The sequence below is a fragment of the Nitratidesulfovibrio sp. SRB-5 genome, from assembly GCF_019931275.1.
In the GTDB taxonomy this organism is placed as follows: domain Bacteria; phylum Desulfobacterota; class Desulfovibrionia; order Desulfovibrionales; family Desulfovibrionaceae; genus Cupidesulfovibrio.
Window position 1 is genome coordinate 288,358 of record NZ_JAIOTY010000002.1, and the last position, 351,685, is coordinate 640,042.

The following is a 351,685-nucleotide window of genomic DNA, read 5'->3' on the forward strand; positions in this document are numbered from 1 at the left end:
GCGTGCAGATCGCCGTGGGGTACGGCCTGTGGACGGCGGGGGCCGGGTTCCAGCTGGGGTCCGAGAAGTTCGGCGCGCTCACCGTGCCGGTGGGGCCGGGCAACCTGGAAATGCAGTTGCAGCTGCTGGTGGACATGGGCGTGACCTGCCTGGGGTCCACGGCCTCCATGGCCCTGCTGATGGCCGAGGAAGTGGAACGCAACGGCCTGCTGGACAAGGTGAAGCTGCGCAAGGTGATATTCGGCGCAGAAACGCACAGCCCGCGCATGCGCGCCACCTTCGAGCAGAAGCTGGGCCTGACGGGCAGCTACGACATCGCGGGCATGACCGAAATGTACGGCCCCGGCACCGGGCTGGAATGCGACGCCCGAGAGGGCCTGCACTACTGGGCCGACCTGTTCATCATCGAAATCCTGGACCCGGCCACCCTGCAACCGGTGGCCCCCGGCGAGGTGGGCGAGATGGTGGTCACCTCGCTGCGCAAGGAAGCATCCCCGCTGGTGCGCTACCGCACCCGCGACCTGACGCGCATGCTGCCCGGCCAGTGTTCGTGCGGACGGTGCATCCCCCGGCACGACCACATCCTGGGCCGCTCGGACGACATGATCATCTTCCGGGGTGTGAACATCTACCCCGGCCAGATAGCGGACGTGCTGCACGAATTTCCGGCGCTGGGGTCCGAGTACCACATCCAGCTCACCCGCACCGATGGCCGCGACGCCATGCTGTTGCAGGTGGAACGGCAGGAAGGCACCACGGCGGACGCCGACGCGGGTCTGGCGCGCGAGGTGGGCGACCGCCTGCACAGGAAGCTGATGGCCCGCGTGGCCGTGCAGATGGTGGACCCCGGCGTGCTGCCGCGTTCGTTCGGCAAGTCCAAGCGGGTGACCGATCTGCGCATGGCTGACGGGTAGGGCTTGTTACGCTGTGGTCCTTTTGTCCTCTGCCTGACCGACCCGAAGGGCGCGCTGCGGTCGCCATCCGTAATGCTCACAAGTTCGCATGACGGTTGCCGCATCCTCCCGTCATAAAAATCATTCTTCCTTGGCAGAGGGCAAAAACCCTCTCAGCGTGAACAGGCCCTTTTGGAGTGGCCGACACTAACACACCGTCTTGCAAAGGCATTGAATGCACAAGGGCACACCGATGGTGTGCCCTTTTTGCTTTTCCTGCGTTCCAGCACGCGCTCACGGGCCTGTGGTCCGGGCCGCCTGCCGGTACCCGCTAGCTCAACATCCGGCTGGCCCACACCTGGGCGTCGATGCTGCTGCGGGCCACGTCCATGGGAGAAAAGCCCAGCTTCGCCATCAGCGGCAGGGCCTCGTCCCAGGCGCCGCGTTCCAGCAGCACGGCCAGGTGCAGTTCGTCGTGCATGGGCGAAGGCTCGCCGGAAAGGGCGGCCCGGAAGTCCGCGTCCAGCGGCAGGTGGGCCAGCAGCACGGGCATGGGAATGCCCAGCAGCGCGTCCAGTTGCGACAGCAGCCCCAGCAGGAACATGGATTCCGGCGCATGGGTGCAGGTGCGCACAAGGCCGCACAACAGTTCCAGAAAGCGCGCGCGGGTCACGGCCAGTCGCATGACTTCGGGCGGGGCGGCGCTGCCCGCCGTGTCGGCCAGGGTGATCACCAGCAGCCACTTGCGCAGCGTCTCGAAGCCCAGCAGCGATGCCGCGTGCTGGACCGAGGTTACTTCCTTCAGCAGGGCGAACCACGCCGAATTGATGTACCGCAGCAGGCGGTAGGTCAGGCCGGGGTCCACGGTCACGGCGCGCACCAGCTTGTGCGGGTCGGCTTCACCGGTCAGCGACTGCATCAGGTGCAGGCGCGAGGTCTGGGCCGACGACAGGGTGCGCCCCGGCACGATGACCGGCCTGGCGAAGTGGTAACCTTGGAACAGGGTGTACCCCAGCATGCGGCACTGGCCGAACATGGTCGCGGTTTCCACCTTTTCCGCCAGCAGCACGGCGTGGTGGCGTTTGCGCAGGCTGGCCGTGAGCGCGGGCAGTTCCGCCGGGGGCACGCCCAGCACGTCCACCTTGATGATGTCCGCCAGCCCCAGCAGCGGCAGGGCCTGGTCCTGTCCCACGAAGTCGTCCACGGCCAGCCGGTAGCCCGCCCGTTTCAGGGTGTGCAGCGCATCCACAAGTTCCGGCGTGGGGTGCACCGTTTCGAGGATTTCGGGGATGCACCGGTCCGGCGGCAGCACTTCCGCCGCGCCGGACAGCAGCAACCCTTCGGGAAAGTTGATCAGGAAGGGGGTAGTGCCAGGTATGGTCTCGCTGGCGATGGCGTAGCCGTCGGCGATGACCGAGGCGGTGGCCGCATCCGGGTCGTCGATGCGCGCGGGCCCGCTGGGGCTGTTGCGGAACAGCAGTTCGTGCCCCCACAGCGTTCCCGTTGCATCGAAGATGGGCTGCCGGGCGATGAAGATGGTGGGCTGCTGTGCGGAATTCTGGGGCTGCATGGGGTGCGGGCTCCGCCCCGCGTGCGCGTTGAGCAAGGACGGTGGCGCACCTGCGGCCCGTCCCGTGTGGTCCAGAGACGGTGGCGCACCTGCGGCCCGTCCCGTGTGGTCCAGAGACGGTGGCGCACCTGCGGCCCGTCCCGTGTGGTCCAGAGACGGTGGCGCACCTGCGGCCCGTCCCGTGTGGTCCAGAGACGGTGGCGCACCTGCGGCCCGTCCCGTGTGGTCCAGAGACGGTGGCGCACCTGCGGCCCGTCCCGTGTGGTCCAGAGACGGCGACGCACCTGCGGCCCGTCCCGTGTGGTCCAGAGACGGCGACGCATTCGCGGACCGTCCGGTGTGGTCCAGGGACGGTGGCGCACCTGTGGCCCGTCCCGTGGGCTATGGACGGCGACGCATCTGCGGCCCGTCCCGTGGTCAATGGACAGTGGCGCACCTGCCGGTCCGTCCGGTGGTCTGGTGCGAGCACTTCAGTATGGCAGGCGCGGCGGTCCCGGGCAAGGTGGTGATACCCCCAGAGCCGGAGGATGGGAGTATCGGCACATGGGGGTGAGCCAGCATTGCGCCGAAGGGGGGGCGGTGGCACTGCATCCGTACGCCCTTCCGATACCGCAAAGTCGTGCGAATGGTTGTTTTTTGCAGCGAATATACGTAGATGCAAAGGGTCGCCGTACCGGCGGCAGCAAGGGAAAGCGAGGAGGGACCGGTGCTCAAGAAGATCTCCACGCGGGATCTCAGACCCGGCATGTACGTGGTGGACATGGGCCTTTCGTGGCTCGAAAACCCGTACCTGTACAGCCAGGTTGGGGTCGTCGGCTCCGAGGGCGACGTGCTGCGCATCCAGCGCGAGGGCTTCATGGAAGTCTTCGTGGATACGCGCCGTTCGCTGGGGGGCGACGGCACCGACGGCCTGAGCGATGAAGAGGCCATTTCCGCCGAACTGGCCCGCGACCTGGGCGACGAAGACCCGCTGGCGCCCACCGTGTCCCTGACGGAAGAAATGCCCCAGGCCCGCGCCCTGTACGACGATTCCGTGGGCTTCGCGCGCAAGGCCATGGACATCATGCGCAAGGACGGCTTCGTGGACGTGCAGGCCGCCCAGCCCATGGTCGAGGGCATCCTTACCAGCGTCACCCGCAATGCCAATGCGCTGCTGGGCCTTTCCAAGCTGCGCTCGGTGGACGAATACACCTACACCCACTGCATCAACGTGGCCGTGCTGGCCGTGGTTTTCGGGCGGCATCTGGGCTTTGGCGACATCACCCTGAGCCGGGTGGGCCTGGCCGGGCTGTTCCATGACCTTGGCAAGGCCCGCGTGCCCGATATCATTCTGAACAGCCCGCGCCGTCTCACGCCCGCCGAGTTCGGCGTCATGAAGCGCCACCCCGAACTGGGGTGGGAACAGGTGCGCGACAATCCCATGATCTACGACGAGGTGCTGGCGGGCATGCTGGAGCACCACGAGAAGTACAACGGCCTCGGCTACCCGCGCGGCCTCAAGGGCGAGGAAATCAGCATCATCGCCCGCATCCTGGCCGTGGTGGACGTGTACGACGCCCTTACCAGCCGCCGTGTGTACAAGGCCGCCATGCTGCCCCACAAGGCGCTGGGCCTGATGTACGGCATGCGCGGGCAGGATTTTCATCCCGGCTTCGTGGAGCGGTTCATCCGGTGCCTCGGGATATACCCCGTGGGCAGCGTGGTGGAACTGAACACCGGCCAGCGCGGCGTGGTCAGCCAGGCCAACGCCCGCGAACCGCTGCTGCCGGAAGTGATCGTGGTGCGCGACCCCAAGGGCCGCCCGGCCCAGCATCGCAGGCTGGACCTTTCCGGCCAGACCGCCGTGAAGGTGGTGGCCTGTCTGGACCCGCGCGACTCGGGCATAGACCCCGGCCAGGTGCTGGGCACCTCCTGACCTGCGGGCCGCTGACGTGGCAGCGCCAGAGCCTGCCCGCCACCGTCCCGTGCATTCCGCTTTTCGTTACCGACGCCATGCCGTGAACAACGCCGGGGCACTCCGTTGGGGTGCCCCGGCTCCGTTTGTTGCAAGGCCCGTTTGTTGCGGGGTCCGGGTGCCGCAAGGGGCGGGGGTCAGGCGGTTATCTGCACGATGAGCGCCTGCAACCGGTCGGCCTGCTGCCGCAGCCCGTCCACGGCGCTGGCCGCCTCGTGCATGCCATCGGCCATGGCCTCTGCCACCTCGCGGATGACGTCGATGGCCATGGCCGCCCGCGCCGCCTGGTCGGCCTGCAGGCCCGCCCGGTCGGCAATGGAGCCCACCTCGTCGGTGGTGGCCCCCACCAGATGCACGATGCGCTCCAGCGCCTCGCTGGATTCACCGGCCAGTTGCGCGGTCTCGTCGATGGCCCCGCCCGAGGCGTCCACCCGGTTCATGCTGTCGCGCACCCCGTGCTGGATGGCGGTGATGGCCGTGTGCACCTCGCTGGTGGCCTGCATGGTCTTTTCGGCCAGCTTGCGCACCTCGTCGGCCACCACGGCGAATCCCCGCCCGGCATCACCGGCGCGCGCCGCCTCGATGGCCGCGTTCAGGGCCAGCAGGTTGGTCTGGTCGGCAATGTCGGCGATGACGGCCATCACCCGTCCGATGGACTCCGCCTGTCCACCCAGTTCGCGCATGCCGCCGCGCAGTTCCTCCGACCGCTCCACCACGCCGCGCATGGCCTCGCGCATGCGGCGCACCTTGTCGGAACCTGCCCGCGCCTCGTCCACGGCGCGTTCCGCCGCATCCGCTGCGCGCCCGGCAAGGCGGGTGGCGTCCACGGCGGCGGCGTTGACGTCCTGCATGACCGAAACGGTCTCGTCCACCCGGTCGCGCTGGGTTTGAGCGCCCATGGCCGCATCGCGCACCCGTTCGGCCAGCGATTCGGAACCGTCCACCACCTGGCGCGAGATGCCGTCGGCCTCGCGGGCGGCCTGGGCCAGCCGTTCGGTGCGGGCCTCGGCGTCGGCCTCTGCCTGGCGCAATTCGGTAAGGTCGGTGTACAGGCAGATGCCGCCCACCAGCGAATCGTCCATGGCATTGCGCATTTGCGCGGCGGCAATGTTCACCCGCCGCACCCCGCCGCGCCGCCCGGTCATTTCCACCTCGCGCACCACCGGCACGCCTTCGCGCATCACCTTGCCCACCACGGTCTGGCGGCCCGGGTCGCCGTAGAAGAATTCCGAGGCGCCCATGCCGTGGTACTGTTCCGGCGTTCCCTCGCGTTCGATGAGCGTCAGCAGGGCAGCGTTGCAGCGCAGCACTTTTTCCTGGGTGTCCACCACGAGGTAGGGCGTCTCTATGCTGCGCAGGATGCCCTCGGAGAAGCCCAGCGCGCCGGTGAGGTTGCCGGTCATGGCGCACAGTGCGTCGGCCACCTCGCGCAGTTCGCGGTGGAAGTTGCCCGCAAGGTCCATGCACCGGGGGCTTTGGGCCTGATCCCGCGCGAAGTCGCGGATGGCGTACAACGGTTTGATGACCTGGCGGTGCAGCACCAGCACCGCCACCGCGCCAAGGGCAAGGGCCAGGCACAACCCGATGATCTGGCTGACCAGCAGCGCGGAGACCCGGCTCTCCGATTCGCCCTGCATCAGGGTGACGGCCTTGTTCATGGCGTCCAGCACCCCGTCGCTGGCGTCCAGCAGGGCGGGGGCGGTGTCTGGCGCGGCCACGGCCCCTTCGGGCAGGGCGGCCTCCACCAGGCCGCGCAGGCGCAGCCATTCGCCGCGCACGGTCAGCAACTGGCCGCGCACGGCGGGGCTGGGCGTGGGCAACCGGCCCGTGGGGCCGTCGGCCTTCAGGGAGAGCGGGGCCTGCCCGCCGTCGATGAAGGCCGCCAGCGTTACGTCGAACACGCGGATCTGGTTGGCGATGGACTGGCGCAGTGCGGCCGGGCCGCCGTGCAGCAGGGCCAGCGCCTCCTTGGTCATCTTCTGGCTGAGCATGCGTTGCCGCCCGGCCAGGTTGACCGCCATGCCATCGGTGGTCTGGCGATTGGAAATGACGATGACCGCCATGCAGAGAGCGACGGCCAACAGGGCCTGCCCGAGAACCGCGAGAAGGATGCGCAGCCGGATGCTCATGCGGAGTACCCCCTATGGGCCCGTGTATGGCAGGGCGGGGGATGCTGGCCCATGATTATCATGCGCGCGGGTTGCGGGCTGCGCGAGAAGGCGCGCCGGGGGCAATGGGGCATGGGGCGGCATGGGGCGGCGGGGGGGGGGCGGCAGTGGCGCAGCCCGGCAGGCGGCGCGACGGGCTGGTTGCCGGGTGTTCACGCGCGCGCTGTGCCAGCGCCCACGAAAAAAGGGGACGCCCCTTGCGGAGCGTCCCCTTGCATCAACGATGGGTGCCGCGCGAGCGCTACGGCATCAGCGGGGCCAGCATCAGCCCGGTTTCCACGGGCAGGCCGAACATCAGGTTGGCGTTGGCCACGGCCTGACCGGAAGCGCCCCGGCACAGGTTGTCGATGGCCGAAAGAATGACAAGGCGGTTCGTGCGCTGGTCCGTCACCACGCCCACGTCGCAGAACATGGTGCCGCGCACGTGGCGGGTTTCCGGCAGCTGCCCGGCGGGCAGCACGCGCACCCAGCGCGACCCCTGCCAGGTCTGCTCGAAGGCCGCCTGCACGTCCTGCGGGCTGACGGGCTTTGCCAGCTTTGCATAGATGGTGGCCAGGATGCCCCGGTTGATGGGCAACAGGTGCGGGTTGAACGACACCACCATGGACGTGCCCGCGATGGCCGACAGCTCCTGCTCGATTTCCGGGGTGTGGCGATGCTTGCCGATGTTGTACGCCCGGAAGGTGTCGGACACCTCGCAGAACAGCGTGCCCACGGCGGCCTTGCGCCCCGCGCCGGTGGCGCCGGATTTGGCGTCCACCACGATGCCGTCGGTTTCCACCAGCCCGTGCTTCAGCGCAGCGTACAGGCCGAGGATGGTGGCCGTGGGGTAGCAGCCGGGGTTGGCCACCAGGCCTGCCTTCTTCACCGCATCGCCGTACAGTTCCGGCAGGCCGTACACCGCCTGGGGCAGTTCGGCCCGGCGGGTGTGGGGCACCTTGTACCAGGCCTCGTACACGTCGGGGTCGCGCAGGCGGAAGTCCGCCGAAAGGTCCACCACGCGCAGGCCGCGCTGGCGCAGGGTGGCCCCCATTTCCATGGCGGCCCCGTGGGGCACGGCCAGGAAGGCCACGTCGCAGTTGTCGGCCAGGTCGTCCGGGTCGGGCGCGGTCATGACCACGTCGCCGCCGGGCAGCCCGCGCAAGAAGGGATAGATGTCGGAAAGGGGGCGGCCCGCCTCTGTGCGCGAGGTGGCGCGCACAAGGCGCATGTTCGGGTGGCCCGCCAGCAGGCGGGTAAGTTCCATGCCCGTGTAGCCGGTAACGCCCACGAGCCCGGCGCGGATGATGGTCATGCCGTGGTCCTTGCGCTGTTTGATCTGTTAGGTCCGTGTGGTCCGTGTGATTTGGGGAGTCGTCGGGATCCGGCGGTTACTTCCTGTGCACCACGTACTTCATGCGCAGTTCGTACAGCACGCCCTCCAGCAGGCGCGCCTCGTCCGCGTCGGCGCAGCCGCGCGTCTTCTCTTGCAGCATGGTCAGCACGTCGATGGTGTGCTTGGCCATCAGCAGGTTCTCGCTGGTGCGCCCGGTGTCCGGGTCGGGCACTTCGCCCAGTTGCACCAGCGCCGACGAGGCCAGCGACAGGATGAAGGTGGAAAAGGTCACCTGCGGCATCTGTGCCGCACCATGGGGCGCGCCATCCTGCGCGCCGCCCTTGCCGCCGTCCTTGGCCCCGCCAGCCGCGCAGCCGCAGCCGGTACGTTCGTTGTCGGTCATGGTCACATCCTCGCGTTTGGGGCCGGGCAGGCGTTCTATTGCTCCGGCGCTCCTCGGACCCTCGTACCACCGAGGGGCTGTTGCAAAATTAGGGTTTTCGTCCGTTGGCAAGGAAAACGAGCCTGCCATGAGGGAGTATACTCTTATCGTATTCGACCGACATGGCAGGCGAAGTTTGACGCAGCCAACGGGCGAAGGGACAATTTTGCAGCAGCCCCTAAATCTCTGTTCCCGGCGTTACCGCCAGCCCGGCCTGGTACGCTGCCAGGGCCTGCTCCAGCACGTCGCGCGTGCCGATGTACCCGCCGCAGGCCCGGAAGCCTTCGGCCAGGGCGTGCAGCCCGGCGGCCAGGTCGGCCCAGTCCAGCCAGCCCATGTGGCCGATGCGGATGATGCGTTCCTTCATGTGGTCCTGCCCGGCGGCCATGATGACGCCAAAGCGCTCTGCGGCCACGCGCAGCACGCCGGTGGCGGGCACGCCTTCGGGCAGCAGCACGCTGGTCAGGCCCCATGTGTAGCCTTCCTTCACCAGCGGCTCAAGGCCCATGGCCGTCACCCCGCGCCGGGCCATCTGCGTCAGCGCCCACTGCTTGCGGTACACGGTTTCCAGCCCCACCTCGCGGAACATGTCCAGGCTTTCGTTAAGCCCTATGATAAGGCTGACCGGCGTGGTGAACAGGGTCTGCTGCTTTTCAAGGTTGGCCAGTTCGCCCCGGAAGTTGAAATAGAAGCACGAGGGCGGCACGGTGTCCGCCTTGCGCCAGGCCCGCTCGGACAGCGCGATGAGGCCGAGGCCCGGCGGCAGCATCAGCCCCTTCTGCGAACCGGTGAGCAGGCAGTCGATGCCCCATTCGTCCATGGGGCAGGGCGAGATGCTCACGGCGGAGATGCCGTCCACCACCAGCAGGGTGTCGCGTCCGGCGGTGAGCCTGGCGATCTCGCGCACCGGGTGCAGGGTGCCGGTGGACGTTTCCGACAGCTGCACCAGCACGCCTGCGGCGTCGGGGTGTTCGTTGAGGGCGGCTTCCACTTCCGCCGGGGTGACCGGGCGGCCCCAGTCCACCACCACGGAGACCACGTTCAGGCCGCGCACGGCGGCGATTTCGCGCCAGCGCTGGCCGAACTTGCCGCCTTCGACCACGATGACCTTCTCGCCCGGCCTGAACAGGCCGTGCACGGCGGCGGTCATGACGCCCGAGCCGGAACAGGCCATGGGCAGCACCGGCTGGGCCGTGCCGAACAGTTCACGCAGCTTGGGCTGCACCGCCGCCATGATGGCCTTGAAGGCGGGCTTGCGGTGGTGGATCATGTCATGGGCCATGGCCAGCCGCACCCGTTCGGGCGTGGGCGTGGGGCCGGGGGTGAGCAGGCGGGGCTTGTCGAGCATGCCGCAATGTCTCCGGTTCAGGCGCGGAATATCCGCGCGGTGAAGGATTTCAGGTAGTCGGTCTCGGCCATGGCCGGGTGTACCGGATGGTCCGCGCCCTGATGCCCCTGTGCGATGATCTGGGCCTGCATCTTTCGTTTCGCCGCGGCATGGGTGAGCACGCGGCGCAGTTCTTCCCTGTCGAGGTGCTGCGAGCAGGAACAGGTGACGAATACACCCCCATCGGCCACCAGGTCGAGTGCCAGTTCGTTGGCCCGCTGGTAGGCCGTCAGGCCCTGCTTGGCGTCCTTCCTGCGCTTGATGAACGCGGGCGGGTCCAGGCAGACCAGGCCGAACCTGCGGCCCTCGCGCCGCAGTTCCGTCATGGCCTCGAAGGCGTCGCCTTCTATGCCGTCGGCGTCGTCCACACCGCCCACGCCGTTAATCCCGTACGCGCGGCCATTGGCCTTGACGTTTTCCACCGCCAGCTCGACGGCAGGCAGGGACGCATCCACCAGCGTTACCGAGGCCGCGCCCGCGCGCGCCGCCGTGGCGCCAAAGCTGCCCACGTAGCAGAACACGTCCAGCACGTCCTGCCCCTTGGCAAAGCGGGCGGCAAAGGCGCGGTTGTCGCGCTGGTCGTAGAACCACCCGGTCTTCTGCCCGGCGGTGAGCGGCACGGTGAAGGTGCAGCCGTTCTCGGAAATCTCCGTCGTCTCGGGCACGGAGCCGTAGGCCACGCGCACTTCGCGGGTCAGCCCTTCCAACTCGCGCGAGGCCGTGTCGTTGCGCAGCAGCACCCCGGTGGCCCCGGTGGCCTCCACCAGCGCGGCCACCGCCGCGTCGGTCTGCGCGTCCATGCCCGCCGTGGTGATCTGGGCCACCAGCGTGTCGCCGTAACGGTCCACCACAAGGCCGGGCAGCATGTCGCCCTCGCCGAAGCACAGCCGATAGTGCGGCGTGTCGAACAGCGCCTGCCGCAAGGCCAGCGCGCGTTCCACCCGCTTTTTGAGCAGGTCCGCATTCAGCGGGTCGTTCTCGCGGCGGCTCACCATGCGGGCGCAGATCAGCGAGGCCGGGTTCACGTAGGCCGTGCCCAGGCAGCGGCCCCCGTCGTCCATGACCATGGCGGCCTCGCCCGGCGCAAAGTCCTTGAGCGGCGTGCGCTGCACGTCCACTTCGTTGCTGAACACCCACAGGTGCCCCACGCGCAGTCGGCGCTCTTCTCCGCGTTTCAGGATCAGTGTCTTCATGCGGTCCTTGTATGGCTATTATGGCGGAACGAGCCGGGGGAAGGGGAAAACCCCCTTTTCCAAAAGGGGGTTTTCCCCTTCCCCCGGACCCCCATCCCTTTTCCCCCAAAACGTTTTAATTGGGTTTGCACAGCCTACTGTGCCAGCCCCAAAATGAAAAGTTTTGAAGGATAGGGAGGGGGTGCGGGGGAGGGAAAGGAAACTTTTTCAAAAGTTTCCTTTCCCTCCCCCGCGTGAATTTACTCAGTGAGCCAAGCCCCAGTTCTCCCCTTGCCCCCAATCGACGGCAAGGGGGACGTCGAGGGTGACGCCGCCGGGTCGCACGCCGGACATGAGCGCGGCCAGGCGCTCGCCGGCGGCGGGGGCGTTGTCGGCGGGCACTTCCAGCAGCAGTTCGTCGTGCACTTGCAGGATGAGCCGGGCGTTCAGGGCGCGCAGTTCCGGGTCGGCGTGGGCGGCCAGCATGGCCAGCTTGATGATGTCGGCGGCGCTGCCCTGGATCAGGGTGTTGATGGCCTGGCGGCGGGCCTGCGACTTCAGCTGGGTGTTTTCGGAATGGATTTCCGGCAGCAGGCGGCGGCGGCCCGCCATGGTGGTCACGTAGCCCAGTTCGCGGGCGGTGGTTTCCGCCTCGTCGTAGAATTCGCGCAGCTTTTGCAGCTTGCTGAAGTACCGTTCGATGAACGCCTTGGCCTCGGTGAGCGGGATGCGCAGTTCCTGCGCCAGCTTCTGCGGCCCCATGCCGTAGATGAGCCCGAAGTTGATGGTCTTGGCGTTGCGGCGCTGGTCGGTGGAAACCTGATCCTGCGCCACGTCGTACAACAGGCTGGCGGTACGGCTGTGGATGTCCGCCCCCTCGCGGAAGGCGGCCAGCAGCGTGGGGTCTTGCGACATGTGGGCCAGCACGCGCAGTTCCACCTGCGAATAGTCGGCGGACACCAGACGCAGGCCCGGCGCGGCGGTGAAGCAGGTGCGCATGCGGCGGCCAAGGTCGCCCCGCACGGGAATGTTCTGCAGGTTGGGGTTGCTGGACGACAGGCGTCCGGTGGCCGTGGCCAGTTGGTTGAAGGTGGTGTGGATGCGCCCGGCGCCGTCCACCAGGCGGGGCAGCGGTTCCAGATACGTGGAACGCAGCTTCTCCAGCTTGCGGAATTCCAGGATGGCGTCCACCACCGGGTGGCGACCGGACAGCTTTTCCAGCACGTCCTGCGCGGTGGAGGTCTGGCCGCCCTTGGTCTTGCCGCCCGTGGGCAGGCCCAGCGTGCCGAACAGCAATTCGGCCAGTTGCTGCGAGGAGCGGATGTTGAATTCGCCCCCGGCGGCCTTGTAGACGTCGCGCGTCAGGCGGTCCAGTTCGTCTTGCACCTCGCGCAGGAAGGCGGCAAAGGCGTTCAGGTCCACGGCGATGCCCGCCGCCTCCATGTCGGCCAGCACGGGGATCAGCGGCATTTCCAGCGTGCGCATCAGGCGCGACAGTTGCGCCCCGGCCAGACGGCCCGACAGCGCGCCCGCCATTTCCAGCGCCAGCAGGCCGGGGTTGCCGGACGAGCGCTCCAGTTCGTCGCCCCAGCGGGCGGCCAGACGCGGCCAGCCGTAGTCGCGCTCTTCCGGGTTCAGCAGGTAGGCGGCAAGGCCCAGGTCGAACCAGCGGGCCGGGTCGATGCCGCCCCAGGCCGGGTCGGTGCGCAAGAGATGCTTCACGTCGGGCGCGGCCACCTGCGCGGCCTTGGAAAGGTGGCGGGCCAGCGCGTCCACCGGGCCGGAGTAGCGGCTTTCGCAATCCCCGGCGGCCACGGCGTAGGCAGTGATGGCGCCGTTGTCGAACACGGGCACCACGGCGGCGGCCACGCCTTCGCAGTCGGGCAGCTTGCCGGGGTCGGCGCAGGTGTTCACCGGGTCGGCCCGGCGGCCCTCGTCGCCGAACAGGCTGGCCTGCACCTGACCGCTGGAGCGCGGGGCAGAGGTGACGCTGCCGTTCTCGATCATGCCGGAGAGTTCGCGGGTAAGCTGACGCAATTCGAATTCGCGCAGCATGGCACCGGCCTCCGCCGGGTCCAGCGGGCGCACGGCCAGGTCGGGCAGGGTCACTTCCGGGCAGGCGTCGGTGGTCAGGGTGGTCAGCTGGCGGTACAGGAACATGGTTTCAAGGTGTGGCTCGAACTTGGCGCGCAGCTTTTCGGGCAGTTCGCCCACGCGGTCGCGGATTTCTTCCAGCGAGCCGAAGTCCTTGAATATCTTTTCCGCCGTCTTGGGGCCAACGCCGGGGATGCCGGGAATGTTGTCCGACGAATCGCCGATGACCGCCTGAAAGTCGGGCCAGCGGGCGGGCGCAAGGCCCGTTTCCGCCGTGAAGTCAGCCAGCGTGACCAGCTTTTCTTCCTTGGCAGCCGGGTCCCACAGCACCACGTTGTCGTGCAGGCACTGTTTCAGGTCCTTGTCCGTGCCCACGATGACCACGGGGCGCTCGGCGCGGTGGCGCGCCGCCAGCGAGGCGATGCAGTCGTCGGCCTCGCACCCGTCGGACACGACCAGCGGGAGGCCGAGCGCCCTTACCATGCGCTTGATGGGGTCCAGCTGTTGCACCAGCGGTTCCGGCGTGACCGCGCGCTGCATCTTGTACGGCGGGAACAGCTCGTGCCGGAAGGTCGGTCCCTTGCCGTCCAGCACGAAGCAGAAATTGGTGGGGCGCTCCTCGCGCAGAAGGCGCAGCAGGATGCGGGTGACGATGAACAGCGCGTTGGTGGGAAATCCGTCCGAACGCTGCATGCTCTGGTAGGCGTAGAAGCCCCGGAAGATGAAGGCCGAGCCGTCCATGAGCCACAAAGGCTCGCCGCGAAGGCCGAGGCGTTGGGTGAGCGACATGCTGGTTCCGGTTGGCGGTTTGGATGTGAGGGGATGGCGCGGGCCCCGTGCGAAGCGGGCGCGACCAGACGTGACCGGGCGCAACAGGGAGCAACGGGTGCGCCGGATGTGACGGGCACGCCGGACACGCCGGGGCTGCGCGGGAATGCGCAGCGGCTGCGCGCCCTGGCCGGGCCGCCTGCGCAAAGGGTATACGTCACGCCGCGCCCGAAGCAAAGCCGTTCGCACGGGCCCGGGCCGGTACGGACAGGTACGGGCTGGACCAGACTGGCCGGACTGGCGGGGCTGGCCGGAACAGGATGACGGAATCAGGCCGCCGGGCCGCGTGCCCGCCCGCATGCGGGAAGGAGGGCGGGGGCCCCCGTCACAGCGGCTTCACCCGCTCCCGCACATCCTTGCGCCAGCGGTTCAGCGGACGGCAGCAGCCCTGCCCCACCTGCAACACGGCGGCAACCTGGGCGTCGGACATGACCAGACGGCAGCGGTAGCGCGCCCCGTCCCAGAACAGGCCGGGGCAGCGGCGGTGGTAGCCGTAGGCCTCGCGGCCCGGCGGGCATTGGGCCTTGGCGCAGCAGAAGCCGCAGCCCACGCAGTCGCGTTGCAGAAACAGCAGGGCGAACACGGCGCATCCTCCTTCCCCGTGTGGCGCCGCATGTCCGTGGCGTGTGCCCGGTCTGATCCGTACGTGTGTCCCCATGCGCGGGGGGCGGGCGGCAGGGGCGGGGATGCTTCACCCATACCCCGGCACGCGCGGGTTGTCAGCAGGCGGGGCGGAATGCGTGTGGTCCGCTCCGTTTTTTTCTTGTCGGTTCGTAACATGCTGTAAGCGCACGGTTTCATTTCTCATGCCTCCCGCCATTCCGCCTTTTTTCACCCCCGTTTCGTCACGTTTCCTCCGTTTATCGTCCCCGCGATAGAACCCGCTGCCCCCTTCGCGCTACTCCCGTGGCTCACGATGCACGCCCCGCGCCCGGCTGTCCGGTTCCGGATGCCCCGGCGAGGCGGGCACACTCACCACCACAATCACTTCAACCAGCAAGGGAGGCGGGAATGGCGGATACGAACAAGACGGGCGCAGCGGCGGGCGCGGCCCCGGCAAACGGAGCGGCGGACGCCGACGTGACATGCTCCCCGTTCCTCACGGGCATCCGGGCGGTGCTGGGCGAACGCACCCCCGGCAACATGGCCCTGTGGGCGCTGACCGCCGTGCTGCTGCTGGCGCTGGTCAAGGAATCGGTTGCGCCCTCGTGGACCGTGGCCTGGAGCCACCCCAACTGGGGCACCGTCAACGTGGTGCCGGTGCTGGGCATCGGCGTGGGCATGGTGGCCGGGTTCCTGGGCGGCATGGTGGGGGCGTTCATCAGCCTGTTCTCCGTGCCCCTGTACACCCTGTGGCTGGGCCTGCCGGTCAAGGTGGCCCTGGGCACCAACAGCCTTGCCTCCGCCGTCATCGGCCTGATGGCGGCCATGGTGCACCTGTCCAAGAAGACTCCCAACATGAAGATCGCCTTCCCCATGATGGCCACCGGCTTTCTGGGCGCTGGCGCTGGCGCGTACCTTTCGCTGGGCATGACCCCGGAACAGCTGAAGATGTACTTCTCCGTGCTGGTGTTCGGCGCGGCGTTCTGGATGCTGTGGCGCGGCATTCGCCCCGCCCCGGCCAAGAGCGGCGGCTTCGTGGCCACCGAAAGGCAGGGCCTGCTGTACGCGGGTGGTGAATGGGGCGGCGTGCCCTACCGCACCAACATCCTGTACCCGGCCTTCGGCAACTTCTTCATCGCCGTGCTGACCGGCATCATCGGCGTGGGCGGCGGTTTCCTGTTCACCCCCATGCTGCACGCGGCCTTCGGCCTGCCCATGATGGTGGCCGTGGGCACCGGCAACTTCGTCAAGGTGGCCAACATCGGCTCGCAGTTCATCGTGCGCGGCGTGGCCGACACCGTCATCTACCAGCTGGCCGTGTTCGCCATGCTGGGCGGCTACTGCGGGGCCAACTTCGGGCGGCGTCTGGGCTGCGTGGTGGATACCCGCTACCTGCGCCTGCTGTTCGGCATCCTGCTGATCTTCGTGGGGTTGCAGTACATGGGGATCAAGCTGGGACTCGGCAGCGCCTAGGCTGCGGCTTGGTCTTTTGCGCGCTGACTGCGTCGAACTTCGTCCGGCATGTCGTCGAATACGAGAAGAGTATACTCCTCCCTGCCGGACTCGTTCTCCTTGTCAGCGCACAAAATCCCTGCGCCGCAGCAATGCAGCAGGCAGTCTCAGGAATGCTTATGCGCCCTGCGTCGCGAAAAGATAGCCCGAATCAGGGCAGAGAAGATTCATGAGCCCCTGTGCTGCAAGCCTTGGGCCACGTGAACGACAGAAAGAATGATGCGGTGGCCCCTGCGGCGCATCCGTAACGTATCCAATCAACGTCGGGAGAAACGACATGGCGAACAGAAAGGCCAGCAGGGCCGTGGACATCGCGCCGCGCAGCCTTGCGGAGGTGCGCACGGAAACGGTGGAGTGCGACCTGTTGATCATCGGCGGCGGCAACGCCGGGTGTTTCGTGGCCACCGAGGCCAGGCGGCTTGATCCGTCGCTGCGCGTGGTGATCATGGAAAAGGCCGAGATCATGCGTTCCGGCGCGTGTTCGGCGGGCATGGACGCCCTGAACACCTACATTCCCGAAGGCAAGACCCCCGAGGATCTGGTGCGCTGGAGCCGCGCCCAGGTGGGCGGCGGCCCCCTGCGCGAGGACCTGGCCCTGAGCAATGCCGAGGAACTCAACGAGGCCATCGACGACCTGGAGCGCTGGGGCCTGCCCATCCTGCGCGACGAAAACGGCAAGATCCGCTATCGCGGCAAGTGGGACATTTCCATCCACGGTGAACAGCTGAAGCCCATCATGGCCGAAAAGGCCATCGAGGCCGGGGCCGAGGTGTACAACCGCGTGGTGGGCACCGGCCTGCTCATGGACGATGGCCGCTGCGTGGGGGCCACGGGCCTTGGCGTGCGTGACGGTGCGTTCTACGTGTTCCGCGCCAAATCCGTGGTGGTTTCCACCGGCGGCGCGGGCACCCTGTACAAGTCGTACACCGCCGACTCCACCGACAGCGGCGCGCAGATCTGGATGTGCCCCTACTGCGTGGGGTCCGGCTACGCCATGGGCTTCCGCCAGGGCGCGGAGCTGTCGTCGCTGGAGCAGCGCTGGGTGGCCACCCGCACCAAGGACTTCTGCGGCCCCGTGGACACCATCTCGGTGGGCTACAAGGCCCCCATCATCAACTGCAAGGACGAGCGGGTCATGAGCCGCTACGCCCACCTCGGCGGCGACGCGGCCCCGCGCTTCATCCGGGCCAACGCCCCCATGGAGGAATGGCTGGCCGGGCGCGGCCCCTGCTACTGCGACACCCGCAACATGGCCCCCGAACTGGTGCAGGCCATGATGACCGACTACCTCAACGAGCGTCCGTCGTTCGTGCTGTTCCTGGCCAGCCGCGGGCAGGACGTGACCAAGGAGGCCATCGAGATCTACGGGTCCGACCCGTACATCATGGGCGGCCACACCATGGGCGGCTTCTGGGTGGACATGCAGCGCATGACCACCGTGCCCGGCCTGTTCGCGGCGGGCGAGACGGCGGGCGGCAACCCCAACAAGTTCGTGGGCGGCTGCGCGGCGGAAGGCAAGCTGGCCGCGCGCGGCGCCATTGCCTACATGGCGGCGGGCCTTGAAACGCCCGACGAAGCCGCCGTCAGCGCGCAGGTGGAGTCGGAAAAGGGCCGCGTGTTCGCGCCGCTGCTGCGCGGCAAGGACTACGACGGCGTGACCCCCACAGAGATGAAGGAACGCCTCCAGCGCCTGATGGACGAGTACGCGGGCGGCAGCTCGCAGTTCTACCGCACCAACGAGGAGCGTCTGGACTACGCCCTGCGCCACATCAAGATGCTGCAATCGCAGTTCGCCTACCTGAAGGCCGCCGACCTGCACGACCTGATGCAGGCCAACGAGACCATGGACCGCGTGGACGTGGCCGAGGCCGTGGTGCACCACCTTAAGGCCCGGCGCGAAACCCGCTGGGCCGGGTGGCAGACCCGCAGCGACTACCCCGGTCGTGACGACGCCAACTTCGACTGCTTCGTGGAAACCCGGCGCGACCCGGCCACCGGCGAGGTGACCGCCTTCACCCGGCCCTACGAGCAGCTGGTCCCCGGCGACCGGTTCAAGGCTTAACCGCATTTCATCCGGACGGAGGAACACATGCCGCCGAGAATACTGACCGAAAAGTGCAACGGTTGCGAAGGGCTGCCCGAATCGCGCTGCGAAGAAGCCTGCCCCGGCAACCTGATGGTGGTGGACGCAGCCACGGGCAAGGCCCGTTGCCGCTGCACGCGCGACTGCTGGGACTGCATGTCCTGCACCAAGGCCTGTCCCCGCGCCGCCATAGAGACGCGCATCCCCTACCAGCTGGGGTACCACAAGGCGTCCCTGCGGCCCATCATGGGCAAGGACCACATCACCTGGAAGTGCGTGGACATCCACGGCGTGGAAACCACCTACAAGTACCGCAACCGTCTGGCCGTGGACCCGGCCATCCGGACCGACAAGGACGCGTAATCACACTCCGGGGGGGCGGGGCGGCACGGACATCCGGTGTCCGATACCGCCTTTGCCCCCTTGCAATATGCCGCAGGAGCACTACGCTCTCCGCCAGGGGGGCTCATGGAACGCAACTGGCATCTCTGGACCGAGGATTTTTTCGCCGACCTGCCGGACGAGCGGGCGGCGTTTCTGGCGTTGTCGCGCCGGAGGGAATTTTCGAAGAACGACATGGTGTTTTTCGAGGAGGACTCCGGCGATTCGTGCTTCTACGTGGAGCAGGGCATCGTGCGCATCTTCCGCATCGCGCCGTCGGGCAAGGAGCCCATCTTCTTTCTGCGCAGGCGGGGCGAGATGTTCGGGCTGGCAGAGGTGCTGGATTCGGTGCCGCGCAAGGCCAATGCACAGGCCCTGACCCCGTGCGTGCTGCGCGAGGCGGGGCGGGACGAGTTCGAGAAGTTCCTGTCCGACAACTTCGGCGCGGCGCGCAGGGTTATTGCCACGCTGGGGGGGCGGGTGCGCTACCTGGGCGAGCAGGTGGGCAACCTGATGACCTGCGACGTGGGCACCCGGCTGGCCAAGCTGCTGGTGTACATGGCCTACGAGGTGCTGGGCGACGAGGCGGCATGGCACGAGCCCGCCGTGATTCCCGTGCGCCTGACGCAGGAGCAGATGGCCGCCATGACCGGCTCGTGCCAGCAGACCGTCAGCGACTTTCTGCGCGAGATGCAGGACGAGGGGCTGGTGCGGGTGACCCGCCGCGAGGTGGTGGTGCTGCATCCGTTGCGCCTGCTGGAACGCGCGGAACTGTAGAGGGGCGGAACAGGGCGGCGGTGCTGTTGCTTCGGCGCGCACCGCGTGCTAGCACCGCGACATGAGTACTCCTGCCCGTTCCCCGCGCCGTAATGCCCGGCCCGTGCTGCGCCGTGCGGCCACGCGCCTTTCCCCGTCCTGCGGCGGCTGCCCCGGCGCTTCCGATGCGCTGCGCGAGGCTGATGGCTCCGGCTCCCCCGTTCCCATCGACCCCTTTGCCCCATCGGCGTGCGCCGGGTGCCCTTCGGCCCGTGCCGAATCCGCGCATGACGCCCCCGCCGGGCAGCCGGGGGGGGCGGCCACTGCCGCATCTGCGGCGGCGGGCGTCCCGTCCGCAGTGCCCGGACCATCCGCCCCGTCCGCTCCATCCGCATCATCCGTACCATCGGTGCCCGGCCATGCCGCGCCCACGCGGGTCTGGCTGGCCCTGCTGGCCGTAGTGGCCGTGGGCATCGGCTGGCTGCTGGCCCGTCCGTTCATCCATACGCTGGCCGTGGCCATCGTGGTGGCCGCGCTGGCCGCGCCCCTGCAAGAACGCATCGCCCGCCGGGTGCGCCAGCCAGACCTGGCCGCGGCGTCAACCATCCTCACCCTGCTGCTGGGCGTGGCCGCGCCACTGGCCGTGTTCGTGGCCGCGCTGATTCCCCAGGCCCGCGCGCTGGCCCGCGCGGCCATGGCCTTTTACGCCGCGTCGGGTAACGGCGGGTCTGACACCGCCGCCGGGGCCGCCGCAGGCGTAGCCACGGGCGCCGCGCCCGCAGCCGCCGTTGCTGCGGGTTCCCTGCCCGCGCCGGTGGAACTGGGCCTGGCCCGGCTGCACGAGCTTTCGGTGTGGGTCACCCGGACCCTGGCCGATTTCGGCATCGACGCCCCGGACCTGGCCGACTTCGATCCGGCCAGCCTGCGCGGCACCCTGCTGGGCGCGGCCCGCCAGGCCGGAGAGACCGTGCTGCACGGCATTACCGCCGGGGTGGGCAATGCCGTGTACCTGTTCGGCCATTTTCTGCTGATGCTGTTCATCCTGTATTTTCTGCTGCGCGACGGACGGCAGATGATGGCCTTCGTCAAGCGCGTCTCGCCGCTGGCTCACGCGCAGGAGGACCGCCTGCTGACGGCCCTGCGCGGGGTGGCCCGCTCCGTGTTCATGGGCGGGGTGCTGGTGGCCGTGTTCCAGGGTGTCATCGGCGCGGTGGGCTTTGCCCTGGTGGGCCTGCCCGCGCTGTTCTGGGGCTTCGCCATGTCCTTCGCGGCCATGATTCCCGTGGTGGGCACCGCGCTGATCTGGGCCCCGGCCACGGCCTACCTGTACCTTTCGGGCGAGACGTGGCGGGCGGTGTTTCTGCTGGGGTGGTGCGCGGTGCTGGTCTCCAGTTCCGACGGCCTGCTGCGCGCGTGGTTCATGAAGGAAGGCGCGGGCATCCCCATGCTCTACCTGTTCCTGGCCATTCTGGGCGGGCTGAACATGTTCGGCATTCTGGGGCTGCTGTACGGGCCGCTGCTGCTTACCTTCGCCATGGTGGCCCTGACCATGTACGCAGAGGTGGCGGCGGAAATAGCGCCCAAGGACGGCGGGCCGATCCGCTGATGCGATCATGGCTTTCAGTCTCGTGAAATGACGAAAGGCCCCCGCCGCACGGGGGCCTTTTTCGTTCGGGGGAAGACGACGGGCGGGTGCACACCCATTGCTTCCCGAGCGGGGATGGCCCGCGAAAGATCAGTGCAGCAGCAGGGCCAGCGCCGGGGCGGCCAGCACGTTGACCAGCCCGGCCAGAATCATCACCAGACTGGCGATTGCGCCTTCCTCCTCCCCAACCCTGCGGGCCTGCGCCACGCCCGCGCCGTGCGCGCCCATGCCCAGCAGCGCCCCGCGAGCAAGACTGGTGCGCAAGGGCAACCACGCCAGCAGCAATTGGCCCAGGGCCGCGCCGAATACTCCCGTAAGCACCACGAACACCGCCGTCAGGTCCGGCACGCCGCCAAGGCTTCCGGAAACGGTCATGGCGAAGGGCGTGCTGATGGAGCGCGGCAGCAGGCTTTGCCGCATGTCGCCCGAAACACCGAGCAGGGTGGCCAGCCCCCAGGCCGAAAGCATGGCCAGACTGCTGCCCGTGGCCACCCCGGCCAGCAGGACCGGCCAGTGGCGGCGGATCAGGGCACGTTGCTCGAAGATGGGCAGGGCGAAGGCCACGGTCACCGGACCCAGCATGACCATCAGCCAGTGGGTGCCCCGGATGTAGTCGCTGTAGCCGACGCGCAGGGCCAGGGCCAGGGCCAGCAGCAGCAATGGCGCCAGGCACAGTGGCGACGTCCACCAGCGGCCCATGCGGGCATGCACCCAGCGGGCCGCGAGGTACAGGACGATGGTGGACGCCGACCAGAACAGGCCGGAAAGCAGGGGCAGGGCGGCAGGGTAAAGGTTCATGGCGTAGCTTACGAAGGATGACGGGGCGAACCGGACGGAGTCATGCCGGCATGGCTGGGATCGGAATTGCCCGGGCCGGCAAGGGCGTGGGCGGGGCCACGGAAGTGCATCCGGCAGCAGACATCCACCACCAGCGCCGTGCCGCCCATGACCGTCAGCGTGCCCAGCAGCACCACGGCCAGCAGCTTCAGCCCCAGCAGGCTCAGGAATTCCCGGTGGTCCAGCACCGCCAGCACGGCGGGCACGAAGAACAGCAGCATTTCGGCCATCAGCCAGCGGGCGCCGCGTTGCAGGTCCACCGCATTCACCGTGCCCGTGGACAGCAGCAGCAACACCAGCAGCAGCCCCACCACCCCGCCAGGCACGGGCAGATGGGCGTATCTGGCCACGGCTTCGCCTGCCAGCCACAGGGCGGCGAGGAACAGGCTCTGGATCAGGCGGCTGCGGCGGGCGGCCAACCGCAGGGAAAGGGAAATCTTGCGAACGGACATGTGATGCTCCTTGGCGCTGCTTGGCGTCGGTATCTACGTATGCCCGGCACATCTGGTCGTAAAATGAATTGACAGCATGGAAGATATTCCTGTTAGGAATAGAATATGGAGTTCAGAACGTTGCAAGCTTTTGTGGAAGTGGTGCGCCACGGGGGATTTTCCGCCGCGGCAAAGGCGCTGTTCACCACCCAGTCCAACGTGAGCAAGGCCGTGCGCCAGTTGGAGAGCGAACTGGGCGTGGTGCTGCTGGACCGCATGGGCAGCAGAAGCCAGCTTACGGATGCTGGCGAGGTGGTGTTTCGCCGGGCACGGGGCATCATGGCCGCCACGGAGGACATCCAGGGCGAACTGGACGACCTGCGGGGGCTGCGGCGCGGAACGTTGCGGCTGGGCGTGCCGCTGTTCGGCAGCCGCGTCCTGTTTGCGCCGGTGTTTGCGCTGTTCCGCACCCGCTACCCCGGCGTGGACGTGGGCATGGTGGAGGACGGCAGCAGGCGGTTGGGTGAATTGCTGCACGCGGGCGAGGTGGATCTTGCGGCGTCGCTGACGCCCATATCCGGGGAATTCGAGTGGCAGCACGTGCGCGCGGAGCCGCTGGTGGCACTGCTGCCGCCGGGGCATGCCCTGGCTGGCAAGCCCCGGCTGCGCCTGCGCGAGCTTGCGAACGAGCCGTTCATCCTGTTCGGCGAGGCGTTCCAACTGAACCAGATCATCCTCGATGGGTGCGAACGCAACGGTTTTCGCCCCAGGGTGGCGGCGCGCAGCGGCCAGATGGACTTCATCATCGGGCTGGTGGAAGCGGGGTTGGGGGTGGCGCTGCTGCCCCGGCTGATGGTGGCGGACCATACCACCACGGCGGCGCGGGTGTTGCTGGATGAACCGGACATGTGGTGGCGCATGGCGCTCATCTGGCGACGCGGCGGTTACCTGTCGCATGCGGCGCGCGCCTGGCTGGACCTTGCGCGCGAAGTGCATGGCATCGTGCAGGATGCCCCGGCCAACAGCGGGTGAGCGGATGGCGCGTGGCCGGAAACAATGCGTCCCCGCTCCATGGACATGGAGCGGGGACGGGGTGTTTTCGTGTGGCAGGGCGCGCGGCTATTCCACCGTCACGCTCTTGGCGAGGTTGCGCGGCTGGTCCACGTCCTTGCCGAGGTAATCGGCAGCCTCGTAGCTGAACAGTTGCAGGGCGGGCAGCACAAGGAAGGCGGCCATGGGGCCCCACGCGTCGGGGATGGACCAGGGGTGGTCCACCTTCAGCTCCACGCCGGGGTTGGTCAGGGCAATGATCTTGCCGCGCCGGGCCTGCACTTCTTCGATGTTGGACTTCACCTTGGGGAACAGGTCGTCGTTGAGCGCAAGCGCAAAGGTGGGGAAGTCCGGGTCGATGAGCGCGATGGGGCCGTGCTTCATCTCGCCGGAGGCGTAGCCCTCCGCGTGGATGTACGAGATTTCCTTCAGCTTCAGGGCGCCTTCCAGCGCCAGCGGGAAGCAATGGCCGCGCCCCAGGTAGAAGAAGCTCTTGGCCTTGGAGTAGGTGCGGGCCAGCACCTGCGCCTCGTCGCGCATGGCGGGCAGCACGGTTTCCAGCTGACCGGGCAGTTTCCTGAGGGTTTGCAGCACGTTGGCGCGTACCGTTTCGGAAAGGGCGCCGGTGTTGCGGCCCCAGTGCAGGGCCATCAGGGTCAGCAGCACCATCTGGCTGCACATGGCCTTGGTGGAGGCCACGCTGATTTCCGGCCCGGCCTGCGTGTAGATGACCGCGTCCGCCTCGCGCGCGATGGACGAACCCACCACGTTGCACAGGCCCGCCACCTTCACTCCGTGCTCCCGCGCTATGCGCAGGGCGGCAAGGGTATCCGCCGTTTCGCCCGACTGGCTGATGACCAGCACCATGTCCGCCGGGTCCAGGATGATGTCGCGGTAGCGGAATTCCGAGGCGATTTCCACGTTCACCGGCACGCGGGCCCAGCTTTCCAGCAGGTGCTTGCCCCACATGCCCGCATGGTACGAGGTGCCGCAGGCCACGATGTGCAGCCGCTTGGGCACCGGCAGCGCGGCCAGTTCCGGCAGGGTCACTTCCATGCGGTTCCAGTCCACGCGGCCTGCCAGACAGTCGGTGATGACCTTGGGCTGCTCGAAGATTTCCTTGAGCATGAAGTGCTTGTAGCCGCCCTTCTGGGCCGCCTGCATGTCCCACTGGATATGGTTGACGGCCTTTTCCACGGGCGAAAGGTCGGCGATGCGCATGACCTTCCATGAATTGGCGTCGATGCGCACCAGCTCGCCGTCTTCCAGGAACACCACGTCCCGGGTGTAGGGCAGGAAGGCGGGAATGTCCGACGCCACGAAGTTCTCGCCGGTGCCCACGCCCAGGATCAGCGGGGCGGACAGGCGCGCGGCGTAGAGCACTTCCGGCTCTTCGGGGGTGGTCAGGGCCACGGCGTAGGCGCCGTGCGCCTGGCGCAGCGCCCAGGCAAAGGCGTCGAGCATGGTGGCGTTGTGCTTGCGGCCCTCGGAAATGAGGTTGGCCAGCACTTCGGTGTCGGTCTCGGAATGGAAGACGTAGCCCTTGGCGGCAAGGTCGGCCTTCAGTTCCGCGTAGTTCTCGATGATGCCGTTGTGCACGATGGCGAGGCCGCCGTCGTTGGACTTGTGCGGGTGGGCGTTGCGTTCCACGGGAATGCCGTGGGTGGCCCAGCGGGTGTGCCCCATGCCCGTGGTGGCCACGGTGTTGGGGCAGGACGCCAGCTTTTCGTCAAGGGCGGAAAGCTTGCCCTCGGCGCGCACGGTGATGAGTTCGCGGTTCTGGACGAAGGCGACCCCCGCCGAGTCGTAGCCCCGGTATTCGAGGCGGCGCAGGCCTTCTATGATGAGGGGAACGGCGGGACGATGACCGGCGTATCCGATGATGCCGCACATAGGTGTGTGCTCCTTGGCAGAGGCGCGGCGGACGCCGCGCGGCGACGGCCTGGGTGGCCGCCGGAAGGTGTGGGCGAGGGCCGTAGGCTTTCGGAAAAAGCGGCGGCCGGTGCGGAAATCTTCCCGGTCGGCGCATGCCGCCCGAACGATTCCTCGCGGTGTGGCATGTATCAGGTTTGCGGCACGGTTCGCAACTGGTGCGGGGGCACGCGGCGGTGCGGAAAATGCGGTGCGCGCCCGGATGCGGCCTGCGGTGCGGTCTGCTTGCGGGGTGCGCGCCCGGCTTGCATGTGCCGTGAGCGCGGCCTGCGCGCGGCTCGCGACCGGGCCCTTGCACCTCGCGGCGTTCTGCAAGGCGCGGCGCGTGCCGCGCTACCTGCCGAAGAGGCGCGTCAGCCGCGCCAGTTCCGCGTACAGTCCGGGTTCCATCTGTTCCGGCGTCATTCGCCAGGCCCAGTTGCCCGCCGCCACGGAAGGCGTGTTCATGCGCGCTTCCGCCCCCAGGCCCAGCACGTCCTGCACCGGGGCCACGGCCAGTTCGGCCACGCTGCCCATGGCCAGGCGCAGCAGCACGCCGGGGGCCTCGTGCGGGGCAATGGCGTGCCCCACGTATTCTTCCACCCGGGCCCGTTCGTGCGCCGGGGCCGCTTCAAACCATGCCCGGGTGGGCGCGTTGTCGTGGGTGCCGGTGTAGACCACGCTGCGCAGCTCGTGCCGGAAGGGGACATCGGGGTTGTCGGCGGGGTCGCCGCCAAAGCCGAACTGCAACACCTTCATGCCCGGCAGGCCGAAGGTCGCCTTCAGTTCGCGCACGTCGGCGGTTATCACGCCCAGGTCCTCGGCAATGAGCGGCAGCGCCGTGAACCGCCGGGCCAGTGTGCCGAACAGTTCCATGCCCGGCGCATCCACCCAGCGGCCATTGATGGCCGTTTCTTCCGCCGCCGGAATTTCCCAGTACCCGGCAAACCCCCGGAAGTGGTCCAGCCGCACGATGTCGGCCATGCGCAGGTTGTGCGCCACGCGACGCACCCACCAGGCAAAGCCGTCGCGCCGCAGGGCGTCCCAGTCGTACACCGGGTTGCCCCAGCGCTGGCCCGTGGCGCTGAAATAGTCCGGCGGCACCCCGGCCACGTGGGTGGGGGCGAACTGCGCGTCCAGCCGGAAATAGCAGGGGTTGGCCCACACGTCGGCGCTGTCGTGGGTGACGTAGATGGGTACGTCGCCCACCAGCCGCACGCCAAGGTCGGTGCAGGCGGCCCGCAGGTCGTACCACTGGCGGAAGAACAGGTACTGGCAGAAGCGCACGTGGTCCAGCGCGGCGGCCTCCTGTGCGTCCAGCAGGGCCAGGGCGTCCGGGTGGCGGCGGGCGAAGGGCTCGTCCCAGGTGGTCCAGGCCGCCCCGCCGAAGCGTTCCTTCAGCACCGTGAACCGGGCGTAGTCGTCCAGCCAGTGGGCGTTGCCCCGGCAGAAGCGCAGGTAGGCGGTGTCCATGGCCAACTGGTGGCGGTTGCGTTCCCATGCGGCGCGCAACAGGACGCGGCGGTGGGCCTCCACGGCCTCGAACCGGACCGGGCGGCCAGAACCGTGTGGTCCACCCGATTCATGCGTCGCCTCGCGGAATTGTTCCGCCCCGGCGTCCACGTCTGCCCACGAGACAAAGCCTTCTTCGGCCAGCCGTTCGGGGCTGATGAGCAGGGTATTGCCCGCGAAGGCCGAGGGGCTGGAATAGGGCGAATTGCCGATGAACGTGGAGGTGGGCGCAAGGGGCAGGAACTGCCACACCGTCTGCCCGGCCCCGGCCAGCAGCCGCGCGAAGGCGTGCGCCGCCGGTCCCATGTCGCCGATGCCGAAGGCCGAGGGCAGCGAGGTGATGTGCAGCAGGATGCCGCTGGCGCGGACCGGTCGGGTCATGGCGTGCTCCTTGAAACATGTGCGGCTGCGGGGGGCGCGTCCGGATCATGCATGATGGACGAACCCGACTGCAAGGCTAGCATGAACGGCAACCGGGCGCCATGCGCGTGGATGGCGCGCTGCCGGGCAAGGGGTGCAGGGGCGGTGGGAAGCGGGGGCGAGCCGGATGGGGCTGGGCCGGGCCGGTGAAGCCGAACAGGGCCGGGATACGCCAAACGACAGCGCACGCAACCGTCCCCGCCCGCACGGCAAGGACATCATTGCCGCACGCGGTACCAGTACCCGTAACTGGTGGCAAAGCCCAATCCCTCGTACAGCGCGCGGGCGGGCGCATTGCCCTGCCCCACCTGCAACCATGCGGTGCGTGCGCCGTCCCGCCGGGCGGCTGACAACATGGCCGTGACCAGTGCACGCCCGTGTCCCTGTCGCCGCAGGTCGGGGCGGGCCGCCACGGCGAAGATGCCGTACGCATCGCCCGTGCGCACCCCAAGGCCGCACACGGCGGGCTGGCCGTCCACGTGCAGCAGCCAAGTCTGCCCGACGGAACCAAGGGTGTCCAGCAGACCGCGCAGGACGGGATTTTCCGTGGCGCTGCCGGTGCGGCCACGCACTGCGCCTTCCGCCGCCAGCCACGCCGAGTGGGGCACCATGGCGCAGCGGCGCGGCGCGGAGGAGGGGGCACCGGAGCGGGGTGGGGTGGCATGGGGGGCGGCATGCGCATTCGCGGCCCATCCTGTCAGGTCCAGCTCCTGCACCAGCGTGGGGTCGGTGGCGGTGTAGCCCAGGGCTGCCAGCACGGGGTCGAGTCCGCACCCCACGGCGCAATGGGGAGCCTCCATCGCATTCTGCCCGGAGTTTCCGTCAGCACAATCCGTTGCCTCGTTTCCGCCTTCCAGCGGCTCCGGCAGCCGGAACTGCGGAGGCAGGCCGCGCGCGGCAAACCAGGCCTCGGCATCGCGCACGTGGCCTTCGTCCCACGTCACGCCCGCGCCCGCAGGCAGCAGCGGCACCCCGCTGTTGATGCGCATGGAATAGCCCCCAGCCGCGCGCAACAGCAGGTTGCCCCGCCGTTCCTCTTCCTGCGCGGGCCATGCGGCAAGGCAGGCAGCCTCCAGCCGCAGGCAGCGGGCCAGGCGTTGCTGGTGGATGGCACATGCCGGGGCCACCTTGAAGGTGAAGGGCGGGCGGTATGCAACGTCTTGCGCAATCACGGAAGGTCTCCCGGTTTCCGAATCCATGGCCGCCTCCCTTGCTCCGCAAACCGTGCATGACGGGCTGCCACAAAACGGAAGCCCCTGCGGCGTGGGCGGCAGGGGCTGCATGTACGGAGGATGCCGGGCATCACTCAATACACGTACAGGAAACCGGGCGCAGCCACCCGCGACGCCGGTTGCAGGTCCAGCACCGTTTCCAGCGCATCGCGCAGCCACGACGAGGGCTTGGGCTGTTCCACCAGCACGGGCCGTTCGGCAATGCCGCACAACTGCTGCAAATCGGTCAGGGCCATGTCCATGCCGCCCAGTGCGTCCACCAGGCCCAGTTCATGGGCCTGCCGCCCGGTCAGCGCGCGGCCGTCGGCCACGGCGCGCACCTTTTCCACCGGCAGGTTGCGCGAGTTGGCCACCTCGGTCACGAACTGGTCGTACATGTCCATGACCAGCGCTTGCAGGTACTCGCGTTCCTGCGGGGTCATGGCCCGGAACGGCGAGCCCGCGTCCTTCATGTCGCCGGAAACCAGCGTCTGCCGGGCCAGGCCCAGCTTGTCCATCAGGCCCTGCACGTTGGGCAGTTCCATCTTCACGCCGATGGAACCGGTGAGCGTGGCGGGGTTGGCGATGACGCGCGTGGCCCCCAGCGAGATGTAGTACCCGCCGGACGCGGCCACGGTGCCCATGGACACCACCACCGGCTTCACGCGGGCCATGCGGCGCACGGCGTCCAGCAGTTCCTGCGATGCGGCAACGCCGCCGCCGGGCGAATCCACCCGCAGCAGCACGCCGCGCACCGAAGGATCGTCGCGCAGCGTGTCCATCCACGCGGTGGTCTTGGAAATGTCGGCAATCATGCCTTCAACCCGCACCACCCCGACGCGCGGGCCCGCGAACGGGCCCGTGCCGCCGGTCAAATGGCGCAAGGCGGCCGAAGCCCCCATGAAGAGGGCAACGGCCGCCAGAATGAGCAGGAATCCGAAGATGAACGGATGCCGCTGGCTGAAGGAAGGTCTAGCTGTCGGAAGCATCCTCTTCCAGCTTCTGCTTCAGCAGGTCACCAAGGTTCTGGCCACCCGTATCGGCGGGACCGGCGCGGAATTCCTTGGGCTTGCGACGTTCTTCCTCGTCCTTGAGCTGCTTGATGGACAGCCCGAGGCGACGTTCTTCGGCGGAGACGTGGATGACCTTGGCCTGAATGACCACGCCTTCCTTGAACATCTCGGAGGGAGACTTGATCTTCTTCTGGCTGATTTCGGAGACGTGGACCAGGCCTTCGATGCCTTCTTCCACTTCAACGAACAGGCCGAAGTCGGTGATGTTGGTCACCGTGCCTTCGATCAGGCCGCCCACCGGGTAGCGCGAGGGCACGTGGGTCCACGGGTCTTCGGTCAGCTGCTTGATGCCGAGGGTGAACTTTTCGTTCTCCTGATCGACGGTCAGCACCTTGGCCTGCACCACGTCGCCGGTCTTGAACACTTCGTTGGGATGGCGGATCTTCTTGGTCCAGCTGATGTCGGACACGTGGATCAGGCCGTCGATGCCGTCCTCGATGCCGATGAACATGCCGAATTCGGTGATGTTCTTGATCACGCCTTCAAGGATGGTGCCTTCGGGGTACTTTTCGGCCACAACTTCCCACGGGTTCGGCTTGACCTGCTTCATGCCGAGGGAGATGCGCTTCTTGTCCTGATCGACGCCGAGGATGACCACTTCCACTTCGTCGCCCACGCGCACCATCTGGGAAGGATGGCGCAGCTTGCGGGTCCACGACATTTCGGAAATGTGCACCAGACCTTCCACGCCGGGCTCCAGCTCGACGAACGCGCCGTAGTCCACCAGGTTGGTCACGCGGCCCTGAAGCTTGGCGCCTTCGGGGTACTTGGCGGTGATGTCCTGCCAGGGGTCGGCCACCAGCTGCTTCATGCCCAGCGACACCTTCTGGTTGTCGCGGTCGAAGGAGAGCACCTTCAGCTGAAGTTCCTGGCCAAGGGTGACCAGTTCCTTCGGGTGACGGATGCGCTTCCAGGACATGTCGGTGATGTGCAGCAGGCCGTCCAGCCCGCCAAGGTCCACGAACACGCCGTATTCGGTGATGTTCTTGGCCTTGCCGACGACGATCTGGTTCTCTTCGAGAGTGCGCAGCAGATCCTGACGCTTGGAATCGCGTTCCTCTTCAAGCAGGACGCGGCGGGAAACGATGACGTTGCTGCGCCGACGGTTGATCTTGAGAACACGGAATTCGTATTCCTGGTTGACCAGCGCGTCCATGTCGGGGACGGGGCGCAGGTCCACGTGCGAACCGGGCAGGAAGGCTTCGACGCCGCCGAGATCGACGGTGTAGCCGCCCTTGATGCGACGCACGATGCGGCCGGTGATGACCCCGTTGTTTTCCTGAATCTCTTCGAGCTTGTCGAAGAGCTGCATGCGCTTGGCCTTCTCGAAGGACAGGGTGATGGTGCCTTCCATCTCGTTCTTGCGAACGACGAAGACGTCCACCTTGTCGCCCACGGCGATGTTGACCTTGCCGGTGCTGTCCCTGAACTCGGAAGCGGAAATCTGCCCTTCGGACTTGAAGTTCACGTCGACGAGGACGCTGTCCTCATCCACGCGAACCACCTCGCCCTTGATGATCGACCCTTCTTCGAGGTCGCCGAAATCGGAGCTGAGGTAATTCTCGAGGGCGCTCTCGAAACTCAGATCCATTTCAAGAGCGGCGTTTTCCATGTTTTCGGGGGTTGCTGTCATACGTTTCCTCCAACCGACGCAAATTTTCCCGCCCTGATGCGCGGGATTGGTCTGCATAGCAGAATGCCCGGGGAATGACAACCGCGCGAGGCGCGGCGGATGGTGAAGTACGGCAAGGGCCGCCCGGAAACCGGTCGGGACCGGTCGGGACCGGTCGGGACCGGCAGGGAACCAGTCGGCGGACCGGGCAGAGGAGGCGGGGGCGGCGTGCGGTGCGGGGGCGGCCTTTCCGCTGCCGGTCCCGTCCTTGCCCTGTCCCGCTTTGCCCGGGTTCCGTTCGGCCTTCGGCCCGGTTCCCGCCAGCTTCCGCGCCCCTACTCCTCCGGCTCGGCCAGGGCCACCAGGTCGTAGGTCCGGGCCTCCACGATGTCGGCCTCCACCAGCGCGCCGGGAACCACACCGGCCCCGCTCACGTAGGTAACCCCGTCTATCTCCGGGGCCTGGAACCAGGTGCGGCCCGTGTGCAGGCCGGGCCATTCGTCGTGGGGGGCGTCCACCAGCACGGGCATGCGCTGGCCCACGTAAGATTCCATGATCTCCTCGCTGATTTCGGCCTGTACCTCCATCAGCGCATCGCGCCGCCATTCCTTCACCTTGTCGTCCACCTGCCCGGGCATGGCGGCGGCGGGGGTGCCTTCCTCCGCCCGGTAGGCGAACACGCCAAGGTGGTGAAAGCGCGTTTCCGCCACGAAGTCGGTGAGCGCGGCGTAGTGTTCCTCCGTCTCGCCGGGAAAGCCGACGATGATGGAGGTGCGCAGGGCCGCGTCCGGAAAGTGTTTGCGGATGCGGTCCACCACCACGCGGGGGTTGCGGGCGAACGGGCGCCCCATGCGGCCCAGCACGTCGGGGTGGGCGTGCTGCAGGGGCACGTCGAAATAGGGAACGAAGGGCGCGCCCGCCGCCGCAAGGTACGCCAGCAGGTCGTCGTTGAGCCCGGCGGGATACAGGTACATCAGGCGCAGCCGGTCCAGCCCCGGCAGGGGCAGCAACCGGTCCAGCAAGGGGCGCAGGTCGCCCTTGCCCGTGGAGCCGCCGGGGCCGCTTTCCAGATCCCCGCCCCAGGCGGTGACGTCCTGCGCCACCAGAATCAGTTCCCGCACGCCCATGTCCAGCAGCTGTCGCGCCTCGCGTTCCAGTTCCGCCGCCGGGGTGGAGCGGTGCGCGCCGCGAATGGAGGGGATGGTGCAGAACGAACAGTTGTGGCGGCACCCGTCGCTGATCTTCAGCCAGGCGTACGACGGCCCGGTGGACAGAAGCCGCGTGCCCCCCGCGTAGCCGGGCGCGAGGGCTCCGGATGCCAGCGTTCCGCCCCCGGCAAGCCCGTCCCCCATGGCCACCCTGGCCCCCACGGCGCGTGCCAGCAGGTCCGGCCATGTCTCGATGGACTGGTTGGGCAGCCACAGGTCCACTTCCGGCAGTTCGGCGGCGAGGTCGCGTTCGCCATAGCGGCCCACCAGGCACCCGGCCACGGCCAGCAGGGGCCGCCGGGCCAGCCCGGAAATCTCGTCCACGGCCTCCACCACGGTGCGCACCGATTCTTCCACGGCGGGCAGGATGAAGCCGCAGGTGTTCACGAGCACCACGTCGGCCTCGGCCATGCGGGCCACGGGGCGCACGGGGGCCCCCAGCGCGCCCAGCAGGCGTTCGGTGTCCACGCGGTTCTTGGGGCAACCAAGGCTGACGGAATAAACACTTATCATTGGATGACGTTCCGGGTATGGAAAGGATGGAGGGTGCCGCACGCCCCCGTGGCGGCACATGCCCGTGCCACGGAAGCCCATGCGCCCCGAAAGCCCCGGCGCAAGCGCAGGGTGTCCGTGGGCGTGGTGCTGGGTGCCGCGTACCCGCAATGCGCGCCGGGCGCAAGCCCCCGCGTCCGGCAGCCGGGCAAGGGGCATGCCCCCCACCGGCACCCATGCCCGGCACCCGCGACCGGCAGCCATGCCAGGCCCTCGCGACCGGCATTCGCGACCAGCACTCGCGCAGGACGCCCGTCGCCATCACCCACCGGCCAAGGAGCCCCGCATGACCACGCAGCCCCCTTCCGGCCCTTCCGTCCCACCTGCCACCACGCCGGAGTCCGGCGACGCATCGCCCCGCAGGTCTGCGGGCTGTCCCGCATGCACTCCGGTGCATGCGCCGGGACGCAATCCGGCTCACGATCCGGCTCACGATCCGGGGCACGCAGGGCAGGCCCTGACGGATGCCTCCGCCGCGCCGCGCCGCCCCTTTCCCGTGGCGTTGGCCGGAGTGGGGCGGGCCCTGCGCCCGGTGGCTGGCCTGCTGCAACGCCCCGATTTTCTGCTGGGCTTTCCGTGGGTGCATCTGACGGGCATGCTGCTGACCCCGCAGGACCATGATGATCTGGCGCAGCACGCCTGCCAGCCGCTGAGCGCTCCAGGCGGCCCGCCGCCCCCGGACCCAGCCGCCCTGGAGGCCCGCGCGGGCCTGCCCCCGGCCCCGCCCGCGCCGGGCGGCGTGCCCCGCTTCGCCGCCGCCGCAGACCTGTTCGCGGCCCAGCCCGGCCTGCGCATGGTCATCGACCTGACCGACGATGGCCGCCACATGGCCGAGTTGCGCGTGGCGGCCCCCGCCGGGGTTTCGCTGCTGGATGCGGGCGGCGCGCTGTGGGTGTGGGAGATGCTGGCCTCGGAAAAGCTGTGCTCCACCTGCAACCTGCACCTGCGCGAGGCGCGCGACCTGTTCGCCACGCTCATCGACCAGGTGGACGAGGACATCCTGCTACTGGACACCGAAGGCCGCATCGTGGACCTGAACCGCAACATCCTGCAGCGCAAGGGCGGCACCAAGGACGACTGGATCGGCACCTGCTGCTGGCAACTGGATGGCGCCTCGTTCTGCTGCCCGCCGGAGCACGGCGGCTGCACCTTCCGCGAAACCGTCAGCACCGGCCACAAGGCGGAGCGCATCCATACCAGGGTCAACGACGATGGCCGGGTACAGTACTTCCGGGTGTACACCTATCCGGTCACCGACGACGCGGGGCGGCTGACGCGGGTCATCGAGATGCGGCGCGACATCACCAACCGCACCAACATGGAAATCCGCCTGCAACAGGCCGAAAAGATGGCCGCCATCGGCGAGCTTTCCACCTACGTGGCGCACGAGATCCGCAACCCGCTGTTCGCCATCGGCGGCTTTGCCAATTCGCTGCTGCGCTCGCCCTCGCTGGACGAGGCCGCGCGCGGCAAGGTGCAGGTGATCCTGGAAGAATCGCGGCGGCTGGACACCATCCTCAAGTCCATCCTCAACTTTGCCCGGCCCACCTCGCCCCGCACGGGCGAAGTGGACCTGAACCTGCTGGCCCGCCAGACCATGGAGCTGATGAGCCTGGGCTTCGACCAGCGGCGCATCACCGTGGACATGCAGCTTGCGCCGGATATCCCCAAGGCCCACGGCGACGGCGAGATGCTCAAGCAGTGCCTGATCAACCTGGTGAAGAACGCGCAGGAGGCCATGCCCGAAGGGGGCCGCCTGACCGTGCGCACCGGCATGAACCAGCAGCATGTGCACATTGCGGTGGCGGACACGGGCGTGGGCATTCCGCCGGAACTGCACGACAAGATATTCAGCCCGTTCTTTTCCACCAAGGAAAAGGGCGCGGGCATCGGCCTGGCCATGAGCCGCAAGATCATCGAGGAAATGGGAGGCCGGGTGGACCTGCAAAGCCAGGTGGGCAAGGGCACCACCATCACCCTGCACCTGCTGCCCCTGCTGGCCGTGCCCCGGACGACGGAACCCGCACGGGACGACCCGGCAGGCGATGGCATGAAGGGATGACCATGCGCCGGGCGCGAAGGCCGTCCGGCGCGCCCTTGCCTCCGGCCCGTTTCTTCCGCACAATGCGCGGCGCGCGGTCTCCGTGCCTCCGGCGCCTGCCGGTTGCCTTTCGCGAGGCCCGTGCCGTGGGGCGGCGCCCTCCGCCGCCATCATCGTCGGCAGCACAACCCCGAACACGACCCCAACCAGACACGACCATACGACACACCATGACCACCGTTACGAACACCACCCCCGCGACCACCACCGGCACCACCGCCGTCATCGTGCTGGCCACCCGCAACGCGGGCAAGATCCGTGAACTCAACGACATGCTGCACGGCACCGGGGTCACCGTGGTCGGCCTCGACGCCTACCCCGAGATCGGCGAAATCGAGGAGACCGGCACCACCTTCGAGGAAAACGCCCTGCTGAAAGCGCGCACCGTGGCCGAACTGACGGGCCGCATCGCCGTGGCCGACGATTCCGGGCTGGAGGTGGACGCCCTGGGCGGTGCGCCCGGCGTGTATTCCGCCCGCTATTCCGCTGAAGACGGCGTGCCCGCCACCGACGCCCGCAACAACGAAAAGCTGCTGGCCGCCCTGGCCAACGTGCCCGATGCGCAGCGCACGGCGCGGTTCCGCTCGGTCATTGCCGCCTGCGCCCCCGATGGCCGCCACATCACCGCCGCCGGGGCCTGGGAAGGCCGCGTGGCCACCGCCCCGCAGGGCGACAACGGCTTCGGGTACGATCCGCTGTTCTTCGACCCGGAACTGGGCCGCACGGCGGCCACCCTTACCCGCGACGAAAAGAACGCCCGCAGCCACCGGGGCAAGGCCCTGCGCCGCCTGCTGGAAATGTGGCCCGGTTTCGCGGGCGGCAAGGGCTAGCCCGCGCCGCGATCATCCGCCTGAACGCGCCCCGCGCCGTCCCGGTCCGTCTCGGTCCGTCTCGGTCCGTCCCGGTCCGTCCGGCGGGCGCGGGGCGTCTGCCGTTGCGGAACCGCCCGTGACTGCCGCCGCGCATCCGTTGCGCTTGCCGCGTGGCGAGAGCCGGGCGTTGCCGCCCTTCACGTCCACTCCCCGCCGCGCGCCCTCCCATCCCGAGGCCCGCCTGCCGCAGCCCAGAATTATCACGCGCCGCCCCGGCTAATCATTGCCCGTCCGCCTCCTTTCGCCGTTACACTGGCAGGGCGGAGGCCCCGTCTCCGCCGCCAACATCGGAACGACGAGGGGACGGCATGACGCTGCGCATGAAATTGCTTGCGGGATTCATCGGCACCCAGGTGCTTACCTGTCTGCTTACCGCCGGGCTGCTGTGGCATTTCGGGGTGGACGGCATGCGCCATGTGGGCGATGCCGCCTCCATCGCCATGCAGGACAGGGCGCGGGACCAGCTGACCAGCATTCGCAGTTCCAAGGCCCTGCACGTGGAAGACATCTTCCGGCGCATGCGCAACCAACTGCTGACCCTGGCCGGTGAACTGACCGCGCGCGAGGCGGCCCAGGCCCTGCCCGCCGCCTGGCTCGGCGTGCAGGGCGAGGTGGCCGGCCATATGGACGCCAAGGCCGTGGCCCGCCAGTTGCTGGACGTCTATGCGGGGCCCGCCTACCTGCGCTCGCCGGAGTTCACGGCCAACGCGCCCTCCGCCCCCGGCTACGTCCCCCGCGCGCCGGAAGCGTACCTGCCCGCGGACGCCAACGGCGTGCTGTTGCAGGGCATGTACCTGTTGCCCGCGCTGGCGGCGGGGCAACGGGGGGCATCCGCCACGCCAGCCAGGCACCCCCTGCCCACTGCCTACAACACATTGCACGCCCGCTGCCATCCGGTGCTGCTGCACTTTGCCGACACCTTCGGCTACCGGGACATCCTGCTGCTGGACCCCAATACCGGCGCGGTGACCTACAGCGTGCGCAAGCTGCCGGATTTCGGCACGTCGCTCGTCACGGGCCCGTACAAGGATACCGGCCTGGCCACGGTGTTCCGCAAGGCCGTGGCCGCCGGAAGGGCTGGCGAGCGCAATGCCGCCGCCATGACGGACTTCGCCCCGTACGAGCCGGGCCGCAACGCCCCGGCCGCGTTCATCGCCACCCCGGTGTACGACGCATCCGGCGCATTCCTGGCCGTAATGGCCCTGCACGTCACGGAGACGGGTATCAACCGCGTCATGACGTCGGAAGGCCGCTGGAAGGACGTGGGCCTTGGCGAATCGGGCGATGCCTATCTGGTGGGCCCCGACCTGCGGGTGCGCTCGCTGCCGCGCGGCTCCACCAACCGGCACATCCTTGCGGACATCATGGACACCGAGGCTGCCCGCAAGGCCGTGGCGGGCGAGACCGGCTGCGGCGCCGTGCGCGACCACGATGGCAGGCCCGTGCTGGCCGCATGGCAGCCCCTGCGCATAGAGGGACTGACCATGGGGCTGGTGGCCGAAATCGACATGGACGAGGCCCTGGCCGCCACGAGGGACATCGCCGCTGCCAGCGGCAAGGCCGAACGCAGCATGCTGACCGGGGCGCTGGTGGTGCTGCTGCTGGGCGCGGCGCTGGGATCGGGCGTGGCCGTGGCGCTGGTGGCGTCCATCTCGCGGCCCTTGCGCCGGTTGCAGGCCTATGCGGGCGAGGTGGCGGAAGGGCACCTGGAAGCCCGGCCCGAGGGCGCGTACCCGCCGGAACTGGACGCCATGCGCCATTCCATAGAACGCATGGTGCAGAACCTGCGCCAGCGCATCGAAGAAGCCGACGGCCAGAGGCAGGAGGCCGCGCGCATGGCCCGCGAGGCCCAGGACGCCATGCGGAACGCCACCGCGTCGGAGTCGCGCATCAAGCGGCTGATGGACCGCATGACCGGCGCCGCGGGCAAGACGCGCAACGTGTCGGAGCATGTCTCGCACTCCATAGCCGATCTGACCGGGCAGGTGAGCACCGTCACCGGCGGGGTGGAAACCCAGCGCCGCCGCATGGACGAAACGGCGGAGGCCGTGGCCGACATGCGCGTGACCGTGGCCAACGTCACCGACAATGCCCGCCGGGCCGCCGAGCAGGCCGACCTTTCACGCGGCAACGCCGACGAGGGCGCGCGGGGAATGCGCGAGACCGTGGCGGCCATCAACGGCATTCGCGAACGCATCCAGCGGCTGAACGAGGCCATGGGCCGCCTTGGCGTGGAGGCCGAGAACATCGGGCAGGTCATGTCGCTGATCTCGGACATCGCCGACCAGACCAACCTGCTGGCGCTGAACGCGGCCATCGAGGCGGCCCGCGCCGGGGATGCCGGGCGCGGATTTGCCGTGGTGGCCGACGAGGTGCGCAAGCTGGCCGAAAAGACCATGGCCGCCACCCGCGACGTGGGCGAGGCCGTGGCGCGCATCCAGGGCCACACGCGTGAGAACATCGCCGCCGTGGAACAGGCCGCGCGTGATGCCACGGCGTCTGCCGCGTCGGCAGAGGCAGCCGGGCAGGCCATGACCCGCATCGTCTCGCAGGTGGACGAAACGGCGGGCATGGTCCAGTCCATCGCTGCCGCCAACGGCCAGCAGGCGGCGGCCAGCGAGGTGGTGGGGCGCAGTGTGGACGAGGTGAACCGCATCGCCGGGCAGACTGCCGAGGCCATGGGCCGCTTTACCGGCACGCTCAACGACATCTTTGCCCAGGTGCAGGAGATGTTTTCCATGGTCGAGGTCATCTGCGCCGGGGAAGACGGCGTGGCCCTGATGTCCGACGCCAGCGATGAAACCCTGATCCGCTGGACGGACGAGCTGTCCAACCTGCCCAGCATCGACGCGCAGCACAAGAAGCTGGTGGACTACATCAACGCCGTGCATCGCGCCGCGCGCTCCAACGACATGGCCGCCGTGCTCGAGGTGTTCGGGCAGTTGAAGACCTACACCGTGGAGCACTTCGGGTACGAGGAACGGCTGTTCGACGTGCACGGCTACCCGGAAGGGGCGCAGCACAAGGACGTGCACCACCGCTTCGTGCAGCGGGTGCTGGAGTGGGAAAAGCAGGCGGCGGGCGGCAACCCCACGGTGGTCATGGAGATACTGCGCGGGCTGGTGGACTGGCTGGTGTCGCACATCATGAAGGTGGATAAGCGGTACGAGGCCTTCATGCGCGAGCGCGGCGTGGCGTAGGCGCGCGGGCAAGAGGAAGGGAAAAGGCGGCCCGGCATGTCGGGCCGCCTTGCGCGTCTGGCGAATTATTTGGCGGGCTGGTCGGGCTGCGCGGGGGCGGCAGGCGTCTGGGGTTCGGCCTGCGGGCTGGCCTGGGGCACCGGTTGCGCGGCGGATTGGGGTTCCACCTGCTGCGACTGGGTCACGGGCGCGGTGGCGTTCACCGGTTGCACCACCTTGTTTTCGATGGGCGACACCAGATTGCCGAACACCAGCAGCATGGCCCCGCCCACGGCAAGGCTGCGTGCGCGGATGCCCGCCGCCCGGTTGCCCGCGCGCCAGCGCAGCCAGTTGAAGGCGGCCCCGGCCAGCATGGCCATGCCGCACAGGTTCAGCAGATAATTGATGGCATACATGGTCGGCCTCCTGCCGGATGAACGGCGGATGTCGGGGATGTCGGGGGTGGAGCGGGTGGTTGTGCCCCGTGGTGGAGAGGGGGCAGGGCGAACCCCGCCGTGAAATTCAGTTGGCATGCCGGGCGGGTGGCGTCAAGAGGGGGTAAGGGTGGCCTGCGGCGGCAACCGTTTGCGCATGCAGGGCGCAAGCCGTGCGGATGGTGGTCGTGGCTCCGTGCCTCCCTGTCAGTCAGGGGCCCGGCGCAAACGCGAAGCCTCGCGCGCCCGAAAACGCTGGTGTGTCTGCGCGGAAGCCGTTACCGATGGGGCAGGCCCAAACAGGCCCAAGCAGGTCCGGACAGGCCCGGACAGGCCCAGACAGGTTCGGTCAGGTTCGGACAGGACAGGCCCGGAGGACAGCGGGGGACGCCGCTCCGCCCCGCGAGTGCACAACGCCCTTCACAGGATTCCGCATGAACAAGCTCTATGTCGTCATGGTCGGCCTGCCCGCGCGGGGCAAATCCACCATGGCCCGCCGCATCCGCGAGGGCCTCGAGGCAGAGGACTTCCGCGTCGAGGTGTTCAACAACGGCGAAATCCGCCGTTCCATGCTGGGCATGAATTCCGCGAGGCCGGAGTTCTACGACCCGGACAACGCGGAAGGCCGCGCCCAGCGCGAGGAAATCGCCCGGCTGAACATAGCCGCCGCACGCGACTATCTTGCGGGCGACGGGCACGTGGCCATCCTGGACGCCACCAACGCCAGCCGTGCCCGGCGGGCCACCATAGAGGCCATGCTCACCGACCATCCGCTGCTGTTCGTGGAATGCGTCAACGACGACCCTGTGGCGCTGGGCGCGGCCATCCGGCGCAAGACGCAGATGCCGGAGTTCGCGCGCGATACCACGCAGGCGGCCATGGACAGCTTTACCAAGCGCATCCGGTACTACGAGCGCATGTATGCCCCGTGCGCCGACGAGTCGTGCTGGGTGCGGGTGGACACGCTGGAAAACCGCGTGGTGGGCGAGCAGATAGGCGGGCGGGTGCCGTACTACCATCGCATCCGGGACATTCTGGTGTCCGCGTGGGTGCGCAACCTGTACCTGGTCCGGCACGGCGAGACCTACTACAACGTGGAAGGGCGCATCGGCGGCGATTCGGACCTGACCCTGCGCGGGCAGGCCCAAGCCAGGGAACTGGCCGCGCATTTCGCGGACATCGAGGTGCCGTACATCTTCACCTCCACCCGCAGGCGGTCGGCGCAGACGGCGGCCCCCATGCGCGAGGCGAGGCCGCAGGCCACGGTGATGGCCCTGCCGGAGTTCGACGAGATAGACGCGGGCGAGTGCGAGGGCCTGCGCTACGACGACATTCGCCGCAGTTTTCCGGATGCCTTTGCCGCCCGCCAGCGCGACAAGTTCCACTACGTGTATCCGGGCGGCGAGGGGTACGTGACCCTGCGCGAACGGGTGGAGCGTGGTGTGCGCCGGGCGCTGTTTCTGGCCGGGGGCGCGCCGGGGGTGATGATCATCGGGCATCAGGCCATCAACCGGATGATCCTGTCGCACTTTCTGTACCGGCGGACGGAGGATGTACCCTACATCTTCATTCCGCAGACGCAGTACTACCACATAGTGGCCACGCAGCGGAAAAAGCTGTTCGAGCTGGTGCGCTTCATGTGAGGCGCAGTGGTACGGGAGTGGGATGATATCTGTGTTGGGTTTGGGGGGACGCGGGCATGCTTGCGTCAAAATCCGTCTTTTACCCCCGGGCTGCGTTGAATCGGTGTTTTTGATGCTCACGTACAAAAGTACAGCGTTGCTTTCGCCATCCGTAAGGCTCGCGCACACGCTCGCCTAACGGCTGCCGATCTGCGCTCAAAAACGCCGATTCGCCTTGTCCGGCGGCAAAACTCGTAATTTCTCGCATCCTGCCCGCCCTGCCAGCCGCGCCGTAAGGCCGGCGCGGCGTATAAGGAAGAAAGGCAGTTTCAGGACGGATAGGTAGGAGGGGGGATAGTCGTGTATTCGCATAGCGATCTATCCCCAATTGAAAAGTTTGGAAGGGTGGAGGGGGTGTGGGGGAGGAGGGAAACTTTTCAAAGTTTCCCTCCTCCCCCACATTTTCTTCAACGGATTTCTTCCGGTCCCCCTGCTACGCCTCCGGCTTCACGCCATTGCGGGGCACGTCCTCGTAGCCGGTGAACATGGCGGCGATGTGCGCGGTGAGGGTGTGGCCGGTGGTGGTCATGTAGACGTGCACGATGACGAAGGCCAGGAAGGCGAAGGCGCCCAGGGTGTGCAGGATGGCCACGGCCTTCAGGGTCAGGCTGCCCGCAAAGCCGAGCTGCGGCCACTGGTTGTAGGTGTAGTAGAGGAACCCGGTAATCATCTGGAACGGCACGAGGAACGAGACGATGCCGAGATAGGTCAGCCGTTGCAGGGGGTTGTGCTTGGCGCGTTCGTTCTTGGGCACGGGGTGGGGTTCGCCCTTGAAGATGCCGGAAAGGTAGTAGCGCACCACGTCCATCAGCTTCAGGAAGGTGGGCACGTAGTGCTTCCACTCGTCGGTGACGGCCATCCAGAACACGATGAAGGCGTACAGCACCAGCCACGACCATGCGCAGAAGTTGTGCACGGCGAAGGCGCGGGCAAAGCCCAGCAGGGTGAAGGTGCCGTGGATTTCGAAGCCGGTGACCAGCAGCGCCAGGATGAGCAGGGTCTGCGCCCAGTGCCAGAACCGTTCGAACCGGCTGTACAGGTAGAGTCGTTCGGTGGCGTGCATGGCTAGTCCTCCTTGCGGTTGTTGCGGCCACGCGCGGCCAGGCGCAGGAACCCGTGCACGCCCACGGCCAGCACGGACCCGGCAACGGCGATCCACCCGGCGGCGTCCACGCCCGCGTTGCGGTCGCGCCCCGGCATCCACACCCCGCCCACGGAGGCAAGGCGGCTGCCAGCGGGCTTGTGGCATTCGCCGCAGGCCACGGACCGTTCCTTGGGGGCCACCTGGTGGGTGATGGGGTAGTAGTAGACGGTGTCCACGAATTCCAGCTTGCCGCTGAAGGGCAGGTTCAGCGACTTCTGCCCGGCTTCCACGGCCTTCATCCAGTCATAGGTCTTCCAGTAGGCGTCGTCGTCCTTGCCGAACAGGTGCGGGGCCACGAAGGTGCGGTTGCCCGCGTCAAAGGGCTGGCGGCCCCGGTGCGCCTTGAAGGGCATGATGCGCGACCTGGGGTCTGCCGGGTCGCCGTCGATGCGGTTGATTTCCACGGGCTTCGCGGTGTCGTCGACCTTGTCGGTCAGCAGCAGGAATTCCATGCGTCCGTTGGACCAGTGGTATTCGGGGGTGACGTCCTTTTCCCACCGGAAGTCGCCCTTCTTGCTGTCGTAGCTGGGCTTGCCGAAGGGCCCCTTTTCCGCAAAGGGCTTGCCGTCCTTCTTCTTGCCCGCGGTGGACCAGTCCCACCACATCTTGGTGGCCATCTCGCGCGCAAAGGCGGGAATGTGGCAGGTCTGGCAGGCCAGCTTGTCGGTGTGGTCGTTGGCCTTGTGCCCGGCCTTGTGCGGGGTGGCGGTATGGCACGATTCGCAGGCGATGCGGTGCACCCGGTCGTCGTCGAGCACGCTCTTGCGTTCGGTGAAGGCGGGCTGCTTGTAGGTGCGCCCGGCGATGACGTGGGCCTCGGTGGTGTGGCAGCGCTGGCAGGTGAAGTTGGCCCCCTTCACGTCCATGTGCACGTCCAGTTCGCGGCCGGGCTTGAACATGGTGGAGTCGAGGTCGCCGTGCTTCACCGCGTCGCCCCCGCCGCCGTAGAAGTGGCAGGTGCCGCAGTTGTCGCGGGTGGGACGGCCCACAGAGGCGGCAATGGCGTTGTAGTCGGGCGGGTTGAACGTCTTGCCCTCGAACTCGGTGGGTTCGCTGACCGGCAGCCCGGCCATGGTGGGGAACTTCTTGTAGGTGCCGGTGTGGTCGTGACAGACCATGCAGTCCACGTTTTCCTGCGACGAGAAGTCGAACTGCGCGTTCTTCCAGCCGAAGCCCGCGTGGCACGAGGTGCAGCGCGGTTCGTTGGACGGGATGGCGATGCAGAAGTTGTTGAAGGTGATGCCGCCCTTGCCCATCTTGCGTTCCGGGTCGGCGGGGTCCAGCCAGGTCCAGTGGATGGTCTTGTGCACCTGCTGCGCGGCGGCGTTGTGGCACGACAGGCAGGCCCTGGTGACTTCCTGCGGCGTGGCGAAGGGCTGTTGCAGGGCCGGGTGGCGGGAGTGGTCGGCGGTGATGGCGTGGGCCTCCGGCTTCTTCACCGCGCCGGTGGCCCCGGCGGGCACCCCGGTGGCCAGTTGGGCCGAGTGGGCCGGGGGGGCTGGCGCAAGCAGCGGGGCAAGGCCCGGCAGCAGGAGCAACAGCAGGAGCAGCAGGAACAGCAGGGCTGGGGGCGAACCGCCGTGTGCCCGACGGGCGGAAACGTGTGGCGACGACATGTGGACTCCTCCTTGGGCTTCAGGCGTCAACGGTAAACCCTGCGCTACGCGCGGGGCGGATGTTCGGGATGGTGATGGTCCGGGGGCGCGGGCCGGGCTGCGGACCGGGACGCCGGGACGGGGGCGGTCCAGGCGGAGCGGCCCGTCAGGGCCAGCGCCAGCGAGGCCATGCCCAGCAGCCCGGCAAGACCCAGATGCGTCCAGTCCAGGTACATGGTCAGGGTGGGGCCCCAGTCGAAGCCGGGCAGGTTCTTGGCCACCCGCATGCCCCCGGTGACGATGAGGGCCGCCACCAGCCACAGGCGCAGCGTGCCGCCGCCCGTCAGGTGATACGGGGCGGGGTGGCGATACGGGGTGGGGTGGCGGTGCGGGGCGAACAGGCGGGGGATGCGCGGCCCGGCAAGGGCCCGCACGGCCAGCCATGCGGAAAGGGCCAGCAGCACGGCGGCGGCCCCGTAGTGCAGCAGATGGGTGAAATGGAAGTCGGCGGTCCAGGCCAGACCGGGCACCGCGGCAATGCCGTAGCGCGCGGCAATGGGCATCTGGGCCATGCCGGTGACGCCGAGCACCGTGGCGCAGGCGATCCACAGCCAGCGGGCCACGGGCCGGAGATGGGCCGGGGATGCGGCGTCAGGGATACCCATGGTGCCCGGCGCGCCTGCCGTGGTGGACGCATTCGGCGCGCCCGCATCGTTGGCGTCCGCACGGGCCATGTCGCCGATGCCGCGCGCCACGCGCAGCAGGGCGGCCCCGGCACCGGCCAGCGGCGCGGTGACCAGCGCGGCGGCCAGCATGGTCTCGCCCCGCATGGCATCGCCCACGGCACGGAAGTGCGGCCTGCCGGGGCCCAGCGTGGCGGCGGGCTGTGCCGGAGCCTTTCCGGTGTCCTGCCCGCCGTCTTGCTTGCCATCCTGCATGGAAACGGGCTTCGCCGCCGTTGTGGCGGCCTCCAGCGCCGCCTGAATGTCCGTGAAGGGCACGGGTGAAAGATAGATGGTCGATGTGCCGCCGTTCTCGTCCAGCCCGTACAGATGCCCGCCGCGTTCGGCGGCCAGGCGGCGGGCCTGTGCAATGACGGCGTCGCGCGGGCCGATGGACTGCACCGCGTTGGGGCAGGCTTCGATGCAGGCCGGGGTGCTGCCCCGCGCCACCACGTCGGCGCAGCGGTCGCACTTGTACATCACGCCGTTGCCCGCGTAGCGGGGCAGCAGGTCCAGGTACAGGCCCACGCCGGTCTGGCGCTGGGGAATCTGCCACGGGCACACCGTGCGGCACTTGGCCCCGCCCAGGCAGATGTCCGCGTCGATGGACACGGTGCCGCTGGCCTCGCGCCGGGCCGCGCCCCACGGGCACAGGTTGGCGCAGGGCGGGTTGTCGCAGTGCAGGCAGCGGCGGGGGATGTTCAGTTCCACCTGCTGCCCGCCGTGCTGCACTGTCACGTTCTGGATGTACAGCCAGTTGTAGGGGGTCAGGCGGTCGTCCGTGTCGCGCCGGGCGGACCAGTCCTCGGCCTTTACCGAGGCCGGGAACATGGGCGGAAAGGGTTTTCGGGGTTCCGGATACCGGGCCGCGTTGCGTTCGCGGCAGGCCTGCACGCAGGCTCCGCAGCCCACGCAGGCGGAAATGTCGATGAGCGTGGCCAGCGGGCCGTCGTTTCCGGATGCTCCCCGTCCGGAGGGCACGGATGTGTTGCCACCCACACCCGCACCCTCCGCCGTGGAGGGGAACATGCCGGTTGCGAGGGAGGCGGACCCGGCGAGCCCGGTGCCCGCAAGGCCCTTGAGGAAACCGCGCCGCGAAAGGCGGCGGGGGGATGCTGTGTCGATGGTGCGTGCGATCATCATGTCGTCCATGTGCGGGTGGAGATATGGCGCGGTGCGCCAGCGTGGCGCATCGTCCGCTTGTCACTTGCTTTTGAGCAGGAAGCATGCCCGAGCGTTAGAATTTCGGCTTGTCGTTTTCTGGCAGGGCGTTGCGTGAGTGATGGCAGTGAGAAAGCCTGCTTGCGCGGTGTGGAATATTCGGCATATGATGCGACATATGGCGAAAAATTAATCACATGCCGCGCCATGCTCCATGGCTGGCATGGGGCTGTCCGGTGACGCACGCCATCCGCCCATGGGGGTGCGTGTGCGGATTGTCATGCGGGGCAGGATGTTGCGCGACGGCGTGCGCATCCGGCGCATGGCCTGCCCGGTGGCCGCAACAGGTGCGGCAACGGCCCCGAAGCTGCATGGTGATGGACGCGCCCACGGCACGGCAGCGCACCCGGTACCGCTCCGGCATCCAGCCGTCCCCCAGTTTCGCCATTTCGCCGTCCCCCCATCCCGCCGTCCCGGCAATCCGGTAATCCGGCAACCCGGCCCCCGCCACCCGAAGGAGAACGCCCATGGACGCCCTTGAATCAGGCCGCTTCCTGCGCGAGGTCATCAACACCATCAACGACGGCTTTTTCCTGGTGGGGCCGGACGGGCGCATCCTGATGGCCAATCCGGCCCTGGAGCGGCTGACCGGCTACGAGGCGGGCGAACTGGTGGGCCAGACCTGCGCGGTGCTCAACTGCGACGCCTGCGTGCGCTCGCGCTCGCTGGGCGGCGGCCACTGGTGCCGCCTGTTCGACCGCAAGGACGAGCACCGCAAGCGCTGCACCCTGGTGCGGCGCGACGGCACCTCCATCACCGTGCTCAAGAACGCCAAGGTGCTGAAGGAGGATGGCCGGGTCATCGCGGCGGTGGAGACCATCACCGACATTTCCGCCGTGGTGGAAAAGGACCGCCGCATCGAGGAGCTTTCGCGCCTGCTGGGTTCGGACGAGGGGTTCGCGGGCATGGTGGGCACCTCGCCCGCCATGCAGCGGGTGTTCAAGATCATCGAGCGGGCGGCGGAAAGCGACGCCCCGGTGCTGGTGCTGGGGGCGTCGGGCACGGGCAAGGAACTGGCGGCGCGGGCCATCCACGAACTGGGCCGCCGCAAGAACGGGGCCTATGTGCAGCTGAACTGCGCGGCCCTGAACGAGGCGCTGCTGGAAAGCGAACTGTTCGGCCACGTGCGCGGGGCGTTCACCGGGGCCATCCGTGACCGGCAGGGCCGGTTCGAGGCGGCCCACGGCGGCGACATCTTTCTGGACGAGATCGGCGACATCCCCCTGCCCATCCAGGTAAAGCTGCTGCGCGTGCTGGAGACCAAGCGCATCGAGCGGGTGGGCGACAACGCCTCGCGCGAGGTGGACGTGCGCATCATTGCCGCCACCAACCGAGACCTGGGGCGGCTGGTGCGGGCGGGCAGGTTCCGCGAGGACCTGCTGTTCCGCATCAACGTCATCCCCATCCACCTGCCGCCGCTGGCCGACCGGCGAGAGGACATTCCCCTGCTGGCCGCCCATTTCCTGAAGGGCATCCGCGAGCGTGACGGACGCGACGTGACCGGCCTGACACCGGAGGCCCTGCGCCTGCTCACGGCGTACGGCTGGCCCGGCAACGTGCGCGAACTGCGCAGCGCGCTGGAATATGCCTGCGTCATCGCCGAAGGCGGGCGGCTGGGCGTGGAGCACCTGCCGCAGCATATCGCCGGGGCGGGCTGGCACCCGGAATGCGCCGGGTCGGGCGGGACGGGCGGCGTTGCGGGGAACGCCAGTCACGCCGATCACGCCAATCATCCGGGAGCAGGCGACAGGCATCCGGACCTGCACCCGGCGCAAGTGGGGCACGGACCGCACGGAAGCGGAGAGGGCACCGCCCGGCGGGGTGGTGATGCTGGGGGCATGCCCGCCGGGGCGTTTGTCTACGGGGGGCGTCCCGCCCGACACGAGCGCGAACGGGCCGAACTGGTGGAGGCGTTGCGCGCCGCCGGAGGCAATGTGTCCGAGGCTGCACGGCTGCTGGGGGTGCACCGGGGCACGGTGCGCAACCGCATGCTGCGCTTCGGGATAGATGTGCACAAGGCGGTGGCCGGGTAGCCCGCCGATCCTCATGCGGCGCTGCGGGAAAGGGGGGCGGGGCGCTTCGGCACCTTGCCCCCGGCTGTGTCCTTCTTATTGTAAAGCCGTTGCGCGCCAGCGGCCAGACGCCCCCGCGCCAGTGGACAGCCGCCCGTTGCCGGGAGTATAGAAGGCGGCATCCGCACGGACGCGCTCCGTGTCCGCCCGACACGCCCGACACGCAGGACACGCCGGACACGCCGGACACACCGGCCCCCCCGGCACGCCGGGCCCGCCACACCGACACATTCCCCACGCACCAGAGGTCTACTTCATGTTCGCCATTCGCCGCTTCCGTCCCGCCGCCGTGCTGGCCCTGTGCGCCCTGAGCGTGCTGCCCGTCCTGCTCGCCGCCTGCGGGGGGCGTCAGCAGCCCGCGCCGCAGGTTCGGGAACAGGCCCTGCCCGCCAGGCCCATTCTGGAATTCATGACCGGCAATCCGGCAGGGGCTTCCGCCGTGCTGGACGACCCGGAATTCGGCACCGGCATCCGGGTGGTGGTGGAGGGGCTGTTCACCTCGGCCACCGGAGAGGAATGCCGCCGCGCCACCCTGCTTTCGCAGCATGGCGAGGCAGAAGTGGTCATCGCCTGCCGTCCGGCGGGCAGCGGCGACGACGTCGCGTGGCAGATGGCCCCCCGCATCTGGGGGCAGGGGATAGCCCGGCCCGCGCAATAGGAATTTTTCATGCCGCCGGGGTGGCCAAACGGGGCCAACCGTTCGGAATGGCCCGACCCGCCGGACTGGTCAGTCGGACTGGCCGAATTGGCCGAATTGGCCGAATTGGCCGGACAGGCCTGACTGGCCTGACTGGTCGAATTGGCCTGACTGGCCTGACTGGCCGGACGGGCCTGCCCCGGCATGCCCGGCGCCAGCGCCGGAGGGCCCTCCGCTTCGGGCGGTGCGCGCCGCTTGCGCCGCAACCATCACCACGAATACACACGCTTTCATCCGCCGGGTGCGCACCGCGCCCGGCGTAGCCAATTACGGATACCTGCCATGGATACCGCACCGCTTTTCCGTCACGCCGCGCCCCGTCACGTCGCACCCTGCCGCGCGGGGGCTGCCGCATGGCTGCCCGCCCTTTTCCTGCTGCTTGTACTGGCCGCGCTGCTTGGCCCGGCCCGCACCATTGCGCTTGCCGCGCCGTCCGAGGCCAAGTCGCCCGCATCTTCCGGAGCCGCCCCTGTTCCCGGTGCAGATTTGCCGCCCTTTGCCGCCAACCTGTTCCAGGGCAACTTCGGGCAGGCCCGCAGCGCCGAGGCGCGCGAACTGACCCCCGGCGACCGGCTGGTGCTGCGCCTGTGGGGCGACCGCAATTTCGACGGCGTGGTCACGGTGAACGACGCGGGCGAGATAGACCTGCAAGACCTGGGAGCCCTGCCCGTGGCGGGCCTTGCCCAGGCCCAGGTGACCGAGGCCATCCGCAGCAAGCTCAGCGCGTCCGGCGTGGAGAACGTGCAGGTTTACGTCAGCCCGCTGGACGGGCGGCCCGTGTCGGTCTTCGTCACCGGGTTCGTCATGAAGCCGGGCCGCTACAACGGCGCGCCGTCCGATTCGGTGCTGGCCTTCCTGGACCGGGCGGGCGGCATCGATCCCCGGCGCGGCAGCTACCGCACCATCCGCCTGCTGCGCGGCGGGGCGGAACTGGGCAGCTTCGACCTGTATCCCTTCGCGCTGAAGGGCGCGCTGCCGCTGGTGCGCCTGCTGGATGGCGACACCATCGTGGTGGGCGAAAAGGGCCCCGCCGTATCCGCCAGCGGCGAAATACGCAACGCCGCGCGTTTCGAATTCCGCAAGGGCGAGGCCACCGGGGCCAGGCTGGCCGAAATGGCCGACCCGCTGGCCACGGCCTCGCACGCCAGCATCGTGGGCACCCGCAACGGCGCGCCCTTCAACCTGTACCTGCCCCTGCGCGAATTCCGCACCCTGCCGCTGGCCGACGGCGACCGGGTGGAGTTTCTGGCCGACACCCCCGGCGACACCATAATGGTCGAGGTGCAGGGCGCCATCCGCGGCGCGTCGCGCTTTCCGCTGAAGCGCACCGCCCGCCTGCGCGACGTGCAGCAGTACATTGCCGTGGATGCCGACCGGGCCGACCTTTCCGGCCTGTACATCAAGCGCCGCAGCGTGGCGATCCGCCAGAAGCGCGCCATCGAGGACGCCCTGCGCAGGCTGGAGGAAAGCTCGTTCACGGCCACCTCGGCCAGCCCGGAAGAGGCGCAGATCCGCAACCACGAGGCGGAGATGATCGCCAAGTTCGCCGAAAAGGCCCGCAACGTGACGCCCGAGGGCATCGTGGTGGTGGGCAGCGGCGGCAAGGTGGCCGACATCGCGCTGGAGGACGGCGACGTCATCGTCATCCCCGAAAAGAGCGACGTGGTGCTGGTGACCGGAGAGGTGGTGATGCCCCAGGCCATCGTGTGGAACGGCGACAGGCGCCTGAAGGACTATGTGCGCGGCGCGGGCGGCTACACCAACCGCGCGGACACCGGCACCATCCTGCTGGTGCGCCCCAACGGCGAGGTGTTCCGCACGTCCGACACCACCATCGCGGCGGGCGACCAGCTGCTGGTGCTGCCGCGCGTGGATTCCAAGAATCTGCAGACGGTCAAGGACATGTCGCAGATTCTCTACCAGATCGCGGTGGCCACCAAGGTGGTCATCGGGCTGTAGGCCCTCGGTGGCTGCCGGGAGACGGACATGAAGGATGCCGACATGAAGGACGCTTCCAGGGGCGCTCCCGGGGACGCTTCGGAAGCGGGCCTGACCGAGGAGGAACGCCGCGCCCTGCGCGCCGCCCGGCGTGATGCCCTGCTGGACGTGCCGCTGGACCTGCGCACCCGCGTGCAGGAGGACAAGCGCCGCAAGCGGCGCGATGCCCCCAAGCACAAGGGGCGGGCCTTAGAGGACGACGGCGGCGGGGCCGGGGGCAGGAGCGGAACGAGGGGAAAGGACGGGGACGACTAGTCGGACAGGACTGGATCGGGCCGTGCCGTGCCGGACCGGACCGGGGCAGTGCCGGACCGGGGCAGTGCCAGACCGGGGCAGTGCCAGACCGGCCCGTGCGGGGCCGGATTGAACCGGGTTGAAACGGACTGGGACGGGCGCTGCCGAGCGTGCCGGGACGAACGGTATTTTCAGGCAGGTTCCCTGCGGGGGGCCTCCGGACGGAATGACGGAAAGAGCGCCGATGGATTGCATCCATCGGCGCTCTTTTCGTTCCGGCCATGCCGGGGAATTTCCATCAAAGGGTCAAGGCTCGCGGGACAGGGGCTGGCCGCACGCCCTGCCGTGGCGGTTACGCCGTGCAGCAGGTCTTGCGCAGGGTTTCCATTTCCTCTTCCTCGTCGGCGGGGTTGCCCAGGTCCAGCACGTGGCGGCCCAGCACGTAGTGCATCAGGCGAGGCTTTTCGGCCGATTCCTCCAGCGCGTCGATGATGCGGGCAATGCGCCGCGTGGAACGCAGCACGCCGTCCAGCTGTTCCGTCAACTGCGTGGTGTCCATGCCGTGCAGGGCATTGGCCAGCCGCGCGGCGGCGGCATGGGCCTTGGAGCCTTCGGGCAAAAGTCCGCGCAATTCGTCGGCGGCGTGCACGGCGTCGTCCCAGTCGTCGGCCATATCGTCAAGCAGTTCCGCGCAGTATTCCGCGTGGTTGCGCAAGATGGCCAAGGCGTTGTTGCCGTGGTGGGCCACGGCCCCGGCGGCCTTTTCCAGCGCATCTCGGGCCACGGCCACGCGGCTGCCGGTGGTCAGGGCCACGATGCGCGAGCACTTGGCCAGAAAGCGGGCGTCATAGCTGTCGAAGCCGTGTTCGCGCTCGGAATACAGCAGCACCAGCCCGAAGGGCGGACGACCGCCCCGGTCGCGCAGCACGAAGGCCAGGCGCGAGCGGTAGCCTACCTTGTAGGCCATGCAGTCGTACGAATCGCCACCGCGATCCATGCCCATCAGGTTGTTGGAGAGCACGTGGCGGGTGCCGTCGCACACCGCGCGCATGACCGGGTGCCCGGCCAGGCCTTCTTCCAGCACCGGCGAAAAGAGCGGGATGGGGCCGCCGTCCTCGCGTTCCGCCGCGATGATCTGCCATTCGCCCTCGTCGTCGCGCAGGCGGCACACGAACATGTCGGCGTGAAAGGCGCGCAGGAGCACGGCCGCGCTTTCGCGCAGGACGATTTCCGGCGGGGCCATTTCGTCGGCAATGCCCAGCAGTTCGCTGGTGACGCGCAGCAGGGTTTCCGTGTCGTGGCGCTGCGCGGTGAGGCCGGACAGCAGTTGCATCAGGTCGCGCCAGTTGCGGATGGGCGCGGCGTGCATGTCGGGCCGCCAGCCCGTGTCCAGCACGGCCTTGGCGGCGGGCAGCAGGGCGAGGATGGCGGCGCGCGCCTTGGGCGGCGCGGAGCGGAGCAGCAGGGAGATGTCCTGCCGCAACGTGCGGGGAGCTGTGGGGGGCATGAGGGGCGGATTCACGGTCCGTCGGCCGGTTCGCGAGTCGGCGCGTGCATTGGTGTCCGCACGCCGCTCTGGGCGGTGGCACGGCGGACACAGGGCCGCGCGCCTGCTACATAGATATCCGACGTCACAATGTCCAGTACAAAAGCACAAGGTGTTTGACATGACCGCCGCCCCTGCACTATGAGCAGTATCCCGTCACGGGCGGCAGCGGTCCGAGGCAGGCCGCAGGCGTCCGTTGCCACACGGGGCGGGGCGCGCCGTGGCGCTTTCGGGCGACATGACGTAGTGTCCCGCCATCATTGCCTTGCCGTGATTGCCTTGCCATACCGGGGCGGTTAGCTCAGCTGGTAGAGCGTCGGCCTTACAAGCCGAATGCCGGGGGTTCGATCCCCTCACCGCCCACCATTGTTTGCAGTTAGTTGTGAGTCACCAAGTGAGTAGCCGCCAAGCATGGCTCACTTGGTGACTCACTTTTTGTTCTGTCGAACACCCCGTCCAGGGATGCCTGCACGCCGCGCAACGAGGTGAGGTAGCGCGATGTGGTCAGGGCGCTCCGATGGCGCAGGATGGCTTGGATCACCGAGAGCGGCACCCCGGCCCCGTCGAGCATCGACGCGCTCAGGTGCCTGATTGCGTGGAAGCCGAAGCGGCGCACTCCAGCCTTGTCGCACAGCGAGTACATGAGGTGCGTTGCGGATACCCAAGGGGTTCCCCGGCTGCTGACGAAGACATGCTCGCGGAAGCCCATTTGCAGGCGGTGGCGCAAGAGGCAGTCGTGCAGGGCCTGGGTCATGGGTATCCAGTCCTCTTCAAGCCCGCCGCCCTTGCGTTTCCGCGTCCAGAGCCGGAGACGGCGGTTGGCGAAGTCGAGGTCGTTCCGCTGCATGCGGAACAACTCTTCCTTGCGGGCCGCCGTGTGCAGCGCCGTGAACAGCATGGCGCGTTTATCCGGTGACTTCGCCGCGTCGTGGACCTTCCAGAAGTCCTCGGGTGTCGGGACGTATTTCGGGCGTTTGTCTTCCCTGTACCGCTCCACGCGCCACGGGCATGGCTCGGGCAGCTTGAAGGCGCGCACGCCCCACGAATAGGCCGCGAGGATGTTCTTGCGCCGCCGGTTGGCCTGCGCGCCGCTGATGCGCCGGGCAATGCCGTCCAGGTGCGCCTCGATCAGGGCGTAGGTCACGCGCTGGACAGGCAGGGACGGCTTTACGTCGGCCAGCAGTTCACGAAACGCCTGCCTCTTCTCCCCGTATGTCTTGTCCGCCATGCCGCGCGCCTGCACGTGATCCAGGTACGCCGTGAAGAGCGCCGCCAAGGAGACCGTGCCGGTCACCGTATCGGGCTGTGTCACCTTCACGCTCTCTTCCCACGCCACGGCCTCCCGCCATGTGGTGCAACGATGCTCCCGGTGCTTCCCGCTCGGAAGCTTCACCCTCCCATAGATCACCGGTTTTCCGTGCCGGTCTTTCCTCGTTATTGGCATCATTCCTCCATTGAAGGGCGCGTTCGACGTTGGCCGAATAGAACAGCCAGGCGCGCCCGCGTTTGATGCCGCCAAGTTCCTTGGCGTGGGCATACAGACGTTTCACCGTCCAGCCAAGAGACGCGGCGAGGTCTTCGGGGGAGATGAGGGGGCCGAGAGCCGGGAGGGGCGCGCACAGCCGAGTAGATGGCTGCGGTGTGTTGCTTCCGGTTGTGGGGTGCATGTCCTGGACCTCCTTGCTGAGCGTGATCCCCGTCCGACCACACCGGAGCGGTGTGGCCGGAGTGCCCGCAGCGACGGAGGAGGGAGGTTTTGTCGCTGCGGGTGTTGGGGGAGGGAACTATTTCTTGCGGTGGCAGAACGGGCACGTCCGGAGCTTGGAGTTGGTGCCGCAATGGGGGCATGCCTTGGGCTTGCTGCCGTCGGTCAGCCGGGCCATCTTGCAGGCCCCGTTGATGGCGGCGAAGTTCTTGGTGGGGCGGGGCTTCTTGGCCGGTGCGGCCTCGTTGTCTTCATGCATTCAGGTGACCTCCTTTGCCGGGGGGCTTGCACCCCCCGGCGGGCTCCTCAAGCCCGGACAGCGAGACAGGCCCTGCTAGTTGCGTGTGATCGCTGCCCGGTTGGCCGTGACGACCTGGCACGGAAGGGGGGATGCCCGGTCGCCACGGCTGCGCCGGGTCAGGAGGCTTTCACCATGTCGGGGAACCACAGGGCACCCCAGGGGCATACCGATCCCGAAACTTCCTTGTCCTCGTCCAGCGTGAGAAGAAACCCCCGCTGGCCACCTTCAACGGGGTGCATGTACACGGCCGTGGTGAGGTCTTCGTCCTGGTTGCCGTACATCACGATCTCGCCGGGCTTGAGCGTGGCGATGCGCTTGGCGTAGGCAAGGGCCTCGCCTTCGTTCTCGAACTTCGGGAAGTTGGCGCGCTTTCTCTCGCAGGCGCAGTCCTCCATCCCCATCTTGGCCAGAATTCCCAGAAAACCAGTTTCACGAGTCATGTCTTGCTCCTTGGGTCAGGGGTGGTCGGTTACTGCACCGCTTCGGCGTCGGCGTGTGCGGCCATGGGCGGAATGTGGGGGTAGTCGGGATCAAGGTCGGCGTCGTCCGGACCGTCATCGGCTGCCGTATCTTCCCCGGTCACATCGGCGTCGTGGGCATCGAAGCCGGGGGCGTCATCGGGCTGCTCCTTGCTGCTGTCGGGCTCGTCGTCCGAAGGCTGGCCCACCGAGTCCGGTCGGGTGTTCATGGTCAGGGGAAGCTGCCGTTCCTCGGCAGTCATCTTGCGGCGGCGCACTTCCTCGTGGGGCGGGTGGGCGTCGGTCCAGACCATTTCGCAGGTGTTGTAGTCGGCCACCAGGTCGCAGAAGATTTCGCGCGTCTCGGTGCCTTCGCGCACGACCTTGGACAGGGCGCGGCGTTCATCTTCCTTGGCGTCGATCTGCTTCTTCAACGCCTTGCTCACCCGGTCGCGCTCGGTTTCCAGTTCCTCGATCTCGTCATCGAGCCGGGCCATTTCTTCGGCGTACTCGGCCTTCTCGGCCTGCGTCAGTTCCTGCGTGACGGTGATCGTTTCCTGCCGCAGCCAGTTCTGGTCATTGGCGACCGCCGACGCGCCGGGCTCATCGGTGGCCGCGTCGTCTTCGCCGGAGGCGTCGGCCTGCTCGGCATCGGTCGGAGCCGGGGCCGCGCCCATGCCGTCGGTCAGGCCCTTCTCGTCGCCCAGCCACTCGGGCAGGTTGATGACCACGCCGGTGTCGCCCTTGGTGCCGGTGAATTCGATCTGACTGAGGGGCAACCAGTCCTCGACCTCGCCGCAGCGGATCAGGATCGCGGCGTCGGTCTCTTGGAGGATGTCGGCGGTGATGGTGATGAAGACGGTGTTCTCGGGAAGATCGGCCTGAACCGGGGCCTTTTCCTTCTTCTTGCGGGCCATGGGGCCTCCTTTCCGGCTACGCGGCGCGCATGCCGGGGGTGCGGGTGAACGACGCGCAGAGGCTTTCGAGATGCCGGAGCGAGGCCAGTACAGCGGGCTCACGCATGGCGTCGTATTCGAGCGTGATGGTCAGCGTCTTGCGCAGGGGCCGTCCGGGCGCGGCGGCGGGGGCCACGGGCTGGAGCACCTGCGCGGACCGGGGCGGGGTGGCGGCGGGAGCCGCCGGGGCGATGCGCATGGCCTGTGCCCGCGCCGAGTAGGCTTGCCCGATCTGGGTCAGGGCTTCGGCCAAGGGCACCTGCAAGTCCTGCAAGCGCAGGAAGGACGAGGCCGGGAGGGAGAAGCCGTAGATTTCAGCCAGGGCTTCGACCTTCTGTTCGATGGCCACGGCCCGGTCCTGCCGCGCCTGTTCGAGGGCGGCACGTTCCCGCTCCTGCTGGATGTGGCGCAGGATGATCGCCTCGACCTCGGCCTTGATGGTCTTGAGGGGCTTGGTCTTGTTCAGCCAGGCATCCTGAATGGGGATGTCGAGGCCGGGCAGCCCGTGCTCATCAAGGGTGGCCGTGATGAGGAACTGGACCTCCCGGCGCTTGTCCGCGCGCTGGAGTTCCTCGAACGCCTTCACCTGCGCATCGAGCCCGGCACGGGCCTCCACGATGATGGCGGTGACCGCCTTGATCCGGTCCTCGAACTCCCTGATCGGGGCGCTGACCCGGCGCACGGCTTCCTTGCGGGCCGCTTCGAGCCGGTCGCGCACCTTGTTCAGGCCAGCCATCTCGGACTTGATGGCAGGCACCATGTCCTCGGTGACCACGAGCCCCTCGTAGTTGGCCACGATGGCCCGCACCCACGCTTCGAGTTCCTCGGCGTTGAACGAGATGGCGGGCAGGGTTTCGGTGATGTTCGGTTCGGTCATGGCTAGAACCCCGAGGGCATGTCGCCCATCTGCTGGTTGGCATCGGGCGGGATGTTGAGCAGCGCACCGGACTTGATGCCGTCGATCATCTGCGTGGTTTCGGGCTTGGTGAGTTGGTCGATGCTCTGGATCGAGTCGTCGCCGGTCATGTGGCGCGCGAGGGAGACGAGTCCTGCTTCATCAAGCCCGGCTTTCTTGCCCTCGTTGCGCAGCATGGCGAGTTGCGCGGCAGAGGGGGCCGGGGGCTGGTCCGGGTTGTGGGCGGGCTGCTGGTTGCCCTGCTGCGGCGTGGTGGTCTTCTTGCCCGTGCCCTGGGGCTTCTGCTGCTGCGAGGAGGTGGCGGCACCGGCACCGGGAATGACCTCGGGCATGTCCTCGATGTCTTGCGTGAAGATGTCGGAGGCGGCAGTGGAGGTGAGAACCGCGTCCACGAGGGCGCGCTTCTTCGCCATCTTGAGCACGGTGTTGTAGTAGTCGGCGGGGTTGTCGTGCTCGACGCGCTCGCCGTGGGTGCTGACCATCCAGCGGCCCTCAGCGTCCTTCTTGGTGCCGAACTTGGAGCCGGGCAGCCCAGCCTTGTTGGCGATCTCGCGCAGGATGCGGGCTGCGGCGGTGGGGTCGCTGCGGCGGGTGTCCCAGTAGTTCTTGGGCACGGGGACGGAGGTGATCTCGCCATCACCGGCGCGGTAGCGGTACTTGCCCTCCATGGTGGAGCACAGGCCCACGCCAGCGCCGACCATGACGCCGGTAAGGATGGACACGAGCCGGACCATGACCCGGTACTCGCGGTGCCCGCCGGGCATCTCGCGCTCCTGAATGTCGTATTCGGGCGCGAGCCGGAACGTCATGGCCAGCTTCTCGGCCCCGGCCTTGAGCAGGGTGGGCTTGTCGCCGCAGCCGGGGATTTTCCCGAAGTGTTCGCCGTCCTTCATGACGGCGTGCATCACCTGCTGGATGTGCCCCACCTGCGCCACAAGGTCGGTCACCGGCATGTAGTTGGCCGGAGCCGGGGCGTGAGGCGAGATGGGCGCAAGAGTCTGTGCCTGGTTCATGCTGTCCTCCCGTGACAGGGATGTGGGAAAGGTGCGGCGCGGGGCCGCGCGGTGCGCTAGGTCGCCGTTGTCTGGGCCATCTGTTTCAGGCGCTCACGTGCTGCGAGGCCTTTGTGGTGCCAGTTGACCGCATCGGCGCGGGCGCTGGCGTCCCTGACTTCGCGCCGGAAGCTGTGGCCGTGGTACGAGGGGATGCAGAAGTAGTGGGGCATGATCTCGACCTCGCAACCGGTGTCGGCCATGTCCACGGCGTAGCCCCATGCCTCGACTTCGTTGGGGTGCTCGACCGTTTCGAGGTGGATGCGGTCCGCGCCCTCGCGGGTGTAGGCGATGGTGAACCACTGCATGGTCACTGCCTCCATCCCTGCGCGCGCTGCCACGTGCGGGCCTGCGCGGTGAGCGCCCCGATCTGCATGGCCACGATGAGCAGGGCCAGCATGTCGGCGCTGTTCGCCCAGACGGGCTTGCCGTTCACTCTGGTGATGATGGTCGCCATGTTCCCTCCGGCTACTCTCCGGATCGTTGCTCCGTGGGATGGCGGGATGCCCGGCTGCGTTGCCTTCCATCCCGCCGGTAGTCACCGGCCACCGCTGGGCTGCTGTCCGTCACCCGGCCAAGGGGTTGCGCGGCGGTGCAGCAGGTTTCCCGTGAGTGCTTGGCCCCGGCTCTATCCCAGGGAACAACGATCCATGTCCGTTGATGCCGCCCGCCTTCATGGCCTTCGGTCCCGGCTCCCTACTGATCCGCGCTACCTGCATGCCTTCGCGCGTTGTTCGGGCCTCGCTACTGACCGGCGGGACCACCGTCCTCGGCTCCTTCCGTTCGCTCTGCCGGGATGGCGCTGCTCGCGGGGTGTTCCTCGATGGTGATGAGGTATTTTGTTCTCATGAAGAAACAAAGTCAACGCAAACTCTTGTTTCTCGCAAAGACAGGAGAGATGAGAACAAGAAGTCGTTTCGATAACTACATGATATAAAAGCTATTTATTTGGATGAAGAATGAGGCCGAAACTTGTATACTGAAAACATGGCGAAGACAAATAGCTTGTTGAGATACCCTGGGGGGAAATCGGTTCTAACGAACACGATTGCCAATATTTTTCAAATGAATGATATGGTTGGAGGCGTGTACGTAGAACCGTACGCAGGCGGCGCCGGTATCGCGATGAATCTTCTGCTCAGTGGGGTTGCAGGAAAAGTCATAATCAATGATGCAGATCCGGCAATATCCGCTTTCTGGCGGTTTTTAGTAGAAGACCCGTATGAGTTTGCATTGAGAATAGATTCGACTCCTATATCTGTGCAAGAATGGCATAGGCAAAAGGAGGTTTTTTCCTGTCCCGGTGGTTACAGCGATAGAGAAATAGGGTTCGCAACATTTTATTTGAATAGATGTAATCGGTCAGGAATTCTTGGTGCGAATCCTGTAGGCGGTATTAATCAGACAGGGAAATACCTAATAGATGCTCGTTTTCCAAAAAAACGATTGATCGCGCTTCTGGAAAAAATCGCGCCGCTTGTTGATAAAATTGAAGTGCATCAAAAGGATGCATTGGATTTAATATCAGCAATAAGCAATAGCTATGGCGATGCGCATTTACTTTTTTTGGATCCCCCTTACTTTTTAAAAGGGGCAACTCTTTATATGAATTATTACAAAGAAGATGATCATGCAGTTATCGCAAGGAAAATGAAAAGCCTTTCAGAGAATGTTAAATGGGTTGTTACTTATGATGATGTAGGTAGGATAAGGCAACTTTATGATGGTATGATCATTCGTAGTTTTACACTTCATTATCGGTCGCATGCTTCACGGAGAGGAGAAGAGATTTTCATCTCTCCTCCGTCTCTGAAGATTCCGGAAGAAATTATAACATCGTACAAATACGAGGTTTAAAGTATGGCTCTGGCTGCGATCGTGTGTATCTGCTTCTCAGCAGCACTGATTGCTTTGATCAAGTTCTTTTCAAAGTCTAGGCACAGAGCGGAATTGTCCTTCTTCCATATGTCGAATGCCTTGTCGGCGAGAGCCTGTATTGTTTGATCTTTGTAGAAATTTTTAAAGGTGCTGCGTATGATGCCACCTTCCGCCTTAATGCCTGGCAGCATTTGAGAAAGGTTTATTGGGGCCTCTGAATTGATGTTGAGCAGCTGGCGAATCTCTCTCGCGATTCTATAAAAAACATCTTTGGTTATTCTGAGTTCATTTTCCCATATTGCATGGTCTCTGCTGAAATTTGAAAGCAATTCAAAGAGCAGTTGATCGGGGGGGATGGCTCCAGGGAGTTTTACGGCTGTGGGGATCTTTGGGACGGATTTAACATCTTGGTCGAAGCATATTATGCTATTTTTGGAAAACTCTTCTATTTTTTCTTTAATGAGATTTTTGTAGTTTTCACAGCCGAGATTTGCTTTTGATATCTTGAGGCGCCGTTTGATTTTACTTCCAACGATTCTTTTAAAGAAATGTTTGGCTTCACCATCCTCAAAGTAGATATTTATTTTGGGGATTGCGAGGCCAAGGCGCAGGGGCTCAACCTTGAGATCTGCGAGTATCTCTGCCCACGAGTAGTTTTCGTGGATCTCCATTTTTTCGCGATGGCTTGATATATATACTACGCTGTAATCGCTTTTTGATTTATCACTAAGCCACTTGACGCGTTCTATGAGTGTTGGAGAATGCGAAGTTATGATGATCTGTAGGTCGCATTCTTTTGAAAATCTTGTAAGTAAGTTGATAAGCTCTATTTGGGCGGCAGGGAAAAGCGCGGCATCCGCTTCGTCAATAAGAAGAATTCCGCCGTGGTAATTTTTATAAGTTTCTTTGAGTATTTTGAATGAATAGAGCGATTGTATTATTTGTCCAGCGTTGTCATCGCCAACCGATACGGACTCGTGATCATAGTGGCTAGCGTGTCCAACTATGGAAGGGAGTGTTCCCTCTGTTGCTGTGAGTTCGCAGCAGTTGCTTTTTAATAGAAGTCTGTTGAGGTCAGAAAGCATTTTGCCTTGAAGGGAGGAGATGGCATCACGGGTTATTGGTGTGTATTTATCTCTTTCTGATATGGGGAGCAGTCTTTTTATGCTGAGGTATATCAAAGGGTGCGTTACGTTTCTGCTGGCATTATCCGTGTATTTTGTGCTGTTGTTTCGAAGGACGGGGCGCGGAAATGTTCTGTCTTTTGAACCTACGAGAGTGAGTTTGAGGTCAGTTAACTTTGTATCTTCAGCGCCATCATATATTTTGATGGCGACGTCCATATCTTTTGCTTTATCAAAAGTCTTTGAAAATCTGAAGTGTTCACTAAACTTGGATTCGAATTGTGCGCCGGAAATGGTTCGATAGTCTTTAAGTGACGAGTCCGGGGGGTGTTGTGTGTAGTCAGTTCTAAAGCTGAAAGTTTGGGCTATTAAACCTAGAATTGTCGACTTTGAAGTTCCATTTTTTCCGCAGATCACTGTTATTCTGTCGGCAAATTTGACGTTAACGTCGATTAGACCTCGAAACTTTTGAATGTTTATTTCGTGAATTTTTGTGATTTTGTTTTTCATGTCTGCCATTATTGAGCTCCGTGTCTGTGGTTTTTATACCTTTTGAAGAACCCAAATGACTTTTCCTATTATTATTCCTTCAAGATCTTCGCATGATATGTACTGGTCGGGCCATCGGGGGTTGTCAGAACGCAAAATGATGCCATTGCTTTCCCCTTGAAAGACTCTTTTTACGACAAGCCCAAAAGGTGGCCTGTTTACCAGATAGATATGTCCCTCTTCAAGTTGTCCATGAGCAGGGATGACACCGACACACGAGTCTTTGTGTATAGTGGGCTCCATGCTGTCACCGTTTACTTGGACTGCGCGCATGTTAGGGTGAAAGTAACTAGGTAAAATCTGTAGCATACGCTCAGGTTCGCTAAGGAAAAAATCAATTTCATGCCCTGCCCCTGCATGCGCGACAACCGGAATAGAGGGAAGTCCTTCAGCGTGCGGTATGGTTTCTTCCGGGGCATTTGGGGCGACACGCTTTATCGTAGGCGGCGGAAGGAAATCTTGTGCGCTATAGCCGAGTGCTTCAAGGTAGCGAAGCATGTTGGGAAAAGGAGCATTTGCTGCTTCTCGATTTTTATTTAGCCACTCGCCGATAAGGGCGCGATTCTTAACGCCCAAGATGCGCGCGATCTCGTCAAGCGTCTTCCCCTCCCTTTTCAGGGCTTGGACACCCGCGAGAACTGCTTGCCAAGCGTCTTGTGCGACTTTGTTCCACTTATCCATTTTTTTTAGGTAGCTGGTGGGAGTGTTTTCAGCAAGAAACAAAGTCGTTGTTTATTGATGTATTTGTTCTCTTGTGAGAACATGAGGTATGGAAAATGTTCTTGAGCAATTTCGAAAAAATCACGGGCTTTCATACGGGGCACTAGCCCTAGCCGCAGGCGTGTCTTCCCGTGGATCGGTGTACTGTCATTGCCAGGGGCGGCGCCGAATCTCAGCAGAGATGGCTATCCGTTACTCCGTTCGTCTTTCCATTCCGTTGTATTTAATTCGTCCAGACCTTTGGCCCCCACCCCGCGACGCGGCCTGACGGCATGGCATGCCCATGCTGCCGGGCCGCGTTGTCACTTCAACCCGCCTGCGGGCGGAACCAGGAGGCAGCATGCAAATGTTCGGGCGCTTCCACTTCTTCGAGCGCAAGGAGGCCAAGGGCTCACCTGTGCCGAGCATCCACGCCTACTTCGAGTTCCTGCACGAAGACCGGCCCGAGTTCTGGTTCCACGTGAAGGGCGTGGGCTCGCTGCGCTTCAAAAGGGTAAGCCGCACGCTCTACCAATTAGCTGAAGCGCGTCCGGAAGTTGGGCCACTCCTTTGCGCAGCAGATCAAGGGTGAGGGCTTTCAGGGCTTCTGCGGGGAGATTGGCGATGGCCGCCTTGAGCTTGCTGCGCTGTGGTTCGGGAAGCTCGGCCATAGCCGCCTTGGCGAGGAGAAGCTCGCGGATGGTGTCCTGCTCAAGGCGGATGGTGAAGGTTTGCTTCTGGGCGGTGTAGCCCCCGTGTTCGGAGATGGCGTCTTGGCCTTCCGAGGTAATTTTTGCCGTCAAGCATGTGCGGGGGCTGTCGTTGGTCTCAACGATCAAGCCGTCAATGAGTCCGTGCCCGTCGAGGTAGATCAGCGCCTTGTTGCAGGCATCGGGCTCGCCGTACTGGTGAAAATCTTTTGCCGCTACCTCTTCGGGGCTGGCCTCGTCCAAGTGCTTGAGGATGGCAATTTGAAGTTTGCTGAGCATGGTCCCTCCCTTGGTTGAAGGTTGGAGTGGCTACCGCCTCCATACCGAGGATTCGTGGCCGGGGGCAATCCGCCCCCGGCATTGCGGGCGGGAGGGTGATCCCCCGCTACAGTTGGCAGATGACCTTGGCGATGCGGCCCGGTTGCGTGGCGTCATAGTCAGCACGAGGGCCGGGAAACGGGATGTCTGTGAGTTCGATCTCCTCGATGTCCTCCAGTCGGTAGGTCCGCCAGCCAGCAACAGGGAACGGCGTGTCCGGGATGGGGGATTGATAGGACTTGAGCAAGAGCTTGCCGTTGGCGCTGAGTCCCAGAAGGTGTGGCTCGATCATGCATTCATGCTCTGCGCAGCGGACGAAAAGGCAGCAGCGGTTCCGGATGGCGGTACTGATGAGATCGTTCATGAGGTGCCCCGCGAGAATGAGTGTGCTGATGGGTAGTTATCTCTTCTTGTGGGGTAGGGCGGGCACACGGGCAAGGTCAATTATGCAGCATGATTTTTACAGGACGCGGGGCGCTGCTGCCGGTGGAGGCTGGTCGGGTGCTGGCGATGCAGCATCCTGCATCAAGGGTGCATCGGCAGCCGTAGCTGGTACTCGGCGCACAAGCGCGCCCCATGCCCTCCCGCGTGGTAACGCAGAGCCGTTGCAACCACGGCATCAAGCAACGAGCCGGACAACGCGGGGGAGGGGAGCAGGACGGATCGCCAGTCCACGTCTCCCGGCGAGGTCAGGCGGACCAGGGCGACGTGGTTGCCGTTCAGGCACCGGCGGCTGGTGACGTGGACATGCACCTTCTTTTCCATGCTCACACGTTACCCCGACATGCGCCAAGAGAAAATGAAACTTGTCAGGAGGTTGTTTAATGCGCGCGTTGGAAGATGTGATCGCGGACATGGTGGAGAACTCGGGGCGTACCCTGACGGCCATCGCCGCCGAGATCGGCAAGCACAAGTCCGCGCTCTCGCGCGAGCTTTCCCCCTATGACGCGGGCGCTAAGCTCGGCGTCGAGTCGTTGGTGCCGCTGATGCGCGCCTGCCGCTCCGTGGCCCCGCTGGAGGCGCTGGCCGGGTTCATGGGCTACGGGTTGCGCCCCCTTGGCGGCGAGCCGGATGGCCGGAGCATGGAGGACGAGTGCCTGCAAGGCTACGAGGCCGTGACCGACTTCATCAAGGCCGCGCGGGCCGGGCGGCACTACACCGACCTCATGCCCAGGCTGCGCGCCGCGCTCAAGGAACTGGAGGACGTGGTTGTGCGCGCCAGAGACCGGGACAGCGGCGCAGGGTAGGTGCTCTCCGTGCCGCGTGGTGTGGTTGCGGACTGTGGAGCCAATCTGGCTGCGACGCAGTGGTGCGCGGCCCGAAAAGAGAGAAGCCCCCGTGGTGCAGACGGAGGCTCCTCAGAGAGGGAGTACATCGGAGGTGATGTGCTCTCAAGATGTGTAGTGTCCACTTCTGGTGCGGTCAACATGAATTGCTGATGTTGCGCAATAACCACAAAGGGATACGCAAGGCGGGATAGCGCGGCGGTGACGCCGTGTGCCCATGCATGAAGGGGGCGCGTGTGACGGGACAGTACAGGCAGCGTGAAGTCCAATTAGCGGGCGATTCCCGGCACTGCGATGCAGGAGTGGCAAGCCTGCGTGCGTCCGGGGTTGGTCGCTCCCCTGCGCGGGGCGATGCTCAGGGCGTGCCCTGTGGATGCCCCTACCGCCCCAAGTCGCCCGAGCAGATCGGCTACACGACGCCGGAGGCTGCCCGCGCCGCGTATCTCCGCTATCCCCACCTGCGCCCGTGCCCCTTCACCAAGCCACCCTGGCAGTGGCTGCACGTCGAGTGGTGCAAGACCCGTTGCTGGGGGAGGAGGGGGCAGGAGCCGGAGGGGAGGGGGAGAGGGGGGCACCCTGTCCGGTGAGGGCGCTTGTATTCATAACCGTTAAAAGACGCGTCCGAGGTTCACAGGTAGTTGGGTGCGGACGGCAGGGTGCATTTTTTCGCCGACGCTAAAAGACGCGCGGCAAGGGCACAGCTATTCGGGTGTGAAGGGCAGGGTGTGTTTTTGGAGATTTTACACCCTGCAATACAAAGGAAAAAAGTGTGCTATAGCCCGAGAGATTGCCCTTCGACCGGCGTCTTTTTCAGGTGAGGCGCAGATCGTTTGCATAGCGTGCGCTGGTTCCGGAAATCCGGGGCCGGACATGCGAGGGTGGTCATGAAGTTGGAAACGACGCTCACGTGGACGCGGTACGACGGCACGCCGGGCACATTGCCCGAAGTGGGTCAGAGCGTGCTGCTTGAACGGGGCGGAAGGGTGCTGCCTGGCGCGGCCCGGCTGTACTCCCTCCCCTCCGCTGGGCGGTTGTGGTTGTGCCGCGACGAATGGTTGGCCCTTGCCCATGGTGACCTGTGGGCGCCGTGGCCAGATGCGCCGACACGAAGGCGGTGAGGTTACCCTTGAGCCTTGGCGTTTTCTTCCTCGGTTCGCATTTCAAGCGCTTCGCTGGCGCAAGCCTGAAGAGCCTCGATTATTGCCGGGATGTCTTCAGGAGCCAGAACAACTAGGGCCTCATCCTGCATTTCAAAGTTCTTCTGGCGAATCGTGACCGTAAGCTGATCATTCACGAAAATTTCTGTCTCCGGTCGGTAGTGAAGCTTGAAGGACATGCTTTTCCCTCCTTGGGGGTTTTCTGATGAACAGAGGATATATCAAGGTTTGGCGCAAGCTGGAAGACAGCGGAATCATGGCTAATGCAGAGGTGTGCCAGCTTTTCCTGTACCTGATGCTCAAAGCGTCGTCCAAGCCGCGCAAGCAGTTGGTGGGTACCACCTCCGTTGAGCTTCTTCCGGGGCAAGTCATCATCGGGCGCAAGCGATTAGCTGCGGACCTTTGCTCGACCGAAAGGAAGGTTCGGACCTGTCTGGCAACGCTTGAAAGTATGGGGATTATCGCCCAGCAGGCGACCAACAAGTTTACCGTGGTTTCCCTTGTGAACTGGGGAAGATATCAGGCTGAAAGATCAGCAGGCGACCAGCAGATTGACCCGCAAGGTGGCCAGCTATCCGGCCAGCACACGACCAGCAGGCGGCCAGCAAGCGACCAGCAGACGACCACAAACAAGAATTTAAGAATGGGAGAAGAGAAGAATAAAGGCACCCCCCCTACCCCCCCGTTGGGGGGTGGAGACGGGTTGGGACCGGTCGATTCTCTCCCTTCCGAAGAGCCTGATGTGCCAGAACCGCCTCGCCATGTCCCGGACATTGAGCTTGAGCAGTTCCTCGAAGCCTACCCCGAGCGCGCCCGGCAGCCGATCTACGCCGTCTTGCCGTCGTGGTTGGCCATGAAGAAGGCCAGGGCGTACCCCGGCCTCCCCCGGCTCTTCGATGCCTTGTCCGAGTGGGAGAACAGCGAGCAATGGGCCAAGGAGGGTGGACGGTTCATCCCGTCGCCCCAGAAGTTCCTCTCCGGGCGGTTTTGGCTCAACAAGCCGCCACGGTCGCCGGACCCGTACGCCAACCTGCGGGGCAAGTCGTTCCACGAGATCAACACCGCCGACTATGAGGCCAGGCTGGCCAGAGAAGCAGAGCAGACGGAGGTACGGGCATGAGCAAGGCAACGCCACGGAACATGGGGCGGACGGCATTCGAGGCGCTGGTGAGCGATGTCTACGCGGGGTTCGGGTGCAACCCGCCCGGCGAGCGTTCCCGCGACATCTGGTTCGAGCAGTGCGGGCATGTCCCGTCGGGGCCACCGCTGGAGTGGATTCGGCAGCGTCTGCTCGACGGCGCCACGCTGCCGCGCAACCTCGGTCAGGCCATCCGCGTGTTGTGGGAGGAGTGGCAGGCCAACCACCCCGAGCAGGTGGTCAGCGATTCCCGCTGCTGCTCCGAGTGCGATGTGCCGGGCGTGATCTTCGCCTGGGCACCGGCCCGCGATCCGCGCACCGGAGCGGACACGTGGCAGCGCCTGGTCCGCCGGTGCCGGTGCCATCCCGGCGGCAACGGGGAGACGCGGCGCGACATCGAGGCGCTGGGACTCATGGTCATGCCGCGCGGCTACGTGGGCGGCACCGTGGCCTTCGAGCGCGAACGCCTCGGGCTCTACCCGGACAGGGGCAACCATGGCGTGCCGGTGCCGCGCGCAGTGCGGGCCTTCGAGCGTGGCGGCATGGACTGGCAGGAGCGACCGGAGCACGAGCGGGCACGCGCCGAAGCCCTGGCGGGGGCCGCACGATGAGTACGGTCAGCGCAGCAGAGATCAAGGCGGCTGGGGGGCTGGAAAAGTGGATGCGCAACCGCGCGCCGGTGCAGGCAGCGCCACCCGTGCAGCGCCCGGCAGGTGTCCCGGCGCCGGTGAAGGCCAAGGGGCGGCTACCCGCGCCCGGCCGGACCTACCGCAGCGAAGGGATGAATCAGACCGAGGCCCGGTATGCCGAGCATCTGGCCGCCCTCGAACGGGCGGGCAAGATCGTGGGCTGGGACTACGAGGGGCTCAAGCTGCGGCTCGCCGACAAGACGTTCTACACGCCCGACTTTCTCGTGATTCGGGCGAGTGGCGCTGTCGAGCTTCACGAGGTGAAAGGGCACTGGGAAGATGATGCCCGCGTGAAGATCAAGGTCGCGGCCAAGCAGAAGCCTTGGTTTACGTTCGTAGCCGTGAAGCCCGGCAAGCGCGGTGAGTGGGAAGTGGAGAGGTTCTGATGCCCGGATCAGCAGGCGCGGGCCGTACCGGCGGAAGGATGCGGACGGATATGGAGCAGATCGTCGCCCTTGTCGCGCTGCACGATGGACAGGTCGTAGGCGGATTGCAGGTTCATCCAGAAGGCCGCGCTGGTCCCGAAGAACCGGGCAAGCCGCGCCGCCGTGTCGGCGGTGACGCCGCGCCGCTGGTGGACGATGTCCGAAATGCGGGTGGCGGGCACCCCAAGCGCCACGGCAAGGGCATGGGCCGTGATGTTCAGGGGCTTCAGGAATTCCTCGTTCAGAATTTCGCCGGGGTGGGTGCGGATGCGCATGGCGGTATCCTCAGTGGTAATCCACGATTTCGACATCATGGGCGGCCCCGTCGCGCCAGACGAAGCATATGCGCCATTGGTCATTGATTCGGATGCTGTGCTGCCCCTGCCGGTCGCCCTTGAGTGCTTCGAGGCGGTTGGCCGGAGGGATGCGCAGGTCGTCAAGGCATGCGGCGGCGTCGAGCATGTCGAGCTTGCGCAGGGCAACGCTGGTGAAGGCCCTGAACCTGCGGGTTGGCGCGCCCTCGAAGAGCGCCCGTGTTTCCTTGCAGCGGAACGATGCGATCATTTTCCGTCCAGCGTTTACCGTTTGTCGTTAAATTAAGGGGGGCGGTCATGTCTGTCAACATGCGGTCCGGAGTGGTGCCGGATACCATGGAAATGCGCGCGAGCGCCGGGAGGAAGTGCTGATGGCGAGGCCGAGGAACGTGGTGCCCTGTCCCCTGTGCGGGGCGGCGTTGCGCTTGCTGCGCACGTCGGTGGCCGGGCCGGATGACCGGGACTCAGACTACCTGTGCGAGGTGTGCGGGTTCACGGGGCGGCGGAGGGAGTTGATCCAGGGGGATTGGATCAGGTGTACGCCGCCGGTGGCGGCAGAGGCGTCTGCCGAGAGTTAGCCAGCCAACGTCGGTTAGGACCGATGTTCTATGCGCGTTGCAACGTCTCCGGCTGACTGATAACGCTTTGGCGAAAAGGAGGCTTGCCGTGAAGGTAGTTGGGAGTCGCGCGTTGTTGTTGGTCGTCATGTTATGGTTCGCCGTGCCAGCTATGGCCGGTCCGTTTGGGACGAATATGGGCGACAGGCTGGAGAAATTTCCGGGTGCTGTTGCTAGTGGGGATACTCCATTTTGGTACAGCATGACAAATGTGCCCAAGCCGCACTCATTATTTGAAAGCTACCTTGCAGGAGTGCATCCGGAAATTGGGCTTGCCGTTATTGTAGGTCTTTCGCACACTTTTCGTAATGACAGGTTTGGATCATCTGTGCGGACTTCTTTTGATTCTCTAAAGAAACAACTTGATTCAATCTATGGAGAAGGGAAACTCTTAGATGTGCTGCGCTATGGTTCTATATGGAAAGAGCCTAATGAATGGGTTGCTTCCATAAGTCATAACGAGCGAACATATGCATGCTATTGGACAAAGTCTGGAAAAGCTAGACTAAAAGATAATATCGATGGAATTATGCTTTCCGTCAAAGCGCAATCTGGAGATTCAGCATATATTGTGTTGCGATATGAATATGAAAATATGAATAGATTTCAAACTCTTTATGAACAGTCTGAAAAGGACTCGTTGTGAGGTTAAGGTATGAAAAAATATATTATATGCGTAATTTTGCTTCTGTTTGGCGTAGCAATATCTGCGGTGTTCTTTATATCGACAGAAAACAAAATTTCATCACAAGAAATACAGAGCGACATCGACGCGTTGAATAAGGAAATTGCGGGTAGAAAAGCAGAGTCGAGCAGGTATGGCGGAGCATTAAAGGTAATTCTCGATGCGCAAATTCTCATTCACGAAAACACATTGGCCGCGTTGATGGCTAAGAAAGCAAGTCTCATTCACCGAGTGCAATTGGTATATCCATCTTCAAGGCTGAAACCAACAGGTGGAGCAGCTGGTGATAAGGAGAGCTACATTGCAGTTCTGGAAAAAGAGATGGTAAAAATGCGCGGAGCCATCTCCGCTGATGAACAAGAGTTGAGTTTATATTCCGGTGGATTAATTCAGGTCGTCATCCTTATGCGTAAGGCGCAACATCAAGTGACACTGGCAGCTCTTGAACATCGATTGATGGCAGCGAAGTACGACTTCCCCGTCTTGTTGGCTCTAGATGGCGAGGGGGAACGGATTTCTCCGGATGGTTCACAGGTGGTATCTGATCCTGAAAAGGACAAGGGCGCGTTGTAGGCACTCTTGCATTCAGCCCAAGAGGCAACGCTAGCCAGCTAGGGGGGCGACCTCGAATCCTTCTGCTGGGGCGAAGCTCTGCAAACGACTAGGCCCCCGGTGAACCGGGGGCCTTTTGCGTGTGTCGAGTCCTCCGACTTCATGCGTAGAAACCCCCGGTTTCTACACCAGCCTTCCTTGATCCCCTCCCGCCCCCCCGCGCTACGCTTCTCCCAAACAGGAGCGCAGCCATGGCTATCCCGCGCGGCATCCGCAACAACAATCCCGGCAACATCCGGCACGGTGACAAGTGGAAGGGCCTCGCCCCGACCCAGGGCGATCCCGACTTCTGCACGTTCGCCACGCCCGAATACGGCATCCGCGCGATGGCCGTCCTCCTGCTCAACTACCAGCGCAAGCAAGGGCTCAAGACAGTCCGGCAGATCATCTCGCGCTGGGCACCCCCGACCGAGAACAACACCGAAGCCTACATCCGCCACGTCGCGGAGCGCCTCGGCGTCGGCCCTGACGAGCCCATCGTCGTCGCCGATGTGCTGCCCACGCTCGTCGCCAGCATCATCCGGCACGAGAACGGCCAGCACCCCTATGACACGGCCACCATCGGGCGCGGGATCGACATGGCGGTGGAGAGGGCCTAGCCATGGCGTTTTTGCTTAACGGTCTGCGTCGCAAGCTCCTGGCAGCCGGTGCGGTGGCCCTCGTTGTCGCCGTTCTCGGTGGGGCTATCTACATCCGCGAAATGCAGATCAGGGCGCTCCGGGCCGAACTTTCCGAGGCGCAGAGCACTGCGGAAACCCTCCGGGCGTCCAATGCCGCCTACGCGACCTCGCTCAAGGCCATGGAATCCGAGATCGCCAAGCGGGACACGCTCCTTGCCGAGCGGGATCAGCGCATCAACGACATCAACGCCCGGCGGGCCGCTGACCGTCGGACATGGCAGGAGGCCCTGCGCAATGACCAGACCGTACGCGATTGGAACGCTGTGCCTCTGCCTGATGCTGTGCGGGGCCTGTTCCGCGAATAGGCGGGAGGTCGTGGCCGTGCCCGAAACCGTCAGGCTCACGCCGCCCGCCACGCTCATGCAGGAGACTCCGACACCCGACCCGCCCGTGTGGGACGGGGCAACCAATGGTGACCTCCTGGACTACGCGCAGGACAGCCGAGCGGCCCTGGGCAGGTGCAATGCCGACAAGGCAGGGATGCGGAAATGGGCGGGCACCGAATGAACGAGATCAAGGATTGGCTCACCAGCATGTGGCTCGTGCTGGCCCTCTCCGTGGCCGGAGGCATGGCCCGCGCAGCCAAGTGTGGAGAGAAAAGCCTGTGGGGCTGGTTCTGCTCCATCGTCGTCGCCCTCTTCGCCGGGGTTGTGACCAACCTGATGCTGGTGGACCTGACATCTCTACCGGAGACAGCCCGCGTCGCATGCGCGTCCGTCTCCGCGTACTCCGGCGGTGCCGTGCTGGATGCATTGCAGGGACGGATTGCCGAGGTGATCGGCGCACTCCTCGGAAGCCGGACGGGCACCGGCAAGACCGGGGGAAACGAGGAATAGTTCTCGGGCCGCCGCCACGGGCTGCGTTGGTGCGCGGAGCCGTGGGGCACAGGGGCGGGGCCACGCCCGAAGGCAACAACAACCCGCCCCTGCCAACATGACGAGCGAACGCCCATGCACAGACACCTTCGCACTCCAGCGCCGCATCCTTGCGACAGCCCTGACGCCCACCGAACGGCTCGTCGGGCTCGTGCTGGCGCTCTCGCTCGATGCGCGCTCCGGGCGCGCACGCATTTCCCAAGCCAGGCTGGCGGAACTCTGCGGGGTCACCGTCAGGACCGTCCGGCGCGCTGTGGCCACACTTGTGGTCTCCGGACTCTTCGTCTCCCAGCGCACAGGGCGCTCCTCCGTGCTGAGGGCTGCAAGCCCTCCGGAGGGTGGAAAGAGAGGTGGAATAGTGGAGAGGACACCCGTGTCCGCTCTGATAGGACACCAGTGTCCTATCGGCCCCCATACATGGGGCCTCGACACCACCTACAGCACCCTCGCCGAAGAGCGATGCAAGCGGGAGGCTAGGAGGCGCACATGAGCACCCTCCGGCCCCTCAAGCACTGTCGGCATCCCGGTTGCCGGGCCCTGACCCGCGACGCCTCGGGCTACTGCCCACCGCACGCCGAAGCGGCGCGAGTCCGAGCGGCTGAACGCGAGGCCCGGCAGGACAAGGCAAGGGGAAGCGCTGCCGCACGTGGCTATGGCCGGGCATGGCGGGCCATCCGCGCCCAAGTGCTCCGCGAGGAGCCGCTCTGCCGTGCCTGTGCAGCCCAAGGCCACCCCGTACCTGCCACCGACGTTGACCACATCGTGAGCAGGGCGCGCGGCGGAACGGACGACAGGGCGAACCTCCAACCCCTTTGCCACCGGTGCCACACCGCCAAGACCAACCGCGAGGACGGCGGGCGGCCAAGGGGAGGGGGAGGGTAAATCTTTGAGTGGGCAACCGGTAGACCGGAGTGGTCTCCCGATTTCGCGCGATGTCAAAACTGAGGACCAAAAGTGGCGACAGGACGGAAGCAGAAACCACGCACCCTGAAGGTGCTCCAGGGCACTTTCCGCAAGGACCGGGCAAACGAGGCCGCGCCTGAACCATCGGCGGTGGTGGCGAACGCCCCTGCGTTCCTTTCGGGACGGGCGCTGGTGTGGTTCGGGGTGCTCTGCGCCAAGCTCTCGCCGTTGGGCCTAGCCTCCGAGACTTTCGAGGAAACGCTGGGCCTGCTGGCCGCCCGTCTTGCCGAGATCGAGGAGCTTGAGCGGTTCATCCGCGAGAACGGTCGCTCGTATACCACGACCACCGCGCAGGGTGACGTGATGTGTCGGCCTTATCCGGAGGTGGCCATGCTGAACGAGGCGCGCAGGCATGCGCAGTCGCTGGCCGCCGAGTTCGGGCTTACCCCCGCGTCGATTGGCCGCGTGGGCCGTCCGCAGAAGGGCCAGAGCGACGAGAACCCGTGGGGGGCATTCGGTGGGTAGGCAGTGCGCCAAGAGCTACGCGGAGCGGGTGCATGCATACGCGCATGCCGTGGTGGCCGGGAAGGCCGTCGCGGGCAGGCGGGTTGTGTTGGCCTGCAAGCGGCATCTGTCCGACCTCGCAGCGGTCGAGGGAGGCGGAAGCCCCTATGCGTTCTCTGCCGAGAAGGCCAACCGGGTCTGCGCCTTCGCCGAGAACATGGTCCACGTCAAAGGAAAGTGGGCTGGGCAGCGGGTGCGCCTGGAGGAGTGGCAAGTCTTCCTGCTGGGGTGCCTGTTCGGGTGGGTCCGGGAGGATGGCTTGCGCCGGTTCCGCGAACTCTACGCCGAAATCCCGCGCAAGAACGGCAAGTCGATGCTCGGGGCCATCATCGGCAACTACCTGCTGGTAGCCGACGCAGAACCCGGTGCCGAGGTCTACTCGGGGGCCACCACGCTCGACCAGGCGCTGGAGGTCTTCCGACCCGCGTGGATGATGACCCTGCGGAACCACGCCTACCGGGAGCATTTCGGGATCGACCTTGGTGGCACGGAGAAGAACCCCGGCACCATCTACCAGTTGGCGACCGCCAGCCGTTTCGAGGCCGTGGTGGGCAAGCCCGGTGACGGGGCCAGTCCGCACGGGGCTCTCGTGGACGAGTTCCACGAGCACAAGACGCCGGACCTCTACGACACCATGAAGACCGGCATGGGCGCGCGTACGCAGCCCCTGCTGGTGGTTATCACCACGGCGGGGGTGGATACCTCCGCGCCCTGCTACGAGCACCGGGACCGGCTGGCCAAGGAGTTGGAGGCAGGCGCACTCGATCCGACCGTGCTGGTGATCATGTTCGGCGTGGATGAGTCCGACGACTGGAAGGACTTCGGGGTGTGGCGCAAGGCCAACCCGAACTTTGGCGTGAGCCTGCATGAGGACTACCTGCGCGACCGCTACCGGGAGGCCATGACCAGCCCGGCGCGCCGCAACATCATCCTGTGCAAGCACCTGAACAAGTGGATGAACGCGGGGCAGGCGTGGACCGACATGGTGAAGTGGGCAGAGTGCGCGGCCCCCGGCATGCGCATCGAGGACTTCGCCGGGCACCGGGCCTGGCTCGGGCTCGACCTCGCCAGCCGTACCGACGTGGCTTCCCTCCTGGCCGTGGTCGAGGATGGCGCGCTGCTGCGGGTGTTCGCCCGGCACTACCTGCCGAGCGATACCGTGGAGAAGCCGCACAACGCCCATTACCGGAGCTTCCGCGATGTGGGTGCGCTCACCGTGTCCGACGGGGCACGTACCGACTTCGGCCAGATCGAGGATGACATGCGCGCATGGGCCGACCTGCTGGACGTGCAGGCCATCGGCTACGACCCGCGCGAAGCGACGTTCCTCATGGACCGGGTAGCCCGCTGGGCCGCGTTCGACATCGTGGAGGTCACACAGGGGCCGGGCAACCTGAGCGAACCCATGAAGGAACTCGAAGCGCGCATCGCCTCCTGCACCATCCGGCATGCCGATGATCCGGTGCTCACGTGGATGATGGGCAACGTGGTGCTCAAGCAGGCGCGCGGCGGCGGGCCGGTGAAATACTTCTACCCGACCAAGGAGCGCGAGAGCTCCAAGATCGACGGTGCCGTTGCCCTGATCATGGCGGTTGGACGTGCCCTTGCCGCCCCCGCCGAGGAACCGGAAATCTTCGCGGAGGTCTGGTGATGGGCTGGTTGTCCCGCTTGTTCCGGCGCGAAGGGAAGGGCACCCGCATGACCTCCTACGACCTGTTGGCGGAGGTGCTGGGTGGGGTTTTGGCCAAGAGCGGCATCCACGTGACGGCGGCTACGGCCATCCAATGCACTGCGGTGCTCGCTTGCGCCCGCGTCATCGCCAACGGCCTCGCACAGGTGCCGTTCAAGCTCTACCGGGCGGATGGCCGGACCCGGATGGAGGCGTCGGCCCACCCGCTGTTCTCCCTCGTAGCCCATGGCCCCAACGAGTACCAGACCAGCTTCGAGTTCCGGCACATGCTCGGACTGCATCTTAGCCTGACCGGCAACGCCTTCGTCTGGTTGAACCGCGTGGGCGACCGCATCGTCGAGATGCTGCCGTACCAGCCGGGCTCCGTGACCGTCACGCGCAACGGATGGGAGATCACCTACGACCTCTCGACCAAGGACGGAAAGCGGGTGCGGGTGCCTGCGGAGGACATGTGGCATCTCCGCTGGTTGTCCTGGGATGGGGTGTGCGGACTTGATGGTGTGCGGCAGGCGCGCGAGGCCATCGGGCTTGCCCTGGCCACGGAAGAACACGGTGCCCGCCTTTTCAAGAACGGAGCCCGGATGTCGGGCCTACTTACGACGGAAATCAACCTGACGCAGGAGCAGCGCAAGGAACTGCGCGAGGCCTGGCAGTCGGCCCACGGTGGGAACGAGAACGCCTTCAAGACCGCGATCCTCGGCGGCGGCATGAAGTGGTTTCCCCTCGTGTCGCCCAACGATCAGGCCCAGTTCCTCGAAACCCGACGGCACCAGGTCGAGGAGGTTTGCCGGGCCTTCGGCGTGCTGCCCATCATGGTCGGTCACTACGACAAGGCCAGCACCTACGCCAGCGCCGAACAGATGTTCCTCCAGCATGGCGTGCATACCCTTGGCCCCTGGTACGCCTGCATCGAGCAGAGCGGCACGCAGAAGCTGCTGACGCCGGAGGAAAGGGCAAAGGGCTACTACCTGCGGTTCAACGCCAACGGTCTCATGCGCGGGGCCGCGCGGGACCGGGCGGAATTCTACACCCGGCTCTACGGTGTGGGGGCCTTGTCCCCCAACGACATCCGGGAGCTTGAAGACATGAATCCCTATGAGGGCGGCGACGAATACCGGGTGCCGCTGAACATGGTGGAACCCGGCTCCGCGCCGGAACGCACGGAGGGAAGCGATGGAAAGGCTTAGCTTCGGCCTGCTCGACCTGAAACTCGCCGAGGGCGCCGGCCAGGATACCGCCTCCATGACGTTCAGCGGGTATGGCGCGGTGTTCGGGAACATGGACGCCTATGGCGATGTGATCGCCAAGGGCGCGTTCACCAAGACCATCGCGGAATTCAAGACCTCGGGCGTGTGGCCCGCCATGCTCCTCCAGCACGGCGGGTGGGGCATCGGGGCCGACGACTTCACGCCGGTCGGTGTGTGGACCGAAATCCGCGAGGACGGGCACGGGCTCTACGTGGAGGGCACGCTGGCCGACACGCCGCGCGGCCGGGAAATCTACACACTGATGAAGATGAAGCCGCGCCCGGCCATCAACGGGATGAGCATCGGCTACATCGCCAAGGAATGGGTTGCGCGGTCGAAGCCGGAGGAGCCGCGGCGCACCCTCACCGCCATCGAACTTGTCGAGGTGTCTCTCGTGACCTTCCCGGCCAACGGAAAGGCTCGGGTCACCGGGGTCAAGAGCGACGGCGACTGCCCCACCATCCGGGAAGCGGAATTGGCCCTGCGAGAAGCCGGGTTTTCGAGGAAACAGGCGAAGCTCATCCTTGCGGATGGCTTCAAGGGCTTGCCTCTGCGGGACGCTGAGGAAGGCGACGTTGACGAACTTGCCGCCATGGTGCGGCGGAACATCGACGCCCTCCGGGCGTAGCGGAGACACAGCATGAGCGAGGAAATCAAGCGCCTGCTCGAACAGCAGGGGACGGCCTTCGAGGAGTTCAAGAAGGCCAACGATGAGCGGCTGAAGGCCATGGCCGAAGGCAAGGCCGTCTCGGAACTCGAAGCCAAGGTCGAGAAGGCCAACGCCGAACTTTCCCGTCTGGGGAAGGAACTGGACGACCTGGCCAAGAAGGCCAACCGCCCCGGTGCGGGCGGCGACGAGGAAGCCCAGCTTCACGCCGAGCACAAGGCGGCGTGGAACCGCTGGGCGCGCAAGGGTGACGAGACCGGCCTGGCCGAGATCGAGGCCAAGGCCATCAGCGTCGGCACCCCCGCCGATGGCGGCTACGCGCTGCCGATCGAGCAGGACAAGGAGATCACGCGCCTCCTGCGCGACGAGTCCCCCATGCGCCAGGTGTGCCGCGTCGTGACCATCGGGACCGAGGAGTACCGCAAGCTGGTGAACCTCGGCGGTACGGCTTCGGGCTGGGTGGGTGAGAAGTCCGCTCGCCCGGAAACCGGCACGCCGACTCTGGCCGAGCTCAAGCCCGTGATGGGCGAAGTCTACGCCAATCCGGCTGTTACCCAGAAGGCCCTCGACGACCTGTTCTACAACGTCGAGGCCGAATTGGGCGCGGACATCGTGACCGAGTTCGCGGAGCAGGAAGGTGCAGCCTTCATCCACGGTGACGGTGCCAACAAGCCCAAGGGGCTTCTGGCCTACCCCCAGAGCGCGGAGCCCGACGGCGAACGCGACTTCGGCACGCTCCAGTTCCTGACCACGGGCGTTGCCGGTGGCTTCAAGGCCCGCACCGCCGACGTGAACCCTGCCGATGACCTGATCGACCTCATCTACACCCTCAAGAAGGGGCACCGGTCCGGCGCCACGTTCATGATGAACGGGAAGACGCAGGCCACGGTGCGGAAGTGGAAGGACGCCGAGGGCAACTACATCTGGTCGCCGAGCCTCCAGGCTGGCCAGCCCGCCATGCTGCTTGGCTACGGGGTCACCGAGAACGAGGACATGCCCGACATCGGGGCCGGTGCCATCCCCATCGCCTTCGGCAACTACTGGCGCGGCTTCTGGATCATCGACCGCATCGGCATTCGCAGCCTGCGCGATCCGTTCACCAACAAGCCCTACGTGCATTTCTACACCACGAAGCGCGTGGGGAGCATGTTGGCGGATTCCCAGGCCGTGAAGCTCCTGAAGCTGGCCGCGTAACGGTAAAGGCCGGGGTCGAGAGGCCCCGGCCGCACAGGAGATCCCATGCAGAAGATCACGCTGAAAGAATCGTTCCGCTACTGGCGCAACGGATGCTGGCCCGAGGACTACCCCGCTGGTGTCGTGAAGGTGGACGCCGAGGTTGCCGCGCAGGCCAGGGCCGCCGGTGTCGTGGCCGAAGACGCCAAGAACAGCAAGCACGCCGGGGGGCAGGAGCAGAAATGATCATCCGCCGTGTCGCCGCTCCCCGCATCGAGCCCGTCACCCTTGGCGAGGCCAAGGCCCATTGCCGGGTAGAGGTCTCCGAGGATGACGCGCTGTTGACCGCGCTCATCGTCGCGGTGCGGGAGCAGGGCGAGACGCTGACCGGGCAGGTCTTCGTGGACTCGCTCTGGACGATCACCATGCCCGGCCCGCTGGTGGGCCCGGTGCTCCTGCCTCTTGCTCCCGTGCGTGAGGTGGAGGCCGTGACCGTGGACGGGGCGGAGGTGGACCGGGGGCTCTATTCCCTAGTCCCCTCCGGTCTGTCCCCGCAGGAGCATCCCGTGCGGGGGACGTTCACGCCACTGCCGGGCTTTCCCGATGGGGCCGAGGTGACGGTACGCGTGAAAGCGGGCTGGCCGGTGGAAGGAGATGAGGAGAACGCTCGGGCCACGACGCCCCACGCAATCCGGCAGTGGATGCTGGTGCGCATCGGTGGGCTGTATGCCCAGCGCGAAACCTTCATTACCGGGACGCTGGTGACCCGCATGACCCGCGACTTCGTGGACTGCCTACTCGACCCCTACGTGATGGTGGGAGCCTGATCATGCGCGCCGGACTGCTGCGTCATCGCATCACGCTCCAGGCCCCTATGCACCAGCCGGGGGAATGGGGCGGGGCGGACGCCACGGAATGGCAGGACGTGGCCACCGTGTGGGCTGCTGTGGAGCCGATTGCCGGGCGTGAGTTCTTTGCGGCGGCGCAGGCGCAATCCGAGGTGACGCACCGGGTGCGCATCCGGTGCCGGAGCGGCGTGCGGGCCGACATGCGGGTGTCGTTCGGCGGGCGGGTGCTGACCATCGACGCGGTGCTGCCCCTTGATGGGGGTGAGATGCACCTGATGTGCAAGGAGATGAACTGATGCCGCTCATTCCCGTGAGCTCCGTGACCGTGGACATCCCGGACGAGGCCGTGGCCGAGCAGGTGCGCGCGATGCTCGATCCCGAGCTTGCGATGCTTGCGGAACTCATCGCGTCCGACGCCCGAAACACGGCGGCATTCGCCGACAAGACCGGGAAACTGCGCAAGTCGATCAAGGCCCAGAAGTCCAAGTTCGAGGGGGGCGGCTACATCGTTGTCGCCCGCGCGCCGCATGCGCACCTCGTGGAGTTCGGACACGCCATGATCGACGCGAACGGCCGGACCGTGGGGCATGTCCCGGCGCATCCCTTCCTGCGCCCGGCGCGGGACAGGCGTGTGCGGGCCGCCCTGCATGAGATTCAGGCCCGACTCGGGGGTGCCTACGATGAGCGGGGTTGATTTCGAGCAGGTGATGCAGGCCGCCCTTGCGGCGGATGCGGGCGTGGCCGGGATCGTGTCCCGGCGCATCTTCCCGCTGTCCGCGCCCAAGGGCGCGCCGCTGCCGTTCATCACCTACCAGCGGGTGAGCGGAGCCCCGGAGGCGGTTCTGGATGGGGACGCGCCGTGCGAGCGCATCAGCATCCAGATTGACGCCTGGGCCAAGACCTATCCCGAGGCAAAGCGGCTGGCGAAGGCGGTGCGCGGCGTGATGACCGGTGCCGAGTTTGCCGCCGAACTGGACGAGGATCGCGACCTCTCGGACGAGGAGGCGCGTGTTTGCCGTGTTTCCATGGACTTCATCGTGTGGGCGTAGCCCGGAGGATTCACCATGGCCAAGAAGTACACGCTGTCGAAGGGCTCCGTGCTCAAGCTGGGGGACGGTGCCGAACCGGAGGTGTTCACCACCCTGCCCGGCCTGACCAAGCTCTCCATCGACGGCATCTCCAAAGACGACATCGACGTGACCGACCTTGAGTCGGACGGCAAGGAGTATGCGCCGGGTCTGGCCGATTACGGCTCGTTCAGCGCCGAGGGTATCTGGGACGACACCAACGCCCAACATCTGGCCCTGCTCGACCTGCTGGGTAGCGGCGAAGTGCAGAACTGGCAGGTGGTCACGTCGGCCGGAACCAAGTGGGGTTTCTCTGGCTACGTGAAGTCGCTGCCCCTTAACTGGGAAACCAACAACGTGCAGCGGTTCTCCCTGACCATCAAGGTTTCCGGCAAGGTGACGCGCCTTGCCGCCTAAGGAGCAGATCATGGGCCTGACGAGAGATGACATCCTGAAAGCGCAGGACTTGCCCACGGCCGTCGTGGATGTGCCGGAGTGGGGCGGACAGGTGACGCTGCGCGGGTTCAGCGCAGCCGCCCGCGACAACCTCGCCAAGCGCGGGACCGACGACACCGGCGGCGTGGAGATCAGTAACGCCGAGTTCCTCGCGCTTTGCCTGGTGGATGACGAGGGCGTGCCGCTGTTCGCGCCCGAGGACGCGGACACGACCCTTGGCCGCAAGAACCCCGAAGTGATCGACCGGCTGTTGCAGGAAGCCATCCGGCTCAACGGCCTGCATGCCGGAGCCGTGGAGGAGGCCGAAAAAAACTCCTAGCGCGCGGGGAGAGGGCATTCGCCTTCTCCCTTGCGCTCGAACTGGGGATGACGGTCGGTGAAATGCTGCGGCGCATGAGTAGCGCCGAGTTCACCGAATGGATGGCGTTCTGCGCCATTCGGCGGCGTCGGGAAGAGACCGGCTTCGCCAACGACGACGAAGCGATCGAGAAGCTGTTCTCGGAATGACCCCGGCCAGTGCCGGGCCTGATCACTGACAAGCAAATAGGGTGCTGGTGGAAATGAAAGGGGGCCGGGATGGCCCGGCCCCCTTTCATTTAGGGCTACTGAAATTTTTCTAAAGGAAACTCTTCGTCGTTTTCAAATCCCATCACTTTTAAATTGCAATTTGGGAGGCGTGGCATCGTTTTGAAATTATCTGCAACACAAGTTATCCATTGGGAATTTACACCTATTTTACGAACGAGAAACCAGGTTATAGCGATTATTCCTAGTGCTCTTGTAAGAGCTTTATCTCCTAGGGATAGTGTTTTGAAATAGTCATCAGCAGGAGTAAGTAGCGGGCTGTGTGTGGATTGATTCCATATTCTGGTGTGGTGCGCGCATCTATTTCTTATGGTGTTCAGTTCTCTTAGCCAGTTATTGAGAATGTTTGGTCGTAACGAAGGGTCTATTCTTTGGCATATTCTATTTTGATACCGAGCTAGAAGCATTGAAAAATATTTAGACATTATTCCAAAATCCCAAGCCTCTATAGCTACCCATATTGGGATGGCTTTCCCAGATTCTTTATGCCAAATTATGTGGTCTTCTCTGCATCTTTCTATATTGTCTTGATGCTTGGATTTCCAATTGTTCCATGCCGTATTGCGTAGGAATTTTTGATTAATAAAAGTGTGATCATCATATGCAGTAGGGCTATGATACCCCATTTCGTGGGCGATTACAGATCGAAGGTGTATTTCTATGCGTTCAATCGCATCAAGCATGAGTAAGCGAAGCCGTTTGTCGAATAAATAAAGACAGAAAACCTTATTAAAGGTAGTCCCCGGCAAAAATTCTTCTGATCTCTTCATAACCTTTGAGCCGGGCATTGAAGGAATGAATTTTCCGTCAGGGCCTTTCTCGAAGGCGCGACATGGATGCCAAAAACCGCTCAAGCGATAATAACCGACTTGGGCGATCTTTCGCTCAGCGCGGGCACGGTCCTCAATGAGCATTCCACGTGACTCAATGAGGTCGACTAGTTCTGGGTACGTTTTGAACGGCTTGGGCGGGGAGAGTGGGGGCATAAAAATAAGAGGGCCCGCTCTTGAAGAAGAACAAGTCTTCCACAGAGGAACGGGCACGATTGGAGTGTATTTATTCTCGAAAGTATTGCCTGTCAATAGGCAAGGGAGAAATACGACGGCGCATAACTCTGTCTATGGCAAAGCCTTATCGAATGCAAGGTGTTAGCAATTATAGAAATGGTGGCAAAAGTAGATTTTTTGGCGATGCCCCGAAAGGTAACCCCAAAGCCCCCTTGCGGGGGCTCCGGTTAGTGATTTCTGGGGGGCTACCGAATCGCCGCCAACCCCTCCATGAGGCGGGCGGTGAGGTAGAGGTTGTCGGCTCCGACCTCCATGGCGTGGACGCCACGCGAGGCAAAGGTTGTGAGCGAATCGTGGACACGCTCACGGACCTGATAGCCGGGTATGGAGGTGGCGAACCGGGGTTCAAGGACGCTGTACACCTCGCGGGCCAACAGGCTTCCTTCGGTGTTCAGCATGCGTGCCCTGGAGCAGGTTTCGCCCATGAAGTCGAGGCAGGCGTGGGTATGCGCCCTGAGCCGGGCACGCAGATCGTCGGGGACGGCGGGCAGGGCCGGGGCTGCGGCAGGCAGCACGACGGGTGCCGCCTGTATGGCGTCGATGCGGGCCTGCACCCACCCGATGGCGCGCTGGACCGTCTCCGGGGTCATTTCCTCGACCGAGGAAACGCCCATGGCCGCGTTGACCAGCCGGAACGCAGCGCCATAGCCGAGCGGGGCCATGCTGACCCACATGCGCACAAGGTCCACGAGCGGACGGCGGTCGGCCTTGGTGGCAAGGCGTGGGGCGACGGGCTGACGGGCCTCGGCCTCGCCGAGGGTTTCGAGCACGTCGAGAACCCATGCGCGGAACGCCTTGGCCACCGGGGTGCGGGCGAACATGGCGAGGAGGTGGCAACCGCGCAGGGAGAAAATGCGGGTCTCCTGCGGACCGCCCGGCGTGGGCAGGGTGACCATCGCCGTCATGGAGTCGGTGAACTCGTCGGCGTGTTGGCGGTACAGCTTGGCCACTGATAGGTCTGGATTCTTGTAGTCCATGGCCAAACCGATTTGGTTTGACCTTAACCACGGCTGACCGTTTAGGTCGATGACATCAAATCGGTGGGACTGGAAGACGAGGGAAGTAGACATGTGGGCCTCCTGTGGAACTTTTCAGGTTCACGGAGGCAACTCCCGGCGTGGGAATTGCCGGGTGCTGAAAACAGCCACAGGAGCTGCGAGCTAGTTTCCCTTTCGGGTATTGTATTTCGCCCACACCCGGCAAATGAATGCAATTATGCCCAGACGTTGGGCAAAAGAAAAGGCCAATCTGTCGGGTGGCGGGTCCGCCTGTGGGTGTTTTCAGCACCGTGCGGACAACACGCCATGAAATGCGGTGGATGTCAAGGCTGGCAGAAGACGGCTGCCACGGTGACATGGGGTGGCTTGTCCTCGTCCTCGTTGGGCTCAACGTCGGAAACAAAGGCATAGCAGGTGGCCCCATTTCCCTCGTGCTTCGCGTAAACGCGGGCATCAGCCTTGGAAAGCTTTCCGAATTCTTCCCAATCGCGGGCTACAGTATATTCTCCGTCTGCATCGCCCGATGTGATATCAACCCTGTCGCCGGGTTCGAGGCTTTGCGCTACTTCAACGCGGTCCCGTCCCCGAATGCCGCAAATCTTGAATTGTTCTGCGGGAGTGTTCGGGGGCTGCGTCAGCAGCATATCTATCTTGGCCCCGTATGGCTTCCCTTCCCCGCCATACAGGGCAGAGAGCTTGGCCATCGCTCCCCACCCATGGCGCATCCAGTCGGCAATCATTGCAGCTTGCCCTTTGGGAATGTAGCCGATCTGCCCCATACCGGCCATGACGCGCAGCGCGTTGGGGTCATGCGGGTTGTCCGGCTCAGGAATGATATCCACTGCTTCCCATTGCCGCATGTGGCGCAGGATGTTCTGGCGTCCCACTCCATCGTTGTTGACATGAGTCACGCCAGCAACAGGCAGGTCGGGAATGCCCAAGTGCACATCGTTCCGTTTGTTCCAGTCATTCCATTTTATTTCTGGACGGTTGAAAACTTCGGCAGGTGCAGTCCCTTCCTGCACGCTCGGTTCTTGCGCTGCTGTCGCCGTGTCTGCTGGCGGCTGTGCAGGGTCTTTCCTCTTGCCGAAAAGCCAGTCGAACAAACCCATACAGACCTCCTTTTTGTCCGCCGTTACCAAAAGATGAGCGGCGTCTCAACGACGAACGGAAGAAAAGAACCTCCACCAGCGCCCTGAATACCGAACGAGGAATTCATGGCGAGGAAGATACCCGGCATCTACGTGCCGATCCGTCTGACGTACGAGCAGTTAAAGACGGACCTGGACCGTGCGAAGGCCCTTGCGCGCGAGCAGGGACAGGCCATGTCGGACGCCATCAACGGGGCACTGTCTCCGCGCACGATGTCGAGCGGCCTGACAAGGCTGACCTCCGACCTTGCCACTGCGGGGCGCGCGGCAACGGCCTCTCGTGGGGCGTTCAAGGGCTTGGTGGACGAGTTCGGGGAAATAGCCAGCGCCGCCGGGGTCAGTCGTTCGCGTATGGATGAACTGGCCGCCTCCATGGTGCGCCAGTCCGCCTCGCAGGCTGCCGAGCGTGCCTTCGTCAATATCCAGCGCAGCACGGGGGCGAGTTCGCTGCAAATGGCCCGCCTGCGCTTTGAACTGGGCGACACGAGCGGGGCGTTGCGCATGGCGGGCACTGCGGCCATGGCCTTTGCCCCGCACGTGGCGGCGGTAGGCCTGGCGGCGGGTGCCGCAGCCATGGCCACCTTCAGGGCTGCCATGGAGGTGGAGAAGCTGAACCGGGCCTACACCACCATTTACGGCTCCACGACAGCCGCCCGCCAGCAACTCCAGTTCATCTACGACACCACCCAGCGCCTCGGGCTTGAGTTCCGCTCCACTGCCGAGTCGGCCAAAACCTTCTTCGCGTCGGGCAAGGGCACCGCCCTTGAGGCCGACATGAACTCCATCTTCACGGCAGTGTCCGAGGCAGGGGCCGCGCTGTCCCTGTCGCAGGCGGACATGCAGGGCATTTACCTCGCCATCGGGCAGATGATCTCGAAGGGCAAGGTGCAGGCCGAAGAGTTGCGGGGCCAACTTGGTGAACGGCTGCCCGGCGCGTTCCGTCTCGCGGCACAGGCCATGGGCTTGACCACCGCCGAGCTCGACAAGCTGCTGGAGCAGGGTCGGGTGACTGCCGACGATCTGCTGCCGAAGCTCGCCCGCGTGCTGCGGACCGAATATACCGGCGGGGCTTCCGAGGCGCAGAAGGCGACCAGCGGGCTCTCCACCGAGTGGGAGCGGTTCAAGGCCAGCGCCAGCCAGACCGGCGCCATGGTGGCCGGGATCAACGCTGTGAAAGATGCCTTGAAGGGGGCGTCCGACGCGATGGAGGCTCACGCCCAACGGGCGGCCACTATCGCGGCCATGGAGAAAGCGGGCATCACCAAGCGCGTCAGCTACGACCCCATGACCGGGGATCGAACGGAGGGCTACGCGCAGGAGCAGATCGACGCCTATCTGGCTCGAATCGCCGCCGGGAACCGGCAGCGCGACGGGGCCTTTGCCGACCAGACGAACGCCGCCGAAGCGCTCGATGCCGCCTTGGGCAAGGCACGGCAGGCTGCCAACGCCTTTCTCAAGGACACGGACGCTGCGAAAATCCAGAAGATCAATGATTCCTACAACGAGACCGAGACCGCCATCACCCGTGTCATCGAACGTCTCCGTGATGCGGGGGAAAGCACGGACTATTGGGAGGGCAAGCTCACCGAGGCCGCCAAGGAGCGCGACCGGCAGCTTTCCTCCGTGGGCAAGAACGAGGCTGCGGCGGCGGGGCGCGCGGCTGCTGCGTTGCGCGAGGTCAACGAGGCGCTGGCAGGCATCACCGGCGATGAGGCCCAGGCCGCGCAGCTTCGGTTCAGCAAGAATTTCGAGAAGTGGAAGAAGGACATCGGCTCGGTCACGCCGGAGATGGAACGCCTCAAGGCTGCGGCAGAGGAAGCGTTCGCCAAGGGCTTTGCCACGATTCAGGAGTACCGCAGCGCCCGCAAGGCGTTCCTTGACCAAGGGCGTGACCGGGAGACCGAGCTTTCGTTCTTGCGCAACGAGGTGGCGGTTCAGGCCGGGGGCAACCTCGACAAGTCCGAGATCGACCGCGCACGCGCCTTGGCCGAACTCGAAAACAAGCGCCGCGACTGGGAGAAGGTGGGCTCCCGCGAGGAGGTGGAAAAACAGGTGGCGCTTGAGGTCGAGCGCATCCACCTGACCACCGCCCAGCGCAACATGCAGGTGGAGCAGCAGTTCTACCAGATGGCAGCCGGGCTGCTGAAGAACCGGGAGGATTTGCAGGCCCGCATCCTCGACCGCGAAATGTCGAACTACCGGAAGGTGGTTCAGGACAAGACTCTGCTCGCGGAAGTGGAAGCCCGGAAGATGCTCGAAATCTCGCAGGCCGGTAGCGACGGGGCCAAGCTGGCGTTCATCGAGTACGCCGAGGCCGCCAGCAACGCCGCGTCGCAGTGGAAGGAGGCCACCAAGAAGGCGCTGGACGGCATGGCAGATGCCATCACCGATTGGGCCATGGGCGCGCAGGCCAACATCGAGGCGGTGGGCGAGGCTTTCGCGCGGATGATCATCAAGGCCCAGGTCGAGCAGAACATCACCGGCCCGCTGGCCAAGGCCTTCGGTAGCATCAACTGGGGCGGGCTGTTCACCGCGTCGGCGCAGGGGAATGTGTTCAGCGGCCCCGGCATCTCGGCCTACCGCAACTCTGTCGTGAACAAGCCCACCCTGTTCCCCTTCGCTCACGGCATCGGCCTCATGGGCGAGGCGGGCGAGGAGGCCATCATGCCTCTTGGCCGTACCAGCCGGGGCGACCTTGGGGTGAAGGTGGCCGGAGGGACGGGGGGCATGCCCACGAAGTTCGAGGTCCGGGTGATCAACGAAGGCGGGCAGCCCGTGCAGGCCCGGCGCACGGAGATGCGCTTCGACCAGACCGCCGCCGTGATGACCATCTGGCTCAAGGGCTGGGCCAACAATACCATGGGCGTCCGTGACGCCGTGGCCAGCGGAGCGTGAGCATGAACGTCTGGCCTGACATCGCCGTGCCATCGTCCATGTCCGGGGGGATTTTCGACCCGCTGGACGAGGCGAACATGGAGACCGGGGACGATGCTGCCCGGCCGCGTTTCTCGGTGCCCCGGCAACAGCCCATGCGGTTGGAGTGGACGGCCATGAGCTACGCCGACTTCGACACCCTTGTGGCATTCCATGCCAACCAGCGGTCCACGCCGTTCCTGTGGGTGCGACCGCGCACCGGCGTGCAGTGGGAGGCCCGCTTCGTGTCCAACGCCATCACGCACAACGAGTCGCGGGACACGCCCGGCAGGCTCGCCGTGCAATGCACTATCCAGCCTATCCGGCGCGTGGAGTGATCATGGCCACGCTTGCCCAGATCATCGAACGCAATCGCCGCCACGGGGGGAGTCCTTACCTGCTGTTTCTGGAAGTGGGGCTGCCCACCGGGCGCACCATGCGTTTCGCGCGTGATCCTCAGTCGTGGGTATGGCCCCTGACCGATGCGCAGGTTGGCGACTTGGCCCAGCCCGGCGACGAAGTGGCCTTTGACCTGTCGGAGGCGGGGGGGCTGACCTTCTCCGTGGGGGATGGTGACTGGAGCGGTTCGGTGGCTCTGGAGCGCGCCGAGGGCGAGGCGTGGTTTGAGGTGGCAGTGTTCCACTGCCGCAGCGAGGACACCCTCCAGGGGCAGCCCGCAGGTGCATATCGGCTGGTGGCCCGGCCGGACTTCGGCGGCAAGGTACGCGCCATTCTGGGGCCGGAAGAAACGCGGCTCTGGCAGGCCATGAATTTCGAGCATGAGGACTGGGCCGAGGGCGAGGGCGCGCGTCGGGGTACGCTGACACTCACGGTGTTCAATGCTGGCGGGGTGCCCCAGAAGTACGTCGAGGAGTTGGAGGACTGGCGGAAGCAGCATGGCCGGGTGTCGTGCAAGGTTCGGGTGCTGGTGGTCAACACGGCTTTGCTTGATGACCCGGAACCCACGCACGAGCTTGCCCTTGTTGACCTGGGTATTTCGATTCCGGCCCCCGGCGACAAGGTACACTTCACCTTGGGCACGCTCAACACCATGGGCCGCATGGTGCCGAGGCGGCGCATCATGCGGGACTATTGCAGTTGGCTGCGCCCGGACGAGTGCCCCCATGTGGCCGCCTGTCGCCATACCGCCACCAACTGCAAGCTCATCGACCAGACGCTGGACTCTGGGCGGTTCGAGCGTTTCGGCGGGTTCCCGTTCATCGGGAAGGGGGCTCTCTTTGGCTAGCCTCGTGTTGCCTCAGGGACAGGCCGAGCAGTTGCGTCACGTTTTGTCCGGGCAGTTCCGGCGGCGCGGCCGGGGCGAGATGTGCCCGGTGCGCCGGGTGCCCCTGTACGACTGCTGGGGCTTCGTGATGGCCCTGTCCGCTGTGTTCGGGCGTCGGGTGCCCAACATCGTTCCGCCTGCCTCTGCCGTTGATCGGCATGGCCTCTACGAGAGGGCGTTGCAAAGCGGCGAATGGAAGGTGTTGGCGGGACCGGAGCCGGGGGCCGTCGTGGCCCTGCGCACCAGCCCCCGCCATCGGGATTTCGTGGACCATGTGGGCGTAGTGTTCGATTCCTGCCGGTTCGCGCACATCCAGCGCAACATGCAGGTGCATGCGGATCGGCTGGATACCTCGCCCTATGCCAGGCTCATCGCCGGGTTCTACGTATGGAACGGTTGACCCCTGCCGACAACTCCGTCCCGTTCTTCCCGCCCGCAATGAGGGTGCGGGCGGACGACGTGCTGCTCGTGCTCCACCTGAATTGCCTCGATCTCACGCAGGTGGTGAGTGAGTGGGTGGAGTGGCGACCATGGCTGACTATTGCCGACATCCTTGATGCGCGGTGGCCCGAGGGCATGCTCATCGATGAGGGGCTGGACCTACTCTTTTCCGTGAGCGGGCGTCTCCTGTCCTTCGAGGAGGCGGAGCGCTACATCGTGCGGCCGGGTGACGGGTTATCCGTGGCCTTGGTGCCGGGCGACGGCGGTGGTGGGGGGTCGAATACCATTGCCGCAGTGGCGATGATGGCGGTGATGCTTGCCGCGCCTGCTGTTGGTGGCATGCTTGCACTTGGTTTTGAAAACGCCATTGGCGCATACGGTCTTGTTTCCACCTTGTCCGTGGGGACCATGACCGGGCTTGGCACTGCGGCTGTGGCCCTGGTGGGAGCGGTGGGGGTCAACGCCTTCATCCCTTCGGCCAAGCCGTCATTGGGGCAGGGGCTGGGTCAGAATCCGATGGACAACTCGCCCACATATGGGTTCAGCGCGCAGGCCAACCCCATGGAGCCGGGGCGACCGGTACCCGTGCTCCAAGGCGAGAAGCACAACTTCACCCCAACCAAGCTGACGCAGCACCTTTCGACCTCGGGTGACCGGCGGTTGTGGAACGGTCTGTTCCTCATCTCCGAGGGCCCGGTGGATGAGGTTTTCGATGTCCGGATCGACGGGAACAAGGCTGGCAACTACGAGGGCCTCGAAATCGACATCCGGCTCGGAACGGAAGGACAGGACGTCCTCCCGTGGTTCAACGACGCGATCACCGAACGGACCGAAGGGGTGACGGTCAAGCTCTCCACGGACTGGCACGAGGTGGTGCTGGACGGCACCGGGGTGCGAAAGCTGGGCTTCGGCGTGCAGTGCGCGTCCGGCCTCGGGTACGCCAACGACAAGGGCGGGCTGGACCCGGTGACCGTGCAGGTGCAGTTCCAGCACCGCCTCCACGGGGAGACGGAGTGGACGGACCTGGGCACGGTGTCAATTTCCGGGGCCAAGCGTGCCGCGATCATGCGCTACTACGAGTTTGAGGTGCCCGAGGGGCGGCACGAGGTGCGCTACCGACACCCCGTCGCGCCTCCGACCGGTGACCGCTACATCTCGGACACCTGGCTCGAATACACACACGAGATCGTGCCGGATGACTTCCGGCTGCCGCACTGCGCCTTGCTGGCGATCAGGGCGCTCCCCACGGACAAACTCAACGGCAGCGCGCCGAAGGTCACGTGCAGCGCAAGGCGCATGACGGCCATGCTGCCGGATGGGCAGGGCGGGGCCGTCAGCCGCGACATCGGCAACATGGCGTGGGCTGCGCTGGAATTGATCACCAACACCCGTTGGGGCGCGGGCGAGCCCGTGGAAAGCATCGACGTTCCGTCGTTCGTGGAGGCCGCCGAGTGGTGTGAGCTCAAAGGTCTGAAAGGCTCGATGTATTGGGACACCCAGTGCACGCTGGAAACCGCGCTCGGGTATCTGGGGCAGTTCGGGCGGTTCATCGTGGACAGGGTGGGTACGAAGATCGTGTGCATCAGCGACCGCCCCGTGGCCTTGCCGGATGCCGCGTTCCTGGTCACCTCCGCCGACATCCTGCAAGGGACGCTGGGCCTCGAATACCCGAACTCGGATGACTTGGCCGACGGGTGCGAGATCACCTGGTTCGATCCGGAACGGGGCAAGCAGGTGGCTTTCGCCCCCGGCGACTTCTTCAACGCGGTGGTGGACCGACCGCCGACGGTGGCGCAGATCACCCTGTATCCTTGCAACAGCGATGAGGGAGCGCAGCGGGCCGGAGAGTACATCAACCGATGTAACCGCTACCTGAGCCGCCGCGTGGACCTCACGTTGCTTTGGCGTGCCCTTGGGCCGCACATCCGGCGCGGTTCGGTGATTCAAGTTGCGGCCGACCGGCTCATGGCCACGCAATCGGGCGTGGTGCTGTCGGCCACCGAGACCACGGTGAAGCTGAGCCGCCCCGTGCAGCTTGAGCCCGGAACGGCCTACGAGGTGCGGCTGGCGCATGTGGATGTGGCGGGCGACGTGGAGGGCGTGGAGAAGGTCGAGGTGAGGCCCCTTGCCTCCGTGGCCGAATCGACTCTGACCGATACGCTGACGCTCGCGGCTCCGTGGGGGCGGGTGCCGTCCCCCGGCTGTTCCGCCGCTGTGGGCGAGGTGCAGCGGGTGACGCGGTGGTACCGGGTGCGCTCGCTGAGTCGCTCTAGCGACATGCGTGTGACGCTCAAAGCGCTGGAGTACGACGAGGCGGTTTATGCCGACGAAGGCGTGGCGCCACAAACCGACAGCGCGGCCAACCTGCCCGCAGTGGTGGGCCTCGTGACCACGATCATCGACGCCAACGAGGACTTGGTGAGCAAGAAGCTCATCTCCCTGGCATGGCGCGGAACGGCCCTGGAGTGGCGCGTGTTCGTGCGGAGGCTGGGGGCTGATGCCGACGAGTGGGTGTACCTCGACAAGACCCCATACCCCTCGTTCCTCGCTCGCAACATCGAAGTGGGGCACATGTACCGCTTTGCTGTCACCCACACCGGCAGTGTGGCGGACGGCCTGACCGTTGACGTGGACTACCAACTCAACACGCCCTCCGGGGCTATCCGACCGGTGACGGTGATCGAAAACGGCGTGGAGGTGCCGCTCTACGCGTTGGTGAATGGTGAGCCGCAGCAGGTCATGGGGGTGTTCTGATGACGACGATGCACGGAGGGTTGAAAGGCCCTGACAACATGCATGTGCCTTATGCGTGGGAGTTCGCCACCCAAGCGGCGCGCGAGACGGGCGTGGGCGTCGATGCCAGCGGCATCGGGAAGCTGGCCCGGCAGGTGGACGACAACAGTTTGTGGATGTTGGTGGGCACGGACCCTGTGACGTGGAAAGCGGCCGGAGGCGGGGGCGGGTTTGAGCCCGGCACCCGGATGCTGTTCCAGCAATCCACGGCGCCCACGGGCTGGACCAAGGACGCCAGCCACAACGACAAGGCGCTGCGGGTTGTCAGCGGCGCAGTGGGGAGCGGCGGCAGCGTGGGCTTTTCCACGCTGTTCGGCAGGACGGCGACGGATGCGTTCACGCTGACGACGGCGCACATGCCAAGTCATGGGCACAGTACTAGTGTTCGTTATTATGGCGGGGGCGGCAATGCCGGACACGGTGTGTCCCAATATTCTGATCCCTGGCTGGGCGGAATACTCTCAACAAATAATGCAGGTTCAGGCGGTGCCCATTCCCACGGGCTGGACATGCGCGTGAAATACGTGGACCTCATCATCGCCCAGAAGGACTAGCCATGAAGAAGCAGGACAAGTGCCCGTTGAACGGGTTCAAAGCATGTAGGGATACGTGCCGCTGGTACATCCAGTTGCGGGGCAAGCATCCGCAAACGGGACAGGATATCGACGAGTGGGGGTGCGCGGTTGCCTGGCTGCCCATCCTGCTCATTGAGAATGCGCAAGAGGCGCGCCAGGGCGCGGCGGCGGTTGAGTCGTTCCGCAACGAGATGGTGAAGGCCAGCGGGGCGACCATGGCCGGGATCGGGGAGATCGTGCGCCTTGCCAGCATGAGCAACCGGGAGCGGGTGATTGCAGGACATCAGCAGCAGGTGGAGGGCTAATTCATGCGACTGACCATCATCCGGGACGACAACGTGGTGATCGTGGACGGGCGCGCCCTGTCCGTGGACCTGTCCGGGTTGCCTGACAGCCTGCATGCCGTGCAGTGGGACGGGCAGGCGGGCCACGTGGAGTTCAACGACGGCACGCCCAACGAGAAGTTGGAGGACATCTCGGCTTGGCAGTCTGTGGTCGATGCGTGGGAGGCGGTGCGGCAAGTCGAAGATGCCCCGCCGTCGGAGGCGACGCTTGAAGAGGCCAGGGCCGCGAAGCTGGCTGAGATCGCCAAGGCCCATGACGCCGCCCTGGCGGGTCTTGTGGCGTTGTCGAACCCTGCGCCCACCGTGGTGGCGGTGGAGGCGGCTCTGTTGGCCGTCAGCGACCCGGAAGGGCTCGACTATGCGCGGCAGCGGTTGGCAGAACAGCAGCGCGACCTTGCGGCGGCTGTGATGGCCGTCGGTGCTGTGGAAGATGTGAGGGCGGTGGAGGTGGGGTTCTTGGTGTGAGGCGTTTTGGGGTTGGCCCGTTGGCTAGAGGCGGCGACATGTCTTTGTGCCTCGGCTGTGCGCCACAAAGAGCGTTGTGTCTCGTTTTTCTTTGTTCGTGAGACGCAACGGATGAAGCAGGCAAGACCTCTGGTGTTCCGAGGCACATGCCGATGAGGTGCGGAAGAGCCAGGCTACAGGTCGAGCAACTCGACCGCCACGCCAAGGGCGGCAGCGATTTTGCGTCGGGTTGCGACGCGGAGCTTCGCGTCGCTGGCTTCCATCTGGGCATAGGCGGACTGGGTGACGCCCATGCGGGCGGCCACTTCGGCTTGCGTCAGCCCAAGATGCTCGCGCCATGCCCGGCAGGGGGAAACGCCATCGTTGACCACGCGTCCCACCACATCGTGCGGAACGGTGGGTTCCGGCCCGGCCTGTGGACCGAAGGCCCGAACATACTCCGCGTAGGGCACCACGACGGCCACGGGCTGCCCGTTGTGCCGGATGATTTGGTGTTCAGTAGGTGCGTTCATCGCGCTTTCTCACCTCGTCGATGTTGATGACGGTCAACTCGCCATCGGGCGTCACATGGAACAGGACGCGGTAGCGCCCGACGCGCAGCCGATAGTCAACCCGGTTGACCAGCGCCTTGACGTTGCGCACGTCCGGCCACTCGGCAAGGGCACCCACGGCGGCGTGCACCTTCACCTGCTCCGCCTGCGGCAGCTTGCGCAGTTGCTTTACCGCCTTCAGTGCCCATTCGATGCGCGTCATGAGTTTTTAATAAGTCGGAATAAGTTTTGTGGCAAGGAGGAAGACGAAAGCCCGGGAGGCTTTCACGGCTCACTCGTGACTCACCCGGACCACGGTGAATCATACTAGCCTGTGCGGTTTTTTGAAAATGGAAGTGTATTTAAAATAGGAACTTGGCAGCAATAATTGGGCCTTACAAGCCGAATGCCGGGGGTTCGATCCCCTCACCGCCCACCATTGTAACATCGAGAGCCAGATGCAAGTCTGGCTCTCTTTCCGTTTTCTGGGCGGGTAAGGTCGCACGATGGTCCGCACAGCCTTGGCGGCAGGTTTGAGGGATGTCGGCCTGCGGCTATGTGGAAAGGAAGCGCGTTGGGGGGCAACTCAACGCTTCGGCCAGCTTGCGGGCGTTCTGCGTGGCGATGGGACGGCGGTTGTTTTCCATCTCGCTGATGTGCCGTTGCGGAATGCCTGTGCGGCGCGCAAGCTCAGCCTGGGTCATGCCCTCGCGGTAACGCAGGCCGCACAAGATGGCGACAGGGGACATGTCGAGAATCGATTCGGGCAACACGGCTACAGGTTCTCTGGCGTCAGGCGGGTATGGCGGGCATGCGGGCCAGCATGCGGGGGCCGATTCTCCCTGGTCATGGAAGGAAAACACATGGTCAGGTCACCCGGAGCGTTCAAGGGTACGGTGGGAACCGGCGCGACGCTTTTCTTGCCAGCCGATGCGCAGCAACGCGGCCAGCAGTCTGCGGGCCTTAACGGAGGGCCAATGGCTCATTGCTGGTGGAGAAGGTGATCTGCTCGATGCCGGGCACAGAATCGCCGTATTCCAGCCGGTCGGCAATGGCACGCAGGGCAAAGGCCTTGGTGGCCGCCATCTCCGCCGATGGGGAATAGGGCATCACGCCGGGAAGTTCCATGACTTCGGCCAGCCAGCGCCCGTCTTCTTCCCGTTCGACTTCAATGGTGCAGTGCATGCGTGTTCTTTTCCTGTCGGGCAGCCGCGACAAGTTTCTCGGGCACATGTCCGGAAATGCCAATTCCGTAAAGCCCGCGTATAGTCATGAAAGCCCACAGGTGCAACAGCAATCAAGTGAAGAGAGAGCGTGCGGGTGTGCCGGGCTGGTTTTTTGTAGCCATGCCTGTGCGCGCGTTGACCGAACATCTCGCGCGCGTTTTTCACCGGGGGCAACGCACTCCACGGCATGCTTTGAGCCAGTCGTATTCTTGCGAAGAATGTCCTGATGCCGAGAAAATGACTAAAAAAAGTTGCTTTAACAAGGTTAATGGATAATATTTTAGTCATGAGCACGGCAAAGAGAACGGACAGGTCATTGCCGCAGGAACTGGCGGCCCTGTGCGCGGAACTGGGACGGAACATCCAGATCGCGCGCAAGCGGCGTGGCCTCAGCGAGTTGCGGTTGGCCCGGCTGGCGCATACCTCGCGGCGGACCATCCAGCGTATCGAGGCAGGTGAGCCGGGCGTGGGGCTGGGCATTTTGGCCAGCGTGCTGTGGGCATTGCAACTGGAGGGCGACTTGCGGTTGGTGGCCGACCCTGACAGGGACGAGCAGGGCAAGTTCCTGGCGGAAACCAAGCTGCCGCAACGCGTTCGCGAGGCTCGGGACACCAGGTATGACTTCTAGCGGCGCTCCCATCTACGTCTTTGTCTGGCTGAAGGGACAGGGCTACGTGCCCGCCGCCCTGCTCACGGACTACGCCGGGGGGCGGCGGTGTACCCTGGGCTATGGCCGCAATTACGCAGGCCGGCCCGATGCCATTCCCATAGATCCGGTATCCCTGCCGCTGTACATGGGGCACGTGGCCACAAGCCCTTCGGGCTCCGCCATTTTCCCTGCCCTGCGCGATGCCGCCCCGGACAAGTGGGGGCGCAAGCTGCTGGCGTTGCTGGCCGGTCGTCCGGCGGGCACCTTGTCCGAAGTGGAGGTGCTCACCGCAGCGCATTCCCGCAACCGGATCGGAGCGCTGGCTTTCGGCGGCACCCCGGCTGGGCCAGAGTCCATGGCTCCGTGGGCCACGGGCGAGATATTTTCCCTGAATGAAGGCGATCTTGCCCGGGTGGGCCGCGTGGTGGCCAAGGTTGACGAAATCGACGACGATGCGGACCTGGATGCGTTGCGCCGCACGCTGCCCGAGGATGTGTTCCTGCGGGCCCTGGCGTCATCCCTGAGCGTCGGCGGAGGTCGGCCCAAAGCCCTGGTGAACGTGAACGGCGTCGATTATATCGCCAAGTTCCCCAAGCGGGGGGACGTATGGGATGAGCCGCGCGTGGAACACGCCACCATGACCCTGGCCGCGCGGTGCGGCATTGCTGCCGCGCGGACCCGGCTGGTGGAGGCGGATGGCGTCGGCGTGTTGCTGGTGCGCCGCTTTGACCGGGACGATGCTGGCGAGCCGGTACACTTCGTTTCCGGGTTCACGCTCAACCGCAGGATCAGCGAGGATGGCGACTGGGGGGCGTATCAGGATCTTGCCCAGGTGGCGCGGCAGCACGGCGACGAGCGGGCCGGGCACGAACTGTTCCGGCGCATGGCGTTCAACGTGCTGTGCCGCAACGTGGACGACCACCCGAGAAACCACGCATTCTTCGTGCGTCGCAACGGAATTGCCCTGACTCCGGTTTTCGACGTGGTGCCCGCCCAGATCCGGTTTGCCCGGCCAGAACTGGCGTTGGCCTGTGGGAGCAAAGGACGCGAGGCATCCGTGGAAAACGTGTTGAGCATGCCCGAGCCGTTTGGCCTGCGCCGGGCCGAGGCCGAAGAAGTTGTGGCACTGATGCGGCACGAGATGCGCGGCTGGCGCGAGCATTTCGAGGAATGCGGCGTGTCCGGGGCGGATATCTCCAGGTTGGAAGAACGCTTTGCCCTGGTGTCCGGGCAGTGATGCAAAGGCCTGCCTGACCTGCAAGGCGCGCATGCATCCGTCACCATTTCGATCAGGTGGCCGAGCCTGAAGGAATGGCTTGCCGCCACGCAAAAGGCCCCCGTTTCCGGGGGCCTTTGCCATGTCTTTTTCTGCGCCATCACCGCTACGACTTCATGCCCTCGATGATGGCGCGCAGTTCCTCGGCCATGCGGGCCACTTCGGCAATGGCCAGGGCCGACTGGTTCATGGCCTCTGCCGTCTCGCTGGAGATGACGTTCAGCTCCTCGGTGGCGCGGGCGATCTGCTCGCTGGTCGCCGACTGTTCCTCGGCGGCGGATGCGATGGACCGCACCATGTCCGCCGTATCCACGGAAACCCTGAGGATCTCGTGCAGCGATGCCCCGGCCTGGGCCGACCGTTCCGCCGAGGTGTTCGCGTCGGTTCCGGCAAGGCCCATCAGGTCCACGCTCTTCTGGGTCACCTGCTGGATGGCCCGGATGACCTGGCCCACCTCGCTGGTGGCGCTCATGGTCTTTTCCGCCAGCTTGCGCACTTCGTCCGCCACCACGGCGAACCCGCGTCCGGCGTCGCCCGCGCGGGCCGCCTCGATGGCCGCGTTAAGGGCCAGCAGGTTGGTCTGGTCGGCGATGTCCGAGATCATGTCGATGATGGCGCCAATGCCGTCGGCCTGCTTGCCCAGTTCATGCAGGCTGCCGCCCATTTCGGTCATGCGGTCGCGCAGGGCGCTGATGGAGCCCACGGTATCCCGCACCACCTGTTCGCCCTGTTCGGCGCGTGAACGGGCCAGGTCGGCATTTTCAGCCGCATTGCCCGCGCTGCGCGCCACTTCCAGGATGGAGGCGTTCATCTGTTCCACGGCGGTGGCCGATTCGGAAACGCGGGTCTTCTGGTTTTCCGTGCCCCGGCTGGATTCCTCTATCTGCGACGCCAGTTCTTCCGCCGCCGTGGACAGCCGGGCCGAAACGTCCATGGCCGCGCGGGCCGCATCGGCGATGCGGTCACGCTGGGCTTCGATCTGGCGCTGCTTCTCCACCATCTCGCTGATGTCGTTCCAGAACGAGATGGAGCCAAGCAGTTCGCCGTCCATGTCGTAGAACGGAGTTGTCACCACGTCGAGGTGCACGGTGCGCGCGCCGTCCTGCGACGTCCACACCGTCTGTCCCGTCAGGGTGCGCCGTTCCTTGATGGCCTTGTCGGACAGCGTTTCGCGATTGGGGTCGAACCAGTAGAACTCGCCGGATTTCATACCGTAGTAGTCCGGGGGGGGCTTTGGCCTGCCCAGCAGTTCACAGACCTGGGTGTTGGCCCAGGACATGGTGAAATCGGGCGCCACGATGCCGCACGGGGTGGGAATGCCTTCCAGCACGCCCCGGGCAAAGCCCAGTTCGTGTTTGATGCTGTCCTTCATGCGCCTGGTGTTGTCGGCCAGTTCCGCCAGTTCGCAGCTGAAGTTGCCGTCCAGCGTGGTGCCGTAGTTGCCCCCGGCGATGTCCGCCGTGAATTGCCCCACGGCCTGCAACGGCAGCATCACCAGCCTGCGCAGCATCAGCACCACCATGGTGGCCAGCACCACGCAGACCAGCGCGGCAATGCCCGCCACCACGTAGCGCAGGGCGTACGCCTCCTCCAGCAGTTCCGATTCGTTCACGGTGCTGGCCATGATCCAGCCGGTCTGGGTAATGCGGCTGTAGGCCGCCAGCTTGCGATCGCCCTTGAATTCGTACTGCAACGTGCCGCGCGGGCTGGCCAGCATTTCGCGCACGAAGGGCAGGTCCTTGCCCGGTTGCTGCAGCATGGACGGGTCCGGGTGGGCGATGAAGGTGCCTTCGTTGTCCAGAATGTACAGGTAGCCGGTCTGCCCGACCTTGATGGGCGAAATGGCGGCCTCGGTGAAGGCGTTGAAGTCGAACGCCACCTGCACCCCGCCGATGAGCGCCCCGGATGCGTCGCGCAGCGCGGTGGCCATGCGGAAGATCATCCGGTCGCCGTCCCCCCTGACCACGGTCTTGTCCAGGGCCATTTCACTGCCGTTCAGCACCTGCCGGACCACGGCGTAGCCGCTCTTGTCCCGGCCGCGCTCGTCGGCGCCGCCGTTGTTGCCCCCGGCCACCACCATCCCGCGCTTGTCAAAGGCGTAGGCCGACCAGATTTCCTTGTAGGTGCGCAGGTAGTCGCGCAGGCGGTTCTGGGCCACGTCGTTCTCGTCGTGGCCATCCACGACGGCTTCCACGATGGCCCGTTGCCGGGCCAGGGCGACGGCCAGCTTCTTCTGGTTTTCCAGCGTGATGTCGGCGGCTACCTGCGCCGTGTCCACCAAGCCCTGGGAACTGCTTTGCCGCAGGTGCAGCGCCAGGTTCGTGGTGGCGGAAGTGACGTACCAGCCCAGCCCGCCGAAACCGGTCGCCAGAAGCGCGACAACCAGCGCGCCGATCCGGGTGTTCAGCCTGTCGAAAAATCCCGTAGTGCCCCGCATGATGCCTCCCTGATGATGCTTCCCTCTCTGTTTCATCGGCAGCAATGCCGAAGAAGTTAGTGAGTGGGGAGATATTTTACAATATTTTCCGTGGGATGGCAGCGGGGTATATTCTAATGAGGGCTGCATGTGGAGTGCCTGAATCCGAAATTCTTGCGATTTCAGGCAGCTGCGAAAAGGTACGCATTCTGGCAGGCGTGAAACACGGCGCGGCAGAGGGGGGCGGCGGGCCTTTGATGGTAGTGGGGCCAGCGTGACGGGCGGGTGCGCACAAGGCGCAATGCCGGGCGCGCGGCGAATACGCGCCTGTGGGGAGGGACGCGGGGAAAGGGGCGGGACACGCCGGGGTGCCCCGGTCCTTCGGGGTGGTGGTGGATTACGTGCGTTCGCGGTGCACGCGGGGCAGGTGCAGCAGGGCTTCCAGTCCGCCGCCCTCGCGGTTGGCCAGGATGATGTCGCCGCCGTGCTGTCGGGCGATGTTGCGGGCGATGGACAGGCCAAGGCCGCTGCCGCCGGTCTGGCGGTTGCGCGAATGCTCCACGCGGAAGAACGGTTCGAACACCTTGTCCGTGCAGTGTTCCGGCAGGCCGGGGCCCCTGTCGCGGATGGCCACGGTCAGCGTGTCGCCCGTGTCCCGCACTTCCACGTCCACCTGTCCGCCGCCGTACCGCACCGCGTTTTCCAGCAGGTTGGACAGGCAGCGCTTCAGCGCCAGGGGTTGGGCCTGGATGTGGGTGGGGCGCCCTTCGGCGGTGCCGTGCACGGTAATGCGCAGCGGCGTCTGCCCTGCCTGTCCCGCCTGTATGGTCTGTCCCGTTTGCCCCGCATGCAGGTCCAGGCAGTCCTCGGCCAGGCTTTCCAGCAGGGCGGCCACGTCCACGGCGGCGGTGGCCTCGCGGCTGTCGGTGCTGCGCACGAAGTCGATGGTGGTGGAAAGCAGGTCCCGTATTTCGTCAAGGTCCGTCAGGAACCGTTCGCGCAGTTCCGGCGGCTCCACCTGGTCCGCGCGCAGGCGCATGCGGGTGACCGGGGTGCGCAGGTCGTGCGAGATGGCGGCCAGCAGCCGCCCGCGCTCGTCCACGAACTGGCGGATGCGGTCCTGCATGCGGTTGAAGGCCTGCGCCGCGCGGCGGATTTCCAGCGGGCCGCGCTCCGGCAGGGGCGCGCGCACCAGCCCGGCGCCGAATTCGTCGGCGGCGTCGGCCAGCATGCGCAGGGGACGGGTCATCCAGCCCACCACGATCAGGCCCAGCAGGGCCACGCCCACGATGCGCCAGCCCAGATCCCACAGCATGGGGTGGGGTATCCATGGCCGGTCACCACCGGGCAGCACGTGGGTGAATACAGCCCACATGCCATCGCGCAGGCGTATGCCCACGGTGTAGCCGATGTCGTAATGGCCGTCGTCGGCGCGGCCCGGTGGTGGCGGCGGGCGGCGCCCCACGTCGCGGGCAATGCCGTCCACCCGGCAGACAAGCTGCATGTCCGGGGCCAGCAGCCCGCGCAGATGGTCCGCGAAGATGGCGGAATACACGTCGGCGGCCAGGGCGGGCATGCCCGGTGTGCCGGACGTGCCCGGCGTGCCCGGTGCGCCGGACACTTCGGACGGGGGCATGCTGCCATGGGGGGTGATGGGCGGGGTGGCGGTCAGGGCGATGCGGCTGGCACCCTGCACCATCTGTCCGATCATGTCCGTCCGGACATCGGGCCGGGCGGCATCCAGCAGCAGGGCCTGCCCCGCAAGGCGCATGGCGGCCTGGCGGGCCACGGAACTGTAGACGAACGGTCCGCCGCGCGTGACCACGTACAGCATGCTGACGATCTGGATGAGCACCATGCCGCACGCCAGCACCAGCACCACCCTGCCGCGCAGGGTGCGCGGGGGCAGTGCCGCCAGAAGCCGCGCGAAGGGGAACGGCGGCCTTGCGGCCGGGGGGGCGGCGTTGGCGGGTGTCATGCGTCTGCCGGGCCCGGGAAGGGACGAGGGGGCGTGCCGGGCCCGAAGCCCGTTGCGCCATCCGTTGCGCCATTGGGGGCACCATCGGTTCCGGCATCGCGTTCCACGTCGGTGGCCAGGTAGTAGCCGTCGCCGCGCACGGTCTTGATGATCTGCGGCTCGCGTCCGTTGTCGCGCAGCCGGGTGCGCAGGCGGCTGACCAGCACGTCTATGGACCGGTCAAAGGCTTCCGCCGCGCGGCCCTGGGTCAGGTCCAGCAACTGGTCGCGGCTCATCACCCTGTTGGGATACTTCAAGAAAAACCGTAGCAGACGGTATTCCGCGCCGCTCAGGTTCACCACCACCCCGTCCGGGGCCACCAGGTGGCGCGGCACCGTGTCCAGCGTCCACCCGGCAAAGCGGATGGTGCGCGACATGGCCTCCGGCTCTGCCTTGGCGATGTTTTCGGGCAGGGCGCGGGCGCGGCGCAGCACGGTGCGGATGCGGGCCACCAGTTCGCGCGGGTTGAACGGCTTGGCCACGTAGTCGTCGGCGCCCAGTTCCAGCCCGATGATGCGGTCGGTGTCGTCGTCCAGCGCGGTCAGCATGATCACCGGCAATTCGGACCGGGCGCGCAGCTTGCGGCACAGGGTCAGCCCGTCGTCTCCGGGCAGCATCACGTCCAGCACCACGAGGTCGTAGCGGCCCACCTCGAGCATGCGGAACATTTCGCTGCCGTCGGCGGCGGATTCGGCGCGAAAGCCGTGCTTGTCCAGATAGCCTGTGAGCAGGGCGCGGATTTCGGGGTCGTCGTCCACGACCAGGATGTGTTCCGGGGTGTTCATGGGCCACCTATAGCGCCGCGCCGCAGCCCGTGCACGGGTTTTTTGCAACACAGTGTTTCCGCCGCGCCGGGTGCAATACGCGGCAACACTTTGCCTGTTGCGGCAACGGAGCGGCAACGGGCAACACATACACCGGTTACGCCGCGAGGCTAGAACCCCGGTCACGCGTCGTTCCTTTTCGCAGGGGAGGCAAACGGGCCGGGCGGTTTTCCCCCTTCCTCCCCGAATCGCCGGGATGGTCCCGGCGCAGGCCGTCGGGCGCCGCATGCAACGTCGGCGCTCCGGCTTCCCGTTTCGCTCTCCGCCCCTGCGAAAGGAATGCGCGGCACCAACAGCCATCGGAATCCGCATGTACCAGATAGCGCTCAAGATGCTGCTCGCCAACCGGGGCAAGTACCTCGGCATGGTGCTGAGCCTGGCCTTCACCTCGCTGATAATGACCCAGCAGCCCGCCGTGTTCGCCAGCATTCTTGCCCGTACCTACGGCCTCATCGACGATATCGCCATTGCCGACATCTGGGTCATGGACCCGCAGGCCCAGTCGGTGGAGGAATCGAAGGCCATGCCCGACACGCGCCTGTCGCTGGTGCGCAGCGTCAGCGGCGTGGAATGGGCCGTGCCCCTGCACAAGGGCCAGCTGAAGGTGCGCCTGCCCGACGGCAACACCGTGGGCTGCGGGCTCATCGGCGTGGACGACGTGTCGCTCATCGGCGCGCCGGGCGTCATGCGGTCCGGCAGCATGGCCGACCTGCGCATGGGCGACGCCGTGGTGGTGGACGCCGAGGGGGCGTCAAAGCGCCTGGCCGTGCAGACGGACCACGGCCTGCGCCCCCTGGGCGCGGGTGACGCGCTGGAGGTCAACGACCGCCGCGCCGTGGTGGTGGGCGTGGTCAACGCCACCCCCACCTTCCAGTCGCAGCCCACTCTTTATACCACCTATTCGCGGGTGAAGATGTTCAACAAGAGCGAGCGCAAGCTGATGTCCTTCGTGCTGGTAAAAGCCCAGCCGGGGCAGGACCACCGCGCGCTGGCCGCGCGCATTGCGTCGGAAACGGGGCTCACGGCCCTGACCGCCGACGATTTCCGCGCGCGGACGTTGCAGCACTTCATCAAGCGCACGGCCATCATCATGCACTTCGGCACCACCATTCTCATGAGCTTCTGCATCGGCGCAGTGGTCACCGGGCTGATGTTCCACAACTTCACCCAGGACGCGTTGCGCCACTTCGGCGTGCTGAAGGCCATGGGCGCCGACGACCGCACCCTGCTGCTGATGATCCTGTCGCAGGCCCTGCTGGTGGCGGGCACCGGCTTCGGCATCGGGGTGGGCATGGCCATGATCATGGGCAACCTGCCCGGCGACCCCATGGGCATGCGCCTTTCGCCGCTGATTCTGGCGGTGGGCGGCGGCGCGGTGCTGTCCATCACCCTGGTTTCGGCGGCGCTCAGCATCCGTCAGGTGCTGCGGCTGGAACCGGCCATGGTGTTCAAGCAGTAGGCCGACAGGCAACAGGAACAGGTACGCATGCAGGACAGGAACATGGATATCGCGGACCGCGGCTCCACCCCGCCATACATACATTACGGGTCCGGCATGCCCGGCATGCACCACGGGCCCGGCATGTCTGGCATGACCGACATGCCCGGGATGTCTGGCATGTCTGGCATGTCTGGCGACCCCGCCGTGGTCTGCGCCGGGCTGCGCAAGCGCTACGGAGAAGGGGCCACCGCCGTGCACGCCCTGCGCGGCGTGGACCTGACCGTGCAACGCGGCGAACTGCTCATGCTGGTGGGTCCCTCCGGCTGCGGCAAGACCACGCTCATTTCGGTCATGGCGGGCATCCTCGACCCCACGGAGGGCAGCTGCCGCATCCTGGGGCAGGACATGACCGCCCTTGCCCCCCGGCCCCGCGCGGCCTTTCGCGCCCGGAACATCGGCTTCGTGTTCCAGGCCTACAACCTCAATCCGGCCCTGACGGCGGCGGAGAACGTCTCCGTGCCGCTGCGCATCTGCGGCGCGCCGCTGCGCGAGGCCATGCGCAAGGCAGAAGCCGCGCTGGACATGGTGGGGCTGGGCGACAAGGCGGAATCCGCCCCCGGCGACCTTTCCGGCGGGCAGCAGCAGCGGGTGGCCATTGCCCGCGCCCTGGTGCACCAGCCGCAACTGATCGTCTGCGACGAGCCCACCAGCGCCCTGGATCACGCCAACGGGCAGCGGGTCATGGAACTGCTGCGCCGGGTGGGCACCGTGGATGGCCGGGCGCTGGTCATCGTCACCCACGATGCCCGCATCTTCGAGTTTGCCGACCGCATCGCCGAACTGGACGACGGCCGGGTGACCCGCGTGGGTACGCCCGGCGCCCTGTCCGCGCCGTCGGGCGTGCCGGTGGCGGCGGACATGCCCGGCGACGCCCACGGCGCGAAACCCGATCCGGCCTGCGCCAAAGCGTGGTCACCCGAATGCGCAACCCCGCCCGGCGGCAATGCCACGGGCACGCCCGCGCGGATGTCTGGTCGCCGCGCGGACTGAGCCCCGCCGTCCACCCCTTCCCGATCACCCGCAAGGCCGCCCCGCCCGCATGCGGCGCACCCTGATACCCAGAAAGAGACACTCATGCGACGCAACATCATTCTTGCCTACGTCCTTCCCGCCCTGGCCCTCGCGGGCCTCGCAGCGGGCGTCGTGCACGCCTCGCGCACGTCGGCGCCGCCCGCCCCGGTGCCCCCGGTGGCCGATCCTGCCGCGCCGCCCTACGAACGGTACATCAGCGGTTCCGGCATAGTGGAGGCGGCCAGCCGCGACGTGGGCGTGGCCACGCCCACGTCCGGAGTCATTGTGGAGATTCCCGTCACCGTGGGAGACGCGGTGAGGAAGGGCGACATGCTGTTCCGGCTGGACGACCGCGAGCGCAAGGCGGCCCTGGCGCAGCAGAGGGCGGCCCTGGCGGTGGCCCGCGCCCGGGTGGCCGAGGCCCGCGTGGCGCTGGAAAAGGCCCGTGCCGACGCCGCCCGCGTGCGCAGCCTGCGCGACGGACGCGCCGTGAGCGCCGAAGAGGCGGCCCAGCGCGGCTACGCCGAGGACGCCGCCCGCACCGCGCTGGCTTCGGCCACGGCGGATGCGGCCCAGGCCGAAGCGGCGGCCCGGGCCATAGAGGTGGACCTGGACCGGCTGTGCGTGCGCGCCCCCATGGATGCCACGGTGTTGCAGGTGAACGTGAGCGAGGGCGAATACGCCACGGCGGGCGCGCTTTCCACGCCGCTGGTCATGCTGGGCGACGTCAGCCGCCTGCACGTGCGGGTGGACATCGACGAGAACATCGCCTGGCGCTACCGCGCGGGCATGCCCGCCACGGTGTTTCTGCGCGGCAACCGCGATTTTTCCGCGCCGTTGCGCTTCGTGCGGGTGGAGCCCTACGTGCTGCCCAAGACGTCCCTGACCGGCGACACCACAGAGCGTGTGGACATCCGCGTGTTGCAGGTGCTGTACGCCTTCGACGTCCGGGATATGCCCGCCTACGTGGGTCAGCAGGTGGACGTGTATTTCGATGACACCGGACCCCGCGCCGGGATCGGCCCGGCGGCGGGCGGCATGGCCCGCATGGGGGACGACGCGCCGGGTTCGACGGGCCGCGTCGGTGAGGCGGGCGCCGTGGCGGTGGAGCGGTCCGCCGTCGGAGGGGCCATGCCCGAAGTGGTGGTGCCGGTGCGCGACCTGAAAAAGGGCGCAGGCTCCCGGAGACCTGCCGACGCGGGGGTACGGGGATGACCGCGCCGTTGCGCCCGAGGTGCCGGGGTGCGGGAGGAATGTCCCCACGCCCCGTGTCGAACCGCCTTTCGTGGCTCCGGGGCGTGCCGTGCCGCCCATGCGTCCTGCCGGGCGTCCTGCCGGGCCTCCTGCTGTGCGCGGTGCTGGCGGCGGGCTGCGCCGCCGCGCCCGCCGCGCCGCGCCCCGACATGCCCGCCGCGTGGAGCACGGGGGCGTCCGCCCTGCCTTTCGCCACCGGGGCGGGCGGCCTGCCTTCCGCCACCGGGGCGGGCGGCCTGCCTTCCGCCACCGGGGCGGGCGCGCAGGCCGCGCACTCCGGCGCGACGCTGGCCCGCTGGTGGGGCACCTTTGGCGATCCGGCGCTGGACCGTCTGCTGGCCCGTGCCGCCACCGCCAACTTCGATGTGCGCATCGCCGCCGAAAAGGTGCGCGAGGCCCGCGCCGCCGCGCGCGAGGCCGGGGCCAGCCTTGGTCCCACGGTCACCGGTTCCGCCTCCGGCACCCGCATCCGCTCCGGCACGGGCGAGGCGCAGTCCTCCGGCTCGCGCGATGGCAACGTGTATGCCACGGGCCTGGACATGGCCTGGGAAATCGATCTGTTCGGGCGGCTGCGCGCCACCCGCGAGGCCCGCGTGGCCGATGCCCAGGCGGCGGAAGAGGACCGGCGCGACACCCTGGTCACCCTGCTGGCAGAGGTGGCCACCCAGTACGTGACCCTGCGTCAGGCCCAGAACGAACTGGCCCTTACCCGCGACATCGCGGCCAGCCGGGCCGAAACCCTGGCCCTGGTCACCGACCGGCGCGACGCGGGCCTTGCCGGGGACATCGACGTGGCGCAGGCCGCCGCGCTGTGGCATGCCGCGCAGGCCGACGCCGCCGAGTATGAAAACAACGCCTGGGCGGCCCTGGCCCGTCTGGAACGCCTGACGGGCGCGGCACCCGGCGAACTGCGGCCCGTGCTGGAGGTGGCCGCGCCCATTCCGGTGCCCGCGCGGGAGGTGCCCGTGGGCCTGCCCGCAGACCTGCTGCTGCGCCGCCCGGACATCCGCGCGGCGGAGCGCACCCTGGCAGCGGCGGCGTCGGACCTTGCCGCCACCACGGCGGAACGCTGGCCCACGCTCAGCCTGTCGGCCACGCTGGGGTCGCAGGCGTCCACGGTGAACAGGCTGTTGTCTTCGGGCAGCGGGGTGTGGTCCGTGGCCCCGGCGCTGGGGCTGACCCTGTTCGATTCCGGAGCCACCACGGCGCGCATCGAACAGGCCGACGCCCGGCGCGAACAGGCCGCACTGGCCTATCTTTCCACGGCCCGCACGGCGGTGGAGGAGGCGGAAACCGCCCTGTACGCCGTGGACCGCCAGCAGCGCAGGTTGCCCGATCTGGCCGCCGTGCTGGAGGCGGACCGTACCGCCCTCGTCCTTGCCCGGGACCGCTACCGGGCGGGGCTGACCGATTTTCTGGCCGTGGCCGATGCCGAGCGCGAACTGTCCACCGCCGCCCTGACCCACGTACGGGCGCGGGCGGCGCTGGCCACCCGCGCCATCACCCTGTACCGGGCGCTGGGCGGCGGCTGGGCCGCGACGCAGGGCGAGGAACGGGCCAGCGTTTCCGCCACGGGGCTTGCCCCCGCCCCCACGCCGCCTGCCGCAGGCGTGGACGCCGCATCATGACCGACAAGACCATATGGCACGACCATGGCGCCCGCGCGGAATCACCCGACGTGGCGCGTCCGGGAGAACCCGCGATGAAAGAGTCCCGCATTCCCCTGATTACCGCCCTGTTCTGCGGCCTGCTGCTGCATACGGAATTCACGGCCATGGCGGAGCACGGTGTTGCCACCCCTGGCGACGCGGCCCCGGCGGTTGAAGCGCCGCCTTCGACCACGCCGGGTTCAGCGGCCACGCGAAAGGAGCAGGGGCATCGTTTCGACCTGGCCGACCGCGACCATGACGGCAGCCTGAGCCGCGAGGAGGCCGCCCACCCCGAAACCGGCCTGCCCGTGGTGACCCGCGAATTTGCCAACATCGACACCAACGGCGACGGCAAGCTGAGCAAGGCCGAACTGCTGCGCTTTGCCCGTGAACGGCGCCAAGCCAATCATGCGAATCAGACCAATCATGCGAATCAGGCCCGGCGGGTCGACCCGAAGTCGTGACGGCGGTATGCCCGGCAGGCCGACCCTGCATCGTGACGGCGGCATGCCGGGCAGTTTCGACCCAGTAAAGAAATGTAAAGACGCCACCCGGCAAAATTTGCCCGGCTTTGCCCGCCCCGCACACTGTTGTGCGGGGCGGTCTGCTTTGGGTGACAAGGGCTTTGGCTGCGGGAGCCAGCAAGGACTGGCGTGGCGGGCGGGGAAGGTGCCGGGGCATCCGGTCCGGCGGCGCAAGGCCGACGGGCGGAGCGGCGATGCGCACCGCGCCCCTAGGCGGGCAGGCGGATGGTAACCTGCAACCCGCCCGTGGGCAGGTTTTCGGCGGCTATGGTGCCGCCGTGCAGTTCCACGGCGCGCTGGGCGATGGCCAGGCCAAGCCCGGTGCCCGTGCCGCGCGGGGCATTGCCCGCCCGGAAGAACGGCACGAAAAGCATGGGCAGGTCGGCTTCGGGGACGCCCGGCCCCTGGTCCCGGACGGAAATGACCACCTGCCGTTCCGGCCCGGAACCGTTGTCGGCTCCGGCTCCCCGGCTGGCGTCGCAGGTTTTCCGGCAGGTGTCGCGGCATGCGCCCACGGGGGTGCCGGACGGTTCTGCCCGGTCCGCCACGCAGGACAGGGTCACGGTTACCTGCGTATCCGGCGGCGAGAACTTCAGGGCGTTCTGCACCACGTTGTCCAGCGCGCCGTACAGCATTTCGCGCATGCCGTGAAAGGCCGCGCACGGGGTGTTCACGCGCAGTTCCACCCGCTTGGCGTCCGCGCGGGCCTGAAAGTCGGTTTCGTCCGCCAGTTGAGTCAGCATGGCTTGCAGGTCGAACCATGCGGGCGGCGCCTCCTCTTTCTGCTGGTCCAGGTGCCCGGTGGCCAGCAGATGGGCGCTGAGGGTCGAAAGGCGTTCCGCATCGCGGCGGATGCGTTCCAGAAAGCGCTGCGATTCGGGCGAGACGGTGCGCGAGGCCATTTCCAGCGCCAGCGACACGCGCGAAAGGGGCGAACGCATCTCGTGCGACACGTCGTGCAGCAGGCGACGCTGGGTTTGCAGCAGTTCTTCGGTGCGCGCGGCCATGGTGTTGAAGTCGCGGGCAAGGCGCGCCAGTTCGGTGCCGTGGGTGGCCACATCGCCGGTGACGCGCGCCTGCAGGTCGCCCCGGGCAAAGCGTTGCAGCGCGCTGCCCACTTCGCCTATGGGCCTGCTGGCCTGGCGCAGCAGCAGGTGCAGCACCCCGCCCGCCAGCACCATGGCCACGGCCAGGGGCAGCACGAAGGGGGGCAGGCGCATGTCCGGCGGGGTGGGCATGTCCTTGCGCAGGGTCAGCACGCCGTGCGCGCCGCCGGGCAGGTCGATGGGGTCGGCCATCAGCACGGCCGGGCGCAAGGTGAACGGCTGCGGAAAGTCCAACTGGGTGGCCCCCGTGTCGCGTGCGTCCTCGGCCTGCTCGCGTGCCTCGGCCTGAATGGCGGCCTCCGTTTCCGGCGATTGCCAGACGGGTTCGCGGGGAGGTTCAGTGGGCGGGGGACCGGGGGGGATGCGTCCTTCCAGGGCGCCCAGGATGCGTTCCGACCAGGACAGTTGCGGAGGCGGCCCCATGGGCAGACCGGGAAGGGGGCCTGCCGGGCCGGTTCCGCCTGCCGCGACGGCGCGCGGTTTCGTGCCGTCCCGCTCATCCGGGAAGGGGGGCGGACCAAAGGGTACAGGCATCACCGGGCCGTTGTCGGCCAGCGGCTGCAATCCGGCGTCGTGCACCACCACGCGCACGCCGCGCTCGCGCAGCGTGCCCAGCAGGGCGTCCAGCTTGTCCGTGCGCCCTTCGGCCAGATATTCGGAAACGCGGTCGCCCAGCAGGTCCAGCAGCACGGCGTTCATCTCGAAGGGGCCGCGCCTGGGGCGCTCCTCCAGCCGGAACCGGACGAAGGTGCCCAGGGTGAAGATGCCGCAGCCGACCAGCAGCAGCACCAGCAGCCTAACCGGCCACGTTCTCATGCCCCGTCCCGAGGCTCGGTTCCGCCGCGTCCTGCCCGCCGAAGGTGGATTCCGTGGGAGAAACGCGGAAGTAGTACCCCGACCCGCGCACCGTGCCCACGCGGGGTTGGCCGTCGTCGCAGGGGCCCAGCTTCTTGCGCAGGTTGCTGACGTGCACGTCGATGGACCTGTCGAAGGGCAGGATTTCGCGCCCCAGTACCCCGCGCGAGATGTCCTCGCGCGCGACGGTTGCGCCTTCGGCCTCCAGCAGCAGGACCAGGATGGCGTACTCCACGGGGGTCAGGGGCAGGGGGGCGCCGTCGCGCAGGGCCGTGCGGGCCGAACGGTCCACGGTAATGCCCCCGAAGGACAGGTTGCGCTTGCGGTACGGCCCCACGCCACCGATGCAGCCCACGCCGCCCGAACCCGCGCCGGTCCCTGCTCCCGCCATTCCCGCCGCTGCCCCCATTCCATGAACACGGGTGCGGCGCAGCACGGCGCGCAGGCGCGCCAGCAGTTCGCGTGGCACGAAAGGTTTGGGGACGTAGTCGTCCGCGCCCATCTCCAGCCCCACGATGCGGTCCACGTCGTCGCCGCGCCCGGTCAGCATGAGCACGGGCAGGGCCGAACGGGAACGGATGGTGCCGAGCACGTCGAAGCCGCTGGCGTCTGGCAGGGCCACGTCCAGCAGGGCCGCGTCGTAGTCGCCCGAAAGGGCGCGCGCCAACCCCTGTCCACCGGTGTGGCAGGGTTCAACGGCAAGCCCTTCGGGAGCAAGATATTCGGTCAGTAATGCGCAGAGTTCCTTGTCGTCGTCGATCAACAAGACTCGATCCATGATGTCACCCTCTGGGCGGTGGCACATATTTCCCGGTTGCCGCTTGCGACCGGGTATACTGCAAGAATTGCGCCCGAATGATTTCCGTGAATGTAAAACAATGTAAGCTAGTGTGTCTGATGTTTTCAAAACCCTACCTGTCCTGAACGGACAATGTGGGTGGCCTGGCGTATGGATACTGACAGCCCGTCATGTACGGGACTTGGCTTTTCCACAATTTCCGGCGTGGTGCATGGACCCGGTTGCCGCAATTCCGGCTCCACAGAACGCACGACTGGAGATGAAGATGGAAGCCAATACAGGAACCACTACGGATATAGCGGCATGCATGACCGGCGACGGAAAGGCATGGCGCCGTTTCGTGTCTGTCTATGCCCCGGTGATCCACAAGGCCGTGCACTACACCCTTCAGTGGAACGGAGGGGATGCCGCGGGGCTCGACGCGCAGGACGTGACGCAGGAGGTGTTCTGCCGCCTGGTGGGCGACGGGTTCCGCCTGCTGTCCACCTACAATCCTGCCCGGGCGGGCCTGGCCACATGGCTTACCGTGGTGGCCAGGTCCACCGCGCTCGACTGCCTGCGGGCGCGCCGCACCGAACGGATGACACGGCAGGTTCCCTATACCCCCGAACTGGAGGAGGAACTTGCCGAACGGCTGTGGGCCGAGGCCCCGGCTTCGGTCCCGGACGACCGCGGGATGCTGGACCTGCCCCCCGGGCTGCTGAGCAGGCGGCAGGGTACCGTGCTGCGACTGTTGTTCCAGGATGACCTCGATACCGATGAAGTGGCGCGCACGCTGGACATCCATCCCAAGACCGTGCGCAGTCTGAAGCAGAACGCCCTTGCGCGGCTGCGCCATCACTTCTGCCTGTGATGCCGCCGCGCAACGCAAAGGCCCGGAATGTTCCGGGCCTTTTCTTTGTGCCAAAGGCAGGCGGCGCAGGCAATGCAAAGTAATGCAAAGTTACTGTTATGAACGTTAATTGCGTGGCTTTTAGAGTGGTTATGGAAAATTGAAAATTAAGAGAGCGGCGTATCTGCGTCGATAGGATCAACAAGCATGCGCTGCATGCATGGCAGAGGCACACAAGGATAGTGCATTTTTCATGGAGGAAAAACCATGTCTCTCGTCGTCAACAACAACTTTACGGCGCTCACAACGGCAAATACGCTCAACGCTACCTACAACAAGCTTGAAAAGTCCACCCAGCGTCTGTCGTCCGGCCTGCGCATCAATTCGGCAGCAGACGATGCCGCCGGTCTTGCCATCCGCGAACTGATGCGTTCCGACATCACGGCGTTGAACCAGGGCGTTCGCAACGCCAACGACGCCATTTCGCTGATCCAGACGGCGGACGGCGCCATGGAAACCATCGACGAAAAGCTCATCCGCATGAAGGAACTGGCGGAACAGGCCGCCACCGGTACCTACAATTCGGACCAGCGCCTGATCATCGATTCGGAATACCAGGCCATGGCCTCGGAAATTACCCGAATCGCCAATGCCACGGACTTCAACGGCATCGCGCTGCTGAACGGCAACCTGTCCAATTCGACCTACGATGGTTCGGGCCTGACTTCCACGGGGCAGTTGCACATCCACTTCGGCTCCGGCAACGACAGCGCGCAGGACTACTACGAAATCCGCATCGGCTCGGTGTCGGCCAAGTCGCTGGGCCTCGGCAACACCGCCAGCGGCAACGGGTCCAGCATCTCCACCCAGCAGGCCGCCCAGGACGCGCTGGATGCCATCGACAACGCCATCATCTCCAAGGATCAGATCCGTGCCTCGCTGGGCGCCATGCAGAACCGGCTGGAAGCCACCATCACCAACCTCGAGACCCAGTCCGAGAACCTTTCCGCCGCCGAATCACGCATCTCGGACGTGGACGTCTCGCTGGAAATGACCGAGTACACCAAGCAGCAGGTGCTGGCGCAGACCGCCGTGGCCATGCTGTCGCAGGCCAATTCGCTGCCGCAGATGGCGCTTTCGCTGATCGGCGGTTAGTCCGTCTTTTCGGGGAGCGAGCCGGAGCGGGTTGCTGCCCGGCTATGGAACGACTGGGGAAACACCAACGGCAAGGGGCCGGGCATATGCCCGGCCCCTTTTGCGCGCGTGCTGCAAGGATGCGCCGCCTTTTCCCATGCGGACCGGGGGAAGTCCCTTGGCGCACGCCCGGCGCGAAGGGGGGATGCCGACGGGGTACGCTGGCTTCCGCGTGCTGCGCGAACCATGCGCGAGGCAGATGCACTGGAGGTACGAGCCCGAGCGACGACTCCGAAGACGGTCGCGGAGGAGTGGCCCCTAGTCGCTGCTCAGCGAAGCCAGCAGGGAATCGATGGTGGAGGACAGGTTGTCGTAGCTGGTGAGCAGGGTTTCCAGACCGGAATAGCGGGAGCGCAGGCGGCTTTCCACCAGCCCCAGCCGTTCCTCCTCGCGCGAGATGGACTGCGCGTACTGGTCCAGGATGTCCTGAAAGCTGTCCTCCATGATCTGGAGGGAGCCTTTGCTGCTGGTCATGTCTTCCAGGGTGTCGATGAACTGCCCTATCTTGCCCTGCTTCAGGGAAACGGAGCCGGTGTAGGAGCCGTCGGACGTGTTGTTCACGGTAAGGGCAAGGCCCTTTTCGTCCTTTCCCGAGGCGCCGGTGATGGTCCCGCCCGAGATGGAGGCGGCGTTGCCGTTGATGTACGCCTCCACGATCTCGCCGTTCTCGATGCGGTACGAGACGTCGTATTGGCCCGCTTTGGTGGTGCCGGAGATGGCGCTGCCGAAGGAAAAATCGCCGGAATCGGTACTGCCCGCCACGTCGGCAGACAGCAGTTCGGCCACCGCGTTGGGGTCCTTCTTTATGGCCGCTTCCAGGTCGTCGTAGTCGATGACCAGCAGGCCGAAGGTCTCCGAGTCTTCGTCGGCGTCGGTGGAAATGCCGATGGTGGAAAGGCTGGTGAACAGGTCGCCCGTTTCGCTGCCAGAATCGTAGTAGGAAAAACCCAGCCCCTTCGTGGACAGGATGCTCTTGAGCGTGCTCTGCACCAGCTTGATGCCGTAGTTGCTGGCCAGAACCGAAGCGGAGGTGGAATCGTCTTCGGCGTCATCCTCGTCGTCGGAGTCGGAAGCCGTGGACGTGGATACGGACGACGACACCGTTCCCTGGCTGCGCAGGTCCATCAGCAGTTGCAGCACCGTATTGATGCTGCCGACCACGGTTTCCACGGCCCCGACCATGGCGTCGGTATCCAGCGTGACGTCGATGTTCACGCCGTCGCTGCCGGTGGCTTTCTTGAGTTGCAGGGTCACCCCGTCGATGACGTCGTCGATGGTATTGGCGCTGCGTTCCATCCACTCGTCGGCGGCGGAGGGAAAACCGTCCACCTTGATCTGGGCGTTCTGGGCCTTCTGGGTGTTGGTGAAGGCGTCCGGCCCCATGGCGTCGAAGCCGGTGTCCTTTATGGTCACGGTGTTGTCCGCGCCAAGGTCCATGCCGCGTATTTGCAGGTGGTAGGCGTTGCCTTCGTTGATGATGCTGGCGCGCACGTCGTCGTTGTTGCCGCTGGCGCCGTTGATGAGGCTGGCGAACTCCGAAAGGGTGGTGCCGCCCGGCACGTCCAGGGTGTACGTCGTGTCGCCGTAAGTGAACGAAAAGGTCTGGTCGGTGTCGGTGATCACCGTGCTGGTGGCGGCGTACCCGTCGTCGCTGCTCCAGATGTCGTTCCTGGCCAGTTGGTTCACCACCACGGTGTGCGAGCTTTCCTCCGCGTCGTTGTCGGCGGTGACGGTGACGCAGGTTTCGTCGGAAGAGGTGGCGCCCTTGGCGAGGAAGTCGGACACGCTGCTGTAGTCTTGCAGGGTCTGGTACAGCGTGGTCATCTGCGTTTGCAGATCCTGCACGGCGGCCAGCTTGGCTTCGTAGCTCGTCTGCGCCGAAAGCATGGCGTTGTACCGGTATTCCTCCACGGCCATTTGGGCCTCAATGATTTCGTCCCAGTCGGTGCCGGTGTTCAGGCCGGTGAAGGTGATGGAGCCGGACCAGTATTCGGACATGATGACCTCCGTGAATGCCGGGGGGCGGGCAATGCGGGCGCCAGGGGGAATCGGGCCGGAGCCGGAGATGCGCCGGACATGCGCCGGACATGCGCCGGACATGCGCCAGCCCGGCGCCAGCCCGGCGTCGGGCTGATGCCGGAGCAGGGGCTGGCCGGGTCCGAATCAGAGGTAATCGAGCAGGCTCAGCTTCATGACGGCGGCCTGGGTACTGAGCACCGCCTCGTAGACGGTGGTGAGCTTGGAAAGCTGGGTGGCCAGTTCGGTGGTGTCGGCGTCCACCACGTTGCTCACGGCATTCTTGGCCGTGGAGGTGAGCAGGGTGTTGGCCGTCTCGATATGCTCCAGACGCACCTCGCGCGCACCGATGTTGCTGGCGGCGGAAAGCATCTTGGCCTGGCCTGCCGTGATGGCCTCCAGGCTTTCGGCAATGCCTTCGGCGTCGTTGGTTTCCAGGTAGCCGATGAACTGGCCGATGGCCTCGAACAGGTCGTCGTCCCCCGTGCCGGCGTAACTTTCGCCATCCGCGCTGTAGAGCCCGCCGAACACGTCCAGCCCGCAGCTGTTGATGGCGATGCTGGTGGAGGTGGAAACGCGGACCGTGAGGGCCGTGGAGTCGGAGGAGACGATAAAGGTGTCGCCCGCCGCAAGGTCGCTGCCGCTGCCTGCGGAAAGCGCCAGGGTGCCGCCGGGTACGGTCAGGGTGCCGTTGTCGGAACTCTGCACGTCCGACCAGTTGAGCCCCCCGTCCGTCGAATAGCTGTACGCGACGGGGCCGGTCACCGTGGTGTCGTCCTCCATGCGCACCACCACCGAGTTGCTGAAGGTGCCGGTGGGCGTGGCGGTGACGTCGGTGTTGCTCTGGGCGGTCACCTGGGCGCCGTCGTCGGCATCGCCGGTGTATATGGCCGCCGGGCGCACGGTGATGCGCGTGCCAGCGCTGGTGTCGTCATCCGACACGGCGGAGACGCCGGTGCCGTCCTGCATGTGCACCTGTATCCCGTCGCAGGCCAGGGTGGCCTCGCCTGCGGCCAGGGTGCCCTCCGTCCAGGTGTCGCCACCGTCGGAGGAATAGCGGTAGGTGATGTCGTCCGTGCCCACGGTGCCGTCGCCGGTGAATTCGATGCGGATGCTCTGGTCCGCCTCGCCCTCTACCGACAGCACCGCGCTGCCCGCGCCCGAGGCCAGGGTGGTGCCGCTCACCGTGGTCCCCAGGCCCAGGCTGTAGGCCGTGCCGCCGGAGTCGCGCCCGGCGAAGATGGACTGCCCGTTGTACCGGGTGCTGGCGTAGGTGATGAGTTGCTCGTACAGCCCCCGCGCCTCTTCGGCGATGGCCAGCCGGTTGGCGTCGGTCAGGGTGCCGGTGGCGGCCTGTTCCGCCAGTTCGATGAGGCTGGCGAGCGCCGTGCTGGCATCGCCCAGGGTGTCGTCCGCCAGCGAGAGCCAGCCCTTGGCCGTGTCCACGTTGCTTTGGTACTGGGTAAGCTGGCTGATCAGCGTGGAATTGGTCAGGGCCACCTCTGTCCCGTACGGGTCGTCCGACGGGCAGTTGATGCGTTGTTGCGTGGCCATCTGGATGGTCAGCCTGTTGATGTTGGATTGCAGTCGAGTCATGTATTTCAACGAGTTGCTGTAGGTCATGTTTGTCGAGATGCGCATGGTTGGCTCCTGTGCGGCAGGGCGCGGGCGGGCGCCTAATCCCGTAGCGAAAGGATGGTGTCGAACATGGAGTTCGCCACCTGAATGAGCTGTGCGGCGATGCTGTACGACTGCTGGTACTTGGTAAGGTTGAGAAGCTCCTCCTCCGTGCTCACGCCGGAGATGCTCTGCTGCATGTCGTCGGCATTGTCGGCCAGGGTACTGTAGTAGGTGTACTTTCTGGCGGAAGTATCCACGTCCGTGCCCACGGTGGACGCCAGGGCGGCCAGTTGCTTGCTCAGCGTCTTGGAGACGGAGCCGCTTCCGATGTTCAGCGTCACCTTGGTGTCCGCCAGGGCCGCAAGATTGTTGGCGCAGGTGCTGTCGCCGGAAAGGGCCTCGCCCGAGGCGTCCACCACGCCCGCGTTGACCCGGTTGGGGTCGTTCAGCACGGAATCGGACACCGTGATGGTGCCCGCGTCGGACCCCGAGAAGAAGGTGTTGATGCCCAGCGCGGCGAGCAGCCCGGAGGTGTCGCCCGCGAACTGGAACGACATGCCGTCCGTCGCGGCGATGGTGAGCTGCCCGTTGTTGATGGAGGCGGTGAGCTGGCCGGAAAACGTGGTGTTGATGGTGTCGGCCACGTCTTGCAGGCTGTCGGATGCGGGGTCGATGGCGATGGACGACAGCGTGGACACCTCTCCGGTGTCGTCGTCGTACACCGAGATGGACAGGGTGCCCGAGCCCAGTCGGTCGGCGTAGGCAAGGCTGCTGTCTGCCAGGGGCGTGGTGGCGCTGCCCGTGGAGTTTTCGGCGGTGACGGACGAGAAGCCGGTCAGGCCCGCGCCCTGGCTGTGCACGTAGTTGACCTGCCAGGCCAGCTCTTCCGCCAGGGCGTCCAGCGTCTCCAGGTAACTGCCCACGTATTGGTCGCGGGTGGCCAGCAGCCCGGCTAGGCTGCCGCCCGAAAGGCGGTTGTTGCTGCCCGACGCGGTGACGTCGACGGGGGTGACGTTCACCTTTCCGGAGGTGGTCTGGTACCAGTACACCCCCGACTTCGCCATGACGGCGAAGTCGTCGCCCACGGCCAGCGTGCCGCCCGCTGCCGCGCCGGAATCCGTCGCCGAACCGAACCAGATGGACACCCCGGCTACGGTCACCTTGTCGTCCGCGCCCGATGCCGTGAACAGCAGGGCATTGCCGGAATCGTCGGTGAGCCAGGTTTTCCCGCCGTCCAGCGAGACCTTGTAGGTGGCCGCACTGGCCGTACCGTCCGCAGAGCCGGAGGTGACGAACTCCAGGGCGATTTCGTGGCTGCTTTCGCCCTCGAAGTAGATTTGCCCGTCGAAGGTGGAGGCGGACGTCAGCGACTGGGTGGCCTGCGGCCCCTCGTAGGCCAGCTTGCAGGTGTTGCCGCCCTGCACCAGGGTCTGGCCCTCGCCGGTGTACACGGTCACCTGGCCGTCGCTGTTGTACACCACGGAAAGGTCGAGGTAGGTGGCCAGATCGCGCAGGGTCGTGGCCTGGCTGTCCAGCAGGGTGGCGTTTTCCGGATCGCTGGCCAGTTGCGAGTTGAGGTCGGCCAGGGTGTTCAGCAGGTCGTTGATGTCGTCCACCTGCTGTTCGATCTGGGTGTTCAGGCTGGTCTGTACGGCTTCCAGGCTGTCGCTGGTGGAATTGATGAGCGCGGTCAGGGTTTCGGCATACCCGGTCAGCTCGGTACGGGCGGCTTCGCTTTCCGGGTCCGCGGCCAGCGCATCGAGGCTGGTCCAGAAGGCGTCCAGCGCGGTGGACAGGTCGTAGCCTTCGTCGTCGCTGTCGTCGAACAGCGTCTCGATGGACGAAAGCGCGGAGGTTATGGTCTCCCACATGGAGGCATCGGAACTGTACGACAGGTACTGCGACTCCACCGTGTAGCTGAAGTGGCGGGTGATCTCGGCAACTTCCGCCCCGGAGCCGTAGGTGTAGCTGCCGCTGCTGACCGTGGGGCCGGTGGTGTACTGCACCGTTTGCCGCGAGTAGCCGGTCACGTCGGCGTTGGCCAGGTTGTTGCTGGTCACCGAGATGCCGACCTGCGCGTTGCTGAGCGCGCTGGCGCCGATGTTGAAAATGGAGTTGAGCGAAGACATGGCGCGTCCTTACGGGCATGCGGGCAGGCCCGTGCGTTGCGGGTGGGGTATTCCGGCCCGTTCCCGGACGGAGACGGGAAGGGGCCGGAATACCTGCCTTGGGCGGCTCCATCCCCCTGGCCTTCCGGGCGGGCGGGATGCCCGACAGGAGGCTGGCAGGACGGCAGGGCCGGTCGCGCCGGGGCTCGACGATGCCCCCGGCGCGCCGCGTGCCCTAGCGCTTCAGGCCAAGCGCGGTCTGGAGCATTTCGTCCACGGTGGTGATGACCTTGCTGTTGGCCTGGTAGGCGCGCTGCATCACGATGAGGTCGACCATCTCGGTAGAGACGTCCACGTTGGATTCCTCCAGCTTTTCCCCGTAGATGCTGCCGTAGATGCCCTGCCCGGCCCTGCCGATGTTGGCCGTGCCCGATTCGGTGGTGGCCGAGTACAGGTTGCCGCCTTCCAGTTGCAGGCCCTGGTCGTTGTTGAAGCTGGCAAGGGCCACGATGAACAGGGCCTGGGTCTGGCCGTTGGAGTAGGTGGCGTAGATGACCCCGCCCTCGTCCACGTAGTAGCTGGTCAGGTAGCCCGTGGCGTAGCCGTTCTGGCTGGAACTGTCGGTGCTGCTGGCCGAATCGTGGCTGGTGGCGCGGTCGGTGTCGTAGGCGGTGGAGGTGAAGCCGAACAGCAGCGTGCCGTCCGTGCCGATGTCCGCCGCGCTGGTCACGGTGGTGTTCCAGCCGTCGGTGATGGACTTGGCGGACAGGCCGAAGTCCAGTTCGACCTGGATGGCGTCTGCCTCATCGGTGGTGCTGGCGTTGGCCGACCCGGAAAAGTTGCACGCGAACACCGGCAGGCCGTCGGTGGAAAGTTCGGCCAGGGTCCAGTTGGAAAGGTCTGTCAGGTCGCCGCTGGCGGTGGAGCTGAGCGTGAAGGCAGTCTGCGAGACCAGCGCGCCGGTGGCGTCGAAGGACAGCGTGCCCGCCATCAGCAGGCCGGCGGCGGATGTGCCCGACACGCTCTGGCCGCCGATGGTGCGCACGTCCTCGCTGGGGTCCATGGTGACGATGTATTCCCAGGTGGTGGAGCCGGTGGTGGAGTCCTCCACCTGGTCGAAGTACACGGTCAGTTCATGGGCGGACCCGGCCTCGTCGTACACGGTGATGGTGGTCTGGTACTCGTACTTGGTGGTGCCCAGGGGGTCGTCGGCGCTGCCGTCCCATTCCGTCAGCAGCGAGAAGTACGGGTCGGTGGTGGAGGTGGAGTTGTCGTCGCCGCCGGAATCCAGGTTCACCGTCAGGGTCACGTTGGTGGTGGCCGAAGCGGGCGAGGTGCGGCTCTTGAGCTGGATGTCGCCCAAGGCCCCGGTGGTGGACGGATCGGTGGAACTGGCGGTGTCCGGGTCCACGGCCCAGCCCTGCACCTGGTAGCCGGAGGAGTTCACCAGGTAGCCTTCGGTGTTGAACGTGAAGTCCCCGGCGCGGGTGTAGTATATCTGGCCGTCGTTCTGGGGGTCTTCCACGATGAAGTAGCCCACGCCCCCGATGGCCATGTTCATGGCCTGGGAAGTGCTTTGATACGAGCCTTGCGAGAAGTCTGTGGCAATGGCCGATATCGTGGAGCCATTGCCGATCTGGTCGATGCCGCCGGACGTGGTGATGGAGGAATAGAACACGTCCTCGAACAGCATGGACATGGACTTGTAGCCCGTGGTGCTGGAGTTCGCGAGGTTGTTGCCGATGACGCTGATGGATTCCGCAGTGCTCAGCAGCCCAGAAACGCTGGCATACATGGAGGAGGAAAGGCCCATGGCGTGCTCCCGCGACAGTGCGCGTGCTGGTTGTTATGCGTCGGAGGAGACGACGCTGTAGACGTCTTCGAGGTTCACCGTGCGGCCATCGGACAGGGTGAGCACCGTGGTGCCGTTTTCCACGGAGACGCCGGAAACCGTGCCCGCCACCATGGTGGAGACCTCCAGGCTGCCGCCGTCCTCGTCGTAGGCTTCGAACACCACGCTGTAGGTTCCGTTGGCCGCTTCGGCGCCGGTGTAGTTGGTGCCGTCCCAGCTGAAGGTGTAGGTGCCGCTGTCCGTGGCGCCGAGGGAGACGGAATTGATGATGGTGCCGCTGGAGTTGTAGACGTGCGCGGTAAGGCTTTGCGCGTCCGACTCCAGGGTGAAGGAGACCACGGTGGTGGCGTCGTCGGTCTTGGATATGTCGTCACCCTCGGCCAGCACGGACTGTCCGATGAAGCTCACGGCCGAGTTCAGGCTCATGGCCGTCAGCGAGTCGTAGATGGACGTGGCCGTGTCGTTGAGGGCCGACAGCTGCTCCACCGTGGAGAACGAGGCGATCTGGTTGATCATCTCGGTGTTGTCGGCGGGGTTGGTGGGGTCCTGGTTCTGCAATTCCGCGATGAGCAGTTGCAGAAAGGCGTCGGAATCAAGCGTGGTTCCGCTGCTGGACGTCGATGACGTGCTGGCGGCGCTAGCCAAGGATGAGATAGTGGTCATTGCCGTCCTCCGTGCCCTGATCCGTTCCGTGACCCGCGCCCGGTTGCGCTTCGTGTCGGCTTCCGAACGCCAGTGCCGCCTCGATGACCTCGAACGGCGTCTTCACTTCCGCAGCCTTCAGAATCTTGCGCAGTTCCAGAAGATCTTCCCTGCATGACCTGCACGCCGCAAAATGCGATTCAAGACGCTTGCGTTCTGCCGATGTGGCCGTCTTCTCCAGGTAACAGGCGATCATGTTTGCGCCGGGACATGGTGAAGTGTCCGTGCACAGTCCTTCCTCGATGGAATGGAGCACCGTCATGTGGTGCCGTTGCTGTCTCATGGGCTGAACTTCCGTGCTGAGGTGTGAAGGCCCTGTTGTCCGTATGTACGGATGCGGCAGCACGAAATGCCCATCAAGAGACGGAAAGAGATGTAAAGGTGGCTTTACGAAGAAGGGGAGACGGGAAGGCGGGGCGGAAGGGCAGGTCGGTGAGGATGGCGGGCGAAGGGCCACCCGCAGGACAATCAAGGCAGGACGGCCCGGGGCGTTACGGGCCTTGGGACGACTGGGGCGGGCGCGGAAACGGCAAAGGGCCGGACATGTCCGGCCCTTTGCGGTGCAAGAGGGGGTCTGGGGGTGCAAGATGGGATGGTGCGATGGCGGGAACCTTCCGCGCGCACCGGTAACACGGGAGGCGGCAGGGACGGGGCTTTCAGCGCAGCATGGGCAGCGCGCCGCACAGGCCGTCCACGGCGCTGCGCTCGCCCACGAGGGCTATGCCCACGAAGCTGAGGTCGTCGTGGCCGGTGGCGGCCATGCGTTGCGTGTAGGCGTCATAGCTGCGCGCCGTGCGCGCCGTGTGGGTAAAGGCCACGCAGTACAGTCCGCGTTCGGCGGCCCTGCGGCGCAGGTCGGGCAGGGCTTCGGGCGCGGCCTGCAGCACGGGAATGGGCAGTTGGGTGATGCCGGGGTGTTCGTCGCCGTCGCCGTCGGTGACGGCGGGGCCCACGATTTCCGGAAAGGCCCGGCCCACGGACAGGGACAGCACGGCGGCGGCGTTGGCGGCCACCCCGCCCGGCAGGTTGCCGTCGAGCACGATGGCGAATTTGGTGGCATCAAGGTTCATGCGCGATCTCCCATGGGGTGCGGCATGCACCGTCCGGCAGACATGGACGAAGGGGTCTGGTTGCCCCAAGGCATCTGTCGGCGGGCATCCCGCGTTGCCGGATGAAGGTTGACGGCGTGCGGTCACGCCGGACCATGGCCTAGCATCGGGGGAAACTGGCGTATGGAAGGATTTTGCGGCGGTGGAACCCGGAGGGGCGGGAAGGGGGCGCGGCAGGACCGAATGGGACCGAATGGGGCCGGACAGGACCGGACAGGACCGGACAGGACAGGGCAGGGAGCAGCAGGACAGGGAACAACAGGACAGTACAGGGGCTGCGGCGTCAGGCGTCGGCGGTGGTTGCTCCGGCGTGTTGCGCGTCGGCCCCGCCCTGCTGGTACTGGCGGGGTGTGGCCCCGGTCAGGTCGCGGAACACGCGCGAGAAGTGGCTCTGGTCGGAGAAGCCGGTTTCCGCCGCCACATGGCTGATGGAGTGCCCTGCCGCCAGCAGGCCCTTTGCCGCCTCCACCCGCAGTTGGGTCTGGTAGGCGTGCGGGGGCAGGCCCGTGGCCTGCTGGAACATGCGCAGCAGGTGGCAGCGGCTGCGCCCGGCCAGACGGGCCAGGTCGTCCAGGCGTACCGGATCGGCCACGTGGTCGCGCAGGTGGCGACGCACCGCGTCGATTATGGCCGTGGTTTCGGGAGGGACGGCGGTTTCGGGCCGGGGTGCGGCTGCGGCGGGCCGGGGCTGCGGGGGCGCGTCGGCGGGAAACGACGGGTTCGTGGCGGGGCCTGCACCGGATGCGGGCAGGCAGTGGCGGGCCAGCAGCAGTTCCGCCGCCTGCACCAGCAGCGACTGCTTTTCCAGCACCGAGTCGCCGCGCGACACCGCATCGTACAGGGCCGACCACGCGGCCATGGTCTGCGCGCAGTCCACCACCGGAGCGCGGAAGCGGGGCAGCGGGGCCGGGCTGGCGCAATCGTCGGGGGTGCCGGAAGCACCGGGTTCGCCCGGCGCACCTGATCCCGCCCGTTCGCCTGATGCGCCCCGGGCATTGGCCGGGGCGAGGTGCTCCGGCGGCTCGGGCGCGGACGCCAGTTCGGCCAGTTCCGCCTGTCCGGCCAGCTCCGCCAGCCATGCCGGGTCCACGTAGAACATGCGGTAGGCGAAGAAGGTGTCGCGGTCGGGGTTGCAGGCGTGCACCCGGTCCGGCTCTATGAGCACCAGCTGTCCGGCCACGGCCCAGTGCGATGCGCCCTCCAGCATGAACGAGGCGGCCCCGCCGTCCATGATGCCGATGGAATACGCGGCATGGGTGTGACGGCGGAAGGTTTCCTCGTTGTAGCTCGACCGGCGCACCTCCACCTCGGGCAGGTCCGGGTCGCGCCAGAAGCGGACGGCGGCGTGGCGTGGGGTGCGGCTCATGGGGCGAGTATCGGGGGGCTTGCCGGGTGCGTCAAGTGGGAGGGGACGGGAAGGAGCGGCGGCGCAGGGGAGCGCGGGCCAGACACGCCAGATTCCCGGCTCATCAAGTTCCACAGGTACGGCAGTCCCACAGGTCCGGCAGGTGCGGGCCACGAAAAAACCGGGGCAGCGTTGGCTGCCCCGGTGTCGTTGGCGGAACGGGTGTCTTGCAGGGTTTACTTCCCGAACGGGCACTTGGGATACGTGCAGCTCTTGCATTCCATGCACAGGCCGCCGTCGCCCAGCTTGGCCAGGTCGCGCCGGGTGATTTCCACCCCGGCCAGCAGGCGCGGCAGCAGGATGTCCAGCGCGGTGGTCTTGAAGAACAGCGCACAGGCGGGCACGCCCACCACCTGTACGGGGTGGGGCGCCTGTTCGCTGGCAATGCGCCCCACAAGGCTCATGGTGCCGGGCAGCATGGGCAGGCCGTACAGCATGTCGGTAAGCCCCGCGTCCATCAGGCCCTTGCGGGTCACGTCGTCCGGGTCCACGGACAGCCCGGCGGTGGTCACCACCAGGTCCGCCCCGGCGGCGATCAGGTCGCGCACGCCCTGGGTGATCAGGGCCGCGTCGTCGGGGGCGAACACGGTCTTCACCACCTCGCAGTTCAGGCGCTGGGCCTTCTGGGTGATGATGGGCGCAAACTTGTCCTGGATCAGGCCCTGGAACACCTCGGTGCCGGTGACCAGGATGCCGATCCTGGCGGCACGCATGGGCAGCACCTGAAGCAGCGGGCCGTCCTGCAACATGGCCGTGGCCTTGATGAAATTCTCGCGCGAAAGGTACAGCGGAATGGCCCGCGTGCCCGCCACCTTGGCGCCTTCCAGCACCATGCTGTAGCCCTGGCGGGTGGCGCACATCACGTCGGGCACCAGGTTGAAGCGTTCCAGCCGGTCGGTGTCCACCATCAGCAGGCCGTCGCGGGTGGCGGTAAGGTTGGCCTTGCCCTCGCGCGGGTCCGCAAGCATGGCCACGCCCTCGCCCGCCAGCATGGCGGCGAAGGTCTTGGCGGCCTCGTCCTCGTGCACCCAGGCGTCATCGGATTCGGCGGCGTCCTGCACGTAGATGGAGTTGCGCCCCATCATCTGCAGGCGGCAGATGTCCCCGGCGGTCAGTTCCTGCCCGGCGGTGAACTCCGCGTCCTTGTGCTCGCCGGGCACGATGCGGGTCATGTCGTGCAGGGCGCGCTTGCCCACGGCCTCGGCCACGGGCACGGCGTGCAGGGCTGGCTGGCCCTCGAAGGCGAAGCCGGGCCCGGCATGGTAGGGCGATTCACCCTGGCACGAACGGCAGATGCCGCCCGAGGACACCGGATAGTATTCGCCGCACAGCGGGCAGCGGCCCACCAGCCCCTTGCCCTTGTGGCCCAGCCGGTCGGGCCGCACGGTGATGGGCCGGGCGGTCAGGATGTCCGGCCCCGCCTCCTTGATCTGCGCCTGCAACAGCGGCGTGTCCTGGTCCTTCTTGGGCTTCAGCTTCAGGAACCAGGTGCGGATTTCCTCCCACGGGCCCATCTTGTCCACGTCCAGGTGCACGCGCACGCCTTCGCCGGTGCGCTTGTCGAACAGCGACACCGCGTAGATGCCGAAGTTCATGATGCGCAGCCAGCCGTTGCCCACCGTGCAGGGGGTCAGCAGCTGCACCGCGTCGGGCAGACACTGTTCGGTCTCGGAAATGGCGTCGAACAGGATGCCTTCCGGCAGGCCCCGGCGGGCCAGTTCGACCATGTAGCCCCCGATGATCAGGCCGGGTGCCGGATAGCCGTGGAAATTGCGCGCCACTTCCATGAATTCGTCGTGGGTGTGTGGACCGATGAGCATGTGGTGGTTCTCGTGAAGGCAAGGGTTGCGTGAACGGCGCGGCGGCGGGAGCCGACCGGGAAAGCCTGCGTCGAACGGCGTTCGCGCGCATGCCATTCCCGCTGTTGCGAGTGCGTGTCCGCGCGCGGTCGTGTGGGCGTATTAGCCCAAAATACCAGTGTATTGCAGTGAAAAAACCCGCCCTGCGGCAGGACACTAGCAGGTTTTGGGGCGGCAGTCACGGAAGCGCGACTTGGCGTGACATTGGCACCATGGCGCACGCATGCGGCTCCGATGCTGCCCGTCGCTCTTCCCGGCGCTTCCCTTGTGGCTCTCCCGCCATCCTGCCGTGGCAACCCTGCCATGGTCACGGGTTGGATGCAAAGCGTGTAGGATACGCCCTACATCCGTCTCCGTTTTCCTACGTTCTTGCGGCGCACCGTGCGGTGGGGATAGGCGGCGGACAAGGGCGCGGTGCGCACCGCGCCTGAAGGCCGCCAGCGGCGGCCATCGTCAGGGTGCCTTGCGCGCGTCACGCCACGCGTCCCATCGCAACAGGAGAGGAACGTTCATGAAGACCACACACCAGCCGGCAACGTCCGGCATGGCCCGTGGCGGCTCGGCGGGGGGCGCTGGCGCAGTGCCCGCCGGGACCGGCCCGCAGGATTGCGCGGCCCGGGGGCTGGACCGCCGCACCTTTCTCAAGTGGTGCGCGCTGCTGGGCGGCGCGGCCATGCTACCCGGCGGCCTTGCCGGGCTGTGCCCCGCCGTGGCCGAGGCCGCCGGCGGCGGAGAGCCGCAGGATTTTGTCTGGAGTTCGTGCAATGTCAACTGCGGCAGCCGTTGCGTGCTGCGCGCCATGGTGCGTGATGGCGCCATCGTGCGCATGGACACCGACAACCTGGGCGCCGACGACTACGGCACCCACCAGATTCGCGCCTGCCTGCGTGGCCGGGCCATGCGCCAGCGGGTGTACGCGCCGGAACGGCTGAAGTACCCCATGCTGCGCACCGGCAAGCGCGGCGAGGCCGCCTTCCGCCGCGCCACGTGGGACGAGGCGCTGGACGTCATTGCCGCCAAGATGAAGGACATCAGGGAACGCTACGGCAACGAGGCGTTCTACCTCAACTACGGCACCGGCAACCTGGGTTCGGTCATGTCCAAGTCGTGGCCCACGGACCAGACGCCCATCACCCGGCTGATGAACTGTTACGGCGGCTACCTGAACCACTACAACACGTACAGCACCGCCCAGATCGCCACCAGCATGCCCTACCTGTACGGCGGCGGGCTTGGCAACGCGCTGTCGGACATCGTCAACAGCAAGCTGGTGGTGCTGTTCGGCAACAACCCGGCGGAAACGCGCATGAGCGGCGGCGGGGTGGTCTACGACATCCAGCGCGCCAAGCGTGAAAGCAACGTGCGGGTCATCGTCATCGACCCGCGCTACACCGATACCGCCGTGGCCGTGGCCGACGAGTGGATTCCCATCCGCCCGGCCACCGACGCCGCCCTGGCGGCGGGCATTGCCTACGTGCTGTTTACCGAAGGCATGGCCGACCGTTCCTTCATGGATACCTACTGCGTGGGCCACGACGAGGCGCACCTGCCCGAGGGCGTGCCCGCGGGCAGCTCGTACGAGGCGTACATCACGGGCAAGGGGCCGGACGGCGTGGCCAAGACGCCGGGCTGGGCCTCGGCCATCTGCGGGGTGCCGGTCGATACCATCCGAGATAGGCACCGCCAAGCCCTGCTGCATCAGCCAGGGCTGGGGGCCGCAGCGCCACCACAACGGCGAGACCAACTGCCGCGCCATTGCCGTGCTGGCCGCGCTGACCGGCAACGTGGGCATTCCCGGCGGCAACACCGGCGCGCGAGAGGGCGGCTATTCCATTCCCTTCCCCGGCTTTCCCACGCTGAAGAACCCGGTGGCCGCCAGCATTTCGTTCTTCCTGTGGACCGACGCCATCGTGCGCGGCCCGGAAATGACCGCCGAGCGTGACGGCGTGCGCGGCGTGCCCAGGCTGAACGTGCCCGTCAAGTTCATCTGGAACTACGCGGGCAACGCGCTGATCAACCAGCACTCGGACATCAACCGCACCGCGCAGATACTGTCGGACGACACCAGGTGCGAGATGATCGTGGTGGTGGAAAACTTCATGACCCCCAGCGCGCGCTTTGCCGACGTGCTGTTGCCCGCCGTGACCAACCTGGAGGAAAACGACTTCGCCCACCAGGGCAGCACGGCGGAGATGGGCTACGTGGTCTTTGCCCAGAAGGCCATCGAACCGCTGTTCGAGTCGCGCAGCGTGTACGACATGTGCGCCGACATCGCCGAACGCCTTGGCGTGCGCGAACAGTACACCGAGGGCCGCACCCGCGACGAATGGCTCCAGAAGATCCTGAACGATGCCCGCCAGAAGCTGCCCGACCTGCCCGCCACCCTGGAAGATGCGTGGAAGCTGGGCGTGTACAAGGTCAGGAATCCCGGCAAGCCCTTCGTGGCGTACAAGGCCTTCCGCGATGATCCGGTGGCCAACCCGCTGGCCACGCCGTCGGGCCGCATCGAGATATTCTCGAAGCGGCTGTGGGACATCGGCCACAAGTGGGAACTGCCCGCCGGTGAGCGCATCACCGCGCTGCCGGAATACGACGAGGCCGCGGAAGGCCAGGGCGACCCGCTGCGCAGGAAGTATCCGCTGCAACTGGTCACCCACCACTACAAGCAGCGCACCCACTCCACCTACGGCAACGTGCCGTGGCTGAAGGAAGCGGCCCCCCAGACCGTGTGGGTGAACCCGCTGGACGCCGCCGACCGGGGCCTGGCCCATGGCGACATGGTGCGGGTGTTCAACGACCGGGGCGCCACGGTGCTGCCCGTGAAGGTGACGCCGCGCATCATGCCCGGCATCATCTCCATCCCGCAGGGGGCCTGGTACACGCCGGGCGCGGGCGGCACGGACTTCGGCGGCAGCGCCAACATCCTTACCTCGCTGCGGCCTTCGCCGCTGGCCAAGGGCAATCCGCAACACACCACCCTGGTGGAGATGGCCAGACATTCGGGAGGCAGCCATGCCAATGCCAGCTAGACCGGCGTTTCTCTTCGACTCGCGGCTGTGTACCGGCTGCAAGGCGTGCATGATCGCCTGCAAGGACAAGAACGACCTGGACCCTGGCGTGCGCTGGCGGCGGGTGACGGAATGCACCGGCGGCGAATGGACGCGCACGGCGGAAGGATACCGCCAGAACGTGTTCAGCTACTACCTGTCGGTGTCCTGCAACCACTGCGAAGACCCCATCTGCGTCCAGTCCTGCCCCACCACGGCCATGCACCAGGACAAGAACGGCATCGTCAGCGTGGACCCGAAGAAATGCGTGGGCTGCAAGTACTGCTCGTGGGGCTGCCCCTACGGCGCGCCGCAGTATTCGGAACGTCTGGGCCGCATGACCAAGTGCGACTTCTGCCGTGACGAGATCGAGGCGGGCCGCCCGCCGGCGTGCGTGGCCGCGTGCCCCTCGCGGGCGTTGCAATGGGGCGACCTTGAGGGGCTGCGCGGCAAGCTGGGCCAGCCCATGGCCGTGGCCCCGCTGCCTGCCGTCTCGGCCACCCGCCCCGCCCTGTTCGTGATGCCGCACCGCAACGCGCGACCCGTGGGCTCCACCGCAGGCCTCAAGGCCAACCCAGAGGAGGTCTAGCTCCATGTTTCACGAATGGTCGCTGGTTCTGTTTACCGTGCTGGTGCAGATGGCCGCCGGGGCCATGCTGCTGGCGCCCGTGGTGTCGCTGGCCTGCCAGGCCGGGGCTTCCGGGTCGGGCAATGCTGCCGCTCCCTCGCCGTGCCCCCGCGCCCGGCGCATCTCGCGCGGGGTGGCCCTGGTTGCCGCCCCGGTGATGGTGGCCTCGCTGCTCATCTCGCTGCTGCATCTGGGCTCGCCGCTCAATGCGCCCAAGACGCTGCTGCACCTCGGTTCGTCGTGGCTGAGCCGCGAAATCCTGTTCACCGGGCTGCTGGCGTTGTGCGCCGTGCTGCTGGCCGTGGCCGAAGGGCGCGGCAAGGGCGCATCCCCGGTGCTGCGCGTGGCCGGGGCGCTGGCCGCAGCCGCCTGCCTGCTGTCCATGACCAACGTGTACATGCTGCGCACCGTGCCCGCATGGAACGGCCCGCTTACCCCGCTGGCCTTCGTGGCGGCGGCGCTGCTGCTGGGCGCCGGGGTGGTGGCCGTTGCGGCCCTGTGGCCGCAGGCGGACGCCACGGAGGGCGAAGCACCGCGCCATGGCGTGACGGCCCCGGCCCTTGCCGCGCTGGTGACCCTTGCCGCGCTGGCAGTGCACGCCCTTGCGCTGCTGGCCGCCATGCCCGGCCGCGTGGTGCCGGGCGGCATGGGCTTGGCCACGGCGCACCTGATCCTGCTGGCGCTGGGCGCGGGCGTGCTGCTGGCCGCGGCGCTGCGTGCCCGCGTGGCGGACATGCCCGCCGCGCTGCGTCTGGCGGGCCTTGCCCTGGCGCTTGCCCTGGCCGGTGAACTGGCCGGTCGGGTGCTGTTCTTCGGCCTGTATGCCCGAATGGGCCTGTAGGCCCGAAATCCTGTGGAACCGGTCGGACGGGGGGCGTTCGTGCTCCCCGGCCGGCCATGCCCCGCACCGTGCAAGGAGGCGTCATGGCCCAGTGCAGGAATGATATTGCCGCTTCTTCCGTCTCCGACGGCAGGCCAGTTGCCCCGAACATGCGTTCCGGCCCCATGCCGTTCATGGCCCACGCCGTGGCGTTGCGCTTTCTGGGGCAGGTGTTCCTGAATGGTCCGGTGGACGGCGGGCTGGTGCGCGCCCTGCGCGAGGGACTGTTTGCGGAATGGCCCGTGGCGTCTGTTGGCGCGACCACCCGCCAGGCGCTGGAAATGCTGCGCGGCCTTGCCGGACCTGCCGTGGAGGCCGTGTACCCCGGCGGGGACGATGCCCGCTGGAACGCATTGGCGCAGGATCTGGAGCGCGACCACGCCCAGTTGTTCGTCGGGCCCGAAATTGCCGTGCCGCCGTGGGAATCGGTGTGGCGCGACAAGGACCGGCTGCTGTTCGGCGAATCCACCTTTGCCGTGCGCGCCGCCTACGCCCGCTTTGGCCTGGGGGCCGACCGCCCGGGCAACGAGCCGGACGACCATCTGGGGCGCGAATTCGGTTTTCTGGGCCATCTCGCCGGGCTTGCCGCGTCGGGGCCGGAGTCCCCCTCGTCCGAATCCCCCTCGTCCCCGGAGCTCGCAACGTCCCCGGAACTCCCAACGTTCCTGCCGAACCCGCTTGACGCGGCCCGCACTTTTCTGGACGATCGTCTCCTGATGTGGGTGCCGATGGTGCGTGAAGCCATGCAGCGCGCCGCCCGCACCCCCCACTATGTCGCGCTGGGCCTGCTGGCCGAAGGCGCGGCAAGGGACCTGCATGCGGATATCCACGCCCTGCGCGCCGCCAAGGCTGTTGCTCCGGCCGCCATCCCCCGCCCGTCCGGTGCCTGATCCGCACCCGGACCACTTCCGCGAACGCGCACGCCAGTCGCGCCGCTCCCGTTGCGCGCGGGCGGCGCTGTCGGCGTTTTCGCCTTGCGTTTCGCGCATTCCCCGCGCTTCGCTGCCGCTGCTGCTCCGGCTGCTTCCTGCCCTGCTGGTGCTGCTGTCCGTCCTGTGCCCCGTCGCCCCGGCCCATGCCCGCGAGGTGGTGGTGGGCATCTACGACATGGAGCCGCTGTCCATGCGCGGCGCCGATGGCCGGGTGCAGGGCATCGTGGTGGACGTCATGGACGCCGTGGCCCGTGACGAAGGCTGGACCGTGCGCTACGTGTACGACGACTGGGACCGGCTGATGCCCATGCTGGAAGATGGCCGCATCGACGTGCTGGCCCCCATCGCCTTTTCCGAGACGCGCACCGCCTACCGCTACAACCGCGACTATCTGGTCATCGACTGGGGGCAGATATGGGTGCGGCGCAGCACCCGCGTGGACATGCTGTTCGACCTGCAGGACAAGCTGGTGGGCGGGGTGTCCATGAGCATCTTTCCCGCCGGGTTCGAGGCCTTTGCCCGCCGCTTCGGCGTGCAGTACCGGCAGCGCGACTATCCCGATTACTCGGCCCTGCTGGACGCCCTGAACCGGGGCGAGGTGGACGCCGCCGTCATCCCCCGGTTCATCGGCACCCATCACGAGCGGCGCGGCACCGCAGAGCCCGCGTCCATCGTGTTCAGCCCGTTCGAGATGCGCTATGCCGCCATGCGGGGCCGGGCCGACGACGTCATGGACGCCCTTGACCGTCGTCTGGCGGCCTACAAGGCCGACAAGGATTCGGCGTACCATCGCAGCCTGAACCGCTGGATACGCGTCGACGCGCCGGTGCTGCCCGCCTGGCTGCCCTATGCACTGGGCGCCGCCGCCGTGCTGCTGCTGGCGCTGGCCGGGGTGAACAAGGCCCTGCGCGGGCAGGTGCGCCGCCAGACCGAACAGCTGCGCGCCGCCAACGCGGACCTGGCCGTCTCGCGCGACCAGATCCGCACCCTGCTGGCCTACCAGCAGCAGGCGGCGGAAGACATCCGGCGGCGCATCTCGCGCGAGGTGCACGACGAACTGGGCCAGAACCTCACCGCCCTGAAGTTCGGGCTGCACCGGCTGGGGCGGGTGGTGCCGGAGGGAGACGGCCCGTCGCGCGAGCGCCTTCTGTCCATGACCCGCCTGACCGAGGACACCATAGAGGCGGTGCGGCGCATCTCGCGCGAATTGCGGCCCGGCCATCTGGACGACATCGGCCTTTTGGCCGCCTCGCAGTGGCTGGTGCAGGATTTTTCGGCCAACACCGGCATTGCCGTGCACTTCGACGGCCCGGAACAGGGTGATGGCCCCAGGCAGGGGGATGGCCTCAGGCAGGGTGACGACCCCAAGCAGGGTGATGGTCCCGGACAGGGCGGCGATGCAGGCGCGGGCCGGGAACGGCAGGTGCCGGACGGGCGCGACCCGCTGGGGCCCATGGACCCCGACCGCGCCGTGGCGGTATACCGGGTGTTGCAGGAAGCCCTGACCAACGTGGCCCGCCACGCCGGGGCGCGACGCATCCACGTGACGCTGCGGCGCGAGGGCGGCTGCCTGCGCCTTGTGGTGGCCGACGACGGGCACGGTTTCGACGTGCACGGGCAGCGCCCCGGCGGCACGGGGTATCTGGGCATCGTCAACATGCGGGAACGGGTGGCCGCCTTCGGCGGGGAATTCCATATCGACAGCGCCGCGGGCGGCACCACCGTGCGGGTATGCGTGCCGCTGGAGCAGCCGGACGCGCAAGGGGGCGGGACATGCGGTTCCTGATCGTGGACGACCATGCCGTGGTCCGCAAGGGCATCATCGAGATCGTGCACGACTTCGTGCCCGACATCGCGCCGGACCTGACCTTCGACGAGGCCACCACGGCGGCGGAGGCCCTGCGCCTTGCCGCGCGCCAGCGGCACGACCTGATTCTGCTGGACATCTCGCTGCCCGACGACAGCGGGCTGGCCACCCTGGCCCGGCTGAAGGAAGAGGACCCGGAACGCCCGGTGCTGATCCTGAGCGTGCACCGCGAGGACGAGTATGTGGTGCACGCCTTCCGCAACGGGGCAGACGGCTACATCACCAAGAGCTCCGCGCCGGAGGAACTGCGCGAGGCGGTGACCCGCATCCTGGAAGGCGACGTGTACATCAGCCCCACGGTGGCGGCGGCACTGGCCAATGCGGCCACGGGACGGCTGCGCGGGTCCGCCGGGCACGGGGGACCGGATGGCGGCATGCCGTCGTACGGGGGCGGGTTGCCCAATGAGTTGGGCGGATTGGGCGGGCTGGCCGCACTGCTTTCGGCGCGGGAATACGAGGTCATCGCCCGGCTGGCGCAGGGCGCCACGGTGGCCGAGATCGCCCGGGTCATGAACCTGAGCGGCAAGACCGTGAGTACCTACAAGACTCGCGCCATGCGCAAGCTGAACATCACCAACCAGGCGGAACTGTTGCGCTTCGCCATGCGGCACGGGCTGTCCATGTAGCCGGCCGGAGGGGCGGCAGGCCTGCCGTCCGTCCGGTTTAACCTGTGGCGCCAGCCGTGCGCCTGCCTTGTTCGCGGATGACCGGGGGCGGCCTCCGCATTGCCTGCGGCACCTTTCCGTCCCCGTCCCGCACGGCCAGCCGCCGTTACTCCTTCCTTTCCCGCCGCTCCAGCTGTTCCAGCCGTTCCTCCAATGCACCGATGCGCACATGTTGGCGCTGGACGCACTGCATGAGCATGGTGGCCACCTCCTGCATGGTCAGTTCGCGGTCGGGCCACCATGGCGCGTCCGGGTCGGGTGCTTCACGGAACAGCATGCCGTCCCCGTGGCCGTGGGGCGCGGGCATGCGCCGGGCCAGCCGTTCGTTGTGCGGGGCGTAGTGGGCCAGCACCGCTGCGCGCATGCCGGGCGACAGCAGCCCCACGTGGGCGAAGGGGGCAGCGGCGGCGCCGGGCAGCGCGTCGTACAGCATCGCGTAAGGGCCGTTGTCGTATATCCCGTCGAACATGGGGCGCACCGTGCGCAGCAGCTTGATGGCCTCCGGCGTGAAACCGTGGTTGGTGTTGAAGTTGGTGGCGGGAGGAAGGGGCAGATGGGCGATGGAGCCCACCCCCAGCAGGCCCAGCAGGTCGGCCACCACGTCGCCGCATTGCAGGACGGAACGTTCGTAGGGGCGCACCACCATGTCGGCGGGGTCCGTGAAGCCCCACACCTCGTCCAGCCAGGCGTGCTCCAGCACGGAGACGGCGGCGCGAAAGAACACGTCGTCCAGTTCCCTGTCCATGAGGGCGCGGGCGAAGTCGTCCGGCGTGGGGTACTGGTCGTACTTCAGCCCCCACTGCTTCCAGGCATCCTCGATCCAGGTGTCCTGCCGCCGCACGTAGCACATGGCCACGGCGCGCAGGCCGGTGCGCTCCGTATGGCGGCGCACCATGTCGGCGTAGTCCGGCAGGCTGGGCGCCTCCAGGCTCAGCAGCAGGATGGGGGTATTGGTGGCGCGGCAGACGGCCACCGCCCGGTCCAGATAGTCGTCCTGCGCGTCGGGCTCCATGCCCATGATGATGGCCCCGTGGTGCGGCAGCACGAAATTCGGGTCGCCGGGGATGTCGGGGAACGCCGCGTCGGGCACGCGGTCAGGGTTCAGGGTGGGGTAGAGGATGCCGTACTGGCGGAACAGGGCGGTGCGGTTGTGGTCGCAGAAGGCCTGGATGGCGCTGCTGCCGGTCTTGGGTCCGCCAAGGTGGGCGACCAGCAGAGGGCCAGTTGTCGGGTCGGGCGTGATGGCGGCGCCGAGCAGGGCGGACGGGGCGTGTTCGGGCATGGCTGCGTCTCCGGCGGGTATGGCGCGGGGGATGGGGAGGGCAGAGAGGCAGCGCCCCGCGCGGATGCGCCCATGCTAGGTGAAGGTTGCGGTGCCTGTCGAGCGCGCCGCCCCTTTGCAAGTGTTAAAAATCCCCCGGTCCCGTTGTGCGGGGCCGGGGGATTCGTGTTGCAGAGGCCGGGAGCCAAGGCTCCGTCGGTGGTTTTCAGGGGCTGGTTTCCTACCTTATCCGAAAAGGGCCATGCCCGCCTGCACCGCCTTTTCGAACAGCGGCGAAGGCACGATGCCCAGCACCAGCGTGGCGGCGGCCAGCGCCACCGCGCCGCCCAGGCTGAACGCGCTCTGGTCGGGCGCGGGCAGCGAGGTGTTTTCGTCAGGCTCGGTGTAGGCGTGGCGCACCAGCGACAGGTAGTAGTAGATGGCGATGGCGCTGTTCAGGGCCAGGGCGATGACCAGCCAGTTGTAGCCGTGGTTCCACGCCGCCGTGATCAGGAACAGCTTGCCCATGAAGCCCGCCGTGGGCGGCAGGCCCACCAGGGCGAAGGCCCCCACCCCAAGGGCAAAGGCCAGCACCGGCGATCTGCGGTGCAGCCCGTTGAGGTCGGACAGGACCAGGTTGCGCCCGTCCACGGCCACGCGGGCCACCACCCAGAAGCACAGCAGGTTCATGACCACGTACACCAGCGCGTAGAACGCGGCGGCGGCAAGGCCTTCCGCCGTGCCGGACACCAGGCCCACGGTCACGTAGCCCGCGTGCGCCACGGACGAGAAGCCCAGCATGCGCTTCACGTCCTTTTGCACCAGCGCGCACAGGTTGCCGAAGGTCATGGAGATGACCCCCAGCCAGGCGATGGCCGTGGTTATTTCCAGGCCGGGGTGCAGCACGGCGGCCAGGCGCACCAGCACCACCACCGCGCCCAGCTTGGGCAGGGTGGCCACGTAGGCCGCCGTCTCGTTGCTGGAGCCCTGGTACACGTCGGGGCACCAGAAGTGGAACGGGAACAGGGCCAGCTTGTAGAACATGCCGCACAGGAACAGCGACAGGCCCACAACGGCGGTGGGGCTTGCCGCCCACGACCAGTCGCGCGCGGCCAGCGCCGCGATGTACGTGGTCTGGTGCGCGGCCATGATGTACGACAGCCCGTACAGCGAGATGGCCGTGGCCGCCGCGCCGAACAGGATGTACTTGACGCCCGCCTCCGCCCCCTCGCGGGTGCGCCCGCGCAGGGGAATGAGCACGTACAGGCTGTACGACGACAGTTCCAGCGCAAGGTACAGGGTCACCAGTTCGGCGGAGGACGCCAGCAGCATCAGGCCCCACGCCGATACCCCCAGGAACAGGAAGTAGTCGGCGCGTTTGCCTTCCTCCAGCGTGGGCTGGCGGGTGGCGTTGAGCACGGCGATGCAGAAGCCGCCCGCCACGCACAACTTGAAGAACTGCGACAGGCCGTCCACCTTGTAGGCGTCCCACAGCAGCATGCCTTCGGCAGGAAGCGCCACCACCGATGCCGCCAGCACCGCCAGCGCGCCCAGCGGCAGCCAGCGGTGGGCCGCAACCGAGGCCGGACCGGCGGACAGCGCCTGCACGAACAGCACGGCCACCAGCAGCAGCATGGCGCATTCGGGAACAAGCAGGGCAAGGTCGAGGTTCACTGGCGCACCTCCTTGGCGATGGCGGCGGATGCGAGGATGGCGGGCGGCTCATGCCGCACCGCGTCCGCATGATTGAGGGCCAGCGGCGCTTCCTTCACCGGGGCGCGACCACGCAGGTCGGCCAGCAGCCGGTCGATGGAAGGGTCGATCAGCCGCAGGAAGGGCGCGGGGGCAAGGCCTATCCACAGCACCAGCACGGCGGGCAGCAGCAGGTAGGCCCATTCGCGGCGGTTCAGGTCGTTCCAGGTCTTGGCCGTGGACGGGCTGCCCCAGGCCATGCGCAGGCTGACCCGGAACATGTACGCCGCCGCCAGCAGCGCGCCGGGCACGATGAGCGCGCCCACGGTCAGGCTTTGCTGGAAGGCGGCCACGAACACCAGCACTTCGCCCACGAAGCCGTTGGTGCCCGGAAAGCCGAACGAGGCCAGGGCATACAGCCCCCAGAAGAACATGAACGCGGGCAGATACTTGCCCATGCCCATGTTGTCCGCCACCTCGCGGCTGTGGCTGCGTTCGTACATGGCGCCGATCATCATGAACAGCGCGCCGGTGACGATGCCGTGGTTCAGCATCTGCAACAGCGCGCCCTGCACGCCGCTTTTCTGGAACAGGAAGATGCCCAGCGTCACGAAGCCCATGTGGGCCACCGACGAATAGGCGACCAGCTTCTTGATGTCGGTCTGCCCCAGCGCCACCGCGCCCCCGTACAGGATGGACACCACCGAGACGCCGATCATCAGCGGGGCGAAGTGCACGCTGGCCTCGGGCGTCAGCGGCAGGCAGAAGCGCAGGAACCCGTAGGTACCCATCTTCAGCAGCACGGCGGCAAGGATGACGCTACCTGCCGACGGCGCCTGCACGTGGGCTGCGGGCAGCCAGGTGTGGAACGGGAACATGGGCACCTTGATGGCGAAGGCAAGGGCCATGGCCAGAAAGGCCCAGTACTGGAAGCGGAACCCGAAGGTCTGCTGCATCAGGTCGGGGATGGAGAAGGTGCCCCCGGCGATGCGGAAGGCCACGATGGCCACCAGCAGCAGGGTGGACCCGGCAAGGGTGTACAGGAAGAACTTGATGGACGCGTAGCGCCGCTCGGCCCCGCCCCATACCGCGATGAGCAGGTACATGGGGATGAGCATGGCTTCCCAGAACACGTAGAACAGCACGAGGTCCATGGAGGTGAACACGCCGATGCAGGCGGACGTCATGAGCAGCAGGCAGACGTGGAATTCCTTCACCCGCTTGCCGATGTACGTCCACGAGCACAGCACGCACAACGGCAGGGTGAACAGGGTCAGCCACACCATCAGGATGCTGATGCCGTCCACGGCCAGATGGTATTCAAGGCCCCAGCGGGCCACCCAGGTCATGCGTTCCACGAACTGGAACCCGGCGTCGGGGTTGAAGGCGATGAGCGGCCACCCCGCCGCAAGCCCCACGAGCGACGCCGCCAGCGACACGCGCCGCACGGTTTCGTCGTCGCGCAGGGGCAGCAGCAGCGCCGCCGCCACCAGAGGCAGGAAGATCAGGATGCTGAGGACCGGTATGTCAGGATACACAGGCAGCTCCGTTATTTAGTAGGTCCCAGGGGCTGTTTCCAAATTAGGTTTTTTGTTCGTTGGCAAGGAAAACGAGCCTGACATTAGGGAGTATACTTTTGTTGTATTCGACCGACATGACAGGCGAAGTTTGACGCAGCCAACGGGCAAAAGGACAATTTGGGGGGCAGCCCCCTAGCCGAGGTACCAGACAAGGCCGAACACGCACAGCGCGAAGAAGGCGGCCAGTCCCAGGTAGTCCTGAAGGCTGCCGTTCTGCGTGCGCGCGCCCAGCCCGCCGATGCCCCGCACCGTGCGTGCGCTGCCGTCCACCACGCCGTCGATGGCCCGCCGGTCGAACCACACGGAGCCGAGGGCAATGCCCATCAGCCCGCGCAGGCCGCCCGTGCGGTAGGCCTCGGTCCAGCGGTCATCCAGGAAGGCCAGCGGGCGGCACACGAAGCGCAAGGCCCCGGTGCCCACCGCGCGGTAGGCGATGTCCACGTCCAGGTTCAGGCCCTCGTGCGGGGTGATCACCTTGCGCAGCAGGTAGAAGGCCAGGCCGGAGAAGCCCAGCAGCAGCAGCGACTGCAACACGTGCCACAAGGACCACGGCACGTAGGGGTGTTCCACCTCGAAGGGCAGGTAGGCGTACAGGATGGACGGGGCCACGCCCTGCAGGATGCACAGCACGGCCAGCACGGTCATGCCCGCGTACATGTTCCACGGGATGGGGGCCAGCACACGGTCGTTGTCCGTGGGCTTGCCGCCCCAGAAGGCGAAGTAGGGCAGCTTGATGCCCACCGAGATGAACGTGCCCACCGCCGCGATTTCCAGGCCCAGGGCCACCAGCGTCCGGTGCGCTTCCGCCGCGCCGGTGATGGTCATGGTCTTGGAGATGAACCCGTTGAACACCGGCATGCCCGAGATGGACAGGGCCGCCACCATGTACAGCACCATGACCCACGGCAGCCGCGCGGCCAGGCCGCCCAGCTTGTCCAGCTTGGCCGTGCCCGTCGCGTACAGCAGGCAGCCGGTGCCCATGAACAGCAGGCCCTTGTACAGGATGTGCGCGTAGGCATGGGCCACCGCGCCGTTCAGCGTCATGGCCGTGCCAACGCCGATGCCCGCCACCATGTACCCCACCTGCGAAACGATGTGGTACGACAGGATGCGCCGGGCGTTGTTCTCTATGCACGCGTACAGCACGCCGTACACCGCCATCACCGTGCCCGCCGCCGCCAGTATCTCCCACCCGGCAAAGCCGCGCGCCAGCACGTACACCGCCGTCTTGGTGGTGTAGGCGCACATGAACACGGAACCGGTCACCGTCCCGCGCGGGTAGGCGTCGGGCAGCCATGCGTGCAGCGGCACCACGGCGGCGTTGACGCAGAACCCGGCCAGGATCAGCCATTCGTACAGGGGCGCGTTGGCTGAAGGGGCCATGGCCGTGAATTCCCACGTGCCCAGGGCCTTGTAGCGCAGCAGCAACCCGGCCAGCAGCAAGAGGCCGCCGGCGGTGTGGTAGAGAAAGTAGCGAAAGCCCGCCAGCACCGATTCGCGCGTGCGGTTCAGCAGCACGAGGAAGGTGGAGCCGATGGACATCAGTTCCCAGAACACGAACAGGGTCAGGTAGTCGCCCGCGAACACGCAGCCGAACCCGCCCGACACGTACAGGGCGGCGGCGATGTGCTGGCCCCGGTCCTCCACGTGCATGGCGTACAGCATGCCCGCCACCGACATCACCGCGAACACCTGGGCGAAGACCAGCGACAGCTTGTCCACGCGGCCCAGCAGCAGGGTCTGCCCCAGCCAGTGCAGGGTCAGGTGGTCGCCGGGCGTCATGGTGAACACGGCGAACACGGCCAGCACGGCGGGCGCGGGCAGCAGCCAGTTCCACCATTTGCCCCGCAGGAAGGGCAGCACCGCCGCCAGGGCCAGGAAGCCGATGGCGGGATGCAGGAAGCTAGACGTCTCCATAGTGGTCCTCCCTGCGCACGATGACGGGCTGCACCATGCGCTTCATGATCACCACCATCAGCACGCCCACCACAAGGCCGAACAGCGCCCAGAAGCCGGGGTAGGCATCAAGGCCGAAGTGCGGCTCGTGCGGGCCGACGAACAGGTTCAGCAGCACGAGGGCGGCCAACGCCCCGTACAGCGCCTTCAGCCATGCGCCGCGCAGTTCGCGCTGGCGTTCAAGGAATGCTCCGAGTCCGTTCATGAGCGCGCTCCTAGAAGTGGCCGAACGCCTGGATGAAGTTCAGGAACACCTGCGGATACAGGCCCAGCAGCAACGATATGGCCCCGGTCAGGCACAGCGGCACCACCATGGAGGCGGGGGCTTCGCTGTACTGCTCTATGTTGGCGTCCGGGGCGGGCGGCAGCATGAACGCCCGGTAGAAGATGGGCACGAAGTAGCCCGCGTTGAGCAGGGTGGACAGCAAGAGGGCCACCAGCAGGGCGGTCTGCCCGGCCTGCAGCGAACCGTTGACGATGTACCACTTGGAGACGAAGCCGCACACCGGCGGCATGCCGATCATGGACAGGGACGCCAGGGCAAACGCCCCGAAGGTCCACGGCATGCGGCGGCCAAGGCCGTTCATCTGGCTGATCTTCTTGATGTGCGTGGCCACGTAGATGGCCCCGGCGCCGAAGAACAGGGTGATCTTGGAGAAGGCGTGGTGGGGGATGTGCATCAGCCCGCCCTGCACGGCCGACGGCGTCAGCAGGGCCACCCCGATGATGACGTAGGACAGCTGGCTGACCGTGGAATAGGCCAGCCGGGCCTTGATGTCGTCCTTGGTCAGGGCGATGAGCGAGGCCCCGATGATGGTGAACGCGGCCAGCCACGCCGTGGGAATGCCCAGGCCCAGCGTGTCCATGGCCTGCACCCCGAAGCCGGAAAGGATGATCCGGCTCACGGAGAACACCCCCGCCTTGACCACGGCCACCGCGTGCAGCAGGGCCGAGACCGGCGTGGGGGCCACCATGGCCGAGGGCAGCCAGTTGTGGAACGGGGCCAGGGCCGCCTTGGCCAGACCCGCGATGTACAGCACGTAGGTCACCCGCACCAGGTTGGGGTGCGCGGCGATGACGTCGGGCGGGAACATGCCGTTCAGCACGTCGCCAAGGCGCATGTCCAGCGTGCCGGTAAGCACGTAGGTCAGGATCATGGCGGGCAGCAGGAACAGCTTTGAGGTGCCCATGAGGTACACGAGGTACTTGCGCGCCCCGGCAAAGCCCTCTGCGTCCTGGTGGTGAGCGACGAGCGGGTAGGTGAAGACGGTGATCACCTCGTAGAACAGGTACAGGGTGAACACCGTGGCCGAAAAGGCCACGCCCACCGCGCCGAAGATGGCCACCGCGAAACAGGTGTAGTAGCGCGTCTGGGCGTGTTCGTTCAGCCCGCGCATGTACCCGATGTTGTAGCTGGTGGCGAAGCCCCACAGGAAGGTGGCGATGAGCGCGAAGATCATGCCCAGCCCGTCGGCGCACAGGGTCAGGCTGATGCCGGGCAGGATGGTGGTGACGGTGTAGGTGTAGATGGCCCCGCCGATCACCCCCGGCGCCAGTTGCAGCACCGAAAGGAAGGTGAGCGCGGCGGCGATGAACGACACGGCCTCGCGCCGGTTGGCGTTGCCGCGCGCCAGCATGATGGCGAAGGGCGCAACCAGGGTTATCAGCAGCGGAATGAGCAGGCTTGCGGATTCTACGGTGTTGGGCACGGTCATCACTGCTGCTCCCTCAGGGTTGCCAGGGCATCTGTGCGGGTGGTGCCGAAGCGGCGGAACACCACGACGATGGCGGCCAGGGCCACGGTGGCTTCAGCGGCGGCAAGGCCCATGACCAGCAGCGTGGCCAGTTGTCCGAGGGCGGGGTCCGCCCCGGTAAGCTGGGTGGCGGCCACGATGGACAGCCCCGCGCCGTTGAGCATCAGCTCCACGGCAATGAGCATGCCCACCAGCGTGCGCCGCTTGACCAGCCCCGCCAGGCCCGCGCCCAGCAGCACGAGGGAGGCCAGTTGGTAGAGCACGAGCGGTTTCACTTGTCCCTCCTTTCCCAGACGAGCAGCACGGCCCCTGCCATGGAGATGAGCAGGACCATCGAGATCAGTTCGAAGGGCAGCACGTAGTCTTCCATCAGCCTGCGGCCAAGCTCGGCCAGCGGCACTTCCGCCGGAATCATCTTTGATGCCGTGGGGTGCAGCATCAGGATGGGGGCCAGCAGCGCGCCGGGCAGCATGGCCGCCAGCACGCCCTTGAAGGTGCGCGGGGCCGGGGCGGGGTCCGCCTCGTCGCCTTCCGCGTCGGCCCGGGCCAGCATGAGCGCGAAGAAGATCAGCACGCAGATGGCGCCCACGTAGATGAGAATCTGCATGAAGGCCATGAACGGCGCGTTGAGCAGCAGGTACATGCCCGCCACGCCCAGCAGCGTGGCGACCAGCCCCACAAGGGCCCGCACCAGGCTGGCGCAGCCCACGGCCATGAAACAGCCGACCACGATGACCAGGAAGTAGAAGGCGAAGGCGAGGATTGCCGGTGTTTCCATGTCATGCCTCGCTTGCGGGGGTTGCTGCGGCGGTTTCGGGCGCGGGGGCCGGGGCCTCGGGTGCGGCCTCGGGCGCGACCTTCGCGGCGGGCTTCGGCTCCTGCTTGCGGGCCGCGGCCTTGCGGGCCAGGCGCGCCAACTGGTCGAACACGAAGTCCTCGCGTTTTGTCCCCACCATGTAGATGTCGTGCGAGAAGCCGATGGAATCCACCGGGCAGGCCTCCACGCAGCTGCCGCACAGGCTGCACAGCGAGAAGTCGTAGGTCCAGGTGCCGGGCGCCTTGGGCGGCGCGGGCTTCTTGGGCTTTTCGCCGCGCGCTTCCGCCTCTGCCATGGCCTTCAGTTCCTCTGGCGTGGGCTTGGGCGTGGGGGCGCGGGTGACGGTTATGCAGTTGCTGGGGCAGGCGGACACGCAGAGCATGCAGGCGATGCACTTGGGCTTCGCCGGGTCCTTGTCCAGCCCGATGAGTTCTATGGGCCCGCGGAACGAGGCCGCCGCTTCCGGCGTTACCTCTGCCCGCGGGTAGTGCACGGTGACGCCGGGCTTGCAGAATTCCTTGCCGGTGATGCCAAGGCCCACCACAAGGCTCCACAGGTCGGCGATGGTGCGGAAGATCGATGCCATTATATCCTCCTTAGAGAGCGGGGGGCTCTGCCCCCCGGCCCCCCCGCAAGGGGACCGTGTCCCCTTGACCCCTTCATGCGGGTGTCCACCCTTATGAAAAGTTTGGGGGGATGGGGGTCCGGGGGAAGGAGACCCTTTTCAAAGGGTCCCTTCCCCCGCCGCCTTACCGCCTCTACAGCTTCATGACGAACGCGGTCGCCAGCAGGTTCAGCACGCCAAGGGGCAGCAGCCACCGCCAGTTCAGGTTCAGCAGCTGGTCGAAGCGCACGCGCGGGTACGTCCAGCGGAACCACATCATGGACAGCAGCAGCCCGTACACCTTGGCCAGGAACCACCACGCCCCGTCCAGGAACGGGCCTTTCCACCCGCCCAGGAACAGCACGGTGCACACGCTGCACGCCACGATCATGTTGGCGTACTCGGCCAGGAAGAACATGCCGAAGCCCATGCCCGAATATTCGGTGTGGAAGCCTGCGGTCAGTTCCGATTCGGCCTCGGGCAGGTCGAAGGGGGCGCGGTTGGTCTCGCCCAGGGCGCTGACGAAGAAGATCAGGAACGCCAGCGGCTGCACGGCGATGTTCCACTGCCACGGCATGCCGCCCTGCCCGCCCACGATGGCGGTAAGGCTCAGCGTGCCTTCCTGAAAGGCGATGGCCAGCACGGCCAGCAGCAGGGGGATTTCATAGGCCACGGACTGGGCCACGGCGCGGGCCGCGCCGAGCAGGCCGTACTTGTTGTTGGAACCCCACCCCGCAAGCAGCAGGGCCAGCACGTTGAACCCGGCAAAGGCAAGGATGAGCAGCAGGCCGAGGTTCACGTCCCACCCGGTGAGCAGCGGGCTGAAGGGAATGGGCAGGAACAGCAGCAGCACGGGGAAGAAGGCCAGCACCGGGGCCATCCAGAACAGCAGCGGGTCTGCCCTGTCCGGGCGCACCAGCTGCTTGCCGATCAGCTTCAGGGCGTCGGCCACGGCCTGCAATATGCCTTGCGGCCCTACTTCGTAGGGGCCGGGGCGGCGCTGGATGAAGCCCGCCACCTTGCGTTCGGCGTAGACGAGCAAGAGCCCGTTCAGCCCCACGAAGACGGCCACGCCCACCAGCGCGAGCACCACGTGCAGCACGGAATCGAAGGAGATGGTTGCATTCATGGCGGCCTACCTGTCGATTTCGGGGATGACCATGTCGAGGCTGCCAAGGATGGCAACGGCGTCGGCCAGCAGGGTGCCCCGCGCGCATTCGGCGAACAGGGCCAGGTTGGAGAAGCCCGGCGCGCGCAGCTTGACGCGGTAGGGCGTCTTGCCGCCGTCACTGGCGATCCACACGCCGATCTTGCCGCGCGCCCCTTCCACCGCGAAGTACGATTCCCCGGCGGGCAGCTTGAAGCTGGGCTTGGGGGCCTTGGGGTGCATGTGCTCGCCGTCGGGCAGGTTTTCGATGGCCTGCTCGACGATGCGCAGGCTCTGCTCGATCTCGGCCATGCGCACCATGTACCGGGCCATGGAGCATTCCTCGTGGCGCACGGGAATCTCGTAGTCGAAGCGGTCGTAGACCGAGTACGGTTCCGCCCGGCGCACGTCGTAGGCAATGCCGCTGCCGCGCGCCACCGGGCCGCTGGCCCCGTAGCGGGTGACCATGTCCTGCGGGATGACGCCCACTTCCTCGATGCGGCGGCGCAGGATGATGTTTTCCGTCACCAGCGCGGTGTACATGGGCAGGCGCGAGCGCAGGTGCGGGATGAACTGGCGCACCCCCTGCACGAAGGCGGGGCTGGCGTCGGTGTACACCCCGCCGAAGCGGAACGAACTGTACGTCAGGCGCGATCCGGTCATGAGCTGCAACAGGTCCAGCAGCATTTCGCGGTCGTCGAAGGCGTACATGATGGGGGTGAAGGCCCCCAGGTCCAGCAGGTAGGCGCCCCACCACAAGAGGTGCGACGAGATGCGGTTCAGCTCGCAGGTGATTACCCGCAGGTACTCGGCCCGTTCGGGAATCTCAATGCCCGCCAGCTTTTCCACCGCGCCCACGTAGGCCCAGTTCCAGGCCAGGGCGTGCAGGTAGTCCACCCGGCCCATGTTGGGCATGAACTGGGCGGGGGTTTTCACCTCGGCCATCTTTTCGTGCATGCGGTGCAGGTAGCCCAGCACCGGTTCCGCCCGGACGATGTATTCGCCGTCCAGTTCCAGAAGCACGCGCAGCACGCCGTGGGTGGACGGGTGCTGCGGACCCATGTTCAGGATGAGCGATTCCGGGCGGGCGCCCTGCTCGAAGCGGCAGGTGTAGCCGTCGCCCGCGATCTGGTCGTCGGCACAGCCTCCGTCCGCAGAGGCGGCGGGACAGGCGGTGCCGTGCGACCGAAGGGTCTCGGTGCTATGCATTGTCGGCGCCCTCCTCGGTTGCGGCGGGTTTGGCCTTGGCCGGTTTGGCGGGCTTTGCGTCCTCTGCCGGTTCCAGCAGGGTGAACCCTTCGGCCTTGCGCAGCACGGTGTCCTCGCGCCCCGGCACGGCCAGCAGGGCGGCCAGCGGCGCACGGGCGGCGGCGTCCTTCAGCAGGGGGTGGCCCTGCATGCCTTCGGGCAGCAGCAGCGGCGCGGGGTTGGGATTGCCGGTGAAGGCGATGCCGTAGAAGTCGGCGGTTTCGCGTTCGTGCCATTCCGCGCCCTGATGGATGTCGGCGATGGAGGGCAGCACCGGGGCGGCGCGGTCCATCAGCACCCGGATGGCCAGGCGGCCCGGGGCGGTCATGCGGTCGAAGTGGTACACGGCCACCAGCCCTTCGCGCACGTCCAGGCCGCAGATGTCCTCCAGGTGCCAGCCTGCTTCCAGCAGCAGGGCGGCGGCGCGGGGCAGCACGTCGGCGGAGAGGAAGGCGGACCAGCGCAGGCCGGTGCGGGCCGGGTTTTCATCGGCCATGTAGGCGGGGTCCAGGGGGGCCAGCAGCACGTCGGGGGTGACGGCAGGCGTTTCGGGCGTCATGCGCCACCCCCCATGGAGCCGGAGATTTCGGCGGGCACGGGCCACCAGCGGCGTCCCGTGATCTTGTGCTGGATCTGGAACAGCCCTTCCAGCAGAGCCTCTGGCCGGGGCGGGCAGCCGGGCACGTACACGTCCACGGGCACCAGGTTGTCCACGCCCTCGACGATGGCGTACTGCCCCTCGAAGTTGAACGGCCCGCCCGAGATGGCGCAGTTGCCCAGCGCCATGACGTAGCGCGGCGCGGGCATCTGTTCGTACAGGCGCACCAGCGCCGGGGCCATCTTGCGGGTGACGGTGCCCGCCACGATCATCAGGTCGGACTGGCGCGGCGAGGGGCGAAACACTTCCGCCCCGAAGCGCGAGATGTCGAACCGGGCCATGCCCACCGCCATCATTTCGATGGCGCAGCAGGCCAGGCCGAAGGTCATGGGCCACAGCGACATGGCCCGGCACACGTCCAGGATCTTCTGCACCGGCGCCACGTTGACGATGGGTGCATCAACCCCGCCCGTGGCCGGAGCGATGACCGGGGGCCTTACAGGGCAATCTTGCGCGGCCATGTGAACACCCCCTTGGCGCGGAAATAGACCAGGGCAAGCACGAGGAAGAACAGGAAGACGCAGATTTCGATGAAGGCGGTCCAGCCCACGGTGGTGTGGTAGTGGGCGGCGGCGGGGAACAGGTACAGCACGTCCACGTCGAAGGCGATGAACAGCAGGGCGTAGACGTAGTAGTTGATGCCGAAGCGGGTCCAGGCGTTGCCGTGGGGGCGCATGCCACATTCGTAGGACATGCCCAGGTCGCCGCCGCGCGCCCGTGGAGCCACGAGCATGGCGAGGATGAGCGGGCCGCCCGCGAACGCGAGCCCCGCAATGAGGAAGAGAATGATAGCAAGATGCAGGATGTCGAAAACCATCGGTCACCTCCGGAAACCAGTGAAACCGCAGCGCGGCTGCGGCATTGGATTGCCCGTTGCGTGCGCATGCCATGTCAGGAGCGCCTGACATGCGGTGCGCGCCGGCGGCGACCGTGTCCGCCGGGTTGGCGTTTGCCCGTCGATGGTGGGCGAAACGCGGAGGAAGTGGTGTTGTGGTGAGCTACCTCACGGTGTTACGTTTGTCAAATTAGTGTTACCGACTGAATCCTGATGCCATGGCCGGTAGTTGCACCGTGTCGTGTTCGCAGCCCCTGCGGAAGGAACCCCGGCGTCGGCGGTCTGCGGCGGTGCGGAGCCTTCCGCTGCCTGCATGCCCGATTCCGCCGCCAGTGAACGTGACCGGCATCACGGACCATGTCCCGTGCCCGCAGCCCCTCGCGAGAGTCTGACGGGAGCCTGACGGGAGCCGACGCGAAAAGGCCCGCCCGGCGAGGGGCGTGGGCAGGTTCGCGTACCGAACAGACTAATGGTCTATCATCCGTATATCACCCAATGTCAGTAACTGCTACCATGTTTGGAAATTCACGTGGAAATATTTGCGCTTCGCCGGGGGGCGGTGCGGCGCGGCGGGCAAAACCGGGGCAAGTGGCGAAAAACGGGGGCATGCAGGGGATGGGGATGAAACTGTCTGGGCAGCCAACCGCATTGGTTGAACGGCGAAAGAACTTTTTTCGGAACATTCCGCCAATACTGACTTTTTGAATCCGGATGCGTGAGGGGGGCGTTCGCTGGCCAGGGCGGATGCCCGGCTGGCGGGAAAGGGCAGGGCGCAGGAAGGAGGGGGCGGAAGAGGCGGCGGGGCGTCAGGCGACCTCGGGACATGCCGGGTGCTGTTCGGAGAAGCCGAGGGATATCACGAGGTACCGGGGGGCCGGGGCGAAGGGCGCAACGGACGGGCCTGCCGCCGGTCACGGCAGGCGGGCGCAATGGCGGGGCACGGTCTGGCAGGGCCGCGCGGCGGGAAAGGGCGCGGCCACGAAGGGGAGTGCAGGGGGCGCGACGGCAGGCTATTCGGCGGTCTGTTCGGCGTCGAGCATGGCGTCCATCCACAGTCCGGCCACGATGTCGCCGCCCTCGTCGGTGAAGTGGCATCCGTCGCGGCGGAAGGGCAGGCCCACCTCGTCGGTATCCGGCCCCAGGGTCACGTTGGGCACCTGGCGGGCCAGTTCCTGCTGGGCCTGGCGTACCGATTCGCTGCCGAAGCGGCGGCACAGCGAGGTCTGCGAAACCAGCACCGGGTTGTCGATGCCGAAGGTGCGCAGCGTGCCCACCAGATCGAGGAAATCGTACTTGTACAGCAGGCGCGGCAGGGAATTGAGCGCGTCCGATTCACCGTGGAACCAGAACACGTAGTCCGGCCTGATGGGCAACTGCTGGATGGCGCGCAACCGATCCTCCAGCTTGGGCCGCACCGGGCCGCCGGGCAGCCAGTAGGACAGCGGCGAGCCGCCCTCCGCGATGACCGAAAGCACCACGTACCGCCAGCGCCCGGTGGCCAGCGCCAGTCGGGCGAAGCGCGACCACACCGACCCCCGTTCGCCCGTGCCGCCCAGCATGGGGTCTTCGGCGGGGTACAGGGTGCCGTCGTACTCGATGAACACGTTTTCCAGGTCGTCGGAGGGCAGGGGGGTATCCACCTCGTTGGCGGCGTTGGACTGCCCCATGACCAGCACGTACAGGGTGTTGCCGTCGGCCAGTCGCTCCAGGGGCACGGCCTCGCGGGCGGAGACATCGGTGACCAGGTCGGAATCGTCGAACAGGCGGTAGTCGTACAGCCGGGCCTTGGTGTAGCGGGCCAGGCCCACCAGGCCATGGCGCAGGGGCGGGTGGGCCAGCAGCATCGCGGCCAGCAGGACTGGCAGGGCATGGAGGAGGTACAGGCGGGAGCGGCGCGACATGGATGCTGTCTTGGCTGGTGTGCCGGAGTTGCGGGGGACGTTGCCGGGTTGCGGAAGCCTTGCCGGGTTGCGTGAAGCTTTGCCGGGTTGCGGAAGCTTTGCCGGTTTGCAGCGGTGGGTGCAGGGTTGCACAGGGGGTTTGCTGGACGCCTTCTAGAACCACCGGGGGCGGATGGCAAGGGGCAAATGGTAACGGTGTGTAACAGCCCCGGCGGGCCGTCCGGGGGGCGGAAACGACTGGTCCGGACAGGGGCGCACCCGGCGCAAGTGGTGCCGGAAGCCCCTGATTTGCCATGCCAGCGGCAGGGGTGTACCGTGCCGGACGATTTTCTCCAAAGACCGTGCCGACCCGAAGGGGCAAGGAACCCGCGCGGCCCGGAGCCCACCCCCGCAACATGTCCGTCAACAGGGGGACGGCTTGCCCGCGAAGCTGTTCACGGTGCCTTCATGTCTCATGTGCCTTGTGTCGGCTGCGGCTGGTGCTGCCTGTCCGACCAGTGCCTGGTCTCACACCATCTGCACGGCTATCTGCCGCGTTGCCCGGAACTGCTCTGGGATGCAGCGCTGGGCCGGTACCTGTGCCTGCTGATGGCGCCGCGGGCGCAGCATTGCACGGCACCCGGCCAGTCGCCGGACACGTCTGGACCGGACATGCCCGGACCGAACACGTCTGATCCGTACACGTCTGGACCGGACACGTCCCATCCCGACGTGCCTGAGGCAGCCCAGTCTGGCTCAACCCCGTCTGGCCCAGCCCCGTTTGGCCCAGCCGCGCCCGGTCCGGATCTGACCGAACTGCGCCAGGGCCTTGGCTGCTGCGCGCCGCTGTGCTCGTGGCGGCGCGCCGTGCGCGATCGGGGATAGCTGCCGGGTGCAACCGCAGGCCGTCATGCGGGGCAGCCGGGCAATCAGCTTGGGCAAGAGGGCATTGCTCCTGCCGTTCTGCCAGTCAGCCTGCCCGCCGCCTGCCAGCCCGGCGCCCAGCCAGTCAGGCGCCCAGCCAGTCAGGCGCCCCTACGCTTCCCAGACGTCCAGTCTGTCCTCGGGTATGGCGTGCTCGGACAGGAAGGCCCAGGCCACGTCCTCTTCGCCTTCGGGCACGATGAGCACCAGGTGCCCCTTGATGGCTTCCGCGTGGCGGGCGAAGGTCAGCAGCCGTTCCGCCAGTTCCTGCGTGGCGAATGCCTCGCGCGGGCATATCTCGAAAATGCAGGCCACGCCCTTGGCGTTGGTGGCGGTCAGGTCGGGCATGTGCCCTTCCACCGGGGCGGGTTCCGGCATGTCCTCGTAGCCGCTTACCAGCAGGCCGGTGAAGCCGCTTTCCTCCAGCGCCTCGTAGGCTGCCTCGAACAGGTAGTCGTAGCCGTCGTCTTCTTCGTGGTTGGCCATGGAAACCTCTTTTGCGCCTGGCGGCGGAAATGTGCGCGGCATCCGGCCCCTGGCACGGGGCCTGCCGCATGGTGCCTCATGCCCTAGACGGGGGCGGGCCCGGCGTCAAGCGCAAGGCGCGCGGGCCATCGGCCCGTTGCTTCGTGCGCGTCCCGGTTTGCCCCGGTGCGGCGGGTACGCAAAGGGCCGCCCCGAAGGGCGGCCCGTGTCATTGCATGTCTGCCGTCCGGCAGGGCATGGCCCTACTTGATGAACAGCATTTCCTGGTAGCTGGGCAGGGCCCACAGGTCGTCGGCCACCACGGCTTCCAGCGCGTCGGCGTATTCGCGCACCTTCAGCATGGCGGGCAGGATCACGTCGCACATGTGCTTGGCTTCGGCGTGGGTGCTGGCTGCCTCGTGCTCCAGCTTCTTCTCCAGTTCGCCCACGGCGGCCTGCATGGCGCGCAGCTTGGCGGTCACGTCTTCAAGGGTGACCACCTTGTAGTCGTGCCCGGCGGCCTTCAGGTTGGCGCAGGTGGCGGCCAGTTCGCCCTGGTAGCGCATGGCGGCGGGGAAGATGATGGTGCGGGCCATGCGGATGACCAGGTTGGCTTCGGTCTTCACGGTCTTGCAGTACTGTTCGAGGTAGATTTCCTCGCGCGACTTCACTTCCGCTTCGCTGAACACGCCGTAGGAGGTGAACAGCTTCACCACTTCGGGGGTGCTCAGCACCGGCAGGGCGTCGGGCGTGGTCTTCAGGTTGGGCAGGCCGCGCTTTTCCGCTTCCTTGTGCCATTCCTCGGAGTAGCCGTCGCCGTTGAAGATGACCTTGTCGTGCTCCTTCATGATCTTCTGGAGCAGCTTCTGCACGGCCTCGTTGAGCTTCGCGGGATCGCCCTTGGTGGCCTTTTCCAGTTCGGTGGCGATGTAGTCCAGCGATTCGGCCATCATGGTGTTCAGGGCCACCTGGGGACCGGCGATGGACATGGACGAACCCACGGCGCGGAATTCGAAGCGGTTGCCGGTGAAGGCGAAGGGGCTGGTGCGGTTGCGGTCGCCCGGATCCATGGGCAGCGGCGGCAGCACGTCCACGCCGATGTTCATGACGCAGGCCTTCTTGCAGCCGTTGACCTTGCCGGTCTTGATCTGCTCGAACACGTCGGTCAGCTGTTCGCCGAGGTACACGGACATGATGGCCGGCGGGGCTTCGTTGGCGCCCAGCCGGTGGTCGTTGGACGCGGAGGCCACGGTGGCGCGCAGCAGGGCGCCGTACTTGTGCACGGCGCGGATGGCGGCGGCGCAGAACACCAGGAACTGGGCGTTTTCATGCGGGCTTTCGCCGGGATCGAACAGGCTGCCGAGGTCGGCGTTGCCGATGGAGTAGTTGAGGTGCTTGCCCGAACCGTTGATGCCCGCGAAGGGCTTTTCGTGCAGCAGGCAGACCATGCCGTAGCGCTTGGCCACGCTGCGCAGCACGGTCATGATCAGCTGGTTGTGGTCGGTGGCCAGGTTGCTGGTCTCGAAGATGGGGGCGATTTCGTACTGGCTGGGGGCCACTTCGTTGTGGCGGGTCTTCACCGGCACGCCGAGCTTGAACAGCTCGCGCTCCACTTCCATCATGAAGGACAGCACGCGGCGGGGAATGACGCCGAAGTACTGGTCTTCGAATTCCTGGCCCTTGGCGGGCTTGGCGCCGAACAGGCTGCGGCCGCAGATGTGCAGGTCGGGCCGGGCAAAGGCGAAGTTGCGGTCGATGAGGAAGTATTCCTGCTCGGGACCGGCATACGAGACCAGGGGCAGCTTGCTTTCGGTGCCGAACAGCTTCAGCACGCGCTGGGCCTGCTTGTTCAGGGCCTGGTTGGCGCGCAGCAGCGGAGTCTTCTTGTCCAGGGCCTCGCCGGTCCACGAAACGAACGCGGTGGGGATGCACAGGAAGGTGCCGTTGGGATTTTCAAGGAGGTAGGCAGGGCTGGTCACGTCCCACGCGGTGTAGCCGCGCGCTTCGAAGGTGGCGCGCAGGCCCCCCGAGGGGAAGCTGGAGGCGTCCGGTTCGCCCTGGATCAGCAGCTTGCCGCTGAATTCGGACAGGGCGCCGCCCTTGCCGTCGGGCACCAGGAAGGCGTCGTGCTTTTCAGCGGTCAGGCCGGTGAGCGGGTAGAAGACATGGGTGAAATGGGTGGCGCCCTTCTCGATGGCCCAGTCCTTCATGGCGTTGGCGACCACGTCGGCGATGGAGGGGTCGAGCTTTTCGCCGAGTTCGATGGTCTTCTTCAGCGACTTGTACACGGTCTTGGGCAGGCGGTCCTTCATGACCTTGTCGTTGAAGACATTGCAGCCGAACAGCTCGGTGGGCTTGGTTTCGGCGAAGTTCATGGGGGCCGCGCTCGGCTTGTAATTGGTGATGGCCGAGATCGCGTTTAGACGTGCCTGGATTCCGCTCATGGACGTTCTCCTGAAGGGGGGTTGCGGTAATCGCGATGCTTACAAATTTGTTTCATGTGTCCGACGCGACCTGCTCGCGCCAGTGTCCCTGTTCACGTGGTCGCCCTGCCGGGTTGCGGCGGCGTGCCGGTGCCGCCGCGTGCCACGTGGCGGATGTCGGCGCGGTGCGACGCTAAAAACAAAAGCAAGAAGCGGTCCACTAAAAAAAAGGCCGGTGTTCCGTGCGGTTGGCAATTCGGCCTGTGCACGGGGCCGGTGAAAAACCATCAAATTTTACAAATTCGTTCAAAACATAGGGTGCTGTGCCCCCATGATTTTTGCAAACTTGTAACAGCAGCAGCTTTTGGAGGCAAGCGGGAAAGGTGGGAGGCGAGGCGGCAGGGCAGTGAAAACGTGCGGGCGCGTTGCGCGGGGCAATCCCTTTCCTTTGGTCCAGCCGTAGGCTGGCCCGCGTCCCGCCCGTTCATATATGTGGATGCGGTGGGCAACGCAAAAGGGCCGGGATCGTCTCCCGGCCCCCTCATCTGTATGATGCACGGCGGATGCGGCTGCCGTCACGCGGCGGGGTCGTACCAATGGGGCCGCAGGAACACGAGGCCGCAGGCGTCGCCCTCGGCTGGGCCGGGGGCCCGGCGTCCCTTCTGCACGCGCACTTCCTGGCCGCCCACGTCGATGCGGTAGTCCACGATCTCGCCAAGGTAGGCCCGACGGCGCACCACGCCGCGCAGTCCGCCCTCGGCCGTGAAGTCGATCTCCGAGGGGCGGCTGGCCAGGGCCGCGCGCCCGGCGGACACCAGGCGGGCCGAGGGAGGCGTTGCCGGGGTGACCCGGGCGTCCCCCCCGTTCACGCGCACCAGCCCTTCCGGGGTCAGGTTGACGTCCAGGAAGTTGGACAGTCCGATGAACCCGAAGACGAAGCTGTTGGCCGGGTTGGTGTACACGTCGAGCGGGGTGCCCACCTGCTGGACCACGCCGTTCTTCATGACCATGATCCTGTCGGACAGGGCCATGGCCTCGGACTGATCGTGGGTCACGTACAGGATGGAGAAGCCGAAGGTGCGTTGCAGGTCCTTGATCTCGAAGCGCATTTCCTCACGCAGATGCGGGTCGAGGCTGGACAGGGGCTCATCCAGCAGCATCACGTCGGGGTTGATGGCCAGGGCACGTGCCAGGGCCACGCGCTGCTTGCCCCCGCCGGAAAGGTCGTCGGGGCTTTTCTGCGCCACGTCGGCCAGGCTGGTGTGGTGCAGGGCCTCGCGCGTGCGGCGGTCTATCTCGGCAGCGCTCAGCCGGCGGATGCGCAACGGAAAGGCCACGTTCTCGTACACCGACAGGTGCGGCCAGACGGCAAAGGCCTGGAAGACCATGCCGAAGTCGCGCTTTTCCGGGGGCAGGTAGTAGTTGTTGCGGCGGGCGGACAGCAGGCGGTCGCCCACGTGGATTTCCCCATCGTCCAGGTCCTCGAAGCCGGCCACCATCCGCAGGGTGGTGGTCTTGCCGCAGCCCGAGGGACCGAGCATGGAGAAGCATTCCCCCCGGCCGATTTCCAGGTTCAGCGAATCCACGGCGGTGACGCCGCCGAAGCGTTTGGTCACGTTGACGAGACGTACGTACGACATGTTCCCGCTCCTATCGCCCGTTGCCGCCGGTGAAGCGCTTGATGAGGGTCTGCCCGGTGACGATGATGATCAGGGCGATGCCCGCCAGCGCGGCGGAATACACCGTCTCGCCGTCCTCGTTCAGGGTGTAGATGGCCACCCCGATGGTGCGGGTGGTGGGCCCGTACAGCAGCACCGAAACGGTCAGTTCACGCAGGGCGGGCAGGAAGATCAGGAAGAACGCGGCCAGCATGCCCGGCCGCACCAGCGGCAGCACGATGTCGCGCAGGGCCTGCCACATGGTGGCGCCGCAGGCGCGCGCCGCTTCCACCAGCGAATCGTGCACCTGTTCCAGGGCCGCGGAGTTGGCCTTCAGCGAAAAGGCCATGTACCGCGCGATGTAGGCCACCAGGATGATCCACACCGTATTGTAGATGTTGATGCCGAACTTGCCGCTCCACGCCAGGATCACCCCCAGCGCGATGACCGAGCCGGGCACCGAGAAGGGCAGCATGCCCAGGAACTCCAGAAAGCCCTTGCCCCGCACCTTCATCTTGACGATGACGTACGAGATCATCACCCCCGCGAACATGGTGATCAGCGCGGCTGCAAGGCCCAGCGACACGCTGTTCCAGATGGCGTCGCGGGTGAGCTGCCAGTCGAACAGGATGAACTTGTAGTTGTCCAGGGTCAGGTTTTCCATGGTCAGCGGCAGACCGTAGGTCTTCAACCCGCCCACCAGGAAGATGGTGGCCGTGGGCAGCACGATGGTGAAGGCGATGTAAGCGATGCACAGCACCAGCAGGGGAATGCGGAACCCGCGCAGCTTCAGTTCCATGGGGCGGAAGCTCTTGCCCGCGATGATCTGGAAGCGGCCGCGCTCCAGCACCTTGTTCTGCAGCCAGATGATGGCCGCCGCCGTGACCACCAGCACCGAAGCAAGCACGGTGCCGGTGCGGATGGACTGGAAGCTGCCCGCGCTCTGGTGGATTTTCTCGTAGATCAGCGTGGGAATGTTGAAGATGCCGATCTCTATGCCCAGCACGGCCACGGTGCCGAAATGGGCCATGGAGTACAGCATGATCAGCAACGCCCCGGAAACGATGCTGGGCATCACCAGCGGGATGGTGATCTTGCGGGTGATGGTGAACAGGCTGGCGCCGGAGATGCGCGCCGCCTCCTCCAGCGTGGGGTCCATGCGTTCCAGCGCGCCGCACACCTGGATGAACACGAACGGGAACAGGTACATGGTCTCCACGGCCATGATGCCGTGGTAGGTGTAGATGTCGAACACCGGGCCGGAAAAGCCGAAGGTGTCCATGAACAGCCGGTTGATGTACCCCGCGCGGGGCGAGAGCAGCATCTTCCACGCCAGCGCCCCGATGAACGAGGGCAGCATGAACGGCACCAGGAACAACACCTTCATGGCGGCCTTGAAGGGCAGGTCGGTGCGGGTGACCAGCCAGGCGAAGAAGGTGCCGATGGTGGTGCTCATCACCGTGACGCCAGAGGCGATGAACAGCGAGTTCAGCAGCGCCTCGTAGGTGTCGGGCTGGCGCAGGATCTTCATCACGTCCGTGAAGTTGGGCGAACCATCCACCCAGAACGCGTTGAAGAAGATGAGCAGCACCGGCACCGCCACCACGATGACCAGCACGGCGATGGAGATGGCCAGGATCACCTCGGCCACGCCGAAGGAACGGGATTTCGCGAGCGCGGCCATGCTATTCGCCCCCCTGTGGCGCCTGCGCGGCCACCGTGGCCGCGTCGAACCAGTGCAGGTCGTGAAAGCCCACCACGCAGGGTTCGCCCTCGGCGAACATCAGCCCGCGCGCAAGGGCCTCGTGGGTGTCCAGCTGGGTGCGGAACGAGGCGCCGTCCACCTCTATGAGGTAGTCGGTCATGGCACCCAGAAAGCTGGCCCGGCGCACCGTGCCGCGCAGTCCGTCGCCCTGGCGGGCAAGGCGCACGTCCGACGGGCGGAAGCCCGCCATCCAGTGTTCGGCATCACCGTCGGGCGGCCCCCACGGAACGGGCTGTTCGCCCCCGGCCGCCAGCATGGCCATGCCACGCCGCCGGGCGGGCAGGAAGTTGGCAACCCCCATGAACCGGAACACGAATTCGTCGGCGGGCCGTTCGAATATTTCCCACGGGGTGCCCACCTGCCGGATGGCCCCGGCGTGGTCCATGATGGCCAACCGGTCGGAAATGGCCAGGGCGATTTCCTGGTCGTGGGTCACGTACAGGATGGTGATGCCCAGCGTGCGTTGCAGTTCCTTGATTTCAAAGCGCATTTCCTCGCGCAGATTGGCGTCGAGGTTGCACAGCGGCTCGTCCAGCAGCATCAGCGAGGGGCGGCCCACCAGGGCGCGGGCCAGGGCCACGCGCTGCTGTTGGCCGCCGGAAAGCTGCGAGGGCATGCGGTTTTCCAGGCCGGTCAGGTTGACCATCTCCACCGTTTCCAGCACCCGGCGGGTGCGTTCGGCGGCGGGCAGGCCAGCCAGCTTCAGCGGGTAGCCGATATTGTCGGCCACGCTCATGTGCGGCCACACCGCATAGTCCTGGAACACCACGCCAAGGTCGCGCGCATCCGGCGGCACGCAGTCGCCGGTGACCGCGTCGGACACCGGTTCGCCGCCGATGGATATGGTGCCGGCGTCGGGCGTTTCAAAGCCGGCGATGAGGCGCAGCAGCACCGTCTTGCCGCAGCCCGAAGGGCCGAGCAGGGTGAAGCATTCGCCGTGGTTCACGGTAAGCGAAAGGCCGTCCAGCACGGCATGCGCGCCGTAGGCCTTGCCGATGCCTGCAAGGGTTATGTCTGCCATGGATTGTCCTGTGCGCGCCCCGTTCGGCGGCGTGCGCGTCGGCCGCGAAGGGGCCGGATATGAAGGGGGCCGGGGGAACACCCCGGCCCCGCGTATTCCGTACGTTGTCCGCCCCGGACGGCATGCGGCCCGCGCGGGGGCCGGGCATCCGCCGCTGGCAGGGCGGGTGCTACTTGCTCTGCATGATGTCGGTGAAGGTCTTCACCCGGTCTTCCTTCTCGGCGATCATCTGGGGGTAGTCCACCTTGATGGCGCGCTTCACGGCGTCGGCGGGGGTGGGCAGCTTGAAGCGGGCGGGCACCTCGACGTCGGCGCGCACGGGCAGCGTGCCTTCGCCGGCGATGATGGCCTGGCCTTCCCTGGACAGCAGGAAGTCCACGAACTTGCGGGCGGCCTCGACGTTGGGCGAGCCCTTGATGATGGCCACCGGGCTGGGGATGACCAGCATTTCCTGCGGGTAGACCAGGGCGATGGTGGCGCCCTTCTCGATCTTGTCGTTGGTGATGTAGTCCACCGCCAGGCTGGCCACCAGGTCGCCCGAGGAGGTGTCGTCCACCACCTGGCCGGACCCCTTGCCCATCTTGGCGCCGTTGGCGCGGAGCTTCTTGAAGAACTCCCAGCCGAAGGCCTTTTCCAGCATGGCCACGCTCATGTACGAGGTGCCGGAAAGGGCCGGGTTGGCGATGCCGAAGGCGCCCTTGTATTCGGGCTTCATCAGGTCCTGCCAGGAGGTCGGGGCCTGCTTCACGTACCGGGTGTTGTAGGCGATGCCCAGCGTGCCCAGGCGCGCCGGGGTGAACGAACCGTCATAGTCGGCGATGGGGTTCAGGATGTTCTTCACCTCGGGCGACACGTAGGGGTCCAGCAGGCCCTGCGCCTTCATCTGGTAGAAGTCGGGAACCTCGCTGGTCCACAGCACGTCGGCCAGGATCTTGCCCGATTCGCGCTCTGCCGCGATCTTGGCCATGATCTTGCCCGCGCCCGAGGACTGGTAGTCCATGTCGATGTCCGGATGCTGCTTGACGAACGCGTCTTTCAACGTGCCGATGAGCGATTCCTTCATCGAGGTGTACACGATGAATTTCTGTTTCGCGAAGGCCTGGCCGGTTGCGCCGAACAGCATGGCGACACCCAGCAGGGCGACAAGCAGGGCGGTGGTGCGTCTGGACATGCGGACTCTCCTTTGGTTGCCGGTATGAGGGGCCGTCGCGGCGGCCATGGGTGCGTGGAATGGAGTGTGCCGGCCCGCGCGGGGCCATGTTGCGGCGGTGCGGCAGTGGCTTCTCCTTCAAGGGGTTGCTAGCATTTCGTCACGGCGTTGTCACCGTATCGTAACAATGTGATTCCCGTATTCACAAGAATGTGATGGCGAAAGGCGTGGTCATCACGCCGCCGGATGCGCGCGCTTGCGGGACAGGTAGTGGTCGCATGCGGGGCATGCCCTCGTGCACCACGCACGGCAGACACATGCGATGCACAAACAAGAGGGCCGGACCGCACAGCGCGGCCCGGCCCCGGGTCATTTTCCGGAGGGCGCGTGCACGGCTACAACGCGTGCACCAGATGGAAGGGGCTCTTCCCCATGTCTTCCAGCAGTCCGTCCCAGTCGCCCTCGCCACGGGTGCGCAGCACCACGTAGCGGGTGCCGGGGGCGGACTTTTCATTGGTGGACATGATGCTTTGCAGGCGGAAGCCGCGCGCCCGCACCAGGTCGCCCGCCTCCTTGATGGAACCGGGCCGGTCGGGCAGCACCAGGGCCAGCCGGTGGCCGCCGCCGCGCACGCCGGTAATGTCCACCATGACCCGGAACAGGTCGTTGTCGGAGATGATGCCCACCAGCCGCTGGCCGCCGGGGGCGGCTTCCGTCACAGGCAGGCAGCCGAAGTCGCGGTCGTGCATGATCATGGCCGCGTCCTCGATGGGCGTTTCCGCCGGTATGGAGACCACCGGCCGGGTCATGGCCTGGCTGACCTTGGTCTTGGCCAGCAGGTAGTTGATTTCGTAGATGTCCAGCGACGTGCCCTTGGAGGGGAGGTAGGCCTTGATGTCGCGGTCGGACAGCATGCCCACCAGCAGTTCGTTTTCGACCACCGGCAGGTGCTTCACGTTGCGCTCGCGCATCATGCCCGCCGCGTACGAAATGGAATCGTCGGGCGTCACCGTGTAGACGTGGGTGGTCATCCAGTCCTTGACCAGCATGGAAACCTCCGTTGGAAAATGGCGGGGCGGCGCGGCGCGCTACACCCCGAGGTAGGCTGCCTTCACGTGGGGGTCGCGCAGGAGATCGGCCCCGGCCCCCTCCTGGGTGATGCGCCCGTTCTCCAGCACGTAGGCCCTGTCGCACAGGGCCAGCGTCTGCCGCACGTTCTGCTCCACGATGAGCACGGTCATGCCCTCGTCGCGCACCGTGCGGATGACGCCAAAGATATCCTGTACCAGAATGGGCGCAAGCCCCAGGGAGGGCTCGTCGAACATGATAAGCCGGGGCAGGGCCATCAGCCCCCGACCGATGGCCAGCATCTGCTGCTCGCCGCCGGACAGGGTGCCGGAAGCCTGCCTGCGCCGCTCGGCCAGGCGCGGGAAGATGGAGAACACCCGATCCTTGGTGCGTGCCCTCTCCTTGCGTGCCCGGCCCCGCAGCGACCCCATGTCCAGGTTTTCCTCCACGCTCATTTCCGGAAACAGCCGCCGTGCCTCGGGCACGTGGGCCAGTCCCTTCTCGATGAGGGTGTACGGCTCCACGTTGTGGATGGCCTCGCCCGCCAGCAGTATCTGGCCCTTGCCGGGGCGCAGCACGCCCGACACGGTGCGCATGATGGTGGACTTGCCCGCGCCGTTGGCGCCGATCATGGCCACTATCTCGCCCTGGCCCACCCGGAACGAGACGTCCCAGATCACCTGCACGTCGCCGTAGGCGACATCGATGTTGCGAACATCAAGCACCGTGCTCCTCCCCCAGGTATGCTTCAACCACCTGCCTGTCGGCGCTGATTTGCGCGGGCGTGCCCTCGGCGATCTTCTGGCCGAAGTTCAGCACCACGATGCGGTCCGAAATGGCCATGATCACCTTCATGTGGTGCTCGATGATCATGACGGTGATGCCCTGCTGCTTGATGCCCCGGATGATGTCGATGGACACGTCCAGTTCCGCCGGGTTCAGCCCCGCGAACGATTCGTCCAGCAGCAGGAATTCCGGCTGGGTGGCCAGCGCGCGGGCTATTTCCAGCCGTTTGCGCTTGCCCAGCGGCAGCCCCTTGGACAACTGGTCCCGGTCGTCCCACAGCCCGGTGAAGTGCAGCACCTCGTCGGCCACGTCCTGCGCGCCCTTGCGGGTGGGGTTGCGCAGGAAGGCGGAGGCCAGCACGTTGTCGAACACGCTCATGCGCGACAGCGGCTTGACCACCTGGAAGGTGCGGGCAATGCCCATCTGGCAGACCTTGTGCGGCTTCAGTCCGGATATTGGCTGGCCCTTGAACAGCACCTGCCCCTCCGAAGGGGTGTAGAAACCGTTCACGCAGTTGAACAGGGTGGTCTTGCCCGCGCCGTTGGGGCCGATGAGGGCCAGTATCTCGCCCTGGCGCACGTCGAAGTTCACGTCGTGCAGGGCGGCCAGCCCGCCGAAGAACATGGACAGCTTGCGGATTTCGAGCATGCTCATGCCGTGGCCCCCCTGCGCAGCAGCTTGCGCCGGAGCACCGGCCAGTCACCCACCAGCCCGTTGGGCAGGTAGATGATGATCACGATGAGCAGCACGCCGAACATGGTCTGGTAGGCCACGCCGATGAGGGGCAGCGAGCGGATGTATTCCGCCAGGATGACCATGATGCCCGCACCCAGCGCCGGGCCCCATTCCGTGGCCACCCCGCCCACCATGACCACCATGATGATCAGGATGGAGATTTCGCCCAGCGAGAACACCACCCCCGGATCGATGTACCCCATGTAGTTGGTGTAGAACGCCCCGGCCAGGCCGGTAAGCATGGCGCTCACCGTCAGCGCGATGGTCTTGTAGCGCGTGGTGTCTATGCCCATGGATTCCGCGGCGTCCTGGTCCTCGCGGATGGCCACGAAGTAGTACCCCCAGCGCGAATGTACGATGGCCCGGCACACCACGAAGCCCAGCAGGGCCAGCCCCAGGATGATGTAGTAGTACTGCGTCTTTTCCACCCAGGTGCGGGTGATCATGATGCCGAGGGTGCCCTTGGTGAAATCGGTAAGGTTTTCGCAGGTGATGCGCAGCACTTCCCCGATGGCAAGGGTTGCCAGCACGAAGTAGGGGCCGCGCAGCCGCAGCACCACCGAGCCCATGGCCAGCGCCACCAGCGCCACCAGCGGCAGGCTGACCAGAAAGCCCCACCATGGCGACAGGCCCAGGTGCAGGTGGATGAGGCCAGCGCTGTACGCGCCCATGCCGAAGAACGCGGCATGCCCGAACGATACCTGGCCGCAGTAGCCGCCCAGCAGGTTCCAGGCCATGCCCGCCAGGGTCCACATGATGGACAGGATGAGGATGTGCATGACGTAGCTGTTCAGGCCCAGCAGCGGCAGCCCGGCCAGCGCCGCCAGCACGACCAGCGGAACGAGGTTGTTTTTCATTTCGAGAGCTTCCTGGTCTTGAGGAGCGAGGCGACGCCGCCCGGCAGGAACACCAGCGCGGCCACGAAGATGACGAAGCGCCCCACCGGCGCCCAGCCCATGCCCACGTAGGTGGCTGTCATGGATTCGAACACGCCCAGGATCAGCCCGCCCAGGATGGCGCCCAGCGTGGACCCCAGCCCGCCAAGGATGGTGATGACGAAGGCGATGAGCGTGAACTGCGACCCCAGCGCGGGGAACAGGTAGTAGATGGGAATGAACAGGCACCCGGCGCAGGCCACCAGCGCCGAACCAAGGCCGAAGGTGATGACCCGCATCAGCCCGACGTTCACGCCCATGATCAGGGCGGCGTCCTTGTCTTGCGCGGTGGCGCGGATGGACTTGCCGGTGTCGGTATGGGCCAGGAAGAACCACAGCAGCACGGTGATCACCACCGAAAGCAGGAACGACACCGCCCACGGCAGCGAGAGCGATATTTCAACAGGCGTGCCCGCCCACAGGTCGGACAGGTAGAAGGCGGTGGAGGCATAGTCCACCGGGGTGGACCGGTAGTCGGAGGTGAACAGGATGGTGGCCACGTTCTGCAACACCAGCCCTATGCCCACGGTAAGGATGACCTGGTTGTGCGGCAGGATGGATTCCACGCGCAGCACCGGGTTCACCAGCGCCTTCTGGATCAGCATGCCGAAGGCGAACATGAGCGGCGGCGCGATGAACAGCGACACGTACGGATCGATGCCGAACAGGGTGAACAGCCAGAAGGCGATGTACATGGCCACCATCATCAGCTGGCCATGGGTGAGGTTGATGATCTTCATGACGCCGAGGATCAGCGTCATGCCGATGCCTATGAGCGCGTACAGGCCGCCCAGCAGAATGCCGGCGACAAGGGTTTGCAGAAACACTTCGGCTTGCACCCACATGGGGCGTGACCTCCCTGATTTGGTTGGCCTGAGTCAGCTGGCCTGTGTTGACTGGCGGCGGGTTGTCCGTGCGGCGGCGGACGGGCATGCGCGACCCTGCGCGGGAAGGCCCGTCCAAAGACCGGAAGGGCGGGCGTTGCGCGCGGGTGCGGTCCGGCTATCGGGCCTCCGTCCTGCCGGTGCCGGGTTTTGCGAACCCGGCACCGGCAGCCGTGCGGAGGGGCGGACGGGGATCAGCCACGGTGGACGGCCCGTCGGGCCGGTGTGTCGCGCGGCGGCGGGAGGCACTCCGCCGCCGCGTGGTCACGACGTGGCGGATGGCGCTACTTGCGTTCGCGCCACTTGGGGAGGGGGAACACCGGCTTGGCGCTGGCGTAGCGTTCGGGCCAGATGGTCTCATGCTTGCCCTGCAGCACCTGCAAGGCCAGCGTGTCGATGAAGTTCTGGTTCTGGTAGCCGTCGCGGCTTTCGAACTTCACCGGGCCGAAGGCGGTCATCACGTCCACGCCCTTCATGGCGGCGTTGATGTCTTCGGTGGTCAGGGCCTTGGCGCGCTCCACGGCGTCCTTGACCACGTACACCGAAGAATAGGCCAGCGCGCCGTGGTACGAGGGGTAGTCGCCATGGGCGGCCTTGTACTTTTCGGCGAATTCGCGCGCTCCGGGGTAGCTTACCTGCGGGCTCCACAGGGTGGCGGTGACCACGTACTCGGCAGCGTCCTTGGCGTTGTCGATGAATTCGGGAATGGCGAACCCGGCGGCGCCGCCCGCGAACAGGCGCGCGTCGATGCGCAGTTCCTTGATCTGGCGCATCAGGAGGGCCGCGTCCATGACGTAGGAGACCATGTAGATGACGTCGGGGTTCTGCGCCTTGACCTGCGAGAGCACTGGCTTGAAGTCCACCGCGCCCTTTTCGTACTTTTCCTTCATCAGCACCTTGATGCCCGCCTTTTCGGCGGACTTGGCCATCTCTTCCGCGCCCGAGGTGCCGAAGTCGGACGATTCGTACAGGATGACCATGGTCTTGGGCTTGACCACCTTGTCCATGAACGAAAGCAGGCCGGACGCGTAATAGGCGTTGGTGGGGTTGATGCGGTAGACGTACTTGTAGTTCTGCTGGGTTATCTCGTCGGCGGCAGAGGCCACCACCACGTAGGGGGTCTTGCGTTCCTCGGCCACGGCGGCCACGGCCTTGGCGCAGGCCGAGGTGTATTCGCCGAACAGCAGCGGCTGCTTCTGCACGTCGATGATCTTTTCGGCGATGGACCGGGCGATCTCGGGCTTGCCTTGCGAGTCTTCGAAGCGCAGCACCAGCTTGCCGCCCTTCACGCCGCCCTTGGCGTTGATTTCCTCGGCGGCGATCTCCATGGATTTCTTGATGATCTCGCCAAACTTTGCCTGGCCGCCGGTAAGCGGCAGCGGCACGCTGAGGGAAAGGTCCGCCGCAAGGGCCGTGGCAGGCAGGACGAGGCACAGGGAAAGACACAGGGCCAGCAGGATGTTGCGCATGGTTCGACCTCCGGAAAAGTGAAGGAAACGGACGCCGCCCGGTCACGGGGCCGGGTGGAGGACATGCGCTCACGAGGCGGCGGCACGGCGGGAAGGGGCGTCGGCAGCCGCCCGCAAGGGCGGTCTGCCTGGGCGGGACGCCCGGTCAGGCCATGCCGCGAAGTGCGGCGGGCTCCTTCTCGCGAGCCGGAAAGTTGTAATGGCGTTCCAATACGCGCGTTTGGACGAGAATGTAAACACGGCAAACAGTGGTGCGGATATCACCGGCTGGGGGTAATGCTCCGTTTTGGCTGGATATCATGCGGCATTAAAAAATTTTGCAATCAATACGGTTGGTTGTTCAATCCATTGAGAATCCGCTGGGTCCACATTGCGGAGCGGAACGGGTGGGGTGGGCGGAGGCGAAGGGAAGCGCGCGGGGTGTGCGACGAAATTGTCCTAACGGGGGGACGCGCACGTGCGGCACTGCCGGACGGATTGCGGGCGCGGGGGCAGGAGGACATGCCACGAGGACATGCACGAGGACATGCCGGGCCACGCGGGACGGGCGGTGCAGGGCAGGGCGAGGGGCGCTGGCCAGGTGGCGGAAACGATGGCTTGGAGACGGAAAAAGGCCGGGGCGCAAGGCGTTGACCACACCGACGGGAGTGGCCGACGAGAGTGGCCACCTGAAGGGGCAGACAGAAGAGGCCGACGGAAGGAGGCGAGATATCCCGACGGGGGCAGGACGCCGCGGGGGGCGGCGCGATGCGCGCCCCGATCAGTGAAGACAGAGCGGGCCGGAAGTCTCCACGTATTCGGACATGGTCACGAAGGTGCAGCCTGCCTCGGTCAGGCGATCGATGAGCGCGGGCATGGCCTCCACTGTTTCACGGTGGTTGTCGTGGAACAGGAATACGCCGCGCACCCCGCGCACCCCGAAGGATTTGCGCGGCAACATGGCGAACAGGTCGTGCTTGCGCCAGTCGCGGCTGTCCACCGACCACAGGGCGATGGTCATGCTCTGGGCGGCGGCGGCGTCGATGGTGGCGTTGTCGTAGCGTCCGTAAGGCGGACGCAGGTAGCGCGGCACGATGCCCAGCTTGGCCAGTTCCTCGTTGGTGCGGGCGATCTCGCTCAGCTGTTCCACGGGCGCGCGCTGGCGCAGGCTGCTGTGGGTGAAGGTGTGGTTGCCCACCTCGTTGCCCTCTGCCACCAGCCGCTTCATGACATCCGGGTACAGGTGCACGCGCGACCCCACGACGAAGAACGTGCCGCGCACGCCCTTGTCGCGCAGGATGTTAAGCAGCGCTTCAGTGGTCTGGCCGGGGCCGTCGTCAAAGGTGAGGGCGCACAGGTTGGCGCTGACGCCGCGCTGGGCCAGGGCCAGTCCGTCGAGCACCGCGGGGTCGCGGGCCAGCGCCGGTGCCGGGCGTTGCAGCAGCGCGGCAACCAGCAGGGCACACAGGAACAGCAACAAGCGTGCGGGTGTGGCGGGAGCGACAAGGGAGTGGCTCCGGCGTCGGGTGCGCGGTGCAGGCAGGGGGTGCGCAGTGTTCTGGGCGAGCATGGGGGCTCCCGCTGTGGGGGGTGCGGCGTGAAATCGCGTCAGTTGCTCCGGGCCGACGAATCTGGCGTCGGCGGTGGGGCGTGAGAGCGTTCATCCGCGAAGCGGGTGCGCAGCCGGGCGGCGTAAGCGGTTGCGTCGCGCAGCAGCAGGGTAAGCTGCATGCTGTGGTCGATGGCCGGTTGTATGCAGGTGCGGCAGGGGAGGGCCTCTGCGGCATCGGTATCCATGGGGTCGAACATGTGCGTAGGTCGCACTCCTGAAAAGGACGTTCCGTCTCCGACGTCGGCGCTACAGGAAAACGCCGCGCATGACGACGGTATGCGAGTACCCTTGTATAGAGAGACGGTCCCGCGCGCAAGGATTGTCTGTGCCTGCGTGCTGATTGCGCGCTGGCGGGAGGGGAAGGGAAAGGAAGGGAAGAGGGGCATCGGCGGAGCGGACGCAGGCTGGCGCAGGGGGGGGGGCACGCGCCGGGGGCGCGGTGGGGAGGCGCGGTGGAGGGGGCGCCGGTGGAGACGGTGGTGCCCGACATGGCCATGGCCGCTGGCGTGTGGTGGCAGGCAACTGCATGGATGGATCGTGCCAACCCTTGGCATTCGCCGCTTTGCGCGTGGATGAGCCCCCGTTGGCAGGCCGTTTCCTGCGGCGCGGATTGAGGGTCTGCGGCAGGTTTTTGGGCGAGGAGTGTGAAAGGCGTGATAAAATAGCAAGTATTTTTACAGTATTACGTGTGCAATCCAAAAAAATGCGCCGCCCCGGGAAAATTCCGTTGACAACTTCGGGGGGGTGAGGATAGACAGTCCTTCCTACGTGGGCAGTTAGCTCAGCTGGGAGAGCACCGCCTTCACACGGCGGGGGTCGCAGGTTCAAGCCCTGCACTGCCCACCACCACGCGGAGCCGTAGTTAAGACGGTTATAACGCCGGCCTGTCACGCCGGAGGCCGAGGGTTCGAGTCCCTTCGGCTCCGCCAGGATCCCAGAGGGGGGAGCGCAAGCTCCCCCTTTTTAAAGCCCGAATTTCCCGGCATGGAAGACCGCTTTGCGGTCGGTATCCATGTCCGGGTTTCCGCGGAGCGGTAGTTAAGACGGTTATAACGCCGGCCTGTCACGCCGGAGGCCGAGGGTTCGAGTCCCTTCCGCTCCGCCATCGAATGCACGAGGGGCGAGGTAGCAATACCTCGCCCCTTTTGCGTTGTCGGATATCAGGTCAAAGGGTGCAACCACGGCATGTCCCCGTCGGGCTGCTCCCTGCCCAGTCCCGCCCCGTCCTGTCCGCCCTGTCCCCCGTGACATGGCTGACACGTTTAGCCGCACCTGCTATCAGACGGGCCATGCTCACCCTTCGCTGCGCGGCCTGCCGCCGCAAACTCTGGAAGTACCTGAAGCTCGGCAAGGGCGAGGTGCTGCGTTGCCACAAGGAGCGCATCACCCGCGTGTACGATGCCGAGGAGCGCGACGGGCGCATCTGGTGCGCCTGCGGGCAGGCCGTGGGCGTGGACAAGGGCGGGCATTGGGCCATGATATCCAGTGCCTTCACCTACTCCGGCACCAAGGATACCAGGCTCTGACCGGGCGTGAACACCATGCCCGGCGCGTGACGGCCTGCCTTGCGGCTGCCGTGGCGTGGACGATCAGGACGGCCTGCTGCGTGCCCCGGCGCATGCTCATTGCGTGTGCCGACCGGAATGTTGGCGGCCCGGTACTCCCTTCGACATCCCCTTCGCCAGTCGAGAGTTTCATGACGCGCTCCCCGTTCGAGGCATCTGCCGACCCCGCGCCCGAAACCGCCCCTTCTGCCGGTGCCCCCGCCGTGGACACCACCGGGCAGGATGCATCCGCGCCGCCGTACACGGGCGTCTTCACGGACTACGCCCCTTCCGGCGCGGAAACGGCCTTCGGCCTGCCCCGCCCGGAAAGCCTGCCCCAGCGTGAAGACACCCTGCGCCGCTACGAGGCGCGCATCAACCGGGTCATCGACTACATAGTGGCGGACCCCGCGCGCGACTTCACCCTGGACGAACTGGCCGGGGCCGCGCCCTTTTCGCCCTTTCATTTCCACCGCATCTTCGCCGGGCTGGTGGGCGAGACACTGCACGCGTTCATCCGCCGCCTGCGCATGGACCGCGCGGCCAACATGCTGGCCTTTGCCCCGGCACTGAACGTGACCGACGTGGCCATGGACTGCGGGTTTTCCTCGTCGCAGAACTTCGCCCGCGCCTTTCGCGAGCGGTTCGCCATGACGCCCAGCGAATACCGGCGCCGTCGTCACTACCGGACCGGGGCGGACCGGGAGGGGGCGCGCTGCCTGCTGGCCGACCCCTTTCGCGCGCACGCCGGAAATGGCAAGGCGCGAAACGTCGCGCCCGGCGACCCGGGGTACGAATCCTCCATGCGCGACGGGGCAGCCGGGCGCGACGGGACAGCCTGTGCCCTGGCGCATCCCTCGGAGCCATCCGGCAGCCCGACGCTGCCGGGCACGGCGCCCCCGCACGGAGATGTGCCGTGGCTTGCGGACGGTCCGCCACACGTCCGGCTGGACCCGGACAGTACAAGGAGCGATGCCATGAACGTGGAAGTTGCCGAAAGGCCCGCCTGCCGCGTGGCCTACCTGCGGCATATCGGCCCCTATGCCGGCGAAACCATCGGCCCGGTGTGGGGCCGCCTGATGGCCTGGGCCGGTCAGCGCGGCCTGATGCGGCCCGGCGTGCCGGGATTCGGCGTGAGCTGGGACAACCCGGAAGTGACCCCGCCGGAAAACTGCCGCTATGACGCCTGCATCGCCATTGGGCCGGAGGTGGACGCGCTGGAACTGGCCGAGGCGGGCATCAGCGTGCAGACCCTGCCCGGCGGGCTGTACGCGGAATACCGCAGCATGATTTCCTGCGACGGATTCTTCCGGGCCTGGAACGACATGTACGCCCAGTGGCTGCCCGCCAGCGGCTGGCAGTGCGACGACCGCCCCGGCTACGAACTGTACCACGACATGCTGGGCTGCCCGGCGGAAGGCCCGTGGGACGTGGGCATCTGCGTGGCGGTGCGCCCGCTGTAGCCGCGTGGGGGTGGCCGCCTGTGCGCCTTCACCTCGTCTGTTCCGCCCTTCTCACCCGTTCAGCCTCCCGTCTTCCGTCCGCCGTCTCTCCCCCCTGTCGTGACATGTCGTCCGGCGCAGGACGTGCACGGGGGAAGCGGGGGGCGGGATGGTCCGAAGCCTGCATTGCCGCCAGTTGTGAAGGAACCGTCCGTGGGCCCCAGCCTGCGGGCGGTTTTTCCGTTTTCGGCCCGCGCGGTGAGCATGCGCGTCAATGCCGTGCCGCATGCCTGCCGGGTTGCGCGGAGACACTCCCGTGTACTCTGGATCCGTAGGCTCGCCTTGCCGTGCGAGTATGCCCTGTCCGCCCTGCCCGCCCGTCCGCTCGGTCCGCCCGGTGTGGCCTGTCCGCCTGGTGTGCGCCTGCGCAGCCCACTGGCAGTGCCGGTCCCGTGCCCAACGGCGCGGGGTGTGCAACTTGCGGAGTTGTGGTCTTATATAACACATTTCAATATGCTGAAATTTAATAATATAACTGTCCACTTGCCAACGTCGCGCACCGGGAGTAATGGACCGGGCTTTGGGGTGCGTGTTTTACTTACTGCTGAAAACAGCAGCATCGCCGCAGTTTGCGGCGCGCACCCCGGCTGACCTGCGGTCCCGTCGGGGCAAGGCATCGTGCGGCATGTCCGGCGGAGCGTAGGCGGTTTTTGCGAGTGAGTACGCGCGTCAATCGGGGCGTGGCGCACTCCTGACTGGGGCCGGACGCGGCGGGCTGCCGCATTCGGCCCGGGAATGACGGCGTCACCGGTGCCTGGGGCGCATGCACCACCCCGGCGCGCGCAAGCAAGGGAGCGGCAATGGCTGGTACAGACAACATGGGCGACGAGGCGACATCCTTTCTGCCGCGCACCATCACGGAGTTGCGCGCCGGGTATTCGACGCAGAAATTCATCCGCGACCTTTTGGCGGGCCTTACCGTGGGCGTGGTGGCCCTGCCGCTGGCCATGGCCTTTGCCATCGCCTCGGGCACCACGCCGGAACGCGGGCTGTTCACCGCCATCGTGGCCGGGTTCCTCATCTCGCTGCTGGGTGGCAGCCGCTATCAGGTAGGCGGGCCCACCGGCGCCTTCGTGGTCATCATCTATAACATCATCTACCGGCACGGGTACGACGGGCTGGTCATCACCACGTTGCTGGCCGGGGCCATGCTGCTCATCTTCGGCCTGTGCCGCATCGGCGTGCTGATCAAATATATTCCCTATCCGGTCACCACCGGATTCACGGCGGGCATCGCCGTGCTGATCTTCTCGTCGCAGATGAAGGATTTCTTCGGGTTGCAGATGGATGCGGTGCCGCCGGAATTTTTTGATAAATGGTTGGCCTACGCAGAACATCTGGGCACCATCAACCCGACCACGCTGTGCGTTGCAGGGCTGGCCCTGGCCTGCATCCTGGCCACGCGACGGTTCATTCCGCGCATTCCCGCGCCCGTGGTGGGTGTTGCCGTGGCCTCCCTTGCCGTGTGGGCGCTGGGCTTGCAGGTGGAGACCATCGGCAGCCGGTTCGGGGGCATCCCGCGTGAACTGCCCAGCTTCATCTGGCCCACGTTCACCTTTGCCCGCGTGCGCGAACTGCTGCCCGACGCCATGACCATCGCCCTGCTGGCGGGCATCGAATCGCTGCTCTCGTGCGTGGTGGCCGACGGGATGACCGGCGACAAGCACAACTCCAACGTGGAACTGACCGCCCAAGGTGTGGCCAACATCGCCTCGGTGCTCTTCGGGGGCATTCCGGCTACCGGGGCCATCGCGCGCACGGTAACCAACATCCGTTCCGGCGGGCAGACCCCGGTTGCGGGCATGGTGCATGCGGTGGTGCTGGTGGCCTTCGTGCTGTTCCTTGCGCCGCTGGCCTCGTTCATTCCCCTGGCCAGCCTGGCCGCCGTGCTGATCATGGTTTCGTGGGACATGAGCGAACTGCACAAGTTCCTGCGCCTGCTGCGCGCGCCCAAGTCCGACATCACGGTGATGTGCCTGACCTTCGTGCTGACCGTGGTCATCGACCTGACCGTGGCGGTGTACGTGGGGGTGATGCTGGCCTCGCTGCTGTTCATGCGCCGCATGAGCGAGGTGACCGCCATCTGCTCCTGCTCCATCGACGACAAGCCGGTGATCCAGGGGCGCGAAACCGGGGAACTGGTCGTGCCCGAGGGGGTGCAGGTGTACGAGATCGACGGGCCGTTCTTCTTCGGCGTGGCGGACCGCTTCCAGAGCGTGTCGCAGGCGTTGCAGAAGCAGCCCGAGGTGTTCATCCTGCGCATGCGCAAGGCAACCACCGTGGACTCCACCGGGGCCAACGCGCTGGAGGCGTTCTGCCGCACCTGTCGCCGCCGGGGCACCGTGCTGCTGCTGTCCGGCGTGCGGCCCGCCGCCCGCAGGATGATGGAACGCTTCGGCACCCTGGACCTGATAGGCCGCGAGAACCTGTTCGAGAACGTGGACCGGGCCATCGAACACGCCGTGCGCCTGCTGGCCGACAAACACGGGGTGCCCCCCACGGCGAAGAAGTAACCCCCGCCGGAATGGCCGGGAAGATGCATGACAACGCCCCGCCGGTGCTCACCGGCGGGGCGTTTCGCATGGCGCGGAAAAACGCTGCGGGGCGCTACAGGGCAAGCCCCAGATCGCGCAGGGCCGCTATCACCGTATCGGGGGAAAGGCGGCGCAGGCAGTCGTCGGCGTCGGGTGGGTATTCGAAGCCGAGATTGAGATAGGCGGTCCGGCTTCCGGGGGTCGGGTCGGGCAGCAGCGCACGGGTACGCGCCCCCAGCGGCCCCCAGCGGAGTGGATTGGTGGGGCCGTGCAGCCCCACCGTGGGGCTGCCGGTCAACGCCGCGAGGTGCATGGTGCCCGTATTGACGGACACGGTGGCTGCGGCACCGGCCAGCAATGGTGCAAGATCGGTCAGGCTGAGCCGCCCGGACATGTCGTGCACCATGTCTGCCTTGCCCGTGCCCGCCATGGAGGTGCGAATGGTTCGCACCATGTCGCCTGTCCGTGGTGCATCGGCGGGCGAACCGGTGAACAGCACCTGAAATCCGGCCAGGGCGCAGGACGTGGCCAGGGCCTGCCAGTTTTCACGAGGCCATTCCTTGAGGTGAGCCCGGAGGCCGGAGGGCCACATGTGCAGGACAACGTATGGGCCGGGGCATGGTGCCGGTGGCAGGGGAGAAGGCAGTCGCACTGAAGGAACGCCGGAAAACCCGGGAAAGACCGCCGAGCCGAGTTCCAGCAGATTCTTCACCTCGTGCCGGTCATTTCGGTGCGGCACCTTGATGTCATAGGGGGCCGCGCGATGCTGGCCCGGTGTGTCAAAGCCGACGGTGCAGCGGGCGCCGGACAGCGACGCAACAAGAGCGCCCAGGCGTGCCCACTGGGTGGTGTCGATCAGTAGGTCGGCTTTCAGTGCCCGGACATGACGGACGATCTGATGCACCTGCCCCACGGAGAACACCGCGGAGGTGTCGATATGCGGAACCAGCGGCAGTGCGGGAGCGTTGCCCCGCGAAACCACCATGCATATCCGGGCATGCGGTGCGGCGCGGCGCAACCCGTCCAGCAGGGCGCCGGTAAGCAGCAGGTCGCCGATGGCGCCAAAGCACAGCACAGCCACTGTGTCGGGCCCCCGTGGCTCAGCCGGGGCAGTGCGTGAAGCAAGGTAGCGAACAAGGCCCAGGGTTGCCACCAGGGGCACGCCTAGCCAGAAATCGAGCCTGCGCTTGAGTACGCTGCCGCGTTCGGCCATGGTCCGTTCCGTTGGGCGGCGCAGGACTGCCCATGTCTTTGATGAGCGCTAGTACGCCCCGTTGCGATGCAACACCACCGGCACGGTCTTGGCCAGAATCCAGATGTCGAACCACACCGACCAGTTGCAGATGTAGTAGCGGTCCATTTCCACGCGTTGCGGGTAGCTTACGTCGTTGCGGCCGGAAACCTGCCACAGCCCGGTGATGCCCGGCTTGACGCGGGTGTACAGGTCGAACACCTCGCCGTACTTCTCCATCTCGTCCTGAACGATGGGGCGCGGACCCACAAGGCTCATCTCGCCCCGCAGCACGTTCCACAACTGGGGCAGTTCATCCAGGCTGGTCTTGCGCAGGAAGGCCCCGGCCCGGGTCACCCGGGGGTCGCACTTCAGTTTCTGGTCGCGCTCCCATTCGGCGTTCAATGCGGGATTTGCCGCCAGGCAGTCGTGCAGCACGCATTCGGCGTTCTGGACCATGGTGCGGAACTTCAGGATGTGCATCTCGCGGCCATGCTGGCCGATGCGCCGCTGGGTGAAGAAGGGCGAGCCGGGGCTGTCCATGCGGATCCAGGCGGCAATGGCCAGGACCAGCGGCAGAACCAGTATGGCGGAACCCAGCGTGAGCAGCAGGTCTATGGCCCGCTTCAGGCGCACCCGGTTGGCGTCCAGCAGGTTCTGGCGCACCAGCAGGCCCAGCAGGCCGCCGATGTCCATGGCGCTGACCCACAGGCGTGCTCCACCCGTGGAGAAAGGAGGCATGATCAGCACGTTGCGGAACCGCGCCGTGGCCTCGACGATGCGGTGGCGCGCCTCGCTGTCGGCGAAGCTGTCGAGCAACAGCAGGGCGTAGGCGCGTGGGTACAGGCGTACGGCCTCCTCGTCGTTGGCGCAGCAGGCAAGGCCGCACCCTTGGGCGGAAGGATCGGGCCTGCCATCGGGCGGCACGCAGGCCACGGGCCGCAAGCCCAGCAGAGGACGCTGGCGCAGGGTGCGCACCACTTCCTCGGCGGCGGCCCCGCCGCCGAGGATCACGGCGGGTGCTCCCCACCAGATGTGGCGGGCAAGACGGGTGCGCAGCCAGTGGCGGCACAGCGGCAAGGCCACGATGCACCCCAGCCAGGCCAGCAGGAAGGCCATGCGCGAATAGCGTTCACCCCCCTTGGCGAAGAAGATGAACGAACCGGCGCACAGGAAGGCCATGGAGGCGCCAAGGGTGAGTTTTTTCAGTTCCTGCGGGGGGGGCAGCGTGATGCCCGCATACAACCCCAATACGGCGTTGAACAACGGCAACAGCAGCAGAAAGGGCAGCAACCGGGGGTAGAAACCCCACTGGATGCCGCTGCCCGCAAGGTCGCGCAGCAGGGTTGCCGCCAGGGTGACGCAGATGATGACGGCGGTATCCGCCAGTATCAGCAGCAGGGTGGTGCGCCAGGGCGCGGCCTGAACCGGGCAGAGTGTCATGGGGCATCCGTGGGGCATCCGTGAGGCATCCGGGAGCATCCGGGCCTTTGGACGTCTTTCAGTGGTCCGTGCGGCACACGGAGAATTTGTGACAGGATGCTTCTATAAAGGAAAACTGCGCGGTGCCGCAACAGGTGCGGCACCGCGCAGTGAATCTTTGCCGGGTGATCAGGAGCGCAGGCCCTTGCCCGCCGAGAACGCCTTGGCCAGGAATTCGCCCACGGCGTAGTATTCGCGCGAAACCGGTGCGAAAATCACCGGGTCCACCTTGTTGATGTCGGGCAGGCCGTCATCGCGCAGGCAGGATTCGTCCACCTTCACATCCATGATCTCGCCGATGAACTGCGTGTGCAGGCCGATCTCTATCTGGTGGATCAGCTTCAGTTCTATGGCCATGGGAAATTCGCCCACGTAGGGCGCGTCCACATGCTCGCCCGGCACCGGAGTAAGCCCCAGTGAGGCGAACTTGTCCTCGTTCTCGCCGGAATAGATGCCCGCATAGTCCGCATGGCGCACGTAGGCGCGCGAGGGGATGGAGATGGTGAAGGCCCCGCGCTCGGTGATGGACCGGTAGGTATAGGTGGCCTTGCGCAGCGAAACCGCGATGCTCGGCGGCTGCGAGCAGCAGATGCCCGCCCAGGCCGCCGCCATGATGTTGGGGCGGGAGTCGCGGTCGTATGTGCCCACGAGAAAGAGCGGTGTGGGGTAGGCAAGGGTGCGCGCACCCAGGGATTTCTTCATGTCCGACCTCGTTTGGGGTGATGCGCCACCCGTGCCGGACGGCGAGGTCCGGGTGCGGCTGGGCGCTGGTGGCGAGTTTGGCAGACTTTGCCCCTCGCGGCAAGGCAAGTGACGACGCAATTGTCAAAATCACGCGGGGGGCGCTTGCGCGGGTACTCGGTTTCTGGTAGCGAAATAAAGAAATTTAGCTTTTCCGGCATGTTCGCATGGCGGTATGCGTGGCCGGGTATGCGTGGCCGGGTATGCGTGTGGGGACGGGCCCCGCGCGCGGGCGTGGTGAAGCAACGGTTCAACGAACGAGAGGAAGCACAAGCATGTTCAGAATGACCACCCTTGTGGCGGCTCTGGCCCTGGTCCTGGCGCTTGGCGGCGTGGCCTTTGCCGAAAAGACCTACATCAACGGCATCGACGCCAACTATCCCCCCTTCGCCTACGTGGACAAGAGCGGCAAGCCCGCTGGCTTCGACGTGGAGTCCATGGACTGGATCGCCAAGAAGATGGGCTTCAAGGTCACCCACCAGCCCATGGACTGGGACGGCATCATCCCCAACCTGCTGGCCAAGAAGATCGACATGGTCTGCTCCGGCATGTCCATCACCGAAGAGCGCAGGCAGAAGGTCAATTTCTCGAACCCGTACTGGAACGTGAAGCAGGTCTTCATCGCCAAGAAGGGCTCCACCCTCAACACCGACCAGATCCTGAAGGGCAAGGTGAAGCTGGGCGTGCAGCGCGGCACCTCCGAGGCCGAAGCCCTGCAGAAGGACAAGGAAGCCAAAGGCTACGGCTATGACCTGCGCTTCTACGATTCCGCCCCGCTGGCCATCGAGGACGTGCTGAACGGCCGCATCGACGCCGCCACCATGGACAACCTGCCCGCCGATGACGCCGCCGCCAAGGGCAAGGCCATCCAGGTCGTGGGCGTGTACGGCGATTCCGAAGATTTCGGCGTGGCCACCCGCAAGGAAGACGCCGAACTGCTGAAGATGATCAACGACGGCTACAAGCTGCTCATGGCCGACCCCTACTGGGAACAGCTGAAGCAGAAGCACCTGGCCACGAAGTAATCCGGCTTGGGGCCGCCGGGCGCCGTCGCGTCCGGCCCGGCCTCGGGCAGCCTGGGCATGTCCGTCCGGAAGGTGCGGGAAATATCCTGTCGCCTTCCGGACCTTTTTTGGGTATGCAACCCGTTGCGCCCCGGCGCGCCACAGCAAAAAAAGGGGGGGCCGCACGGCCCGCGTCCATGCTTGAAAGCATTACCACCATCATAGAGGCCCTGCCGTACATTCTGGAAGGCAGCCTCGTCACCGTCGCCACCGTGTTCGGCGCCATGGCGCTGGGGCTGCTGCTGGGCGTGCCCATGTCCGTGGCCCAGGTGTACGGGGCGCTGCCCGTACGGCTTGTCGTGGGGGTCTACGTCTGGTTCTTCAGGGGCATGCCCATTCTGGTGCTGCTGCTGCTGTTCTACTTCGGGCTGTTCCAACTCATCGGACTGAACCTTTCCGCCTTCACCGCCTCGTGCCTGGTGCTGGGCATGACCAGCGCCGCCTACCAGTCGCAGATATTCCGTGGGGCCATCCTGGCCCTGCCGCAGGGGCAGCTGCGCGCCGCGCGCGCCCTGGGCATGAGCGACGGAACCGCCATCCGCTCCATAGTCCTGCCGCAGGCCCTGCGCCTGTCCATTCCCGGCTGGTCCAACGAATATTCCATCCTGCTCAAGGATTCCGCGCTGGCCTTCGTGCTCGGCACGCCCGAGATCATGGCCCGCACCCACTTCGTGGCCTCGCGCACCTACGAGCACCTGCCGCTGTACATGACGGCGGGCGCGCTCTACTTCGTCATCACCCTGATAGGGCTCAAGGTGCTGCGCCGTCTCGAACACAAGCTGCACATTCCGGGCTACGCCAGCCACGGACCGTTATAAGGATATCTCCATGGCCACGCCCGAAAGCGTTACCACGTCCGGCACTCCCATCCTGCGCCTCGAGAACATCGGCAAGACTCTTGGCGGCAAGCGCATCCTGTCCGACATTTCCATGGATGTGGACAAGGGCGAACTGAAGGTGCTCATCGGCCCTTCCGGCGCGGGCAAGAGCACGCTCTTGCAGTGTATCAACTACCTCATCCCGCCGGACGAGGGGCACATCCGCCTGGAAGGGCGGGTGGTGGATGCCGCGCGCAAGTCCGAGCTGTACGCCTTTCGCCAGCAGGTGGGGATGATCTTTCAGGATTTCAACCTGTTCGACCATCTGGACGCGCTGAACAACGTGTCCATCGCCCTGCGCAAGGTGCGCGGCATGAGCCGCAAGGCCGCCGCCGAACGGGCCATGGCCGAACTTGAGCGGGTGGGGCTGGCCAACCGCGCCACCCTGTACCCGGCCCAGCTTTCCGGCGGCCAGAAGCAGCGCGTGGCCATTGCCCGTGCCTTGGCCATGGACCCTAAGGTCATGCTGCTGGACGAACCCACCTCGGCCCTCGACCCCGAACTGGTGGGCGAAGTGCTGGCGGTCATCCGTGACCTGGCGCGCGGCGGCATGACCATGGTCATGGCTTCGCATCAGATGGACTTCACCCGTGCCCTGGCGCATGAAATCCTGTTCATGGAGCGGGGCAGCATCATCGAGCGCGGGTCTCCGGCGGAGTTGCTGGCACCCGGTTCCGGCACCCGCACCGCAGATTTTTGCAGCCGCCTGACCGACCTGTGCGAGGAGTGCAGCTAGTGTTCGACGTCGATTTCCTCGTCGACAGGGTGTTCCCCTCGCTGAACGCCGGGTTGTGGATGAGCGTGAAGCTCATCGTGCCTTCCGCCGTGTTCGGCCTGCTGTTCGGGGTAATCATCGGGATCGTGCGGGTGTTCGGCAAGCCGTGGATGCAGCGCATCGCCAACGCCTACACCGCGCTTTTCCGGGGGGTGCCGCTGCTGGTGCAGTTGTTCATCCTCTATTTCGGCCTGCCCAACATCGGCATCTATCTTGAACCGTACGCCGCGTCCGTGCTGGGCTTCATCCTGTGCAGCGCGGCCTACAACTCGGAATACGTTCGCGGTGCGCTGCTCTCCATCCGCCAGGGCCAGCTCAGCGCGGCCCAGGCGCTGGGCTTCAGCACCATGCAGACGCTCATTTCCATCGTGGTGCCCCAGGCCGTGCGGCGTGCGCTGCCGGGCTGCGGCAACGAGATCGTCTATCTCATCAAGTACTCGTCCCTCGCCTACGTGATCACGTGCATCGAGCTCACGGGCGAGGCCAAGGTGCTCGCGTCCCGTACATTCAGGTTCACCGAGGTGTTCCTGGTGGTGGGCGCGTACTACCTGTTTCTTGTCACCGTGGCTTCGTGGCTGCTCCACAAACTGGAGGAGCGCTTCCACATTCCCGGGTTCGGCCGCCCGCGCCAGTAGCGCGTCGCGCGCCGGTCCCGTCAGCCGGTCCCGCTTCCGGGATGCCCCGGCGCGGGGCCGAAGCGTACGCCCCCTGCCGTGCGGTCGGACCAGCGTGCCATCATGTCCCACACGTCCGATCGCAGCCTGCCTCCAACTTCCGATTCCGCCCCCCGCTTCGTGCTCACCGACGCCCATCGCGCCGCCATCGTGGCTGCCGTGGGCGAATCCGCCGTGCTGCACTCCCCCGGTGAACCCTACGACCGAGACGCCTCGGAACTGCGCGCCGCCCCCGACATGGTGGTGTTGCCGGAAACCGTGGAACAGGTGCAGGCGCTGCTGCGCTGCGCCAGCGCCCATGCCATTCCGGTCATTCCGCGCGGCGGCGGCACCGGCCTTGCGGGCGGCTGCCTTGCCGTGCGCGGCGGGGTGGTGCTGTCGCTGGAGCGCATGAACCGCATCCGCTCCATCGACCCCCGCAACCTGGTGGCCGAGGTGGAGGCGGGCGTCATCTCGCAGCGCGTGCGCGACGCCGCCGCCGAACAGGGCCTGTACTACCCGCCCGATCCGGCGGGCATGGACCGTTCCACCATCGGCGGCAACGTTGCCACCAACGCGGGCGGCCCCGCCTGCGTCAAGTACGGCGTAACGCGGGACTACGTGCTGGGCGTGGAGGCCGTGCTGCCCGACGGCGAGCTGCTGCGCGCCGGGGTGCGCACCCGCAAGGGCGTGGTGGGCTACGACATGGCCCACCTGCTGTGCGGGTCGGAAGGCACGCTGGGCGTCATCACCGCCCTAACCCTGAAGCTGGTGCCACTGCCGCCCGCCACCGTGAGCATGGCCGTGGCCTTTCCGGACATGGCCGCCGCCATGCGCGGAGTGGCCGCCGTGCTGGGGGGCGGCCACCTGCCTTCGGCCATCGAATTCCTGGACCATCGCTGCATCCGCCTGCTGGGTGAACTGCTGCCCATTCCCGTGCCCGGTGACAAGCCCTCGCTGCTGATCATCGAACTGGACGGCGCCCGCGAGCAGATCGTGCCCGAGCTTGACCTTGTGGCCGCCATCTGCCGCCGGCAGGGGGCCACCCACGTGCTGCCCGCCGCCGACGAGGAAACCCGCGCCCGCGTCTGGGGCGCGCGCCGCCAGGTGTCGCTGCGCATCCACGACTACGCCGCCCTGTACATGTCCGAGGACGTGGCCGTGCCCCTTGGGGCCATCGCCGAACTGGTGGCCGCGCTGCCAGAGTTCGAGCAGCGCTACGGCATGGAGATATTTGCCTTCGGCCATGCGGGCGACGGCAACATCCATCTCAACGTCACCGCCCCCACCCGCGACACCCGCGACGTGGTGGAGCAGGGCATCGTGGCCCTGGTGGGCAAGGTGCTGGAACTTGGCGGGACCATCTCCGGCGAGCACGGCATCGGCGAGGCCAAGAAACACCTGCTGCCGCTGGAACTCTCCCCCGCCTCCATCCGGTTGCAGCGGGGCATCCGCCAGGTGTTCGACCCCAGGGGCATCATGAATCCCGGCAAGGTGTTCGGACAATAGGCGGCGAGTCCGCTCCGGCGGCGGGATATGCCCGGCAGGGGGAGTGTGGGCATGCGCATTCGTGCCGCTCTGCATGGGCATTGCCATCGGGCAGGCGTTTGTTCATTTTCGCGAGGAGTCGATCATGAGGATACGTTGGCAGCACAGCATTCCGCTCATTCTGCTGCTTGTTCCCTTTTTTTGGGCCATGGGGTTCACGTTTCCAGTGGGCGACGATTTTGCCCGTTCCAATGAGGCGCGGTTCTGGTTTGACATCCCGCAGGCACTCGAAAGCATGGGGCGCTCGTGGTGGACATGGAGTGGTCGCTACACACATCATTTCCTCGTAATATTCCTCGGGAAAAGCGCAGAATCACGTTTTGGATATACCCTGGTGTGCATTGCGATATGCCTGCTGTATTGGGGCGCACTGTGGAACATATTTTCAGAACTATCCCATAACAAGAGAAAGGCAGAGGCGTTTTTTATTGCATCCGTGTGCATGCTGGCCTTGTATTCGTGCTATCCGACATTGAGTATGTCGTTTTATGAAGTAACAGACATTCTTGGCATAACATTTGGAAATGGTCTTGTGCTGCTGTTTATTGGGAGAGTCTGCGCGTTATGGAATGCCGAGAGGGTTCATAGCAAGGATGTATGGATTTCATCAGTGCCGGGAATTCTGGCTGTGGGATGTTATGAGCATTCTGCGGTTGCCACGGTTGCTGTTTCCGTCTGCGCCTATGTGATGGCTGCACGAGTCGGGCATAAGCACAAATCGGTGTTTCTCAAAATCGTGGTCGTGATGGCGGGCTTTTTCCTGCTATCGTTCCTGGCAAGGGGCAACTTTCGCCGTCAGACGAAACGCTCCGTCTCCTGGGCCCTGATGCAGGAGCAGCTCTTGCCGGTTGTTCCAATGACCTTTGAACTGCTGTTCAAATTTTTTTCGAGCTTCTTTGCGGTGGTATGCGTGTGGTTGGGCATTGTCGCGGGTGGGGAGGCGGGCGTGTCCGCACGGAATGGTGAGAAGGCTCGTGGGTTCCATCCCGCATATGTGTTGTTGTGTGGGCTGCTCATGGCCTTTCTTGTCGTGTTGGGCATCGTGACCGTGCATGCATTGAGTGATATGCCGATCTTAAGTGCGGGTAAGTTTTCGGCAAGCGTACTGCTTTTGCTTTCCTGCGTGGCCGTGTTCGTGTTCGTGCATACATTGCAGCCTGTAAGGTGCATGGTGATGCAGCGGATGGACAGGGGGGTGTGCGTACTGGCAAGTGCCATTGTGCTTGTCGTGGTGTTGTTGATGCAGCCTGCCTATGGCGATACCGTATATTCCATTTTGTCTGGAGAGACGGCAGCGTATGCCGCATCCAAGGAGAAGCGGAACGCGTATTTGCAGTGGAAGGGATTCGATGCGGAGCGGGGGGTGCAGGCGGTCTCCAGAGAGTTGCTGGCGCCTTATCCCAATGCCTTTGGGTTTGCCATTCCCGGGTCCCCCGAGGAATGGCCTGCATCGAAGGTGGCGCAGATGTTTGGCGTGGATGCCGTTTCCGCAATGTTGCCGGACCCTGTGGTCGCGCTTCGGGTTGCGGCAGACCGGGGAAGGCTGGGTGACCTGGTGCCCATAGAGGACGGTCCGGGAGGCTGTGCCGCGGTAGTCGAGAAGGATGTAGTCGCCGGGCCTAACGATACGTTCCGGTTTCACTGGTTGTTTGCGGATATGTCTGGGCGCAGGCGTGGCAATGTCGTGACCGTGGTGCTGCTGCACCGCCAGTCGGCACGACCACTGCCCGTGGCATTGCAGCGGCGCTACGAAAGCCAGTTGTTGGGCAGGGAGCGCGTGCCGGTGGATGAGATGCCGCTGATCGCGGGCATCCGGCATTCATGGAATTTCAGGGAATGGACAGCGGACACGGGCAGCAGGCCGTGGCTGGCCATTCCCGTCGCCGCGCCGGAGTGGGGAGAGGTAAAGGCTGTTTTTGTAAGCATTGATGGTAGTGATTTCTTCAGAATGCCCTTGTGATGATGTCCACGTGTGTGTTGGGGGGGGCGTAAAGCAGGGTGGACGACAGCAATTGTTGAAGTCGTGACGGTGATTTGGCGTGATCGCGGGCTACGTAATCGTAGGCAACAAGAACGTTCATGCACGCATCGGCAGGTTTGATATATCGATGCAGATTTTCTTTTTTTATTGGCATATGTATTGATGTGTGGACATATGCACCTGGAGGGCACATGGCTTTTGTGGGTAACATACTGAAGTTGATACTCGCACAGTACTCAGGTTTGAAGATGATTCGGCGCATTCTTGTTGCTGTGCTCGTGACGATGTCTGTATGCATTGCTTTGTTTATTGCAGTGGCTGCATTGCCCAGCGATGGTCTGCGCAAGAATATAGTTTCTGCGACCAATGATGGATATTTTGACAAGAATTATCCTCGGTATCTGATGTTCCGCGGGATAGACATGTTTACGGAGTGCGTTGCCCTGGGAGCGGCTGCGGATATGCACGCGTCCGTGGATAGCATGCTGAAAGTGAATCACGCCGGGGAGTGTTTGAACCTAAAGGCCCAGGCTCTGGAAAATTTCACACGTGAAACAGTGCCGTATGCGCGCTATTGGCATGGATATCAGGTTGTTCTGAAGCCGTTGTACAGCCTGTTTGATATTGCAACGGTTCGTGTCCTGCTCGTGCTCGTGAATGTGCTCCTTTTTGGAATTTTGACAGTGGTGATGGCGCAAAAGAATGGTCAGGCATATGCGTATGCCACACTAACGTCATTTTTCCTTGCGGGCACACTGCACGTTTTTCTGTTGGCATCGCACGCGGCACAATTCTGGGTTGTGCTTGCCGGGGCAATTGCGGCGGTATTGCATGCTGGAAGGGGAGCTCCTGTGGCCCTTTTTGCGGTTATTGGCGTTCTGGATGCCTTCACATCCTTTCTGAACATGGGAAGCCTGAGCCTTGGATTTCCGTTGCTCTGCTATTGCCTGACGCGCTGGAACCAGGACGAGCGGTCGGATGCCATTCTGGCTGAAGCCTTTGCGGCCTGCGTAGGATGGAGTCTTGGGCTGTTGGTGATGTGGCTGGGCAAGTGGGCGGCGGTGCTGATGTATGAACCGGGGTTCAACTTGCTGGGCGCATTGCCGGAGAAGTATACCGCCAGGGGCCTCATGATGATCGTGGAGGCAGCCGGAAACAATTTGGAAAAGACGTTGTGGCGCGTATGGGTGCCGTGCTTCCTGCTGCTGGGATGGCGGTTGTATGACAAACGGGTTCCCTTTGTCCGGGGGTTGTGGGTCGTACTGTTTCCCGCCGCCATTCCGTTCGTGTGGGTTGCCCTGTTGCCGGGACAGTCGGGCCTGGCGCACTCCGGCTTCGTTACCATCATCATGTGGCCGACCATCGCAGCCCTGTTCTTTCTGCTGCTGGCCATGCCGAGGCAGGCGGAGCGCGTTGCTTTTACCGATGCGTTCCGGCAGGTCGGCGGGTATCTCAAGGCCGCTGCCGCCGCAGGCGCGGCGCGGACGAGAAGGATGCGGGGAAAATGATGTCAGAACCGCGGATAGCCATAATCATACCGGCGTATAACGAAGCGCAGACCGTTGCGGAAACAATGAAGGCGTTTCACGCGGTGTGCCCAACTGCTGCATTGTATGTCGTGGACAACAATTCACAGGACGCCACGGCGGATATTGCCGCTGAAACATTGCAGCGCCTGGGGGCCACAGGGCGAGTGCTTCGTGAATGGCGACAAGGAAAGGGCAATGCCGTTCGGCGCGCCTTTCTGGAAGTGGATGCGGATGTCTACGTGCTTACGGATGCGGACATGACGTACCCTGCAGAACAATTGCCTGAATTGCTCGCTCCTGTCCTGGAAGGAAAGGCAGATATGGTGTGTGGCGACCGCCGGTCGCACGGGGATTATTCACGTGAGAATACGCGACCGTTTCACGGCGTTGGCAATCGGCTGGTCCAGTATCTCGTGAATGTGACATCGGGCACGCAGCTTGTGGATATAATGACGGGATACCGAGTGCTCAGCAGGTTGTTCGTTCGCTGTTACCCGATTGTGGTGGAGGGCTTTCAGATAGAGACGGACATGACGCTCTTTGCGGCCCAGGCAAGGATGCGCATAGTGGAAATTCCCGTGCGTTACGTAAACAGGCCGGAAGGCAGTTTCTCAAAGTTGAATACATTTCGCGATGGCGCAAGAGTTTTGCGTACCATTTTCACGGTATTCAATCATTGCAACCCGCTTGCGTTTTCAATGCTTGTGGCGTTTTTTCTTGCCGTGGGCTCCATTCTTGCGGGGAGTGTGGTCATCACGGAATGGTTGACGACAAGTTATATTACCCATGTGCCGCTGGCCGTGCTCGCAGTGGCGCTGGGACTTCTCAGTGCCACCTTCCTGGGGACGGGCATTCTTCTTAATTCCATGAGTTATCAGCGGAAACTTGATCTTGAACGGGTCATTCAGAGAACTGCCTGGGAACTGCAAAAGCGACCGGACGCCGGGGAGACGCCATAGTCCCGACCATGCTGTGCCATGGTATGGCGGCACCGCCGCCTGGCTACCCCTTCAGTTCCAGCACATGCAACCGGCTGCGTAATTCCAGCCGATCCTGCCGCGTCTCGAAGGTCAGGTCCAGCCGGTCGGCTTCGCGCAGGGCCTTGATGCGGTTGGTGCTGTCCAGGCTTGCCGCGATGGCGTCCACGAATCCCGCGTCAAAGGCTATCAGTCGCACCCGTTGCGGGTGGCGCACCTTGCCAGCCAGCGTGGCCGCCAGTTGTCGGGCGTCCTTTTCTGTCCGGCGCAGGATGCGGAAGGGCGTGTCCTCGCCCAGCTTGGCCGCCACCCGGTCGGTCTTTCGCGCCGCGATGTTCCCGCAATCCAGCCACAACCGGATGTTTCCCGCCGCGTCCAGCGAGACCAGGTCCGGCTTGTAGTGCCAGCCCACGCCTTCCTCCACGCGCGGCTCCCATTCCCGGTACAGAAGATATCCCAGAAACTTCAGGGCGATATGCCACGGCACCTCGCCGGGGGCCGCGTCCAGCACGATGCGGTCACGCACCGGCAGGGGCAGGCCGGACGCGGGCACCGGGCGCTGGCCGTAGTCGGCGTAGCCGTCGGTGTCCGGCGAGGCGTCCATGCCGAATCCGGTGGAGTACCCGCCCCCGTGCTCGGGTATGTGGCGCGGTGGCCGGGGCGGCGCCTCCAGCGGGCGCGAGCCGGGCAGGTGTTCGATGGTGCAGGTGTATTTCATGCGGTCCTTGCGCTGTACCGGGTTTCATGTGGCCTCGGCGCCGCCGATGGGAGTTCCGCCTTGGACATATTCCGGAGAATGTTCGAGCAGGACAAGGGTGCCACCAGCCTTTCCCCCATGCAAGCGCTTGGAAAGGTGTCGCGGCCGCCACAGCTTTTTTTGCGACCCTCATGTTGAAGTCGTGTCGCCGTGGGTTTTTAGTCTATAAATTTTAGATTGCCGCGCGACTATCGAGAAAAATTATACTCGACGCGGATATTGCGGGCTGGAAATCTATGGAATGTCGAGCGCAGACGGATATTCACGGGTGTGAATGCGCTGTCATTGCAAGATGAGAATTTGATTTGTTCTGCAATGATAAATGTTTGAAAAAACATAATGCATGGAGGGGATTGCCGGGAGCACTTCTTGCTACGCATTCGTGACAAAACGTTTCCGCTTTTCGGTCCTGGGCGTCGGAGAAGGCGGGGACGGATTTTTTGGCAAGGAATGGAACATGAAGACGTTGAAGGCATTGCTGCGCGACAACATGGGCATGACCACGCTCGAGATGGCCATGGTCCTGCCTGTGGTGATCCTGTTGCTGTTCGGCACCATGGACATGCTGCGCTATGTCTGGTTCCGCAACACCATCGTGGCCGCCGCCGTGGACGCGGCGGAAGCGGGGTCCTTGCCTTCAGCCACCGACGACGACATACGGGCAGCCGCGCTCAAGTTGATGACCCCGGCGGGCATCGTCCCTTCCGGATTGACCGTGGCTCGCAACACCGTGGCGGTGCCCCCCACCATCACGGTGAAGATTACCGTGGATTTTCAATACCTGGTACTGCCCGGCTTCATCGCCGACCTTACCGGCACCCGCGTGGTGGTGGCCGTGAAGCAGGCCGTGCTGGGTCCTTTGGAGACGCCATGATGACCGTGCCGCATGATACGCGTTTTTCCCCGAATGGACCTGGCAAGCAGGCCGGACAGGACGGGCAGCGGGGCATGGTCAGCGTGGAGGCCGCCCTGCTGGTGGTCCTGCTGCTGGTGCCCATGCTGTTGCTGACCATGGATGCGGGCAGGTTCATCGTGGCCCGTCATTCGCTCACCCAGGCAGTGCGGCAGGGAGCCATGGTGCTCGTGCACGCCCAGTCGTCGCAGGCCAACGCGCAGGCCATCACCGCGGTCAAGGATGCATTGTCCGCGTCGGGCTACCTGCCTGGCGAAACGACGGTGACCATTGCCCGGCCCACCCCTACGTCCGCGACCATAACCGTAATTCTTGACACCACGCGCGGAGCCATTTTTGGCGTCGCATTCACCGTGCTGCCGTTGGTCATCCGCGAAAGCGCCACGGCGACCACAGGATAGGAGGCACCATGAACCTCTGGAAGCGACTGTTCCGCGAGGAACACGGCAACACGGCCCTCATCGTGGCCCTTTCCAGCTTCGTGCTGTTGGGGTTTGGCGCTTTCGCGGTGGACCTTGGCGTCATTTACACCAAGCGCAGCCAGATGCAGAAAACCGCAGACATCGCGGCGCTGGCCGGTGCGCAGGCGCTCATCAATAGTTCGGGCAATACCGATACCGCCCGCGCGGCGGCCGTTGCCGCGGCGCGGGCCAACCTTGCCCAGGGCGACGTGCCCGCCAGCGCCGTGAAGGACGGTGACATCACCTTCGGCAGCAATCCGTCCATCAACACATCGTTCCTCATGAACCGCATCGACGTGCACGTGCAGCGCACCGCGCAGGCGGGCAATCCGGTATCCCTGCTTCTGGCCAACATGTTCGGCAAGAACTACACGAGCGTGACGGTGGCAGCCCGGGCCGAGGCCGTGCCCGCGTGCCGCAGTTGCATTGCCCCGCTGAGTGTGCCCGACAAGTTTACCTGGAACGATAAGTGCGACGCGGACGCCAAGTTGCGTAACAATGGCGCGCTGGATCCCACCAGCGAATGCGAGATGGCATCGGTGCAGCTTATAGGGTACTCGGCGGCGGATTTCGGGGCGCCGGTGGTGCTGAAGTTCGGCGATCCCACGGACTCGGTGGTGCCGGGCTGGTTCAATCCCATCGATCTGCCGCCGGTGGGGCAGGGTACGCCGGAAACCGGTGCATCCGTCTACCGCGACCGCCTTGCAGACGCCGGTTTCTGCATGAACGACTTCGGAACCTATTCCGTGCAGCCGGGGTCACAGATCCAAGTAGAGCCCGGCAACATGGTGGGGCCCACCCGGCAGGGCATCAAGGATCTTGTCGCGGGTGACCCGGCGGCCACATGGAGCGCCACCAAGGGCGTGGTCAATGCCGCAGGTGAGCAAAACCCGCGCAGCCCGCGCATCATCAGGATTCCCCTGTACGACCCGCGCCTGCCCATCACGAGCGGCCGCAACTACCTGACGGTGGTCAAGGTGGCATCGTTCTTCGTGGAGAAGGTCGACAACAAGGACAACGTGATGGGGCGCTACATCGCCAGTTCGCCGTTGGCCCCGTGGAGCACGGTAAGCCCTTCGGCTACCTGTCTCACCTACACGGCGCGGCTGGCCAAGATGGAATAGCGGCGGGTGTTGGAGATACGGTCGGGTGCATGGCGGCTGCAAGAGGGGGCGGAATCATCCGCCTCCTGTTTTTTGGTCCGGCTCGATCCACCGCCTCATTTTCGCGCGTTGCGGAGCGTGGCGCGGGCGGGTATAGCCCAAGGCTGGCCGACGTGCCGTACCACCGGGCGCCCGCGCGCAGAGCGGAGCCTGCCCACCCGCGCGGCCCTTGCCCCGCGCCCCGCTTTTGCGCTCTTTCGGCCACGTTCGCCCACGTCCCCCACTTCTCTCAGTCACCGGAGCCGATTCATGCCCGACATCACTTCTTCGGAATCCCCCCTGCGCGTTGCCGAGCGCGTGCGCAACATCCGCATTTCCGCCACCAAGCTCATGCCCATGCTGGCCGCCAAGGTGGGCGGCTGCGTGTCGCTGGGGCAGGGCGTGCCGTCCTTCCGCACGCCGGACCACATCGTGGAGGCCGTCTGCCGCGCCCTGCGCGACGACCCCACGGCCGGGCGCTACAGCCTGCAACCCGGCATGCCAGCCCTGCGCGAGGCCATTGCGGCGGACATCCTGGCCCGCAAGGGCGCGCGCTTCGATCCGGAGACGGAAATCGGCGTCACCGTGGGGGCCATGGAAGCGCTGGTGATGATCATGCTCACTGTGGTGGAGCGCGGCGACGAGGTTATCATCCCCTCGCCGGGCTACGCCTCGCATGCCGAGCAGGTGCTGATGGCAGAGGGCGTGCCCGTGCACGTGCCGCTGCGCGCGGCGGATTGGGGGCTGGACGTGGAGGCGGTGCGCGCCGCCGTCACCCCGCGCACGCGGGCCATCATCGTGTGCAGCCCCGGCAACCCCACCGGCGGGGTGTACGACGACGCCGACGTGCGCGCCCTGTGCGACCTTGCGCTGGAGCGCGACCTGGTGCTCATCGTGGACGACACCTACGACTACATGGTGTACGGCGAGCAGCCGGGCACGCCGCGCTTCTCCCCCGTGAGCCAGCCGGAACTGCGCCGTCACGTTATCACCGTGAACTCCTTTTCCAAGAAGTACGCCCTGACCGGCTGGCGCGTGGGCTACGTGGCCGCCGACGCCGCGTGGATGGCGGAACTGCTGAAGGTGCACGACGCCACGGCGGTGTGCGCGCCCACGGTGTCGCAGCATGCGGCCCTTGCCGCGCTGACCGGTCCGCAGGACTGCGTGGACGTCATGCGCGCGGCCCTGACCGCCCGGCGCGACCTGACCTGCCGCAGGCTGGACGCGCTGGCCCCGCACTTCGCCTACGTGCCGCCGCGTGGTGCGTTCTACGCCATGGCCCGCTACACCTTCACCGATGCCGACTCCATGACCGTGGCCCGGCGCATGCTGGAAGAGGCGCGGGTGATTACCGTGCCCGGCGGCTCGTTCGGCCCCACGGGCGAACGTCACCTGCGGCTGTCCTTCGGCATGGACGAGGTGGAACTGACCGAGGCCTTTGACCGCATCCAGCACTGGGTGGCGGCGCTGTAAATGGCCCGGCGCAGGATTCTGGTGGATGATCCGGCGCGCGGGCCGGAGGGCGTGCCGGGGGGCGGGCCGGAGGGCGTGCCGGACACGCGGGCGGCTGCGGCCAGTGCCGCGCCGTCATCCGATGTCGCGGCCTCGTCAGTGCAGGACGGCCAGCCGCAGGCAGCGCCCCGGCGGCGCGGCAGGCCGCGCAAGGTCGAGGGCGGCGCGACCGCAGTGACCTCCATAGTGGGCACAAACGGCTCACCCGGCGGGATGCCCGGTTCACCCGGCGGGGCGGCTGGGCGTGCGTCCGCTGCAAGGGCGCGTTCCGCCCCGCCTCGTGCGCCTGCCATTGCCGATGCCGCGGCGCTGGCTGGGCCCGATCCCGCAGTGCTGGCCGGACCGGATCCGCTGGTCGGCACCGGCTGGCCGGACAACGTGCCGGAACTGGCTGCCCGCAGGCATCTGGAAGTGTTGGCCACGGTCGAGGCGTTGCGCGCACAGGGGCGCACCATCTACCCCGCCCGGGACGACGTGTTCCGGGCCTTGCGCGCCACGCCGTGGGACGCGGTGCGGGTGGTGATTCTGGGGCAGGACCCCTACCACGGGCCGGGGCAGGCCCACGGCATGGCCTTTTCCGTTGCCGACGGAGTGTCCCTGCCGCGCTCGCTGCGCAACATTTTCAAGGAAGTGGCTGCCGATTGCGGCGCGGAATCGGGGCGATCGTGCCTCGCGGCCCAGACGGACACATCCGGCGCGTCCCCGCATCCGTCCCCGCATCCGTCCGTGTATCCGTCCTCGCATCCGTCCTCGCGCCCGGCTGGCAGCCCGTCCGCAGACGCTCCGTTGCTGGCTCCGTTCGGCAACGTGCCCCCCGCATCGGCAGCCCCCTCGGGCAACCTGTCGCGCTGGGCCGCGCAGGGCGTGCTGTTGCTGAACACGGTGCTCACCGTGCAGGACGGACAGCCCAACAGCCATGCGGGCCTCGGCTGGGAGGGGGTGACGCGGGGCATCGTGGCCGCGCTGGGCGCACGCCCGCAACCCTGCGCCTTCCTGCTATGGGGCAGGCCCGCGCACGGGTTCGCGGCGCTGGTGACCCATCCGGCGCATCTGGTGCTGACGGCGGCGCATCCCTCGCCGCTGTCGGCTTCGCGCGGGTTTTTCGGATGCGCCCATTTTTCGCGGGTCAATGCCTGGCTGGCGGAGCGGGGAGAGGTTTCCATCCGCTGGTGAACGGTGGGGCGAACGATGGTTTTGCGGCGGCGGTCGTCCCGGAATGCGGGGTGGCCGCCGCCGTCATTCCAGCGAGAAGGTGTCGTCGTCGCGCCAGTGGACCATGTCCCGGGTGATGCCCATGGCCGCGTACGCGGCCACAAGCCCGTTGGCGTGGCCCCACAGCAGGCCGCGCAAGCGGCGCGGTACGCCCAGGCGCACGGGCGGCCCCGGCAGGCGGGCCAAGTGCGCGGCCACGTGGCGGCGCAGGGCCTCGGCCTTGGCCAACTGGCCCAGCGCGGGATGCATCGGCCCGGCCAGCACCGCGTCGTCCAGTCCGTCTTCCGGAGAAAGGCCCATGCGCACCACGGCCACGCCGCGTGCCCACGCGGCCAGCAGACCGTGGGCCAGTGCGTCCACGGTGGTGTCCAGCGGCCACGGCACGTAGCTTCCGGCCCGCCAACGTTCCGCCAGCGGCGTGCCGCGCAGCACAAGGCAGGGATAGAAGCGCAGGAAAGACGTCAACGGGGCTGCCCCGTCGGTATCGGGCAGCAGGGCGGTGCGCACGTCGGCGCGGAACACTTCCGGCGTCACTCCCGGCATGCCGGGCATCAGTTGCACCCCCAGTTCCAGCCCGGCCCCGGCCACCATGGCGCAGGCCGCGCGGGCCAATGCCCCGCCGTAACCCCGGCTGGCGGCGGCCAGTGCCGCGTCGTCGAAACTCTGCACTCCCAGTTCCACGCAGTCCATGCCTGCCGCGCGCAATGTCGCCAGGCTGTGTACGGTCACGGCGTCGGGGCGGGTGGAACAGCGTACCCGGCAGACCACCCCGCGTTGCCGCCAGCGGGCGGCAAGCTCCAGGCAGGCGGTGCGTTCGGCTTCGGACAGCAGGGTGAACGTGCCGCCGTAAAAGGCGATTTCCAGTGGCGAAGGGGAAGCTTCGTGGGCAGACGCGGCTCGACCGGTGTTTGGAGCGGGATGGTCGCGGGGTTCCTGAACGCCGTTGGCCGTCGCGGCCTCAAGCAGGCGCGCCTCGTGTTCCAGCCGTGCTTCGGCCACGGCCAGGGCATGCCCCACGCTGTTGATGCCGCCGCGTTGCCCGGTCTGCACGTCCTGCGCGCAGAACACGCAACGGGTGGGGCATCCGGCAAAGGGCAGGAAAACCGGTAGAATGCGTGGTCGCCTGCGTGGGGGGGCGACAGATGCGCAGGCCGCGCCGCGCGTGTGCCCCGGCCCGTCCGGACTATCCGGCCAGTCTGGCCTGGCCGCCACGTTGAGGCTGCCCGCCATGGCCGGGCCAGGCCCACGACTACCGCAACGTGCCTCGGGGACCGGAAAAATCAACGCCGACATGATTGCCTTGTGTTGCTGATGTGTTACTATCAGAGCCAAGATGATGATTTCGGGGCGTACGTCCGGCCCTGCGTCCGGTTCAGGTTCCGCCGCGTGCCCCTTGTTTTCGGGGCGGGGAACGGACGCAGCAGGACAGGGCACGTGATACCCCTTTCCCGAAAGGGGGTTGGAGCGATATCCGCAGCCCCTCCAGCAGTGACGATGGCACGGAAGCCCTTGTGCCGCAAGGCGTGGCAACCCGGCATAATCTTGCAAGATTTTACTTGCGGTTGCGTCTTTGACTGTGTATATAACTAGTTACATGCCCGCCGCTGTGCGTCGGCACACGTGGCTGAATGATTTCAAAGTGTTCCATGTGACGGAGAATCCATGTCCCAGTCCGATTGTATTTTTTGCAGGATAGTGCGTGGCGAAATTCCCTGCGCGCAAATCTACGCCGACGACCACGTGCTTTCCTTTCTGGACATCGGACCCGTCAATCGGGGCCATGCGCTGATCGTTCCCAAGGAGCATCACCGCACGGTTCTCGACATGCCCGCGCGGCTCGGCGAGCACATCATCGCCGCCCAGCAGCGCGTGGGCCGTGCCGTCATGGAAGCCACCGGAGCGGAAGGGCTGAACATATTCCAAAACAACTTCGCGACGGCGGGACAGGTGGTGTTCCACGTCCATTGGCATCTGGTGCCCCGCTTTCCCGGCGACGGCCACGAACTGTGGGCGCAGGGGCAGTACGGCAGCATCGACGAGATGCAGGCGCTCGCGAAGGCCATCAGGGAACGCATGGAGTAGCCGGAAGCACCGGCCCGGAGGACAGTATGAGCGGCAAGACCCTGACCAAGGCGGAAATCGTCGATGCCATCTACGAAAAGACCGACAGGAACCGCGCCGAAGTGAAAGGCGTTGTCGAGTCGCTTCTCGGCATCATGAAGCAGGCGATCAAGAAGGATCATGCCCTGCTGATAAGCGGATTCGGCAAGTTCGAGGCCTATGACAAGAAGGCCCGCAAGGGGCGCAACCCGCAGACCGACGAAACCATCACCCTGCCCCCGCGCAAGGTTGTGGTGTTTCGCCTGTCGCGCAAGTTCCGCGCCGAACTGAACGACGAATAGCGCGTCCAGCGCGCACCTGCCCGGCCACAGGCCGCAAGGGTTTTCGACGCCGCTCCCCGGCTGGGGGGCGGCGTCGGTGTTTTTTCGGGGTGAAGCGGGGCTGCGGGGATCGCGCGCGGCGCACGGGATGCCGTGGATGGACAAGGCGGCCCGTCCGTGCGCCAGGCGCTAGGCGGCAGGGGGCTGGTCGTCCGTCCGCCCCTTCGTCTGCTGTGTGCTCCCGACGGTCCTGTCCGGTCAGAACATGCCCAGCCAGCGCCACCACAGGTAATCCAGCGGCAGCAACACCACGATGTTGATGGCGGCCAGCAGCAGGCAGGTGCGGGTCATGTGGCCGGAGGAAATGCTGCCCAGTTGCATGGCCACCACCAGCGGCGGCGACTGGTAGGGCAGGAACATGGACGATACGGCCACGATCTGGGTCATCAGCACGGTCTCCAGGCTGAAGCCGGAGGCGGCGGCCAGATCGGTCGCCAGCGGGGTGAGCACGGCGGGGATGCCCGGCAGGGTGGTGAGCAGCCCGGTGACCATGGCGTACACCGTGAGCACGGCGAAATTGCGCACGGATTCACCCGGAACCAGGGGCAGCCCGTCCAGCAGGGCGCGCACCAGCAAGTTGCCTGCGCCCGATGTCGCCACCATGGCGCCCAGCCCCATGATGCCCGCCACGAACAGCAGCGGAGCCAGGCTCATGTCCCGGCTGATGGCCTGTTTGCCGGTAAGGCCCAACGGCGGCCACAGACAGAGCACGGCGGCCCCCAGGCTGACCCACGCGGGCGAAACGTGATGCAGCGCGTCGGTGGCCCACAACCCCACGGACACTGCCAGCACCACCATCAGTCGGAGTTCCGCCGGGCTGGCCGGGGTCGTCGGGCTGCCCGCAGTTGCTGCATGATCGGCGTCGGTAGTCCGGTCCGCAGGCACCATCCCCTCGGCAAGGCGGTCCGTTTGCCCGGCGGTGCGCGCCGGGTACCACCGCAGCACCAAGACCGCTATGACCACGGCCTTCAGCAGGCCCAGCACCGGAAAGTGCAGCAGCAGGTAACGCCCGTAGGTAAGGGTGTGGCCGAACAGGCTTTCGGCGCTGCCAGCAAGGATCATGTTGGGGACGTTGGCGGGCAGGATGGCGAAGGCCGGTTGCAGCGCCCCGAACAGGGCGGCCAGCACGATGCCGGTGCGCTGCGCGCTGCCCGGCCCATGGCCCGCCGCCCCGGCAAGGGAAACCGCCAGCGGAATGAGCAGGGCGATGCGACCCATGGACGAGGGCATGACGAACGACAGCAGCACGCCCACGGCCACCAGTCCGCAGACCAGCGAGGTGTAGCCCGTGCCCGTGCGCGCCAGCAGCCCCCGCGCAATGCGTGCGCCAAGACCGGTATGCTGCATGGCGGCACCCATGCACATTCCGCCGAAGACCAGCCAGAACGTGGCCGAATGGAACCCGGAGAACACCGTGGCCGCCGGGGCCGCGCGCAGCAGCACCGCCAGCAGGAAGAACAGCAGGGCGGTGAGGTATTCGGGGATGGCGGCGGTAACCCACAATCCTATGGCGCCCACGGCCAGCCCCACGGGGCGGGCGGCCTCCTGCGGCAGGGCCGCGGGAGGGTACAGGGCCAGCAGCGCACCGACGGCGGCGCAGGCCAGTGCGATGACGTGCCGGGGCGAACGCGCCAGCGCGGCGAGCGTGGTCAGGGCGGTGCGTGCGGGATGGGGCGGCGGGGGGGAGAAGGGTGAGTCGGGGGGCATGCGTGACCTCTTGCTGGTCAGCTTGCGTAGCACGCCCGGTATGCGGGAACAACCGGCGGCGGGCGAGCGGGTCCGCGCCCAGGGGGGTCAGTCCGGCAGGCGCATGCGCAGCTGGTGCAGGGTGCGCATGGTGGTGTGCAGGTCCGCAACGGGTAGGCCCGCGAACAGTTCGTCCCGCACTGCGATGCCCACGGCGTCAACGGCGTTGGCCAGTTCGCTGCCGGAATCGGTCAGCTCCAGCAGATTGGCCCGCCGGTCATCGGGATTCTGCACCCGGCGCAAATGACCATCCGCTTCCAGCCTGTCGATCTGGCGCACCAGCGTGGAGCCTTCTATGCCGATGCTCCGGGCCAGTTGTGTCTGGGTAAGCGCGCCGCCCAGCGCAAGCGCCCACAGCACCACCCCGGAGGCCTGCGACAGGCCCAGCGGTTTGAGGCGTTGGTCCAGGCGGGCGCGCCAGGCGCGCGACAGTTCACCCACCAGCGTGCTGAGCCGGTGCGAGGCGAGGACATCGGGGAGCGGTGCGTCGGTGGACATGGGGTTCCTGCTGGTTGGGGGCGCGGCGGTATGTCCGGGATATGTCGCGGCCCCGTTCGGCGTCAATATCGATGATGCCAACGGGGCCGCGAACGTGTGGCGGGGTCTGTCTGGTCGCTGCGGACGGCTAGAAGCCGTAACTCAGGCGCAGGAGCAGGGCGGGGGCGTCGTCCAGGTCGTAGGTGTTCCGTTCGTCGCCGTCGGAATTGTAGACCCGCATTTCCTGGCGGGTCAGGTATTCCGCGCCCACGGTCAGGGTAAGGTCTTCCAGGGGTGTGATGTCGATGTAGCCGCCCAGCGTCAGGGACGAGGTTCTCATGTAACCCTCGCGCTGGACGGGGCTGTCGTCTGCCAGGCGGTAGGTATTTCCTTCCACCCGGCCACCGGCGCGGAAGGAAAACATGTCGGAGGAACGATAGCGGAGCATGGTTTCCGGAAAACCCACCGTGGCCGAAAAGCCCAGATCACGCTGGTTGCCCCAGTCCGCGGCGACAAGAGGCAGCAGGCGCGTGCCCACGGGGTGGGCAGAGGCCGCAACGCCGCCACGCAGACGCACGCCGCCCACCGCCCAGGTAAGTCCCACTGAGCCGGAAAGCCCCCAGGCGTCGTCCATTTCCTCTTCCCATCCGGCGGTCAGGCCCGCCCCGGCGAACCAGCCAAGACCGCCAAAACCCAATTGCTCGGCGATGTCGGCGCGCAGGCGCAGCATGTGCAACTGTTCCCACGGATCGGACCCGTTGCCGAAGGGCAGGCTGGCGGTGTCCGACCAGTCGTAGCGGCGGTTCAGGTAGTCGATGCCGAACCAGCGGTAGCGCAGGCTGGCACCGGCTTCGGTGACGGCCACCGAACCGCCGTCGTCCATGTCCGCCTCGCCGATGGTGCGCCCGGTGAAGGTGGCGGAGAAATCATTGTCAGCGGCATGCGCGGCGTGCGCGGCCAACATCAGGCCAAGGATCAGCAGCAGCCCGCCAAGGACTGCGGCGGGAGCAGGCCGGGTGAGGACGCCAGAAAACGAACGGGACATGCAAGGCTCCTGTACAGGGCGCGCCTGGGCGCGCGTCGGATGTGGGGGAAGTGCCGAGATCGACGAGTGGATGCGGGGCATCAGGCAATGGAAAATGAACAGTCATGCCGCACCGGGGGCATCGGGAGAAGAGCAGGCGCGTTCCGTACTGCCGTCGGGCCAGTCCGTCAACAACATGCGCAACTCATCTGGCGTGACGCGGGCGTTCCGTGCGCCGGACGGGTCTGGCGATCTGCGGTGGCGCGGTGTCACGGAACTGCCCGGAGCCAATGCCGATTGCCGGGGCGGGTGCGCGTTGCGGGTGCTGTTCATGGGATGCTGCGGCTATTGTTGTTGTTCAAATGATTTGACTGCTAATAATATGGAGCAGCATGAATGTCAAGCAGGCTCATTCCCCATGCGGAGCCTGCCGAAGCTTGCTGGCGCGTTACGCAGGGAAGGCGATGCTTGTGGCGCGGGGGCTAGATGGCGCTGGACGAGGGGGGACGGCCGGACCTGAAGGCGCGCGCGGCACGGACCATGGCGGGGGCCCAGTGGGGGACGGCGGGCGCGAAGATGTGGGTGTAGGCGGCCATGGTGTTGCGAAGCAGCAGGCCGTCGCGGCCATCGCCCATGCCGGTGACGTGGCCGGACTGGGCCGTGAGGCGCAGTGCGCTGGGCACGGCGAGGGGGGCGGGTGTTCCGGCTGCGGCGTCACAGGGCACGCACCGCGAATAGTGGAACTCGTGCCCGCGAAAGGTCGTGCCCACGGGATGGAAGGGGTTTTCCAGTACGGTGGCGGCGTCAACGTAGCCAAGCCCCTGAGGCTTTGCATGGAACACGGTGCGCACGGGAAAGATGTCCGCCATGGGGTGTTCGGTGCCGTCCATGACGATGGACCGGCCCAGCACCATGAAGCCGCCGCATTCCGCGTAGATGGGCAGGCCCGACTCCGACAGTCCGCGCAGCCGGTCCAGGGCCGGACGATTGGCGGACAGCCGGGCGGCAAGGGTTTCCGGAAAGCCGCCGCCAAGGTACAGGCCGTCCAACTGCGGCCAGTCCGCGCCGTCAAGCAGGGAAAGGCGTACCAGTTCGGCCCCGGCATGACGCAGGGCCAGCAGGTTTTCCTCGTAGTAGAACCACAGGGCCGCATCATGCACGTAGCCGATGCGCGGGGGGACGGGGGCCGTCGCGTGGGGAGCGGTACCGTCCGGAGCGGTGCCAGCCAGAGTCGCATCACCCGGAACAACATCACCCGGAACAACATCACATTGTCCGCCGTCGCGTTGCTCTGCATCATCAAGAGCGGTGGTCTCCGCACCGGGCAGCAACGACCACAGGTCGGCCACCGGACCTTGCGGCGGCGGGGCTGCGCACGCCACCTGACGCAGGCGGTGCAGATCCACGTGCTCGGCCATGATGTCCGCCACCTTGTCCAGCCCGGCAACGCATTCCTCGTGCTCCATGCCGGAAACGAGGCCCATGTGCCGTTCGGGAATGGGGTTGGCGGCGATCTTGGGCAATACGCCCAGCACCGGCACGTCGGTGTAGTGTTCGATGGTTTCGCGCAGCACGCTGCGGTGACGCGGCCCCGCCGTGCGGTTCAGGATTACCCCGGCGATGTGCACGCCCTGCTCGAAGTGACGCAGGCCGGACACGATGGCCGCAGCGGTGCGGGTCATCTTGGTGCAGTCCATGACCACGACCACCGGGGCGCCAAGGATGCGCGCCAGTTCCGCCGTGGAACAACTGCCGGACAGGTCGCGCCCGTCGAACAGCCCCCGGTTGCCTTCGATGACGGCCATGTCGAATGGACCAGGCTGGTCTGCCAGACACGCCAGACGCGCCGGATGCGCCGGACGCGCCGGGCAAGGCGGGGCAGCCGCCGGGCCGGGCAGGCCGGTTTGTCCGTGCCTCACCCTGGCGAGCGCCGCATCCCTTGTGCTGCCTTCACCCGCCAGACCGCATCGGGTCCAGAACAGTGAACGCAGCCTGTCCGCATCGAGAAAGTAGGGGTCCAGGTTGGTGGCGGGGTGCCCGGCGGCCAGGGCCAGCCACCATGCGTCGATGTAATCCGGTCCCTTCTTGCAGGGCTTTATCGCAAGACCCGAGCGCGCAAGGGCGCGCACCACGCCGAGTGATACCAGCGTCTTGCCCGAGCCGCCGGAAAGCCCGGCGATGACGATGCGCGGAAGATTCATGCAGTGGCGCCGAAGGGTCCGGCCTGTGTGGCGGGTGACGAAGGTGGCCGCCATGCGCGGCGCGCATGGCGTGAGTGCATACGAAAAGAGCGTATGAACCTTGCAGTCCATACGCCTTTTCGGAAAAACAGTTCCCCGGCGTGGAGAACTACTATTCGCCCTCGGCCCCGGCCTGCTTGCCGGCGCCCTTGAGGCCGTACATGGTGGTGCTGCCGGAGGACCAGTATTCCAGAACTTCGGCGTTCACCAGCGCGGTGAGGATCTTCTTCACGTCGCGCGGGCCCTTGTCGGGGAACAGGTCGAGAAAGTCGTTGAAGTAGAACTTGCTCTTCGAGCCGGCCTTGGATTGCAGGAATTCCACGACCTTGTTCTTGGCTTCTTCCATGGATAGCCCCTTTGGTTATCCGGGGGCGGCAAACCCGCCCCCGGAATGTGGTTGCCTTCCGGCTTAGAACTTGAACTGGGTGCTCTGACGCCAGGTGTAGTAGGCCGGATCGCGGAAGTCGTCGATGAGGTGGTGGGTGAACTCAAGGCCGGTCAGCTTGAAGAAGCTTTCCCAACCGATGCGTTCGGCCCATTCGCCCAGACGCTCGTACTTGTTCGCGTTGGCGGCGTACACCTCGATGATGTGCTTGATCTGCGCGGTCAGTGTGGGCCAGCGCGGCATTTCGTTCGGGATGTAGGCCACGACGACCTTCGAGAACTTGGGCATGGAGATGCGGTTGGAAACCTTGCCGCCCACCATGATCACGCAGCCGTCGCCTTCGCCATCGGAGATGGGCAGGGCGGGGCACATGGTGTAGCAGTTACCGCAGTACATGCAGCGGTCGTTCTTGATGGCGATGGAGTTGACCTTCTTGTCGCCGATTTCCATCTTGGTGGGACGCACGGCGGCAGTGGGGCAGGCGGAAACGGCCAGCGGGATTTCGCACAGCTGGTCGGTCCATTCGTGGTCGATCATCGGGGGCTTGCGGTGGATGCCCACCACGCCGATGTCGGAGCAGTGCACGGCGCCGCACATGTTGATGCAGCAGGCCAGCGAGATGCGGACCGGGGCGGGCAGACGCATGGACTGGAAGTCGGCGAAGACTTCATCCATGATCGCCTTGACCGGGCCGGAAGCGTCGGTGGCGGGGGTGTGGCAGTGCACCCAGCCCTGGGTGTGCACGATGTTGGACACACCGGCGCCGGTGCCGCCGATGGGGAACTTGTAGGAACCGCCGGCGAACTTGCGCGAGGCCAGGTCTTCCTTCAGCGCCTTCAGGGCCGCTTCGGTGTCGACCATGAACTCGACGTTGTTGCGGGTGGTGAAACGCAGGAAGCCGCCGCAGTGCTTGTCGGCGATGTCGCACATCTCGCGGATGTGGGTGATCGACATCAGACGGGCAGCGCCAACGCGCACGGTGTACACCTTGTCGCCGGATTCGGCGACGTGCACCAGCACGCCGGGTTCCAGGATTTCATGGTACAGCCACTTCCCGAAGTTCTTCGCGATGAACGGGGGGAAGAAGGAGTCGTGCTTGCGGGGGCCGATGTCCGTGATACGGTTTGCCATCGGCTTTTCGGGATTGTACCCGGAAGAGATGAATGCCATGATGTGCTACCCCTCTTCTTATCTCTGGTGTCTCTTGCGGTATTCCGTGATGTCGCGATCCCAGCCGCCGGGCACTTCTTCTTCCTTGAAGAAGATGTACGGGTTGGAGCGGGGCTCCTTCACGTGCTGCGCCACGGGGTCGATCTCGGTCACCTCAAGCAGCTTCTGGAAGCTGAGACGCTTGATGGTCTCGCCCAGACGCTCGCGGTTCTTGCCTTCTTCCATCCACCAGTCCCAGATCTTTTCGACGACACCCTTGATTTCGTCGAACGGCTCGCTGGCGTCCACGAAGGGAACCAGCAGCGAACCCATCTGGGCGCCGTCGAGGACGGGCGCCTTGGCGCCGACCAGGATGGACGCGCCGCGTTCGTCACCGATGCGCAGGGCGCGGGGCATGGTGTTGATGCAGTGCATGCAGCGCACGCACTCGCTGGTCTTGATGGACAGGGCGGAGCCGTTCCAGGAGATGCACTTGGAGGGGCAGCGTTCCACCACTTCGGCCATGATGTCGAACTTGCCCCAGTCGCGGCCCGAGTGGGCGCCGGCGTTGGGCTTCAGTTCGCCACCGACGTAGGCCTTGACGGCGGCCTGGTCGATCTTGATGTCGTCCTTCCAGGTGCCGATGACCGAGAAGTCGGAACGGGCGATGGAGGCGACGCAGCCGTTGGGGCAGCCGTCGAACTTGAACTTGAACTTGTAGGGGAACGCCGGGCGGTGCAGTTCGTCCTGGTATTCCATGGTCAGCGCGTAGCAGCAGGCCTGGGTGTCGTAGCAGGCGTATTCGCAGCGCGACATGCCAAGGCAGGATTCGGGCGTACGCAGGTTGGAGCCCGAGCCACCAAGGTCGGTGTTCATCTTGTGGGTCAGTTCGAAGAACAGTTCTTCAAGCTGCGGGGTCTGGGTGCCAAGAAGCACGATGTCACCAGTGGAGCCGTGCATGTTGGTCAGACCGGAGCCGCGCAGGTCCCACAGGTCGCAGAGCTGGCGCAGGTAGTCGGTGTGGTAGTACTTCGCCGCGGGCTGGTTCACGCGCACGGTGTGGAAGTGCGCCACGCCGGGGAACTGTTCGGGCTGGTCACAGTAACGGCCGATGACGCCGCCGCCGTAACCGAACACGCCGACGATGCCGCCGTGCTTCCAGTGGGTTTCACCCTCGTTGTAGGACAGCTCGAGAACGCCAAGCAGGTCTTCGGGGCAGTCCACCGGAATCTGGTAGTCCAGACCCTTGGGGTTGGCAGCCCGGTAAGCAGCTTCCTGCTTGATGTCGGACACGAAGCTGGGCCAAGGCCCGGATTCGAGCTGGTCCAACTTGGGGGTTGCATGTTTCGCCATTGCCTTACCTCCACATTGGTTTGTTGAAGTTCTGGACTCTCAACAGACACGCCCATCGCCCCTGGGGCGCAACAGGACGGCGTCTTCCGGAGGTAAGGGCATCGGTCGGCGCGGCCCTTGCGCCCGGAAAACTCGTGATTTTTTGGACAAAGTAACGCCATTCCTAAAAGGATTCCGGCGCGTTGTCAAGCCCCGACACGGAACGCCGCCCCGCCCCGCCGGGTGGCGGGGAGCAGGCAACACCCTGTCGGGATTGCCGAAAAAATGCAGGGGGCGGCGTGTCGGTGGCGTCGCGCGCCCTGAATCATTCCGGTGCCCGCCGCGCTTTCACGCGGGGACGGGGCATGGCAGTCTCCCCGTCGGACATCCCTGTGCCGCCTGCAGGGGGGCGGGCGACACTTCCTTGCTTGTAGCCCACCATCCGGGGAATGACAACAGCTTGCGTGCATCGGCGGGATAGGGCATTGACCGTATGCCCGCACCCGGCCACGGCGGCGGGCGCCATTCGCAGTTCATGTGTTCAGGAGTGCCCATGCAGGACGATCTTGGCCTTTACTACTACCCCGATCCCAATGACAAACGCACCCGCGTCTACGTGCGCTCCAGCGGCGGCAGCGTGGAATTTCGCCTGTGGCGCGCCGACCGGCCCGAAGTGTGGGAACGCCACGAATGGGTGCCGCTGGAAATCATTCGTCATGCCGCGGGGATGTACCGCGACATGGGGCGCGAAACCGACCCCCTGAAGCTGTACGACGAATCCGTGGCGCGGGCCCTGCTGAAGGCAAACTGACGCAGCCCGCCTGCCCGGGGCATTCGCCGAAAGCCTGTGACGAAGGCCAGCCGGGTTCCGCGAGAGCGGTGCTCGTGAATTCCGGAGCAATCCTGCCCGAGCGTGAGAGGCAGACTTGCCGGAGGGCCGCATGCACGAAGTCAGCCTTGGGGCCACCCTGCGCGACTACCTGACCGGGCAGGACGTGGACCACACCACCTACGAGGATCTGCGGCAGGCGCTGGCGCGGCTGCTGGTGGAGGAACTGGGCCACCCGCTTGGACTGGTGGAGCCGCGCGTGCGGGTACGGTTCGACGTGCCGCCTGCTTCCGCGAATGCCCCGCCTTCCCTGCTGCCGCCGTCCCCCGGAGCGCCTCGGGGCGTCGAAGGTGCCGACCGCCCCGATGAATCCGCCGGACCGCCCGTTGCCCCCGTTGCCCCCGTTGCCCCCGTTGCCCCCGCTGCCCCCGCTGCCAATGACCCCGGCGATTCCGAAGATTCCGACAATCACGACGAAGGCTGCCGCGTGGTGGACCTGACCCTGCGCGACGACGACGGCTCGCCGCTGTGCATCGTGCTGTTCTGCCCGGGCGCGCCGGGCACCTACGCACGCGAAAGCGTGGCGGCGGCGCGGCTGTTTCCCGGCGGCCCCGCCCCGCTGGTGGCCGTGACCGACACGCGCGATGCGCTGCTCATGGCCGCCGTGGATGGTGCGGTGCTGGGCGAGGGCATGCGGGCGCTGCCCAGGCGCGATGCGCTGCGGCGCCTTGCGGCGGAGCATCCGTGTCCGCCCCTGACGCCGGAACGCGCGGCGGGCGAACGACGGATACTGGGGGCGTACACGGCGTTTCTGAAACGGTGCTGCGGCGAGGATGTGTGTTTGTTGTAGCCGCGTGGCGGGGTGTGAGGGAGGGGAGAGGAGAGGTGGTGCTCTGTTGGGTGCGGTTTCTACGAAGACACGCTAGCCCTTTTGACCACGCTAGATTTCGTTATGCCTCCGGCGCAGACGCCTCCGGGTGATCTGCCCGGCGGAATGCGATGTGCGGGAATCTCCCGCTACCTCTATCCCACTTGGGCGTCTTGCCCACGCCCTCGTTGCGACGCATGTGCGCCGTTAAGGGCCGGCGCCACACGCTTCTACGCGCGGCACTTTTTTGTTGAGCATGATGACGGACAATGTCTGAGGCTTGGCTTGCTGCGTTGGCGCAAGCAGCGGACGACCATTGTCTGTTGGCCTCCCTTTCGATCAATGCGCCACCCCATACGCAACCTTGGTGCGGTGTTGCGCGTCCGCAGCCGGAGATCACCGCCGAGGCTTTGCGAGGCGGAAGCTCCGGCGTCGCGGATGCGCGCCGCAAGGGACGTGTTGAGCGAGGCACTCCAGTGCAGCAAAGGCGGCGAGAGTCACGCGCACATGCGCATTCCGTCGAGCAGATCACCCGGAGGCGTCTGCGCCGGAGGGAAGCTGTCCGGCACAGGAATGCGGTGCAGGATACGTCGGGGGACCAGGGGGCGGAGCCCCCGGAGCGCGGGGATGCAAGGGGCCGCCGCTTAGCGGCCCCTTGCCCGCCGGAGGCATAACGAAATCGAAGGGTATCAACAGGGCAGGACTGTTTTCGTAGAGGCCGCACCCGACAGCGCGCCCACCTCTTTTGCCATCCGCCGAAGGCATAACGCGATCAAACGCCCTAACCGCGCGCGCCTGTCTTCATCAAGGCCACGTGGGGCACGGCGATAGCCCCGCACCCCATACTTCCCGTTCTTGTCAAATCGCGCTATACATCCCGGCTTGGAGTACCACGCACCATGTCGAGACGCTGGGTAGAGGCCAATCTGGCCGAGTTCGCACGGGACGTCATGCGGGATTTCTGCATGGCGAGCGTCGTGCTTGAGGGGCAGTTCCACCGGTTCGACGAGGCCGGTGCCGTTTCCTTCCCCGTCATGCGCGACCTTCTGGGCGAAATGATGAACAAGGGGCTGCTCTGGCGTCTGAAGGACACCGCGCACCACCTCTTCCGCAACGACCCGGCGCACGACCCTGTGGCGCCCATGCTGGACTGGGCCGTGGGCTACGCCTTTCACGAATGCGTGAAGCTGAAGGAAGACGCCTACCAGCACCAGCACTACGCGCCGCAGTACCGGGCCCTGCGAGAGCAGGACATGGGAGAAGAGGTGCGGGCCATCGTCGAGCCGCTCGCCTCCATGCTGGCCCAGACACGGGAAAGCATGGAGCGCGAAATCCGGCGCATCCGCTACATCCTTGGCCGCATCCGCAGGCTGATGTGTCTGTACTACGCCGCCCATGGCGGCAACCGGCTGCTGGCCCGGCTGCTGTTCGACCGCGACGAGCTTGTGCGCTCGGTGTTCGGCGAAGAGTACGACCTTTTGCTGCAAGGATTGTACGGCGACAAGCCGGAACGCATGTTCATCCAGGCAGGGGAATCCCTGCTTGACGGCGGCAGGCCAGAAGACGCCCTGCGCGCCGCGCACGCCGCCGTGGCCCTGGCGTCCGGCTGCCAGCGCGCGCACCGCCTTGTGGCCGAGGCGGAACAGCGTATCGACCAGACCCCCCGAAGGAGAGCCATCTAGCCATGAGCCTGCTGCATCTCAACCGCGCTTCCTCCCGCGTACGGCTGGAGAACCGCGACGACCCCGAACTGTACCGCGAGATCTTTCCCTATTCCAAGATCAGCCGCGTGGAGTTCGACGACATCTTCCTGATGCCGCGCCCGGCGGAGCCGATGTTCATCACGGACACGACCTTCCGCGACGGCCAGCAGGCCCGCCCGCCCTACACGGTGAAGCAGATCGTGCACATCTTCGACATGCTGCACCGCCTTGGCGGCCGCAGCGGGCTCATCCAGGCCTCGGAGTTTTTCATGTACTCCGAGAAGGATCGCAAGGCCATCGATGCCTGCCGGGCCAAGGGGTACAAGTTCCCCCGCGTCACCGGGTGGATACGGGCCAACGTCAACGACCTGAAGATCGCGCGGGACATGGAGTTCGAGGAAGTGGGCCTGCTGACCAGCGTGTCGGACTACCACCTGTACCTCAAGCTGGGCCTGGACCGCGAAAAGGCCATGGACAACTACCTGCGCGTGGTGGAACAGGCTCTGGAATGGGGCATTACCCCGCGCTGCCACTTCGAGGACATCACCCGCGCCGACATCCACGGCTTCTGCCTGCCCTTCGCGCGCAAGCTGATGGACCTTTCGAAGCAGAGCGGCCAGCCGGTCAAGATCCGCATGTGCGACACCATGGGCTACGGCGTGCCGTACCCCGGCGCCACCCTGCCGCGCTCGGTGCCGCGCATCGTGCGCGCCCTGACCGACGAAGGCGGCGTGCCCGGCCAGTGGCTGGAATGGCACGGGCACAACGACTTCCACAAGGTGCTCATCAACGGGGCCACCGCGTGGCTGTATGGCTGTTCCGGCGTCAACTGCACCCTGCTGGGCTTTGGCGAGCGCACCGGCAACACTCCGTTGGAAGCGCTGGTGATCGAATACGTCTCGCTGACCGGCGACGATGACGCCGCAGACACCCGGGTCATCAACGAGATCGCCGAATACTTCGAGAAGGAACTGGATTACCGCATCCCCGACAACTATCCGTTCGTGGGCAAGGACTTCAACGCCACCAGCGCGGGCATCCACGTGGATGGTCTGGCCAAGAACGAGGAAATCTACAACATCTTCGACACGCGCAAGATCCTGAACCGGCCGGTGCCCATCATCATCACCGACAAGTCGGGGCGCGCGGGCGTGGCCTACTGGATCAACCAGTACCTGGGCCTGCCCGAAGACCGGCACGTGTCCAAGAAGCACCCCGCCGTGGGCAAGATCTACGCCAAGATCATGGACGCCTACGAAAAGGGCCGCAACACGTCCTTCTCCAACAAGGAAATGAAGGCCCTGGTGCGGCGCTTCATGCCCGAACTGTTCGCCTCTGAATTCGACCAGATCAAGAAGCTGGCGGGCGAACTTTCGGCGCACCTCATCATCAAGCTGGCCCAGGAATGCCAGATCACCGGCCTTGGCGGCGAGGACAAGTACCCGTGCATGCGCGACTTCGTGCGCGAGTACCCGTTCATCCAGTACCTGTACCTCACCGACAAGGAGGGCAAGCTGCTCTCCGCCGCCATTACCGACCCGGCGTACAAGTCGAAGTACGACCAGCTGCCGCTGGGCTTCGACTTCTCCAACCGCGCCTGGTTCATCCGGCCCATGCAGACCGGCGAACTGCACATCACCGACGTGTACCAGTCGCAGTTCACCAGCCAGCTCATCCTTACCGTGTCCACGGCGGTCACCGACGACAAGGACGAGATCACCGGGGTCATCGGCGCGGACATCCAGATCGAACAGTTGCTCCGCCAGGCCGAGGCCATCGAGGACGTGGTGGACAGCGATTCCGACGACTAGCAACCGATGGCAAAGGCCCGGAGGCGGCAACGCTTCCGGGCCTTTCTTGTTTGCGGCGCGTGCCCGCGTCGGGAGCAGCAGAGGGAAGGGCGGAATCCCTGGAGTGGCCGAAGGGGGCATCTCCGCCGTGTCATGGCCGGGCAGCACTGCGGCGGCGGCATGCGCCCGCGCCCCATGGGGAGTGCCCCGCCGCACCGGCACGGGCGGAACGGCATTACGCCATGCCCGCCACCGCCTGCTGCGTCGCGTGGCAGACGGATGTGCAAGCAGTTGCGTGCGCGGCTGTTTTCGGTAACAGTTCGGTCAGCGCATGGCGCGTCGTGGCTGACCTGCCCGGCACGTCACGTTTCGCGCATTGCGCCGCCGCGCTGCGGTCGCATGCCGCGTCCATCCGCACTGTTCGCTTCCCGCTGCCGCCCGATTGCGCCATGATTCGTTCATGGTCGCTACACGCCGTATCCGGCGCAACCCGACGGAGCCTTGATGTCGCACCTTCGCCCCTGCCAGACCTGTTCCCCCCGTTCCGCGCCGTCCCGCCTCATTGTGCCCACTGTGTTGCTGCTGCTTGCCGCGCTGCTGATGGCGGGCTGCGGCTCCGGACCGCGCCGCATTTCCACGCCGCCGTCGGACCAGTCCGTGAAGTATCCCAAGGGCGAGCCCCAGGGGCCGCGCGCCAAGCCGTACACGGTGCTGGGCAAGACCTACCATCCGCTGCTTTCGGCGCACGGTTTTTCGGAAGAGGGCATCGCCTCCTGGTACGGCAAGGATTTTCACGGCCGCAAGACCGCCAACGGCGAAATCTACGACATGTACGGGCTGACCGCCGCGCACAAGCTGCTGCCGTTCAACACCGTGGTCAAGGTGACCAACCTGCAGAGTGGCCGGTCCACCACCGTGCGCGTCAACGACCGGGGCCCCTTCGTGGGCGACCGGATCATCGACCTGACCAATACCGCCGCCAACCAGATCGGCATGCTGGGCCCCGGCACCGCGCGGGTGCGCGTGGAAACCGTGGGCGACGTGCCCGGCCTGCAGGACGGCGACATGACGGGCCGCTTCTACGTGCAGGTGGGGGCCTTCTCCAACAAGGACAACGCCAACCGCCTGGTGACCCGCCTGCAAGGGCAGGGCTGGAACGCCCGGATGTACTGGGCCGACATGGTCCGGTTCTGGCGCGTCCAGGTGGGCCCGTGGGGCACCCTGAGCGAAGCCGAGCGCATGCGCGAGAAGTTGAAGGGGGATTTTGCCGTCAATTTCGTGGTGGCGGATTAGGCGGCACCGTCGCAAGGGTCTTTTTGCCTCTGCCGTCGTCAGATCGCCTTTTTATTCCGGTCGAGTACGATAAGAGTACACTCCCTTCATAAAAAGGTGATCTTCCTCGGCAGAGAACAAAAATCCCTCTTGCGCCAGCGCCGCCTGAAAAGGCCCAGCCCGCTGCAACACGGGATACATGCCTTAGGCCCCCGTTTCCTTTCGGACCTGCTCACGATAAGGATGCGCCATGAACCTTCTGCTGGTGAACCTGACCCGCTTCGGCGACCTGCTGCAAACGCAGCCGGTGGTGCATGGCCTGCGCGCGCAAGGGCACCGGGTGGGGCTGGTGTGTCTGGAGAATTTTGCCGGGGCTGCGGCGCTGCTGGAAGGCGTGGACCACGTGGCGGCCCTGCCGGGCTCGGCATTGCTGGCGGGCGTGCAACCCGGCGGCGACTGGCGGACCTGCACGGCAGGGTTGATGACCTGGGCCGAACGGCTGCGCGGGGCCTATGCCCACGATGCGGTGCTGAACCTCACGGCCACCCTGGGTGGCCGCCTGTTGGGGCGGCTGCTGGCGGGCAACGGGGATGAAAAAGATCACGGGGGCGACCTGCGCGGCTTCGGACTGGACCCGTTCGGGTTCGGGGTCAACGCCGACCCGTGGTCGGCCTTCCTGCAAGCCTCCACCCGGCAGCGCGGATGCAGCCCGTTCAACCTCGTGGACCTGTTCCGCATGGCGGCGGGCGTGGGCGATGTGGACCCGGTGTACCAGTTGCGCGCGCCCGCGCCGGATGCCCTTGCCGAGGCCGGGGCACGGCTGGCCCAGGCCGCGCCGCCGGACCATGCCGGATACGTGGCCATGCAGCTTGGCGCCAGCGAGGAACGCCGCCGCTGGCCCGTGGCCCACTTTGCGGCACTGGCCGCCCGGTTGTGGCGCGAGTTGCGCCTGGTGCCGGTATTGCTGGGCGCGGGGGGCGAGCGCAAGCTGGGCGAGCGGCTGCGCGCGGCGCTGGCGGAAGAGGCCGAGACTGGCGGAACTGGTGGCGAGGCCGGGGCAACCGGGCCGGTGCCCTGCATCGACCTGATCGGCGCCACCAGCCTGCCGCAGTTGGCCGCCACCCTGCGCCACATGCGCATGCTGGTCACCAACGACACCGGCACCATGCATCTGGCCGCCGGGCTGGACGTGCCGGTGCTGGCCATATTTCTGGCCACGGCCCAGCCGTGGGACACCGGCCCCTACCGTCAGGACTGCTGCTGCCTGGAACCAGCGCTGGACTGCCACCCCTGCCCGTTCGGCACGCCCTGCCCGCATGGCGAACGCTGCCGCCGCGCCATTTCCGCCGATACCGTATTCGGCCTGGCCCGTGCCCACCTGACCACCGGCCAGTGGCCGCAGCAGGAGGCCCCATCCGACGCCACTTCCCCTGCCACAGCGGGCGCGACTCCGGATGCCCACCGCGAGGCGCGGGTATGGCGCACCCTGCGCGAGGCGGATGCAGGGCGCGTGACTGCAAACACCCCCACCATGACCATGCCGGGGTGCGGGTTCATGGACCTTGTCTCGCTGTCCGGCCACGAGGCGGACGACCGTACCCGCTGGATACGCCTGCAACGCCATTTTTATCGTCAGTTTCTTGACTTGCCCCGGATGCAGCCCGCCGATCCTGCGGCTGCCCGGCCTGCCAACCCCATTCTTGCGCCGCATGGTCCCTGCGCGCTCTCCGAAGCCCTGCGCGCCCGCGCCGCCGACGAACTGCGCCAGGCCGATGCCCTGCTGCACCTCATGGGCGAGCAGGGCGGGCTGCTCCGGGTGCGCCCCTCGGACATGGCCAAGTCCCGCTTCCTCGGCACCGTGAGCCGGGTGCAGGCCCTGTGGGACAACAGCGCGCTGTTCAACGTGCTGGGCCACCTGTGGCTGTGCGAATCGCAGGGGGCGGGCGGCTCGCTGGATTCCGTGCTGGCCCTGGCTGCGGCCTATCGCGGGCTGGTGCGGGTCTGGCTGGACCACCTTTCCCCGGCGCCCTGACCTTTCCCTTCCGCATGCCGCGTGGGGCGGCACAGAACCGCGCTCTTCCGGGCACGCGGCCTGTCTGCATTCCTGCATCATGGTCCGTTTTTTGCTTTATCGCAGGCGGACGTGACAAAATTTCCCGGTGCCGGGATGCAGGAGGGAGACCCCATGATCGTTATTGATGGCCGCCAGGCCGATATCAAGCTGGAAAACTTCGCCAATCTCGAAGAAATCCTCGTCAAGGTGATGGAGGGCAGCTACCTCGAGAACCGCGTGGTGACCGACGTGCTCGTCAACGACGAGGCGTTTTCGGAAATCTACCCCCACCAGGCAGAGGACATCGAGCAGCGCGACATCCGCTCCGTCGAGATCCGCAGCATGCCCGTGGGCGAAATGGCCGTGAACATCACCCGCGAACTGTACAAGGTGGTGCAGGTGATGACCGACGGCGCGCGCCAGGTGGCCGGGCTGTTCCGCCAGGCCGACGACGCCGAGGCGCTGGACATGTTCCAGGATCTGCTGGAAGTGACCCGCGACTTCATGGGCATGATCGGCGTGCTGCGCAACGAATTCTCGCTGCGCACCACCAAGGATTTCAGCGACAACGTGGAACGTTTTTCCGACCAGCTGGGCGAAATGACCGAAGTGCTCGAAAACGAGGACTGGATCCTGCTGGCCGACCTGCTGGAATACGAATTCCTGCCTGCCTGCGAAAACTGGAAGAAGGTCATCCAGGCCCTGCGCGAGGACATCCGTCAGGCCAGCAAGGGGTAGCAGCCATGCCCGACAGCCTTTCCCTGCTCGACATGGCCCTGCAACTGGGCGAACGCGAACTGGGAGCCCTTGCCGCCGGTGACGTGGACGCCGCCGATTCCGCCTCGCGCGAGCGGGCGGAACTGGTGGAGATGGCCTGGAGCCGCCGCAACCCGGCAGCGCTGAACGATCTGCGCGACAAGTTGCTGCGCTTGCAGTGCCTGCAAGGCCGCCTGACCGAAGAGGCCCGCAGGCTGCACGACAACATTCGCAGCCAGTTGCAGCAGACCCGCCGCGAATCGCAGCGCCTTACCGGTTACAGGCAGGCCACGCGCTCAACGCCGCTGACCATTACCCTGGGGCGCGGCCAGGTGTAGGGGCTGCCCGCAACGGCACCGGATACGCAATGAATCGGGGTCCGGATGCATGATGCATCCGGCCCCCGTTTGCCGTCTTGCGGGTACCGCCCCCGTTGCGGGCGCCGCTCGCTACTACCCTTTACTTCCGGCTGCTCGCGGCCCCTGCGGTCCCTGTGGACAGGGCCGCGCGCTACTACCCTTTACTTCCGGCTGCTCGCGGCCCCTGTGGTCCCTGCGGTCCCTGTGGACAGGGCCGCTCGCTACTACCCTTTACTTCCGGCTGCTCGCGGTCCCTGCGGCCCCTGCGGTCCCTGCGGACAGGGCCGCTCGCATCCAGTCCGCAAACCCGTCCGCGGGCAGGGGCTTGCTGTAGTAGTAGCCCTGCACCTCGCGGCAGCCGTGGGCGCGCAGGAAGCCCAACTGGTCGTCGGTTTCCACGCCTTCGGCCACCACGTTCAGCGACAGGTTGCGCCCCATGGTGACGATGGTGGACACGATGGTGGCGTCGCCCTCGTCGCCGGGCACGTCGCGCACGAACGAACGGTCGATCTTGATGGTGTCGATGGGGAAGTTCTTCAGGTAGTACAGCGAGGAATGCCCGGTGCCGAAGTCGTCGATGGCGATGGAGATGCCCTGCGCCGCCAGCCGCTCCAGGATGGCCACCGAGGTGGGCAGGTCGCGCATCATGGTGGTTTCGGTAATTTCCAGCTCCAGCTGCGAGGGCGGCAGGCCCGATTCGGCCAGGGCCGCCTGCACCCGGTCCAGCAGGTCCGGCTGGAACTGCCGGGCCGAGATGTTCACGGCGATGCGCAGCGGGCCAAGCTCGTCGGTCCAGCGGCGGGTCTGGATGCACGCATCGCGCAGCACCCGTTCGCCCAGCGCCACCACGAGGCCGGTGTCTTCCGCCACGGGAATGAACTCCAGCGGCGGCACCAGGGTGCCGTCTGGCCGGGCCCAGCGTACCAGCGCCTCCATGCCGGTGACCTGCCCGGTCACTATGTCCACGCGCGGCTGGTAGAACACCACGAATTCGTCGTTTTCCAGCCCCTTGCGGATGCTCTTTTCAATGGCCAGCCGCCGGGTGACGTCGTCGTTCATGGCCTGGGTAAAACGGCGGAAACGCGCGCCGCCCTGTTCCTTGGCGCGGTACATGGCGATTTCCGCGTTCTTCAGCAGGGTGGCCGGGTCGCGTCCGTCTTCGGGTGCAACGCTGATGCCTATGGACGGCATCACGTACAGTTCGTGGTCGGCGGCGTTGAAGGGCCGGGTGAACGAGTCCTGAATGCGGGCCGATTCCGTCTCGGCCAGTTCTCCATCGCCTTCCGACGACAGTGGCAGCAGCACCACGAACTCGTCGCCGCCAAGGCGCGCCACCATGTCGCGACGAGGGGCCATGCCCACCAGGCGGCCCGCCACGGCGCGCAGCAGTTCGTCGCCCACGGCATGGCCCAGGCTGTCGTTGACGGTCTTGAAATTGTCCATGTCCAGATACAGCACCGCCAGCCGCGCATCCGGCCCGTCTTTCAGCGCATGGTCCTCCATGCGCTGACGCAGTCCCATGCGGTTGGGCAGGCCGGTCAGTTCGTCATGGGTGGCCTGGTGGACGATCTGCGCTTCCTTGCGTTTCAGCTCGCTGACGTCGAGGAAGGTGCCCACCTCGCCCGCGCGCAGTCCGGTGCGGTCGCGGAAATAGCTCTTGTACAGCACCAGCACCCGGTCTTCGCCAGCGGCGTCGCGCAGGTCGATCATGCACGAGTAGCCCGCTCCGTCATCGTCCGCAGCGTCGAACCTTCGGGCGGATTCCTCCACGCGGCAGGCCAGTTCCTGCGGCAGGATTTCGTTCACCGAGCGGCCCACGATGCCCTCGGGCGAGCGACCGATCAGGCGGCTGAAGGCGCGGTTGCAGCCGATGTAGGTGCCTTCCAGCGTCTTGTAGAACACCGGGTTGGGCATGCCCTCCACCAGGGCTTCAAGGAACTGGTTTTTCTCTTGCAGCAGGGCCTGGTATTCCACCAGGCGCTCGTTGGTCTCGCGCAGTTCGCGGGTGCGTTCCAGCACCTCCTGCTCGAGTTGCTCGCGATAGCGCTTGCGCTCCTCCAGCAGGCGGGCGCGCTCCAGCGCCTTGTTCACGGCGTGCTCCAGCACGCGCATGTCGGTGACCGGCTTGGTCACGTAGTCCCACGCGCCGTGGCGCAGCGCCTCCACCGCCTCTTCCAGCACGCCCACGCCCGACACCACGATGACGGGAACCTCCGGGGCGTCCTCGCGCAGGCGCTCCAGTACTTCCATGCCCCCCATGACGGGCATGCGCAAATCAACCAGCACGAGGTCAGGCGCGTGTTCGGTGAACGCTTCGAGTCCTCGGCGGCCGTTTTCAGCCTCGATTACGTCAAAGCCGCTGTCCTCGAGATATGCGACCAGATTCGAGCGGACGTTGACGTCGTCGTCGATGGTCAGAATGCGGGCAGGCCTGTGGAGCATGGGACGGCTGTTTCCTGTGGCTTGTACCGATGTGGTTGGCGATATGTTGCATTCCAGATTGCCAAGCAGCGGAGAAATTATCCACAAAAAAATGCCTGCAACACGGTGATGGGGTGACGGACACATGGCGCTACGCTGCTGCGGCGCAGGGTGGCGGCGCATGGACCGAAGTTTGCGACCACTTGCGGATGGTGCAGGGGCAAGGGAGGGCAGCGGGCGGGTGGCGCCGCGCCAGTCCGGATCAACTCCGGCCAACCGGGGCAGCCGGGCCAGCCGGGGCAGTCGGGCCAGCCGGGGCAGTCGGGGCCGAAAGGGCATGCATCGGGCCTGCACGGAGCACGCAGTCGATCACGCCCGGCGAATCCGGGCGACGGGGCGGGGCAGGACGGGACATTCGCGGATCCTCAGCAGGGCATGGCGGCACGTTGGCCGGACCGGGGGCCGGTCAGGCGTCGTGGCGGATCACCGCAGTCGTGCGGAACGACCGCAGCCATGGCGGACCACCGCAGCCGTGCGGAACGGCCGCACCAAAGGAACCCTGCGACGATGCGAGCGGACTGTTGCGCGTCGGCAACTGCGGATTGCGCACGGGCGCTGACGGATGGCGGGAAGGGTCAGTCGCGGGCGCGGTCGGCCACGATGTCGATGTCGGCGTGGCGCTGCATCAGGTGGCGGCGCAGGGCGCGTGCGTCGTCGAAATCGCGGAAGGGGCCCACGCAGACCATCCAGCGCTTGCGACCGTTTTCCGTGCGCGCCCGGACGCGCACGGCGGCTTCGCCTTCGCGTTCAAGCTTGCGGACCAGCCGTTCGGCTTCGGCCTTGCTGGCGTACGACCTGATGCGGACGAAATAGGCGCTGTCGGGGTCCAGAGGACGGCCCTTGGCGTCACCCAGCACCTCGATGCGCACGGCGGCGCTGCCCGGCTTGACGATGCCCAGTTGTTTCGCGGCGGAGTAGGAGACGTCGATGTCGCGATTGCCGCGATAGGGGCCTCGGTCATTCACCGTGACCAGCACGGAGCGACCGTTGGAAAGGTTGGTCACGCGGACCACCGTGCCGAGGGGCAGGGTCTTGTGCGCGGCCGTCAGGGCGTTCATGTCGTAGCTTTCGCCGCTGGCGGTCTTCTTGCCGTGCAGATCGTCGCTGTACCACGAGGCGCGACCGCGTTTGGTCGGCGCCTCGCTGGCCGCCGCGGGCAGTGCCGCGAGCAGCAGCGCACAGAGCATCAGGATGGTCGTCGGGTATAGTAGGGGGTGTCGTCGGGTCATGGGCCTCCTGCGGTTGCGTGCCACGGAAGGTCGTGGCGAGTCGTGTCCTGCCCGGCGCAAGGACGCGGCTCTGGGGCAACGTTCGGTCTGTCCCGTCGTGCAACGGGCTGCCGGGCAAACCTTGGGGGTAGCACCTCGACAGTACCGTGTTTTTCCCGTATATCGCCGCACGTGTCAACGTGCCGCAATCCCGGCATGTTACGAGGCGATACTGCGGTAACATGCTGTCACGCCACAGTGCGTGGGCGCGGTGTTGCAGCATTATTTTTTTTCGTCCTTCCCGCGACGAGCCCCGCGCACCGTGCGCCCGCGCCGCCGCGCCTTTTCCTGCACGCGGGAGTCGTTCATGCTGTTGTACGCCAAGCTGATGCTGGCCACCGTGTTCTGGGGCGGCACCTTTGTTGCCGGGCGCATCGCCGCCACCCACGCCGGCCCCTTTTCCGCCGCGTTCCTGCGCTTCGCCATGGCCACCGGGCTGCTGTTCTGGTACGTGCGCCGCCGCGAGGGCGCACTGCCGCGCCTGACCTCGCCGGGCATGCACGGCTGGGCCGGGGTGCTGCTGCTGGGGGCCACCGGGGTATTCGCCTACAACGCCCTGTTCTTCACCGGGCTTGCCACCGTGCCCGCCAGCCGGGCGGCGGTGATCGTCACCAACAATCCCATCGCCATCGCCGTGGGTGCCGCGCTGTTCCTGGGCGAACCGCTGTCGCGCCGCAAGCTGGCGGGCATCCTGCTGTCCGTGGGCGGGGCGGTCATCGCCATCACCCGCGGCAACCCCCTGACGCTGTTCTCGTCGGCCCTGTCGTGGGGCGACGTGGCGCTGCTGGGCTGTCTGGCCAGCTGGGCCGCGTATTCGCTGCTGGGCAAGGTGGTCATGCGCGCGCTGTCGCCGCTGGCCGCGGTAACCTGGTCGTGCGCGGTGGGCACGGTGATGCTGCTGCCCTTCGCCCTGCATGAAGGCCTGTGGACGGCGCTGCCGGAATACCCCGCCGCCCTGTGGATTGCGGCGGCGTACCTTGGCGTGTTCGGCACCGTGCTGGGATTCACCTGGTTCTACGAGGCGGTGAAGGAGATAGGCGCCGGGCGCGCCGGGGTGTTCATCAACTTCGTGCCGCTGACGGCCATCGTCTGCGCGTGGGCCATGCTGGGCGAGGCGCTGCCCGTGTCGCTGCTGCTGGGGGCAGCGCTGGTGACGTGCGGGGTGTTCATTACGAACAGGGCGTAGCTTCAAGAGGGCGTTGCGCATTGGCGGATGCGGTCTACGGATACACGCCAGCCCTGTTGATTGCGCTCGATTTCGTTATGCCTCCGGCGGGAGGCAAGAGAGGTGGCGCGTGCTGTTGAGCACGGCCTCTACGCAGACAGTCCTGCCCTGTTGATACCGGTCGATTTCGTTATGCCTCCGGCGGGCAAGGGGCCATTGAGCGATGGCCCCTTGCATCCCCGCGCTCCAGGGGGGCTTCGCCACCCCTGGACCCCCAGTGTTTCTTGCGCGGCGTCCCTTCGGCGTCAGCTTCCCTCCGGCGCAAGGCGCCTCCGGGTGATCTGCCGCCGGTGCCGCCAATGCGCACGAATCTCCCATCGCCTTTATGACGCCTGCGTGCCTTCCCCCCATACCCATCTCGCACCGCATTCCTTTCGCCGCCAGCTTCCCTTCGGCGTTGAGCGCCTCCGGGCGATCTGGCGACGGGAATGCGATGTGCGCGAAGCTCCCGTCGCTTTTGTGATGCATGGGTGCCTTTACCCCCACACATCATGCACCGCGTTCTTTCCGTTGGCAGCTAGCCTCGGCCAAAGCGCCTTCGGGTGATCTGCCGACGGGAACGCGAATGTGCGCAAATCTCTCGTCGCTACGGCGTGGCGAGGGTGCCGTTCCCCACGGTTCGTCTGTGGCGCACATTCGCGACGCCGGAGCTTCCGCCTCGCAAGGCCTCGGCGGCGATCTTCGGCTGCGGACGCGTATTGCCGCACCAAGGTTACGTTTGAAGTCGCCCGGTCGCGGGGGATACAACAGACAAAGAGGTCCGCTGTTCGGGCCAGCACAACAGGCCGAACAGTGGAAACAGTGCGCTATTATTATCCAACGGAAACATCTCGAGCGTAGAAGCGTGTGACGCCGAGCCTTGGCGGCGGCACATGCGTCGCAACGGGGGCGTGGGCAAGGCGCCCAAGTGGGATAGAGGTAGCGGGAGCATTTCGCGCATTCGCGTTCCCGGAGGCAGATCACCCGAAGGCGCTTTGGCCGAGGGTAGCTGCCGACGGAAGGAACGCGGCGCAAGATACGTTGGGGGTCCAGGGGTGGCGAAGCCCCCCTGGAGCGCGGGGATGCAAGGGGTCGCCGCTCTGCGGCCCCTTGCCCGTCGGAGACATAACGAAATCGAGGGTAATCAACAGGGCAGGGTTGTCTTCGTAGAGGCCGCGGCCAGCGGCGCGCGACATCTCTCTTGCCTCCCGCCGGAGGCATAACGAAATCGAGCGTGGGCAAACGGGCTGGCGTGTCTTCGTAGAGGCCGTGCCCATCACTGCGCTCCCTCTCCCAATCCCCCTTATCGCCCCGCGCCTCTGCCCCCCCTTACGGCACCAGCCGCAACACATCCTCCTGCTTGCCGATGACCACCAGCGCATCCCCGCGCTCCAGGGTTTCATGCGCCTGCGGCACAAAGCGATACTCCTTGCCGCCCGCAGGCTTCACGGCCACCACCATGACCCCGTAGTCGTTGACCAGCTTCAGGTCCAGCAGGGTGCGGCCCGCCCACTTGTCCACCATCAGCTCCTGGACCAGCACCCCGCCGCCCAGGGGCAGCAGGTCGAGCATGCCGGGGTTGGCCAGCCGGTGGGCCACATGGGTGGCCACGTCGTGTTCGGGCAGGATCACCAGATCCACGCCAAGCCGCGTGAGCACCTTGCGGTGTTCGATGGAGGCCGCCTTGACCCCGATCTTGCGCGCGCCCATTTCCTGAAGGTTCAGCACCACCAGCAGCGAGGTTTCCATGGAATCGCCCACGCTCACGAACACGATGTCCAGATCCTGGAAGCGCAGTTGCTGCAACACCGCGATGTCCGCCGCGTTGGCCTGGTAGACCTGCGCCAGCACATCCTGCGCCAGGCGCACGCGGGCCTCGCCGGTGTCCAGGCCCACCACGGTGTGGCCCATGCCGGTCAGGGTGCGGCCCAGTTGCAGGCCGAACTTGCCAAGGCCCACGATGCCGATTTCCAGTTTCTTCGCCACGTTCACCATGGTGGTGCTCCCGGATGCGTTGCCTGCCCGCGCGGACTACCCGATGGGGTAGTCCACCTCGGGCCAGCGGAACTTGGGTTCGCCCTGCAAGTGCTGCAAGGTGGCCAGCAGCCAGACGGGGCCGATGCGGCCTATGAACATCAGGAACGAGATCAGCAGCTTGCCCGGCACGCTCAGGTGCGGGGTAACGCCGGTGGTCAGGCCCACGGTGCCGAAGGCGGAAACCACCTCGAACATCAGGTCAAGCTGTTCGAACTGGCCGTGGGTATGCGGGGCAATGCCGCCCTCGGTCAGGCTGAGCGCCATGGTCCCCACGGTCACCACGATGATGGCGAACAGGAACAGTGTCAGCGCCTTGGCCTGGGTGGGGGCGTCCACGGCGCGGCCCAGCAGCACGTTCTGCCGCCTGCCGCGCAACTGCATTTCCACGAACCCGGCCAGCACCCGAAAGCTGGTGGTCTTGATGCCGCCCGCGCACGACCCCGGCGAACCGCCCACGAACATCAGGCAGATCATCACCATCAGGGTGAAGTCGGTCAGGCGCCCGATGTCCATGGTGTTGAAGCCCGCGGTGCGGCAGGTGACGGACTGGAAGAAGGCGGGCAACACCAGCCCGGCGGGGCTGAGCCCGGTGTAGTCGCTGAGGTATTCGGCCAGCCAGATCAGCGCGGCCCCGGCCACGATGAGGAACGCGGTGGTGGACAGCACCAGCCGGGTATGGCGGCTGAGGGGGCGGTATGGCTTGCCGGACAGTTTGGTGCGCGCGGCCCCCAGCAGTTCGTCGATGACCGAGAAGCCGATGCCCCCCACCACGATCAGGAACATGATCACAAGGTTGACCCCGGTGTGTTCCTGCCACGGCATCATGTTGTCGGGCCGCAGGCCGAAGCCCGCGTTGCAGAACGCCGATACGGCGTGAAACAGCGCGCCGAACGCGCCCATGCCCTGCGGGGCAAAGATGTACAGCAGGCACGCCGCCGCCAGTTCGATGCACAGGATGGTGCGCACCAGCCGGTACAGGAACCGCCCCAGATGGAACGACGGGTCGTGCATCAGGGCCTGTCCCACGGCCAGCCTGTCGGTGAGCGACACGCGCCGCCGCAGCAGGAACAGCAGCAGGGTGGAATAGGTCATGATGCCAAGGCCGCCAAGCTGGATGAGCATGAGGATGATCCACTGCCCGGTCAGGCTGAAGGTGGTGCCCGTGTCCACCACGGACAGCCCGGTGACGCACACGGCGGAGGTGGCGGTGAACAGCGCGTCCACGAAGGCCAGCCCCTGACCGTCTGCTGACGGGGCATGGCTGATGTCCAGGTACAGGAGCACGGCCCCGGCAAGAATGGTGGCCGCGAACGAGTACACCGGCAGGATGAGGGGCGAGAGCAGGCGACGGTGGTGCATTCCTGAAACTATCCCGGTTCGTTCGGCGCGGCAAGCAGGGCGCGGCACGGCTTGCAATGGATGCCCCGCTGCACTACGTTGCCCCGACGTGAGGACATGCAGTCGACCGCGGGCAGGCACCCTGCCGGACGCGGAGTTGGTTCCCTTTACCGTACCGTCAACAATAAGCGAGGCATTCATGGCCCTGTTCACCAAGGATGAGGCGCTGCGCTACCACTCCTGCGGCCACCCCGGAAAGGTCGAGGTGGTTCCCGTAAAGCCCTGCGCCACCCAGAAGCATCTTTCCATGGCCTACACCCCGGGCGTGGCCGATGTATGCCGCGCCATCCACGCAGATGTTTCGCTGGGCTACGACTACACCAACAAGGGCAACCTTGTGGCCGTGGTCAGCAACGGCACGGCGGTGCTGGGGCTTGGCAACATCGGACCGCTGGCGGGCAAGCCGGTGATGGAAGGCAAGGGCGTCCTTTTCAAGATTTTCGCGGACGTGGACGTGTACGACCTGTCCATCGACCAGAAGGACCCCAAGAAGATCATCGAATTCGTGAAGATGCTGGAACCCACCTTTGGCGGCATCAACCTTGAGGACATCAAGGCGCCGGAATGCTTCGAGGTGGAGCAGACGCTCATCGAGCAGATGGACATTCCGGTGTTCCACGACGACCAGCACGGCACCGCCATCATCTCGGGCGCGGGGCTCATTGCGGCACTGGACCTGACCAACCGCAAGCCCGAGGACGTCAAGCTGGTCATCAGCGGCGCGGGGGCGGCGGCCATCGCCTGCACCAAGTTCTTCGAATCGTTCGGCGTGCAGCGCAAGAACGTGTTCATGTTCGATTCGCGCGGGCTCATCCACAAGGGCCGCACCGACCTGAACGCCCAGAAGGCCGAATTCGCGCAGGAGCAGGACCACGGCAGCCTTGCCGACGTCATGCGCGGCGCCGACTGCTTCCTGGGCCTGTCCGTGGGCGGCATGGTCACTCAGGACATGGTGCGTTCCATGGCGCCGAACCCCATCATCTTCGCCTGCGCCAACCCCGACCCGGAAATTTCGTACGAGGACGCACGGGCCGCTCGCGCCGACGTGGTGATGGCCACCGGGCGCTCGGACTACCCCAACCAGATCAACAACGTGCTGGGCTTTCCGTTCATCTTCCGGGGCGCACTGGACACCCGCGCCAGCGCCATCAACGAGGAAATGAAGCTGGCCGCCGCCCGCGCACTGGCCGCCCTGGCCCGCGAGCCCGTGCCCGCCGATGTGCTGGCCGCCTACGGCCTGTCCGAACTGTCGTACGGGGTGGACTACATCATCCCCAAGGCGCTGGACCCGCGCGTCATCGAATGGGTGGCCCCGGCAGTGGCCGAAGCCGCCATGCGCACCGGCGTTGCGCGCCGTCAGCTGGATCTGGCCGCCTACAAGGTGGAACTGCGCGAGCGCATGCAGGCCGCGCGGGCCCGCATCGGGCAGTTCATTGATACTTACGGCCTGGATTTTTAGTCTGGTACTGCAAACCGTCCTTTTGCCCGCTGGCGTCGTCAAACTTCGCCTGCCATGTCGGTCGAATACGATAAGAGTATGCGGTGCGGTCGCCATCCGTAAGGCTCGCAAGCTCGCCTAACGGCTGCCGCACTCCCTCATGGCAGGCTAGTTTTCCTCGCCAGCGAACAAAAATCCTGGTTTGCATGCGCCCGGTAACGCCAAGCGTGCTTGGGAGCGGGCATCGCATGCCTCTCCGGCCAAGACATGCTGTGTTGGGCACCGGTGGCCTTTTGCCGCCGGTGCCGTTGCGTGGAAGCCCCCGGTGTTTTAATTTTCAAGAATTGCCATGTCGCCGGAGAGGCGCGTGATGGAGGTGTGACGTGGACATTCGCTTTCAGGTGGGCGGTCCTGCCCAGTGGCGTGCGGATGCGGTGATCGTGTTCCTGTTCGAGGGCGAGCCCCTTGCGGACGCGGCGCCGGAACTGCTGGAGGCTGCGCCGTGGCTGGGCATTGCCCCGGCGGTGCGCGATTTTCGGGGCAGGAAGGACGAGGTTGCCGTGTTCCACGGGCACCCGGACCTGGCCGTGCCGCGCGTGATCGCGGCGGGCCTTGGCAAGCGCGAGGCGTTCGCGGCCACGGCCCCTGCCGGGCTGCGCGCGGCGGCGGGCGCTGCGCTGCGCCGCTGCCGCGAACTGAAGATAGAGACGGTGGCTGTGGATGCCGTGGCCCTGGCGCGCGTGGTGGAGACAGGCGGCGATGCCCCTGCCGGAACCCCGTCCTGGTCCCCGGCGGAAGAGGCCGTGTGCGGCGCGCTGCTGGGCCTGTACCGCTACGACCGGTTCAAGACCAACGGCAACGGCAACGGCAACGGGGAGAATGGCGGAGAAGACGCCCGCTTCGAGCCGCGCTGGCTGGGCCTGCTGTGCGCCGAAGTCTCGGTGCCGGACGACCTGCACGCCGCCGCCCGCCGGGGCGAGGCCGCAGCCGCCGGGGTGGCCCTGGCGCGCGACCTGGTCAACGGCCCGCCCAACTTCGTCACTCCCGGCCACCTGGCCGAGCAGGCCGTGGCCATCGCGAGGAAGTACGGCATGCAGGCCCGCTCGCTGGGCCGCGCCGAACTGGTGGAGATGGGCATGGGAGCCTTTGCCTCGGTGTTTCGCGGCGCCGAGGAAGAGCCCCGGCTGGTGGTCATCGAGCATGCCCCCAAGGGGACGGAAGACCAGAAGCCGCTGGTGTTCGTGGGCAAGGGCATCACCTTCGACACGGGCGGCATCAGCCTGAAGCCCCCCGCCAAGATGCACGAGATGAAGGGCGACATGGCGGGCGCGGCGGCCGTGCTGGGCCTGTTCGAGGCGCTGGGCCGCTCCGACGTGCCCCGCCGGGCGGTGGGCATCATGCCCTGCACCGAGAACATGCCCGACGGCAGGGCCACCCGCCCCGGCGACATCGTGACCACCCTGTCCGGCAAGACGGTGGAGGTCATCAACACCGATGCCGAAGGGCGGCTGGTGCTGTGCGACGCCCTGACCTGGGCCCAGCGCGAATACGCCCCCGAAGTGGTGGTGGACCTGGCCACCCTGACCGGGGCCTGCGTGGTGGCGCTGGGCACGGATGTGGCGGCGGTGTTCGCCAACGATGACGCGCTGTCGGGCCGCATCCGCGCCGTGGGCGACGTGGTGGGCGACCGCTTCTGGCCCCTGCCGCTGTGGGACATGTACTTCGAGAACCTGAAAAGCGACGTGGCCGACATCGCCAACGTGGGCCCGCGCGAGGGCGGGGCGGTCAACGCGGCGCTGTTCCTGAAGCAGTTCGTGGACAAGGGCGTGCGCTGGGCGCACCTGGACATTGCCGGGCCTGCCTACACCGCCAAGAAGACGTCCACCTGCCCCGGCGGCGGCACCGGCTTTGCGGTGCGCACGCTGCTGGAACTGGTGCGCGGCGGCGTGTAGCGCCCGACATCGAATCCGGAAACGGTCAGCGGGCCGCGAGGGGAAACCTTCGCGGCCCGCATGCGTTGCGACGGGGCAGGGGGCGTGCCCGGCGGGTGCCGGGGAAATATCCCGGAAGCGTCCTAGGCTTCCTCTTCGTCCAGCATCAGCCCTTCGGGCAGGAAAATGTCGGGCACTTCCCCGGCGAACACCCGGTTGCGGCCCTGTTCCTTGGCCAGATACAGTTTCTGGTCGGCCTTGCGGATGTGGTAGTCGATGTCGCCTTCCGGGCCGCAGGTGTGCACCCCGAAGGACAGGGTAACGCTGACGGGGATGCCGTGGTACGAGTATTCCATGGCTTCCACCAGACTGCGCAGCTTTTCGGCCAGCCGGGCGGCCCCGGCCTCGTCGGTTTCCGGCAGCAGCAGCAGGAACTCTTCGCCGCCCCAGCGGCAGATGGTGTCCTGGTGGCGCAGGTTGTCGTGCAGCAGCCCGGCCACCGATTGCAGCACCAGGTCGCCGCACTGGTGGCCGTAACAGTCGTTCACCGACTTGAAGTGGTCGATGTCGCAGATGGCGATGGACAGCGGCCTGCCGGTGCGGCGGGCGCGCACCTGCTCGTATTCCAGCCGTTCGCACAGGGCGCGCCGGTTGGCGAGGCCTGTCAGTTCGTCGGTGCGGGCGCTTTCGGCCAGTTGCTGGGTAAGCAGGATGAGCAGGCGCTGGGTATGGCGGCGGGTGTATTCCGCAAGCCCCGCGAAGATGCCGCAGCACAGCAGGGCCACCATGTAACGGATGCGGAAGGCCTGCGAATAGTCGGCGTACAGGAAGGGATCGCCGGGCAGGAACAGGATGGCGCCCACCCCCAGCAGCAGGGCGCCCATCAGCAGGATGCCGATGGACAGGCCGAAGGTCAGCATGACCACGGGCGGAAAGATGAACAGCCACACAAAGCCGCTGCCCTCCACCCCGCCGTGGGACACCATGTACAGCGACAGGGTGAACAGCGCCAGCACCAGCGTGGTGCTGGGCAGCACGTGGCGACCGGTGCGCCCCACCCAGAACAGTCCGAACAGGGCAAGCGCCAGCATTGCCAGCAGGAACAGCGCAAGGGTGCCCTGATCCTGCATGAAATCCAGCAGCGCCATTACGCCGGAGAACAACGCGGTGACGCCATAGAACAGGTTCGCCACCCCGGTGACGCGCGCGGTCTCCGGGTCGGCGTCGTCCTGCAGGCCATTGGCCAGCAGGGCGTTCATGCAGCGGTGCAGCCTGTTCTTGTCGAACACTGATGCCTCTCGTGCCACAATGGGGGCGGACAAAGCCGCGCATGCCCGCAACGCGCCACGGCATCCGGTGCCGGGACGATGGTCGGGCTGGCGTGTCCATGCGTGAGGGGAAACGCAAGGGGCGGTGCCGGGCGGGGCGACAGTGGCGTTCTCCCCGCACGTTTCCCCAAACGTGCCGCACGCGCGCCTGCCGGATGGAACCTGGATACAGCGAAACCGTGAAGCCGTGCCGCATGGCGTTGCCGGGTGTTGCGGACTGCCCCCTGCGGCTGGACGGAAAACTGTCGGTAGCCGACTGGTAACTGGCCGGACTGGCGGCTGCCGACCTGATGGCCGATCGGGTGGTCGATCCAGTGCCCGGTCCGTCGATGTTGCTGGCGAAGTTGCCGGGCGAAGTCGCCGGGCGAAATTACGGGGCTAAGGTACTGGTCGAGGTTCCCGATCGGAGTTGCCAGCCTGAATGCCGGGCGGGTTCGTCAAGCGGAGCACCCGCCGGGTTGACCAGGCAACTGGCCGGGAAGGCCGTGACCTATCATGCGGCAGGCGGGCCGGGTGTCGGCCTGTCCGTCCCTTTGCGGCGGATTCGGCCTGCTCTTTAGTCTTTGTCGGATATTGCCTGCACGATGATGCTGCCTCGGCATACCACAGCGTTGCCCGCCCTGTCAGCGACAACTCTTCTCTCGCGTCATGCCCTACCTCAAAATGGGTGGAATGCCCACCGGGCGCGTATCCCCTGTCATGCGCGGTCAATGATTGCAGGGCCCTGTGGCGTTCGTGCGAAATGAAGGAAAATACCGTTGACAAGGCCCCCCGCTGTCAATAGAAGGTGCCACTCTTCCCACGCATGTGCGCCCCTGCCCTGCACCCGCGCATGGGGGAAGAGAGAGGCTCTGGTCGGCCCGCCGCAAAGGCGGCGCCGTGGCATGCACCTGTAAACGGGGTATGTATGAGGTTCGGGAATTGGCAAGAAACCGTACGCTGCAACAGTGGAGTGTCGAAGACTCCGCTGAGCTCTATGGCATCCGCAATTGGGGTGCCGGGTACTTCGATGTCGCCGCCAGCGGCGATGTCGTGGTCTATCCCTTCGGAGACAACCGCGGTCCTGCCGTAAGCATTCCGGAAATCATCCGGGGCATGCGGGAGCGCGGCTATGACATGCCGGTGCTCCTGCGCATCGAGAACATTCTCGATTCCCAGATCACCAGTCTTCACCAATCCTTCCGCAAGGCCATCGGGTCGCTCGGCTACAAGGGCGAATACCGGGGCATCTTTCCCATCAAGGTCAATCAGCAGCAGCAGGTGGTCGAAAAGATCGCCCAGTTCGGCTCGCGCTACCACCACGGGCTGGAGGTAGGCAGCAAGGCCGAGCTCATCGCCGCCGTCTCGCAACTGCGCGACCACGAGGCCTGCCTTGTCTGCAACGGCTACAAGGACGAGGAATTCATCGACCTTGGCCTGCACGCCGTGCGCATGGGCTACAAGTGCTTCTTCGTGCTGGAAATGGCCAGCGAGCTGCCGCTCATTCTGGAACGCTCCAGGTGCCTTGGCGTGCGTCCGCTCATCGGCGTGCGCGCCAAGCTGTCCGTGAAGGCAGGCGGCCACTGGACCGATTCCGGCGGCGAGCGTTCCACCTTCGGCCTGACCACGGCGCAGATCGTCGACGTGGTGGACCAGCTGAAGGAGCACGACATGCTCGACTGCTTCCAGCTGCTGCACTACCACCTGGGGTCGCAGGTGCCGAACATCCGCGACATCCGCGCCGCGGTCATGGAAGCCTGCCGCATCTACGGCGGCCTGGTGGCCGAAGGCGCGGCCATGGGCTTTCTGGACCTTGGCGGCGGCCTTGCCGTGGACTACGACGGCTCGCACACCAACTACGTGAGCAGCCGCAACTACAGCCTTGACGAATACTGCGCGGACATCATCGAGGCGGTGATGAACATCCTCGACGAGGAAGGCATCGCCCATCCGCACATCGTCACCGAATCGGGCCGCGCCACCGTGGCCTACTACTCCATGCTGCTGTTCAACATCCTGGATGTGAGCCGCGTGGAGATCGGCAACCTGCCCGACATCCTGCCCGACGACTGCCCCGAGCCCGTGCGCAACATGCGCGAGGCGCTGGCCGGTCTTACCCTGCGCAACCTGCAGGAATGCTACAACGACGCCGTGTACTACCGCGACGAAGTGCGCCAGCAGTTCCTGACCGGGCGCATCACCCTGCGCGAACGCACCCTTGGCGAACGCTACTTCTGGGCCATCATGAAGCGCATCGCCCAGGAAAAGCAGAAGCTGAAGCACGTGCCCAAGGATCTTGCCGAGATAGATGTGGCCCTGGCCGACATCTACTACGGCAACTTCAGCGTGTTCCAGTCGCTGCCCGATTCGTGGGCCATCGACCAGCTGTTCCCGGTGGTGCCCCTGCACCGCCTGAACGAGCTGCCCTCTCGCCAGGGCATCCTGTCCGACATCACCTGCGACAGCGACGGGCGCATCGACCACTTCATCGACCCGCAAGGCGTGAAGGGCACCCTGGACCTGCACCCCCTGAAGGACGGCGAGGAATACTACCTCGGCGTGTTCCTGGTGGGGGCCTATCAGGAAACCCTGGGCGACCTGCACAACCTGCTGGGCGACACCAACGTGGTTTCGGTGCGCGTGCACGAGGACGGCAGCTACGAATTCGTGCGCGAACTGCGCGGCGATTCGGTGGCCGACATCCTTTCGTACGTGGAATACGACCCCCGGCGCATCATCGACGACATCCGCGAGGCCGCGGAACAGGCCGTGCGCGAGGGGCGCATCACCCCCTCTGACCGGTACCGGGTGATGCAGGCGTATGAGGATGGGTTGCGGGGTTATACCTACTTCGAACGCTAGGCACCCGCTCCGACAGGCGATTTCGCCCGCTGGCGGACCGACCCGAAGGGCGCGCAGCGTGGCCGTTAGGCGAGCTTGCGAGCCTTACGGACATCGAGAGCAACGCTGTCAGGCGGCGGGCCGCATATCGGTCACGTACCAAAAAGTACGCTCCCTCATGCGGCCCTGGCCTTCCTTGCCAGCGAACGAAATCGCACTGTCGGCGGGTTGTGCTGAGGCGTGAAGAACGCATGAGCTTTCGGAAGCGGGCGCCGTAGCGCCACGGCGGTACGGTGAAAAACGCACTGTCGGCGGGTGTTGTGGTGCTGCGAAGAAGACGTTGAGTCATCGCGGCCCATCGTACCCCCATCGAAGCAGGATACCTTTGATGCATGTCATGCCCATGGCATGATATGCTGATGCCGGTCACCGGCGCATACAGGCAACAAGCGGGGCCGTCCCATGGTGTGGGGCAGGCCGTTCGGGATAACCACAGCAGTGTCGCGCGGTCGCGCGTTTCCGGGCATGGGTGTTCGGGGCGGGCGGGGTGCGCAAAGGAGTGCGTCATGGCACGTGTCCTCATCATCGGCGCTGGCGGCGTGGGCGGCGTGGTCGTCCACAAGTGCGCGCAGGTTCCCTCCGTGTTTTCCGAAATCATGCTGGCAAGCCGCACCAAGTCGAAGTGCGACGCCATTGCCGCAGACGTGAAGGCCCGCACCGGGCGCACCATCGAAACGGCCCGGGTGGACGCGGACAACGTGCCCGAGCTGGTGGCGCTGATCCGCGCCTACAAGCCGGACATGGTGCTGAACATCGCCCTGCCGTACCAGGACCTGGCCATCATGGACGCCTGCCTCGAAACCGGCGTGCATTACCTGGATACCGCCAACTACGAGCCGCTGGACGAAGCCAAGTTCGAGTACAAGTGGCAGTGGGCCTATCAGGAGCGCTTCGAGAAGGCCGGGCTGATGGCCCTTCTGGGCAGCGGCTTCGACCCCGGCGTGACCAACGTGTTCTGCGCCTACGTCATGAAGCACCTGCTGGACGAAGTGCACGTGCTCGACATCATCGACTGCAACGCGGGCGACCACGGCCACCCCTTCGCCACCAACTTCAACCCGGAAATCAACATCCGCGAAGTGACCGCGCGTGGCCGCTACTGGGAACGGGGCGAGTGGGTGGAAACCGATCCCCTGTCGTGGTCCATGAACTACGACTTTCCCGACGGCATCGGCCCCAAGAAGTGCTTCCTCATGTACCACGAGGAGCTGGAGTCGCTGGTGCTGAACCTGAAGGGGCTGAAGCGCGCCCGGTTCTGGATGACCTTCTCGGACAATTATCTGAACCACCTGAAGGTGCTGGAAAACGTGGGCATGACCCGCATCGACGAAGTGGAGCACGACGGCAAGAAGATCGTGCCCATCCAGTTCCTGCGCGCGCTGCTGCCCGACCCGGCGTCCCTCGGCCCGCGCACCAAAGGCAAGACCTGCATCGGCTGCCTGATGCAGGGGGTGAAGGACGGCAAGCCCAAGACCGTCTACATCTACAATGTGTGCGACCATCAGGAATGCTACCGCGAGGTGGGTTCGCAGGCCATTTCGTACACCACCGGCGTGCCCGCCATGATCGGCGCCATGATGATGGTGACCGGCAAGTGGTCCGGCAAGGGCGTGTACAACATGGAACAGCTGGACCCCGACCCGTTCATGGACGCCCTGAACAAGCACGGGCTGCCGTGGGTGGTGGTGGAGAAGTAGGCATTCAGACGCTTTTGCCTTCCGACTGCGTCAGAAAGGTCTTCCGCTTCGGTCACGTACCAAATCCGTACGCTCCCTCAGCGGAAGACCTTTCTTCCTTGCCGGTGAACAAAATCCCTCTGAATGCCGATCGCCTGGTGCGACGGGTAGAGCGAATTCCGGGGGATCGCGTCAGCGGTTCCCCGATTCTCGTCTTTAAGCATGTTGATGACAGGGCAATTTTCAGAAGAGGCTTGCGGCATTCTAGAATCTAGAATATGGAATGCGCATGAACCTGCTCCCGCAAGATGTACTCGTCATGCTCAAGCTCTCGGTGGCGCGGCGTACCCGCTGGACCTACGACCAGTTGGGCGTGGCGCTGGGCATGAGCATGTCCATGGTCCACAGCTCCATCAGGCGTGCCACGCAAGCCCGGCTGTACGATGAGCACAGGCGCAGGCCCGTGCGCGCCGCGCTGGAAGAATTTCTGGTGCACGGCGTGAAGTACGCTTTTCCACCGGACATCGGCACGGTGACGCGCGGGGTGCTGACGGCATTTGCCGCCCCCGTGTTGCGCGCCGAATTCGCTCAGAATCTGGATGACGTTGGGGTATGCGTCTGGCCCCACCCCACGGGGGAGAATCGGGGCGTGGCCCTGACGCCGCTGTATCGTTCCGTACCGGATATCGCCCGCCCCGGCGATGAACTGTACGATGCCCTGTGCCTGCTTGATGCCATCCGCATCGGGCGAGTGCGCGAGCAGCAGCGGGCGGCGGAATTGCTGGCCGCGCTGCTGCGTAAGGAGCCTGATGGTGACGATGCGCCGGCTGCGTAACATCGAGCATGTGCTGGCCGTCGCGCGCCTGCTGGGCGCCCTTGCGGACGAAGTGGCCTTCGTGGGCGGGGCCAGCGTGGCCCTGCTGCTGACCGACCCGGCGGCCCCGGATGTACGCCCCACGCTGGATGTGGATGTCATTGTGGAGGCGGCCACCCGTGCCGCTTACTACCGCGTGGCCGACCGCCTGCGGGCACGCGGCTTCGCGGAGGACATGGACGTGGTGTGCCGCTGGCGGCACGGAACGCTGGCGCTTGACGTCATGCCTACGGACGATGCCATCCTGGGCTTTTCCAATCGCTGGTACGCCGATGCCTTGCGCCATGCCGTATCCATGACCGTAGACGGCGTGACCCTGCGGGTGGCCGCCCCGGCGTATTTTCTGGCTACCAAACTGGAAGCCTTTCGGGGCCGTGGCAAGGGCGACTACCTGACCAGCCACGACATGGAAGACCTGGTGGCCGTGCTGGATGGACGACCGGACATTCTGGACGAGGTGCAGGCCGCGGACGCCGCCGTGCGCGGCTATCTTGCCGCGGCCTTTGCCGCGCTGCTGGCCGATGACGACTTTCTGGACGCGTTGCCCGGCTACCTGCCGCCCGATCCGGCCAGCCAGGGGCGCGTCCCGCTGCTCATGCAGCGCATGCGCGCCATCACCACGGGTGGGGCGTAAACGTTTTCCGGCTTCCGCCCTGACGACAGAACGCCGTATTGTTGCCGTCGGCATTCCCGTTTTCCGTTTTCGCAAGGAGTATCCCGGAATGATGGATCAAGCCTATCTCGCCAAGCTCGACCCCACCCGCTTTCCGTCCCCGTGTTTCGTGGTGGACGAGGCGCGCATCGAGGCCAACGCCGCCATCCTGGACACGGTGCAGCGCCGCACCGGGGCCAAGGTGCTGCTGGCGCTGAAGGGCTTTGCCATGTGGAGCCTGTTTCCGCTGCTGTCGCGCGCGCACGGCGGGGTGCTGCATGGCACCTGCGCCAGTTCGCCGCACGAGGCGCGGCTGGGCCGCGAGGAATTCGGGGGCGAGGTGCACGCCTTTGCCGCCGGATACAGCGATGCGGACATGGCCGAACTGGTGACCCTGGCCGACCATCTGGTGTTCAACTCGTTCGCGCAGTGGCGCAGGTTTCGTCCGGCGGTGGCGGCGGCGGGGCGGTCCATCGAGTGCGGCATCCGCATCAATCCGGAGCATTCGGAAGGGGCCGTGGCCATCTACAACCCGTGCTCGCCCGGTTCCCGTCTGGGGGTGCGTCTCCATCACTTCGAGGCCGCACTGGCAGAGGCGGCGGCGCGCGGAGAAGACGCGCTGGACGGCATCTCCGGCCTGCATTTCCACACCCTGTGCGAGCAGGACGCCGATGCGCTGGACCGCACCCTGCACGCGGTGGAGGCAAGGTTCGGCGCGCATCTTTCGCGCATGAAGTGGCTGAACTTCGGCGGCGGGCACCATGTCACCCGTCCCGGCTACGACCTTGACCTGCTGTGCCGGTGCATCGACCGCATGCAGCGGAAGTACGGGGTGCAGGTGTACATCGAGCCGGGCGAGGCCGTGGCCCTGAACGCCGGAGTGCTGCTGTGCACCGTGCTGGACGTGGTGCAGGCCGACATGCCCGTTGCCATTCTGGATACCTCCGCCGCCGCGCACATGCCCGACGTGCTGGAAATGCCCTACCGCCCCGGTTGCATCGGCTCCGGCCTGCCGGGCGAAAAGGCGTGGACCTGCCGCTTCGCGGGCAAGTCGTGCCTGGCGGGCGACGTCATCGGCGAATATTCCTTCGACGCCCCCCTGCAACCCGGCGACCGGCTGGCCTTCCTCGACATGGCCATCTACAGCATGGTCAAGACCACCACCTTCAACGGGCTGCAACTGCCCGCCATTGCCCGCTACCGGCCTGCCGGACCGGAGGGCAGACCGGAGGGCAGACCGGAAGGGAAGGCGGATGGCGCTGCGGAAGGGCGGGGCGCGCGGCGCGAGGTGGTGCGGTCCTTCGGGTACGAGGCGTTCAAGTACCGCCTGTCCTGATGCGGGCGGAGCGGCCCCCCCCCCGTGGTGGACACCGCTTGCGCCCGCGTCTGGCAGTGAGCATGTATGGATGAGGGCGCCACGCGCCCCGGAGGCGGCCATGATCGACATCAAGCCCGATGCCCTGAGCCACGTGGCCGGACGCGGCGGACACGTGACGCTGTATTACCAGCCCCTGCGTGGTTGCTGAGGCGGCGGCTCGCTGCTGAGCCTCCCCGCCGTGCGCGTGGGCAAACCCAAGGGGCTCGAGGCCGCCCGGTTCCGGCGCGAGGAACGCGACGGCGTGACCATCTGGTCCGACCCGGACCTGCGGCCCGAACGTACCACCGGCAGCGTGACGGTGCGGCTGCGCCGCTTGCTGTGGCTGTGGCCGTATCTGGACATCATCGCGGCGGAAAAGTCGGCCCTGTAGGGCTGGCTGCGGATGGCGGGCGGCAGTCCGCCCCTTGTTTCCTCCTCTTTGCCCGCGCGCGCCAACCCGTTTTTCTGCATGCCGCAGGGGCTGCGCGTCTGGCCGCGTCTGGCCGCGTCTGGCCGCGTCTGGCCGGACAGGTCACATTTTCCGGACTTGGCCGCGCCTGCTCACAATGGACCACAGCGGACCACAGTGGGCCACACCGGGCCACGCCTGACAGAATCCGCATGCACCGCAAACGAAAGCGCCCCGGCTTCCGGATGTTTCCGGGCCGGGGCGTTTGTTGTGGACAACGCGGTGGGGGAATGGGGCGGGCGGAGAATAGCCGCCGGATTTAACCGTGGGTAGTTCCTGGGGAATGCCAGCTCAAGTGCGGTGCACTGCCACGCCGGACCACACCGCCCGCCGGGCCTTCCCCGGTCAGGTGTCGCCGTCTCCATCGCGGGGCACGGTCAGCAGTCTGCCCCGTGCTAGCAGAGCGGTGAACTCGTCCGGCGGCAGGGGGCGGCTGAACAGGAATCCCTGTACCTCGTGGCAGCCTTCCAGCAGCAGGAAGTTGAGCTGTTCCGGCGTTTCCACCCCTTCGGCCACCACGCGCAACCCCAGCCGGTCGGCCATGGTGATGATGGTGGCGGCGATGGCCGCGTCGTTGGGGTCGTCGGGGATGTCGCTGATGAACGAGCGGTCGATCTTCAGCGAGGTCAGCGGCAGGTTCTTGAGCTGGTACAGCGAGGAATACCCGGTGCCGAAGTCGTCCACCGAAAGGGCGATGCCCATTTCCGCCAGCTGGTTCAGCTTGCGGATGGTATGGTCCACGTCGGTGACGATGGTGGATTCGGTGATCTCCAGTTCCAGCAGGTGCGGCGGCAGGCCCGTTTCGGCCAGCACGTCGGCCACCATGCCCACCAGGTTGCGGTGGCGGAACTGGTGCACCGAAAGGTTCACGGCCACGTGCAGGTCGGCGTGTCCAGCATCGCACAGGGCGCGGGTTTTGGCGCAGGCCAGGCGCAGCATGTGCTCGCCAAGGGGCACGATGAGCCCCGTGGACTCCGCCAGGGGGATGAACTCCGCCGGGTGTTCCTGACTGCCGTCGGCGCGGGTCCAGCGGGCCAGGGCCTCCATGCCGGTGATCAGGCCGGTGTTCAGGTCCACGCGCGGCTGGTAGTGGGCGGTGATGTCTCCGGCGGCAAGGGCGCGGTGCAGGTCGCCTTCCAGCGACAGGCGGCGCACGGCGCGATCGTTCATGGCCGGGGTGAACAGGTGGTAGCGGCGCTTGCCCTGTTCCTTGGCGCGCGACATGGCGATGTCGGCGTTGCGCACCAGGGTGTCGGGGTCGTCGCCGTCGTCGGGAAACAGGGCGATGCCCACGCTGGCGCCCACGAACAGCTCGTGTTCCTGCACCCGCACCGGCTCGGTGAACCGGGCCAGCAGCCGTTCGGCCACCTGCGCCGCATCGCGTTCGCTCTCCACGTCTTGCAGCACCACCACGAATTCGTCGCCGCCCACGCGGGCCAGGGTGTCCTGCGGGCGGACCATCTGGCGCATCTGCTCGGCGGCCTGTTGCAGGTAGATGTCACCCACCATGTGGCCCAGGCTGTCGTTGACCTGCTTGAAGTTGTCCAGGTCCACCGACAGCACGGCCACCTTGCGGTCCTCGCGCCGGGCGCCGTTGATGGCCATGCCCAGCCGGTCGCGCAGCAGGGCGCGGTTGGGCAGACCGGTGAGCGCGTCGTGGTGGGCCTGATGCTGGATCTGCGATTCCTTGGCCTTCAGTTCCGTGATGTCGTGAAACACGGCCACGTAGTACTCGGTGCGTCCGGTGGGGCCGGGAATGGCGCTGATGCTCAGCCATTCGGGGTACACTTCGCCGTTCCTGCGGCGGTTCCATATCTCGTCTTCCCAGCGGCCTTCCTCCACCAGCGCGCGCCACATGTCTTCGTAGAAGGCGCTGTCGTGGTGGTGCGATTTCAGGATGCGCGGGCTCTGGCCCACGGCGTCGTCCGCCGGGTATCCGGTGATGGTGGTGAAGGCCGGGTTCACCGCCACGATGTTCCCCTCCGGGTCGGTGATGCAGATGCCTTCCAGCGCGTTGCGGAACACCCGTTCGAACAGCCGGGCCTGGCGTTCGGCGGTGCGGCGTCCGGAAATGTCGTGCACCACCACCAGCGCGGTCATGCCCTTGCCCCGCAGCAGGGACAGGGGCAGGGGCTCCACGCTCACCTCGGCCTCGTGGGGGCCGTGCGCGGCGGTGCAGATTCCTTCCATGCAGAAACCGCCGGTGGGGCAGAAGTCGCTGCCGGGGCTGGCGCCGCCCGTGCCCTGGCGCGGTTCGGCCGGGGTGGAGTCTGGCGGGGTTGCGGCTGGCAGGGGGCAGCCGGCCAGCAGGTTGTCGATGCGGGTCTCGATGTCCGGCGGCAGCAGGTCTGCCGTGCGCAGGGACAGCAGTGTTTCGCGCGGGTGGCCGGACATGCGCTCGGCGGCGCGGTTGCAGTCCACGATGCGGCCCCCTTCGCCGCGCACGTACACGGCGTCCGGGGCCAGTTCGAACAGCGCGCGGAAGCGGGCCGTGCTTTCGGCCAGTGCGGCGGTGCGCTGGCGCACCTCTTCTTCTATTTCGGCCTCGACCAAGGTGGTGACGTCGAAGGCCAGGCCCAGCACGGCGCCCGGTCCGGCCACCTCGGTCGGCAGGGGCAGCTTGGCCACGCGGAACACCCGCTCGGCCTCGTCGTCGGGCAGCATGCGCTCGCACAGCAGGGGGGTGCCGTCTTCGGCCACGCGCCGGTCCTCGTCCAGCAGGGCGCTGGCCACGGCGTGGGGAAAGATGTCGCGCGGGGAAAGCCCCACCACGTCCTTGCCGGGCACACCGGCCAGGTCGGCATACAGGTGGTTGGCGGCCAGGTAGCGGCCCTCGCCGTCGCGCAGGAACAGCGCCACCAGGGGGTTGTCCAGCAGGGCGCGCAGCAGGCCGGGCGTCTGGCTGCCGGATGTCAGGCTGCCGGACGTGCCTTGTCCGGACGTGCCTTGTCCGGGGGTGTCGTGTCCGGGGGCACCTTGTCCGGGGGCACCTTGTCCGGACGCATTTTGGCCGGGGTTTTCCGCGTTCGCTGGCCCCCCGGCGGCACGGTGTTCCTGTTCCTCGTCCCGCATGTGCTGTGGCATGTCGCCCGTCATTCGGACCCCCCCTTGAAAACACGGCGCACGTGGATGGCCAGATGGCATGCCATACCAGAAAGCATGGGGGGCCGGAAGAGGCGTCCGCGCGCCATTTGCCGCCGACAGGGTGCGGCAGGCGGACCGGGTGCGAACCGGCACGGGGGTTGCGCAGGTTACGCCAGTCGTGCCATTGTGCATGCATTGGCATCCCCCCGCCATGTCGCGCAATCCGTTCCTGCAGCCCGATGCAGGGAAACCGCGGTGACGGCGGGGGATGCATGCACGCGACGCCACCGGCGCGCACAGCATGAAGGAGTGGGCGTCATGTCCTACGCACGGATACTGCTTCCCATGGACGGCTCGGAGCATGCACGCCTGGCCCTGCGCCACGCGGTGGCCCTGGCCCGTTGCAGCGGCACGGGCCATATCGTGCTCATGTACAGCTTTGGCGAGATTCCCGCCCTTATCGGCGGCGAGGCGCGCGAGGAACTGGTGCGCGAATGCACCCAGGAGGCAGAGGCGCTGCTGGCCGAGCCGCGCGCCCTGCTGGACGAACTGGGCGTGCCCAGTTCCGTGCGCATCGTGGACGGCGCCCCGGGCAGGGCCGTGGTGCGCGTGTGCGACGAGGAAGGTTGCGATACCATCGTCATGGGCTCGCGCGGGCTGGGCGAACTGGGCGGCATGATAATGGGCAGCGTCACCCATCAGGTGCTGCAACTGGCCAAGGTGCCCGTGCTGGTCGTCCGCTAGGCGAGGGGTGGCGTTCATGGCCCGTAGCGTGTCTTGCGCGCCGCAGCGCAACGCAACCCGGCGGGGTGCGGCGTGACCCCCATTTCGGCGGCCGCCCTGACCACCCTGCAATGGGTGCTCATTTCCGCCATGTACGGGGTGTCCGTGTACGCGGCGGGCCACGCCCTGCTGCACAAGCGCGACCCCCGCGCGGCCCTGGGGTGGATTGCCGTGTGCCTGACCTTTCCCCTGGCCGGGCCGCTGCTGTATTTCCTGTTCGGCATCAATCGCGTGCACAGCCGCGCCGCCCGCCTGCTGGAAGAATCGGAAACCCGCCGCCTGCGCGAAGGGGGCCGCCTGCACGGCGGCCCGGCCCGCCACGAGCCGCCGGGGGCCATGCCGTCCGGCATCGTGCCGCCGCGCTACGAGCGGATGGCCAGGGTGGGCTACGCGGTCACCGGACGACCACTGGCCGGGGGCAACCACGTGCAGCCGCTGCACAACGGCGAACAGGCCTACCCCGCCATGCTCGAGGCCATCGACAACGCCGAGCACAGCGTCTTTCTGACCACCTACATCTTCGGCACCGGCGACGCGGGCCAGCGCTTCGTGGATGCCCTGGCCGACGCCGCCGCGCGCGGGGTGGACGTGCGGGTCATCGTGGACGGCGTGGGCGGCCTGTACCACTGGCCGCGCGCCTGGCGGCGGCTGACCCGGCGCGGGGTGCGCGTGGAGCGCTTTCTGCCGCCGCACCTGGTGCCGTTGCAGCTTTCGGTAAACCTGCGCACCCACCGCAAGGTGCTGGTGTGCGACGGCAGGGTGGGCTTTACCGGGGGCATGAACATCGCCCAGAACCACATGGCCGCGCAGGGCTGCACCCGGTGCGTCACCGACCTGCACTTCCTGTTCAGCGGCCCCATCGTGGCCCAGTTGCAGGAGGCCTTCCTGCGCGACTGGGGCTTTGTCACCGGCGAATACGCGCCCGGCCCCACGGTGCGCGAGGAACCCTGCGGCGATTCGCTGTGCCGCATGGTGCTGGACGGTCCCGGCTTCGGCTTCGAGCGCGTGCACGACCTGCTGGCGGGCGTGGTGGCCGGGGCGGAGCGGTCCATCCACATCATGACGCCCTATTTCCTGCCCTCGCGAGAGCTGATCAGCGGCCTGCGGGCCGCTTCGCTGCGCGGGGTGGAGGTGCACTGCGTGCTGCCGGGCCGCAACAACCTGCCCTTCGTGCACTGGGCCTCACGCAACCTGCTGCCATCGCTGCTGGAAAGCGGGGTGCGGGTGTACTACCAGCCGCCGCCGTTCTGCCACACCAAGCTGCTGCTCATCGACGGGTGCTATGCCCACGTGGGCTCGGCCAACATCGACCCGCGCAGCCTGCGCCTGAACTTCGAGCTGACCGTGGAGGTGCTGGACACCACCGTGGCCCGCCAGTTGGGCCAGCACTTCGAGGCGGTGCGCGCCGTGGCCGCAGAGGTGACGCCCCAGTCGCTGACCGCCCGCAGCATGGCGGTGCGCCTGCGCGATGCCGTGTGCTGGTTGTTTTCCCCTTACCTGTAGGGGCAGCGCCCCGGCATTCGTCCCCCCTTTCGGAAAAATCATCCTGCATGGCGTGCCGGACGGGTTTCGCAGCCCACCGGCATCATGGCGTTTTTCAGGGGGGCAGTACTGAGGGTGCACGGCGGGGCCCCGCGCGCCGGTTTTTTCAGAACGCGGAATGCAATGATGGCGGGATGTTGCCACGGCGCTGTGCGGCGTTCCGGCCCGTTTCGCCGGGGCAGGGAACGGGGTTGACACCCCCTGCCAGGGGATTACTAGGGGGGTCGCAACGCAGTTTACCCGGAAGGTAGCCTTCGGAATGAATACGTCTCTCCTGCGCCCGGTCCGATGCGGTATGCCGCGCGGCCTGGGTGCATCCGATACCGGTTTTGCCCCCTGCTGCTCCGCCCCCTCGTGTTCCGCCTTGGTCACGCAGGGCGTTTTCCGCGTCGGCGCGCAGCGCGCGCGTGGCACGGGCACCACGCCCCGTTCCGTGCTGGCGCTGCTCTGCTGCGCCCTGCTGGCCGTGCTGGGGGTGGTGCTGCTGCCCGACGCGGCCTTTGCCTGGGGACCGGGCGTGCACATGGTGGCCGCCCACTGGCTGCTGCAAAACGCCTCGCTTTTGCCCGCCGCCGTGGGCTCGGCCCTGCTGACCCATCCGGATGCCTTTCTGTACGGCAGCCTTTCCGCCGACATCTTCATCGGCAAGGGCTGCACCGTCACCCCCGGCCACAGCCACAACTGGAGCACCGGGCACACCCTGTACGAGGCGGCGGACACCCCGCGCCTGCATGCCTACGCCTGCGGCTACCTTTCGCACCTTGCCGCCGACACCGTGGCCCACAACCATTACGTGCCCACGCTGCTGGGGGGCACCCCCGGCACCGGCAAGCTGAGCCATGTGTACGTCGAGATGCAGGCCGACCGCATGGTGGAATGGGACGCGGCAGAGGCCGTCAGCCTGTTCCGCCTGCCCAACGGCGCGGCGGACCGTACCCTGTTGCAGGCCACCCATGGCGGGCACTGGCCCTTTGCCTTCAAGAAGCGGTTGTTCCAGGGCAGCCTGGCCGTCAGCGGCAAACAGTCGTGGCGGCGCTCGCTGCGTCTGGTGCACCGGGTCATGCCCCACGCGGCGGACCGCGCCTACCTGCGCGAGATGATCGACGTCAGCGTGCGCGCCGTGGTGGACGTGCTGCGCGACCCGTACGGATCGACGGTGACGGGCATCGACCCCATCGGCAGCGACCACCTGGCCGAGGCGCGCGACGTGTGCCGGGGCGTGCAGCCCATGGTGGCGCGCAGGCCGGGCGGGGTGCGCTTTCCGCTGGACGAGCGGCTGGTGGACCTGCCCTACCTGCCGGTGCCCTGCCGGGCGGCCTGATAGGCCCATCTTTCATGCACGCAAAAAGGCGGCGGGAGTGATCCCGCCGCCTTTTTGCGTGCATGGCCGAGAGGAGCAAGGAAAGGCATGGCAAGGCGTGAGCCCCCCGAGGTGTCGCGTGGTTGCGCGGTCGCGCAGGCGTGCGGTCACCCTGTCGCGCAGTCGCGCAGTCGCCCTGCCGCCCTGTCGCACGGCCGCGCAGTCACCCGGTCGCGTCGCGTGGGTGGCGAAATGGCGTGCGTGCGGCGTCAGCCCAGCAGCCACGAGACCAGCGCGCCTACGCCCACCACGTACAGCACGTCCACCCCGGCGCGCAGCGCGGCAAAGGCCGCCACGCCGATGATGGCGGGCAGCGGCGTGGCGGGCAGGGCCTGGGCCACGCTGATGGCCAGATATCCCAGCAGCCCGGTGAACCCCGCCAGCGTGGCGCGCACCGCCCGGCGATAGATGCGCGAATGCTCGATGCGCGACACCAGCCGCTCCGCCCCCAGCATGAAGAACAGCGACGGCGTGAAGATGGCAAGCCCCGCCACCACCGAACCCAGCGGGCCGTCCACCCGCCAGCCGATGAAGGCGGCGGTGAGGATGATGGGGCCGGGCGTCACCTGGCCGATGGCCACGCCGTCCAGAAAGGCGGCGTCGCTCATCCAGCCGCGCAGGTGGACCACCTCGTGGCGCATCACCGGCAGGGCGGCCAGCGCCCCGCCGAAGGCCACAAGGTCGGTGCGCAGCATGGACACGGCCAGGGCGAACAGGTCGGGCCGCAGGGCCGCCAGCACGGCCAGGGCCACGGCCACCCCGGCCAGGGCCGCCAGCACGCCGCGCAACGCGCCAAGAACTCCGGGCCGGGGTGTTGCGCCGGGGCCGCCGTCCGCCTGCGCAGGGGGCGCGGCATCGCCGTCGCGGTATACCACCACTCCGGCTGCGGCAGCCGCCAGCACGGGAACGATGGGGTGGACCCCCAAAAGGGTCAGCCCGCACACCCCGGCCCCGATCACCCAATCCATGCCCATGCGCAGGTAGCGTTTGCCGAAATCGAGCAGCCCCGACACCATCAGGGCCACGGTGACGGCCTTCAGGCCGATGAACGCGGCCATGACGGCGGGCAGTTCGTGATTCTTCCAGTACATGGCCGAAAGCACGGTGATCATCAGGAACGCGGGCAGGGTGAACCCGAAGAACCCGGCCAGCATGCCCGGCGTGCCGCGCAGCCGCAGCCCCACGTACGAGGCCACCTGCATCACCGTGGCCCCCGGCACCGCCTGGCACAGGGCCACGCCAGAGCGGAACGTGGCCTCGTCCATCCATCCCTTGCGCTCCACCACCTGGGCACGCACCACGGGCAGCATGGCGGGGCCGCCGAAGGCCGTGGCCCCCAGACGCATGAAGGTCAGGAACAGGTCACGCAGGGTGGGCGGGGTGCCCGCATGCGAGGAAGGGGGGGAGTCCTGTGGTGCTTCGGACACGGTGACCTCGTTGTCTGGGCTGGGTGTCATGCGGTACGCCGGAGTTGGGCGCGGGTACGCCGGCCACGCCTGAAGGGAGTCCGGTTCTGGTGATTTTCTACCACGATACGGGCAGAAGATGCATGCTTCCGTAGGCACTCTAGCCATGTGAACGGTTGCTTACAAGGGCGCGCCACCCGTGCTGGAAATTTTGTGGCGGGTTCCGTGGTGTGCCTCGGTATCTTTTTTGTGCGTACTTGCCGAAAGCGTTTCATTGGGTGAAGCTGCACACCATGTCCACGCGGTGCGGCCGCATCGGCGGGGAACCCACCCAACGCAGTGCAAGGAGCACGGATCATGTCGCAACCCGATTTTCCCGTGGCGGTAACCGCCATGCTCACCGCCCGCCCCGGCAGCGAAGCCCGCGCGGCGGAACTCATTGCCGGTATAGTTGCCGCCACGCAACGGCACGAGGGCATGCTGCGCTACGAGGCGCAGCAGCAACTGGACGCGCCGCGCAATTTCACCTTCATCGAGCAGTGGACTTCCCGGGCAAGCCTGGACGCGCATCTGGCCACGCCCGAGTTGCTGGCCTTTCGCGCGGCGGCGGCAGAGGTCTTCGAAGGCCCCGCCGACGTGCGGCTGTGGCGGCTTGTGAAGTAGCGTGAGCACGTTTGGGCGGGCCGTGGTGTCACGGTCCACCTGCATCACCGCATCGCCGACTTCCGCATTGCCCACATTCGCATCTCCACATTCCATCCCTACATTTGCATCCCCTGACGGGGAGGAGGCCCCTCCATGGCAAGCGACGTGACGACCAGCCCGGCGCACGGTCCCGCACCCAGCCCCAGGGCCATCGCGGGCCGGGTGGACATCGCCCCCCAGGCCTTCGTGGTGCCCATGGCCCAGACCATCGTGGGCTGCATGGCCGACGGCAGGCCCAACTTCATGGCCGTGGCCTGGCTGACCCGGGTCAACTACCAGCCGCCCATGCTGGGCGTGGCCATCAACCGGCGCAACTTCAGCCACGGGGCCATTGCCGCCAGCGGGCAGTTCAGCGTGAACTTTCCCACCGTGGACATGACGGTGGTGACCGACTACACGGGGCTGGCCTCCGGCGCCCGTGTGGACAAGTCCGGCCTGTTCGAGGTGTTCCACGGCCATCTGGACGCCGCACCGCTGATACGGGAATGCCCGCTGGGCATCGAGTGCCGGGTGCACACCGCCGTGGAACTGCCCAGCAATACCTTTTTCATCGGCGAAATAGTCGGGGCCTGGTGCGCCGAGGACTGCGTGGATGGTGACGGCGCGCCCGACCCCAAGCGGTTGCGGCCCATGCTGCTGACCATGCCGGACAACCGCTACTGGTCCATGGGCGACGTGGTGGGCAAGGCTTGGCACGACGGCAAGGCCCTGCGGCAAAAGGCGGGCGGCGAGGCCGGGTAGCCCGCGCCGCGAGGGCGGCTGGCCACGGGAAGAGACGAAACAAGGGGCGCGGTTTTCACCACGCCCCTTCTTGATTTTTCCGCATTTCGGAACAGCGCGGGGCGCGGTTTTCACCGCGTCCCTTCTTGATTCTTCCGCATTTCGGAACAGAGCGGGGCGCGGTTTTCATTGCGCCCCTTCTTGATTCTTCCGCGTTTCGGAACAGAGCGGGGCGCGGTTTTCACTGCGTCCCTTCTTGATTCTTTCGCATTTCGGAACAGGGTGGGGGCGCGGTTTTCACTGCGTCCCTTCTTGATTCTTTCGTATTTCGGAACAGAGCGGGGCGCGGTTTTCATTGCGCCCCTTCTGGATTCTTCCGCGTTTCGGAACAGAGCGGGGCGCGGCTTGCACCGCGCCCCTTCTGTTCCGGGTCGTTTCTCCCCGCTTCCCGGTCAGCTCTCAAGGCAGCCGCGCGACCGGCATTCGCCGTGCCGGACGCGCGGGGTATTCGGCTAGGCTTCGGGAGCGGCGGCCTCGGCGGGCTTTTCGGCGCTCTTGTCGGCCTTCTTGGACTTTCTGGGCGTGCCCTGCAAGCTCACCACGAACTTGCTGGGCGCGGGCTTGCGGTGCTGGTTTTCCATCGACAGGCAGTGCGTGGGGCACGCATCGACGCACACCGAGCAGTACACGCAGGCAAAGGGATCGCAGTCCCACTTGCCTTCCTTGGGGTCCACGGTGATGCACTGCGAAGGGCACTTGATCTGGCAGCTCTTGCAGAAGATGCAGTCGTGGATGTTGTTTACGAGTTTGCCGCGGAAACCCTCGAACGCCGGCCGCGTCTCGAACGGATAGAGCCGGGTGGAGTATTTCCCCATGATGTTCCGCAGCACGTTGCTGAGCATGTACATGGTCTGGTCTCCTTGCTTACCGCTCGGTGCAGCTGATGCACGGGTCGATGGTCAGGGCCGCGAGGGGCACGTCGGCAAGCTGCGCGCCGGGCAGCATGGCCAGAAGCGGCGGGATGTTGGCGAAGGTGGGGGTGCGGATGCGCACCCGCTCCATGTTCTTCGAGCCGTTGCCCTTCAGGTAGTACAGCAACTCGCCGCGCGGCTGTTCGACACGGCAGACCACCTCGCCGGTGGGCTTGCCGGGAACCTTTGCGGCCAGTTCGCTGTCGGGCAGGCGCGAAATGGCCTGACGCACGATATCCATGGATTGCAGCGCTTCCATGAACCGGACCTTGGAACGGGCCCAGCAGTCGCCCTCGGGCGAGGTGACGGGCTCGAAGTCCAGTTCGTCAAAGGCCGCATAGCCAAGCTGGCGGGCGTCCTGGGCAACGCCGCTGCCGCGCAGGGTGGGGCCGACCGCGCCGAGCTGAATGGCCTGCTCGGCCGTCAGCACGCCGATGCCCACGGTGCGCTTTTTCACGGTGTAGTCGTCGAGCATGGTCTTCATCAGCTGGCGCAGTTCCTTCTCCAGCTTGTCCAGCTCGTCGAGGATCCAGCGCTGCTGGGTCTTGTCCAGGTCGCGGCGCACGCCGCCAACCACGTTGACGGAGATGACCACGCGGTTGCCCGCCGTGGCTTCGTTGATGTCCATGACGCGTTCGCGGATCTTCCAGAACTGCATGAACAGGCTTTCGAAGCCGAAACCGTCGGCGAACAGGCCCAGCCACAGAAGGTGGCTGTGGATACGGTGCAGTTCCGACCAGATCACCCGCAGGTACTTGGCGCGGCTCGGCACTTCCACGTTCATCATGGTTTCAAGGCCCTGGCAGTAGCACATGGCGTGGATGCACGAACAGATGCCGCACACCCGCTCCACGATGTAGACCATCTGGTTGTAGTCGCGAATGCTGGCGAGGGTTTCGAGGCCGCGATGCACGTATCCCAGGGCGGGAATGGCTTCGACGACGGTTTCATCCTCGACGACCAGTTTCAGGTGCAGGGGTTCCGGCAGAACCGGATGCTGCGGACCGAAAGGAATGATGGTGCGGGACATGAGACCTACCTCTTAATCCTTCTTCTGGATGGTGGAGATCTTGCAGAACGGCGCCGAGATGGTCGAGGTGATCTCGTCATCCAGGTACAGCGTACGGTTGAAGTCCAGCACCAGACCGTCGAACTGCAGGTTGAAGTGGTCGCGCGATTCGTTTTCCACGAGCAGCGCGGCAAAGTAGACTGGCGAGATGCTGGGTACCGGCTGGTCCTTGGGGTGGGTCAGCCGGAAGTGGGTCATCTCGTTGTTCATGTCGTAATGGTAGAAGATATCCACGTTGCCGTCGCCCAGGTCCACCACGGACATGGTGACTAGGCGGTAGCCCCGGTCGAACATGCTCTTGGCCTGCGCGACCACGGCATCCGCGGCGATGGGTGTTGCGTTCAGTATTTCGCTGTGCGTGGGCATTGCTGTCCTCGTTGCCCCGTGCCGGGGCTCGCCGGTCGTTCCGGCGCTTGAGGGTTCGCGCCCGCTCCGCCCGCGAACATGCGGCGAAACGGCGCGGACATCGGCGGGGCACCCGCCGTGCGGCCTAGTCGATGACGGTCACCTTGGGCATTTCGCCAAGGCCAAGCTTGGCCTTCACCACGTCAAGGGCGGTGACGACGCCGTCGATGATGGCGTCGGGCTTGGCCGGGCAGCCGGGTACGTACACGTCGACCGGGATGACCTGGTCGACGCCGCCCACCACGTTGTAGCACTCGCGGAACACCCCGCCCGAGGTGCCGCACGCGCCAATGGCGATGACGGCCTTGGGGTCGGGCATCTGGTCGTAGATGTTCTTCAGTACTTTCTTGTTGCGGTGGTTCACCGTGCCGGTAACCAGCAGCACGTCGGCATGCTTGGGGTTGCCCACGTTGATGATGCCGAAACGCTCCACGTCGAAGACGGGGGTAAGGCAGGCCAGCACCTCGATATCGCAGCCGTTGCACGACCCGCAGTCGAAATGGACGACCCACGGGGACTTCAGACGGCCTTTATTGATCCAGTTTTCAAGCAGACCCATTATCGCCTCCTCCCCTTAGCTGACGTAGAGCCAGAGCAGGTTGAACACCGACAACACAAGACCCACGCCCAGCACGTTCTTGAGCATCCACGGCCAGGTCATGCGCGCGCAGATGTTGTCGATCAGGATTTCCGCCGCGTAGGTCACCACCAGCAGGGCGACCATGCCCACGATGCTGGTGTGCCAGAACAGCGAGCACAGGCCCAGGATGAGCACCACGTCGAACCAGTGGCCGATTTCCAGCAGCGCAAGGTGCGGGCCGGAGTATTCGGTCAGCACGCCGCGCACCAGTTCCTGGTGGGCGTGATGGCAGGCCGAGATGTCGAAGGGCGACTTGCGCAGCTTGATGGTCAGCGCGTAGCCCAGCGCAATGAACAGGAAGGGCATGCTGAGCAGCAGCGGCTTTTCCATGGCGTACACGTCGGCGATCTTGAAGCTGCCGGTGGCCATGGAAATGCCCACGAACACCACGATGATCAGCGGCTCGTAGGCCAGCATCTGCAGCAGTTCGCGCTGGGCGCCCACCTGGGCGTAGGGGGAAGGCACGGACAGCGCGCCCACCACCTGGAACACGGCGCCGATGGTCATGACGAAGAAGAGCAGCAACAGGTCGCCCTGCATGAAGAACAGCAGCACGGCCAGGGCGGATGACAGCACGTAGATGTATGCCGACATGACCTGCCACGAGTTGACCACCATGGGCGCTTTGCCCAGCAGCTTCAGCACGTCGTAGAACGGCTGGAGGATGGGCGGCCCGAAGCGGGACTGGAGGCGGGCGGTGACGCGGCGGTCAACCCCGGCCAGAAGGCCCCCGACCACCGGGGTGAGGGCAAGCCCGATGAGAGCGGCGATGAACGTCAGCATTACAGCACCCCCCCGAGCATGACCGCAAGCAGCACGATGGCGATCACGTTGATGGACTTCGAGAGTTTGGATTCACCGAACAGGGATTCCATGTAGTAGTTGCCGGCGGCGGTTTCCACGAACCCGTTCATGGGGCCGTTGAAGCCGATCTTGCCGTTCTCCACCCGCTGCGAGCCGCCCATGTAGGGCAGGCTGGCCGCTTCGGGGCCGACCTTCTTGGCGGCGCGCAGGGCATACATGAAGCCCACGCCCAGCAGCAGGAACAGCGGGTACACCGCGAACACGCCGGCGTTGTTCTCGAATACGCCCATGGAGACGGTGTAGGCGGTGGCCTTGGCGTACAGCGCCGTGGCCGGGGCCACCAGCATGCTGTAGACGAAGGGCGAAAGCAGCGACAGGCCCACGGCGCCACCGGCCAGCAGCAGCAGCGGCAGGCGCACCGAGAGGGGCTGGTGTTCGGCGGGCGGGTTTTCGCCGGGCACGGTGGAACCCAGCATCACGCCGGCCCAGCGAGCCCAGAACAGCACCGTCAGGGCGCTGCCGAGAGCCAGCATGATAACCAGCGGGGGCATGGCGGCGGTGGCGGTGGCGGCGGATTCAAGGGCCATCCACTTGGCCAGCAGCATGCCGAAGGGCGGCAGCATCATGGTCACGATGCCGATGACGGTGATCACCGCGGTGCGGGGCATCACCTTGAACAGGCCGCGCATGGCTTCGATGTCGCGCGAGCCGATCTTCTGCTCGATGGCGCCCACGCACAGGAACAGGAGGCCCTTGGAGATGGCGTGGAAGATGATCAGCATCACGGCGGCGGCGATGGCGGCCGAGGTGTTGATGCCCGCGCAGGCGATGATCAGGCCCAGGTTGGCGATGGTGGAGTAGGCCAGCACCTTCTTGCCGTTGCTCTGGCCCACTGCCAGGGCGGATGCGGCGATGAAGGTGAACGCGCCGAAGATGGCCACGGCGGCGGAAAGCATGGTGCCCTGGTAGGCCGGAGCCATGCGGATGACCAGGTACACGCCCGCCTTGACCATGGTGGACGAGTGCAGCAGCGCGGAAACCGGGGTGGGCGCCACCATGGCGCCGCACAGCCAGCTCTGGAAGGGCACCTGCGCGGCCTTGGTGAAGCCCGCGAAGCACAGGAAGGCCATGGGCAGCAGCAGCGCCGCGGTCTTCATGCCGGGGGCAGCCGACTTGGCCAGGATGTCCTGCACCGAAAGGGTGCCCGTGCTCTTCTGCAGGAACATGAGCGCGGCCACGAAGGCAACGCCGCCCGCCATGTTCATCCACAGGGCGCGGGTGGCGTTGGTCTTGGCCTCGTCGGTGCCGTCATGCCCGATGAGCATGAACGAGCACAGGGTGGTCACTTCCCAGAAGAAGTACATCCACGACAGGTTGTTGGCCAGCACCAGGCCGTTCATGGCGCCCAGGAAGAGCAGCATGAAAAAGAAGAACCGCGGCTGGCGGCTCTTGGCGAGGTGCAGGTGCTCCTCGTGTTCCTTCATGTAGCCAAGACCGTAAAAACAGATCAGGCCCCCCACGATGGAAATGATCAGCACCATGGTCAGAGACAGGCTGTCGGCGTAGAAGCCGGTTACCTGCGTGCCGTGGTCCATCAGGAAGAAGTCCAGATAGACCATGCCCAGCACCTGCAGCACCGTCAGCCCCATGATGAGCAGGTTGCCCATGCGCAGCGCGATGAGGAAGATGAACCCGAGCAGGGCGAAATCAAGAACAGTGATCAGGCCGTTGAGGCTGATGCCAAGAATGGCTTGGGGCGAGTAGGAGAACGAGCCGAGGCCCGCCAGTCCCAACGCCGCCGCGGCGGTTATCGCCACCGATACCGGGACGATGATGTTGCGCGCGGCGTCGCCCCTGACGAAATAGACCGCCAGGGCAGCTAAGAGTGGAAACACGACGCTTCCAAAGACAAGGGTGTCCAGCATACGCACCTCGTAACAAAGGACAAAGGAGAGCCGCGACACCTCCGGGTGGACGTCGCCGCTCACGGATTGCATGCCCTACAGGCATGGGCCCTTGGATTCCCGCACGGATTCTATGTCCCGGCAACCCGGAAACGTCAAGGGAATTGTAAGATACTACAGGTGGTTGGTCGCACAGTCCAATTGGCAGGTAGGAATTAGCTCTCGTCTCATATGTGGGTATTGCTTTTATTTGCGCGAGCATGGCGGAATAATCCGGAGGCGGGGACGCTCCGGGATGGGCGTCACGCCGCAGGGGGCGTGACGTCGGGCGCATTCATTCCGCGGAACCGGGCGTGGCGTGGCAAGGGCAGGGGGGGCGTTCCGGCGGCTGTGCCGGAGGGCGGCGTGCTGTCGGCACGCGTTTCGGGGGGCGGATTGGTTGCGGGCCTGCCCGGGGGGACCGGCGCGGGCACGGTGGCAGATCCGTTGGTGCGGGCGGTGTGCAGGGCGCAGAGGGGGGCATTGGCCGCGCGCGGCGGGCGTGAACGCGCCCGGCGGAGCATGTGGCGAACGGGCACAAGCTGCGGGATGGGGGCGGCGGGGCGTATGAAGGCTGCGATACGTTTTTATTACAAGATGTTGCCGGGCTATTGACTTTCTTAAACACTCGTTTAAGTAGGCCGAACGCCCTCCGGACAAGACCGGAGATGTCCGGCCCGCATTGGCGGGGCCGGGCAGGGCCTGCGGCGTCCGCCTTGCCGGATCGGGCCGTGTTCCTTTTGCCGTGGTTCCATGACCACGCCGTCCGGATGCCTCATGCACGACGCCTTGCCTGCCCGCAAAACCCCGGACGCTCCCGCGACCGCATCGGGGTGCGAACCGCGCGCCAACGCGCGGGATGCGGCCACGCGCGAGAGCGCGCCGCAGCAGGTTCCGCCACAACCCCTCCTCCGGAACGTGTCCGCCGGAGCCAAGGCCGCCGGTGCCGTGCCCGCCACCCCGCCTGCCGCCGTGGACCGGGATGGCCAGACCCCAGCCAGTCAGGTGCCGGACAGCCAGACGCCGGACAGCCAGACGCCGGACAGCCGGGTGCGCATCATGGCTGCCGCGGGCGAGACCTTTGCGGAACTGGGCTTTCACCGCGCCTCGCTGCGCGAGATATGCCGCCGCGCGGGCGTCAACGTGGCCCTGGTGAAGTATCATTTCGGCGACAAGCAGGGCCTGTACCGCGCGGTGCTGCTGCAACCCTTTCCGGAGCCGCCGCTGCCCTCGCCGCCGTCTGCATCGGGCATGGCCGCGCCGGGCCCCGGCGACGCCACCGGCGCTGCATCCTCGGCGGCGGATCCGGAAACACGGTTGCGCGCCTTCATCCGTTCGCAGTTGCACCGCACGCGCGGTTCGCGCCGCCCGGAATGGTACAATCGGCTGCTCATCCGCGAGATGACCGATCCCACCGGCGTCATCGGCGACATCGTGGGCAAGGTCATCGGTGCGCGCGCGGGCTACCTGGCCGAAACGGTGCGGGAACTGCTGGACGAGCCGGACCGCAGCCGCGCCGTGGCCCTGTGCGCCCTGAGCGTGGTGGGGCAGAGCCTGCATCACCACTTCGCGCGGAACGTCATTCCGCTGCTGTATCCCGAAATTTCGTATGATGCCGCCAGTCTCGACGAACTGGAGGAACACATCGCCGCCTTTTCCCTGGCGGGCATCGCCGCCCTGCGCGAGCGACTGCGCGCCGCACGGTCCGCCCCGCCCGAATGCCCCCAGTGCCCGGCCAGTTCAGAGAATCCAGCCAGCCTAGAGAACCCGGACGCTACCGGCTGCCCCGGCAGCTCTGGCAGCGCCACGCCGAACACCGCATCCATTCCCCCCACTCCCAGCCGTCAACGGAACACCGCATGAACATCGACGCCCAATCCAGGCCCCATTTCCGGCCCTGTCCCGCCGCCCCGTCCTTCGTCGGCCCTTCTTCCGTTGCGTCAGTTGCGCCAGTTGCGCCAGTTGCGCCAGTCACGCCAGTCCGGCGGGTGGCGGCCTTCCTGCCCGGCCTGCCGACCATGCCCGGCCTGTCGACCATGGTCATCCTGGCCGTCCTGCTGGCGATGCTGGCCGGGTGTTCCGGCGGCGACGAGGCCGCCAAGGCCAAACCCCAGAAGCGGCCCGTGCCCGTGGCCACTGCCCTTGCCGAAAAGCGCGACCTGCCTGTGGTGGTGCGCACCGTGGGCAACGTGGAGCCGTACGCCACGGTGTCCGTGAAGTCGCGCGTGGACGGCCAGGTCGTGGGGGTGCATTTCAAGGAAGGGCAGGATGTGCGCAAGGGCGACCTGCTGTTTTCGGTGGACCGACGCGCGCTGGAGGCGGCGCTGAGCGAGGCCCAGGCCAGGCTGCAACGCGACCGCGTGCTGCTGGCCAAGGCCGACGAGGACGTGCGCCGTTTCGAAAAGCTGGTGGCGGACGGCTACGTCAGCCGCGACCAGTACGAGCAGTACCGCTCCTCCGCCGATTCGCTGCGCGCCACCGTGCGCGCCGACGAGGCCTCGGTGGAGACGGCAAGGGTGCAGCTTTCGTACACCACCATCACCGCGCCCATGTCGGGCCGCGCCGGGCAGGTCAAGGTGGATCAGGGCAACATGGTGCGTGCCGGGGCGGATACGGTGCTGGTGGTCATCGACCAGATAGAGCCCATCTACGTGGGCTTTGCCCTGCCGGAAATGCACCTGGCCACCGCCCGCGCCCGCATGGCCGCCGGGGGCGTTCCGGTGCAGGCGCGGGTGCCCGGTGCCGCCAACGGCGTGGGGGGGGTGTCGGCGCGCGGCACGGTGAGCTTCGTGGACAACACGGTGAACACCGCCACCGGCACCATCCGCATGCGCGGCACCTTTGCCAACGAGGCGCGCGTGCTGTGGCCCGGCCAGTTCGTGGACGTGTACGTGGAACTGGGCGAGGTGCCCGGCGCCGTGGTGGTGCCCGCGCAGGCGGTGCAGACCGGCAGCCAGGGACTGTTCGCCTACGTGGTGGCCCAGGACAACACCGTGCAGTTGCGCAAGGTGCGCACCGGCCTTGCCCATGACGGCCAGGTGGTGATCGAGGAGGGCGTGGCCGCGGGCGAGCGGGTGGTCATCGACGGCCACCTGCGCCTGACCCCCGGCGCCGTGGTGGAGGAAAAGGCCTCCGCCGGGGCGGCTTCCGGCGGGCAGGCGGAAAAAACCGGCGAACCTGCCGCGAAACCCGGCGAAGCGGGCGCCAGGGGCGCGGCCCCGGCGGAGGCGCGCCAGTGAACATCGCGGCGTTCTTCATCCGCAGGCCGGTGACCACCTGCCTGGTCATGCTGGCCATGTTCCTGTTCGGGGTGGTGGGCTACCGCAACCTGCCGGTAAGCGACCTGCCCAACGTGGACTTTCCCACCATCCAGGTAACGGCCGAGCTTTCCGGGGCCGACCCGGAAACCATGGCCAGCGCGGTGGCCACCCCGCTGGAACGGCAGTTCGCCACCATCGCGGGCATCGACTCCATGACCTCGTCGAGCACCCTCGGGCGCACCCGCATCACCATCCAGTTCGCCCTCGACCGCGACATCGACGCGGCGGCGCTGGACGTGCAGTCGGCCATCTCGCAGGCGGCGCGCCGCCTGCCCGACGACATGACCACGCCGCCCTACTTCCGCAAGGTCAACCCCGCCGACCAGCCCATCCTGTACATTGCGCTCACCTCGCCCACCCTGCCCCTGTCGCAGGTGAACGAATACGCGGACACCATGCTGGCCCAGCGCATCTCCATGGTGGCCGGGGTGGCCCAGGTGCAGGTGTACGGTTCGCAGAAGTACGCGGTGCGCGCCCAGGTGGACCCGCGCGCCCTGGCCACGCGCGGCATTGGCCTGGACGAGGTGGCCAAGGCCATTTCCGATTCCAACGTCAACCTGCCCACCGGCACCCTGCAAGGCGACCATACCTCGCGCAACATCCAGGCCAGCGGCCAGTTGTTCGACGCCGCTTCGTACCGGCCCATGGTGGTGGCCTGGCGCGACGGTGCCCCGGTGCGCCTGGGCGAGCTTGGCCGGGTCATCGACAGCGTGGAGCAGGACAGGCAGTTCACCTGGTTCAACGACACGCGCGGGCTTGTGCTGGCCGTGCAGCGCCAGCCCGGTTCCAATACCGTGGCCGTGGTCAACGCGGTGAAGGAACTGCTGCCCTCGTTCGAGCGGCAGCTGCCCGCCTCCGTGCAACTGAACGTGATGTACGACCGTTCGCAGACCATCCGCGAATCGGTGGACGACGTGAAGTTCACCCTGGTGCTCACCGTGGTGCTGGTGGTGCTGGTGATCTTCCTGTTCCTGCGCAGCCTGTCGGCCACTGTCATCCCCAGCCTGGCCCTGCCCATGTCGGTGGTGGGCACCTTTGCCCTGATGTACGTGTTCGGGCACAGCCTGGACAACCTGTCGCTGATGGCCCTGACGCTGGCCGTGGGCTTCGTGGTGGACGACGCCATCGTCATGCTCGAGAACATCGTGCGCCACAAGGAAATGGGCAAGCCGGTCATGCAGGCGGCCCTGGACGGGTCCAAGGAGATCGGCTTCACCATCATCTCCATGACCATCTCGCTGGCGGCGGTGTTCATCCCCGTGCTGTTCATGGGTGGGGTGGTGGGGCGGCTGTTCCGCGAATTCTCGGTGGTCATCATGGTGGCCATCGGCCTTTCGGGCGTGGTCTCGCTGACGCTCACCCCCATGCTGTGCAGCCGCTTCCTGAAGCCGCACGGCGCCGAGCGCCACGGGCGCGTCTACAACGCGCTGGAGGCGTTCTTCGACGGGCTGCTGCACATCTACGAGCGCACCCTGCGCTTCACCACCCGCCATCACTTCATGACCTTTCTCGTGTCGCTGGGCGTGCTGGGGCTGACGGCGTGGCTGTTCATGACCATGCCCAAGGGCTTTCTGCCCAGCGGCGACACGGGGCAGCTTTCCGGCTTCACCGAGGCGGACCAGTCCATCTCGTTCGACGCCATGGTGCGCAACCAGACCGCCCTGCACGCAGTGCTGGCGGCGGACCCGGCCATCGCCTCGTTCACGTCCATCGTGGGCGCGGGCGGCCCCAACCTTGGCGGCAACGCCGGGCGGCTGGTGATCATGCTGAAGGACCGCCACGAGCGCAAGGAAACGCCGGAGCAGATCATCCAGCGGCTGCGCCCCAAGCTGAATACCCTGCCGGGCATCCAGGCCTTCGTGTCCAACCCGCCGTCCATCAACATCGGCGGGCGCACCACCAAGAGCCTGTACCAGTACACCATCCAGGGGCCGGACACCGACGAACTGTACCGGGTGGCCCCCCTGCTTGAAGAACGGATGCGCACCCTGCCCGGATTGCAGGACGTGACCAGCGACTTGCAGCTGAAGAACCCCGAGGTGCGCGTGACCATCCACCGCGACAAGGCGGCGGCGCTGGGCGTTTCGGCCCAGCGGGTGGAAGAGGCGTTGCAGTCGGGCTTCAGCTCGCGCAATGTTTCCACCATCTACGCGCCCACCAACGACTACGCCGTGCTGCTGGAACTGCTGCCGGAATACCAGCGCGATGCCTCCGTGCTGCCGCTGCTGTACGTGCGGGCCAATTCCGGCATGCTGGTGCCGCTGGATACCCTGGCCAGCCTGAGCGAAGGCGTGGGGCCACTTTCAGTTAACCATTCCGGCCAGCTGCCCTCGGTGACCGTGTCGTTCAACCTGCGGCCCGGCGTGGCCCTGGGCGAGGGCGTGGCCCAGGTGGAGCAGGTGGCATCGCCCCTGCTGCCCGCCGACGTGGTGGGGTCGTTCCAGGGCACGGCGCAGGCCTTCCAGAATTCGCTGCAAGGCATGGCCATGCTGCTGGCCCTGGCGGTGTTCGTCATCTACATCGTGCTGGGCATCCTGTACGAAAGCTTCATCCACCCGCTGACCATCCTTTCGGGCCTGCCCTCGGCGGGCATGGGCGCGCTGCTCACGCTGATGTTCTTCGGGTACGACCTGAACCTGTACGCCTTCGTGGGCATCATCATGCTGATCGGCATCGTGAAGAAGAACGCCATCATGATGATCGACTTCGCCATCGAGTCCGAACGGGTGGAGGGCCGCGCCCCGGCGGACGCCATCTTCCACGGCTGCCTGGTGCGTTTCCGGCCCATCATGATGACCACCATGGCCGCGCTCATGGGCGCGCTGCCCATCGCCGTGGGCTTTGGCGCGGGCGCCGAGGAACGCAGGCCGCTGGGCCTTGCCGTGGTGGGCGGCCTGATCGTGTCGCAGTTGCTGACCCTGTACATCACCCCGGTGTACTACATGTACCTGGACAAGCTGAGCCGCTGGCTGCAACGCAAGATGGGCCGCGCGCTGGGCAACGAGCGGGCGGCGACGCTGCCGCAGGGGTAGCCCGGGCAGGCGGGCATGCCGCTACGGGCAATCTGATGCGGCGTGCGACTTCGTCGCTCGCCACGCCGCGCCCCCGGTCACGCCGTTGACCGTGATGATGACAAGACACCCCCGCCGATGCGCGCATCGGCGGGGGTGTTTCCGTCTGGGGGATACGGGTGGCGTGCGGGAATGCGGGGCGGGGAAATATCGTCGCGGAACGGTTTGCCGGTCGGCCTACCGCACCGCGATGCCGTCGCCCCCCCGCCGCTTCACCGCGTACACGGCGCCGTCGGCACGGGCCACCATGGCCTGTACGGCCAGGGGGGCGCCCTCGCCCGCGCAGGCGGCGTTGCCCGCGTCGGTCACCGGGGCCAACTGGCAGGCGGCATCGGCACGGCCTTCGCCCTGCTGGCGGTAGCGGGCAATGCCGATGCTCAGGGTGCAGCCGTGGTTCTGGCACTGGGAGAAGCGGTGGCGGATGCGTTCGGCCACGGCGCGCACGGAATTCTCGTCCGGGCAGGCGAACAGGATGCCGAACTCGTCGCCCCCGATGCGGCAGGGCGTGTCGGTGCCCGCGCGCACCGCCTCGGCGATGACGTCGCCCAGCAGGCGCAGCAGTTCGTCGCCCGCCGCATGCCCGTGAGTGTCGTTGACGGCCTTGAAGCGGTCGCAGTCCACCAGCATCAGGTGGAAGGGCGGGCGCAGCCGGGCATCGGCGGCCAGTTCGGCCAGGCGCCGTTCGAAATGGCGGCGGTTGAACAGGCCGGTCAGCGCATCGCGCACGGCCAGTTCCTCCATGTGCCGGGCGCGGCTGTCCGTGGCTTCCAGGCGGGCCATCAGGTGCCGTTCGCGGCTGGCCACCAGATGGGCCATCCATTCCAGGTTGCGCTTCAGGCGCAGCAGGTCGTGCTCGTCCTCCTGCTCGTTGGGCAGCGACAGCGGACGCGGCTGGCGTCCTTCGCGCAGGGCCAGGCAGAAGGCGTTGATCTCGCGGATGTCGCGCAACAGCACGAAGCGGCAGATCAGCCCGGCCACGGGGATGCACAGCACCAGCGCCCCGGCCAGATACAGGGCCACGGCCAGGACCACGTCATCATAGATGCTCATGGGCAGCGCGCGGGGCAGGCCCGGCAGCACGGCGCGGCCCTGCGATTCCAGGTGGTGCAGCAGCACCCCGGCGGGCACCGCTATCACCAGGAACAATGCGTTGGCCAGCCGGGTGCGGGGGGTCAGCGCATCCACGCCGCGCCAGAAGGCATCGATGGGGCGGCGCAGCCAGCGGGCCTTGACCCGGCCCAGACCCGACGCGGAGACACTGTTCGCGGCGCGGGTGGCGCCGGTGGAGCCAACGGAGCCGGAAGCGCCGGTATTGCAGGACGTCGTGTGGTTCATGCGGGCACCGGAATCAGCAGGCCGCGCGGTGTGGCGCGTCCGTTTTCCCACGTGTCTTCCCATGTGGCGCTCCGTGGGGCGGTGGTGTCGTTGTGGCGGACGGGCTCGGCACTGCCCGTCGCGTCCAGGGTGGCGGGGGTGGCGGGGGTGGCCGCCGGGGCGGCGGATGTTTCGGACGGCAGCGAGGTGCCCGGGGCGGCGTCCGGGCCGGACGCCGCAACATGCGTCCCGGCACCAGGGCGGCAGCAGCGGGCCGCGGCGATGGAGGCAATGCCGTCCAACCCGGACCGGGGCGGCTGTGGCGTGCTGAAGGCCCGGTGCATCTCGTCGCGCACGGTGACGAAGGCCCGCACCACGGCGGGGTCGAACTGGCTGCCGGAGCAGCGCAACAGTTCTTCCTCGGCCTGTTCGAAACGCATGGCCGGGCGGTAGGGGCGGTGCTGGAGCATGGCCGACAGGCTGTCCGCCAGCGCGATGATCCGCGCGCCGAGGGGTATGGCGTCGCCGCTCAGGCCGTGCGGGTAGCCCCGGCCGTCCCATCGTTCGTGATGGTGCAGGATCATGGAGGCCACGCCTTCGTCGGCAAGGTCCGCCACCGGGCTGACGATGCGCGCGCCGATGACCGGATGGGCGCGCATGTGTTCCCATTCTTCGGGGGTCAGGGTGCCCGCCTTCAGCAGCACGGCGTCGGGCACGCCGATCTTGCCGATGTCGTGCAGGTGTCCGGCCACGTGCACGCGGTCGGCGTCCGCCGGGGAAAACCCCATGGCCCGCGCCAGCAGAAAGGCGGCCAGGGCCACTTCTTCCGAGTGCGAGCGGGTGTGGGTGTCCTTGGCGTCTATGGCGTTGCCGAGGGATTCCGCAAACTGGTGCAGCAGGGTGCTCAGCATGGCCCGTCCCCCGCGCAGGAAGACGGGGATCCGCCCGGACGGCAGGGCTGACCGGGTAGCAGGTTGGGCATTTCGATGTTGAAAATCATTTTCATGAACAGGAGATATCCCCATCATGATGGGAGGTCAATGGGGGTGGGTGGGGAGCCTTCCCGATTGTCCGGAAAAAGTGGATTGCGCCGCAGGGGGGCGCGTACCCGTGGGGCGACGGGATGCCCGTGAAGGGCCACCGTGGGGAGGCGGGGGATGGATCGGGTGGGACCGTGGAAGGACCACCGTGGAAGGCGGTGAAAGGCGGCGGCGCGCCCGGCCTTCCCCATGGGGCGGCAGGGCGCGCCGTGCATCGTGAACGCGCGGGCAGGGGCCGTCGTGGCCCGTTACGGCAGGTCGATGATGGCCTCGATCTCGATGTTCGAACCCAGCGGTAGCCCGGCCACCTGGATGGTGGAGCGTGCCGGGAAGGGCGCGGTGAAGAATTCGCCGTAGGCGGCGTTCATGGCCGCGAAGTCGGCAAGGTCGGTAAGGAACACGGTGACCTTGACCACCCGGTCAAGGTCGGCGCCGGCGGCCTGGGCCACGGCCTGCACGTTGCGCAGGCACTGGCGGGCGCGCGCGCCCATGTCGCCTTCCACGAAGGTGCCGGTGGCCGGGTCCACAGGCAACTGGCCGGAGACGAACAACAGCCCCCCGCAGGCAAGGCCGGGGGAATAGGGGGCAACCGGGGCGGGGGCCCCGGCGGGGATGATGGCGGTGCGTTGGGCCATTGGCGCGCTCCTGATGCGGGGTGTGGGAAGGGGCCCGGCGGCGGTCCGTCGGGTGCATGGGGGACAATGGCGCAGCCTAGCCGCGTGCCCGTGTGCTTGTAAAGGTGCCGCACGGTTGCCGCGCGCAGCATTCCCACCGGCGCAGGCTACTTCTGGCCCTTGCCCTTTGCCTTGTCGTCATACGGGTAGTCGTCGCTGCCCTTTCCGCCCTTGTCCTTTCCACCCTTGCCGGGCTTTCCGCCCTTGGCGTGCTTGTCGTCGTACCGGCCATCCCTGGACTGGCGGTCGTCGTACCTGCCGTCCTTGGACTGGCGGTCATCGTACCTGCCGTCCTTGGACTGGCGGTCGCCATGCCTGCCGCCCTTGCCCTGTCGGTCGTCATGTTTGGGGCCCTTGCCGTCGCGGTCGCCGTCTTGCCTGTCGTGCCGGTCGCGATAGTAGTCGCGGGACAGGTTGCGGTCGTCGTCGCGGTTCCAGCCGCCCTTCTTGCCCTTGGAATGGCCCACCCCCAACGAACCGGGGTGCGCTCCCGCCTCCTTGGCCACCTGCCCCCAGCCCATGCCCGATTCGCGCATGTCCCGGATGCGCGAGGGCGACATGCCCGATTCGCGCGACAGGTTTTCGATGCGGGCGTCTTCCAGCTTGTATTCGGCATCGCGCCAGTCCCGCTCGTAGCGCGAAATGGCGTCGCGGTCGCCAGAGGAGCGTACGCGGTCATAGGCGTCGCGCGCCCGGTCGGCCTGGCGCATGGCGTCATCCACGGCCCCGATGACGGAATCGGCGTCGGCGGCGTGCGCCGACCGTGCCATGCCGGGCACAAGGGCTGCGGCCAGCAGCAACAGCAGCAGGGTGACCGGCGGCAGGTGCCGACGGGCAAACATGGCGGCGGCAACACGTTGTCCGTGAAAGCGGCGCGTGAACATGCGAACCTCCGAAGTCCTGCGGACAGGCACGATGCAACCCCAGCGTCGGCCGTGCCGTCTCCGGTTTTTTGATTGATGCAGCCTATGGATTCCCAATGAAAATGTAAAGAAAGGTAAATGGAACGTCAGGCCGGAAGCACGGCGCCCCGTCGCGGGGGTTGCGCTCCGGCCCGGCTTCCCATAGGCGAATGGGCAACGAGGACCGCATGAAATACCTGCTCGCCGTCACCCCCCACGAAGACGCCCTGCATGTGCTGCGCACCAGCTTTTCCGGCGACGTTTCGGTCATTCCCTGCCGCACCAGGGCCGAGGCGCTGGCCCAGGCAACGGGGCGTGCGCTGGACATGGTGATGATCGACCTCGGCCTGCTGCTGGAAGGGCGCGAGCCCTCGCGCCGGGTGCTGCACGAGGCGGTGTGGGAGGTGAAGCGCCGGGTGCCCTCCGCCGAGATCATCGTGCTGGCGGAAGCCGATGCCGTGCGCCACGCAGTGGATGCGGTGCAGGCCGGGGCCGGGGGCTACCTGCCGTACCCCCTGCTGGAGGAGGAGGTGCGCCTTGTCGCCCAGAAGCTGCACGAATCGGCGCTGGTGCGTTCGGAACTGGACTACCTGCGCGACCGCCACTGGGCGGGCGATGCGGTGGACCTGGCCCACACCAACAGCCCGCGCATGCGCGAGGTGTTCGACAAGGTGCGGCTGGTGGCGGGCACGCGCAGCACCGTGCTGCTCACGGGCGAGACGGGCACCGGCAAGAGCCTCATCGCCCGGCTCATCCACAACCACAGCAACCGGCGCACGCGGCGGTTCATCAGCGTGCACTGCGGCGCCATACCGGACACGCTGATCGAAAGCGAACTGTTCGGCCACGAGAAGGGCGCCTTTACCGGCGCCGTGCGCAAGAAGCCGGGCAAGTTCGAAATCGCCGAGGGCGGCACCATCTTTCTGGACGAAATAGGCACCGTCAGCCAGTCGGCCCAGATCAAGCTGCTGGGCGTGCTGCAAGACCGGGCCTACCAGCGGGTGGGGGGCGAGGCGGTGCTGCGGGCCGACGTGCGGGTCATTGCCGCCACCAACGAGGACCTGGCCGCGCTGTGCGCGCAGGGGCGCTTTCGGCGCGACCTGTACTACAGGCTCAACGTGTTTCCCGTGGACGTGCCGCCCCTGCGCGAGCGCAAGGAAGACCTTCTGCTGCTGGCCGAACTGTTCGTGCGCCGCTACAACGCCCAGATGGTCAAGGACATCCGGTCCATCCATCCGGAGGTCATCGACGCCTTCATGGGCTACGACTGGCCGGGCAACGTGCGCGAACTGGAAAACCTCATCGAGCGCGCCTGCATTCTGGAAAGCGGCACCGTGCTTACGCCGGACAGCTTTCCGGCGGAGTTCTTCGGTCCCGGCGGGGGAGGGCGGCTGGCCACGGTGGACACCACCCTGCCCCTGGCCGAGGCGCGCCGCCGTTCGGTGGACGTGTTCGAACGGGCCTATCTGGAGCGGGCGCTGGCCCAGTGCGGGGGCAGCGTGCAGCGCACCGCCGCGCTGGCCGGGGTGACCACCCGGCAACTGCACAAGCTGATGACCCGGCACGGACTGCGCAAGGAAGATTACAAGCTGCGCGGCTAGGCCCCGTCCGCTGCGGCAGCACCCCCCCCCATGGAAATTACGGAATGCCCGGTCATGCCCTGCATGCGGCGCGCCGATGGTGGAACAACGTCCGCCATGGCGCGCTGTGGTTTTTGGGAAGGGGCGAAAAAAGAACTTCAAGTTCCTTTTTTATTTTTCAGGAACTGATAGTTCTTGTTATTGTATGTTACCTTTACATACAGTATGTTATTTGCGTGTATATCAATGTGCAATGACAGGTTAGGGCGCATTTTGTGGCGTGGTGAACGCACAACTCGCTAAAACAAGAATTTATAGTTCTTGTTTTAGCGATGCCTATACAAAAAATCTAGAAAGAGCGCCATCTTGCCGATATGGCGCGGAAAGTGCTGAGCTTTTGGCATGGATTTCCGGCAATACCCGCACAAGGGCGTGAGCGCCACGGATTCTGTGCCCGTCACGTCACGACAATCGGCTTCCGACCCGCGCGGCGGGCTTTCCGATGGCTTCGGGAAGCCCGCCGACGCCATGGGCGGTGCAGGCATTCCGGCCCCGTCGGCCCCGTCGGCCCCGTCGGCCCAGTCGGCCCAGTCGGCCCAGTCGGCCCAGTCGGTGCAGTCGGCGCAGGGCCCGCAAGGGCGGGAAGGCGAATCGCTGGTGTCCGTCACCGGGTACGTGCTGCCGGATGCCTGGGGCAAGGATTTCGAGGTCGCCGGGGTGCTCATTGCCGATGACCGCGAGCGCGAACTGGTGGTGGGCAACGTGGCGGAACATCGGGAATTGCTGGGGCTGTGCCGCCGCAAGGTGACGGCCACGGGCTGGCTGACGGCGCGCGACGGGCGGCTGCTGCTCACGGTGCGTGAGTTCACGGTGCTGGACGCGGCGGGCTAGGGCCGCCGAAGGACGTGCCGGACGCGAAGTTCCGGGGCGCAAGGATGGCATGCAGGGGCTGGGGCAAGGACAGTGCGCAAGGAAGAGGGCAGGATCATGAAGGCGCGGATACGGGAAGGGATGTGCGGCGCGGCGGTGCCCGCGCGGAGCGGGGTGCTGCTGGCGGCGGCATTGCTGCTGGTGCTGCTGGCAAACTGGATGCTTGCGGGAACGGCGGCGCGCGCCACGGGCATGACCATGGGGCCGGAAACCCCCGAGGTGGTGGTGACCGGCGTGGTGGTGGTGACCGACGACGGCCCGCTGCTGGAAACCATGGACGACCGCATCTTTCTGCTGCGGGGCGTCACCGACCTGGAACTGGACGGCCTGGAAGTGGTGGTGACAGGCGTTGCCAGCCAGATCGAGGATGGCTACTTCACCCTTGACGTCACCGGGTATTCGGTGGTGGACGAGGACAACGGGGAATCCGCGCCGCAGGCCTCGCACCTGTACGGAGTGGATACCGCGTATCTGGGGCGCAGGATCTAGTCGGCATCGGTGGTTCGGCATTGCTTGGCGCGTCACGCGCGGGGCATCGGACGGACACGGCGCTGCGCCCTTGTGGTGCGGCGTGGCGTGTCCGTTGGCATTTTCCGGGCGGTATTTTCCGGCGCATTTTCCGGCAGGCAGTTCCTGCCGGATGCAACGAGGTGAAGCCATGGCCAGACAGCCCGTTTTCTACATTCCGCACGGCGGCGGTCCCTGCTTCTTCATGGACTGGACCCCGCCCGACACCTGGAACCCGCTGGCCGAATGGCTGCGCGCGCTGCCAGAATCGCTGCCGGAGCCGCCCGCCGCCCTGCTGGTCATCTCGGCCCATTGGGAAGAGCGCGACTTCACCCTGGCCACCACGCCCGATCCGGGGCTGCTGTTCGACTATTACGGCTTTCCGCCGCACACCTACGAATTGCAATGGCCCGCGCCGCCCGCGCCGCATCTGTTCCCGCGCGTGCGTGAACTGCTGGCCGGGGCGGGCATTCCCCTGGGCGAAGATCCGGAACGCGACTTCGACCACGGGGTGTTCGTGCCGTTGCTGCTGCCGTGGCCGCGGGCCGCCATTCCCACGTTGCAGATATCCATGCGCCACGACCTGGACCCGGCGGCGCACATTGCGCTGGGCCGCGCCCTGGCCCCCCTGCGCGACCAGGGCGTGCTGCTGGTTGGCAGCGGCATGAGCTATCACAACATGCGGGCCTTCCGCCGGGCCGACAACCAGCCCCTGCCGGATTCCGACGTGTTCGACGCCTGGCTCACGGCCACGATCACGGATGCGGACCCGAGGCGGCGCGACCATGCCCTGGTCCGCTGGCAGGACGCACCGGCCGCGCGCGATGCGCATCCCCGCGAGGACCATCTGCTGCCGCTGATGGTGGTTGCCGGGGCCGCCGGTGCGGACGCGGGGGAACGGGTATTCGCCTGTAGGGCCATGGGCGCCACCATCGCCGCGCACCGTTTCGGCTGATGCCGGGGGCATGTCGCTAGGGCCGGGGCGGGTTGCGCCAGCCGTGGCGCGTGCAAAATCGCGCTTGCAATAGCTTGAAATGAATTGTGTTTTTTCGGGCAGGAAATTTTTTGCACATCCGCCCCGCCAAACACTTGCGTTTTTGGGAAAGGGGTAATATTCCGCAGTGTTGTGTGGGTCCGAAAGGCGGGCCCTTACCCGTTCGCGCGAGAGTTATCTGTGAATACTATGGAAGGCATCAGGACTGTTCAGGGGTACATCGTGCCGCTCACCCTGAAAGGGCACGACGACATGGCCGCCAAGGTGGCCGTGTCCGCCGGGGATACCGAATTCCACATCGTCCCGCGCGGTGCCGGGGCCGACCTTGCGGCGCACATCAATGCCCACGTGGAAGTGGTGGGCATGGTGCGCGAAAAGGACGGCGAGCTGCTGTTGCAGGTGCGCAGCTACAAGCTCACCGACGGCTACGAGCACGAATGGTACGACGACGACGTGGAATAGCCGCCGCAGGGTAGCCACCGGCAAGGCACCTTCGGGTTGCCGCCGCCCGGCTCCGGCTGTCCGGTTCCGGTTGTCCGGGGCTGCTGTCCGGTTGTAGCCACCCGGGTTTCAACGTCGGGCAGTACATGTCGCGCGCGGGCTTTGGCCGCGCGGCTCTCCGCGCTGGTCGCGCGTTCCGGGTGTTTCCCGCCGCCGCATATTCTTCCGTTCCGTCCGTTCACTCCCTCCCGCCTGCCTCGCGCGCCGCGTTCACGCCCCCGGCCACGTTCCTGTTGCCGCGCCCGCACGCATGTGGCGCGTGGCCCCGGCCAGTACCGACACCTTCCGCACCTTTCGACACCTTCCGGCCTCTTCCCGCCCGTTTCCTTTCGGACTGGCTGCGTCAGGCACCCTTGGCGCGGTCCATGGGGCATGGTAGATTGCCCGCATGCGTGAAACCGTTCCCCCGTTCCGAGAACCCACCCTCAAGGGCGACTACCGGCGTCCCGACCCGGACGCCCACGCCGGGCAGCACGAGCCGGGACTGGTCTGCACGCCTGCCGCGTCGTGCGTGGAGCCCGGCCCCATCGACGGGATGGACGACGGGATGGGCGGGGGCGCGCGCGAACTGGTGCTCACCTTTTCCGGCGTGTGGGACGTGGCCTCCATCGGCCGCATGACCGCCCGGCTGCTGCGCCGCTGCGCCGAGGTGGGCAACGCCTGTTCGGCGCAGGGCGATGCCCCGGTGGTGCATCTGGACCTGGCCGAAGTGACCCGCCTGGATACCGCCGGTGCGCAACTGCTGTGCCGGGCCGCCGCCGGCATGGCGACGGCTGGGGCGCGCGTGGTGTGGCACGTGACCGACCATGGCCAGTCCATGCTGCTGGACCGGGTGCGGGCCATCGACATTTCCGCGGTGCCGCGCGCACGCCGCATATCTCCCGTGGTGGGCGCGCTGAACGCCATCGGCGGCTCCATCGTGGAGGAACTGGAACAGGCCCGCGCCATCATCGGCTTCCTGGGCATGTTCCTGGTTTCGCTGGCGGCGGCGGTGGCCCGGCCGTGGCGGCTGCGCTGGGTGTCCATCGTGCACCACATGGAACAGACCGGCATTCAGGCCGTGCCCATCGTGGCCCTGCTGACCTTCCTCATCGGGCTGGTCACCGCGTACATGGGGTCGGAGCAGTTCACCCGCTTCGGGGCGCAGGTGTTCGTGGTGAACCTGATAGAGGTTTCCACCCTGCGCGAACTGGGCGTGCTGCTGACGGCGCTCATCGTGGCGGGGCGCTCCGGCTCGTCGTTCACCGCCCAGATAGGGGCCATGGTGGCCAACGAAGAGGTGGACGCCATGCGCTCCATGGGGCTGGACCCCATGGAGGTGCTGGTGATTCCCCGCGTGGTGGCCCTGGTGCTGATGCTGCCGGTGCTCACCTTCATCGCCGACTTCATGGGCGTGCTGGGCGGGGGCATTGCCTCGTGGCTGTCGCTGGGCATATCGCCCGGCGCGTTCGCCGTGCGCTTCCAGGAGATCACCCGGCTGGCCAACTTCGTCACCGGGCTGGTCAAGGCGCCGTTCTTCGCGCTGATCATCGGCATCGTGGGGTGCTTCCAGGGCTTTCGGGTTACCGGCAGCGCGGAGTCGGTGGGGCGGCTGACCACCCAGGCGGTGGTGGAGTCGATCTTCCTGGTCATCGTGGCCAACGCGGGCTTCGCCATCCTGTTCATGTCGCTGGGGGTGTAGGGTGACGGACGCGCCCATCATCTCGCTGCGTGGCATCACCAACCGCTTCGGCACGGTGACGGTGCACGAGAACCTGGACCTGGACGTGTGGCCCGGCGAGGTGCTGGGGCTCATCGGGGGTTCCGGTTCCGGCAAGTCGGTGCTGCTGCGCACCATCCTTGGGCTGCGCCGCCCCCAGGCGGGCGACGTGCGCGTGCTGGGGGTGGACATCACCCATTCCGACGAGGCCGCGCGCCGCGCGGTGCGCCGCCAGTGGGGGGTGCTGTTCCAGGACGGGGCGCTGTTCTCGTCGCTGCCGGTCATCGAGAACATCAAGGTGCCCCTGCGCGAGTTCACCAACCTGCCGCCCGAAACCATGGATGACGTGGCCGCCCTGAAGCTGCGCATGGTGGGCCTGGCGCCGGAGGCGGCGCTGAAATACCCGTCCGAACTTTCCGGCGGCATGCGCAAGCGCGCGGGGCTTGCCCGCGCCCTGGTCATGGACCCGGCGGTGGTCTTTCTGGACGAACCCACGGCGGGGCTGGACCCCATCGGCGCGGCGGCCTTCGACGCGCTGATCGCCGACCTGCGCGACGCGCTTGGGCTGACCGTGGTCATGATTACCCACGATCTCGATTCACTGTACGCGGTATGCGACCGGGTGGCCGTGCTGGCGGAAAAACGCATCTACGCGGTGGGGACCATTCAGGAACTGCTGCGGGTGGACCACCCGTGGCTGCGCGAATATTTCACGGGGCCGCGCGGACGCGTGGCCGCCGGGGTGTCCGGAGCCACGGATCGGGACGCGCCTGGTGTGCCCGGGGACGCGGACCGGGGCGCACATGCCGGGCAGACCCCGGCCCAAGGGAGATGACATGGAGATCAGGGCAAGCTACGTGCTGGTCGGGGTGTTCACGCTCATGGCCGTGGTGGGGGCGCTGGCCTTCATCCTGTGGACGGCGGGGCGCGGCAGCGGCGTGGACCTCGTGCAGTACGACATCAATTTCACGGGGCACGTTTCCGGCCTCAGCGTGGCCAACGACGTGCTGTTCAACGGGGTGAAGGTGGGGTCGGTGAAGGCCATCACCATCAGCCCCACCGACCCTGGCCGGGTCAAGGTGCGCGTCGAGATGGCGGCCAACACCCCCGTGCGCGAAGATTCCATGGCCTCGCTGGAGGCGCGCGGCATCACCGGCGTGACCGTGGTGCAGATTTCCGGCGGCACGGCCACCAGCCCGCTGCTCAAGCCGCACTCCGGTGAAGAGGTGGCGGTGATTCCCGCCCAGCTTTCGCGGCTGGAGGCCCTGTTTGCCGGGTTGCCCGCCGTGGTTTCCGACAGCCGCGACCTCATCCAGCGCATCGCGGGCATGGCCGACGACGAGAACCGCCGGGCGCTGGCGCAGACCCTGCAATCGCTGGACGTGCTTACCGCGCGGCTGGCCGCCCGGGCAGACGCCATGGACCGCATCATCGGGAACCTGGACGTGACCACCCGGCGCCTGGCCAACGCATCCGCCGGGCTGGAAGGCGCCACCGGCGACATGCGCGACTACCTGCGCACCGACCTGCGCGAATCCACCCGCGCCGTGGGCGACATGGCCCGGCGCATGGACGGCATGGTGGCCCGCGCCGAGCCGGGCGTGGCCAAGTTTTCGGGCGAGGGGCTGGAAGACATGCGCCGCCTGCTGGCCGAGGCGCGCCAGTTGGTGGGCACGCTGGACCGGCTGGCCCACAAGGTGGAAAGCGACCCCCGCCGTTTCCTGTTCGGCAACCCCGTACCGGAGTATGATGCCCGATGATGTCCGTTTCCACTCCGTGCCCGTCCGCTTCCCCTTTGTGTGCGTTGGCCGCGGGCGCCCTCCGTGCCGTCCGCCGGAAGCACCGGCCCTGGATATTGCTGCTCGCCCTGCTGCTGGCCGTACTGCCCGGCTGTGCCCGCGTACTGGACCCAGGCCCCGCACCCACCCACCTGTTGCTGGCCCCGGCCATGCCCGGCCCCGACGCGGGCGGCGCGGTGCATCTGCAACTGGCCATCTCCCTGCCGGAAACCAGCCGCATGCTGGATACCGACCGCATCGTGCTGGTGCTGGGGGGAGAGAACGGGCGCGAGGTGCGTTACTATGCCGGGGCCAAGTGGACCAGCCCGGCTCCGCGCCTGGTGCAGCGGCTGCTGGTGGAAGCCTTCGAGCGGGCCGGGCGGCTGGACGGCGCGGCGGAGGAATCGGCGGGCATCTACCCCGACTACCGGCTGATGACCGACCTGCGCCGCTTCAATACCCGCATGGCTGAAGGTGCCGCGCCCCTGGTCGAGGTGGAGCTGGCCCTGCGCCTGGTGGACCTGAAGACCGGGCGCATCGTGGCCTTTACCTCCATCGGGCGCGATTGCCCCGCCGCCGGGTCCGCCCTGCCGCAAGTGGCCGAGGCCTTCGAGACGGCCATGGGTGACGTGCTGGCTCGGGCCACTTCGTGGAGCCTGGAGGCCATGGCCACCCCCCGTTCCTGACGCGGCGTGCGGTCGGGGCGTTGTCGGCAGCGGACTTGAACCTGCCGATGCCACGGGGGTGCCCCGTCTGTTCTTTCCCTTGCCATGTTTCCGGGGCCGGAAGTGTCCGGCCCCGTTCCTTTTTCTTTGTGATATTTTTTGCGGCGTGGACCTATCGCCAATATGGACAGTGTGCTACGCTGGCGCCATCAGGATCTGATGCGTTACTCTCGGGGGAGGGTTGCAACAGGCGAGGTGCTCCATGGGCTGGAATCTTCGCAACCGTTTCCTTGTGCCAACGCTGGGGCTGGTGCTCATCGGCATGGTGGTGTCCTCGTGGCTGTCGTATTCCGTGTCGGAAGACGCCCTGCACCAGGCCATCAATGCCCAGTCGGAAATGATGGTCCGCGCCGCCGCGGGCGAATTGGACAGGCGCGTCCGGGACCAGCGCGAGGATATGGCCACGCAGGCCATGCGCAACGTGCTGCTGGACGTGCTGCGGGTGCCGCCGGGCGGCGACAGGGCCGCCGTGGTGCGGCGCGCCAACGATGCCCTGCGCCAGGTGGTGGCCTCTTACGACGTGTATCAGGTGATCAACGTGCTGGGGCCGGACGGCATCGTGGTGGCCAGCAATCTGGACGAGTCCGTCGGCAAGGAAAACCGCGCCAGCCGTGAATATTTCAAGCGCGGCATGCAGGGCGAGGCCACCGTGTCCGAGCCGCTCATGAGCATGACCACCAACACGCCCGTGGTGGTGCTGGCAGTGCCCATGAAGGTGGACGGCAAGGTGGCGGGCGTGCTGTACGCTTCGGTGGACCTTGCCAAGTACGCAAGGGAATTCATCAATCCCATCAAGATCGGCAAGACAGGCTATGCCTTCATGGTGGCGGGCAACGGCAAGGTCATTGCCCACCCCGACGCCTCGCTGATCCTCAAGACCGACATCAGTGAGCTGGACTGGGGCAGGAAGGTGCTGGAGCAGCGCACGGGCAGCATTGTCTATCCGTGGCAAGGTATCACCAAGTATGCGTACTTCGTGGAGGAACCTTCCACCAAGTGGATCCTGTGCATCACCGTGGACGAAAGCGACATCAGAGACCCGGTGGCCGCCATCCGCAACGTGAGCGTGGCCGCCACCACGGCCATCCTGCTGCTGGTGGGGGCGGTGATCTTTCTTATCGTGCGCAACATCGTGAACGCGCTGGGCAAGGGCGTGGAATTCGCCAGCGCCGTGGCCGAGGGCGATCTTTCGCGGCAGTTGGACGTGGCCCGTTCGGACGAGATCGGCACGTTGGCCAACGCCTTGCGCACCATGGTGGATCGGTTGAAGGACATGATCGCCACCTCGGAACAGAAGACCCGCGAGGCAGAGGAGCAGGGGGCGCAGGCCCGGCAGGCCATGGCCGAGGCCGAGGCCGCCCGCGCCGAGGCCGAACGCGCCAAGAGCGAGGGCATGCAGCAGGCTGCGGCGCGGCTGGAGGTGATCGTGGACCGTGTGGGTTCCGCGTCCGAGGAACTGGCCGCCCAGATCGAGCAGGCCAGCCGGGGCGCCGACGTGCAGCGCGAGCGCACCGGAGAGACCGCCACGGCCATGGAAGAGATGAACTCCACGGTCATGGAGGTGGCCCGCAACGCCTCGTCCGCCGCGGACAATGCGGAAAAGGCCCGCCGCCAGGCGGAAGATGGCGAGGGCATCGTGCGTTCGGTGGTGGAAGCCATCGAGGACGTCAACGACAAGGCCGCCCTGCTGCGGGGCAGCCTGCATGATCTGGGCGACCGGGCCGAATCCATCGGGCATATCCTGAACGTGATCAGCGACATTGCCGACCAGACCAACCTGCTGGCGCTCAACGCCGCCATCGAGGCGGCGCGGGCGGGCGATGCCGGACGCGGCTTTGCCGTGGTGGCCGACGAGGTGCGCAAGCTGGCGGAAAAGACCATGAACGCCACGCGCGAGGTGGGCGACGCCGTACGGGCCATCCAGGGGGCGTCGCGCGAGAACGTGCGGGGCATGGAAGAGGCGTCCATGTCCGTGGGCCGCAGCACCGAACTGGCCACCATGGCCGGTGATTCGCTGCGGGTGATCGTGGACGTGGTGCAGGAAACCGCCGACCGGGTGCGTGCCATCGCCACGGCGGCGGAAGAGCAGTCCGCGGCCAGCGAGGAGATCAACCGGGGTACCGAAGAAGTGAACCGCATCGCGGCGGAGACGGCGGAAGTCATGGAGCAATCGTCCCAGGCCGTGGGCGAGCTGGCCCGCATGGGGCAGGAGTTGCGGCAGTTGGTGGAGCAGTTGAAGCGGGGATAGGGCGGGACGCGCCCTCATGTATATGGATGCACAGGGACGGGCCGTCCGGCGATGCCGGGCGGCCCGTTGGTGCTTGTGGTGGAGCGGGGAACGGAAAGGACAGGCGCGGGTGGGGCAAGCCGGGAAGGCATGGGAAAGGGCAGCGGAGGGCAGGAGAGGGGTGATGGCGATGCATACGGAGCGGAAACAGCTTCTGTGGCGCTGGCGGCGTCAGTGGATTGGGGGGCTCGGTCATGTACGCGAGTACACTCCCTTCGCCCCCCAATCCACTCCTTGCCAGCGCCGCAACATCTTGTTTCGCGTTCCGTCTTCACCGCACAGCCCCCCGCCGTGCAGGGCCACGGCGGGACAGCGGTGGAAGCCGGTTGGGAAAGGGGAGACAGGGCGCGCAGGGTGCGCGAGGAACCCGGATGGCAGGACGGCGGAAATGCGGAGGGGCAGGGGAAATCGAAGTTGGACGATTTTGCCCCGTTTCATACAGACAAGGGCCGCCCGCAGGAAACGGGCGGCCCTTCGGCCTTGCGGGATGGGGAAGAGAGCCGGGAGAGGGGCTACGCCTCGCCGGTATCGTCGCCAGCATCGTCGCCGGTGCGGGCCTTGGGCACCAGCAGCAGGGTCAGGTAGTGCGGCGCATCCGGGGCATCGGCCAGGGTGGGGGCGATGATCTCGCCCGGCAGCCCCAGGCGGGAGACGAACACCGCCTGTTCCGCCGCCCCCTGCTCGGCAAGCACCCGGCGGATTTCCGGAAACTTGCGGTATGCCTTCAGGATCACGGCATTGTCCGCGCCCGCCACGTCGGCGGCCAGCTTGTCCGTGCCGTTCACGCCGGGCACCAGCAGCAGGGTTTCGTCCGCCTCGCACAGGATGGTGCGGGTGCGGGCGGCCGCCGCCTGGTACGAGGTGACGCCCGGCACCACCTGCACCGCGTCGTCGGGCAGGTCCGGGGCCACCCGGCGCAGGGTGCGCAGCAGGTAGCCGAAGGTGGAATAGATGAGCGGGTCGCCCAGGGTCAGGAAGGCGGCGTCCCGGCCCTTGCGCAGGGTGTCGGCCACGGCGCGGGCGTTGGATTCCCACGCGGCGGCCAGGGCGGCCTTGTCGCGGGTCATGGGAAAGCCCAGCGTCTCGATGCGCACGTCGGCGGGCAGGTGGGGCCGGGCTATGTCCAGCGCCACCGAATAGTCGTTGCGCGTGGACGAGGCGGCAAACACCACGTGCACCCGCGACAGGGCGTTGACGGCGCGCAGGGTCAGCAGGTCCGGCTCGCCGGGGCCGACGCCGATGCCGAACAGGGTGCCGCAGGAGGGCCGGGGCGTATCATTGAAGGCGGGCATGAAAAACCTCTTGGGATAGGACGCTGTCGGTACGGACAGAACAGGTCATGGGCCGGGCAAGCCATTGATCCGGGCAAGCCGTTGGGCCGGGCAAGCCGTTGTGCCGGGCAAGCCGTTGGGCCGGGCAAGCCGTTGGGCCGGGCAAGCCATTGATCCGGGCAAGCCGCGGATTCAGGGGGCAGCCTGCTTGTGGTCGGTCGCGGGTGTGACCGGAGTGGTGCCCCATACATCGGGGTGCAGGTAGCGGGCAAGCTCCTCCACGGCATCCACGGCGCGGGGGCCGGGGCGGGAATACCGCGCCTCGTCCACTTCACGCACGCGGCCGTTCCGTATGGCGGACAGGGTTGCGTAATGGGGACGCGTGGCGGGCGGCTCCGGCTCCGGGTTCATGGGGCCGCGTTGCAGCAGGTAGACGGCGGGGTCGAGCCGCAGCAACTCCTCTTCGCTCAGGCGGGCCACCCGCCCTTCGGCGGTGACGCAGTTGCGGCCACCCGCGTGGGCGATGATGTCGGTGACGATGGAATCGGCCCCGGCGGCCAGCAGGTTTGTGTGGCGCACTTCGAAGAACACGGCGGGCCGGGGGCGGTGGGCCACCCGCGCGGCCACGGCGTCCAGCCGGGCGCGCAGGGCCGCTTCCAGCGCGGCGGAGCGTTGCGGCTCGCCGGTCAGGGTGCCCATGCGGCGCAGCACGCCGAACAATTCCCCGAACGAGCCCACCCGGAACACCGCCACGGGAATGCCCAGCGCGCGCAGGCCTTCCACGGCCTCGCCCGCTTCGCGACGGCCCTCCATCTGCAACACCAGGTCCGGGGCCACGGCGGCCACCATCTCCGGGCTGGGGCGCATGTGCGTGCCGATGACCGGCAGGGCGCGAATGGCGGCGGGTTCCTCGTCTGCGGCGGTGCGCGCCGCCACGCGGTCCGTCATGTCCATGGCCGCCAGCAGTTCGTTGAACGCCCCGTACAGGGCCACGATGCGCCGGGCGGGGTGGGGCAGGCGCACTTCACGCCCCGTGTCGTCGGTGATGGACACCGGTCCGTCTGCCTGCCTGTCCGGTTGTCTGGCCGGTTGCCCGTCCGCCCGCCCGGTCGCACCACCGTCCGCCCGTCTTTCGGGCTGTTGGCTTTGTTGTACGCCGGATTGTCCGGTGGCCTGCCCGGCACGGGCAGCGGCGGGCAAGGCGAAGGCAATGGCCAGCGCGGCCAGCAGGGCCACGGCCAGCGTCCGGCACGGGCGATGGGGGGGAGTTGTCGCAACGGTGGTGGCGGCCTGACGGACGAAGGTGCGCATGCGGTCAGTCATCCTGTGTCCCCGTGGGAAGGGGCGTGGTCTGCGCGGAAATTTCGGGTTCACCGCAGCGCGCGGGCGGCGTTGCGGGGCGGGGATGCGCGTGTCCGGAAAAGCCGGACAGTGGCAATGCAGGTTCCGGAAGCGGCGCAGCGTGACAATATGGTGAGCGCTTGCTTTTCGTGGGGTCTGGCAGTGCAGCCTCCGGCGGGTTCGCGGGCAGCCCCGCGCGCATGTCCATCCGGAATGCCCCGGGCACGTAACAGGCCTGCGGGGTGCCGGTGACCGGGTGGGGCTGCACCGTCACGGGGGTCTCGTATACCTCGGACAGCACGGCGGCGGTAAAGGCGCGTTCCACCGGACCATCTTCCACCACGCGGCCATGCTTCAGGAATATCAGGCGGGTGCAGTACAGGGCGGCCAGGTTCAGGTCGTGCACGGCGGCCACGATACGCGCCCCGGCCCGGTGGCGGGCGTGCAGCAGGTCCAGAATGTCCAGGGCGCGGGCCACGTCCAGTCCGGCGGTGGCCTCGTCCAGCAGCAGGGTGTCCGCACCCTGGGCCAGCGCGCGGGCCAGCAGCACCCGTTGCAGTTCGCCCCCTGACAGGGTGCGCGCCCCGCGCGCCGCAAGGTGGGCGCAGCCGGTGTCGCGCAGGGCGGCCAGCGCGGCGGCGTGGTCGTCCGGGCCGTAGCCGCGCAGCAGGGTGGTGTGCGGGTAGCGGCCCATGAGCACCAGCGACAGGGCGTCCTGGTCGGGGATGTGTTCGGGGCGCTGCGGCACGGCGGCGATGCGCCGGGCGCGCTCGCGCGGGCGCAGGCGGTGCAGGGGTGCGCCGTCCAGGGTCACCGTGCCGGAACGCGGCGCCAGTACGCCAGACAGCACCAGCAGCAGGGTGGTCTTGCCGCTGCCGTTGGGCCCCAGCAGGCCCACCAGTTCTCCGGCGGGCACGGACAGTGAGACGTCGCGCAGCACGTCGCCCGTATCGCCATACCCGGCATGCACGCGGGAAATTTCGATCATGGCGTGCCCCCAGTGCGCACTGCCGCGCCGCGACCCCCGCGTACCAGCAGCAGGCAGAAGAACGGCCCGCCCAGCAGCGCCGTGACCACGCCCACCGGCAGTTCCGCCCCGCCGGGCAGCAGGGTGCGGGCCAGCACGTCGGCCCAGGCCAGCAGCACACCGCCCCCGAACCATCCCGCCGCCAGCAGCGGCCCGTGCGCCGCGCCCAGGCGCATACGCGCCAGATGCGGCACCACCAGCCCCACGAAGCCGATGACCCCGCTCACCGCCACGCAGCCCGCCGTGATCAGGCTGGCGCCCACCAGCAGTTGCAGGCGCACGCGAGCCGTATCCATGCCCAGTTGCCGGGCCTGCACGTCTCCCAGGGCCAGGATGTCCAGTTCGCGAAAGCGCGGCAGCACCAGCAGCAGCCCCAGCGCCAGCCACGGCAGCAGCACCGCCGCGTGCGCCCAGCCGCGCCCTTGCAGGCTGCCCATGATCCAGAAAACGATGCTGGACACGGATTCCTCGTCCAGCGCCTTGACCAGCGAAACCAGCGCCGAAAGCACCGTGGATACCACCACCCCGGCCAATACCACGGTTTCGCGGCGAAAGCCGCCGCCCGCCGCCCCGCCCAGCAGCAACACCGCGCCCAGCGAGGCCAGCGCCCCGGCCAGCGCGGCCAGCGGCAGCAATGCCTGGGGCGAAAGCGCCGCGAACGCTGGCAGATGCACGGTCAGCCACGCGGCCAGCGGGCCGATGCCCAGGGTCAGCGCCAGCGATGCGCCAAAGGCCGCACCGCCGGAGACGCCCAGGGTGAACGGGTCGGCCAGCGGGTTGCGCAGCACCCCCTGAAACACCGTGCCCGCCACGCCCAGCCCGCCGCCCGCCAGCAGGGCCAGGCAGACGCGGGCCAGGCGGATGCGGGTGACCACCAGCATGTGGGTGGCGTCGGGCGTGGCGCCCGCCCCATCCGCAAGCCCGCCCGGCAGCGCCAGTTCGGCCAGCGCGCGCAACACGTCGCCCACGGCGATGTGGAACGGCCCGAACAGGCAGGCCAGCACCACCGTGGCCGCCCAGCACAGGGCGGCCAGCAGGATGATGCGAAGGGCGCGGCGGGGCCGCGCGGCCCCGGCCCATGCCTGTGGCGGCACTGACCGGGGCGCGGTGGCGTTGTGCATTACTGGTCCAGTTGTTTCAGGGCCACGTCCAGGTGACGCAGCCAGATGGACACGATGGCATCGGAAGACGCGGTACCGCGCAGCACCGGGCGCGGGGTGATGCCCCGTTCGCGCAGTTGCGAGGCCAGCGATTCCTGATCGTCGCCCGCCATGTCGTTGCGGGCGTGGTCGCCCGCCACGGCCATCAGCGGCACCAGCCATGCGGTACGCACCTTGCGGGCGGCCAGGGCGGCAATCACCTCGTCGAACGAGGGCGAACCCTCCACCACGCTGACGAAGAACAGCGGGTCGGCCTTGGTCAGGTAGTACTGCATGGCCGGGTAGCTGAGCGAGGCGGGGTGGTGCGGGTTGCCATGCCCCAGGAAGATGACGGCATCACCGGGCTTGCGCTCATTGGGCAGCAGCGATTTCAGGGCAACGGCCAGGGATTCGGCGTCGTCGGTGGAGCCCAGCAGGGGCAGGCCCACGGTGATGCGGGTCAGTCCCTTGGGCAGGCCCTCCATGGCTTTTGCCGTGGTCAGCAGGCCGTGGAATTCCTCTCCGGTGATGGTGTGGAACGACTGCACGGCCACATGGGTGAAGCCTTCCTCGGCCATGTCGGCCAGGGCCTGCTGGGGCGAGGCGGCGGGCTTGCCTTCCCTGATCAGCGAGGCGCGGGCCTTGCGGGCCGACCAGGCCCAGCGGATGTCCGCGCCGGGATGGGCGGCGCGCACCAGCCGCTCGATGTTGTCCAGCGCGGGGCGGGCTTCTTCCACCGTGGTGCCGAAGGCCACCAGCAGGATGCCGTCCTTGCGGGCGGCCTCGCTGCCGTGACCGGCCTGGGCGGCAAAGGGCAGGGCCAGGCACAGGGCCAGCAGCAGGGGGAGCAGCCGGGCCGCTGGCAGTGGCAGTGGCAGTGGCAGGGTGCGGGAAAGGGAGCGGAAGAAGGCGGATGACGGAACGCGCGAAAGGACGCGCGACAGGGCATCCCGCCGCAGGGCGGGCAGGCCGGAAGGCACGAGAAGCATGGGAACCTCCGAGGGAGGCAGGCGGGCAATTGGCAAGGCGGCGGGCGCACGGAGGGATGCGCAGTGGCGCGGGCCGGGCATTCGGCGGGTCCTGCGGATCACGGTGGACGCAGGGACACGGCGTGTGCGGTCGGGCAGGCGCGGGCGCGCGGATCGTGGCCGCCGGTCCCGGAAGGGCAAAAGCCCCGTTGCCTTCCGGGCATGGCCGATGACGCGTCAGGCAGGTCTTCCGGCTTGCCCGACCTGCTCCGGCCTTCCCGGATCATGATCCAGTGGCGCGCTGGGGAGCAGGCGTTCTCGCGGGCTTACGGCGGCGGGTCCGCTCCCGATTTGCACGGGATTCCCTATCAAGTCCGATGGACACCTGAAGGTCCATGGATAGGCCCCGTGCGGCGAAGCTGTCAAGCCACGGCGGCGGGCTGGCCTGCTGGCGGACTGGTGGCCGGAACTGCGCATGGCGGACGCGGAGAAGCCCTGGTGATGACGGCGTGGGCGCAGGCGTGTGTATGGGAGGGGAGGGTGGTACATGTGGGGCTGGCCGCGCAGATGGGCCGTGAGGACTCCGTGGGGACGTCAGGGGGCATCGGGGGGCATCCGGGGGGCATCCGGGGGGCTCCGTGAGGGCGTCCGAGGACGTCGGGAGGGTGTCCGGGGGCGTCGAGATGGCGTCCGGAGGCGCATGGCTGAGGTAGTCCGCCACACCCCGGGGCATCCGGACGGCCCGGATGCCCCGACTCGTCACGGATAGTTGCGTAATACGCTTGTAATACTGGGCTAACAGGCTTGGCATTCCTGTTGCAAAGATGTCGTTAGTCACACACCCGAATCCGGCTTGTCCGGACACAGCCGGATTGCCGGGTGCGTGCAGCAAGGGGCTCTGAAACTGTTCGATATTCATGGGTAAATCAGGATTGCCAACGAGCCCCGGAACAAATTTACGGATGGAAATGGGCATTCCGGAAAAGCCGGACGATATGCGGCAACACCGGATAACAGGCTGAACGCAGGCGGGGCGCGCCCGGAATCGGATTCCGAACGGCATTCCCGCACAACGCAAGGTCGGAGTCGCAGCGCGCCTTCGCCAACATGGGGAGATAGCCATGGTTACGCAGAACACCACCACTGGTGCCGCAACGGCGGCCCGCCACATCCAGCTGAACCAACCGCAGGCAAACCAGCAGATTGTCATCGACAACATTGCTGGCGCGGCGCTGGATATGGCCTTTCCGTCCGAGGCGGCACAACTGGAGCAGTCCGGCCAGGATCTCGTGTTCCTGTTCGAGAACGGCGGCCGCATCGTCCTTTCCAACTTTTTCGGTCTGTTCGAATCCCATCAACTGCCCGCCTTCAACCTTGAAGACGGCCAGTCGCTGCCGGGCGACGCCTTTCTTGCGGCCCTGCGCGAAGACCTGCTGCCCGCCGCCGGTCCCGGCGCGGGTGCTGCCGCGGGCAGCGGCGGCGTGGGCGACTACACCGACGACGCAGGCAACCTGATCGGCGGCGTGGACCGCCTGGACCCGCTGGGCACCACCACCTTCGGCGTGCAGGCCCTGCCGGGCATCGAGGATGCGGCTACCCCGCTCATCGACACCGTGCCCACCCTGGTTCTGACCACCGGGGCATTTACTGTTTTCGAATCCGACCTTGATTTCGAAGGATACCGAAACGACGGTAGCGCAACGTATCAGGATACGGATTCGGGGCGTACCATAGTTACGGGTTCTTTCGCCATTACCGCACCCGACGGCATTGGCAGCCTGACCGTAGGCAGCAGCACGTTCACTGCCGCGCAGCTTGCCGCGCTGCAGGCGGGCGGCAGTCCGCTGGTGGTGAATCTGGGCGCACAGGACGCCTACGCCGACATGGTGTTGACCGGCTTTGACGGCACCAACATTACCTTCAGGTATACCCTGACGGGCAGCAGCGATCACTTTGCCCCCAACGGGGAAGACCGCAACGAAAGTATTCCTGTCACTATTACTGATTCGGATGGTGATTCCGCCAGTGGCACTATCGTGGTGACTATAGCGGACGATGCGCCGCTGATAGGCAAGGTGGATTCCGAAGAGGGACGTGACGATTACTCGTGGCTGCATGCGAACGGCAAGGTCATGCCGCTGCATGAGTCTCCATATGACCATGACCACGGTAACGACAACGAGCGCGGTGGTGGATCGCAGCATGAGTTCTGGACGAAGTTCGATCTGACATCTCACAATGCCGGGGAATGGTTGGATAATGGCGTTATCGCTGATCTGCGCGTGAATGGCGGTACCCCGTATTTCAGCAAGAACGGCCTTGGCGTGACCTATGACGGCAATGCCGTGCCCGGCGATTCGCCCGATCGTGAGAACGAACTGGGCTACCGTGACGACAAGATGTTCCATGAGCAGGAAGGTGTCGTCTTCAAGTTGGACGGCGTAGCCGACGCCTTCAAGCTGGAAGCCGGGGCGTTCTACGGGAATGAAGCCAGGCCCGATGGAGAGTTGGGCAAGGTCCTGTTCTTCCTTGGCGATGAGCTTGTCGCGTCGAAGCGCCTGGAAGCTGATGATTGGGGTGACAGTTTCAGTTTCGCCAAGCTGCCCTTCTTCGACCGGGTTGTCGTCATTGGTCTTGATTACAGCCATACCACGACGGGCGACAACAGCGATTTCTACATCAAGAACGTCGGGTTCCACATGGTATCGGAGATCGGCGTGGGCCATGGCGATCTCGATTTCACGTACGGCGCCGACGGTATGGGGGCGTTCGACCTGTCATGGGCAGGGCTTACGGACTCTTCCGGAACTCCCGAGGCAACGCCGGCGGCACTGGTTGCGGAAGAAGGGCCTTCTTCCGAACCTAGTGGTATCTGGACATTGGATGGCCAGCAAGTTGTGGTGGAATCTGATGGCACCGGTCGCTTGGTCGGCTACATTATGAGCGAATCTTCTGACGATGCCGCGCGCTCGTCAGAATCTTCCTCGAACATTGCGTTTATTCTGCAGGTTCACCCGGTTACCGGCTACTGGACCTTTACCCAGAAGGTTCCGCTGGATCTGCCAGACAGCGCGCATGGCAAGCTGACCTTCAACTACACCATTACCGATGGTGACGGCGACACGGCCAGTTCTTCTTTCACCGTGAAGATTATTGAAGCCGAGCGTGCCCCCGACATTGACATGCCGACCGAAGCACACGTGGTGCACGAGTCCGGGCTGTTCAAGCTGGGTGCAATCGGTTCGGAGCTTTTTGACCACGACGCCAACACGATGGTTACGGGGTCTTTTGTCATCGACATGCAGCACGAAGGCTTCCAGTCAGTGACGGTGGGCGGCAAGTCGTTCGATAACCTCGCTGACCTCAAGGCCGAGGGCTGGCTGTTGATCGGCGACAACGGCAAGGTTGTCGGCCTTGGCGACGATCCCCACGCCAAGCTGAAGATTACGGACGTCTTTCATGATGAGACCACGGACAAGTATACCGTTTCGTACAAGTATGTCCTGATCGACAACGTGGACCACAACTACCCCGACGGCACCGAAACCGGCGACGTTATTCCCATCACGGTTACCGACGCCACCGGCGATCATGCCTTTGCCTCCCTGACCATCACCATCGTGGACGATGTGCCAAAGGTGGTGCTGTACGCGTGGGATGATTCAAGGAAGATACTCACCACGCAGGATTCTGAAACAATTGATACGCGAGAGAACTGCAAGCCAGTGAGCGTTAGTGATTCTGTTGAGATGGACTTTTCGCACGAATTCATCGCAGTGCCAAGGTATGGTGCGGATGGGCCGGGGTCTGTGTCGATGTCATATGCGCTCACCATCATGGGTAATCCTGGGCAGTATGGCAGAGTGGAGTCTGGACTTACACATGATGATCACAAGATATATCTGTATGAGATCGATGGCGTCGTTTACGGGTCAACATCGTCGTCGGGTAGCGAGCACAGCGTTCTTGACGGCAAGGTTTTTTCGGTTTCAGTTGATGTCGATGGACATGTTACGCTGACGCAGTATACGGCGATTGATCATGCGGAACAGGGCGTTGACTATAAGTCTTTGGGTAACCAGCTTATTGGTCTGGTCGGTACCGCAACGGTGACGGATGGCGATGGCGACAGCGCTAGCGCAAGCAAGACCATTGATCTCGGGGGGAATATCAGGTTTGAGGATGATATGCCTGCGGTGTCAGTGTCACTTACGAATGCAACGCTGCATCCGCTTATCACTCAAGACGCTGAAACAATGGGCTATGATGGCAAGCGGGGGCATCATGAAGGTGAAGACTCTTCAGAACAGAGCTTCTCCGCAGCCTTTAAGGTGGAAATAGACTGGGGTGCCGATGGTGCCGCCGACCACAACGCGAAGACTACGGACTATACGCTGGACATTACCAAGCTGGCCGGAGAGGGAGGGCTTGTTGATTCCGGGCTTAGCCATGATGGTCAACACATCTACCTCTTCAAGGTGGCGGATGGGTCCATAGTGGGTTCAACGGCACTTTCTGCAGGTGGCATCACGGACGGGAACACGGTGTTTTCTGTTTCCGTGAAGGATACCGGACAGGTGAAGCTTACGCAGTACTCCGAGATTGACCACGAAGGCGCGGGCAAGGATATCGCATCGCTTGATGATGGTATTGTCCGGCTGAACGTCAGCGTTACCGTGAAAGATGGTGACGGAGATCGCGTTGAGGCTCACAATTCTGTAGATATCAGCGGAAACATCCGGTTTGAAGATGATATCCCGACACTGAGCGTGAGTCTGGAGCATTGCTGGAACAAACCGTTGACCACGTATGACAAGGATACCATCGGGGATGGCGTGTCCACGAGTTTTGCCAGCTTTGCGGGTGCGTTCGATGTGGAAAAGAGTTTTGGGGCCGATGGAGCAGGTAGCTATGGCATCAAGTACAGTCTTGACCTCAAGTCTTCTGACGGGTTGGTTGACTCCAAACTCGATCATGACGGCAAATCGATCTACCTGTACGAAGTGGGAGGGAAGATTGTCGGTTCTACCAGTACCGAATCTGACATCGCCGGTGGCAAGGTGTTCGACATCTCGGTGGACTCTTCAACGGGTGTGGTAACCCTGACGCAGTACTCCGAAATTGATCATGATGCACCAAGCAGGCGGTATGATACAGATGATGTCAAGGCTCTTGCCTCGAACCTTGTTAATCTTGTCGCCACAGCCACGGTGATGGATGGCGACGGTGATACTGTGGAAAAGAGCGCGAGGCTTGATCTTGGCGGAGACATCAAGTTTGTGGACGACGTGCCCAAGGCATACGATAACGCCAACAGTGTGACGGAAGACAGTGGCACTGGGCCGATCGAAGCCAAGGGTAATCTGATTGTGGATGCTCAGCCCCAGGCTGACACGGTGGGTGCGGACGGCAACGGCCACATCACAGCCATATCCTTCGGCGCAAATGCGGGGCATGCCGCTGCGGGTGGCGGCTGGGACGTGGACGGAAAGTACGGCACGCTGCATGTCAACGCCGACGGTACCTACACCTACACGCTGCATAATAATGCGACGGTGGTGCAGGCCCTGTCATCCTCGGATCACCCCACCGAAACCTTCACCTACACCCTGGCCGATGGCGACGGTGACACTTCGCAGGCGCACCTGACGGTGACCGTGAATGGTGCGGATGAACCGCGTATCCTGAGCATCGGTGAGGTTCCGGAAGGACATGTCTACGAGGCGGACCTTGCCGGTGGTTCCGGTTGGCCGGACAACGGGCTGATATCGGATGGGCAGTTCACCATCACGAGTTCCAGCGGCTTGACCGGGCTTAAGATCGGCACTGGAACCGTCAATCTGGCGCTCCCCGATGGGGCTCACCAGGACATCTCGACAGATCACGGAAAGCTGACCATCACTGACGTGAATCATGTAGGCGATGCCTACACGGTGAAGTACACCTATACGCTGACGCAGACGGCCACCAATCCTGATGCCGATCACAACGGCGTCAACGAGGACTTCAAGGAAACCCTGCAGATCAAGGCAACGGACAGCACCGGGACCGCTACGCATGACCTGGTGGTCAGCATCGTTGACGACCATCCCACGGCGGTTGCGGATGTGAAGGACTACTCCGGCGGCATGACCACCACCGTACTCATCGTGCTCGATTCGTCGGGCAGCATGGGACCGGATCGTGGTCTTGGCGGTGGCGATCCCGATGGGCCGGGTGGCTATGAAACCAAGTTCGAGTTGGCCAAGGCCTGCATTGACACCCTGCTTGCGGCGTACAAGGATCTTGGTGCGGTCAACGTGCGCATCGTGGACTTCGACGATGACACTCGCACCAGCGACTGGTTCACCGGCAGCAGTGCCAAGACCGACGCTATGGGTTGGGTTAACACCGACGCCAACAGCAGTGTTGGTGGCGGGACGCGATACACCACGGCCCTTGACGCGGCCACCGGTGCCCTGATGAACGGGGTGCCCCCGGCGGACCGTTCGGTGGTGTACTTCCTGTCCGACGGCGCGCCCAACGATGGATACGCATTGGGCAGCACAAAGGCTGCCGCGTGGGATGCCTTCCTCAAGAACCTCACCCCCGTTGACACCGTGTACGCCTACGGCATGGCTACCACCGGTAACATTACCCAACTTGAGCGGGTTGCCTGGGACCGCGACGGTCAGCCCGTGACCGACCCGGCCAAGGAAATCAGCAACCTGGTGGAATTGAAGGCGGAACTGCTTGCCACCGTGCCCGTCACCGGTACGCTGTTCGCCAACGACAACGCCGGGGCCGATGGTGGCGCCGGTACTGGCGGCAGCCTGAAGCTGTACAGCTTCGAAGGACACCTTGCGAGCCCAGCCGATGTTGACGGCAAGTACACGGTTGACCTTGGCGGCAACAAGGGCAAGGTGACGGTGGACTTCGACGACGGCACCTACACCTACGTGCCGGGCAGCAACCCCGTGGGTTCCGTGGAGCTGGATTACCAGATCAAGGACGGCGACGGCTCGATCGCTTCCTCCACCCTGACCCTGAACCTGCGCGCCGCCGAACTGTGGGCGCACGACAACCACGCTGCCGCCCTGCCGGGCACCAGCACCGTGACCACGGAAACGTTTGATACCGGAAATCATGGCTGGAGCACCAATGACGACGACTACGGGGATGTGTCCCGGCAGAATGTCGGCGGTGGTGACAGGGAACTCATGCTCCAGTTGGAGTACGGCGGAGGTGCCGCAGTAACAAGCAGCAGAACCTTCGACGTGGTTGCGGGTGATACGTTGGGCTTTGATTGGCGGGCAGTGCCTTTCCAGCAAGGCAGCTACCCGTTGAACGAGCATGATGACGACAGGTTCGAGGTGGTCATCGAAGGACCGGGCGGAACGAAGACGTATACCCCGTTTACTTGCCCGGTCGACGGAACAGGTGCATCCGGCAAGTTCGCTTATCTCTTTACTATCGCCGGAACCTACACCGTGAGATTGAAGGTTGTGGATGGCACCGGCATCGATAACGGCGGTTACACACGGGTATTCGTGGATGACGTGGTGTTCTCCCACGCTGCGGCGGGCGCGGCCCTCATGGGCAATGTGGTTACCGACCATGCCGGTACGGACTACGTTGACCAGATTGGCGGGCAGACGGCCCTGATAACGGAGGTGAACGGGTTCGCCATCGCCAACGACGGTCAGTTCCACACCGTTGTCGGCGATTACGGCACCATAACCATCAACGCCTTTGGTCAGTATGCATACCATGCCAATTCCGGCACCAACGGCCACGAAGACGCCTTCGTGTACAAGCTGACCGGTGGAACCGACAGCGATTACGCCACCCTGAATGTGCACATCGGCGATACGGGCACGCACCTGTCGGCCAGTCCCGAAGCGTGGGATGTGCACAGCAGCTCCAGTGGCCACTTCCACCTCGGTGGCACCGGCAACGACACCTTGACCGGCGGTGGCGGCAACGACGTCATCTTTGGCAACTACGGCAACGATATCATCCACGGCAATGCCGGTCATGACACCCTGCACGGCGGCGCGGGCAACGACACCCTGTACGGCGATGCTGGCAACGACATCCTCGTGGGTGGCCAAGGCAGCGATACCCTGTACGGTGACGACGCCGATCACACCGTTCATGGTGCGGATACCTTCATGTGGAACGCGGAAGACTTCACCAAGGACGCTGTTGACACGGTGAAGGACTTCAACCCTGGCGAAGGCGACGTGCTGCGGTTTGCGGATATCCTTCTGGACAATGATGCTGGAACGGCAGGTATTCAGCTTGATATCGCGCAAGTTGGTACCAATGCAGTGCTGAAGCTGCATCATGGAGCCAGCGACGTGCAAACAGTCGTCCTTGAAAACGTGATAAACGCCGATACAACTCTGCACGATATCGAACAGCACATCCTGAACCACAAGATCATCACCGAAAACAGCTAACCGGCGCGCCGCCCCCGGCGGCAAACCATGAACACACGGACGCCCCGGCCTTGGCCGGGGCGTCTTGCGTTATGGCTTTAGCCAGTTGAGGGAGCGCAGCGACTGAAAGGTAGTGTCCAGAATTTTGCGCACTTTCAGTAGCCGCCCAGTTGGCGCGGTGTTGGCTCTGCTTTTCACTTTTGCAGCAGGCGCATGTTGAGATGATATCTGGTATTTTAGCACCTTCCGTCACCGTACCAGAAAAGGCTGCCGTCGTGTTCAGGCAGGCGGGGCGGCTGCATTCTGGCCGGGGCGCAGCGCCAACGCATGCAACCCAGCTTCCCATGCCGCGCGCATGACGTGCCCCACATGTCTGCATGCCGGTTCATTCCGTACCCAGACGTTCAGGTCGTCCATGGTCCGGGAAACCCAATGCTCGACATCCGCGAGGCAGCCGGTCACCTCCCGCGCTTCAGCCCGCACGCCGTGCGCCCGAATTTCTTCTGGGTCTTTCTGTCCGGTCAGCGCGTGGTGTCCTTCATGGCCAGTGCCATGAAGCTCTGCGGGTAATACGGCGTGGTGGTGGCAATGTCTAAGCGCAGTCAGGCCCACGGCGGTGTTGCTCGGTTCGCCGTCCGGCAGGGGGAGCGGCCCGGCACGCTAACGGCCTGCGTGAAGCCAGCCCCCGCCCGTGGCGGTCCCGTTTCCTGCTCCCGTCTTTGCCCATGCAAAAAGGGGCCGGTCCTTCGGACCGGCCCCTTCGGGTATGCCGTTCTCTGCGGGAGCGGCTATTGCTCGGTGTTCTTGCGCAGGGCGTCGCGGTCGATGCCCAGGCTTTCCAGCAGCTTGCCGCCAAGGGCCAGCAGGCGGTACTGGGCGCCAGCATCATTCATGCGCGAGGTAACTTCCTGAATGGACGAGCTGTACAGTTCGTTTTCGGCGTCCAGCACGTCCAGCAGGCTGCGCTGGCCCACCAGAAACTGCTGCATGTACGCGTCGCGGGTCTGCACGTTGTAGTCGATGGCAGACAGGAAGTAGCGCTGCTGTTCGCGGGCGGACAGCATCTGGGTCCAGGTGGCGCGGGTTTCGCGGCCCAGTTCGTCGATCTGGTTCTGCAGTTCCTGGCGGCTCTGGCGCGAACGGGCGGATGCGCCCTTCACGGCGGCCACGTCGGCGCCGCCGTTGAACAGGTTCCAGCTCATGCGCAGCATGGCGGCGGTACCCCATTCATAAGTACGGCTGCTTTCCACCTGGTCGCGGTAGGTGGGGCCCACTTCCGCGTAGATCACGGGGTGGTAGCCGGACTTGGCCAGGTCGATTTCCGCTTCCGAGGTGCGCACGTCGGAAATCAGCGCCTGCACCTTGGGGTTGCTGGACTGGCTGTCGGCCAGGGCGGCGTCGGCGCTGGGCGGGGTGGCCGTGGGCGCTTCCGCCGGGCCCAGGGCCTCGGGCACGATCTTGCCGGTCAGGCGCAGGTAGGCGGCTTCGGCCACCTGCAAGGCAGAACGCGATTCAGTCAGGGTCGACTGGGCGCGGGCCAAACGGCCCTGGGTCTGGGTCACGTCGGAAACGCTGGCCGCGCCCATGCGCGAACGTTCCTGCTGCGAACCCAGGATGGATTCGTGCTGTTGCACGTTGATGGCGGACAGGCGGACGATTTCGCGCTGGCGCAGCACTTCGATGTGCGCGAGCACGGCATCCAGGCCAAGGGCTTCGGCATTGTCGATGAGGCGGTTGTCCACCGAGCCCAGCTTGTTCTTGTTGATGTCCACGCGGCTGGCGGTGGCAAGGCCGTCCCAGATGGTCTGGCTGAGGGTTACCGAGCCTTCGCTGCGGTCGTACCAGTCGTTTTCGTTGCCGCTGCCACGGGTTACGGTGTCGTTGTACTGTTCCACGCCCACGCCGCCGCGCACGTCAAGGCGCGGAAACCAGCCGGCACGCGCGCGGTCAACGTCGTGTTCGGCGGCCTGGCGGTTTTCCTGGAAGGCCTTGAGGCGAGGATGCGTTTCAAGGGTGTTGACGACCGAGTCCTTCAGCGTCACTTCCTGCGCCTGCGCCGGAACCCCGATCGCAAGCCCCAGTACGGCGGCCAGCGCGCAGAACGCGAGCCAGCGCCGTTTTTGTGATTTCCTTTCCTTCATGACAGTCCTCCTCGTTGGCCCCCCCCCGTACACGCGGATCGGAGAGCGTGTATTGATTCCTGAGACACGGCACGGGCAAACCCGTACTTTCTGCTTTAGCGGTGATACTACATGCAACATTACATTGTTTTGGGCGCCGTGCGCAATAGGGTTAGTTGCAAGGCGTGAAGGTTTTTGGAAGAAAGTTTGTCGTTTAGTCGGGAGGAAGTGGGCCCGAACGACATGGGGAACAAGCCGGTGGCGCGGATGCGCCGAAGGTCGGTATGGGTAAGGCTATGGAGCGTGGGTGCTCCTGCCGTACGGATAGGTGGAGTGATTTTCGGCATGCTGAAATGTGTTCATGAGCGGAATATTCATTTCAAGTTCCCTGCCCGTAGTGCTGTTCGAGAGTGTCTGCGGCGATTTTGCGATGCTTCCGTAGCAGGAATTATGTTATGAAAAAAATGTAAAATAATGGATGCATGACGAAATTTGTCGTAACGTATGATCGTCACGGGTTCCCCCCACTCGTGGCAGGCTCCGTATTGCCCCCTTTCCGGTTGCCCGCTCCGCGCCGGAAAGGGGGCTTGTCGTTGCCGAGATGAGTGTGGGGGGCTGAAAAAAAACGTGAAAAGCCGCACCGTTCCCGGATGGCGGGCTCGGCGCGGCGGGCGTGTCCGGCGGAGGGGGCGGTCGCACGTGGTCTGTCGGCCCGGTTGGCCGTCCACCAAGCGATCGGCTGCGTGGGGGCCTTTGGAGGTCAGTCAGGTTTTCCGAGGCCGTGCTTCTTGAGCAGTTCGTAAAAGTGCCCGCGCGAAACATCGGCCAGTCGAGCCGCCTCGCGAATGTCGCCGCGACAGTGGGCCAGCATGCGGGCCAGGTAGGCGCGCTCCGCGTCGGCCTTGTGGGTGCGCAGGGTGGGGGGGACGCCGTCCGGCGCGGAACCCGGCAGGTCGATGCCCGTCTGTCCCCGCACGGCTCCCGCTTCGACCGCAGCCCCCTGAGCGCCCATGTCCCGCGCTCCGGCCATATCCCGCACTCCGGCCAAGCCCCGTACTCCGGAAAGCCACTGCGGGGTGGCTGCGTGCGCGCCTGCCCATTTCGCTAGGGAGTCCGCCCCGTTGGCGTGTGGCGGCCATGCGGGCACGGCATCGGAGGCTCTGCCCGCCATGAAGGCCGCCCCCCCCCGCGCTGTCGTGGCCGGGGAGGGAGGCGGGGACACCGGCCCGGCCATGCCTGGCCAATCTCCATGGGCCCCAGGGGCCCCATGACCACCATGGGCTCCTTGGCCTGCCTGTCCTGCTTGACCAGCATGCCCGGCCTGCCCGGTCTGTCCGGTCTGCCTGGTCGTGGCAGGGATGGACGCCAAGCCAACCGACCCCGCCGACCCCGCCAACCCCGCCGGGACCGCCGGGCCTGCCGGACCCGCCGTTCCCGCCAGCCCGGCCAATCCTGCCGTGTGTCCGTCCATTCTGTCGCGGGCCACCCGTACCCGGATTTCCGTGGGCAACTGCCGCGCGTACAGGGTGGTTTCGTCGCGTGCGGCGGCGCAGGCGCGCTCCACGGCGTGCACCAGTTCACGCACGTTGCCCGGCCACGGGTAGCTGGCCACGGTTTCCAGAAAATCCTCGGCGGGAAACTTGGGGGGGAGGTCGTGCCGCTGGCAGAACCGGTCCACGGCCCAGGCGCACAGTTCCGGCAGGTCTTCCGTGCGCTCGCGCAGCGGGGGCAGGGTGATGGTCAGGCCGCGCAGCCGGTACAGCAGGTCGCTGCGGAACATGTCCAGCCGCACCATTTCGTGCAGGTCCTTGTTGGTGGCCGCCACCAGTCGGAAGTCGCTCTCCACCTCCCTGCTGGCGCCCACCGGGCGAAAACGCCGCAGTTCCAGCGCCCGCAGGAAGGCCCCCTGGATGGACAGGGGCAGGTCGCCGATTTCGTCCAGAAACAGCGTGCCCCCGTGGGCCAGGCGCAACAGTCCGTCACGGCTGCGGTCCGCGCCGGTGAAGGCCCCGCGCACGTGGCCGAAGAGCTGGCTTTCAACCAGGTTTTCGGTCAGCGACGCACAGTCCAGGGTGACGAACGGCCCCGCAGCCCGTGCGCTGTTGCGGTGCACGGCGCGGGCGAACAGTTCCTTGCCGGTGCCGGTTTCACCCAGCACCAGCACGTTGACCGAACTGGCCGCCGCCTCGCCCATCAGTTCCAGCGCGGCATCGAGGGCCGGGCTGTTGCCCACGATGCCCTCGCGCCACAGCGGGGCGGGGGGCAAGGCGAAAGAAGGCGCGGCAACGGTGGGCGCTTCCGGTCCATTGTCGGCCTGGCCTGGCTGCGATGTGCCGCCCATCGCACCGTTGCCCCCGCCGCCAAGCCCGCGCCGTGCCCTGCCACCGCGATAGGCCAGCACGCGGGACAGCGAAAGGGTGATGTCCTGCACGCGCAGGGGCTTTTGCAGGTATTCCCACACCCCGTGGCGCAGGGCGGTTTCGGCGCCGTCCGCATCGCCGAAGCCGGTCACCACGATGACCTCCGGGGCGCATGGCAGGCGGCCGAAGGTGGTGACGTGGGCCAGGCCGTTGCCGTCGGGCAGCAGCACGTCCAGGTAGACCACGTCGGGCGCACCGGTGGCGGCAAGGCGCAGCCCCTCGTTCAGGGTGGCGGCGGTGAGGGCCTGGTGCCCCATGCCCACGGCCACCTCGGCCAGCATGGTGCGGACCATGGCCTCGTCGTCCACCACGAGTATGCAGGCCATCAGCGATGCGTCTCCTTCACCGGGGAGGTTCCCGGCGTTGCGGTGTCGGTTGCACCAGTTGAGCCAGCCGCGCCGGTTGCGCCAGTCGAGCCGGTCGCGTCGGGATCGGTGGTGACGATGCGCACGCGGGCCACACCAGCCTCAAGCAGCGGTAGCAACCGGTTCAGTATATCGGGCAGTTGGGCGCCGGGCGCAGTGGCGGGGCGGCCCGCCGCCTGCTCCAGTTCGTCGCACAGGCCATGCAGGGCCGAAAGGCGCAGCATGCCCGCCGAGTTGCGCAGGGCATGCGCCTCGCGCAGGGCGTCCTGGCGTCGTCCCTCACGCACGGCGGCGGTCAACGCGTCGCGCCGGGCATCCACCTCGTCCAGAAAGGCCCGGCACAGTTTCACGAACAGGGGGCGGTTGCCGCCCAGCGCGTCCAGCGCGGCGGCCTCGTCCATCACGTCGGAGGCGCCGGGGGCCGCTGCGGCAGCTGTGACGTCTGCGATGTCCGGGGCGTCTGTGGCATTTGGGGCGCCGGGTATGCCGGGTAGTTGGGGCGCGCCAGTTGCGTGAGGTGCGCCGGGACCATCAGCAGCGTCGGGGGCGGCGGAACGGTCGTGCGCGGCGGGGCCGCCGGGCAGCGTCTGGCCGCGGGATTCGGCGGGCGGCATCCCCGTGCGGGAAGTGGTCGGCCCCTCCCCGTCGCTCCAGTGGTGCATGTCGTCGGCGTAGCCGCCCGTGCCGGGGCATTCCAGCGGGGTGCCCCCGGTGGCGGCATCGGCCACGGCGGAAAGCAGCATGGCGGCGGTCAGCGGCTTGCACACGCAGCCGGTCATGCCCGCGCCAAGCAGGGCGGCGCTTTCGCGGCCCACCGCCGAGGCGGTGACGGCCAGCACCGGCATGTCGGGCGCAACCCCCGGCACAAGCCCGGCGCGCAGGCGGCGTACCACCTCGGTGCCGTCGCAGCCGGGCATGCGCACGTCCAGCAGGGCCAGGTCGGGCCGCAGTTCCTCCAGCAGGCGCAGGGCCTGCACGCCGTCCGTTGCCACGGCCACCTGGTGCCCGGCCCCGCGCAGCACGTCCTGCATGAACAGCCGGTTCACCGGGTTGTCGTCGGCCACCAGCAGCCGCAACGGGGCGGATGTGCCCCCGGCCGGTCCGGTTTCCGCGGCGCGACCGGTTTCCCCGGTCATGGGCGGGGCCGGGCAGGCGCTGCGGCCACCGAAGGTGCCCACCCATGCGGCCAGTCCCGTGCCCGGCGCGCTGGCGTCGTCGCCATGCGCGTCAGCGTCTCCTTTCGTGTCCCCGTCGGGGGGCGGGCCCGCCAGGGTGAACCGGGCGGTGAACCAGAATTCGCTGCCCGTGCCCGGCGTGCTGGATACGCCAATGTCGCCGTCCAGCATGCGGGCAATCTCGCGCGAGATGGCAAGGCCAAGGCCCGTGCCGCCAAGGCACAGCGAACTGGCCGCCTCGCCCTGCACGAAGCTTTCGAAGATCGATTCCTGCTGCTCCGCCGGAATGCCCACGCCGGTATCCACCACGGCAAAGCGCAGCAGCACCTCGCGCGGGGCGGTTCCGGCCCCCGGCCGGTGGAGGCTGTCTGTCGCTGCCGCCGGGGTCATGTGCGGCACCTGTTCCGGCACCAGATTCACCACCACGGCGATGCCCCCCTGGCGGGTGAACTTCACCGCGTTGCCGATGAGGTTGCCAAGGGCCTGGCGCAGCCGGAAGTCGTCGCCCACCAGCGCCTCGGGCACGTTTTCCGCCACGTGCAGGGACAGGGAGAGCCCCTTGCGCTCGCCCGCGAAGCGGAACACCCCCAGGCAAGCATCCAGCGAGGGGCGCAGCCGGAAAGTGCGCGGCGCAAGGCGCATCCTCCCCGATTCCAGGCAGGAAAAGTCCGTGATGTCGTTGACGATTTCCAGAAGGTTCGCGGCGGCGCAGCGCAATTGCCCCAGATATTCGTTGTAGCGGGCACCGTGTTCCGCCTGCTGTGCATCAATATCTGTGGATGCTTCGGCAGGGGCATGCGCGACGGATGCGGCACCGGAGGGGGCGCCCACCCCGCCCGGCTGGAAGCCGGACAGCAGTTCCGCCATGCCGATGATGCCGGTGAGCGGGGTGCGCATGTCGTGGCTCATGTTTGCCAGGAAGGCGCTTTTCATGCGGTTGGCCGCCTCGGCCAGGGCCTTTTTGCGGCTGACCTGCAACGACGCCCCGCCAATGCCCAGCAACCCCACCACTCCGATGATGGCGTAGGCCAGCGCCGTCTGGTCCAGGCGCTGGCGCTCCAGCGCCAGCAGGGGCGTCGCCGCTATGGATACGCTGATGCCTCCGCGCAGGCCGCCCACGGTGTCGTCGGCGGTGCGATGGCAGCCCAGGCACGACTGGTCGGCCATCAGCGGGGCCATGTAGCGGAAGCTGGGGCCGTGCCGGGTGTCGCCGCTGCTGGCGGTTCTTTCCGCCGCGCGGGGCTGCTCGCCGTCCGGGGGCAGGGTCAGGGTGAAGGTTTCTCGCGCGCCCTTGCTGAAGGCCTGCAACGATTCGTTTTCCCACGCATCGGCTTCGTTTTCCTGCCGCAGGGGGTGCAGGCCGGTGATGCGAAAGCTGACCCCCTGGCTGGTGGTGAGAAATTCCGAGATCTGGCGGGTCATGTAGGCCGGGTTCATGCGGGTGAGCAGGGTGCCGTCCGCCGCCAGCAGGGTGCGCTGGTCGGGCGGCAGCCAGGGGTTGGGCCGCCCCAGTTCGCTGGTCCGCACGAACACTCCACCGTGGGCCGCGTTCCAGGCCCTTGTGGAGACGATCTGCGAAAAGAACGCCCGGGCTTGCAACAGCGCCAGTTCGCGCACGTGGGCCGCCTCGGTGCGGGCGTTCCACTGGTACAGGGCCAGCAGCAGCACCCCCCATACGGCCACCAGCACGGCAGGCACGATGAAGGTCTGGATGTTCCAGTGCAGGGCCGGGCGCTTGCGGCGCAGCCGGGAGCGCAGGCTTCTTGCCGCGCGTCCCGGGGTGACGCCGGGCGTTTCATCGGTCGGGCGCGCCGGGGGCTGGGTCTGGTGTTGCGTCATGGGGTGTCCCCCTGTGTGGAGTCAGGAAAATCAGAAAAGGCTGGCTCTGTCAGGTTTTTCTGTCTGTTTGTCATGTAAATATGACAAAGACAAGGCCTGCCTCGCCGTGCGTCCTTTGTGCTGCCATGAGCAACACATTGAAATTATTTTTGAACGAAGGGGTGTGCAGAATTTCACGCAACGGCACGGGTCTTGAAGACTGTACGTCACCAAGTGCCGTGCGCACCCGTCGGGCTGAACGGGCGCGGGCACGGATGCACCCGGAGGCGCGAACTCCCGGCCGCACGCGGGCGGGGCGGGCGCCCTCCACAGCAAGGAGGCGGAAATGTCAGAGGAAGCACCTCGCAACGGACGTACGGGGCTGCGGCTCATCGTCGTCGGGGCGGCCCTTGGGGTCGTGCTGGCGGCGGGGGCGGGCTTCGGCATGAAGGTCACGGACCGGCGTCCGTTCTGCGCGAGCTGTCACATCATGCAGGAGGCGGCGTTGACGCACAAGGCGTCCACCCACGCCAACCTGGCCTGCAACGAGTGCCACGCTCCGCAAAACCTGGCTGCAAAGCTGCCCTTCAAGGCGGTGGCGGGGGCCAAGGACGTGTACATGAACACGTTGGGCAGGCCGGACGACGTGATCCATTCGGGCCAGTCCACCAAGGACGTGGTCAACGCCAACTGCAAGGCATGCCACACCATGACCAACAAGCAGGTGGCCAGCATGGATTCCAAGCCCTATTGCGTGGACTGCCACCGCAATGTCCAGCACATGCGCATGACGCCGATCAGCACAAGGAAGGTCGCCGATGGATAACCTGATGAACAACACGCTGTCGCTGCGCACGGTGCGCGGCATGGTCCGCAGGGGGGCCCTGCTGCTTGCCGTCTCGCTTGTCCCCTTCGCTCTTGCGGGCTGTTCCGACGTTGCGGAACTGAAGACCCCGGTGTTCAAGACCAAGATCGCGGCGGAAGAAACCCGCAGCAGCGCCTTCAAGGCGGAATTTCCCCAGCAGTACGCAAGCTACCAGCGTAACGACGAAAGCACCGTGATGACCGAATTCAACGGTTCGGTGCCGTTCAACAAGAACGACAACGTCAACCCGCTGCCCGAAGGCTACAAGCACGCCCAGCCGTACCTGAAGAACCTGTGGCTGGGCTATCCGTTCAGCTACGAGTACCGCAACGCGCGCGGCCACACCAAGGCGCTGGAAGACTTCCTGCACATCGACCGCATCAACACCTATGCGGAAAAGGGCGGCCTGCCCGCCACCTGCTGGAACTGCAAGACCCCCAAGATGATGGGCTGGGTGAAGCAGTACGGCGACGACTTCTGGGCCAAGGACGTCAACGAGTTCCGCGACAAGATCGACATGAAGGACGAGACCATCGGCTGCGCCAACTGCCACGATCCGCAGACCATGGAATTGCGCCTGTACAGCGAACCCCTGAAGGACCAGCTGAAGGCGCAGGGCAAGGACTGGGACAAGCTTTCGCGCAACGACAAGCGGTCGCTGGTCTGCGGCCAGTGCCACGTGGAATACTACTTCCAGGACAAGGAAAAGGGCGTCGCCAAGAAGCCCGTGTTCCCCTGGGCCGACGGCTACGACCCGCAGCAGATGTATACCTACTACAAGACGGCGGGCAATTCGCAGATGAAGGGCTTTGAGGGCAACTTCGTGGACTGGGTGCACCCCGTGTCCAAGACGCCCATGATCAAGGCCCAGCACCCCGAATACGAAATGTGGCAGAACGGCGTGCACGGCGCGGCGGGCGTATCGTGCGCCGATTGCCACATGGGCTACACCCGCACCGATGACAAGAAGAAGATCTCGGGCCACTGGTGGACCTCGCCCCTGAAGGACCCGGACATGCGCGCCTGCCGCCAGTGCCATTCGGACAAGAGCCCCGACTACCTGCGCTCGCGCGTGCTGTTCAGCCAGCAGAAGACCTTCGACCAGCTGCTGAAGGCCCAGGACCTGTCGGTGAAGGCGCACGAGGCCGTCCGCCTGGCCTCGGAATTCCAGGGCGCCAAGCCCGCCAACTATGACGAACTGATGATCCAGGCGCGCGACATGGTGCGCAAGGGCCAGTTCTTCTGGGATTACGTGTCTGCCGAAAACAGCGTGGGCTTCCACAACCCGGCCAAGGCGCTGGATACGCTGGCCTCTTCGCAGCAGTACAGCCAGCAGGCGGTGGACCTGGCCAGCGAGGCCACCGGCTTCGCCATCTCCAAGGATCTGGCGGGCGACATCCGCAAGATCGTGCCGCCCATCCTGACCCACAGCCGCAAGTTGCAGCAGGATCCCGAGCACATGAAGACGCACCAGTGGTTCAAGTACCTGCCCACGCTGCCCAAGGCAGACAAGGTGTGGGACGGCCAGAAGAAGCTGGTTTCCGCGGCCCAGTAGGGCGGCGGCAAAGGAAGGAAAGGCGGGGGCCGGATGGTCCCCGCCGGAGCAGAAAGCATGCTGGCTCGCTTCATGCGGACCCGGCGACCTGGTTACTGACGACTTGACGTGCCGCGCGGGCGGCATGCGGCGCGCGCCGGATCGATTTCCCACGGCGCGTCCGCCGGGCCGGGAAGGCCCGTCCGGGATATTCCGGCAGGCTGGTTCCTTTCCGGGGGCCCGCAGCCCGAATCACCGCCCGCGCGGCGCATTGCAGACATGGTTTCGCCTTGGATCTCCTTCACAGGGACACGACAACCTGAACTGGCAGAGGGGCGCCCATCGGGGGCGCCCTTCGTCGTTGTGCGGTGGGGGGAGAAGGGGGTGTCTGTAACCGTGATAAGGGCAGATAGGCCGGGCCGGGGCGGGCCGGGACACGCCGGAATGAACGGGAACAAGGCCGGAGCAGGTGTGGCAGACCCAAGCAGGCAGGGAAGGCAGGGACGGTTGCGGGCAAGACGGGGCATCCATCCGGCAGGGACACTGACGCGAGAGATGCTTGCCGTGCGCATCGTGCCACGCTACAGGATACACGATAAGCCAGCGGAGACGCATGGGGCGGCCCTGCCCGCCGCGTTGCCGCCAGGCGGCCATCCTTACCCCCGTTTTGCTGTTTCGCCGCAGGAGCGTTCCGTCATGTCCATCTCGTGGAATTTCCTTGTCGTGTATACGCTGACGGTGCTGGTGGCCACCATCACCCCCGGCCCCAGCATGCTGCTGGCCCTGACGCACGGGGTGCGCTACGGCGTGCGGCGCGCGCTGGCGTCGGCACTGGGCAATACCGTGGCTTCGGTGTTGCAGGCGCTGGTGGCGGTGGCCGGCCTGGGCGTGGTGCTGGCCGCGTCGGAAGACCTGTTCCGGGTGGTGCGCTACGCGGGCGCGGCCTATCTGGTGTACGTGGGGGTGTGCATGCTGCGCGCCCCGGCAGTGCCCCTGAATGCGGCGGCGACGGCGGGGGCTGCCGGAACCGAAGGAGCGGCAGATAAGGCCGACGCGGGCGACACGGGCGACACGGGCGCATCCTATGTCCCCGGGGGGCCGGGCGCGCGCAAGCTGTTCGGGCAGGCGTTCTTCGTGGCGGCGGGAAATCCCAAGGCCATCGTGTTCTTTACCGCGCTGTTCCCGCAATTTCTGGCGCCCGGCGACACCCTGGCCCGCAGCGCCCTGCTGGTGGCGGACCTGGCCGTCATCGCCTTTCTGGGCATGATGCTCTACGCAGTGGCCGGGGCGCGCATTGCCGCGCTGCTGGCCACCACCCGCGCCGCGCGCTGGTACAACCGCACCGTGGGGGTCGCCTTCATCGGCAGCGGGGCGGGGCTGGCCCTGTCCGACAGGTAGCGCCGTCCGTTGCCGTCACCTGTCTGAAGCGCCGTGTCGGAACTGTGTCCGGACTAAAAGGAACGGGCCGCGTCAGCACGACGCGGCCCGTCTCTCGTTTGGCAGGAAGGAAAGCCGGTAACGCAACGCCTACTGCACGCCGCGCTCCAGCAGGCGGATGATGGCGACGTCCACGGCGGCGAAACCCAGGCTGGACACTTCGCCCAGCGAACGCAACGAGGCGCGGAAATCGGGCGAAACGATGCCCTCGGCCCCGGTCATGCCCGGCCCGTGCAGGGCCAGTTGCGCGGCGCTCCAGGCTTCTGCCGCGGCGGTGCCCACCTTCAGCGCGCAGCCGCCCTTGGCCCCGTCGCAGATCATGCCCATGACCGACGAGAACACCAGCGCCACGGCCTGCTCGGCCTGCGCGGGCGTGCCGTCCGCAAGGCGCACCAGCGCGGCGGCGGCACCCGCCCCGGCGGCCACGGCGCAGCCGCACAGCGGGGTAAGGCGGCCCGTGCGGGCCTTTACCGCGCCGGTGACCAGGTGCGACAGGGCCAGCGCGCGGGCCAGTTCCGCGTCGCTGCGGCCCCAAGCGCGCGCGGCCAGCGCGGGAGGAATGATGGCGGTAAGCCCGTGGTTGCCGGAACCGGCGCTGCTCATGACCGGCTGGTTGGCCCCGGCCATGCGCACGTCGGCGGCGGCAGCCGTGGTGGCCTTCACGCGGGCGCTGATGTCCGGCCCGCAGGCGTCAGGAGCACAGGAGCCGGGCGCGCGGGCGTCGGAAGAGCTGGCGTTCCGGCAATCGCCGCCACGCAGCGCCATTCCCAGGGTGTGCCCCACGGCCAGCCCCCACGGATTGGCCAGCCCCTGTTCGGCCACGGCCAGATTCATCTCCGCGCCGCGCAGCAGGTCGCGGGCAAGGTTGGCGTCGATTCCGTCGGCCCAGTTCCACAGGTCGTCAAAGGCGGCCCGTTGCAGGTCGGCCATGTACGGGGGCAGGCTGTCGCCGCCAAGGGCGTCTTCCGCCCGGTAGACCACCTGCCCGTTGTGGCGCACCTCGGCCACCCGGTCGTGCCGCCCGGCCACCACGGCCACCACCAGATGGCCGGGGCGGTACAGTTCCGCCTCGGCGTACACGGTGGGCACGTCCTGCACGATTTCCTGCGTCACGGCGCCGCGCTCGGTCAGGGCTCGGGCTGCGGCCACATCGTCGGCGGTGACGGCGGCCAGCGCTTGCAGGCCCATGTCGGCATCGCCCGCAAGGGCTCCCAGCGCAGAGGCTAGCATGTTGCCGCGCAGGCCCTGCGCGCCGGGAATGCCCACGGACTGGCCGTTCTTGTAGATGTTGGCCGAAAGGCGCAGGTGGATACGCTCCGGCGGGGCGGGCAGATGGCGCGCGGCGGTGGCGGCGGCAAGGGCCACGGCCCCCGGCTCGGTGCAGCCCAGCGCGGGCTTTACTTCGGCGGCGAAAAAGGCGGCGATGTCCATGGGGCCTCCTGCTTGTGCGCGGGCGGCCGGGGGGAGTGGAAGAGGCGGGTTCCGGCATGTCGCGCTGGGTGCGGGCGTGGTGGGGCTGCGGGCGAACCCGCGTTTTCGCGCGGCTGCGCGTCGCATATACGCGAAAGGGGTCACGGTGAACCGTGACCCCTTTGATGGCGTGGTGGCGTTCCCAGGGGGATTTGAACCCCCGTCGACGGCGTGAAAGGCCGTTGTCCTAGGCCGGCTAGACGATGGGAACGCATGTTGGCTGGGCTGCTAGGACTCGAACCTAGATTAGCGGAGCCAGAATCCGCCGTCCTGCCAATTGAACGACAGCCCAACAACGAGGTTGTGTATCTATCCGTCAGGCCCCCGGTTGTCAACGGGAAATGCGCGAGGGGTGCGCACTTTTTATTCTTTGCAGGTAATATGCTGTAATTCTGGTTTTTATTGAAGCGCATGATGCCGTGGGGGAGCCCTGGCAGGCCGTCCGCTGACCGTCCGCTGACCGTCCGCAGGCGTACATCCCATCCCGGCGGGGGCTTTGCCGCCACGAAATTTCGTACTATGCTCAGCCCGTCCGCATCGGACACCCGGCGTATTGCCCCGCCCGCTGCCCCAGTGGCAGCGGCGAGGCCCGTCCGGCACACGTCTTTCTGCTTGCAGGCGCACGCGCCGAGGTTTTTTTGCAGCGATTCGCACCAGAGAATGTCGCACCGGTTGCAGGTGAAAGCCGCACCCGGTAGGCGCGACGGCATGCCGCCCCTCGTCTGAAGGGGCGCTGCCCGCACGGGGCCGTCACCCGGCTCCGCCCATCCCGCCCTGCTGATCCCGTCCGATGTCGTCGGATGGTGGTCTTTGCTTTCGTCCCGCAACCATCCTTCTGACGTTTCCAGGCCGATCATTCGCCATGCGCGCCGCATGGCGGTCGTGCGCCGCCGGGCTGCCTGCCCGGTCCTCGCCGTCATGTCGCGCGCCGTACATCAGGAGTAACGCAATGCACATCAGAGACGAACGCCCCGGCAACGAACAGGACCGCCGGGCGATCATCCACATCGAATACATGGCCTTCAAGGGCCACCCCATGCACGCCCCCGGTGCCGAACCCACCGAGCACCTGATACCCGGACTGCTGCGCGCCAGCGGCGACCTGACCCTGTCCCTGCTGGCAGAGGTGGACGGCGCTCTGGTGGGCCACGTGGCCCTTTCGCCCGTCGTGGTGGGGGCGGACCCGATACGTTCGGACCGCGCTGGCTGGTACCTGCTGGGGCCGGTGGGCGTGCTGCCCCCCATGCAGGGCAGGGGCATCGGCTCCGCCCTGATCCGCGAGGCGCTGCGCCGCATGCGCGACGCCGGTGCCCTGGGCGTGGTGCTGGTGGGCGACCCCGGCTACTACACCCGCCTCGGCTTCGTCTGCGTGCCGGGCCTGCACTATCCCGGCGTGCCCGACCAGTACGTGCTGGCCGTGCGTTTCGGCGACCGGCTGCCGCAGGGTGACATCATCGCCCACCCGGCCTTCGCGGAATAGACATGGCGGCAACAACGACAATCGAAGGGGCCGGGACATGTGCCCGGTCCTTCAGGAAGCATGGCATGAAGCATGGCATGAAGTATGGCATGAGGAATGGCATCACGCTGCAATCATGGGGTTTCGACCCGTGGTTTGCCGCGCATGCGGCGGAAATGGCCATGGAAGGCTGCGACGTTGCCCGGGTCTGCGCGGTGGACCGGGGGGCGTACCGCATTCAGGGCGAAGGGGGCGAGGTGCCGGCGGAACTGTCGGGCAGGCTTGCCTACCATACGGACAGCCCCGCCGACCTGCCGTGCGTGGGTGACTGGGTGACGGCGCAGTGGCACAGCGACGCAACGGCGGGCATCATCCATCGGGTGTTCCCGCGCCGGACCGTGCTGCGGCGCAAGGCGGCGGGCGACGGCTGCGGGGTGCAGATGATCGCGGCCAACATCGACACGGCGTTCATCGTGCAATCGTGCCACTACGACTTCAACCCCGGCAGGCTGGAACGCTATCTGGTCATGCTGGCGGACGGGGGCGTGGAGCCCGTGGTGGTGCTGACCAAGACGGACCTCGTCACCCCGGAAGACCTCGGCAACCTGGTGGCGGTGGTGGCCGCCGTCACGCCCGCGCGGGTGATCGCGCTCAGCAGCGTGACCGGGGCCGGGCTGGATGTGTTGCGCCAGGCGCTTGCGCCGGGCAGGACTTATTGCCTGCTCGGTTCGTCGGGCGTGGGCAAGACGACCCTGCTCAACCAACTGACGAACGGACAGGCAGGGGCCGGGGTTCTGGATGGGCAGGCGCTTGCCACGCGCGCTGACCGGGCAACACGCGCTGACCGGGCAACACGTGCCGACCGGGCCACACGTGCTGTCAGCGCCACTGGCGAAGGCACCCACACCACCACCCGCCGCCAACTCACCATGCTGGATGGCGGGGCGCTGGTCGTGGACACGCCGGGCATGCGCGAGGTGGGCACCGTGGCCGCAGCGGACGGCGTGGACGCAGGGTTTGCGGATATCGCCCTGCTGGCGGGCGAGTGCCGCTATGCCGACTGCCGCCACGAACACGAGGCGGGCTGCGCCGTGCGGGCCGCCGTGGACCGTGGAGAACTGTCCGCCACGCATTACCGGAACTACCTGAAACTGCGCAAAGAGGCCGCGTTCAGCGAAATGTCGCAACTCGACCGGCGCAGAAAGGACAAGGCCTTCGGCAAGATGGTCAAATCGGTGAAGAAGCACAAGGGATACTGAGGCGAACCTGCTTCTGTCTCCCTCTCTCTTTCGGGGGGGGACAGGCTGGTCGCTGCAACGGTCACCAAAACAGAAACACCCCGGCGGGATGGCTCCCGCCGGGGTGTTGTGCATTCTTCTGGCCAGGCACGGTGCCCAGCGCGGCACCATTTCCAAATTAGGATTTTCGTTCGTTGGCAAGGAAAACAAGCCTGTCATGAGGGAGCATACTCTTATCGTATTCGACCGACATGGCAGGCGGAGTCTGACGAAGCCAACGGGCGAAAAGACAATTTGGAAACAGCGGCTTACGCGCCTTCCTTCTTCTCTATCTTCGCCCAGCTGTCGCGCAGGCCCACGGTGCGGTTGAACACCGGCTTGCCGGGGGTGCCGTCCTTGTCGGCGCAGAAGTAGCCGATGCGCTCGAACTGCACGCGGGTGCCGGGGGCCACGTCGGCCAGGGCCGGTTCCAGCATGGCGGTGACGGTCTTCAGCGAATCGGGGTTCAGGTAGTCCACGAAGGTCTTGCCTTCTTCCGCCGCGTTGGGGTTTTCCACCGAGAACAGGTGTTCGTACAGGCGCACTTCCGCGTGCAGGGCATGCGCGGCAGACACCCAGTGGATGGTGCCCTTCACCTTGCGCCCGTCCTGCGACCAGCCGCCCTTGGTGGCCGGGTCGTAGGTGCAGCGCAGCTCGGTGATGTTGCCGTCCGCGTCCTTCACCACTTCGCGGCAGGTGATGTAGTAGGCGTAGCGCAGCCGCACTTCCGCTCCGGGGGCCAGGCGGTGGTACTTCTTGGGCGGGTCTTCGCGGAAGTCGTCGCGCTCGATGTACAGCACCTTCGAGAAAGGCACCGTGCGCGACCCGTGCGACGTGTCTTCCGGGTGGTAGGGCATGTCGAAGGTTTCCACCTGGTCGTCGGGGTAGTTTTCGATGACGACCTTGATGGGGTCCAGCACGCCCATCACGCGCGGGGCCACGGCGTTCAGGTGTTCGCGCATGCAGAATTCCAGCAGCGAGAAATCCACCACCGAATCGGCCTTGGCCACCCCGATGCGCGCGCAGAAGTCCTGCAATGCCTCGGGCGTGACGCCCCGGCGGCGCAGCCCGCTGATGGTGGGCATGCGCGGGTCGTCCCAGCCGTTCACGTAGCCGCCTTCCACAAGCTGGATCAGCTTGCGCTTGGACAGCACGGTGTAGGTCAGGTTCAGCCGGGCGAATTCCAGCTGCTGCGGGTGGTAGACGCCCAGGGTATCCAGCGTCCAGTCGTAGAGTTCGCGGTTGTTCACGAACTCCAGCGTGCAGATGGAGTGGGTGATGCCCTCGATGGAATCCGAGATGCAGTGCGTGTAGTCGTACATCGGGTAGATGCACCACGCATCGCCGGTGCGGTGGTGATGGGCATGACGGATGCGGTACAGCGTGGGGTCGCGCATGACCATGTTGGGCGAGGCCATGTCGATCTTGGCGCGCAGCACGTGTTCGCCGTCCTTGAACTCGCCCGCGCGCATGCGCCGGAACAGGTCCAGGTTTTCCTCCACGCTGCGGTTGCGGTGGGGGCTTTCCTTGCCGGGGGCGGTGAGCGTGCCGCGATGCTCGCGGATTTCGTCCGCCGACAGGCTGTCCACGTAGGCCTTGCCCGCCAGGATCAGCTGTTCCGCGTACTGGTAGAGCTGCTCGAAATAGTCGGATGCGTAGAATTCGCGGCCTTGCCAGTCTCCGCCAAGCCACTTCACGTCCTCGCGGATGGAATCCACGTATTCCTGGCTTTCCTTCAGCGGGTTGGTGTCGTCGAAGCGCAGGTTGCACTTGCCGCCGAATTCCCGCGCCACCCCGAAGTTGAGGCAGATGGACTTGGCATGCCCGATATGCAGGTAGCCGTTGGGTTCCGGGGGAAAGCGGGTGTGCACCCGGCTGTCGAAGCGGCCATTGGCGTTGTCCGCCGTAATCAGCGCGCGGATGAAGTCGAGACCCGGCTCGGCCTTGCGGTCGGGCTCGCTGGCGTTGTGATCGCTCATGATCGTGCGTTCCTGCTGGGGGTTTTCCGGCGGCCGTTCAGGCGGTCCGTCCGGGATGCGAAGAAAGATGCGGCAGGATACGGGAAGTGGTGTGCCCGGTCAATTCGGGGGGATTCCGGCGTGGCGGGGAACACTCGTTACCCTTTCCTCTTTGTCTTTTTCCGGTCCAGGTGGTGTTTCCAAATTAGGATTTTCGTTCGTTGGCAAGGAAAACGAGCCTGCCATGAGGGAGTATACTCTTATCGTATTCGACCGACATGGCAGGTGAAGTTTGACGCCGCCAACGGGCGAAAGGACAATTTGGAACCCCTACGCCCGTTCGATGCGGCAAAGCCCGCACTTCAACGGCTCCGCGCCGCTGTCCGGGTCGAAGTGCTCGTGCCCGTAGAGCAGGCTGGCGCAGCTTTCGCGCCAGCCGTGGTCCGGGCCGGGCCGTTCGGGAAACCACCAGCCGTGGTCGGCCTGCACCACGTCGGGCGGCAGGCCGTCGTCGGCGGCGGCCACGAAGCGCGCCTGCCCGTATGGCGATACCACCCGCACCGCATCGCCGTCGGCAAGGCCAAGGCGGGCCAGCGCATCGGGGTGCACGGCCACGCGGGGTTCCGGGCGCAGGCGGCGCAGCGTGTCGATCTGCCGCCCCTCGGAATGGAAGAAGGGCAGCACCTTGCACCCGGACATGAGGATGAACGGGTATGCGGCGGCCACCTCCGGCGTGGACACCGGCGACAGGGGCGGCTCCACGTACACAGGCAGGGGCGGGCGGCCTGCCCCGGCCATGACGGAGCTGAGCAGTTCCACCTTGCCGCTGGGCGTGGGAAAGCCGTCCGTCTCGTGCTTGCGGTAGCGCATGGGGCCGAGCACCAGCCCCTTTTCCGTGAAGGCGCGAAAGTCCATGCCGGAAGGCTCCAGCAGCCAGGCCAGATAGGCGTCCCAGTCCGGCCAGGGAAAGGCCTCGTCCAGGCCCAGGCGGTGGGCCAGGTCCAGGATCACGGCGCGGTCGTCCCGGGCCTCGCCGGAATGCGGGCCGCGGGCCAGCCTGCGCCGGGCCAGCACGCACCACAGCTTGTGAAAGTAGACCACGTCGTCCTGCTCCAGCCAGTGGGCGGCGGGCAGCACCAGATCGGCCAGCTGGGCCGTGGGCGTCAGGAAGAGGTCGGACACCACGCTGAACTCCACGTGGTCGCGCAGGGCGGCTTCCACCACGTCGCCGCGGGTGGCGGTAAGCATGGGGTTGGTGCCCACCAGCCACACAGCGCGAGGCCGGTACGGCTCGCCGTCGACGCAGGCCTGCCAGAAGCTGGGCTGGTGGCAGCCGGGGCCGAAGGGAAAGCGCCCCGCGCCGATCATGCGGGCCTTCCGGTCCGGCGACAGCAGGTGCATGCCCAGCACCTTCTTGTTTTCCAGCGGCGACTTGCAGCGGATGTCCGGCGGCGGCACCCAGTGCACCATGCCGCCCGGCACGTCGAGGTTGCCGGTGACGGCCATGAGCAGCAGCAGGGCGCGCCCGGTCTGGAAGGCGTTGACGCTGGTGTCTATGCCGTTGCCCCACAGCAGGCTGGCGGGCTTTACCGTGGCCAGCGCGCGGGCGGCGGCGCGGATGTCCTGCGCGGGCACGCGGGTGACGGGCGCGGCCCATTCCGGCGAAAAGGCGCGCACGTGCCCGGCCAGCTCTGCAAAGCCGGTGCAGTGGCGGGCCACGAAGTCCGCGTCGTGCAGCCCCTCGCCGATGATCACGTGCAGCAGGGCCAGCGCCAGCGCGCATTCCGTGCCGGGGCGCAGTTGCAGGTGCTGCGTGGCCGCGCGCGCGGCGGAAGTGCGGCGCGGGTCGGCCACGATGACCTGTTCCGCCCCGCGCAGGGCGCGGCGCATCATGGCCCCGCACGTGCCGTCGGCGGCCCCGGCTTCCATGGCGTTGCAGCCGAACACCAGCATGCAGCGCGGCATGGCGCCGCCGTGGCCGTACACGTCGGCCACGGGCATCCAGCCCACGGTGATGGACGAGGCGATGACGCGCGGCAGAAAGCAGTTGTGCCCCGGCGAGACGAAGTTGGGCGAACCCAGCGCGTGGATGAAGCGCCCGGTGAATTCGGTGTACGGGCGGCCCGTGCCCTGGCACAGCGCGATGTATTCCGGCCCGGATTCGTTCCGCACCCGGTCGAAGGTGGAGGCCATGAGGGTAAGCGCCGCCTCCCAGCCGATTTCCTTCCATTGCCCCGCGCCGCGCGGACCGGTGCGCAACAGGGGGCGGCGCACCCGGTCCGGGTGGGCGACGAACTGCGGCCCCGCCGCGCCCTTGGGGCAGATGTAGCCCCGGCTGGTGGGGCTGTCCGGATCGCCGGTGACACGCACCGGGTTGCCCGCGTCATCCAGATGCACCAGCACCTGGCAGACGCCGTGGCATCCCCGGCACGCGGTGCGCACCACGCGGGGGGCAAGCCGCAGGACCGGGCGGGAAGGGGCCTGGGGGGGCGTGGACGATCCGTGGAGAGGGCTGGCTGGGGACATGGTCGGCTCCTTGGCGGCTGGAACCTTTGGGAGGACGATGGGGCGCAAGGGCCCCACGGGCCGTACGCCGCCGATGCGCCTCGGTGGGGCATGGCGCGACGGCGTGCGGGACGCGGCGGTGGGGTTGCCCTTGCGGCAACGGCGTGCCGCGCGCGGCTGGCTCCCCGTTTCTGTGTGTCCGCATCGGATAGCCATGTCAATGTGCCCGGATAGCATGCAGGGGCGCGCCCTGGGGGACAGCGGGCAGGTTCGGGCACGCGGCGGATCCGTGCCCGGCAACCGCAGGATTGACCCGGCTTCGTACTTTGTATACGGTATGCAACGACAGCCGCGCCCGTGTGCGCGGCGCTTTTCACTTCGGCCCACGCCGCCTCCCGCAACCGGACGCACTTTCCCATGCCGCCAGACGCCATCAACGCCCTTGCGCAGTATACCCTCAGCGGACTGACCACCGGGTCGGTCTACGCGCTGCTGGCCTTGGGCTACAGCCTCATCTTCAATGCCACGGGCATCGTCAACTTCACCCAGGGCGACTTTCTGAGCCTTGGCGGGCTGGTGCTGTACAGCCTGCTGGTCAGCCAGGGGCTGCCCATTGTGGCGGCCTTTCCCGCCACCATCCTCGTGGTGGCCATGGCGGGCGCGCTGGTGGAGCGGGTGTGCCTGCGCCCGGCCCGCAGCCGCCAGATGATAATCCTGATCTTCATCACCATGGCCGCCTCCACGCTGATGCGCGGCCTGATGAAGGAAGGCTGGGGCAAGCTGCCCCTGGCCCTGCCGCCCCTGTCGCCCGAGGTGCCCTTTCGCCTGCTGGGCGCGGTGCTGACCCCGCAGAACCTGTGGGTGATGGGCATGACCCTGTGCGGCATCGCGGCGCTGGCCTGGTTCTTCCGCGCCACGGTGACCGGCAAGGCCATGCGCGCGGCGGCGGCGGACCCGCGCACCGCCCGGCTGATGGGGGTGGAGGTGGAACGGCTGACCACGCTGTCCTTCGCCTTTGCCGGGGCGCTGGGCGCCCTTGGCGGCATGCTCATCACGCCCATCACGTCACTTTCGTACGACATCGGCCTTATGCTGGGGCTGAAGGGCTTTGCCGCCGCAGTGCTTGGTGGCTACGGCAGCTTTGCCGGGGCCGTGGCGGGCGGGGTGCTGCTGGGCCTGTTCGAAAGCTACGGCGCGGGCTACGTGACCAGCGCCTACCGCGACGTGCTGGTGTTCGGCCTGCTCATCCTTGTCTTGTTCGTGCGTCCGCAGGGGCTGTTCGGCACCACCGGGAGGCGCGCATGAGCGATCCATCCTCTGCCGGGTCGTCCGCTCCCGCCTCCGCGTCCGCACCCGTGACGGGCCGCCATCCGCTGTTCACCGCGCCCGCCCGCCGCTTCATGCGCGGCTGGCTGGCCGTGGCCGTGGCCCTGCTGCCGCTGGCCCTGCGCTCCGGCTACCAGTTCACCGTGCTCAACGTGGTGGCCGTGAACCTCATCGTGGTCACCGGGCTGAACCTGCTGATGGGCTACGCCGGGCAGATCAGCTACGGCCACGCCGCATTCTTCGGCATGGGGGCTTACGGCAGCGCCATCCTTTCCGCCACCCACGGGGTGGACCCGTGGCTGGCCATGGGCGTTTCCGCCTGCGGGGTGGCCGTGGCCGCCGCCGTGGTGGGCGTGCCCACCCTGCGGCTGAAGGGCAACTACCTGGTCATGGCCACGCTGGGCTTCAACCTCATCGTGGACGTGATCCTGGTGCAGTGGAGCGAGGTCACCGGCGGTTCCAGCGGCTTCGTGGGCGTGCCGCCGCTGGCCGTGGCGGGCATCTCGTTCGACACCGACCGGTCGTTCTACTGGCTGGCCTGGGGCGTGGCGCTGCTGCTGCTCATCCCCGCGCGCAACCTCGTGCATTCCCCGGTGGGGCGCGCCCTGCGGGCCATCCACGATTCCGAGCCGGGGGCGGAGGCCTGCGGCGTGCCCACGGCCAGCTACAAGGTGCAGGTGTTCGTGCTGTCCGCCGTGTTCGCCTCGCTGGCCGGGTCGCTGCACGCGCACTACCTGGGCATCGTGGCGCCCAAGACCTTCGACATCTTCAAGTCGGTGGAGTTCGTGACCATGTGCCTCATCGGCGGCATGGGCTCGCTGTGGGGCGGGCTGGCCGGGGCGCTGCTGCTGACCGTGCTGCCCCAGATGCTGGGCGTGTTCGAGGAGCACCACGACCTGATATTCGGCGCGATACTGCTGGTCATGCTCATCTTCATGCCGCGCGGGGTTTCGCCGTGGCTGCGGGATATGGCGGGCAGGATGCGGCGCGGGTCCGGTGGAGGTGCGTCGGACAGCACGCCGCACGGCGGGGAGGCCCGGCCATGACCCTGCTGGCGGTACGCGACCTTTCCGTGGCCTTCGGCGGCATCCGCGCGCTGGACGCGGCCAGCTTCACGGCGCAGGCCGGGGCCATCACCGCGCTCATCGGTCCCAACGGCGCGGGCAAGACCACCCTGGTCAACTGCGTCACCGGCATGGTGCGGCCCGATTCCGGCAACGTGACCTTCGACGGGCAAGACATCACCGGCATGGCGGCCCATCGCCTGCCGCGCCTGGGCCTTGCCCGCACCTTCCAGCACCTGCGGGTTTTCGGCTCCATGAGCCTGCTGGAAAACGTCATGGTGGGGCTGCACGGCCACGTGCGCACCGGCATGCTCTCCAGCATGCTGCGCCTGCCCGGCGTGCGCCGCACCGAACGGGCCATGCGCGACGCGGCCATGCGGGCGCTGGATTTCACGGGCCTTGCCGACCGGGCCGACGGGGCCGCAGGGCTCTTGCCCTACGGCGACCAGAAGCGGCTGGTGCTGGCCCGCGCCCTGGTGGGCGACCCGCGCATGATCCTGCTGGACGAGCCGGTGGCGGGCCTGAACCCGGCGGAAACCCACGAGATGGGCGGGCTGATCCTGGCCCTGCGCGCGCGGGGGGTGGCCGTGCTGCTCATCGAGCATGACATGTCGCTGGTCATGCGCGTGAGCGATGCCGTGGTGGTGCTGTGCTCCGGCGCCAAGATCGCCGAGGGCGCCCCCGGCGAGGTGAAACGCAACCCCGAAGTGGTCAACGCCTACCTTGGCGGGGGCGAGGAGTTCGGCCTGCATGCTTGAGCTGCGCGACGTTTCCTTTTCCTACGGCGGCGCGAAGGTGCTGTTCGACGTGTCCCTTTCGGTGGGCGCGGGCGAGGCGGTATGCCTGCTGGGAATGAACGGCGCGGGCAAGACCACGCTGCTGTCGCTTGTCAGCGGTCTTGCGCGTCCGGTTTCCGGGTCCATCCTGCTGGATGGCGCGCCGCTGCCGCCGCGCCCGGCGGGCATCGTGGCCGCCGGGGTGGTGCAGGTGCCCGAGGGGCGCCGGGTGTTCACCCAGCTTTCGGTACGCGAAAATCTTGAAATGGGCGCCTACCTGCGCCTGAAGAAGGGCGGTCGCGCCGGGCGCGCCGCCGTGGCCGACGACCTGGCCCGCATGCTGGACCTGTTTCCCGTGCTGGGCGAGCGCATCGGCCAGCCAGCGGGCAACCTTTCCGGGGGCGAGCAGCAGATGCTGGCCATGGGCCGCGCCCTGATGGCCCGTCCCCGCCTGCTGTTGCTGGACGAGCCCAGCCTGGGCCTTGCGCCCAAGGTTACGGCGGCCATCTTCCGGGTGGTGCGCGACCTGCCCTCCATGGGCTGTTCGGTGCTGCTGGTGGAGCAGAACGCGTTGGGCGCGCTGGCCATCTGCAACCGGGGGTACATCATCACCAGCGGGCATATCCGGTTTTCCGGCAGCTCCGCCGACATACTTTCCGACGAACTGCTGCGCGAGGCGTTCCTCGGCCCTGTCAGTGGAGATCACGGGGGAGATCACGGGGGAGAGCCCGGGGTCGCGACCGGGGCAACGTCCGGGGCAACGTCCGGGGCAACGTCCGGGGCGGCATCCGGGGTGGCGAGGGACATGCGGGACGACACGCGGCGCGGCAGCGCCACGCAGGAGGACAACTGATGGCGAGACTGGTCAAGCAGTCGCTGGGGCAGGAAGTGACGCGCATGCTCAAGCGCATGATCATCGACGGCGAACTGGAGCCCGGCCAGCGGCTGGTGGAGGACCGCCTGGCGGCGGAACTGGGCATCAGCCGCACCCCCCTGCGCGAGGCCCTGCACCGGCTGGAGCAGGAAGGGCTGTTGCAGAAGCGTTCTGCCGGTGGCTACGTGCTGCGCCCCTTTGACGCCGAGGAAGTGGAAGAGGCGGTGCAGGTGCGCGCCCTGCTGGAGGCCCGCGTGGCCGCGCTGGCCGCGCGCCGGGCCGCGCCGGGACAGGTGGAGGCCCTGCGCGCCAACCTGACGGCCTTTCGCGAGGCGGCGGCCAAGGGCGACGTGGTCCGGCTGGCCGAACTGAACACCGAATTCCACCTGCTGCTGCGGGCTGCGGGCGGCTCCATGCTGCTGGCCCGCCTGCTGGACGAGATCGAAGGGGTGGTGGAACGCATCATCCGCGCACTGGTGCCCCTGCGCGAGGCCGGGGAATGGTCGGACGAGGACCATGCCCGCATCGTGGCCGCCGTGGTGGCGGGCGATGCCGAGGGCGCCGCCGAGGCCATGCGTGTCCACGTGCTGCACGGCGGCGATGCGGTGCTGGACACCCTGCGTCAGCCCGAAGGTGAGCCCGATGGTGCAAGGGACGCTGGGGCCGAGGGTCAGCCCGATGCCGCCGGCACCTCCGCTGCCGCGCTGGCTGGCCGTCCGTCCGGCAAGGCCGCGCCGAAGAAACCATGAACCTTTCGCACCGCTCCGGTGCCGCAGTGACGCGCGGCACCGGCACGGCGCGCAACCACGCCCCATGCGCCGCCCCCCTGCGCCGCGTGGGAGAGGAGACCCGCATGAACTTCGCATCCCTGGTACGCGCGGCATGTCGATTGGGCGTGGCCGCACTGGCAGTTCCGGCGCTGCTGGTGGGCGCGGGCCTGCCCGCCGCCACCGCGCAGGCCGCCGATCCGGTGAAGATCGGCGCGTTCTTCGCCCTGTCCGGTCCCACCGCGCCCGTGGGCACCCCCACCAAGCTGGTGGCCCAGATGTTCGTGGACAAGGTGAACAAGGAAGGCGGCATCAACGGCAGGCCCATCGAACTGGTGCTGGGCGACACGGAGGGCGACCCCACCAAGGCGGTGCTGACCTTCAAGCGTTTCGTCAGTGAAGAAAAGGTGGTCGCCGTCATCGGCCCCACCCGCACCGACGAAGGCATGGCCGTGAAGCGCCAGATCGAATCCACCGGCATTCCCACGGTGATGACCGTGGGCGGCGACCCGGTGATCATGGAAGGCAAGCTGGGCAACATGGATTTCGGCACGGCCCGGTCGGTCTTCAAATCGCCCCAGCGGTCGTCCACTGCGGTGCGCAAGGTGCTGGGGTACCTGAAGAAGCATGAACTTGCCAAGGTGGCCCTGCTGCTTTCCGGAGACAACTTCGGGCAGGACGGCGAACGCTGGCTGCGCTCGCTGGCCCCGGAATACGGCATAGAGATCGTGGGCACCGAGCAGTTCAAGCCCACCGACGTGGACATGAAGACCCAGCTTACCGCGTTGGCGGGCAAGGGTCCGCAGGCGGTGATCTGCTGGACCATCGGCCCGGCCGGGGCGCTCGTGTCCAAGAACCACCACGCCCTTGGCCTGACCATGCCCCTGCTGCAATGCCACGGCCTGCCCGACCCGGCCTACATCAAGCTGGCTGGCGAGGCGTCCGAGGGCGACCTTATGCCCGCCACCAAGCTGATGACCTGGGAAGCCCTGCCCGACGGCGACCCGCAGAAGAAGGTCATCGCCGAGTTCGTGCGCCTGTACCGCGACGAGTACAAGTACGACGCGCAGTACCCCCTCAACACCCATTCCGGCTATGCATGGGACGCCCTGCTGCTGCTGGTGGAGGCCATGCGCAAGGTGGGCACGGAACCCGCCAGGGTGCGCGACGCGCTGGAGGCCACCACGGGCCTGGTGGGCGTGAGCGGCGTGTTCAACCTTGGCCCGCAGGACCACAACGGCCTGGGCGAGGATTCCATGGTCATGTTGCAGGTAAAGGGCGGCAGGTTCGTGATGGTGGAATAGGCGCAACCGCCTGGGCGGCGCGCAGCGTAATGCGGCACCACGGCGCGCGGGAGGGCTGGTCCTTCCCGCGCGTTTTTTGCCCGGATGGCCTTTCATGGCAGTGCCGTCAGGCGATGTTCCGGAAAATCGACCTGTTGCCGGAAGGTTTCCGGACAGTTTCCGGACGAAGGGCCCGCGGATGCCGGGCCGTTACCGCCGCCAGGGCACGGCTGGCGCCATTCTAATGGGTTGCGCATACCGCCCGGAGAGGTCATAGGAAGTCCAGACCACAGGGAGGGCGGCACATGGCGCGTGGCATCAGGGGGCAGGGGAGGCAGGCGTCCGGCCCGTCGTCGACGGCGGATGCCGGGGCGGACCGGGGCGGCAAGGGGCGGAATGCCCCGCGCAGGCGTCATGCCCCGCTTGCCTGTTCGCCCTGTTCGCCCTGTTCGCCCGAGTCGCCCTGTTCGTCCGAGTCGCCCTGTGTTTCCGATCTTCCTGATTCCCCCGGATATTCTGACGTGCCCCTTTCCCCCGGCCCGTTCGCTGCCCCCGCCTGCGACCCTCCGGCCTCCCCATCCTTCGGCGTATCGCTGTACGAGCAGCTGTTCCGGTACCATTCGGCGGTGATGCTGCTGGTGGACGCGGAAACGGGCTGCATCATCGAGGGCAATCCGGCGGCATCCACCTTCTACGGCTACCCGGACGGGGCGTTGTGCGGCATGTCCATCAACGACATCGCCAACCTGGAGCCCGAGGAGCAGGCGCGGCGGCTGGCCGAACTGCGCGAGGGGCGGCTGACATGTTTCACCTCGCGCCACCGCCTGGCGTCTGGCGAGGTGCGCGACGTCGAAGTGCATTCCGTGCCGGTGCGGCTGTTCGAACGCACCCTGCTGTACACCATCATCCACGACATCACCGACCGCGTCCGGGCCGAGGAAGCCCTGCGCCGCAGTGAACAGCACCTGGAAATGGTCATGGACGGGGCGGGCATCGGCAGTTTCAGCTGGCATGCGCTCACCGACGAGGTGGCCTGCGACACCCGCTGGGGCGATGTGCTGGGGCATGGACGGGTGGAATGCGCGCCCATGATGGAATCGTGGCGCAACATGGTGCATCCGGACGACCTGCCGGGGCTGGAACGGGCGCGTCGGCGGCATCTTTCCGGGGTCACGCCCCGTTACGAGGCGGAATACCGGGTGCAGGGGGCGGACGGAGCGTGGCGCTGGATTCAGGAAACGGGCCGGGTGGTGGAGCGCGGCGGCGACGGCCTGCCCCTGCGGGTGGCGGGCATCGTGCGCGACGTGTCCGTCCGGCGGCGCGCGGAAGAAGACCGGCGGCGGCTGTTCAACCTGTCGCCGGACCTGATGTGCGTGGGCGGCATGGACGGCTACTTCCGTGAACTGAACCCCGCCTGGCAGGAGGTGCTGGGCTGGTCCAGGGAAGAATTGCTGGACCGTCCGTGGGGTGCGCTGGTGCACCCCGACGACCGCGACGCCACCATGCAGGGCATGGACACGCTGCGCGAGCGCGGCGTGATCACCAACGTGGAGAACCGCTACCAGTGCCGCGACGGCACGTGGCGCTGGATATCCTGGAATTCCGCCTTCGTGCCCGAGCAGGGGCTGATCTACGGCGTGGGGCGCGACGTCACGGCGCTGCGGCGCATGGTGGAAGAATTGCGCACCAGCGAGGCGCGCCTGCGGGCCATGGCGGCCACGGTGCCGGGGGTGGTGCTGCAATGGCGCGAGGTGCCCGGCGACCGGCAGTTCACCTACGTCAGCCCGCGCAGCCGGGAGATACTGGGCGTGCCGCCCGAGTGGCTGTTGCAGGACTGGCGGGCCCTGCCGGTGCATCCTGCGGACCGCACGGTGTGGGAACTTTCGCTGCGCGATGCCATGGAGCGGCGCGGGGACTGGATGTTCGAAGGGCGGCTGGTGCTGCCCGGCGGCGAGGTGCGCTGGTGGCGGGGCGAGGCCAGGCCCGTGCATGGCGGGCAATCCGGCGTGGCGGAACTGCCGGAGGAGTCGGGCATCGTCTACTGCGGCATCATCACCGATACCACGGAGCACCGCGAGGCGCAGGAACGGCTGCGCCAGCTGGCCACCACCGACGGGCTGACCGGGCTGGCCAACCGCAGGCGGTTTCTGGAGGCGCTGGAGCACGAGGTGCAGCGCCACCGCCGCTACGGCACCCCCCTGGCGCTGATCTCCATCGACGTGGACCGCTTCAAGCGGGTCAACGACACCTGGGGCCATGCCGTGGGTGACGAGGTGCTGCGCGCGCTGGCCGCCATCTGCCGGGCAGAGGTGCGCGACGTGGACACCGTGGGGCGCATCGGCGGCGAGGAATTCGCCGTGCTGCTGCCGGACACCGCCCCGGAAGAAGCCATGGCCGTGGCGGAACGGCTGCGGGCGGGCGTGGAGGCGGCGCCCCTGCTGACCACCGCCGGACCGTTGACCGTCACCCTGAGCCTGGGCGTGTCCGCAAGCCCCCCGTGCGACGGGGCCGACACGCTGCTGCGCGAGGCGGACAGGGCGCTCTACCGGGCCAAGGCGGGCGGTCGCAACCGGGTGGAGCGGGCGTTTGACCTTGCCGGGGCCTGCGCAACGGGCGACGACGCCGACACCCTGCTCACCATTCCTTGAAGATGAAGAACGTGGCCACCACGATCAGGCAGAACCCCACCAGATAGTTCCATTTCAGCGGCTCTCCCAGGTAGAGCACCGAGAAGACCAGAAACACGGAGAGCGAAATGATCTCCTGGATGGTCTTCAGTTCCGTTGCGTTGAAATGGCCGTAGCCTGCCCGGTTGGCGGGCACCTGAAGGCAGTATTCGAAGAAGGCGATGCCCCAGCTCACCATGATGGCCACCATGAGCGGGCTGGCCTTGAACTTCAGGTGGCCGTACCAGGCGAAGGTCATGAACACGTTGGAAAGCAGCAGCAGGCCGACGGTGACGACCGGGACGGGCAGGGCAAAGGGGACGGGCATGGGAAGGCTCCGGTTTGGGGGGCGCGGCGGGGCGCAGGCCGCGACGGATGGTGGCAATGCGCGTGGGGCGAACGAGGCGCGACGGGAGCATGCGGGGCCGTGCGCCCGCGTGGCCGCTGCCTTTTCGCATGGTGCGCGACGGGTGGCAAGATGCCCGGCACGGGCCGCATTCGCGTGGTCGGGGCGCGCTGCCCGCCGCCTGCGGTGAACGGACGCGGTGGAGCTGCAATGATGCGGGGCCGCCGACCGGTGAAGGTCGGCGGCCCCTGTCCGTCGCCACCATGCGCCGCCGCGTTTCGCCGCATGCCGTCAGGCATGGGGAGTAGGCGGCGCAACCGGATGAAGCCGGGCGCTATTGGGCGGGAGCGGGAGGAACGGGACGACCGTTGCCGCGATCGTCCTTGCGGTCCTCGCGCCAGTCGCGCCGGTCATCGCGGCGTTCCCTGCGGTCATCCCTGCGATCGTCCTTGCGGTCCATGTGCTGGTCGCGTCGGCCATCGCGGCGTTCCATGTTCTGGTCGTGGCGCTCGCGGCGGTCGTCACGCCGGTCGTCGCGCCGGTCGTCACGATGATCCCTGCGTTCCATGCCGTCCTGCCGACGATCCTGCCGATGCTCCGGTTGATGCTCCTTCCGGTCGTCCCTGCGTTCCTTGCGCAGGTCGGGGCGGAGGTTGGCGGGCGCGGCGTCGTCAGCCAGCGCGGGCAGCGCGGGCAGGGCAACGGCGGCGGCAAGGGCAAGCGAGGCAAGCAGGGAGGTCGTTTTTTGCAACATGTCGGTTCTCCTTCATGGAAACCGTGGGTTGGCCCGCGTGCGCGGGGCCGGGGTCGGTGAACTGGCGCCCCGCGTGCCTGCGGCAACGGCCAGGGGCATGTCGGGGGCATCCGCGCCGGGCACACCGGCACGTCGAGGCGCATATCGCGCCGAACCCGCGCGAAGTCAACGGCGGCGGGGCACAAGTTACACTTCGTAACATGTCGTAGCGGGGCGGCAATGGAATGGGGCTGGCGTGCCCGTCGCGCCATGGAAATTCATGGATCGTGGCGGGCTGTTGCGCGCGGCGGCATTGGTCGCCGTATTGCGGGCAAGAGCGGCATGCTAGCGGGGGTGGGGCAGCGCATGCCGGAAGGCGTGGGGGAGGTGGCGTCAGGCGTGCCGGGTGTGAAGATCGTGCCGGTCGGAACAGGTCGGAACAGGTCGGAATCGATCGAAATTGACCGGACCTGGTCGAAACGGGGCGAGATCGGGCTGACTGGTGCGGCTGATGCGGCTGGCGTGACGGTCGGAGCGGCTCAGGCCTCTTCGTCGGTGATGGTGCCGGTTTCGCGCAGCAGCAGGTCCAGCACCAGTTCTTCCAGCGATCGGTTCTCGTTGGCCTTGGCGCGGGTCTGGGCGGCGGTGTCCATGATGTCCGCCTGCGAGGCCAGCGAGGACGCCTGGCTGTCCAGCAGGGTGGAGCGCGCCGCGTAGTTGGTGGCCGCGGCGCCAACGGTGGTGATGTAGCCGGAGAGGGTGGTGACCATGGCGGCGGCCTTGGCCACGGTATTGATCTGGGTGCTGGTGAAGGCGTTCTTGTAGGAGGAGAAGTCGGTGAGGGCCAGATCGAAGCTGCTGGTCCCGGACTGGATTTCCAGGCTGCCGGAACTGCCGGACACGGTGACCCGGTCGTCGGAGGCCCATACGGAACCGTCCAGCAGGGCTATGCCGTTGTACGAGGTGGAGGCCACGGTCTGGGTGATCTGCGAGGCCAGCGAATTGTACTCCGCCTGCACCGATGCATAGGTCATGGTGCCGGTGGCCACGCCGTTGGCCAGGTCCTTCATGCGGGTGAGCGCGGTCTTCAGCGAGGTGACCCCCGTGTTGGCCAGATCCATGATGGACTTGGCCTCGGACACGTTGTTCGAAGCCTGGCGCAGCATGGACGCATCGGCCCGCAGTCTGCCGGTAAGCGCGGCGGCGGTGGGGTCCGTGACCTTGCGCGACTGGCTTTCGGTCAGCAGCATGTCGCGCAGCGACTTGCCGACGGACCCGCCCATGAACAGCGAATTGGTCAGCATGTCCTGCTGCAACAGTTGCAGCGAATATTCCACCAGCATGGTGTTCAGCGACTTGTCGGTCACGCGCGCTCCCCGGCGGATGAACACACCACGCCTCATGGAGCGTATCGGCCATTTTTTCGCAAGCTTTAGGGATGCCGGCTCACTGGTTGCCGTTTCGTGCGGGGGCGCACTTTCGTGCGGGCGGGGGGGAGCGGGCCGGGGCGGGCAGGGTGGCAGGCAGGACGGGCCGCTTTTTTTCCGCCTAGGGCCGCAAGGGCTGGGGGGCACGTCGGGGCCATTGGGGGCGAACGGAGGTGACCTTGCCGGTTGAACCCGGCACCCCGTTTTGCTACATGCTGGGGGCATTGACGACGTGTGCCGTACGGCCACGCCGTTCCCACGAAAAACAGCCACGAAGATTTCCAAGGATCTCCGGCAAAGGGAATCCGGTGCGACACCGGAGCGGTCCCGCCGCTGTGATCCCCGCGCGCAACCGCGCGCAACGTCCGCCCCGGCCCGGGAACGAAGCTTGCGCTTCGCCCCGCCGCCGCAGCGCCACTGGCACCGGGTTCCGCCCGCGCCGGGAAGGCGGGCCGGACGGGGGAAAGCCAGAAAACCTGGCCGGAGCGCTTCTTGCCGCCACGGGCACGCGGATGCCCGCATCGGACTCAAGAAGATTCACGGAACACGCAGCGCGCCGGGGGACGTTACCGACGTCCCCCCGCGACGCGCCCTACCACGGGCGGCCCGCCGCCGTGCGCCTTTGGCGTGCGGAATTCCGTCGGCCCGCCGTCCGGGAGCCATTGCCCATGCCCCAACATATTCGCAAGCGCGACGGCCGCGTGGAAACCTGGTCCGTGGACCGGGTGGGTCACGCCATCAACAAGGCCCTGAAAGCCAGCGGCATCAAGGATCCCCTGCTGGGCAAGCGTCTGGCGCAGCGGGTGGAAGCCAAGCTCGACGGCGTGGACATGCCCGAGCAGGAGCAGGTGCAGGACCTTGTCCAGCGCGTGCTGATGGAAGCCCGCCTGTACGCCGTGGCCGAACGGTACATCATCTACCGTGAAAAGCGCCGCGAAATGCGCAGCCAGAACGAGGCCTACCTCGACGTGGCCCGGATGATCGAAAGCTATCTCGACAGGTCCGACTGGCGCGTCAACGAAAACTCCAACATGGGGCATTCGTTCCAGGGGCTCATCCTGCACATGGCGGGGTCTGTCCAGGCGCGCTACGTGCTGGAAAAGTATCCCGAGGAAATCCGCCTGGCCCACACCCACGGCTATTTCCACATCCACGACCTGTCCTTCGGCCTGGCCGGGTACTGCGCGGGCTGGAGCCTGCGCGACCTTCTGCTGGAAGGCTTCAACCTGAAGGGCCGCTGCTGCGCGTCCCCGGCGCGCCACTTCGACGCGGCCTGCGGGCAGATCGTCAACTTTCTGGGTACGCTGCAAAACGAATGGGCGGGCGCGCAGGCGTTCAACAACATCGACACCTATCTTGCCCCGTTCATCCGCCACGACAAGCTGACCTACGACGAGGTCAAGCAGGGCGTGCAGAAGCTGGTGTACAACCTGAACACCACCTCGCGCTGGGGCGGGCAGAGCCCGTTCACCAACTTTACCCTGGACATGGCCCCGCCCAGGCACATCGCCAATGAACCGGTAATCATCGGCGGCGAGTTTCAGGATTCCACCTACGGCGACTACGCCGCAGAGATGGACATGTTCAACCGGGCGTTCATAGAGGTGATGCTGGAAGGCGACGCCGACGGGCGCATCTTCTCCTTCCCCATCCCCACCTACAACGTCACCCCCGACTTTCCGTGGGATACAGACACCGGCAAGCTGCTGCTGCGCATGACGGCCAAGTACGGCGCGCCCTATTTCCAGAACTTCATCAATTCGGACCTCAACCCCGAAGACGTGCGATCCATGTGCTGCCGCCTGCAGATGGACCTGCGCGAAATCCGCAAGCGCACCGGCGGCCTGTTCGGCTCGGGCGACCTTACCGGCTCCATCGGCGTGGTCACCCTGAACCTGCCCAAGTTCGCGTACCTGGCCCAGGGCGAGGAAGACTTCCTCGACATGATCACCGAGTACGCGGAAATGGCCCGCGACGCCTTGGAATACAAGCGCAAGCTGTGCACCCAGATGCTGGACGCGGGCATGTTCCCGTTCTCGCGCCGCTACCTCAAGAACGGCTACGCGGGCCACTTCTCCACCATCGGGCTCATCGGCGGGCACGAGGCCTGCCTGAACCTTTTGGGCAAGGGCATCGAGACGGAAGCCGGGCTGCGCCTGATGAAGCGCGTGCTGCACCACCTGCGCGAACTGACCGTGCGTTTTCAGGAAGAAACCGGGCACATGTACAACCTTGAAGCCACGCCCGGCGAAGGCACCTGCTACCGCCTTGCGCGCATCGACCGCGCCCTGTACGAAGACATTGCGACTTCGGGCGGCGACACGCCGTACTACACCAACTCCACCCTGCTGCCCGTGGGCTTCACCGAAGACGTGTTCGCCGCGCTGGAGCACCAGAACGAGTTGCAGACCCTGTACAACGGCGGCACGGTGTTCCACTCCTTCCTTGGCGAGGCCGCGCCCGACGAGGCCTCGGTAAAGAACTACCTGCTGAAGGCCATGCAGAAGACGCGCATTCCGTACATCTCGGTCACGCCCACCTTCTCGGTGTGCCAGAGCCACGGTTACCTGCGCGGCGAGCACATGAACTGCCCGGAATGCGGCGAAGAGGCGGAAGTGTACACCCGCGTGGTGGGCTACTACCGCCCGGTCAGCCGCTGGAACCTTGGCAAGCAGCAGGAATACAGGGAACGCGTGGAATACGGCATGGGTTCGTTCTGCGATTGCGGTGCGCCCGCGACAGAGGTGGACCTGAAGCTGCCGGAGCCTGCCGTAGCCGACTAGCATGAAATGACCGGCGCCGCGCGGTGTTCCCTTAGTGCGGGAGCCGCGCGGCGTCCTGCCCGATACTATCCGGTCATGTCCTGATCCGAACCCTGCCCCGAACCATGGACCCGAACCCGGAACCGCCCACGGTTCCACCCGTGACCCCGTGATCCTGAACGCCACCCAGCTCGAAGCCATCCGCCAGCGCAACGACGAGGAACTGCGCCGGGGCGCGCACGCCACGCCGGGCTACCCGGCGCACACCGTGCGCGACCTGTTGCAGACCGTGGAGGCGCTGAAGAAGGAAAAGAAGAAGTGGCAGCGCCTAGCCCAGGAACGCGGTCAGGCCCTGGATTCGGTGCGTGAGGTGCTGGACGCGGTGCGTCCCGCCGATGGACGCAACGGCAACGGGCATGGCGGGCCGGGAACCCGTGATCGCGATGCCGAACCCGACACCCGGCAGCCCCTGGTGGGTCCGGATGGCGGGGATGCCCCCCTGCGGGAGTAATCCCGCGGACCAGCAGCGCGCGTTGTCGTCACCCCCATGTCGCCATCGGGCGCCCATGGGATGAAGAGCCGACCGCCCGGCATGCCCAGCGCGTGCCGGGCGGTCTTGCGTCCGGCGACGGGTAGGCGGCGGCGTGCCCCCGCAATGTGCGGTTGCACGCATGGGCAGGGACTGCCAGCTTCTGCCGGGCACAGAACGCCCACGCCGTACACGCCGTCCGGGCACCCCGGGCAGTTCGATGGTCCGGTCCGGCCCAGTCGGGCCCAGGCGGGCCAGGCAGCTACTGTCAGGGCGTTGGAACGGTGCGTGGCTGCGCGTGGGGAAGGCAATCGGGGGCACGGCCCGGAAATGCAAACGGCCGCCGTGGGCGGCCGACAGGCATCTGGGGGCAGTAAATGCGCCATGGGGCACAGGGCATGCGGGTGCGGCAGGAGCCGCCCCGGCAGGCTGTTTAGCGGCGGGCTATTTCTCGGGCGCGGGCACGGGGAATTGTTCGCGGTAGATGATCCGGCCTTCGGCCTCCAGTTCCACCACCAGCGTCTGCACGTCGGTGGGGGCCAGCCCTTCGGGCAGCGGCACGGAGGTCACCATCTTCTTGAAGCGGGATATCTGGAAGCGGATGGAGTCCGGTTCCGCCTTCAGGGGCAGGATGCGCCCGTTGGCGGCCTGCACGGACAGCACGGCCTGGCCGGTCAGCTGCTTCTTGGGGTCGGGATTGGTCAGGTCGAAGTTGATGCGCAGCCGCTTGCCCGATGCGTGCCGCACGGTCACGTTGTCCACGCGGGCCTCGCCGGTGCTGAGGGGCTCGCGCGCTTCGCCGGGGGAGTCGGCCACGGCGGCGGCCACGGCCTGGCTGGCCGCGTCGGGCACGCGGGCGTCAGCGCCGCTGGCGGTCGAGGCATCGGCAGGCGTCTGGCCCGAGGCCTGTCCGGGCGTCTGTCCAACGGCTTGGCCATTCGCCTGGCCGGTCACCGCCACCACGCCGTCGCCCGCCCCGTTGGCGTCGCCCGGAGCGGCAGGCGCCGGAGCCGGGGGCGAGGCCAGGGCCGCGCTGCCCAGCAGGGCGCGCAGTTCCTCGGGGTCGCTGTTGCGCAGCAGTGCTTCCAGGTTGGAAAGCCGCTCCAGTTCCACCCGCGCTTCCTTCAGCTCGCGGTCCAGGGACTGGTTCTGGCTTACCAGAGCCCGGTTGGCCTGCCAGAACGAGATGCCTGCCCATACCCCGAAGGCGGCCAGCAGCGGCAGCAGCACCAGCGAAATGGTGAGCAGCCGCAGGGCCAGGGGGCTCACGCGCAGGCGACGCACGCGGCAGTCGTCGCGCATGAGCAGCAGGCTGTATTTCTCGTCGGTCATCATCGGGCGGCGGGGCTCCATTCTTCCTTGACGATTTCCCAGCTCTGGCCGTCCTGGCGCAGCAGCAGGGTCTTCACGCCTCGGTCGGAGTAGCCGGTGACGTCACGGTAGTCCTGGGTCATGTCGGCGCGTACGCCGCCAGCCACGGCCTCTATGCGCAGGCCCTTCAGCTGGACCTTGGCGGGCTTGGCCTTGCGCCACAGTTCCTGCTTCTGCTGGCGGATGGACGCGGCGCCCTTGCGCGGCGCCTGTTCCGCGTCGCCCGCGTAGCAGGCGATGTAGTTCTTCACGTCGCCGCGTTCCCACGCCTTGCGCCATTTTTCCACAAAGGCGGTAACCTGCGGCGAAACCGTCTCAAGGTAGTTGGCTTCCATGCCCACGTCGGCGGGCACCCATTCCATGCCCACGATGCGGTACTCGCCCTTCTTGTCGGGCTGCCAGTACAGGCGGCGGATGCCTTCGGTGGTCATGTTGGGGGCGCGGTAGTACTGGTTGAACCAGGTCACCCAGTAGCCGGGGCCCTGCATCACCTGCACGTCGGAAACGGAGGTCTGTATCCACGGCAGTTGCTTGAACAGCCGTTCCTTCTGGCTGCGGAACGCGGTGAACGATTCGTCCTGCGCGGCGGTGTAGGCATCGGCATCGTAATAGTCGAACATGGCGGGCGAGCGCGAACCCCAGGCCTTGGCCCAGCCCTTGACCTTGTCTTCGAGCTTGCGGGCGGTGGCCTTGTCTTCCTTGGGGGGAGACGCGTCGGTGCTTACGTCGCCTGCCACGGCAACGGGCGTGCCGGGCACGAACAGCTTGCCCGTCTTGTCGATGTCGGCCCGGTTCAGGGCGATGCAGCCCTTGGTCTCGCGCGGGACGATGTCGTGCCCCTTGCTGTGGATCCAGATGCCGGAGCCGGTCTTGCGGCGCAGCTTGTCCACGGGGTTGGGGTAGTTCAGGGTGTAGGCGATGCCGCCGTACATCTCCATGTCCAGCCCGGCGGACAGCTTGTTGACCACGAAGTAGATGCCTTCGGGGGTTTTCAGGTCGCCTGCGGTCTGCTTGTCGCCCGTGGCCTGACCGGTGGTGCAGACGTAGCTGGCGGCGAGCTTGAGCGGACTGTGGCGCTCGTAGATGTGCAGCTTCTGGTCTTCCTTGTCCACGGCCACCAGTCGGCGCGGCGTGCCCGCATCGTCGGGGATGCGCGCGTGCCACCCGTCGGCGGCGGCGGACAGGGGACAGAAAAGGGAAAGCAGCAGGGCAGCGGCAGGCAGCAGGCGGTGGAGGGCGCGGATGGTGCTTCGATGCATCTCGGTGCGCGGGCTGTGTACCCCGCTGGGGTACGGTGATCCGTCGAAACGGCGGATATGGAACCTGTTCCCCGTCATGGTGACCGGCGTGCGCCGCAAGTGGCGCGGTGCCGGTGGGGGCTGGCCGCCGGGGCCTTGTGCTGTGTCGACCGACGCAGTCGGCTTGCGCCGGTCTGGCCGGGGTGTCCGGGGCTGGCCGACCTGTCCTGTCTGTGAGGACTGTCCGGCCTGCTCGGACTATTGGGGCTGGGCGAGTGGGGGTGCCGCCTAGGAGCGCGCGGCGTCCACCAGTTCCTTGCGGGTAAAGATCGAGATCAGGTCGTACCCGGCATCCTTGATGGCCTGCCTGCCGCCTTCCTCGCGGTCCAGCACGGTGCACACGGCCACGATGCGCAGGCCCGCAGCCTCTACCCGTTCGCAAGCCTTTAACAGGGAACCGCCAGTGGTGACAACGTCTTCCAGCATGGCAACCGGGTCTCCGGGGGCAAAATTGGCCAGGCCTTCCACGTACTGGTCGGTGCCGTGCCCCTTGGGCTGCTTGCGCACGATGAAGCCCGCCAGGGGGCGGCCCCGCTCGTGCGAGATGACCGTGGTGGCGGAAATCAGCGGGTCGGCGCCCAGGGTCATGCCGCCCACGCCCACCACCGGCACGTCGCGCAGCAGTTCGTTGAACAGCGAACCGATGAGCCACGAACCCTCGGCGTGCAGGGCGGTCTGCTTGCAGTCGAAGTAGTAGTCGCTCTTCCGGCCCGAGGTAAGGGTAAAGTCACCCTCGCGGTATGATTTTTCCACAAGCAGGCGGGCCAGGCGGGTGCGAAGGTCGTTCATGGGTATCCTTGCGATGTCGGGTGTGCGTGGTTTCGTGGTCCGGTGCCCATTGCGCTGTCCGGTTCCCCGCGCGCGGCGCACCGGGCGGCTGGACCGTCCGGCATGCCGGTGACGTCTGGCGTCCTGGGAGAAACGTGGCGTGCGCGGCGTGCCTCAGCTGCGACCGAACACCCGATCGAAGATCATGTTTTCGTGGCGCAGATAGTAGCCGGGATCAAACAGTTCATCAAGGACGGAAGGGGCAAGGCGCGCGGAGATGTCCGCGTCGGCCCGCACCATGTCCGGGAAGGGCTTTCTGGTTTCCCAGCTCTGCATGGCGCAGCGCTGCACCATCACGTAAGCCTCCTGGCGGGCCATGCCCGATTCCACCAGGGCCAGCAGCACGCGCTGCGAATAGTACAGCCCGTACGAACCGGCCAGGTTGCGGTCCATGTTCTCGGGGATCACCCGCAGGTTGGACAGCAGGCCCGACAGGCGGTGCAGCACGTAGTCCATGAGGATGGTGGAGTCGGGCATGATGACCCGTTCCACGGAGGAATGGCTGATGTCGCGTTCGTGCCACAGGGCCATGTTTTCCATGGCGGCCAGCGAGTTGGTGCGGATCAGGCGCGAAAGGCCGGTCATGTTTTCCGCCGAGATGGGGTTCTTCTTGTGCGGCATGGCCGACGAACCCTTCTGGCCCTTGGCGAAGCCTTCTTCCGCCTCCAGCACCTCGGTGCGTTGCAGGTGGCGCAGTTCCACGCACAGCCGTTCCACGCCGCCAGCGGCCAGCGCCAGCGAGGTGAAGAAATGGGCGTGCCGGTCGCGCTGGATGACCTGGGTGGAAATGGGGTCCACGGCCAGCCCCAGGATTTCGCAGGCAATGGCTTCCACGCGGGGGTCGAGCATGGCGTAGGTGCCCACGGCGCCGGAAATCTTGCCCACGCGCACGCTTTCAAGCCCGTCGCGGAAGCGGGCCACGTGGCGCTGGAATTCGGCGTGGAAGCCCGCCATCTTCAGGCCGAAGCTGGTGGGTTCGGCGTGGATGCCGTGGGTGCGGCCCATGCACAGGCGGCCCTTGTTGGCGAAGGCCAGGGTTTCCAGGGTGGACAGCAGCCGCTCGAAGCCTTTCAGGATCAGTTCCCCGGCCTGGGCCAGCAGCAGGCCGTTGGCCGTGTCCACAATGTCCGAAGAGGTGCAGCCCAGGTGGATGAACCGGGCCGAGGGGCCCACCTTTTCTTCCACGGCGGTGAGGAAGGCGATGACGTCGTGGCGGGTTTCCTGCTCGATTTCCAGGATGCGGTCCACGTCGAAGTCGGCCTTTTCGCGGATGACGCGCATGTCGTCCGCGCCGATGACCCCCAGGCGGTGCCAGGCCTCGCACACGGCCAGTTCAACGTCGAGCCAGGCGCGGAAGCGGTTTTCGAGGGTCCAGATGCGGGCCATCTCTGGGCGGGAGTAACGGTCGATCATCGTGGCTTCCTTGCTGTGCTGGTGCGGTTGCGTATGCCGCCGGAGCGGCGTGGCAGACCGGCGGGGCCGGTGCGCCTGGATTTTCTGGCCGGTGCGCCGCGCGGTGGGCGCTGGCTTGTGCGGATCGGATGCAGATCGGATGCGCTGGGGTGCGGGGCTCGCCGGGTCATGTGCGAGGCGGGCGCGAGCCGGGCCGGGGGCGAAGCCGGAACCGCGCGTGAAAAGGGGCAGCCCTGCTGGCTGCCCCTGATGTTACGAGCCTGTGGCCGACGCGGCGGCGCAGCCGCCCGAAGGGGCGGCCGAGGCACACTTGGCCGGGCTGGCGCCCGAAGTGGCTGTGCCGGACGACGCGGCGGCAGTTCCGGAGTCGGCGGAGCCGCCCGATCCACCCGTGTCGCCCGATCCACCCGATCCATTGGCCCCGCCGGACCCATTGGCCCCGGCGTCGCCGTTGGCAGAGGCCTCGGCGTTGGCGCTCGCATGCGAATCGGTGGACGAGCGGTTACCGTAGTCGGTGACGTACCAGCCGCCGCCCTTGAGCACGAAACTGGTGTTGGACACGATGCGGTCGGCGTGACCACCGCACACCGGACAGGAGCGGGGGGCTTCGTCGAAGGTTTTCAGCCATTCCTCGAAGATCTGCTCGCAGTCGCTGCAACGATATTCGTAGATGGGCATGCTACCCTCCTTGCAGAACCTACGCGTGATGCACGAGCCTAAACAGCGTCGTACGCGTTGTCAAACGGGAAGGCCATGCGTTGGAGCACGGGGCGGCATGCACGGCGGTGTGGTGCCGTGCGACGGGCGAGGCGTGGTCACCGCCATGCCCCCTGCCGGGTGCTGCATGCATGGCGAGGTATATGTTCCGGATGCTGCATGAATCGCCCCGTGTTCCCGACGCATGCCGCATGCAGTGCGACAAAAGGGTACGGGCGTGCGGAGCGATCCGTCCCGCAGGAAGCACACGCGCCTCGGGCGACGTGCCACCGGGGGCACGTTGCGCGAAGCGCGGGGCGTTCTTGCGGCGGAACGAAAAACCTGGATGCCTTAGGACTTGGCGGCGGCCTTCGCTTCGCGCACGCGCTGCTTCAGGCGCTTTTCGCGGCGCTGACGGCGACGGTCCAGTTCTTTCTTGCGTTCGATCTTCTTGTGGGCCATGGGGGACTCCTCCGTGAAATCGCGTGAGATAAGAGGGACCACCTATCGCGAACCACAGGTTTTGTCCAGTGCTGCGTGACAGGGGAAGGCGGGGTGGAAGCCGGATCAGTCGATTCCGCCGGGCCAGCCGGACGAGGCGGGCCAACTGAGTGAGCCGGGCAGCTTCACCGGACGGACAAGGCGAACCGGTCGAACCGGTCGAACCGGCCGAACCGGTCGAACAGGTCGAATCAGTCGAATCGGGCAGGCCGGCAGCGCGCCGGGGTCAGCGGTCGAAATAGCCGCTTACCGGGCCGTCCGCCTCGATGGCGGCATCGACGAAGCCGTGTCGGGCCAGTATCCGGTGCAGGGCATCCGGCGGGGGGAGTGCGAAGTTCGCGGGCGTGGTGCCTGCCGCCGTGGTTCCTGCCGTGGCGGCTTGCGGCATTGCGTGCGCCGGGCCCAGTTGCAGGCAGGGCGGGGCACCCGGCGCAAGCCGCAGGCGAAAGTCCCACAGGCCGAGGTCTTCCAGTTCCTCTTCCGCGGCGGCAAGGCGGGCCAAGGTGGCGGCGTCGGGCCGCATGCCGTAGGCCAGCCGGGTGAGCAGGCAGGGGCGGGCCGCCTGGTTCGGCCTGTCCATGCCGGTGCGCGCCGCCAGGGCGCGGATGTCGGCCTTGGCAAGGCCCGCCTCGGCCAGCGGCGAACGGATGCCCAGTTCGCGCAGGGCGCGCAGGCCGGGGCGGTAGGCGGTCAGGTCGTCGGCATTGGTGCCGTCGCACAGGGGCAGGGGGGCTGCCGTGGCCAGCAGGGCTGTGAAGGCGGCGTGCTTGCAGTGGTAGCAGCGGTCGCGGTCGCCCGCCGCGATGGCCGGGATGGTCAGCGGGTCCAGCGGCACGGTGGTGAAGGTGGCCCCGCGCGCGGTGGCCCAGCGGCGGGCTTCTGCCGTTTCGCGGGGGGGCATGTGCGGGCCGGTGATGTGCAGGGCGGTGACGCGGCAGCCTGCCAGCAGGGCGGCGTGGGTCAGGAAGCGGCTGTCCAGCCCGCCGGAAAGGGCCACCGCCAGTTCCGGCATGGTGGTCAGCAAATCAAGCAGGGCAGGGGGCAGGGCAGGGGGCAGGGCACTGGGCTGGGCAGTGGGGTCTGTGGAACTCATATGGTGTGGCATGGGGGCCTGGAGGTACGCGGGCATGTTGCCGTCAAAATTCGCCTTTTGCGTCCGGGCGGCGTTGGCTTGGTATTTTTGATGCTCACGTACAGGAGTACGTTGCGCTCAAAAATGTCAATCCGCCTTGCCCGGCCACAAAAAACGTAATTTCTTGCAACATGCCCGCACCAGCCATCCGCGCCGGAAGCCGGCGCGGAGTATAAGGTAAAAAGGCAGCCCCAGATGGGGAAAAATCAGCGGTGCATGCACTGGGCTGGTTTTTTGCTCTTTGGGTAGCAGAAAAGCAGCAGCAGGAAGGTAGTGTCCTCCATGCTGGTCGGCAAGGGGTGCCTTTGGAAATGGGATTGGGCAACGTGCGAAAGATCCGAAGCACACCCCGCCATACCCAAAACGAACCCCGCCGGGTGCGCGTTGTCTGCGCGCCCGGCGGGGTTTTCAGTCCGTGTGCGTGGTCAGGCGGGAAATCCTTATGCCGAGGGCAGCAGTTCCACCGGCTCGGTAAGCAGGAATTCGCCCTTTTCGATCCACGACTTCAGCGTGTTGGCCACTTCCAGCGACAGCGGGTAGCTGGTCATGGGCACGGTTTCCACCTTCTTGCCCATGATTTCCACTTCGCCGCTCTTCAGGTCTTCGTAGGTCACGTGCTGGATGACCCGCGGCAGGCAGTTGGGGTAGTCGTGTCCGTAGTCCTTGACCGGCATCTGGATGTCGCTGTCGTCCACGCCGGTGAACCAGGCGATTTCCTCGTTCAGGATGGGGATGGGAATGCCCACGCCCACCGCCAGCGAGCAGCCGTAGCCCAGGAAGGACAGGCCGCGCAGGTAGCGCGCGTTCATGCCCTTCAGGTCGCCCTTCAGCATCAGGGTGCCCGCCGGGGAAAGCGGCAGGCCGCGTTCGGTGCGCTTGGGCGCCGCCACGTGCTGCGTGCCCGCCCCAAGGACGTACCCCGTGCCGCCGCCCAGGAATATCCGGGTGCCAAGCCCGATGGTGCGGAACAGCGGGTCGTTGAACAGCGGCGAGATGCGGCCCGCCGTGGCGAAATTGACGTTGCGCAGGTTGGGCTTCAGCGGGCCCATGTACGTGTAGATGATGCGGCTCGTCAGGTTCACGGCCGCGTTGTAGTTCTGGTAGCAGTTGCGCGGGTTCAGCAGGTGCGCATAGGGCAGCTCGGACAGGGTGATCTTCTTGTCCAGCGATTTGCGCGGGTAGCAGTCGGTGCCGTAGGCCTCTGCCCGCAGGTGCACGGCCTTGCCGCGCACCAGGTCTTCGATGACGTGCCCGCCGCCGTACTTGAACCGACCGGGATAGACCTTGTTCAGGGGGTCGTCCTCGGTGGGTTCGGTGGCGCCCAGGTAGGAATCCACGGCGGCAAGCCCCGCGTAGGCGGGCACGTCGTTCATCCAGACCTTGGCGGTCTTGAGGGTGGGCGGATCCTGCTGGCCGATGTTGAAGAGCAGCCCGGAGGAGCACATCGGCGAGAAGGTTCCGGTGGTGACGACGTCGATTTCGCGGGCGGCCTTTTCCTTGCCCATTCGACGGACGGCCTCGGTCATCTCCTCGGCATTCAGCACCACGGCCTTGCCCTGGCGAATGCGTTCGTTGATTTCCGCGATCGTCTTGTTCACCTTGAAACTCGCCATCTTGCTATCCTCCGTTGGTGGCGCGAGCGCCGTTTCATTACATCAGGATATCAGCATATGGAAAAACAGTCCGGATTGCAACACGCAAAAAAGGGGGGCCCGCGCAGGCCCCCCGAAATCGGCAGATCGATCCATGGGTCGATCTGGGGAATGATCGGCAATGCATCAGGATGATTGCCCCAATCGTTCCAGAGCCTGGCGCGCGAGGTCGAAATCCGGGTCCAGTTCCAGCGCCACCTGCAGGCAGCGTTCGGCGTAGTCGCGCCCGCCCGCCCGCATGAACACAAGGCCCATGTTGAAGGCAATGGTCTTGTCGCGCCGGGGCAGGTCGGGGTTGATGGCCATGGCCTTCAGCATGTTGGACCGCGCATCGCGGAATTCCTTGCCTTCGGCGAAGGCCATGGACATGTTGTAGTACAGGTTTTCATCGTCCGGCGCGATGCGCAGGGCCTTCTGGTATTCGATGGTGGCATCGCGCCACTTGCCCTGCTTGCGCAGGGCGATGCCCAGGCGGTTGAAGGTGCCCAGGTCGCCACGGTCCAGCATGTCGCCCTTGGCGTCCAGCGCCTTGCGCAGGAAGCGTTCGGCCCGTTCGGGGTCGCGTTCGCTGTAGATGGTGGCGATGCGTTCGGAAATGTCGCCGATGTAGGCCATGGCCTCGCGCGTGGCCTGGGTGACGGCCAGTTCGAAGAGCTCTTCGGCCTTTTCCTGGTTGCCCATCTCCACGTGGATTTCGCCCATGTCCACCTTGCGCTCCACGTTGAGGGGCGAGAGGCGGTCCAGCTTTTCCAGGTAGCCCAACTGGGCCTCGTTGTCGCCGATCTGCTTGTTCAGGTCGGCCAGCTTCTTCAGGGGCTCCAGATACAGGTCGGCGTTGCGGCTGGCCTCTTCGAAGCATTCGCGGGCACGGTCCATCTTGCCCAGAGCCTGGTAGGCATCGCCCATAACCAGCAGTCCTGCGGCGCTGTTCGGCTTCAGTTCCAGTATCTTGCGGCAGACCTTCAGGGCGCTTTCGTGCGAGCCCTGCTGCACCATGGCCCGCGCCGTGTCGATGAGCTGGCCCAGCTTGCCCTGCGGCTTGATGGTGAAGGCGATCTTTTCGATCAGCGTGTTCACCGAAATGGGCTTGCTGATGAAGTTGTCCGCGCCGATTTCGTGCAGCAGCACCAGGCGCTGCCGTTCCGTCTCGCCGGTGAGGATGATGATCTTCACGTCCGAGTAGGCGTTCTTGACCTGCCGGACCAGAATGCCGGTGTCGCGCCCTTCCAGCATGCGCTCCATGAACACCAGCACGTTCTTCTTGCGCATGGAGACGTCGCGGATGGACTTGATGATGTAATCGGTGTTGGTGACCACCGAAAGAGCGTCCGTGGCGATGGCGAGATGCTTGGAAACCGTGTTGCGCAGCAGCGAAATGAAATTCTGGTCGTCGCTCACGACAAGAAAGTACCCTTTCTTTTCGTTGATGAATTCGACAACGGTACTTTCGTACTGCTTCTGCTTGAGCTTGAGGTTGATGTTGCTCGCCATGCTTGCTCCTTGCGGCACGCTTCCCCCCCGCAGAGGTCGCAGGCCTGTGAGTGTGTTGCCCGTGCCGGGCACGGGCTGCAACGTTAGGTATGCGTTCCGGGCTTGTCAATGCAGCAGCGCCTGGCCCGCCTGGGTAAGGTCACGGCTGACCCTCCTGGGCAGGCAACGCTGACTCGCCTGGACAGGCAGCGCCTGATCCGCCTTGGTACGTCAGGGCGGGCATGCCTGGACAAGCGGCAACTGCGTTGCTCGGAGCATTTTGCGCAGACTGCCCCGCCCGTAATCGTATCACGGTCCGCAGGGCGTGGCGAGCCGTGCGTGTTCGCTCTCCTGCGCGTGGCCACGGAGCCTGCGGGTGTCCCTCCTGCGCTGCCTGGGCAGCGGCGCCGCCAGCTATTTCCGGGCCGCGCCCTGCGCCGCCACGGCCTTTGCCTTGGCCTCGGCCACGGCAGGATCGCCAAGGTAACGGTGTCCCAACGGGCGCAGCGTGCCGTCCAGGGTGTAGACCAGCGGCAGCCCGGTGGGGATGTTCAGCCTGGTGACGGCTTCCGGGGTCATGCCGTCCAGATGCATGACCAGGGCGCGCAGGCTGTTGCCGTGGGCCGCCACCAGCACCCGCTGTCCGGCCAGCACCTGCGGCGCGATGACGTCGTGCCAGTAGGGCAGCACGCGGGCCACGGTTTCCTTCAGGCTTTCGCTGGCGGGCAGCACGTCGGGCGCAAGGCCCGCGTAGCGGGCATCCCCGGCGGGGCTGCGCGGATCGTCGGCGGGCAGGGGCGGGGGCGGGGTGTCGTAGCTGCGCCGCCATTCGAACACCTGTTCTTCGCCGAAGCGGGCGGCGGTCTCCGCCTTGTCCAGCCCTTGCAGGCCGCCGTAGTGGCGTTCGTTGAGCCGCCAGTGCTTGTGCACCGGCAGCCAGGACAGCCCCATTTCGTGCTGCACGATGTACAGGGTGCGGATGGCCCGGGTAAGCACCGAGGTATGGCAGACGTCGAAGGTCAGTCCCTCGTCCGCCAGCAGGCGGGCGGCGTCGCGCGCCTCCTGTTCGCCCTCGGGCGAAAGGTCCACGTCGGTCCAGCCGGTGAAGCGGTTTTCCAGATTCCACGCGCTTTGCCCGTGACGCAGAAGTACCAGCGTATGCATGTTGCCTCCCGTCGGCCCACTGGGGCGCCATTTGCGATCGGCGCCCGTGCCCGTGCCGGGCGCCCGGCCAGTCGGCGGCCAGTCGGCGGCCAGTCGGTGGCCTGTCGGCTGGCAGCCGGTCAGTCGGTCGTCTGGATGTTGTACCCCTTCAGCTTGCGGTACAGATGGCTGCGCTCGATGCCCACGGCCTCGGCCAGCCGGGTGACGTTGCCGCCGCACTCCGCAAGCCGCGCGGCCAGGTATTGCGCCTCGAAGGCGGCGCGGGCGGCCTTCAGGTCCATGCCGGGGGCCAGCAGCGCGGCCATGTCGGGCAGGTGGTCCGGAAGCGGGTCGCCCCCCTGGCCGGTGGTTGCTCCGGTGCCGGACGCGGCCCTGCCGCCCGCCGCCGTTGCCGCCCCCGCACTGCCGTTCATGCCTGCGCCGGACCGGGGCAGGAATTCCGGCGGCAGCATGGACCGCGTCACCTCCAGACCCGCATGCAGGATGAGCATGCGTTCCACGAAGTTGCGCAGTTCGCGCACGTTGCCGGGCCACGGGTAGCGCGCCAGCGCTTCCTGCGCGTCGGGGGCGAAGGTGGCCGGGCGCACGCCGTAGTCGCGGGCCAGACGCTGCGCGAACAGCTCGATGAGCAGGGGCACGTCGCCCTCGCGTTCGCGCAGGGGGGGCAGCACCAGCGGGAACACCCGCAGCCGGTAGTACAGGTCCTCGCGGAAGGTGCCGGCGGCGATCTCGTCCTCCAGGTTCTTGTTGGTGGCGGCGATCACGCGCACGTCCACGCGCATGGTGCGGTGGCCGCCCACCCGTTCGAACTGCTGTTCCTGCAATATGCGCAGTATCTTGGCCTGGGTCTTCAGGCTCATGTCGCCGATTTCGTCCAGGAACAGCGTGCCCTTGTGGGCCATTTCGAACTTGCCCGCCTTGGCCGAATCCGCCCCGGTGAAGGCGCCCTTTTCATGCCCGAACAGTTCGCTTTCGATGAGCTCTTCCGGAATGGCCGCGCAGTTCACGGCCACCAGAGGCCGGTCGGCTCGGCGGCTGCCCGCGTGGATGGCCCGCGCCGCCAGTTCCTTGCCGGTGCCGTTTTCTCCGGTGATCAGCACCCATGCGTCGGTGGGGGCCACCCGCGCGATCTGGCCGCGCAGGGTCTCCATCACCGGCGAGCGACCGTTCATCTCGTCGGCGTGGGCCGTGGGCAGGCTGTCGCGCAGGGCCTCGTTCTCTCGGCGCAGGTCGCCGTATTCCAGGGCGCGCTGGGCGGCGATGAGCACCTTTTCCAGCGAGAGGGGCTTTTCGATGAAGTCGTGCGCGCCCTTGCGGATGGCGTTGACCGCCGTTTCGATGGTGCCGTGGCCGGAGATCATGATCACCGGCAGGTCGGGGCGCTGGGCGTGCAGCTGGTCCAGCACGGCCAGTCCGTCCATGCCGGGCATCCAGATGTCCAGGAACACCAGGTCGGGCGTCTCGCGCGCCAGCAGGGCCAGGCCGTCCTCGCCGCTGGGTGCCTCAAGCACCTCGAAGCCTTCGTCCTCGAGAATGCCGCGCAGGGAGAAGCGGATGCCGTCTTCGTCGTCGATGATCAGGATGCGGGCGTGCATGGTATGTCCGGTTGCGGGTGCGAAGGGGGTGGTCAGGAAAGGATGAAGCCGTCGTGGAACAGGCTGACGCACACGTCCACCACGTTGCGGTCGTACCGCGTGCCGCGCCCGGCGGCAATCTCCGCCAGGGCCGGGCCCAGCCCCAGCGAGGCGCGGTAGGGCCGGTGCGAGGACATGGCCTCCACCACGTCGGCCACGGCCAGGATACGCGCCTCGGGCAGGACGTCGTCGCCGGAAAGGGCGTTGGGGTAGCCGGTGCCGTCCAGCCGTTCGTGGTGTTGCAGCACGATCTGGGCCACCGGCCAGGGAAACTCGATTTCTTTCAGGATGTCGTAGCCCACCTGGCTGTGGGTGCGCATGATGCCCATTTCCAGGTCGGACAGGCGGGTAGGCTTGGCCAGTATTTCCGCAGGGATGTGAATTTTTCCGATGTCATGCAGCATGCCCGCCACGCGCAGCCCTTCCAGCCGTTCGCCGGAAAGTCCCAGCCGCACGGCCATGGCGTGGGCCAGTTCCGCCACGCGAGCCTGATGGCCCGCCGTGTACGGGTCGCGCTTTTCAGAGGCGGTGGCCAGGGCGGAAACGGTCTGGCGCAGGGTGCGGCGCAAATCCTCCACGCTGCGGCGCAGGGCCGCTTCGGACTGGCGGCGCTCTGTGATGTCGCGGAACACCAGCACCGTGCCCACCCTGCGACCGTCCGGGTCGGCCAGGGACGAGGCGCTCATTTCGATGGGATGCGCGCGACCGTCGGGACCGTGCACGAAGGCTTCGGTCATGGCCGTGGGCCCCGCGTGAGCGGCAGGGGCGGTTGCGCCCATGGAAACGGACGGAACGGCGCCGGACAGGGAAGTGCCCATGCCCCCGGGCTGGGGCGGGGCCAGCAGATCGTTGGGATCTTGCAGGCTGTGGCCGTGAACGCCGGGCCGGATGTCCACGTGCTCCGCGAAATGGCGGTCGATGCAGGTGTGGTGGTCGGCGCCGGTCATGGCCTCGGCACTGGCGTTGATGTAGGTGATGCGGCCATGGCGGTCCACGGTGAGCACCGCGTCGGCGATGGAGCGCAGGGTGGTGGCGAACCAGCGTTCCTTGCGCCGGGTTTCGTGATCCACCTGGTGCTTGTACAGTGCCATCTCGATGGACGTGCGCAGGTCGCGGTCCTCGAAGGGCTTCAGCAGGTAGCCGAACGGCTCGGTGATCTTGGCGCGTTGCAGGGTTTCCGGATCCTCGTGCGCGGTCATGTAGATGACGGGCACGGGGTGGATGCCCAGGATGCGTCCGGCGGCATCGATGCCGTCCATGCCCTCGCCGAGCACGATGTCCATCAGCACGAGGTCGGGCTTTTCGTTGCGGGCCGCGGCCACGGCCTGTTCTCCGCTGGTGGCCAGCATCGGTTCGCCATAGCCGAGCGAGCGCAGCCTGCGGCGCATGTCCAGCGCCGAAACGGCCTCGTCCTCGACCAGCAGTATCTTGCAGTATGCCATGCCCGCTCCGGAGCTGTGGGATGTCGTGTTGGGCGCCGGGAGAATTTCGGGCGCGGTATGCGTCAGGCGGCCAGCAGGTCCGCCAGCGCCGCGCGCAAGGCGGGGAAGCGGAACGTGTAGCCGGAATCGGCCAGACGGCCCGGCGGAGTCACCTGCCCGGCCAGCAGGGCCTCTTCCGCCAGTTCACCCAGGGCCAGACGCAGGGCAAAGGCGGGCACGGGCGGCGCGGGCAGCCAGGCCGGGCGCCCCACGGCGCGGTTCAGTTCCGCCGTGAATCCGGCGTTGTCCACGGCCTGCGGCGCGGCAAGGTTGTACGGGCCGGAGCATGACGGGGTATCCAGCAGGTGCAGGATGGCCCCCACCTCGTCCGCCAGGTGTATCCACGGGAACGGCTGCCTGCCGCTGCCCAGCGGACCGCCCAGCCAGGCCCGGAACGCGGGCAGCATGCGCGCCAGCGCGCCCCCGGCCCCCAGCACCACGCCGCTGCGAATGATGCAGCGGCGCACGCCCATGGCTTGCGCCGGAGCGGACGACGCCTCCCAGCGGGCGCAGGTTTCCGCCAGAAATCCGGTGCCCGGCGGGTCGCCTTCAGCACAGAGGGGGGCGGCGGCCATGTCGGACCAGGCACCATAATAGCCCACAGCCGACGCCTGTACCAGCACCGTCGGAGGCACCGTCGGAGGCACCGCCGGAAGCTCCGCGCCGTTCATGGCGCCCAGCGCCGCAGCCACGGCCTGCCCGGCGGCTACGCGGCTGTCCACGATGCGCGTCTTGCGCTGCGGCGTCCAGCGGCCGCCGGCGATGTTTTCGCCCAGCAGATTGACCACCGCCTGCGTGCCCTCCAGCAGGCGGGCCAGGGATTCCGGGTCGCGCCCGTTCCATGCGGCTTGGACGACGCCCTGCGCAGGGACGACACCCGGCGCGGGGGCGGGGCGCGGCGCGCGCGACAAAACGGTGACCATATCGCCCCGGGCCAGCAAGGCGCGAGCGAGGGCAGAACCGATGAAACCCGTACCGCCAAGGATGGCGACGTGCATGCGGAAACTCCGTGGCGTGTGCCGCAGTGGGCGAGGAAAGGGGCCGCGACCGCGCACCGTGCGCGGCGCGCGGTGCACTGGTATACGTTCTCTTATGCCACAGGAAGCTCGACGGTGACAACGGTGCCCGTGGAGGCGGTGGGGCCGGGAGTGCGTGAGGGGCGCAGCGTGTGCGGCCCGTCTGGCCCGTGCGGCCTGTCTGGTCCGTTTGGCCCGTCCGGCGTGACCGGCGTGACCGGCGCGACCAGTGCGACCGGTGCATCGGGCGCGACCGGTGCATCGGGCATGACCAGTGCATCGGGCGTGCGCGGGACGGCATGGGCGCGCACGTAGCCGCGGTGGTCCGACACCACGGACTTCACGATAGTCAGCCCAAGGCCCGTGCCGCCCTTCTTGCGCGAAAAGTAGGGTTCGAACAGGCGCGATCGTTCTTCCGGCGTCAGGCCGGGGCCGTTGTCGGCCACGTCCACCCGCACCAGGTTCAGGGCCGTGTTGTGCACGGCGGTGATGGTAACCGCGCCGTCTGTGCGGCCTTGCAGCACTTCCGCCGCGTTGGTCAGGATGTTCAGGAAGGCCCGGTGCAGCGCTTCCTGGTCCATGGGCAGCACCGGCAGCGGCGCGGGAATGTCCAGCGTCCACACGATGTTGCTGTGGCTGTTGCGGAACAGGGCGGTCAGTTCCTCCAGCAGCGGGGTGAGGTTGCCGGGCCGGGGGGTTACCTCCGGCAGTTTGGCGAAGGCGGAGAATTCTTCCACCATCTGTTGCAGGTGTTCCACCTGGCGCACGATGAGGTCGGTGCACTGGCCGAACACGGGGTCGCCCACGGCACCGGCGAACTTTCGTTCCAGCCGCTGGGCCGAAAGCTTGATGGGGGTGAGCGGGTTCTTGATCTCGTGGGCGATGCGCCGCGCCACCTCGCGCCAGGCGGCCATGCGCTGCATGCGCTCAAGCTCGGTGATGTCCTCGAACACGGCCACCGCGCCCCGGTACTCGCCCTCGGGCGTGGTGAGACTGACAGAGGTGAGCAGCAGCTTCAGGGCGCGGTCACCCTTGCCGTATTCCACCTGGCGCTGCCAGCGGCGACCGGGCCGGGCGCGCACCTCGTCCAGCATTTCGCGGTTCATGGCCGCGTCTTCGGCGGAAAGGAATTCGCGCGGGTCGCGGCCCACGATGGAACCCGGCTCCACCCCGAACATGGCGCAGGCGGCGGCGTTGATGGTGGCCACCCGGTCGTCCGGTCCGAAAGAGACCACCCCCGCCGCGATGTTGTCGAGCACGGTGGCGATGTACCGGCTGCGCTCGCCAATCTCCACGTTCTGCAGGGCCAGCATTTCGTTGACGTCGGTGAGCCGGGTGCGGCTGACGGACAGGTCTTCGGCCATGCGGTTGAACGAGCGCACCAGCAGCCCCAGTTCGTCGGTGGACGCGTCTTCCAGCCGGAAGGACAGGTCGCCCCGGGCGATGCGCTCCGTCCCTTCGGCCAGGGCCAGGATGGGCGCTGTGAGTTCCTTGGACAGCCGGAAGCCGAACCAGATGGCCCCCAGGATGATCAGCACGCTGAGCACCGCAAGGATGAACAGGAACGAAACCTTTAGCGGGCGTTTCAGCGTTTTCAGCTTCTTGTAGTCGTCGAAGCCCTGGGCGATGCGCTCAAGCTTCAGCATCACCCCTTCGCCGATGGATTCCCCCACCACCAGATAGCCGGTGCGCCCCGCGTCCACGGCCAGCACGCCAAAGACATAGTCGGCGCTCTCACCCTTCCACAGCAGCGACACGTAACGCTGTGCCGCTGCCTGGTCCCAGGCGATCCTGCGCCGGGCCTCCTTCCAGGTGGGGCTGAGGTCTGGCGGGGCGTGCCAGTTCTGTTCCACCTGGCTGGGGGTGACGACCCCGGCCAGCGACAGGCCGTATTCCTTGCGCTTGCGCTCCAGCAGGGCATCCATGGCCGGGCCGCCCCAGGTCAGATGGCGGTCGGTTATTTCCGCCACGATGGATTCGCTGCGCGCGCGCAACCGGTCGGCGGAGGCGGTATAGAAGCTGCGCCCCACGTCCAGGGCGCTGTCCAGCGAGATTTCCACCTGGTTGTTGAACCAGTAGTCCACCGAAGTGCCCACCACCCGGTTGGAGGCAAGGAACATGATCACCGTGGGCACCAGCGACAGCGCCATGAAGGCCAGCACCAGGCGGGTGCGCAGGTGCGACCCGAACACCCGGCGGCGGCGTTCGAGGATCAGCTTCACCCCGTTGCGCAGCACGATGAACAGCACCACCAACAGCAGGATGAAGTTGATGTTCAGCAAAACCAGGAAGATGTAGGAATCCACGCCGAACAGGTTCAGTTCGATCCAGGTGGCCACCAGCATGGCTAGCAGCACGCCCGCCGCCCCGTAAATTTCGCGCTGGCGGCGCTTGCGTTCACGCGAATCTGCCGGGTTCACCCGGATGACGCGCGGAAAGTCAGGGGAGTTGTGCGGATCGTGCGGTTCACGCGGATCGCGCTGATCAGGCTGATCAGGCGGATCAGGCGAGACCGGGGGGCCGCCGGGACTGTGTCCGTTCGGCTGACCGTTCGGCTGCCCGTCTGGCGGGCGGCCGGAGGGCTGGTCGGGCGTTACGGTGTGGCGGGCCATGGGGAGGCGGGGGGTCAGTAGGTGAAGTCCTGTGTGAAGGTCGCGTCGGGCACGACTTCCCAGGACCAGAAGAACAGGGTGCGCGAAAGCCAGGGCGGCACGTCGGTATGGCGCAGGGACAGGGCCAGCGAAACCCGGTGCGGCTCGCCCTTTTCCAGCCCGGCGATGGGGGCCAGCGGCAGCACCAGGCGCTTCCAGGTGCCTTCCAACAGGCGGGCAAGGTTCTTGTCTCGCCAGGGGGCCTCGCGGCCTTCAAGGCGCAGCTCGAACTCGCGGGTCAGGGTGTCGTGCCGCAGTACGCAGGCAAAGGCCTTTTCGGCCAGGGTCACGTCGGGCAGCACGCCCCGGCGCCGGGTGAGCGTGGCCGTGCCGCGCAGTTCCATTTCGGCGCCGTCCTTCAACAGGTCACGCAGGCCGTCGGGGTCGTCCACGCCAACGCCCAGGCGCAACACCAGGGTGCCATCGCGGGTTTCGATGGCGAAGGTGTCGAGCACGAACTGCCGGGGGGGGGCCGCCTGCGCCGGGGTGGCGCCGGGCAGCAGGAACAGGGCGAGCAGGACAAGCAGGATTGGCAGAACCAGCGGTGCGGCAAGGGTGCCGAATGCCTGCCGGGGGCCAGCACCGAAAGGCCGGACCGGCGCGGACCGGTGCGGCTGGAGGCAGGAACGGCGAAGCTGGGAGTGCGGCGGCATTGAGTGTCCTTGTCGTGGATGCCCGCTCAAGGCAACACGTTTTCGCACAGCCGGGGAATGATGGCAAGACGCTGACGGTGGTTGGGGTGGGGGGGGCGCTGGCGCGGGGAGGGGGAGGGAAGATGGGGAGGGGATGTGTTGTGCGTTGTTGGGGGGCGGTTTCTACGAAGACGGTCGTGCCCTGTTGAATACCCTCGATTTCGTTATGCCTCCGGCGGGCAGGGGGAGGCGGTGTGCCTTGTTGTACACGGTTTCTACGAAGACAGTCCTTCCCCGTTGGTAGCGCTCGATTTCGTTATGCCTCCGGCGGGCAGGGGGTGTTGTAACGAACACCCCCTGCACCCCCGCGTTCCAAGGGGCTGCGCCCCCTGGACCCCCTTGTCATCCTGCACTGCATTCTTCACCGGGCAGCTTCCCTCCGGCGTAAGACGCCTCCGGGTGATCTGCCCGGTGGAATGCGATGTGCGTCCATCTCTCGTCGCCTTTATCTCACGGGGTTGCCTTTACCCCCGCCTTCGTTGCGGCGCGCATCCGTTGTCGCCGGAGCTTCCGTCTCGCAAAGCCTCGACGGTGATCTCCGGCTGCGGATGCGTATCGCCGCGCGGAGGTTTCCCTCGCTGAGGTGAAGGGTGCTTTTTCCTTGAAGGTGGGCGGGACCGTGAGGAAATTCGATTGTTCACTGCCTGAGCTATGTGCGTAGAAGCGTGTGACGCCGGGCCTTGGCGGCGGCACATGCGTCGCAACGGGGGTGTGGGTAAAGGCACCCTCGTTTGGCCGCACCAGCGAGAGCCACGGGCACATTCGCATTCCGCCGGGCAGATCGCCCGGAGGCGCGCCAGCGCCGCAGGGAAGCTGCACGGTGAGGAAAACGGCGCATGGTGCGTGTGGATAATGGCAACTATGCTCCGCCACGCCAACGAGAGCCGCGCGCATATCGCGTTCCCGTCGGCAGATCGCCCGAAGGCGCTTTGGCCGAGGGAAGCTGCCGACGAAAGGAATGCGGTGCGGGACGAACCTGGGGGGACCAGGACTTCAGCCGTTAGGCGAGCGCGAAGCGCGAGTCTTACGGATGAAGATAGCAGCGCGGGCAGCGCCCCCCGGAGCGCGGGGATGCAAGGGGTCGCCGCTTAGCGGCCCCTTGCCCGCCGGAGGCATAACGAGATCGAGCGTGTTCAACAAAGCACGACTGTCTACGTAGAGGCTGCACCTAACAGCGTGCGACATCTCTTTTGCCTCCCGTCGGAGACATAGCGAGATAGGGGTATTCAACAGGGCGCAACTGCCTACGTAGAGGCCGGGTGCAATCAGGCGGGCCACCCCTTCCCAAACACACCAACAAAAAAGGGCCCCCGCCCGAAAGCGGAGGCCCTGTCTTTTCTCTTCTTCTTCTTTTCTTTCTCTTCTTTCACTTCCGGGGCGCAAGCCCTTCCTAGAAGATATCCACCAGCAGCGGATTGTCTTCCAGGTCTTCCAGGAACTTGTCCGGGCGTTCCTTCTGTTCCGGCACCGAGATGTCGGAGTGCACGTATTCGCGGTAGCCGGTCCCGGCGGGGATCAGGCGACCCACGATGACGTTTTCCTTCAGGCCGCGCAGGTAGTCCATCTTGCCGCGCAGCGAGGCTTCGGTCAGCACCTTGGTGGTTTCCTGGAACGACGCCGCCGAGATGAACGACGAGGTGGTCAGCGAAGCCTGGGTGATGCCGAGCACCAGCGGTTCGGCAGTGGCCGGGGTGCGGCCTTCGCCCATGGCTCGGGAGTTTTCCTGACGGAATTCGCCCTTGTCCACCTGTTCGCCCACCAGGAAGCTGGTGCCGCCCGGATCAAGCACGGTGATCTTGCGCAGCATCTGGCGCACGATGACTTCGATGTGCTTGTCGTCGATACCCACGCCCTGGAAGCGGTACACTTCCTGGATTTCATCCACCAGGTAGCGGGCCAGGAACTTCTCGCCCTTGGTGCGCAGGATGTCGTGCAGTTCCGGATGGCCTTCGGTCAAGAGTTCACCGGCTTCCACGAAGTCGCCGTCGGAAACGGTGATGTGCTTGCCCTTGGGCACCAGGTATTCCTTGGCCTCGCCCGTTTCGGGGGTGACCACCAGCTTGCGCTTGCCCTTGGTTTCACCGGCAAAGGTGACAGTGCCGTCGATTTCGGACACCACGGCCATGTCCTTGGGCTTGCGCACTTCGAACAGCTCGGCCACGCGGGGCAGACCACCCACGATGTCCTTGGTCTTGGACGATTCACGCGGCTTGCGCGCGATGATGTCGCCGGCCTGCACTTCCTGCCCGGCCTTCACCATGATCAGCGCGCCGACGGGCAGAGAGTACGTGGCGGGCAGGTTGCCGCTGCGTATCTTGGGGTCGCCGTTCTCGTCGCAGATGGAGATGGACGGACGGAAGTTGGTGGTGCGGTATTCGATGATCGACTGCGTGGTCATGCGCGTCGCGTCGTCCATCTTTTCCTGGTAGGTCTTGCCCTCGATGATGTCGGTGAACTTGACCGTACCTTCCACTTCCGAGACGAACGGTTCGTTGAACGGGTCCCATTCGGCCAGGATGACGCCCTTCTTGATCTCGCTGCCGTCGGCGACGTTCAGGCGGGAACCGTTGGGCAGGATGTACTTTTCACGTTCGCGGCCCTGCTCGTCCACGATGGCGATCTGGCCGCTCTTGCCAAGCACCATCATCTGGCCGTCGCGGTTGCGCACGGCCTTGACGCGCGACAGGATCACGCGGCCCGGGTGCTGCGACACGATGCTGGAACGTTCGATTTCGCGCGACGCGGTGCCGCCGATGTGGAACGTGCGCATGGTGAGCTGGGTGCCCGGTTCGCCGATGGACTGGGCGGCGATGATGCCCACGGTCTCGCCGATGTTGACGAGGTGGCCGCGCGCAAGGTCGCGCCCGTAGCAGCGGGCGCACACGCCGCGCTCGCTCTGGCAGGTCAGGGCCGAACGGATGGTCACCGTGCTGATGCCCGTGGCTTCCAGGGTCTGGGCCACGTTTTCGTCGATCAGCGTGTTTTCGGGGAACAGCAGTTCGCGGGTTTCGGGGTCGAACACGGGGTACAGCAGCACGCGGCCCAGCACGCGGTCGGCCAGGCGCACCTTGATGTCGCCGCCCTTGACGAAGTGGCCGATCTCGATGCCGTCCACGGTGCCGCAGTCAAGCTCGCTGACGATGACGTCCTGCACCACGTCCACCAGACGGCGGGTAAGGTAACCCGAGTTCGCCGTCTTCAGCGCGGTGTCGGCAAGGCCCTTTCGCGCGCCGTGGGTGGAGTTGAAGTACTGCAACACGTCGAGGCCTTCGCGGAAGCTCGAGGTGATGGGCGTTTCGATGATTTCGCCCGAAGGCTTGGCCATCAGGCCGCGCATGCCCGCAAGCTGGCGCATCTGGTCCTGGTTGCCTCGCGCGCCCGAGGTGGACATCATGAAGATCGGGTTGAAGCTGCTGTTCACTTCCTGCTTCCCGGTCTTGGGGTCCACGAGGATGTCGTGCGAGATCTCCTTGGTCATCTCGTTGGAGATGTCCTGGGTGGCCTTGGTCCAGACGTCCACCACCTTGTTGTACTTTTCGGTACGGGTGATGATGCCGTCGCGGTACTGGCGCTCGATGTCGTCCACCTCGTTCTGCGAGGCTTCGAGCATGGCCTTCTTCTTGGACGGAATGCGCAGGTCCTTCACGCCGATGGTGATGCCCGCGCGCGTGGCGTATTCGTAGCCCACGTCCTTCAGGCGGTCGCACAGGATGACGGCGGCCTTGGTGCCCGCGTCACGGTAGGCGGCGCCCACCAGACGGGCGATGTTCTTCTTGGTCAGGGTGCAGTTGACGAACTCGAAGTCCACGCCCTTGGGCAGCACTTCCCAGACCAGGATGCGGCCGGGGGTGGTGTCCACGGTCTTGCCGTCCTCCATGCGCACCTTGACGCGCGCATGCAGCGAGACGGAGCCGGAATCGTAGGCCGCCACCACTTCCCACGGGGCGCAGAAGGCCATGCCTTCGCCCTTTTCGAACGAACGCTCCACGGTCATGTAGTACAGCCCGAGGACGATGTCCTGCGAGGGCACGATGACCGGCGAACCGTTGGCCGGGGAAAGGATGTTGTTGGTGCTCATCATGAGCACGCGGCATTCGATCTGCGCTTCGACCGAAAGGGGCACGTGCACGGCCATCTGGTCGCCGTCGAAGTCGGCGTTGTAGGCCGAGCAGACCAGCGGGTGCAGCTGGATGGCCTTGCCTTCGACCAGCAGCGGTTCGAAGGCCTGGATGCCCAGACGGTGCAGGGTGGGGGCGCGGTTGAGCAGGATGGGGTACTCGCGCACCACCTCTTCCAGGATGTCCCACACCACCAGTTCCTCGCGCTCCACCATCTTCTTGGCGCTCTTGATGGTGGAGGCCAGGCCTCTCTTTTCGAGCTCGGAATAGATGAAGGGCTTGAACAGTTCCAGCGCCATCTTCTTGGGCAGGCCGCACTGGTGCAATTTGAGCTTCGGACCCACCACGATGACCGAACGGCCAGAGTAGTCCACGCGCTTGCCCAGCAGGTTCTGGCGGAAGCGGCCCTGCTTGCCCTTGATCATGTCCGACAGCGACTTCAGCGGGCGGCCGTTGGTGCCGGTGATGGCGCGGCCACGGCGACCGTTGTCGAACAGGGCGTCAACGGCTTCCTGCAACATGCGCTTTTCGTTGCGGATGATGATGTCGGGCGCGCCCAGTTCCATCAGCCGCTTGAGGCGGTTGTTGCGGTTGATGACGCGGCGGTACAGGTCGTTCAGGTCCGACGTGGCGAAGCGGCCGCCGTCCAGCGGAACCAGGGGGCGCAGTTCGGGCGGAATGACGGGGATGACTTCCATCACCATCCATTCCGGCTTGTTGGCCGACTCCAGGAACGCCTCGACGATCTTCAGGCGCTTGGTGAGCTTCTTCTTCTTGGTCTGCGACTTGGTGGCCTGCGATTCCTCGCGCAGCATGGCGCGCAGTTCCTCGAGGTTCAGTTCCTCAAGCAGGCTGCGCACGGCTTCGGCGCCCATGCCAACGACAAGGGCGTCCTCGCCGTAGTGGTCGATGACCTGAAGGTACTGGTCCTCGGAGATGACCTGCATCTTGGCGAGGTTGGTGCTGCCCGGATCGAGCACGATGTACGAGTCGAAGTACAGCACCTTCTCGAGGTCGGCCATGGTCATGTCGAGCAGGGTGCCGATCTTCGAGGGCAGGGTCTTCAGGAACCAGATGTGCGCGACGGGCGCGGCCAGTTCGATGTGGCCCATGCGTTCGCGGCGCACCTTGGAGGCGATGACCTCGACCCCGCACTTTTCGCACACGATGCCACGGTGCTTCATGCGCTTGTACTTGCCGCAGTTGCACTCGTAGTCCTTCACGGGCCCGAATATCTTGGCGCAGAACAGGCCGTCCCGCTCGGGCTTGAAGGTGCGGTAGTTGATGGTCTCGGGCTTCTTCACCTCGCCGTACGACCATTCGCGAATGCTTTCCGGCGCGGCGATGGAGATCTGGATCGCCTTCAGGTTGCGGATGTTCGCGACGTTGGCCGACGAGCCCCGGACGGTGAACAGATCGTCTAAGGTCATATCGTGTCCCTACCCGAAAAGGTTGTTTGCACGCCTTCGGTGAGCAGGGGGCCTTGCCCCCTGCACCCCCACAAGAGGGGCTGTGGCCCCCTTGACCCCGTGTTCGTCACCCTTCGCGCGGTGCGCGGGTGCGACGGTTGAGGGGGGCGGAGAAAACGTTGTGCGCAGACTTATGAAAAGTTTTGGGGGGAGGGGCCGGGGAGGGAGACCTTTTCCAGAAGGTCCCCTCCCCGGTGGCTCTTACCCAAAATCGTATACCATTACAGCGCGTTCATGAAGCCGACGCGCTTCGGGCGCTTCTTGCCTTCTTCCTGGTGCAGCGTGACGTCGAGGCCCAGCGACATGAGTTCCTTGACGAGCACGTTGAACGATTCGGGCAGACCGGCTTCCAGGAAGTTGTCGCCCTTCACGATCTTCTCGTACATCTTCACGCGGCCGGTCACGTCGTCCGACTTCACGGTCAGGAATTCCTGCAGCAGGTAGGCCGCGCCGTACGCTTCCAGCGCCCACACTTCCATTTCACCCAGACGCTGGCCGCCGAACTGGGCCTTGCCGCCGAGTGGCTGCTGGGTCACCAGCGAGTAGGGGCCGGTGGAGCGGGCGTGGATCTTTTCATCGACCAGGTGGTGGAGCTTGAGCATGTACATGACGCCGGTGGTGACGCGGTTGTGGAACCGTTCACCGGTGCGGCCATCGTACAGCACGGTCTTGCCGTCCTCGTCGATGTTGGCCCGCACCAGCCACGACCAGATTTCCTCTTCCGCCGCCCCGTCGAACACGGGGGTCTTGGTCACGATGCCGCGACCCAGCTTGGCCACGGAGGCGCGGAAGTCGTCGTCGTCCATGGAATCGACCAGCGAGTCGATGGCGGCGGAATCGAACGCCCGCTTCACCTCGTTGCGCAGCGACTTCAAGGGGTCGTTGCGCTCCAGCATTTCGGCGAGCTGACGGCCCATTTCCTTGGCGGCCCACCCGAGGTGGGTTTCCATGATCTGGCCGATGTTCATACGCGAAGGCACACCAAGGGGGTTCAGCACGATGTCCACCGGGCGGCCGTCCGCGAAGAACGGCATGTCCTCGGCGGGCAGGATGCAGGAGACAACGCCCTTGTTCCCGTGACGGCCGGCCATCTTGTCACCCACCGAAAGCTTGCGCTTCACGGCGATGTAGACCTTGACCATCTTGATGACGCCGGGGGGCAGGTCGTCCCCTTCGGTCACCTTGCCGCGCTTGGATTCGTAGATGTTGCTGATGAACTGCACCTGCTGGTCATAGCTTTCCAGCAGGGCGTCCACGGCTTCGTTGACTTCGCGGTTCTTGAACAGGCCGGAGAGCTTCTTCAGGGGCACGTCGGCCAGCATCTCGGCGGTGACGGAAACACCGGCCTCGGCAATGACCTCGCCCTTCTTCTTGCCCGCCAGGGTGGTGGCGATCTGCTTGCCTTCCACCACGGCCATCAGCTTCACGCGGGTGGCGTCGCCAAGACCGCGGATGTGATCCTGTTCCTTGCGGTCCAGGCGGCCCAGTTCGTATTCCTCGATCAGGCGGGCGCGCTCGTCCTTTTCACCGGAACGGCGGTTGAACACCTTGACCTCGATGACGGTGCCCTCGATGCCCGGGGGCACCTTGAGCGAGGTGTTCTTCACGTCGCGGGCCTTGTCGCCGAAGATGGCGCGCAGCAGCTTTTCTTCCGGGGTCAGCTGGGTTTCGCCCTTGGGGGTGATCTTGCCGACGAGGATGTCGTCCGGCTTCACGTTGGCCCCGATGCGAATGATCCCGCTGCCGTCCAGGTTGCGCAGCATGTCCTCGCCCACGTTGGGAATGTCGCGGGTGATTTCTTCCGGTCCCAGCTTGGTGTCGCGCGCGACGACTTCGAACTCTTCGATGTGCACCGAGGTGAAGGTGTCTTCCTTCACGGTGCGCTCGGAGATGAGGATGGAGTCTTCGAAGTTGTAGCCGCACCACGGCATGAACGCGACCACCAGGTTCTTGCCCAGGGCCAGTTCGCCGTCCTCGATGCCGGGGCCGTCGGCAAGGATGTCGCCCTTGGCGACGACCTGGCCGGGGTGGCAGGTGGGCTTCTGGCCGAAGCAGGAGTTCTGGTTGGACTTGTGGAACTTCTGCAGGTCGTACGCGCGCACGCCGCCCCGTTCGGGGTACAGGCCGTTCTCGTAGCTGACGATGATGCGGTCGGCGTCGGCGTAGCGCACGATGCCCGGGCCTTCGGCGATGATGCACGCGCCGGAGTCCTGCGCCACCGGGCCTTCCATGCCCGTGCCCACGATGGGCTTTTCGCACTGCAGCAGCGGCACGGCCTGGCGCTGCATGTTCGAGCCCATGAGCGCGCGGTTGGCGTCGTCGTGCTCCAGGAACGGAATCAGCGCGGCGGAGATGGACACCATCTGGCTGGGCGAAACGTCCATCAGGGTCACTTCCTCGCGGGGCGACATGAGCACGTCGCCCTTCACGCGGGTGGTGACGTATTCGTCGGCCAGCTTGCCTTCGGCGTCGAAGGGCGCGTTGGCCTGGGCGATGACTTCACCGTGCTCGCGCGAGGCGTCGAGGTAGACCACCTCGCCGGTCATCTTGGTGTCGCGGATGACGTGGTACGGCGTCTCGATGAAGCCGTAGTCGTTCACCTTGGCGTAGGTGGTCAGCGACACGATGAGGCCGATGTTCGGACCTTCCGGCGTTTCGATGGGGCAGATGCGGCCATAGTGCGAGGTGTGCACGTCGCGCACTTCGAAGCCCGCGCGTTCGCGGGTCAGACCGCCGGGGCCCAGGGCGGACAGGCGGCGCTTGTGCGTCACTTCCGACAGGGCGTTGGTCTGGTCCATGAACTGCGAAAGCTGCGAGGTGCCGAAGAATTCCTTCAGCACGGCGGCCACCGGCTTGGGGTTGATCAGGTCGTGCGGCATGAGCGTGGAGACTTCCTGGAGGCTCATGCGTTCCTTGATCGCCCGTTCCATGCGCACGAGGCCGATGCGGTACTGGTTTTCCACCAGTTCGCCCACGGGCCGCACGCGGCGGTTGCCCAGATGGTCGATGTCGTCGGCGGGGCCGTGGCTGTCCTTCAGGTGCAGCAGCACGCGGATGGCGGTCAGGATGTCCTCGTCGGTCAGCACGCGCAGGTCCAGCGACTGGTCGAGGCCAAGGCGCTGGTTCAGCTTGTAGCGGCCCACGGGGGAGAGGTCGTAGTAGTCCGCGCTGCGGAACAGGTTGTCGAAAAAGCTTTCCGCGATTTCGGGCGTGGGCGGCGACGAGGGGCGCAGGCGGCGGTAGATTTCCACCTGGGCGGCTTCCTTGTCGGCGGTCTTGTCCAGCACCAGGGTGTCGCGCAGCGAAGACGAGGTGTCGATGCCCTTGGTGTGCAGGATGGGCAGGCGGTCGATGCCCGCCTCGCGCAGGCGTTCCTGCACGCCGGGGGTCACTTCGTCGGCGGCTTCGGCCAGCACTTCGCCGGTGGCCGGGTTCACCACGTCATCGGCAAGGAACAGGCCGTCAAGGGTGTCGGCGGCCACTTCGATGGTTTCAAGGCCCGCTTCGCAGATCTGGCGCCAGGCGCGCTTGGTGATGGGCTTGCCCGCCTTGACGAACACGGTGCCGTCGGCACCCGCGATGTCGGCAAAGGCCGAGTCCTTGCGGAACATGTCCTTCTGCACTTCCCAGAACACGCGGCCGTCGGCGGAAATGCGGTAGAACTCCTTCTTGTAGAAGTAGTCCAGGATGTCCGTCTTGGTCATGCCCATGGCCTTGAACAGGATGGTGGCGGGCATTTTGCGGCGGCGGTCGATGCGGACGTACAGGATGTCCTTGTGGTCGAAGTCGAAGTCGAGCCACGAGCCGCGCATGGGAATGACGCGGCAGGAGTACAGCACCTTGCGGCTCGAATGGGTCTTGCCCGAATCGTGCTCGAAGATGATGCCCGGCGAACGCTGCAACTGGTTGACGATGACACGCTCGGTGCCGTTGATGATGAAGGTGCCCTTCTCGGTCATCAGCGGCAGGGTGCCGAAATAGATGTCCTGTTCCTTGATGTCGCGGATGGTGCGGTTGCCGGAATCGTCGTCGACGTCGTAAACCACGAGCCGCACCTTGATGCGGATGGGCGCTTCGTAGGTGAGGCCCTTCGAGATGCATTCCGCCTGGTCGAACTTGGGCTCGCCGATGTCGTAGCTGACATATTCGAGGCTGGCGGTGCGGTTGAAGTCCTCAATGGGGAACACGGACCGGAAGACCCCTTCAAGGCCCTCGTCGGTCTTGCGTTCGGCAAGGCCTTCCTGGAGGAATTTGACGTACGAGTCCACCTGAAGGTTCAGGAGGTGCGGAATGCCGAGCGATACGGGAATCTTGCCGAACTTTTTCGTGAGTTGGCCCATGGTTTCACCTCAGAAAGACGGTTTTCCGGCGGGGCTCTCAGCGCGAGAGGCCGAACGACCCGTGGGGGTCGGATGGAGCGGACGCGTGCACGGCACGCTGGCAGCGGGACCGGCGGCAGGGCCATGGTCCCGCGATTCGGGGGCAGCGGGCGCGTGATGCGTGGCTGCCGGGGCGAAGCGACAACGAAAGGCGGCCGCGCGAAGGGGGGTGCCCTTCAACGCCGTGCCGCGGACGAAGCAAAGCGGACGCGCGACAAGAGCGACGCGCCCACCGGAAAGGCTGTCGGTTCGGGGGGTAGGAAAGAGGGGTGCAGCGTACAACGTACCGCCCGGGTCAGGAGCTGGATTGGTGCGAAGTAAGTTCGACCAAATTGCAAGAATAGTCGTTTCGGAAAAATTATGCAAGTCCGTGCGGCTTGCCGCATGCTCGCTTCCGATCCAACGTGGCATCCCCGTGGGAAAGCCCGTCCCGTCAACCCGTCTCATCCCGTCCCGTGAAGACCGCGACCCCATGCATTTGCCGGAAATACCGGAACATGCCCCAGGTGCGTGGCCGCCACCCGAAATGCCAATCTGCCGTACGGGGCGACAAAGCAGAAGAAGCGCGGGCGATGAACTCGCCCGCGCCATTCCGATCGCCTGTGCGGCGCAGCGAACCGAGTCTACTTGACTTCGACTTCGGCGCCGGCTTCCACCAGCTGCTTCTTGGCTTCTTCGGCTTCTTCCTTGGAAACGGCTTCCTTCAGGGTGGAGGGAGCGCCGTCAACCTTGTCCTTGGCTTCCTTCAGGCCAAGGCCGGTCAGGGCGCGCACAACCTTGATGACGCCGATCTTGTTGGCGCCAGCGGCCTTGAGGATGACGTCGAATTCGGTCTTTTCTTCTTCGGCCGGGGCGGCTTCAGCGGGGCCGGCGGCAACCATGGCCATGGCCGGAGCGGCGGCGGACACGCCGAACTTTTCTTCAAGTTCCTTGATGAACTCGGAAAGTTCGAGGACGGTCATGTTGGCGATGAATTCGACGACCTGTTCCTTGGTGATGCTGGACATGATTTGCTCCTTTCGGGTGTCTTTGGCGTAAGGGTTGGGTTCGATTCCGGTGTTGCCTAGGCCGCGGCCTTCTTCTCTTCAATGCCCTTCAGGGCGTAGAGAAGGCCACGGATGATGTTGGCGAACAGCGAAACGAAGTTGGTGGGCACGGCGTTCATCGTGCCAAGAGCGCGCGCGATCAGTTCGGGCTTGCTGGGCAGCTTGGCGAGGTCAGAGACCTGTTCCCCGGAAAGGAACTTGCCTTCAAGGCTGCCGTGGCGCACCGTGAAGATCTTGCTCGTCTTGGCAAAGTCGGTAACCGCCTTTGCCACAGCGACGGGATCAGCGAACCCAAGGGCGACGGCGCAGTTCTCTTTGAACACGTCTTTGATGACGTCATGCGCTCCGTCGGTAAAGGCGATCCGTGCCAGGGTGTTCTTCACGACGTGGTATTCCGCGCCGTTTTCACGAAGCTTCACTCTGAGACGGGTCAGCTCTTCCACCGACATACCCTTGAAGTCGGTCACGACCGCGATGGAAGCGCCTTCAGCACGAGCCTTGAGCTGCTCGATGATGGCTGCTTTCTCGGACCTGTTCACGTGACTCTCCTCAGGTTCGGGTGTGTCTGGGTGGAAATGCCGAGCCAAAGACACAGTGGTCTCGGCAGGGCTTAACGCAAGGGCGGAGAACCCGTGCTGCCTGCTTTCTTCGACTCGTATTTCCGGGCCTGTAGCCGGTAAAGGCCCGACTGCGAGCAGTCGGGCCAAATATCACCGAAGGGGTTAGCCTTCGAGGAACTTCTTGATGGTGGTCGGGTCGACCTTGAAACCGGGGCCCATGGTGGTGGAAACCGCCATGGCCTTCATGTAGGTGCCCTTGGCCGTGGCGGGCTTCAGGCGGTTCACGGTATCAAGCAGCGACTTCAGGTTGTCCAGGATCTTTTCGGGACCGAAGGACACCTTGCCGAGCGGGGCATGCAGCACGCCGGCCTTGTCGACCTTGAATTCCACGCGGCCAGCCTTGGTTTCCTTCACCGCGGTGGCCACGTCGAAGGTAACGGTGCCGGTCTTGGCGTTGGGCATCAGGCCACGGGGGCCGAGCACGCGACCGATCTGGCCGACCAGGGCCATGACGTCGGGGGTGGCGATGGCCTTGTCGAAGTCCAGCCAGCCTTCCTTGATCTTGGCGACCAGTTCTTCGGCACCGGCAAAGTCGGCACCGGCGGCCTTGGCTTCGGCTTCCTTGTCACCCTTGCAGAACACCGCCACGCGCACGGTCTTGCCGAGGCCATGGGGCAGGGTGACGGCGCCGCGCACCATCTGGTCGGAGTACTTGGGATCGACGCCGAGGCAGATGGCCACGTCGACGGTTTCGTCGAACTTGGCGAACGAAGCCCCAAGGGACTTGGCCACCGCGTCTTCGAGGGTGAGGATTTCGGCGATGTCGCGTCCTTCAGTCGCCGAACGATATTTCTTGCCGTGCTTGGGCATTGTACCCACCTTTTCCTTTTGCTGACGTTCGCAATCTCCTGCCGCCATGGTCACGCCCCTTCATGCAGAAGGAAGCGCCCGGCTTGGCCGGGAAGGCCGACATCGTCGGCGGACGGCAGTGCAACTGATCCGAAACGCTACTTGATTTCGATGCCCATGCTCCGGGCGGTGCCCAGAACGGAGCGGGTGGCCGCATCGAGATCCTTGGCGGTGAGGTCGGGCAGCTTCAGCTTCGCGATCTCTTCAACCTGCGCCATGCTCACCGACCCGACCTTGTTCCGGTTGGGTTCGCCAGAGCCCTTTTCGAGCTTGGCGGCCTTCAGCAGCAGCACGGAAGCGGGCGGGGTCTTGGTGATGAACGTGAAGGAACGGTCGGAGTAGACGGTGATCACCACGGGGGTGATCATGCCCTTCTGCTCCATGGTCTTCGCGTTGAAAGTCTTGCAGAATTCCATGATGTTCAGCCCGTGCTGGCCGAGCGCGGGACCGACCGGCGGGGAAGGGTTGGCCGCCCCGGCCGGAATCTGCAGCTTGATCTTGGCAACTTCTTTCTTAGCCATTGTTCTGTCCCTCTATGGGCGGCGCGGGCCGCGATGGTTACCGCGCTAAATCATCGAAAGGGGGCTAGCCCTTGGAAACCTGGACGAAGTCCAGCTCGACCGGGGTCTGTCTGCCGAAGATGGAGACCGACACCCTGAGTTTGCCCTTGTCGTAGTTGACGTCCTCGACGACGCCATTGAAGCCGCCGAAAGGCCCGTCTATGACGCGAACCTCGTCCCCGCGCTCGAAGTTGAACTTCGGACGGGGCTGCTCCTGCCGTGATTCCATCATGGTCAGGATGCGTTCCGCTTCGCTGTCACGCATGGGGGTCGGACGGTTCTTGCCGCCGACGAATCCGGTAACCTTGGGTATGGACTGGACGAGATGCCACGAGAAATCCGTCATGGCCATCTTGACCATGACGTACCCGGGGTAGAACTTCCGCGTGGAGGTCCGCTTCTCGCCCTTGACGAGCTCGATGACCTTCTCGGTGGGCACCACGACCTCTTCGATGAGTCCCTGCGCCTGACCGGTACGGATCATCTCGCGTATGGTCTGTTCGACACGCTGCTCGAAGCCCGAGTATGTATGGACGATGAACCAGCGGGCCTTGGCTGTCGTGGGGATCGATTCGGTCATTGGGGTGTCCATCACGAGAGGATGTATTCGACGAGCTTGGTCAGCCCAAGGTCCACGACACCGAGGAACAGGGACATGACGAAAACGAGAACGAGCACGGCGATGCCCGTTGCCGTGGTTTCCTTGCGCGTGGGCCAGGTGACCTTGCGCAGTTCGCCCTTGGCTTCCTCGAAGTAGTCCCTGAGCTGGGTGATCTTGTCACCGATGCCGTTGCCGGAATCGGCGGGGGTCGCCTCGGGCGCGTTCTGCTGCTTTTTCGCCATGGTCGCCTCTGGAGCCATTTCGACTGGTCGACTTGCCATCGTTCGGGGGGGACCGGCCCGCCCGGCGGGCGAACCGTGAGGTTCGCCGGGCCGGGCGGAAAGGTGCCGTGGGGCGCCTTGGCACGTTGCCGTGCACTGTCCCGCTAGGAAAGGAGATGGCAGGGCAGGAGGGATTCGAACCCCCAACATCCGGTTTTGGAGACCGGCGCTCTAGCCGTTAGAGCTACTGCCCTGCACTATGAGGATACTACTTGGTTTCGCGGTGAACCGTGTGTTTCTTGTCCCAGGGACAATACTTCTTCAGTTCGATACGGCCGGTAGTATTCTTCTTGTTCTTGACGGTCGCGTAATTGCGTCGCTTGCACTCGGTGCAGGCGAGCAGGAGATTGACGCGCATCGTTTACTCCAGGATTTCGGAGACCACGCCCGCGCCAACGGTGCGGCCGCCTTCGCGGATGGCGAAGCGCAGGCCCTGCTCCATGGCGATGGGGGCAATCAGTTCCACGGTGAAGGTGGAGTTGTCGCCGGGCATGACCATTTCGACGCCGTCAGCCAGCGCGATGATGCCGGTGATGTCGGTGGTACGGAAGTAGAACTGCGGACGGTAGCCCGAGAAGAACGGGGTGTGACGGCCGCCTTCTTCCTTGGACAGGACGTACACTTCGGCCTTGAACTTGCGGTGCGGCTTGATGGACTTGGGAGCGGCAAGAACCTGGCCGCGTTCCACGTCTTCACGCTTGATGCCGCGCAGCAGGGCACCGATGTTGTCGCCAGCCTGGCCCTGATCGAGCAGCTTGCGGAACATTTCGACGCCGGTGCAGGTCGACTTGACGGTGTCCTTGATGCCGACGATTTCGACTTCTTCGCCGACCTTGATGATGCCGCGTTCCACACGACCGGTCACCACGGTGCCGCGGCCGGAGATGGAGAACACGTCTTCGATGGGCATCAGGAAGGGCTTGTCGATGTCGCGCTGCGGTTCGGGGATGTAGCTGTCGCAGGCGTCGAGCAGGGCCACGACCGGAGCGGCGTCGGCGGAGTTGGGATCGTCGGTTTCAAGGGCCTTCAGGGCCGAACCGCGGATCACCGGGATGTCGTCGCCGGGGAAGCCGTAGAGGGAGAGCAGTTCGCGAACTTCGAGTTCCACGAGTTCGAGCAGCTCTTCGTCGTCCACCATGTCGCACTTGTTCAGGAACACCACCAGGTAGGGCACGCCGACCTGACGGGCGAGCAGGATGTGCTCACGGGTCTGGGGCATGGGACCGTCGGTGGCGGCAACCACCAGGATACCGCCGTCCATCTGGGCGGCGCCGGTGATCATGTTCTTGATGTAGTCGGCGTGGCCGGGGCAGTCCACGTGGGCGTAGTGGCGGGTGGCGGTTTCGTATTCGACGTGGGCGGTGGCGATGGTGATGCCACGTTCCTTTTCTTCGGGAGCCTTGTCGATTTCGTCGAACGCCACGAACTTGCCGTTGCCGCGCAGACCGGCCACCTTGGTGATGGCGGCGGTCAGAGTGGTCTTGCCGTGGTCAATGTGGCCGATGGTGCCGATGTTGACATGCGGCTTCTTGCGTTCAAATTTTTCCTTACCCATAGGTGTTCTCCCTGGCGTGGTTTTCTTCTTGCGTTAATCGTTAGGCACGGAAATGGAGCCCACAATGAGACTTGAACTCATGACCTCTTCCTTACCAAGGAAGTGCTCTACCGCCTGAGCTATGTGGGCCGATTGCTTGCTTGAGGAGAACCCGGGCTAGGATGGAGCGGGAAACGAGACTCGAACTCGCAACCCTCAGCTTGGAAGGCTGATGCTCTAGCCACTTGAGCTATTCCCGCACGTCCAGCATGGAGCCGTACTTCCAGGAAGCCGTAGTTCTCCGACAGGCCTTCCTGTCTCCTACAGCCAAGATAGCTTGTCAAG

Annotated in this window: 285 protein-coding genes, 9 tRNA genes, 3 pseudogenes and 2 riboswitches (1 of these 299 cut by a window edge); of the genes and pseudogenes, 139 read left to right on the forward strand and 158 right to left on the reverse strand. The window is 66.3% G+C overall.

Features of this window, described 5'->3' with window-relative positions:
- On the forward strand, positions 1–914 hold the 3' portion of the coding sequence (locus K6142_RS08690; RefSeq protein ID WP_190244744.1) for a phenylacetate--CoA ligase. 382 nt of this gene lie to the left of the window's left edge; the window shows 914 of its 1,296 coding nt (coding positions 383–1,296); the start codon falls outside the window, past its left edge; the stop codon is at positions 912–914.
- Between the two features lie 310 nt (positions 915–1,224).
- Here K6142_RS08690 and K6142_RS08695 read toward each other — a convergent pair whose 3' ends face one another.
- Positions 1,225–2,463 carry an EAL and HDOD domain-containing protein gene (locus tag K6142_RS08695; RefSeq protein WP_190244745.1) on the reverse strand — a complete coding sequence of 413 codons (1,239 nt, stop codon included), beginning with the start codon at positions 2,461–2,463 and terminating at the stop codon, positions 1,225–1,227.
- A gap of 706 nt (positions 2,464–3,169) precedes the next feature.
- On the opposite strand from K6142_RS08695, the gene K6142_RS08700 reads away from it, so the two are divergent.
- A complete protein-coding gene (locus K6142_RS08700; protein WP_190244746.1) occupies positions 3,170–4,378 on the forward strand; it encodes an HD-GYP domain-containing protein in 1,209 nt (402 codons plus the stop codon).
- Positions 4,379–4,554: 176 nt separating this feature from the next.
- On the opposite strand, the gene K6142_RS08705 is transcribed toward K6142_RS08700, so the two are convergent.
- From K6142_RS08705 to K6142_RS08735, 7 genes are all read right to left on the reverse strand, one after another.
- Positions 4,555–6,546: a methyl-accepting chemotaxis protein gene (locus K6142_RS08705; protein ID WP_190244747.1), complete on the reverse strand. Its 1,992-nt coding sequence runs from the start codon at positions 6,544–6,546 to the stop codon at positions 4,555–4,557.
- Between the two features lie 280 nt (positions 6,547–6,826).
- A complete protein-coding gene (gene argC / locus K6142_RS08710; protein WP_190245796.1) occupies positions 6,827–7,879 on the reverse strand; it encodes an N-acetyl-gamma-glutamyl-phosphate reductase in 1,053 nt (350 codons plus the stop codon).
- A 76-nt stretch (positions 7,880–7,955) separates the two neighbouring features.
- A complete protein-coding gene (locus K6142_RS08715) occupies positions 7,956–8,303 on the reverse strand; it encodes a DUF1844 domain-containing protein (protein WP_190245797.1) in 348 nt (115 codons plus the stop codon).
- Positions 8,304–8,520: 217 nt separating this feature from the next.
- Positions 8,521–9,690, reverse strand: coding sequence for a pyridoxal-phosphate-dependent aminotransferase family protein (locus tag K6142_RS08720; RefSeq protein ID WP_190245798.1), 1,170 nt, complete (start codon positions 9,688–9,690; stop codon positions 8,521–8,523).
- Positions 9,691–9,707: 17 nt separating this feature from the next.
- Positions 9,708–10,922 carry a class I SAM-dependent rRNA methyltransferase gene (locus tag K6142_RS08725; protein WP_190245799.1) on the reverse strand — a complete coding sequence of 405 codons (1,215 nt, stop codon included), beginning with the start codon at positions 10,920–10,922 and terminating at the stop codon, positions 9,708–9,710.
- 243 nt (positions 10,923–11,165) lie between these two features.
- A complete protein-coding gene (gene polA / locus K6142_RS08730) occupies positions 11,166–13,784 on the reverse strand; it encodes a DNA polymerase I (protein WP_190245800.1) in 2,619 nt (872 codons plus the stop codon).
- 364 nt (positions 13,785–14,148) lie between these two features.
- Complete coding sequence (locus K6142_RS08735) at positions 14,149–14,406, reverse strand: hypothetical protein (RefSeq protein ID WP_190245801.1); 258 nt, start codon at positions 14,404–14,406, stop codon at positions 14,149–14,151.
- 428 nt (positions 14,407–14,834) lie between these two features.
- Between K6142_RS08735 and K6142_RS08740 the strand changes: the two genes are divergently transcribed.
- The 5 genes from K6142_RS08740 (at position 14,835) to K6142_RS08760 (ending at position 20,764) form a co-directional block, all read left to right on the forward strand.
- Positions 14,835–15,899, forward strand: a complete 1,065-nt coding sequence (locus tag K6142_RS08740) for a sulfite exporter TauE/SafE family protein (protein WP_190245802.1) — start codon at positions 14,835–14,837, stop codon at positions 15,897–15,899.
- Between the two features lie 316 nt (positions 15,900–16,215).
- Positions 16,216–18,000, forward strand: coding sequence for an FAD-binding protein (locus tag K6142_RS08745; protein ID WP_190245803.1), 1,785 nt, complete (start codon positions 16,216–16,218; stop codon positions 17,998–18,000).
- Between the two features lie 27 nt (positions 18,001–18,027).
- Entirely contained in the window at positions 18,028–18,384 is a 357-nt protein-coding gene (locus K6142_RS08750) for a ferredoxin family protein (protein ID WP_190245804.1), read from the forward strand.
- Between the two features lie 105 nt (positions 18,385–18,489).
- Positions 18,490–19,179, forward strand: coding sequence for a Crp/Fnr family transcriptional regulator (locus K6142_RS08755; protein ID WP_012612830.1), 690 nt, complete (start codon positions 18,490–18,492; stop codon positions 19,177–19,179).
- 61 nt (positions 19,180–19,240) lie between these two features.
- Positions 19,241–20,764: an AI-2E family transporter gene (locus K6142_RS08760; RefSeq protein WP_223380812.1), complete on the forward strand. Its 1,524-nt coding sequence runs from the start codon at positions 19,241–19,243 to the stop codon at positions 20,762–20,764.
- Positions 20,765–20,893: 129 nt separating this feature from the next.
- On the opposite strand, the gene K6142_RS08765 is transcribed toward K6142_RS08760, so the two are convergent.
- The gene (locus K6142_RS08765) at positions 20,894–21,601 is read right to left on the reverse strand and encodes an LrgB family protein (protein WP_190245263.1); all 708 of its coding nucleotides are present in this window, start codon (positions 21,599–21,601) and stop codon (positions 20,894–20,896) included.
- A gap of 8 nt (positions 21,602–21,609) precedes the next feature.
- Entirely contained in the window at positions 21,610–22,092 is a 483-nt protein-coding gene (locus tag K6142_RS08770) for a CidA/LrgA family protein (protein WP_190245264.1), read from the reverse strand.
- A gap of 105 nt (positions 22,093–22,197) precedes the next feature.
- On the opposite strand from K6142_RS08770, the gene K6142_RS08775 reads away from it, so the two are divergent.
- Positions 22,198–23,103: a LysR family transcriptional regulator gene (locus tag K6142_RS08775; RefSeq protein WP_190245265.1), complete on the forward strand. Its 906-nt coding sequence runs from the start codon at positions 22,198–22,200 to the stop codon at positions 23,101–23,103.
- 87 nt (positions 23,104–23,190) lie between these two features.
- Here the strand turns inward: K6142_RS08775 and glmS are convergent, their stop codons facing one another.
- From glmS to rimO, 6 genes and pseudogenes are all read right to left on the reverse strand, one after another.
- Positions 23,191–25,014, reverse strand: coding sequence for a glutamine--fructose-6-phosphate transaminase (isomerizing) (glmS, locus tag K6142_RS08780; protein ID WP_190245266.1), 1,824 nt, complete (start codon positions 25,012–25,014; stop codon positions 23,191–23,193).
- Between the two features lie 372 nt (positions 25,015–25,386).
- A pseudogene (gene malQ, locus K6142_RS08785) lies at positions 25,387–26,937 on the reverse strand (4-alpha-glucanotransferase); the annotation flags it as partial.
- Between the two features lie 245 nt (positions 26,938–27,182).
- Complete coding sequence (locus K6142_RS08790; RefSeq protein WP_223290392.1) at positions 27,183–28,136, reverse strand: GNAT family N-acetyltransferase; 954 nt, start codon at positions 28,134–28,136, stop codon at positions 27,183–27,185.
- Between the two features lie 134 nt (positions 28,137–28,270).
- On the reverse strand, positions 28,271–29,164 hold the full coding sequence (sppA, locus tag K6142_RS08795) for a signal peptide peptidase SppA (RefSeq protein WP_190245269.1): 894 nt from the start codon (positions 29,162–29,164) through the stop codon (positions 28,271–28,273).
- On the reverse strand, positions 29,148–30,881 hold the full coding sequence (locus tag K6142_RS08800) for a 30S ribosomal protein S1 (protein WP_190245270.1): 1,734 nt from the start codon (positions 30,879–30,881) through the stop codon (positions 29,148–29,150). The genes sppA and K6142_RS08800 overlap by 17 nt, the downstream gene beginning before the upstream one ends.
- A 314-nt stretch (positions 30,882–31,195) precedes the next feature.
- Positions 31,196–32,581, reverse strand: coding sequence for a 30S ribosomal protein S12 methylthiotransferase RimO (rimO, locus tag K6142_RS08805; RefSeq protein WP_190245271.1), 1,386 nt, complete (start codon positions 32,579–32,581; stop codon positions 31,196–31,198).
- Positions 32,582–32,906: 325 nt separating this feature from the next.
- On the opposite strand from rimO, the gene K6142_RS08810 reads away from it, so the two are divergent.
- The 3 genes from K6142_RS08810 to K6142_RS08820 all read left to right on the forward strand — a co-directional run bounded on the left by K6142_RS08810 (position 32,907) and on the right by K6142_RS08820 (position 38,793).
- Positions 32,907–34,682, forward strand: coding sequence for a two-component system sensor histidine kinase NtrB (locus K6142_RS08810; protein ID WP_190245272.1), 1,776 nt, complete (start codon positions 32,907–32,909; stop codon positions 34,680–34,682).
- Between the two features lie 209 nt (positions 34,683–34,891).
- The gene (locus tag K6142_RS08815; protein WP_190245273.1) at positions 34,892–35,551 is read left to right on the forward strand and encodes an XTP/dITP diphosphatase; all 660 of its coding nucleotides are present in this window, start codon (positions 34,892–34,894) and stop codon (positions 35,549–35,551) included.
- Between the two features lie 350 nt (positions 35,552–35,901).
- Positions 35,902–38,793, forward strand: a complete 2,892-nt coding sequence (locus K6142_RS08820) for a bacteriohemerythrin (RefSeq protein ID WP_190245274.1) — start codon at positions 35,902–35,904, stop codon at positions 38,791–38,793.
- A gap of 65 nt (positions 38,794–38,858) precedes the next feature.
- On the opposite strand, the gene K6142_RS08825 is transcribed toward K6142_RS08820, so the two are convergent.
- Positions 38,859–39,188 carry a hypothetical protein gene (locus K6142_RS08825; protein WP_190245275.1) on the reverse strand — a complete coding sequence of 110 codons (330 nt, stop codon included), beginning with the start codon at positions 39,186–39,188 and terminating at the stop codon, positions 38,859–38,861.
- Positions 39,189–39,640: 452 nt separating this feature from the next.
- Here K6142_RS08825 and K6142_RS08830 point away from each other — a divergent pair, with 452 nt between their 5' ends.
- Positions 39,641–40,849, forward strand: a complete 1,209-nt coding sequence (locus tag K6142_RS08830; RefSeq protein ID WP_190245276.1) for a histidine phosphatase family protein — start codon at positions 39,641–39,643, stop codon at positions 40,847–40,849.
- A gap of 472 nt (positions 40,850–41,321) precedes the next feature.
- Here the strand turns inward: K6142_RS08830 and K6142_RS08835 are convergent, their stop codons facing one another.
- Genes K6142_RS08835 through K6142_RS08845 form a run of 3 tightly spaced genes read right to left on the reverse strand, consistent with a single transcriptional unit; the run spans position 41,322 to position 45,492 of the window.
- Positions 41,322–41,951, reverse strand: coding sequence for a cytochrome b/b6 domain-containing protein (locus K6142_RS08835; RefSeq protein WP_190245277.1), 630 nt, complete (start codon positions 41,949–41,951; stop codon positions 41,322–41,324).
- A gap of 2 nt (positions 41,952–41,953) precedes the next feature.
- Positions 41,954–43,648: a tetrathionate reductase family octaheme c-type cytochrome gene (locus tag K6142_RS08840; RefSeq protein WP_190245278.1), complete on the reverse strand. Its 1,695-nt coding sequence runs from the start codon at positions 43,646–43,648 to the stop codon at positions 41,954–41,956.
- A 44-nt stretch (positions 43,649–43,692) separates the two neighbouring features.
- Positions 43,693–45,492 (reverse strand): 4Fe-4S dicluster domain-containing protein, encoded by a 1,800-nt coding sequence (locus K6142_RS08845; RefSeq protein WP_223380813.1) that lies wholly within the window; start codon positions 45,490–45,492, stop codon positions 43,693–43,695.
- A gap of 545 nt (positions 45,493–46,037) precedes the next feature.
- On the opposite strand from K6142_RS08845, the gene K6142_RS08850 reads away from it, so the two are divergent.
- The 4 genes from K6142_RS08850 (at position 46,038) to K6142_RS08865 (ending at position 50,592) form a co-directional block, all read left to right on the forward strand.
- Positions 46,038–47,603: a sigma-54 interaction domain-containing protein gene (locus tag K6142_RS08850; protein WP_223380814.1), complete on the forward strand. Its 1,566-nt coding sequence runs from the start codon at positions 46,038–46,040 to the stop codon at positions 47,601–47,603.
- A 295-nt stretch (positions 47,604–47,898) separates the two neighbouring features.
- On the forward strand, positions 47,899–48,300 hold the full coding sequence (locus K6142_RS08855) for a DVU3141 family protein (RefSeq protein ID WP_012612813.1): 402 nt from the start codon (positions 47,899–47,901) through the stop codon (positions 48,298–48,300).
- Positions 48,301–48,621: 321 nt separating this feature from the next.
- On the forward strand, positions 48,622–50,298 hold the full coding sequence (locus tag K6142_RS08860; protein WP_190244443.1) for a polysaccharide biosynthesis/export family protein: 1,677 nt from the start codon (positions 48,622–48,624) through the stop codon (positions 50,296–50,298).
- Positions 50,299–50,325: 27 nt separating this feature from the next.
- Positions 50,326–50,592, forward strand: a complete 267-nt coding sequence (locus tag K6142_RS08865) for a hypothetical protein (RefSeq protein WP_190244444.1) — start codon at positions 50,326–50,328, stop codon at positions 50,590–50,592.
- Between the two features lie 331 nt (positions 50,593–50,923).
- Here K6142_RS08865 and K6142_RS08870 read toward each other — a convergent pair whose 3' ends face one another.
- Entirely contained in the window at positions 50,924–52,078 is a 1,155-nt protein-coding gene (locus tag K6142_RS08870; RefSeq protein ID WP_012612810.1) for a hypothetical protein, read from the reverse strand.
- A 329-nt stretch (positions 52,079–52,407) separates the two neighbouring features.
- Here K6142_RS08870 and K6142_RS08875 point away from each other — a divergent pair.
- A tRNA-Val gene (locus K6142_RS08875) sits at positions 52,408–52,483 on the forward strand.
- Positions 52,484–52,493: 10 nt separating this feature from the next.
- Here the strand turns inward: K6142_RS08875 and K6142_RS08880 are convergent.
- From K6142_RS08880 to K6142_RS08915, 8 genes are all read right to left on the reverse strand, one after another.
- Positions 52,494–53,435 carry a tyrosine-type recombinase/integrase gene (locus K6142_RS08880; protein ID WP_190244445.1) on the reverse strand — a complete coding sequence of 314 codons (942 nt, stop codon included), beginning with the start codon at positions 53,433–53,435 and terminating at the stop codon, positions 52,494–52,496.
- 466 nt (positions 53,436–53,901) lie between these two features.
- A complete protein-coding gene (locus K6142_RS08885) occupies positions 53,902–54,081 on the reverse strand; it encodes a hypothetical protein (RefSeq protein WP_190244446.1) in 180 nt (59 codons plus the stop codon).
- Positions 54,082–54,239: 158 nt separating this feature from the next.
- The gene (locus K6142_RS08890; RefSeq protein WP_190244447.1) at positions 54,240–54,563 is read right to left on the reverse strand and encodes a hypothetical protein; all 324 of its coding nucleotides are present in this window, start codon (positions 54,561–54,563) and stop codon (positions 54,240–54,242) included.
- A 29-nt stretch (positions 54,564–54,592) separates the two neighbouring features.
- On the reverse strand, positions 54,593–55,498 hold the full coding sequence (locus K6142_RS08895) for a hypothetical protein (RefSeq protein WP_190244448.1): 906 nt from the start codon (positions 55,496–55,498) through the stop codon (positions 54,593–54,595).
- A 16-nt stretch (positions 55,499–55,514) separates the two neighbouring features.
- Complete coding sequence (locus tag K6142_RS08900; RefSeq protein ID WP_190244449.1) at positions 55,515–56,414, reverse strand: DUF1351 domain-containing protein; 900 nt, start codon at positions 56,412–56,414, stop codon at positions 55,515–55,517.
- Positions 56,415–56,416: 2 nt separating this feature from the next.
- The gene (locus K6142_RS08905) at positions 56,417–57,466 is read right to left on the reverse strand and encodes a hypothetical protein (RefSeq protein ID WP_190244450.1); all 1,050 of its coding nucleotides are present in this window, start codon (positions 57,464–57,466) and stop codon (positions 56,417–56,419) included.
- A gap of 56 nt (positions 57,467–57,522) precedes the next feature.
- Positions 57,523–57,813 carry a hypothetical protein gene (locus K6142_RS08910; RefSeq protein ID WP_190244451.1) on the reverse strand — a complete coding sequence of 97 codons (291 nt, stop codon included), beginning with the start codon at positions 57,811–57,813 and terminating at the stop codon, positions 57,523–57,525.
- A 2-nt stretch (positions 57,814–57,815) separates the two neighbouring features.
- The gene (locus K6142_RS08915; RefSeq protein ID WP_190244452.1) at positions 57,816–57,962 is read right to left on the reverse strand and encodes a hypothetical protein; all 147 of its coding nucleotides are present in this window, start codon (positions 57,960–57,962) and stop codon (positions 57,816–57,818) included.
- A 515-nt stretch (positions 57,963–58,477) separates the two neighbouring features.
- Here K6142_RS08915 and K6142_RS08920 point away from each other — a divergent pair.
- Positions 58,478–59,362, forward strand: a complete 885-nt coding sequence (locus K6142_RS08920) for a DNA adenine methylase (protein ID WP_190244453.1) — start codon at positions 58,478–58,480, stop codon at positions 59,360–59,362.
- Here the strand turns inward: K6142_RS08920 and K6142_RS08925 are convergent.
- The 4 genes from K6142_RS08925 to K6142_RS08940 all read right to left on the reverse strand — a co-directional run bounded on the left by K6142_RS08925 (position 59,359) and on the right by K6142_RS08940 (position 63,147).
- Positions 59,359–61,026 carry an AAA family ATPase gene (locus K6142_RS08925; protein ID WP_190244454.1) on the reverse strand — a complete coding sequence of 556 codons (1,668 nt, stop codon included), beginning with the start codon at positions 61,024–61,026 and terminating at the stop codon, positions 59,359–59,361. The two genes, K6142_RS08920 and K6142_RS08925, sit on opposite strands and share 4 nt — an antisense overlap.
- A gap of 24 nt (positions 61,027–61,050) precedes the next feature.
- Positions 61,051–61,737 (reverse strand): helix-turn-helix transcriptional regulator, encoded by a 687-nt coding sequence (locus K6142_RS08930; protein WP_190244455.1) that lies wholly within the window; start codon positions 61,735–61,737, stop codon positions 61,051–61,053.
- Between the two features lie 524 nt (positions 61,738–62,261).
- Positions 62,262–62,744, reverse strand: coding sequence for a hypothetical protein (locus tag K6142_RS08935; RefSeq protein ID WP_190244456.1), 483 nt, complete (start codon positions 62,742–62,744; stop codon positions 62,262–62,264).
- A gap of 106 nt (positions 62,745–62,850) precedes the next feature.
- Positions 62,851–63,147, reverse strand: coding sequence for a hypothetical protein (locus K6142_RS08940; protein WP_190244457.1), 297 nt, complete (start codon positions 63,145–63,147; stop codon positions 62,851–62,853).
- 460 nt (positions 63,148–63,607) lie between these two features.
- Here K6142_RS08940 and K6142_RS08945 point away from each other — a divergent pair, with 460 nt between their 5' ends.
- Positions 63,608–64,030 carry a phage regulatory CII family protein gene (locus tag K6142_RS08945; RefSeq protein WP_190244459.1) on the forward strand — a complete coding sequence of 141 codons (423 nt, stop codon included), beginning with the start codon at positions 63,608–63,610 and terminating at the stop codon, positions 64,028–64,030.
- A 1,159-nt stretch (positions 64,031–65,189) separates the two neighbouring features.
- Here K6142_RS08945 and K6142_RS08950 read toward each other — a convergent pair.
- Positions 65,190–65,405: a hypothetical protein gene (locus K6142_RS08950; protein WP_190244460.1), complete on the reverse strand. Its 216-nt coding sequence runs from the start codon at positions 65,403–65,405 to the stop codon at positions 65,190–65,192.
- Positions 65,406–65,431: 26 nt separating this feature from the next.
- Between K6142_RS08950 and K6142_RS08955 the strand changes: the two genes are divergently transcribed.
- From K6142_RS08955 to K6142_RS08965, 3 genes are read left to right on the forward strand one after another with little or no spacing between them, the layout of a single operon-like run.
- Entirely contained in the window at positions 65,432–66,346 is a 915-nt protein-coding gene (locus tag K6142_RS08955) for a hypothetical protein (protein ID WP_190244461.1), read from the forward strand.
- Positions 66,343–66,975: a hypothetical protein gene (locus K6142_RS08960; RefSeq protein ID WP_190244462.1), complete on the forward strand. Its 633-nt coding sequence runs from the start codon at positions 66,343–66,345 to the stop codon at positions 66,973–66,975. Before K6142_RS08955 ends, K6142_RS08960 begins: the two co-directional genes overlap by 4 nt.
- Entirely contained in the window at positions 66,972–67,439 is a 468-nt protein-coding gene (locus K6142_RS08965; protein ID WP_223290295.1) for a DUF1064 domain-containing protein, read from the forward strand. The genes K6142_RS08960 and K6142_RS08965 overlap by 4 nt, the downstream gene beginning before the upstream one ends.
- Positions 67,440–67,447: 8 nt before the next feature.
- On the opposite strand, the gene K6142_RS08970 is transcribed toward K6142_RS08965, so the two are convergent.
- Together K6142_RS08970 and K6142_RS08975 are read right to left on the reverse strand one after the other, a co-directional pair.
- Positions 67,448–67,753: a HigA family addiction module antitoxin gene (locus K6142_RS08970; RefSeq protein ID WP_190244463.1), complete on the reverse strand. Its 306-nt coding sequence runs from the start codon at positions 67,751–67,753 to the stop codon at positions 67,448–67,450.
- 10 nt (positions 67,754–67,763) lie between these two features.
- Complete coding sequence (locus tag K6142_RS08975) at positions 67,764–68,042, reverse strand: type II toxin-antitoxin system RelE/ParE family toxin (RefSeq protein ID WP_190244464.1); 279 nt, start codon at positions 68,040–68,042, stop codon at positions 67,764–67,766.
- 416 nt (positions 68,043–68,458) lie between these two features.
- Here K6142_RS08975 and K6142_RS08980 point away from each other — a divergent pair, with 416 nt between their 5' ends.
- From K6142_RS08980 to K6142_RS09075, 20 genes are all read left to right on the forward strand, one after another.
- Positions 68,459–69,055 (forward strand): hypothetical protein, encoded by a 597-nt coding sequence (locus K6142_RS08980; RefSeq protein WP_190244465.1) that lies wholly within the window; start codon positions 68,459–68,461, stop codon positions 69,053–69,055.
- Between the two features lie 9 nt (positions 69,056–69,064).
- Entirely contained in the window at positions 69,065–69,667 is a 603-nt protein-coding gene (locus K6142_RS08985; RefSeq protein ID WP_190244466.1) for a hypothetical protein, read from the forward strand.
- A 230-nt stretch (positions 69,668–69,897) separates the two neighbouring features.
- Complete coding sequence (locus K6142_RS08990) at positions 69,898–70,305, forward strand: structural protein (protein ID WP_190244467.1); 408 nt, start codon at positions 69,898–69,900, stop codon at positions 70,303–70,305.
- Between the two features lie 2 nt (positions 70,306–70,307).
- Entirely contained in the window at positions 70,308–70,691 is a 384-nt protein-coding gene (locus K6142_RS08995) for a hypothetical protein (protein ID WP_190244468.1), read from the forward strand.
- Positions 70,692–70,889: 198 nt separating this feature from the next.
- Positions 70,890–71,222 carry a phage holin family protein gene (locus tag K6142_RS09000; protein ID WP_116306270.1) on the forward strand — a complete coding sequence of 111 codons (333 nt, stop codon included), beginning with the start codon at positions 70,890–70,892 and terminating at the stop codon, positions 71,220–71,222.
- A 97-nt stretch (positions 71,223–71,319) separates the two neighbouring features.
- Positions 71,320–71,751, forward strand: coding sequence for a helix-turn-helix domain-containing protein (locus K6142_RS16715; RefSeq protein ID WP_190244469.1), 432 nt, complete (start codon positions 71,320–71,322; stop codon positions 71,749–71,751).
- Positions 71,748–72,143, forward strand: a complete 396-nt coding sequence (locus K6142_RS09010; RefSeq protein WP_190244470.1) for an HNH endonuclease — start codon at positions 71,748–71,750, stop codon at positions 72,141–72,143. Before K6142_RS16715 ends, K6142_RS09010 begins: the two co-directional genes overlap by 4 nt.
- 72 nt (positions 72,144–72,215) lie before the next feature.
- Positions 72,216–72,689 (forward strand): P27 family phage terminase small subunit, encoded by a 474-nt coding sequence (locus tag K6142_RS09015; protein ID WP_116306264.1) that lies wholly within the window; start codon positions 72,216–72,218, stop codon positions 72,687–72,689.
- A gap of 52 nt (positions 72,690–72,741) precedes the next feature.
- Entirely contained in the window at positions 72,742–74,379 is a 1,638-nt protein-coding gene (locus K6142_RS09020) for a terminase large subunit (RefSeq protein WP_317846386.1), read from the forward strand.
- A gap of 47 nt (positions 74,380–74,426) precedes the next feature.
- Entirely contained in the window at positions 74,427–75,605 is a 1,179-nt protein-coding gene (locus K6142_RS09025; protein WP_223290296.1) for a phage portal protein, read from the forward strand.
- The gene (locus K6142_RS09030; RefSeq protein WP_190244473.1) at positions 75,592–76,293 is read left to right on the forward strand and encodes an HK97 family phage prohead protease; all 702 of its coding nucleotides are present in this window, start codon (positions 75,592–75,594) and stop codon (positions 76,291–76,293) included. Before K6142_RS09025 ends, K6142_RS09030 begins: the two co-directional genes overlap by 14 nt.
- 12 nt (positions 76,294–76,305) lie before the next feature.
- Positions 76,306–77,526, forward strand: a complete 1,221-nt coding sequence (locus tag K6142_RS09035; protein ID WP_190244474.1) for a phage major capsid protein — start codon at positions 76,306–76,308, stop codon at positions 77,524–77,526.
- Positions 77,527–77,571: 45 nt separating this feature from the next.
- On the forward strand, positions 77,572–77,751 hold the full coding sequence (locus K6142_RS09040; protein WP_190244475.1) for a hypothetical protein: 180 nt from the start codon (positions 77,572–77,574) through the stop codon (positions 77,749–77,751).
- Entirely contained in the window at positions 77,748–78,332 is a 585-nt protein-coding gene (locus K6142_RS09045) for a phage head-tail connector protein (RefSeq protein ID WP_190244476.1), read from the forward strand. The genes K6142_RS09040 and K6142_RS09045 overlap by 4 nt, the downstream gene beginning before the upstream one ends.
- Before the next feature lie 2 nt (positions 78,333–78,334).
- Entirely contained in the window at positions 78,335–78,649 is a 315-nt protein-coding gene (locus K6142_RS09050; protein WP_190244477.1) for a phage head closure protein, read from the forward strand.
- Complete coding sequence (locus K6142_RS09055) at positions 78,649–79,047, forward strand: HK97 gp10 family phage protein (protein ID WP_190244478.1); 399 nt, start codon at positions 78,649–78,651, stop codon at positions 79,045–79,047. The genes K6142_RS09050 and K6142_RS09055 overlap by 1 nt, the downstream gene beginning before the upstream one ends.
- Positions 79,034–79,402: a DUF3168 domain-containing protein gene (locus tag K6142_RS09060; RefSeq protein ID WP_190244479.1), complete on the forward strand. Its 369-nt coding sequence runs from the start codon at positions 79,034–79,036 to the stop codon at positions 79,400–79,402. The genes K6142_RS09055 and K6142_RS09060 overlap by 14 nt, the downstream gene beginning before the upstream one ends.
- A 15-nt stretch (positions 79,403–79,417) precedes the next feature.
- Positions 79,418–79,837, forward strand: coding sequence for a phage tail tube protein (locus K6142_RS09065; protein ID WP_116306248.1), 420 nt, complete (start codon positions 79,418–79,420; stop codon positions 79,835–79,837).
- Between the two features lie 10 nt (positions 79,838–79,847).
- Positions 79,848–80,195 carry a hypothetical protein gene (locus tag K6142_RS09070; protein WP_190244480.1) on the forward strand — a complete coding sequence of 116 codons (348 nt, stop codon included), beginning with the start codon at positions 79,848–79,850 and terminating at the stop codon, positions 80,193–80,195.
- 47 nt (positions 80,196–80,242) lie between these two features.
- The gene (locus tag K6142_RS09075) at positions 80,243–80,383 is read left to right on the forward strand and encodes a hypothetical protein (RefSeq protein ID WP_155860527.1); all 141 of its coding nucleotides are present in this window, start codon (positions 80,243–80,245) and stop codon (positions 80,381–80,383) included.
- A gap of 95 nt (positions 80,384–80,478) precedes the next feature.
- Here the strand turns inward: K6142_RS09075 and K6142_RS09080 are convergent, their stop codons facing one another.
- The 3 genes from K6142_RS09080 to K6142_RS09090 form a co-directional block, all read right to left on the reverse strand.
- Positions 80,479–81,375 (reverse strand): Abi family protein, encoded by an 897-nt coding sequence (locus K6142_RS09080; RefSeq protein WP_223290297.1) that lies wholly within the window; start codon positions 81,373–81,375, stop codon positions 80,479–80,481.
- A 338-nt stretch (positions 81,376–81,713) separates the two neighbouring features.
- Positions 81,714–82,598, reverse strand: a complete 885-nt coding sequence (locus K6142_RS09085; protein ID WP_190244482.1) for a Bro-N domain-containing protein — start codon at positions 82,596–82,598, stop codon at positions 81,714–81,716.
- Positions 82,599–82,849: 251 nt separating this feature from the next.
- Positions 82,850–83,638, reverse strand: coding sequence for an HIRAN domain-containing protein (locus K6142_RS09090; RefSeq protein ID WP_190244483.1), 789 nt, complete (start codon positions 83,636–83,638; stop codon positions 82,850–82,852).
- A 105-nt stretch (positions 83,639–83,743) separates the two neighbouring features.
- Here K6142_RS09090 and K6142_RS09095 point away from each other — a divergent pair, with 105 nt between their 5' ends.
- Genes K6142_RS09095 through K6142_RS09130 form a run of 8 tightly spaced genes read left to right on the forward strand, consistent with a single transcriptional unit; the run spans position 83,744 to position 92,493 of the window.
- Entirely contained in the window at positions 83,744–86,572 is a 2,829-nt protein-coding gene (locus K6142_RS09095; protein WP_190244484.1) for a tape measure protein, read from the forward strand.
- 2 nt (positions 86,573–86,574) lie between these two features.
- Positions 86,575–86,928: a hypothetical protein gene (locus tag K6142_RS09100; protein WP_190244485.1), complete on the forward strand. Its 354-nt coding sequence runs from the start codon at positions 86,575–86,577 to the stop codon at positions 86,926–86,928.
- Between the two features lie 2 nt (positions 86,929–86,930).
- The gene (locus K6142_RS09105; RefSeq protein ID WP_223290298.1) at positions 86,931–87,836 is read left to right on the forward strand and encodes a hypothetical protein; all 906 of its coding nucleotides are present in this window, start codon (positions 86,931–86,933) and stop codon (positions 87,834–87,836) included.
- Entirely contained in the window at positions 87,829–88,275 is a 447-nt protein-coding gene (locus tag K6142_RS09110; RefSeq protein WP_223290299.1) for a hypothetical protein, read from the forward strand. Before K6142_RS09105 ends, K6142_RS09110 begins: the two co-directional genes overlap by 8 nt.
- Positions 88,263–91,070 (forward strand): phage tail protein, encoded by a 2,808-nt coding sequence (locus tag K6142_RS09115; protein WP_223290300.1) that lies wholly within the window; start codon positions 88,263–88,265, stop codon positions 91,068–91,070. Before K6142_RS09110 ends, K6142_RS09115 begins: the two co-directional genes overlap by 13 nt.
- The gene (locus tag K6142_RS09120) at positions 91,070–91,663 is read left to right on the forward strand and encodes a hypothetical protein (RefSeq protein WP_190244487.1); all 594 of its coding nucleotides are present in this window, start codon (positions 91,070–91,072) and stop codon (positions 91,661–91,663) included. Before K6142_RS09115 ends, K6142_RS09120 begins: the two co-directional genes overlap by 1 nt.
- 2 nt (positions 91,664–91,665) lie before the next feature.
- Entirely contained in the window at positions 91,666–91,989 is a 324-nt protein-coding gene (locus tag K6142_RS09125; RefSeq protein WP_190244488.1) for a hypothetical protein, read from the forward strand.
- A gap of 3 nt (positions 91,990–91,992) precedes the next feature.
- Positions 91,993–92,493, forward strand: coding sequence for a phage tail protein (locus K6142_RS09130; RefSeq protein ID WP_190244489.1), 501 nt, complete (start codon positions 91,993–91,995; stop codon positions 92,491–92,493).
- 173 nt (positions 92,494–92,666) lie between these two features.
- Here K6142_RS09130 and K6142_RS09135 read toward each other — a convergent pair whose 3' ends face one another.
- From K6142_RS09135 to K6142_RS09150, 4 genes are all read right to left on the reverse strand, one after another.
- A complete protein-coding gene (locus K6142_RS09135) occupies positions 92,667–93,005 on the reverse strand; it encodes a helix-turn-helix domain-containing protein (protein ID WP_190244490.1) in 339 nt (112 codons plus the stop codon).
- Positions 92,989–93,246: a type II toxin-antitoxin system RelE family toxin gene (locus K6142_RS09140; RefSeq protein ID WP_190244491.1), complete on the reverse strand. Its 258-nt coding sequence runs from the start codon at positions 93,244–93,246 to the stop codon at positions 92,989–92,991. The genes K6142_RS09135 and K6142_RS09140 overlap by 17 nt, the downstream gene beginning before the upstream one ends.
- A 331-nt stretch (positions 93,247–93,577) precedes the next feature.
- Complete coding sequence (locus tag K6142_RS09145; protein WP_223290301.1) at positions 93,578–93,796, reverse strand: helix-turn-helix domain-containing protein; 219 nt, start codon at positions 93,794–93,796, stop codon at positions 93,578–93,580.
- A 190-nt stretch (positions 93,797–93,986) separates the two neighbouring features.
- A complete protein-coding gene (locus tag K6142_RS09150; RefSeq protein WP_190244492.1) occupies positions 93,987–94,208 on the reverse strand; it encodes a type II toxin-antitoxin system HicB family antitoxin in 222 nt (73 codons plus the stop codon).
- 327 nt (positions 94,209–94,535) lie between these two features.
- Here K6142_RS09150 and K6142_RS09155 point away from each other — a divergent pair, with 327 nt between their 5' ends.
- Positions 94,536–94,877: a helix-turn-helix transcriptional regulator gene (locus K6142_RS09155; RefSeq protein ID WP_190244493.1), complete on the forward strand. Its 342-nt coding sequence runs from the start codon at positions 94,536–94,538 to the stop codon at positions 94,875–94,877.
- A complete protein-coding gene (locus K6142_RS09160) occupies positions 94,867–96,135 on the forward strand; it encodes a type II toxin-antitoxin system HipA family toxin (protein WP_190244494.1) in 1,269 nt (422 codons plus the stop codon). Before K6142_RS09155 ends, K6142_RS09160 begins: the two co-directional genes overlap by 11 nt.
- Positions 96,136–96,280: 145 nt before the next feature.
- Here K6142_RS09160 and K6142_RS09165 read toward each other — a convergent pair whose 3' ends face one another.
- The 3 genes from K6142_RS09165 to K6142_RS09175 form a co-directional block, all read right to left on the reverse strand.
- The gene (locus K6142_RS09165; RefSeq protein ID WP_190244495.1) at positions 96,281–98,611 is read right to left on the reverse strand and encodes a methyl-accepting chemotaxis protein; all 2,331 of its coding nucleotides are present in this window, start codon (positions 98,609–98,611) and stop codon (positions 96,281–96,283) included.
- Between the two features lie 376 nt (positions 98,612–98,987).
- Positions 98,988–100,568, reverse strand: a complete 1,581-nt coding sequence (locus K6142_RS09170) for an ATP-binding protein (protein WP_190244496.1) — start codon at positions 100,566–100,568, stop codon at positions 98,988–98,990.
- A complete protein-coding gene (locus K6142_RS09175; RefSeq protein WP_012612756.1) occupies positions 100,565–101,392 on the reverse strand; it encodes a response regulator in 828 nt (275 codons plus the stop codon). The genes K6142_RS09170 and K6142_RS09175 overlap by 4 nt, the downstream gene beginning before the upstream one ends.
- A 349-nt stretch (positions 101,393–101,741) precedes the next feature.
- On the opposite strand from K6142_RS09175, the gene K6142_RS09180 reads away from it, so the two are divergent.
- From K6142_RS09180 to K6142_RS09200, 5 genes are all read left to right on the forward strand, one after another.
- Positions 101,742–102,890: an ABC transporter permease gene (locus tag K6142_RS09180; protein WP_012612755.1), complete on the forward strand. Its 1,149-nt coding sequence runs from the start codon at positions 101,742–101,744 to the stop codon at positions 102,888–102,890.
- 42 nt (positions 102,891–102,932) lie between these two features.
- Entirely contained in the window at positions 102,933–103,922 is a 990-nt protein-coding gene (locus tag K6142_RS09185; RefSeq protein ID WP_190244497.1) for an ABC transporter ATP-binding protein, read from the forward strand.
- Between the two features lie 84 nt (positions 103,923–104,006).
- A complete protein-coding gene (locus K6142_RS09190) occupies positions 104,007–105,158 on the forward strand; it encodes an efflux RND transporter periplasmic adaptor subunit (protein WP_223380815.1) in 1,152 nt (383 codons plus the stop codon).
- A gap of 38 nt (positions 105,159–105,196) precedes the next feature.
- Complete coding sequence (locus K6142_RS09195) at positions 105,197–106,825, forward strand: efflux transporter outer membrane subunit (protein WP_223380816.1); 1,629 nt, start codon at positions 105,197–105,199, stop codon at positions 106,823–106,825.
- Positions 106,822–107,310 (forward strand): EF-hand domain-containing protein, encoded by a 489-nt coding sequence (locus K6142_RS09200; protein ID WP_190245540.1) that lies wholly within the window; start codon positions 106,822–106,824, stop codon positions 107,308–107,310. Before K6142_RS09195 ends, K6142_RS09200 begins: the two co-directional genes overlap by 4 nt.
- Positions 107,311–107,579: 269 nt before the next feature.
- Here the strand turns inward: K6142_RS09200 and K6142_RS09205 are convergent, their stop codons facing one another.
- The gene (locus K6142_RS09205; RefSeq protein WP_190245539.1) at positions 107,580–109,292 is read right to left on the reverse strand and encodes a sensor histidine kinase; all 1,713 of its coding nucleotides are present in this window, start codon (positions 109,290–109,292) and stop codon (positions 107,580–107,582) included.
- A complete protein-coding gene (locus K6142_RS09210; protein WP_190245538.1) occupies positions 109,273–110,109 on the reverse strand; it encodes a response regulator transcription factor in 837 nt (278 codons plus the stop codon). The genes K6142_RS09205 and K6142_RS09210 overlap by 20 nt, the downstream gene beginning before the upstream one ends.
- Before the next feature lie 328 nt (positions 110,110–110,437).
- Between K6142_RS09210 and K6142_RS09215 the strand changes: the two genes are divergently transcribed.
- Positions 110,438–110,983, forward strand: coding sequence for an RNA polymerase sigma factor (locus K6142_RS09215; RefSeq protein ID WP_223290420.1), 546 nt, complete (start codon positions 110,438–110,440; stop codon positions 110,981–110,983).
- 246 nt (positions 110,984–111,229) lie between these two features.
- Positions 111,230–112,117 carry a flagellin gene (locus K6142_RS09220; protein WP_012612747.1) on the forward strand — a complete coding sequence of 296 codons (888 nt, stop codon included), beginning with the start codon at positions 111,230–111,232 and terminating at the stop codon, positions 112,115–112,117.
- A 297-nt stretch (positions 112,118–112,414) separates the two neighbouring features.
- On the opposite strand, the gene fliD is transcribed toward K6142_RS09220, so the two are convergent.
- The 9 genes from fliD to K6142_RS09265 all read right to left on the reverse strand — a co-directional run bounded on the left by fliD (position 112,415) and on the right by K6142_RS09265 (position 124,788).
- Positions 112,415–114,154, reverse strand: a complete 1,740-nt coding sequence (gene fliD / locus K6142_RS09225) for a flagellar filament capping protein FliD (RefSeq protein WP_190245536.1) — start codon at positions 114,152–114,154, stop codon at positions 112,415–112,417.
- A 165-nt stretch (positions 114,155–114,319) separates the two neighbouring features.
- Positions 114,320–115,813, reverse strand: coding sequence for a flagellar hook-associated protein FlgL (flgL, locus tag K6142_RS09230; RefSeq protein WP_190245535.1), 1,494 nt, complete (start codon positions 115,811–115,813; stop codon positions 114,320–114,322).
- A gap of 35 nt (positions 115,814–115,848) precedes the next feature.
- Positions 115,849–117,921 carry a flagellar hook-associated protein FlgK gene (gene flgK / locus K6142_RS09235; RefSeq protein ID WP_190245534.1) on the reverse strand — a complete coding sequence of 691 codons (2,073 nt, stop codon included), beginning with the start codon at positions 117,919–117,921 and terminating at the stop codon, positions 115,849–115,851.
- Positions 117,922–118,135: 214 nt separating this feature from the next.
- A complete protein-coding gene (locus tag K6142_RS09240; protein ID WP_190245533.1) occupies positions 118,136–119,713 on the reverse strand; it encodes a flagellar hook protein FlgE in 1,578 nt (525 codons plus the stop codon).
- 33 nt (positions 119,714–119,746) lie between these two features.
- Positions 119,747–120,415 carry a flagellar hook assembly protein FlgD gene (locus K6142_RS09245; protein ID WP_190245532.1) on the reverse strand — a complete coding sequence of 223 codons (669 nt, stop codon included), beginning with the start codon at positions 120,413–120,415 and terminating at the stop codon, positions 119,747–119,749.
- Entirely contained in the window at positions 120,390–120,737 is a 348-nt protein-coding gene (locus K6142_RS09250) for a zf-HC2 domain-containing protein (RefSeq protein ID WP_190245531.1), read from the reverse strand. Before K6142_RS09250 ends, K6142_RS09245 begins: the two co-directional genes overlap by 26 nt.
- Positions 120,738–121,110: 373 nt before the next feature.
- A complete protein-coding gene (locus K6142_RS09255) occupies positions 121,111–121,524 on the reverse strand; it encodes a DUF2000 domain-containing protein (protein ID WP_190245530.1) in 414 nt (137 codons plus the stop codon).
- 322 nt (positions 121,525–121,846) lie between these two features.
- Complete coding sequence (locus tag K6142_RS09260; protein ID WP_190245529.1) at positions 121,847–122,929, reverse strand: AraC family transcriptional regulator; 1,083 nt, start codon at positions 122,927–122,929, stop codon at positions 121,847–121,849.
- Between the two features lie 215 nt (positions 122,930–123,144).
- Positions 123,145–124,788 carry an FmdE family protein gene (locus K6142_RS09265; RefSeq protein ID WP_190245528.1) on the reverse strand — a complete coding sequence of 548 codons (1,644 nt, stop codon included), beginning with the start codon at positions 124,786–124,788 and terminating at the stop codon, positions 123,145–123,147.
- An 838-nt stretch (positions 124,789–125,626) separates the two neighbouring features.
- On the opposite strand from K6142_RS09265, the pseudogene K6142_RS16550 reads away from it, so the two are divergent.
- The 7 genes and pseudogenes from K6142_RS16550 to K6142_RS09300 all read left to right on the forward strand — a co-directional run.
- Positions 125,627–126,235 (forward strand): annotated as a pseudogene (locus K6142_RS16550) (molybdopterin-dependent oxidoreductase); the annotation flags it as partial.
- A complete protein-coding gene (locus K6142_RS16645) occupies positions 126,177–127,856 on the forward strand; it encodes a molybdopterin dinucleotide binding domain-containing protein (RefSeq protein WP_411722704.1) in 1,680 nt (559 codons plus the stop codon). The pseudogene K6142_RS16550 and the gene K6142_RS16645, both read left to right, overlap by 59 nt.
- Positions 127,846–128,463 (forward strand): DMSO/selenate family reductase complex B subunit, encoded by a 618-nt coding sequence (locus K6142_RS09280; RefSeq protein ID WP_190246068.1) that lies wholly within the window; start codon positions 127,846–127,848, stop codon positions 128,461–128,463. Before K6142_RS16645 ends, K6142_RS09280 begins: the two co-directional genes overlap by 11 nt.
- 4 nt (positions 128,464–128,467) lie before the next feature.
- A complete protein-coding gene (locus K6142_RS09285; protein WP_223380817.1) occupies positions 128,468–129,343 on the forward strand; it encodes a dimethyl sulfoxide reductase anchor subunit family protein in 876 nt (291 codons plus the stop codon).
- Positions 129,344–129,426: 83 nt separating this feature from the next.
- Positions 129,427–130,272 carry a molecular chaperone gene (locus K6142_RS09290; protein WP_190244581.1) on the forward strand — a complete coding sequence of 282 codons (846 nt, stop codon included), beginning with the start codon at positions 129,427–129,429 and terminating at the stop codon, positions 130,270–130,272.
- Positions 130,265–132,100: an ATP-binding protein gene (locus K6142_RS09295; RefSeq protein ID WP_223290316.1), complete on the forward strand. Its 1,836-nt coding sequence runs from the start codon at positions 130,265–130,267 to the stop codon at positions 132,098–132,100. The genes K6142_RS09290 and K6142_RS09295 overlap by 8 nt, the downstream gene beginning before the upstream one ends.
- Complete coding sequence (locus tag K6142_RS09300; RefSeq protein WP_190244582.1) at positions 132,088–132,807, forward strand: response regulator transcription factor; 720 nt, start codon at positions 132,088–132,090, stop codon at positions 132,805–132,807. Before K6142_RS09295 ends, K6142_RS09300 begins: the two co-directional genes overlap by 13 nt.
- A 145-nt stretch (positions 132,808–132,952) precedes the next feature.
- On the opposite strand, the gene K6142_RS09305 is transcribed toward K6142_RS09300, so the two are convergent.
- The 15 genes from K6142_RS09305 to K6142_RS09375 all read right to left on the reverse strand — a co-directional run bounded on the left by K6142_RS09305 (position 132,953) and on the right by K6142_RS09375 (position 148,299).
- Entirely contained in the window at positions 132,953–134,128 is a 1,176-nt protein-coding gene (locus K6142_RS09305; RefSeq protein WP_190244583.1) for a hypothetical protein, read from the reverse strand.
- Positions 134,129–134,353: 225 nt separating this feature from the next.
- Positions 134,354–135,781, reverse strand: coding sequence for an NADH-quinone oxidoreductase subunit N (locus K6142_RS09310; protein ID WP_190244584.1), 1,428 nt, complete (start codon positions 135,779–135,781; stop codon positions 134,354–134,356).
- The gene (locus K6142_RS09315; protein ID WP_190244585.1) at positions 135,778–137,337 is read right to left on the reverse strand and encodes a NuoM family protein; all 1,560 of its coding nucleotides are present in this window, start codon (positions 137,335–137,337) and stop codon (positions 135,778–135,780) included. The genes K6142_RS09310 and K6142_RS09315 overlap by 4 nt, the downstream gene beginning before the upstream one ends.
- Before the next feature lie 174 nt (positions 137,338–137,511).
- A complete protein-coding gene (locus K6142_RS09320; protein WP_223380818.1) occupies positions 137,512–139,296 on the reverse strand; it encodes a Na(+)/H(+) antiporter subunit D in 1,785 nt (594 codons plus the stop codon).
- On the reverse strand, positions 139,283–139,540 hold the full coding sequence (locus K6142_RS09325) for a hypothetical protein (RefSeq protein ID WP_007524336.1): 258 nt from the start codon (positions 139,538–139,540) through the stop codon (positions 139,283–139,285). The genes K6142_RS09320 and K6142_RS09325 overlap by 14 nt, the downstream gene beginning before the upstream one ends.
- Before the next feature lie 10 nt (positions 139,541–139,550).
- The gene (locus tag K6142_RS09330; RefSeq protein ID WP_190244586.1) at positions 139,551–141,050 is read right to left on the reverse strand and encodes a monovalent cation/H+ antiporter subunit D family protein; all 1,500 of its coding nucleotides are present in this window, start codon (positions 141,048–141,050) and stop codon (positions 139,551–139,553) included.
- Entirely contained in the window at positions 141,050–141,364 is a 315-nt protein-coding gene (gene nuoK, locus K6142_RS09335; RefSeq protein ID WP_012612726.1) for an NADH-quinone oxidoreductase subunit NuoK, read from the reverse strand. Before nuoK ends, K6142_RS09330 begins: the two co-directional genes overlap by 1 nt.
- Entirely contained in the window at positions 141,361–141,867 is a 507-nt protein-coding gene (locus K6142_RS09340; protein ID WP_190244587.1) for an NADH-quinone oxidoreductase subunit J, read from the reverse strand. The genes nuoK and K6142_RS09340 overlap by 4 nt, the downstream gene beginning before the upstream one ends.
- 1 nt (position 141,868) lies before the next feature.
- Positions 141,869–142,492: a 4Fe-4S binding protein gene (locus tag K6142_RS09345; protein ID WP_190244588.1), complete on the reverse strand. Its 624-nt coding sequence runs from the start codon at positions 142,490–142,492 to the stop codon at positions 141,869–141,871.
- Between the two features lie 172 nt (positions 142,493–142,664).
- Positions 142,665–143,639 (reverse strand): NADH-quinone oxidoreductase subunit NuoH, encoded by a 975-nt coding sequence (gene nuoH / locus K6142_RS09350; protein WP_012612723.1) that lies wholly within the window; start codon positions 143,637–143,639, stop codon positions 142,665–142,667.
- 6 nt (positions 143,640–143,645) lie between these two features.
- Positions 143,646–144,866, reverse strand: a complete 1,221-nt coding sequence (locus K6142_RS09355; protein WP_190244589.1) for an NADH-quinone oxidoreductase subunit D — start codon at positions 144,864–144,866, stop codon at positions 143,646–143,648.
- The gene (locus tag K6142_RS09360) at positions 144,859–145,464 is read right to left on the reverse strand and encodes an NADH-quinone oxidoreductase subunit C (protein ID WP_190244590.1); all 606 of its coding nucleotides are present in this window, start codon (positions 145,462–145,464) and stop codon (positions 144,859–144,861) included. Before K6142_RS09360 ends, K6142_RS09355 begins: the two co-directional genes overlap by 8 nt.
- Positions 145,461–146,024: an NADH-quinone oxidoreductase subunit B gene (locus K6142_RS09365; protein ID WP_012612720.1), complete on the reverse strand. Its 564-nt coding sequence runs from the start codon at positions 146,022–146,024 to the stop codon at positions 145,461–145,463. Before K6142_RS09365 ends, K6142_RS09360 begins: the two co-directional genes overlap by 4 nt.
- Entirely contained in the window at positions 146,000–146,380 is a 381-nt protein-coding gene (locus K6142_RS09370; RefSeq protein WP_012612719.1) for an NADH-quinone oxidoreductase subunit A, read from the reverse strand. Before K6142_RS09370 ends, K6142_RS09365 begins: the two co-directional genes overlap by 25 nt.
- A 1,028-nt stretch (positions 146,381–147,408) precedes the next feature.
- Positions 147,409–148,299, reverse strand: a complete 891-nt coding sequence (locus K6142_RS09375; RefSeq protein WP_190244591.1) for a sialate O-acetylesterase — start codon at positions 148,297–148,299, stop codon at positions 147,409–147,411.
- A gap of 447 nt (positions 148,300–148,746) precedes the next feature.
- Between K6142_RS09375 and K6142_RS09380 the strand changes: the two genes are divergently transcribed.
- Complete coding sequence (locus K6142_RS09380; RefSeq protein ID WP_223290319.1) at positions 148,747–149,163, forward strand: hypothetical protein; 417 nt, start codon at positions 148,747–148,749, stop codon at positions 149,161–149,163.
- Positions 149,164–149,313: 150 nt separating this feature from the next.
- On the opposite strand, the gene K6142_RS09385 is transcribed toward K6142_RS09380, so the two are convergent.
- The 14 genes from K6142_RS09385 to K6142_RS09450 form a co-directional block, all read right to left on the reverse strand.
- On the reverse strand, positions 149,314–149,688 hold the full coding sequence (locus K6142_RS09385; RefSeq protein WP_190244592.1) for a hypothetical protein: 375 nt from the start codon (positions 149,686–149,688) through the stop codon (positions 149,314–149,316).
- A gap of 242 nt (positions 149,689–149,930) precedes the next feature.
- On the reverse strand, positions 149,931–152,111 hold the full coding sequence (locus K6142_RS09390; RefSeq protein ID WP_190244593.1) for a glutamine synthetase III: 2,181 nt from the start codon (positions 152,109–152,111) through the stop codon (positions 149,931–149,933).
- Between the two features lie 554 nt (positions 152,112–152,665).
- Positions 152,666–153,730: an ABC transporter ATP-binding protein gene (locus K6142_RS09395; RefSeq protein ID WP_190244594.1), complete on the reverse strand. Its 1,065-nt coding sequence runs from the start codon at positions 153,728–153,730 to the stop codon at positions 152,666–152,668.
- A 10-nt stretch (positions 153,731–153,740) separates the two neighbouring features.
- Entirely contained in the window at positions 153,741–155,432 is a 1,692-nt protein-coding gene (locus K6142_RS09400) for an ABC transporter permease (RefSeq protein WP_190244595.1), read from the reverse strand.
- 1 nt (position 155,433) lies between these two features.
- Entirely contained in the window at positions 155,434–156,534 is a 1,101-nt protein-coding gene (locus K6142_RS09405; RefSeq protein WP_190244596.1) for an ABC transporter ATP-binding protein, read from the reverse strand.
- 169 nt (positions 156,535–156,703) lie between these two features.
- Complete coding sequence (locus K6142_RS09410; RefSeq protein ID WP_012612712.1) at positions 156,704–157,705, reverse strand: ABC transporter substrate-binding protein; 1,002 nt, start codon at positions 157,703–157,705, stop codon at positions 156,704–156,706.
- 374 nt (positions 157,706–158,079) lie between these two features.
- Entirely contained in the window at positions 158,080–158,733 is a 654-nt protein-coding gene (locus K6142_RS09415) for a CBS and ACT domain-containing protein (protein WP_190244597.1), read from the reverse strand.
- A gap of 39 nt (positions 158,734–158,772) precedes the next feature.
- Positions 158,773–159,477 (reverse strand): ABC transporter ATP-binding protein, encoded by a 705-nt coding sequence (locus tag K6142_RS09420; protein WP_190244598.1) that lies wholly within the window; start codon positions 159,475–159,477, stop codon positions 158,773–158,775.
- Complete coding sequence (locus K6142_RS09425; protein ID WP_012612709.1) at positions 159,470–160,192, reverse strand: ABC transporter ATP-binding protein; 723 nt, start codon at positions 160,190–160,192, stop codon at positions 159,470–159,472. The genes K6142_RS09420 and K6142_RS09425 overlap by 8 nt, the downstream gene beginning before the upstream one ends.
- The gene (locus K6142_RS09430) at positions 160,189–161,130 is read right to left on the reverse strand and encodes a branched-chain amino acid ABC transporter permease (protein WP_190244599.1); all 942 of its coding nucleotides are present in this window, start codon (positions 161,128–161,130) and stop codon (positions 160,189–160,191) included. The genes K6142_RS09425 and K6142_RS09430 overlap by 4 nt, the downstream gene beginning before the upstream one ends.
- Positions 161,127–162,053, reverse strand: coding sequence for a branched-chain amino acid ABC transporter permease (locus K6142_RS09435; RefSeq protein ID WP_190244600.1), 927 nt, complete (start codon positions 162,051–162,053; stop codon positions 161,127–161,129). The genes K6142_RS09430 and K6142_RS09435 overlap by 4 nt, the downstream gene beginning before the upstream one ends.
- A 323-nt stretch (positions 162,054–162,376) precedes the next feature.
- A complete protein-coding gene (locus tag K6142_RS09440) occupies positions 162,377–163,561 on the reverse strand; it encodes an ABC transporter substrate-binding protein (RefSeq protein WP_190244601.1) in 1,185 nt (394 codons plus the stop codon).
- Positions 163,562–164,321: 760 nt separating this feature from the next.
- Complete coding sequence (locus K6142_RS09445) at positions 164,322–165,110, reverse strand: polysaccharide deacetylase family protein (RefSeq protein WP_190244602.1); 789 nt, start codon at positions 165,108–165,110, stop codon at positions 164,322–164,324.
- A 38-nt stretch (positions 165,111–165,148) separates the two neighbouring features.
- Positions 165,149–165,349 (reverse strand): hypothetical protein, encoded by a 201-nt coding sequence (locus K6142_RS09450; protein ID WP_012612704.1) that lies wholly within the window; start codon positions 165,347–165,349, stop codon positions 165,149–165,151.
- A 573-nt stretch (positions 165,350–165,922) separates the two neighbouring features.
- Here K6142_RS09450 and K6142_RS09455 point away from each other — a divergent pair.
- The 6 genes from K6142_RS09455 to K6142_RS09480 all read left to right on the forward strand — a co-directional run bounded on the left by K6142_RS09455 (position 165,923) and on the right by K6142_RS09480 (position 170,711).
- Positions 165,923–165,998 (forward strand) — tRNA-Val (locus K6142_RS09455).
- 6 nt (positions 165,999–166,004) lie between these two features.
- Positions 166,005–166,081 (forward strand) — tRNA-Asp (locus K6142_RS09460).
- Positions 166,082–166,180: 99 nt separating this feature from the next.
- A tRNA-Asp gene (locus K6142_RS09465) sits at positions 166,181–166,257 on the forward strand.
- 184 nt (positions 166,258–166,441) lie between these two features.
- The gene (locus tag K6142_RS09470) at positions 166,442–166,678 is read left to right on the forward strand and encodes a hypothetical protein (protein ID WP_012612703.1); all 237 of its coding nucleotides are present in this window, start codon (positions 166,442–166,444) and stop codon (positions 166,676–166,678) included.
- 170 nt (positions 166,679–166,848) lie between these two features.
- The gene (locus K6142_RS09475) at positions 166,849–168,159 is read left to right on the forward strand and encodes a GyrI-like domain-containing protein (RefSeq protein ID WP_190244603.1); all 1,311 of its coding nucleotides are present in this window, start codon (positions 166,849–166,851) and stop codon (positions 168,157–168,159) included.
- A gap of 839 nt (positions 168,160–168,998) precedes the next feature.
- Positions 168,999–170,711: a SulP family inorganic anion transporter gene (locus K6142_RS09480; protein ID WP_190244604.1), complete on the forward strand. Its 1,713-nt coding sequence runs from the start codon at positions 168,999–169,001 to the stop codon at positions 170,709–170,711.
- A 94-nt stretch (positions 170,712–170,805) separates the two neighbouring features.
- Here K6142_RS09480 and K6142_RS09485 read toward each other — a convergent pair whose 3' ends face one another.
- The 3 genes from K6142_RS09485 to K6142_RS09495 all read right to left on the reverse strand — a co-directional run bounded on the left by K6142_RS09485 (position 170,806) and on the right by K6142_RS09495 (position 174,147).
- Complete coding sequence (locus K6142_RS09485; RefSeq protein ID WP_190244605.1) at positions 170,806–171,945, reverse strand: glycosyltransferase family 9 protein; 1,140 nt, start codon at positions 171,943–171,945, stop codon at positions 170,806–170,808.
- A gap of 48 nt (positions 171,946–171,993) precedes the next feature.
- The gene (gene wbaP / locus K6142_RS09490) at positions 171,994–173,406 is read right to left on the reverse strand and encodes an undecaprenyl-phosphate galactose phosphotransferase WbaP (RefSeq protein ID WP_190244606.1); all 1,413 of its coding nucleotides are present in this window, start codon (positions 173,404–173,406) and stop codon (positions 171,994–171,996) included.
- A 168-nt stretch (positions 173,407–173,574) separates the two neighbouring features.
- The gene (locus K6142_RS09495) at positions 173,575–174,147 is read right to left on the reverse strand and encodes a flavin reductase family protein (RefSeq protein WP_012612698.1); all 573 of its coding nucleotides are present in this window, start codon (positions 174,145–174,147) and stop codon (positions 173,575–173,577) included.
- A 314-nt stretch (positions 174,148–174,461) separates the two neighbouring features.
- Between K6142_RS09495 and K6142_RS09500 the strand changes: the two genes are divergently transcribed.
- The 8 genes from K6142_RS09500 (at position 174,462) to K6142_RS09535 (ending at position 183,573) form a co-directional block, all read left to right on the forward strand.
- Entirely contained in the window at positions 174,462–175,211 is a 750-nt protein-coding gene (locus tag K6142_RS09500) for an ABC transporter substrate-binding protein (RefSeq protein WP_012612697.1), read from the forward strand.
- Positions 175,212–175,387: 176 nt separating this feature from the next.
- The gene (locus K6142_RS09505) at positions 175,388–176,068 is read left to right on the forward strand and encodes an amino acid ABC transporter permease (RefSeq protein ID WP_190244607.1); all 681 of its coding nucleotides are present in this window, start codon (positions 175,388–175,390) and stop codon (positions 176,066–176,068) included.
- A gap of 10 nt (positions 176,069–176,078) precedes the next feature.
- Positions 176,079–176,864: an amino acid ABC transporter ATP-binding protein gene (locus K6142_RS09510; RefSeq protein WP_190244608.1), complete on the forward strand. Its 786-nt coding sequence runs from the start codon at positions 176,079–176,081 to the stop codon at positions 176,862–176,864.
- On the forward strand, positions 176,864–177,538 hold the full coding sequence (locus tag K6142_RS09515) for an amino acid ABC transporter permease (RefSeq protein WP_190244609.1): 675 nt from the start codon (positions 176,864–176,866) through the stop codon (positions 177,536–177,538). The genes K6142_RS09510 and K6142_RS09515 overlap by 1 nt, the downstream gene beginning before the upstream one ends.
- Positions 177,539–177,640: 102 nt before the next feature.
- Positions 177,641–179,065, forward strand: coding sequence for an FAD-binding oxidoreductase (locus K6142_RS09520; protein ID WP_190244610.1), 1,425 nt, complete (start codon positions 177,641–177,643; stop codon positions 179,063–179,065).
- Between the two features lie 73 nt (positions 179,066–179,138).
- On the forward strand, positions 179,139–181,064 hold the full coding sequence (locus tag K6142_RS09525) for a DUF6056 family protein (RefSeq protein WP_223380819.1): 1,926 nt from the start codon (positions 179,139–179,141) through the stop codon (positions 181,062–181,064).
- Positions 181,065–181,276: 212 nt separating this feature from the next.
- Positions 181,277–182,593 (forward strand): hypothetical protein, encoded by a 1,317-nt coding sequence (locus K6142_RS09530; protein ID WP_190244612.1) that lies wholly within the window; start codon positions 181,277–181,279, stop codon positions 182,591–182,593.
- Entirely contained in the window at positions 182,590–183,573 is a 984-nt protein-coding gene (locus K6142_RS09535; protein WP_223290317.1) for a glycosyltransferase, read from the forward strand. The genes K6142_RS09530 and K6142_RS09535 overlap by 4 nt, the downstream gene beginning before the upstream one ends.
- A gap of 43 nt (positions 183,574–183,616) precedes the next feature.
- Here the strand turns inward: K6142_RS09535 and K6142_RS09540 are convergent, their stop codons facing one another.
- Entirely contained in the window at positions 183,617–184,309 is a 693-nt protein-coding gene (locus K6142_RS09540) for a YaeQ family protein (RefSeq protein WP_190244613.1), read from the reverse strand.
- A 496-nt stretch (positions 184,310–184,805) separates the two neighbouring features.
- Here K6142_RS09540 and K6142_RS09545 point away from each other — a divergent pair, with 496 nt between their 5' ends.
- The 5 genes from K6142_RS09545 (at position 184,806) to K6142_RS09565 (ending at position 189,549) form a co-directional block, all read left to right on the forward strand.
- On the forward strand, positions 184,806–185,222 hold the full coding sequence (locus K6142_RS09545; protein WP_190244614.1) for a TadE/TadG family type IV pilus assembly protein: 417 nt from the start codon (positions 184,806–184,808) through the stop codon (positions 185,220–185,222).
- Positions 185,219–185,662, forward strand: a complete 444-nt coding sequence (locus K6142_RS09550; RefSeq protein WP_223290318.1) for a TadE/TadG family type IV pilus assembly protein — start codon at positions 185,219–185,221, stop codon at positions 185,660–185,662. The genes K6142_RS09545 and K6142_RS09550 overlap by 4 nt, the downstream gene beginning before the upstream one ends.
- 8 nt (positions 185,663–185,670) lie before the next feature.
- Complete coding sequence (locus tag K6142_RS09555) at positions 185,671–186,846, forward strand: pilus assembly protein TadG-related protein (RefSeq protein ID WP_190244615.1); 1,176 nt, start codon at positions 185,671–185,673, stop codon at positions 186,844–186,846.
- A gap of 288 nt (positions 186,847–187,134) precedes the next feature.
- Positions 187,135–188,337 (forward strand): pyridoxal phosphate-dependent aminotransferase, encoded by a 1,203-nt coding sequence (locus tag K6142_RS09560; RefSeq protein ID WP_190244616.1) that lies wholly within the window; start codon positions 187,135–187,137, stop codon positions 188,335–188,337.
- Positions 188,338–189,549, forward strand: a complete 1,212-nt coding sequence (locus tag K6142_RS09565) for a uracil-DNA glycosylase (RefSeq protein ID WP_223380820.1) — start codon at positions 188,338–188,340, stop codon at positions 189,547–189,549.
- 63 nt (positions 189,550–189,612) lie between these two features.
- On the opposite strand, the gene K6142_RS09570 is transcribed toward K6142_RS09565, so the two are convergent.
- Positions 189,613–190,818: an elongator complex protein 3 gene (locus K6142_RS09570; RefSeq protein ID WP_190244684.1), complete on the reverse strand. Its 1,206-nt coding sequence runs from the start codon at positions 190,816–190,818 to the stop codon at positions 189,613–189,615.
- A gap of 432 nt (positions 190,819–191,250) precedes the next feature.
- On the opposite strand from K6142_RS09570, the gene K6142_RS09575 reads away from it, so the two are divergent.
- Together K6142_RS09575 and K6142_RS09580 are read left to right on the forward strand one after the other, a co-directional pair.
- Entirely contained in the window at positions 191,251–191,670 is a 420-nt protein-coding gene (locus tag K6142_RS09575) for an HIT family protein (RefSeq protein ID WP_012612687.1), read from the forward strand.
- A 26-nt stretch (positions 191,671–191,696) separates the two neighbouring features.
- Positions 191,697–191,990, forward strand: coding sequence for an integration host factor subunit alpha (locus tag K6142_RS09580; protein WP_007524232.1), 294 nt, complete (start codon positions 191,697–191,699; stop codon positions 191,988–191,990).
- A gap of 237 nt (positions 191,991–192,227) precedes the next feature.
- Here the strand turns inward: K6142_RS09580 and K6142_RS09585 are convergent, their stop codons facing one another.
- The 7 genes from K6142_RS09585 to dsrA all read right to left on the reverse strand — a co-directional run bounded on the left by K6142_RS09585 (position 192,228) and on the right by dsrA (position 200,403).
- Positions 192,228–193,736: an SLC13 family permease gene (locus K6142_RS09585; RefSeq protein ID WP_190244683.1), complete on the reverse strand. Its 1,509-nt coding sequence runs from the start codon at positions 193,734–193,736 to the stop codon at positions 192,228–192,230.
- A gap of 87 nt (positions 193,737–193,823) precedes the next feature.
- Positions 193,824–194,273 (reverse strand): MarR family winged helix-turn-helix transcriptional regulator, encoded by a 450-nt coding sequence (locus K6142_RS09590; RefSeq protein ID WP_190244682.1) that lies wholly within the window; start codon positions 194,271–194,273, stop codon positions 193,824–193,826.
- A 127-nt stretch (positions 194,274–194,400) separates the two neighbouring features.
- Positions 194,401–195,297, reverse strand: a complete 897-nt coding sequence (locus tag K6142_RS09595; RefSeq protein WP_190244681.1) for a hypothetical protein — start codon at positions 195,295–195,297, stop codon at positions 194,401–194,403.
- Between the two features lie 461 nt (positions 195,298–195,758).
- Positions 195,759–197,477, reverse strand: a complete 1,719-nt coding sequence (locus K6142_RS09600) for a cobyrinate a,c-diamide synthase (RefSeq protein ID WP_190244680.1) — start codon at positions 197,475–197,477, stop codon at positions 195,759–195,761.
- 151 nt (positions 197,478–197,628) lie between these two features.
- Positions 197,629–197,862, reverse strand: a complete 234-nt coding sequence (locus tag K6142_RS09605; RefSeq protein WP_007524227.1) for a dissimilatory sulfite reductase D family protein — start codon at positions 197,860–197,862, stop codon at positions 197,629–197,631.
- Between the two features lie 63 nt (positions 197,863–197,925).
- The gene (gene dsrB / locus K6142_RS09610; RefSeq protein WP_190244679.1) at positions 197,926–199,071 is read right to left on the reverse strand and encodes a dissimilatory-type sulfite reductase subunit beta; all 1,146 of its coding nucleotides are present in this window, start codon (positions 199,069–199,071) and stop codon (positions 197,926–197,928) included.
- Positions 199,072–199,089: 18 nt separating this feature from the next.
- Entirely contained in the window at positions 199,090–200,403 is a 1,314-nt protein-coding gene (dsrA, locus tag K6142_RS09615; RefSeq protein ID WP_012612681.1) for a dissimilatory-type sulfite reductase subunit alpha, read from the reverse strand.
- A 532-nt stretch (positions 200,404–200,935) separates the two neighbouring features.
- Between dsrA and K6142_RS09620 the strand changes: the two genes are divergently transcribed.
- The 8 genes from K6142_RS09620 to K6142_RS09655 all read left to right on the forward strand — a co-directional run bounded on the left by K6142_RS09620 (position 200,936) and on the right by K6142_RS09655 (position 209,991).
- Positions 200,936–201,193 (forward strand): hypothetical protein, encoded by a 258-nt coding sequence (locus K6142_RS09620; RefSeq protein WP_012612680.1) that lies wholly within the window; start codon positions 200,936–200,938, stop codon positions 201,191–201,193.
- 130 nt (positions 201,194–201,323) lie between these two features.
- Positions 201,324–202,061, forward strand: a complete 738-nt coding sequence (locus K6142_RS09625; RefSeq protein WP_190244678.1) for a type I restriction endonuclease subunit R — start codon at positions 201,324–201,326, stop codon at positions 202,059–202,061.
- A gap of 917 nt (positions 202,062–202,978) precedes the next feature.
- Positions 202,979–203,761, forward strand: a complete 783-nt coding sequence (locus K6142_RS09630) for a hypothetical protein (protein ID WP_190244677.1) — start codon at positions 202,979–202,981, stop codon at positions 203,759–203,761.
- A gap of 2 nt (positions 203,762–203,763) precedes the next feature.
- Positions 203,764–205,593 (forward strand): cache domain-containing protein, encoded by a 1,830-nt coding sequence (locus tag K6142_RS09635; RefSeq protein WP_190244676.1) that lies wholly within the window; start codon positions 203,764–203,766, stop codon positions 205,591–205,593.
- A gap of 483 nt (positions 205,594–206,076) precedes the next feature.
- On the forward strand, positions 206,077–206,865 hold the full coding sequence (locus K6142_RS09640) for a septal ring lytic transglycosylase RlpA family protein (RefSeq protein WP_190244675.1): 789 nt from the start codon (positions 206,077–206,079) through the stop codon (positions 206,863–206,865).
- Positions 206,866–207,094: 229 nt separating this feature from the next.
- Positions 207,095–208,876 (forward strand): glycosyltransferase family 9 protein, encoded by a 1,782-nt coding sequence (locus K6142_RS09645; RefSeq protein ID WP_190244674.1) that lies wholly within the window; start codon positions 207,095–207,097, stop codon positions 208,874–208,876.
- 153 nt (positions 208,877–209,029) lie between these two features.
- Entirely contained in the window at positions 209,030–209,635 is a 606-nt protein-coding gene (locus K6142_RS09650; protein ID WP_012612674.1) for a hypothetical protein, read from the forward strand.
- A 5-nt stretch (positions 209,636–209,640) separates the two neighbouring features.
- Positions 209,641–209,991, forward strand: coding sequence for a hypothetical protein (locus K6142_RS09655; protein WP_190244673.1), 351 nt, complete (start codon positions 209,641–209,643; stop codon positions 209,989–209,991).
- Between the two features lie 252 nt (positions 209,992–210,243).
- Here the strand turns inward: K6142_RS09655 and K6142_RS09660 are convergent, their stop codons facing one another.
- Positions 210,244–212,454 carry an EAL domain-containing protein gene (locus K6142_RS09660; RefSeq protein WP_190244672.1) on the reverse strand — a complete coding sequence of 737 codons (2,211 nt, stop codon included), beginning with the start codon at positions 212,452–212,454 and terminating at the stop codon, positions 210,244–210,246.
- A 614-nt stretch (positions 212,455–213,068) separates the two neighbouring features.
- The gene (locus K6142_RS09665; RefSeq protein ID WP_012612671.1) at positions 213,069–213,722 is read right to left on the reverse strand and encodes a septal ring lytic transglycosylase RlpA family protein; all 654 of its coding nucleotides are present in this window, start codon (positions 213,720–213,722) and stop codon (positions 213,069–213,071) included.
- Between the two features lie 346 nt (positions 213,723–214,068).
- Between K6142_RS09665 and K6142_RS09670 the strand changes: the two genes are divergently transcribed.
- On the forward strand, positions 214,069–214,947 hold the full coding sequence (locus K6142_RS09670) for a DMT family transporter (RefSeq protein WP_190244671.1): 879 nt from the start codon (positions 214,069–214,071) through the stop codon (positions 214,945–214,947).
- 1,347 nt (positions 214,948–216,294) lie between these two features.
- Here K6142_RS09670 and K6142_RS09675 read toward each other — a convergent pair.
- Complete coding sequence (locus K6142_RS09675; protein WP_190244670.1) at positions 216,295–216,960, reverse strand: potassium channel family protein; 666 nt, start codon at positions 216,958–216,960, stop codon at positions 216,295–216,297.
- 36 nt (positions 216,961–216,996) lie between these two features.
- The gene (locus K6142_RS09680) at positions 216,997–218,361 is read right to left on the reverse strand and encodes a TrkH family potassium uptake protein (RefSeq protein WP_190244669.1); all 1,365 of its coding nucleotides are present in this window, start codon (positions 218,359–218,361) and stop codon (positions 216,997–216,999) included.
- A 178-nt stretch (positions 218,362–218,539) separates the two neighbouring features.
- On the opposite strand from K6142_RS09680, the gene K6142_RS09685 reads away from it, so the two are divergent.
- On the forward strand, positions 218,540–219,859 hold the full coding sequence (locus K6142_RS09685) for a malic enzyme-like NAD(P)-binding protein (RefSeq protein ID WP_012612667.1): 1,320 nt from the start codon (positions 218,540–218,542) through the stop codon (positions 219,857–219,859).
- A 362-nt stretch (positions 219,860–220,221) separates the two neighbouring features.
- Complete coding sequence (locus K6142_RS09690) at positions 220,222–221,790, forward strand: leucyl aminopeptidase (protein ID WP_190244668.1); 1,569 nt, start codon at positions 220,222–220,224, stop codon at positions 221,788–221,790.
- Between the two features lie 122 nt (positions 221,791–221,912).
- Here the strand turns inward: K6142_RS09690 and K6142_RS09695 are convergent, their stop codons facing one another.
- Positions 221,913–223,058 (reverse strand): GGDEF domain-containing protein, encoded by a 1,146-nt coding sequence (locus K6142_RS09695; RefSeq protein WP_190244667.1) that lies wholly within the window; start codon positions 223,056–223,058, stop codon positions 221,913–221,915.
- 960 nt (positions 223,059–224,018) lie between these two features.
- On the opposite strand from K6142_RS09695, the gene speA reads away from it, so the two are divergent.
- The 6 genes from speA to K6142_RS09725 all read left to right on the forward strand — a co-directional run bounded on the left by speA (position 224,019) and on the right by K6142_RS09725 (position 230,927).
- Positions 224,019–225,938 (forward strand): biosynthetic arginine decarboxylase, encoded by a 1,920-nt coding sequence (gene speA / locus K6142_RS09700; RefSeq protein WP_190244666.1) that lies wholly within the window; start codon positions 224,019–224,021, stop codon positions 225,936–225,938.
- A 545-nt stretch (positions 225,939–226,483) separates the two neighbouring features.
- Positions 226,484–227,674 carry a saccharopine dehydrogenase family protein gene (locus K6142_RS09705; protein WP_190244665.1) on the forward strand — a complete coding sequence of 397 codons (1,191 nt, stop codon included), beginning with the start codon at positions 226,484–226,486 and terminating at the stop codon, positions 227,672–227,674.
- 268 nt (positions 227,675–227,942) lie between these two features.
- Positions 227,943–228,488, forward strand: coding sequence for a hypothetical protein (locus tag K6142_RS09710; RefSeq protein WP_190244664.1), 546 nt, complete (start codon positions 227,943–227,945; stop codon positions 228,486–228,488).
- Positions 228,463–229,161, forward strand: coding sequence for a nucleotidyltransferase family protein (locus tag K6142_RS09715; protein WP_223290323.1), 699 nt, complete (start codon positions 228,463–228,465; stop codon positions 229,159–229,161). Before K6142_RS09710 ends, K6142_RS09715 begins: the two co-directional genes overlap by 26 nt.
- Before the next feature lie 88 nt (positions 229,162–229,249).
- Positions 229,250–230,515 (forward strand): carboxynorspermidine decarboxylase, encoded by a 1,266-nt coding sequence (nspC, locus tag K6142_RS09720; RefSeq protein ID WP_190244663.1) that lies wholly within the window; start codon positions 229,250–229,252, stop codon positions 230,513–230,515.
- Between the two features lie 226 nt (positions 230,516–230,741).
- The gene (locus tag K6142_RS09725) at positions 230,742–230,927 is read left to right on the forward strand and encodes a hypothetical protein (protein ID WP_223290322.1); all 186 of its coding nucleotides are present in this window, start codon (positions 230,742–230,744) and stop codon (positions 230,925–230,927) included.
- Between the two features lie 423 nt (positions 230,928–231,350).
- Here K6142_RS09725 and K6142_RS09730 read toward each other — a convergent pair whose 3' ends face one another.
- On the reverse strand, positions 231,351–234,089 hold the full coding sequence (locus tag K6142_RS09730) for an EAL domain-containing protein (RefSeq protein ID WP_223290321.1): 2,739 nt from the start codon (positions 234,087–234,089) through the stop codon (positions 231,351–231,353).
- Between the two features lie 318 nt (positions 234,090–234,407).
- Here K6142_RS09730 and K6142_RS09735 point away from each other — a divergent pair, with 318 nt between their 5' ends.
- The 3 genes from K6142_RS09735 to K6142_RS09745 all read left to right on the forward strand — a co-directional run bounded on the left by K6142_RS09735 (position 234,408) and on the right by K6142_RS09745 (position 237,735).
- Entirely contained in the window at positions 234,408–234,833 is a 426-nt protein-coding gene (locus K6142_RS09735; RefSeq protein WP_190244660.1) for a universal stress protein, read from the forward strand.
- A 72-nt stretch (positions 234,834–234,905) separates the two neighbouring features.
- A complete protein-coding gene (locus tag K6142_RS09740) occupies positions 234,906–236,375 on the forward strand; it encodes a phospholipase D-like domain-containing protein (protein WP_190244659.1) in 1,470 nt (489 codons plus the stop codon).
- 334 nt (positions 236,376–236,709) lie between these two features.
- Positions 236,710–237,735, forward strand: coding sequence for a zinc dependent phospholipase C family protein (locus K6142_RS09745; protein ID WP_223290320.1), 1,026 nt, complete (start codon positions 236,710–236,712; stop codon positions 237,733–237,735).
- A gap of 248 nt (positions 237,736–237,983) precedes the next feature.
- Here the strand turns inward: K6142_RS09745 and chrA are convergent, their stop codons facing one another.
- Positions 237,984–239,231, reverse strand: a complete 1,248-nt coding sequence (gene chrA / locus K6142_RS09750) for a chromate efflux transporter (RefSeq protein ID WP_223380821.1) — start codon at positions 239,229–239,231, stop codon at positions 237,984–237,986.
- Positions 239,232–239,537: 306 nt separating this feature from the next.
- On the opposite strand from chrA, the gene K6142_RS09755 reads away from it, so the two are divergent.
- Together K6142_RS09755 and K6142_RS09760 are read left to right on the forward strand one after the other, a co-directional pair.
- On the forward strand, positions 239,538–239,843 hold the full coding sequence (locus tag K6142_RS09755) for a putative quinol monooxygenase (protein WP_190245705.1): 306 nt from the start codon (positions 239,538–239,540) through the stop codon (positions 239,841–239,843).
- A 135-nt stretch (positions 239,844–239,978) separates the two neighbouring features.
- Entirely contained in the window at positions 239,979–240,626 is a 648-nt protein-coding gene (locus K6142_RS09760) for a flavin reductase family protein (RefSeq protein WP_190245706.1), read from the forward strand.
- A gap of 491 nt (positions 240,627–241,117) precedes the next feature.
- On the opposite strand, the gene K6142_RS09765 is transcribed toward K6142_RS09760, so the two are convergent.
- From K6142_RS09765 to K6142_RS09790, 6 genes are all read right to left on the reverse strand, one after another.
- Positions 241,118–241,513, reverse strand: a complete 396-nt coding sequence (locus K6142_RS09765; protein WP_190245707.1) for a 4Fe-4S dicluster domain-containing protein — start codon at positions 241,511–241,513, stop codon at positions 241,118–241,120.
- Between the two features lie 16 nt (positions 241,514–241,529).
- Positions 241,530–242,606 carry a nickel-dependent hydrogenase large subunit gene (locus tag K6142_RS09770; protein ID WP_190245708.1) on the reverse strand — a complete coding sequence of 359 codons (1,077 nt, stop codon included), beginning with the start codon at positions 242,604–242,606 and terminating at the stop codon, positions 241,530–241,532.
- A 12-nt stretch (positions 242,607–242,618) separates the two neighbouring features.
- Positions 242,619–243,011, reverse strand: coding sequence for an NADH-quinone oxidoreductase subunit C (locus K6142_RS09775; protein WP_190245709.1), 393 nt, complete (start codon positions 243,009–243,011; stop codon positions 242,619–242,621).
- Positions 243,012–243,135: 124 nt separating this feature from the next.
- On the reverse strand, positions 243,136–243,609 hold the full coding sequence (locus tag K6142_RS09780) for an NADH-quinone oxidoreductase subunit B family protein (protein WP_007524163.1): 474 nt from the start codon (positions 243,607–243,609) through the stop codon (positions 243,136–243,138).
- 15 nt (positions 243,610–243,624) lie between these two features.
- Positions 243,625–244,473, reverse strand: coding sequence for a respiratory chain complex I subunit 1 family protein (locus K6142_RS09785; RefSeq protein WP_012612648.1), 849 nt, complete (start codon positions 244,471–244,473; stop codon positions 243,625–243,627).
- Positions 244,473–246,419 (reverse strand): NADH-quinone oxidoreductase subunit L, encoded by a 1,947-nt coding sequence (locus tag K6142_RS09790; RefSeq protein WP_190245710.1) that lies wholly within the window; start codon positions 246,417–246,419, stop codon positions 244,473–244,475. Before K6142_RS09790 ends, K6142_RS09785 begins: the two co-directional genes overlap by 1 nt.
- A gap of 795 nt (positions 246,420–247,214) precedes the next feature.
- On the opposite strand from K6142_RS09790, the gene K6142_RS09795 reads away from it, so the two are divergent.
- From K6142_RS09795 to K6142_RS09805, 3 genes are read left to right on the forward strand one after another with little or no spacing between them, the layout of a single operon-like run.
- Positions 247,215–248,300 carry a CerR family C-terminal domain-containing protein gene (locus K6142_RS09795; RefSeq protein ID WP_190245711.1) on the forward strand — a complete coding sequence of 362 codons (1,086 nt, stop codon included), beginning with the start codon at positions 247,215–247,217 and terminating at the stop codon, positions 248,298–248,300.
- Positions 248,297–249,676, forward strand: a complete 1,380-nt coding sequence (locus K6142_RS09800) for an efflux RND transporter periplasmic adaptor subunit (RefSeq protein WP_190245712.1) — start codon at positions 248,297–248,299, stop codon at positions 249,674–249,676. The genes K6142_RS09795 and K6142_RS09800 overlap by 4 nt, the downstream gene beginning before the upstream one ends.
- Entirely contained in the window at positions 249,673–252,789 is a 3,117-nt protein-coding gene (locus K6142_RS09805; RefSeq protein ID WP_190245713.1) for an efflux RND transporter permease subunit, read from the forward strand. Before K6142_RS09800 ends, K6142_RS09805 begins: the two co-directional genes overlap by 4 nt.
- A 216-nt stretch (positions 252,790–253,005) precedes the next feature.
- Here the strand turns inward: K6142_RS09805 and K6142_RS09810 are convergent, their stop codons facing one another.
- From K6142_RS09810 to K6142_RS09825, 4 genes are all read right to left on the reverse strand, one after another.
- On the reverse strand, positions 253,006–254,163 hold the full coding sequence (locus tag K6142_RS09810; protein ID WP_190245714.1) for a sensor domain-containing diguanylate cyclase: 1,158 nt from the start codon (positions 254,161–254,163) through the stop codon (positions 253,006–253,008).
- Complete coding sequence (locus K6142_RS16650) at positions 254,160–255,053, reverse strand: HD-GYP domain-containing protein (RefSeq protein ID WP_317846377.1); 894 nt, start codon at positions 255,051–255,053, stop codon at positions 254,160–254,162. The genes K6142_RS09810 and K6142_RS16650 overlap by 4 nt, the downstream gene beginning before the upstream one ends.
- Positions 255,054–255,430: 377 nt before the next feature.
- Positions 255,431–255,817 (reverse strand): Rid family detoxifying hydrolase, encoded by a 387-nt coding sequence (locus K6142_RS09820; protein ID WP_190245600.1) that lies wholly within the window; start codon positions 255,815–255,817, stop codon positions 255,431–255,433.
- 146 nt (positions 255,818–255,963) lie between these two features.
- Positions 255,964–256,740 (reverse strand): hypothetical protein, encoded by a 777-nt coding sequence (locus tag K6142_RS09825; RefSeq protein ID WP_190245601.1) that lies wholly within the window; start codon positions 256,738–256,740, stop codon positions 255,964–255,966.
- A gap of 206 nt (positions 256,741–256,946) precedes the next feature.
- Between K6142_RS09825 and K6142_RS09830 the strand changes: the two genes are divergently transcribed.
- The 10 genes from K6142_RS09830 (at position 256,947) to K6142_RS09875 (ending at position 267,720) form a co-directional block, all read left to right on the forward strand.
- Positions 256,947–258,359 (forward strand): sigma-54-dependent transcriptional regulator, encoded by a 1,413-nt coding sequence (locus tag K6142_RS09830; protein WP_190245602.1) that lies wholly within the window; start codon positions 256,947–256,949, stop codon positions 258,357–258,359.
- A gap of 381 nt (positions 258,360–258,740) precedes the next feature.
- The gene (locus K6142_RS09835) at positions 258,741–259,229 is read left to right on the forward strand and encodes a hypothetical protein (protein WP_223290427.1); all 489 of its coding nucleotides are present in this window, start codon (positions 258,741–258,743) and stop codon (positions 259,227–259,229) included.
- A 96-nt stretch (positions 259,230–259,325) separates the two neighbouring features.
- A complete protein-coding gene (locus tag K6142_RS09840; protein ID WP_190245603.1) occupies positions 259,326–259,757 on the forward strand; it encodes a hypothetical protein in 432 nt (143 codons plus the stop codon).
- Between the two features lie 169 nt (positions 259,758–259,926).
- Positions 259,927–260,730, forward strand: coding sequence for a DODA-type extradiol aromatic ring-opening family dioxygenase (locus K6142_RS09845; protein ID WP_190245604.1), 804 nt, complete (start codon positions 259,927–259,929; stop codon positions 260,728–260,730).
- 228 nt (positions 260,731–260,958) lie between these two features.
- Positions 260,959–261,231 (forward strand): hypothetical protein, encoded by a 273-nt coding sequence (locus tag K6142_RS09850; RefSeq protein WP_012612635.1) that lies wholly within the window; start codon positions 260,959–260,961, stop codon positions 261,229–261,231.
- Positions 261,232–261,658: 427 nt separating this feature from the next.
- The gene (locus tag K6142_RS09855) at positions 261,659–262,951 is read left to right on the forward strand and encodes an ABC transporter permease (protein ID WP_190245605.1); all 1,293 of its coding nucleotides are present in this window, start codon (positions 261,659–261,661) and stop codon (positions 262,949–262,951) included.
- 1 nt (position 262,952) lies between these two features.
- Positions 262,953–263,804: an ABC transporter ATP-binding protein gene (locus K6142_RS09860; RefSeq protein ID WP_190245606.1), complete on the forward strand. Its 852-nt coding sequence runs from the start codon at positions 262,953–262,955 to the stop codon at positions 263,802–263,804.
- 1 nt (position 263,805) lies between these two features.
- Positions 263,806–264,729 carry an MlaD family protein gene (locus K6142_RS09865; RefSeq protein ID WP_190245607.1) on the forward strand — a complete coding sequence of 308 codons (924 nt, stop codon included), beginning with the start codon at positions 263,806–263,808 and terminating at the stop codon, positions 264,727–264,729.
- Positions 264,730–264,824: 95 nt separating this feature from the next.
- Positions 264,825–265,433 carry an ABC-type transport auxiliary lipoprotein family protein gene (locus K6142_RS09870; protein ID WP_223290428.1) on the forward strand — a complete coding sequence of 203 codons (609 nt, stop codon included), beginning with the start codon at positions 264,825–264,827 and terminating at the stop codon, positions 265,431–265,433.
- Positions 265,434–265,674: 241 nt separating this feature from the next.
- Positions 265,675–267,720, forward strand: coding sequence for a methyl-accepting chemotaxis protein (locus K6142_RS09875; protein ID WP_190245608.1), 2,046 nt, complete (start codon positions 265,675–265,677; stop codon positions 267,718–267,720).
- Positions 267,721–268,271: 551 nt separating this feature from the next.
- On the opposite strand, the gene cobI is transcribed toward K6142_RS09875, so the two are convergent.
- The 5 genes from cobI to K6142_RS09900 form a co-directional block, all read right to left on the reverse strand.
- Positions 268,272–269,051: a precorrin-2 C(20)-methyltransferase gene (gene cobI / locus K6142_RS09880; protein ID WP_190245609.1), complete on the reverse strand. Its 780-nt coding sequence runs from the start codon at positions 269,049–269,051 to the stop codon at positions 268,272–268,274.
- Positions 269,052–269,222: 171 nt separating this feature from the next.
- Positions 269,223–270,341, reverse strand: a complete 1,119-nt coding sequence (locus K6142_RS09885) for an ABC transporter substrate-binding protein (protein ID WP_223290429.1) — start codon at positions 270,339–270,341, stop codon at positions 269,223–269,225.
- A 4-nt stretch (positions 270,342–270,345) separates the two neighbouring features.
- On the reverse strand, positions 270,346–271,359 hold the full coding sequence (locus K6142_RS09890; RefSeq protein WP_223380822.1) for an ABC transporter ATP-binding protein: 1,014 nt from the start codon (positions 271,357–271,359) through the stop codon (positions 270,346–270,348).
- On the reverse strand, positions 271,356–272,519 hold the full coding sequence (locus tag K6142_RS09895; protein WP_223380823.1) for a FecCD family ABC transporter permease: 1,164 nt from the start codon (positions 272,517–272,519) through the stop codon (positions 271,356–271,358). The genes K6142_RS09890 and K6142_RS09895 overlap by 4 nt, the downstream gene beginning before the upstream one ends.
- The gene (locus tag K6142_RS09900; RefSeq protein ID WP_190245402.1) at positions 272,519–273,526 is read right to left on the reverse strand and encodes a sirohydrochlorin cobaltochelatase; all 1,008 of its coding nucleotides are present in this window, start codon (positions 273,524–273,526) and stop codon (positions 272,519–272,521) included. The genes K6142_RS09895 and K6142_RS09900 overlap by 1 nt, the downstream gene beginning before the upstream one ends.
- A 201-nt stretch (positions 273,527–273,727) precedes the next feature.
- Positions 273,728–273,909, reverse strand: a riboswitch (cobalamin riboswitch).
- A 717-nt stretch (positions 273,910–274,626) separates the two neighbouring features.
- Between K6142_RS09900 and K6142_RS09905 the strand changes: the two genes are divergently transcribed.
- Complete coding sequence (locus K6142_RS09905; protein ID WP_190245401.1) at positions 274,627–281,949, forward strand: DUF5801 repeats-in-toxin domain-containing protein; 7,323 nt, start codon at positions 274,627–274,629, stop codon at positions 281,947–281,949.
- A gap of 411 nt (positions 281,950–282,360) precedes the next feature.
- Positions 282,361–282,498: a hypothetical protein gene (locus K6142_RS09910; protein WP_190245400.1), complete on the forward strand. Its 138-nt coding sequence runs from the start codon at positions 282,361–282,363 to the stop codon at positions 282,496–282,498.
- A 218-nt stretch (positions 282,499–282,716) separates the two neighbouring features.
- On the opposite strand, the gene K6142_RS09915 is transcribed toward K6142_RS09910, so the two are convergent.
- The 3 genes from K6142_RS09915 to K6142_RS09925 form a co-directional block, all read right to left on the reverse strand.
- Positions 282,717–284,069: a TolC family outer membrane protein gene (locus tag K6142_RS09915; protein ID WP_190245399.1), complete on the reverse strand. Its 1,353-nt coding sequence runs from the start codon at positions 284,067–284,069 to the stop codon at positions 282,717–282,719.
- 739 nt (positions 284,070–284,808) lie between these two features.
- Positions 284,809–286,794: a sigma 54-interacting transcriptional regulator gene (locus K6142_RS16720; RefSeq protein WP_190245398.1), complete on the reverse strand. Its 1,986-nt coding sequence runs from the start codon at positions 286,792–286,794 to the stop codon at positions 284,809–284,811.
- Positions 286,794–289,847 (reverse strand): response regulator, encoded by a 3,054-nt coding sequence (locus K6142_RS09925; protein ID WP_190245397.1) that lies wholly within the window; start codon positions 289,845–289,847, stop codon positions 286,794–286,796. The genes K6142_RS16720 and K6142_RS09925 overlap by 1 nt, the downstream gene beginning before the upstream one ends.
- Before the next feature lie 325 nt (positions 289,848–290,172).
- Between K6142_RS09925 and K6142_RS09930 the strand changes: the two genes are divergently transcribed.
- The 3 genes from K6142_RS09930 (at position 290,173) to K6142_RS09940 (ending at position 293,623) form a co-directional block, all read left to right on the forward strand.
- Positions 290,173–290,652, forward strand: coding sequence for a cytochrome c3 family protein (locus K6142_RS09930; protein ID WP_012612620.1), 480 nt, complete (start codon positions 290,173–290,175; stop codon positions 290,650–290,652).
- Positions 290,653–290,656: 4 nt separating this feature from the next.
- Positions 290,657–292,246 carry an ammonia-forming cytochrome c nitrite reductase subunit c552 gene (locus K6142_RS09935; RefSeq protein ID WP_190245396.1) on the forward strand — a complete coding sequence of 530 codons (1,590 nt, stop codon included), beginning with the start codon at positions 290,657–290,659 and terminating at the stop codon, positions 292,244–292,246.
- A gap of 675 nt (positions 292,247–292,921) precedes the next feature.
- Complete coding sequence (locus K6142_RS09940) at positions 292,922–293,623, forward strand: LysE family translocator (protein ID WP_190245395.1); 702 nt, start codon at positions 292,922–292,924, stop codon at positions 293,621–293,623.
- Positions 293,624–293,752: 129 nt separating this feature from the next.
- Here the strand turns inward: K6142_RS09940 and K6142_RS09945 are convergent, their stop codons facing one another.
- From K6142_RS09945 to K6142_RS09955, 3 genes are all read right to left on the reverse strand, one after another.
- The gene (locus K6142_RS09945) at positions 293,753–295,093 is read right to left on the reverse strand and encodes a serine dehydratase subunit alpha family protein (RefSeq protein ID WP_223380824.1); all 1,341 of its coding nucleotides are present in this window, start codon (positions 295,091–295,093) and stop codon (positions 293,753–293,755) included.
- A 173-nt stretch (positions 295,094–295,266) separates the two neighbouring features.
- Positions 295,267–295,343: transfer RNA gene (locus K6142_RS09950), tRNA-Glu, on the reverse strand.
- A gap of 6 nt (positions 295,344–295,349) precedes the next feature.
- A tRNA-Gln gene (locus K6142_RS09955) sits at positions 295,350–295,424 on the reverse strand.
- Between the two features lie 657 nt (positions 295,425–296,081).
- On the opposite strand from K6142_RS09955, the gene K6142_RS09960 reads away from it, so the two are divergent.
- Both K6142_RS09960 and rsgA read left to right on the forward strand, forming a co-directional pair.
- Entirely contained in the window at positions 296,082–296,612 is a 531-nt protein-coding gene (locus tag K6142_RS09960; RefSeq protein WP_190245806.1) for a GNAT family N-acetyltransferase, read from the forward strand.
- 65 nt (positions 296,613–296,677) lie between these two features.
- A complete protein-coding gene (gene rsgA, locus K6142_RS09965; RefSeq protein ID WP_223290452.1) occupies positions 296,678–297,850 on the forward strand; it encodes a GTPase RsgA in 1,173 nt (390 codons plus the stop codon).
- Positions 297,851–298,137: 287 nt separating this feature from the next.
- On the opposite strand, the gene K6142_RS09970 is transcribed toward rsgA, so the two are convergent.
- On the reverse strand, positions 298,138–299,847 hold the full coding sequence (locus K6142_RS09970; protein WP_190245807.1) for a glutamine--tRNA ligase/YqeY domain fusion protein: 1,710 nt from the start codon (positions 299,845–299,847) through the stop codon (positions 298,138–298,140).
- A gap of 309 nt (positions 299,848–300,156) precedes the next feature.
- On the reverse strand, positions 300,157–302,352 hold the full coding sequence (locus K6142_RS09975) for a molybdopterin-dependent oxidoreductase (protein WP_223290453.1): 2,196 nt from the start codon (positions 302,350–302,352) through the stop codon (positions 300,157–300,159).
- A gap of 396 nt (positions 302,353–302,748) precedes the next feature.
- Here K6142_RS09975 and K6142_RS09980 point away from each other — a divergent pair, with 396 nt between their 5' ends.
- From K6142_RS09980 to K6142_RS10010, 7 genes and pseudogenes are all read left to right on the forward strand, one after another.
- Positions 302,749–303,636, forward strand: coding sequence for a branched-chain amino acid ABC transporter permease (locus K6142_RS09980; RefSeq protein ID WP_190245808.1), 888 nt, complete (start codon positions 302,749–302,751; stop codon positions 303,634–303,636).
- Positions 303,633–304,703 carry a branched-chain amino acid ABC transporter permease gene (locus K6142_RS09985; protein ID WP_190245809.1) on the forward strand — a complete coding sequence of 357 codons (1,071 nt, stop codon included), beginning with the start codon at positions 303,633–303,635 and terminating at the stop codon, positions 304,701–304,703. The genes K6142_RS09980 and K6142_RS09985 overlap by 4 nt, the downstream gene beginning before the upstream one ends.
- Positions 304,700–305,479: an ABC transporter ATP-binding protein gene (locus K6142_RS09990; RefSeq protein WP_190245810.1), complete on the forward strand. Its 780-nt coding sequence runs from the start codon at positions 304,700–304,702 to the stop codon at positions 305,477–305,479. Before K6142_RS09985 ends, K6142_RS09990 begins: the two co-directional genes overlap by 4 nt.
- Positions 305,472–306,185: pseudogene (locus K6142_RS09995) on the forward strand (ABC transporter ATP-binding protein); the annotation flags it as partial. The gene K6142_RS09990 and the pseudogene K6142_RS09995, both read left to right, overlap by 8 nt.
- A gap of 164 nt (positions 306,186–306,349) precedes the next feature.
- Positions 306,350–307,120, forward strand: coding sequence for a GntR family transcriptional regulator (locus K6142_RS10000; RefSeq protein ID WP_223380825.1), 771 nt, complete (start codon positions 306,350–306,352; stop codon positions 307,118–307,120).
- A gap of 104 nt (positions 307,121–307,224) precedes the next feature.
- Positions 307,225–308,442 carry an ABC transporter substrate-binding protein gene (locus tag K6142_RS10005; protein WP_190245867.1) on the forward strand — a complete coding sequence of 406 codons (1,218 nt, stop codon included), beginning with the start codon at positions 307,225–307,227 and terminating at the stop codon, positions 308,440–308,442.
- Positions 308,443–308,942: 500 nt separating this feature from the next.
- Positions 308,943–311,069 carry a PAS domain S-box protein gene (locus K6142_RS10010; RefSeq protein ID WP_223290462.1) on the forward strand — a complete coding sequence of 709 codons (2,127 nt, stop codon included), beginning with the start codon at positions 308,943–308,945 and terminating at the stop codon, positions 311,067–311,069.
- Here the strand turns inward: K6142_RS10010 and K6142_RS10015 are convergent.
- The 3 genes from K6142_RS10015 to K6142_RS10025 form a co-directional block, all read right to left on the reverse strand.
- The gene (locus K6142_RS10015; protein ID WP_012612605.1) at positions 311,056–311,415 is read right to left on the reverse strand and encodes a DMT family protein; all 360 of its coding nucleotides are present in this window, start codon (positions 311,413–311,415) and stop codon (positions 311,056–311,058) included. The two genes, K6142_RS10010 and K6142_RS10015, sit on opposite strands and share 14 nt — an antisense overlap.
- A gap of 352 nt (positions 311,416–311,767) precedes the next feature.
- The gene (locus K6142_RS10020; RefSeq protein WP_190245866.1) at positions 311,768–312,187 is read right to left on the reverse strand and encodes a hypothetical protein; all 420 of its coding nucleotides are present in this window, start codon (positions 312,185–312,187) and stop codon (positions 311,768–311,770) included.
- A gap of 518 nt (positions 312,188–312,705) precedes the next feature.
- The gene (locus tag K6142_RS10025) at positions 312,706–313,533 is read right to left on the reverse strand and encodes a flagellin (RefSeq protein ID WP_190245865.1); all 828 of its coding nucleotides are present in this window, start codon (positions 313,531–313,533) and stop codon (positions 312,706–312,708) included.
- A gap of 313 nt (positions 313,534–313,846) precedes the next feature.
- Positions 313,847–314,089: riboswitch (cobalamin riboswitch) on the forward strand.
- A 172-nt stretch (positions 314,090–314,261) separates the two neighbouring features.
- Here K6142_RS10025 and K6142_RS10030 point away from each other — a divergent pair.
- Together K6142_RS10030 and K6142_RS16725 are read left to right on the forward strand one after the other, a co-directional pair.
- Positions 314,262–316,376: a ribonucleoside triphosphate reductase gene (locus tag K6142_RS10030; protein WP_190245864.1), complete on the forward strand. Its 2,115-nt coding sequence runs from the start codon at positions 314,262–314,264 to the stop codon at positions 316,374–316,376.
- Between the two features lie 148 nt (positions 316,377–316,524).
- On the forward strand, positions 316,525–316,866 hold the full coding sequence (locus K6142_RS16725; protein WP_190245863.1) for a hypothetical protein: 342 nt from the start codon (positions 316,525–316,527) through the stop codon (positions 316,864–316,866).
- A gap of 462 nt (positions 316,867–317,328) precedes the next feature.
- Here the strand turns inward: K6142_RS16725 and K6142_RS10040 are convergent, their stop codons facing one another.
- The 27 genes from K6142_RS10040 to K6142_RS10170 form a co-directional block, all read right to left on the reverse strand.
- Positions 317,329–318,237 (reverse strand): hypothetical protein, encoded by a 909-nt coding sequence (locus K6142_RS10040; protein WP_223380826.1) that lies wholly within the window; start codon positions 318,235–318,237, stop codon positions 317,329–317,331.
- On the reverse strand, positions 318,216–319,514 hold the full coding sequence (locus K6142_RS10045; protein ID WP_190244797.1) for a L,D-transpeptidase family protein: 1,299 nt from the start codon (positions 319,512–319,514) through the stop codon (positions 318,216–318,218). The genes K6142_RS10040 and K6142_RS10045 overlap by 22 nt, the downstream gene beginning before the upstream one ends.
- 267 nt (positions 319,515–319,781) lie before the next feature.
- Entirely contained in the window at positions 319,782–320,342 is a 561-nt protein-coding gene (gene pyrE / locus K6142_RS10050) for an orotate phosphoribosyltransferase (RefSeq protein ID WP_012612598.1), read from the reverse strand.
- Between the two features lie 153 nt (positions 320,343–320,495).
- Positions 320,496–321,794 carry an adenylosuccinate lyase gene (purB, locus tag K6142_RS10055; protein ID WP_012612597.1) on the reverse strand — a complete coding sequence of 433 codons (1,299 nt, stop codon included), beginning with the start codon at positions 321,792–321,794 and terminating at the stop codon, positions 320,496–320,498.
- Positions 321,795–322,046: 252 nt separating this feature from the next.
- Positions 322,047–322,472 carry an FmdB family zinc ribbon protein gene (locus K6142_RS10060; protein ID WP_190244796.1) on the reverse strand — a complete coding sequence of 142 codons (426 nt, stop codon included), beginning with the start codon at positions 322,470–322,472 and terminating at the stop codon, positions 322,047–322,049.
- A gap of 745 nt (positions 322,473–323,217) precedes the next feature.
- Positions 323,218–324,096: an ATP-dependent sacrificial sulfur transferase LarE gene (locus K6142_RS10065; RefSeq protein WP_223290337.1), complete on the reverse strand. Its 879-nt coding sequence runs from the start codon at positions 324,094–324,096 to the stop codon at positions 323,218–323,220.
- Between the two features lie 467 nt (positions 324,097–324,563).
- The gene (locus K6142_RS10070; RefSeq protein WP_012612593.1) at positions 324,564–325,736 is read right to left on the reverse strand and encodes a homocysteine biosynthesis protein; all 1,173 of its coding nucleotides are present in this window, start codon (positions 325,734–325,736) and stop codon (positions 324,564–324,566) included.
- Positions 325,737–325,901: 165 nt separating this feature from the next.
- Positions 325,902–327,266, reverse strand: a complete 1,365-nt coding sequence (locus tag K6142_RS10075) for a tetratricopeptide repeat protein (protein WP_190244795.1) — start codon at positions 327,264–327,266, stop codon at positions 325,902–325,904.
- 393 nt (positions 327,267–327,659) lie between these two features.
- A complete protein-coding gene (gene gpmA, locus K6142_RS10080; protein ID WP_190244794.1) occupies positions 327,660–328,409 on the reverse strand; it encodes a 2,3-diphosphoglycerate-dependent phosphoglycerate mutase in 750 nt (249 codons plus the stop codon).
- A gap of 119 nt (positions 328,410–328,528) precedes the next feature.
- On the reverse strand, positions 328,529–330,004 hold the full coding sequence (locus tag K6142_RS10085; protein ID WP_190244793.1) for a sigma-54-dependent transcriptional regulator: 1,476 nt from the start codon (positions 330,002–330,004) through the stop codon (positions 328,529–328,531).
- 32 nt (positions 330,005–330,036) lie between these two features.
- Positions 330,037–331,485: an HD domain-containing phosphohydrolase gene (locus K6142_RS10090; RefSeq protein WP_190244792.1), complete on the reverse strand. Its 1,449-nt coding sequence runs from the start codon at positions 331,483–331,485 to the stop codon at positions 330,037–330,039.
- Positions 331,486–331,547: 62 nt separating this feature from the next.
- Positions 331,548–332,522, reverse strand: coding sequence for a TIGR01777 family oxidoreductase (locus tag K6142_RS10095; RefSeq protein ID WP_190244791.1), 975 nt, complete (start codon positions 332,520–332,522; stop codon positions 331,548–331,550).
- A 92-nt stretch (positions 332,523–332,614) separates the two neighbouring features.
- Positions 332,615–335,152, reverse strand: a complete 2,538-nt coding sequence (locus K6142_RS10100; RefSeq protein WP_190244790.1) for an ATP-binding protein — start codon at positions 335,150–335,152, stop codon at positions 332,615–332,617.
- 14 nt (positions 335,153–335,166) lie between these two features.
- Positions 335,167–335,844, reverse strand: a complete 678-nt coding sequence (locus tag K6142_RS10105; RefSeq protein WP_190244789.1) for a DUF4390 domain-containing protein — start codon at positions 335,842–335,844, stop codon at positions 335,167–335,169.
- A 1,429-nt stretch (positions 335,845–337,273) separates the two neighbouring features.
- The gene (gene rpoC / locus K6142_RS10110; protein WP_190244788.1) at positions 337,274–341,431 is read right to left on the reverse strand and encodes a DNA-directed RNA polymerase subunit beta'; all 4,158 of its coding nucleotides are present in this window, start codon (positions 341,429–341,431) and stop codon (positions 337,274–337,276) included.
- Positions 341,432–341,691: 260 nt separating this feature from the next.
- Positions 341,692–345,810 (reverse strand): DNA-directed RNA polymerase subunit beta, encoded by a 4,119-nt coding sequence (gene rpoB / locus K6142_RS10115; RefSeq protein ID WP_190244787.1) that lies wholly within the window; start codon positions 345,808–345,810, stop codon positions 341,692–341,694.
- A gap of 662 nt (positions 345,811–346,472) precedes the next feature.
- Positions 346,473–346,856, reverse strand: coding sequence for a 50S ribosomal protein L7/L12 (gene rplL, locus K6142_RS10120; RefSeq protein WP_012612583.1), 384 nt, complete (start codon positions 346,854–346,856; stop codon positions 346,473–346,475).
- 56 nt (positions 346,857–346,912) lie between these two features.
- Positions 346,913–347,434: a 50S ribosomal protein L10 gene (rplJ, locus tag K6142_RS10125; protein ID WP_012612582.1), complete on the reverse strand. Its 522-nt coding sequence runs from the start codon at positions 347,432–347,434 to the stop codon at positions 346,913–346,915.
- A gap of 183 nt (positions 347,435–347,617) precedes the next feature.
- Positions 347,618–348,325 carry a 50S ribosomal protein L1 gene (rplA, locus tag K6142_RS10130; RefSeq protein ID WP_035066571.1) on the reverse strand — a complete coding sequence of 236 codons (708 nt, stop codon included), beginning with the start codon at positions 348,323–348,325 and terminating at the stop codon, positions 347,618–347,620.
- Between the two features lie 137 nt (positions 348,326–348,462).
- Positions 348,463–348,885: a 50S ribosomal protein L11 gene (gene rplK, locus K6142_RS10135; RefSeq protein ID WP_007523977.1), complete on the reverse strand. Its 423-nt coding sequence runs from the start codon at positions 348,883–348,885 to the stop codon at positions 348,463–348,465.
- Between the two features lie 64 nt (positions 348,886–348,949).
- Complete coding sequence (gene nusG / locus K6142_RS10140; protein WP_012612580.1) at positions 348,950–349,504, reverse strand: transcription termination/antitermination protein NusG; 555 nt, start codon at positions 349,502–349,504, stop codon at positions 348,950–348,952.
- Between the two features lie 11 nt (positions 349,505–349,515).
- Entirely contained in the window at positions 349,516–349,767 is a 252-nt protein-coding gene (secE, locus tag K6142_RS10145; protein ID WP_012612579.1) for a preprotein translocase subunit SecE, read from the reverse strand.
- Positions 349,768–349,923: 156 nt separating this feature from the next.
- Positions 349,924–350,000: transfer RNA gene (locus K6142_RS10150), tRNA-Trp, on the reverse strand.
- A gap of 14 nt (positions 350,001–350,014) precedes the next feature.
- Positions 350,015–350,164: a 50S ribosomal protein L33 gene (gene rpmG / locus K6142_RS10155; protein WP_007523971.1), complete on the reverse strand. Its 150-nt coding sequence runs from the start codon at positions 350,162–350,164 to the stop codon at positions 350,015–350,017.
- A 3-nt stretch (positions 350,165–350,167) separates the two neighbouring features.
- The gene (gene tuf / locus K6142_RS10160) at positions 350,168–351,361 is read right to left on the reverse strand and encodes an elongation factor Tu (RefSeq protein ID WP_012612578.1); all 1,194 of its coding nucleotides are present in this window, start codon (positions 351,359–351,361) and stop codon (positions 350,168–350,170) included.
- Positions 351,362–351,414: 53 nt separating this feature from the next.
- Positions 351,415–351,490, reverse strand: a tRNA-Thr gene (locus K6142_RS10165).
- Positions 351,491–351,523: 33 nt separating this feature from the next.
- Positions 351,524–351,600 (reverse strand) — tRNA-Gly (locus tag K6142_RS10170).
- Between the last annotated feature and the right edge of the window lie 85 nt (positions 351,601–351,685).

Coding starts and splice junctions, on each gene's coding strand:
- K6142_RS09495 (WP_012612698.1), bottom strand. CDS start 174,147: ATGAAGAAATCCCTGGGTGCGCGCACCCTTGCCTACCCCACACCGCTC.
- K6142_RS09240 (WP_190245533.1), bottom strand. CDS start 119,713: ATGGGCCTTTCCTCCTCCATGTATGCCAGCGTTTCTGGGCTGCTGAGC.
- K6142_RS09135 (WP_190244490.1), bottom strand. CDS start 93,005: ATGAACGCACCTACTGAACACCAAATCATCCGGCACAACGGGCAGCCC.
- K6142_RS09220 (WP_012612747.1), top strand. CDS start 111,230: ATGTCTCTCGTCGTCAACAACAACTTTACGGCGCTCACAACGGCAAAT.
- K6142_RS08850 (WP_223380814.1), top strand. CDS start 46,038: ATGGACGCCCTTGAATCAGGCCGCTTCCTGCGCGAGGTCATCAACACC.
- K6142_RS09440 (WP_190244601.1), bottom strand. CDS start 163,561: ATGCGCAACATCCTGCTGGCCCTGTGTCTTTCCCTGTGCCTCGTCCTG.
- K6142_RS08915 (WP_190244452.1), bottom strand. CDS start 57,962: ATGGCGACCATCATCACCAGAGTGAACGGCAAGCCCGTCTGGGCGAAC.
- rplK (WP_007523977.1), bottom strand. CDS start 348,885: ATGGCTAAGAAAGAAGTTGCCAAGATCAAGCTGCAGATTCCGGCCGGG.
- K6142_RS09175 (WP_012612756.1), bottom strand. CDS start 101,392: ATGAACACCCCGGAACACATCCTGGTCGTGGACGACGACCCCGAAATC.
- pyrE (WP_012612598.1), bottom strand. CDS start 320,342: ATGAACGACCTTCGCACCCGCCTGGCCCGCCTGCTTGTGGAAAAATCA.
- K6142_RS09510 (WP_190244608.1), top strand. CDS start 176,079: ATGGCCACGCCCGAAAGCGTTACCACGTCCGGCACTCCCATCCTGCGC.
- secE (WP_012612579.1), bottom strand. CDS start 349,767: ATGGCGAAAAAGCAGCAGAACGCGCCCGAGGCGACCCCCGCCGATTCC.
- K6142_RS09730 (WP_223290321.1), bottom strand. CDS start 234,089: ATGCCACAGCACATGCGGGACGAGGAACAGGAACACCGTGCCGCCGGG.
- K6142_RS09935 (WP_190245396.1), top strand. CDS start 290,657: ATGAACAACACGCTGTCGCTGCGCACGGTGCGCGGCATGGTCCGCAGG.
- K6142_RS10030 (WP_190245864.1), top strand. CDS start 314,262: ATGCCCCAACATATTCGCAAGCGCGACGGCCGCGTGGAAACCTGGTCC.
- K6142_RS08890 (WP_190244447.1), bottom strand. CDS start 54,563: ATGACTCGTGAAACTGGTTTTCTGGGAATTCTGGCCAAGATGGGGATG.
- K6142_RS09345 (WP_190244588.1), bottom strand. CDS start 142,492: ATGGCATCGATCTTCCGCACCATCGCCGACCTGTGGAGCCTTGTGGTG.
- K6142_RS09540 (WP_190244613.1), bottom strand. CDS start 184,309: ATGAAATACACCTGCACCATCGAACACCTGCCCGGCTCGCGCCCGCTG.
- K6142_RS09545 (WP_190244614.1), top strand. CDS start 184,806: ATGAAGACGTTGAAGGCATTGCTGCGCGACAACATGGGCATGACCACG.
- K6142_RS08720 (WP_190245798.1), bottom strand. CDS start 9,690: ATGCTCGACAAGCCCCGCCTGCTCACCCCCGGCCCCACGCCCACGCCC.
- K6142_RS09825 (WP_190245601.1), bottom strand. CDS start 256,740: ATGTTCACGCGCCGCTTTCACGGACAACGTGTTGCCGCCGCCATGTTT.
- K6142_RS09080 (WP_223290297.1), bottom strand. CDS start 81,375: ATGCTCATTGAGGACCGTGCCCGCGCTGAGCGAAAGATCGCCCAAGTC.
- K6142_RS10070 (WP_012612593.1), bottom strand. CDS start 325,736: ATGGCGAGTTTCAAGGTGAACAAGACGATCGCGGAAATCAACGAACGC.
- K6142_RS09675 (WP_190244670.1), bottom strand. CDS start 216,960: ATGGTGAACGTGGCGAAGAAACTGGAAATCGGCATCGTGGGCCTTGGC.
- K6142_RS09705 (WP_190244665.1), top strand. CDS start 226,484: ATGGCACGTGTCCTCATCATCGGCGCTGGCGGCGTGGGCGGCGTGGTC.
- rplL (WP_012612583.1), bottom strand. CDS start 346,856: ATGTCCAGCATCACCAAGGAACAGGTCGTCGAATTCATCGCCAACATG.
- K6142_RS09915 (WP_190245399.1), bottom strand. CDS start 284,069: ATGAAGGAAAGGAAATCACAAAAACGGCGCTGGCTCGCGTTCTGCGCG.
- K6142_RS09780 (WP_007524163.1), bottom strand. CDS start 243,609: ATGGGTCTGCTTGAAAACTGGATCAATAAAGGCCGTCTGAAGTCCCCG.
- K6142_RS10040 (WP_223380826.1), bottom strand. CDS start 318,237: ATGGAGCCCCGCCGCCCGATGATGACCGACGAGAAATACAGCCTGCTG.
- rpoB (WP_190244787.1), bottom strand. CDS start 345,810: ATGGGCCAACTCACGAAAAAGTTCGGCAAGATTCCCGTATCGCTCGGC.
- K6142_RS09855 (WP_190245605.1), top strand. CDS start 261,659: ATGCGTGAAACCGTTCCCCCGTTCCGAGAACCCACCCTCAAGGGCGAC.
- K6142_RS10065 (WP_223290337.1), bottom strand. CDS start 324,096: ATGCCACACCATATGAGTTCCACAGACCCCACTGCCCAGCCCAGTGCC.
- K6142_RS09900 (WP_190245402.1), bottom strand. CDS start 273,526: ATGCTTCTCGTGCCTTCCGGCCTGCCCGCCCTGCGGCGGGATGCCCTG.
- fliD (WP_190245536.1), bottom strand. CDS start 114,154: ATGTCCGAATACTGGTCCGGCTCCATCACCTTCACCGGCCTGAACACC.
- K6142_RS09470 (WP_012612703.1), top strand. CDS start 166,442: ATGCTCACCCTTCGCTGCGCGGCCTGCCGCCGCAAACTCTGGAAGTAC.
- K6142_RS09535 (WP_223290317.1), top strand. CDS start 182,590: ATGATGTCAGAACCGCGGATAGCCATAATCATACCGGCGTATAACGAA.
- K6142_RS10045 (WP_190244797.1), bottom strand. CDS start 319,514: ATGCATCGAAGCACCATCCGCGCCCTCCACCGCCTGCTGCCTGCCGCT.
- K6142_RS08800 (WP_190245270.1), bottom strand. CDS start 30,881: ATGACAGCAACCCCCGAAAACATGGAAAACGCCGCTCTTGAAATGGAT.
- K6142_RS09060 (WP_190244479.1), top strand. CDS start 79,034: ATGAGCGGGGTTGATTTCGAGCAGGTGATGCAGGCCGCCCTTGCGGCG.
- K6142_RS09415 (WP_190244597.1), bottom strand. CDS start 158,733: ATGCTGGTCAAGGACTGGATGACCACCCACGTCTACACGGTGACGCCC.
- K6142_RS09635 (WP_190244676.1), top strand. CDS start 203,764: ATGAGCCTGCTGCATCTCAACCGCGCTTCCTCCCGCGTACGGCTGGAG.
- K6142_RS09180 (WP_012612755.1), top strand. CDS start 101,742: ATGTACCAGATAGCGCTCAAGATGCTGCTCGCCAACCGGGGCAAGTAC.
- K6142_RS08860 (WP_190244443.1), top strand. CDS start 48,622: ATGGATACCGCACCGCTTTTCCGTCACGCCGCGCCCCGTCACGTCGCA.
- K6142_RS09625 (WP_190244678.1), top strand. CDS start 201,324: ATGCACGAAGTCAGCCTTGGGGCCACCCTGCGCGACTACCTGACCGGG.
- K6142_RS09405 (WP_190244596.1), bottom strand. CDS start 156,534: ATGGCAGACATAACCCTTGCAGGCATCGGCAAGGCCTACGGCGCGCAT.
- K6142_RS08960 (WP_190244462.1), top strand. CDS start 66,343: ATGAGCAAGGCAACGCCACGGAACATGGGGCGGACGGCATTCGAGGCG.
- K6142_RS09875 (WP_190245608.1), top strand. CDS start 265,675: ATGGGCTGGAATCTTCGCAACCGTTTCCTTGTGCCAACGCTGGGGCTG.
- K6142_RS09400 (WP_190244595.1), bottom strand. CDS start 155,432: ATGGCCGCGCTCGCGAAATCCCGTTCCTTCGGCGTGGCCGAGGTGATC.
- K6142_RS09680 (WP_190244669.1), bottom strand. CDS start 218,361: ATGCACCACCGTCGCCTGCTCTCGCCCCTCATCCTGCCGGTGTACTCG.
- K6142_RS08910 (WP_190244451.1), bottom strand. CDS start 57,813: ATGCAGTGGTTCACCATCGCCTACACCCGCGAGGGCGCGGACCGCATC.
- K6142_RS09555 (WP_190244615.1), top strand. CDS start 185,671: ATGAACCTCTGGAAGCGACTGTTCCGCGAGGAACACGGCAACACGGCC.
- K6142_RS09790 (WP_190245710.1), bottom strand. CDS start 246,419: ATGCTGGACACCCTTGTCTTTGGAAGCGTCGTGTTTCCACTCTTAGCT.
- K6142_RS09050 (WP_190244477.1), top strand. CDS start 78,335: ATGCGCGCCGGACTGCTGCGTCATCGCATCACGCTCCAGGCCCCTATG.
- K6142_RS09715 (WP_223290323.1), top strand. CDS start 228,463: ATGGTGACGATGCGCCGGCTGCGTAACATCGAGCATGTGCTGGCCGTC.
- K6142_RS09025 (WP_223290296.1), top strand. CDS start 74,427: ATGACCTCCTACGACCTGTTGGCGGAGGTGCTGGGTGGGGTTTTGGCC.
- K6142_RS09520 (WP_190244610.1), top strand. CDS start 177,641: ATGTCCCACACGTCCGATCGCAGCCTGCCTCCAACTTCCGATTCCGCC.
- K6142_RS09685 (WP_012612667.1), top strand. CDS start 218,540: ATGGCCCTGTTCACCAAGGATGAGGCGCTGCGCTACCACTCCTGCGGC.
- K6142_RS09930 (WP_012612620.1), top strand. CDS start 290,173: ATGTCAGAGGAAGCACCTCGCAACGGACGTACGGGGCTGCGGCTCATC.
- K6142_RS09940 (WP_190245395.1), top strand. CDS start 292,922: ATGTCCATCTCGTGGAATTTCCTTGTCGTGTATACGCTGACGGTGCTG.
- K6142_RS09190 (WP_223380815.1), top strand. CDS start 104,007: ATGCGACGCAACATCATTCTTGCCTACGTCCTTCCCGCCCTGGCCCTC.
- K6142_RS09380 (WP_223290319.1), top strand. CDS start 148,747: ATGTCTCATGTGCCTTGTGTCGGCTGCGGCTGGTGCTGCCTGTCCGAC.
- K6142_RS09910 (WP_190245400.1), top strand. CDS start 282,361: ATGCTCGACATCCGCGAGGCAGCCGGTCACCTCCCGCGCTTCAGCCCG.
- K6142_RS09195 (WP_223380816.1), top strand. CDS start 105,197: ATGTCCCCACGCCCCGTGTCGAACCGCCTTTCGTGGCTCCGGGGCGTG.
- K6142_RS09630 (WP_190244677.1), top strand. CDS start 202,979: ATGTCGAGACGCTGGGTAGAGGCCAATCTGGCCGAGTTCGCACGGGAC.
- nuoH (WP_012612723.1), bottom strand. CDS start 143,639: ATGAATGCAACCATCTCCTTCGATTCCGTGCTGCACGTGGTGCTCGCG.
- K6142_RS08715 (WP_190245797.1), bottom strand. CDS start 8,303: ATGACCGACAACGAACGTACCGGCTGCGGCTGCGCGGCTGGCGGGGCC.
- K6142_RS09170 (WP_190244496.1), bottom strand. CDS start 100,568: ATGACACCCGCCAACGCCGCCCCCCCGGCCGCAAGGCCGCCGTTCCCC.
- K6142_RS08705 (WP_190244747.1), bottom strand. CDS start 6,546: ATGAGCATCCGGCTGCGCATCCTTCTCGCGGTTCTCGGGCAGGCCCTG.
- argC (WP_190245796.1), bottom strand. CDS start 7,879: ATGACCATCATCCGCGCCGGGCTCGTGGGCGTTACCGGCTACACGGGC.
- K6142_RS08725 (WP_190245799.1), bottom strand. CDS start 10,922: ATGAAGACACTGATCCTGAAACGCGGAGAAGAGCGCCGACTGCGCGTG.
- K6142_RS09550 (WP_223290318.1), top strand. CDS start 185,219: ATGATGACCGTGCCGCATGATACGCGTTTTTCCCCGAATGGACCTGGC.
- K6142_RS09760 (WP_190245706.1), top strand. CDS start 239,979: ATGGCAAGCGACGTGACGACCAGCCCGGCGCACGGTCCCGCACCCAGC.
- K6142_RS09895 (WP_223380823.1), bottom strand. CDS start 272,519: ATGCACAACGCCACCGCGCCCCGGTCAGTGCCGCCACAGGCATGGGCC.
- K6142_RS08810 (WP_190245272.1), top strand. CDS start 32,907: ATGACCACGCAGCCCCCTTCCGGCCCTTCCGTCCCACCTGCCACCACG.
- K6142_RS09210 (WP_190245538.1), bottom strand. CDS start 110,109: ATGGATCGAGTCTTGTTGATCGACGACGACAAGGAACTCTGCGCATTA.
- K6142_RS09980 (WP_190245808.1), top strand. CDS start 302,749: ATGCCGCCAGACGCCATCAACGCCCTTGCGCAGTATACCCTCAGCGGA.
- K6142_RS09735 (WP_190244660.1), top strand. CDS start 234,408: ATGTCCTACGCACGGATACTGCTTCCCATGGACGGCTCGGAGCATGCA.
- K6142_RS08995 (WP_190244468.1), top strand. CDS start 70,308: ATGGCGTTTTTGCTTAACGGTCTGCGTCGCAAGCTCCTGGCAGCCGGT.
- K6142_RS09845 (WP_190245604.1), top strand. CDS start 259,927: ATGGCCAGACAGCCCGTTTTCTACATTCCGCACGGCGGCGGTCCCTGC.
- K6142_RS08815 (WP_190245273.1), top strand. CDS start 34,892: ATGACCACCGTTACGAACACCACCCCCGCGACCACCACCGGCACCACC.
- K6142_RS09045 (WP_190244476.1), top strand. CDS start 77,748: ATGATCATCCGCCGTGTCGCCGCTCCCCGCATCGAGCCCGTCACCCTT.
- K6142_RS08970 (WP_190244463.1), bottom strand. CDS start 67,753: ATGCGCATCCGCACCCACCCCGGCGAAATTCTGAACGAGGAATTCCTG.
- K6142_RS09065 (WP_116306248.1), top strand. CDS start 79,418: ATGGCCAAGAAGTACACGCTGTCGAAGGGCTCCGTGCTCAAGCTGGGG.
- K6142_RS10105 (WP_190244789.1), bottom strand. CDS start 335,844: ATGCCGCCGCACTCCCAGCTTCGCCGTTCCTGCCTCCAGCCGCACCGG.
- rpmG (WP_007523971.1), bottom strand. CDS start 350,164: ATGCGCGTCAATCTCCTGCTCGCCTGCACCGAGTGCAAGCGACGCAAT.
- K6142_RS09390 (WP_190244593.1), bottom strand. CDS start 152,111: ATGAGCGGAATCCAGGCACGTCTAAACGCGATCTCGGCCATCACCAAT.
- flgL (WP_190245535.1), bottom strand. CDS start 115,813: ATGCGCATCTCGACAAACATGACCTACAGCAACTCGTTGAAATACATG.
- K6142_RS08765 (WP_190245263.1), bottom strand. CDS start 21,601: ATGAACCTTTACCCTGCCGCCCTGCCCCTGCTTTCCGGCCTGTTCTGG.
- K6142_RS09075 (WP_155860527.1), top strand. CDS start 80,243: ATGACGGTCGGTGAAATGCTGCGGCGCATGAGTAGCGCCGAGTTCACC.
- K6142_RS09330 (WP_190244586.1), bottom strand. CDS start 141,050: ATGACCGTGCCCAACACCGTAGAATCCGCAAGCCTGCTCATTCCGCTG.
- K6142_RS09505 (WP_190244607.1), top strand. CDS start 175,388: ATGCTTGAAAGCATTACCACCATCATAGAGGCCCTGCCGTACATTCTG.
- K6142_RS08865 (WP_190244444.1), top strand. CDS start 50,326: ATGAAGGATGCCGACATGAAGGACGCTTCCAGGGGCGCTCCCGGGGAC.
- K6142_RS09000 (WP_116306270.1), top strand. CDS start 70,890: ATGAACGAGATCAAGGATTGGCTCACCAGCATGTGGCTCGTGCTGGCC.
- K6142_RS09820 (WP_190245600.1), bottom strand. CDS start 255,817: ATGGCCCAACGCACCGCCATCATCCCCGCCGGGGCCCCCGCCCCGGTT.
- K6142_RS09205 (WP_190245539.1), bottom strand. CDS start 109,292: ATGAGAACGTGGCCGGTTAGGCTGCTGGTGCTGCTGCTGGTCGGCTGC.
- K6142_RS09665 (WP_012612671.1), bottom strand. CDS start 213,722: ATGACCCGACGACACCCCCTACTATACCCGACGACCATCCTGATGCTC.
- K6142_RS08950 (WP_190244460.1), bottom strand. CDS start 65,405: ATGTCCTTCAAGCTTCACTACCGACCGGAGACAGAAATTTTCGTGAAT.
- K6142_RS09785 (WP_012612648.1), bottom strand. CDS start 244,473: ATGCTGACGTTCATCGCCGCTCTCATCGGGCTTGCCCTCACCCCGGTG.
- K6142_RS08740 (WP_190245802.1), top strand. CDS start 14,835: ATGGCGGATACGAACAAGACGGGCGCAGCGGCGGGCGCGGCCCCGGCA.
- K6142_RS09410 (WP_012612712.1), bottom strand. CDS start 157,705: ATGTCCAGACGCACCACCGCCCTGCTTGTCGCCCTGCTGGGTGTCGCC.
- K6142_RS09985 (WP_190245809.1), top strand. CDS start 303,633: ATGAGCGATCCATCCTCTGCCGGGTCGTCCGCTCCCGCCTCCGCGTCC.
- dsrA (WP_012612681.1), bottom strand. CDS start 200,403: ATGGCGAAACATGCAACCCCCAAGTTGGACCAGCTCGAATCCGGGCCT.
- K6142_RS09030 (WP_190244473.1), top strand. CDS start 75,592: ATGGAAAGGCTTAGCTTCGGCCTGCTCGACCTGAAACTCGCCGAGGGC.
- K6142_RS09835 (WP_223290427.1), top strand. CDS start 258,741: ATGGATTTCCGGCAATACCCGCACAAGGGCGTGAGCGCCACGGATTCT.
- K6142_RS08990 (WP_190244467.1), top strand. CDS start 69,898: ATGGCTATCCCGCGCGGCATCCGCAACAACAATCCCGGCAACATCCGG.
- cobI (WP_190245609.1), bottom strand. CDS start 269,051: ATGCCCGCCTTCAATGATACGCCCCGGCCCTCCTGCGGCACCCTGTTC.
- K6142_RS09770 (WP_190245708.1), bottom strand. CDS start 242,606: ATGTCCCGCACCATCATTCCTTTCGGTCCGCAGCATCCGGTTCTGCCG.
- K6142_RS09160 (WP_190244494.1), top strand. CDS start 94,867: ATGACTTCTAGCGGCGCTCCCATCTACGTCTTTGTCTGGCTGAAGGGA.
- rsgA (WP_223290452.1), top strand. CDS start 296,678: ATGAAGCATGGCATGAAGTATGGCATGAGGAATGGCATCACGCTGCAA.
- rimO (WP_190245271.1), bottom strand. CDS start 32,581: ATGATAAGTGTTTATTCCGTCAGCCTTGGTTGCCCCAAGAACCGCGTG.
- K6142_RS08750 (WP_190245804.1), top strand. CDS start 18,028: ATGCCGCCGAGAATACTGACCGAAAAGTGCAACGGTTGCGAAGGGCTG.
- K6142_RS08775 (WP_190245265.1), top strand. CDS start 22,198: ATGGAGTTCAGAACGTTGCAAGCTTTTGTGGAAGTGGTGCGCCACGGG.
- K6142_RS09640 (WP_190244675.1), top strand. CDS start 206,077: ATGTCGCACCTTCGCCCCTGCCAGACCTGTTCCCCCCGTTCCGCGCCG.
- K6142_RS09435 (WP_190244600.1), bottom strand. CDS start 162,053: ATGTGGGTGCAAGCCGAAGTGTTTCTGCAAACCCTTGTCGCCGGCATT.
- K6142_RS09360 (WP_190244590.1), bottom strand. CDS start 145,464: ATGACGCCCGAAACGCCTGCCGTCACCCCCGACGTGCTGCTGGCCCCC.
- K6142_RS09580 (WP_007524232.1), top strand. CDS start 191,697: ATGAGCGGCAAGACCCTGACCAAGGCGGAAATCGTCGATGCCATCTAC.
- K6142_RS09990 (WP_190245810.1), top strand. CDS start 304,700: ATGACCCTGCTGGCGGTACGCGACCTTTCCGTGGCCTTCGGCGGCATC.
- K6142_RS09040 (WP_190244475.1), top strand. CDS start 77,572: ATGCAGAAGATCACGCTGAAAGAATCGTTCCGCTACTGGCGCAACGGA.
- K6142_RS09300 (WP_190244582.1), top strand. CDS start 132,088: ATGCGGTTCCTGATCGTGGACGACCATGCCGTGGTCCGCAAGGGCATC.
- K6142_RS09840 (WP_190245603.1), top strand. CDS start 259,326: ATGAAGGCGCGGATACGGGAAGGGATGTGCGGCGCGGCGGTGCCCGCG.
- K6142_RS10100 (WP_190244790.1), bottom strand. CDS start 335,152: ATGGCCCGCCACACCGTAACGCCCGACCAGCCCTCCGGCCGCCCGCCA.
- rplA (WP_035066571.1), bottom strand. CDS start 348,325: ATGCCCAAGCACGGCAAGAAATATCGTTCGGCGACTGAAGGACGCGAC.
- sppA (WP_190245269.1), bottom strand. CDS start 29,164: ATGCTTCCGACAGCTAGACCTTCCTTCAGCCAGCGGCATCCGTTCATC.
- K6142_RS08945 (WP_190244459.1), top strand. CDS start 63,608: ATGCGCGCGTTGGAAGATGTGATCGCGGACATGGTGGAGAACTCGGGG.
- K6142_RS09115 (WP_223290300.1), top strand. CDS start 88,263: ATGGAACGGTTGACCCCTGCCGACAACTCCGTCCCGTTCTTCCCGCCC.
- nusG (WP_012612580.1), bottom strand. CDS start 349,504: ATGACCGAATCGATCCCCACGACAGCCAAGGCCCGCTGGTTCATCGTC.
- K6142_RS16715 (WP_190244469.1), top strand. CDS start 71,320: ATGACGAGCGAACGCCCATGCACAGACACCTTCGCACTCCAGCGCCGC.
- K6142_RS09650 (WP_012612674.1), top strand. CDS start 209,030: ATGATCGTTATTGATGGCCGCCAGGCCGATATCAAGCTGGAAAACTTC.
- K6142_RS08745 (WP_190245803.1), top strand. CDS start 16,216: ATGGCGAACAGAAAGGCCAGCAGGGCCGTGGACATCGCGCCGCGCAGC.
- K6142_RS09670 (WP_190244671.1), top strand. CDS start 214,069: ATGCTGTTGTACGCCAAGCTGATGCTGGCCACCGTGTTCTGGGGCGGC.
- K6142_RS09525 (WP_223380819.1), top strand. CDS start 179,139: ATGGGCATTGCCATCGGGCAGGCGTTTGTTCATTTTCGCGAGGAGTCG.
- K6142_RS09245 (WP_190245532.1), bottom strand. CDS start 120,415: ATGACCACTATCTCATCCTTGGCTAGCGCCGCCAGCACGTCATCGACG.
- K6142_RS09795 (WP_190245711.1), top strand. CDS start 247,215: ATGCACGACGCCTTGCCTGCCCGCAAAACCCCGGACGCTCCCGCGACC.
- K6142_RS09890 (WP_223380822.1), bottom strand. CDS start 271,359: ATGATCGAAATTTCCCGCGTGCATGCCGGGTATGGCGATACGGGCGAC.
- K6142_RS08930 (WP_190244455.1), bottom strand. CDS start 61,737: ATGGATAAGTGGAACAAAGTCGCACAAGACGCTTGGCAAGCAGTTCTC.
- K6142_RS08955 (WP_190244461.1), top strand. CDS start 65,432: ATGAACAGAGGATATATCAAGGTTTGGCGCAAGCTGGAAGACAGCGGA.
- K6142_RS08905 (WP_190244450.1), bottom strand. CDS start 57,466: ATGAACCAGGCACAGACTCTTGCGCCCATCTCGCCTCACGCCCCGGCT.
- K6142_RS09260 (WP_190245529.1), bottom strand. CDS start 122,929: ATGAGCCGCACCCCACGCCACGCCGCCGTCCGCTTCTGGCGCGACCCG.
- rpoC (WP_190244788.1), bottom strand. CDS start 341,431: ATGACCTTAGACGATCTGTTCACCGTCCGGGGCTCGTCGGCCAACGTC.
- K6142_RS10005 (WP_190245867.1), top strand. CDS start 307,225: ATGAACTTCGCATCCCTGGTACGCGCGGCATGTCGATTGGGCGTGGCC.
- K6142_RS09810 (WP_190245714.1), bottom strand. CDS start 254,163: ATGAACCACACGACGTCCTGCAATACCGGCGCTTCCGGCTCCGTTGGC.
- wbaP (WP_190244606.1), bottom strand. CDS start 173,406: ATGACACTCTGCCCGGTTCAGGCCGCGCCCTGGCGCACCACCCTGCTG.
- K6142_RS09010 (WP_190244470.1), top strand. CDS start 71,748: ATGAGCACCCTCCGGCCCCTCAAGCACTGTCGGCATCCCGGTTGCCGG.
- K6142_RS16650 (WP_317846377.1), bottom strand. CDS start 255,053: ATGCTGAGCACCCTGCTGCACCAGTTTGCGGAATCCCTCGGCAACGCC.
- K6142_RS10085 (WP_190244793.1), bottom strand. CDS start 330,004: ATGCACGCCCGCATCCTGATCATCGACGACGAAGACGGCATCCGCTTC.
- K6142_RS09885 (WP_223290429.1), bottom strand. CDS start 270,341: ATGCGCACCTTCGTCCGTCAGGCCGCCACCACCGTTGCGACAACTCCC.
- K6142_RS09710 (WP_190244664.1), top strand. CDS start 227,943: ATGAACCTGCTCCCGCAAGATGTACTCGTCATGCTCAAGCTCTCGGTG.
- K6142_RS09970 (WP_190245807.1), bottom strand. CDS start 299,847: ATGAGCGATCACAACGCCAGCGAGCCCGACCGCAAGGCCGAGCCGGGT.
- K6142_RS08845 (WP_223380813.1), bottom strand. CDS start 45,492: ATGATGATCGCACGCACCATCGACACAGCATCCCCCCGCCGCCTTTCG.
- K6142_RS09100 (WP_190244485.1), top strand. CDS start 86,575: ATGAACGTCTGGCCTGACATCGCCGTGCCATCGTCCATGTCCGGGGGG.
- K6142_RS08935 (WP_190244456.1), bottom strand. CDS start 62,744: ATGCTCAGCAAACTTCAAATTGCCATCCTCAAGCACTTGGACGAGGCC.
- K6142_RS09645 (WP_190244674.1), top strand. CDS start 207,095: ATGAACCTTCTGCTGGTGAACCTGACCCGCTTCGGCGACCTGCTGCAA.
- K6142_RS09830 (WP_190245602.1), top strand. CDS start 256,947: ATGAAATACCTGCTCGCCGTCACCCCCCACGAAGACGCCCTGCATGTG.
- K6142_RS09140 (WP_190244491.1), bottom strand. CDS start 93,246: ATGACGCGCATCGAATGGGCACTGAAGGCGGTAAAGCAACTGCGCAAG.
- K6142_RS09590 (WP_190244682.1), bottom strand. CDS start 194,273: ATGTCCACCGACGCACCGCTCCCCGATGTCCTCGCCTCGCACCGGCTC.
- K6142_RS08900 (WP_190244449.1), bottom strand. CDS start 56,414: ATGACCGAACCGAACATCACCGAAACCCTGCCCGCCATCTCGTTCAAC.
- K6142_RS09375 (WP_190244591.1), bottom strand. CDS start 148,299: ATGTCGCGCCGCTCCCGCCTGTACCTCCTCCATGCCCTGCCAGTCCTG.
- K6142_RS09485 (WP_190244605.1), bottom strand. CDS start 171,945: ATGGCCGAACGCGGCAGCGTACTCAAGCGCAGGCTCGATTTCTGGCTA.
- K6142_RS08895 (WP_190244448.1), bottom strand. CDS start 55,498: ATGGCCCGCAAGAAGAAGGAAAAGGCCCCGGTTCAGGCCGATCTTCCC.
- K6142_RS08985 (WP_190244466.1), top strand. CDS start 69,065: ATGAAAAAATATATTATATGCGTAATTTTGCTTCTGTTTGGCGTAGCA.
- K6142_RS09355 (WP_190244589.1), bottom strand. CDS start 144,866: ATGCATAGCACCGAGACCCTTCGGTCGCACGGCACCGCCTGTCCCGCC.
- K6142_RS09475 (WP_190244603.1), top strand. CDS start 166,849: ATGACGCGCTCCCCGTTCGAGGCATCTGCCGACCCCGCGCCCGAAACC.
- K6142_RS09165 (WP_190244495.1), bottom strand. CDS start 98,611: ATGCGGGGCACTACGGGATTTTTCGACAGGCTGAACACCCGGATCGGC.
- K6142_RS08835 (WP_190245277.1), bottom strand. CDS start 41,951: ATGCACGCCACCGAACGACTCTACCTGTACAGCCGGTTCGAACGGTTC.
- K6142_RS09370 (WP_012612719.1), bottom strand. CDS start 146,380: ATGGTTTTCGACATCCTGCATCTTGCTATCATTCTCTTCCTCATTGCG.
- K6142_RS09255 (WP_190245530.1), bottom strand. CDS start 121,524: ATGAACCTTGATGCCACCAAATTCGCCATCGTGCTCGACGGCAACCTG.
- K6142_RS09395 (WP_190244594.1), bottom strand. CDS start 153,730: ATGTCGTACGTACGTCTCGTCAACGTGACCAAACGCTTCGGCGGCGTC.
- K6142_RS09425 (WP_012612709.1), bottom strand. CDS start 160,192: ATGAGCATGCTCGAAATCCGCAAGCTGTCCATGTTCTTCGGCGGGCTG.
- tuf (WP_012612578.1), bottom strand. CDS start 351,361: ATGGGTAAGGAAAAATTTGAACGCAAGAAGCCGCATGTCAACATCGGC.
- K6142_RS09215 (WP_223290420.1), top strand. CDS start 110,438: ATGACCGGCGACGGAAAGGCATGGCGCCGTTTCGTGTCTGTCTATGCC.
- K6142_RS08770 (WP_190245264.1), bottom strand. CDS start 22,092: ATGTCCGTTCGCAAGATTTCCCTTTCCCTGCGGTTGGCCGCCCGCCGC.
- dsrB (WP_190244679.1), bottom strand. CDS start 199,071: ATGGCATTCATCTCTTCCGGGTACAATCCCGAAAAGCCGATGGCAAAC.
- K6142_RS09605 (WP_007524227.1), bottom strand. CDS start 197,862: ATGGAAGAAGCCAAGAACAAGGTCGTGGAATTCCTGCAATCCAAGGCC.
- K6142_RS09430 (WP_190244599.1), bottom strand. CDS start 161,130: ATGAAAAACAACCTCGTTCCGCTGGTCGTGCTGGCGGCGCTGGCCGGG.
- K6142_RS09150 (WP_190244492.1), bottom strand. CDS start 94,208: ATGCACTGCACCATTGAAGTCGAACGGGAAGAAGACGGGCGCTGGCTG.
- K6142_RS09265 (WP_190245528.1), bottom strand. CDS start 124,788: ATGCTCATCGGTCCACACACCCACGACGAATTCATGGAAGTGGCGCGC.
- K6142_RS09905 (WP_190245401.1), top strand. CDS start 274,627: ATGGTTACGCAGAACACCACCACTGGTGCCGCAACGGCGGCCCGCCAC.
- purB (WP_012612597.1), bottom strand. CDS start 321,794: ATGATCGACCGTTACTCCCGCCCAGAGATGGCCCGCATCTGGACCCTC.
- K6142_RS10090 (WP_190244792.1), bottom strand. CDS start 331,485: ATGGCATACTGCAAGATACTGCTGGTCGAGGACGAGGCCGTTTCGGCG.
- K6142_RS09745 (WP_223290320.1), top strand. CDS start 236,710: ATGCCGCGCGGCCTGGGTGCATCCGATACCGGTTTTGCCCCCTGCTGC.
- K6142_RS09850 (WP_012612635.1), top strand. CDS start 260,959: ATGGAAGGCATCAGGACTGTTCAGGGGTACATCGTGCCGCTCACCCTG.
- K6142_RS09130 (WP_190244489.1), top strand. CDS start 91,993: ATGCGACTGACCATCATCCGGGACGACAACGTGGTGATCGTGGACGGG.
- K6142_RS09480 (WP_190244604.1), top strand. CDS start 168,999: ATGGCTGGTACAGACAACATGGGCGACGAGGCGACATCCTTTCTGCCG.
- K6142_RS09560 (WP_190244616.1), top strand. CDS start 187,135: ATGCCCGACATCACTTCTTCGGAATCCCCCCTGCGCGTTGCCGAGCGC.
- K6142_RS10060 (WP_190244796.1), bottom strand. CDS start 322,472: ATGCCCATCTACGAATATCGTTGCAGCGACTGCGAGCAGATCTTCGAG.
- K6142_RS09105 (WP_223290298.1), top strand. CDS start 86,931: ATGGCCACGCTTGCCCAGATCATCGAACGCAATCGCCGCCACGGGGGG.
- K6142_RS09800 (WP_190245712.1), top strand. CDS start 248,297: ATGAACATCGACGCCCAATCCAGGCCCCATTTCCGGCCCTGTCCCGCC.
- K6142_RS09250 (WP_190245531.1), bottom strand. CDS start 120,737: ATGAGACAGCAACGGCACCACATGACGGTGCTCCATTCCATCGAGGAA.
- K6142_RS09095 (WP_190244484.1), top strand. CDS start 83,744: ATGGCGAGGAAGATACCCGGCATCTACGTGCCGATCCGTCTGACGTAC.
- K6142_RS10095 (WP_190244791.1), bottom strand. CDS start 332,522: ATGCACGTCGCCATCCTTGGCGGTACGGGTTTCATCGGTTCTGCCCTC.
- K6142_RS09570 (WP_190244684.1), bottom strand. CDS start 190,818: ATGGCGGGCAGCCTCAACGTGGCGGCCAGGCCAGACTGGCCGGATAGT.
- K6142_RS09200 (WP_190245540.1), top strand. CDS start 106,822: ATGACCGACAAGACCATATGGCACGACCATGGCGCCCGCGCGGAATCA.
- K6142_RS09290 (WP_190244581.1), top strand. CDS start 129,427: ATGGCCCAGTGCAGGAATGATATTGCCGCTTCTTCCGTCTCCGACGGC.
- K6142_RS10020 (WP_190245866.1), bottom strand. CDS start 312,187: ATGTTGCAAAAAACGACCTCCCTGCTTGCCTCGCTTGCCCTTGCCGCC.
- K6142_RS09185 (WP_190244497.1), top strand. CDS start 102,933: ATGGATATCGCGGACCGCGGCTCCACCCCGCCATACATACATTACGGG.
- K6142_RS08940 (WP_190244457.1), bottom strand. CDS start 63,147: ATGAACGATCTCATCAGTACCGCCATCCGGAACCGCTGCTGCCTTTTC.
- K6142_RS09565 (WP_223380820.1), top strand. CDS start 188,338: ATGGCCCGGCGCAGGATTCTGGTGGATGATCCGGCGCGCGGGCCGGAG.
- K6142_RS09340 (WP_190244587.1), bottom strand. CDS start 141,867: ATGGAAACACCGGCAATCCTCGCCTTCGCCTTCTACTTCCTGGTCATC.
- K6142_RS09620 (WP_012612680.1), top strand. CDS start 200,936: ATGCAGGACGATCTTGGCCTTTACTACTACCCCGATCCCAATGACAAA.
- chrA (WP_223380821.1), bottom strand. CDS start 239,231: ATGACACCCAGCCCAGACAACGAGGTCACCGTGTCCGAAGCACCACAG.
- K6142_RS09585 (WP_190244683.1), bottom strand. CDS start 193,736: ATGCCCCCCGACTCACCCTTCTCCCCCCCGCCGCCCCATCCCGCACGC.
- K6142_RS08925 (WP_190244454.1), bottom strand. CDS start 61,026: ATGGCAGACATGAAAAACAAAATCACAAAAATTCACGAAATAAACATT.
- K6142_RS09120 (WP_190244487.1), top strand. CDS start 91,070: ATGACGACGATGCACGGAGGGTTGAAAGGCCCTGACAACATGCATGTG.
- K6142_RS08855 (WP_012612813.1), top strand. CDS start 47,899: ATGTTCGCCATTCGCCGCTTCCGTCCCGCCGCCGTGCTGGCCCTGTGC.
- K6142_RS09450 (WP_012612704.1), bottom strand. CDS start 165,349: ATGTTCGACCCCATGGATACCGATGCCGCAGAGGCCCTCCCCTGCCGC.
- K6142_RS09125 (WP_190244488.1), top strand. CDS start 91,666: ATGAAGAAGCAGGACAAGTGCCCGTTGAACGGGTTCAAAGCATGTAGG.
- K6142_RS09500 (WP_012612697.1), top strand. CDS start 174,462: ATGTTCAGAATGACCACCCTTGTGGCGGCTCTGGCCCTGGTCCTGGCG.
- K6142_RS08870 (WP_012612810.1), bottom strand. CDS start 52,078: ATGCCCCCCACAGCTCCCCGCACGTTGCGGCAGGACATCTCCCTGCTG.
- K6142_RS09035 (WP_190244474.1), top strand. CDS start 76,306: ATGAGCGAGGAAATCAAGCGCCTGCTCGAACAGCAGGGGACGGCCTTC.
- K6142_RS09320 (WP_223380818.1), bottom strand. CDS start 139,296: ATGGAGACGTCTAGCTTCCTGCATCCCGCCATCGGCTTCCTGGCCCTG.
- K6142_RS09070 (WP_190244480.1), top strand. CDS start 79,848: ATGGGCCTGACGAGAGATGACATCCTGAAAGCGCAGGACTTGCCCACG.
- K6142_RS09945 (WP_223380824.1), bottom strand. CDS start 295,093: ATGGACATCGCCGCCTTTTTCGCCGCCGAAGTAAAGCCCGCGCTGGGC.
- K6142_RS08755 (WP_012612830.1), top strand. CDS start 18,490: ATGGAACGCAACTGGCATCTCTGGACCGAGGATTTTTTCGCCGACCTG.
- K6142_RS09305 (WP_190244583.1), bottom strand. CDS start 134,128: ATGCCCGAACACGCCCCGTCCGCCCTGCTCGGCGCCGCCATCACGCCC.
- K6142_RS09385 (WP_190244592.1), bottom strand. CDS start 149,688: ATGGCCAACCACGAAGAAGACGACGGCTACGACTACCTGTTCGAGGCA.
- gpmA (WP_190244794.1), bottom strand. CDS start 328,409: ATGCATACGCTGGTACTTCTGCGTCACGGGCAAAGCGCGTGGAATCTG.
- K6142_RS09085 (WP_190244482.1), bottom strand. CDS start 82,598: ATGTCTACTTCCCTCGTCTTCCAGTCCCACCGATTTGATGTCATCGAC.
- K6142_RS09600 (WP_190244680.1), bottom strand. CDS start 197,477: ATGAATCTTCCGCGCATCGTCATCGCCGGGCTTTCCGGCGGCTCGGGC.
- glmS (WP_190245266.1), bottom strand. CDS start 25,014: ATGTGCGGCATCATCGGATACGCCGGTCATCGTCCCGCCGTTCCCCTC.
- K6142_RS09765 (WP_190245707.1), bottom strand. CDS start 241,513: ATGTACATGCTCAGCAACGTGCTGCGGAACATCATGGGGAAATACTCC.
- K6142_RS08820 (WP_190245274.1), top strand. CDS start 35,902: ATGACGCTGCGCATGAAATTGCTTGCGGGATTCATCGGCACCCAGGTG.
- K6142_RS16720 (WP_190245398.1), bottom strand. CDS start 286,794: ATGGCCTGCATACTCGTGGTGGACGACGAGGCCATGGTCCGCACCATG.
- K6142_RS09445 (WP_190244602.1), bottom strand. CDS start 165,110: ATGCTCGCCCAGAACACTGCGCACCCCCTGCCTGCACCGCGCACCCGA.
- K6142_RS08760 (WP_223380812.1), top strand. CDS start 19,241: ATGAGTACTCCTGCCCGTTCCCCGCGCCGTAATGCCCGGCCCGTGCTG.
- K6142_RS09280 (WP_190246068.1), top strand. CDS start 127,846: ATGCCAGCTAGACCGGCGTTTCTCTTCGACTCGCGGCTGTGTACCGGC.
- K6142_RS09775 (WP_190245709.1), bottom strand. CDS start 243,011: ATGCCCACGCACAGCGAAATACTGAACGCAACACCCATCGCCGCGGAT.
- K6142_RS08695 (WP_190244745.1), bottom strand. CDS start 2,463: ATGCAGCCCCAGAATTCCGCACAGCAGCCCACCATCTTCATCGCCCGG.
- K6142_RS09155 (WP_190244493.1), top strand. CDS start 94,536: ATGAGCACGGCAAAGAGAACGGACAGGTCATTGCCGCAGGAACTGGCG.
- K6142_RS09595 (WP_190244681.1), bottom strand. CDS start 195,297: ATGTCCCGTTCGTTTTCTGGCGTCCTCACCCGGCCTGCTCCCGCCGCA.
- K6142_RS09055 (WP_190244478.1), top strand. CDS start 78,649: ATGCCGCTCATTCCCGTGAGCTCCGTGACCGTGGACATCCCGGACGAG.
- K6142_RS08825 (WP_190245275.1), bottom strand. CDS start 39,188: ATGTATGCCATCAATTATCTGCTGAACCTGTGCGGCATGGCCATGCTG.
- K6142_RS09285 (WP_223380817.1), top strand. CDS start 128,468: ATGTTTCACGAATGGTCGCTGGTTCTGTTTACCGTGCTGGTGCAGATG.
- K6142_RS10015 (WP_012612605.1), bottom strand. CDS start 311,415: ATGCCCGTCCCCTTTGCCCTGCCCGTCCCGGTCGTCACCGTCGGCCTG.
- K6142_RS09755 (WP_190245705.1), top strand. CDS start 239,538: ATGTCGCAACCCGATTTTCCCGTGGCGGTAACCGCCATGCTCACCGCC.
- K6142_RS09865 (WP_190245607.1), top strand. CDS start 263,806: ATGGAGATCAGGGCAAGCTACGTGCTGGTCGGGGTGTTCACGCTCATG.
- K6142_RS08965 (WP_223290295.1), top strand. CDS start 66,972: ATGAGTACGGTCAGCGCAGCAGAGATCAAGGCGGCTGGGGGGCTGGAA.
- K6142_RS09325 (WP_007524336.1), bottom strand. CDS start 139,540: ATGAACGGACTCGGAGCATTCCTTGAACGCCAGCGCGAACTGCGCGGC.
- K6142_RS09960 (WP_190245806.1), top strand. CDS start 296,082: ATGCACATCAGAGACGAACGCCCCGGCAACGAACAGGACCGCCGGGCG.
- polA (WP_190245800.1), bottom strand. CDS start 13,784: ATGTCGCTCACCCAACGCCTCGGCCTTCGCGGCGAGCCTTTGTGGCTC.
- K6142_RS08975 (WP_190244464.1), bottom strand. CDS start 68,042: ATGATCGCATCGTTCCGCTGCAAGGAAACACGGGCGCTCTTCGAGGGC.
- K6142_RS09090 (WP_190244483.1), bottom strand. CDS start 83,638: ATGGGTTTGTTCGACTGGCTTTTCGGCAAGAGGAAAGACCCTGCACAG.
- K6142_RS09925 (WP_190245397.1), bottom strand. CDS start 289,847: ATGACGCAACACCAGACCCAGCCCCCGGCGCGCCCGACCGATGAAACG.
- K6142_RS08885 (WP_190244446.1), bottom strand. CDS start 54,081: ATGCATGAAGACAACGAGGCCGCACCGGCCAAGAAGCCCCGCCCCACC.
- K6142_RS09575 (WP_012612687.1), top strand. CDS start 191,251: ATGTCCCAGTCCGATTGTATTTTTTGCAGGATAGTGCGTGGCGAAATT.
- K6142_RS09660 (WP_190244672.1), bottom strand. CDS start 212,454: ATGCTCCACAGGCCTGCCCGCATTCTGACCATCGACGACGACGTCAAC.
- K6142_RS09655 (WP_190244673.1), top strand. CDS start 209,641: ATGCCCGACAGCCTTTCCCTGCTCGACATGGCCCTGCAACTGGGCGAA.
- K6142_RS09530 (WP_190244612.1), top strand. CDS start 181,277: ATGGCTTTTGTGGGTAACATACTGAAGTTGATACTCGCACAGTACTCA.
- K6142_RS09365 (WP_012612720.1), bottom strand. CDS start 146,024: ATGGCCGCGCAAGATTGCCCTGTAAGGCCCCCGGTCATCGCTCCGGCC.
- K6142_RS08840 (WP_190245278.1), bottom strand. CDS start 43,648: ATGTCGTCGCCACACGTTTCCGCCCGTCGGGCACACGGCGGTTCGCCC.
- nspC (WP_190244663.1), top strand. CDS start 229,250: ATGATGGATCAAGCCTATCTCGCCAAGCTCGACCCCACCCGCTTTCCG.
- K6142_RS08830 (WP_190245276.1), top strand. CDS start 39,641: ATGAACAAGCTCTATGTCGTCATGGTCGGCCTGCCCGCGCGGGGCAAA.
- K6142_RS09975 (WP_223290453.1), bottom strand. CDS start 302,352: ATGTCCCCAGCCAGCCCTCTCCACGGATCGTCCACGCCCCCCCAGGCC.
- K6142_RS10075 (WP_190244795.1), bottom strand. CDS start 327,266: ATGGCGAGCAACATCAACCTCAAGCTCAAGCAGAAGCAGTACGAAAGT.
- flgK (WP_190245534.1), bottom strand. CDS start 117,921: ATGTCTTCGCTCAACTCCATTTTCAACATCGGCGCCAGCGCGCTCAGC.
- K6142_RS10000 (WP_223380825.1), top strand. CDS start 306,350: ATGGCGAGACTGGTCAAGCAGTCGCTGGGGCAGGAAGTGACGCGCATG.